The sequence below is a fragment of the Microbulbifer sp. MKSA007 genome (assembly GCA_032615215.1).
Lineage (GTDB): Bacteria > Pseudomonadota > Gammaproteobacteria > Pseudomonadales > Cellvibrionaceae > Microbulbifer.
Map to the genome: position 1 here is coordinate 115,343 of CP128431.1, position 338,579 is coordinate 453,921.

A 338,579-nucleotide genomic window follows, 5' to 3' on the forward strand; every position below is an offset into this window, starting at 1 on the left:
ATCCTCTCCCTTTCTGAAAGCAGCTTTTTATGTTGCTTCAGTCAGAGACCGCAGAACGGGAGACACGACACCTCATTTCCGGAAAGGGTCTTCCCGAATGAACAAGACAAACATTTGCGAAGGTTTGCAGACTGACTAATCCAGCACCAGAGCATTTACTCATAGCTTAACTGGGCTCATCAACGAAAGCCGCTGCGGGGTTTGCACACTTGTCGCCACTGCCCTAGATTAGTTCTAGTTCTCTTCACACTCCTGCCACGGTTCCCAACCAAAGCAAGTGAAGCTTCCAGCAAAACCAAGACCCAATGCCTTAACTCCGCTCATTCTCTCCACCCCCAAAACCATACCCCGCATCCGCATACCTGCTTATATACAGTTTGATTTTCCATTGGGTGCAATGGGTGAGCTCAATCTGGAACTGAGCTAGTTGCTCTTTTTACTCCCAAACCCTCTCGTCAACAATCGCCCCCGGATGCTGTATCACCTTGGCCGCTATAGTATGCGCTAATACTGCCGCGCTTCCGATGGGCTGGCCCAATATGCGGGCGCCTAAGTAGCCGGCAGCGAAGGAGTCGCCAGCGCCGGTGGTGTCTGTTGGGGTGATTTTATGAGGAGGTGGAATTTCGGTCAGGTCATCTTGGGTTAGAACTATGCAGGTGTTGGCACCTTCTTTGACGATAACTTCTTTTGCGCCCCAGCCCAGCCAGTTTTGGGCGATGGTTTTGGGGTTGTCTTCTTGCCAGAGTGCCGAATGATCATCGGTTGTGACCAAGGCAATATCGGCTATGGAAGCTGCCGTCTGGAAGAGTAATCGGCAGCGATCTTGATTAGGCCAAAGACGAGCCCGAAAGTTAGGATCAAAAGCGATCTTTGTGGACCTGGAGAGCTCTTGCAAGGCACTCATGAGATTGTCTTGCTGTTGTGTGTCCAGAATTGCGAGGGAGATGCCCGAGAAGTAGATCATCTCAAAGGGTGACAAGTACTCGTAGACCTGATAAGCAGACCAGCCAGCAAACATCTGGCGAGCTGCCGAGTTTTCACGCCAGTAATGGAAGCTACGCTCACCTTCATCATCTGTTTCCACCATGTAAAGGCCCGGCTGCCCCTCAGAGATCTCAATAATATGAGAGATATCAATGCCTTCTTTGACCATGGCTGCACGCATTGACTGACTGAAACTATCTGAACCAAGGCCGGTGAGATAAGATACTTCCAATTCAGGAGAAAACTGCCTGGAGAGATAGACCGCCGTGTTGAAGGTATCTCCTGCAAAACCTTGCTTGTACTGACCTGAACCTGCCTCTGCCAGTTCAATCATGCATTCACCAAGAGCGACAACTTTCATAAGAGATCTCCCGCCGCCTAGTGTTCTCCCGTTAAGTGAGAAGGCACAAAGGGGCTGTTCTTGGCTTTAAAAAACCAAGCTTGAAGTAATTTTTGTTTTTTGATTGGTTTGCGGACTATCAGCCTGTAGGAGCAGGCTGATAGTCCTTTTTCTGCCACTGGTTACCCCAAGTTCGCCTCGTGAGGTCAATGTTCACCAGTGGCAGGGAGGTCCTTAATCTCGTTGAACGAGGACTTTACCGACTGCTTTACCGCTGTTCATGAACTCGCAAGCTTCCTGAACCTGTGAGATTGGATAGCGACCGGCGATGATTGCATCAAAGTTCACCGAGCCGGATTCAATCAGCTTCACAGCTTGGTCATATTCGTTGGTGAAGAGGATGCTGCCGATGGAGCGGACCTCTTTAAGAGTGTTGAGGTGTAAGTTGATCGGAACTGACGTTGGTTGGATCAAAGACAGGATTGAGATTGTGCCCTGCTTGCGCACTGATGCCAGCGCCTGATTGTAAGCGTGCGGTGAACCACTTGCTTCAATCACCACGTCATAATGGTTTTCAGGCACTTTCACATCTACATCAGGGCCGCTCAGGTATCCTTTGGACGCGCCAACAGCTTTAGCCGCTTCAAGAGCTTCGGCATTCAGGTCAGTTGCGTGCACTTCCGCTCCCAATGCATGCGCCGCGATGGTGGCCAGAAGACCCATTGGTCCCATACCTGTGACGAGAACTTTATCACCTGCTTTCACCTCTGCGCGGTTCACTGAATGCATTGCACAAGCCAGTGGTTCGGCAAATGTCAAATGCTCAGGATTGGCGTCTGGAGAAACCGCACGCAGACAACGGGCTGGAAAATCGAAATACTCTCTGAAGAACCCATCAATATGCGGTTTTGTGGTTGCTGAACCCGGAAAGCGCTTTGTGGCACACATGTTGATGTCGCCAGACTGACATTTCGGACAGGAGCCACACTCGATGACCGGATTGATTGCGACCAGCTGATTGGTTTCAAATGAGTGACCGTTGGCATCGACGACATAAGCACTGGCTTCGTGACCCAATGTAACAGGATAATCCAGATAGAAGCCAGAGTTCGCGAAGTGGCGGAAGTAGTGCATGTCTGTGCCACAGATGCTTGCCGTTGCCAAACGCAGGCGCACATGATCCTTCTCGATGGTTTCAGGCATTTCTACCTCAACCACTTCAATGGTCTTTGCGGCGGTCAAAAGAGATTTAGTGTAGGAGATAGTCATAATCAGAACCCTACAGAAAAGCCGCCATCGACGGCGATGGACTGGCCGCTGACGTAAGCTGCATCTTCAGAGCAAAGGAAGGCGACCATCGCAGCGATCTCTTCAGGCTGAGCAAGGCGCGGCATTGGGATGCGGCCTTTGATTTTTGCACCGCGGACTGGATCCCCATCCAGAACTGCACGGGTCATTTCCGTATCGATGAAGCCCGGACAGATAGCATTGACGCGGATGTTTTCCGGTCCCAAGTCCACAGCAAGGTTACGGGTCAAACCAATAACTGCCGTTTTTGTGGTGACGTAGGCTGGTGCCGTTGGCAGAGCTAGCAAACCGCCCATGGAAGATACGTTCACGATGGAACCATCCTTGCGTGGACGCATGTAGCGCAGTACTTCGCGGGTCATCACGAACAAGCCGTTCTGGTTGATGTTGACTACATTCAGCCACTCCTCATCAGTCACATCCCAGATAGGCTTTTTCAAATGAACGCCAGCGTTGTTGACCAGACCAAAGATAGGTCCTTCCTTCGCTTCGATGTCATCGACAAGCGCAGGTGTGCTGTCATAAGCCGTCACATTGTGAACGCGATAGGAGGCGTTTTCTCCGAGTTGCTCGCATGCAGACTTGAGGCCCTCTTCCTGAAGATCAGTGATCACCACCTTTGCATTGGAATTGATTAGCCGTTGCGCCATCGCGAAGCCGAGGCCACGTGCACCACCGGTTACAACAACCAGTTTGCCTTTGTAATCGTAGGTTACGGACATTTTTGTTCTCGTTTGTGCTTGTATTATCAGGACTTGAAAGATTTTCGGTAGGCTGTGTCGATGAGATGCAGGGTCTCTTCTGTGTCCATATCTCCGCGAGCAAACGCGTTTACATAGTCGCCTGCATCATCAATGAACGGGAGGAAGCCTGAATAACGTGGGCGTAGCCAGCTGCGGTCCATCGTCTCGCGGACATTGCGGAACCAATCATTTGACAGCTCATTAGCCGCGTCATCGTTCCATGCCGCAGCATGTCCGGGTTGACCATTGTTCTGAACGTAAACACCGGTTTGACATTCTTTGCCAGCAAGCCAATAGGCAAACTTAATTGCTTCTTCTCTATGGGCACATTTGGCGGAAACGCTGATGCCGGTGCCGCCGATGATGGAACCAACAGGCCCATTACCACCCAAGGCAGGTAGATTTTCCTGATGAACGATCTTCTCGCGGAAGCCTGCTTGGGAGTAATTGACATAGCCAAACAGCACAGGCGCGTAAGAAAAATCATCGCAGGAAGACAGGATGTCCAGTGCACCAATTGGGTTCATGTCGAAGCAAGAGGTATAAACGTTCTTTGCGACAGCTCGCATTTGCTCAAGCACGAACCGGCCAGTTTCGCGGGTAACCAGATACTCCTGCGTCGTGCCGCATGGGTCGCCAACGTTAGCGCAAAGGCTCATGAATCCATCAATGGCGTCTACTGGTTTCAGCGGATAGAGTACTTTGCCCTGCTCTGCGAGACGGATCACCTCATCCCACTTAGTCACGGGCTCTTCTAGCAAGTCGCGACGACGGGCAGACACTTGGGCAGCAGCATCAATTGCCAGTGCCCATTGCGTTCCATTCCACTCATAGCTTTCGTGAGATGGGCCGATTGTGTTCTTGGCCAGATCAGCAAGTTCATCGGCGTACTCTGGCAGCGAAAGAGAGGCTAGAATATTTTGCTCACTTGCTTCGCCAACATGCGGATGGTCAATGACCATGAAGTCATAGGTGGAAGCGAGTGTGTCGAGGGGCTGATCACCGAACGCCTGTAAGGAGCGCTTCTCCCATTGGAAAGAAACACCTGGGTTTCGTCGGCTGTATTCTTCTGAGGCTGCGATCAGAGGATCTACACCGCGCGGGTGATCCCACGTCATACCTTTGAAATTAATCATTTTATCTCTGTGCAACTGTGTTCTGTTTTTGGAAGGATCAGGCCGGATGCAGAACCGGACGAGAAAGGCCTTCGTTTTAGGAGGAGCAGAGAAAGAGAGGGGAAACCTCCGTAGGGTGGCTCTTTCTCTAAGTCGGAAGCTACATGATACTCGGCAGGTAACTGGTGACCATTGGCACCTTCACCAGAAGGATGATCAGGATAAGCAGCATGATCCAGTAGGGTGCTGCCCCCTTAAAGATCTGGCCCAAGGTGATTGCGGGGTCATTGAGCGCCGCTTTCACCGTGTAAACGCAGAGCCCGAGTGGAGGTGTCAAGATACCTGCTTCGATTGCCAGGATCGCGATAATTGCAAACTGGAGGGGCTCGTAACCTGCCGCGATTGCAATCGGAGCAAAGATCGGAATGGACAGTAGAATGATCGAGTTGGAGTCGATGAACATGCCCATGATGAACCAGACAAAGACCATCACCACCAGCAGCATTCCCGGAGACAGACCCCAGCCACCAATCACGCCGTCTACCAGATCAATAACCCCGCCGAATGCCAGCAGACGACCATAGAAAGAACCAAAGATTAGCAGCAAAAGCAGAGGTGCTGAGACGCGACCTGTGTGCAGGATCGATTCAACGATCTGATCTTTCTTCAAACCTTTGATCAGAGCCAGGATGAAGCCCAGCAGAGCACCGAAACCAGCAGCTTCAGTCGGCGTAAACCAGCCAAACCAGATACCGCCGAGTACGAGGAAGATCACACAGATGGTGCCCAGACCACCAATGTATTCAACACGGCCCAGTGGTTCCTCATTGTACTGAACCTGATCATTCCCCTTGGTTTCACCAAGCCATTCCGGTCTGAAGATCGCCAGCCCGACAACATACAGCGCGAACAAGGTTGCCAGAGCGAGGCCCGGAATAAGGGCAGCCGCAAAGAGTTTGCCAATCGACATCTCTGTGAGCATGCCATAGATGATCAGCAGCGTGCTTGGCGGAATGAGCATGCCGAGACACGCACTCCCGGCAATACAACCAAGAGAGATGGAGTCATTGTAGTTCTGCTGCTTCATTTCCGGATAAGCAATCCGGGTGAAGGTAGCTGCAGACGCAATGCTTACCCCAACAGCAGCTGCAAAGACGGTGTTACCAGCAACCGTTGCCACAGCCAGCCGGCCAGGAAGGCGACGGAATGCCTTGTTCATGACCCGGTATAAGTCTTTCGCCGCGCCACTACGCGCTAAAAACTCACCCATCAGAACGAACAGGGGAATGACCGCAAAAACATACTCTCTCAATGCTTCAATCAGCGTGGTGGAGAGAAGCGTCATGGCCAGATCAAAACTGCCGGAGAAAGCCCAGACACCTGCGATTGTTACCAGACCCAATGCGACAAAGATATGGAAGCCAGCAAAGATCAAAAGTAGCAGACCGCCAAACATGCAGGAGACAAGCGTAAGTTCGGACATGATCAGAGCTCTTCTTGAGAAACTGAGGAATTACTGCCAGCCACAGCATCAAAGGCGCGAAGCAAGTAATTGAGGAAGGCAAGACAGCAGCAGAAAACCACGATTGTTCTTACCGGATAGACGGGAAAGCGAAACTGGCCGCCGCCAAAGTACTCGCCAATGCTCCATGAGTGCAGCATTGGTTCCCACGAGGCATAAATCATCATTCCGAGCAGTGCTGCACCTGCAAGCTCACCGAGCAGTCGAACGAATTTCTTCAAGCCTTTGGGAAGTAAATTTACGAACATGTCCGTGTGGAACATGCCATTTGTCTGGATGGAGTAAGAGATTTGAAGAAATGCGATAACAACAATAATATTGCTCACAATTTCTACTGTGCCAGTCAAAGGCTTATTGAATAAGCCACGCCCCAGAACATCCAACACAATCAAAGAAGTGACAAACAGTATTAGAAGCGCACTCAACATGTACACCCCTCTGTTTATGGCACTTATTGCGCTTCTTATTGTCATCTGCGCCCCACATACGCACTAAAGGTAGGAAATAACCAGAGGATCCAGAATCAGGCCCTGCAATGACTTGCCGCTTTAAACTCAGAGCAAGTGGCGCCACTGGCCGGGAGGGATCACCTCCCGGCCGAACGCAGTCCTATTTGATCTGGTATTCGTGTGGCCACTGATAGCCGAGTTCTTTCAGGTTCTTGATGTAAGTTCTGAAGATCTCGGTGCCAGGAGCACCACGAGAGGTTGCTTCTTCTGCCTGACGGTTCGGATACTCAGCCAGACCACGAGCCCATTTTGCTTGTTCTTCAACTGGCAGGTTGATGATGTTTGTGCCAGCCGCTTTCAGGTGCTCTAGCCCTTTCGCATCTGCTTCGTTCGCCAGCTCTGAAGAGTGGACTTCATACTCAGCTGAAACTTCGAGGAAGATGTCCTGAACTTCTTTTGGAAGCTTGTTCCAGCGGTCCAGATTCATATTGATGGAAAGTGCAGATGGGGATCCGAAGTTCGCCACGGTAAAGTTCGTGCCCACTTCCTGCAGCTTGAAGCCATAGTAAGGTCCAGGGAAAATAACCAGGCCGTCATAAATGCCAGACTTCAAAGCGTTGTAAGCTTCGCCCAGGTTGGTTGTAACAGGCGCAACACCAGTGCCTTCAAACCACAGCAGGTTTGGTCCGCCCGCACCAACCTTCTTGCCTTTCAGGTCTTCAAACTTCTCAAATGGGAAGGTTGTGCCAATACCGTAGTTGCCGTTTGCACCAATTGCGAGCAGCTTCTGGTTATATTTTTCTTCGAAAGATTTTGTGAGCCAAGGCACTTCATCAAACGTTGCGCGTACAGCTTTTGTCGCCATAACAGCGTCGCCAGTCTGGAAAGGGAAGTAGAATGGGAAATTCTGAACAAACAGCTCAGTGATATGAGGGTAATTGATAACACCAATATCAATCAGACCCTTCTGGGTTGCACCCAGAGTTTCTGGCAGTTTAACCAATGAACCAGAATAAGCTTTGATCCATTTGATTTTATGGTCAGTCCGCTCTTCAACGCGTTTGGCCACTTCAGGAAGGAATTGATATTCCAAGGCTTCCATATGGGAGAGGCCTTTGACAGGGTGGCCGGAACCTACCCGAAATGAAAAGGTATCTGCAAGTGATGTCGATACCAATGCAAGACTAGCTGCTGCAAATACAGCACTCCCAAGGGCAGTGCCCAGTGTTAAGCGTGATCTTTTAACGTCGTTTTTCACGATTTTCTCCCTGTGTAAAGTCACTTAACTTGATTATTATCTTTTGAGACACTCGATCTTTCTACAAGCAATGGGGCTTGATCGAGAATTTCCAGTTTCTTGTTTGAACTTGTTTTGCCAGAGCAAATCATCCGCACTGCTTCCAGTCCCATAGTGCGAAGAGGCATTTTCACAACTGTCAGTGCCGGCCGAACAAACTCAGCCAAGTTGACGTCATTAATACCGATGACAGAGACATCCTCTGGAACGCGTTTTCCAGCATCGTTCAGATAAGCCAGCGCTCCCACGGCTGACATAGCGTTCGATACCAAAATCGCTGTAATGTCTGGGCGTTGCTCAAACAGCTTCTTTGCTGCGTGATATCCGCTCTCATAATTAGGATTTGCCGCAGCTATAGCGCTTTCACTGATTGGCAGGCTTGCCTCCACAAGCGCCTGCTTCCAACCATCCAAACGAGCCTCACTGAACTGAAGGTTTCTTTTGGTGCTGATAACGCCGATATTCTTATGTCCGTGATCAATCAGATACTGCGTCGCCATTTTTCCTGCGAGAAGATCATCCATACGCAGAACCGGAGCAATGTTGATATCGCCAGATTGCAGGAAAACGAGTGGGATTTTGCGACTGACAGCATGCTCAATCGCTTTGTCGAGCTCTGTGCCTGCACCTTGAAGTATAAGTCCGTCTACTCCGCCACCGGCAATAAGGCTTTCAATCTTGGATACGTTGGCGCCAAGACTATCTGCCTCTCCAACCAGAATAATCTTGTCGAATTCAGAGGCACCAGCTTGCGCGCCAGCAACGATCTCTGAGTAAACGGGATTAGTAATGTCATGCACAACGAGTGCAAGAAGTCCTGTTTCTGAGGATCGAAGAGACCGGGCTGCCACGTTTGGCTTATATCCGGTTTCCTCAATAATCGCCTGAACGCGTGCTCTGGTTGCAGCACTAACACGGAGTTTTTTATCTCCGTTGACGATCCTCGACACAACGCTTGGAGAGACACCTGCACGATTTGCAATGTCTGTAATTGTAACCACCCTAGGCTCCCCTGTGTTGGCTCATCGAAAAAACTCGATTCGAAATCAATTCGTAATTTTGGTAGCATTGGTAAAACGATTGCTCAACACTTTTACCAAATTTTTTTTGAGTGGTAAAACGTTGTACCCATGAATACGGATTCTCTGAAAAAGATATTTTTTGCTCTTTACAAAATTCAAAATTCGGGAAACGTTTGGCGTAACGGATGAACCCTTCACACAAAAATAGGGCCATTCGCTTCTTTCAATTTATCCCACTTAGCGCCTCGAAATTCTATTTCGAGCGGGTTGCTTCCTGCGGCCTGCGATAGCTCATGGGTTTTTGAATATTGAGATAATCTAAAGAGGTAAAAATGAGTACTGCTAAGCAGGTTGGGGCTCTTGAAGGGATCAGGGTACTTGACTTTACGCAGATGATGCTTGGTCCACTGTGCACACAAAACCTGGCTGACCTTGGAGCTGATGTCATCAAAGTTGAGCGCCCGGGAAAAGGCGAATGGATTCGTTCTATGCCTATTCTCGGCGAGCTGGTTGGCGGTGATGGTGCTGCATTTCATGCATTCAACCGCAACAAGCGTTCCATCACCGTCAACCTGAAGGCTGAAGAAGGCCGTGCAGCGCTCCTTGAAATGGCAAAAAACTGCGATGTTGTCGTCGAAAACTACCGTTCCGGCGTCATGGATCGTCTCGGGCTGGGGTATGAGGACTTCAAAAAGGTCAATCCAAAAATCATTTATGCCTCCGGCAACGGTTGGGGCACCTATAGCTATCTCGCTAAAGACAATTGGCCGGGGCAGGATCTTCTGATTCAGGCCATGTCTGGCATCATGTTCAACACCGGTAAAAAGAGCGATGCACCAACAGCTTGCGGCACCGCAGTTGCAGACTTTGCAGCCTCACAAGCATTGGCGATTGGCATTCTCGGCGCAATCATCGCCCGCAACACACACGGTGTAGGCCAGAAGCTGGAAACAAACCTCTACTCAGCAACCCTCGCGATGATGGGTCAGGAGAACTTTGCCGTTCTCAATCAGGACATCGCTCTGGAGCGCTCCGAAGCAGGTATTGCATCTGCATGGAATGATGCGCCTTACGGCAGCTACCCAACAAAAGACGGTTGGGTCTGCATCGCGATGTGCCCGCTGGACAAACTAGGCGACATCCTTGGCAGTGAGGAACTCGGTAAATTGGATTCCTGGGAAGAGCGCAACGAAGCAAAACGCCTCATTGAATCTCTGACAGTCGCCAAAACCACCGAAGAGTGGATGAAACAGTTCCGCGAACAGGATGTTTGGGCAGCGCCAATCCGAAACGCGCATGAAGCCATGCAGGAACTGGTTGATCTGGATTCTGGCCGACTGGTCACTATGCAGCACCCGGTAGCGGGCGAAGTCAAAGCGGTGGGCAATCCAATCACGCTATACGGAACTCCAGTCCAGACAAAATCCGCTGCACCAACCGTTGGCCAGCACACAGAAGAAGTTATCACTGAAATGCTGGGCGAGGATACCTATCGCAAACTCAACGAAGCTGGAGCACTTTGAGATGGAAGAACGTCTCCATAAACATCTGGTAGTTGAGCGCAAAGGCCCCATCGAAATCTTGCGCATTGACCGGGAAGAAGCTCTGGGAGCTCTCAACTTCGAAATTCAGGAAGCCATCGGCAACTATGTGAATGAGCTTTATGCACGTAAAGACGAAGTTCGCGTGTTGATCATCACGGGAACTGGCCGCGGTTTTGTAGCTGGCGCAGATATCACGGGCTACCATAATGTAGGGCAAACAGTCTTCGACGACTTCCAGCGTCGTTCCCGCCAGACCTTTGATGCCATCGCGAACCTGCCACAAGTCACCATTTGTGCAGTCAATGGATATGCTCTGGGCGGCGGTTTCGAGATCGCTATGTGCTGCGATTTCATTCTTGTGAATGAAAAAACCAAACTCGGCCTACCGGAAATCAAACTTGGCCTGCTGCCAGGTGGCGGAGGTACACAGCGCCTGCCGCGTCTTGTTGGGCCGATGCGTGCAAAGGAAATCCTGCTCACAGGTCGCATGATTACTGCCAAGGAAGCTGTTGAGTATGGCGCCGCATTGGAAGCCTGCGCGCCTGATGAACTGATGCCTCGCGCTATGGAACTAGCAGAAACTCTTGCAGCTCAAGCCCCCGTCGCTCTGCGGGAAGGCAAACGCGTCAACGATGACGGCCTTGATACAGCGCTAAGTGCTGGCCTGACATTTGAACAGCGTGTTCTGGGCGCTCTTTATGCGACCGAAGACGGAAAAGAAGGCATCGCTGCCTTCATTGAGAAACGAGCCCCTGTGTTTCAGGGCAAATAATAAAATTCATAGCGAGGGAAGAAAAATGTCCGATAGCGTCATTAGTTATAGAAAAGGTCCATTTGCGACAGTCAGCATGGGTCTTCCGGGCGATCACGAAGGTAAGACCGCAACCCGCGTATTCTTCGTAAAAGGTGAAGACAAGCTGGCACTCATCGATTCCGGTCTTTATGGCGGATTGCCAGATCTTAAAAAGGCATTCGATGAGTTGGGATACAAAAAGTCCGATCTGGATTATCTGCTGATTACCCATGAACACATGGACCATGTTGGCAATAATGGTTGGTTGAAAGAGGAAACAGGCTGCAAAATCCTGTCTCATCCAGGCCGCATGGACCGCATTGCCGACAACATGCTGAACGCAAAAAACATCGTCCACGCATTCGCTGAAGGTGAAGAGTTCGATCTGGATCCTGAGTATCTGGACTGGATGGGTCCAACAGCTGCTGGCTTGGACATGATCATCACTGAAGGCGACAAGATTGACCTTGGCGGCGGTGTTGTTCTGGAAACCGTTGAGTTCCTCGGTCACTCCATGGCGGAAATCGGCTTCTTTGAAGAATCAACAAAGACCCTTGTTATTGCTGATCCTCTTCTTCCTAAGATCAATCCGGTTCTGTACCTCTACGAATGCCCAAAAACCATGCGGGCAACCTTCGATAAGCTGGAACGTTTCCTGAAGGAGCGTAATGTAGAAACCGTGATCTTTGCACACGAAGAACCTATGGGCGTTGAAGGCACCATGGAACTTCTCAGTGACTGCCGTCGCCGAGTGGATCAGGTTGAAAAGTCCATTCTGGACGCAATTAAGGAAAAGCCTGGCATTTCCTTCCGGGAAATCCGTGACCGTGCTTGCGACGATCAAGGCATGGTTCGCGAATGGCGTGCGCTTGTTTCTGTCAACGCCAGCCTGAATGCCTTCGAAATGAAGGGCGTCGTGAAAAAAGAAAATAACGGATGGGTATACTGCGGTGAGTAAATTGCCAAAATGCGCCGTGATTGGCGCCGGTACCATGGGAACGCACATTGCGTTCTCATTGGCCCTCGGTGGAGCTGAAGTTGCTGTTTGGGATCGCCCGGAAGCTGATCTAGCAGATTCCGCAAAACGTGCAGAACAGGCTTTCGACTTTGTGGTTTCTGAAGGCCTCGCCAAAGCAGAAGACAAAGAAGCTGTTCTCAAGCGCATTTCCTTCACCAATGACATGAAGGAAGCAGCTGGACCAGCAGGCTTTATTATTGAGGCCGTGCTGGAAGACATCGGCATCAAACAGGCTGTGCTGAAACAGGCAGAGGAGTTCTGTTCAGAAAACGCAATCCTGTCTTCAACCACATCTGCTCTGAGTGCAACCTCCATTCAGGCTGCCCTGCACAAACCAAGCCGCTTCTGTATCGCTCACTACGCACAGCCAGCGTATCTAGTAAAGCTTGTTGAAGTGGTTCCAGGTGAGCAGACGGATGAAGCGGTGACTGAAGCTGTTACACAGCTGCTAAACGATACTGACAAAACACCAGTTCTCTGTCCGGATATCCCTGGCTTCCTCTGGGCACGCATCCAGCATGCTGTCCTGCGTGAATTTGTTTGCCTCGTGGACAAAGGCCTTGTCACTCCAGAAGCTTGTGACACTATCCTGAAGCAAGGTTACGCCTCACGTCTTCCGGCAATGGGCGCTTTCGAACACGCTGATCTTGCCGGTCTTGACCTGATCAGCGGCGATGCCGCACAAGCTGTCTGGAAAGACCTTTACAACGTCAGCGACCCACACGAGACCTCAATCGGCAAACTCCTGAAAGAAGGCCACACCGGCATGCGCTCCGGTCAAGGCTTCTACAACTGGAAAGACCGTGACCCCGACCAATTCAAATCCAACCGCGACACCGAAATCGTCCGCCGCGTGAAGATTCAGGCTGGTGGTAAAGTTGTGATGTAAAAAGATACACAAGAGAAACGGTGGCACAGAAGGACTGTGCCGCCGTATGCACCCCTCACTTCGCGTCCCTCAACCCTCCTTAACACTTCTCCCCTAGGCTTCAGCATCAAATCAAAAGCCCATAGGGGAAGAGAATGTGTGATGCGTGTGTGATGGAGGTGGTGAAGGGGCGGTTGTCGCGGAGGGGTTTTTTGAGTGGGGCTGTGGCATCTGTGGCTGGAGGAGCGGTGTTGAGTGCGTCCGCGCTTTCTGCGACAGCGAATGTGTTGCCGGAGAGTGTTTCGTTTTCCAATGTGATTGACCTGACACAGACACTGACGCCGGACTTTCCCACGTTTGAAGGCGGGCCTGCTTTTGAGGAGAGTTATGAGTATACTTTTGCAAAAGATGGTTTGAACCTGAAGACCTTGCACTATCACGAGCATGTGGGCACGCACTTTGATGCGCCGATCCATTTCAGCAAAGATGGGCAGTCCATTGATGAGATTCCCATTGAAAAGTTCGTCTGTCCTCTGGCGGTGATTGATGTGCGGGATCAGGCGGCGAACAATCCTGACTACCGAGTTATGCCGGAAGATATTCTGGCTTATGAGCAACAGCATGGCCGGATACCGGACAGGGCCTGCGTTGCGATGCTATCCGGCTGGCCTCAATATGTGGGAACGGAGAAGTATCGGGGGGAAGACAGCAAAGGTGTGCTGCATTTCCCCGGATTTCATGAGGAAACAGCCAAGTTTCTGATCAATGAGCGCAGTGTTTATGGGCTTGGGGTAGACACCCTCTCCATAGATTATGGACCAACGAAGGACTTCCCCGTGCACTACCTATGGCTTGGGTCCGGGCGGTATGGCATTGAGAACCTCACCAATCTGGATCAGGTGCCCTTGGCGGGTGCAACAATCATCGCTGGGGCGCCAAAATTTAAAGGCGGGACCGGCGGTCCGGGGCGGGTTCTGGCCGTTTATTGATGCAAAAACGGAGAGCGGCCTTCGCCTGCTCTCCTTTTGAATTGTCAGTTTGATGGACGGGAGGCCACTCGGGGTTCACCGCTGTTCATCTCTTTGGCACGCTTGACGATTTCTTCTACACGCGTTGCCCAGATTGGGCGCTCTTCTGAGGTTTTCCATGGCACCTGAGGCCACCAGGCGGTGGTGGAGACCACTTGCCCCGGCTCAACAGAACCACCCGGCAGCGGCACTGCCAGATCAACACCATACTTTTCGGCAGCAACCATGACCCGTTCAACTGGTTCTGTCCAGTTGTGGGAGGACAGATCAAACAGGCCCCAGTGAACCGGTAGCATGGTTTTGCCCTTCACCAGTTTGTGGGCCAGAACGGCTTGTTCCGGACCGAGATGGGTGTCCTTCCAAAGCGGGTTGTAGGCACCGGTCTCGATCACCGTCAGATCAAACGGGCCGAGGCGTTCGCCAATCTCCTCAAAGCGATCATGCATGCCGGTGTCGCCGGAATAGAACACGGCGTGCTCAGGGCCATTAAAGGCCCAGCCAGCCCAGAGCGTTGCGTTAACGTCGCTGAAGGTGACAGAGCGGCCAGAGCGGTGGCGTGACGGTGTGGCGGTCACAGTAGTCTCTTCCACATTTGCGGACTGCCACCAGTCCAGCTCAGTAATGTCAGCGCTCGCAACGCCCCAGTATTCCAGATGAGACCCTACTCCAAGCGGGACGATCCATTGCACCCGCTTTTGCGCCAGCTTTTGGACGGTTGCCATGTCCAGATGGTCGTAGTGATCGTGAGAGATCACCACCGCATCGATCTCAGGCAAGTCTTCCAGTGCAATCAGCGGATCATAGAAGCGCTCTACCCCTGCCCATGGCAGTGGAGAGGCGCGCTTGCTCCAGACCGGGTCGATCAGGATACGTGTCTCTTCCAGCTCCACCAGAAGCGTGGAATGGCCGAACCAAGTCACGCGGGCACCGGACTCAGGCGGTGTGTTCAGACGGTCGCCGATGGTTTCGGTCGGAACAGGTTGCTGCGGACGGTTGTGATCGGTCGGCTCCAAAATGAACTGACGGAAAATCTCATTCAGTGGGCCGCGGACCATGGGAAGCTTGTTTGCAAAGCTGCCATCGGCCCATTGGTCAGACTGGGCTAGTTGTGCCTTATGTTCCTCATCTGGCTTCTGCCCCATATTGGTGTAGGCACTGGCGTAGATCGCACCAACTCCAATCACCACAACGCCCAGCACTCCACCAGCAATTTTCTTAATCATTCTCTTTTTGCAATCTCTTACAGCCGAGCTTTTGGCGCTTTGCCAGCTCTTGTTGCCCTTCTCTTGTTGCTTAAACTAGGAAGCACGAAGTGTACATACCAGACGCAATTTGTAAATTTTGCACCTTGCCTTGCAAAATTGTGATGTTCATCACAAAATGCGGAAGCTCCAAGATGCGTTGACCACTCTAATACTCTTAGTGAAAATTCGCAGCAAAACATCGTGCGTGGCTCAAGCCGCGGTTAACTGAACTGCTCATTTGACAGTATCTCCCTTAAGAATGCTCAGTATTTTGACCTTATAGATGGTGAAAAGCCAAAGTATGCGCAGTTGTTTGGAGCATCTCGATGCCGAAGTCTAACCTCACCCCCGAGCAGGAACAGTGGACCGAACTGGTCCTCAAACACTTGAACTTGAAGAACGTGGATGAGGTACAACTGGACGAGAGTAATGCGGGCCACACGCAGCCCAACGAGGTCAATCCGGGCAAACGAGCCGCCCGCCGCGCGCGCGTGCTGGTTTCCAAAGACAGTCCCGCAGCCTATCAGCAGCAGGCTGAGCAGGCGGCAGAGCAGTTCAAGGCTGAAATCACGCAACTCTCCAACCGGTATCAGACACTGGCCAACAACGCCCAGAAACTGGACGCGCAGGCCCGAAAGCAGCTGGTCACCAAGGAGCATATCGAGGCGTTTAAGGTGCAGGTTGAGAAGATCAGCAACACCTTCAAGCAGTTCAATAAAAATTTCTCTGGTCAGCAGCGCCCGGATGCGGGAACCATCAGCCTGCTGAAAACTTTGCTGGACAAGGTGCAATACCATATCAGCGAAGGTAAAAAGGTTCTGCAGCAGGGCTGCAAGCATGCGGACGAGATGATCGCCAAGGAAATGCCTGCGGTTGAGGCCTACAAGAACACCGTTGAAGACACCTACAAACACCGCGATGAACTGGTGCAGTGGGGTGTTGAGACTGCCGCCTTCGACAAAGCGCACCGCATCGCCAACCTTCCCCTTCTTCGCATGCAAAAGGCAATTGCGGATCACAGCTATCCGGGCCTGAAGTTCATGCTTGGTAAGATCAAAGGCAAGAAGGAAGGCTTCGTCAAAGCCTATGAGGATGCCAAGGAGCAGATTGAGAAGAACCGTGAGGATGCGCAGCAGCGGCTGGATAAAACCCTTGCCGATGCCACCGCGTTAAACAAGCGGTCCTCAGAACTGGAGCATGCTCCAGAGGCACTCGCCCAGTTTACCTCTGCTTTTGACAAGGTGGCCGCTGCCACGCCAAAGGGCCTGCAAGCGCTTTCCGGCGGAGATTATCAAGGCGCCATCGCAGTGGTGCATGAGAATGAAAGTGCGCTGTTCGATATGCAGCAGATCTGGTTTGCCAGTGCCTCAACATCAGAAGACGAAGCAGATGGGCCAGTTGAGAAGGGCAAGCCCATCCCCACACGCAAGAAGCTTGAGAACCTGCGCAATGCTTTGGATCAGGCGTATGAGCGGCTGCCTTTCATCAAAGACTGTCTGCCCAATGCGCATCAGTATGAGGCAGAGTGCAAGTCTTTGAAGACATTGCTCACTTCAGCTCAGTCTGATCTGATTTCCGGCAGAGTGGAAGAAGCGGAAGAAAAGGTACTCCCACTTAGGAAAATCCGCTTCCAGCTCTACAGCATGACCCACAAGGCCAAGGGGCAGCTGGAGTGGGTTGAAAAACAGCTCATTCAGCTGAAAGACGAAGCAAAGTCCTGGCTGGATCAGCACAAAGACCTCAAACTCATCAGCCAGTCAGACGAGAACGCCAAGCAAAGCTTTGATGCCTATGTGAAAGAGGCGGATGTGGTGAAAAGCCACTTCGATAATGCGCAAGGCCACCTTGAGAACGGCAAGGCCATTCAGGCGCAAAAATCCGTCGATGAAGGCACCAACAGCCTGAAACGCCTCATCTCACACGCCACCGACATTGAACTGGATTAGGCCTATTTATTGGGCTTAATCGAGCATGATTACCGAAAGCTGGAACAGACACACCTTTTCAGGATCTGACCTAACACGCTAAGGCCGATGCGAAGCTGTTATAGTACTTCCATATCAATCTCAGGATGTTTTTCACGCCACCTCAAAAAAGGCGCGATATTTTCTTCTGCAATCCAGTCTTCATCAGCTTCATCGTTACGAGCCGAATCGAAATACTTTATTTTTTCTTTCTTAAAACGCGCCATCAACTCATCTGAGCAGAAGTATGTATTTGGGGCTATCACTTGGCTTAGCCATAAATGACGACCTGCAATTTTTGGTTTACTCAAGACCAGCCCATCGTCGTGCGTCAAGAGAAACGGCATCTTTCTCTCGATAGCTTCGACCCTCCAGCTTTGCGTACAGCCTGCAGATTTTCCAACTAATATGGCGGCAAACTTTTGACCTACATTAATCAAGTAATACCGCTCATCATACGGGATACCATCTTTGTTCTTTAATTGAATAGGAAAGAACTGATGTACATCGGGTTCAAGCTCTTCAACGATGCACTTAAACTTTTCGCTTACTGCACATGTGGCAGGCATCACAAACATATCGCAGAGCTTTTTTTATCTCTCTGCGTCGCAGATGTGGGCACCCGACTAAAAGCCTCCTCCTGGATACGTTCCCCGCCCCCTAAAGAGGCAAATGGAAACTGATCTGGTTCGTCATCAAAATCAAACCGAGGTCCATAACTAAAATCTAACCCTATCGAATATGCCATTATCCTTCCCTTCTATCGAAGCAAACTAAGCAAACCGAAACTCTAAAACCTAAGGCTGCAGAAGTTTTTTGATGCTTTTTGCAAGGGCCTGCTTGGTTTCCTCGCCGCTGACTTTATCGGTCATCAGCCAGCGGGTGAGCAGGCGGTGGGCCATGCCCATGATGGCCTGTCCCAGCAGCTCAGCGGACGTTTCATCCCAGACGGTTCCCTCACTCTGGCCATCTGCGATGATGCGGGTGGTTTCATCATGCAAAGCAACGTGCGTGAACTGGGTTTGCCCCATCCAATAGGCCTGCGGAATATTCAGGAACACAATGCGGGCGATGCTTGGATTGGCGAAATAGAACTCACACCAGATATCCAGAAAGGCAAGGCATTTGTCGACCGTGCTCTCAGCCTCTCGGGCCGCTTGCATCGCTTCAGCATAGAGGTTTTCAAGATCCCCTTTGATGCAGGCGTAGAGCATCTCTTCCTTGTTGCCAAAGTACTTGTAAACCGTTTGTGGGCTCACACGCGCCTGCTGGCAGATCTGCCGGATTCCCACATCCTGATACATACCGGAGGAGAAGATCTCCAGAATGGTTTTGCGAAGTGTTTCAAGCGCTTCCGGCTTTATTGTTCTACGGTCTACTTCCACGGTCATTCTTATTGGCTCCCCCCAACTTCTCGCATTGTATCCGGTTTTCATTTGTCTCCTAGCCGCCTTGTCCGAAGATGTACCGAAAAACACTCCGGAATTGATCGAGATCAATTAACTTGACACATCAACAAGACTCGGTAACGCTGTTTCCATAATTTGGGAGGGAGAACTTTGGGGGAGTTTCAAACTTATCTGCCAATTTACGCAATTGTTCTCGCAGCAATACTCTGCGTGGGCGAAACACTCATTTTGGTCAGAACCAACAAATATTGGCCGCTATCCATTGATGACTATCTGGCTTGCGGCGCGCTCATCATTTCTGCTTTGATTTTTGAAAGTGCAGTCGGCGTTGTTCTTATGCTTTGCGCATGGGCGTTCATGACCGGCAATCTTTACGCCATGCTGTTTACGCGATTGGACCCGCACACCGGCACACGCGAACGCATACCGGCACTTTCAGTTCTTCTTGGCGCAGCTTCACTCGGTCTTGTTGCAACCTTCGCAACGCTTATTTCAAGGATGGTTCCAGCATGACATTGACAGACACCGCCAACACAATCGACACAGGCCAATACCAAAGCGAGGGATTTTTATTCCCAATCAAGGTGTTGGGATCAGACGACGCCATCCGCATGCGTGCAGAACTGGAGGCCGTTGAAAAGCTACAAGGCCATCCGCTCGACAAGGCCCAGTGCAACAAATCCTATCTGCTGTATGACTGGGCGGACGAGTTGGTGCACCATCCAGTTATTCTGGATGCGGTTGAACAGCTGATCGGCCCGGACATCCTGTGCCTGATGACCAACCTGTTCACCAAGGAAGCGGGCAGCAAATCCTACGTCTCCATGCATCAGGATGCAGCGTATTGGGGTGTGGACGCGGATGATGTGGTCACCGCCTGGGTTGCGCTCAGCCCTGCGACGGCTCAGTCTGGCGTGATGAAGGTGGAACCGGGCAGCCACAAATCCATCCGCACGCAAATCAACACCTACGCCAAAGACAACCTGCTCACCCGCGGACAGGAAATTCCGGTTGAGGAGCTGGAACCGGAACGTCAGATCTACATGGAGCTGAAGCCCGGAGAGATGTCTTTGCATCATTTCCAGCTTGTGCATGGCTCGGACGCCAACACCACGGATGACCGGCGTATCGGCTTTGCCATTCGCTATGTGGCGGCCAAAAGCAATGTGCGGGCGGACAACCAATCCGCTTTGCTGGTGCGCGGCCAAAACCACACCAACATCACCATGGAACAGCGCGGCAAGGGCCAGAACCCGACACAGCGCTATCGCGAACACGCCCGCGCCATGCGTAGATTGGTCAGGTCTATGCTTCTTCCGGAAAAAGAGGCAGGATTGGGAGAACGCGCGCGATTGTTCATCACGCGTCAGGCCGCAGTGCTGTTAACGTACTATCGGCAGATTAAGGGGGATAATGCAATGAGTGAAGCCAACAACAGCCATAACCAGCAGTTTGGCAGTTTCAAAGAGTTCTATCCGTTTTATTTGGCGGAGCACCAGAACGTGGTCAGCCGCCGCCTGCACTTCACCGGAACGGCCCTTGTGCTTGGGCTGGTCGCCTACATCCTTACATTCGGCCTCTGGACGTGGCTGCTCGCCGTACCCGTGGTTGGCTACGGCTTTGCATGGATTGGGCATTTCTTTTTTGAAAAGAACAAGCCAGCCACATTCAAGTTCCCGTTCTACAGCCTTCTCGGTGATTTCGTGATGTTCTTCGACATCCTGCGCGGCAAGGTTTCCATCCTCCGGTGAGGTCGCAGTGCCTTCTTTGGGACGGAGGGAAGGTGCGTAAAGATGACGGCGGAATTACGCGGAACATGGCAAAACCCTGAGGGTAAAGCCAGCAGATCTTGGTGATTGTGTTGGTCATGTCAGCAACTCAAAATGCTTAGGTGACCAATGCAAACTTGAGTCTGCGATGAAAAATCTATGCCTTGCTGCTTCTCTTCTGCTTGCCTCATCCAGCGTTGCAACTGCGGGAATGACCTCTGACCTCAACGCAGCAATCGCCAACATGTGCGAGAAGCTGAAGGCTTGCGCTTTTGAGCAGATGGGTATTGATGCATCCTCAAAGCAGCACCCCACGGCAACGGCCATTAACAACAGCGTCAATCAGGCGTGCGCCGTGATCAAAGCCGACTTCGCCAGTGAGGCCACCTCCAACGCTCAAAAAAGACAAGCGATTGCCTGCGTTTCATCGGTGACGAGGAAGACCTGCGGCGAACTCAGCCAACCCAATGCCCAAAGCCCCAAAGCCTGCAAAGGCTTCCAGAGCTTCAACCGCGCCAACTAAGCGAGCGCCAATAGACCTTTCCCGATTACCATGGTTGTCTCTTACGCCTCTTCATCCACTCTGACCATCAGGCCAGCAACTGCTGAAGACGCAGAGCCCCTTTCTGCAATCGGGCTGACAGCCTGGCGCAAAGGCATCAAACCGCTCGTGCCCGCTCACATCGCGAAGGAGTTTGAGGTCAGCAATCCCTTCCTGCCTTTCCTGAAGGCATGCCATGCGAACGTGCTGGTCGCGCAGATCGGCAACCAACTCGCAGGCTTCGGCGCCAGAGAACACGCCGACAACCGCATCACCGACCTCTGGATCGCTCCCACCTTCGAAGGCCAGGGCCTCGGCACCGTCCTCCTGCGTTCACTAGAAGCCCAAATCACCAACTCCCACGCACTCATCACCGTCACCGCCCAAAACACAAGAGCCCTCACCCTCTACCAACACCTCGGCTACCACGAGTACCACCGCGAAGCCCGCTATGACGCAACTCTCAAGACAAGCTTCGAGAAGGTTGATATGCGGAAGGTGTTGAGGCGTGGCGGCATTTCACTCGCCAAATATTGAGGGAGTTTCCGTAGTTGGTGTGCTGTAAGGGACTTCCCTGAGGGTGGTGTTGTGTTATACAGCGCTCAATCCTTTAGCCGACGCCCGAGGAGTAAACTTAATCTTCTTCGGGTAGTTAAAGATGTCGCCGACCTTAGCTTCGATCTTTATGAACGAGCGTCGCTCGTTGATTGGCAGTATTTTGCGTATTGTGAAGGATCCCGGCATTGCTGAGGACCTTTCTCAGGAAGCCTATCTCCGAGCACAAAGAACTTCAGAATCACAGCAGATCAGTCATGTTGAAGGCTTTTTGCATCAGACTGCCCGAAATCTTGCATTAGACCATCTGCGCCGAAGCAAAACACGCCAAACCTACGAGATGGATAACGGTGCGCCGGACGCTTTGGATAGCATTCCTGCAGATGTCTACTCCCTGGAAAATGCTTTGATAGAACGTGAGCGTTTTAGGGAGTTTCATAGCGCGCTTTCCTGTCTTCCGTCACGGGCGCAAACGGTCATCGTTTTAAGCCGTATAGAAGAATGGCCAAATCACAGAATTGCCAAGCATCTGGATGTTTCTGAACGAACCGTGTTCAACGATCTAAAGTTGGCCATGGCTCATTGCCGGGATGCACTCCATCGGCTTGAGCGAAAATAAAATTTTTCCGAACCTAAAACAATAATTATTTCAAGCAGTTTCTTATGAACACGTTCCAAGATAACAACACCAAAGACGACCAAGAAGCCAGAGTTTTCAGGCACCCTGATCCCGTTGCTGATGAAGCACTGAACTGGTTTCTAAAGCTGCAAGAAGATGCCTCCGAAAATCAAAGGAAACAGTTCTCAGCCTGGTTCAACACCAGTGAGCGACATCGCCAGGAGTTCACCAGACTGGAAGAGATTTGGGGAGCATCAGCCTTTAAGAAGGCGGTGCAGGAGTTGAAGACAGTTTCAGCTCGTCGACCCGCGACGGAAACTCATCCGCGGAAGGCTTTCCGAAGGCTGGTTGGAATAGCAGCTGCTTTCACTTTGATGGTCGGAGCGACACAATTTTCTGATTGGTGGATCTATTTGCAGGCTGATTACACGACTCAATCTGCACAAATGCGACAGATTTCTCTGCCGGATGGCTCTTCTATGCTCATGAACAGCGAAACAGCTGTTGCGCTGGATTTTGAAGGTACACAACGCCGCGTTCACGTTCTTCGCGGAGAAGCCTATTTTGATGTCTTGTATGATGCTCAAAGACCGTTTCAGGTCACCGGTGGTTATGGAGAAGTGACAGTTCTCGGCACCGCCTTTTCGGTGCTGACAAGCAAGACTGAAGACCGAGTGGTGTTGGAGAGAGGTCGTGTGGAACTCACACGGGCAAATGATGCAGATACAGCCAGAGAGCTGAAGCCGGGGGAGTTGAGCCGCATCTCCTCAAAAGGAATTGGAGAGAGCACAGAGATTAATCCAGCTGAAGTTCTGGCTTGGCGAGAGGGCCGGCTGGTGCTTGAGGATGTCCCCCTTTCAAAGGCAGTTGAAGAAATTGAACGATACTACAACAGCTCCATTTTCATTACCTCGTCTGCTCTTCGTGACATACGGGTAAGTGGTTATTTTAAAACAGACAATCTAGTTGAAGCTATTGAGACACTCGCCCTCGCAGCAGGTGCGAAACTTTATCAATTGCCAACTGGAATTTATTTCATGAACTAAATACTCAACTTTTTTTTGCCGGATTGGAATGTTTCAAACGTCGTTCTTTTTAGATGGCGATATTTGACGCATCGCTGAGTGAACTGCACGGCAAAAAGTTGGGACAATATGCACTTGCTCGCTGATATTCTGGGAAAGAAAAATACCCAGCGATTAAACGGAAAATCTGTTTCACATCTTCTGGTTACTGCTCTTTTGGGTTGCTCTGCGCTTACGACTAGTTCAGTCGTTTTCAACCAACATGTTGCAGCAATCGCTCAAGAACAGTCTGTTTCATTTTCGATCAGCGCACAGCCGCTTTCCTCAGCGATCAGAGAGTTCATCGCAACGACCGGCTGGCAGATCAGTTACTCCAGTGATGCGGTTGCTGGCAAACGTTCTTCTGGCGTCTCTGGTAACATGTCGCCAGAAGCTGCATTGAGAAAGCTAATCAGCGGCACCGGCTTGCAGCTTCGCAAACGCTCATCCACCTCTGTCGCATTGCTCCCTTTCGGAAGCAATGCAGATGCCTCTCCTGACAGCGAGTTGCTGGATGAGGTTGTCGTTTATGCCAACACCAATCCTTCCAATACAGAGAGCCTATTCGGGGACGGAGACCCCAGTGCTATCGGCAAAACAACGATCAGCCGCAGCCTTATTGAAACCGGAGGAGATGCAGGCGGCGATATCAACTCCCAGCTCAAGACACTTCCGAATGTTCAGTGGCAAAATGACACGACAACAGATGCTGGAGATAGCTCAACCAGTGAGCAAGATTTGCGTCCGGGTCAGTATTCCATTTCGGGTGCAGATGTAGACGCAAATCTTTTTATGCTTGATGGAATTGGCATTAACTCTCGTGGAGCAGGATATGACGATAAAGCAGACCTTCCCCTTGACGAAAAGATTATCGACTTAAAAGCAACCTATGGGTTGCACTCTCAAACAGTCTATATCCCAGATGCAGTCGTACAGACCCTCACCGTCCAAGATAGCGATATTTCTGCACGTTATGGCGGTTTTCAAGGAGGCGTCATTGAAGCAGAAACAATCAATCCTACTACAGATCGTTGGTCAGGCTTTGCATCTATTGAGGGCACAGCAGACACATTAGCTAAGTTTAAAATTGCGACTGATGATGGCGAAAACCCTTATGATGTTAAGCCCTACGAGTTCCTTAAACTTAACGGATCAATCGGAGTAAGCGGACCAATTGCAGATGGGTTATCAATTCTTTCTAGCTTCTCTAACCGATACGCCAACACAACACGCGAACGAGAGCCTCAATTTGTTGAACAAAAAGACGTTTCAACAAACACGCATTCTATGACTTTCCTAAACAAGCTGAAGCTAGATCGGGACTGGGGAGAGTTATCCGTTACGAACACTACAACGCTTTACGATCAAGAGTTTGAATCTCATCGCTATTTAATGGACGAGCCGGCTGAGATTACCGGCGACGGGTCTTCTACTCAACTTAGCTTCCAAAAAGACTTCGGTGATCTGGGCGCAATTAGCAACCTGAACTTTGACTCAAAGTTCTTCATCAACACCTCCAAGAAGGGAAGCATTGACAAAAACAATGAGTTTTATGCGCTGACAGCAAAGCCTAGAAATGGTGATTTCGTCGATGGGTTGAGTGATGTTTGTCGTGAACTCCCTGGTGAAAGTTACATCGGCTGCTACTACGGAGGACTGGGTGAAAAAACTCAATCAGAAACAAGCTTGGGTTCAAGTTTCAGTGTTGATGGGGATTGGCTTGAGCATAAGTTCTCGGCAGGTGCTGGCGTCAATCGTATCTTCGCTCGTCGCGAGCGGCCAACAGAGTTGACGTTCTACTCGTCATCCCAAACAGGCACGTTTGACTGTGTTTCATCAGATGACCCAGCTTGCTGGAATGATGAAATGTATGCTCGTTCTCGTGTTACTTACTCCACGTACGAAACCAACGTTGCATTAACTGAAGTGAATCTGTGGGCTGAAACTGAACTCAACTATGGCAACTTCCAGTTCCGGCCTGGGGTGCGGTTGGATTACGAAAACTTTTTAAATAATGTGAATGTTGCTCCACGTTTAAAGGCGTCATGGGAAGCAACTGATCGTGTCGTTATCTCAGGTGGCTTTAATCGTTACTATGACGACAGCATGCTTGGATATGCTCTAAAGTCTGGCGACAGCAAAAGTATAACCCATTGGCGAAATATTGAAAATGGCAATATTAGCAACGAGTTAGACGCTGAAGGCGGTTGGTATTACAGAAGTAGCAAAACGGCTATTGACTACGCAAGTTTCGGCCTGAGGACACCCTACAACGATGAGTACACGATTGGTGCAAGTGTAACAGATCCACTTATTGATGGTGTGTTTCGCATCAAGTACTTACATCGAAAGGGTGAAGATCGCTTCGCAAAAAATGAAGCTGGTGATGCTTTGACTAATGATGGTTCAAGTAAGTACGACAGTGTTTCAGTTGAGTACGCTAAGACCTGGAGCGATCTTTCATTCGGACCGCTCAACACGCTTGGTTTCAGTGTCAGCGCTTCATGGGCGAAACGTCATGTCACGAATAATAGCTACTTCGAAGAAGTCGAGTTAGAAGACTACATTTACTACAAGGGTAAGTCTTACACAGAATCTGGATTTGATGGGGTAAAAGGCAATTTGGACATCCCAATACGGGGGGCCTTCGTTTACAGGCTGGATTGCTCGATAATCGCCTGAAACTCTGGAGCAGCGCTTCATTTACTCTCCCCTATGACGGTGTCATCGACAGCAAGGAAAATATCGATATTGAAGTCGATGGCACAGAGCAGAAGCATGATGTCTACGTTGACCACCGTTATGACTTCACAACCTATGTAAACGCTGGTGCATCCTACCAACTTGCCAAGACCGAATTTGGAGAAACGATTGTTACCGCGAAGGTAAATAACGTCTTCAACGAGACCGGGAATGCGACTGCGTCAGACACAAATCCCTTCAAAAAAGGTCGTCAGTTCTGGTTGGGGTTGAAGACGAGCTTCTAAAGTTTGGGCCGGGGAGCTGGCCCTTTTCTTTTTCATGACAATAAAAGCAAAGTAACATGCTTAAGAAGATCACTGTTTCCAGAGTGGCTGCTGCGGTTTGTGCAGCGATGCTCCTGTTGCCTGCTGCGGGTACTGTTTTCGCGCAAACTCCTTCTGAGGAGCCGCTTCGGACCATCTATCAAAAGCCGGTATCAGAATGGCCTGCACCAACCATCGATGAAGGTGTTGAGTGGCGCGAGATGGCTCCGCTTCAGCTGCCCAAGAGGCCTGACAAAGGTTCGAAAGAGCATCTGATTAATGCGCTTGGCGCAAAGCTGTTTGATGATCCAATCCTTTCCAAGAGCGGACAGATTTCTTGTCAGAGTTGCCACAACAGGGAACTTGGGTGGGCAGATGGCGTCAAAACTTCGTTTGGACATGATCGCCAAAGGGGCAACCGAAATGCACCGGCGGTGATTACTGCGGTGCATCGCCCTTCCCTCTTTTGGGATGGCCGCGCTGCAACGCTGGAGGAACAGGCACTCGGGCCAATTGAAAATCCGATTGAGATGGCAGCTGAACTTGATAAAGTTCTTAAACAGTTGAACACCCATGACGTCTATCCCGAGATGTTCTTTGATGCTTTTGCAGCTAACCAAATCTCAGCGGATCTTCTGGCAATCGCGCTAGCCTCTTTTGAACGCGGGCTGGAGCGGAAAACACGGCTGGATCTGTTTATGGAAGGTCGCCACAGCGTGTTGAGCGACAGCCAGATCCGCGGCCTGCATCTGTTTCGCACTAAAGCCCGCTGTATGAACTGCCACAACGGACCAGCCCTGACAGACGGCAAGTTCCACAACCTTGGCCTGACTTACTTCGGTAAGCCACTGGAGGATTTAGGGCGCTATCAGGTCACCAATGACCCGAAAGACGTTGGAGCCTTTGCAACACCTAGTCTGCGCCATATCCGTAACAGCGCACCTTACATGCACAACGGAGTCATCTCCTCACTACGGAAAGTGGTGTTGCTTTACAACTTCGGCGGCGGTCGCGAGCGGCCACGCACCAAGAAAGAAGCATCTGATCCGCTGTTCCCCAAGCACTCCAACCTATTGCAGCCATTGAGGCTGAACAGGACCGAGATTGAGGATCTGGTGAATTTTCTGGAGGCTCTTTGAACCGCAGTTGAACAGTGTTGAGCGGCGATAAAGTACGCCGCTCAATCCACCTAAACAGGCTCGCTAAATCGCTCCCTCAGAACATTCTTCTGGACTTTGCCCATGGTGTTGCGGGGGAGTTCGTTTACCACTAGCAGCTTTTGGGGGTGTTTGAAGCGGGCGAGGTGGTCTTTGACGATTGTCATGATCGCGTCTAAATCTGGTGTCTGGCCTTTTTCGGCGACGAGAATGCCCAATGGGGCTTCGCCGAAGTCTGCGTGGGGTACGCCGATCACGGCGCTTTCCAAAACACCGGGTTGCTCATCCAGCAGGAGTTCGATTTCTTTCGGGTAGATGTTGTAACCGCCTGAGATGATGAGGTCTTTGTTGCGGCCAACAATGTGGACGTAACCATCCTCATCCACCTTGCCCATATCGCCCGTGATGAAAAAGCCATCCTCCCGCAGTTCTGCGGCAGTTTTCTCCGTCATCTGCCAGTAGCCTTTGAAGACGTTTCTTCCGCGCACTTCGATAACCCCAATGGCACCTTGCTCTAGCTCAGTACCGCTTTCGGGATCCGTGATCTTCAACTCCACACCCGGCAGAGGGAAGCCGACAGTGCCTGCCCGCCGTTCCCCATCATAGGGATTGGAGGTGCTCATGTTGGTTTCTGTCATGCCATAGCGTTCAAGAATGCGGTGATTTGTGCGGTCTTCAAACTGGCGATGGGTTTCCGCCAACAAAGGCGCACTGCCGGAGGTGAAAAGCCGTATGTGGCTTGTCAGGTCTTTGGTGAAGCGTTCATCTGCGAGCAATCGGGTGTAGAACGTTGGCACACCCATCATGGAGGTCGCATCCGGCAGCTTTTCGATGATCTTATCCAGATTGAACTTAGGCAGGAAGATCATAGAGCCACCAACGGCCAAAATCACATTGGTCGCGACAAACAGGCCGTGTGTATGGAAAATCGGCAGTGCATGCAGCAACACATCTTTCTCAGAAAAGCGCCAGTACTCAACAAGAGTATCTGCGTTGGAAAGCAAGTTATCTTGCGTCAGCATGGCCCCTTTGGAACGACCCGTGGTGCCTGAGGTGTATAGGAAGGCGGCCAGATCCTGTAGGTCTCGGTCTACTGTTTGAAATGTTGTCGGCTGGTTATTGGCTTCATCCATCAGCATGCCGGTGCCATCTGCATTGAGCGTGCGCAAGACCACACCGAGCTCATCAGCAAGTATCTGTAGTTTCTCCGCTTTAGCACCATCACAGACAACCACCGATGCACCGCTGTTATCGAGGAAGTAGGAAAGCTCCTCGACGGTGTAGGCGATATTCAACGGCAGAAAGATCAGGCCAGCCTGAACGCAAGCGGCATAAAGCGCCAGCGCTTGTGGTGTTTTTTCTGTTTGCATGGCTACGCGATCGCCCGGCTGCAACCCATGCTTGACGAGCGCATGGGCAAGCTGTGCTGTCATCTCAAGAAACTGCGCGTATGAGATGGTTGTTCCATCGGGCAAATACAGAAAAGGCTTGTTTTTGGATGCATGGATGCCGAACAAACGATCATAAAGCGGGTTCGCCATGTAAGTGCCTTTCTCTGCTATTGCAAGCCAAGCGGCGGGCCAAGGTCGCGCGCCGAAACTGATTCATCCAGATAAGAGTAATGCGATCCTACAGCCCTGAACAGTTGGCACTCCGTCGAGATGGGGTCTGCTCTACCCCCATTTGTCTTGGTGCGGATCTGCGCCTATGCTGCTGGCATTCTCTGAGAAAGCTGTTTTAAAAATGAATACGCGCAATATCTTCACGGACCCTGCTGTCGCACAGTTTTATGAACTGACACCACGCGATCGGCAGGACCATATGTTTTGTAAATCACTTGCTCGCAACGCCCAGTCAGTCCTTGATCTGGGCTGTGGCACTGGAGAGCTCACAGTACAGCTGGTGAAGGGGCGCCGCGTTGTTGGGCTCGATCCAGCCGGAGCAATGCTGGATATCGCTCGCACTCGTCCCGGTGGAGAGCAGGTGACATGGGTAGAAGGTGATGCCCGCTCATTTGATCTGAGCGAGACCTTTGATCTCATTTGCCTGACGGGGCATTCCTTCCAGTTTTTCCTGACAGAAGAAGACCAGCGCGCAGCACTATCCTGCATTGCAAAGCACCTGAGCCCAACAGGTCAGTTTGTCTTCGATACCCGCAATCCGGACTTTCCGGGCAGGAAGACCCGCAGCAAACAAGAAACGCTATCTCAGTCCATGCATTCGAAACTAGGGCCTATCGAGAGCTGGAACATCTCGGAGTATGATGAGGCAGAACAGATCCTCAGCTTTATCAATGCTTACAAGTCACTAGAGACAGGAGAGATTTTCAGCGCACCTTCCCAGCTCAAATACACCTCACAGAAGAAACTGGCGCAGTTGATGACAGATGCGAGATTGCATGTCACAGACTGGCTGGGAGAATGGACTGGAGAGCCCTATCACCCGTTATCGCGTGAGATTATCCCCGTTGGCGGGAGGCCTAGGTTCTAAAAAACTCACACTCTGGTTCGTAAATCGTCCTCCTTTCTGCAAACAACCAAAAATGAGGACATAATGAAAAGCAAAAAACATCTCACATTTAGTCTATGCGCTTTTATAGCAGCTAGTGCATTCTTCACACAGCCCGCTACGAGTGAAGCAATCTATCGTGGATTACTAGAGGGTGGACACGGTGTCTTGGACCTCAGAGAAAATCGCTTTAATTTCGGAGGAGGAGGCCTCTCTTTCAACAAAGACATGGCACAGATCATGGCAGCACCACAGAATTTCAACTGTGCACTGATGTTGGATACTACCAATCCAATCCCAGTTGTTGGCAATCAATCCGCGATTAATCAATTCCCAGGATTTGACGCGACTTTTGATCAAAACCCACCGGCAATCCCTCAGGGTCATGTCAGCGTAAATGATAATCCAGCAGTTGCAAATCCAGCACGGGCATTCGCAAACCAAATTGCCGATATTGCACGTAACAATCCCGCTACTTTCAATGATGACCACATCGTAGGTGTCCATCTTACAGATGATGAATGTCGCGATAAACCAAAATGGCTTAACCAGTAAATCGTACGCAAGCTAGCTCTACTTCTGCAATAAGCGGAAGTGGAGCCTCACCGCTCAATCCGTGCCAACGCGAGGCCGATGCCAGAACCGATAAAGAGCGTGCCCGTAAGTTTGTGGCGCAGGTGGCCAATGCTTTTGAAGAGCGGTGTTGCTGAGCGGGCAAGCGCAGCCCAACACAGGTCTCCGCCAAGGATAACAAGCAGATAGATCAGTGCAGGCTGAGCCAATGCGTAGGTTGCGCTCTGGTCGCTGACGAACTGAGGCAGAAAGGCTGCGCTGAAGACGAGTGTCTTCGGGTTGATCATGGCAAGCAGCATGCCCTGCCAGAAGAGACAGCGCAAAGGCGTTGCGCTGGCTTCGGCATTCTCCAGCATATCCGCCCGTTCACACCATGATTTGATGCCAAGATAGATCAGGTAAGCAGCACCAGCCCACTTCACCCACAAGAAGGCATCTGCCACAAACGTCAAAAGAGCTGTAAACCCAAGCACGACGATGCTGAGCTGGATGGCAACACCGAGGGTCGTTCCAAGAACAGTCACAGCGCCAAAGCGGAACCCATGGCTGATGGTATTGGCAGCAATGAGCGCAACATTAGGGCCCGGAATGGCCACCAGAGCAGCTGTTGCAATCACAAGCGCAAATATCATCTCGACTGACATGAGTTCCCCTCCAAAACATCAGCGGGCAGTTTGGAAGGTTCTCGCACTGAATGCAAGGCAGGCTTTAGGTGACCTGCCTTCACTTCAATTGACTGCAGACAGCTTATCCGGATTGCGCTGCGCGTAGATGGCGTTGACCTTCATCTCCTCATCATAGCCAAAGGTGAAGGTTGTGACGATGCCGCCGCCATCGACTGTCACCAGAGACAGACAGGCATTGAGTTCTTCCACCCAGGCTCTGCCACTGCTTGCAGCTGGCGAGATGGCCTTGTCGATAAAGCCAAGCACCTGCTCCAGCCCCACAAGTGGTTTTGGAATAGCATTGACCTTACCGCCACCATCAGAAAGGAGCGCCACATCGGCAGCCAGCAATTGAGACAGCTGAGAGGTCTCACCTGTTTCCAGCGCAGATTGGAATGCATGAACCATTTCGCGCTGTTTTTCGGCAGGTGCAACAAACCGCTGAGATTTTTGCTGGATGTTGGCTTTGGCCCGTGAAACCAGCTTGCGGCAACTGGCCGGAGTGACCTCCAGAATATCTGCGACTTCCTCATAACTGGAGGAGAACACCTCACGCAGTAAAAAGGCAGCGCGCTCTTTTGGGGCGAGCCGTTCCATCACCAGCAGGAACGCCATGGTGAGACTCTCGGAGAGTTCTACCCGATCCTCGGGTGTGTCCTGTGTTGTGGTGTGCAAAGGCTCCGGCAGCCACATACCAACGTAATTTTCACGTTTTTTACGCGCTGATTTGAGATGATCAAGCGCTTTGCGCGTGCAAACGGTGGTAAGCCATGCCTCCGCATTGGAGATGTCATCATGATTGGCCGCTGACCAGCTGAGATAAGTTTCCTGCACCACGTCCTCGGCTTCTGCCGTGGAGCCCAACAAGCGGTAAGCCAGCCCCATCAGCATGGGTCTGGCCTTTTCAAATGCACAAAGTGATTTATCTGATGTCATGATCAATGGTTCGATATTGCAATCCGGTTCCAAAGGTTGATCATGCCAACCATGGCCGTCATCGTGGAAATTTCCTGATCACTGTAATGCTTTTTCAGCTCCTGGCGAAGACGTGGAAGCTGATCTTCCTTGTTTAGTTCTGTCAGAGCTTCGGTCCATTCAAACGCCAGCTTCTCTTTTTCAGAAAAGTCATCGCTATGACGCCAGATGATGAGATGGTCCAGACGGTGATTGGTTTCCCCCGCCTTGCGTGCATCGCGGGTGTGCATCTTCACACAGAACCCACAGCCGTTGATCTGAGAGGCGCGCAGCAGGATGAGGTGATGCAGCTTTTCATCAAATCCTGTTGCAGCAATAACCTCTTCCACGCCCTGAAGGGCTGCCATAATCTGCGCACCGCTCTCATAGTGATTGATGGTGGTGTGAACGTTCATCCTCATCTCCAGTGATTGTTTTGTTGCGTTCACTGGTTCGACGAGACAGCGCCTTCAGATGTGACGTGGTGCTAAAGAAAAAACGAAATCTATTATCGCAAAGCCCTACAAAGCAGGATGACGATAGACCAGATCGACAGGATCATGGCGTTCCGCATCCGGGTCAATGACGGCACCCATACGTTCTGCTAGCTTGCGCGAACGCTCGTTTTTTGGGTCGATGTAGCTGACCAGCGTTTTCAGGCCCAGCTCCTCAAAGGCCCATTTGCGCATCCGCTGAGCTGCTTCCAAGGCATAACCGTGCCCTTCAAAGCCATCATAAAGGAACCAGCCCAGCTCATGCTCGGGAAACAATGGTCCGTGATTGAGCCCGACCTGACCAACGGTTTTGCCCGTTGTTTTGTCATCCACCATCAAAGCGCCGTGGCCAAACAAGACCCAATGCGCGATGTCATGGCTGAAGATGCCCCAGGTCACATGCCTCGGCGTTGGACCGCCCATAAACTGCGAACGGTCCGACTGCATCAGCTGCTCATACTGCGGCCAATCTTCGATCGTCATCGGACGAAGGCGCAATCTTTCGGTTTCGAGAGTCGGTATCACAGTCATTTGATCAATCCAGCAATGAAAAAAGGAATCTCTGAGCATATTGTCAGCGGCGAACAATATTCCGGCAGCTGCTTTGAAAAAAGCAATTTTTAATCTGGCGTGTTGGGAACTTTCAAGATGGACTATGCTGCAAGGCGTGTCAGCCAAGACCTTGTTTTTGATGGCACACTTGATTTTGTTAAGGACTCACCCATCTGTTGAGATGAAAAAGGCAGCCGTAAAGCTGTCCGTTCCCATTTGCTAATAATCAATACGGAGCCACAATTTCATGAGTGATAAGCAAGAGTATACCCCACCAAAGGTTTGGAAGTGGGAACAGAAAAACGGCGGCCAGTTCGCAAACATCAACCGCCCTATCGCTGGTCCAACCCATGACAAAGATCTGCAGGTTGGCAAGCATCCGCTACAGCTTTACTCGCTGGCAACGCCAAACGGTGTGAAAGTCACCATCATGCTGGAAGAGCTTCTGGCAGCTGGCTTTAGCGAAGCAGAATACGATGCCTGGCTGATCAACATCGGCGAAGGCGACCAGTTCTCCAGCGGCTTTGTTGGCGCAAACCCGAACTCCAAAATCCCTGCACTGGTGGACCACAGCACCGAAACACCAACCCGCGTGTTCGAGTCCGGTTCCATCCTGCTGTACCTGGCAGAAAAGTTCGGCGCCTTCTTGCCGAAAGATCCGGCAGCCCGCACAGAAGCCATGAACTGGCTGTTCTGGCAGATGGGTTCCGCTCCATATCTGGGCGGCGGTTTCGGCCACTTCTACGCTTATGCGCCAGAAAAGTTCGAGTACCCAATCAACCGCTTTGCTATGGAAGCCAAGCGTCAGCTGGACGTGCTGGACCGCAATCTGGCGGAACGCCGCTTCATGGCTGGCGACGAGTACTCCATCGCAGATATGGCGATCTTCCCGTGGTACGGCGCATTGGTGCTCGGCTCACTTTACAGCGCTGCTGAGTTCCTCTCCGTTGACGAGTACAAGAACGTGAAACGTTGGGCAGAAGAAATCGCTGAGCGCCCTGCCGTCAAACGCGGCAAACGCGTGAACCGCACCTGGGGTGATGAGGATCAACAAGTCCCAGAACGTCACGACGCCAGCGACCTGGACCTAAAACCAGCCTCTGAAAAAGCGTAAAGCACGTAGTCAGAACTGAAAACGCAAAACCCGGCTTTGATGAGGCCGGGTTTTCTCATATCTAAGGCATCACCCACCAATCAGCACAAGAGGCGGTGGAGTTATGCCCTGCTTGTGAGACTTCGTTCTAGAAGGAACTCCCGTAGATGGGCTTCGCCTCACAGGAGTGGGCGCATCTGCGATCTTGTCAAAGTATGAACTGTCATTGACCAGATAAACGTTCTTTTTATAGGTGTAAGCCAATCGCTCGATCAGTCGGTTAAAGACCCATTCAGGCGAATAGTACTTGTTGAAACCAACTGATAGTGACTCCACCGTACCTTTGCCGGGGTCTCCTGAAATCTCAAACCGGTAAACAATACCCTGAGCCTTCTGGCCAAGGAAAACATAGCCCTTTATTCGACCCGTTGCAGACCCTTTAAAGCCCAATACTGTTGAGTATCTTACCTTCGTTAGAACTATGGTCATGTTTTGCGCTGGGGTTCCGGCAGGCACCCATTTTGCACTCTCACGAGCAACCTGAGTAAATTTCCGCTTTAACTGCTTTGCCACCAAAGCGCTATGTTCTCCATTGGGAACAATAACTTTGACTTTATTGATACGATAAGCTCCGCGTTCTTCTGGTGTTTTGGTTGTTACACAGCCAGCAAGCAGTAGAAATGAAGCTAAAATAATCAGAAACCGAGCCATACCAAAAATACCTACAATTACTTCTATGCAATTTACAGTTGTGAAAGTTAAACAGCGTTTAATTTCGAGCAATTGCAGGTCCACTCTCTGATGCCTACTAACCCACCCTGTGCACCATCATTCTTTTCCAATCGGAAATTGCGGTAGTTCAATTCCTCGCCTGTCGCACGGGTTTAAGATTTGTTCCAAAGAGCAAAAAGGAACGAACCCATGTCGGAGCTTCTCAAACGGTTTAAGGGCATTACAGAAGACCCAGGCCTCTCCTTTACGCAAAAGGCGCGTTATCTCTCGCTGGAGGCAGAAAACTCTCTGCCTTATCCTGAGCTTGATGAGGAAACCGCAAAGGCATTGGAAGAGCGCGTTATCTGCGACATGTACGAGGGACATGCGCCTTTCAAACCACGCTATGTGATGCCCGACTATTCCGTTGTTCTTGAAAAAGGCAGCACCTTCCTGGAGCTGGACCCAGCCACCACGCTGGATGAGGCCATCAACTCCCTCATGATTGCCTATCACCACGTGCCATCCGTCACCAACATGCCGGTGTTTATTGGCCGCCTCGACAATCTGCTGCTGCCGTATTGTGATGATGTCAGTGATGAAGACCTTTACAAAAAACTGAAGCTGTTCTGGCGCTATCTGGACCGTGTCCTGCCGGACGCATTCATGCATGCCAATGTGGGGCCAACCGACAACCGTGTTGCCCGCACCATCATGCGTATTGATGCCGAGCTGAAGCAGATCGCTCCGAACCTGACCTTCATCTGGGATCCGGACGTCAGCTCTGACGAAATCTTCTCTCAGGCTTGCAAAAGCATTATTGAATGCTCCAAACCGCACATCGCCAATAGCCCACTGCATCAACCTCTGTTTGATGAATACGGTTACGGCGTCGCCAGCTGCTACAACGTGTTGCCACTGTGCGGTGGTGCATCCACGCTCACCCGTATCAATCTTCGAGAAGTGGCGCGTCGCTCCAAAGACACGGCGGACTTCTTCGAAAATGTTCTGCCGAAGTACATAGATCTCAACTTCCGCCTGACAGAAGCGCGGATTGATCACCTCTTCAACAAATCCGGTTTCTTTGAAAGCTTCCTCGTGAAGGAGGGCTGGATCCGTAAAGACCGCTTCACCGCCATGTACGGCATCTTTGCCATGGCCCAGTGTGTGGACGAGCTGCAGGCCAAGGAAGGCCGTTCCGGCAAATACGGTCACGATGAGACAGCCAACCAGCTTGGGCATCGCATCTCCAAAGTGCTCTTCGAAGCTGTTGAAGCACGCCCAATGGAAAATTGTTGGCAAGGCAAGGCTATGCTGCATTCGCAAGCGGGCCTCAGCGATGATGATGGCTGCACACCGGGTGTTCGCATCCCTTATGGCAGCGAGCCAGATCCAGTCACGCACGTGCAGGCACTGGCAGAACACCACGCGTTCTATTCATCCGGTGTTTCAGAGATCCTGACACTGGACGAGACCATCGAGAACAATCCAGCAGCGTTGGAGCAGCTGGTCAAAGGTGCATTCCAGCTGGGGTTCCGCGAGTTTTCTGCCAACGTCTCCAACAATGATCTGGTGCGTATCACCGGTTACATGGTGCGCTTGTCAGACATCGCGAAGTTCAAAGAATGTGGCGGGTCTCGCATCAACACAACGGTGCTGGGCGCTGAAGCCGCTGATAAAGGTAAAATACTGGAGCGTGCACCGCGGGTGATGAGCCATGAACTTGCCCCTCGCTACAGTCAGTAAGGTACTAAAGTTCTCTTGCGTGGATGGGCCGGGCAACCGGCTTGTCCTATTTCTGCAAGGCTGCAACTTCGCCTGCCCGACCTGCCACAACCCGCACACCATGAAGCTGTGCAACGACTGCGGTGACTGCGTGCCAGAGTGCCCGACCGGCGCTCTGACCATCATGCAAGGCAAGGTGGTGCACGATCCAAGCATCTGCGACCAGTGCGATAAGTGCTTGGACGTCTGCCCCATCAATGCCAACCCTAAGGTGACCCAGTACAGCGTTGATGATGTTCTGGCGCTTCTTTACCAGAACAAACCATTCCTGAATGGCATCACCATTTCCGGCGGTGAGGCAACCACCCAGCTGAAGTTCATCATCGCCCTGTTTACGGCTATCAAGTCCGATGAGAAGCTGAAGGATCTGACTTGCTTCATCGACAGCAACGGCTATCTGCCAGAAGCAGCATGGAAGACAGTTCTGCCCGTTACCGATGGCGTGATGCTGGACATCAAAGCCTTCGATAACACCCTGCACAGTTTGCTCACCACTCGCCAAAACGAGCGCGTCCTGGCCTCAGCCAAGCTGCTCTTTGCAGAAGGCAAGCTGCACGAACTGCGCTATCTACTCATTCCAGATCGTACGGATAGCCCTGAAGAGATCAGAGAACTCAGCAGTTTCGTCAAAACCCTGAGCGCCGAACTGCCTTTACGGCTCAACGCCTACCAACACCACGGCGTCAAAGGCGAAGCCCTCACCTGGCCCACGATGAAGGAACCAGATGTAGAACGCATCGCCGCGGAGTTGCGGTCAACTGGCCTGACGAACGTGGTGACGCCAGCGATTTATATCTAATTTTTCCGTTGCATCCGGAACTTCTGTGGTGAGATGCCGATGGCGGCTTCGAAGGCGCGGGAGAAGGCGCTGCGGCTGCGGAAGCCGATAAGGTGGGAGACGCGCTCGATGGGGTGGTCTGTCTCCAGCAGCATGGTGGCGGCGCGGCGCATGCGGACATCTCGCAGCAGCTCCATGGGGCCACTGCCATAAGCTTCCTGAAAACGTTTGGCAAAGCCGCTGCGGCTCATGCCTGCCAATGACGCAAGGCTTTCAACAGAGTGTGGTTCGCCCGGTGTATCAAGGATATGCCGAAGCACCGGCCACATACGTGGGTCGCGGAGCGCAGCCATCCATTCCAGCCCACCGTGTTGATCATTAAAGCGGCGACGCATCAACTCGATCATGCATTGCATCAGGAGTGCGCGTACCATGGCGAGGCTGCCCGGCGCCGGGTTGGCGAGTTCCAGAAGCAATCGGCGGATCGGCGCTTCGCAGGCATCTTCACCGGCCTGATACTCAACAATCGGTTCCTGCACCAGATCAATCAGATTTTCCATTTGCCGCAGACTGAGCGAAATGCGGGAGCAGATGGCGATGAGCTGGCCTTTGTCCTGGCTCTCACTGTTATGGATCAGGTGCGCCATTTTCAGCTTGTCCGGATTGCAGCTGGGGATTGGATCCTGAACCTGTCCAAAACTGCGCAGCACATGCTTTTTGAGAGCGGGCACAAGGATCAAAGAGCCTTTGCGCACGGGGATCACAGGGCGTCCCGGGAGTACCAACTCCCCTTCCCCGGCCAGCACATAATGCAGGGTCGCCAAAGGATCTTTATCCAGATCAAGGTCACAGGCACCGTTCAGCTCACACAAGGCAAACGGGTGGGCCTGTATCTCCATTTCGTCAAGAATAAAATGCATATCCATGCAGTCTTCTATAACGACCTGTGCGATGGAATGATACATATCAGGACGAAAAGGTACCAATTTTGGACCATAAGGCACATGGTATCTCCCATCTTCTCATCATCAAACATGAGAAGGAACAGACGATGTGTAATGACCATGATCACAAGAAAACACTCAGCCGCCGTGATGCTCTGCGCGGTGGTCTGACCGCCGCTGCAGCTGTTGGTGGTGCAGCAGTTGCAGGTGTCGCGCACGCCAAAGCACAGGACAAAGTGAAAGACCCATACGCACCACCAGCAAAGTCTGTTCTGCCGCCAAGCGACATGAAGCTGGACCTGAGCCGCGCTGCACTTGTGGTGACTGATCCGCAGAACGATTTCCTGTCCCCTGATGGTGTGACCTGGGGCGTTGTTGGCGAGAGCGTGACCCGCAACAACACCGTCAACAACATCGAGCGTCTGTTCAAAGCTGCAAAGGCAGCGGACATCACCGTGGCTGTTTCTCCTCACTACTACTATCCAACTGATCACGGTTGGAAGTTTGAAGGCGCGCTGGAAAAGCTGATGCACAACATCGGCATGTTCGATCGCAAAGGCGCTCTCAACGTGGATGGTTTTGAAGGTTCCGGTGCAGATTGGCTGGACGTGTACAAGCCTTACATCAACGACGGCAAAACTATTGTCACTTCCCCGCACAAGGTTTACGGCAACGACACCAACGATCTTTCCCTTCAGCTGCGCAAGCAGGGCGTGGATCAGGTGATCTTGGCTGGCATGTCTGCAAACCTTTGCACCGAGAGCCACATGCGTGAGCTGATCGAGCAGGGCTTTGAGGTTGCAGTTGTGAGTGATGGCACAGCAGCGGCAGTTATTCCGGATGGTGATGGCTATCTGGCCGCTCTGACCAACTTCCGCTTCATCGCAAACGCCGTCTGGACCACGGACGAAGCTGTTAAGCTGCTTCAGGCTTAACCACCAAGCGCACCGCCTACCTCCTCAGGGCGGTGCGTTTTTGCTTCTCAAGATACGAACACCCGGATTTGAACTGCACTTCCAGATGGTTTCAGGTAGATAAGAGCCATGGCTCAAAAGACAAAAATTGGCCGCCGAGTTGGTGGCTGGCTCTACCTGCATCGCTCCGGCGTCGATCTGCTCGCACCAGAAGACGCTGACCGACTGGCTCAGGTTACTGCAAAACATCCAGATACACCGTGGAACCTTTGCAAAATCGCGAAGGACAAGGTCTCCTTGCTGCACTACGAAGATTTTGAGCGCTCCGGCTTCCCGGCCCTGCTGCATTCAATAACCTTCGATCTTGCCACCCAAACCAGCAAGGCCATCGACTATTCCAAGCGCGATAACCCACCCATCCTGCATCGCAAGGAACTGCTGCTGCCGGATGGCGATCCCAACATCCCGATGTATGCTGCTTTAACTAAGGCTGCTGAAGAGGCTGGCCTTTTTGAAAAGCCTGCTGGCATTGGCACGCGCAAAGCATGGGAGAAGCGGATCGCAGATGCAGGGCTTCAGCTTCAGGGACACAAGCTCCTGAAGAAGTAAAGGGAGGCAATGCCTCCCCTATTAGTGGTCTCAAGATTTAAACCAGCCGGATAGACACCCCGCCATCTGCAGTCATTGCGCTGCCCGTTACAAAACTTGCACGATCTGACAGCAAGAACAGAGCGGCCTGCGCAATCTCTTTTGGGTTTGCCATGCGTTTGAGGGGATGAAGGTTGGAGATAAAGGCATGGCCTTCCGGGTCATCGCCTGCCATAGCTGTTTTCGTACCCCCCGGCAGCAGCGCATTCACGCGAATACCATCAGGTCCATGATCAGCCGCGAGTGACTTCACCAGCCCAACTAATCCTGCCTTGCTCGCCGCATAGGCTCCCATTCCGGGCATGCCGCTGTTTGTGTGGCCAACGAAGGATGAGGTGAAAACAATGGCGCTTTGACTGGCGTTTTTGAGCACCGGAATCTGCGCCTTGGCTGCATAGAAGGCACTTGTCAGGTTGGTGCACAGCACGCCGTTCCAATTGTCCGTATCCATCTCCGGCACAGGCTCCATGTCTCCCATGATGCCCGCATTGTTGAAAGCGCCGTGTAGCCTGCCGTAGGTGTTGAGGGCATGTTCAACCAGAGCGGCAGCATACGCCTCATCCGTGACATCTCCGGCAAGGTACGTGGCTGAGCCGCTCTGCTCAGTAATACCGCCCGCCAGTTTGGCAAGCTCAGCTTCGCGTCTGGCACCCAGTACAACATTGGCACCTTCTGAGGCGAAGAGTTCGGCAGCAGCAGCACCGATGCCGCTGCTTGCGCCTGTTACGATAATCGTCTGTCCATGTAGTTCCATCGTTCCCTCCAGTGGTTCACTGGGAGAACTATTGAGCGACACGCAGTCAAAACCCACCCGATTTGCGAGACCTCAGATCTTAAGCAAATCCGAAGTCTCGCACCGGCTGTTTAAGGCATCAGATATTGCATCTGGGAACTTAGGTTATCGACCGGCATCTCCGGCATAGAGACCGGATCATCTGACGGAAACTTGGCCAACTCCACCAGTTCCTGCACCCAGAAGCCGGTGTACTTCACAAACAGCTTCACTGTGTCAGCAAACTCTTCAGCTGAAAGCTTGTCTGCCTGAATAGCCTGTGTCAGCAGCACTTCGGAGCTGCGCAGGTTGATGGAAAGCGCTGCTGCGCCTGTTCCAATGCCGTTGTAGTTTGCCTCCAGCAAGTGCTGGTAGAGCGACTTTGGCACGCTGTTCAGATTGGCTAGTTTGCTGTTCAACCGAATGACGTTTGTTTTAAAATCCAGAACCTGAAAAAACACCTCGATCTCGCCATCGACGGTTAATGAGCAGATGTTTTCGCTGTCCAGTTTCAGGTCAGACAATCCGATTGTCTCGCCAAACTGCCGGATTACGGTTTCAACCAGTTCCATATGATGCCCCTTTTGTTTTGAAAGGCCATTTGCGTCTCCTGCTCGCAAATGGCGCAAAACCCAGCGCTTTTGAGCCTCATGCAAGGTTACAAAAGACGCTGGGTGTTGAAATACACGAGAGGGTGCCCAAGCAGTCTGCACTGCTTTTCCTCTCGTGTTATCGTGAGTTTAAAGAGTTAACTTCCCGGTGAAGGTATGCTCAAACGAGCTGTCCAACAGCTCGAGTTCACCGCGCGCGGCTGCTTCACCAGAGATGAGAATCTCACCATCTAACTGAATGGAGAGCGCGCTCGAAATGCCGCTTGCTTTCTCTTCATCAGTGTTCGCAGCATGGATTGGATTGCGCGGGTCAAACAAAACGGTGCTCCCGTTTTCATCCTTGATCCCAACGGCCAGCAGCTCCCAATCAATCGCAACTTTGAAGTCACCACTTTCCGTCTTGGTGACCGTATACTCCGCGCCACCAACCTGTTTACCAGGATTTTCAACCTGCCTCACACCGTCAGAGCCGTGCACATTCGCAAAGGCATACTCTTTAGGTGCTAATGTAAGGCGAACAACCTGACCATCATCATTCACCATCTTGGAGGACAGGTCTCGCCAACCATACTGGTGCACGACACTGGAAAGAACCTTTGTGGCCTCATCAGAACCAGTAAACTCCCGGGCAAACGCAACAGATTCAGCGACCTTTGCAGGTGCCTCATCCGGCCCTCCGGTATTGGTTGTATTGTGCGTGCGGTCACCATCTACAAAGTTGATGTTTGAACGCGGCCAATCAGCCACCGCTTTGGTGGAGACATCCACACCACCAACATTCTCAAAACTACCTTTTGTCAGATAGTTCTCGCCAGTATGCTTGAGTACTTCTCCGGGTGTCTCATTGTGATCACCCCGGAAAATCTGGACGTCGTTGCGCGTTGTGTTCACCGTGCCATCATCAGCAACCGGGAAAAGCCCTTGGGATACGCTTCGAACATCTGCAAGCGCCTGACCTTTCAGCTCGTTCTTGACCAGCTTCAAGGCAGTGGGAATTTCGCTTTTGACGTCTTCGATAAAGTTGATTTCCGCACTAAGGTCACTGACGGACATCAGGCCGGATTTCACCAGTCCTTCTGAAATATGCAGCGAACGCACTGCATGCGCAGAATGATCACGAACAAGACGTTCGCCATCCTCTTTGAAGTCGTGAAGGCGGATTGCTTCACGGTCTTGCGTTGAAAGCTGAGAGGCGGCTTCCTGCAGTTTTTCAGAAACGAACGCACGTGGGTTTTCTGGCTGCAGATTTTCAGCCACGCTGTGCAGCTGCGTAAAGCTCTGATAGGCCTCCACCAACCTACCGTCTTTCAAGCTGCCTATAATTTCAGAAGCAGTGCCCTTTGCTGTTTCCTGCTGACGCTCAATGACCGCATCGGCCCGAGCTTGTTTCCAATCGTTGTACTTGCTGGAAACACTATCAAAAAATCCGGATATTTTGCTGGTGAAATTATTCCAGCCCTCACTAATCCGCGTTCCAAGTGATTTTGAAACTGTATGACCATCCAGCTCTGCCGCCTGATGAGCTGCCGGTGCATTCACTTCAAGTGAGGCATGGTGCGTAGAAACACCGCCAACTGAAATGTCTGTCATATCTAATGCCTAAAGTTCTTCCGATGGCCGGACTCTAACCAACGGCGCTCCCTTTAGGTGTGTTGAACAAGACAGACCTCTGTTTTTAAAGTCCCTAATTTTTCAGGGTATTACTCCGCGAGCGGATAGTTGCGGATAAAGCGGTCTGTGAAGATCAGCAGGATGATGCCAGGGATGGAGGCGATCAGGGCGATACCTGCGCCAGTTGCATCCAGTGCTCCACCGGAAATTTTAGCGAAGAGCAGTGTTGGCAGGGTGATGATCTGGCCTTGACCGATGAAGAACGTCAGCAAAAACAGGTTGGTAGAGACCAGGAAGGTAAACAGGCAACCTGCGATGACACCCGGTAGGATCATGGGCAGGGTGACACGGAAGAAGATCTGCCTGCGATTGGCGCCAAGAACACGGGCATGGTCTTCCGCGTCCGTTCCATGGCCCTGATAGACAGCAGTGAGCATGCGCACCATGTAGGGAATGGTTGGGATCAGATGGACCACAATCACACCCGCATACGTACCTGCAAGACCCAGCGCAATGAAGATCATCAACAAAGCAATGCCAATGGCTGCTTCTGGCAGAAGAAGCGGCAGAGCGATCAAAAACTCCAGTTGGTTTTTGCCGCGGAAGTTGCGCTGTGCCAGCACGCGTGCAGCGGGCAGACAGATCAGCAGGCACAGCAGGGTCACTGCAATGCCGATGCCGAGTGTATTGAGGGTTGCCTCCCCAACGCGGGAGCTTGGCGAAAACACATAATCCCATGCTAATGGAAACGGCGAGCGTTCACGCTGCTCATGCCACCACACCGTTGGCAGAATATTCGGCCACGCCCAACGGAAAGCCAGTGACTGGATGATCAGTGGTGCAAATGGCGCAATGGTAAAAGTCGCCATGGTTAGCACGAGAAGGCGCTGCCAAGGGCTGATCGCCTTAAGATCGCGGAGTTTGGAGGTCTGACCAATCATCACACACGCCCCCGTGCACGTTCCCATCTGCGGTAGCCCAGTAAGTAAGCACCGAGGAAGACACCGGAAGCCAAGGCCAGAGACACAACCACAGCCATGCCTTGCAGCTGGAAGGCGTAGTTTGCATCCTGAAAGTATCGCCATGCCAGAACCGGCAGCGTATCCGGATAGCCACCGCCCAGAATAAACGGAGCTTCAAAAGCGCCGATGTTGAAGGCGAAGCAGATGAGAGAGGCGGAGACAATGCCCGGCATGATCTGCGGAAGCGTGACGCGCCAGAAGATCTGTCTGGAACTCGCTCCCAGCACCATGGCGGCCTCTATCGTATCCTCCCCTTTTCGTGCCAGAACAGCAGAGAGGGTCAGCGTCATGAATGGCACCTGCTTCCAGACATAAACGGCAATAATCCCGCAGCCCCAATGGGTTTTGAGTATCTGTACAAACTGTGAGGGATCGTCAATCAAGCCAAGCCCGGCGGAGATGCGCGAGAGCAACCCGCCATTGCCCAACATCACCAATGCCAGTGCGATGCCAACCGTATAAGGCACCATCAATGGCAGGCGAATGAGAGCTCCAAACAGGCGGGACGCTTTGAACTTTTTGGAAAGCGCAATGCTCAACGGAACGGAGAGAACGAGGCCAATCAGCGTTGCCGCGAAACCGTAGTACAGCGTCAGTCCCAGAGACACCCAGAAATCGGAGGAAAGCCAGAGGCGTTCATAATACTCAGTGGTTGGAAACTCGTTGATGCCAAACCACGGCGCATAGCCAAAGCTTTGCAGAACTCCCAGAACAACGGCGCCTCCAAACAGCCCCAGCAAAACCATAAGCAGTGGCGTGATTTCTGCAATGTCCCGCAGGTTCTGCATGAATGCAGGAGAGGCAGAGGTGTTGGAGTGAGCTGAAAGCGCCTTGGGCATCATCAATCGTTTCGTAAAGGAGCGGATGGCAGCAGCCCGCCATCCGCAAGACTATCAGTTGTTCAGTTCGCCAGAAACCTGCGCCACGATGTCAGCCAGTGGCTTATCTTCCTTGCGCTCAATCACCGCCAGCCAGGTGGCTTCGATCACATCAACAAGGCTTGCATTGGTGTCTGGTGCGATGTTGTCATCCAGCTGCTGCTGAGTGACGCCGTAGTGAGGCGGTGCGGAAGCAGCGATTTCCGCAGACTCTTCCTCGCTCAAACGCCACAGATCCAGACCAACCGGCATACCTGCTGTCTTCAGTTTGGAAGCCTGAGCTTCCGCTGAAGAGAAGTAGTTGATCGCGACCAGCGCAGCTGCCGGATGCGGGCTGTTGAGCGGTACGGCAAGATAGTTCTTGTTCTTGATCATGTTGCCAGCCGGGAAGATCATCTCTTCCGCCTGCTCTGGATAGGCACCGGTGATCAGGCCGTTATGGTTGCCGAACACACCGAACTTACAATTGAAGTGAACCTCAGAATTGAGGAACAGATTGTCCAGTTCACCAGAGTTTTCCGGGTAGCGTGGCTTGCCAGAGGCACCACCAAGCAACAGCGGTTCGATGCTCTTCAGATACTCAATGCCCGGTTCCATCAGGCGTGCCAGTTCTGCGCCGCCCAGCTCTTCGAAGCTTTTCTGGTACGGCTCAGCGCCAGTACCATCTGGGTTATGCGCATAAAGAACGGACTGCACAAAGGTGTTACCGAGGTAATGCGGTGGCTTCACATAGGTGAACTTGCCCGGGTTGGCTTCCAGATAGGTCTTTAGCTGCGCAAAGGTCGCTGGCGTATTTTCTGCCGAAACATGGGCGCGGTTGACCGAGCACACATACTGCTCACCAGACCATGGCATTTCCTGAAAACCAGTCTCTACGCCAAAGTCACGCAGGTTGAGGAGGGAACGCGGATCGTTCTCATCCCACTCAAAGTTTACGGAGTTTGGCAGGCGGTTGGCGAAAGCCCCCCAAAGTGCGTTTTGTTGCTTCAGAGAGTAAAAGTTCTCGCCGTTGACCCAGACCAAATCCACGCTGCCCTGCTCCTCACCGCGACCAGCGGCCAGTTCAGCGATCACCACGTCCACGGTGTCTTTGGTGGCTGTGATGCGAACCGGGTTGAGGCGCACACCTTCTGCGGCCAGTGCAGGTGTTGCCACCTGATCCACCCACAGGTTGATGATGTCAGAGCCACCCCAGTAATAGAAGTTGACGGTGCCTTCCTCACGGGCTTTGGCGGTCACATCTTCCCAGCCCAGATTACCTTTCAGGAACTCACTGCGGAACATGCCCGGCGCGTTCTCTGCCTGTGCAACGCCGCTCCAGCTGACAACAGCGAGCGTGCTTGCAAGAAGCATCTGTCTGGTGAGTGATTTTGTTCTTTGCATAAATTGCCCCCAACCGGTTCTTCAGCCGCTTATTGCAGCAGCCAAATTTGTTCTGGCGGTAGTGTCACAGTGACCGCATCGCCTGTTTTTCTTTTGATTGTAGATGCTTCTTCAACAGTCAGAGATCCCTCTCCCACCTGAAGCGTGTAGCGCATCATCGCACCAAGAAATTCTGCTCGTGTGATTGTGCCGGAAAACGCATTGTTTTGCGGTGCTTCGCGGCACTCTCCAATCTGAATACTCTCAAACCGCAACATAGCCTTGGAGGGCTTCATTGCACCGTGGGCTGATGCTTCACCCAGATTGAGCTGACCATACGGGCTATCGATGTGCTGTTCGGAGGTACGTGCGCACTCAAAGATATTGGAGTGCCCCATAAAACGGGCAGTCTGCTCGTTTGCAGGGCGCTGGTAAATCTCATCGGGCGCGGCGAGCTGCGCAACCTTGCCATCAAACATCACCGCAATCCGGTCCGCCAGATCCATGGCTTCGATCTGGTCGTGAGTAACGAGCAACGTTGTCATGCCGTACTCATCATGCAGATCACGGATGAACTGGCGCATTTCACTGCGCAAAAGCGTATCAAGGCTCGCCATCGGCTCATCCAGCAACAGCACATCTGGTTTGGTCACCAGCGTTCTGGCAATCGCAACGCGCTGCATCTGCCCACCAGACAGCTGAGAAGGAAACCGCTTGGCAAAGGCTGAGAGACGCACAATCTCCAGCATCTCTCCCACCTGCCGCATCTGCTCCTCAGCAGGCATACCGCGCACGGACAGCCCAAACGCCACGTTCTGCTCCACCGTCATATGCGGGAACAGGCCGAAGCGCTGGGAAACAAGGCCGACTTTTCGTTTCTGGACAGGCAGATTAGTCACATCCTGACCATTAAACCAGATGGAACCGGAGGTCGGTTGCTCCAGCCCGCAGACCATGCGCAGGCTCGTGGTTTTGCCGCAGCCTGAAGGCCCCAACAGCACCAGAAACTCGCCGCAAGCCACATCAAGATTGATGGCATCAACCGCAGGTGTTCCGGAGAACACTTTTGAGAGGTTTTTAAGCTGAACCTGCGTCACACGGCGCCTCTTCACTCATCTTGATCGGGACGTTTGCGTCCATCTGCTGTTATTATTGTTGTTTTCAAGCGGCAGTGAAACCTGCGCAATAGCGCTAACCTCTCCAATATTCCGGAGGGTGTCAGGATTCTCCTGTCAGTTGAGTGATTTGCACACTATGCCAGCGCATTGCTGACGGTACAGTAAAACCGGCGTGAGTTTGGCGTTATGATGGCTGGCTTACAGATAATCAGTGGCTCGCCCACACCCAAGGCTGTTCATTTCACGCACACCCACCGCAAGCAAGCTCACGCATCCTGCTTTGCCCGCTTATTCAAGCCTTTCTGGTTACAATGGAAATTGCTGCAGACGGCACCAAAGAGCCCACTGAAAGTGGGTTAGGCATCAGCCTTTGCAAAATTAAACCAAAATTGCTCCGCAGCATGCTTTGTCTGTGAATAGATTTTTCTAAAAGGTGCAGGAAAATTGATTTTCGCAAATGCAATATCCCCTTCGACAAAGTGCTTTCTATAAATGGCATCAATATCTTTGGATAGGACCTTCGCTCTCTCCCCTTGTTTACAATAGTCCAGAGCACTCTTTAAAAGCACACTTCTAAGCCCTTGATCCTCAATCTTAGAAAGCTGTGGTATTATGGATAAACCTAGTTCATTCAACCCTGAGTTCGCTCTGCTACTAAGATCGTTAGGCTGCAAAAGTTCACTTTCATAAAACTGATTAATGCACGCCACATACTCATTCGGCTGGTTCTCCATAGCTTCATGCGGCAAATATGTTACTGAAAGTCTCTCTAGTTGCTGCGCAACACTTTGCCAAGCAAATGAAGGCGTCACTACTTTGTTTGCAAACTCATGAAAAGTCTTTGGTGTTCCATGCCATGATAAACAGTGAAGAAAAAATGAGACCAAAAAGTCTGTGCGATTTCGAACTGTGACCAAGGTTTTCACCTCTACACCTCGGACCTCTAGTTCTTTGACAAGTTGCGAGTACCGTTTCACATTGGGATAAAATTGCTTATGAACGAAAGCCTTTCCCATAAGTCTTTCGTGAGAGATCCTATAAACATCCGTGTCTGGTTTAAAAAGCGCCTCTTGAAAGAGATCCGCTAACTCATCCGCTTTCGGCTTGATCATGCGATTTTCAAACATCTGCAAGAATGCACTTGTTTTGAAACTTGTACGATCATCAAATAAATCAGGATGTTTCGCATAAAGTTGCTTTTGCAATGCTGTGGTGCCAGTTTTATGCGCACCGATATGAATCATAACCTTTTTCATAAGCTCTGACCTTAGATCATATCTCGTAAATACTGTTACTAGATTTCAATATATTGATGTCACAGACAATGTTTTCAGCATCCGCTCAGCCTAGATACATTGGCCTGTACTGCTATTCCTAAATATTGGCCCCTTTAAAGAGAGAGGCCATGTTCGTCAGTGAGGACCAACTTCTGCAAGAAACTGCTCAAGCTGCAAGCTGCGCACCGCTGTTTGATCCCCCATGCAAACCGACATGGTCAGCGGGGCGTGGGTGCCACCTTCATAGATCAGCGCATTGGCCGAGCAGGTATCATCGCGGAACTTAATCCAGTTGCGCTGCGCACTCTTCAGGCTTGCTTTCACATTGGTACTCGCAATATCCATAATCTCAGAGTAAGCCGCGTTGAGGCGTTGATCCCACACCGCATACTCCTGCACGGCGCAGTAGATCATATGGCTGTTCTGATACTTGGTGCCAATGCACTGTTCCATCACCTCACCAAAACAGGCCATCGCCGGATAACCGCCGCCCTTTTCTGCAACGCATTTGGCAATTGTCGTGACTTGCTCTTCTGTCGGCTCATCCGCTGCCTGCACAGAAGTGCCAAGCAACAGAGCCACAGGCAAAGCCAACATGATGGTGCGTGTAAAACTCATAGAAGCCTCAAAGTAATTGTTACCGTAAAACTTGATAGGTGATCTGCTATGAGAAACTACTAACCTGATTCAGTAGAAAACGCCTAGGTAATCTCCGCACAAGCTTGGAGATATCCTTTCAACCTCACTGATCACCTCTTGAGTTTGAAACATTGCTCTTAAGGGGACCTGATCAACCAACCCCTTACATGCAGCAATCTTCCCCAAACTCAGGCAAAAGCGCGTCAGATAACGGAAATTCAGCAAAATCGTCGCCACATTACGCTTTTGTGAGAGGCTGGGGAAAACGCACCTCGTGCGCATTTTATAGCCCCGCCTCGTGATTACTTTGCCAACTAACATTAATTCAGAAAATTCAATAGGTTGGACTTATTTGAAGGAATTGGTTGCCCAATAGCAAAGTGATCACGAAAGACTTCAAAAAACGCACTTATTGCGTAAATTTCTCGCCATAATTGAGCTTAACATATTGAGTTATCGACATAACTGTCTTAAGTTATTTATCAAATCATTGAGGTGGCTAATTTTAGTTGCCGGATCGATTTCAAGAATCCGCAAGAGCTCCCAAGGCGCGCGATGCGATCACTTGCTTTCCCTCTCGTCATTTCGGGGGAAGCGAGGGATCTCGCATATTCTGATAGTCCGACAACATCTGCTTAAAGACCTTTGCCGCACACCACGACAACTGCGTTTAAGTGAGCCTCCTATTAATAACCGCGAGAGCTGAATCCGGAGGCTGTGATGAGCAGTTTTGAAATACTTCTACACCTTGCTGCAGGTATTTCCCTATTGTTTTGGGCAACCAGAATGATCCGGACTGGCGTTGAGCGCGCGGTAGGCCAGAAGTTTCAGGGCTGGATGCAACAGGCCTCCAAGAACCGTTACACCAGCTTCACCACCGGCTTTCTGGTTTCCATCATTTTGCAAAGTGCGACGGCAACGGCCATTCTTGCCCGCGGGTTCATCAGCAAAGGCTCCATCACACTGGCCGCAGGCCTCGCCATCATGCTGGGGGCGGATTTGGGCTCCACGATGGTCGTGCAGGTGCTTTCCCTTGACCTGAGCTGGCTGCTGCCGGTCTGTCTCGTTGTGGGTGGCGCTCTGTTCTCCCGCGGCAGTACGCGCACCATGCGCCAAACGGGCCGTATCATCATCGGTGTGGGCCAGATGTTGATCGCACTGTCCTTCATCAGCATGGCTTCTGAGCCTTTGCGCGAAAGCGGCTCTTTGCCAGTCATCCTGAACCTGCTGATTGGTGATCCGTTTGTGGCGATCATCACCGCCGCTGCCCTCACCTGGCTGCTGCACTCTTCTGTTGCTGTTGTGCTGATGATCATGACACTGGCAAGCACCGGCGTTCTGCCAATGGAGGGCGCGCTGCTCTTCATTCTGGGCGCAAACATCGGCTCCAGCATTATTCCACTGGTGTTGACCATGAGCGATAGTGCTGAAGTGCGCCGTGTCCCGCTTGGCAACATGATCTTCCGTGTGGCTGGTGTTCTGATCACCCTGCTTCTTATGCGCTTTGATGTGCTCACTCTCGATATGCTGGGTGATGACCCTGCCCGCGCCATCGCCAACTTCCACAGTGGTTTCAACCTAGGTGTTGTCCTGCTCGGTATTCCAACAATCGGTCTTGTGGCCGGCCTGACCAAGCTCATCATTTCCGACAGTGCTGGCCAATCAGAGGAAGATGCCGTCATGGAACGGCTCAGCCTGCTGGACCGTAAACTGCTGGAAACCCCTGACCTTGCCTTCAATGCAGCCACCCGCGAAATGCTGCATATGAGTGAGAAGGTGGAAGCCATGCTACGCGGCGTGATGGTGGTATTCCGAGGGGATGATGCGCAAACAGCCAAGCGGCTGATGAAGATGGATGATGAGATCGATGATCTGCACCGTTCCATCAAAGAATACCTGACGGATGTGACCACCCAGTCCATGAGCGATGAAGATTATCAAAAGTACACTGAGCTCATGAACTACTGCGTCTGTCTGGAACAGATGGGCGATGTCATTCAGCGTAACCTGCTGGTGCTGGCTGAGAAGATTTCTGGCCTGAACAAGGAGTTCTCTCAGGAGGGCTGGAAGGAAATTAAGGACCTGCACGCAGCCGTGTTGCAGAACCTGCAGATCTCCCTGCGCGTGCTCATCACCCGCGATCCGGATCTGGCACGGGATCTTGTTTCCCGCAAAGTGCTGGTGCGTGAGCTGGAGTACAAGAGCCGCGAAGCACACCTGCGCCGTCTGAGCCAGAACCGCAAATCCAGCCGGACCACCAGTTCCATCCATCTGGAAACCATCAGCGATCTGAAGTACCTGAACGCGCTGTTGACCACCGTGGCCTACCCGATTGTTGAGGGCGAAGGTGAGCTGCTGCGCAGCCGGTTGGCCAACGAACCGCAAAAAAGTCAAAGTGACATGCTACCCGCTGCCACCTGAACGCCTCTCCTAACTTTGAGGGAGGCACGGCCTGAATCAGATTGATAATCTGATTTGAAACGCAAGCCAGTGTTTCCCCCGAAGGTCAGGAGCAGCAAGCCATGTTTGACAAGGACTATGATGTAACCTTTTCACTCAAACGGCTTTGGATACTTCTCGGCGTAGGTATGGTCCTCGCCTTTGGTGTCCTTCTCTTTTTTGGCGCTGAAATCTATCGCATGAAACCACCTATTCCCAATATGGTGGTCTCAGACAGCGGCGATGTGATCTACACGAAAGATGACATCGAAGAAGGCCAGAACGTCTGGCAATCTCTTGGCGGTATGCAGCAAGGCAGCATCTGGGGGCATGGCAGCTACGTGGCGCCAGACTGGTCCACGGACTGGCTGCACAGAGAAGCGCTGGCACTGCGGGATGTATTTCACCGGGCACGGGTCGGTACAGGCTACACCCCTCCAAGTGATGAGCAAAAAGCTTTCCTTCAGGTTCTCATTGAAGAGGAGATGCGGCGCAACCGCTACAATCCGGCCAATGAGACCATCACCATTTCAGATGATCGGGCCACGGCCGTCAAACAGGTGGAAGATCATTTCACACGACTGTTTGCTTCCTACGACAACATCGACGGGCAAAACCTTCGCGATGATTATGCCTTTCCTCCCAACATTCTGATCACTCCCGAACAAGCTCAAAAACTCTCCGCATTCTTCTTCTGGACCTCCTGGAGTTCAGTGACCAACCGTCCAGATGACACCATCACCTACACCAGCAACTGGCCCCATGAACCACTGGTTGGCAATCAGCCAAGCGGTGCTGCGTTCATTTGGACCATCATTAGTATTCTCCTGCTGCTCGGCTGTGCTGGTGCGCTGTGCTTCTACTACGTCCGCCAATACGATCTGTGGCGTGAGCGGATCATTCCGGAAGGCGGCGCCGCGGCGAAAAACCCTCTAGCGAATGTGAAGATAACCCCTTCCATGCGGGCAACAGCCAAATACTTCTGGGTGGTTGTGGGCCTCATGATTGCGCAGGTCGCGCTTGGCATCCTCACGGCGCACTATGCTGTTGAAGGTCAGGATCTTTATGGCATTCCGCTGGCCGAAATCATTCCTTACTCCATCTCCCGCACCTGGCACACGCAGCTCGCTGTGTTCTGGATCGCGACAGCATGGCTGGGAACTGGTCTGTTCATGGCCCCATTGCTTTCCGGCAAGGATCCCGCCTATCAGACACTCGGCGTCAACTTCCTCTGGATCTGTCTGATCATCATCGTGGTGGGCTCGTTTGCGGGGGAGTGGCTTGGGGTGAACCAGTTCTTCTCCCGCACCATGAACTTCTGGTTCGGTCATCAGGGCTATGAGTATGTTGATCTGGGCCGTTTCTGGCAGATCTTCCTCTTCATCGGTCTACTGCTTTGGCTGGTGCTGGTGCTGCGTGCGCTTTATCCGGCCCTCAAAGGCGGCCACAACCGCAGTCTCATTGCCTTGACATTGCTCTCTGCCACCGCAATCGGCCTGCTCTACGGTGCCGGTCTGTTCTGGGGGCAGAACACGCATATCAGCGTTATGGAATACTGGCGCTGGTGGGTGGTGCATTTGTGGGTTGAGGGCGTCTTTGAGGTGTTCGCGACAGCCATTATCGCGCTCATCTTCGTCAACCTCAAACTGCTCCGGGCATCCACCGCAGCGGTTGCGGTGATCTTCGCCACCATCATCTTCATGTCCGGCGGCGTGCTGGGCACGTTCCACCACCTTTACTGGAGCGGCACACCGATTGGCGTGCTGGCACTGGGGGCTGTGTTCTCAGCGCTGGAAGTTGTGCCATTGCTGGTGATTGGCTTTGAGGCTTATCAGACCCACAAACTGGAGCAGAACACCAAGTGGATCGAGCACTACAAATGGCCGCTCAACTTCTTCGCTTCTGTTCTGTTCTGGAACCTCGTTGGTGCCGGTTTGCTCGGTTTCTTCATCAACCCGCCACTGGCACTCTATTACATGCAGGGCCTCAACTCCACACCGGCGCACGGTCACGCGGCCATGTTCGGGGTTTATGGCTTACTGGGCATCGGCTTGATGCTGTTCTGCCTGCGCTCGCTCATTCCGGACAATCGCTGGAGTGACAAGTGGCTGCAGCAGGCATTCTGGGGTCTCAACATCGGTCTGGCCATGATGCTGGCGCTCTCTCTGATCCCGCAGGGCATCTATCAGGCTTACATCAGCTTTACTGAGAGCTACTGGCTTGCCCGTGCACCGGAGACAATCCACGGCCCGGTAATGACCGCTTTGGTCTGGGCCCGCGTGCCAGGAGATCTGGTCTTTGGCTGGGGCATCTTCGCCATCGTCATGTTCATGTATCGTGCTTACTTTGGGGAACCAATAAACGAGAAAGAACAGGCGGCGAAGGCCTGATTGTGGGCTCTTGTAGCCTGCAGACAAGCAACTCTTGAGCCTCGCCCGCTTAGCCGGCGAGGCTCAAAAACGTAGCGGCACAAGCCATTTGTGGCACCCCGGCAACACATGCATTCATTCTGTGTATAGCCATGTGCATAGCATAAAAGTGTCTCTACAACCTTTGATAGCTATATATACTGATTTCGATTTTTAGTTTTATTTCCGTAAGGTACATTTTCTAATTGCTTAGATTTCCGCTGTTTCATCATGAACTGACGCGGGTTCTGCGCATTTCAGGTCCATTGATGCTGGCTATGTCTGGCCGGACTCTGATGATGATTGTAGATCGACTGTGTCTCGCCGCCTATTCAGAACAGACGCTCACGGCTTCCGGCCCCGCTGTCTTCATGGGCATGTCCGCAATCTCTTTCTTCTCTGGTGTCACGCAGATTGGCCGCTCGGTTATTGCTGAAGCTTATGCACGTAGCGGGATTGAAGCGGCCCACAAAATGGGAGGCAGACTGTTTGCTGTCGCCATCCTGTGCGTGTTGGGCCTCATTCTCACATTGCCGCTGCTGATGAACATCTCCCAGCTTAGCGGCAGGCCAGAAGAAGTGGTTGCGCTGGAAAATGTCTACCTCAGCTGGGCCATGCTGTTTGGCTCCATCATGATTTTGGATAGCGCTGCCAGCTGTTACTTCGGCGCCATCGGCAACACCCGCCTCATCTTCAAGGCCAGCCTTGCCGGGCAGTTGGTCGCCATGCCCATGACCTATCTGCTGGTGTTTGGTGCCTACGGCTTCCCTGAGTTGGGGATGGCCGGCTCTGCCATTGGCACAGTCCTCGGCTCTCTGGCGGTGCTAATTGTCTATCTCCGCAAAACACCCCGCGCCTTGCGGGTTGCGGCCTGGAAAGAAGCCCGGGCCTTGCTCAGCAAATCTCGGCGAGCGCTTGATGTCCTCGCCTTGTTCAAGCGTGGCATGCCCCTTGGCGCCCATGACAGCACAGACGAGATCGGCAATACGGCGATCATCTGGGCCGTCGCCATTGTGGGCACAACAGCGCTGGCTGCCAACAACTTCAACGTCATCCTCAATTACATCGGCATCGTGCCTGTGGTTGGTATTGCCAATGGGGCGACGATCCTGTCCTCTCAGGCTATTGGCCGCAATCAGTATGATCGCATTCCCAAGATCATCAGCGCATCATTGTTTGTCGCATTCTCGTATGTGGCGATTGTCACGGTGATTTTGCAAAGCTTTGACCGGGAGATCACCTCGCTGTTCTCTCTTGGCATTTACGGGCAGGATATCTTCGAGCTCTCCGTCTCCGTCACTTCGCACATCTGGTACTACGCGGTTGCGTTTGCTGTGTCTTTCATCGCCAGTGGCATGTTGCAGAGCTTTCACCAGAACACGTTTGTCTTCAAAACCCGCATCCTCACCATGTGGTTCGGCAGCGTTCCTGCCTCCTACCTGATCGCCTACAACTGGGGCATCGAGGAAGGCGCGCTTCAGCTCATCTGGATCTCTCTGAGCACCTTTGAGCTCGCCCTCGGCCTGCTGTTCACCGCCAAGATCTTCTCGTGCCTAAGAGACCGCAATGTCCCCGGAGAACTATGGGAAACACCAATTAAGAGAACAGAAGTCACTTAATCCACAGCTTAATATTAGCTTTATCTAATTTATCGAGCTGTCCCTCTGGAAATTCTGGATCAACCGGTTCTACGCTAACCGGAGCATGAGCAATTGCGCCTGTGCCTCCTCAGCTCAACCTCCCAATTTCCAAAGAGTGCATCATGTTTTCTCAAAGCAGTTACCACCGAATATTCAGGTTCTTTTGCATCTATGATGTTCTGGCATTGGCACCTTTTGCCATCCCCTTCCTCAATAGCGCCCACATAGAAACGTTGAGCAGCCTCAACATAGCGCTGGGAGGTCAGGCATGGCCTGTTTTCCCACCAGTTCAACTGTTGTTCGGGCAGATGCTCGGTGTATTGGGAACGGGATGGGCGATCTGGCGTTGGCGCAACTTTTCAGTCTCCATCGGCAGATATGAAGGCATATTGCGGCTCTTCTTCGCCGCCTCCATGCTTTGGGCCTATGCCCTCTCCCCTCACCCACTCCTGCTGGTGTTTGCCGTGATTGATATTGTCGGAGGAGTTCTGCATCTGGCCTCACCGCAAAGGCAGCAGATCAGTCAACGAGCAGCCTAACAGTCAAGCTACTGGATGAGCGTCTCAACGTAATCCGCCACATCTCTGGCGTCTACGGTGGCTTCGCGTACAAGCCAGTCGAAGTGGTCGGTCAGGGAGCTGACACGCTCCGCTTCGCGAAAAGCTAGGTAATACTGGCCTACATAGATCACCGCCAGATTGGGGCCGAAGATGGTGATGGGGGCGCTGAACACCTTGTGCGCATCAAACAAGAACAAGCGGAGCCGCGGGAACATCTGGCGGCAGGTGTCCGCAACAAACTGTAGTTGCTCTCGGCGGGTGTCTTCATCCAGATGCGCATAGTAGCCAATGCCTTGAGCGCAGGCCTGTATCTCATGCAGCGGTATGGAGATTTCGTAGTCTGACTGGCGCGAGCGCAGCCAGTCCAGCTGGCCGCGGATGGAGCCCACCACTTCTTCCGCATCCAACCCGCGAAACGAGGCGTACTCCCAGGCCAGCATTCTGTCTGTTTTTAAGATGTCCGGCAGGGTGGCGGGCACGTGGCGCACCTTCAGACCGGTTGCTTCCTTATGCCAGTTGAGGATCTGCTCGTCGACCGAAGAGCGTTCTGCCGGGCTCATGGCCATGGCTGCCGCGATGATATCACCGGGACGCTCCGGTCTGTTGGTCAACCCTAGCAACCAGTCGGCACTCACGCCGAGGGACGCTGCAAGGTCTGCCAGCAACTGGCTGTTCGGCAGGCGTGGGATTTCGTTGTTCAGCAACTGGCCGATGGTGGAGCGATCCACACCGGCATTTCGGGCCAGCTGGCTGCGTGTCACATCTGCCTGTGCCATGGCTTCAGTCAGACGGTTTTTAAACAAAACAGCCCTGTCACGCTTGTCCATCAAAGTCACCATTGCAGAATATAATCACCAAAATGAATTTATTGCAGCTCAAATACCAAATGTCCAATCCGCATTTTTTCCGGTAGCAACGAAGACAAGACTTACATTCTTACCCGGATTTCGCAGATGGATTCAGCCTCACGCATTTTTACAAAATCAGTTACCTGGCAGGTCATGGGCCTCGTCTCTATGACGTTGATCGGCTTTGTGTTTACCGGCTCTGTCACCGTGGGCGGAGGCATTGCAATTGTCAGCTCCATCCTCGGCTTTATCTTCTATTTCCTGCATGAGCTGGTCTGGTCTAACATCAAATGGGGTCGCAAAATCGCTGTCCCGGAAGCTCAGCAGGAGAGCCAGAGCTAACCTTCAGGAGTGCTATTGAACCGCTCCTTCTTCTTTCAGTTTCTCAAAGACATTTTGGTATTCAGCAAAGGCAAGACCGGGCAGTCTGATCGCTTCTTCAAACGCCACCCATCGCACCTCAGAGTGCTCATCGCCCAGATTCTCAGGCGTGCCCTGCCACTGGTCGACCGTGAACATATGAAACGTGATTGAGCCCTCACCGCTTGGGGCCGGAGCTGTAAACTCAAAGATCTTCGCAAACCGCTGCGCCTTAACGCCAATTTCCTCGCCAAGCTCTCTGATAAGAGCCTGCTCCAGCGTTTCTCCATCTTCAACGTGCCCACCCACAAAGCTCCAGAGGCCGGGATAGTTTTTTCGCGATGCAGAGCGCAGGCCCATGAGAACACGCCCGTTTTGCACCAGCAGGCCATTCACAATATCAGTCATCTTGGTTCTTCCCCCCACATCGAATCTAAGCCCGAAAGCGCCATCATAAAGAGGCGCTTTCGGATTGTTGAGATCAGACTTCCTTAAACCGCTCCCCTTTGAAGCACCGCACCGGATTGCCTCGTTCCAGTTGGTGGTGGAGCAAGCGTTCAGATTTTCGCAGGCGCGCACCTTCTTCCGCAGAAAGACCTGCGAGCTTTTCCTGCAAACGCTGCACGGCGATCTGCTTGTTGCGGTGTTGGGAGCGTTCGTCGCGCGCCACAACAGAAAGGCCTGTGGGCACATGAGTAACCCGTACCGCACTTTCGGTCTTGTTCTGGTGTTGTCCGCCCGGACCACCAGCCCGCAGAGTTTCAAAGCGCAGATCTTCTGCGTTGAACTCTCCGGCTTCTGTTGCAGATACTGGCAGCTCATAGACGCCGATGAACCAGTTCTGCCGTTTATGGTTGGGGCGGAAGGGGCTCTGGCAAGTCCACTTGATCGTGCCGCACCATGCCCTGGCAAAAGCCTTGGCCCCCTCACCTGCAAGTGTCACTTCAGCAGACGCAACATTTGCGGAAAGGTCAGCACGTTCCGGATCACTGGCAAAGGAGAGCCCAAGCTTTTTTGCTGTTTTCTCCATAGTTGCAACGCTGTGGCAAAGGGCGAGCCTGCATTCCGCAGGCCCGTCTCCGGATGACAACAGCAGACGAACGGACGTCTTCTCCGTCATCGCTTGCTCCTCCGCTCTTCTGCCCCACGAGCGGTTTTGAACGTGACGACCGGTGTCATCACCCCAACACACGTGGCCAGCTCTGCCTCAGCCAGCTGCGCAAGAACATCCTCGGAGTTCTTGTAGGCTTGTGGTGCTTCTTCCACGAGGAGCTGTTTGTCCTCACAGACCACGCGGCCTCCGTAAGAGGTACGTGACAAAGCATTGCGAACGGATTTCTGCTTGGCAATCCGGCCATGCATGGAGGCACGGTCGTATTTGCGGCCCGCTCCATGTGCCAGAGATGCCAATGCCTCCGGTTTGGTGCCGGTTGGCTTCAACAGAAAGCTCTTTGCATCGCGAGAGCCTGCCAGCGGAACAAAGTCCACGTCCGCTTTCGCAGCCCCTTTGCGGTGCAGGAAGCCATCGCCATACCGCTCAATGAGGTTATGACTGCTGTCGACCACCAGCTCCACATCACAGCGCAGAGCAGCGGCTGCCCGTTGTGCAATGATCTGCCGGTTCAGGCTTGCCCATCGCACAGCCAGATCATGCAGTTTGAGGTAAGCCGCAGTGCGCTCATCCTCTTCTGCTAGCCCATCCGATCCAACCTCTGCATAGTCCGCAAAGATGCTGGCTCCGAAGGAGCGGGAGCCGGAATGGACGAAAAGCAGCACATCACCTTTGGCAAAACCAGCCTTGGCAGCAAGCTCTACATCCGGCGTTTCCGCCAGAACCTGCACTTCGCAGAAGTGGTTGCCGCTACCTATGGTGCCGATGGCTGTGACTGCAAGATCATCCGGCAAGTCAGCACTGCGCAGACGCGCCTGCCCCTCAGCCGGATCGGTGTAGTCCTGCAACGCACGCAAGCGGTCTGCCAGCTTTTGCGGCTTCAGCTTGTGAGCGCTTAGAGAGGTGCGGAATACGGTCATCCCGCAGCCGATGTCATTGCCGATCATATGCGGGTGCACCCTGTCAGACAGGATGGCAACACCCACAGGACCGGGATGAAGATCAGGAAACGCTGCAATCTGGCGAACCGCCTCAAGCTGCGCAAGTTTGTTGAGTTGGACTTCTGCATCCCCAAGGATCCAGGCAGAAGTCCCGTAAAATCGATGGATTGGCGCAGGCGCAACTGTAGCGCTGCCCGCACAATCCAAGCGTAAATTGCCCATGAAAATGGCCTATAGTTCTTGAGAGTGTTTCCGAGCGTTGGCTCGAAAGAAGATCCTACAGGCCGCTAGCGCTGGCTCTGAGAAGGATCAGTGCCCTTTGAAGGGCGAAACACGGAAAGACATGGTTCGCTCCATACTGTGCTGCGCACCTATTGCTGCAGCTGAGGGCTGGGGAAATATCAGAGCCTCCTCGGTCGGTCAACATCGCTCTGGTTGTGAAACCTGAAGGTGTGGCTGGACAAACACATACAGCCCGCTAGGTTGGGTGCGCGAATGGGGAGAACATCATGCGGGTTTTGGTTGTCGGTGGAACTGGGTTTTTGGGCGGTGCACTAACAGAGACACTTACCAGCGCAGGACATGAAGTGTCCGTTCTGGTGCGCGGCAACACCAACCGCTCGCTGCCAAATGCCGTGAAGGCTATCACAGCGGACCGGCATGGTGATCTGAGCACCTTGCAGGAGCAACAGTTCGACTGGGCTTTTGATACCTGCGCCTTTGAACCGGATGCGGTACGCCATCTGCTTGAAGCACTCGGAGATACCCTGCAGCGCTATGTGTTTATCTCCTCCATCTCCGCCTATGGAACCTTCACCAAGCCTTTGCTGAATGAACAGGATGCGGTGCCGCTTCCAACCGAAGAAGATCTTGCGCTCGCCCGCAATCTGGAACCGAAGGAGCGCAGCTCGGCACATTCCTACGGCGCCTCCTATGGCCGCCTCAAGCACGCCTGTGAGCTTGAGGCAGAGGACATGCTTGGAGATCGAGTGACGTCTCTGCGTGTAGGCCTGCTGGTCGGTGCAGGAGATTATTCGGATCGGTTGACCTGGTGGGTTAGGCGGATTGACCAGGCCACAGCTGACACGCCAGAGGTGCCAGCCCCTGCTCCGACTTCCCGAGATGTGCAGATGATTGATGTACAGGATGTGGCGGAGTTTGCTCTGGCCTGCGCAGAGGAACAACGCGGCGGCGTCTGGAATGTAACCAGCGCGCCCATGCGACTGGGCGATATGCTTCAGCAGATCATTTCAGTCTCCGGCTCCCCTGCTCGCCTGAAGTGGGTGGACGAGGAATACATTCTGGAAGCTGGCATTCAGCCTTGGACGGATCTTCCCGTCATGATCCCCTCCGCCTCCGACTACACACACTTCATGAACGTGGACACCGCCCGCGCAGAGGCCGCAGGCTTAACCTGTCGGCCACTTTCCGAAACGCTTGAGCCGCTGCTTGAGTGGGATCGGACACGGCGGGATGTTCCGTTAAAATGTGGCCTGTCAGCTGAGCAGGAAGCAGCTCTGTTAGAAGAGCGCTTTCAGGCAGAAGTTTGATGGACGGGTCGACTACCGCGTCCCCACAAACGGCGCAGTTTTGAACCAGCGCTCATCCAGAACCACCCGCAGCATGAATGCACTCAGCTGACTGACATCCACACGGAAACCTTGCGTCTCCGTCTCACTGGTTTGCAGCTGGCCTTTCACATTGGTGGCGATCAACGGCGGGCGGATGGAGGTCCAGTTGAGGTCGGACTCTGACAGCACGCGCAGCTCCGCTTCTTTGGACGGGATCACTACTGGCACGATCACGCTGAGAATGGACCGCATCAGTTTACGGCTGAGAGTGAGCGGCTCTTCTCTGTATCGCGTGCCCGCGCTTGCCAGATGGATCACACGGGTTATGCCAGCCTCTTGCATCGCTGCCACAAGCTGCTGCATGGCTTTTTCAAAGTCCGCAGGTTTCAGCGGTGAACGCCGTGTTTCCGGTGGGCCAATGGTGGTGAGCACGGCATCGACGCCGTCAACTAACTCACGCACACTTGCAGCATTGAAATAATCACCAAAGATCACCTCAACACCCTCCGGCACCTGCTCAGCAGAGCGAGCGCTGCGGGCGAGGACTCGCACGTCATGGCCCTGTGCCAGCGCGGCTTTGCACAGCTCCCGGCCCACAAAGCCGGAAGCACCCAGTATTCCCAGTTTCATGAAGCCACCCCTAAGCCTTAGCGGAGGCGCCAAGCGCTTTGCGGTACATAGGGACCAGCATGGTCTTCGCCTTAGCCATGCGGGCAAACCAGTTTGCCTTTACAGTGCCAACCGGCGGAATATCCGCAACACCGCCCTCGCTGCCAAGGGTGACCAGCATCATGGTGTCGTTGGTTTTCGGCTTGTAGCTCTTCAGCCTCGCCTGTGGGTTCTTGAGCAATTGCTGCACGTTGTGAGCCACAGTCTTCACATGTCCGCGCACATAAAGCGCCTTCTTCACCTCATCGATCCCGGCGATATCACCAAGAGCGAACACGTTGTTCTTGCCCTTCATCTGGAACGTCTCTTCAACGGCGATGTAACCACGAGCGTCCAACAGATGAGCCAGATCCTGCTGCATGTAGTCCGTGTTGGGTTTGCCACCGATGCACCAGATGATCAGGTCATACTCCACCACAGCCCCGCTGGAGAGCTTGGCCTGCCCGGCCTCTGCTTTTTGGGAGGAAGATGGCTCCGGTGAAAGCACCCGCTCGCCGAGCATGAACTTGACACCGCGCTGTTGCAGCACCTTCACCGCATGATTGGCCGTTTTGCGGGAGGTTCCCTTCAACACCTCACTACTGCATTCCACCAGAGTGATGGATTTGCCCGGAAAGCTCTCGCTGATTTCACCGGCCAGTTCAATCCCGACCGGGCCACCGCCAACCAGCAGGATCTTCTGAGCAGCCTCAATTGCGCCGTGGGTTGATTTGAACGCCGCATGCCGCTCTTTCGTGGAGCCTTCGATCGGACGGATCAGGTCAGAGGGATAACGACTGCCAGTGGCAAGAATGGAGATATCTGCCTTAATGGCGCGTTCAGACCCATCAGCTGCCACCACATGTCCGGTCTCTCCTGTGAAGCGCTCCAGTTTGCCGTGAATGAAATCCACGCCCGTTAGAAAGGAGTGAAACGGGATGACGGCCTGATGGGCATAGTCTGACTGCACGGCCACCCGTGGCATCGCCATGGGCACCTCAAAATAATCAAGCGGGCTCACAAGCTGCACGTTCGCGTGTTTTGCAAGCTGCGTGGCAAGGACCGCACCGGCAACACCACCACCATAAATCACAACTGACTTGGACATATCTTCACTCCGTTCTGTTGCGCCTTATATACTGCAATCATTTAATAGTTCAATATTATAAATATTACTTTTTTAAAGCAAACCTGCTAAAACGCCACGTGCAGACGTGAGGAAGCGAGCAAAATGAACGACTTACCAGCCAGCATGCTTGTGCTTTTCCAGTTTCAGGAAATTCTGGGCCGCATTCACAAATCCTACTCTGAGTATGCTGATAAGCTCACCCCCACAGAAACCAATATGCTACTGCACTTGGGCACGCCCGTGCGCATGGGAAAGCTGGCAGACCTACTGTTCTGCCTGCCCTCCAACGTGACTGTCTTGGTCGATAAGTTCGAGAAACTCGGGCTTTTGCAGCGCCAACGCTCGGAAGAAGACCGCCGCGCCATTGAGGTCGCGCTGACGGACAAAGGTCAGGAGCTGCGCACCCAAACAATCGCGCACATCTCACAGGTGATCGAAGAGCAATCCGGCCTTGATCAGGGAGACTTCGAGAAAATTCTGGAGGTGCTAAAGCAAAAGTCGATTATTGCCGGTTCCTGCGGGGCTTGCCCATCCGCTGACGGTTAGGAGTTACTCTGCCGTCTTGGCAACAAACACTTTTCAACTTAACCTATGCATATGACTGAGTATTTTGAACTTCTTGCTGTAGGCGACCGTGATGCGATTTTACTGACAGCCGCCGGATACTTCGCACTGATGGGCGTGTACTCGTTGATTTACATGTACCGAATAAGCAAATGGCCAAGTGTCATCGGTAAACTGCATGAAGAATCGGTCCATGGCTGGGGTGGTGGTTCAGATGATGGAACCAACTACAGAGCGAAGGTGCTTTACAGCTACTCTGTTGATGGTGTGCCCTATGAAAGCGATAGGATTAACGTATGGCACGTCCAAGTATCCTATAATCTGCGCGCACTGTTGAAATGGCAACTCCGCTACATAGATCACCACGACAACTTAGGGGTAACAGTATTCTACCATCCCCGTAAGCCGCATAAGGCTTACCTGGTTGCTCCTGGCTGGAAGCAAATGGCACTGGTATTCATCCTGAATTTTGGTAGTGCAGCGCTTATCCTTTCGGCGTTGTAGAGCATCTGTCAGTTTGTCTCTTTTCCAGCTTAGGCTTTTAAAGTCCCTCAGCGACACAGCCTCAAAACATATGCATCTACCGCTAGCACTGGACACCTCCGTCAATGTGTTCCAAACTGTTACACATTCCTAAGCCACACATTCCCCCGTGGCAATTGCACCCTGTTCGTGGAGTGCACCGATAATCCTCAGTCCTGCCGTAACTTTTCAGAGCCTTGCAGCATGTTAAAATTTGACCATATCACGGTGATTGCGCCGACCTTAAGGGATGGCGTCAAGCACGTTGAAGACTGCCTAGGTCTTCAGGTTCCTTTTGGTGTTTGTCATGATTACATGGGAACACATAATCATCGCCTCCAGCTCGGTGGAACGCTTTATCTTGAAGTTGTTGCACTTGATCCAAACTGCACTGCTCCCAATCGTGCACGATGGTTTGGTCTGGATGATCAGAAGACCGTCAAAGCCGAGTGGAACGCTGGCCGGCGTTTAAGAGGCTGGGTTGCTGGCGTGGAATCCATCGATCCAGTCCTCACCAAACACCCTAACATTTTTGGAGAGCATGTTCCTCTGCCTCAGGGCGATCCTGAGTTTGCCTTTTCCATTGCCAAGGATGGAAGCCTGCCGCTGGAGGGCGCTGCGCCTTCTTTGATTGACCGCTATGGCGTGCCTGAAAACCCCTCAGACATTCCGGATCTGGGCGCGCGGCTTGAGACGTTTACTCTGGAGCATCCTGAACCTGAAACCATAAAGGCGCTCTATGGCGACCTCGCGATTAACTTTCCAATCGAAGTTATTTATGGCCCCAAAATCAAATACACAGCCAAGATCCGCACACCTAAAGGGTTGAGGGAGTTAACGTGAGCAGAACTCCTTCAGCTGCCTTCAAGAATTACCCCAGAAAATACTTTTACCAACTGATCAAAAAACTTAGTTTTGAAGTTTTCTTCGCGCTTGATAAATATTTTCACTCTAATACTTTTGCGAAAATCTAGTAAAATTTGCTCTGACCTACTTGCGCAATACATATTTTCAGGTTAGTTAGCCGACTTTAGCAGAACAATCTCATCAGGCTGTATTCAGCCTCACAGTGCATGTAGTGCAACTACCGGCAAACGGTAATGTCATCACTACTTCTTGCTGTGGGCGCTGTTTTTGCACGCGCATACTTGCGCCCTGCTAAGATTTACTGTCTCAGAAAATTAGATATACATCAGGATCTAGAACATGGCGCAAACCCAAGTTATGGATGAGACTTCGCGCGGCCAATCCCGCCTCATGGAGCCAGCCATCCTTCCCGTCTGGCTTAATCAACGTGCCATCTCCAATCGCGGTTACATTGGACTTTGGATCTCGATGGCGGTGATCATCGCAACCTTCCAGCTGGGTGCTGGCGGTGTGGCGGGTCTCCCTCTTCCAATCGTTATTGCAACAATCTTTTTCGCCAACCTGCTGCTTGGCATCGTCATGGCGATGACAGCAGACATCGGCACCGAGCACGGCATTTCCTTCGCTGTTTACCTGCGCGCGCCGTTTGGCACCGTGGGCACACACATTCCATCCATCACCCGCGGCATCGTGGCAGCCATCTGGTTCGGCATTCAAACCTACCTTGGCGCGCTGGCGCTGAACGGCATCTTCTCCTACCTCACCGGTTTTGATAACTGGGTGGTCTGGTACATCGGCTTTGCTGTGCTGCAGGTGATCAACACCGCCATGGGCATCCGCGCTGTTGAGCGTCTTGCGAAAATCGCAGCTCCGGCAATCATGGCGATCTCCGTCTGGATGTACTTCACCCTTGATGGTCTGGCCACAGCAAGCGGAAAAGACATCTGGTCCTTTGCAGGCGACGCAGAAATCTCCATCGTGGCTTTGTTTGTTGCCAACATGGCCTTCTGGTCTTCTCTGGCAGTCGACATTCCAAATATCACCCGCTTCCTGAAAGTTGAAGCTGGCACCAAGAGCTTCTTTAAGCGCAATAAGAACGTATTCCTCGCTCAGTTCATCGCCCTGCCAGTGGTGCAGAGCTGGATCGCGCTGATCGGTGCTGTCTCCTTCATCGCAGCAGGTGACTGGAACCCGATCACAGTTATTCAGGGTCAGGGCACCGGCATCACTCTGGTGGTTCTGCTGGTCATGGTCGTGCTGGCACAGTGGTCTACCAACACCAGTGCAAACCTGATCCCAGCAGCGCTGACCTTCGTGAACGCAGGCGCTCCATGGATCACCTACGCCATGGGTCTGGTTCTGGCAGCAATCGTCGGTACGCTGGCAATGCCATGGCTAATCCTTGATCACCTCTTCACATATCTCGGCCTTTACGGCGCCATGCTCGCCTCTCTGGGTGGCATCATGATCTGCGATTACTTTGTAATCCGCAAACGCCGCCTGAATGTGCCAGAGCTTTATGAGGAAGAAGGCCAGTTCAAATACATTGCAGGCTGCAATCCGGCTGGCCTGATTGCCTGGGCCGTGGGTGGTGCACTGGCGATCTACGCCATCGACCTTTCCTACTTCGTTGGCTTCTTCACCGCCTTTGCGCTCTACTGGGTGCTGATGAAGGCCTGGATCCTGCCGAAGTTCAAACAGGATGAACTGGTGCACACAGATGATGAGAAATATCTGGCAACCAGCATCAACCGCAACTGGGTATACTTGGACGGTCAGGGCATGGTGAAAATGGATTGCTCCAGCATTCCGGCCCACGCTCTTTCCCGCGAAGACCTCTAAAGCGTATCGCTGAAAAGTGGAAACCGAAAGCCCCTTGCGCCTGCCAGCGTGAGGGGTTTTCTCTTTGCACGTATATGCTGTAGGCTGCACCTGTCCTTTTTTAACAGTGCCTGTTTTATGAATACACCCAGCGACCTTGCCCTGCCGCCCCTCACCCTTCACGAAATCTGCGAGGAGGATGCTCTTGATGTTCTGGAGTTTGAGAGCAGCAACAGCACTTTCTTTGAAAAATGGGTACCAGCGCGCGGGCCAGAGCATTTTGAGGAAGAGTCTCTGAAGCAGGTCATTCGTGATCTGATGGCGGATCCGGACCGGTTTTATCTGATGCGTTCTGAGGCGGGTGAACTGGTGGGCCGCATCAACCTGCGCAAACTGGGTTCCGAGCCTTTGGACACGGCAGAATTGGGCTACCGCGTGGGCGAAAAATACCTCGGCAAAGGCTACGCCAAAGCCGCGGTTGTTGCCGTTGCGGATCTGGTGCGGGCGCAAGGGGATCTGACGGAGTTGGAAGCCTTTGCGGCGGACAACAATCCGGCCTCTTCCAACGTACTGCGGGTCTGTGGTTTCCGTTGGGATAAAGACGGAACCAAGACCGTCCACCTGAATGGCAACCCGTTGACATTGCACCGCTTTACTCTGACACTTTGAGCCACAACTTATCCAGCGCGTAGTATCTCTGACCCGCGCTATTACAGACGATCTGCCGGTCTTTCACGCCTACACTCCTCTTCCAATAAGAAAGAAAATGGAAGATGGATCCACTCGTCATACAGGGCTTTGGGCTGGCGGCCTATGCCGTCAACATGGTTGGTTTTTCCACCAAGCGCGATCAGCTGTTTCGCGGCCTGCTTTTTGTCAGCTGCTCCCTGTTCTGCATCCACTATGTGCTCATGGGCGCGTATGTGGCAGGCGCAAACCTTGGCATCAATGGTGTGCGGTCCTTCGTTTCCCTGCGCTTCAAAGGCTACACATGGTTTGGCATCTTTGCTGTCATCCAAACCGTCATGAGTGTGATGGTGTATGAAGGCCTCATTGACCTGCTGCCATGGACTGCCTCTCTCATGAGTGGCTTCGCGCTCTTCTGCCTCAGCGGAATCCAGATGCGCGTCGCCATGTTCTCCTGTGCGCTCACATGGATGGTCAACGCCCTGATCGTGGGATCCTGGGGTGGGTCACTCAACGACATCACCAATGCCACACTGCTGGCAATCACCATCTACCGTATGAAATCCGCAACTGAACGGGAGGCCGGGCAAGCCGCACTCTGACAATCCGTAGCACTCAATCTCACCCCACCAAAACAACCCCAAAAAACGCCGGATTTTCAGCAGTTTGGTCAAGGCCTATAAAGTTGATGATGCATGTTCTGGCAAGAAAGAAAGCAGGGTTGGAGAGCCGATGCCCGTTTACCTGACCGGCCTTGCGACAGCGGTGCCGCCCTATGAATTACCCCAGACTCTGGTGCTGGACTACGCACGCCGGATTCTTGGGCCAAAGTTTGCGCAGTTCGAGCGCATGGCTGGCACGTTTCTGACCGCCGGTGTCAAAACCCGATACTCCTTTGCGCCACTGGAATGGTTTCTGGAACCTCAGGACTGGAAGACCAGAAACGAAACCTATGTGCGCGGCGCAACGGAGCTGTTCATCACCGCCGCCCGCAAAGCGCTGCTTAAAGCGGGGTTGCGTGCGGATGAGATCGATACAGTCGTGACCGTCTCTTCCACCGGGATCGCAACGCCAACGCTGGAAGCGCAGGCCTGGAAGCAGATGGGCTTCCGGCAGGACATCATGCGCGTGCCAGTGTTCGGGCTGGGGTGTGCCGGAGGCGTTTCCGGCCTCTCCATCGCACAGCAGCTGGCGCAGGCGAAACCAGGCAGCAACGTGCTCATGGTCGCTCTGGAAGGCTGTACGCTCTCCTTCCGCAGTGACCGGCTCACCAAGGCCGATATTATCGCCACCGTACTGTTTGGTGATGGCGCAGCCGCCGCCTGCCTTTCCACCAGCAAGCCAGAAGGGGCTAAACCAGTGTTTCAGCTGGGGGCAGGCCATCAGGAGATGTGGCCGGATACGCTCAACATCATGGGCTGGAACGTGGAAGAACACGGCCTCGGCGTTGTGTTCGACCGCTCCATTCCCGACTTTGCCACAGAGCACTTCCGCGATGTAACAGAGCGCAGTCTCACTGCCCTTTCCATGGAAAGGACTGGCGTCGACCGCTTTGTCTGCCATCCAGGCGGCGCGAAGGTGGTGCAGGCGCTGGAAGGCGCGTTGGATCTGCCCACCGGCATTCTGGATGTGGAGCGCGAGATCCTGCAGGAGTTCGGCAACATGTCCGCCCCAACTGTGCTGTTTGTGCTGGAGCGGGTTCTGGAGCGTGCCGCGCAGGGCAACATGGTCATGTGCGCCCTTGGCCCCGGTTTCACAGCCTCATTCCAACCGGTCACCATTGTTCCGTCAGAAGCTGGCGGGCACCGGGACGCAACTGATTTTTCAAAACCAGAGGGGGTGATCAATGCCTGATGCTTCCTTAGCTGCCCTGCTGTTTCTGGGTTTCATCATCCTCCAGCGCCTCTCCGAGCTGGTCATCGCCCGCAGCAACACCAAACGCTTGCTGGAAGAAGGGGCCTATGAAGTCGGCGCCTCCCATTACCCGCTGATTGTCAGCGTGCATGTGGCGTGGATCATCGCGCTTGTTGTGCTGGGCTACGACAAACCGGTCTCCCTTCCGTGGCTGATGGTGTTCGCCGTCTTGCAGGTGTTCCGCCTCTGGATTCTGCTCAGCATGGGTCGTCGCTGGACCACGCGCATTATTGTGGCGAAAACGCCGCTGGTGACCAAGGGACCGTTTGCGTTTGTGCGTCATCCCAATTACTTGCTGGTGGCACTGGAGATCTTCACCGCCCCCATGGTGCTCGGCCTGTTCCCGATCGCCTTCCTGTTCTCCGGCTTTAATGGTGCCATCCTTGCCCTGCGAATTCGCGTGGAAGATGAGGCCCTTACAGATCTGCGGTAGAAAAGACCTTTGCACAATATGAAGTTATCGGCTTGAACCTGATAGAAGATAGTGATATATCACTGTCAAAATTCAGCTGTGGGCTGCACATCAGCGGCGCAGCGCCTGCCAGATAACTTCATGTGCCGAGGAAACGATGCTAACAGGTTGCCATCTCATCGCCGGAGAATGGGTCGATAACGCCCAGAAATTCGAGTCATCCCCGTTCTCGGGTCCTGCCCAAAGCTATGCCTGCGGCACCACTGAGCTGGTTGACCGCGCCGTAAAGGCTGCCGAAGACGCCTTCATGACCTTCGGCTGGACCACCCGCGCAGAGCGCGCCAAGTTCCTGCGCGCTGTGGCGGACGAGATCGACGCGCGCGGCGCAGAAATCACCGAAGTGGGCTGCGCTGAAACCGGCCTGCCGGAAATGCGCCTCAACGGTGAGCGTGGCCGCACCGTTGGCCAGCTGCGCCTGTTCGCCGACCATATTGAAAAAGGTGAATATCTGGACCTAACACACGATGAGGCCATGCCAGATCGTGCGCCTCTGCCGCGACCTGACCTGCGCCTCAGCCAGCGTCCGGTTGGTCCTGTGGCTGTATTCGGTGCCTCCAACTTCCCGCTGGCGTTCTCCACTGCAGGCGGCGATACGGCCTCAGCGCTGGCAGCGGGCTGTCCGGTGGTCGTGAAGGGCCATGAGGCTCATCCGGGCACGGCTGAGATCGTGGCACAAGCCATTGACGCAGCGATCAAATCCTGTGGCATGCATCCAGGTGTATTCTCACTGGTGCAAGGCGGTAGCCGTGAGGTTGGCACCGCCCTTGTGCAGCACCCGCTGATCAAAGCCGTTGGCTTTACCGGTTCTCTGGCCGGTGGCCGCGCACTGTTTGATCTGTGCGCCTCCCGCCCTGAGCCGATCCCGTTCTTTGGCGAGCTGGGCTCGGTCAATCCAAACTTCATCTTCCCGAATGCCCTCGCCAATCGCGGTGATGCCATCGCGGCCGGTTGGGCTGGTTCCCTGTGCATGGGCGCAGGCCAGTTCTGCACCAATCCGGGTGTGGTTCTGCTGGTGGAAGGCGCTGAGGCAGATGCCTTCATCGCTAAGGCTCAGGAAGCTCTGGGCGCTACCGGCGAGCAGCCAATGCTGACAGATGGCATCGCAGCGGCTTACCGCTCCGGCGCTGAAAAGATCGCTGGCGAAGCGAGTGTTGAGGAGCTGGTGGGCACAGCCTGCGCAACCCGTGGCGCCAAACCATATATGTTCGTGACTGATGCTGAAAACTGGCTCGGCAACAAAGAGCTTCAGGAAGAAGTGTTCGGCCCGCTCGGCATTGTCGTCAAGCTGAAGAGCATCGATCAGATGCAGGATGTGGCGCGCACCATTGAAGGCCAGCTGACCTGCACCATCCACATTGATGCTGCAGACCATGCAGAAGCCCGCAAGCTGATGCCATTGCTGGAGCGCAAAGCAGGCCGCGTGCTGGCAAACGGCTTCCCGACCGGCGTGGAAGTGTGTGATGCCATGGTTCACGGTGGGCCTTACCCGGCCTCCACCAACTTCGGCGCAACTTCAGTCGGCACCATGGCAATCCGCCGCTTCCTGCGTCCGGTTTGCTATCAGGATATGCCGCTGGAGCTGGTTCCGGGTTTTGAAATGGAAGAAATGGCGTAGGCCGGCCTCCCTATAGGCTAAAGCAGCGCGTCCACCTGAAAACCAGAGCCGCTTTTCGGGAGGACGCGACAACGGCAAAAGCCCTGAGCTGAGGCTCAGGGCTTTTCTTTGTTTACGTCAATCCGGCAGATCAAGCTGCGGCCCTGCCGAAAAGTGGTAACAAGCTTTCGGCAAGGCTCGCCCCAAAAGAACTTAAGCTGCCAGATTGCGCAGGGTCTCTCCATCAAACACATGGCATTTATCAAGGGCCATGTTGAAGCTCAGCGTTTCCCCAGCATGCACTGTGCGCGGATTATACATGATGGACTGAACCGGAGAGCCTGCCAGCTCCGTAAACAAAGTTGCCTCTGAGCCCAGGTCTTCAGAGAGCAATACAGGCAGTTGCAGTTGTGCGATTTCGCCGGCTGTCGGCAAGGCATTGCCTTCCGGCGAAATGTCTTCTGGCCGCACGCCCAGCTTCACCGCTTTGCCCGCTTCCAATGTGCTGCGCAGCCGTGTAGGCGCACTCAGCTCACTGCCGTCACCCAGCTTCAGCACCGGATCGCCATTGCTGCTAGCCACATGGGCATCAATCAGGTTCATGGGCGGAGACCCGATGAAGGTCGCCACGAACGTGTTGTTCGGCTTTTCAAAAACCTCACGCGGGCTGCCCACTTGCTCAATGATGCCATCACGCATAATCACGATACGGTCCGCCAGTGTCATGGCTTCCACCTGATCGTGGGTCACGTAGATGATGGTGTTGCCGACACGCTGGTGTAGCTTTTTGATCTCAATACGCATCTGGGTGCGCAGCTTGGCATCCAGATTGGAGAGCGGCTCGTCAAACAGGTACACATCCGGGTGGCGCACGATGGCACGGCCCATGGCAACACGCTGGCGCTGGCCACCGGAAAGCTGGCCCGGCTTGCGTTTCAGGTAAGGCTCCAACCCCAGAATAGCTGCCGCATCCGCCACACGCTTTTCAATCTCGGACTGGGAAACCCCGGCGATCTTCAGCGAGAAACCAAGGTTTTTGGCAACCGTCATATGCGGATAGAGCGCGTAGTCCTGAAACACCATGGAGATGTTGCGCTGGCGTGGTGGCATATCGTTGACCACCCGATCGCCAATGACCAACTCCCCGCCAGAAATCGTTTCAAGGCCAGCGATCATGCGCAGTGTGGTGGATTTTCCGCAGCCGGACGGCCCAACAAAAACGACAAATTCCTTGTCTTTGATCTCCAGATCAATGCCATGAATGACCTTGGTTGGACCGTAGGACTTTTCGAGATTTTTCAAAGTAACTTGTGCCATGCTTTCCCCCTCAGGCATCCTTCAGTTCCAGCCAGACCGGCAAATGGTCAGAGCCTTTCGCGTCTTCATCCACCCACATGCCTGCAATGCGGTGGCGCAAAGAGGCGCCCACAAACACATGGTCAATGCGGCGGGTGTCAAAATGCGCGGTCTTGCCACTCATCTCCTCATTGCCCAGCCACACCCACGGGTCGACAAAGCCATCCAGCGTCTGCACGCGGCCACCTTCTTCTGATGGCGGGCCGGTGAACACCTCATAGACCGGCGTGCCCGGACCGTTGTTCATGTCGCCCAGCAAAATGCAGTCGGTTGGCATGGTTGGCTGCGGTTCGTCGTTGAGCCAGTGGGCATCGATGCCCGGACCACCACACCATGCGCCACCCTCAGATGGAGCGGTCTTGATGCGGTCCTTCACAAACTGTGCTTGTACCAGCGCAAAGTCTGGTGACCAGTAAAACAGGTGGGTGTTGTAGACCCGCAGCGGGCCTCCCGGCGCATCGATGACAGCTTCCAACAAAGCGGCCTGAATGGCATGACGGGTGATGGAGCCCATCTTGGGCAAAGGATAAGTGCGGGTGGAAATGATCGGGTATTTGGAAAGGATCATTTCCCCATGCTGACGGCGGCGGTTGACCAGCTTGCCGTTTTCATCGTGAAACGAGGCGTCCATATCAAGACCCGGGCCATAGACCCAGCGATATCCACCCAGCAGATCGGCCAGTTCCGCAGCCTGATCCACATTGCCATTTCGTTTCCAGAAGCGGTCAACTTCCTGCAGGCCGATGATGTCGGCCCCTTCAAGTTCTCCTGCAATTCTCTCCAGATCGACTTTACCGTCGATGCCGGTTCCGTATTGAATGTTGTAGCTAACTATCTTCATGGGTTTTTCCGGAGGCTTTCCGAGCAACTCCTAAGGAGCCGCGCAGCTTGAGCGCGCAATTGACGCGAATATTGCGAGGGTGGTCAGGCGCCGTTCCATCCAGCCGGCTCAGCACGATCTCCGTCAGATGACGGGCAATCTGCTCAATGGGCTGTTCAATGGCGGTGATGCCCGGTGGGATCAGCCGGAACATGTCCGGATCATCAAAGGTGACAAGGTCAATGTCTTTGCCCACCTGTTTGCCGTTGCTGGACAAACAGTCCAGACCACCAATGGTCATCAGGTAATTGGAGAAGAACACAGCACTTGGCGGATTTTCCATGCCAAGGAACCTGTCCATGGCGGTGTATCCATCCAGCTGGCCCCAATTGCCAACGTAAACCAACTCCTCATCAACACTCAGGCCTGCTTGCTCATAGGCTTTTTTGTAGCCCTGCAACCGGTTTTGCCCTGTGCTTCCATTCAGGTCCCCCGTCACCACGCCAATGCGGGTGTGGCCAAAGTCGATCATGCGGCTCACTGCATCTTGCGCAGCAGCCTCATCGTTGACCAGCACCTTATCCGTTTCCACGCCCGGTACATCATTGTTGAAGATGATGACCGGTTGCTCCCCGGTCAGCAGCTCCTGCACCTTCTCCGTCACTTCATGCGTGCCGGATAAGATGATGGCATCGATGCGCCGTGAAGACGCTGATTCCAGCGCCTCGTTGATGGCATCCGCTTCATCGGAATGGTGAAAGGTTACAATGGAATACCCACGGGCACGCAGAGACCGCACCAGTTGGGTCAAAATCCCCGAGTTGAACTCGTCAAACTTGGGAACCAGATACCCGACTGTGTTCGTGCGCTCTGTTTTCATGGCGCGGGCAAGCGTATTGGCCCGGTATCCCAGATCGGCAATCGCTTGTTCGATCCGGGTCCGGTTGTCCTTCCTGATGCGTTGATCGTTCAGATAGCGTGAAACGGTGCCAACGGCGACGCCTGCGGTATCTGCTACATCGAGGATGGTTGGTTTTTTCACTGCACTGCCCTTTATTCCGCAGCCACAGCGTTATCTGCCTGTGAGATAACGGCGGCCCCATGGATATGGAGGCTAGGAAAGACGATGTGCAGCTTTTTGTCGAGACTGTCATACTGCCATGGCAGTGTTTTACCCGAATAAGCGCAGGTCACGTCCGTTGGCTCTTCGTCCATCCGCACCCAGGCTTTGGCTTCTCTAAGCTCCGGTGCATCCTCGATGATCTCAACCGCGCGGGTCTGACCATCATTGTACGGCACACCACTGCCACGCAACTGGGTTGGTGCGTAAAGCACGTGCAGCACCTGACGTTGCTCATCAGCCTGCTTCATCAAGGACATACGCGTTGCCGATGGAAGCTCGGTGCCGATCAGCTGGTTTGGCATCAGGCGGTTGATGAGACCGCGCACCAGATACTTGTAAAGCGTCTGACCCGTTGTGCCGTAAAGGCGGAACAACGGATAAGCCACATACGCCACATTGCCCTTCTGCAGGATTGCCGGACCAAGCGGCGCTGCATCCGGGTCTTCCGGCGTGTGAAGATGCGAGCAGAACTTGTCCCATGTGCGGTTGAAATAGGATGGACGGACGTCAGCCAGCACATCACCATCTGTTGCGCGCAGAGATGCCCCCTTCTCGTACATAACAACAGAAGCATCGACCAGATCATCGTCCAGCTTTCCCCGACAGGACAGATAGCTCGGGTCGTACTCCATTGGTGTATCGGACAGTTCTGCTCCGATGTCGAGGAGGTATCGCTTGCCCTCAACATCAAGGCCGGACTCGCCAGTGGCCAGAATGGCGCCGCCCGCGTCCGTAAACGCTTTCAGGCGAACCGCAAGGTCGTCATTCAGGCGAATGCTGTCCGGCAAAATAATCAGCTTGTAGTCATCAAAGCTGCTGGAAGAGGAGATGAGGTCAAACGGGATCTGCATTTCCAGAAGCATGCGGGCAGAAGCAGAGTCGCTCGGCTCGCTGCGGTGGCCCAAATGGCTACCAAGCTGGGAGACCTGCGCCTCAACAGAAAGGATCGCCACTTCCCGCTGATAGGTCGCGTTGCTCGCATATGGCTCCAGCGCTTTGACGCGGGAATAAGCCGGGCGGATCAGGTCATAGGTCGCAAAGTCCATATGCCCGTTCGGGTGCAGCTGATCGCCGATAGAACAGCGTGCGCCCAGAGATACCATCAGGCAGCATTCATAGGTCAGCGCGTCAGCCCGCTTGAAGCCGCCGAACTCACCCCAATGCGTATGGAAGCGTCCCGTCATACCCAGGTACGGCAGGTTCAATGTATCCGCGTACCGTGCTGAGACGGGAAAATGGTCATAGCCCCAGCCACCGGTCGGCAGGCTCTCCAGCTCCAGATGACCGTAATATTGGTAGCGCTCATCCTGGCCTTTGTAGATGTGGCCAGAGTTGAAGAAAATTCGTGTATCAGGGAACTCTCCGTTGACCGCTTGCGAAAACCTTTCAAAAAAACGCAAAAGAACGCGTTTATCGTGACTCTTGCGATCATCCGCGCTCAGCGGGTCCAAACCCTCTGATTTCATTGAGGAAAGGCAGGCGTTACAGGTGCATTCCCACGAGGCGAGAATGTCCATGAACAGCGCTGGTGGATTATAACGCGCGCAAACTTCCTTCGCGATGTCGATCTGCCGCTGGATCGCGCCTTCGTGGTTCAGACAGATGGTGTGCCATGTGGGAGTAAGCTGGTTCATGGCGGAGGGCTCGGTGCCCGGATAGTTGGCCGCCGTGTTCTGCGCCTGCATCACACGCCATTCCGGATGCTCACGAGCTGTCAGCTCATCCCATTGAACTGTCAGGTAAATTGGGGTCGCAATGTCGGCTGCATGGCAGGCCTTGATCATATCCCCCAACAGGTCAGCGTTCTGCAGTTCCGGGTGCGGTTTGCCCACATTGGTGGGGTAATAACTCCAGCCGTGATGACAGCGGGCGAACAGGGTGACGGAGTCCACCTCGCCATGCTTCAGCGTTTCAACAAACTGCGTCGGATCAAACTTGGATCCGATCCCTCCAATATGTTCAGAGGTATGAAAATCCAGATGAATCTGGCGGTATCGGAAGTCTTTTACTTCTTTTTTCTGGCACATGATTTAGCCCTTGGAGCCGCTGTTATTTTTGCCGTCAGCGGAGAAATACTTCTGGAAGAACAAGAAGATAACGAGTGGTAAGATGGAGGTGATGATGGTCGCAACCGCGCGCTGATCCCAGTTGGGTTCATAGGTTCCGGAGATCGTGGAGAGCATCACCGGCAGCGTCGCATTTTCCCGCAGGAACAACATCGGCAGCAGAAGCGAGTTCCACGTCCACATAAACTGCAGAATGCCAACCGCCGCCATCGCCGTTAACGTGTTTGGTAGCACGATAAAAAAGTAGGTCCGCAAATGCCCACACCCATCCACCTGCGCTGCATCAATCAGCGAGCGCGGGAAGTTGGAAAGGAAGTTTTTGACCAGCAGAACCGACCAGGCGAAGGACAGCCCTACGAACGGAATGACCACGGACCAGTAGGTATCGATCAGCCCCATCTCGCGCCACAGCTTGAAGAGGGGAATGATAACCACTTGATTTGGCACAACAAATGCGTTCACGAGGATGAGCAGCAAGATCCGGCGGAACGGGAACTTGAGGTAATGGAACGCATAAGCCGCTGCTGGTGCAAACAGAACCGGGAGGATAGTCGCGAAACTGGCTACGGCCAGAGAGTTCAAAAACGCGCGGCCAATCGGGTAGTTGACCCAGACCTCACGCCAGGCTTCCAGCGTGAACGTGAAAGGCTCAATCGTCCACCAGCCATTGACAATCTCGCCCTCCGGACGGATCGACATGGCAATGATACCCACCAGCGGCACAATCCAGATAACTGCAACAGACCCCAGTACAAAAACAGGCCATTTTGGAGTTTGATTGATCATTTGCTCTCCGATGCCTTGTCCAGAATGAGTGGGATGGAACAGACGATAACCGCGAGCAGAAGCACCACCGTACTTGCAGCGCCATAGCCCTGCTTGAAGTAGACAACAGACTCCTGGTACATGAAGTAACCAACTGTTTCTGTTGAACGAATTGGCCCACCAGCTGTCAGGATGTGGATCATGTCAAACGCTTTGAGGCTGTTGAGCAGGTTGATGAAGATCGCAATGCGCACACCGGGAAGACTGAGAGGTGCCATGATGTAGCGCAGGATCTGGAAGTGGGTTGCTCCATCCATATGCGCCGCTTCAATCTGGCTTTTCGGGATCGCCTGAATGGCCGCATAACAAGTGAGCAGAGGCAGACCAGCCTGTGTCCAGACATAGGCCGCAACAACACCCCAGATTGCAGTGGATGGCTCGCCCAGCCATGGAGACGCCCAGCCTTCCAGCCCGATAATGCGCAGCACGCCATTGAGAAGACCAAAGTCAGGCTGCAAAATACCCAGCCACATCAAGCCACTAGCGGTTTCAGAGATGCCATAGGCTGCAAAGATGGCCACGCGGAATGGTGCGGTCTGCTTGGGAGCCAGACCGGAAATCAGCGCAACACTCCAGCCGATAAAGACGGAAATACCGGTACAAGCCAGTGTCCAGGTCAGCGTCACCCGCAGCGCATTCCAGAAGTTCGCGTCATTGAACAGCTTGATATAGTTAGAGAAACCTGCAGGTTTCGGTTGGCTCAATCCGGTCCAGTCAAGAAAACTCACACGGATCGTCTCAAAGAGCGGATACAGCACACCAATGCTGAAGAAGATCAGTGTCGGCGCCAGCAGTGCAAATGCAATCCAGTCGGCGCGGCGCAGGTTACCTCCGAAGAGCCGGGTGGCGAGGCCCGCAAAAGGCCCCGCCTGGGTCTGGGAGGTTAAGATAGACCCATGTTGTACACTCATTGATAAAGCTCACTCGCTTTAGCTTCGAGCGCTGCTGTGACAGTATCAATGTTCGCATCGCTTGGGTCGCGAAGGAATTTCTGCAAGCCAACGCGGAACTCACCGCTCAACTCAGCTGGCAGAAGATCATCAAGAACAAAGAAAACGTCTACGAGCGGCAAAATCTGAGCGTATTTACGCACGATTGGATCGTAGGACGAGGGATCCACGTGCGCGCTCGGTGTTGCAAGGTTCTGCTCTGCAATGATTGCAGCGCCTTCCTTGCTCAGAACGAAATCAATAAACAGTTCTGCACCTTCCGGGTTCTTCGCTTGCTTCATCACAAGGAAGTTCTTTCCATCAACACTCATCGCGTTGCCGTATTCCGGCTTGATCACCGGGAACTGCATGAAGGAGTAGTCTTTCACCGGAGTCAGGGAGTACTCATTCTTGGCGCGCTGGTTTGCCCAGGAACCAATCAGCATGAAGCCTGCCTTTTTGTTTTTCAGCACGGCATCCGCAGCATCTGTCCAGTGAGAGCTGAGCATCGCGCCCGGTTCTGCGCAGCAGTCCGCTTCCAGCATGTCACGCAGATTGCGGAAGGTTTCCTTCACGCGGTCATCCGTCCACGCCACTTTGTGTTCGGAAAGTTCCTTGGCAAAGGCAGGGCCAGCGGTGCGCAGCAGTGCGTTTTCAAACCATTCGGTCTGCGCCCAGCTTCTTGCACCGATGGAAACAGGCAGCATTCCGATTTCTTTCAAGGCACTGAAAGAGCTCAGGAAGTCCTTCCACTGGGTTGGCTCACCCGCGATGCCAGCTTTTGCCAGTGTATCCGGGCGATACCAAACACCGGAACGGTTGCCCGCGATGAAGTATGCCCCATAGGTTTTGCCGTCATAAGTTGCCAGATTGCGCCAACTATCGTTCAACGCAGATGACCAGCCATACTGCTCCCATGCAGCATCAATCGGACGGATCAGGTCAGCATCCACCAGCTCTTTTTCAAAGGATGGCCAGGTGTTGAGCAGGAGATCAAACTGTTCGCCGGAAAGCATTGCAGAACGAATGCCCGAGCGCGGGTCATCCCCACCCGCTGCCGGATTGATGTCCTTGATCTCATAGTCCGGATATTTAGCGGTAAAACCCTCTTCCAGCGCGATGATCAGATCACGTTCTGAGCCACCCAGCCAGTTGAAGATCACAAGCTCTTTGTCAGCTGCAAATGCGGTCCCCCCGCAAATGTCATAGCGGCAATTGCGAGCGCAGATGCCGAATTCAATATTTTCATAACAAGCTCCCAAATATGAAACGTTATCAACTTAGATAGATTTTCGGAGCGCTGTCTAGAAAAATTTACGTATTTCTGATGAGCTAATGCAGTTTGCTACGTCGAATTAGCAATATTCTGCGGCTTTTCTGATAAGAATTCGATTGAAATTTCTCATGTATAAATATTGGAGAAATGCGATTCTGAGAACTGTTTTGAGAGAATCTGGTTTCAAGGCAGCCCTGAACCGCATCAGATTACCAACTTAATTAGAAAGGTTTCAAGTTACTCATCAACAAGGATGCATGTTCGAGAGGCAAGCGCTTTGAAGCATGACGCAAAGAGCTGTTGTCCCAAACGAAGGATAGCGAACACGGCCAAAAAATTGGAAGAGTTGGCGCTCATCAAGGAGCGTGACAGATGCAAGGTCCGCTTTCAGGATGACAACCACGAAAACAAGCCCCCACTCGCCTTCGCTTTTACGCGCCCAACTCAACCTGAAAACGGACCTAAACGGAGAAGTCCCCCATCATCTAGGACAACCGAGAAGCCCTGACCTCCAAAAAATGAACAAGTGACTTGCGAGATGATCCATTCACCCACCAGCCCAAAATGGAAGGCGCGCCTCCATGTAGCAGCGGCAAACTTCGCTCTCTCACTTGCTGTTTCAGACAAGCTGCTCAGTTGCTGGCTATCACCCTACTGTTATTGAAGAATTAGCCAATCCACGGATCATGGGTGCCGCAGTTTGAAGGGTCAGGATTGTTGGCAGGTAATTCAGTAAAGGCTCATGGCCCCGCCATTTTCTTCCCATAGTTTTCGGGAGATGGATTACCTCCACCAGATCGCGTTGATTGCGTGCATCTGGTTCTGTGCTCAGATGCCTCTGCTCGTTCAAGCCTGAGGATTGAACCACCTTCTCTACCCGACCCAAAACCGCTGGTGATGCCCGGAGTGGACCATGGAAAAACCAACTGATCAAAACCCAGAGAGCCCCCATGACAGTCGCTATGGAACCACACCGGGATACATGGCCGGATTTGGCAATGATTTTGAGAGCGAGGCCCTCAAGGGCGCCCTGCCACAAGGACGGAACTCACCGCAACGGGTTGAATATGGTCTATATGCCGAACAGCTCTCCGGCTCTCCTTTCACCGCACCGCATAGGACACTCGAACGCTCCTGGCTCTATCGCATCAGACCTTCCGTTAAGCACCTGGGTCGCTTGCAGAAAATCATGCATCCCTACTGGAAAACCGCCCCCAACAAGATCCCTGATGTTGTCTCACTTGGCCAGTATCGCTGGGATCCGGTTCCGTTTCCTGAAGGCCAAAAGCTCACGTTCATCGACGGCATCCGCACCATAACCACAGCCGGCGACGTCGGCATACAGATGGGCATGGCGGCGCATGTATATCTGGCCAACGCGGATATGGAGGACGAGTACTTTTATAATGCCGATGCGGAGTTGCTTGTGGTGCCACAAACTGGCCGTCTGAAGATCGCAACCGAGTTCGGCCTGATTGATCTGGAACCGCTAGAAATCTGCATTTTGCCGCGCGGTATGGTGTTTAAAGTCAGCCTGCCAGACGGCAAGGCCAGAGGCTTTATCTGTGAGAATTACGGCGCTAAGTTCACGCTGCCCAACCGCGGCCCAATTGGCGCTAACTGTCTTGCAAATCCAAGGGATTTTAAAACGCCAGCAGCGCAGTTTGAAGACATCGAACGCCCATGTCATGTGACGGTCAAATGGTGCGGGGAATTTCACCGGACGACCATCGATCACTCACCGCTGGACGTTGTGGCATGGCACGGCAACTATGCCCCTTATAAATATGATTTGCGTCATTTCTCTCCCGTGGGCGCGATCAGTTTCGACCACCCAGACCCTTCAATCTTCACCGTACTCACAGCCCCAACCTCAGAGGAAGGCACGGCCAATATCGACTTTGTGATCTTTCCGCCCCGCTGGCTACCGCAGGAAGATACCTTCCGGCCACCCTGGTACCATAAGAACATCATGTCTGAACTGATGGGTAATATTTATGGGCAGTATGATGCCAAACCACATGGCTTCGTCCCCGGCGGCATCAGCCTGCACAACTGCATGCTGCCCCATGGTCCAGATCAGGAAGCTTTTGAAAAAGCCTCTCACAGCAGCTGGGATCCGGTGAAGCTGAAAGACACCATGAGCTTCATGTTCGAAACCCGTTTTCCGCAACAACTGACTGAGTTTGCGGGAAAAGAAGCCCCTCTTCAGGACGATTATGTGGACTGCTGGTCTGGCCTGGAGCGCAAATTTGATGGCACTCCCGGCTTGAAATAACGCTTTTTCATAGGAGCTGACGATTATTCGGAGTTTACTCTGAAAAATGACAGGTATTCACATAAGTCTCCCTCTGCGCTATCTTCCGTAACAGTTTTTCATGGGAGTAGCGCATGAGTAAGCCTTTTTCACAGGCCGTAACAGTTTTTCACGAAAGCTGGCTTCCCGTACCTGCAACTCCGGCAGGCTACTCAGCGCTTATTGATGCCTATGACTTAAGAGTACCCCTTCCACACAAATTATGCGCCATCGGAGATCGCCACAAGATCATCGAGCAAGACGGCTGGCGTATTTTCACTCCCCGGCACGCCCCGGAAGCCACGCTGTTGGGCCACCTCACTTTTGCGCTGAAAAACGAAGGGCTGGATCTAGCCCTGCTCAAGCGCCTGTTCCTTGTCTGCGGCCCGGAGCCCATTGAAGAATTGATGCGATCCCGCCCGACGGGCCGCTACACACGACGCATCTGGTTTCTCTATGAATGGTTGCTTGGCGAGAAACTGGATCTGCCCGATGTCGAGTCAGGCGCTTATGTGGATGCACTGGATACCGACAAGCAATTCGGTGGCAGCTCTGTCTCCTCACCCCGCCATCGCGTGCGCAACAACCTACCTGGGACACCTCAGTTCTGCCCTCTCATCTTCCGCAACAGCGATCTGGAGGCCTTTCAGCAGGCCAAACTGCAGGAAAAAGCTATGGATGCAGCCGCATCCGTTCCCAAAGACCTGCTCGCACGAACCGCAGCCTTTTTGCTATTGAAGGACAGCAAGTCCAGCTTCGCCATTGAAGGAGAGCGCCCGGCACATGACCGCATCCAACGCTGGGGGCGTGCCATCGCAGAGGCTGGCAAAACACCGCTGAGCATCGATGAGTTCCTTCGCCTCCAACGCATCGTGATTGGCGATGACCGCTTCGTTCATCTGGGTCTGCGTGAAGAAGGCGGCTTCGTCGGCATGCACGACCGCGAAACTCGTATGCCCGTGCCAGATCACATCAGCGCAAAGCCGGAAGATCTGCGAAGTCTGATGAAAGGCATGATTGACTTTGCACATGACCACGCCAAACATCTGGACCCAGTTCTGGCAGCAGCTGTTCTCGCCTTCGGCTTCGTTTACGTGCATCCGTTTGAAGATGGCAATGGAAGGCTCCACCGCTACCTCATCCACCACGCGCTGGCACAGCGCGGCTTCAATCCACCCGGTGTGGTGTTTCCGGTCTCCGCGGTGATTCTGGAACGAGATCGATACTTACAGACAAGTGCTGGAAGACTACTCAGCACGCCTTCTCGGTAAAATTGACTGGCAACCCACATCCCACGGCAACCTCAGCGTGACCAACGAAACAGCTGACTTTTACCGATTCTTTGACGCCACCGCCCACGCAGAATTCCTCTACGCCTGTGTAAAACGTACGGTTGAACACGACTTGCCGGAGGAAGCCCGCTTCTTGCAAAACCACGACCGCTTCCAGCGCGAACTTTCCCAACTCATCGACATGCCCGCCCGCCTGTCCGATCTCCTCTTCCGATTCCTGAATCAAAATAACGGAAAACTCTCCCACCGCGCGAAATCAAAAGAATTCGAAGCACTGACCGAAGAAGAAACGAAGCGTATTGAGGAGATTTATGAGCGGTATTTTGAGTAGAGCCTAGATTATATTACTCTTCCCCTAAAATATAGACATCTAAACATAAAAAACAATCTCCCCACAGTAAGAATACAGAAACTACAAATAAATAATACTCACCTAAACCAAATCAACTAAATAAAAATCAAAAACAAAAGAACCACCCAGAAGTTCATCTTTTCATAAAATTCAACTCAATTAAAATTACCACTTATTTTGCAGAGACAAAATCTCTCCTCCATCATCAAGGGATATCAAATTTTCTGTTGATGCGTTCTTTTTTGAAAGTACATTCGCGTCTAGGTTATATATGGAACTTTAAGTTTAGATGCAGGCATCATAGATCTAGATGCTACCCCAAATTTGAGTGAGTTTTGCTGCGTGTTGGAAATTGTAGGCCTATCAGTTCGTGTACCTGGAGCTTCAAACAAAGAAGCATTATGGCATCTGCTGAAGTCAGAGCAAAACAGCATAACTGAGATCCCTGCAGATCGTTGGTCTCATTTCCGCTACTTACACCCTCGGATGTCTGAACCAGGAAAAGCATACACATTCAAAGCGGGTATTGTAGAAGATCTCTGGAATTTTGACCCAACCGCATTTGGCATTTCACCTCGTGAAGCGGAGCAAATGGATCCTCAGCAAAGGATCCTGCTCCAACTTGCCTGGGAAGCGATCGAAGACTCTGGTATTTCGCCTGAGACTCTCGCAGGTGATCATGTTGGTGTTTATGTGGGCGCCTCTGCTCTTGATTATGCCAACGAGAGCCTATTCGATCCAAATGTAGCAACTGGTCACTTTATGACTGGTAATACGCTCTCAATCATTTCAAATCGTCTCTCCTATATCTTCGACTTGAAAGGCCCGAGCTTTACAGTTGATACTGCATGCTCATCTTCTCTGGTTGCGCTGCACGAAGCATATCGTGCCCTCTGCTCCGGTCGTATTGATTGTGCAATTGTAGCGGGTGTTAACGTGCTTGCGAGCCCGTTCCCATTCGTTGGTTTTGCGCAGGCAACCATGTTGTCTCCAGATGGTCAGTGTAAAGCCTTTGATGCCAACGGTAACGGTTACGTGCGTTCTGAAGGTGGTGTAGCACTCGTCATCAAACGGAAGGACGCCCCTCGTTGGAAAGGTCAGCGATCACACGCTGACATTGTAGCTGTTGACGTCAACTCTGATGGTCGCACAGTTGGCATGTCCCTTCCATCTGATGTGGAACAAGCCAATCTGCTTGATCGCGTTTATAAGACGCATGGAATTGATCCAAACCAGCTTGCATTTGTTGAAGCCCACGGGACAGGTACCCGTGTTGGCGATCCGGCTGAAGCTGGTTCCATTGGTCGCACTCTTGCACAAAAACGACGTGCACCGCTGCCTATTGGCTCGGTGAAAACCAATGTTGGTCACTTGGAGCCGGCATCAGGGTTGGTTGGACTAGCAAAATCTATTCTGGCATTGCAAAATGATTACTTCCCAGCCAGTCTGCACTTTAAAGATCCGAACCCGGATATCGATTTTGATGGCTTAAACATTAAAGTCGCAGGTGAAGGTGTTGAGCTTCCTCGTACAGGTGCTCCACGTTTTGCTGGTGTGAACTCATTTGGTTTTGGCGGTACCAACGCCCACGTCATCATCAGTGATCCTGATACGCCAGCTGAAAATGTAACTCAGCTCAATACTCATCAAAATCAGAGTACTTTGCTTCTTAGTGCGCCAACCAAAGAAGCACTTGTTGAGCTCGCTCAGAAAGTATGCGAATGAAAATCTTTTGACTGAAAAGGATAGTCAAAAGATTTGTGCAGCTACATTCCATCGGAAGCGTGTTTTTCAGGAAAAAGCTGCGTTTAGAGGTGCAGATCTCACCTTGTTGAAGACGGCGCTTTCCGACTTTGCGAATGATCAGAAAAACACGAATGTCATCTACTCCAACAAAGCTGCAAGCACTGGAAAATGCGCGTTTGCATTTTCGGGGAATGGCGCTCAGTGGGCAGGCATGGGCCGTGATGCCTACGCTGCAAACGGGTTGTTTAAGCAAGTCTTTGACAATGTAGATACAATCTTCACAGGCCTGTCTGGCTGGTCATTGAAGACTGAGCTCTTCAGTGAAACGCTTGAAGACGATCTAAAAAAGACCAGCATTGCGCAACCGCTTCTGTTTGCTGTTCAGGTTGCCCTATGCAAGGCTCTGGAAGATTACGCACTCAAACCAGATATGGTGCTAGGCCACAGCATCGGTGAAGTCGCAGCCGCTCACATAGCAGGCGCACTCACCCTGGAAGCGGCTGTAAATCTTGTTTTCCATCGATCTGCTGAACAAGAAGTGGTTGCTGGTCACGGCACCATGGCAGCACTTGTGCTCCCTGCCGATGAAGCGCGCCGCCTTGTTGCCCAAAGCGGTTTTGACTCCATCGAAGTTGCAGCTGAAAACAGTCCAAAATCAGTCAGCTTGTCTGGTACTAAAGAAGACATGGACGGCTTTGCAAAGTTTGCCCGGGCCAACCATGTTGCCTTTAGAAAAGTTGCGCTGAACTATCCGTTCCACAGTCAACTTATTGAACCTGTTGAGCGACCATTCCGCAACGCAGTTGGAATGGTTGTGTCTGCAACAAGTCACATCCCATTCATCTCCACGGTAACAGGTGCCGTCGCTGATGGTGAGGATTTGAATGCTGATTACTGGTGGCGAAACCTTCGCAAACCAGTGCTGTTTTCAAAAGCTGTTGCAACTGCTTTGGATCTTGGTGCTGAAACCATCATTGAGATTGGTCCAAAGCCAATTCTGCAGAGTTATCTCCGCCAGGTTGCAGCTGACAAAGGCGGAAAAGGTTCCGTCCTTTCCAGCTTGTCAAATGAGCAGCTGAATGGTGCAGATCCGGTCATAAATCTGGTGGCACGCGCTTTTGTTGCCGGTATTAAAGTCGATACAGACAAGCTTTTTGGCAAGAATCCAGAGGAGCCAGTCAATCTGCCACCTCTGCCTTGGCAAAACAAAAGCTTCCGCTTTGAAAACAGCCATGAAGCCAACATGGGCATCTTCCGGGGGGAGAACACCCTCTGCTTGGATGGCGCCCAAACAACAATTACAATCTCTGGACGACCCATCTGGACCGCTTCACCGTGCCATTCCTGGAAGATCACGTCATTAACGGCCAGATGATCTTCCCGGGTGCTGGTTATGTTGAGATGGCTCTGGCAGCAGGCGCCTCTTTGTATGGCTCTGAGGCTGTTGAACTCCGCTCTATGGATATTCTGCAAGCGCTTGTCTTAAGCGACGAGTATCTGACGGAAGTTCAAACTGAAATCTCTGAGGAAACAGGCACAGTTAAAATATCTAGTCGCATGCGCCTGAGTGGTGATGACTGGACACTGCATGCCGTTGGCCGCGTTGGGAAGCTGGAGACAACAGCTCCTGACATTCAGCTGGATTTTGAAGCTGCCAGCCTCATCAACAGTGGCGAGGAAATTTATAAAGCTGCTCTGACCTACGGCTTAGAGTTTGGTCCGCGCTTCCAGCGTACTCAAAACGTTTCTCAGGTCGATCAAGGTACCTTTATCGTCCATCTTTCTGCTCTGGACGAAGTTGATCAGGTCTCCGCCTTCGGTATCCATCCCGCTGAACTAGATGGGTGTTTCCATGGGTTGCTGTCCTTGTTCAGAGAAACAACGACACAAAACAGCCGCCCTAAGGCTTACGTGCCGATCTTCTTTGATAAAGTTCGTCAGTATAAATCAGGCTCATCCCCTGCTTATGTGCGCATTCAGGTAAAACGTGCGTCTGATCTCTCAATTCTGGCAGATTTCCAGATCTTTGATGAAGATGACAACGTCATCATCGCAATCAAAGGCGGACGTTTCAGAGCAACCGAGCTTGGCAGAAAAGACAATCCCTCTGATCTGATTTATCGCGTAGAGTCTGCTCTGCAGCGTAGCCCATCAGCTCAAGCAAATAAGCTGGCTCACGTCTTCCCTGCGATTGAAGATTACGTTGCAGAGAAATTCAGAACCGTTGATGATGAAGCAGAGCGTGAAGCTTACTTGCTGCTCAACGCAGCGGCACAGCGGACGGCTTTCGATATCATCTCAAAGTTTGCCGATGATGATCAGACCGTTACCATCGAAAGCCTGCCTGTCAATCACCGACGCTATTTCATCAATCTTCTGAGCATTCTGGAAGAAGCCGGTGCAGCAACAGACTGTGGTGCAGGTCGATTTGATCTGAACAGCGATTTCGAACTTCCAGAGTTCGATTTGCTGGTTGAAAGTGTGCTTGAGGAAAGTCCGAAAGATATCGCTGCGGCCACAATCCTTGCGACTACCCGCAAACATGTTCTTGAAAGCCTTCAACGCGGTACTGTTGATGAGGAAAACCTCGAGCATTCTAGCGCGATGTTGGAACAGTATTGGTATTCCTCTCCAGAAGCACAAACACGCAGCAAAAGCGTGTCGCAATGGTTGAAGACTGCGCTTGCTGATTGGGACCTGAACACGCCACTACACGTTTTGGACCTGAGCGGCTCTGGCCTGAATCTGGCAAAAGATGTTCAGCAACTTCTTCCAAATCGGATCACGCGTATTTCTATCGCGGACAGCAATCACAAAAGTGCTGCGCGGTTGACTGCCAGTGTCCTGGATGAGCCGAACATTACTGTTTTCGACACCAGCAATCAGGATAGCAATCACACTTGGGAAGCAGCGCTGGAACAAGGGCCGTTTGACATTATCGTCTCTTCTGGCCTGCTCCACACAGCGTGTCAGAGCGAGCCTCAGCTCTTCGATAAGTTGGGGCAATCGCTCTCAGAAGGTGGCCAGTTCCTTGCGATTGAGCCTCTGACCGACGTCTTCCATGACGTTGCCTTCGGCTTATCTCAAGACTGGTTTGCAGGTTCGTTGTCCGATGAATTCCCAGTCGGCCCACTTAAGTCAAGCAATGATTGGCTGGATCAGTTCGGTAACACGTCTTTTGAGGCACCTATTGCAATTGAAGCACTGAAAGATGGGGCTTCTGTTGTTCTGCTAAAAGCAACGTCTAACGCTTCTAAAGCTGAGCAGCAGGCAAGTGCACCTCTTGATCTGACAGATAGTGATGCTCTCCTTGTTCTTACCGGCAATGCTAAGCAAGAACAGGAGATCGCTAAGGCAATCAAAGCAGATGAACGTCTCGCATCTTGCAATGTCACCATTCTGGATGCTGACAGCGATCAGTTTGATCTGAATGAAGCAAGCGGATGGAAGACTGCACTGGCGGGCTCTGCTTTCCTCGATGCTGATCAGAAAACGATCATCCACCTTTATGGCCTGGCTGAAACTGGCGATAATCCTGTCGACCAGGTGATGAAGCGCTGCGCAACCTGCGTCGGTCTTGTCAAAGCCTATCCGGGACTTGCTGGGCAGCTCGCATTCGTTGCACCTGGCGGCAGTGGTCACAGTTCAAAACAGGAAGCGCCAGTACAAAGTGCTGCATGGACGTTTGCACGTGTGCTTGGAAACGAAGCACCAGAGCTTACACCACTCACACTGGATGTGGCGCTTGATAAGTCCATAGAGGGCATTACCTCAGATGTTCTGGAAGCTGTATTCTCACAAAATCAGGAGAACGAACTTCTTCTACCGAATGAAAATCAGGTGGTTTCACGCGTCAAATCTGGTTTTGGTCAATCGTCCTGGGTGCCAGCAGAAAACGTTGAACTTAACTTCTCTGAAGCGGGTTCCCTGAACCACCTGGACTGGCGTGGACAGGAACGTATTGAGCCTACGCAAGATCAGGTTGAGATCAAGGTCGCAGCAACCGGCCTTAACTTCCGTGATGTGATGTGGACTCTGGGAATGCTGCCGGAAGAAGCTCTTGAGGATGGATATGGCGGTCCAAATCTGGGATTGGAGATCTCTGGTACGGTTACGCGTGTCGGCGAGAATGTGAGCGATGTCTCAGTTGGAGACAAAGTGGTCGCCTTCACTTCTGGTGGTTACTCCTCTTATGTAACATGTCCTAAGTTTGCGGTCGCAAAGCTTGATCAGAGCCAAGAGCTGGTATCAGCTGCAACCTATCCAGTTGCCTTCCTGACAGCTTACTACTCTCTCATTCACCTTGGAGAACTCAAAGAAGATCAATGGGTTCTCATTCATGGTGGTGCCGGTGGTGTTGGCCTAGCTGCATTGCAAATTGCAAAGCACGTTGGTGCAAAAATTATCGCAACTGCGGGTTCTGAAGAGAAACGTGAGATTCTGCGCCTGCTTGGAGCAGACCACATTCTCGATTCTCGCAGTCTCGAGTTCCCTGACAAGGTCATGGAAATCACAGATGGGAAAGGCGTTCATGCTGTTCTGAACTCCCTCGCTGGCGAAGCGATGGAAGCGAGTATCAACATTGTTCGCCCATTTGGCCGCTTCCTAGAGCTGGGTAAGCGCGATTACTACGCAAATACCAAAATCGGCCTGCGCCCATTCCGTCGCAATGTGTCTTACTTCGGCATCGATCTGGACCAGATCCTTCTGCATGACAGTGATCTGGCCCGTAAGCTGATTGAAGATGTTTTTGAGCTGATCAAAGATGGCACCTTCACTCCACTGCCATATCGCGTGTTCGAAGGTCGCAACGTGCAAGACGCATTCCGTCTGATGCAGCGCTCCGGCCACATCGGAAAGATCCTGATTACCCCTCCTGAGCCAGAAGAGGTTCGCGTCCCTCAGGAACGCAAGCCTCTGGAGTTCTCCGCTGATGGGCATCATGTTGTAATTGGTGGCCTGGGTGGTTTCGGTCTCGAGATCTGCCGCTGGATGGCTGACAACGGCGCACGCCGTATCACTCTGACAAGTCGCTCTGCAAACGTCAGCGAAGCGCATAAGAAGCTGTTTGAGGCCCTTGCCAACAAGGGCGTTACCGTCTCTGCAGTCAGCTGTGATGTGACCGACCGGGCTGCGATCAACACTCTGTTGACCGAGCTGCGCCAGTCCGCACCAATCAAGAGCGTTACCCATGCAGCGATGGTGCTCGATGACGGTATCATTCAGCAACTTGACGAAAGGCGCTTCCGCAAGGTTCTGGAACCAAAAGTTCAGGGTGCAAGTCTGCTTGATGAGCTGACGCGCGACGACGAACTTGATCAATTCATTCTGTTCTCCTCAGCGACAACGCTGATTGGTAACCCAGGTCAGTCTCACTATGTGGCTGCCAATGGTTATCTGGAAGGCCTCGCAAGAGCGCGCCGTAAAGCGGGCAAGCCTGCTACAGCTGTCGGCTGGGGTGCGATCGGCGATGTAGGCTTCCTTGCCAGAAACGCAGATGTTTCCGACAAGCTTTCACGTCACCTTGGTGAAGCAACCATCAAAGCACGTGAAGGCTTGGATATTCTGAAGCTGGCGATGGAACAGGATGACGGATCTGCACCAGCTGCAGTTGTCCATATCGGCCGCTTCGCGTGGGCAGCAGCACATCAGTCTCTGTCCCTGCTCAGCAAGCCTCTCTTCCAGGAGATCGTAGGCCGCACTGACGTTGATGGCGACAGTGATGGTGCAACAGACATTCTTTCACTGATTGAAGGCAAGTCTGATGCTGAAGCCAAGGAAGTCGTTGCGCATATTCTTGCCGGTGAAATTGGACGTATCCTGCGCCTTCCTGCGGAAGACATCTCTCATCAGCGCCCACTGGCCGAGTTCGGTATGGATTCGTTGATGGGACTGGAACTGCGAATGGGTATTCAGAAGCGTTTCAATCTGGAGATTCCGCTGGTTTCTATCTCCGGCGGGACATGCTTGGATGATTTTGCAGCTCAGATTCTGCAAAAACTCCGCAAACGTGAAGGTGGGGATGCCTCTGCTGAGGATGGCTCGCACAATGTACTTGCAAGCCAACACCTTTCTGATGATCTCGATGACGCCCAAAAATCAAGCGTGCGCGAGATCCTCGATACCCATCAAGACAAGAGCGCAAGAATTTTGAATTAATGGCCAAGTCAGAAAAGAAAAAACTGAGCAAAGACGACCGTTTAAATGCTTTGAGCGCTGTGCGGCGCTCAAAGTCGTCTGCTCCTAAGCCAAAGGCAACCAAACCAGCTCAGACACAGGCAATCGCTCCGAAATTTGCTGACTTGCCGGGTTTCAAAGAAATTCGCCTTCAAAAGGCTGCGGCAGATCTGTTGCAGATCAACAACCCGTTTTTCCGCGCCCATGAAGCACGTGCCGGAGCAACAACCCAGATTGATGGAGAGACGTACCTTAACTTCTCATCCTACGATTATCTCGGATTGAACGGCCACGAGAAGGTTCAGCAAGCCGCAAAAACTGCCGTTGACCACTATGGCATCTCCGCCAGCGCAAGCCGAGTTGTAGCTGGTGAGCGGGTGATCCACACAGAGCTGGAAGAACTCATTGCGAAGATGCATGGTGTCGAGAGCTCTGTTGCATTTGTCAGCGGTCATGCCACCAACGTCACCAGTATCGGCCAGCTGATGCAGCCGGATGATCTGATCATCCACGACAGCTACATCCACAACAGCATTGTAACCGGCGCCAAACTCTCCGGTGCTGTGCGCCAGTCCTTCCCGCACAACAATCTGGATGCCCTTGAAAATATTCTGGAATTGCGCGCGCACAAGCACCCACGCGTTCTGATCGTGGTGGAAGGCGTGTACTCCATGGATGGTGATTATCCGGATCTGCCACGCCTTATCGAGATCAAGAAAAAGTATGGTGCGTGGCTCATGGTCGATGAGGCGCATTCCATCGGCATTCTTGGCAAAACTGGTCGCGGGATCGCTGAGCACTTCCAGATTGATCCAAAAGACGTCGACATCTGGATGGGCACATTCTCCAAGACACTAGCTGGATGTGGCGGTTACATCGCTGGCTGTAGTGATCTGGTTGATTATCTGAAGCTCACCGCTTCCGGCTTTGTGTTCAGCGTTGGCATCGCCCCGCCAATCGCCGCTGCCGTATGTGAAGCCATACGCCTGATGGAAGCAGAACCAGAACGTGTTCAGGCAGCACAATCAAATGGCCAGTACTTCCTAGAAAAGGCACAAGAGGCGAACCTCGATACCGGCGTAAGCCAAGGCTGTGCTGTGGTCCCAATTATGGTCGGCGATTCCTTGAAGGCAACTGTTTTGGCTGCCCGTCTGCTGGATCGCGGCCTGAACGTATTGCCAATCATTTATCCAGCAGTGCCGGAAAAATCTGCTCGTCTGCGCTTCTTCATTACATCAGAGCACACCGAGGAGCAGCTGGACCAGGCAATTCAGCTGGTGAATGAAGAGATGGCGACTTACAACAGCAACCCCATCTCCATTCAGCAAGTCATGTCAGCTTAGTTGACGCTAACCATTTGAATCAGCGCTGATAATTGAAGCGCTGATTTCCAAGCCGCCGTAACTGCCATGGCAGCAGTTTTCCAATCCGGATGCTCAAGGCAAGCTGCCACGGAAACGCATAAAACGCCTTCTTCCGCCCAATCGCCTTCTTGATCTTTTCTGCCGCCTGTTCCGCAGTAGACTCATAGGGGCGCCAGCTCTTAAACTGATCTGCCATCGGTGTGAGAATATAACCCGGGCAAATCACCGAGACGAACACTCCCCACTTATGCAAGTGATCGCGCATTGCCTCTCCATAAGCAATGATACCTGCCTTTGAGGCCCCGTAAGCAGGACCGTCTGAAATGGGTTGCATTCCCGCAAGCGAACTGATCAAAGCAATACGCCCGCTTTTGCGCTTTTGCATGTAGGGAGCTACTGCAGTGAGCAAATTGACCGTTCCCCCAAGATTCGTTGCAATCTGTGCATGCGCTGTCTCTGCAGTTTCAACAGAACCGTCGATGCCATGAGAACCCGTAACACCTGCATTGGAAATCACTAGATCCAGAGAAACTTCCTGCTCCAGTTCATCGACCCAACTTTGAACAGCTTGCGCATCGCAAATGTCCAGCGATCTCCAAAGCACCCGGCAACCACGTTCTTCCGCAACCCGCACAGTCTGCCCCAACCGCTCCTCATTTCGCCCTGTCAAACAAAGCGCTACACCTGCCTCAGCATAACCCAGGGCAATCGCCCGCCCTAAACCCGAACTGGCACCAGTGATGAGAATCGACTTGGGTTTGAACATGGTGAATCAGCCTCCAGACACCCACACCGCGCCATTCATGGCAAACAGATGGTTAATTTCCAACGCGCACCTTTAACTGCTCACAGTTTTGCAGTCTTTCTCCATAGAAAACAACGGGTAGTCACCACCGTTCCGCTACCTGCATTTGTTTTTTTGCCACAAATAAGGTATTTACATCCCCATATATGAGCTGAGTATTTACTACAATCTCAATTCGATATTGACGGAAACGTGGATAGAATTTTTATGAAATTTTCTCGTATGTTAGCGAATTCAAATAAGGCTTCAGCGACTTCGCATTTCCTAAAGTCAACAATGGTTGTAGCTCCGCTCCTTGCGTTCTTGGCAGGATGTGCTGCTCTTCCCTCCGCAGGGCCGATTTCTTCGGAGATACAAGCAGCTTCTTCTGAGCGCCGTGCCGAGCCTTTTGATTATCACCTGATTGACTTGGATGATAATGTTACCTCAGTCCTTTCAGCTTACCAGCCGAACGGTCTGGCGAAGGTATTTACTGGCGGGAGATGGGCGCCTAAGCATATAGTCGGGATCGGCGATACTGTTTCTGTTGTCGTCTGGGAGCAAGGCAATGATCGCCTATTTACGCCAACCGGTCAGGCTGGTGGCGTAGAGCTTGGTCCGTTCATGGTCAACCAGAGTGGCGCGATTACAATACCTTACGTTGGTAAAGTACATGCGCGAGGTAAATCTGTTGAGCGGCTTCAGGAAGCGCTCCAGGTGGCTCTCGATCGTAAAGCAACCAACCCGCAAGTGATCGTTACTCTGAAGCAAAATGCCAGCAGCCTAGTAACAGTGAATGGAGCCGTTCGCCAACCAGGCCAATATCCATTGGATCTCAGCGGTAAAAAACTGCTTGATGTTGTCGCGAATGCCGGGGGCAATGCATCCCCAGCGACTGAGAGCTATGTCTCAATCTCGCGAAATGGCAAACAAGCTAAGCAGCTTCTGAGCAACGTTTTCCTCAACAATAATGAGAATGTCTACATGCGACCCGGCGATCGTGTTTTTGTAACGCACGATCCGCAGACGTTTACGGCATTCGGTGCTGTGCCAAAGGTTGGTGAGTACCCACTACAGGCATCCAACGTCTCGCTTGTTGAGGCATTAGGCCGCATTGGTGGTCTGGATAAGAATGCAGCGAACTCTCAAGGCCTCTTCGTATTCCGCTACGAAGATCCCCAGGTAATTTCACAACTTAAAACGGAGTATCGCGGTTCAAACTCAGGCAAGGTTCCTGTGATCTACCGCTTAAACATGAGAGATGCCCGCTCATACTTCAAAGGCCAGCTGTTCGCTCTGAGAGACAAAGATGTTGTTTATGTTTCAAGTGCTTATGGAGCAGAACTCAATAAGTTTATAAGCATCTTAAGTGGTACGCTCGCGATCGGAAAAGTTGTAAAGACTTTTTAAACTTGAGGGAACTTAAACACATGCAAACACTGCTCTCTAAATAGAGGTTAAAGCAGACTTTTCAATTTTAATTGTCATGTTATGTTCCATGATAACTGGTTAACTCAAACATGCTCATTTAATTGCGCCTCTACAGACGACTATATGCACTCTTGAAAAGGTGAAGACCTGACATGGAAAAAGGGACAACCACAAACGTCGCTAAAATCCGTCCTGAAGAGTCCGTTCCCCAAGAAAAGGCGGTTCAACGTAGAAGAGCAGCTAAAGTTAAACAGGTTGAACGCCCTAGAAAATTGAAGCCTAATTCCAAAAATGCAGCTTCAATTGTTACATTACCTTTTGACAATGGAAACGAAGAGCAGACAGCTCGTTCGCGTAACCCTTTTGTTTTCTCTGGGCTCAGGCCCCAAGAGTTACGTCGGCGATTGTTGGCGATCTCATTTATTTTGATGGTTTTTGTACCTAGTTTGCTTGGCGCATCTTATTTCTTACTTATTGCTTCGGAACGTTACTCATCTACTATTGGTTTCTCCGTTCGAGGAATGGATGGAACATCTGCTGGGGGGACTTTCTTGGAGCACTTACTGGCCTGGCAAGTGTAGGTACAACAACTACAGATTCTTTTATTCTTATGGATTATCTGGAAGGCCGTGAAGTTGTCGAGCGCTTATCACTAGATCTGAACATCATCGATCATTTCGCTAATAATAATATCGACTTTATTTATCGTTTAGATACTCAACTTCCAGTAGAAGAACTCGTGAGTTACTGGCAAAGCATGATTAGTACCAGCTTTGACAATACATCAAGTATTATAGAAGTGGAGGTGCAGGCCTTTACACCTGAAATGACCGAAAAAATAGCGACTCAAGTGCTCGCTTACGGTTCGGAACTTGTCAACACTCTTTCACAAAACGCACGACGTGACGCGGTCAAGTTCGCAGAAGAAGAAGTCCGTCGCGCAGAACTACGTTTAAAAATAATTCGTATGAGAATGAAAGAGTTTCGCAGTGCTGAAAGCTCTATCGATCCGACCAAAAATGCTGAAGTCCAAATTGAGCTAATTGCAGGGCTCGAAAAGCAACTGTTGGATACACGTTCACGCTTGGCAACACTCGTTGGAACGATAGACGAGAGTTCTCCTACTATACGTCAGTTACGTAAACAAGAAGATGTTTTGATAAAACAGATTCTGAGAAAACGTGATGAAATCAGCGGAAAAGAACCGGTACACTTAGAACAGACTGAAGGCAATACCGATCGTCTTTCTTCCTTATCGTCACTACTTGCAAACTACGAAGAGTTGGTTGTTGAACAAGAGTTCGCCCAGCAAGCCTATACTGCAGCTTTGGCGGGATTAGAACGTTCAAGAGCAGAAGCAGATCGGCAACAAAGATATCTTGCGGTTTTCAATCCTCCTTCAAAGCCTGAAGAGGCTATTTATCCAAGACGACTAATTAATACGCTTATTCTATTCTTGGGTTTGCTCGCAGTTTGGGCCCTTTGCACAGTGATAACCTACTCCATCCGTGACCATTTAAAGTAAAACGATGGAAGGTGTTATTACCACACAAGCACGCGTTCTTGGTGCTCTAGTTTTACGAGAAACTAGAACAGCATTTGGCGATACTCAATTAGGTTATTTCTGGGCCGTGGTTACACCCACGCTCAGCACTCTCGTGTTAGTACTAATCTTCTCGACGGTCGGTCGCGCCCCCGCATTTGGGACGAGTTTTGCCCTTTTCTTTGCAACAGGTGTCTTTCCCTTTCAAACCTATTCAAAGTTGTCGAATTCATTGATGACAGCAATAAATTCCAGCCGTGGATTGTTAAGTTACCCACTTGTCAAAGAAACAGACATTTTATTGTCAAAGTATATTTTAATATCGCTGACATACTTCATGATTATTGTTGTATTTTTTTCTGTTTTAATTTGGCTAGATGAAGCAACTTTTCCAATACATATTGAAAAATGTGCAACAGCTTTTTTTATGCTCACTTTACTCGGCTTAGGAGCCGGTGTGACAAATGCTGTTATCTTTCGATTATGGCCAACTTGGAAGCAGCTTGAAGCGATAATTAGTAGGCCACTTTTTTTCTATCCGGAATATTTTATGTGCCGAGCGAGTTTCCAACTCATATTGTTAGAATGCTCTCTTGGAATCCTGTGCTACATGGAATCGAATGGTTTCGCGAAGGTTACTATGGAAATTACAATAGTATTGTCCTAGATAAATCTTATTTGCTGACAGTGACAGTCACATTGTTAATTGTTGGTTTTTTCGGCGAGCGCCTTTACCGAAAGAAGTCTGTTCGATGATCGAGTTTATCGACGTTCACAAAACATATCGCTTGAGAGGCGTAACTAAGACAATTCTAAAAGGTCTCACGATCCGTTTTCCAAAGGGGAAAAATATTGGAATTCTTGGTCATAATGGTGCTGGCAAGTCGACACTAATGCGTTTGATCGCTGGTGCAGAATTACCTGACAGTGGACGAATAAAACGCAATGTTAAAGTATCTTGGCCCCTTGGTTTCGGCGGAGGTTTTGCCGGCAAGATGACGGGCATTGAAAATGTACGTTTTGTTGCTCGAATGTATGGCGAGGACACAGAGCGAATGGTTGAATTCGTTGAAGACTTTTCTGAACTTGGGCCATCAATGGCACTTCCCATCCAAACATACTCCAGTGGGATGAAAGCTCGTCTTGCGTTTGGTGTGAGTATGGCGATTAATTTCAAATGTTATTTAATCGACGAAGTAACTGCTGTTGGAGATCGACGCTTCAAACGAAAATGTGATGAAGTTTTTGAAACCAAGCTCAAGCATGCAAACATCATCATGATTTCGCATTCCGAAGCTACGATCAAGAAACTTTGCGATAGCGCCTGTCTTCTACATGAGGGCGAGTTGACGATGTATGACTCTGTTGATGAAGCACTGGCTGTGCATCGGGAGAACCAGCTTAAGTAGCTGGGCAAGGTGTCATGTCGGGGCGGTCGGTTCTTATTTTACAGTCTCATCCATCCGGGTTTTGTCGGGCGTTGGTGAAGGAGTTTGAGGCGCAGGGCGTTGCTTATACAGTTGTCAATTTTTCGCTGAGTGACTGGTATTTTCGTGTTGGGTTGGGCGCGAAGAATTATTGGGGGCGGTTGAAGAACTGGCGCACGAAGCTTGAGAAGCTGATTGATGAGAAGGGGGTGACGGACATCCTCTATTATGCGGATCGGCGGCCTTATCATCGTATTGCGCATGATGTTGCCATGAAGCGCGGCATCAACACCTTTGCCTATGAATTTGGGTATATGCGGCCGGACTGGATCACGCTGGAGCGTGGCGGGATGGGGGTCTATTCTCACTTTCCCAATGATCCTGAGCAAATTCAGAAATGCGCAGCAGATCTGCCGGACCTTCGGGCGGCAGGGCGGTTTCCGCATGCCTTTTTGCAAGAAGCGACCAATGAGGTGATTTGCAACCTCATTCCGGTGTTCTTTCCCTACCTCTACCCGTTTTATCAACGTGATCGGTATTATCATCCGTTCCGTGATTACTTCAGTTACATCCCGCGCCTAATGCGTCAGAAGCGGCTTGGCGTGGAAGCGGAAGAGACAATTGCGCGGCTTGTTGAGGAGCATGCCAACTACTTTGTGGTTCCCATGCAGATGCAGGGGGATTATCAGATCCGTCACCACTCGCCTTACAAGCACCTTTCACGCTTTATTCGGGAGCTTTTCAGCACGTTTGCGGAAAGTGCACCTGCTGACAACAAGCTAGTGTTCAAGCTTCATCCGTTTGACAACAACGTGGAGAACTGGCCGCAGGTTATCCGGGATGTTGCAGCGGAATTTGAATGTCTGGACCGGACTATCATCATCGATGGTGGGAACCTGAGAAAGCTGCTCAAGCACTCCCGTGGATGCGTGCTGGTGAACAGTACGGTAGGAATGGAATCTCTGAGTATCGGCGTGCCGGTGAAGGCGATGGGCACCGCTGTCTATGATATTGCCGGATTGACGGATCAACGTTCTTTGGGTGAGTTTTGGAAGGAACCTTTCAAGCCGAATGCTGACCTTTATCACGATCTGGAAAAGCTCATGGGACATACCATTCAGGTGCGTGGAAGCTTTTTCAATCCGGAAGGCCGGCAGCTGGCTGCAAAAGAGTTTGTGAAACGCATATTGAATGACGGCGTCAACGGGCATGGCGCTTATGTTGAAACACCGCCGCGTCTGGCACAGGCCAAGGCGGCGGGTACTCCTATTCCAGATGATTGTTACTGGAGTGACAAATGACTTCAGAAAACAACCGCTGCATTTTGCTGCTGCAAGGGCCACTTTCCAAATACTATGCACGCACAGCGCACCACCTGGAGCAACTGGGTGCGAAGACGCTGAAGGTGCATTTTTGCGGCAGTGATGTGCATGACTGGGAGCAGACTGACTCCATTCACTTTGCGGAGCCGGAAGAGAACTGGGAGCTGTTTCTGGAAGCACTTATCGTTGCGCATGGTGTGACGGACATTCTGCTGCATGGAGATCGCCGCTACTATCACAAGGTGGCCATTGGCGTTGCCAAGCGGCTGGATGTGAACATCATCGCCACCGAGCTAGGCTATCTTCGCCCTGACTGGATGACGGTGGAATTTGGCGGCTGTTCCGCGCTCTCGCACTTCCCGCAAAGCAAGCAGGAGTTGATGGCGTTGGAAACACCTGCGCAGGAGGACAGCAGCACCGTTGTTTATCCGGGCAGTTACAAGCAGATTGTATTGCAAGAGCTGGGGTTCACCTTCTACAACGCGCTGCACGCTCGCAAGTTTCCGCATTATCGCAATCACCGCACGGAGCCGCGCACGCAGGTTTATGGTGGCTGGCTGAGGGCTCGGATGCAGGCCAAGAAACGACGGCAGGAAGCAGAGGTAATCTGGGATCAGCTGAAGCAGAGCGGCATGCCTTATTACCTGTTCGCGTTGCAGCTGAATGGGGATTTTCAGATCAGGGACCACTCTCCGTTTGGCAGCATTTATGAGGCGATTGAGAAAGTCATCGCCTCCTTTGCGTGCAATGCGCCGGATGGAACGCTGCTGCTGTTCAAAAGCCACCCGCTGGAGTACCGCTTCAAGGATCTTTCCCGCGCCATCGTTGAGGCCAGCCGCACGCATGGCGTTGAGGGCCGGACCCAGCTCATCCATGGGCGGACGATCAAAGAGCTGGCAGAGCCATCCCTTGGCATGCTGACTATCAACAGTTCTGCAGGCATTGAGGCGCTGGAGTACGGCGTACCGACCTGCTGCATTCTGCCAACCATTTACGATATGGACGGCCTGACCCATCAGGGCGATTGGGAAGAATTCTGGCGCTCCGCGACGCCGCCAGAGCCGGATGTGTTCCGCAAGTTTGTGGAGGCGCTCAAAGCCACCATTCAGGTGCGCGGCACGCTTTATAACGCGGAAGGGCTGGAAGCGGCCGCGAAGGGAACAGCAGAGAAGATCCTCTCCACCGCCTATGCCGAGCAACGTTTGAAGCGTAAGGAGCCTCCGCGCATGGCCAAGGCGCGGAAGATGGGCGTAACCTACGATCACTTTATGTAGTTTGAGGGGGTGCAGTGCAGATCTGTCTGATTTCCAACGCGAGTGTCTACACAGATGTGGCCCTGCATTCATTGCTGGCACACCCTGAGATCAAGATCGCAGGGTTGGTCAAGTGCACCTCTGTCGTTGGCAAACGGGATGACTGGCGGGCCTATAAAGATCTGATCCTGCGCTCTGGTCCGCTATATGCAGGCTATCTGGGTGCAGTCACCAAGCCTGCTTACCGGCTACCTCACGTCCCAAAATGGAAGAGCATGAGCGTTTGGGCGCACAGCCTGCAATGCCCTATCCTGCGTACGACGGATGTAAGTGCCCCACAAACTTTGGATTTCATAGAGAGCTGCCAGCCGGACATCATTCTGACCGTACATCTGGGGCAGATCCTGAATGCCGCGTTTTATGAGCGGTTCGCAGGCAAGACCTACAACATTCACCCGGGCAAACTGCCGATTTATAAAGGGCCAGATCCGGTCTTTCATGCGATCATGGAAAATGAGCAGGCCTTTACGGTGAGCCTGCATGAGAGCATTCAGAGGATTGATGCGGGCAAGGTGCTGGCGGAAACGACGGTGGTGCCTGTGAGGCGAACGCTCTTCCGTACCAATCTGGAGCTTTTCAGCAAAGCGGGGCAATTGGTCGGCTCGCATTTCCTTGGCAAGAATGACTGCATGCCTGTGCCAGATGACAGGGCCCCGCGATATCGCAGCTGGCCCACCAATGGCGAGGTTCTGCGTTTTCTGGCGCGAGGCCACAGGCTCTAAGCTCTGATTACGCGTGTTCTCACAGAACCTACAAACACAATCTAGTCAGCTCTGGCAGCCACCTTCTCAGTTGCTTCTGGTTCACTAGCTGCTGCCTTTTCTGCATCGCGGATACGCTGACGGGAGAGGGAGAACAGGCCTGCGCCAACAACGATGATTGCGCCCAGAATAGTGCTCCAGACCGGCAGATCGGAGAACACGATGAAGCCAATCGGGATGGACCAGACGAGCTGCAGATAGTTGAACGGCTGGATATCGCTTGCCTGTGCCAGCGAAAGAGCCTTCATCAGCAGGAAGTGCGCGGAGGTTCCGGTGGCGCAGATGCCAAGCAGCAGAACCCACTCCACCTCATCAAACGCCATCATGTGCTGAGAGCCGATGATGGTGGAAAGCACGGTGCCCACGATGCCCACGTAAAGGAACGAAGTCAGCGCGCTGTCATCCTGGCTCGCAAGGCGTGTGAACAGCTGGTAGAGCGCGAAGCTGACGGAAGCGGCCAAAGCCACAACAGCACCCCAGCCGCCGATGTTGCCATCCGGCTGCAGCATGATCAGCAGGCCCGCCATGCCGCACACCATTGCCGTAATGCGGCGCCAGCCAACGGTTTCACCCAAAAACACAGCAGCAAGGCCGGTGACGATCAACGGATGGGCTTGAAAGATTGCAGTCACATCCGCCAGCCCCAGCATGCTGAAGGCAAAGGTGATCAGGCAGATTTCGGCAAACAGCAGCAGACCGCGGAAGATTTGCAGGCCCGGGCGTTTTGTGCGCACCACATTGTAGAGCCCCTGCTCGCTGATCATGGCCCAACCAACAGCAATCGCCAGCAACACCCAGAAACGCACCATCATGATGAACCAGACCGGATGATCTGACACCAGCTGCTTGGTGATCGCATCCTGCATCGCGAAGATGAGCGTAGACAGGATTGTAAGCGCGATACCCATGTTTCGCTTGCTGAGGAACTGAGCCATTTTTTGTCCTTGCTAGCAGCACAAATCCGCTTACGGAGACGAACCAGAAAGCGAATGGAGAGGGAGGAAATGTGCTGAAAAGTAATTCTGAATGCCAATCGACATTAATAATGCACGTATACTCTGATGCATCACAAAGCAAATGCAAAAAACGCAGAGCAGCTATTTTTGCATCACAGTTCGTTTAGGCAGCGTCGTTTTGCGGAAGTGAGCGCGCTTTAGCTTCGGTGCTGGTTACGTTTGCGATAGCTCAACAGCGGCTGAAACCAAAGGATTTGAGAATGAAACACCTTTTCCGGCTATTGGTCTTTCTCTCCCTCGCTCTGTCCTCAGTCAGCGCAGTCTCTGCTGATCAGCTGGATTCAAACGTCGCCATAGCCAGAAGTTCTCTGAAAGACTTTGCCCTGATCTCCTGCCTCATAGCCATTGATCCGGGCAGCTCGCTTGCCAATGATCTGGCGCTATCCAAGCGGGCGTTTTCCTTTGCCGGCAAGGGCCACTACATGATCATGCAGGATGAGTATACGTTGGAGATGACGCACGATCCCTACTATGAAACAGTCGTTCTCATGCTTCAGGAAGCACAGAAGTTCATCGGGATCATGAAAAGCGGAGAGATCTCACAGAGCTACGGGTGTTTTCAGGTCTACCACTCGCAAACCTTTGATGCATTTATTGCCACGCAGGATGAGTACATCTTGCCGAACTGAAAGCCACCTAATTAGCAGCCTTCTGGTGCTTCGCGCAGCTCAGCAGGTTCGTCGCAAACACGCACGACTTTGGACAGCAGGACAGTCACAAACGGGAAGACCAGCGAACTGATGACCACGGCCAGTGCAAACGCGACGGAAAAGGACTTGAACCACAGGGCCATAAAGTTTTCGACGAACCCGAGGTTCAGAACCAGCATGGCAAAGGACATCAGCAGGCTCATAAAAAAGGAAATGCTGATCCGCAGCAGGTAGCCATAGGTTCGTGGGGAAACATTCATACACTTATCTCTTATTTATTTTGAACTCAAAATATATGAAATCAAGTCAAACTGTCAAGATACCCCGCTGCATGGCAGATATGCAGTTTTACGGTTACATCCGCCCCTTCAGGACCACCAGCAATTGCATTGTATTTTCAATATGATCCGAAGTTTATTTCAGCGAATTATTAAAAAGGCCGCGGCTACACTCCGCCATCGGGTCAATCCCGCGAGGACCCTCGATGTGACCAGTATGATGCAATCGAGTCAGGCTCTATGGATACAAACAACAGCTTATATCGCCCCCCGGCACCTCACCCTTACACCGAAGGTACGGGGGATTTTGATGGCGTTGAAACAAACCTCCTAAAGCACCTTCCCGAAGAACTCTACAAAGCAGATGTCGTTGATATCTCTACCTCTGACCGCACCAACTATCTGGTCAACGACCCTGATCTGATCTCCGTTATTTTTGAAGAAAAGCCCGAAATCTTCGTCAAAGCAGAAGGCATGATCGAGTTGCTGCGCCCTTTGCTGGGTGACCACCCGATCGTAACCAGCAACAATCGCTGTCTGGACCAGCGCGACATGATCCGCCCCATCGGCACCATGCGCACGCAGCAGGTCAACTTTGAGCATATTCAGGATTCCATTGGCCGGTTCAGCGATTACTGCGAAGAAATTCAGAACGAGAATCGGGTCATCGACCTGTCTTTGCTGCTTCGCCGCCTCAACGCAGATATCGCCTATCGCATGCTGTTCTCCAACGAGCTGCCCACTGATGTGTTCAAGGAGATCAACTCCCACGCCCGCGATTTTGAGCTGCGCATCTCACAGCTGATCCGCGAAACGGCTGAGCAAGGCGTGGCCTGGCAGTTGCCCAAGCTGCCGCAAACGGCCATGTATGCCGCGCAGCAGCTGCGCTATCTGGTGAGCATGCTCATTGATGGCAACATCCAGAGCAACAGCTTCTCCCACCACAGTTTCCTGCACAAATTCCTCATCGCCCGCTCTCCTGAAACCAACATTCCCTTCACCCGCAAGCAGTTGATTGACCACGTCACCACCATCCTGAACAGTCAGGAGCTTGCCGCCGCCGTGCTGATGTGGGCATTTTTTGTGCTGTCACAGTGCCCTGAAGCCAAGCAGAAGATCAGAGAAGAAGTGCGCAAGGTCGCCGGGCATGATGACATTCACTTTGAGCAGCTCTCCCGCCTCAGATACACCCGCAATGTGTTCCGTGAGATCCTGCGCCTTTATCCGCCGATCCCACACCTGACCCGCCGCGCCAGCAGGCCGCTCAAGCTGGGCAAACTGGATTTGCAGGAAGGAACGCAGATCACCGTTTCTCCATGGATCGTGCACCGGCACAAGCAGTACTGGTTTAACCCGGATCGCTTTGATCCGGAGCGCTACATGCGCAAGGATCAGCACATCATCATGAAGAGCTTTCTGCCATTTGGCCGTGGCCTGCGCATGTGCACCGGCGCCAGCTCCGCCATTCTGCAAGGCACCCTCATCCTCGCTCGCATTGTCAGCAAATTCGACATCGACATCCTCAACGCCGACAAGGTAGAACCGGAGGGCGTGCTCTTCCTGGAACCAACCCGTCCCATCGTCTGCAAGGTCACGCCGGTTTAAGCGCAGATAAACCCTCGACGTCCCGTCCTGATCAATGCTAGGGAAGCGCAATGCTGCATGCAGGGGGAAAGCGATGTCCATTGAATTGAAACCCATGATACAGGCCGATGTGCCTGCGCTGATGAACCTGTTTCAGCTCTACCTCTATGACATGTCAAAATACATGCACTGGCCGATCTCCAAGGAAGGCCGGTTTGAGTTTGACGAGAACATCGTGCTTGCCTACTTCCAGCAGGCAGATCATCACCCCTACTTCATCATGAGCAGCAGCGAGATCGCTGGGTTCGCGCTGGTCCGACGTTATCCTTATGATGCCGATCTCATCGACATGGGCCAGTTCTTCATTCTTGGAAAGTTCAAGCGGCAAGGGCTGGGACAGGCCGCGTTAAGAGCCTGCCTGCAACGACACCCCGGCGATTGGCAAGTGCGTGTCCTGCCCCAAAACGCAGGCGCCCAGAGCTTCTGGACCAAAACCATCGCAGCCCTCACCAACAGCGCTCATCACATCAGCACGGGTGACTATCAGGGCACGGAAATGACCTTCATCCATTTCTCCAGCAAGAGCGCTCTTTGCTCTGCGGATTAGCAAAGACAGGTTGCAGAAGGTAGCTGTCTTGCTCTCGCTGTAATCTCCCGATCAGGACGACAACTGGTGTTGATATCTCAGCAATAATCCTGTGTCGTCTTGACGTGCTATTCCTAAAACCCCGTTATGCGGGTCTTTAGAATCCGAACATGGGGTCAACTTTGAAAATTCAGGCGCTATGGCATTACCCAATCAAATCCCTACTTGGAGAAACACTTACTAAACTCGACCTGAATGAACGAGGTGTGGTTGGCGATAGGCATTTCGCTATTGCCGATGCTCAAGGAAAATTCGGAAGTGGCAAGAACACCCGGCGTTTCAAACGTATAGACAATCTGTTGTCATTACGTGCCATGACAGAGGATGGTATTGTATCAATTGGTTTTCCGGATGGGTGCTTCATTGATGTTAACTCGGAAAAAATCAATCACCAACTCACTGAATTTCTTGGACAACCAGTGTCAGTAGTCCCAGAGCGAAACATCCCACATTTTGACGACGGGCCAGTACACCTATTGCTTTCATCGGAAATCGCAAAATTGCAGAGCCTTGCTCCAAATGCCCGAATTGACGAGCGCCGTTTCCGCCCAAATATCATCTTGGATGTTCCGAAGCACATGACTGATGACGATTTAGTTGGCAAGTTACTGAGAATTGGCGATGTACAGTTGGAAGTCACACACAAAACGGAGCGCTGCAGGATGGTGACCATTGAACAAGATGATCTTAGATTTGAACCAGACATCTTGCGACCAATTGCACGCGATTTCGATGTTAAGTTTGGCATCTATGCTAAGGTTGTCCAATCTGGTCGGATTGCCGTAGGGCAAGAGGTGAGTGTCTCATAGCCTAACATCGCACAAACCTCAGAAGCGCCTTCCTAGATAAAGCAAACAACAAATACTCGATTATGATTGGAGAATTGAATGAGCCAACATGCGATTAAGGCCCATAGCCTTCTTGGTGCATTTGTTGCGGATGCAGCGTCCCTTGGGCTGCACTGGCTTTATGATGTTGAGCGCATTCACCATGTCACGCAGGAACAGCACGATTCCGCTGCCTTTGTTCCGCTGACGCCATCCTACTTTGAGAGCGTCCCTGCCTACTTCGCCCATGCGAACAGGCAGGATGGTCAGTTCACCCAATACGGTGAAAACCTGCATCTGACGCTGCAACACCTGCTGGCGCATGACAAGCATCTGAAGATGGAAGAGTTTCAGCAGGCATTTGCCGCGCACTTTGGTGCTGGCGGCACCTACAACGGTTACATCGACCGCCCAACCCGTGGCACGCTGGAAAATATCGCCAATGAGAAGCTGACGCCTTCCGGAGTTGATGATGATCAGCTCCCGGCCCTCTCCAAGATTCCCACAGTGCTGTTTGCCTACGACCAGAGCGATCAGATGCAGGATCAGGTGGAAGCCATCATCCGCTCTACCAACGACAACGAAGAATCCGTCGCTTACGGCTTTGTGTTCGCGGACCTTCTGGACCGCGTGGTCAATGGCGAAGATCTGCAGGACGCTTTGACGGCAGCCGCCGACGGTGCGCACCCTGACATTCAAGGCAAACTGAAAGCCGCGCTGGAAGCAACCGAAACGGATTCCGTCAGCTACGGAGAGACCACAGGTCGGGCCTGCCATCTTGAAATGGGCGTTCCGCTCAGCTTCCACATTCTGAAGAACACCGGGTCTTATCGCGAAGCCGTTGAGACCAACATTCTGGCAGGCGGCGACAGCGCCGGACGCTCCATCCTGATCGGTGCAGTGCTCGGTGCCATCCATGGTCTGGACACCGACAAAGGCATCCCGCTCTCATGGATCCTAAAGGTGCAAAACAACGCCCACCTCTGGCAAGAATGCTGCGAACTGGCGGGGCATAGCTAGGGGAAGTTGGAGGCGGAGCAGCTACTTTAGCTCCAGCAAACTTCAGGAACTCTCAGGTGGTCTGCGTTTTGAAGCTCGTAGGCCACTCCTGAAACGAGAGAACCATCGGGCAGCTCGCAGGCAAGCGGGGTTCGGGCAAATTCCTTGAACCCCAGTTTTCGGGCAAGTCGTGCGCTCCCTTCGTTTGGTTCAGCATGTCCAGTGGTTAACAGACGCGCTGACAATGCATCAAAGGCAACCACGACCATCGCGCTTACGGCTTCAGAACCAAACCCACGGCGTGCCCACTGAGAGCGTATCCAGTAAGTCAGCCTGAACTGGCCGCGTCGCCAAACCGGCAAAAGCTCAATAAAGCCAATGAACTTACCTTCATGAAAGATGCTGAAAGGCAGCCGTTCTCTCAGGTCAAATAGCCGTATTTGCTCAGCCAATTGTGTTGTCTGCCAACTTTGGCTGGCTTCCTGTTCCCTGTCTCCCATCACTTCGTGAAACCATGGCAGAAGCTCTTCAAAACTTTCAACGCGGGCTTCAGCAAGCTGCGCCGCAGTGCATTCAGCGGGCTTCAAAATCTGCAAATGCTTTGTCTGCACTTGTTCTGGCACTGAAATGGAAAGAGGGTCTATAAGACGCGCCTTTGGCAACATGGTCCGGTCTCTGCAGCATGGAGTTATTCAGAAACTATGCATGAAGACTGCTTGAAAATGAAGCGCTGCTTCCACGACTAAGCCATTTGAGAAAACAGTCGAGCAAAGTTCATTCTGCTGGGACTTTCGAGGCGCATCTGGTTTCTTATGCATGCTGCGTAAATTCGATTAAACGCAGGGTTTTCGCAGAGGTTTGAAAGTGTCTCGACGCTTTCTCGGTTTGTTAGGGCTGTCCCTGAGTTTCCCTTGTGGGTGGAGATAAAACACCTCAAGGTTGCAGTCGCATCTCTTTCAAACCAAAGTGTTTCCCATGGTCATTCCTCCCCGTAAACGCAGCATTAGCCGCCGGAATTTCCTAAAGACATCAGCATCTTCCATCGTGGTTGCCAGCTTGTTTGAGCTGAACCTGAACAAGCCCAATGTGTCCTCAAGCGGTAAAAGCGTCATCATTGTTGGCGCTGGTATTGCCGGTTTGACCGCCGCTCGTGATCTCATGGATGCGGGCTACACCGTGCTGGTGCTGGAGGCTAGCAACAAGATTGGCGGTCGCATTCGCACCAATCGCGCGCTTGGCGTTCCCATCGAGGAAGGGGCTGGTTGGATCCACGGGCCAGATGACAACCCCATCATGAAGCTCGTCCACCAGATGGGCCAAAAGACCTTCGTGACCAAGGACTCCAACTTCACCGTCTATGACCATCGTGGCCAGACAGTTTCCAACGAGATGATCTCGAAAATGGGTGAAGAGCACTATGAGATGCTGGATCTGATCAGCAACGGCATGACGAAAGATATGCCCCTTTCTGAAGCGCTAGAGCATATTGCACCGAAGATGTCCCGCGATCCGGTGTTCAAGTGGATGACCTCCGCCTACACCGAATTTGATACCGGCAGCCCGGTCAATGAGCTCTCGGCCATGTACTTCAGTCAGGATGACATGTTCGAGGGCGAAGATGTGGTGTTGGTAGATGGGTACGACCGGCTTTTGGAACCGCTCACCCATGGTATCGCGATACTCACTCGCAAACCTGTCCGCCGCATCGCGTACCATGATCGCGCGGGCGTGTTCGTACAGACGGATCGGGAGATTTTTGAGAGTGATTTTGTGATTGTCACGGCCCCGCTCGGGGTGCTCAAGTCAGAGGACATTGAGTTCATCCCACCGCTGCCCGAAACACATAGGAACGCAATTGAACGCGTTGGTATGGGAGACATCACAAAAGTCGCAATGAAATTCGACGACCTGCACTGGCCTGAAAACACTCAATATTTTGGCTTAATGACGCAAACGCAGGGCCGCTGGAATTATTTTCTCAATCATAAGCCCTTTATCGACGCAAACGTACTCACCGCGCTCAGCTTCGGCAACTATTCCCGTATGATCGAGACCATGGATCACGACTATATGCTTGAAGATGCAATGAAAGCGGTGCGTGTCATGTTTGGTGCAGACACGCCGGATCCCCGTCACTACATCGCAACCCGCTGGTCGCAGGATCCTTACACCAAAGGCGCTTTCTCCTACGCCAAAGTCGGCTGTAATCCTTATGATTTCAATGTGTTATCCGAACCTGTCGGCAAATGCCTGGCACTGGCGGGAGAGCACACCAACTTCCAATACCACGGTACCGTCCATGGCGCCCACCTGAGCGGAAAAAAGGCGGCAAAAATAGCAATGAAAACAATGATGTAGCGTTGAAGGCATTTCATGCAAAAAGCCGCAGAAAATGACTTCTGCGGCTCTCAAATATTCAAAATTATGCTGTTAACGCAATGCCTTATGCCTTGGCATCAATATCTTCAAGCACATCCAGAAGCTGGTGCGGAAGGCCGATTGTGTAATCCGGCACTTCATCCTGATTGGCAGGCTCTTTTGGATAACGCGGGGTCCAGTTGATCCAGACAGATTTCATCCCCAACCGGTTGGCTCCTGCCACATCACGTTCAAGGTTATTCCCCACCATGACGCAGCCCGCGTAGTCCTGTTCTTCAAGCCCCAGAAGCTTCACCGCTTCAAGGAACATGCGCGGATCTGGCTTATGGCAACCCACGGCTTCGGAGATGGAGCGCGCATCGAGATTTATGCCAGAAATCCATAGCCTTATGGACGTTCTCAAAGCTCTCAACCAGACCATCAGCCACCAGCGCCACCATGTAGCCGCGCTCTTTGAGCCAATCCACCAGCTTATCCCCGCCCGGGATCGGCTCTGCGGAGAGTACTAGTTCCCCCTCAACGAAAATCTGGGAGCTCTCATCAATCAAAGTATCCCCGCTATCAAGGAACACCGCCTTCACGCCTTTCGCCTCACTGCGCAGCTCTTTCAAAACCGCACGAACCCGAGATGGAATAGAAGCCTTCAGCTCCTCCCAAGGCATCATCTCAACAGAGCGCAGATCGAAGATCTGGTCGAAATGATAGGATGGTTTGAAAGCCTTTGATTTCATATACTTACGCGCGACGTGATGATCATAAGGCTTCAAATCTGCCAGCTCCGCTGCAAACATATCCTGCACCAGAATGGTCCCGGAACCTGCTCGCTCACCGCAGCAAATGGTCGTTATCGCAAAGTTTGACCGCAGCGCTTCAGAACTTGCTGCAAAAGCGTGTTTTCCTGGTTCAGAATAAAGGGTTACACGCCCTTCTTCCATCGGCACCTGACCGTTCCATGTGCTCAACTCACCCGCACAGCCATGGGCGCTGCCTTCCACGCGCACCACTTCCCCAGCTTCAGAAAGGTACACCCAGATGTGCTCCAGCTCGTAAAGGTGTTGGATATCCCAATCCCACCAGATGGCGTACTCAATGGCAAGCGCAGCGCCGTTTAGTTTTATTTTCTGGGCACTTGAGACGGAAACACCGTCCTGATCGTAAAGCGTATATCCTAGCGCAGACGGGAGGAAAGGTTCTTTGTCGTCAAACCGGATAACAGGTGCATGCTGCTTCACCAGCACTGCGATATCTGCTGATGTTGCCTCAGAAAAAGACAGAGGGGCTGCGGAAATATTCAATTGAAACTCCTTGTTCTTCTTGTCCGGGAAGAAGGCTGGCGCTTTATGCAGCGCTTGTAGAAAGAGGAAGGGATCCCTTGCGGGGATGGGAAACGGAACGCCGTTGTTTCAGCTCAACGGGCTTGGTCTCATGCAGGCGCTTGCTGGAAGGATTGCGTATCTTTTCAATGATATAGCGGGCCGCCGATGCTCCCATCTCAGCAATTGGCTGCTGGATGGTGGAGAGCTGCGGCGAGGTGATGCTGCTGATCGGGATACCATCGTACCCGAGGATGGAAACATCCTCCGGCACGCGCAAACCACGGTCAAAGCAGGCATGCATCGCACCAATGGCTGCCGTATCCGTTATCGCAAAAAGCGCTGTTATTTCAGGGTTCTGATCCAACAACTCATTCGCTGTCGCATATCCCAGATCATAACGTTTACGCTCATTGGGTTCCGGCAGATACACCGACTTTTCAATCTGGTATTCGCGGGCAACTTCCAGCAGCCCCCGCATGCGCAGGTTGCCCACGCTCTCCCGGCGCGGGTCATGGTCTGCCTTGGTGGCGAGCACGCCGATGTGTTTATGCCCCAACGCCACCAGATAGCGCATGCCAATGCGCCCACCTTCAGTGTTGTCACAAACCACAAAGGATTCGGAGCGACGGCCGGGCAGAATATCGACATAGACCGTCGGAATATCGTTCGCTTGCAAGCGCTTAACGTTCTTCAGCGTTTCGGCTGCTGAGTTGGAAGGGCGTACTATTGCACCCGCCACTTGCATCTCGATCATGGTCTGCGTGTACTTGCGCTCACGCTCTGCTTCTCCCCGTGTGCAGCAGGAGAGGACTTTGAAGCCCTCATCATGCAGCGTCTTTTCGATGGATACATAGAGCATGGTCGCAAACGGGGATTTCTGGTTTTCCAGAAACAGCGCAACCAGATTGGAATCCTGCCGGCGCAAAGACGTGGCCAGACGGTTGGGGCGATACCCCAACTCATCAATCACAGCCTGAATCTTGGCGCGGGTTTCGTCCTTCACCCGCTCGTCTTTATTCAACACCCGGGAAACGGTTGCCGTTGAAACGCCTGCCTTTTCTGCCACATCACGGATACTTGCCATCGGTGCTACCCCGCCATCGCTTCCAATTGGTCCGCGGGCGTATTTTGCACCACATCAGGGTGATGGCAAGCAAGCATATGATCCGTGCTGATCTCACCAAGTGATGGATCAGAACTCTTACAAATGCTTGTGGCATAACGACATCTCGGCGCAAACGGACAGCCCTTCGGCAAGTTAGCCGGGTCTGGCACGTTGCCCTCCAACCGGATGCGCGTGTCATCCGCATGGGCGTTTGGCACTGGCTCCAGAATCGCACTCATCAACGCTTCGGTGTAGGGGTGCCGAGGGGCATTAAAGATCGTCTCTGTGTCCGCCAGCTCCACAATCCGGCCGGCATACATAACCGCAACACGGTCGCTGATATGCGCCACCACACTCAGGTCATGGCTGATGAACAGGTAGGTGAGGTTCAGCTCTTCCTGCAGATCTTTCAAAAGGTTAAGGATCTGCGCCTGCACAGAAACATCCAGCGCAGACACCGCTTCATCCGCAATGATCACCTTTGGATACGGGGCCAGAGCACGGGCGATGCCGATGCGCTGGCGCTGGCCGCCACTGAAGGCATGAGGATAACGCTTCAGGAACTCCTTTGAGAACCCGATCTTATCCATCACCTCAAGCACGCGCTTTTCAATGTCTTTCTTGCTCTTCAGCTCCTGCCCGACACGCAGCACTTCGGCTATGATGTCGTAGACCGCCATGCGCGGATTGAGCGAGGAGTTTGGATCCTGAAACACCATGCGGATATCCGCCCAGTAAGGACGCAGCTGGCTATCCGTTTTGCCGGTCAGCTCAACCTCTTCCTCCTCAGGGCGGAACATCACCTTGCCATTCGTTGCCTTATGCAGGCCGATAATGGTCTGCCCCAGAGTGGACTTACCGCAACCAGATTCCCCAACAAGACCAAGGGTTTCCCCGCGCCAGATTTTCAGTGACACATCGTTGAGCGAGCGCACAGTTCCGGTCTGGCGGTTGAAGAAGCCAGATCGGATCGGGAAATGCTTACTCACATTTTGCAGTTCCAGAATAGGCGCTTGCGAGCGGTCTACCGGGTTTGGAGCATGGAGGCAGTCATCAACTTGGGAGGTCGACGTATGTAGTGGGACAAGATCCGCCTGTGCCCCAAACCCGTGACAGCGGACGCTTTGCACGCCACTGATCGCAGTCAGCTCCGGTAGTTTCTCGTTACAAAGGCCGGTGACAAAGTGGTCACAACGATCCTGAAACGGACAGCCTTTAGGTCTGTTCTGAAGGCTTGGCACCACACCCGGAATGGCATTCAAACGCGCGCGTCGTTTCCCGTCCGTATGTGGTAGGGAGGCCAAAAGCCCTTTTGTGTAAGGGTGTTGCGGGTTGGTCAGGATCTGTTCAACAGGCCCCTGCTCCACCACATTGCCCAGATACATAATCACCACTTCATCAGCGATATCTGCCACCACGCCCAGATCATGAGTGATGAACAACATGGACATGTTGCGTGTCTTTTGCAGCTCGCGCATCAAGTCCAGAATGATCGCCTGGGTGGTTACATCCAGCGCAGTGGTCGGCTCATCAGCAATCAGCAGGCGCGGATTACAGATCAGCGCCATCGCAATCATGGCCCGTTGGCGCATTCCGCCGGAAAGCTCGAAGGTGTAGCTGTCAAAGCGATCTGCAGCAGAGGGAATACCCACCAGCCGCAGCATCTCAATGGCCTGGAACTTTGCTTCTTCAAAGCTCAGGTTCGTATGCCAGCGCAGCACTTCCACGATCTGGTTGCCAATGGTGTAGAGCGGAGACAGCGATGTCATCGGCTCCTGATAGATCATGGAGATCTCGTTGCCCTGAATGGCACGAATATGCTTTGCTTTTGCAGGACCTTGGGCAAGATCCAACAGATCTCCATCGGCGCGCTGGTATTCTATTCTGCCGCTTTCAATAGCGGCATGGTTGTCCAGAATACGCAGCAGCGCCTTTGCGGTGACGGACTTGCCGCAACCGGATTCCCCCACCAGACACACCGTTTTTCCTTCGGGAATGGAAAAACTGATGTTGTCCAGCGCGGTTACCTTCCCATCATCTCCGGAGAAGGAAACGCTGAGATCCGTGACGTTAATCAAGGGTTTCATGGTCTCGTTCCTCACTTGGAATAAGGGTCGGCAGCATCACGCAAGCCGTCACCGAAAAAGTTGAGTGCAAGCACAGCGATCACGACCATCACACCCGGCCAAAACAGCCACGGAGCGTTGGCGATGGAGCGGATGTTCTGTGCTTCCTGAAGCAGAACACCCCAGCTGACCACTGGCTGGCGCAGGCCAATACCAAGGAAAGACAGAGAGGTTTCAGCCACGATCATGCCAGGAATGGCTAGTGTCACTACCGCAATGATATGACTGATAAAACTCGGCACCATGTGGCGTACCAGAACGCGCGGCACCGAACATCCGTCCAACCTCGCAGCTTTTACGAAGTCCTCCGATTTGAGGGAAATAAACTTGCCGCGTACCACACGGGCCAGCCCCGTCCAGCCGATGATCGACAGGATAACCGTGATCAGCAGATAAGTTTGCAGAGGTGGCGTATCAGGTGGAATAGCGGCAGCCAGACCAATCCAGAGCGGGATACTTGGCAGGGATTGCAGGAACTCGACAACACGCTGCGTGACCGTATCCACCCAGCCACCGAAGTAACCGGAAAGCCCACCAATCAGCACGCCAAGCACGAGGCTAAGCGCCACACCAACAAGGCCAATGGTCATGGACACACGGGTGCCATGAATCGTGCGGCTCAGCACATCGCGACCGAGGCGGTCTGCCCCCAGCAGGAACATGCGGTCGCGCTTTTTGACTGGCGCAAACAGGCGACGTTCTGCGGGAACAAAGCCGAACAACTTGTAAGGCTTGCCTTTGACGAAGAAGCCCAGTTTCACAACACGGCGCGGGTCTTCCACGAAGGTGCGACGTCCGGAGTTGTAGTCGATCTTGGACCGATACCCCAGCACATGAGGCTGGAAGACGGTGCCTTCTTTTGTCTCCAGAAACCAGTTGATGCTTTGCGGCGGCGCATAGGTATTGCGCACGCTGAAATCATTGGGGTCATGGGGCGCAAGAAACTCCACGAATGCGGCGATCAGGTAGATCAACAGTGTGATGATGCCGCCCAACATGCCCAGCTTATGTTTGCGGAACCGACGCCACATCAACCGCCACTGGCCTTCATAAGCTCTTGAGTTTGCCGGCACTCCAGCCACGTCTACAGCGCTCATCACAGCCCCCCATTGTTGAACTGGCGGCGGATACGTGGATCAAGCCAGGCAAGTAGAATGTCAGAGAACAACGTTCCAAGAACTGTAAGGAAGCTCAGGAACATGATGAGAGCAGCTGCCAGATACATATCTTCCTGGCGCAGCGCATCAAACAGCAGCGGGCCGGTGGTTTGCAGGCCCAACACGATGGAAACAATGGTGGAGCCAGACACGATCTGCACGAACAGTTCGTTGAGGCTGGAAACGAATGGGTTCAAGGCATGGCGAACCGGGTACTTGGCCAGCACCCAATGCTCCGGCATGCCTTTGGCGCGGGCCGTCACAACATAAGGACGGTGTAGCTCATCCAGCAGGTTGGCGCGGATCGTACGGATCACGCTGGCCGTACCAGCAGTGCCAAGCACGATCATCGGGATCCAGATATGAGCCATCAGATCACCGACACGGGCTAAAGACCATGGCGCATTGACGTAATCCGGTGAGAACAGCCCACCGACATTTTGGCCAAAGTAACGGAAAGAAACGTACATCAACACAAGCGCCAACAGGAAGTTTGGTACAGCAAGGCCGATAAAACCAAGGAAGGTGGCGACGTAGTCACCAAGGGAATATTTGCGAACAGCAGAGAAAATGCCAACCGGAATAGCGACAGTCCAGATGAAAACCATGGAGCAGATGGAAAGCAAGGTGGTCATTCCCAACCGATCCCAGATCAGCTCTTCCACTGGCAGCTCATAGCTGAAAGAGCGCCCCAGATCTCCATGGACAACCATTTTCCAGATCCAGTCAAAGTATTGGGCCAGAACGGATTTATCCAATCCATATATCTTCCGCAGACCTTCGGCTTCAGCAGCGGTGATGTAATCACCATCCAACGATGCTTCCAAAACCAATCGGTCGATATAGTCTCCGGGTGGCAGCGTGATCACCAAAAACGCCACGAGCGAAATCGCGAGCAAGGTTGGGATCATCAGCAGGACCCGTTTGACAACAAACATTCCCATTTAAAGCAGATATCCTAGTTGCAAGGCTCTGCCCCTCCCCGCAGGAAGGGGCAGATTGGTTCGGGCGATCGATTACTTCTTGGAAGGATCGATGTAGAAGCTGGAGAAGTTCACAGGAGCAGGACCCGGATACAGCCAACCTTCCAACAGTGTGTCCGGCACATTGCGCAGCTTGTTGCTGATGGAGCGGAACCCACCGCCCGGCAACGCAATGCCCATGGACAGGAAGTTGTCAGCAGAAAGCTGCATGAACTCTTCCATCAGCTCTGTCTGCTCCGCACCCACCTTGGTTGGCACCAGATCAGCGATCTCGTACATGCGCTTCACAGCTGCTGGCGGCTCAGTTGGAACTACGCCTTCACGGATGGTCTTGTTCGGATCTTTCTTCAGATCGTACCAGGCATCCCAGCCTTCCCAGTTGCCGTGCTCCTTGAAGTTGGTCAGGCGCTCAAGGTTCACCAGTGGGAACTGGCCGCAGCCATTTTCACCCACCCAGATGGTGATCTCTTTATCCTGACGCTGCAGGGTCGCCATGTGGATCTCGTCACTGGCCACGCTCACCACCACATCAAGTCCCAGCTCCTGCCAGTCTTTTGCGATGATCTGCATCATGTCCACCCAGTCCGGGCGGAAGCCTTCATTGACGTGCACGATGAACTTGAACGGTTTGCCATCAGGGCCGACGCGTTTGCCATCCGGTCCCATCGGCAGGATCTTATCCAGATGCTCGGCAGCAAGGTCAGGATCAAACACGGTGTACTGACGGGCCAGCTGATCATTGTAATAAGGAGATTCAGGACGTGGGCTGACCTGATATGGCTCTCCCTGCCCCAGATATACAGCATCGATGATCAGATCACGATCCATGCCAAGCGACAGACCAATGCGGAAGTCCTTGCTCTGGAACACCTGCGCCTTGACTGGGTCAGGATGGTTCATGGCAAACATGAACTGCGCGTTGTTGTAGTTACAACTGTTTGCTGTCACCAGACGGTAGTTGCCGCGCTCTTTGTTGTCGAAGAACACTGCACGGTTTGGAGGCGTGGAGATGTTACGCGGAGAAATGTCGATCTCACCCTGAACAGTCTTCAGCAGTGCAACTTCCGGATCCTTCGCCAGCACCCAGGTGCGTTTGTCGATGTAAGGCAGCTGGTTACAGGAGCTGTCGACCTTCCAATAGTACGGGTTGCGCTCAAAGGTGAAACGCTCTTTACCCAGAACAGCTTCGGTCGGGCGCCATGCAAGCATGGTTGGGCGGTCAGGGTCGTTGTGTTCGGCGTTTTTGCCGTAAGTGCCGATGCGGCCCAGCCACCATTTTCCGAAGTCAGCCTCACCCGCATCTGCCATCATCTTGGCAACGCCATCCGGGTTCAGTTCTTTCATGAAGTCTTTGACGTAGTGCTCAGCAAACTGAACCACACGCTGGCCGTATGGAGACGCCATATCCAGCAGGAAGACACCGTTTGGCTGGCTCCAGGAGAAGCGGATGGTGGTGTCATCCAGTGCTTCCACTTTGGCAGCTTCACCATTAACGATAAACATCTTGCGAGGGCCCTTCGGGTTGATCTCGCTGTTGGTTTCAACGTAGTCCCACCAGAACTGGATGTCCTTGGCGGTGAATGGTTTGCCGTCGGACCACTTCAGCCCTTCACGCAGTTTGAAGGTGTAGGTGGTTGCATCCTCTGAGATGTCCCAGCTCTCAGCGATGTTTGGCAGAACCTCGGAGCCATCCGGGCTCCAGCGTACCAGCGGGTCATATCCATAACGACGATAATCACCGATACGGGTACCCGCATAAACGTCGGTCATCTCGCCGCCGTAAGTGCCGATGCCCTCAATCCCTTCAACAACGAGTGGATTAACCGGCAGACGATCCGCGACAGCTGGCAGACCGGACATCTGATCCAGAAGCGGTGCCTGATTATATGCTGAACATTGATTGGCAGAAGCTGCAGCTGTGGCTGCCACAAGGGCCAGCGCGCTTACTGCTCCGGCGAAAACCACCTGCCGACTACGTTTCAAACTCATTGCAAAATTCCTCCGCAAGCTTTGTGTAAAGACTACCAGCAATTGGAATCGCTGTAATCCTTTTCACTTTTTTGCTTCTACACATGACACTCATATGACGAATCGGCGTCTTATATTGAAGCTTGCCAGCAGGTCTCCTCCCATACCGACATTCTTAGGTGAGCTATATAATTCGCAGAATTGCAACAGTTGTGAGTTTTAATTTCACTTGTTACGCCCCGAAAATTAGTATAAACCCATAAATAGCAGCCGTGAAATATCAAAGTGTAACGTTTACATGTTTTTGATCGTATTTTTACATGACTGTTTTATGAAACTCTGATTCATCGAGACCCGCTCCCACACTTCTATGAGTGTTGCATAATAATACATTTTCGCGAGGACTTTTTTGGCATGACCGATATTCGTCGTGTAGCAGAGGTAGCAGGTGTATCCACGGCCACCGTGTCGCGGGTCATCAACAACACTGGCCCTGTGAACGCCAAAACTCGTGAAAAGGTGCAGCAGGCAATTATTGAGCTGGATTATCGCCCGAACAAACTGGCGAGCAGCCTGCGGCAGAAAGAAACCCGCATCGTCGGCATTCTTCAAACCGATCACAGCACGCATTTCAGTTCCATATTCGCCGACGCTGCCGAAGACACGCTCTTCAATCATGGCTTCACCACGATCATGAGCAACACCTACGGCGAGCGGGCGATGGAAGAAGAGCAGATTGAGTTTCTGCTCGATATGCGCGTTGGCGGCATTCTTCTGCGTCCATTCAAAGACACCTCGCACATCCCTTCTCTTATCCAACGTCTGGAGAAGGCGCATGTGGCGTGCGTGTTGGTAGAGAGCTATCCGGTTGATCCGCTGCAGTTTCATGCCAACCTCAACAACGTGCAGGGCGGGCACATCGCCATTCAGCATCTTCTGGAACAGGGACACCGTTCCATTGGCATGCTGCTGCCGTTTGAACCGTGGCATACAGAAGGCCCGCATGATTTACGCCTGGCAGCTGTACAGCGCGCAATTGCTCAGTTTCCAGAGCCTGTTGAGCTGCGCATCAAACGGCACAACGCCAAGGATCAGGTCGCCTTTGGCTTTGAAGCAACACGGTCTTTGCTGGAGATCTCTCCTGAAATCACCGCGATCTTTGGAACCACAGACCTGCTGGCCGCAGGCGCTCTCCATGCAGCTCAGGAGATGAACCTTTCGGTGCCGACGGATCTTTCAATCATCGGATACGACGACAGCTATGTCGCCTCTTCCATGCACCCTCGCCTGACCACTGTTTCCCAACCCATCACCGCTCTCGGAGAAGCCACCGGAAAACTTCTGCTTTCCATCATAGAAGACCCGGCAATCCCACCTCGCTCCGTTTCTATTTCCAACATTTTGAAGGTTCGGGACAGCACCGGACCTGCCCGAACTTCTTAGGATAGTCATCGTGATTACAGATTTCTTCCCAAACGCCGATCCGGCACATACACTCTGGTACGACACGCCCGCAGCTCATTGGAACGAAGCCTTACCACTTGGAAACGGCCGCTTGGGGGCTATGGTCTACGGCAATCCGCTGAGCGCACGCATTCACCTTAATGAAGACACGCTCTATTCAGGCGAGCCGACACGCATCTATCCGGTGCCCGAAATTGCGCATCAGATTGATCACGTGGAAGCTCTGCTAAGAGACGGCAAGCTGTTTGAAGCTCAGGAGTTCGTGCGCAAAAACTGGACAGGACGGCAGGGGCAGGCATATCAGCCGGTTGGCAATCTGTTCATCACCGTGGCCGATGACAGTCCTGTTTCAAACTATCGCCGAGCACTGGACATCCGTCACTCCCTGCATCACGAAAGCTACGAGCAGAACGGCACAAAGTTCGAGCGCACCAGTTTTGCTAGCTTCCCAGACAACGTCATTGTTGTGCGCCTGACTGCAAATAAACCCGGCGCCCTCTCCTTCAACCTGCGCTACGACAGCCCGCACCCAACCTGCCGCACCACGCACGAAGCGGAGAACACACGCCTGCACCTTCGCGGACAGGCCCCGGCCTTCACCAGCAGCCGTGTGATTGAGCGTATCGAGCATGATCTGGAGCAGCACAGAAATCCGGAGATTTTTGGTGCTAACGGCAAACTCCGCCCCTTTGCTGAAAACGAGCAGGACGGACATCGCGGCGGCATCGTCTACAGCGAGGATGGCTTAGGCGAAGGTACTTACTTTGAAGCAGGCCTTTCTGTTGAACTGGAAGGCGGACGCATTCGCCCGGAACGGGGCGAGCTGCACATTGAAGACGCGACAGCGGTTACCCTTCGTATCGCAATGGCGACCAGCTTCAACGGACCAGACAAGAGCCCTAGCCGGGACGGAAAAGATCCCGCTCCAATCGTGACAAGTGCTTTGGATGAAGCGGGCTCTGTTTCCTATGCAGATATGCTGCAAAAACACCGCGACGACGTGTTGAGACTGTTTGATCGCGTCTCGCTCAAGTTAGGCAATGACGCCATCCCTGATGTGCCAACAAGTACGCGGTTGGAGCAGTTCCAGGAAAAAGGTGATCCAGCCCTTGCTGCGTTGCAGTTCCAATATGGCCGCTATCTTCTGATTGCCTCATCCCGTGCAGGTAGCCAGCCGCCAAACCTGCAGGGCATCTGGAACAATCTGCGCCGCCCGCAGTGGTCTTCCAACTACACCATGAACATCAATCTGGAGATGAACTACTGGCCTGCGGAAATCACCGGTCTTTCAGACCTGCATGAACCGCTTTTCATGCTTATCGAAGAGCTGGCGGTATCTGGTGCTCGAACAGCCAGGAAGATGTTCAACGCACCCGGCTGGTGCGCCTTCCATAACACGACCATCTGGCGCGATAGCGTCCCATCTCCTTGTGATCCTGCCTCTGCTTTCTGGCCAATGGCAGCAGGATGGTTGCTCTCTCATATGTGGGAGCACTTCCTTTATACCGGCGATAAGGAGTTCCTGAAGAACCGCGCCTATCCGCTGATGAAGTCTGCCGCTGAATTTTATGAGTGGTGGCTTTGTGAGAACAAGGATGGCTATCTGGTGCCAAAGGTCAGCACCAGCCCGGAGAACCGATATCTGGACGAAGACGGCCATGTCATCACCGTCGATCAAGGCAGCACCATGGACTGCGCGATCATCCGTGAGACCTTCGCCAACACAGCAGCAGCCGCGAAACTGCTGGAGCTTGATGCTGAGCTGGCAAATACGCTGGAAGCAAAGGCCGCACGGTTATTGCCTTATCAGATTGGCGCACAAGGCCAGGTGCAGGAATGGTCTCAGGACTTCAAGGAGTTCATGCCGACTCACCGTCACCTCTCTCATCTTTACGGGCTGTTCCCGTGCGATCAAATCGGCAAAGACACGCCAGATCTGCTGAAGGCGTCCGTTCGCTCTCTGGAGATCCGCGGCGATTTGGCGACAGGTTGGAGCATGGGCTGGAAGATCTGCCTTTGGGCACGTGTGGGTGATGGCGACCATGCCTACAAGATCATCCATAACATGTTCAATCGGGTGGAAAATGAAGCGCCAAAGAGTGAAGATGGCGGCCTATATGGCAACCTCATGATCGCTCACCCTCCGTTCCAGATTGATGGCAACTTTGGCTACACACGCGGTGTCGCTGAGATGCTGATGAACACCACTCACAATGGCATCGAACTTCTGCCCGCCTTGCCAAGCGTTTGGCCTGAGGGTGAAGTGCGGGGTCTGCGGGCGAGAGGTGGGTTTGAAGTTGATGTAACCTGGCAACACGGCAAACCAACTCAGGCCAAGATTATCAGCCATCATGGCGGCGAGCTGAGGGTGCTTTGCAAACTGCCGTTTGCTGGGTCCAGCTTCGATGCAACCCTGCAACTTTATGTGGCAACGCAAAATACTGTCGCGGGAGAAACGTTGACGCTTTCCTTTGATGAAGCTTTGGTGAACTCCTAGTCCGTAAAACCTTCTAGAAAATGAGGTGACTAGCTATGGAATCCCCGCAAAAACTTGAGGTTACTTAGAGGGGTTCCATTGTGCGCAGTAAATCGGTTGCACTGCAACAAATGTTTCGGTGAATTTCTTGATATTTCATTGGCATTTCATACCAAGGTTGAAGCAGAGTTGAAGTCAACCGCGTTCTGCGGTCCCAAGACGCGATAGCATCGCACCTACACAAATGAACAATTCCGCAGTCTTTCTCGCAATGAGGAAGGCCCTTTTCCATATGGCCGTTTTGTCTGGTCCTCAGGCAAGACACTCCACATTTATCGGAATACGCCAATGATTAAGACCATTGTCTGGGGCGAAAACGTCCACGAGCAAAAGAACAAAATTGTTGCAGACATCTATCCCGATGGCATGCACAATCACATCGCTGCTGCTTTGAACAATGATCCAGAAATTTCTGCCACAACCGCCGTTCTTCAGGACCCGGAACACGGCCTGACTGAAGAGCGCCTTGCAGACACAGACGTTTTGATCTGGTGGGGCCATGCGGCACACGGCGACGTGTCTGACGAGATTGTTGAACGTGTGTGCGAACGCGTCTGGTCCGGCATGGGCATGATCTTCCTGCACTCCGCGCACTTTGCAAAACCATTCAAACGCCTGATGGGCGCACCTTGTAACCTGACATGGCGTGAAGCTGGCGAGCGTGAGCGTCTTTGGGTAACATCCCGCAACCACCCGATCACTGCAGGCATTCCGGACAGCTTTGAGCTGGAAAACGAAGAAATGTACGGCGAGCCATTTGGTGTGCCGGAGCCGCTGGAAACTGTCTTCATCAGCTGGTTCCAGGGCGGCGAAGTGTTCCGTTCCGGCCTGACCTACAAGCGCGGTGCAGGTAACATCTTCTACTTCCGCCCAGGTCATGAAACCTATCCAACCTATCACAATGAAACCGTTCAGCGCGTTATCGCCAATGGCGTGAAGTGGGCCTACAACCCGCAGCCACGCGTGGCAGATCCAAATGCAGCGCCAAACGTTCCGGTCGATCAGGCTCCTGAAAAGATCGAGGAACGCGGCCCACGTCTGCATAAAGCTGGCGAGGAAGGTTACCGGTAATGCGTCTGGTCATTGTAGGAACTGGCGGCATGGCAAACAGCCATGCCAAGAAGTTCGGCGAAATTGAAGGCGTAGACATCGTCGGCGGTGTTGACCGCAACGAAGAGCGCCTGACTGCGTTTTGCGATGAACATAACATCGAGAAGCGCTTCACCTCTCTGGAAGATGCTCTTGCATGGGGTGAGTTTGATGCCGTGGCAAACGTAACACCGGATGCCGTGCACCACCCAACCACCATGCCGCTTCTGGCTGCTGGCAAGCACGTCTTCTGCGAAAAGCCGTTGGCAAGCAACTTCGCTGATGCAGATGAGATGGCAACCGCAGCAGATCAGGCTGGTTTGATCAACATGGTCAACCTGTCCTATCGCGACGTGTCCGCCCTTCAGAAAGCCCATGAGTTGATTGCGGCTGGCGAGATTGGTGAAATCCGTCACTTTGAGGCTTCTTACCTGCAAAGCTGGTTGACCCAGCCTGCGTGGGGTCACTGGGACAAAGAAGAAAAGTGGCTCTGGCGCCTCTCTGAATCTCACGGTTCACTGGGCGTTCTGGGTGATGTGGGCATTCACATCCTCGACTTTGCGGGCTTTGCCATCGGCGCGCCGTATCAGTCTGTCTCCTGTCATCTGAAGACCTTCGATAAAGCACCGGGCAATCAGATTGGTGAGTACAAGCTGGACGCCAACGACAGCTTCACCATGATGGCTGAAACAGCATCGGGTGCTGTTGGCGTCGTTCACGCCAGCCGCTTTGCCTCTGGCCACATGAACGATCTGCATCTTCAGATTCACGGTACAAAGGGCGGCATCAAAGTCACCAACACGGGTGATTTGGGTGAACTGTTCGTTTGCTCTGGCCCTAATCTGGAAAAGGCGGAGTGGGAGCAGGTTGCACTGAGCCCGACGCCAAACAACTATCGCAAGTTTGCAGAAGCGGTGAAATCCGGCGTCAACGGACACCCGACATTCCGCCATGCAGCGAATCTTCAGCAGGTGCTGGACCTTGCTGTTGAGAGCAGCAAGGCTGGTGGACGCAAGGATATACCGTTATCCACGCAACTGCAGGATGCATAAGAAACCAAGGGGGAGCCTCGGCTCCCCTTTTTTATATGCAACCTACTCTTGTATTGTCCGGACAATTCATGGACAAAAAACAGAATTTACCCTCTATTTATAAATGTAATGGTCAATATTCTTTTCCAGCTGGTCAAATAAAGGGCGTTCTTATGTTGAACCCTTGTTCTATTTTCTAAGAAACGACTGCCTACACTTATTCGCCAACCTAACCAAACCATTTAGTACTAATATTTCAAAATTACCTAAAATATAAACACATAATAATACTTGAATATACTAGGGTGTTTAGACTTCATTATTCCTAAATAAAATATTAAAGACAATTAAAACTAAATCTTTCCCTTAATTATCTGCGATGAACCATTGCGCTTATCTTTCAGTTTAATTATTCAGTGCATGCAATTTAGTTTAAAGTCTTGCCGAGGATATTGTGCTCGTACCTCCTGAGCTTCTGTCAGTTGCAGTAGAACAGTGTGCTGAAACCATCATGGTTGCAGATCATGAAGGTACAATTGTCTATGTAAACTCTCAGTTCGAGAAGACCACAGGGTACTCCGCAGACTACGCCGTTGGCCGCAATCTGGATTTTCTCCGCTCCGGCAAAACCCCTCCTGAAACCTTTGAAGATCTCTGGTCCACCTTGGGCAACGGTGAGCCATGGGAAGGCGAGTTCATCAACCGCCGGCAGGACGGTACAGAGTACGTTGAGCACTCCAAAATCTCCCCGATTGAGTGGGAAAGTGGCAGCGCCAACAAGAACTACTATCTGGCCATCAAAAAAGACATCACCGAGAAGAAGCAGAGCGAAGTCGAGCTCTCCAAACTTGCCTACACTGATGCGCTGACTGGGTTGCCGAACCGCGCGCACTTTCTGCAAGAGCTGGATAAGGCTGTTGAGGATACCAAACGCGAAAAAAGCCAATGTGCTGTCATCTATATGGATCTGGACCGCTTCAAGGAAATCAACGACACCCTGGGCCATGATGCCGGTGATGAGTTTCTGGTTGAAGCCGCTAAGCGCTTTGAAGGTGTTCTGAACGAGAACGGCCTGCTCTCCCGCCTGGGCGGCGACGAGTTTGTGATCCTGCTTCGCGAGACCTCCAACGCAGAAGCGGAAATGACCGTTCATCGGCTACAAACAGCCATGGTGGCCCCGATTGATCTTGGCGAGCAGTCACCAATCCTTTCAGCCAGCATTGGCGTGGCCGTAAGCCAGTTGGCCAGCGCGTCCAGCAGCACCATGCTGAAGCAGGCTGATATCGCCATGTACCATTCCAAGTACAACAATCTCGGCTTCAGCTTCTACACCTGCCAGATGGAAGAAGCCGTTGTCCGCAAGGTGCTGATTTCAGAAAAGCTTACAACGGCAATCGACGAAGGTAATCTACGTCTGAACTATCAGCCGATCGTTGAGCTGAAGAATGACAAGCTTTCTGGTGTGGAAGCCTTAATGCGTTGGGAAGACCCGGACCTTGGCCCGATCTCACCATCTGAGTTCATCCCGATCGCCGAATGTCAGAACATGATCGACGATATCTCGGACTGGCTTTTCCGCGAAACTGCCTGTCAGTATCGCAAATGGATTTCAGAAGGTTTTGAGTTCACCGGACGTATTGCCATCAATATCTCTGAGCGTGAACTGGCAAAGCCAAACCGTGTGACAGAAATCCTCGCGCTTCTGGAAAGCCTGGGCGTTCCGCCGGAGACCTATGAAATCGAGCTGAGCGAGTCTGCTTTCGTCAACGATACCGGCCATACGCAGGAAAATCTGGATGCCTTGGCCAACGCGGGCATGATCATCGCCATTGATGACTTTGGCACTGGCCATTCCGCCCTTTGGCAGCTGCGCACGCAGAAGCTGGACAAGCTCAAGATCGATCACAGCTTCGTTCAGCGTATGGAATCAGATCAAGCCACCCGTGATATCGTTGAGGCGATCACGGCGATGGCGAGCCTGCTGGACCTGAAAGTCATTGCAGAAGGTGTCGAGAACCTAACGCAGGTCGACATTTTAAGAGATATCAAATGCTGCTACGCGCAGGGCTATCACTTCGCCAAGCCGCTCACAGCAGATATCTTCGCTTCTGATTGGCTAGAGAAAGCTCAGGCGGTCGCCTAAGCCTTTACTCCGGTGAGTTCGAACTCACGACCATCTTCTCCCAGAGAAAACTCAGGATACTCTTTGATCGCTTCAGCCACTGCGGGTCTGGAGGCATCATCAATATGATAGAGCACCCAGCGGCTTCCCGCTTTGCGCTGCAAGCCTTTTACATCTGCCCATGATCCATGCCCATTGGCAGCAGTCATGTACTCGCATTCAATAAAGGCCAGATCTGCCTGCGCCGCCAATTCTTCACCTTTTGGAGAGAGCAGACCATCTCCTGAATAGAACAGAACCTCACTGTCGCTCTTCAGCTGCAGGCTGCGGTTGGGCACTGAGTGATTGCTTGGCGTCGTTTCTGCCCGCCATGGGCCAACTTCAGTCAGCTCCTCTGAATCTTTCCAATGAAGCTCAAAGCCCAGATCTTTTTCCGGCCAATAGGCAAACTCCATCAAACGATAGAGCGCCGGATGCTGAGAGGCCTGACGGTAGATGGTCAGCGGTTTGGATCGCTTGAAGGACTTCATGTAGTTCAACAGCGTTGTCAGGCCAAGGCAATGATCCGGATGACAATGTGAGATGTAGATGCAGCTGATATCGTCAGCTTTCATCCCATAGGCAAACAGAGCCTGAGGCACGGTTGGGCCGCAATCGATAAGCAGTTTGAAGTCACTCTCTGAAATCAGCAGAGATGAATTCGTTTTTTGCGCATCATACGCGTCGCCACAACCCAGCATTTTTACATGCATAATGTTCCCCCTCACAGTGATCCCCCAGTTTTAGAGCAGAGAGATTTAACAAGCAAAACATTATGTAGTTGTAAGCGCATAATCTATGCGGCTGTTCCCAAAACTTTTTCCCGATGCCACATGTAGATGGCCGACCCAAAAATGATGGCCGCACCAGCCAGCGTCAGAGTATCTGGGAACTCACCAAAGAACATAAGGCCAATCAACATAGCCCAGATGAGGCTGCTGTAGCTGAACGGCGCAATGGTGGATGCTTCCCCAAACGAGAAGGCCTTCACAATGGCATAGTGTCCCAGACCAGACACAGCGCCAATCAAAGCCAGCAGAGCCCAGCCTTCCATGTCTGGTGCTTGCCAGAAATACGGCGTGAATAGCGTGGTGACCACCGCTCCCAGCAGGGCGGTATGGAACAGCACGGTTGATGGGGTATCAAACTTGCTTGCGTATCGCGCTACGATATGTCCGGCGGAGTAGACGACAATGGTCGCCACTGCGATCAGCGCACCCAGATCAAGCACATCAGCCCCCGGTTTCACAATCAAAAGCGCGCCAACAAACGCAACCAGAATGGATGTCCAGCGACGAAGGCCAACCTTTTCACCCAGAATCGGCACAGACATGGCCGTCACCATCATGGGAGAAAGCAATGCGATCGCGTGCAGCGTTGCAACCGGGATCAACTGGGCCGCGGCAACAGACCCGATGGTCATCACCAAAACAAGAACCGCGCGCAGATAAACAACGGAACCATTGTTCGGCACCATCATGGTCTTCACCCGCGGCGCCATAAAGATCAGCATGAACAGCAGATGGAAGAACATCCGCCCCCAAACCACTTGCAGAACCGGATAGGACAGAGACAGGTATTTGCCCACACTATCGACAATGACGAACATAAACATGGCTGCCACCATCCAGAGGATGCCATACTTAACGTTGCCCTGAGCCGGGGCATGGGAAACCATCTCACTCATAACAAGCCTGCAATGTCCGGGTTCATGCCGTTCGTCTCGCGGGATTGAAGTCCGCGAGTGACACACCGTTCGGTTTTGAGGAAAGGCACTGAAGCTTGTGTTTCAGCACCAAAGATTACTTGCCACCTAACTCAGTTTTTTACGTTTTTCTATTCGTTTCTATGGCGTGAGGTAGAATTATTTTTCGTCTTTGGCATCTCAATTATTTTCAACGGATTTGTTGCTGTTTATTGCCAAGATGCCGCGCAGATATATTTGAAAATTACTCAGCCTGTGAGCAACTTTTTCCTCCGGTGATGTGACTAGACCAAACATTCCATAAGGGAAGGACAAGCCAATTTGAAATGAGTCTGCAGGACTGCTTGACCGATTGCGATTCTTCATTTAACTTTTTTGTTAATTAATGAGATAGTAAAATGAATACACAAACCAACTTGCCGGAAGTTTTTGGAGCCTTGGCAGACCCGACACGGTTTGCCATCGTTGAGCGGCTTTTGAAGGAAGGAGACTTGCCCGTCGGACAACTCGCCGAGCCATTTAAAATGTCAGCTCCTGCCATCTCTCGGCATATCAAACTGCTCGAGAACGCTGGCCTCATCGAACGACGCATCGAAAAGCAATGGAGGGTTTGTGCATTGAAGAAAGACCGATTTGCAGACCTGCATCAATGGATCGAGCGCTACCGCACTTTCTGGAACACCAGTTTTGACCGGCTGGAAGCACTGCTCGACAAACAGCAAGGGGAAGAAGATGACAGCAGCCGATAGCATGACACAGGAAGAAACCACTCTGCGGATCACGCGCGACTTCAAAGCCTCACCTGAAAAAGTCTACGACGCCTGGACCAACCCTGAGATGCTCGTTCAGTGGTGGGGGCCAGAAGGCATGACCACCCCAGAATGTGAAATGGATGTGCGCGCAGGCGGCCATTGGAAAACCACGATGACCTCAACCAAGGAAGGCGGCGCTTACACGGTCTCCGGCATCTACAAAGTTCTGGAACGTCCAAACCGCCTCTGTTTCTCGTGGGGTTGGATCAATGATGGTGTTCGCGGTCATGAAACCGACGTGGACCTCACCTTTGAGGCCATCGAGGGTGGAACGCGCATGACCATGGTCCAGAAAGTCTTCGCTGATCCAGAGCAGACCAAAAACCACGATCAAGGCTGGAGCAGCAGTTTCAACGACCTGCAACACTTCGTCGAAGCCTAAACTCCATCCCCCGGCAACTCCCGGCCTGCGAACTTGCTTTGCAGGCTGGGCTCCTCTCCTTAAAAGCTACTCACCAACCAGTTCAACAGTGCTGGCATCAACTGATGATCGAACTCATCAGGCCCTTCCAGAACTCCGAAGATATGGTCTGTTTCGAGGACAGTCAAATGCAGTAAAGCGCTTTACAGCTTATGGGCCTGGGGATTTAAGCGTTCTTGTCAGCAAATTCATCAGAAACTGACTTTTTGCGATTTTGCCTTTCAGAGGGCTTCGCCCTCAGAAAGTCTCAATTTGAACCTAAGTGCACCTTTATCCATCAGTTTCTGCTGACAATCTAAAAAAATATCAGTAACTGTGGCATACGATTTCGAACGGTCCCATTCAAAGCCGGCAACCGCTTGAAAATTTCAAACACACAATGTATCGCAAACACCAATCCTGCATTGAACTTCAGAGAACTGTCCCTTGAGTACTAAACTACCGATTTCTGCTTTTATCATCAGCCAGAATGAAGAAGACCGCATTTTAAAAGCGATCAATAGTCTTAAGTCTTGGGTGGATGAAGTCATAGTGGTTGATTCTGGCTCTACAGATAAAACAGTAGAAGTTGCTGAAAACGCTGGAGCCAAAGTCATCTACAATAAATGGAATGGATATGGGGAGCAAAAACGCTTTGCCGAGGACCAATGCCAAAACACATGGCTCTTGAACATTGATGCCGACGAAGAAATAACTCCTGCGCTAGCTATAGAAATCAAAAACCTTTTTCAACCAGTACCTCAACACGACATTTTTAAAGTTCATATTGTGGATGTGTTTCCGCATGAAAAGACGGCCAAGCCTTGGGCCTATGGGTATTGGCAATATCGGCTTTACAATCGCGAAAAGGGACGTTTTTCAACCTCTAGCGTTCATGACACAGTGAGACCAAATGAAGGTGCAGTGACGTCTAAACTGAAAGGCAAGGTTGACCATCGCTCTCAACGATCAATCCAGTTTGCTGTAGAAAAATTAAACCGCTATTCTGATATGCAAGTAAGAGACATGATCAGTAGGGGCCGGCAAGTTTCTAAGTTTAGATTACTATCTGAATTTCCTATCTCATTTCTGAAAAGTTACATCTTACGTAGAGGTTTTCTTTATGGCTTGTGGGGGGTAGTAGATGCCCACAATTATGCATACTCTCGCTTCATTAGATTAGCTAAATTTTACCAGTATCAATTGATTGAAAAAGCGAAAAGGTCTAATAGGTAAAGACTATCTTCGCCATCAATTATGCAGGTCTTATCGTGAAACCGCTGATCAGTTATCTAATAACTGTTTACAATAAGGAACGTGAACTTCCTGAAACGATCGAGTGCCTCAAGAACCAACAAGGTTTGGAGGGAGCAGAAGTCGAGCTGATTTTTGTTGACGATTGCTCTTCAGATCGCTCTGTTGAGTATTTGAAAAGTCAAACTGCGAATGATGCAAGAATTAAAGTTGTAGAGAACCATCAAAACTACGGACCTGCAAGACGTATTAACCAAGCAGCTAATCATGCTAATGGCAGTTACTTTATCCCTATCGACGCAGATGATTTCCTTACAACGAACGGCACTCGAACTCTCTTAAACATTGCAGGCGACAAAGGAGCCCCACTTGTATTTGGGAGGTCGAAACGTGGATATCGGACGCAAGCTAGAGTTGATCCTACTTCTTTAATTACAGTCTCAACCGACCCGCTCGCTTATTGTGCACGAAAGCAAATAGTGCATATGGGTTTCCTTGTTGACGCCCAACTTTGGAAGTACTCAGGAGGTGCTGATGAGCGAGTATTTATTCAAGATCAATCTTTACCATTACGCTTAAGCGAGCAAGCCAACAGATTAGCATATGTCCATGATGTCGTTTACTGGTTGCGTCCGCCGGACAACAACAATCTTAGCGTAAACACAACACAGCAACATCATGATCGTTTCTTTTCAGCATTCTTTCAACTCGAGAAACCAAATATCTCCGTAAAAGCTAAGCAATTTTTGACTAAGCAAATTTTATCTTCTAGATGGAAATTAGAACGAGATAATAGGAGGTTTGGCTCTTACTTCTCTGAGGCTTTTCGAAGCTATCTAATGAATAAGATATCTCCCCAAACCACTATAACCGAACAGAAGCTCAAGTTTTACGCAGATGAAATGATGTCTCGTAAAGGAGTTCGACGGATTATCTCCTCTTAGCTAACCAAAGCTTTGCTAGCGCAAAAAGTCGATAAAATGCAAAAAGAAACAAAAGACATATTTGTGATCCGCTGCAACATACTCGGAGATCAGAATAACATTCTGGGTTTAGCTAAAGCTCTTCAAGAAGAGTTTGGCGGGGTGATCAAGATTCTTGATATCAGGTTTCGCAGCCGGATGTTTGAGACCTTATTTCTCCATCTGATACAGCAAAAGCAATTTGGGCGCATTTTGGAGCAAATCGCTTCATTGTTTTGCATAGGAGACATTCCTTCTAAAGCAGATGTACAGGATGCATTTGTCATCTCAACTTTAGGGTCTGGAGAGTTACCTGCTGCTTTTCTTTCAAAAAGTCTCGGAGGCTTCTCTATCCATCTCGGCGAGGTCAAACGGATTCCCCCGGAAATGGTCGACTTGGTTATTTCGCACCCCGGACATACCGCTAAAAGAAATGAGTATCAATTACCCTATGCCCCTTCTCAAATCGACGGTAAGGCACTAGTGCCTCCTGCGGAACGAAGTAAACTTCTCGTCGCATTCGGTGGCAACGCTGGATCACATCAATACTCTGAGGAGTATTATTATCGGGTACTTCATTTAGCTGCTTCAATCGCGAAAAAAGAAAGTCTTGAGTTATCCGTGACAACGTCACATCGCACAGGAACTCAAAATGAGACAAAAATTAAAAAATACATTCACGAAAGCAACATAAAAGTTAACCAGCTAATCCTTTACAGTGAAGGCGATAGCCCGAGTATGCAGTCTTTATTAAATGATGCCGCTTGTGCAATCGTTAGTGCGGAAAGCGTCTCTATGGTCTCGGAGGCCTTGGCATCATTTACTAAAACGGTCGCAGTATATGAACACTCCTTACCAAGAGAACTACGTATCTCTCGGTTTTTGAAAGATCAATCTGATAGTAATCAAATATCGCTAGTGGACGTATGCTCCTCAAACAGAATTGATGTGCAGACTATGGAAACTCCCAGTATTTCATGGAAACGTTCATTTCTCTCCGCAGTACATTACAAACTAAATAAGAAAAAAATAGAAGAAGCTGCCTGATGTTCAAATATGTTTTGATGAATGACACTTTCGATACGTGGCATCATGGATGTCGAGCAGTATCACGCGTAATTCGGAAAGAAATGGAGCACAGAGGGTTTAGTTTGTCTGCGACCTCTCGTGTAGGCGCTTCTTGGTGGGAGGATTCTGTGTTTGTTGAGCACGCGAAGCAAGCAGACCTAATACTTATTAATGGCGAAGGCACATTTCATAGCGGAAGCTCGGAAGCAGAAAAATGCATGCGCATATTTCAAGAGAAAACCTCAAGCAATCGCATCGCACTAATTAATAGTATTTGGCAAGACAACCCTACCTCTTGGGTCGATATTATCTCGAACGCATCCTACATCTCTTTAAGAGATACCAACAGTCAAAAAAAACTGACCGAACATGGCGTCCAAGCTCATTATTGTCCTGACTTAAGTCTTATCAGTTCTAAACCCATTTCCACTTTAAATCCACGCAGTGGAGTCGCATGGGGTGATGCCCTCAAAAGAAATGTCACACGAGATTTGTATAAAGGATTTAGATCATCGAGAGGAGAAAACTACTTTGCAAGCGTACGTCCAACTCATCGTTCTCCTTTAACGTCATATCCATTAAAAGATTTGCGCTACAGTCTTACATGCTGGTGGAAAAATTATAGTTGCTTCAATGATGAAGAAGAACTGGCACGGTTCTTAGCCCAACGAAATTTGTACATTACCGGACGTTTCCATGGTGCATGCTTGGCTTTGTGCGCTGGCACACCTTTTGTTGCAGTTGCATCAAATACAAAAAAAATCACATTTCTTTTGAATGACATGGGGTTAAATCCCGCGCGTGTATTTACTGACACCAAACACCTTTTGACAGCATCTCCAGAACAGTGGTGCTGGAGTCCGGATGAACAGGAAAGTCTTAAAGAAAACCTCGAGAACGCAAGGTCTCGAGCAACTAAAATGTTTGATGAAATTTGTGCTTGCTAATTATTTTGATGGCATCTAATGCATCTCGAAAGTTCTGCTAAAAGCAAATTTTCCGCTTAGAGTTCCCAAGACCAAATGCCAATGTTTGAACTTGGCGAACCAATCTGGAGAAGCACAATCGTTATATTTGATGAAATCTCGTTACCGAAACCTAGCCGTTTCTTCAAACGACAGCTCAGCGTAGATGGTATCCGATACAAGGCCAATGTCGCTTCGTGGTCATTTTACATACCAGAATTACAACTAAAGCTCCTGCACTCATTTGACGGACATTGCCATTGCATCTCCAAAGGCGCCCCTTCTCGTACTGATATACTCAATGGGCGCAACGTTCTAAGCACTGACCGTTACACAGTTAAAGACTGGCAGAACGTTTACAAAAAAACAGTCGCTCGTCGAACTGCAGAGAATTTTGTGAGCGCAGTTAGGTTACAAAATGCCGGCATAGGACCCAAAGTATTGGATGTTGCCTTTATCCGCACCTTCAATGCGTTTTACAATAGCAATCCAACATGGACTTGCGGCCTCATTGTTGAAAATCTCTATAAATACCCAAGAAAGGCTCAATCTACGCTTCAAGACTTGGAACGTGCAGGAGTGATACCTGATCGTATCAATAGCTGTATTCGGCAGCAAATACACGGCTACGTAAGTGACTTGAACTCTGTTATTGGAGTAATGCCGACAAATGCAGACAAAGATATTTGTGAGTTAAGCAGTGAGCTCGAGAATGAAATTCACGCAACACTGCACCAACATAATCAATACGCATGATGCAACTGAAAAAGTATATTTCTGGCAAATCCGTCGCAGTTATCGGCAACTCAAATAATCTAATGAGTTACTCTTACGGCCGTGAAATTGATGAGCATGACATTGTCATAAGAATGAACCGTGGCATTTTAATACCTGACACGCACTGTTTTGGGGCACGGACAGATATCTGGTGCTACAGCACCTACAAGCTCGTAAAAGAAATATATCCTCTCTGCAAATGCGATATTCGTGTTTACATGTCCCCTAAAGAGAGAAAGCTCTTCAAAAAAGGTCCCGAGAATTTGTTCTTTCCCATGACATTATGGAAGAGCTTAAATATGCAACTAAGTGCCAGACCATCAGTAGGTGCAATGGTGTCATACTTGCTTCTACAATGTGAACCAAGAACAGTCACATTTTATGGGTTCGACTTCAAAGCTACTAAGAGTTTTTACGAGAAGAAAAGCAATACTGGATCCCACAACTTCTTGAAAGAAAAACAATTAATTCAAGATATTTCTTTGAAAAAGAATTGGATTATAAAAGAATGCTCGAAAGAGTACAAAGGTAATACAAAATTCAATAATTACTTATTAAAAATAAAAAACTTCTTCAGGATAACATAGCTTTTATATCATTATATTAAAAGCTACTCACCAACCAGTTCAACAGTGCTGGCATCAACTGATGATCAAACTCATCCGGCCCTTCCAGAACTCCGAAGACATGATCCGTATCAAGGACGGTCAGTTGCTTCGCTCCTAAATGCCGGCGAAGCCAGATTTCGCTGGAGGTTGGTTGAGGGAAGATGACCCGGTCGTGTCGCGCAGCAACAACCAGCATGGGGCTCACAAACCCTGATCGTTCCAATACCGGAGGAACTTCAGGCAGATCCTGAAAGAAGCGGGCCTTGATCTGAATTTTGGTACCCCAGGGAAATTCTGCGGAAACCAAATGATCCGGATCTACAAGCGCGGCACAGGTGCGGACCTTCTCTCCAACCAGATGGCGAAAGGTCTTTCGTGGGTGGACAGTTGGTGCCAGCAAGGCAATGCCATCAAGATCAGGCCGCTTTATCGCAGCACATCCAGCGATATATCCGCCCTGACTCCAGCCAACCAGAATGAGTTTGGAGAACGATAGGTTCCTTTGAGCTCTGACCCAATCAACAACGGCGATTGCATCCTCAGTCTGACTTTCAAAGGTGTTGTCTTCCCAAGCGCCGTCGCTGTCTCCGGAGCCGCGAAAGTCTATCCGTAAAGTGGCGTAGCCAACTTCCGCAAGAACACGGGCCATGCGAGAGAAGAGGCCTTCACTGGTCCCAACGATCTCCAGCTCGTCGCGGCTTCCGTGAAAGCCGTGAAGGAGGATCAGAAGGGGCGCGCCAACACTGGTAGAGCCTGCAAGTGTTCCGATAATCTTCTGGTCACCAACCGGAATGGCAACCACTTGCTCTTTTTGCTTTACATCCAGCACCTTGCTTGCCCTCAACTCCCCCTACGTGAAGCTGTAAAGCTAAGTCGAAAGCTGGCACAAAAATACTGAAAGTTCTTCAGGAGCAGCCACCCTCAATCGACCGACTGCTCCAACAGCAAAAGGCTAGAGCTGTTCCTCGAACCATTCAAGAATAGCAGGCACGACCTGCTCATCTATCATCTTTGGTCCTTCAAACGCACTCCAGACATGATCCGTATCGAGCACTAGCAGTTTCTCTTCACCGTTGTGGTACCTCATCCAAGCTTCACCGATGGCGGGCTGCGGTGTGATCAACGCATCTTTCTGAGCCATGATCACCATCAGCGGCCCATCATACTGCGCAGCTGCTGCAAGCGGGCTTGTTATCGGCAGCTCCTGATAGAAGCGAGCCTTCAGCGTGGTATCCACGCCCCAAGGCAGACTGGCCGTGATTGGAGTTTCCGGATCAGAAGACATAGCCTTCTCGACAAGCTCTTTGCCGAAGAGGCCGATGAATGTGACGAGGGGATTAGTCGCTGGGGCCATCAACACAACACTGTCGACATCTGATCTCGCAGCTGCAGCATGGCTCGCGACCAAACCACCCTGACTCCAACCGATCAACGCAAGTTTACCCCCTTTAAACGCATCTTGCGCACGAATCCACGCAATCGCAGTTACGGCATCTTTGATCTGGCTGGAGAAGGTGGTGTCCTCCCATTTGCCGTCACTTTCGCCAGATCCGCGGAAGTCGATCCGCAAAGATGAAACACCCTGCTCGGCCATAAGGCGGGCCATGCGAGAGAACACGCCCTCATCCGTTTCCTTCACCGGCAGCTCATCCCGCGTTCCGGTAAAACCATGTAATAGAATGGCAATAGGCGCGTTTTCTTGTGAGGCCGTTTCAAGCGTGGCAATCATGTTTTGATCTCCAACTGGAATGGAAACAATCCTCTCTTCAGCAGTGGCGCTTTGGACCAAAGAAAAGCCCAAAAGGCTGACCACACCAAAGCTCAGCGCAATTATTTTCTTAGATAAACCCATCTCAACAATTTCCCCCAAAACTCTAATTCTAAAAACACGCAATAGTATAATCAGCCAGATTTGCTCATCAATGATTGAAAAACCCAACACCTATGAGGTCAAGTTAAACACTGCCGTCCCCTTGCTAATCCTGTGACAAATAAGGGAATATACCCCATCAATCTGGGGAGGTGTTTGAGATGGCGAATGGCCGCAATGTGCTTTGGATCATGTGTGATCAGCTACGGTTTGATTACCTGAGCTGCTATGGCCACCCGCATTTGCACACCCCAAACATTGATAGGCTGGCGGAACGCGGCGTACGTTTTAACCGTGCGTATGTGCAGTCCCCCATTTGCGGCCCGTCTCGCATGAGCTTTTATACAGGCCGATACGTGCGCTCCCACGGCAGCACCTGGAACGGCATTCCGCTTCGGGTAGGAGAGCCAACGCTTGGCGATCATTTGCAAGAGATTGGTGTACGCAACGTACTGGTCGGCAAAACGCATATGCGTGCGGACACCGAAGGCATGGTCCGCCTGGGTATCTCACCTGAAAGCTTCATCGGCGCCCGCGTTGCCGAATGCGGGTTTGAGGTGTTCGAACGCGATGATGGCCTCCATCCGGATGGCCCTTACTCACCTAACCCAGAATATGACAGCTATCTCAAAGCCAAAGGCTATGACGGGCCTAACCAGTGGGAGCGATGGTCAAACTCGGCGGAGGGAGAGGACGGAGAAATCCTCTCTGGCTGGTTGCTTGGTCATTCCGATAAGCCAGCTCGCGTACAAGCTGAACACGCCGAAACTCCCTATATGATCCAGCGGTTTAAAGACTTTGTCGCCGTTGCTGGAGACCAGCCGTGGTGCGTGCACCTTTCCCTGATCAAGCCGCACTGGCCCTACATTGTGCCTGCGCCTTATCATGACATGTACAGCGCTGAAGATGTGCTGCCTGTTGTCCGTTCCGAAGAGGAGAGGCAAGACCCGCACCCCGTGTTCAAGGCCTTCATGGGAGAACGTGTTTCCAAAGCATTTTCCAATGATGAGACCCGTGCCAAGGTCATCCCTGCTTATATGGGGCTGATCAAACAGATCGATGATGAAATCGGTAAGCTCATGAAGTTTCTCGATGAAAAGGGGCTAACCGATAACACCATGATTGTATTCACCTCCGATCACGGTGACTATCTGGGTGACCACTGGATGGGTGAGAAGGAACTCTTCCACGAACCTTCCGTCAAAATCCCACTTATTGTGGTCGATCCGCGCCCGGAAGCAAACAGTACACGCGGATCCGTCAGTGAGGATCTGGTGGAAGCCATTGATCTTGCACCGACCTTCGTGGAGTTCTGCGGAGGTACACCCAAGCCAAACGTTCTGGAAGGTCGCTCTCTGCTGCCTTTGCTGGAAAGCGCAGAGCCTATCACGTGGCGTGAGTTCACGATCAGCGAGTACGACTACTCCATGCGGAATGCGCGAATGGATCTTGGACTACCGGTTTCTGATTGCCGCTTGGCTATGATTATGGATAAGCGCTGGAAGTTCATTCATGCTGAAGGCTTCCGTCCAATGCTCTTCGATCTACAGGAAGACCCGCAGGAACTTCAAGACCTTGGCGCAGACCCTGCCTACGCAGCTGAGCGAGAGCGGATGAGCGAAGCTTTGTTTGCCTGGTACCGGAAGCACCATACCCGGATCACGATGACAGACAAACAGATCGCAGCAAACGCTGGCAAAGAACTACAGGCTGGTATTCTCATTGGTTACACTGATGAGGATGAGCTGGAAGAGGCCAAGCGAGAGCAAGGCCTCCTTTGAGGAGCAACGAGAGGGAGTATTTGCTCCCTCACCTCACAGCTTCAGAAAACGCGCAATCTCTGCAAGAATATCCGCGTGGATTTGCGCGCGGTCAGTCCCTTCCGGGTCATCACAGACCGGATCATCTTTTTCAGCTGCTAAGACTGCAGGCCCTTCCGGTTTACATTCTGCCAGAAACGTGAAGTGGTGGCCGGGTTTAACGACTGCGTAAGTCGCATCCTCAAGCTTGCCAAGAAGGTTGCTGCCCTCAGGCCCGACATCAGCCGCCTTCCAAAGGTGCTCCTGACCGATGTTGATCAAAAGAACCGGTTGTTGAACCTTTGCAAGGCTCTGCTCATCGACTGCGTAGGTAAAGCCCGGATCTATGGCAACGACAGCAGAAACGCGTGGGTCTTCAACTCTCTTTGAAAATCCGGCTGGCATACGGGAGAAGTCGACACCGCCTTTGGAGAGAAATACACAATCAGCCTGAGACTTGCCAATGCCCCGGCAATATTCATTGTACCGATCTCCATCAAAGCGCAGACCAGCAAGATTCAACGCAGTTGCTCCACCCAACGAGAAGCCAAGGGATGTAATACGGGCTTTGTCGACGTGCTCTTCAAAAAATGGATCATCAAGCAGTTCATCCAGAGCCGCACTCAGATCCTTAGCCCGCTCATCCAAACGCACGGAACGTCTTGGTGACGAGTCACCAGACGTGCTGCCCTGATGATTAACCGCAAGCACCATAACCCCTCTCAGCGCCAGTCCTGAGGAGAGCCATGATATCGTGTCCATGTTGCCGCCAGATCCATGCGACAGCAATACAAGTGGATGCTTTCCATCTTTAACCGCAGCACCAATATAGGCCGAAGTGCCTTTGAATACCGCATTATCGCCGACCAGACCGCGATAAGTCGCGGTCTTGGCAGGATACCAAATGGAGGCGGCAACAGCTGATGTTCGATGGGAGGCTGAGACAGTGAGGCGATCATAGCCCGCGTAAGGCATTTCTGCCAAAGCGGCTGTGCAGGTGAGAGCGAAGATACTGCTGAGAATAATGGATTTCATGATACTATCCTTTGCATTGAGATAGCATCTTGCTAGATGGCCGAACGCCTTAGAGCGTCCTGAAACACGAAGTAGGTCTCCCATATCGTGTTTCAGGACGGCAACCGGATCAGGTGCGCATTTCGCTGTTGCTCAGCGGACCATTGCGCAATTCGCTGATGTACTCGTTCACAGCAGAGGACAGCGATGCAATCTGCTGGTTCATTTCAACGGCTGAACCAATCACGCTTTCAGCGGCATTTTCGGTCTCGTTTGCATAAGTCGACACATCTGCCACGTTACTGGCCACTAGGCGGGTGCCGGAGTAAGCCTCTGCAATGTTCTGAGCAATCTCGGTCGTCGCTTCCGCCTGTTGCTTGGCAGAGAGCGAAATGGAATCCGTGACGCTTTCGATTTTGGAAATAGATTCCGCAACTTGTTTGAATGAAACAACTGTTTCGGCAGTGGCTGACTGAATTGCCTCGATCTGACCGGAAATCTGCCCAATCGCGTCGGATGTTTGCGAGGCAAGCTCCTTCACTTCACCAGCAACAACGGCGAAGCCTTTGCCTGTTTCCCCCGCGCGCGCAGCTTCAATGGTCGCGTTCAATGCCAGCAAATGGGTTTGCTCTGCGATGGAACTGATCAACTCGACTACTTCGCCGATGGTTTCAGCAGCAGCGCTTAGGCTACTGATCTTGGTTTCACCTGCTTCCACTTCCTGAACTGCGGTTTTGGTGACATCAGCGGTGAACTTCACTTGATTGCCGATCTCGGCAGCAGATGCGGAAAGCTCTTCAACGGCGGCAGAAACGGTTTGTACGTTGGCAGAGGTTTCTTCAGAAGCCACGGTCACGGCAGATGCGCGCTGAAGCGTCAGGTCGGCAGACTGCTCCATCTGCTGCGCATTCTGGTTCATGTTATGGCCTGCGCTGGAAAGCGTTTCTGTTGCCGACTTTGTCAGCATCTCAAAGGCATCAGTCTGGCCGGAAAAATCGCAGATACGGTCCTGAACTTTGGAGATCGCATGGTTGACCTGATTTGCATAAACCAGAAACGAGCCCTGCAAACCACGTGTTACTACACGACGATAATACTTGTTCGCTGAAAGTGCATGCGTGGACGCCACCATCTCGCGAATAAAGGAATCCATTTTATCAGTTGAGTAGTTCACGCTGGCGAGAAGATCCTTCAGCTCACCATGGTCCATACCAACCAAAGTGCGCGCTTCCAGATCACCGCTCGCCTGCGAAGCAGCGGTCTCGGTTATGTGCTTCAACACACGGCGCACTTTCAACATGAAGAACAGCGCAGATACTGCTGTTAGTGCAGCCAAGGCAGACAGGAGTGAGAGCAAACCACTCTCTCCGCCCATATTCATCAGCGCAACAACAACACATAGCGCAGCCGTCAGGCAACTTAGAAGGACACTCTTAGAGAGTGAGGATAAATTCATCATAGGTCACCCGATTATCGGAGAGGTAGTTAGCGAGAAACTCAGAGCTGTTGTGCTGTCCGTCTTTGCGGCTCTTAGGAGCCTGCTCAATCTCCAGCAGTTGCTGGTAAAACGGAATAATCGCTTCACTGAGAATCTTGCGCTCTGGCACTCTGCGTGTTGAATGATATCCGATGATCTTTCCAGTATTATCAAAGGTGGGCGTGACATGCGCGAACACCCAATAATACTCTCCGCCCTTACAAAGGTTCTTTACATACGCGAAGACCTCGTGCCCTTCTGCGATGCGCTTCCACAAAAGCTCGAAAACGCAACGGGGCATATCCGGATGACGGATAATACTGTGTGGCTGTCCGATCAGCTCCTTATAGGAGTATCCAGCGATCTCACAGAAGATCTCATTACAATACGTTATTTTGCCCTTTAAGTCGGTCTTACTGACAATGATGTCTGCCTCACTGAATGTTTTTTCAGTATCGGACAGATGTGCACCCGACGACATAGCTGCCTCTATGTTTTTCTACTTGGTAACTTGAATGAATAAAATTCAAGCAGACAGAACATGTCCTGAATAAATTGACGGGTGGTTAAGATAAAAATCGATTTCAAGTAATTCACAAAGTCAATTTATAGTATATTCTGCATGCATATGTTATTCTATACATATATATCACCATTTTATATTTCTCTTTGCGCAACAACAAAGACAAACTACTTACGTTTAAATTCGCAGATTCGAATTATTACAACTCAGAAACTTCATTCTCTGGGTCAATATATAGATGAAATGGATTTTCTGATTTCGGGCAAAATAAAAGGCAGCTTAGAAAAACTAAGCTGCCTTCAATATTCGAGTTTTGCGTGTATGTTAGCCGACTTTTGCAACTGCTGTCAGGAAGTCGTCTACCTCACGGCCAAGAGCCCGCGTACTTTCTGTCACCTCCGTAGAGGCCGTCAGCACACGTGAGGACGCCGTATTGGTTTCACTCACAGCTTCAGAAACGAGAGTCATGTTCTCGTTCACGCTGGATGTACCCACTGCAGCTTCCTGAACGTTGCGGCTGATCTCTGTAGTCGCAGCGCCCTGCTGCTCAACAGCTGTGGCAATTGCAGAGGTGAACGCAGTGACCTCATCCATCGTGTTGGAAATACCCTCGATGGAAGACACGGCATCAGTCGTAGAGTTCTGAATTGCGGAGATCTGGGAGCTGATTTCCTCAGTTGCCTTGGACGTCTGGTTTGCCAGTTCCTTCACTTCAGCCGCAACAACCGCAAAGCCCTTACCTGCTTCACCGGCACGTGCCGCTTCAATGGTTGCGTTCAGAGCCAACAGGTTGGTCTGTTCAGCGATTGCCTGAATGAGGCCAACAACCTCACCGATCTTCACAGTGGCGTCCGCCAACTCATTGATACGATCATTGGAAACATGCGCACTTTCAGTTGCTTTTGCCACAACGGATGTTGTCGCACTCACCTGACGGGCAATCTCTTCAATGGAGCTGCTCAGCTCTTCAGCTGCCGCAGACACCATCTGAACGTTGTTCGCTGCATCTGTAGAAGAAGCTGCCGCACGTTCAGTCTGATCAGAAGTACCGCGAGCCAGGTCAGCCATTACGCTTGCTGTCTCACCCATCTCACCCATGCTGTCATTCACAGAAGTGAGCAAGTTGCTTGCTGTGTTTCTGAAGTCAGAGATCAGCTGCTCAACTTCACGCTGTTTCTCAGCATCCTTTTCAGCAACCTGTGCCTGCTCTTCGCGAAGACGAGCACGTTCCAGAGCGTTGTCACGGAAGACCTGAACCGTGCGGCTCATGTCACCAATCTCATCTCTGCGTTTCACACCTGCGATTTCAACGTTGGTGTCACCGTTTGCAAGACGCTCCATGATACCGGTCAGGCGCTTGGTTGGGCGAGTGATGGCTAAGGACAGACCCAGAGCAATCAATGCACCAAGTGCAAGACAGACAGCAACGGTGGTCGCAATCAGGTTGGTTGCCAGTTCACCAGCAGAGCTCGCATTTTCAGCTTCAGACGCAGCAATATCGATGATCTGACCCTGAACGGTCTCAGACTGTTCAGTCAGCTGAGACACAAGGCTGGAAAGCTCTTTCTTGCCGTTGGCCATGGAGCCAAAACCAGAGCGGATCGCCGCGATTTCCTTCATCGCATCTTTAGAGGCTTTCACACCACCTTCGATGTCTTTCACACCTTCTTTAAACTCACGGCCTGCTGCACCAAGCTGATCGATCTCCTTTGAGACTTCCTCAGCCTTTACACCAGAACCTGCACGCAGGAAGGAAAGAGAAGAAGAACTGACTGCCAGTGTCTGACGTGTGATGTTGGAAACAGACGCCAACGCAGCATCAACCTGCTGCTTGCGATCAACCGCTTCGGCCTGCTTCTTGTTCGCGTCATCAATAGAGCGATACGTGAAGCCAATCACCAGCTGCGCAGTTTCACCCAGCACATCAATGCTTGCGGTGATGTCCTGACGCAGAGAATACATCTCGGAGAAATCAGTTGAGTCGCGCAATGCTTTCAGCTTCTCAACCAGCGTATCGGACACATCTGCCAGGCTCTGAAGAACCTTTGGATCCAGATGGGACAGTTCGATCTTCTGAAGCTTCTTGATCTCGCGGCGTGCCTTTGCAGCGCTGAGCAAGGTTTTACGCAGAGCGCCTTCTTCAGAACTGGTGGTCGCCTTCACAAAGAAGTAGCGCATATTCAGTGCCTGACTCTGAATGGTTGCTACGAGGCGCCCTGCCTTGTCTGCTTCCTTCAACTGCTCTTTCGCTAGCGTATCCTGTTCCGCCGCTGAAGTCGCAATCTTGGAAATGTCTGCCTGCACTTTTTTGCCAATCGCCTGAAGATTAGCAACCGCAGACATCATTTTCGCGATCTGAGATTCCTGAATGTCAGTTGCCATGCGAACACGGCTGAACAAACCTTTCAGAGCCCGCACGTTTTCGTGGGTCTCTTCAAAGGCGGTGCCATCCTTGCCGTCTGCAACAACCTGCTCATGCAAAGCTTCAAGATCTGCACCCAGCAGATTCAGCTCATCAGCAGCTGCGGTTGCATCATACTTGCTCAGACTGCGCAGATAAGTCTCGCGTGCTGAGGTCGTATCATGTAGGCCCTGCATTAAACGCATGGTTGCATTCGTCATGTCGGTTTGCTTGGTGAGCTGAGAGATAGAAAAGATTCCGATCCCACCAGCTGCAGCGGAAAGCAAGAGAACGATGATGAAGCCACCGCCGATTTTCGTCGACAGTCGCAAATTAGTAAAAAGCTGGAGGACCCGCCTCATGACCTTATTTCTCCCGAATAAAAGTCGTTGCCCATGACTTGGCGGCATCCTAAGCTTGTAAATCTCAACCAGTAGTTAACCCGTAGGTATTTACGGCATTAATTGAGTAATTTCTGAAAGTTTTATCTGTTTATGCGCCCAACATAGATTTATTATAAGTGCAAATAATCATTAGATTTTTAACAATCAAGAATCAGCAACCTCTAGTAGAAGAGCTTCAAGTGCACTGCGCAGATTGAGAGAGAGCGCTTGAGGTCGACGACTGGTGCGATCTACGTACACATGCGTAAAAAATCCCTGTGCCGCAGCAGTCTCTGCCCCCAGCGCAAACAGGGCCAGCTCGTAACGCACAGAGCTGTTTCCCAGATGACCGACACGCAAGCCGATATCGATCTTTTGCGGATAAGCGATCTCTGAAAAGTACTGGCAGCCGGATTCAACCACCAAGCCGATCTCGTCACCTTCGTGAATGTTGAGTGCATCATTTGCGATGAGATAGGCATTCACCGCGCTGTCGAAGTAGCTGTAATAAACCGCATTATTAATGTGGCCGTAAATGTCGTTGTCTTCCCAGCGGGTCTGGACCTCACTGAAGAACTTATATTGATCCCGTGCATCCGGCGTTGGCTTCTTAGGTTTGCTCATCTGAATAACTCCGTGCACTTAAAGGGCTTGCATATAAATTTGTAGCGCGGCGTCTTCATCCATCTCTCGCGGATTATTAACGAGCAAACGCGTCTGTTTCATCGCTTCACTGGCAAGCTTGGCCATATGCTGTTCTTCAATGCCGACCTCCCGAAGAGTTGTTTCAACACCCAGCACCTTGGCAAGCTCAGCCAACCGATCCGCAAACAAGCTGCCCCGGATATCAGAAGGTACTTCGATCAGTTCGGGGAACACCAGTGGAGCCAACTCAGCGTAGGCATCCGCACAAGAAGGCATGTTGAACCGCATCACATGCGGCAGAACGAGCGCATTGGAAACACCATGCGGCACATGAAAGATGCCTCCGATTGGATAAGCCAGCGCATGCACCGCTGCCACCGGTGAGTTGGCAAATGCCTGCCCAGCCAACATAGAACCCAGCAGCATGTTAGAGCGGGCTTCTTTATCCTGAGGCGTGTTCACAGCCTTCTCAATGTTCGCACCCAGCAATCGCAGAGCTTCCTTGGCCAGAACCTTTGAAACCGGATTGTTGTTTGCGGAGATAGACGTGTAGGCTTCAATTGCGTGCACCATGGCATCAATGCCTGTTGCTGCGGTCACATGTGCAGGCAGCCCAAGAGTAAGATCAGCATCCAGAACCGCCACATCCGGCAGCAACTGAGGTGACACCACACCTTTCTTCTCAGCTTCACCCGTCGTGATGATGGAGATCGGCGTAACTTCAGAGCCCGTGCCAGCTGTTGTTGGAATGAGGATCAGCGGAAGACGTTTTCCTTTTGCCATACCAACACCATAGATATCCGCAAGCTGCTCCCCTCCCCCAACAAGCAGGGCAACAAGCTTTGCAACATCAAGGGATGATCCGCCACCAAGCCCAATCACACCGTCTACTTGTGCAGTCTTTGCCAGTTCAGTTGCTTGCAACACGATAGCTTCGGGTGGATCAGCCACCACACCCTCAAAGAGCGTAACGTCAATTCCGGCAGCTTCAAGCCGCGAGATCACAGGCTCAACGAGGCCTGCTTGCATGAGCCCCTTATCACTCACCAGCAAAACACGTTTGCCTATGGTGTTCAGTGTCAGTTGATCCAGCTGTTGAACCGCACCGGGCTCGCAAATAACGCTTGCTGATGTGTTGAAGACAAAGCCTGTCATGAAATCCCCCTCCCTGCTCCCTGCAAGTGGCAGGCTTGAGCAATCCGAAGAGCATGCCTCAGGTCCTCAGGAAGGTCGAGCGCAATTAAAGTCGAACCTAGACTGGCGGTTTATACGGCTTCTTCCGAGATCACCGGTTCTGGATCAGGCGCCTTACCAAGGCTAAGAACTACAATAAATCCGATGACTGCCCCCACGGACATGGTCACGCCTCCGGCAAAGAAAGGCATGGAAACAAACCACCGCTCCGCCAGAAACGCGCCGATTGGTATTGAAACAAGTGTCAGGCCAGATTGCAGCATCTCACCAACAGAAGAAACACGCCCCAGCAACTCTTCTGGCGTCTGCTTTACGATGATAGCTCCGTAGGGCACGGTTATCAGACTGGAAAAGACACCAGCAACAAACCAAAGTGCCATCTGCTCATTGAGAGAAAAAGGTTCAGGGCTGAAAGGAAGCCATCCCGCTACTATGGTCAAGGCCCCACCAAAAAACGAGCCGATAACCATCATCAGATGTAGATTTACTCGATCACCAATCTTCGCTGTAAGATAAGTGCCTACAAGCCCGCCCACACCAATAGCGCCAATGATTGGCCCAGCAGAAGCTCCCGGTTGCCCCGTCTCCTTAATCAGAAGCAACAGTACGGCTTCATACAGGAAGACACTGAATATAAAGAGGCAGATAAGAGCGATACCTAAGAGTAGGCGTGGTGTCTTCCAAATGTAAGCAAGGCCGACCTTTGCATCGCGCAGCACACTGCCGTTGCTCTCCTGCTCAGCCTCATCGCTTGCTTGGTCTTTCTTCAGCACTCCAAGCAGCGTGACACAGAACAGCGCACCAACAGTAAAACAAAGGCCGCCAAGCAAAAAGACATTGTGTGGGCTCCAGATGGCAAGCAAAGCACCGCCAAGAACCGGCGCAAAGATCTTCGTAGATTGAATGACAAAATGATCAATACTGACGGCCTGTGTCAGCATATTGGACGGCACAATCTTTTTCAGCGCCAATTGCTGCGCTGGCATAAACGCTGCGGAGATTGTCGACTTCAAAAAGACAAAGGCGATGAGAAGTACGAGAGTGTTGGCAAAGAAGAACATGCCAACCATAACAGCGGCCCGAATAACAAGGCCAGCCATCAGCACGGGCCCAGCTCCAATGCGATCAACCAGAATACCCGCAGGCAACCCAAAAAGAACGCGTGGTAATGTGGCTGCCATGATCACACTGGCAACCTCGGTAGCGCCCATGCCCCACGTGTAGTTTACTAGCACCATGATCGCGATGAAGTCGATCCAATCCGCAAAGGCGGCCGGAACAAGAACACCAATAAACCGACGAAACGCGCTCAGCTTAAACAATGCCAAAATGGAAGTATTTACTGCTTCATCCTGCATAACAAAGCCCGCCTCAAATTCATTTCTTCAAAAAAACCAGAAAAATCAGCGCACAAAATGCCACGCCAACGGAAAGAGCAATCCCGTTAGCTTAACCAAGCCCCTTCCAGATGCAAGGCGTATATAGGTGAAGATAATTACAGCAAAGTTGGCACGCAATTGCCCCGATCATTGAACTTCATCTGAGCTTAATCCAGCTCAGATCTTGTGGCCTTCATTTACGTTGTCACTGCTTAACATATTGAAATGACGATCCAGGCGCCGCTCAATCCTTTTTTTTCGAAAGTATTCAATCTTATTTATAGGAATAAACTGATGATCTAAGTAATTTTTCACATCAAAACACTTAATATACGTCTTTCCATTTACATCGATAACAATTCCCATATTTTCGGGACGATCTGCAAAGCATGAGACATGGTGGCTACGCAAAATCTTAAAATAGTCAATTAGAGCACGAATAAGCTCTTGGTCATTTATTCGCCCGTGGCGCCGAATGTAATCACGAACACTTCGAATATCTTGATCAACAAAATTGTCAATTTTCTCGATCATTAAAGCTGGGCCTTGATTTGTCTGTACAACCCCATACACGCGCGTAAACGCTCTATGATCTGCGAGTCCCACATCTTGAATATGTGACCACCCTAACAACTCATCCTGATTACCGCTCAGTCGCTGCTTTTTGTATCCGAGCTTTGCACGTACTGAACGAAAAATGTCCTTCAGCAAACCTCGTTTTTTTACTTTGCGTTCTCCAGCTTCATAACGATCAAATTTCAGAAGCTTGGTAGGATCAGAGGCGCATTCATATGTGTCGCGAAATCCGCCACCACGAACAAACTCTCCTACCTGATAAACTTGATTTTCCTGCGACACAGTCAATTTTGAGCCAGTCTTTTTTGTAAATTTGAGCCACTTACATAACAAATTATAATAGTTTGAAAAGCACCAATCTTGCCACTCACGATCAAGCTATTGTTTTCAAAAAGCTTTCATGAGGTCGACTGTACCTTAACCGGACTTTTTAGTGTTTGCGGGATAATCTTCTCAATACAACACGAACACAAACTCCGGGAACCAGCAGGATGCAGATCTGCAGTGCGCGTGAAATTGCGACCTTTGTGCAGGATGGCGATACCATTGTGATTAGCGGTTGCGGATGGGGCCTTGCCACGCCAGAAGCTCTGCTGGAAGCCATCGAACAACGGTTCCTCTCAACCGGTCATCCCAAGAACCTTTTCGTCATCAACTCTCTTTCGATCGGAGATGGTGACAAGCGTGGACTGAACCGCTTTTCGCACAAAGGTATGTTACGAGGCATTATCTCCTCTCACTTCGCACTGACGCCATCTCTGCAAAAACTCATCATTCAGGACAAACTGGAAGCCTATTGCCTGCCAGCCGGTGTAATTCAGCAGTTGATCCGTGAAATTGGAGCAGGTCGCCCTGGCCTTCTCACCCGAACGGGGCTTGGAACCTTCGTCGATCCCAGACACGGTGGTGGTAAGTGCAGCAAGTCCTGTAAGCATGATCTGGTTGAATTGCTGCACCTGCATAGTCAAGAGTATCTCCGCTATCGCCCTTTCAAGATCGATCTCGCGCTGATCTGTGGCTCAGCTGCTGACACCAAGGGCAATCTCAGCCTTGATGAAGAAGCTATCACTCTGGACTGCCTGAGCCTGGCCATGGCAGCGCATAACAGCGGAGGCCACTGCTTTGCACAAGTCAGGAACATCATTGAACCCGGCAGTCTGCCAGCTCGTTCTGTTACTATTCCCGGTGTATTTTTGGATGCTTTGGTTGAAACCCCTAGCCAGACCATCGCCTACGACACCCCTTACAGTCCTGCGCTTAGTGGTGCCATCAAGCCGTCTCACCGGCGCATTCAAAATGAACCCAGCAAAATTGCACGCAAGGTGATCGCGAGGCGAGCTGCAGACGAGTTGATTGAAAATGCAGCGGTCAACATAGGGTTTGGTGTGCCTGCAGGAATTCGCTTTACAGAGCAACGCAAGAAACTGGCTGAGCAGATCTGGCTATCTTGCGAACATGGCCATCATAACGGTCAGTTTCTGGGTGATACGCTTTATGGTGCAGCGCAAGGATCTGAAGCTCTTCTGTCTTCATTGGATCAGTTCGATTTTTACAACGGTGGCGGGTTGGACATCGCTTTTTTGGGCATGAGTGAAGTAGACCGACACGGCAACGTGAATATCTCCAAAATAGGCGGAAAAATTATTGGCCCGGGTAGCTTTATCGATATCTCACAGAACGCACGAAAACTGGTGTTTTGCGGCCTTCTCACCGGCGTCGATACGCGCGTGGAGTATCGCAAAGATAAGCTAAAGATTACCAGAAACGGAACACACACAAAGTTTGTCGAGCAAACAGACCACATCACGTTCAACGCGATCAATGCACGAAACAATGGGCAAGAAGTGCTCTATGTAACGGAGCGCGCTGTGTTCCAACTTGGGCCGAATGGGCTTGTGCTGACCGAAGTTGCGCCAGGGATCAAACCTAAACGCGACGTGCTGGCACACATGGGCTTTGCCTGCAAAGTAGACGTACAACGCAAGATGCCAGAGCACATCTTCAACGCACTCTGAGGCGCAAACGGCGCCAACAATTAGAACTCATTGATTTTAGAGCGATCACTTCCCGGAATACTGAGCGTCTTCCGGGAAGTGTAGGTTTCTTTGGAAGGCTTAGTCGCAAGCTGCTGTAATGATGACTTCCACAAGTAGTTCCTGGGAAGCAAGGCGTGCTTCACCGCATGCGCGTGCTGGCGCATGGCCTTCCGGAACCCAGGCATCCCAGACTTCATTCATTTCTGCGAAATCGCGCATGTCTGAAAGCCAAACAATAGCCTGCAGGATTTTTTCACGGCTGGATCCAGCTTCAATCAGCAGTTCATCGACACGGCGCAGACATTCTGCGGTCTGTTCCTTGATGCTATCGCCGCGATTGCCAACCTGCCCGCACAGATAAACTGTACCATTGTGCTTGACGATTTTGCTCATACGCTGCTTGGTGTGCATGCGTTCAATCATGTTGTTACCCCTTTAAGATCGGGAGGCATGAACCCGAAAACTACGAAGTTTCATATCTCCAATTTCAGCGAGACAACATGACCGAAAGCACTGGCAAGTGCACTGTGACATTTGCGAGTGTCCAAGCTTTTCTGAGAGCAGGTATTTATGCCGTTGCCTTTTCAATGTGATGCTGAAGAAACCAGTTATAGGTCTCCGCAATCCCCTGATCCAATGAGATGGATGGCTTCCAACCCAACTGCGCCAGTCGTTCCGAGCTCATAAGTTTTCTCGGAGTTCCATCAGGCTTAGTGGTGTCCTTTTCAATAGAGCCTTCAAACCTCAGGATACTTGCTAGTTTTTCTGCAAGTTCCAGAATAGAGATGTCCGTTCCGAAACCGACATTGATGTGCTCATCAGCTGAGTAATTCTTCAGCAAGTACACCAGTGCGTCTGCACAGTCATCACAATGGAGGAACTCTCGTCGTGGCACTCCTGTTCCCCAAATCTCAAAGGAAGTCGCACCACTCTCTTTCGCTTCATGCACTTTACGCATGAGTGCCGGCAGAACGTGACTGGTTGTCAGATCAAAGTTATCGCCCGGACCATAGAGATTGGTTGGCATTGCGGAGATGAAATCACATCCGTGCTGTTTTCGAAAAGCTTGGCAAAGCTTTATTCCGGCAATCTTGGCAATGGCATACCACTCATTGGTTGGCTCCAGAGGCCCGGAGAGCAACGCTTCCTCCGAGATCGGTTGTGGCGCATGTTTTGGATAAATACAGGATGAGCCCAGAAACAGCAGTTTTTGTACGTTAGCCGCATAGGCTCCACGGATGAGATTGGTTTCTATCGCAAGGTTTTCATAGAGGAAGTCTGCGGGATACTCATTGTTCGCCCATATCCCTCCTACTTTGGCTGCCGCAACAATCACCGCATCTGGTTTCGTATCCAGCAAAAACATTAATGACTCACTTTGAGCAGTAAGATCCACCTGTTTGCGGTCAGCCGTTAAAAGCGAGCAATCCTCTTGTTCCAAACGGCGCATCAACGCGCCGCCAACCATGCCTTTGTGCCCAGCTACAAAAACCGTTTTTCCCGCAAGGTCAAATTTGGTCTCCGATAAATCAGGCATCTTCTAGTATCCGATGCTGTTGAAGTTCCTTCAAATCGGCCTGCACCATCTCTTGCACCAACGCCTCTAGAGACGTTTTAGGCTCCCACCCCAACTTCTGACGCGCCTTGCTTGCATCACCTAGCAGCTCATTCACTTCAGAAGGACGAAAATACCTCGGATCAATTTCAATCAGAGAACGACCGGTTCGCGCGCAAAGGCCTCGTTCCTCAATGCCCTCTCCCTGCCACTCAATAGCAGTGCCACAATGAGCGAAGGCCATTTCTACAAAGCGCCGAACGGACGTCATCGTTCCGGTCGCCAAGACATAATCGTCTGGTTGATCCTGTTGCAGCATCATCCACATGCCTTCAATGAAGTCGCGTGCATGCCCCCAGTCTCGTTGAGCATCAATATTGCCGAGGTAGAGTTTCTCTTGCTGGCCCAAGCTGATTGCCGCAGCTGCGCGTGTGATTTTTCGCGTTACGAACGTCTCACCACGCAACGGGCTTTCATGGTTGAAGAGGATGCCGTTTGAGGCATGGATTCCATAGGCTTCGCGATAGTTTACAGCGATCCAATAGGCATAGAGTTTTGCTGCAGCATATGGAGACCGCGGATAAAAAGGCGTGGTTTCTTTTTGCGGAACTTCCTGAACCAGACCATAAAGCTCTGACGTTGATGCCTGATAGAACCTTGTTTTCTTTTCCAATCCGAGAATGCGGATCGCTTCCAGCAAGCGCAATGCACCAAGAGCATCACTGTTGGCCGTGTATTCCGGGGTTTCAAAACTTACCTTCACGTGTGACTGCGCACCAAGGTTATAGACCTCATCCGGTTGCACCTCCTGCATAATCCGGATCAGGTTGGTCGCATCCGTCAAATCTCCGTAGTGAAGAATAAAGCGTGCATCTTCTTCATGCGGGTCTTGGTAAATTCCTTCAATCCGCCCGGTGTTGAAACTGGAGGAGCGGCGCTTAACACCATGCACTACGTAGCCCTTATCAAGCAGAAAACGGCTCAGATAAGCGCCATCTTGTCCAGTCACACCCGTTATCAATGCTATCTTTTGCAAGGTCATCACACGCCCAAAATCTTAGGGAAACAGAGCATGAACCTAGGAGGAAACTGGTTATTGTCGCAATTCTGAAAACATGCCCCCTCATTCTCTAGGTCACTTTACAGAGCAATGTTTTTAAACAAGGTTTCAGCTTCGCCCACAAGGATATCCAAGTTCCCTCAAAATTAACTGGCAATCCCACAGCTCACCGTGTATCAAGCTCGCCCTCCCAAACGCCTTGGGGAGGTATCCCGAACCTGAATATCCAGACGCAGCCGTTACTCTGGCAACTGCATAGCTTTGCCTGACAAAAGGCATGATGAGAGGTCTAAAAATGAACAGCGCATTCGCAGGCATCGATTTTGGCACCTCCAACTCCACAGTGGGCATCTACTCCGGCGAAACACCAGAACTGGTGATGCTGGAAGAAGGCCATACGGAAATGCCGTCTGCCATTTTCTTCAATTTTGAGGACGAGCAGATCGTTTATGGACGGCAGGCGAAAGAAGAGTACATCAGAGGCGATGAGGGCCGCCTTATGCAGGCACTCAAGAGTGTTCTGGGCACTTCCCTTATTCAGGAGAAAACGGCTGTCATGGGCGGTCGTATGGCGTTTCGTGACATTATTGCATTGTACCTGCGCCAGTTGAAACGTAAGCTTGATACACATATGCAGGAAGATGTCACCAAGGTGGTTCTGGGACGACCGGTGCATTTCATCGACGGTGATGAAGTTGCTGACCGTGCAGCGCAAAACACGCTGGAAGGTATCGCTCGCCAGGAAGGCTTTGAGCATATTGCATTCCAGTATGAGCCGATTGCAGCTGCGTTGGCCTATGAGCAGTCTGTTACCCGTGAAGAACTTATTCTGGTGTTGGATATCGGTGGTGGTACAGCTGACTTTTCCGTTATTCGCGTTTCTCCTGAACGCCGGAATGCAGTTGACCGCACAGGCGACATTCTTGCCAACACAGGTGTTCACATCGGCGGAACGGACTTTGACCGACTGCTGTCGCTTGCGCAAGTGATGCCGCATTTGGGCTACAAAACACTCACGAAAGACGGCAAACGCGCGCTACCGTCCAAATACTACTTCGATCTCGCCACCTGGCAGTTCATCAATCAGCTTTATTCTCCAAGCATTTTGCGAGAGCTCGGTGAAGTCAGACGCGAAGCAGCGCAGCCCCATCTGGTAGAGCGCCTTCGTGAAGTAATCCGCGCAAAAGATGGCCACATGCTTGCTACACGTGTTGAGCAAACCAAGATTGACCTGTCTTCTTCAGAGATTGCCAGCCTCAAAATTGAGCTGGAGGAAGAAGACGTTCAGGTAGATGCATCCAACGCCGATTTCCACGCAGCAATCGCAACTTCTGTCGGGAAAATTGATACCACCATTCAGGAGGCCCTCAGCAAGGCAGGTGTGACTGCTGATCAGATCAACAGTATGTTCCTGACCGGCGGCACCACACGTATCCCGATGCTTCGAGATCACTTCAAGTCCCTGATGCCAAACGCTTCTATCGTGGAAGGCGATGTGTTTGGAGCCGTAGGTCTTGGCCTTGCAGCCGACGCAAAACGAAAGTTCGGCTAAGGCTAAGCCCTCACAAAAAGTCTTTTCTTTTTCTTGTAATCCGGCGTGACAGACCTGAGGAAGCTATCCCATTCATCTGTCACCCGCTCAGGCGTAAACGCGGAGATTTTTTGCCTTTAACACCCGTCTTGGTTCCATAAAGCGACACCCCTCTTTTTCCCCCTCGCTTTCTCATTCCTCTAATTTCAGAATTGTCACATTCAACCAATTCAGGTTCCCTAGTTGCAATTGTTAATGAAGTCTTAAGAGGGCGGCGTACGCTATTTTAGCTGTGTGCTGGGTTGGGGACCGGGATGTTGCAGCGGCAAAATAGGTGTTTCAAACACTGCTGGCTTTATCCGATGATTGGCGCGGTTGCCTTAGGATCAGCCGGATCTTCCGCGGAGGCAACAACTCTACGTGAAGCGCTTGAAGACACCTTGCGGTTCAACCAGACGTTAAGTTTGACAAGTTGGAAGACAGCTTCAAAGCAACAGAAAACTGAGGTTCTGCAGGAAACCGTCGATGCTTATGCTGCGCTCTACTTAACAACGCAACAAACGCACGTTTACCTAACATCACTGAGGGATCTAAACGCGATAACCGTAGTTTTGGAGAGGCATTCTGAAAGCAAAACAACTCAAGTTTTTGAGCACATTGAAGCGTTGGAAGCACAGCGCAGCTCAATCAGTGAAACTCTAAAGGCACTGCAGCAAAACAAACTGCTTTTTGCGCAAACGACCTTCACACAGTACACGGGTAGTCGCAGTTTCAACCTGCAGCCAGTGATCACTTCATCTCTGTTGAATGGTTCAGGATCGCCTGCTGATGCACGCGAGGAAAGTGATGCACTTTCCAAAGTAATCAAAACCTATAGGCAGCTTCAGTTCGGAGTAACGCGCCAGAGGCGAAGTTATGAGGCCGCACTTGCTCAGACCAAGGTAAGTCCTGAGCATGTTCCTGCATACCTCACCGTTTTAACCGAACTTCAGAAAACAGAACTTCAGCTGATCTCGGCTGAAGCAGAACTCACTCGCCTTCATTTTTCGGACAAAGCTCAGCGTTCGACGCTTTTGCTGCACCTCGGTCTTTCTGAGCGATTGCTTGAGAAAAACCGGAAACGAGAACTGCGGCGACTGGCGAACCAACGGATCAATTAACGCACCAACAATCTGAAAAGAGGAGGAATGCAGTCATGGCCCACATCAACTCAGCGCCTACGAACACGCCTGCTTTGCAGTCCCCTCCCCCAATCCTGCTGGCTGAACCTCTGCCCCCTTCGCGAGGCGCAATCCTACTCAAACGGGAAAATGGCCAGCTGGTTGATCTTTCCAAAACGATCGGGACAGCCCAACTTGCCCGAGATGGAACTCAATTGCACATTCGGCAAATTGATGGACAGATTATCGTAATCGAAGGCTTCTTTGGCGGACCAGCCAACGAGTTCTTTATTTTGATGCCATCCGGCCCACTCACAACACAAAGTCAGTTCTTGGCAGCAGTGCAAATCGATGCAGCATTGGAACTTGGCAGCTTTCAGGAAGATGTCCCCTCCCCTGCCCAAGGCAGAACAGACAAACCTGTCGAAGAATCTCAGCAGCATCCGGATACTGCAAGTCTTCCAACTTTGCATCAAACACCCAGATTGGCAGAGTTAAGTTCTGCCACCAGCAAAAGTCAGTTGGCGGAAAGCAAACAGTCCGTCTTGGAAGACGCCCCTTTTCCTCTTTCAAAAGCAGGCAATCCTGAGAGTATTGCAGTTCCTCAGTTTTCTCCCTCAGACTTGTATGTTCAACCAAACTCGACAGTTTCCCGAGCAAATGATCTTCCGATACTTACTGTAGAGGAAGCATCCTTCGCACATCCACCGATATCTTAGTCAGCGATAGCCTCGCTATTGATTTTGGCGTGGATGGTACCAACTCCCGCGCACTGCTATTTACACTTGATGCAGCTGGACGCCCACTCGGCCGCTCAGGTGATCCGCTCGATATAACCTCTGGCGGTGCGCGGGTCCTTTTTCAGTCAGAATTTGGCCCACAAGGCCAACATATTCTGAAAGGGTTGAAGGGAGATGGTACGCTCGTTTTCAAAGTTACGTTGGATCCAACGTCAACCAACGGCACATACACTTATCAGCAGTTTGCGCAGTTAGATCACCCAGCTGGCACTCCGGATCATCTGCTCAGTTTTCGGTTCATTGCAAAGGATGCAGATGGAGACAGTCTGATCTCTTATTTGGACATTCACGTAACCGATGATCCTATGCCTTCGGAATGGAACCTATCAGCGACCGTATCTGAGGCAGGCTTAGCAGGAGGGTCAGATGGAGATCCGAAAAGCGCTTCAACAACAGGCAATCTGCCTATGGGCTCGCAACAAAGCCCGGTCACACTGACATGGAATGACACAACCCCATCTCCAGGCTTTAGTTTCGTTCAGGAAGGGCAAACACTTCTTATCCTACAAGGTGGGCAGATCGCCTTATCTGTATCTCTGAATGCGTCGACTGGCACCTACAGTGTGACACAACATAACGCAATCATGAACGCAGGGAACGGTGACGCGGTATTCAACCTGAACTTCTCAGCGACAAACACCCAAGGCCAAAGTGCAATTGGCACTCTTATCGTCACATCGATTGACGATACACCCAAGGCGTTCCCACTCAACCAGATCGTTTTTGATGAAAGCCAGTTGAGCGACGAAGCTGAACTGAGTTTCTCATCAGATTACTTGCCTCATAACGCTGGAGCCGATGGCGCAAACATCAGTTGGCAATTGCCGGAAGATCCGGACGGCCTGATCTATATCATCGAGGGGCAGCTGCTCAGCGTAAAACAGGGCGATACGCTGATCCTGACGGCACAGTTTACGGATAGCAAGGGTGCCTACACAGTCAAGCAACATAACCCGCTTCAGCACACTAGTAGGTTAGATCATGAAGAAATCAAACTCCACTATGTGATCACTGATGGAGATGGTGACACAGCCCAAGGGCACTTCAGCGTTTCAATCAAAGATGATAGCCCTACTGTTGGAGCACCGATCGAACACGAGCTGAGCGACGATGTTTTCACGCAAATAGATCAAAGCAACGCATCGGCTGAGGATAGTCTTGGTCTGACAGGTGTACTCCCAGTCTCCGCTGGTGTAGATGGAATACAGGTCTCATGGACAGAAGCTCCTCTTCCAACAGGCTTCAGCTGGGATCTTTCAGGCGACAAAATAACGCTTTTACAAGGTTCGACGGCAATTTTCAGCGCGACGCTGAATTCCGCCAGTGGAGCGTATTCTGTTACACAGCATGCTCCCCTCAATCATTCTCAGAGCGTTGACCAGTTTCAACTGCAGTACATAGCGACCGACTCTGATGGAGATGCAGCAACTGGGACACTGCAGATTTCCATTTCAGATAGCGTACCTGTCGCAAGTTCTGCGCCTGAGATTATAGGCCTTTCCGAAACAGACCTCTTTGAAGCGCGTATGAACGGAGATGCATCTATTTCTCAATCAGGCACGCTCAACATTCAATGGGGAGCAGATGTTGGTTCAACAAGAGCGCTCTCATTTTCATCCAGCATGAGCGGCACGCCCGCCCCATTTACCGTCAATGGAGCGCAGGTCTTCTATTCTTTATCAGGCATTGGAAACGAACTCGTCGCAAAGACGCAGGATGGTACGCTGGTCTTCAAAGTCACATTGGACCCAGGCAACACAGGATCCTATACAGTCGAGTTCTTCACTCCGATTGATCATGCAACTACCGCCGAAATCTCGATAGTGTTCGACATCGTCGCCACCGACGGAGATGGAGATACTCTTCCGCTCTCATTCTCTTTCGACATAACAGATGGAAAGTCTATCGCCGTTGCTGACCAGTTTGCAGGCAAGGAAGACACACCGCTCGTCTTGGATCTGTTGGGAAACGATACTCTGAATAGCGGGGGCTACTCCGTTCACATCGTCTTGGCACCTGCCAAGGGTCATCTGGCACAGAACGCGGACAACACATTCAGCTACACCGGACATCCCAACGCCAATGGATCTGATAGCTTTAGCTACTATATTCAGGACGCTGACGGTGAACGCAGTGAGACCGTGACTGTTTCCATTGAGCTCAGTCCAGCGAACGATGCTCCGATCTTTTCAGGTGTCGGACACAACACACCTCTTCATTTGACTGTCGAAGACAATGGACCACAGGATGTCTTCACGGCGAACGCTTCAGACGCTGATGGAGACAGCCTCCATTTTTTTCTCCAAGGGCCTGATGCGGCCCGTTTCAACATCGACGCCCAAACAGGCAAAGTCAGCTGGAAGGACGATATCTCTTATGATGTTCCGGCAGACCTAAATGGCGATAATATCTATGATGTGACGATTGTAGCCAGAGATCCATCTGGCGCAGAAGCTTCACAGGACTTTCAAATCCAGGTCACCGAAGGCCTTGATACGCCAACCTCACCTCCAACAGTTTACCTTCACACGCGCGAAGCTGGCAGTTACCAAGTCAGTTGGGACTTTGGCTCTGATAATTACACCAGCAATATCTCCGATGATATCCAGTCCTACGCATGGAAAGAGTGCGGTGACGATGGCTTAGCTGATACTTCAAATGATGGCTCCTCCGACATTTACATTGATGAAGCAACAGGCGAGCTTGTTTTGACAGATCAGTCTAGCGCTTCCGCAAATGGCGACGATAATCTTGCAAGCCTCAGCAAAACATTCGATCTGACGGGTGCGCAATCGGCGCAGCTTTCACTTAGTTTCACGGCCAATTTCAGCTCATCAGAGACAAGTAAACTCTTCTATATTGAGGTCGTCATGGCCGATGGCTCGGTTCAGAGGATTGCTGAGATCAGCAGCACCGAAGATCATTCGCAGTCCAAAACGATTAGCCTCGACCTTAGCAATCACATCTCCTCAGCCACGACAATAAGGTTGTTAGCTCCAGGTGAACTCACGTCTGCAGACATTCTCAGGATCAGCGATCTCACGCTCTCAATAGAGCAACCCGCTCCTCTGGAAGAAAAGCATTTGGACGCTACCTATCAGATTGATGGAGAGGACTTGGCAGTTGCCAAGTCTGCCAAGATTGACGACCTGCAGGAACCAATAACCGGACTAACCGTGAAACTTTTCAATGCTCAAGACGGTGATGTCCTGAACTACACAGCAATCGACGGTATCAATGGTGAACTACAAGATAATAACAGCGGCGTACTCACATTGAATTTCTCAGGCATCCTTGATGCCTCAAGCTATCAAAACCTGATCAACTCGCTTACGTTCTCAACCAACTCAGACAGTCTTGAAGCAAGAAGTCTTTCCGTGGTCCTTCATACAGAGAATGGAAGTTCATCGCCGTCCATTTCGACAATCCATATGCTTCCCAAAGCTGATGGAGAGATCGGAAGCGACAAGAACCCAGTCGATGGAACATCAGCAGATGACACCCTCCGAGGCACCGAAGGTGACGATGCAATCAATGGATTTGAGGGCAACGATCATCTCTATGCTGGTGAAGGACAAGATACTCTGACAGGTGGCGAAGGCTCAGATATCTACTTCTTTGAGCAACTGGACGGAGCGGCTGATCATATCGCTGACTATCAAGCAAACTTACAGAACGGTACTGATCGCGATATCATTGACATATCGAAGCTCCTTGACGACTACGGCGAAGGTGGACTGGGTCAATATCTCCACTTCACAGAGCAATACGTCCGCTTGGTAAAAGATCAGAATGGGCAATACGCGATACAGGTTGATCTAGATGCTCGCGACAATGATCATGGCTGGGAGACATTAACCACATTGGAGATTCAGAACGCAGATGTTCCTGGAGCTTCAGTCAGCATTGATGTGTTCTCTGTAGCACCCGAATTTGAGATACCAATCGAAAATGCATTTCCTGTAACCTAATCTCGGAAGTCATGAAACTTGGCAGCTGCCAAGTCGTTTATCGCAAATAAAATTACTATTCTGCTTTGGTAGAGCTTGCTCTCGTATACGGTATGGCTAAACTTTCTCTGTTATTGCTTCAGAGGATTTTTCATGCGTTCAGATACCCCCATTCAGAAGTTCGTTTCAGCTGGAGATCATCAGATCTGTCTTCACGAGTGGGCTGGTGAAGGACCGACATTTTTGCTCCTCCACGCGACTGGATTTCATGGTCGCGTCTGGGATTACATCATCAAGCACTTTCCAGGAAGACACGTGATCGCTTGGGACATGCGCAGTCACGGAATGAGTGAGAACGCAGCTCTGCCAAAACTTTGGACCGACTTGGGAGAAGATCTTTTTGCTGTGGTCAAGGAACTTGGTCTCAAGCAAGTTTATGGGGTGGGGCACTCTTGCGGTGGTCATTTGACGATCTTGGCAGCTGCCAAGTTTCCTGAACTCTACCAAAACATTCTTTTGCTCGATCCGGTCGTCTTCCCGAAACCACTGCTTCCGATCTTCAAAAACATCGCTGATCAAGACCACCCAGTGGCGCGCCGTCGGAACCAATGGAGCAATATTGGTGAAATGTATGAGCGGTTCAAGGATCGTAAACCATACAACAGCTGGCTCCCCGAGATTCTCCAGGACTATTGCCAGCATGGCCTGATAGAGACCGAACATGGCGATGGCTACCAACTCGCGTGCCCACCGGATGCAGAAGCTGAAGTCTACCGCACCTGTTATGGGGATCACATCTACCCACTGCTGGATTCCGTCACTGTACCAACCACAGTGGTGCGTGCTCGCCGCAGAAAGCCGGATGAGCCGTTGCATGACTTCTCGCCATCTCCAACCTGGGAGCTTCTGGCAGAGAACATGCCGAATGCGAAAGACATCTACGTTCCAGATCATACCCATTTTCTGCCAATGGAAAATCCGGATGCCGTTTTGAACATGATGGTTCAGATGGAGAGGGGAGAGGAAATCCGCTGGCAGGGTAATGGAGCAATCTTGAAAGACATGTAACCAACACGTTTGGCAGAGATCATGTTGTGAAAACAAACCTGCCAAGTAAGGGGAGGGGACTATGGGAAGTTTTGAAATACACGGAGCGTTGGGCTCACCGTACTCCATGAAAGTACGAGCCGCATTCAGAGCTAAACGCATTCCACACGCATGGAAACTCTGTGCGCCGATGGGGCCAAACAGCCCAGTCAAACACGTCAAAGTTCCGGTTATTCCTGTCGTCAAGTTCCCGGACGAGACTTGGATGAACGACTCCACTCCGCTGCTGCTTCATCTGGAAGCGAAAGGGGAGGGAGAGATCTCTTGCCTGACAATCCACTGCTCCGTTTTGCGTGTTACTTGATTGAGGACATGGCGGATGAATGGCTCGTCAAAGCGATGTTCCATTACCGCTGGTTTTATGAGGAAGATCGAAAGGTTGTACCAAGCTGGCTGTTGTATGATGCTTGTCTGGGATTGGACGAAAACACGATCAAAGCCATGGGTCAGCAATTTGGGGCTCGACAGATCAGCCGCATGCCGAAGGTAGGGTGTACTCCCGAAACGGCGCCGATCATCGAAACCTCAACCAAACGCATGCTCGCCATTATTGAAAAGGCAGTCGTCTCCAAGCAGCACTTCCTGTTCGGCGATATAGCTTCCTTGGCAGACGTGGCAATCTTCGGTCAACTCTACCAACTCAAAGACGATCCCACTCCCTCTGCCATGTTGCAGAACGAGTTCCCATTTGTGTTTCGCTGGCTCGATCACATCGACGATGCCTCCGGCTTTGAAGGGGAGTGGGTTTCTGAACTGACACCAGCTCTCAAAGATTTGCTCAAAATGGCTGGCGACACCTACCTTCCATTCTTGTCGGCGAACGCCAGAGCCATCGATAAAGGGGAAACCACCTTTACCGCCGACTTACCGGAAGGGTTCTTCACGCAGGAGACCTTCAAGTACCAGAAGAAGTGCCTTGATCGGTTACGGGACGAATGGGCGAAACTTACACCGGCACACCGTGAAACACTGAGCGAGTATCTGATGGGTGGCACCGAGATCCTCGATTGCTCTCTCGCACAGCCTGCGACGTGATTGAAACGACTTGGCAGCAAATGTTGGCAGCTGCCAAGTCCAACTCTCATCTGCCAACTAGCCTTCAATACATACTCTTCAATAGACGCTTTTCCCCAAAACTGGCGGAAAACCTTAGGTCTTTTGCATCAAACTGTATCTCTAAGCGTGTTTATCCGCCCAATTTGTAACTGAGTTTGTCAGCCTCGGAGCATGACGACAGGCGATTACAAAACTCAAATTGCTTCAATTCGATCGATCTCCGATAGTCCGTTCAACGCAATCACCCAGCCCGGCTATCACATTCCATCGCCACGCCGAGCTGACTTATTGGACGACTGAACCGGAGATCAAAATGAAAAGAATTGCTATTGCAGGCGCCGCTCTTGTTACTCTTTCAGGCGCAGCTTTCGCCGACGCTCTGACCTTTTATGACAGCAACGGCACCAAGACGATTATCCAGACAAACTCCCTAACGGGTTGTGTTGCCATTTATGACTCCGGTCGCAACCCACTCCAAATCTGTCGATTGAACACCGCACCTAAGGCCGTTGTTGTGCCAGCCCCCGCTACAACAATTGTCACACCTGCTCCAACAACCACTGTTGTTACACCTGCACCGGTCGCAGTTGCCCCCAATGCATGGGACCGCCGTCAGGACAGAGCAACCGCACGTCGTGTCATTCGCAGAACCGAAGCTCGTCAGGATCTTTTTGACTAAGCTTCATCTTTAAGTTGCCTTGATCCCCAATGCTGGCAACTGTGCCCGCCTCCTACCCGGGGCGGGCACATCTTTATGAAAACACTAAGCAATCTGATTGGAATATTTCCCAATATTTTTAATGGGTTAGTGAAAGTGTAACGACCTGTCACAAGGTCCGGAACGAAGACGTTCTCTTACACTATTTGGTTTGCACTTACCGCTGCGTACCTTCAGAGTTTCCAAAAGCAACAGCAGAAAAAACAGGAGTCCCCATGTTCAAGGCAATTGCCCTCTCCCTGTCCGTCCTCTTTGCAACGCCACTCGTTGCCTATGCTGATCCCGGTAAAGGGCAGCAACGCATGGAGATGATGGCAGAAAGGCTTCAGCTAACTGACGCGCAGAAGGAAAAGGTGCGCCCCATTATGCAGCAAGCGATGGAAGAACGTCGCGCCATCCTGAAAGGGGCTGGTATTGAGCGTGGTAAGAAGCCAACAATCGCTCAACTTCGAGAAATTCGTGGCCCAATGCAGGAATCTCGTGAGAAACTCGATCAGCAAATGGCTCAGGTCCTGAGCACTGAGCAAATGGCGACCTTCCGCGAGATGCAGCAGGAAATGCGTGATAAAATGAGAAAGAAATTCAGAGAAGGTAAATAGGCCTCTCTGGAAAATAGAGTAGGGGAGCCAATGCTCCCCTTATCCAGACTTAAAGAATGCTTTCAGCTTTCCGTTTCAGGTCCACCATCGCCTCACGGTAGGGACCAGGACCGAAGCTCACACGAGAAACACCCAGCTTTCCAAGTTCCGAGATCTCCGGCATGCCTTTCATCATGTAGGCGTTGACCGGAAGAGGAACATTTTCGCAAATTTTGGCGATCTGATCTGTGTCAGTAAGGGCTGGAATGAAGAAACCGCTGGCACCCGCCTCCGCATATCGCTTCCCGCGTTCAATTGCTTCCTCAACCAATCCCACATGTTTGCTCGCATCCGGTTCATTCAGGAACAGATCAGTGCGTGCATTGATGAAGAACGGGATGCCTGCTTCATCCGCAGCTTCACGGAAGGCGGAAATCCGCACACATTGCTCATCAACGCTGTAAAGACCGCTGCCCTTTACCTTCTGGTCTTCAAAATTGACACCAACAGCGCCTGTTTTGATGATCCGAGCCCCATTTTCCTTCACATCAGCGGGACTATCAGCGTATGCACCTTCGAAATCGAGAGAGAAGGGGACTTCCACGCTCTCCGCAATGCGGCTTGCGATGATTTCGACCAGTGAAAGCGGAATTTTCTCGCCATCTTCATAGCCATGGGCTGCAGCAACTGATGCACTTCCCGTAGCGACCGCCTTGGCACCTGCCTTCGCTACGGCCTGGGCAGTGCCAGCATCCCAAATATTGTAAATGGTGATTGGCTCGCCTTTAACATGGAGAGCGGCAAATTGCTTTGCTTTGTCAGCCTGAGACATCAATAAGGCCTTTCGATCTTGCTATTTTCAGTTCCACATCAATCAATTTCTGCTTTCGCCACAAACCACCGCCATATCCGGTCAAGCCTCCATCCATTCCAACAACCCTGTGGCATGGAATAACAATGGCAATCTGGTTTGCCCCATTGGCACGGGCAACAGCGCGGGTTGAGTTTGGTTTACCGATTTGCTTGGCCAGTTGGCTGTAGCTTTTGGTGGCGCCAATCGGAATGCGGCGCAGCTCGCGCCAGACATCCTTGGTAAACTCAGTGCCATGCATCACCAGCGGCACATCAAAATCCAGACGCTTGCCTTCAAAGAACTCACCAAGTTCACTTGCGATCTGATCCGTTGGTGCCGTGCGGCCAAGGCCCAGATCTCCCTTCACTTGCTTGCGTAAACGGGAGAGTTCAGCGGGGAGGGCTTTACGGTCTGCAAACTCCAGCAAGTGCAGTGCGCGGTCATCACTTACGGCGATCATTGCACCGAGCGGAGTATCGAACCAATCTGCTTTGAGGAGACCATTACCCTTTAGTTCAGCTGGTTTACAGCCGAGTAAGCGCGCAAAAGCCTGACGGAATGCATCTGGAGATGAAAAACCGGAGGCGAGCTGGGCATCAATCACCTTCCCGCCATCAGAAAGTGTTTCAAATCCATCGCGCAAACGGGAGAGGCGGGCCATTTCCAGAAATGTAATTCCGTACTGACGTTTGAAGCTTCTGCGCACAGTGGATGGATCCAGTCCAAGGCGAACAATATCGGCTTCTGACCATTTATGGTGCGGCTTTGCATCAAACTCACAAAGCAAACGTGTCACCACTTCATCATTTTCCGCGGACGTACCCACCGGATGACAGCGCTTGCAAGGGCGAAACCCGGCTTCAAAACATTCTGCGATCGTCTCAAAGAAGCAGCAGTTCTCATACTTCGGTTTGCGGGCAGGGCAGGTGAGGCGACAAAACACGCCGGTTGAGCGCACCCCAACATAAGCCCGGCCATCATAGTCCGGATCGCGATCAAGAAGTGCCTGATAGAGCACTTTGGTATCTGGTAGTTCAAAAAGCATGATTTCTTATAGTGTCAGAAGCCATTTTCAGCGCACGGTTTTCGGGCGTTTATTAAGGACATCTGATTTTAGGTGTCTTCCGCAATGTGTAAGGCTAATTGATAGCATTCAATTGCACAGCACCGGCAAGCAAAATTATGAGGTACCGGTTGCGCTCACTGCACTAGTCCAGCTTCAGGTTCCCGATCCGCGCCTGCATGATGTGTGCTGGCGTGTATGTGTCCGGAACCACTTCCAACTCAGAAGGACCGCAGTCAATAAAGCCAATTTTCTGGTAGAAACGCTTTGCATCTTCAGCTTCTTTCAGGACGTAGATTCCTGCAACTTGATCCGGCGAGTAGTCCGCCATCGCGTGCTTCATCAATTGCCGCGCTAACCCTTTGCCCTGATAGGCGCTGTCGAGATAGCAGGCCCAGATATAAACCACTTCACCACGGACAGCACAGGCAAGAGAGCCAACAATCTTCTCGCCAATTTTTGCCAGGTGAAGCTGGCCATCCGGCCCAGGAACCACGCCGCCCAGATCATCCGTCTCAAGCCGGGCAACCAGTCGCTTCGTCAGGTCGTCGCCCAGTTCCGCCAGATGCGCCTCAGTCCAGGCAACTGCCAGAAAATCCCGCAAGGATTGCTTGTCGCTTTCCTCAAATAGGACCACTTGGGCATTTTCAATTGCAGCTGCGTTTTGAGACATATCCATTGCGTCCAGTTCTGGTTGATTGACCTTTCAGGAGCTTAGTCCGAAAGGCCGGCTAGTTTTCGGCGGCCGCAGATCCCCCAGAAGCTGCAAGGCCAAACAATGTGCGATGCAGAGCCAGTTTGCCATCAACTGCACGATCGATACAGGCGCGGAAATATCCAGCCGGACGTGCAATGCTTTCCGGATCGCGCAAGGCCTTTTCAACCGTGGTGATCAGAACTGCCGCGGCCGTATAGTCGCCAACCCTGTTTCTCGCATCAAACCAACCTTTTTGAGAGAGGCCAATCAACAGGCGCATATCATCGGAACTGTCGATCAGACTGCTCCAACTGGAAAGATCAAGCCCCAACGCACCTTGGGTTTCCTGAGTTGCTGAGCCAAGCAAACCAAGAGAAACCTCTGACAGGAGAGGGGAGAACTGATCATTCTCGTAAGGATCAGCATGTTCTGACCAGTTCAGACTTTCAGTTTTACCTGAAGCTTGAGATATGGCACGAGTTTCGCTTTTTGGATCCTTTTCAGGAGCCATTTCAAATCCGGTATAACCGGATTTGCTGTAATTTATGGATGCATCATTAGATGCATGCTGCTGTTTACTTTTAATCCAAGAGTCTTGAGAGGTTGTATTATTATATGGGGTGACATCATTGTCTTGTGTGCATGACATTTCTGATTTTTCTTCAAAAAAAACAGCACTTTCTTGAGGTCCAGCACAACCCTTTTCTGAGGTATCTTCAGCAGTTTCAAATCGCGCAACAAGAAGCTCGTGAAGCATCGTCAGTGCTTCAGCTCGTTCAACGATCCCCATCGGTTGATCCAACAGCTCATTGAAGGCACGGGCAATCTCAGAAACATCAAGTTCTTCATGAGCAGCCAGGCGAAACAGATCGGTCATCGCTCTGGAGAGACGGCTAACTGTACGCTTTGCTTCTTTTTCCTGGGCTAGGCGAGCAGCAAACTCAGCGCCAATCTGCTTCAACTCGTCCAAACGTTGCCGTGCTGGAGAAAAGTCCAGGCCATAACCACGCTCAATCTGACGGTCTTCACCCGCACGATAGATATAGCGGCGACCTGTTGGGCTGTCTTTGTAGGCAAGAACGCCAGCTTCCACCAATCTGCGCAGTGAACGAACCACTGTGCGAGAAGAGCGGCTGACGTATTCGGCCAGTTTTTCATTAGAGATCGCGACCAGTGGGCGGCGGTCCTGAGACCAGTCCTCTGCGGCTGTCAGGCCAATCAGAATATCGAGAATATGATAGGTGGTGCCATCAATTCCCAAGGCAGGGGCGGCCTTTTTCAAAGCCATCGCAACTTCTGATTTTGTCGTCTTTACAATGTCATTGGCCATTGCCAGCTTTTGACTGGCAACCATTGCCGGCGTCAGTTTTCTGAACGACGCCACTGAACCAACAGATTGCATAGCTACACCGTTCACCCACTAAGTCTAGTAGGTGTTCTCAAGGGTCAGGACGCAAAGCACCCTCCCCAAACTGAGGATAAACGGGACAAACTGGCGATTAGCATGCAGAAAGACGCTTCAACTCCTTGCTCAAGGGTTGATTCGTACCGCGTCTCGAAGTAATTTGAAGGTGCAAAATATGGTTACATCGAGCGCTATCGTTTGTTTGTACCCAAGGAATTTCGGTCTTGTTGATTGCCGTCAGCAGGACCGTTTTTCTTTGGAAGAGACGTGATTAAACCGTCATGCATCCTCCTTCAGAACTTCTTGTTCAAACTCATCCATCAAATCCGGCAGGCGGCGCTTCAAAAACGCGGCCAGTTCAGGTTGCTTCTTCGCATCTACCTGAAAGCTCAGCGCATTCGGGCCGTCCTTCATCAGGATCTGTTTGTTGCCAATCCAGCTCTTTGCAGCTGTGGCAATGGAACCTGTGGTCGCTGCGTTTGTCTCAGCAGACTTACAGGCAGAAAGAATAGCGCTGAAACGCTCATCACTCGCAGAGAGCTCAAAGTCCGCGCTGATCATCACTGCATCTACCCGCGCCTTAAACGGTTCAGGCAGTTTGCCATTGAGGAAATGCCCTGCCAGCTCTTCCCAGCGTGGACGCCCGATCTTAGGCGCAGGGCCGATCTCACGAACGAACTCTTCTGGCAGCGCATTCATCAGCTTCAGCAGCTTGGATACGGTGGTCGCATCCTTACCAATCGCCTTTGAAATCACGGTCTGCGGGAAGCTTTTGGCCAAACGAGAGGCAAACAAAGCGGTCTCGATGAAGGACAGATTCTTACGCTCATGGTTTTCCTGACCCTGAGCAATCAGAAGCGCTTCATCGGAAAGCTCTTTGATGATGCCACGAACAGGCAGACCAAGGTCTTTACAGGCGCGCCAACGACGGTGACCGAAAGCGATCTGATAGCGGCCCGGCGCTTCTGGATGCGGACGCACCAGAATTGGAACCTGCTGACCACTGGCTGAGATGGAAGCTTTGAGCTTCTCAAAGTCCTCATCATTGGCCACGACCATGCGGTCGGCCACGAAAGATGGGTCAAGGTCGTCCGTGCTCAACTCATGAGCAACGCTGCCGTCCTCGATCATCTGGCGCAGCTTTTCGTTCTCCTTCTCCACGTCGGAGAAAGTGTTGCGCATGGACTTGATCGCGCCAGAAGACACCCGCTGCTTGGTTGTTGCCGTCATGGACGGGGCAGGGTTGGGGGATTTTGCCAGCTCAGCCGGGTCTACCCCGCCGAACATGGCCCGCATCTTCTTGGAACGATCAGTAGCCTTGTTCATGGACGACCCCATACCTGTTTGATCAGTTGGAACACTTCCGTATTTGCCGCATCAACGGACTCCAGAGCACGATTGAGGGTATCGCGGGTCATGTTTCCGCGCTCAACCTCGTAAAGGCTCTTCTTTTCCAGCCCTGCATTCGCGATCGCTGTGGTCTCCACGATGGAAGCCGCCAGCACATCCTCACCAAAAAGACCTCTCAAAAGCGCTGCAACGTTCACCTGCGGCACATCGTGCGGTGTGTGGCGTGTGAGCAGGTAGCGCACGAAATCGTGGCTCAGGCTGCCCCCAGCCTCTTCAATCACCGCCAGCAGTTCTGAGGTCATGGAAAGGAACTGGTTCATAGACGATACATCCAGCATGGCCGGATGCACGGTGATGACAATACCGGTTGCCGCATAGAGCGCGCCAAGGGTGAGGTACCCCAGTTGTGGCGGCGCATCGATAAGCACAACATCATAATCATCTTCCACCTCCTTCAGGACGGTCGCCATGCGGCGGAAGAACATGCCATCGCCGCGCGAAAGCCCCTGAGCAATTGCCTGCGGGGTTTCGTGCTCATATTCCATCAGTTCCAGGTTACCGGGGACAAGATCGAGCCCATCAAAGTACGTTTTGCGGATAACATGGCTGAGTGGAACGCGCTCTTCATCGTCATAACGGATGGCGGCATAGAGCGTCTGGTTCTCGTCTACGTCGAACTCTGGCTGGTACCCGAACATGGCAGAGAGTGATGCCTGCGGATCAAGGTCAATGGCAAGCACGCGCAGGCCCTGAAGCGCTAAATAGTGCGCTAAATGGACGGTTGTCGTGGTCTTTGCAGAGCCGCCTTTGAAGTTCGCAACCGCCAGAACCTGCATCTTCTCACCATGTCGGCGGCGCGGGTCCAGACGAAGCGCATCAGCAGGGCGTTTTTCTGCCAGATAGCGACGTAATTCGTTGATCTGCGGAAGGGTATAAATGCGTCTGCCGTTTTCCAGCCTTTCGGGGATAACTGCTTCACCATTGAGGGAAAGCTGACGCAAACTGGATTCGGCAACACCGAGCAGCCCCGCAACCTCGCGCGAAGAGAACGTCTTCAGCTTCTTTTGAGCCTCAGGCGGATACATCTTCTCCCTTAAGGATTGCAGTTGCCGTGACAACAAGTCAGAATGGCGTGCAATCTTCTCAGCAGAAGTCTCATCATGTTCAGCAGCGAGCAGCATATTGCCTCTTACCCTTTATGACGGTTTTGAAGTGCAGAGCGATAATAATCCGTCACAGCGCATCCTTCTCCGATTCAAAGGACGCGTCAATCTCTTTATAGTTAACGCCCATTAACCAATATTAAGAGTCTGTTAACGAATTTTTGGCGATGGCTTTCTGATTGCAACGCGAAATTACTATATATTGCGTAAGACCCAGTTTTTGCAGCAACATTTCCATAATGCAGCAAAACAATCTTATTAAGAAACGTCATTTTCGCCAAGCCAACAAAAGAACTTAGACATGACGGTTTTTGTGTAAAAATCGACGAAATACCGATTTGACAGAAGCAAGCAACGTCACCTGAGCCGTTCCAAACGTGAATCAGTCATAGATTCGCACTGAGTCGCAACCCTGCCTAACACACGCAAAAACCTAAACCATTAGAGCTTTCCCAAGTTCCGCAAGGCTTTGGCGAGAACCTGTCTTGTACAGTCCCGCCGAACCGGTTTTGTCACTCTGTCCTGGCTACTAGTTGATCTTTTGGGGGGCCTGTGGTTTTCGCTGTCAAACTCCATCTCTTCCGCGTGTCCAACTCAAACAATGAAGTGGTGTTTTCTAAAGGCGCTCTTCAAAAGCTCGGCGCCACTCCCGGCGAGCATCTTTCCTTTAAGATCGGCGCCTGCCATCGCTTTTCCGCAAAAGCCGCTGTCTCCACTGACCGCCGGGCAGCACTGGGGCTGCCATCAGATGTGTTTGATGAACTTGGGCTCGCCCTCATCGATGGCCTGCATGTGAAGCGGGAAGGGGACACCATCCATATTGGCCCGACCATCGGTATCATGGGGGCCGGAAAGTTTGATCCGGAACGCCGACACCAGCAAGACATGCTGACATACGCCCAGACCCAGGGCTACATCGCGTTTCTGTTTTCGCCCGAAGACTACAACTGGGCCACCAACACAATCACCGGCGAAACCATGCCCGGTCATCGTCAGCCCGGGTTACCGCTGCCAACGGCTATCTATAACCGCATCCATACACGCGATGAAGAACACAAGCTGCGTGTTGAAGCCATCAAGAACCGGATGCGGGCTCTTGGCTCTCACATCTACAATCCCGGCTTTTTCGATAAGTGGGAGGTGCATGAGCATCTGATGCGCGGTCAGAAGCTGCGCAAGTATTTGCCGGAGACGCACCGCGCCCCCACACCAGCATTGCTCAAGAAGATCCTTGGTCGCCATCACTCCGCTTATCTGAAACCAGTCGATGGACGCGGTGGCAAGATGTTGATGCGACTGACCAAACGAGAAAAAGGCTACCGTTTGCAATGGCTGACGGACCTGTCCTGTCCTCATGCAGACTTCGTCCAGCTGGAAGATGCATTCGAGTTCGCCTTCTGCCACACCTCGCTGGATCAGTATCTGGTTCAGCAAAGCCTCGACTTTTCTTCGTTCGATGGACGCTCCGTAGATTGCCGCGTGCAGATGCACAAGGACATCAGCGGTACATGGCGGTGTTTGATGATCGGCCCGCGGGTCTGTGCGCACGGCTGCATTTCCTCTCACTTCAGTCAGGGGGCTGATATTGTTGGTACCGACGACTACTTCATCAACGCCTTTGGCAAGAAGGCCGAAGCGGTAAAGGCAGCCGTCGAGGAATGCGGCTTTGCGATTGCCCACCGGATGGACGAGTACCACACATCCCCCATTGGAGAGTTGGGACTGGATGTCGGCATCGACAAATCCGGCCACCCGAAGCTTCTGGAAATCAACGCCAAACCGGGCCGCATGATCTTCCTCGATCCAAGCCATGCAGAAGCGCGTGTCACCACACTCGAAGCCAGCATTGATTACGGCGCTTTCCTTTCCGGTTTTGGAGAAGATCCTGAATGAGCCCTGGCGAAACATATAGATGTCGGGAAGCTCTTAGCGCTCCGGTTACTTTGTTTGCTGTTTGGCCTGTCGGCTGCGCCTCTGTTGAGCAAAAACATACGGCATCCGGTCTAGAACAACTCTTTGAGCACCAACGCGAGCAAGATCACTCAAGAGATTTCAGTCGCATCTGGAGGTCACCGTGGCGCGGAAATTGAATGAATCCTCAGCAGTCATTGTCGGAGGCACTTCTGGTATCGGTTTTGCCGCAGCCAAATCTCTTCTCAGATCAGGTCTTCAAAAGCTCACCATCTGCGCTCGAGACGTCACCAAGGGCCGCAACGCCCTGAGCAAGCTGGCCGCTGAATTTCCCGGCGCTTATCTGCATTTCGTCCAGTGCGATGCGTCCGACCCGGCCCGTACCGAAACTGCGATTACCCATGCAGAACTGGCCATGGGGCGAGATCGATGTGCTGGTCAGCACCGGTGGCGGAGGCATCATCCCCAAGCCATTGCAGGAAGTGAAAGTGCATGAGTTGATACCCACAATCACCTCCTTGATGAACAGTATCCTGCACCCAATCCATGCTGTTTATCCGGTCATGACAAAACAGCGGTGCGGGACAATTATTTGTTTAACCTCGGATGTTTCCATAATCCCAACCTACGGCAGCACCATTGTGGGGGCGGGTATGGCCGGCATTTCCATGTTCTGTCGTTCCCTAGCGGTAGAAGCCAAACAGCATTGCATCCGGGTCAATTGTGTCAGCCCCAGTGTTGTACGTGGAACCCCTCTTTATGATAAGCTTGAAAGAGATCCTTTTGCTGCCACCCTCATTTCAAAAGTCGAGCAAAATGCCCATTTAGGCGTGATCATGCCCGACGAAGTAGCCGAAGCGATCTGTTTTCTCGCCGGTCCGGGCTCCGCTAAAATAACAGGACAAGTCATTAGCGTTTCCGGAGGAGGCACACCGATTTAATTTTACAGGTCACCGGTCCAATGGACAGTTTAGAGCGTACTTTTACCCTTTCTGAAATGAGCAAGACTCCCGCTTTCATTCCAACCATCGCCCATCGCATCTGGCAGGCATGGTGGCGGGATAAGGGCGTTTTACAAAGCGAAATTGAAACCAAACTCCGCGCAGCTCTTTGTCCTGAAGCTGTGCCCACCGCCTATGTGGCCCATCGCGGCGACACCTATCTGGGCAGTGCACTCCTGATCGAAAGCGATTTTGCCGCGCGTCCGCATCTCACCCCTTGGGTCGCTGCCGTCTGGACAGAAGAAGTCCACCGCCGCGAAGGCATCGGAACCGCTCTGGTCAAACGCATGGCGCAACTGGCGTTCGACAGTGGGTTCTCGCGGGCCTATCTGTGCGCGTCAGACGATAACACGCCCTTTTATGAGAAGATGGGATGGAAGGTGCTGGAGTACCACGTCAAGCAATTGAACGTGCTGGCACTGGACAAACCTAACTGATCATCAGCTGACTGGGTGTGACACCAAGACGTTTCTTGAAAGTCGAGCTCATATGCGCGTGGGAGGAAAACCCGCAGGCATAGGCCACATCGCTGAGACTTTCTGGCGACTTGGCCAGAAGCCTGCGCGCCCGCGCCACGCGCCGCTCCACCACATAATCATGGGGCGTTTTACCTGTGGCCGCTTTGAAGGCGCGATTGAAGAAGCCAGATGAAAGATCAACACAGCTTGCCAGATCTGAAATGGAAATCTGCTTGGAAAGCTGGGCTTCAACCAGCTCTTCAACGCGCTTAAGGCGCGCTTCTGTCATGGACGCGGAGGCTAGAGGCTCGTTCAACGTGCCTGCTTGCACCTGATCGACCACATCCAGCAGAGCAAAAAGCTGCACTTCCAGTTCCAGTACATCAGACAGCTCCCCCACCAGCAACGCCTTGCGCAGCTCATAGGCCGCTGTGATTGCCTCTTTCGAGATAGCGTGATTGAACCGTAAGGCATTTTCGTCCGGGCGCAGATGCTCTTCAGGAACCGTGAAGGTCAGATACTCGCCACCCCGTTCGCTTTCCGAGGTCACCGCACAGCCCTCAGGTACAAAGGCGAGGCTGTTGGGACGGGTCCAGAAATCAACCCGGCGATCGCTATTGAAGGAATGAACCCCACGCTGGCTCTCAAACGCAAACCCGACAGAGGCCTGAGCGGCAGTATAAGACACAGCATAGGCACTGCTTGGCAACAGCTGCACCTTCCACTTGCTGACAATATCCCGCCTTAAACTCATAGTCTCATGTATTTCAACAGGTTCCCACCGCCTGCCTCACACGCAGACGCCCTTATCTATAAGCTGAACTGCGGAGACCTGACAAGGAGACATCCGTAGAAGGGTGTTTAGGTCAGTATTTTGAAAGCCACCGGATTTGGCTGGCTCTACCATGGCGGCAAAGCATTTTGGTTTGTCATGAGGATTTTGAATGCCGTTGTTTTCTTTGCAAGATCTGGAAGCTGCTCACACCACAGTTCGTCAGTTTGTTCCTGAAACACCTGTTTACGCCTGGCCTCTGCTCAAGGAGCGGACCGGCGTTGATGTCTATGTGAAGCATGAGAACCATACACCAACTGGTTCTTTTAAAGCGCGAGGCGGGTTCACCTATGTTGATGCGCTGATGAAGTCTGGCGAAAAGCCGAATGGCTTGGTCACAGCCACCCGCGGCAACCACGGCCAGTCCGTTGCGCTTGGAGCCACCCGCAATGGCATCCCGTCTTACATTGTCGTGCCTGAAGGCAACTCGCAGGAAAAGAACGCGGCCATGCGCGCTTTCGGGGCCAACGTGATCATCGCAGGTAAGGATTTTGACGAGAGCCGCGTAGTTGCTCAGCAGCTGAAGGATGAGCATGGCTATCACATGGTGCCGCCATTCCATGAGAATCTGGTCAAAGGCGTTTCCACCTATGCCTTAGAGCTCTATCGCGCCATTGCGGATCTGGATGTGGTTTACGTTCCCATCGGCATGGGCTCAGGCATTTGCAGCCTGATCACCGTGCGCGATTTGCTGGGGCTGAAAACAAAGATCATCGGCGTAACGGCTCAAAACGCCAATGCATTCGCTCTATCCTTTGCTGCCGGAAAAGCAGTACAGACAGAAACGGCCAACACTTTCGCTGATGGGATGGCCTGCCGCGACCCGCAAACGCAGCCACTGGAGATTATCCTGAAAGGGGCAGAGGATGTGGTCAGCGTCAGCGAGACCCAGATCGCAGAAGCGATGATGGCCTATTACAAAGACACCCATAACCTCGCCGAAGGCGCCGGCGCAGCCCCACTGGCAGCCTTGATGGCCAACCGCACCAACCTGCAAGGCAAACGCGTCGCCACTATCCTCACCGGCGGCAACATCGACCTCACCACCTTCCTGAGTGTGATGAACGCTCACACGCAGGAAACCGGCGAACTGGCATCAGCCTGATGAGACAACAAGGAGAGGGGACATCCCTCTCCGACTTTACTAAGCCTACAGCCCCAGCTGCTCCTTCAGGCCGTTTATGAAGGTGGCGTCGTCGAGGGCTTTGCGGTTGTCGAGGAATTGGACGGCGTCGGGGCCGGCGCGGTAGCGCAGGGTGTCGGTGCCATCGGTGACGGCGGCGTAGATGACTTCTGCGACCACAATCGGGTCAGAGGACGGCATGTCACCGCTCATTGCACCGAAAAAGGCCTGTACCACGCCTTGGTATTCCGTCAGGCTTTCATCATTGGTGAAGTCGAAGGAGCGACCGGCGAAATCAGTGCGGATCATGCCCGGTTCTACGATCTTCATTTTGATGCCAGCTGCTTCCAGCTCGTAGTGCAGCGCTTCAGAAATGCCTTCAACGGCGAACTTGGTGCCGTGGTAGAGCGCGCCGAGTGGGAAGGTCATCTGACCGCCGATGGACGAGATGTTAACGATGGTGCCAGACTTGTTGGCGCGCAGGTGTGGCAGAACGCTTTTGGTCACCGCGATCAGACCAATCACGTTGGTTTCAAACTGGCGGCGGATTTTGTCCATGGAAAACGCTTCCAGCGGACCATAGGCACCGTATCCTGCGTTGTTGAGCAGCACGTCAATCTTGCCAAAACGCGCGATACCTTCTGCAACAGCAGCTTCAATGGACGCTTCATCGGTCACATCCAAGCGGGTGACGAGAGTGTTGTCGAGTTTGGTCAGCTCTTCTTCTTTTTTGGCTGCCGCATGGTGGCAATGACGTTCCAGCCTTTGTCGTGGAAGTACTTTGCCGTTGATTTGCCGATACCGGAAGATGCGCCAGTGATAAGGATTGTGTTGGACATGAGAAACTCCTGAAACCCTATGTGAAGCCTCTTTGCGAGAGACTTCATTTGTTGTTCTTGGTCCCTTTCAAATTAGGGATCGATCAGGAGTTACACAAAGCCATATCGCGCCAAATGACTCGCAAATGGCGCCAAATATCAATCTATCTCGCTATTCTTCTGACGGTCACGATGGCGGGCCACATTGTAACGGGTGCCACAACGTTTGGAGCAAAACCGCTGGCGACCTGACTTGGTGATGTCGTGAAACACCTCCTCACAGGGCGCTGCCTGACATACCCTGATCCGTTCCGGCGCGCCAGAAAGCAGAGCGAAAAATCCAAGCGCACTCCATGCTGTCAAACGCTGCTGAATTGGCACCTCACTTGCAAACTCAACTGCCGGTTTTCCTCGATGGTCGACGCCGATTGTCCACGAAACTTCAAGGGCATGTTCCAGAGCCTGCCAGATTTCAGCTTTATCCGGCGCGTCCGATGCCACGGCCAGAAAAGCAGCACGTAACAGATCCCGATGAGGAATCATGGCCTCTCCCAACACATCGAACTCAGCTTCACTTTTCACGTATGCCTTGAAGAAATGATCGGCAGAATCTGCCTGTGCCAACACATCCACAGGCTTGCCCATCGGGTCCCATGTGTTTGCAAGATCAATCGCAAATGCGCTCGCGTCATCGAGCGATGTCAATGTAAGCGGTATTTTCACTTTACAACATTACCTAATCATGAGTAAGTCTTATTATACAGAAAGAGGCTTACATATGAAACACTCCGATACTGCAGTCTGGCGGATGACCATTGTGATGGCTGCCTCTGGCTTCGCAATCACCATCATGAAACTGGCACTTCCGGCACTCACAGGTGCGTTTGGTCACTCCACCGCTGCTATCGGGTTGGTCGCAGGTTCCATTGCCGTTTCCTGGCCTTTGTTTGGTCTGCTCGTGGGATGGGGGTTGGATCGCTATGGCCGTGCTCCGGCCTTCAGGGCAGGGTTGATCATAGCGGCGATCGTTGCGGTTACATTCTTGATCAAGGCAGATGCCGGAAAGCACCTGCTGCTGCTTTGCACGCTTGGCGTATTGATCGGTGTGAGTGAAGTGCTGACTGAGACATCCAGTCAGACAATTTTGCCAGACCTTATCGGGCAAGAGCATCTGCACAAAGGTAACAGTATGTTGCAGGGGGCTAAGACCATCTCAGCTACACTTGGGGCACCTTTGGTTCTTGCACTGTTACTGGACTATTCCGTGCAAGGCATATTCCTCCTCGCTTTCATCGGTGTGATCCTGAGTTTTCTGGTTTTGCCCAGGCCCAAGCGTTTTATGCCTTCTACTCAGAAAGGGTTTCGCGGGTTCTTTGACGGGGCGAAACTGCTTTGGAAGCGGAGGGATTTACGGGCGTTTACAGTCCTTGTCACTTTAATGGCCACCTCATGGGGAGCATGGTTCACGCTCATTGTGCCGTTTGCTTTGCAACCTGAGCAACTGGATCTCGGCGCTTCCGGTGTGGGCTACCTTGTCACGGCTGTTGGGTGTGGGTCTCTTCTCGGGGCATTCGGCTATCAAAGGATCAGGAGTAAGCTGGGCGACACCGGGACACGCGCAATCGATGTGATAACCACACTGCTCTTTGTATTGGTGCCGGCGCTTGGTCTGGGCCTGACTTCTGTTTTGCTCTCCGCTGTGCTGGCGGGGATAGGTGGAGTAACATGGATGATCTCCATTGCCGCTTATCAGCAGCAAACCATCTCTGGCGAGGCACTTGGCCGAACGGTTGCTGCCTATCGTTGGATGGGGTGGTCTGGCTTTTTTGCAGGAGCCAGCCTCAGCGGGCTTTGTGCCGAAATGCTTGGTCTACAATCTGCCTTCCTGCTGTTCGCACTTCCCACTGTTGCTGCCGTCATCATCTTCTGGCGCACTGCCCCAGATCATGCACAACCAAGAGCTACACAAACGGCCGCTGATACGGCGTAATCTACGTTACGTTCGCAGCAAATGCGGAGGGCTGTTCGACCAATTACTGGCGGGCTGCGTTAACGGGTCGCAACTTCATTCCTGCTATTACAGGCTACAAAAAGCCACAGAGAAGTGGGTATTCTGGCTCAGCTGATTGGCAAAGTCCCGAAGGACAACAAGAACAATAAAGATTCCTGCCGCCGCAGCTGCCAGTATTTTGGAGCTGATTATGCAAAACGGACTGGAACACAGCACTGCTATGCACGAGCTTCCTGTCTCCCAGCAGCCGGAGGTCGACTATGTGCGCGTCCGCTTTGCAGGAGACTCGGGCGACGGCATTCAGATGACGGGCACGCGGCTGGCAGAAAGCGCGGCCAGATTTGGCAATGACATTGCAACCTTTCCTGATTTTCCAGCGGACATCCGTGCCCCAAGCGGCACGATCTATGGCGTTTCAGCTTATTCCCTCAACATCGGCCACACGGAAGTTGATACCTTCGGCGATGAAACCGATGCGCTTGTGGCGCTGAACCCGGCTGCCCTGCGTAAATATCTGGAAGGTGTGAAGCAGAACGGCCTGCTCATCATCGATATGGATGCGTTCACCGAACGGGCCATTGCCAAAGCAGGGTTTTCCGGTAATCCGCTAGAAGATGGCTCTCTCACCAGCTTCCGTGTTCTGCCACTGGAGATCACCAGCAACACAGAAAAGGCGCTGAAGGAGACCGGGCTTTCTGCCAAGGATGCCCGCCGCTGCAAGAACATGTGGACCCTTGGTCTCGTACTTTGGCTATTTGAGCGCTCCACCGCAGATGTTGAGCATTGGATTGAGCAGAAGTTCCACAAAAAGCCAGAGGTCGCCAAAGCCAACATCATGGCTCTGCATGCGGGTCACCTCTATGGCGAGGTAGCTGATCTGCCGCCGGATGTCTCCCGCTACCGCATTCAGCCAGCACCGCTGATGGAAGGGGAATACCGGTCCATCAATGGCAACGAGGGCATGGCCTATGGTCTTTATGCCGGTGCCACCCTTGCCAATCTTGAGTTGTTTTATGGCTCCTATCCAATCACCCCGGCGTCCCCATTGCTGCACACCATGGCAAAGCTGAAAGAGCTGGGTGCGATTTCGTTTCAGGCAGAAGATGAGATTGCCGCCATCTGCGCCGCCATCGGTGCGTCTTATGCTGGTCATCTGGGTGTGACCGGATCTTCCGGTCCGGGTATTGCGCTGAAGACAGAGGCGATCGGTCTTGCCATCATGACTGAGTTGCCATTGGTGATCGTGAATGTGCAACGCGGCGGGCCTTCCACTGGTCTGCCAACCAAAACGGAACAGTCCGATCTGTTCCAGGCCATCTGGGGCCGCAACGGTGATGCACCACTGCCCGTCATTGCGCCCGCCCATCCGGGTGAGTGTTTTGACATGGGTGTCGAAGCAGCCAAGCTGGCGACCAAACACATGACCCCGCTTATGGTGCTGACTGATGGCTACATCGCCAATGCCAGCGCTCCGTGGAAACTGCCGGACTTCAGCGATCCGGCCTATGAGCCGTTCCCCGTTGAGCAGGTTAAAGACCCGAACGGGTTCCTGCCTTATGACCATGATCCTGAGACCATGGCCCGCCCTTGGGCGGTGCCCGGCACGGCCGAGTTGATGCACCGCATTGGCGGGCTGGAGAAGCAGGCGGGCAGTGGCAACATCTCTTATGACGGTGAAAACCACCAGCTCATGACCCAGATCCGCGCACAGAAGCTGGAGGCGATTGCCAAGAGCATTCCGCCGCAGCATGTTGAATCCGGCAAGACCACCGGCAAGCTGGCTTTGCTGGGTTGGGGTTCCAGCTGGGGGCCAATCCGCGTGGCAGCCCGCCGTGCGGAGCTGGAAGGCAAATCCGTCTCTCACATTCACCTACGTCATCTCTGGCCGCTTCCGCCTAATCTGGAAGAGCTGCTTTCTGGCTTTGACCGGGTGATCATTCCGGAAATGAACAACGGGCAGCTGGCTACGGTGCTGCGCAGCCAGATGGACATTCCGGTTGAGAGCGTTTCCTGCGTGAAGGGACGTCCGTTCCTCGTTCGCGAAATTGCAAAAATCATCGACGACGCGCTGGGAGCTTAATCATGACTGATCTGAAACCAAAAGATTTCGCCAGCTCCCTTGATGTTCGCTGGTGCCCCGGCTGCGGTGACTACGCTGTTTTGAAAAGCCTGCACAAGATGCTGGCAGATACAGGCGCAAAGCTGGAAGACACGCTGTGTGTCTCCGGCATCGGCTGCTCCTCCCGCTTGCCATACTACATGGCAACCTATGGCTTCCATACAATCCATGGCCGCGCACCTGCCATCGCTTCAGGTGCCAAGCTGGCCAATCCGGAGCTGGATGTTTGGGTGTTCACTGGTGATGGTGACGGCCTATCCATCGGCGGCAACCATCTGCTCCATGCTCTGCGCCGTAATCTGGATATGCAGATCGTTCTGTTCAACAACCAGATCTACGGCCTGACCAAGGGCCAGTATTCGCCAACCTCGCAGAAGGGCGTTCGCACGCCGAGTTCTCCGGGTGGCACGGTGGAAATGCCGCTCAATCCGGCCCGTTTTGCCATTGGCGCTGGCTCCAAGTTCATCGCGCGCAGCATTGATACGCAGGCCAAAGTGCTTGGCCCTATTCTGGAGGCTGCCCGCACCTTTGATGGCACCGCGTTTGTGGAAGTGCTGCAAAACTGCGTGATCTTCAACGACGGCGTGTTTGATCACCTGAAGGACAAGAAGCAGGGGCCAGACCACACCATCGTGGTGGAGCATGGTCAGCCTATGGTGTTTGGCGCGAACAAGGACAAAGGCATCCGCGCAAAAGCAGGCGGCTTTGGATTGGAAGTCGTTTCACTGGAAGAGGGCGGCTGCACGGAAGCCGACTTGCTGGTGCATGATGAGACCAACCACGCACTGGCCGTTGCTCTGGCAGAACTGGGCGAGAAAGACGGTGAACCAACCGTTCTTGGCATCCTGTTCCGCGAGCCTGCCACCGAATTTGGCGCAGCCAGCCGCGTTGGCCTGCCAGAAAAACCACTGAGCACGAGTGAGAAACTCACCCGCCTCTCCGCAACCCTGCGCGCTGCCGAAACGTGGGATGTGGGAGAGGACGCGGCTTAAGCTTAAGGCAATCAATGCACTCAACGGAGCCTGATGGTTCTCCTTCTGGCTCCGCTAAACCTTCTCAAACCTCGCTCCCCTTCAGCTTAGGACGCTTATGCCTTGCTAAGCTCTGAGCAATTGATGAGTATGGACGCTCTTACATCCTTGGGGGAAACAACATGGAAAAAGTGACGGGCATCGGCGGGGTCTTCTTCAGGTCGAAAGATCCTGCAGCCATTGCTCAGTGGTACGAGCAGCATCTGGGTATCAATCTGGCGCCGACAAATATGGAAATGACGCCATGGGTCTCTAATGAGGGCGTCACCGTGTTTTCACCCTTCGCTGAGGACACGGATTATTTCCCGCCACAGAACAACTTCATGCTTAACTTTCGCGTGGCTGATCTGGATAAGATGCTCAACCAGCTTCGCGAGGCCTCCATCGAGGTCTCTCAGGAGCAAGCCATGGACGGTATTGGCCGCTTTGCCAGAATTCATGATCCGGAAGGCAATCCCATTGAACTTTGGGAACCTGTCGCTTAACGCGCCCTTCACGGTCAAAACCGGAAAGAGCCTGCGAATATAAGCATTTGCGGGCTCTTGTCTTGACAGAGTGTGGTTGGCCTCCCACGTCTGCGGCCAGAACAGATGCGGGGAACGGACATGACGCTTGAACAGATCTGGCAGGAGTATCGCGCAGCGCTCAAAGCGTTTTTGCATTCCAAGCTGAGCAATCCAGCGGATGTGGACGATCTTCTGCAGGACATTTTGATCAAGACATTCGAGAAGCGTGGTGAGCTGAAAGACCAGACCGCGCTCAAGTCCTGGCTGTTTCAGGTGGCCAATAATGCCATCATCGACCACTACCGCAAGAACGCCACACGCAGTGACACCTCCGCCGCTGAGGATTGGCACAAGCAGGACGCGGCCAGCATCGAGCAGGATCTGGCTGTGTGCATCCGCCCGTTCATCGCCTCATTGCCTGAGGACAGTGCCGAGCTGCTGACCCGTATTGATCTGGAGGGTATTTCGCAAAAGGATCTGGCCGCAGAGATGGGCATCAGCTACTCCACGCTGAAATCTCGCGTTCAGAAAAGCCGCAATCAGATGCGCAAACTCTATGAGGATTGCTGCAAGATGACGTTGGACACCAAAGGCCGTGTCGCGGATTATCAAGAAAAATCAGATAGCTGCAGAAACTGCGAGATTATTTTTAGTCTTTTCTCGTCCTCGTCCGTCTAACAGGCGAAACACAACGAGGATATAAAGATGCTCAAGATCATCAGCTATAAAATCTGCCCGTTTGTCCAGCGCGTGACTGCCATGCTGGAAGCTAAGCAGATGCTCTATCAGATCGACTACATCAGCCTGAAAGACAAGCCCGACTGGTTCCTGGAAATCTCTCCTAACGGACAAGTGCCAGTACTGATCACCAAGAACGGTACTGCCCTCTTTGAGTCTGATGCCATTGTCGAATACATCGACGAGATCGCACCGCCTTTGCATCCAGCGCTTTCACCGGAGCAGAAGGCCATTGAGCGGGCGTGGAGCTATCAAGCCGCCAAGAACTATCTGGTTCAGTGCAGCACCATGCGCAGCCATGACAGGGCAACACTGGAAGAGCGCGCCGAAAAGCTGGAGGCCCTGTTTGCCAAAGCCGAAAAGCAGATCTCGGGGGAGGGGTTCTTCTTCGGCCCTCAGCCCGGCAACGTGGATATGGCATGGTTGCCGCTGCTTCACCGGGCGGACATTATCCAGCGCCATGCGGGTTATGATTTCGTGAAGAACTTCCCCTCTGTGAAAGCTTGGCAAAAACGACTGCTGGCGACAGGTCTGGCAGAAAAGTCCGTTTCAGAAGACTTTGAAGAGCTGTTTGTCAACTTCTACCTCTCCGACCAGACTTATCTGGGCTCCGGGAAGTGCTGCGACTCTCCAAAGGAAGATGTCTGTAAAACAGGTGCTTGCTGTTAAGACGGAGAAACAAGAAGAGCGGCCCCAATCCGCTCTTCTTGGCAGAGCGGGTGTTACAGCGCTTTTTGCGCCGTCATCACGATCATGCCTCGTTCCACAAACTCGCTGACCAACTCAAGCCCGTGTGCCGCGAAGGCTCTCCGCACATCATCAGCAGAGAGCTTGATCTTCGGATAGGCACTGCGCTTCAGCTGCCAGCCGTCGTTGGTGCGCACATGAATGAGATCATGCACCATCACGTGCTGCTCCTGATCTTCCAGAAAACACATCATGATACGGTCTTCATCACTGTTCACCGGAATGAACCGATCTACACCGGTCGGCACATTACTCAGATCACGCCAGGAAAACACCAGTTTGCCACCGGGTTTCAGAACACTAGCTAGATCAGCTATCAGATCTTCCACTTCCTTCAGACTACCCAGGTGGGTGAGCGTGTCCCCCATACAAAGCGCAGCATCGACCGGCCTTGAGATGATCGCTGAGACATTGCGGATATCTTCGCGCAGACAGGTGATCCGGTCCCCATGGTCCCGCTGTTGCAGCTCCTTTAGCAGGTGAGGTGAGGTATCAACGGCAGTCACGTGCTCAAACCCCATTTGCACCAGCGCCATGGATTGGAAGCCAGAGCCAGCACCAAGATCAACCGCGGTTTGGCCTTGGCTGAGACCAGCCCGTTCCAGCAGCGCCCGTTGCTCAGCAACCTTTTCATCAAAAGGCATGCGGAACATCCATGTGTAATGTTCAGCCAACAGGGTCTCATAGTGATCTTCGTAGCTCATAAACAATCTCACACAATCTCTTGCGCCGATGACCTGTCCCTTTGAGGCTTGGATTGGTCATCCCGGCATGTAAATCCATAAAACAGAATTCGGCAGGCTTCCGATATGAGGTGGGTGCGCTCCATTTCTCCAACCAGAGAAAGACGGCCGTCCATTCCTTGCAGCATGTACAGTTTAATCATCAAAGATCCTGCCACGCCACAAACACAACACTATTGCTCGTCAGTGAAGCCTATCTCGTCACTCAAAACACGAATCCATTTTTTCAGAAAACACTTTGCGACATTACAGAATGAAAAAGACAGGCCTTTCTCTCATCGCCGCCACTTTACTCGGCAGCCTCACAGCTCTTCCAGCCTTCGCGCAACTGGATTGCAGCAACAAACCACCGTTGCAAGAGCGCTTCACCGTCAACGGCGCTTTGGTCAAGCAGACCGGATACGCTCTGGAATGGAAGCGGTGTGCTGAAGGCATGGCATGGGAAAGCGAGACGCAAACCTGTACCGGTGAGCCGCTGGAACTCACTCAGGATGTGGCCGCTTCCCACTTTGCGGAGAACACGGAGGGATGGCGTCTCCCGACTATCCGCGAACTTTACGGCCTTCTGGATTCCACGTGCGCTGAGAAGGAAGAGCTTCACGCCATCTTTCCGGACCTCGCAGCACATGCGTTCATCGACTATGCCGACTTCTGGTCCGCCACGGGTGATCGAAAGCTGGAAGGCATGTACTACTATCTGGACTTCGTCACCTACGCCCTCGACTTTCACAGCCAAGGCTACTCGCTCGCTGTTCGCGCCGTGCGCGACAGCAAGTAAGCCTCTCCTCAATGGCATTCTGCGTAGTGCTCTGACAGCAGGTTTCGCTCAGAGCGTCACAGCGCACTTTTAGGCCCGCGATACCTTCATTTCCCAGATGACCTTACCAAGGGATTCCCTCGCATTGAGGCTTGGTACTGTCATTTTTGGGCTTTTGACTCTGCTAAAAACGGCTTTCGATATGTTTCGGATAGGTGTTTTCCCGATTTTTCTTTCTCAATCTAATAAATTTTGCAGCATCATGATTTGCAATCTAAAGATGTAATAGTCATACAAAACAAACACTTGCAGCTGCAGTAAAAAGCAAGCCACTCAAAGGCTTCTTTCATCCCCGTCGCATACACAGAAAAGTGTAAGCAAGGGGGTTGAAGATCAAAGAAAAACAAGACTAATAGCGCGCAGGATTCTTGTAGATTAAACGCTTAACACTCAGAGTGCATTCTGAGAAATATTAGGCGGATTTCTTTAAAGCACTTTGCGACCAATAATAATGACGAAACGACCATTTTCACTGGCCGGGTTTGCCACCCTTTTTGCTCTTAGCCTGCCAGCCCCAACACTTGCCGAAGTCGATTGCAGCAACAAACCTCATATCCGAGACAGGTTCTCTGTAAGTGGCCCCTTTGTGAAGCAGCTGGACCAGCCATTGGAATGGAAGCGATGTGCTGAGGGCACCCGATGGGATTCAAAGAAGCGCCGCTGTTATGGCGAGCCGCTGCTGATCTCACAGGATCAGGCCGTGCTGCGCTTTGAGGACAACAAGAACGGCTGGCGCCTGCCAACCATTCAGGAACTCTTCAGCCTGCTCTACTCAACCTGCGCCAACAGGAAAGAGCTGCGCACGCTGTTCCCTGACCTGAGACTACCAATCTTCAGGGAATCCGCGCACTTCTGGTCCACCACGCAAGATGAAGACCTGACGCGCATGTACTACTATCTGGACTTCAAAAGCTACGCCCTCGATTTCCACAGCCAGGGCTACTCCCTCGCCGTCCGCGCCGTCCGCGACACCAACTAATCCTACTGAGCAAACAGGAAATGATCTTCCCACTCACTATGGGGGATCAGGTCGCCGCTTAGGAATTCCAGGGCGGTGACGAGGTTTGTGGTGGGGTTCCAGGTGCATTTGTAGGTGAGGTGGTACCATTCACCTTTGCTACGGAAGGCGGCGCCTTCTGCGGTGACGGTGTCGCCGAAGACCACCGGGTCTTTGTAGGCGAAGGCGACCACGCGTTCCGGGTTGAAGCTCTCATTCCAGAGATGGATCTGCTCCATCACTTCCAGATTACACAGCTGCTCACGCTGATCTGATGGGTCAAATAGAACCAGAGACTCTTTCAGCTCCTTGTTCTCCGGCGCTTCCAGCAGGCGGCCAAGCTGGAAGTTGTCTGCAATCACCGGCTGAGGGCCTTTAACTGACTCCTCCCGCACCACTGGCGGTGGCAGCTCCTGCGGTTTGTCCTCAACGATCGGGGCAGGGGAGAGGGAGGCCGTGGGTGGTTCCTCAACAACGGGCGGGGCGAACAGCTTTTCAAACTGGGCCGTGCCGATGAGTTCAACCCCAATGCTTTTGACAGGTCGGGCACGAAATCCACGAGGCAGGTTGGACATAGCGAGCAGCCAGAAGGCAAACAGATGCGCCAGCAGCGAGAAGGTGAAAAGCATCGTGTAGGTCTTGTTTGATCCTACAAATACATAGTCTGTTCGTTCTGCTTGCAGCACCTGCACGGAATCACACCTGCATCCTACCCCTGATTGCACCCAGAGTTGTGGCAGAACACGGCGAAAATCCGGCAGCCATCCCTCACATTTCACTTTACCCGCAACTGATTAGAGATTGTTGCCAGGGTTTGAAACCTGCGCACAGCGCATGGCAGGTATCGCGCCTCTGACAAGCTATTTTAGAATTATTTGACATTGCACAAATATGAATATTACATTCATGTTTATAAGGGGTGTTAATTGGGGAAGTTCGACCTCACTCCATCACACTGGTCGAATGTGCCTTCTGTACGAAGATAAAAATGAGCGGGGCCAAGCCTACGCCGACCGAGACCGAAGACATGCAGCAAACTCATACCATGCCGAACCTTCCCGGCGCTAAACTTGCCTTTTCCTGGGAAGCTTTTTTATCCCTCGGCTTCCGTCCGTTTTATATTGCCGGTGCGGCCTATGCAGCGATCAGCGTTCCGCTGTGGGTGGCTTCCATCATTGGCATTGTAGACATCAACGGCCCGCTGGACGGTGTGCTTTGGCATTCCCATGAGCTGATCTTCGGCTTTGCCGTCGCCATTCTCATCGGCTTTCTTTACACCGCCGTGCAAAACTGGACGGGGCGGAAAACGCCCAACGGCCTTGTGCTGGGTGGATTGCTGGGCATGTGGCTGGCAGCGCGCATTCTGTTGTTCGTTGGCAGTGGCCCGCTTGGTTCACTCGGTCAGATCATTGACCTTCTCTTCCTGCCGCTTGCCGCACTCGGCATAGCCATTCCGCTGTATCAGGCGAAAAACACGCGCAATTACTTCACCGTCGCTTTGCTGTTGGTGCTCGCAGTTGGCAACGGCCTGTTCCACGCCATTGCGCTGGATATGATCAGCTATGACGGGGCAGATGTGTTCCTGTGGGCCGTGGATGTCTTTGCGATCTTCATCACCGTGATCGGTGGCCGCATCATTCCGCTGTTCACCAACAACGCTCTGGGCGTAAGACGTGCGGTGCGCAGTCAACGTCTGGAAGACATCATTGGCCTTGGCATGGTGCTGCTGCTGGTCAGCGATATCTATTACGGCCTGACCTATGAAGCCGCAACTGTACGCGCTGTTGGTCTTCTGGTGCTGGCCGGTCTGCACTTCTTCAAGATGGGCCTGTGGCAGCCACAGATCACCTGGGGCAAGCCGATCCTCTGGATCCTGCCTGTGTCTTACGCTTGGCTTCCTATCGCCTTGCTTCTGCGGGCAGGGGCTCTGCTGGATATGCCGTGGGATCAGGTGCTGGCCGTGCATGCCATCACCGTTGGCTCCATGGCAGGCATGATGCTGGCCATGATGACCCGCAGTGCGCTGGGTCATTCCGGTCGGCCACTGGTACCAACATGGGTGGAGATCGCCATCTACTATCTCATCGTGGCCAGCGCTGCGGTGCGGGTATTCGGCATCCTGCTTTATCCGGAAGGGTACTTCGTGGTGCTTGGAGTTTCTGCCCTGTGCTGGGTGGGTGCCTTTGGCCTGTTCACCGGCAGGTATTGGGGCATCGTCACGCGGCCACGCTTTTAATCACTTCTCAAGAAGGCCCGGCATTGTCCGGGCCTTTTTCATTTCATATGCAATCAGACTATCAGCATCCCCTAATATATACTTATGCACTGTTGCTGATATATCGCAACGTCAATTTCTTTTTTGATCAAACAGTCAACTTACTTGATTTAACCAGTCAGACAGCTCAATACTTAAGCGGTTTCTTTATTAGAGATCTTTGATTGCCGATTTGACCCTTTCACATCGAGCCCAATTGCAGACAACCAGATATGACACCGCTTCTGGATCAGAGTATCAGCGATATTTTCCGGACCTTCATGAATGAAGAGCCGCTTGAAAACGCGTTGAAGCAACTGCAGACAAAGTACTCAGAGTTTCCCTTTGCCATCAACGTGCAGAGCCTGGTGGACAGTCACTACGACTATCGCAAGGTGCTCAATGTGGACCACACGTTCCATTCCACATTTGACCCGGTGGCGCACTTCAATCCGCTACCAGCCGTGTTCCGCAGTGTGGATATTGAGGGCCCGGTGCGCCCGCACCGTCATTTCCGCAAGGAAGATGTGCATCCGGATTACGTTGGTACCTTCATTGAAGCCAATAACAACATCGACCGCGCCATCACGCTGATGATCGATCGGCAGGATGGCCTGTGTTCTTATGTGAACATCTGCCTGCCGGATGGGGTGAGTGAGAAGGACGAAGATCAGCTCTATGAGGAAGTGAAGTTCCTGCAGCCTTACTTCCGCAACGCATTTCAGCTGGCATTGCAGCGCCGCATGCGCGAAGCGGTGGCGCCGACCAAGGATCTGGGCAAGTTCTGGCTGGAGCAGATGCCGTTCAGCGCGCTGGTGGTGGATGAGCACTGCTGCGTACAGGTGATGAACGGACGGGCAGAGCGGCTGCTGGGCAAGCACACCAATCTGCAGCTTGGCCGCTATATGCGCGTTTCCGCCAAGGCGCTGGATGAAGCAACAGCGCTGGAAAGTGCGATCAAACAGAGCATCTACACCAACACGCTGCCGTCACCAGTGATCATCCGCAATGAGTTTGGTCCGAACACGCTGGTTTTCATCCAGCCCATCGAGACCCAGAAGGACGCACCAGAGTATCTTTCGCAGTTTTTGGCCAGACCAAAATTCTGTCTTCTCATGGTGTTTGATCCGACCGATTTTGCCGATGTGCCCGATAAGATGATCAGCCATCTGCTGAATCTGACGCCGAAAGAAACCGAGGTTGTAAAGGCTCTGACCAACGGCGCGTCCACGAGAGACGCTGCTGATCTGCTCGGCATTTCTTACAATACAGCACGGAACCATATTGCAAACGTTTCAAGACGACTGGATGTTGGCTCGCAAACAGAGATCGTTCGGCTGGTGATGACAACGCTCTCCCGCTACCCCTGGCAGGCCTGATCCATTCTCATTCAGGGATTTCCCTCAGTGCCTTAAACGCACTCTCTCATTTTCATGCATCTGACATATTGAAGAGAAAAATAATCTGATATTTTCTTTAGATATATCAGAGCGTTACCCTTGAATTTTAGAGTTTTATGTTTTTCTGCAGAAAATTAGTGCAATTGCATCAAGTCGCCTCGGAAAATTCTGAGTAAATTTAACTCAGCAAACAAGAGGCGTCGGGAGCGCAGGTTTTCGGGGGCAGCCTTGGCACAGAAGGCACACCTTCAGCCGCAATTCGGTCCTTAAGTTTGCTGCTTGGTGGTTTGTTTGCTTGGGAAATGAACCACTCATATTGTTACAAATTATTGCCTAACCGGCTTAGCCTTCCATATTTCAAAAGGCGACGCCGGTCTTTTCTTGCTAAATTGAAGCCGCTGGATTGAACGCTGTCATCGCCCATGGCAGAGTGATCTTCTCCTCGTTCATCACGGTGCTCCTATGACCTCCTCAGATATTTCCGACGCTCTGACGTTCAAAACATTCTCTGCGCTTTTGCAGTCTGGTAAACCAATTGAAAATGCAGAGCTGGAGGCCTCGTGGCTGGAGGGGAAGGACCTGCGTGAAGTGGTGTTTCGCAACTGTAGTTTTGAGCCGGGCAGTGAGTTCAACGGCATCGACATGCGCGAGAGCATCTGGAAGGACACGCAGTTCCCGGCAGGCACCTTCAAAAGCTGCGACCTGCGGGAAGCCAAGTTTGAGAACTGCGGCTTTTACTATGCCGACACGCGCGGCGGCTCCTGTTTTCGCCACACGGACCTGAGCGATGTGGAGTTTCACAACTGCGATCTGCGGCTGACCATCTTTCCGTATTCAGAAATGTTCTGCATCGCCTTCCAGAACTGCCGTCTCACCGGTGCATCCTTGGAAGGCTGTGACTTTGGCAAAGTGGCTGGAAAGCACGCGCTCAAACCACGCGCGACCTTCTCCGATTGCCAGCTGAACTACGCAACCCTGTCCGATCTGGATCTGGAAGAGTGCATCATGACCGATTGCGATCTCACCAGCAGCAATCTGACCAACACCAACCTCACCAACGCAGACCTGAAACGCACTACACTTTCTGACGCTGAGACTGACGATCTGGATCTCACCTATGCAGATTTGAGGGGCGCAAACCTGGGCGCCATGTTCCTCACCAGCCTGCGCGGCTATCGCGGTATGGTCATCTCCGCCAGCCAGCAACACCTGCTGCTGCAGGGGCTGGGCATCAAAGTAGACCCGGACTGAGCCCCCGGAACACAAAAACCCCGCCTCGGTTGAGACGGGGTTTTAAGTTTATTGCCCGGAGAGTGTTTTGCTTATTTTGCAAGGCCTTTGATGCGTGCAACCAGATCAGCCAGTTTAGGTGACTTTTCTGCAAGCGCATCGTGCATTGGCAGAACTGCGCTGATGAACGGGCCTTTTTCTACTTCTACAAACTTCACTTCAAGCTTGGTTTTTGCAGCTTCAATCGCTTCAAGGGTCTGCTTGTTGTAAAGGTCGCGGTGGAAGTCCATCATTTCACGCGCCGCTGTTTTCAGGGCTTTCTGGCTGTCTGCTTCCAGACCATCCCACACTTTAGTGGAGATCATCAGCACGCCTGGGATCATGGTGTGTTCATCGCGGGAGTAGACTTTTGCAACTTCACCGTGACGCACGTCCACCAGAGCCTGCGGGTTGTTTTCTGCACCATCAACCACGCCCTGCTGCAGAGCGGAGTACAGCTCGCCGAAGGAGATTGGGGTTGGTGCGCCGCCGAGCAGTTCTACCATCTGGATAGCGGATGGAGATGGCTGCACGCGGATCTTCATACCCTTCAGATCTGCTGGGCTGTTGATCTCTTTGTTGGCGTAGAACGAGCGGGAGCCGTCCACCATGAAGGCAAGACCCACAAAGCCCTTGTCTTTGGAAGCCATAAAGACGTCTTCAGCAACATCTGAGGTCAGCACTTTGTAATAGTGCTCTTCGCTCTCGAAGATGTAAGGGAGGGTCAACGCGGAGTAAGACTCTTCAAAGGCTTCCATTTCTGCTGCGTTGGAACGGGCCATGTCCAGAAGGCCGTTCTGCATCAGTTCAACGGATTCACGCTGTGTGCCAAGCTGAGCATTTGCGAAAATGCGCATTTTAACATCGCCGCCGGAAAGCTCTTTCACACGCTTTGCCATGAACTCCAGAGAGATATGTGCCGGATTGTCAGTCGGCAGGTTGTGGCTGACTTTCAAGGTCTTTGCTTCTGCAACAGTAGCGCCCACCATAAGAGCAGATGTAAGCACAGCACCAATTAAATGAGACTTGCGGAACATTCTTCTAAATTCTCCCTTGAAGTACACAGACAAGAAGCATCTGGTACGGAATTCCCGAATTACGAAATGAGACCGAACTTCCCCTCGGCAACATCTCTTGCTGGTATTTCTGACCAATTTCATTAAAAGGTCAACCAAAATATCAATTCTAGGTGTTGGCACTGACAATTGGTCGCGCCTCTGACAACCTTGGAACTTTAAATAGAATAAAGATGATACAGATCACATAAACTGGAGCTTTTCTATGCGAGTTATGTTGTTTATGTATTTATTGCTATATGAAAGCCACTCTAGGCACCAATTCCCTCAAATACATCACTTATAACTTCACAAGGCATATAGATCACTCATATTATTTATAGATCAACTATCAAACACTCGATGCGATCCATCTGGAAATTGCCGACCAATACGCATTTAGATTTCGAGAAATTCTATAAATAGGTCGACCAAATGATATGATCAGTCCGCTTTTCGCTGCGCTTATAGCCCGAGAGATTCGGAAATTCAGCGCAGATTCCCTCTCAAAATAATTGGCTGACCAATATTCAGGATGGCCTTACCTCTGGCAGTGCGAAGGCCTTAGCAATTGTATCAGGGACAATATAAGGGTGCGTAAGATCGGTTTTTCCTCGCATCGCCTCACCAAATAGGAGATATATCAGCTTTCTGATTTATCCCTTTGTGAGGCTTTCCATGACACAGCACTGCGATTTTCTGGTTATCGGCGGCGGCATTGCCGGCATCAGCGCGGCCTCGCAACTGGCTGAGCATGCCAAAACCATTGTGCTGGAAATGGAAGAGGTGATTGGTCACCACTCCACCGGGCGCTCTGCCGCGATCTTCATTCGCAACTACGGCAATGCGGTCATCCGCGCGCTCAATGCGGCCTCTGAGCCAACACTCATGAACCCGCAAGGCATTTGCGACAGCACCGTGCTTTCGCTGCGCGGTCTGCTGATGTTGGCAGAAGAGGGGCAGGAAGATCAACTGGAGACCTTTGAAGAGGACGCCGTTGGTCTGGAAACCCGCAGCGCAGAGCAAGCGCTGGAGATGGTGCCGATCCTCGATCCGGATAAAGTCTCCTCCGCCCTTTATGAGCCCAACGCCTTTGATATCGACGTGGACCGGTTGTTTCAGGGCTATGCCCGCCTACTCAAATCCCGTGGTGGAGAGATCGTGCTCTCCGCGCCTGCCACAACAATCGAGCGTGCCAAGGATTGTTGGCAGGTCACCACCCCAAAGGGCGTGTTCACTGCGCCTGTTTTGATCAACGCCGCTGGCGCGTGGGCGGACAAGATTGCAGAACTTGCTGGTGTCACCACCATAGGCCTGACGCCGAAGCGCCGCACCGCCGCCATTCTACCCCTGCCAGAGGGCGTAGACAGCAGCAACTGGCCCCTGTTTGAAGGCGCAGCGGAACCATTTTACGCCAAACCTGAAGCGGGCAAGCTGCTTGTTTCACCCGTTGATGCTGATCCTGTTGAGCCCCATGACGCCTTCGTCGACGATATGGTGCTCGCAGAAGGGCTTTATCGGTTTGAAAATGCCGTCAACTTCCCCGTCACACGCGTGGAACACAGTTGGGCCGGCTTGCGCAGCTTCGTTGAAGACCGCAGCCCCGTCGTCGGCTTTGCACCAGATGCAGACGGTTTCTTCTGGCTGGCCGCTCAAGGCGGCTATGGCATCCAGACCAGCCCGGCGCTTTCCCGCCTCACCGCAGACCTCTGCCTCAATCGCCCCTCCGAACTGCCGGAGGAGATCGTGGCAGCTCTTTCACCACACCGTTTTACGTAAAAGCATAGGACTACCCCATGTCTGACATCACCCGTCTGAACAAAGGCCCACGCATGAGCCAGGCCGTCATTTACAACGGTATCGTACATCTTTCCGGTCAGGTCGACACCAACGGCAAAACCGCCGCCGACCAGACACGCGCTATTCTGGCAAACATCGAAACACTGCTGGAGGAAGCCGGCTCCAACAAATCCCGCATCCTGCAAGCCACCATCTGGCTGAATGATGTTGCTGACTTTGACGAGATGAACTCTGTCTGGGACGCATGGGTTGACCCACAAAACCCACCGGCCCGCGCCTGCGGCGAATGCAAACTCGCCCTAGACAGCCTCAAAGTAGAAATCCTCATCACAGCCGCCGCGGCTTGATTGCTCGCTCTATAGTCGACGCATGGGCTCATTTTGGCCCATGCCGATAGCTTCTAAATCAGCGCTTCAAGGATATAACTGAGGACATTTCTTAACACCATCGCTGATGCAATTTTAAATTGCATATAGTTATATATGCACCTAACCTTTTTCTTGTGCATTCTGCATTCATTTATAGAGTTAGCGACAATGAACAATACAGTTCTAGACCATTCAACCAATCTTGCCCCTTCAGTAGAAGAGAGCAACCAAATTACTGAATTCTTGAAACTGACGGTACCAGGCATCAGCCAAAGAGGCAGATTAGGAAGTTCCGTTGCAGTTAATGAGGCAGGGGTTATCGCTGTAGGAGCAAGTACAGCTGCCGAAGCAGACCTAATTCTATCTGGCTCTGTTACAGTCTTTCGTCCTCTAGGCGATGGCAGCTATGAGGAAGTATATATAGCTGCACCAGAAGATCTTGCCGAAGCTCAATTCGGCGAGGCAATAAGCATCATGAACGACGGTACGCTGATTGTTGGCGCTCCTCATGCCAGTCCAGATGGCTTCGTTCGAGGGGGCGCCGTCTATGTGTACCCAATTGGTAACGATGGATACTATTCTACCCCCATCAAACTAATAGCCTCAGACACCAGCCATGTTGACTTCTTCGGCTCCGCAGTCTCGGTAAATGAAAGTGGACAAATTGTAGTAGCAGCAAAGGGTGATGATGCAGACGGTGTCTATAACGCCGGTGCTATCTACGTCTTTACTCCTCAAGAAGATGGCAGTTACAAGGAACTAAAACTGAGTTCTCCTTCTGTAGCCGCCTACTTTGGTTCATCAGTCTCCATTAATGAGGACGGCCTTATTGCTGTCGGAGCTTCTGGCGAGCATGATTCAACAGGGGCTTTATACATCTACAAACCTACAGAGAGTGGATATGATAACCCAATCAAACTTGAAGTAGACGACCTATTTTTCTATGACCAGTTTGGAGCTGCTGTGTCAGTCAATGATGTTGGAGAGATTTTGGTGAGTCAGCCAGGCAACATGGTTGATGGAAAATATGTTGCAGGTTCTGTTTTGCTTTTCAAACCAGACCCGCAAGGAAACTACACTCAAAAAAAGAATTTACTGTATCCGATCCAGCTGATGGCCACATGTTTGGCTCCTCTGTCGCCATGAATTCTTCTGGTGTAGTCGTTATCGGAGCAAAGGCAATGGAAACAGGTGGTTTTGTCTCTGTGTTCAAAGTCCAGGATGACGGTAGCTACAAAGAGTTTAAAGTCGCAGTACCTGATACGATATATGCTGATGAGTTTGGGTATTCTATAGCCATCAATGAAGCTGGAACAATCATCATCGGCAAGCCAGGTGAAGACACAGAAACCGCCTATAATACTGGCGCAATTTATGTCCTTGAACCAGACGAAAACGGCAACTACACCAGTACGGCTAATGAGACGCAGCCAGAAATGACTGATAACGAAACCTTCGATTTCTCACAAAGTGGTTTTGGTCAGGCAACACTTGTAGATTTTGAAGTGGGTGAAGGCTCAAATGATGTGATCGAATTTGATCAGGCGGTATTTGCTGATTTCGATGAAGTGATTGCTGCTACCAGCACGAATGGTGCTGATACGGTCATCACTCTTGACGCTGATAACTCTGTCACATTGAAGAATGTTTCATTGGCAGACCTTCACGCAGATGATTTCCAGTTTGTCTAAGTCGAGCATGCAGGCCAATAACTTCAAACTCTTCGAGTAGCTGTTGGCTTGCAACTGCTCTTCCTGATCAGAATTGCAAAACACTCAGAGAGAGGACTTGGTCTTTCTCTCTGAGGGCTTATAAGCGGCCATCCGAGTAGAGCTCCAGAAGCGCGAGGAGGGTGGCGTAGAGCCAGATTGCGAGAGGCAAGCCGAGGGCGTAGAGGATGCCTGTTGTGAGAAGTTTGGCGGATGCGCGCCTGAACGCGGTATTCTGACTGCGCCAGAAAGCAGGAGTTAGAACAGCGAGCTTATGTCTCTTGCCGGAAGAGTGCTTTCGAAGCAGGTCATACTCGGACTTCTGAGTGATCCTGTAAAAGGTGAAGAGGCTGGCGATGCAGATCAGGAAGATGCCAATGTAAAGCGCGGCGTCCATTTCTTGGTTTTCTCCCTGCAGCCGATTGACTGTGAATGCCTATTCTTCGAGTACATTCCGTTCAAAAAGAATGCCACATGCTTGGAGGAGGGGGATAAGTTCTTTCTCAGATCAGAGATTATAAGGGTAATCGGCCAGTCATATAGAAGTAAATGAAATCCAGAAAAGCAGAATAGCCCAATATCCAGAACGGGGCGCCAAACGCATGAACAAGACCAATCTTAGCCAGCTTCACATAGGCGGGCTTCAGCGCAGGCTCCTTCTTGTACCAAAATGCGGGCAGCAGGAAGATGAAGTTCAGATTGCGCGCGAGATTGCGTTTTCTCAGCTCTTCGTATTCTGGCCTCTGACGGATCTTGTGAAAAGAGTAGATCGTACCAGCGAAAATCACGATTATTCCGATGTACCGTAAAGCATCTATCATCTGATTTGTTTTATGTCCCTAAGCAAGCCAACTTATGCCCGCGCGGTGAAGCACCGTAGCGTTGGTCTTTTAATTCGGTGAAGGGCGCCCTTAGCACATATGCAAAGAGCAATCATCAGCAAAGCACGGCCTATCACGGTACAGTAGCGAGATCTTACCGTGGTGGAGTGGTACGCAACCTTCCTTGAGGGCTATTTTCAGCCGGTTTTCACATTGCAACGCATAAAAACGCAAAATTTTGCATAGTAACGCACAGAATAACGCAGGTGCGCACGTGCTGGTTCGTGATCTACACACAGGGTTGCTTCTATGTCAGGTTGTCGCATCCGCCGAAGTGATGAACTGGTATATCTAACTTCTACTAGAGACTAAGATATAAATATATTTCAGTTAAACTGCCACTTTGGGCACAGTTTTCCTCTTCCCACCTTAAGAGCAAATGCAAGTATAAACCGCAATAAACTGCCGAAAACGAGGTTTATACTCACCGTCGCTCTTATATATGTGAACTATATTGAGATTCATTCAATTTCACTTATCCACCTCGTTCTTTAGTTTGAGCTCAAACACTTGGGTAAAGGTTTCATTCTGGCGTTCAGATAGTGCTTTACCCTACTGGGATTTGAACGGGGTCCATTTTAAAGATGAAGGGATTCCGAAGTTTTTAGGAGAGACTTGCAGTTTACGCCAAGGAGCTTAACCTGCCTTGCGAACGAGATTGCTCAAAGAGATTCCTTTGGTCAGTTCGATAAAGTTTAGGGCCTTTGGTGCATTGCACAAAAACGGAACCAGCCACTACGCTGGGAAAGAGAACAAAAACGATTGGAACAGTTGGTAACGAGCGATTTCTGCTGGAAACCTATTTAACAGGCAAGAGGTTAGAACATGATCATAGGGGCTGCCAAGGAAGTCCTTGACGGGGAACGTCGGGTCGCGTTGACGCCGGACAGCGCCCGACAGCTGCAAAAGCTGGGATACGAGTGCGCTATTGAATCCGGTGCAGGTGAAGCTGCAAACTTCTCAGACAAAGATTACACAGACGCTGACGTAAAGGTTGTTGCAGACGCAAAAACGCTCTGGGAAACCTCTGATATTGTTATCAAAGTCCGTCCGCCCGAAACTTCTGAACTGGAACTGACGCACGAAGGACAATCCGTCATCAGCTTCTTCTGGCCAGCCCAGAATGGTGAGCTCCTTCAGCAGTTTGCCGATAAGAAGGTGAATGTGCTGGCGATGGATATGGTCCCGCGTATCTCCCGCGCGCAGAAGATGGATGCTTTGTCATCCATGGCCAACATTGCCGGTTATCGCGCTGTTATTGAAGCTGGTAACAACTTCGGTCGCTTCTTCACCGGTCAGATCACCGCTGCCGGTAAAGTGCCACCAGCCAAAGTGCTCGTCATCGGCGCTGGCGTTGCCGGCCTTGCCGCAATCGGCGCGTCCACATCTCTGGGCGCAATCACTCTGGCCTTCGACGTTCGCCCGGAAGTGGCTGAGCAGGTCGAGTCCATGGGCGCTGAGTTCGTTTATCTGGATTTTGAGGAAGAGCAGCAGGACGGCGCAGCCACAGGCGGCTATGCTTCTGTTTCTTCTCCAGAATTCCGTGAAGCACAGCTGGCGAAGTTCCGTGAGCTGGCACCGGAAGTCGACATCGTCATCACCACAGCTCTGATCCCAGGCCGCGATGCGCCTGAGCTCTGGACCGAAGACATGGTCCAGTCCATGAAGCCGGGTTCCGTGATTGTCGACCTTGCTGCTGAAAAAGGCGGCAACTGCAAACTGACCAAGATGGACGAGAAGATCGTCACCGAGAACGGCATCACCGTGATCGGCTACACTGACTTCCCATCCCGAATGGCAACGCAGTCGTCTACGCTGTACGCAACCAACATCCGTCACATGATGACAGACCTGACCCCTGAGAAAGACGGTCAGATCAATATCGACATGGAAGACGATGTGATCCGCGGTGCAACGGCAACCAAGGACGGGGAAATCACTTTCCCACCACCAAAGCCGAAAATCGCTGCGATTGCTGCCCAAAAACCGAAGGAAAAAGCACCAGAGCTGACACCGGAAGAACGCCGTGCCGCTGAAGTTGCGGCCTTCAAAGACCAGACCAAGAAGCAGGTTGCTCTGCTTGCTGGTGGTGGCGCGTTGCTGCTGCTCGTTGGCCTTGTTGCACCAGCAAGCTTCATGCAGCACTTCATCGTGTTTGTTCTGGCTTGCTTCGTTGGCTTCCAGGTTATCTGGGGCGTTGCACACTCTCTGCATACCCCGCTGATGGCTGTCACCAACGCGATTTCTTCCATCGTTATCTTGGGTGCACTGTTGCAAATCGGGTCTGGCAGCTGGCTTGTCATTCTCCTTGCTGCTGTTTCAGTCTTTATGGCTGGTATCAACATCTTCGGTGGCTTCCTCGTAACCCGGCGCATGCTCGCCATGTTCCAGAAGTCTTAAGGGGGCCGGTACTATGGAATTTAGTTTCACTACCGCCGCTTATGTTGTTGCGGCTGTTCTCTTCATTCTGTCTCTGGGCGGTCTGTCCGGTCAGGAAAGCGCGAAACGTGCTGTATGGTACGGTATCGCGGGTATGGCGCTGGCTGTTGTTGCCACACTCATCGGTCCGGGTTCCGGCCTCTGGCTGCTCTCCGTTATCCTGATCGCTGCTGGCGGCGTGATCGGTTACTATGTGGCACAGCGCGTGCAGATGACCGAGATGCCTCAGCTGGTTGCCGCCATGCACTCGCTGGTTGGTCTGGCTGCTGTGTTCGTCGGCTTTAACGCTGATATCGAGCTTGGCCGCGTTCTTGCAATGGATGGAACTGCTCAAAAAGCACTTGAAGGCTTTGCTGCAGTTCTGGCGAAAAAGACCAGTGTTGAAGTTTCCATTCTTCGCGTAGAAGTCTTCCTTGGCGTGTTCATTGGTGCGGTTACCTTCACCGGTTCTGTCGTTGCATTCGGCAAGCTGGCAGGAAAGCTTAACTCTAAGGCGATTAAACTACCGGGCGGTCATGCGCTCAACGCAGGCGCTGCAATTGCTTCAATTATTCTGGGCATCATGTACTTCAACGATGCAGGTATCTGGACTCTAATCCTGATGACCCTGCTGGCATTCTTCATCGGTTACCATCTGATCATGGGTATCGGTGGTGCAGATATGCCTGTTGTTGTCTCCATGCTGAACTCCTACTCAGGCTGGGCAGCTGCAGCGATTGGTTTCTCCCTTGGCAACGACCTTCTCATCGTTGTGGGTGCGCTCGTTGGTTCTTCTGGTGCAATTCTCTCTTACATCATGTGTAAGGCGATGAACCGCCACTTCGTCTCCGTTATTCTGGGTGGCTTTGGTAACACCTCTGGCCCTGCTCAGGAAATCGAAGGCGAGATGGTTCCAACGGATACCGACTTCGTTGCAGAAACCCTTTCTGAAGCTGACAGCATCGTTATCGTACCAGGTTACGGCATGGCTGTTGCTCAGGCACAGCAGTCCGTTTCTGAGCTAACCAAGCGTCTGCGTGACAAAGGTAAAAACGTACGCTTTGCAATCCACCCGGTTGCAGGTCGTCTGCCAGGTCACATGAACGTTCTGCTGGCTGAAGCGAAAGTGCCTTATGATATCGTTCTGGAAATGGACGAGATCAACGATGACTTCCCGGATACAGATGTTGTGATCATCATCGGTGCGAACGACATCGTGAACCCGGCAGCTCAGGAAGATCCAAACTCTCCAATCGCTGGCATGCCAGTGCTGGAAGTCTGGAAAGCCAAGCACGTGTTCATCTCCAAGCGTGGTCAGGGCACCGGCTACTCCGGCATCGAGAACCCACTGTTCTACAAGGAAAACTCCCGCATGTATTACGGCGATGCAAAGTCTTCCATGGACGCCCTGCTCGGCAAAATCAGCTAAGCTGAACCAGAGTTGAAACAAAGAAACCCCGGAGTGTAATGAACACTCCGGGGTTTCTTTGTTTTTTCTGAACTGAAGCTTCTTCAATGCAGCTCTTCATCGCCAACTAAAAGGCTACTGACAGCCCAGCTTCTCAAGCAGTTCTGGGTTTGCATCAATTGTGGAGTCACCACCGAGCTTACCGTCGTAACCGCAGAGGCGGACTTTGGCGGTTTCGTCGATCATGTCGGGTTGATCGGTGAAGGCGACCATGCCGGAGCCGAGGAGGGTGTAAAGGCCCTGTGAGGTTGGTGGAGACAGGTAGCCTTCCGCCTGAACCAAGCCGACTTTGCCGTCGAAGATGCCGGTTTCCAAAGAAGTGGCGCGGATGCTGCCAGCTTCAGGAATGCCAGTCACCCGAATGACATCACCAGATTCCACGTGTTGCGGAATGATGCCTGCGATCAAGGTGTTCCCGATCTGAGGCACGTTGCTGGCGCCGACGGAAAGGTTACTGCCAATGATCACCGCGGACTGGCGTGGTGGAACCACTTCAACGCGTGTTGCGACCACATCTTCATCCTGCCAGAGACCACTGATCGCGACCCAATCGCCTTGCTTCACAGTGGTCGCAATGGTCAGCGGAACATGAACAGCTGTTCCCATGATTTCAAAGATTCTGCCGGTCTCATCTGAGCTGATTTCTGAGACTGGACCAATGATTGGCAATATGCGCCGGATGCTTTGAGCTTCCCAATTCGCACCAGCCAAATCGGCAACAACGGCGACCGTATCTCCCGGCACCAACTGCGCGGCGGTGAGTGGGCCTAGTTCGTTTTTCACCGGCAGATCAGCAGGGAAGGTAATCCGCTGCTCGTTGACGATGATACTGCCAAGGCGTGTGATCGTACCGACAATGCCGGTCCCCAAAATACCGCCTTCACGCTCCTCTTCTGCATGTCCTGCAGCTGGAGCTATTAGAAAACTGGACGCAATCAGAGCGGAAAGTGTGTGCCTCCAAACCATCATGCAGCCGCCTCATCAGAGGACGGCTTTTTTGGAAGGACGTAGGCCCCAAAGGCAAAACGGCCATTTGCGGTCTGTTCCGCATCATTCATCTGCATCTCCCTCGCCAGAGCGTTGACTTCTTCCAAAAGCATCTGGGCTTTCTCTTGCGTCAGCCTGTTCAGCTTCTCAACTGACTCATCAGATAAATGTGAGTAGCGCAGGATTCGATCAAAATTGAGGGAGGTTCCTTCAGGAGCAATTAAGTTGTGGGTAGCCGCTGTCAGATGGGTGGAAAGCGTCGCCTGATAGGCCGCGACCTGTTCTGCACTTCCGGCAGCCGGAAGTAAGGCGTGAGTCAACAAACGATAAAATCCGTCATCTAATTCCGTAACGACACCTTGTTCGATAAGCGCTTCCAAAACCGTTCCCGGCGCCATATCTGCGCGCGTCAGACGCACCAGCTCATCAAAGCCCGGTTCTTTTTCGCTTCCGTGCCGGGGCAGGTCGCGCGGCGTTCCTTCGCTGCTTTGGAACTCTGGTGCAGTGGCCCAGTAGCTTATGGCGAGCGCTGAAGCATTGACGGATTTCTTAAGAGATCCGCCGTTTTCGTCGGTTCGTAACCGCTTGACATCCTTACGATGAATTCCGGTCTTCAGGCTAACCCGGCTGTCTGTCGTTTTGCCTGGGGTTTCCTCCAGTGCGGCTTGCAGCAGGGCGCGTTTTAAGGCCTCGGTCGCTGGCCCGATTGTGACGCCACGCGCCACCATCGCTTTCGCCAGCGGGGCAAGAAGCGCTGTGAGGGCAGTCTCAAAAGGGTCTGTTTGCTCGGGACTCATTTCCGTTTCCTGTGCTGTCCAGTTCTCTAATCATTACACCAAAATTTTTCATCCTACGAATTCGTTACTGCTTGTTGAACACTTGTTATACTCAAATGGGAATTTTTCCCATTATCTAGAATGAGTGTTTATCACCATAAGAGGGACTCGCCATGCGGGATATTGCTGCAGATTATCTAAATGACATTCGGCCAGTGTTTCCGGCCATGCCAAAACTGGCAGGGGTTGCACCACGTAATCCGCTTCTGTCGGCATTGAGCGATTTTGATCAGGAACGTTTTCTGGAATTTGGATGGGGACCAGAAACCGCGCCACGTTTTCCAACCATCATTTCCGCAATGAACCACTTTATGGCTGCACAGCCAAATGCCATCGCTGCTGAGTATCAGGGAGAGGACATCAGCTACGGTGCATTGAACATTGCTGCCAACCGGTTGGCCAACACACTGGTTCAGCACGGTGTAAAGCGCGGAGACGCCGTTTGTCTCTACCTGCATCGTTCCATTCCAATGATCGTGGGTATTGTTGCCGCCCTTCGCGTGGGCGCTGCTTACATTCCGCAACACGTGGGCGTTGCTCCGGAAAAGACGCTGACCCACATCGCCAAGATTACGGGCGCAAAAGTTATCCTGACACTGCGCGAGTTGCGCGAGCAGGTGCCGGTCGCAGAAGGGCAAACGCTCATTTCCATTGAAGATGTGATGGAAGATGACGCACTGCCAACCATGCCGCCATTGGGAGAGCAGTACAAAGCTCAGCCTGATGACCTTTGCATGATCCTGTTCACCTCTGGCACCACAGGTGTTCCAAACGGCGTTCAGGTCACACACAAAAACCTATGTAACATTCTACAAACCGGACCGGGCGACCTAGGCATGCGTCCGGGGTTGCGGGTGGGCCAAATTCTCTCCATCGCCTTTGATATGGCGGCCTGGGAAACACTGGGAGCGATCTCCAACGGCGCAACGCTCATCATTCGTGGCAAAAGCATTCAGGAAACAGCCGAGAAAGTGGATGTGTTGATTGCAACACCGTCCATTTTGAACTCTCTAGACCATTCCCGTTGCCAGCAAGTGCAGACCGCCGCTGTTGCCGGTGAACCTTGCCCGCGTCCACTAGCAGATGCGTGGAGCAGCTTCTGCCGGTTCTATAACTCTTGCGGGCCGACTGAGACCACCATCATCAACACGGCTGAACCGCACTATCCGGGCAAGGAAGTGCTGTCCATCGGTCGCCCGACCCCAAACAACACGGTCTACGTTCTGGATGAAAATCTGCGCCCTGTTGCCATTGGTGAGAAGGGGGAGATGTGGGCCGGTGGTGACTGCGTGACCGCTGGCTATCTTGCCAATCCGGAACTGACACTGGACCGGTATCGTCCGGACCCATTCCGGCCTGGCCACATGATGTTCCGCACCAAAGACCTTGGCCGCTGGACCAACACAGGTGAGCTGGAACACTTCGGGCGCGTTGATGATCTGGTGAAAATCCGTGGCTTCCGTGTGGAGTTGGATGGGGTTTCCAACACACTGGAAGCGACTGAGGGCTGTGATCAGGCCGTCACGCTCAAGTTCGACAGTCGCAATCTGGTGGCCTTTGTCAGCCCTGCGAATGTGAGCACAGAAGATGCCGCTCAGTCTGTGAAAGACAAACTTCCTTACTATTGCAGTCCAACGCTGATCCTCGCCATGGATGAGCTGCCTCGTACACCACGCGGCAAGTTGGACAAGCGCCTGCTGTTGAAGCTGGCACAAGACCATATTGACGCTCAGGGTGTGGAGTTAAATTAATGACCATTGAAGCAACAGCTGCCGAAACGCGCAGCTACAACTGGCGCCGTGTAACCCGCCATCCATCCTTGATGGAATACAACCGACTTGTCGTGCTCGTTGCGGTGATCAACATTGCAGTCTTTATTGCAGGCCTGCAGGACGGACGCTGGTTCTCTGAAACCGGCTTTGCGCTTGGCGCCATTGCAGATATGGCGTTGATCAACCTTTCTCTGGGCATCCTGATCCGCCAGCAACGGGTGGTGAATGCTCTGTTCTGGTTGGCGACCCGCGTTCCTACCAGTTGGCCACTTTGGATCCGCTGGGGCGCGGGCAAGGTGTTCCACTTTGGCGGACTTCATTCCAGCAGCACCGTGTCCGGTACAATCTGGTTTGGTTTCTTGCTGTACGCGATGGTGGCAAATCGGTTTGAAGGGGCAGCTCTGCCATCTGATCAGACACTTGCTCTGAGCGGCGCCATGGTTGCACTGATGGTTCTGCTGATCATCACTGCACAGGGTGGTTTCCGGGCGCGTTACCACAACACCTTTGAAAAGGTACACCGCTTTGTAGGCTGGACTGTTCTGGGTCTTTTCTGGGCCCAGACGATCTCCATCACGCAAGATACAGGTGGCATTCTGCTGGAAACTCCGGCCTTCTGGATGCTCTGCCTGATCACACTGTCCATCGTCTCCCCATGGCTGACACTGAAGCGTGTGAAGGTGGATGTTGTTAAGCCATCCAACCATGCGGTTCTGGCAAAGTTCAACTACGGAGATACTCCATTCCCGGGCAGCTCCAACGCCATCAGCCACACACCGTTTGGTGAGTACCATGCCTTCGCCAATATCCCATCCCCGCATGAGCCGGGATATCGCCTCGCGATCAGCCGGGCAGGGGACTGGACCGGTGAGTTTATTGAAAATCCGCCAAGCCATGTCTGGGTAAAAGGCATCACCACCTCAGGTGTGGCTCGTATTGAAGTCCTGTTTAAGAAGGTGGTCTACGTAGGAACAGGCTCTGGCATTGGTCCTATCGTACCGCATTTGCTTGCAGGCAAAGTCCCGAACAAGGTGATTTGGTCGACGCGCAACCCGCGTAAAACCTACGGCGATGCTTTCGTTGATGAGATTATGTCCAGCACGGAGGATCCTGTAATCTGGGATACGGATGCTCAGGGCAAGCCGGACCTGACAGCTCTCACCATGAAGGCAGTACAGGAGAGTGGGGCGGAGGCCGTGATTGTGATCTCCAACCAGAAACTAACCCGCAAACTCGTTCATGACATGGAAAGCCTCGGCATTCCTGCCTATGGTGCAATCTGGGATAGCTGATCATGTATGAAACCATCGAAACATCTGTCGAAGGGCGCGTGGCAACCATCCGCTTCAATCGCCCAAAAGCTCTGAATGCGCTGAACTCCAAGGTGCTGGAGGAAGTGCTGGATGCAGCGACCAAGTACGACGCCGATCCAGCGATTGGATGTCTGATCTTGACCGGCAATGAACGGGCTTTCGCAGCTGGTGCTGATATTGCTGAGCTCAACGAGCAAGACTACGCCAGCATGTATGCCAGCAACTTCTTCACCGGATGGGATCGCTTCGCCGCCCTCCGCATTCCGAAGATTGCTGCGGTTTCTGGGTACGCTCTGGGTGGCGGTTGTGAAGTTGCCATGATGTGCGACATCATTCTGGCAGCTGACACAGCCAAATTCGGCCAGCCAGAAGTGAAGATCGGCTGTATTCCGGGCATTGGCGGATCTCAGCGCCTCACCAAACTGGTTGGCAAAGCACGGGCGATGGATCTGATCCTGACGGGCCGTATGATCGATGCGCAAGAAGCCTACGACATGGGCCTCATCAGCCGAAAGATCCCGGCAGAGGAGCTGCTTTCCGTTGCAAAGGAAACAGCTGAGACCATCGCAGGCTATGCACGGGACATCACCATGATGGCCCGGGCTTGTGTGAATGCAGCCGAAGAGAACTCGCTGGAAAATGGCATCCGCTTTGAACGGCAGATGTACCATGCGTTGTTTGGCTCTCCCGCTCAACAGGAGGGCATGACTGCCTTCCTTGAAAAGCGTAAGCCAAACTTCAATGAGCAGCCTGAGCTGGAAGACGCTTAGAGCTCAAGAAAGCGCCCGGGTGTGAGAGGGTTACCCCGGGCGTTTTTTCTGGCGCATTACTCGCCGATGAAGGGGTTGTCCCGCAATCGCTTAGCGGCAAAGTCCACGAAGGACCTCACTTTTGCACTGGCACGCCGGCCTTCCATATAAACGATATGGACCGGGAGTGGATCAGGCTCATACTCCTCCAACGCCAACTGCAACGCACCGTTCGCCACATCCTTCGCCACCTGATAGGACAGCAGGCGTGTAATCCCGGCGCCTCCCGTGGCGGCCTGAATGGCGGCGCAGTTCTGATTGCAGCGCAAGTGAGGTTTGATCTTCACCACCTCGGATTTTTCGCCAGAAAACTTCCATTGATTGCTGGTTTCTACCGCAGTGGGCTGGATGATTTTGTGGTCCGCCAGATCGGAGGGGGTTTGCGGTACGCCATACTCCGCAAAATACTCTGGAGCGGCGCAAATCACACGGCGGATGCTACCGACGCGGGTGGCATAAAGGCTGGAATCCTGTAGGTTTCCGATACGGATGGCCACATCCAGATTGTCTTCCACCATATTGACGATGCGATCATAGAACACCGCGTTGACGCTGACTTCCGGATAGAGGTCCAGATATTGTGTGATCAGAGGGACGATGTATTTTTGCCCGAACAGCACGGGAGCAGTGATGGAAAGCTCACCAATCGGCTTGGCGAAACTACCTGTCACCGCGGCTTCTGCGTGTTCAACGCTTTCCAGAATGCCTTTCACGTCACACAGATAGTGCCGGCCCGCGTCAGTCAGGCGAACGTGGCGGGTGGTTCGGTTGAACAATCTTGTGCCAAGGGATTGCTCCAGCCGGGCGACGGAGCGTGTCACCGCAGGGGCGGAAAGGCCAAGCTTTTTGCTGGCTTCCACGAAACTCTCCCGCTCAGCCACCTCCACAAAGACCTGCATTGTTTCAAGTTTGTCCATATCAATCCCGCAATCACACTCATTTATTACAGCAAGTGTAATAGTGAATTGCACAGAAGCCCAATTATTTCCTTTCAAACATTGGTTACATGAAGACCATCATCCGGTTTCAATAATAAGGAGATAATCAATGTCACGCATTTCTACCCCATCCTCCATCGAAGCCGCTCCTCAGGAGTCCCAGGCTTCCCTTCAGGCCGTTAAGTCTCAGCTCGGCTCCGTGCCGAACCTGTTCCGTATCGTTGCCAACAGCCCACAAACCCTGGAAGGTTACCTTGGTTTGAACGGCGCGCTTGGTAAGGGAACTTTGCCCGCCGCAACCCGAGAGCGTATCGCTCTGGCCGTGGCCGAGCTGAATGGCTGCAACTACTGCCTTTCCGCACACACTTACCTTGCATCCAACCTTGCCAAGCTCTCTGAAGATGAGATCGTGCAGAACCGCAAAGGCAGCTCAGAGGACGCGAAAGCCGCTGTTGCTGTTGAGTTCGCGGTCGCCATCGTCAAGAACCGCGGTCAGGTTACCGATGCAGCTGTACAGGCTGTGCGCGATGCAGGCTACTCTGATGCAGAGCTCGTTGAGATTGTTGGACATGTGGCCCTGAACACGCTGACCAACTACATGAACGAGGTTCTGGGAACGGAAGTGGACTTCCCAGCCGCTAAAGAACTTGCCTGATACCACAGGCAGGTGGGGCCCAATCCACCTGCCACCCTTCCGGAGATCGTCATGACCAGACCACCACTCCCACCGTTCACACGGGAAACAGCCAGCGCCAAGATCCGTGCGGCGGAAGATGGCTGGAACTCTAGGGATCCGCAAAAGGTTGCTTTGGCCTACACGCCAGACTGCCAATGGCGGAACAGAGCCGAATTTGTAACCGGTCGCCACGAGATTGAGCAGCTGCTCACTCGCAAATGGACCCGAGAGCTCGATTACCGCCTTATTAAAGAGCTATGGGCCTATGAAGGTGACCGCATCGCCGTTCGCTTTGCCTATGAGTATCATGACGACTCCGGACAGTGGTTCCGCGCATATGGCAACGAAAACTGGGAGTTCGCAGAGGACGGCCTTATGAAGCGCCGCATTGCGAGCATCAATGAGCACCCGATCAAGCCGGAGGAGCGCAAGTTCCATTGGCCGCTCGGTCGCCGCCCGGATGATCATGCCAGCCTGAGTGATCTGGGTCTTTAACTGGAGGAACCCCAATGTATTCCAGTGATATTGCCTTTACGCCCACCGTCAAAGCCATCCAAAGCCGCAAAGGCTCGCGCCATGGCTATGCCAGTATGGAAGAGCGTGGTGGCTGGAAGACCGAAGTCACCGACGATCTGGCCCAGTACATCGCCGCGCAGCGCAGCTTCTTTCTGGCAACCTCCAATGCGGATGGTCAGCCCTACATTCAGCATCGTGGTGGCCCGATGGGCTTTCTCAAGGTGCTGGACAATCGGCGTCTCGGTTTTGCGGATTTTCGCGGCAACCGGCAGTATATCAGTCAGGGCAATCTGGAGGACAACTCCAAAGCCTTCATCTTCCTGATCGACTACCTGCAAAAGACCCGCATCAAGATCTGGGGCACGGCGAAAGTCATTGAAGACGATCCTGAACTGATCGAGCAATTGATGCAGTACGACCAGCCTTATCGCGCCGCCCCAGAGCAGGCGATCATCTTCACCATTGATGCGTGGGATGCCAACTGCCCGCAGCACATTCCTGTGCGCGTGGATGCAGAATGGGTGAGATCGGCGCTGGAAGAAAAAGAACAGAAGATTGCAGAGCTGGAAGCACAGATCCAGAAGCTGCAAAGCACCGTACAACCTAATTGAACAAGAATAGCGGGTGGGCAACCTCACCCGTTACTGCGTATTCCCGAAACTTATCTGGCCCTAATATCGGGAATACGCACTATCTCTTTTTTATTGTGGGCCACCATAAAAATCGCCCCACTGCTTCTTCTCAATCTCTGTCACCGCCGCAATCAACTTTGAAGCGAACGCATCCGCCAATGCAGATGCCGGACGTTGGGATGGCAGCAGAATAGAAATCGCCAAAACCACCTTTGGTGCAAACGGACGAAACACGAGTGAGCTGTGTTCCCGGGCCGTGTTCAGATAGCCATCCGCTGTCATCGGGTCACAAATGCAGTAGCACAGGCCATCTTCCACCAACTTCAGCGCAGGCAAAAAGTTACGCAGCTCAAAGCGTTGGTTGAACTCTGCTCTCTGGTCCTCAAAAGCCATCCGCGTGGAAACGCAGTTCGGATGCATCTCCGGCAGTGTTGCCAGTGGTTTGCCGGAGAGGTCTTTGGCTTCAATGATCTCCTTGCGGGCCAGCGGATCATCACTGCGCAGAGCGCAGATACAGTTGAGCAAGAAGTCATGGGTGAACAGCGCCGTATTTGGGGCAGGGGTCTCTGCCAGACCAACGTCATATTGCTGAGAGGCAACCCATTCCTCAATCACGTTGGATCCGCGCATCATCAGCGAGACCTTCACATCCGGCTTGTCCTGCACAAACTCTGAGATCAGCTGCGGCACAAGCACCTGAGAAGACGCAGGCATGAATGCCACATTGAGCCGCCCTTGTTGCAGGGAGCCAATCTCGCGCATGGTTCGTGTTGAGCGAGCAAGACGGTCCAGAATGGCTTCTGCCTCACCCAAAAAGAACTGCGCTTCCGGTTTTCGGATCAGTTTGCCGCGCTGCCGCTCAAACAACTCGATGCCCAGTTCCTGCTCCAGATTGGAGATCAGAGAACTTACCGCAGGTTGCGTTCTGCCAAGGGTACGTGCCGCTTCAGAGATGGAACCGGTGCGCATCACTTCACGAAATGCCTGCAACTGTCGAAAACTCAGGTTCATGTAACTGCCTGTAATTGTGAGGCAATCACATGCCCCATAATTTTTTTCTATACATCAATAGATTAAATCATTTTGATTTTATAGGTCAAAATCGAAATCTTCCCCGGAACAGCACTGCGGACATCTACTTAGGGAGGATTGCTGATGGATCGCTTTATGAGCCTGCTGTTGACGGGGCTGATCTGCCTTGTTGCATTGGGCCAGTTTGTACAGGTGATCACGCGATACTTGCTTGAGATTCCAGTCCTGGGGCTGGAAGAGAGCCTGCTTTACCCAACAATGTGGCTTTACATGGCCGGTGCGGTGAACGCATCGCGCGAAAACAGCCATATCCGCGCCAACGTTCTTGAGATCTTCCTCAAAACACCAAAGCAAGTAGCCGTCCTCGCGCTCATCGGCGAAGCGCTGAGCCTCGTCATCGGCTGCTGGCTCACCTACTGGGCGTGGGACTTCACCAAATATTCCATGCGGGTCTGGAGAGAGAGCCCAACCCTCTACATCCCAACCTTCTACGTGGACGTGGCGTTGATCACCGGCCTTGTGCTGATGATGGTCTTCACCGCAATCCAGCTTGGCCGCCACATCTATCAGGTCGCGACAGGCAACTACCCACCATCAGCCACACACACAACAGAATCCCAACAAGAGGAGCTGGCCTGATATGGTTGAGATTGCACTTCTTTCCGTTGCAGTTCTCGTTATTCTGCTCACTCTTGGCGTGCCGCTACCCTACTGTTTTGGTGCGGGTTTGATGACCATGTACTTCGCTGGTGACGTCATCATGAAGGGCAACATGCTCTGGGGATTCCAGCAGCTTGGCAACCCGGTTCTGCTTGCTATTCCGCTGTTTGTTCTGGCGGGCACGATTATGAGCGTCAGTGGCATCGCCGCCAGTTTGCTCAACTTCGTCAATATCTTCATCGGCCACCTACGCGGCGGTCTGGGCGTTGTGGCAACCGTCAGCTGTGCACTCATCGGTGCAATCTCCGGCTCCGGCCTCACCGGTGTGGCCGCGATTGGTCCACTTCTTATTCCTGAGATGGAAAAGCAGGGCTACCCACGCGCTTACGCCACAGCACTCATCGCCAACGCTTCTCTGCTTGGCCTGCTGATCCCACCAAGCGTGACCATGATCGTTTATGGCTGGGTAACGGACACTTCCATCCTCGCCTGTTTCCTTGCAACGCTTGGTCCGGGCCTATTGATCATGTCCAGCTTCTCCGTTGTGAACCTGCGTCTGGCGCGCAAGTTTGACCTGAAGCTGGAAGACCGCCCACGTGGCAAAGCCTTTGTGCAGGAAGCCAGCCATCGTGGTTTCAAGGCAACCCCGGCGCTGCTGATGCCAGTCATCATCCTTGGCGGCATCTACGGCGGCATCATGACGCCGACTGAGGCAGCAGCTGTAGCAGTGATCTATGCGATTCCCGTTGGTTTCCTCATTTACCGTGGTCTGGATGCCAAAACATTCCTTGGTGCAGGTAAAGAAGCTGCGACTTCCGTTGGCGCGATCATGCTGATGATCTTGTTCTCCATGATCCTATCTCAGATGTTCGTTCTGGAAAGCGTGCCTCAGGAACTGGTGGAAGCGATCTTCTCCATCACTGAAAACAAGATCCTGCTGCTGATCCTCATCAACATCCTGCTCTTCCTTGTGGGCATGGTGGTGAACGACGTGACCGCGATCATCCTGATTGCTCCGCTGCTTCTGCCTCTCATGGAAGCCATCGGCATCAGCCCGATCCAGTTTGCAGCGATCATGGGCGTGAACACAGCTATGGGCGGTGTGACCCCTCCATACGCTTCGATCCTTTATCTGGGCGCACGCATCGGCAAGGTGCCGGTCACTCAGGTGATCCGCCCGGCCATGATCCTGATCCTGTTTGGCTATCTGCCAGTGGTGTTCCTGACCTCCTTCTGGTCAGACCTGTCTCTCTTCATTCCCCGGCTCTTTGGTTACTGACCCCATCACCAGACAAGAGCCCAAAGCGAGCTGTGGGAGCAGCTCCGATAACAGCAACCTCAGTTGCGATTGAAAACAAAACACAGAGGTGAACTATGATTTTGAAGGCATTGAAAACGACCCTTGCGCTGGCAACCATCATTGGTGGTGTAAGTGCAGCATCTGTCGCTCACGCCAAAACGCTGAAGATCAGCCACATCCGTCCGCAGGGTGCGACTGTTGATTTGGAAGTGAAAGACCTTGCTGAAGAGCTGAAAAAAGCAACCAATGGCGATCTGAAGCTGAAGATCTTCGCAGCAAGCGCACTGGGTGACTACACCACTGTGCAGGAGCGCATTTCCGTTGGCGCAATCGACATGGCTGTCCAGCCGGCAGCAACCGCTGTTGAACGCAAAATGCAGATCAGTGCCTTCCCATATGTGGCAGAGAACTGGGAACAGGCGCAGAAGATCTACGGTCCGGGCGGCGCAATCCATGACGCGATGAAAGAGCTTTATGCCAAGCAGGACATCACCATGCTGGCAGCTTATCCGGTGTACTTCGGCGGTATCGCGCTGAACCGTGACGCTGTTGCTCCTGGTGATCCAAATGCAGACAAAGGCATCAAGGTTCGTGTGCCTGGTATCAAAAGCTTCCAGCTGACAGCAGATGCTCTGGGTTACATCAGCTCCCCAATCCCATTCTCAGAAGCCTTCACCGCTGTTCAGACCGGTGTTGTTGATGGCGTCGTGGGCTCCGGTGCTGAAGGCTACTACGCGTCATTCCGTGATGTTGCGAAGACCTACATCCCGGTGAACACGCACTTCGAAGTCTGGTACCTGATCATCAACTCCGAACGTTTTGAAGGTCTTGACGAAAGCTCCCGCAAAGCTCTCGTAGAAGCAGCAAAAGAGTTTGAAGCCAAGCGTTGGGCTAAAGCAGAGTCCGATCAGGGTGCGTTTGAACAGAAACTGGCAGACTACGGCGCAACCATCGTCAATCTCTCTAACGATGAGCTGGCAGCAGCGGCCAAGAAAGTACGCGCAGACGTATGGCCACAGATTCTGAACGACGTTGGCGCTGACTGGGGTCAGTCCATTCTTGAAAAGATCAAGAACTAAGCACTCAGACCGCTAGGTCTCCAATCGGATCAGGCAGTCTCGTTCCCCCACCGGCCCCGACCCCGGTGTCATCGAATTGCCTGATCCGCCCGGTTTTGGAGGCGTTTGCCTCCCAATTGAAATGTGCCAGTAAAAGGCAGGTCCAATGTTTCGCTCACTGCGCAAAACCGAGACCCCGAATGTCTCCATCACCATAAACGGGCAGGCGGTTCAGGTAGCTGAAGGCTCCAGCCTTTGGGCAGCCATGGCGCTTTCCGGCACAACGCAAACCCGGCTGGCCTCCGTCTCCGGCGATCAGCGCTCCGCTTATTGCGCGATGGGCGTGTGCTTCGAGTGCCTTGTTGAGATTGACGGCATCCCCAACCAACAAGCCTGCCTCACCAAGGTTTCTGAAGGAATGGAAGTTCGCAGTCAGCTGCTGACCGAGCAGTCCATTGCTCCACTTAGTTCAGATGAGGGAGCGCAGCATGACTGAGATTTTTGACCTTGCCATCATCGGCGCTGGCCCCGGCGGCATGTCTGCCGCCTTACAGGCCGCAGAGTTTGGCGCCTCCGTTGTGGTTCTGGACCGGAAGGCAACACCCGGCGGCCAGATCTACCGCGATGTCACACAGAGCCCTCTGTTGGATCCATCCGTTCTGGGTGTTGAATACACTGAGGGCGCAGAGCTGGTGAACGCGTTCCTAGAGGCCGACATTGACCGCCACCAGAACTCAGATGTCTGGCACATTGGCGAGAATGGCGAAGTTCTCTATTCGCAAGACAACCAGACTCGCCGCCTTGTCGCCCGCGAACTCATCATCAGCCCCGGCGCTATGGAGCGTCCGTTCCCAATCGAAGGCTGGCATCTTCCCGGTGTGATGACCGCTGGCAGCGCTCAGGTGATGTTGAAATCGGACGGCATGGTGAAAGACGGTGCCATCTTCGCAGGCACAGGTCCGCTGCTGTACCTGATCGTCGCCCAATACCTACGCCTCGGCGTCACCGTTAATGCCGTCGTGGACACAACACCAGCTGGCGGCGCTGGTCGCGCTTTGCAGCATCTGGGCGGTGCGCTGAGCAAACCAGCTTACCTCATCAAGGGCCTGAAGCTCCTTAACGAGATCCGTAAAGCTGGCGTTCCAGTCTTTCGCCACGCATCCGAGCTGAGCGTTCTTGGAGAAAGCAAGGCCGTTGGCCTGCAGTTCAAACAGGACGGTCGCACACACTCCGTCAACGCTGACCACATCTTCCTGCATCAGGGCGTTATTCCCAACCTCAACATGACCCGCGCTCTTGGTATGGACCATCACTGGTCCGAGCAACAGCTCTGCTGGACGCCGACACTTGACGACTGGGGCCAGAGTTCCATCCCTCACATCGCTGTGGTTGGTGACGCCGCTGGCGTTCAGGGTGCTGAGGCAGCTCGGCACGCAGGTCGTCTGGCTGCGCTGCAAGCCATGCACAAACTTGGCAAGGTGAATAAGTCGGATTTGGAGAGCATGAGTGCGGACCATTTGAAGGCGATGAGTTCGTTCAAAACTTTCCGCCGTTTTCTGGACGCATACTACGCGCCTCCAACACAGCAACGCATTCCAACGCAAAATTCGACGTTGGTATGTAGATGCGAGGAACAGACCGTTGGTCAGCTGCGTGCCGGGTTCGAGCAAGGTGCGAAAGATCCCAATGCTCTCAAGGCGTTAACACGCTGCGGCATGGGTCCGTGTCAAGGCCGTCAGTGCGGACATACGGTCAGCGAGCTGCTGGCGGACTGGCAGAGCAAGCCTGTCTCAGAAGTGGGCTACTATCGCCTGCGCTCGCCGCAAAAGCTGCTAAGTATCGAAGAACTCAGTCATTTTCAGGATGTGCAACCTGCACCAAAACCAGCCGAGGTGTCCGCATGAATTTTGATGCAATCATCATCGGCGGCGGAATCCACGGCAGCGCAACAGCCTATCACCTTGCAAACGCTGGCATAAAAGCTCTGGTGCTGGAAAAAGACTACGTTGGCCGCCATGCCTCCGGCGTAAACGCTGGCGGCGTGCGCTTGCTGGGCCGTGACTTTGCAGAAGTCCCCCTCTCCAAAGAGGCTATGACACGCTGGCAAACGCTGGATCAGGAGCTGGATGCCGACACGGGCTTTCGCTGTCGCAGCCTGATCAACATCGCAATCGATGATGCAGACATGAGCAAAATCAGCAGTCGTATCAACCAGCTAGCAGAGCTGGGTTATGATCACGAAGTCCAGATCGACCAGAAGGAACTGCGCGAACGCCTGCCTCATGTGGCCCCCAACTGCGTCGGCGGCGTCGTCTCTGAGCAAGACGGTTATGCCATCCCCTACAAAGCCACCAGTGCGTACCGATTAGCAGCTGAGCGCGCAGGCGCAATCTTTCATGAAGGCGAGATCCGTGCAGTCTCTACGCCAAATCGGCGACAACTGGCAGGTTAAAACCGACACGGCAACCTATGACGCCGGTATTCTGATCAACTGTTCCGGCGCCTGGGCTGACAAAACCGCTGTTCTGATGGGCGACAATGTCCCCCTCTCGCACAGTGCGCCCATGCTGATGATCACCGCCCGCATGCCACACTTTGCGGGGCCGGTAGTTGGAGCGATCTCACGGCAGCTGTCGTTCAAACAGTTTGAGAACGGAACGGTTCTGATCGGCGGCGGGGCCAAGGGTTTTGCAGACCGCGACAACAACCGCACGACACTGGACTACAAGAAACTCGCACTTGCAGCAGAGACGACTAAGACCTTCTTTCCTATCATGAAAAAGGCCGTCATCAATCGCATGTGGGCTGGATTGGAGGCGTATATGCCAGACAATCTGCCGGTGATCGGCGCAGGGGTGAATGCACGCAACGCCTACCATGCTTTCGGGTTTTCTGCGCATGGTTTTCAGCTTGGACCAATTGTGGGGGATGTTCTCACTCAGTTGATCACCACCGGCAAATCCAGCTTTGATCTGAACCCGTTCCGCATTGATCGCTTTGAGCGCAAGGTGCTCTAACTCTTCAATTTTCCAAGACAACAGGAAGTAAACCAATGACCATTGAACGCGTGGGCTCCAACCACCGCATGAGCAAGATCGTCAAGCACAACGGCACCATCTATCTGTGCGGCCAGACCGCTGCAGATAATCCAAGCTGGGACATTACCGAACAGACCCGGCGCTGTTTGGCAAAGGTTGATGCATTGCTGGAACAAGCTGGCAGCGATCGCAACAAGATCCTGTCCACCACCATTTATGTGCGTGATATGAAGGACTTCGCAGCGATGAATGCGGTTTGGGATGCATGGGTTGCTGATGGCGAGAAACCAGCACGCGCCTGTGTGGAAGCGCGCATGGCGCGTCCGGACATTCTGGTTGAGTTCACTGTGGTTGCTGCGCAGTAAGATCAAGCTGAGCCCGTGGTAACTGCGGGCTCTCTACTTCTGAACGAGGCCTTCTACCATCACTTCCCAGGAAGCCAGAAAGCGCCGTTCCACCTCATTATTGGTGCCTTCAAGACGGCTCAGGATCAGAGTTCCTTCAAACAACTCAACGATAGCTTCGACGATATGCGTCGCATTCGCCTTACGGATCACGCCGTTTTCCATCCCCTCGACAATCTGTTCGCTGATACGGCTACGCAGCAGGCCGAAAAACTTCTTCAACACCACGCGTGCGACGTGGTGCTTGTAAAACTCCACCCAGATTGCCGTCAGTTCTGAGTGCGTTCCAAGGTAAATCAGAGTGGTCACACAGATGGAACGGATGCGTTCCAGCACATCGGCATCAGACTCTGTTTCCTCCTTGATTTGCTCAACAATCTCGTCATCGCACATCTGCAGATACTCAGCCAGAATCTCGTCCTTACTGGCAAAGATGGAGCCAATGCTTTGCTGGGAGAGCCCGGTTTCCTTGGCGATATCCTTGAAGGTGGTGTTGAAATAGCCGTTACGCGCGAAACAACACAAAGAACCTTGAAGAATGATCATACGATCATCCTGCAGTGCAGCCGGAATGTCCTCTCTGCTTTGCTGGGGGCCCTTCATAAACGCTCTCCAAAGTCTCGGTCACGACCCTTCTCTGGTCGCAATACGGCTGATTTCGGCGATTAAAGAAGGACGCTAGCATGTAATCATGGCCCCCGCGCCGGATGATCACGGGCAAGGTTGATACGCTTTTTTCCCGTTCACTAAGCTGAAAGCTTCCTTTGATTTGAGTTTGACGAATTTATGCAAGCTTACAAACTTGTAAAGTTGGTGTCCGGCAGCTGAAAAACTGGCGGGCTACTCCTTGGATGTCCCGGCAATAACGCCCCCCAAGGAGATACACTATGAAAACAATCAGTATTTTGATGAGTTCTGTTCTTTTAACCGTTGCTTCAACTGGTTTTGTCGCTGCTGCTAGCACACCTGCCCCGGAGGCCGACCTTCAGATCAATACACCTTTCATTGTTGCCGATGCCCGCTCCGTTCAGGAGGAACACCGCGCTGAAAAAGCGGGATCCTGCAAAGATTACGACGACTCTTCCGAACACGGTGAAGGGCATGATGAACGCAACGAACACGACGACCGTGATGAGCACGATCGCTACGATGATCATGACGAAGATCGCAACCACGACGATTGCGACCGCCACGATGATGAAGTTGAGCGGGAGCACGAACACGAGCGTTCAAGCCGATCCCACGGCTAATACTTCCCGCGGGTAGTCCCCAACACCACCCGAGGAAGTGCGCATCAACGTTTCCAGACGTTGATGCGCTTTCTTGACCAGATCAACCGGTTCGTGCAAACACAACGTACTGCAGTTACTCAGAGTATCTTATGCGCATTCTCTTGCTGGAAGACGACATCGAAATCGGGACATGGGTTGAAGACGGCCTCTCAAAGGCGGGTCATGTGATTGATTGGGTCAAAGACGGCCACGATGCGTTTTTGAATGCAACCACACGCGAGTATGATGTCATCGTTCTGGACCGCATGACACCGGGTCTTGATGGCCTATCGGTTCTGAAAGCGCTGCGCTCCACCAACAACTCTGTCCCTGTCCTGTTTCTCACCGCGCTTGGTTCCGTCGAAGATCGCGTGGAAGGGTTGGATGCTGGCGGAGATGACTACCTGCCCAAACCCTTTGCATTTTCAGAGCTTTTGGCCCGCGTTTCCGCGCTTGGTCGCCGCCCCAGTACCAACTCAGGCGAAACAACAAGCTGCCTTGAAGTGGAGAAGTTCCGACTCAACTTGCTGAAGCAGCAATGCACCCGAGCAGGACAGCCGGTCCCGCTCAATGCAAAAGAGTTTCGTTTGTTTGAAACCTTCATCCGCAACAAAGGCCGTGTGTTGACCAAGAACATGCTGCTGGAGAAGGTTTGGGACATGAACTTCGACCCAACCAGCAGTGTGGTAGAGACGCATATCAGCCGCCTACGCAGCAAAATCGAAAAGCCGTTTGACATTGAACTCATCCGGACTATTCGCGGGGCAGGGTACATACTGGATGATTAAGTCTCTCAAACACCTCTGGCAAATGTCCGCCTTACGTCAGGCCTTTGCGCTGACACTGGTGTTTCTGGGCGTGCTGCTGGCAACAGGTTTGCTGGCAGATGTTTCCATCCGCGCTAACCTCAACCAAACCATCGACAATGAGTTGCTGGACAAGTTTGATCAGATCAAAACTGATCTAGCTCGTGGAGCAACCTATCAGTCTATTGCCGGCTCTTACCAATCAGAATCCGAGCATTTCAGCGTCGATGAATTCATCAGCTTCAAGTCTGACACTGGCAAGATCTATGGCTATCCGATCCCTGACCTATATGGTGAAACCGGCTTCATAAACCTCGCACCCTATTACTTTCACGAGGACGACGAGGATGAGGAGAGCGGGGAGCATGCGGAATCCGAGACCAGCTGGCGAGCTTATGTGGGCCGCGTTTCCGGTGGCACGCTTGTTGTGGGTGCAAGCCTGCGGACACGAAACCAGCTGCTGAACACGCTGCCCTATGCCTTCCTGTTCAGCGGTGGTGTGATGATGCTGATCACACTTGGTGGTGGCCTCTGGTTTGGCTGGCGGGCGCAGCGTCGTCTCTCCAAAATCACGCATGCTCTCGACCAGATCGCAGCTGGTGATCTGACAACCCGGATCGCCCCTCGGGACTGCAAGGATGACCTCGATATCCTCTCTGTGAAGCTGGACGACACCACGCAGCGGCTGGCAACAACTCTGCAGCAGGTCAGAGACCTTTCCGTCAATATTGCGCATGATCTGAAGACACCCCTTACACGGCTCAGAGCTCAACTGGAGCAGACGCAGGAGCAAAACTTGAAGGGTGTCAGCGATGCTGAGGGCGTTGCTGCTGCACTGAAAAAAACGGATGAACTGCTCGAAGTCTTTGATGCATTGCTGCGCATTTCACGCATCCAGTCAGGTGAAAGAAAGAAGCAGTTTAAGCCACTCAAGCTGGATACACTGGCAAATGAAGTTGCTGAGATCTATCAGGCAGTCATTGAGGAAACAGGCCGATCATTCTCTCTGAAGATCAAAGCGGCGGCTACGATCCATGCTGACCGTGTGCTGCTTATTCAAGCCCTTGCAAACCTCATTGAAAATGCTCTCCGCCATACACCTCAGGACGCAAAGGTCACCCTTTTCGTATCGGGCAACACCATGGGCTTGAGGGACAATGGCCCCGGCATTCCGGAGGAGTTCTATCCACGCGTACTTGAGCCGATGTTTCGAATGGAGAAAAGCCGCAGCACACCGGGCGCAGGGCTGGGTCTGGCATTGGTTAAAGCTATCGCGGATTTGCATCAGGCTGAGTTGATCTTATCTGCACCGACTTCAGGCTCCGGCCTCAGTATCGAGTTTGTTTTCGCAAACGAGCAAGCAGGAGCAAACTGACTCAATCACGGTTCAAAATCGAACTGATTGCCAAACAGTTTGCTCAGTGCGTCATGTCATCTTCCACACCAAATATTTTGGAGAGAGGTGTACTCATGAGCAGCAAGATCCTTCTGATTACCGGTGACTTTGGTGAGGACTACGAAGTCATTGTTCCCTTCATGCTGCTGAAAGCCATTGGTTATGAAGTACATGTTGCCTGCCCTAAAAAGCGGGAGGGGGATACCGTTGCCTCCTCCATTCATGACATCAACAAAAACTACCAGACTGTGACCGAGTGGGAAGGGCACCGCATTAACATCAACGTAGCTCTCGACCACCTCAATCCTGCTGATTACATTGCGCTGGTTCTCCCCGGAGGTCGCTCCTGCGAATACTTACGCACCTATCCGATTGTGCGGGAGGTAACTGCGCATTTCATTACAGAAAACAAACCGATCGCATCCATATGTCGAGGTGTTCAGATCCTGCTGTCTACGGGCCTTTTGAAAGGCAAAACCATGACCGGTAACTTCGTCTGCGAGACGGAAGTTCAGATGGCGGGCAACACCTATGAGAAACTGAACTATGAGGGCGTCGTGGTCGATGGCAACATCGTTTACGGCGTGGAATGGCACGGCCTCTGGGCCTGGATGCAGGCATTCATGGAAAAGCTTGGTGTCTCCATCGAACTGCCGCCTAAGGATGGTCGCGTAAGACCCATTCCCGGAGAAGGCTATACCTATAAAAGTCTCGGTTAGAGCACCGGGTAATTGATGCTCTAACCGATTGGTATCACTTAGCTGTTTGCGTCTGGCAACCGGATGGTGAGAGCCGGGTTGCGCGGGAAGAAGTTCATCGGCTGGATATGGATGGTCTTCCACTCCGTAGACATGACTGGCCAGTCTTCCATACGCGGTACATGATGGAAGCCTGCGGTGAACCAGGTGACCACGTCCTTGTTCATCAAGTCGCGATCCTGTTTCACCCATTCTGCCAGACCATCAGAGCCGTCTGAACCCATGGCCAGCTCACCGCCAGCGTAGCGCTCTTTCGGATCGTAAGCCGTGTTCCACACGCTGTACTCGATGTAACGGTTGCGTACGAATGGTGCATCGTTCTCAAAATCAAACGGTGCGTAAGACACACTGCCGTGATGGATCATGTAGCCCGGCTTGTGACCAAGATACCCGTCCACGTTTCCGTTCATCACCATAAAGGCTTTCGGCTTCATGGAGCTGAGGCGGAAGCGGCCTTCCATCTCGCTTTTCACCGGTGTGTTCTTCACTGTCCAAAGTGAGCGGCGCGGGATGTTGACGGGAGGCTCACCACCAACAATCTCCTGAACCATCATTGTGTTTTCTGGCCCATCGACATCAAAGTCGAGGCGGAAATTGAAATAGTGATCATGGAATGGGGCCACGAGATATGGCGCGATCAGTGAACCATATTTCGTATCTTCTGCAGCAGTTGGATCTGTTAGAGTTTTCGAGGCAACACCCTTCACCGCATCAAGACCAGATGCTCCCACTTTCAGGTAGATGGTGCCATCCTGCTTGAAACGATAGTCGATCAGGTAATCATAGTTGCCAACTTCAGAGGCGGTGCGGATGACCAGTTCTGTTTCTGGGCGACCTTCCGCCGGAACGAACTCCGTTTCTGACTGAGCAAACACCTCGAAGTGACGCCATGCCGGGTTTCCGATGTCCCGCTCAAAGATACAGATTGCGTCAGGGATCTCCAATGGCTGGCCCATATCATCATGGATGAGGGCAGGGAGGAAGGTTGCGTAATCCGGGCAATCCACGTTCTTGCGCAGCGGTGTCAGGAACAAGCCAAAGCCATACTCACCGCTGTCCATATAGGTGCGCCAGTACCAGCCTTCTGATGGGTCCATATAAGGCACAAACACCTCAGAAAGGGAGGCCTGATAGAGCACAGAGCGCCAGTTGTTGCCGTCATTGGCTTTCACTTGCGACAGAACGAGGCCCGGACGTTTGTCGACGCGGTAACGCATCTTCCAGATATCCCAGGTGATCTCGCTGCCATCAATGGAGAAGTTCGGGCCACCTTCCTGACGCAGACGCGCCGGATTGGTTTTGGCTCTCAGTGCAGTGCGTTTGGCGACTTCATCTTCGTTATAGCCCCAATCATCCTCAGGCAGTGGAACAGCGCCTTCATCCAGCACATCCAGCACTTTGCGCTCAGAAAGCTCCACAACAGCCACCAGCCCCTCAACCGGTTTGGCATAGAAATTGGAACTGGTTGGGTTCACGTAACAAGGCACCTTCATCAGGCGCTTGCCTTTCTCGGCATCACTGAAGAAGTTGCCTGCCGTTAGCGGAAGGCAGAACACGTCGTCTGGTGTCAGTCCACGCTTGGCGAGACCTGCGACCATGCGCTCATCTCCCAGCGCGATCTCCATGGCTGACATGAAGTCCGCCAGCATGATCATCGGCTGACCTTCCATCGCAGAACTGCTCTCAACAGTACCCTTGGTGATATTCACCACGGCCTGATGAAACTTGTCGTTTTCCTGAAAATGCACCGTTGCTCTGCGATCAAGGCTCCCATCCGTCGCATTGCTCAGTACGGCCTGTTTATGTGGCTCAAGAAGTTCAATCAGCGGGTAAAGAGTTTTGTCGCTGGCAATACTCGCTTCAATCAGCGTCGCGCGAACCGCGTTAAGCTCATCGCCCGTCAAACCATCCAGTGGATGAAGATCAGCAGCATAGGCCGCCGATGTGAGCATCGAAGCGGCGACGAGCCCCCCAATAGTTTTGAAGTCATTGGTTCCCTCCCAGTGAAAGGGGAGATGAACCCTCCAGCGTCTTCTCCCCCAAATTCCGTCCAGTTAAAGCTTAGGCGAGCAACGATCTTTGAGTCTGCGCATCCTGTGCAATTTACTAGGCATATCGTTTCAGAGCTGGCTCCTTCTGCCGGATCTGCTCAGCAAAATTGCGCGGTGACATGCCAACTTGCGCACGGAAGGCACGGTTAAACGTCGACAAATCACGGAAGCCAAACTCAAAGGCGAGCTGTGAAATTCTGAAGTCTTGTCTGGAATGCAAACGGCGGGACAGCTCCCGCTTAAACCGCCCGACACGCACCTTGGCGATCTGCTCATTGCAGCTCAGGCCATGTTCCCGAAAGAGCCGGTAAATACTGCTGCGTGACATGCTGGAAAGCTTGGAGAGCTCATCGATATTGAAGTTCTCTTCCAATGCGTTGTCATGAATGAGCGAGAGGAGGAGCTGCAGCTTGTCGTAGCCTTCCTGCAAGGTGCCCGTGTCTTCCTCCAGAAATGTTGCACTCACCACATCATGGAAAGCTCCTGACAACAAATGTTGTTTCTGGCTTCCGGGCTGGGCCGACAGCAGCATGTTCAGGTGTGCGTTGATCAGCTGACCAGCGCCTGAAGAGGCGGAGACCTTTCGCCCGCAGGCGTAGGTGGAGTTGAACTGTTTGTGCAGCAGATGGCGGGGGATGTGGATGGAGATCTGGTCCGACCCAAGCTCCCGATTAGCGCGGAAGACTGAGGACTTTACCGAGTCAATCAGTGTCATATCACCGGGGCTAGAGAGCAAGGCTGTCTGACCATTTTGCTCCAGCTCGGCTTCGCCGCGTAATTGAAGGATCAGGAAGTAATAAGCCTCTCCATCCTTGCTGATGTCAGAGGGGCCTCTGGTAATCTCTCTGGCATTGTGCGTGACACGAGCGCAATCTACGTCCCCCAGATGCAGCAGCGAGGCATTTCCGGTCACGCTGCCCGTCTCTGTGTTGGTCACAAAGTGGCCGCAGATTTCGGTCAGCCGTGTGTTCCATTCATCCAGCTCAAATCGACAGGATTGATCTGAAGGTATCTGAATACACACTGGCGCCTCCCCTTACCATGGGGAATGCTAGAAAGAATCTAAACAGCAATCAAGCCAGATATATGCATTTTCCTATAAATGACAGAAATAATCGGTTTTAGCGGCGGGCTCATCATCCGGTCAAGCAATCGATCATTTGACTACATACATATGATTTACTTACATATTTTAGTATGCAAATGTGATCTAGAGATCAAGTTTAGCTGCTACCTCGCTTACTTTTAAACGATGCTTAATTGCAATTCCATGCGATAGAAGCCTATCTATTTTGTAGTCACTCACGTCCCAGCGCCCAGTTGTGGGCGTACTCCTTGAAGGACTTGAAGACAGGGCTCTGGTACTTCTCAGTGTTGTAAACGAGAGAGAACTGCCGGGTCATCTTGTGTTGGAGGGGAAGGATCGACAGGCGACCATCCTGAACAGCTGCGCTGACGGAGTGTCTGGAGAGGACGGCCAGTCCAAGTCCTGCAATCACTGCGTTTACAATCGCCGTAGTGCTGTTGAGCTCAAACGCCTCGGTCCAGTCGTTCAGCTTTGATCCGACTTCCGTCAGAAAATACTCACGCGTCCCTGATCCCGGTTCCCTGAGTACCCAATTGTTGCCTTCCAACGCCTCAAGCGCGAGTGGCTTATCAGCATTGGGGCATTGAGAGGGCGCGCAGATAACCACCATCTCGTCAGTCATCCATGGTTCCACTTTCAATCGCTTGTCGCTGATCTTTGCTTCGATGAACCCGAGATCCAACTCAAAATCCAACAGCATTCGGCAGGTTTTGGTGGAGTTGGAAAGGCTCAGGGATTGATGAAGATATCCGGTGTTTTTGCGGAAATCACCGAGCAAGGTCGGCAGCAGATGATTGCCGATCGTGTAACTGGACCCCACACGCAAATTACCGTTGGTTGCATCCTCGCCCTCAAAGATCTGAGAGATCGCTTCTGCCCGGTCCAACAACTCATCAGCCAGAGGCAGCAAACGGCGCCCTTGCTCGTTTAAGATGAGCTGCTTGTTAGCCCTATCGAACATCTTACGCCCCAGCTGCCGCTCTAACTCCGCAAGCGCCATGGAGATGGCAGACTTGGTCAGGAATAGTTTTTCAGCAGCTGCGGTGATTGAGCCTTCCTGAGTAATAGAAACAAACACTTTAAGCTGACGAAGCGTTATATTCATTCCAATGATACGCCTGTAATTGGGATTACATCATAACATGTTCAATTTATCTGAACATCCTATTCAATATATTCAGATTTTCAGGACATATCAAATCAGCTAGGAACTTGAGTTGCATAGTTTTATTTTTCACCCTCAGGTTACTGGCATTTTCCATGAACACTCTTCGCAGCAAACTGGCACACGTTCCGGCCCCGCTTGGTGGTCTCGCGCTTGGCATAGCAAGTCTCGGCTGGTCACTGGAAAATGCAGGCAACTTTGGAGGAGCCCTACAACTCACAGGCGCATTGATTTCCGGTGTTTTGCTGGTGCTGCTGCTTGGCAAGATCACGCTTGCACACACTGCTATTTTTGAGGATCTGAAGCACCCAGTGGTTGGCAGTGTCCTGCCTACAACAGCTATGGCACTGATGATCGTTTCCTATGCCATCGCGCAGTATAGTTTCGCTGTCGGGCAAATGCTTTGGCTACTGGGAATCGCACTCCATCTCACATTCCTGTGTGCCTTCACATATCATCGGGTGAAGAACTTCAACCTTCAGCACATGGTGCCAAGCTGGTTTGTTCCGCCGGTCGGTATCATTGTTGCAGCGGTCTCATTTCCGGGCGGGGTGTTTGAAGGCTTTGCCAATGCGTTGCTTTGGTTCGGTCTGGTTGCTTATGCCATCATGCTACCGATGATGCTCTATCGGTTGATCTTCCATCCGGAAGTGCCGGATGCAGCAAAGCCAACCATTGCTATTCTGGCAGCCCCCGCGAGTCTCTCATTAGCAGGCTACCTGACACTCACCCAAAACCCATCTCCGATCATGGTTGCGGTTTTAGGTGGCATTGCGGTTGCGATGACAGCATTGATTTATCTGTCCTTCCTGCGCTTGTTCCGCCTGCCATTCTCTCCGGGTTTTTCAGCCTTCACATTCCCGCTGGTGATTGGCGCAACAGCCCTTTTCAAAACCGTGACGTGGATGGAAGGCCTTGGGGCGAATGCCAGCCTTGTTGCGCAGATCAGAGCGCTGGCACATATCGAGCTCTATGTGGCCGCAGCCGTCGTTCTTTATGTGAGCTTTAAATACCTGACATTCTTCGCACCGGCCCTGATGCCAGCACGCGTCACCGAGCAGCAGCCCAACTAACTGGACTTGCTGAACATCTTGGTTTTGTCGAACAGGCTCTCGAGCGTGTTCATACGCTCCTTGGTGATCTCCCAGGTAGAAGTCGTCATCGCTTCAATCATGGCTTCCAGAATGAACATGATCACCACCGTGCTATCCCAGGCCGATGGCGCTTCGATGCGGGCGTTGAACACATACTCTGCATTAACCGCTGCTGGTGACGTCCACTGATCTGTAAACACAATCACCACAACGCCCCGTTCGCGGGCCAGATCCACAAAACGCAGGATGTCGTGCTCGTATCGGCGGATATCGAACACAACCACCACATCTCCCTCTTTCATATTCAGAAGGTAATGCGGCCATGTATTGGAGTTGGACGCAATGGCGATCACATCGTCGCGGATCACCTGCAAGTGCGTGAAGAAGTAATCTGAAAGCGCGCGGGTGATACGGCCCCCAACAATGTGGACAGCTCGTTCACGATCTGTGAGCAAACGCACGGCCTGATCAAAGTCCTGCGGGTCAATTTGCTGTAAGGTTTGTTTCAGATTGTCGATGACAGCGTCTGCGAACCTGTTCAGAATATGTGCATCGGGTGCATTTCGGGTCCAGCGCTCCTGTTTGGAGATCGGGTTGGAAATGGTCTCTTCCACCTCTGATCGCAGAGCGGCCTGCAACTCAGAAAATCCTGCAAAACCAATCTTTTGCGCCATTCTGACAACGGTTGGACCAGAAACATTTGCCGATTTTGCAAGCTCTGAAACACTGCCCAGCCCGCTGACTGGATAATTTGCAAGCAGAGAGACAGCCAACTGGCGCTCCGCACGAGTTAACCCATTAAAATATCCGCGTAATTTTTCTGCAACGGTCTGTTCATTTGGGTCTCGCACGTCTCTCACCTGCCTCATGTATGTATATTTGCCTAGTTTTTAGGCTTTGTGAAACGTTCCATTCAGATTAGTCTCTTTCGAAACGTTTCTTTCAGAATCTCTTTTACGAATAAAAAGACTGAAAGTACAAGGAAAAACAAGATGCATCGGGGGGACTGTTCTTGTCTGAAGTCAAAATTGACCAGATAGAATCTGTTGGCAACGACATTGTTGAAACGATCAATACAGGAGGAGCAGCTCCGATTGTGTTGGTCTGCGAACACGCATCTAAGTTTATTCCTGCATACCTTGATGGCCTTGGTCTAAGCGAAGAAGCTGCAAGCAGCCATGCAGCCTGGGATCCGGGAGCTCTGGCAGTCGCCAAACTCCTGTCCACCAGACTGAACGCGCCCCTAGTCGCTCAACGAGTATCGCGCCTCGTTTATGATTGTAACCGCCCACCGGAGGCCCCAAGCGCCATGCCGGAAAAGAGCGAAATCTTTGAGGTGCCGGGCAATGTCTCTTTGAGTGATGAACAGCGTCTGGACCGGGTCAACAAGTATTACCGTCCCTTCCAAGCCGAAGTGAAACAGGTGATTGATGCCAAGCAGGCCTCCGGCCAGTTGCCGGTGATGATCACCATCCACTCGTTCACCCCGGTTTACAACGGCAAGAAACGCGCCGTGGAAGTGGGTGTTCTGCACGACAGCGACACACGCTTTGCTGATGCGCTGCTGAACGCACTGTGCCCGTCAGATCTCTACGACATACAAAGAAACGAACCGTATGGGCCAGAAGACGGGGTTACGCATACCCTTGTTTCTCAGGCACAATCCCGCGGCCTGCTAAACGTTATGATTGAGGTACGCAACGACCTTATCGCTAAACGAGCAGACCAGGAGCAAGTTGCAGAGTTGTTGGGAGAGGCAATTCTGCAAGTCCTGCCACAGTTTAGCGCTGAAACAGCTGTGAGCGGGCAGGGGGCAACAACAAAAGCAAGGGCAGCAGATTAAAATGCCAAGGGGAATAGTTGTTTTCGTCAGATGGGTTGACTGGATCAACAAATATGTTGGCCGGTTTGCCATGTACCTCATCTTCGTGATGCTGGGAGTGCTTTTGTACTCCTCCATCGCCAAGACCTTTTTCGCACCACCACTCTGGACGCTGGAAACAGCGCAGTTCACCATGGCCGCCTACTACCTGCTGGGTGGCGCATATTCCATGCAGATGCAATCCCACGTGCGCATGGATCTGTTTTACGGAAGCTGGTCTCCACGACGGAAGGCCATCATGGATGTGATGACCATCCTGCTTCTGATTTTCTACCTCATCTTCCTCCTTTATGGCGGCCTTTCCTCATTGGAATACGCCATCAAATACAGTGAGGAAAGCTATTCGGCATGGGCGCCTCCGATGGCCCCGATCAAAGCCGTAATGTGTTTTGGAATTTTCTTGATGCTGCTTCAGGCAATCGCGACGTTCTTTAAGGACTTGGCCGCAGCCCTTGGGAGACCTGCGCCATGAGTTATGAACTGATCGCCATTTTGATGTTCTCCAGCATGATGCTGATGCTCCTCACCGGGCAACGCGTTTTTGCTGCAATTGGTTCCGTTGCTGTTATCGCCGCTCTGCTTCTGTGGGGTGATGGCGGCTCCGAAATTGCCTTCTCCGCCAGTATGAAGCTGATGAAGTGGTACCCGCTCCTCACGCTGCCACTGTTCATTTTCATGGGCTATATGCTCTCTGAGTCAGGCATCGCGGAAGATCTTTATAAGATGTTCCATGTCTGGACAGGTGGCCTGCATGGTGGATTGGCCATCGGCACAGTCGGCCTCATGGTGATGATTTCCGCCATGAACGGTCTGTCTGTGGCCGGTATGGCCATCGGTGCAACCATCGCTCTGCCAGAACTGCTGCGACGCGGTTATGACAAGGTGATGGTGACCGGTGTTATTCAGGCTGGTTCTTCACTGGGCATTCTCGTGCCGCCAAGTGTGGTTCTGGTCCTGTACGGCATGATTGCCCGTCAGCCAGTGGGCAAACTGTGGCTCGCTGGTGCTATTCCGGGTCTGCTGCTGGCAGGTCTGTTTATCCTGTACATCGTCATCCGCTGCCGCCTTCAGCCAGAACTGGGTCCAACCCTTTCTGAGGAAGAGCGCAAGGAGATCACATGGGGTGAAAAGATCAGCCTGCTGAAGGCTGGTGTGATCCCGCTGTTCATCTTCTTTGCAATGACAGGCCTGTTCTTAATGGGCGTGACCAGCCTTGTAGAAAGCTCCGCAGTTGGCGCAACGGCTGCAACACTAGCGGCATGGTTCAAAGGACGCCTGTCATTTCGCCTACTTCACATCACCACTGAAAAGACACTGCAGATCAGCTGTATGTTCATGTGGATCATTCTGGCAGCACTGGCCTTTGGCGCTGTATTTGACGGTTTGGGCGCTGTGCGGGCGATTGAGAACTTCTTCGTGGGTGATCTGGGCCTTAGCCCATGGGAGATCCTTCTGCTAATGCAGCTCTCCTACATCGTGATGGGCATGTTCCTGGATGACACCGCCATGCTGGTGATCGTGGCACCGCTTTACGTGCCACTGGTGAAAATCCTCGGCTTCGATCTTGTCTGGTACGGCGTGCTTTACACCATCACCTGTCAGATCGCCTACATGACACCGCCATTCGGCTACAACCTGTTCCTGATGCGCGCCATGGCGCCGCCGGAAATCTCACTGACAGACATCTACAAGTCCATCATTCCATTCGTGGCAATCATGGTGTTTGGCTTGGGTCTGGTGACGGTCTTCCCGCAAATCGCGCTCTGGCTGCCGAACCTTTATTACGCACGCTGACATGAGGAGACCTTACCAGCGTAACCATTGAAGTAATGCAAGAATTCCGGATGGAGACAGATAAAAATCACACCCCTCGCAATAAAAAGTCCACCGGTACTGAGGGATCCAGAAATTCATATTCCAAGGGGAATTGAGTATGACGAATAGACGTGATTTTCTTAAGAAAGCCGGTTTGACAACCGTCGCAGCTGCTGGTGCATCTACCCTTGCAGCACCGGCTGTTCATGCTGCGGGCCGCCCAATCAAGTGGCGCCTTCAGACATACGCAGGTGCAGCGCTTGCACAGCACGTGATCAAGCCATCTATTGATGCCTTCAACAAGGCAGCAAATGGTGAAATGGAGATCGAGCTGTACTATGCTGACCAGCTGGTACCAACTGGTGAACTTTTTCGCGCCATGCAGCGTGGTACCATTGATGCTGTGCAGTCAGATGATGACTCCATTGCAGCACCAGTAGATGTATCTGTTTTCGGTGGCTATTTCCCATTCGCTTCCCGCTACAGCCTCGATGTTCCAGCCCTGTTCAACCACTGGGGCCTGAAAGAGATCTGGGAAGAAGCTTATGGCGAAGTAGAAGGCGTCAAGTGGCTTTCCGCTGGTGCCTGGGATCCTTGTCACTTCGCGACCAAAGACCCGATCCGCAGCCTTGCAGACCTCAAGGGCAAGCGCGTCTTCACCTTCCCAACGGCTGGTAAGTTCCTGACACGCTTCGGCGTTGTTCCGGTCACCCTGCCATGGGAAGACATTGAAGTTGCAATGCAGACCGGCGAACTGGACGGTATTGCATGGTCAGGCATCACCGAGGACTACACTGTAGGCTGGGCTGATGTGACCAACTACTTCCTCACCAACAACATCTCCGGCGCATGGGCTGGTTCTTACTTCGCAAACGAAGAGCGTTGGAACGAACTGCCAGACCACCTGAAGACCCTCTTCAACCTGTGCATGGACAGCTCTCACTACTACCGCCAGCACTGGTACTGGGCAGGTGAAGCGAAGCTACGCACGCAGGGTGAAAAGCTGGAGCTGACCTCTATTCCTGATGAAGAGTGGGCAACTGTGGAAGCAGAAGCACTCAAGTTCTGGGACGAGATTGCAGCCAAGTCCGAGCGCAATGCGCGCGTTGTTAAGATCCTGAAGGAATACAACGCAGCAATGGCCAAAGCCGGACGTCCTTACCGCTACGGTTAAGCTGAGTATCCAAGAAAGGTCAGCCCGGTTTCCGGGCTGGCCAAGCCACACAGTGAGTAAGCAGTGTCGGTGATGCCATGCAGGAGAGGCGAGGGCATCCGCCGCTTTAACAGGGTCCTCGGGGAACAGGTATGTTGCGAGAAGAAACCAAAAAGACACGTAGAACCGGAAAACTGACCCTCGACGAGCTTCGCGAGCTGGTCGATGCCGGTGAGATTGACACAGTGATTGCAGCACAGGTGGACATGCAAGGCCGCTTGATGGGCAAGCGTTTTCAGGCAGAGTTCTTCGTAAACAGTGCCTGGGAAGAGACCCACAGCTGCAACTATCTGCTTGCAACCGATATGGAGATGGCCACTCCGGACGGCTACAAGGCCACAAGCTGGGAAGCAGGCTATGGCGATTACGTCATGAAGCCAGACCTTGCCACCTTGCGCGTAATTCCGTGGCTGGAAGGCACCGCACTTGTTCTGTGTGATGTGCTGGACCACCACACCCACAAAGAGGTTCCGCATTCTCCACGCGCCATTTTGAAACGCCAGGTCGACCGCCTCGAAGGCATGGGCATGACCGCGAACATGGCGACAGAACTGGAGTTCTTCCTCTTTAAAGAAAGTTTTGAAGAAGCCCATTCAAAGGGTTACCGCGGAATGTCTCCGATTTCCGCCTATAACGAAGACTATCATATCTTCCAGACCACCAAGGAAGAGAACGTGATGCGTGCCATCCGCAACGGTCTCAATGGTGCTGACATTCCGGTCGAATGCTCCAAAGGTGAAGCTGATGCCGGTCAGGAAGAGATCAACGTCCGCTATTCCGACGCGCTGACCATGGCTGACCGTCATTCCATCATCAAAAACGGATGTAAAGAGATCGCCTGGCAGCAGGGCCAGAGCGTGAGCTTCATGGCCAAATGGAACTATGATGCAGCTGGCAGCTCTTCTCACGTGCACCAGTCTCTGTGGGGCAAGGATGGCGAGTCGCTGTTCTACGATCCAGCTGGTGAGTATGGCATGTCCAAAATGATGCGCCATTATCTGGCAGGTCTTTTGAAGCACGCTGATGCGATCACCTACTTCCTCGCGCCAAACATCAACTCCTACAAACGCTTTGCAGCTGGCACGTTTGCGCCGACCAAAGCGATCTGGAGCATGGACAACCGCACCGCGGGTTACCGCGTGTGTGGTGATGGCACCAAAGCCGTGCGTGTTGAGTGCCGCGTTGGTGGGGCAGATCTGAACCCATATCTGGCGATGGCCGCTCTTTTGGCTGCTGGCATTGACGGCATCGAGAAGGAAATGGAGCTGGAGCCTGAGTTCAGAGGCGATGCCTATGGCGGTGAAGGTGCGCGCGAAATTCCAACAACCCTGCGCGATGCCGCAGTTGCAATGAAATCCTCCGAAATGCTTCGCGATGCATTTGGTGGCGATGTGGTTGATCACTACGCACATGCCGCCAAGATCGAGCAGGATGAATATGACCGCCGTGTAACTGATTGGGAGGTTGCACGCGGATTTGAACGGGCCTGATGTGAACAGCAATTGCTGTGAATGATGAGTTGACCATGACAAAAACACTAAAATGTATTTCGCCGGTAGATGGTTCTGTGTTTGCAGAACGTCCGGTGGCAAGCCAGAAAGAAGCAGAAGCCGTCATTGCCAGTGCCAAGACTGCGCAGAAAGAGTGGGCAGCACGCCCACTCGAAGAGCGCATCAAGTTGGTGATGGCTGGCGTTGCTAAGATTGGTGAACAGAACGACGAAATCGTTCCGGAACTTGCAAAAATGATGGGCCGTCCGGTTCGTTATGGTGGCGAGTTCGGCGGCTTTAACGAGCGCGCCTCATACATGGCAAAGATCGCGGAAGAAAGCCTGAAGCCGATCATCGCGGAAGAGAGCGACAACTTCGAACGCCGCATCGAGAAGGAGCCTCACGGCGTCATTCTTGTGATCGCACCATGGAACTACCCATACATGACCGCGATCAACACAGTGGCTCCAGCCCTGATCGCCGGTAATGCCGTGATCCTGAAGCATGCAACCCAAACCCTTCTGGTTGGCGAGCGCATGGCCAGTGCCTTTGCCGAGGCAGGTGTTCCAGCTGATGTGTTCCAGAACCTGTTCCTGGATCACGACACCACTTCTCACCTGATCGCAGGTCGCAATTTCGGCTTTGTGAACTTCACCGGCTCCGTCGGTGGTGGCCGCGCAATTGAGACCGCTGCAGCTGGTACTTTCACCGGTCTTGGCCTTGAGCTGGGCGGTAAAGATCCGGGCTATGTCATGGATGATGCAGATGTTGAGGCTGCGGCTGAAACTCTTATCGATGGCGCCATGTTCAATTCTGGCCAGTGCTGCTGTGGTATCGAGCGTATTTACGTGCACTCTTCCAAATACGATGCATTCGTGAAGAAGGCTGTTGAGATCGTTTCCGGTTACAAGCTTGGCAGTCCGCTGGATGAGGAAACCACCATTGGCCCAATGGCACATGTTCTGCTTTGCGGATGTCGTGCGCAAGCAGGTTGCAGATGCGGTTGAGCAGGGCGCGAAGCCAATGATCGACGCTGGCCTCTTCCCTGAAGATGATGGTGGTGCATACCTCGCTCCGCAGATCCTCGTGGACGTAAACCACGACATGGAAGTGATGCGCGAAGAGAGCTTTGGCCCAGTGGTCGGCATCATGAAAGTGGAAAGCGACGAAGAAGCGATCCGCCTGATGAACGACAGCCACTACGGTCTGACAGCCTCTCTTTGGACCCAAGACCCTGCACGGGCAGCGAAAATTGGTGGGCAGATTGAGACAGGCACTGTCTTCATGAACCGCGCTGACTATCTGGATCCAGCACTGTGCTGGACCGGCTGCAAAGACACTGGTCGCGGTGGTGCACTCTCAGAGATCGGTTATCAGAACCTGACCCGTCCAAAATCCTACCATCTCAAAAAGGCATAAGAACAATGACGTTGACTGCAAACTGGAGCTACCCAACAGCAATCCGCTTTGGTGCCGGACGCATTAAGGAACTCACTGAGGCTTGTGCAGCCGCAGGCATCAAAAAGCCTTTGCTTGTAACTGATAAGGGCCTTGCAAATCTGCCAGTTACCGCAAGCACTTTGGACGTGATGGAAGAGGCTGGCCTTGGCCGCGCCATGTTCAGCGAAGTTGACCCAAACCCGACTGAAATCAACCTGGAAGCAGGCGTTGCAGCCTTCAAGGCTGGTGGTCATGATGGCGTTATCGCGTTTGGTGGCGGCTCCGGTCTTGATCTGGGCAAGCTGATCGCATTCATGGCAGGTCAGACCCGTCCGGTGTGGGATTTTGAGGACATTGGCGATTGGTGGACCCGTGCGGATGCGGATGCGATCTATCCGAACATCGCGGTTCCAACAACGGCTGGTACCGGTTCTGAAGTTGGCCGCGCGAGCGTGATCACCAATTCTGAGAGCCACGTAAAGAAGATCATCTTCCATCCAAAGATCCTGCCAAGCGTTGTGATCTGTGATCCGGAGCTGACTGTTGGCATGCCGAAGATGATTACCGTTGGTACAGGCATCGATGCGTTTGTGCATTGTCTGGAAGCCTACAGCTCGCCGTTCTACCATCCGATGTCTCAAGGCATCGCACTGGAAGGCATGCGTCTTGTGAAAGAGAACCTGCCGAAAGTCGTTGAAAATCCTAATGATATCGAAGCACGCGGTCACATGATGAGTGCGGCGGCTATGGGGGCAGTGGCCTTCCAGAAAGGCCTAGGTGGCATTCACGCGCTGGCTCACCCGGTTGGTGCGGTTTACAACACTCACCATGGCCTGACCAATGCTGTGATCATGCCGACTGTATTGAAGTTCAACCGTGGCGCAATTGAAGAGCGCATCGAGAAGCTGGCGGCTTATCTCGATATCGAGGGCGGTTTCGACGGCTTCTTTGATTTTGTTATGAAAATGCGGGCGGACATGGGCGTTCCGGAGACCTTGAGCGAGCTGGGCGTTGGCACCGATAAGGTCGACGTGCTGGCGGAAGAAGCGATCAAGGACCCAAGTGCCGGTGGCAACCCTGTAGAGCTGACGCTGGAGGCCGCGAAAGCTCTGCTCATTGAGGCCATCGGAGAACAGGTTTCCGCCTGATTTCCTGTTGAGCACCAATTGATTAGCCCCGCAGAGTTACACGTTCTGCGGGGCTTTTTTACATCTCAAAGGCTGCGCTTACTCCGGTAGCTCGGTACAACGCATCAGGTAGTCATATGCATCCGGGCTCAACTCAGGGCCAAGAACCCGTTTCAAATCAGCATTGTAGTCGCCGAGCCATTTGATTTCAGCGCGGGTGAGATCAACCATGTTGAGCATCTGCGGCTCAATCGGGATGTAAGAAAGGTTGCGGAACGCGAGGAAACCATCGTCCTCCTCGACAATCTCAAAGAGGTTCTCAATCCGGATACCGTATTGATCTGCAACGTAATATCCCGGTTCAATGGACATCACCATACCAGCGACCAGATCCACCGGATTGTAAGGTTTACCGATGCGTTGTGGTTGCTCGTGGACGGAGAGGAAGTGACCGATGCCGTGGCCGGTGCCGTGATCATAGTCCAGACCCAATTCCCAGAGCGGGCGGCGGGCGAAACCATCGATGTGATGACCTTGTGTGCCTTTCGGAAATCGCAGAGATGCCAGCGCGACAAAGCCTTTGAAAACAGCGGTGTAGGCGCGTTTGAATTCCTCTGAAGTCTCAGTAAACGCGAAGGTACGCGTCGCGTCGGTGGTACCATCCTGATACTGACCGCCGGAATCCAACAGATAAGTGTTCTCTGGCAGGATTGCAGTGTTGGACGCTTCCGTGGCTGCGTAATGGCACATGGCGGCGTTGCCAGCGGCGGCTGAAATACTTCTAAAGCTCGGATATACAAAGTCTTTCTGGCGTTGGCGTTCCATCAGGATACGCTCTTCCGCTTCCAGTTCATGCACCGGATCACCCGCTTCAGCACGCTGCGGGACTTCCCGTTTCAGCCAGGCGGAGAACTCGGTCCACGCGATACCATCTCGTATATGGCAATCACGCAAGCCTTTGAGTTCGCTCTCATTTTTCTTCGCCTTGGTGAGCGTAATTGCTCCCGGTTTCATCACCGGAACACCGCCTGCAGCCTGAACGGCGAGGCGGGTGGCGACAGGGGAGAACATCGGATCGATGAGAACCTGCGTTCCTTTATCCGTCATTTTCTCCAGCGAACTGATGAAGCTGGATGGGTCTGCAGTTTCAACATTCTCCAGTTCATACTCGCTCAAGTCGTTGGAAAGCTTGCGGGAATCCACGAACCAGTTGGCGGAACCATCGTCCTTCAGCAGCAGGAAGGAATGGGGGATTGGGTTGAACTCAACATCATCACCGCGCACATTCAGAAGCCAGGCGATGTTGTCTGGTTGGGTTTCCACCAGCACTTTTGCGCCTGCATCTTTTAGTTGATCAGCGATCTCACGACATTTCTCCAGGCTTGTTTTTCCAGCATTTTCAAGGGAATACGGTGTGATTGGCGAGAGAGGCTTTTCCGGTTGATCAGCCCAGACTGCATCAATGATGTTGCTGGTGGTGGCAACCAGAGCTGCGCCTGCCTCATTGGCTCCACCCGCAAAGCGATCCCACCAGGCAGAGGGGATAAGCATGGGATCAACGCCGATTTGCTGACCGGCCTTCATATTGGCGGAAATCCAATTTTCCAGTGGTTCATCAAAGATATGCTGGTAGGAGAACAGATCACTACTGCATTGGTTGCGCACCTGAACGGTGTAGCGACCGTCAACGAACATAACTGCTTGATCTGCTGTGATAATTGCGAGGCCAGCAGAGCCTGTGAAGCCGGTTGCCCACGCCAGTCGCTCATCATGCGGGGCGCAATATTCCCCCTGATGCTCATCAAACCGGGGGATGATAACTCCGTCCAGCCCCTTGTTCTTCAACTCGGTGCGGATGAGGTTCAAGCGGTCTGTGGTTGTCTCAAACTTCTGATTTTCCAACATTTTCTGCTCGGCTATTTGATGGGATTTATCGCTGATAAAAGAGCTTCGGCATGATGACAAGCCACTCTACCCAGCTCGTCCATTGCCCTCAATCTGGGAATTTCACTCTGGCATCGGCCTGATGCATGGGGACATCTGGCATGGAACGCACAGCCCTTGGGTACATTGAGAGGGCTGGGCAGTTCGCCGGAGATTGACGGGCGAGTATGGCGTTTGTCGGGATCAAGAGAAGGAGCTGCTGCCAGAAGAGCCTTGGAGTAGGGGTGTCTTGGGGCGTTGAAGAGCTGTTCCGAGTCTCCGATCTCAACAATTGATCCCAGATAAATCACCGCAACTCTGTGGGATACATGGCGAACAAGTCTGAGGTCATGGGCCACGAACAGGATCGTCAGGCCCAGCTTTTCCTGCAGCTCCAGCAGCAGGTTCACCACCTGCGCCTGCACGGAAACATCCAGCGCTGACACCAGCTCATCTGCCACAAGCACCTCCGGCTCCACAGACAAAGCGCGTGCAATGGCAATTCGTTGGCGTTGTCCTCCTGAAAACTCGTGGGGGAGCTTATCCGCAGCATCTTGCGGCAGGCGGACCAGATCCAGCAGCTCGGCAATGCGGGTTTCGATCTGCTCAGGAGGGCGCATATTGTGAACGCGCAGGGCTTCGCTCAGCACTTGCCGCACTGTCATGCGAGGATTGAGGGAGGAGTAAGGGTCCTGAAACATCATCTGGACCTTGCGGTTATACTCCCGCAATGCACCGGCATCTTTGGCGGCAACCTCTTGCCCATCATAACGAATGGTGCCTTTGTCAGCCTCATAAAGACGGGCCAGACAGCGCGCTAAAGTGGACTTTCCACAGCCAGATTCTCCAACAATGCCAAGGGTTTCACCCCGTTTCACTTCAAGGCTGACCCCATTGAGGGCTTTGACGATGCGTTTTTCTTTGCGTTGAATTGCGTCGAAGAGGGTTCTTTTGAGCGGAAAGTGTAAATGCAGGCCCTCAACTTCCAGAACCGGAGCTTCATAGGTCATGCCAGCACCTCCTCACGAATGTTTGCCGTGAAATGACAGGCCGACGAAATTCCGTCCCCAAGAACCGCCAGTGGTGGTTTGGTACCAAGGCACACATCCTCCGCTTTCAGGCAGCGCGGTGCAAAGGCGCATCCTTTGGGCAGGGCATCCAGTGCCGGTGGTGTGCCGGGAACAGAGTACAATGGTGTGCGGGGAGGAATGTTTTCCGGTACCGATTTCAGTAAGCCGAGTGTGTAGGGGTGCTGAGGTCGTTTCAGCACATCGCGAACAGAGCCCGTTTCTACCAAGCGACCAGCGTACATCACTGCCACGCGATCACAGGTTTGCGCGACCACGCCTAGATCGTGGGTTACCAGTACAATCGCCATGTTGAGGTTTTTGGCCAGTGAGAGCAGCAACTGCAAGATCTGATCCTGAATGGTCACGTCCAGCGCCGTGGTCGGTTCGTCCGCCAGCAACAGCTCCGGGTTGGACGCCAACGCGATGGCGATCATCACCCGTTGGCGCATGCCGCCGGAAAACTGGTGCGGAAAGTCCTTGAGCCGGGACGCTGCACTTGGAATGCCGACCATGTCCAGCAGCTCAATGGCGCGGGCTGTGCGGGCACGGCGGTCCAGATCTGTGTGGGCCTTCAGGTTCTCCTCAATCTGCAAACCTACTGTGAGCAGCGGGTTGAGAGACGTCATGGGCTCCTGAAAGATCATGGAGATCTGACTGCCACGCACAGATTGCAGCTGCTTGTCCGTGCGGGCCAGAAGATCCTCACCCTTCCAGTAAACACTGCCCTCTACCGTCCCGTAGTCACGGGCAAGGCCGATGATAGAGCGCAGGGTGATGGACTTGCCGGAGCCGCTTTCTCCCACCAGACCAAGCACTTCACCAGCACGCACGTCAAAGGAGATACCATCAACGGCACGCAAAACGCGGCCTTTGCTGTGAAAGGTGGTGGTGAGATCGCGAACCTGTAACAGGCTCTCGTTTTGGTTGGTCATCACGATGCCCCCCGTGGTCTGAGAACATCAGCAAGGCTGTCTCCTACCAGAGAAAACCCGAGCCCTGTCAAAACAATCGCGATCCCCGGCATCAAGCTCATCCACCACGCGGTGGTGATGAAGTTGCGGCCTTCTGCGATCAGTACGCCCCATTCCGCTTGCGGTGGCTGTGCACCAAGGCCGAGATAGCCGAGAGAGGACCCGAGCAGGATGGCGAGCGCCATGTCAGTCATCCAATAGGTGATGAGCGGTGTGGTGGCATTGGGCAGCAGATGGCGGAAAATGATGCGGGTGGAGGAGTAGCCCATCACCTTTCCGGCGGAAGCGTAGTCGCTGGTCATCTGCGTCATGATTTCAGCGCGGGTGAGGCGGGCATAATAGACCCACTGTACCAGCGTCACCGCCACGTACATGTTGGTCAGTCCCGGTCCCAGAACCGCTACAACTGCAATGACCAGCACCAGAAACGGGAAAGTGATGGTCACATCAACCAAACGGCCAAACAGCACATCGGCAATGCCGCCGTGATAGGCGACCAGTGATCCGACGATCACGCCAATCACCATGGCAAAGAAGGTGGCGAAGAACGCGATCTGCATATCCACCTGATAGGCCCAGATGACGCGGGAAAGCGTGTCGCGGCCCAGATTGTCCGTACCAAACGGATGCGCCCAGCTTGGTGGTTGCTGAATGGCCATAAAGTCAAAGGCATTAGGATCATAAGGCGCAAACGCCCATGGGAACACAGCAAGCAGGATGGAAGAGGACAGAATGAAGAAGCCGAGCAGAAAGCCGGGGCGCAGCAGAGCCTTCACCCGAGGGTGGAGCTTTTTCTTCTGCGGTGTGGTGGCTTGAAGGGTATCGAGTTGGGTCATGACAGGCGCAACCTCGGATCAAGCCATGCCTGCACCATATCGGTGAACAGAAACACGAGAGAAACCATAACGGCGAAGGTGAGCGTGAGGCCCTGAATCAGCGGGTAATCGCGGGCGAAGATCGCCTCCAACATCAACCGGCCAAGACCGGGCACCGCAAAGACAGTTTCCGTCACCAACGTACCACTCATCAGGTTGCCGATGGAAAGGCCGAGCAAGGTGACGGTGGAAATGAGCGCGTTGCGCAGAACATGTCGGCCCAGAATGACACTTCGGGTGAGGCCCTTGGAGCGGGCAAACTGCACGTACTCCGCATCCAGCACCTCAATCACCGCTGAGCGCAGGTTCCGCATGATGATGGCAGAGGTGTAAAGGGCAACCGTCAGTGCGGGCAGCATCAGGTGGTGCAAGTGCTGCAGGAAGGTTGTGCCGTAACCACCAACCGGAAACAGGCGCAGGGACGCAGCCAGAAAGGTGAGCAGCAGCAGGCCAATGTAAAACACGGGCGTTGAAAGGCCCACCTGAAAGCCACTGCGGATGGCAATGTCGAGCATGCCGTTCTTATTGAGTGCAGCGACAAAGGCCAGCGGACCGGCAATGAGAATGGAAAGGCAAACCGCATAGATAGTGAGGAACGCGGTGACAGGAATGCGCTCCAGAATAACTTCCAGAACAGGGGCTTTGAGGAGAATGGATGTGCCCATATCTCCGGTCAAAGTGTTCTTTACAAAATAGAGGAACTGCATGGGCAGCGGTTCGTTTAACCCGAGTTTTTGGCGGATGAGTTCCAGCTGAGCTTCGGTGGCTTTGGCATCGGCCATGGCAATGGCCGGATCCCCTGGCAACATACGCACCAGCAGAAAGATAACGACCATCACAAGAAGAAAGGTCGGAATGATCTGCAACAGGCGTGACACCAGATAGGAAAGTGACGACATTCCTGATCCCTAGTAGAGGCTTAACAGTGAGAGCCGAAGCGCCGGAGTAACGGGATTGACGCTTCGGCTTTCCGGATTGCATGGGGCAGGTGGTCTGGTCCTGCCGTGTTTGAACAGACCAGCCCGCCCGGTTCAAATTGCACCCGGCCAACCTGTTGACGCAGGCCGGGTGCACCCAGAGGAGGAGTTATTTTGCAATCCACGCCGAGGAGAACTCGTTGTTCCCCAACGGTGTCTGGAGATAGCCGTTCACGTTGGCAGACAGCGCAACAGCAAATGGCGTTTCATAGAGGAACAGCAGCGGGGCAGCATCGCGGTAGATTTCCTGCATGCGCTTGTACTGCTCGCTGCGCTTTTCCGGATCGATCTCGGTGTTGGAGGCTTCGAACAGGGAGTTGAACTCCGCATTGTTCCAACCAGTACCAACAGCCTTGCGGGTTGGATAATAACCAAGCCAGCCAGCAACCTGTGCCGGATCGTTTACGTCGTTCACCCATCCGTAGGTGTGAACATCAAACTCGCCGGAGCGGTTCTTTGCGCCGCGGGTTGGGTTATCAACCTGCTCCACTTTCACGTTCACGCCAATGGCGCCCCACATCTGCTGAATGGCCGCAAACAGAGTTGCGTCATCAGAAGAGCCAGCAAGGGTGCTCAGAGTGATTTCAGCACCTTCCAGACCAGATGATTTTGCCAGTTCTTTCGCCTTAGCAGGGTCGTATGGATAGAGCGGACCGCCATCATGTGCCAACTGGGTTGTCGATGCCATCAGCGGGGATGTCATGGACTTGCCGGTGCCATGGGTGATCAGCTGAACCAGTGCGCCTTTGTTGGTTGCGTAGTTCAGCGCCTGACGCGCCTCTTTGGTGGCCATTGGGTTTGGTGAGCCATCAGCGCGGGTTTCACGGGCGTTGATCGGCGCGTAGATGATGCGGGTGGATGGGAACAGCTCCATGTTGATCGCAGGATCTGCTTCCAGCTCTGCCACGCGGGAGAATGGCACGAACTCAGCACCGTTCACTTCACCCGCCTGCAGTTTCAGGATGCGAGTCGCATCATCCGGGATGACCACAAAGCTGACTTCATCCAGATATGGCAGCGGCTTACCATCTTCGCCCTGACGCCAGTAATGCGGGTTGGCGGAAAACGTCATGGTGCTGCCGCGGGTACGGTCTTTCAGCGTGAACGGGCCGGAAACCGGTGTGCCAGGCGCGAAAAGGGCAGTCGCTTTTTCCTGATCGTTGGCACCTGGCGCAGCCTCAAACGCGGCCTTGGACACAATCGCGGTGTTGAAGGTTGCCAGAATGGAGATGATGGTCGGGTCTGGGTTCTTCATGGAAAGCGTGACACCATTCTTGGTCTCAGTGATGCTTTCAACAGAGCCCAGCAGGCCGGACCATGGACCGAAATCCGGATTAACGGCGCGTTCCAGTGAGAACTTCACGTCTGCCGCAGTAATCGGGGAACCATCGGAAAACTTGATGCCATCGCGCAGGGTGATGGAGATGGCTTTACCATCCGCAGAAACCTCGTAACCGGACGCCAGACCCGGAACAATGGTTTTGCCATCTGCCTTGGTGCGCAGAAGAGTGTCATAAAGGTTTGTGACCATCCAGATATCTGGGTTACGGTCGGCATACACCGGATCAACCAGATTGGAATCATCATAACGGGCAAAGGTGAGCGTGCCACCACGTTCTACGGCCTGAGCCGAATTGATGGCGAGCATCGACACGCCTGCAAGCGCGGCAATCAATAAAGTCTTCATGATAGTCCCCTCAATTGATACACGCCGGGCCTGCTTATTATTTTATGATGCATGGTGGCGTGCAGGTGGTGGCCTCTCCCAATAATTCCATTAGCCACCGGTGATATATCAGTATTATCTCTGATATATCTCTGTTTGCAAGAGGCAAAACTCATTAAAGAAAAATTTTCATGACAACAAATCTATGCAGAGAGATAGTTTAGAAGTGAAATATTGCTGAAATTACAGTTTCACTGAGAGAAACTTGCGCTGAATATTGCAGTAATTCTTGAGGTGCCTCCGAAATGCTCGGAGCCAAACAATTGATTTATTCTGGAATGAGCGTCTTAAAACGCAAAAACGCGGTGCAGGAATATTTTTCCAACACCGCGTGAAAAATGAACGCCATTCATTAAACAGAGGGAGATTTTCCCTCAGGCATCCTGTTTTGGCTCGGCCTTCTGAAAGGCTTCCAGCTGGTCAGCTTCCTTGACGATGGCATTGATGCGCGTCAGGTGAGAGCGGTCCACGCCCCAGCGATCCGCATTGTAGACCTGCGGGATGAGGCAGATATCAGCCAGCCCCACCTGATCTCCATGACAGAACTTGCCGCTCTGCCCATCGGCCAGCAGCTCTTCAAAGGCATTGAGGCCTTTGGCGATGAACTCACGCATCCAGTTGACTTTGACCTGATCGTCGCCGCCAGACAGTTCCACGATGCGCTGAACCACACCCAGATTACAGACCGGGTGGATGTCCATAGCAATGGCATGGGAAAGCGTGCGCACGCGGGCTCGTTCGCGGGCGGTGGCAGGCATCAGGGCTGGGGATGGGTGCAGCTCATCCAGATACTCTATAATGGCGAGAGACTGAGTCATCATATCGCCGTCCAGATCCAGTGACGGCACAAAGCCTTGCGGGTTGCGCTTGAGGTTGTGCGCGTCCTTCTGCTCGCCCTTGAGCAGATTGACGGTCACCATGTCATAGCTGAGGCCTTTCAGGTTCAGCGCAATACGCACCCGATAGCTCGCAGAAGAGCGCCAGTAATCATATAAAGTAATATTGCTCATCGTATTGGCGCCCCCTCCCAGAGCTCAATTCTCTATCTTACGCGGAACCCTTTGCGAGAACGGTCTCTCACGTTTCAAAGGTTCCGCTTCAGGACCCGTTGGCTGCCTCGGCGCTCATATCCCCAATGAGCGCTTCTGCGTTTTTCTGCACCTTTTCCATCAAGGTCAGAAGAACCGCCTGTTCTTCTGCGGAAAGGTTCTCAGTTAACGCAGCTTCCACATCTCGGACCAACGGAATGACATCATTGAAAACGGCCAGACCTTTTTCGGTCAGACGCAGCACGGACTTGCGGCGATCCTCTCCGTCAATATCGCGGCGCAGGAACTCCTTTTTGCGAAGGGCCTGAACAGCGCGGCTGACATTCACCTTGTCCATACTGGAGCGCTCAACAATCTCTGAAGCAGACAGCGCCTGATTGCGACCCAGGATCGCCATGGTGCGCCACTCAGATACGCTGAGGCCATACCGTTCCCGATAAACACTTGAGACAGCAGTACTAACGGCTGTGCCAAAAACACGGACCTTGTAGGGAAAGAACGACCCAAGCTGGAAGTCTTCCTTATCCATCGTGTTATTCGCAGTCACCATCATCACGTCTCGTTGGTTTAAAATGAAACTATTGCACATAGATACTTGCACAAATATCCTGATAGTATCAATTGCAACTATATGTCAAGACCATCAAACGGCTCACTGATATATATCCCAAAGTAGAATAATCAGCTATTTTTAGCCATTTTGCAGCATTTTAGCCCGCTTTCTTACGCTTAGGGAATTTGTTTTGGCGGAAAATGTTATTGACAAAGTTACAAGTGAAACTATTCTGAGATTAGATAAATTACAGATTGCCTGAGTCTGGGAGGACTTTGCTGCGATCTTCAATTGCCAAGGATGTGTTATGACGAGTTGGATCGAGAGTGCGAATGCAGCGCACTGCCATTTCCCAATCCAGAATCTTCCCTACGGTGTGTTTGCCAAAAACGGTGAAGAGCCACGGTGTGGTGTTGCGATCGGGGACATGGTTGTTGACATGGCTGTGCTGGAATCCGCCGGTCTTCTCAATGCAGGCGGTTCTGCCACTGTCTTCGACAAGCCAGCCCTCAATGACTTCATGGGCCTTGGCAAAGCGTCCTGGGACAGCGTGCGCGATCAGCTGACTGCGCTGCTTTCCAAAGATGGCAATGACGCTCTTTCCGGCAACGATATCCTGAAGGCAAAAGCGCTGGTGCCAATGAGTGCGGCGCAGATGTACCTGCCTTTCGCGGTTTCTGAATACACCGACTTTTACGCTGGCAAGCAGCATGCCATGAACATTGGTACCATCCTGCGCGGCGCTGAGAATGCACTACCACCAAACTGGTTGCATATCCCAATCGGATACAATGGCCGCGCCTCAACGGTCGTTGTATCCGGTACAGATATTAAGCGCCCACTGGGCCAGACCAAAGCACCAACCGCTCAGGTACCATCCTTCAAGGCTTGTGCGCGCCTCGACATTGAGCTGGAAATGGGCGCTGTTGTTGGCACACCAAGCACCATGGGTCAGCCGATCACCGTGCAGGAAGCCGATGACATGATCTTCGGTTACGTTCTGCTTAACGACTGGTCCGCCCGTGACATTCAGGGCTGGGAATATCAGCCACTTGGTCCGTTTCAGGCAAAAGCATTCGCGACTTCCATCAGCCCATGGGTTGTCACAAAAGCCGCGCTGGAATCCTTCCGCACCAGCACACCGGAGCGTGAAAAGGAACTTCTGCCTTACCTCAATGAGCCGGGTCCGATGATCTACGACATTGAGCTGCAGGCCTATATGCAGCCGGAAGGCGCTGACAAAGCGACTTTGCTCTGCCACACCAACTACAACCGCATGTACTACTCTGCGGCGCAGCAGCTGACCCACCATGCCATTGGCGGCTGTAAAATGAACACAGGCGACCTGCTCGGCTCTGGCACCATTTCCGGTGCAGACAAGGCTGAGTTTGGTTCCCTTATGGAACTCACATGGGGTGGCAAAGAGCCAATCACTCTGGACAGCGGTGAAAGCCGTACGTTCATCGAGGATGGTGACACCCTTACGCTGACAGGCTGGGCGCAGGGCGATGGTTTCCGCATCGGCTTCGGCGAATGCACCGGCAAAATTCTGCCAGCTCCAGATTTCAAAGCTTAATTTAGGATAGTGACGATGGCTAAAGCATTTGCATCCAGTGGCGACATGGAAGCCAAAAAGATCTCCTTCACCGAAGTTGGACGCGATCTGTACGCGTTCACCGCTGAAGGTGATCCAAACACCGGCGTTATCATTGGTGATGACAGCGTCATGGTGGTTGATGCGCAGGCAACCCCTGTCATGGCTCAACTCGTGGTTGATAAAATCCGCGAAGTCACTGACAAGCCAATCAAATACGTAACCCTGACCCACTACCACGCTGTGCGCGTGCTGGGCGCTTCCGGTTACGGCGCCTCTGAAATCATTGCCTCTGAAAAGTGTGAGGGCATGATTTACGAGCGCGGTCAGGAAGACTGGGACTCTGAGTACGGACGTTTCCCGCGCCTGTTCTCTGCAGCGGATTCCATTCCGGGGCTTACATGGCCAACCATGACCTTCAAAAATCGCATGACCATCAACATGGGCAAGCGCAAGGTTGAGCTGATGCATCTGGGGCGTGCCCACACCGCTGGCGACATCGTTGCATGGGTTCCAGATGAAGGCGTGATGTTCACCGGTGACATCGTTGAGTACCACTCCGCCTGTTACTGCGGAGACGGTCACTTCAAGGACTGGGGCAACACCCTCGACGCGATCAAAGCCTACAATCCAGATGCAATTGCACCAGGCCGTGGTGATGCGCTTGTGGGCAAAGAGATGGTCAACAAAGCCATTGAGAACACCCGTGACTTTGTTGAGAGCACCTATAAACCAGCCGCCCGCGTGGCAGTACGAGGCGGCACGCTGAAAGAAGCATGGGACGCAGTGCGCGCAGAATGCGATCCGAAATTCGCTGACTACGCAATCTACGAGCATTGTCTGCCATTCAATGTCGCACGCGCTTTTGACGAAGCCCGCGGCATTGAGACCCCCCGTATCTGGACAGCCGAACGCGACCGCGAAATGTGGGCGGCTTTGCAAGGATAAAGTGAGATGAGCTTGAGTGAAGGATTGGCAATATTAGCGTTTGTGAATGTTGTTGTATCAACGATCGTTTGGATGTTGCTGAACTCTTTACTCATGTCGAAGCTACACGAAGATTGGAAGACTTCTGATCGTTCAATCTTCCTATATCCAGCATTGTTAGCCAAATTTTACGGTCTATTCTTAGTTGGAAGGAGACATCGAGATTTACGTAAATACCTCGGAATTTCAATGATCTGGGGATTGGCATCAGTTGTCATTGTGGTGGTCATAATCATGCGTTCACCGGGTGAATGTTCCTACAATGGGGACTCTGAACTGGCCCGCAAAATTGAGGCATTCCGAACAATGGTCTCTGATAGCAAATGCGTTGATCTCTCAAAAAACTCCACAACACAGTCCAACTCCCCCTCAACTTTGAGGGAGCGTCGCTAAATAGCTGTTTCTAAGACGAAACTGGGAGGTTTTGACTTGAAAAAGATTTTCGAAGTTCCGCTATATCCATATGTCCGGTCACCGGATCAGGATGCGGAAAAGGCAGTGCGCCATAAGGTTGTTGTGGTGGGAGCGGGCCCGATTGGTCTGGCCGCAGCAATCGAACTGGCCATGCAGGACATTGAAGTTGTTGTTGTCGATGACAACGACAAAGTGAGCTGGGGTTCTCGCGCGGTTTGTTATGCAAAGCGCCCGCTGGAAATCCTCGACCGCATTGGCTGCGGTGATCAGTTTGTCGACAAAGGCGTTCAGTGGAACGTGGGCAAGGTGTTCTTCGATGAGCGTCAGGTCTATCAGTTCGACCTGTTGCCAGAAGACGGCCACAAGCGTCCTGCTTTCATCAACCTGCAACAGTATTACTTTGAAGAGTATCTGGTTGACCGGGTTAAAGAGCTTCAGGCACAGGGCAAGCCAATTGAAATCCGCGGCAACAATAAAGTTGTTTCCGTTGATCAGGGCAGTGACTTTGCAACTGTTGAGCTGGAAACACCGGAAGGCAACTACTCCGTTGAAGCGGACTGGGTGATCGCTTGTGACGGTGCAGCCTCTCCAATCCGTGCCATGATGGGTCTGGACTTTGTAGGCCGCATCTTTGAAGACAATTTCCTGATCGCCGATGTGGTTATGGAAGCAGACTTCCCGACAGAGCGCTGGTTCTGGTTTGATCCGCCATTCAACCGCGGTCAGTCCGCTCTTCTTCATAAGCAGCCAGACAATGTGTGGCGCATCGACCTTCAGCTGGGCTGGGATGTCGACAAGGAAGAAGAGAAGAAGCCAGAAAACGTTATTCCACGCCTGAAAGCTATGCTGGGTGAGGATGTAAACTTCGAGCTTGAGTGGGTTTCCATCTACACCTTCCAGTGCCGCCGTATGGAACAGTTCCGCAAAGGCCGCGTGATCTTTGCTGGCGATAGTGCCCACCAGGTGTCTCCGTTTGGTGCCCGTGGTGCAAACTCCGGCCTGCAGGACACAGACAACCTGATCTGGAAGCTGAAACTGGTAATGGACGGCACGGCCCCAATGAGCCTGCTGGACACCTATGATGAAGAGCGCATTTATGCAGCGGATGAGAACATTTTAAACTCTTCCCGCTCTACCGACTTCATCACACCAAAATCTGCGATCAGCCGCGTGTTCCGCGATGCTGTTCTGGATCTTTCCGAGGCTGCTGAATTTGCGCGTCCACTGGTGAACTCCGGTCGTCTGTCCGTACCGGCCACCTACGATGGATCTTCGCTGAACAGCGATGACTGTGCTGGCATGCCAGTGCGCTCCCGTCCGGGTTCTCCGGCAGCGGATGCACCAACGGCAAATGGCTGGTTGCTGGATCAGCTCGGCAACAAATTCCAGTTGCTGGCAATCAACGCGGATGTGCCGGACACTGTAGACGTTGGCGGCATCACCATCTCAGCGCTGCGTGTGAACGCGACAGATGAGATCAGGGATCGTTATCTGGGAGATAAGTCTTCCGCCGTTTATCTGATGCGCCCGGACCAGCACGTGGCTGCCCGTTGGGAAACCTATGACGGTGCAAACGTTGCGCAGGCTCTGAACCGCGCTATCGGCATTTTTGAGCAGGAGGCCGCACAATGAGCCATCTGAATACAAAAGCAAACATCGCCAAACCGGACGAGTTTTATCACGATCTTCTGGTTCTGCATGAAGGACGCTCTGAGAAGGAAAGCGAAGCGCTCAACGCCAAGCTGGTCCTCATCCTCGCCAATCACATTGGTGATGCAGATGTTCTTCGCGAAGCAATGGACCTGGCTGCCAACACACAGGGAGGAGGCGAGGCTTAATCGCCTCGGTTAGAGTCTTATGAAAATTGAGCAAATTCACCACGTTGCTTACCGCTGTAAAGACGCAAAAGAGACTGTTGAGTGGTACACCAAAAACCTCAACATGGACTTTGTGCTGGCGATTGCAGAGGACAAGGTTCCTTCCACGCACGAGCCTGATCCGTACATGCACCTGTTCCTTGATGCAGGTAACGGCAACGTGCTGGCGTTCTTTGAACTGCCAACCAAACCGGAAATGGGCCGCGACGAAAACACTCCAATCTGGGTGCAGCACATTGCATTCAAGGTGAAGGATCGCGAAACCCTGATCGCTTTCAAGGAAAAGCTGGAAGCAAACGGCATCGACGTGCTGGGCGTGACCGATCACTCCATCTTCCATTCCATCTACTTCTTCGATCCAAACGGACACCGCATCGAGCTGGCTTGTCCGGATCCAGCAGAAGAAGAGAAGCTGAAGCGTCTCGATGCTGTGAAGTGGGAAATGCTGGAAGAGTGGAGCCGCACCAAGAAAGCGCCAAAACACGCTGACTGGCTGCACGCAAAAGAACTCGGCAAAGTCTAGTTTTTAAAGACGACCTGCCAGAGGGGCGGGGACTGGGAGGTTCCCGTTCTTCATCTGACAAATTGATTTTATTGGCATCTTAAGGGAGGGAGCCATGGAATTCTTGAAGACGAAAGTTGCTCGCCGCACGCTGCTTGGCATGGCAACAGCTGCCATGTTGGCGCCAACTGCATTTGCAACTGCTGCATACGCTGAAACAAAGCTGGTTCTTTCCAGCTGGCTGCCACCACGCCACCCGATTGTGGTCAACGCAATCAAGCCGTGGGCGAAAGAAGTTAAAAAAGTTACTAATGGCCGCGTGTCCGTGCGCGTTCTGGCCAAGCCAGCCGGCGCACCACCAGCACACTTTGACATGGCTGCTGATGGTGTTGTCGACATCACCTACGGCCTGCACTCCTTCACCAAGGACAACCGCTTCCAGCGTTCCCGTATCGGTCAGTTCTCCTTCCTGGGTGATGACGCTGTTTCCGGTTCCAAAGCATTCTGGGATGTTTACGCAAACGATCTGGATGCACAGGCTGAGCACAAAGGCACCAAGGTTCTTGGTCTCTTCGTTCATGGCCCGGGCGTGTTCCATAACAACGTGCGCAAGCTGAACACACCAGCTGACATCGAAGGCCTGAAGATCCGTGTACCGGGCGGTTACATTGCTGATCTGGCAAGCGATCTGGGCGCGTCTCCGCTGTTCATGCCATCCGGCGAAGTGTACGAGACCTTGTCTCGCGGCATCATCGACGGCGTGACCTTCACCTATGAAGCTCTGACGGCGTTCAAACTGCTGGATCACGTGAAGTACTCCATGCGCGTTCCAGGCGGCATCTACAACACCACATGGTTCCTCGTCATGAACGAAGGCAAATGGGGTGAGATCTCCGCTGAAGATCAGGCCGCAATCATGGCGATCTCCGGCGATGCATTTGCTGAGCGCGTTGGTAAGGCATGGAACGGTGCTGACGAGAAAGCAATCGAGCGCATCAACAAAGCTGGCATCGAAATCTATGATGCATCTCCTGAAATGGTTGCGGCCATCAAGGAAAAAGCAGCTGCCTATGAGACCGAATGGGCAAAAGCAGTTGCAGAAGACGGCTTTGACGGCGCTGCTGCTCTCGACAAGTTCCGTAAATCTACAGGCGTAGAAAATTGATCGGGTCTAACAACAGGTCCGGGGGCGCATCGCGGGTGCGCTCCCTCGCCAACCTCATAGAGCTTGGCCTTGGAATATGTTGCGCGTTACTCCTCGCGGGTCTGACTGGCCTTACAGTCGTTGATGTGGTTGGCCGTTACTGGTTCAACGCCCCTGTTCGCGGTGCTTTCGAAATCACCCAGCTGATGCTTGGCGCTCTGGTTTTCGCAGCTCTGCCGCTGACAACCTCTCGTAAAGAACATGTTGAAGTGGACATGATCTACGGCATGGTTCCACCCGTCATGCAATCAGTGATGAAGGGCATAGCCTGGTCGGTTTCCACCGTCACTCTTGTGATCCTCTCCTGGCGACTGGCAGCTCACGCTGAACGCCTGATGGAAGATGGCGCTGTAACCAATGCTCTGGACATTCCATTGGCACCCCTTTCCTGGATCGCTGCTGTCTCTGCGCTGCTGAGCGCCTGTTACACCTTCGTATTCTTCAAAAAAGCATTCCGCAGAGGTTTTTAAAGTCATGTTTGAGTCCCTTCTCGGCTTTGCAGCTCTGCTCGTCCTCATTTTCCTGCGCGTGCCAATTGCGTTCGCCATGATCTTTGTCGGCGCCATCGGCTTTGCCTGGATGCGCGGGTGGTCCGCCACATGGTCCGTTGTCAGCACCGTTGGTTTTGAAACCAGCCTGTCTTACTCGCTTTCCGTTGTTCCGCTGTTCATCCTTATGGGTAACCTGCTCACCATTTCCGGTGTCAGTCACGGCCTTTATGCTGCTGCAAACCGCCTGCTGGGCGGCGCGCGCGGAGGCCTTGCGATGGCATCAGTTGTGGCGTGTGGTGGGTTTTCTGCGGTTTGTGGATCGTCTTTGGCAACAGCGGCCACCATGTCCAAAGTAGCCATGCCATCCATGCGCAAATACGGCTACGCGGACAGCCTTGCCTCCGGTTCCATCGCAGCAGGCGGCACCCTTGGCATTTTGATCCCGCCATCTGTGGTAATGATCATCTATGGCCTGCTGACAGAATCCGACATCGGCAAGCTGTTCATCGCGGGTGTTATTCCGGGCATTCTGGGACTCTTGCTCTATATCGGCGCCATCTACGTCGCCACGCTACTCAACCCGTCTCTCGCTCCCAAGGCTGAAGGTGTTGAACCGTTCAGCAAAAAGGAACAGCTTGGCGTCTTCGCCGTGCTTGGCCTGTTTGCTGTGATCATGGTGGGTATTTACGGTGGCTTCTTCACCCCGACTGAAGCAGCGGGCATCGGCGCTGGGACGTCCTTCCTGATCGCACTGCTCATGGGCGGCATGACCATAAAAAACCTCTACCACGCCATGCTGGAAAGCGCGCGCACCACGGCCATGATCTTCATGATCATTATCGGCGCGGAAGTGTTCTCCAACTTCGTCAACTTTGCAGGCCTGCCGGATACACTGGCAGAATGGGTGCTGGACCTTGAGCTGAACGCCTACATGGTGATCCTCGGTATTGTACTCATCTACATCGTGCTGGGCTGTGTGCTGGAAAGCCTCTCCATGATCCTTCTGACCGTGCCGGTGTTCTACCCGCTCATCCTTGAGCTGGACTTCGGCCACGAAATGCTGGCGGATCCGGAAGCTGTTCTGATCTGGTTTGCTGTGATCGTTGTGGTGGTGACGGAGATCAGTCTGATTTCACCTCCTGTCGGCCTCAACGTGTTCGTCCTGCGCAACGTGCTGCAGGATGTCAAGCTCTCCACCATCTTCAAGGGCGTGTTCCCGTTCTGGGTTTCCGACCTTGTCCGCCTCGCGCTGCTGATCGCGGTCCCCGGCTTCTCACTCTGGCTTGTTGGAGCCATGTAGATCTGAGGGATCTTTGATCATCACAAAGGGGAGGGCATCAGCTCTCCCTTTTTGCTTTGGGGGCTTAGCGGTTCAAAGAATTTCATCGAACCACTTCACTCATCTCGCATCCTAACAATCCCAAGAACGGGCAATTAACCCGCAAGGCCCATAGTACCCGCAACCATAATAAGGCTGAGGGTTTCATGGCTCCTAACATCGCCATTATCGGGGCTGGCCCAACCGGGCTCACAGCAGCGATTGAACTCAAGCGTCGCGGTATCATTCCATCTTTGTTTGAAGCGCGGAACTGTCTGGGCGGACAGTGGGCCTATGAGGTCCTCACCGACGAGCCGGTTGACGTTCGCGATCCGCAGAGCCAGAACGTATATTCCGCCATGTACCCCAAACTGCGCGCCAACCTGCCCAAACGCGCCATGCAGATCAGCGACTATAAACTGCCGGAAGAGCTGGAGCTGTTTCCGGGCCGCGTTCAGGTGCTGGACTATATCGACGCCACCGCCAGAGCCGCTGGCATCTCAAACCTCATTGAGTTCAACACACCGGTACAACACGTTGAAAAAGCGGGCGATGGCTGGCGTGTGACCACAGAAGGCACCCAACGGATCTTCACCCATGTGATCGTGGCGACGGGCAAGGACAGTTATCCGAACATCGCTAAGATTGATGGACTAGAGAGTTTTGATGGCTCCGTCACCCACTCCCAGTCTTACCGCCTGCCGAACCTTTATGAGGGCAAGCGCGTTGCCTTGATCGGCGCCTGCGTTTCCTCCGAAGACATTTCCTTGGACCTGAGCCCGCATGCCGAACAGGTCTACATCTGCGGCACGTTTCCTCCCAACGGACACAAGTGCTATGTGCGCGATGGTCTTTATGGGCAGAGCCTCAACATCAGCCAGCATGACCGACCCGCACGCGTGGAAGGCAAGAACGTCTACCTGCAAAACGGTGAAGTGCTGTACGACGTCGATGCGATCATCCTGTGCACCGGCTACATCTACGACTTCCCGTTTCTGAAAGGCTCCCTGAACGATATTGAGCTGAGCGGTTGCTCCATCGGCCCGCTTTATCTCAACATGTTCTATCCATCCGACCCAACACTCATTTTCCTCGGTTTGCCACGCTTTACGGTGCACTTTGCCAGCATCCAATTACAAAGCGTCTACTGCGCTAAAATTCTGAGCGGTGAGTTGGATCTGCCTCCGATTGAGGAGATCAAAGCGGAAGTCGCCAATGGCGGCTGTGTGCTGCAAAAAGATCCGGCCAATCTGGAGGAATACCACAACAGCGTGTTCGAGTGTTTTGCGCGCCTGAGTGATATGACCGGCGAGCCTCATCTGGATTGGAAAGGCTTTCTGAACACGCTGAACGACCATAAGCGTCACTATCAGCAGGACTACCGCCAGTATCCTTTCACGTATGACCTGAAAGAGTAGTGCTCACCTTTCTGAATTTCTCCCCTTGCCTTTATGCGATTCATATACGATATGTATATTAAACGTATAAGGAGACTTTCCATGGGCATTGTCAAAATCTCTGATGATCTGCACGAGGAAATCAGAAAAGCGAGCACCGTCATGTCTCGCTCCATCAACGCTCAGGCGGAGTTCTGGATCAAAATGGGCATGCTCGCCGAGCTGAACCCAACCCTGACCTACTCCGAGCTGGTACAACAGCAACTGAAAGCCTGCAAACTCGCCCCGCCTGAGGTGATTGAGACATGAGTGCGATCATCATCAAAAACGCCGATGAAATCGCCCTGATGCGCCAATCCGGCAAGTTGCTGGCTCAGGTCTTCAAGATGCTGGAAGATGTTGTGAAGCCCGGTGTTTCCACGCTGGAGATAAACGATCGCGTTGAGGACTACATCGTCAACGAACTGCAAGCCCGCCCGGCCAGCAAAGGCCAGTACGGCTACAAGTTCGCGCTCAACTCTTCCATCAACGAAGTGGTCTGCCATGGTATCCCAGATAAGAACCGTAAGCTGAAAGCCTCAGATATCATCAACGTTGATATCACGCTGGAAAAGGATGGTTTCATCGCAGATTCCAGCAGTACCTTCGTGATGCCCGGCGCCTCTCGTAAAACGCAGAAGCTGGTCAAGACCACCTACAAAGCCATGTGGGCTGGCATCAAAGAAGTGCGTCCGGGGGCAAGACTGGGGGATGTGGGCGCCGCCATTCAGCAGACCGCAGAAAACGCGGGTTACTCCGTGGTGCGTGACTACTGCGGCCACGGCATTGGCCGTGACATGCACGAAGGCCCGTCCGTCATGCACTTCGGCAAACGCGGCACCGGAACCCTGCTGAAGGAAGGTATGACCTTCACAATTGAGCCAATGGTCAACGCAGGTACCGAACTCACCGTGACCAAAGAAGACGGCTGGACCGTAGAAACCCTCGATCGCCAACTCTCTGCCCAATGGGAACACACCGTGCTGGTCACAGCCGACGGATTCGAGGTGCTGACATTACGGGAAGGGGAGAAGGTTCCGGGGTAAGTGGCAAGTTCTGCCGTTTCGTTTTCATGCAAAAGCCGCAAACCTTCGCAAGTCTGCGGCCTTACTTCGATGTTTCTAAGGACCCAGGCTTATGCAGGCTCTGGTTCTGCTTTCGCTCTTTGCGTCGCGTGAAGAGTGCGGCGTTTGTACTGCTGCCAATCTTCAGCATAATCACAATCCAGATACTCCTCGAAGTACGGACCACCATAGGTGTAATGGATCAATGCTGCCTCAGGATCATATGCATAGTCTTCAACCAAGTGGTTCCATGTGAGTGGAAGCGAACCAATCAGGTTGTCGTTCTCCAACCACTTAAACTGGTGTAACTCCAAGCCAGAGCGTGTGTTCACATATTCAGGTGTAAGCGCTTTACACTTGGCATTGTTGAACATCATCACGCTCGACCAGTTTTTCTTCTCATATTTCGACTGGACGTTATTGAGGAACTTGGTGTCACTCACCGGAGTATAATCATGCTTACAGCACATGACTGCATAGTCGTCATCACGCATATTCCAAAGTTCAGCGATGTCACGACGCACGATCATGTCGCAATCCATAAAGATGGACCAACCTTCATAGTTCGAAAGATACGGTGCAAGGAAACGACTGAAAGAAAACTCAGTCGATTGAAGCGGATGTTTCTCGCGTTTAAAAATGCCGCGAACATTGTCCAATGCAATAGGTGTAATCGAAAGAGGGAGCGATGAGTTCTCGATAATGCTCTGAACAAGGACATGATAAGCAATGATTTCGTTTGTATCGTAACCAATGAATATGCGAACACTCTCTGACATTGTGAGAACCACCGTTTTACTGAGAAAAGAAATTTCACAAACCCGATGGCGCAATTTGTATAGAAAAAATCGGACTAATAAATCCGTGAGATTCTGTTGTATGTATTTGTCGTGTGACTTGTATTAGGGCAATGATTTATTTGAATAATTCCAAATTTCTCTAGTTTCCTTATTTGATTAAGAAATCTCTTTTTCATTGCAGCTATACACGTATACTCCAAGCAGTTCATCAACCACCTGACGGCGCGAGATGTCCTCTCTTCTTAACGTATCACACTACCTTTTCTAATGCCGATACCGTTCCTCAGCTTCGTAATAGGCATCGAAACCAACGGCTTTTTGTAGGTCTTCGAAGGTCATGGCTGGGTCGGGGAAGATGCCTTGCTTCATTTGGGCCAGAGCGTCTTGTTGAGCTTTGATCATGGCCATGAGGCCGGTGAAGGGGTAGGTGGAGATGGCGTAGCCCAGCTCTTGCAGTTCAGCTGGTTGAAGGAAGGGGGTTAGGCCGCCTTCCAGCATATTTGCCATTTTGGGGCCTTCTACCTCATCACAATAGCGCTTCATTTCTTCAACGGTTCGCGGTGCTTCCACGAAGGTCATGTCCGCGCCGATATTGCGGAAGGTTTTGGCGCGCGCAATGGCCTCATCCAGACCATGTTCAGCACGGGCATCTGTGCGAGCAAGGATGAGGATATCAGCGCCTTCGTTTTTGGCGTCAACCGCAGCACGGATGCGCATGAACGCCTCATCCCGCTCCACCACGTGCTTGCCCTTTGTGTGACCGCAGCGTTTGGGCGCAACCTGATCTTCAATCATCACGCAGGCCATACCCGCACTGGCATAGCCTTTGACCGTGCGTTTGACGTTGAGCGCGTTGCCGTAACCCGTATCCCCATCCCCAATCACCGGAATGCTGGTTGCAGAGGCGATGTTGCGAGCCTGATCAACCATCTCAGCGTAGGAGATGAGGCCAGCATCTGGCTGCCCAAGGCGGGAGGCAGAAACACCAAAACCGCTCATGAAAGCGAGAGGAAAGCCTGCCTGCTCAATCAAGCGGGCGGAAAGGGCATTCCAGCAGCAAGGGGTTACATTCAATTCGCCGCTCTCAAACAGCGCCTTGAGTACCTGTGCTTTTGACATGGTTGAGCTCCCCAGTTCCTAGGTGTTGTAAGGGATATACAGGGCAAGCCCTTGCCAAAAGTAAAGCAAGGCCGCTGTTGCCAGCATCATCAGCGCAAACGGCCACGCCCCTTTGGCGACCTCTGACAGTTTTGCGCCCCCAACGGCTTGAATGATAAAGAGGTTCATTCCCACGGGCGGCGTGATCAGTGCAGTTTCAATCAGCACCACAAAAAAGATACCGAACCAGATCGGATCGATGAACATGCCTTCCAGAGCCGGGAACAATACGGGCACCATAATCAGCAACATGCTGAGGGACTCCAGGAAGAATCCCACAATCAGCAGCACCAGACCAACGGCAAGAATGAACATGCCCGGCTCAGAAATGTTGGAGGTGAGCAGCGTGGAGATATCTTGCGGCAGACGGTAGAGCGTGATTGCGTAGGAGAAGACCTTAGCCCCTGCAATGATGAGGAACACCATGGTTGTGGTCTTCATGGACTTGTAGGTGGCTTCCTTCATCTTCTCCAAGTTCATCCGCCCCATGGCGAACGTGATGATGAGCGCCATAACAAAGCCAATGCCTGCACTTTCAGAAGGAGTGGCGATGCCCATATAGATGGAACCGATGATGGACGCAGCGAGCAACAGGGTTGGCAGTGCCATGAATGTTGCCCGTCGGCGTTCCTCCCAACTCGCCTTTTCAACCCGCTCATAGTTGCTGTTAAAGCGGGAGTAAAGCATGCCATAGACGATGAAAACGCTGGCAAGGAACAGGCCCGGCCCGATGCCTGCAAGGAAAAGTTTCGGGATCGAGGTTTCTGTCACGATGCCATAGAGGATCAACGGGATAGACGGCGGAATGAGGATACCCAGCGTACCGCCAGCGGCCAGCATGCCCAGCACAAACGGGCGTTCATAACCACGAGAAGTCATCTCTGGGATCGCCACGGTTGCGATGGTCGCCGCGGTGGCAACGGAAGAGCCGGAAACAGCGGAAAACAGGCCGCAGGACAGGATGGTCGCTACGCCAAGACCACCCGGCCAATGCCCGACCCAGCTTTGCACGGCCGCAAACAGATCTTTGCCCACACCGCCTTTCAGCAGCACGTTGGACATGAGCAGGAACATGGGTACGGCCAGCAGCTCAAAACTGTCCATGGAGCCGTAAAGGCGTTGCGGCACGGCGTTGAGCGGCAGCGGGAAATACCAGAGCAGGAATACTCCGAGCGAGCCAAGCGCAAACGCAACAGGAACGCGGAAAACCAAAAGCAGCAGCAGGGCTGCAAGAATGAGAAATGCAGTCATCTTTCGCCCCTAAATCTCGTGTTCCAGTGTGTCATCTGCAGGCACGCCATCGCGCCAGATCTTCACCGCTTCGGCCATGGCTTGCAGGCCGAGCAAGGCGAAGCCAACCCAGACGGAGGCATGGGTGAACCACTTGGGCAGCGCGAGGTAAGTGTCCGTGGTGTGGCCGCGCAGCAGAGACTTGTACCAGAGGCCGTAGCCATACCAGACAGCCGTGATGCAGAAGATCAGGATCACCAGAATAGAGAAGGTCTCAACCACCTTGCGCACCAGCGTATCCGGACGACGGAAAGCCACATCAATCACGATCATCTCGCGGTGTTTGAGCGCAAAGGCTCCCGCCAGATAAGCTCCCCAGATCTGACCGATACGGGAGACTTCATCCACCCAAACGGTCGGGCTGTTGAAGACATATCGCGCGACGACTTCGTAACAGATGAAAAAACCAATTGCGAAAAACACCCAGGCAGCAAATTTGCCGGTGAGTTCGGAGATGTAATCTATGAGCTTAATCACGGCTGGGCACCAAACGGATTTGCCGGAGAGCTGAACTGCACGGGTTGGAATGATCTCTGTGTGCAGCCGTCTCCCTCAAATAAAAGGGGATCCAACAGATTGGATGGCAGAAAAGGAGCCAAACGGCTCCCTCTCCAGATTTAAGATGATAAAGGCAGGAGAGCCTTACATGCCCTTGGCAGCGTCAATTGCCTGCTGTGCAACAGGGCCTGCTGCTTCCACAAAGCGGTCCTGAACAGAAGCGGTTGCTTCCACCCATTTGGCGCGCTCTTCATCGCTCAGGCGGATCACGTTGATCTTGTCTGCAACGCTTTCAACCAAGGCATCTTCGCCAGAGTACACCTCTTCACGCAGCTGCTTTTCAACAACGGCGGCAGCGTCCAGAATGATCTTCTGGTTCTCTTCAGAAAGGCTCTCGAAGAAGTCGTTGTTGATCACCGCAACAAACTCAATGGCGAAGTCATAGGAGAGTGTCATGTTCTCCATCACTTCATAGAGTTTGCGGCTGGTCACGCCGGAAGTGCCGGTCATGCCTACATCAACAGCGCCCTGCTGGTACGCGAGGAACTGCTTGGAACCGGACATCAGTGTTGGGGCACCGCCCAGTGCTTCCACAGTCCAGCCCAGAACTTTGCCATAGGTGCGAACTTTCTGGCCTTTGATGTCTTCTGGTGTTCTGATCGGATCGCCGTTGTTCAGGTAAATGTTACGTCCATAGGCCTGCCACCACAGAACACGGGCACCGGTTTCCTCCAGAACTGCTTTATCGAGAATCTCACGCATTGGAGATCCGTTGGCAGCAGCAGCGCGAAGGTGTGCTTCATCGCGGAAGAAGAACGGCAGGTTCACGATCTCAACGGCTGGAACAGACCCGGCGAAGCGGCCAAGAAATGCTGAACCAGCTTCAATCGCACCAGAACCAACGGCTTCCGGCACTTCCTTATCTTTAAACAGCTGAGCAGACGGGAAGAGCTGAAGGCTCAGTTCGCCATTGGACTTCTCTTCAATGATTTTCTTAAAGGCGTTCCAGTTCTTGCCCAGACTGTGGGTCTCAGGCAGCTGCAAAGTAACGCGAATTGTTTCAGCAGCCATTGCAGTGACGCTGGTTAAAGAAAGCGCGGCAGCGCCCAACATTGAAATCAGTTTTACTCTCATTGGTGTCCCTCTCCCAAAACAAATTCACTGAAATATGAGATATATTAGAGAGTGTTTTTTGAAGAAGTACAGGCCGTTATTGCTGAGAAAATGTAATTATATTGTCTAGATCTCTTCCATAACGCAACTTTGCATCGGCTCTGCATGTGATCCGCGCCTCTAGAAAAGACGTAGCGGACCGTTACGTCTCTCTGGAAATTTCGCGAGGACTGAATCTTAGTGACAGACGTGAAAATCACGTTGCAGGCAAGACGAAATATTTCGGTGAAATGAAACAAAATTAGCCGGAGTTATGAACATTCCGCGTGCGGTACTTTGATTGAGGCTCTCATCTATCAGCCTCTCAGTAGCCTTTCGCCCTTGATTTTATGGAGATGAAGCTGTCCGGCGCACGTGCTTATCTAGCCTGTGTTTGGACTGCGCATTGTGACCACCTGAAAGAGTTGGGGCTAATCATGCAGGGCCTGTTTTGCCGGATCAGGGGTTCCAGAACAGCAATGCCATGGGTTCATCAGTCTGTACCAATAGGATGCTACCTCACTTTGAACTGGGTGAGTCGGCGGGAAGGGCGATTTCGTGGGTAAAGTTATGGTATTGGGCGGCGACGGTTTTTGCGGCTGGCCCACGAGTCTTTTGTTCTCCAGCCTTGGCCATGATGTCATCATCGTCGACAACCTGTCCCACCGCAAAATTGACGTTGAGCTTGAGGTCACCTCGCTCACCCCCATTCAGCCGATCAGTGAGCGACTGGCAACCTGGGAGGAGCTGACGGGCAAATCAATCCGCTTTGCCAACATCACGCTCGGCGTAGATTATGACCGGTTTCTGCAGCTGCTGAAAACGGAAAAGCCGGATGCCATCATCCACTTTGCAGAACAACGAGCTGCGCCATACTCCATGAAATCCTCATGGCATCGGCGCTATACAGTCTCCAACAATCTCAACGCGACCAACGATGTGCTGTCTGCCATCGTCGAAGCTGAGCTGGACCCGCATCTGGTGCATCTTGGCACCATGGGGGTGTACGGATATAGCACCGTAGGCTGTGAAATCCCGGAGGGGTACTTGCGCGTTCATCTGGATGTGAACGGAGATCTACGGGAGCAGGAGATCCTTTATCCCACAAGCCCGGGCTCCATCTATCACATGACCAAATCACAGGATCAGCTGTTTTTCCAGTTCTACGCCAAGAACTATGGATTGCGGATTACGGACCTGCATCAAGGTATTGTCTGGGGCACACAGACTGAACAGACCTCTCTGGATGAGCGACTGATCAACCGGTTCGATTACGATGGTGACTACGGCACTGTCCTCAACCGGTTCCTCATGCAAGGCGCAATTGGATATCCGCTGACGGTACATGGAACGGGCGGGCAGAAACGGGCATTTATCCATATTCAGGATACCGTGCGCTGTGTTCAGCTGGCGGTCGAAAATCCACCTGAGCGGGGAGAGCGCGTTAAAATTCTCAACCAGATGACCGAGGTGCACCGGGTAAAAGATCTGGCCGAGATGGTCGCTCAAATGACCAATGTGGAGATCGCGTATCTGGATAATCCCCGCAAGGAAGCTGTTGAAAACGACCTGATGGTTGCCAATCATCAGTTTCTGGAAATGGGATTAAAGCCGATCACGCTCAGCGACCGGTTGCTGGACGAAGTGACTGAGATTGCGCGAAAATATTCTGATCGCTGTGACACCACCAAGATCCCCTGCCTGTCCCTCTGGTAGTTCTGCAGGGATTGGTTGATGAAGATCGTTATCGTCTCCGATGCCTGGCATCCGCAAATCAACGGCGTTGTCCGCGTTTTGGGCATAACACGCCGAGAACTCACGGCGCTGGGGCATGAGGTCATCCTGATCACGCCGGACCAGTTCCATCAGATGCCATTACCGACCTATCCAGATATCAAGCTGGCGCTGTTTCCCTATTACAAGCTCTCCAAAATGTTGCGGGAGCTGAAGCCGGATGCACTGCATGTGATGACGGAAGGGCCGCTGGGGTGGGCTGCGCGGAAGTATTGCCGACGCAACGGGTATAAGTTCACCAGTTCATGGCTCTCCAAGTTCCCTGAGTATGCCTCTATGCGCACGGGTCTGCCAACCGCATGGTTTTATAAGTGGCTGATAAGGTTCCACAATCAGGCCGCTCAGACCATGGTCACCACGCAGACGATGGTGGAGGCAGCCCGCACTATCGGCATCAGGCGAGTGGTGCTTTGGCAGCGAGGCGTGGAGCTAAAGAACTTCCGACCCATTCCGTCTCAGGTGTTTGCTGACTATCCCAAACCCGTGATGCTCTATGTGGGGCGGATAGCGCCGGAGAAAAATCTGGAGGCATTTCTAGATCTCAATCTTCCAGGCACCAAGGTTTTGGTGGGCGATGGCCCTGATCTGGCTTTTCTTTCCAAGAACTATCCAGATGCGGTGTTTACGGGCGCTAAGACGGGAGATGATCTGATTGAAGCGTATTGCGGGGCTGATGTGATGGTGTTTCCCTCCAAAACGGACACGTTCGGACTCGTCAATCTGGAGGCGATGGCCTGTGGTATCCCCGTGGCAGCTTATCCGGTGACGGGGCCGAAAGACATCATTGGCGATGCCCCGGTTGGTGCGACCGATGAGAATCTGGCCGCTGCCATCAAACGGGCTTTGCCAATGAAATCAGAGGACTGTATTGCCCACGCCAAAACCTTTTCGTGGGAACGATCCGTGCAGGATTTTCTGGCAAACCTCATGAGCTTCTCTGAAAAGCAGCCTCACGAGACCAAGGATGTCCTCACATCATCCGCTCGTAGAGATCAAACATAATCCAGAGCGTACCGCCAACCATCAGGAAGATAAGAACACCAGCAAAGCTCATGGCCAGCACATTCTCAATGGGCGTTCTGCTGTCGATACCGAGGAAGTAGTGCAAGTGCACGCCCACCTGCACCAGCGCACACAAAGCGATGATGCCAAAGGTCAGTTCAACCGGAAAGGCCATGGTCCAGACGGCGGCGAAGGGGATTAAGGTGAGCGCCAGGGCGAGGATAAACCCGGTGATCAGCCTCTTTGCACTGTGAGATTGCGGGTGCATCTGTCTCTCCTAAATAAGCCAGCCGGGCATGTAGACGATTGAGAAAATGCCGATCCAGACAATGTCCAGGAAGTGCCAGAACATGCCGAGGCGGTGGAGACGGGATTTGACCGGAGAGGTCAGCCCTTTGATGAGGATCTGGAAGATCATCACCAAAATCCCGATCATGCCGAGGCTGACGTGCGCCCCATGTGTCCCCACCAATGTGAAAAACGCGGTGAGGAAGCCACTGGTCTGTGGTCCGGCGCCGGATTGGATCATGCCAATAAATTCAATCACTTCCAGCGAGATAAAGCCTAAGCCAAGCACGATAGTGACAATCAGCCAGAACACAGCCTGACTTTTATGCTCCCTGACGGAGGCAAGTGAGGCGAAGCCAAACGTTACGCTGGAAAAGAGCAGGAACATGGTTTCGCCAAAGACGTGCTTGATATCAAACACCTCAATGGGTAAAGGCCCTGTGGCCGTGTTTTGAAACATGACCACGTATGTTGCAAACAGAAGCGAGAAGATGATCGCATCTGTCATCAGGTAGAGCCAGAAGCCCAAGTCTCTGATGTCTAAGGTTTCTTCCGTCGGGCCGGGAGAGCCAGTGGTTTTAGGGCTGTATGTGTTCATGACCAGAAATCCCCCGGTGCTGGTTTCTTTTCCTCCAATGCCTTGATGCGAGCCTTTTCATAGGCCTCGATTTCGGCTGCAGGGATGATCTGATAGGTGTGGTCTTGCGAGCTGCGAGTTATCAAACACGCCAGCACACCAAGGAAGCCAAGAGCCACAAGCCACCAGATGTACCATGTGACCGCAAATCCGATGAGGAACCCTAGTCCACCGAGGAACACCCCAATGCCGGTGTTGCGGGGTAAGTGGATATCCTCGTACTCCTCGGCAGGGGCATAAGCAACGCCGCGTTGCTTCATGTCCCAGAAGGCATCGATGTCCTGAATGTCGGGGATCTTGGCAAAGTTATACTCCGCTGGCGGCGATGCAGTTTGCCATTCCAGCGTTCGGCCATTGTACGGATCACCGGTGATATCGCGGTTTTTCTCACGATCACGAATGCTGACGTAAAGCTGCATACCCTGACAAACGATGCCGATCAGTACGCTCAGCGCACCAACCGCTGCCACAATCAGGAACGGCTGCCATTCCGCCACGTCGTAACGCTCCATGCGGCGAGACATGCCCATAAAACCAAGGGCATAGAGCGGCATGAAGGCAAGGTAGAAGCCGATAATCCAGAACCAGAACGACCGCGCGCCCCACTTTTCGTCCAGTTTGAAACCGGTCGCTTTCGGGAACCAATATTGGAAACCCGCGAAATATCCAAACACCGCTCCGGGGATAAGCACATTGTGGAAGTGGGCAACAAGGAATGTGGAGTTATGCATCAAAAAGTCGGCGGGGGGGATTGCGAGGAGGACGCCGGAGACGCCGCCGAGCACGAAGGTCACCAGAAAGCCGATGGTGAATAACATGGCGGGGTGGAAGATGATCCGCCCCTTGTACATGGTGAACACCCAGTCGAATATCTTTACGCCCGTCGGCACGGCAATGATCATGGTCACGATGCCAAACACCGCATTCACGTTGGGGCTGGAGCCCATAGTGAAGAAGTGGTGCAGCCAGACCGAGAAGGACAGAACGGTGATAACCGCCGTCGCATAAACCAGCGACTTGTAACCAAAAAGCCTTTTTGCGAGAAGGTTGCCACAACCTCGGAGAAGACACCGAAGGCGGGTAGAATGAGGATATAAACTTCCGGGTGACCCCAGATCCAGATCAGGTTGGCATAGTTCATCATGTTGCCACCTGAGTCATTGGTAAAGAAGTGGAACCCTAAAATACGGTCCAGACCGAGCATAGCTGCGACAACTGTCAGCGCCGGAAATGCGAAAGCCATGAGGAGGCTGGTGCATAAGGTGGTCCAGGTGAACAGCGGCATCTGCATCAGGCGCATTTTGGGGGCGCGGCACTTTATGATCGTGACGACAAAATTAATCCCCGTCATAGTGCTGCCAACCCCACTGACCAGCAGCGCCCAGATCCAGTAATCCACGCCAACACCAGGACTGTACTCCGCACCCGAGTAGGGGGGATAACCAGTCCAGCCTGCAGTCGAGAATTTGCCGATCACCAGTGAGACCATCACCAGCGCGGCCCCGGCTGCGGTGAGCCATAAACTGATGGAGTTCATGAACGGGAAGGCCACATCTCGCGCACCAATCTGCTGCGGTACGACGATGTTGATAAGGCCCGTCAGGAACGGCATGGCCATGAAGAAGATCATGATTGTGCCGTGAGAGCTGAACACCTGATCGAAGTGCTCAGGCGCAAGGTAGCCATCGTTATTCAACGCCATAGCCTGCTGTGAGCGCATCATCAGCGCATCCACAAAGCCGCGTACCAGCATCACCATGGCAAGGGCGATGTACATGATGCCGATGCGTTTGTGGTCCAGGCTTGTCAGCCATTCTTCCCAGAAATACCGCCACTTACCGAAGTATGTGACCAGCAGAAAGACAACCAGTCCACCCAGAACGGTGATGGAGGCGCCGCCAAAGGCGATGGCGCTGTAGAAGGGGAGGAGTCAAATCCTAATCTTCCTAGCATGGTGTATCCCCCTCACAAGCTGGCTGGGTCGTCGCTGGCGCATGTCTGCGCAAGGTGGTCTCGGGCCGGCGGGCATACTTTTTCAGGATCTCTTCAAACAGGCCCGGTTTGACCCACGAGAAGTACTCCACCCCGTGGGCAATGCTGGGCTGGGCGAGTTGATCATATGTCACCGTGGAGAGCGGTTTGGACTGCGCCTTGGCGTTGGCAACCCAGTCCTGAAACTCTTCTTCTGTCATCGCCACGGCGTCGAAGAACTGCATGGCAAAGCCATCACCGCTGTACTGTGTGTTGCGGCCACGGAAGCGTCCGGTCTCGTTGGCTTTCAGGTTCAGCTCACTGGTCATCCCCGCCATGGCATAGATTTGTCCCCCTAATGCGGGAATGAGCAGGGAGTTCATGACTGTGTCTGAGGTCAGCTTCATGCTGACGGCTTTATCAACGGGGAAGGCGAGTTCATTGACAGAGGCAATGCCAAGGTCCGGGTAGATGAAGAGCCACTTCCAGTCCTGCGCCACCACCTGCACATTGATGGTGTTTTCTGGCGTTGCGATCTTCTTGTACGGGTCCAACTTGTAGGAATAAGTCCAGACCAGATAGCCAAGGGTGATGATGATGGCAGCGGGAATGGACCAGACGAACACCTCAATAATGGTGGATTTGTGCCATTCCGGCTTGTATTCGCCCGTCCCACCTTTTGCGCGGTAGCGCCAGATGAACCAGAAGACCATGAAGTAAACGGGAATAACCACAATCAGCATGATGAAGAAGGCGGTGTAAAGCAGATCCCGCTCAATGATGGCGATGGGGCCTTTGGGATCGGCGACTGGAGAGGTCTGCAAGCCACATCCCGCCAACACAAGCAGGAGGCCCAGCAGAGTTATTCCCCTTAGACAAGGTTTTGAAATGAAATGTTTCATCGTATTCCCGCGCAGGATTGGGTGACCTAACGGGAATATTTCAAGGGGCGGGGGATTACAGAATATTTAAGGTCACGGCCTCACGGCCTGAGACCCATGAGATTTCAGGAACTACTTCTATGAGGGGAGCACAGAGATGGTTATCAATTACTCCCCTGCATCCTTCAATTTATCCAGCAGTCTTTGCAGGTGCTTTAAGGGCTTCCAGCATTTCTGCCATTTTCGCCTGCACCTTGGTCACCGCTTTAAGGGGGCGTAGCATGACCTTGAAATCATCGATCAGGCCCTCTTCATTCCAATGGATCATGTCGACCCCATTGATGAAGATGCCGTCGACTTCTGTCTCAAACTCCAGCACAGCATTGTCGCCGCAATCCAGAATGCGCACATATTTGAAGCTTGTGTTGACGCCAAGCACCTGAGCCGCGCCATAAAGATACATGACGGTGATCTGCTGGCCCCGTTGCGGCGTGTGCACCACCGGGCTGTAAAACACGCAGTCCTTGGCAATCATGGCAGACAGTTTCACCAGATCCTTGCCGCCCTCCAGCATATCCAGCCACTTCTGCAGGTTTTCAGAGTAATTCGTCGACATCCGTTTATCCTCCCCAGCTGCTGCCTTTACTCCCGCAGTGCAAAGGCAGGTCAGACAGACCAACACCAGTCAAACCCATATTGACGTAATGGTCAACCTAGCCGGAGGGGCGGGAATAAGTGCGGGCTTGCTTGAGGATTTATGAAGAGTAACCGGGATTTTTGCGCTGTTTCCTTAGTTCGGTATTAGAGAGCTAAGTGTTAGAAAAATAACAGGAAAGATTGCTTGCGTGGACTTTGAAAGGTTTATGCGTTTTTTGCGTTTTCTGGCGTTTTTTTGTTTTTCATGACCCAGAGCAGAAAATGAACGGACAAGGCTGCCACGCGATAGATATGTACCGCGAAAGAAGCAGCATACATGCCTGAACCAATCCTTTATCGGCCTCCGGCACCAACGCCCTGCAAACCGCTCCGAGGTCTGCGACTGTTTCGCGTTTTCTGGGCGCGCAATGTTTTAAATCTTATCCCCGAGGAGTTCTTCAACAGTCCGATGGAGCGGGTCTATTTCACCCGCCGTCCTTGCTTCCTGGTCAACGCACCGGATCTGGTGAACGAGGTGCTGGTTGAAAAGCGGCTGTCGTTTCCAAAATCGGATGTGATGGTGGATACGCTCAAACCGGTGATCGGGGAGAGCACGATCATTGCCAGCGGCCCGAAATGGGAAGAACAGCGTGAGATGATTGCGCCCGTGTTTTCTCATGTGGGTGTGCGCAGTGCCTTCAAGCATATTCAGGATGCCTGCAACGAGTTTCTAGCCTATCTGGATAAGGCGGCTGAGTTCGGAAAGTCCATCAGCCTGCGCGATGAGATGAGCCGTCTGACCGCTGACATCATTTTCCGCACCATCTTTTCACATCCCATCGACAGTGTGCGCGCTCGCAAGGTGTTTACGCAGGCCATGCAGTATCAGGCAATCACCACAACATGGGCGCGCAAGATGATCCTGCGGGGGACCGGTGAAGGGCCAAACCGGCCCATGCCGAAGGAAGCGGAGATCCTACGCGATGAAATCCGGCTGCTTCTGACAGACTTGGTAGATGAGCACACCGCTGATCGGTTCGGCCAGCATGATGACATGTGCCAGCGCCTTCTGGATGCCCGCCATCCGCAAACCGGTCTGCCTTTCAGCAAGGAGCAGCTGGTGGACCATATCGCCACGTTCTTCCTTGCCGGTCACGAGACAACGTCTGCCGTGCTCAACTGGGCGTTCTTCATCCTCTCCCAGCGGCCAGACTATTCTGAGCGTATCCGGCGGGAGACGGATAGCGTCACAAACGGGGAAGTGCTTGAGTACAAGCACCTGTCCAAGCTGAGGTTCACCCGCAACATCTTCCGCGAAACCACGCGGCTCTATCCGCCCATTGCATTCCTTTCCCGCATGGCGGTGGAAGAGACCACCATTGGCGGACACAAAATCCCGCGCGGGGCGTTGATCATTATTTCACCCTGGATCGTTCACCGGCACCGGTCTTACTGGCACCATCCTGACCACTTTGATCCGGATCGCTTTGAGCGCGACGACGACCCAATGACCGGGGCATACATGCCGTTTGGCATTGGACCGCGCGTGTGTGCGGGAGCCAGCTTCTCAACGGTTGAGGCCACCTCTGTGCTGGCTGGCGTAACGCGCCATTACAACTTCAAGGCAGAAAAGCCGGAGGAGGTTTTTCCGGAAACGGGAATTGCGCTGCGGTCTCAGTCTGAGATCCGATGCAAGCTCATCAAGCGCAGTCATATGACCCATTAGGGGAGCAAAACCTGCGAAAAGCCTGAAACTATCGGGTGGCGTCCCTGCCAATTATATGCATCATTCCGTAAGGGTAAGAAGGAGGAGGTTGGTATGCGTTGGATTGCTGGGCTGGTCATTGTCATTGTAGGCGCCGCTGCTGGCTACTACTGGTACTCCCTGCCGCCAGAATATCCAACCAAGTACATCATCACCGCCGACCGTATTCTGACCATGGACCCGGAGCGCCCGCAGGTGCAGGCCATTTTGGTTGATGGCAACGAAATCATGGCTTTAGGCGATGTACGCCAGCTGGAAAATCAGGACAAAGCCAAGCTCATCCGCCTCAAAGGCACGCTGATCCCTGGCCTGATTGAACCGCATACCCACCCGATTGCCGCCGCTTTGCTGGGCGCCGCCACCGATATCAGTGCCTTCAAATACAACAGCCGTTCGCAGATTATGCAGGCCTTGGAGGAATCGGCGGATGAGTACAGCCTGACCCCGTGGGTACTGGCCTATGGCTGGGACCCGATCGCGATCAAAGACCTTTCCCCGCCAACTTTGGCGGAGCTGGACGCCATCTCTCCCGACAAGCCTATGCTGGTTCTGACCCAGATGATGCATGAGGCCTACGCCAACTCAGCGGCCCTGAAAGAAGCAGGCATTGACCCGGGCCGCGGACCGATGCTGCGGGAGCTGGAGGAGATCAACCGTGTCGTCTCCGCAATTCCGGCCCCGTCCGATGAGGCCGTGGAGCTGTTGGTGCGCAAGAAGTATACGGACTATGCGAAGGCGGGTTACACCAGCATCGGCGTGACGGGCGCCGTGGGACGCCATCCCAATCCGGTGGGCCTGTTGCAGCGCATTGGGTTGGAGGACAATCCGCCAGTACGGACCTATCTCTATCTGACGGAAGATCAACTGCCCAACTGGCGCTTTGGCGGCGATGATCGCTTCACCATTTTGGGCGCCAAGTTCTGGCTGGATGGCTCTCCGTTCACCGGAGCTGCCGCCACCTATCACCCCTATGAAACCTCCGAGCTGGTGCTGGAACGGCTCGGCCTTTCCTCAGGCCATCACGGCGAGCTCAACATGAGCGATACGGATCTGATTGAGAAACTGCGTGAGGTGCATAAGAAGAGCGGGCAGGTGGCCATGCATGTGCAGGGCGAGCGCGCCATCGATCAGGCTTTGATGGCCATCGCCACCATTCAGGCAGAAGACCCACGCGATGACATCCAGCATCGGCTGGAGCACAACGCGCTGATCACCCGCGAGCAGATCCAATGGGCGACTAATCTGGGTGTCTCCCTTGGCTTCTTCGTGGATCACATCACCTTTTACGGTGACCAGCTGGAAGACCTGTTCGGCAGCAACCGCATGAACCGTTATATGCCTGTGCGCGATGCCAAGGATGCAGGTGCGGTGGTCACCTTCCATGGAGATCACCCCGCAACACCCATGAACCCCATGGGCACGGTGGAAACCGCCATGTCCCGCACCTCCCAAAGCGGGAACACGGTTGTCGGGGCTGATCATGCGGTGACGCTGGAAGAAGCGCTGCAGGCCATGACCGTTGATGCTGCCCGTCAGCTGGGGCAGGAGGACACGCTTGGCATGATCGCCGTGGGCATGAAGGCTGACTTCACCCTGCTCAACGGCAATCCGCAGGTGATGCGCCCGGAAGGTCTGCGCCTGATCCGCCCAACCCTCACCATCCGCAACGGCCAGCCCGTCGACACCCGTTTCGTCAGCTGGTTTGACCCGGAACTGGCCATCAAGGCTGTTTGGAAAATGCTGATGGGGGATGAGACGGAACCAACCAGCACTTAGGAGGCAGATTGGTTTAGAGCAGGGAACAGCCCTCTCAGAGGTTTCGGCTCAGCCAGTCGCATATCTTGGCGGCGGTCTCCGGCCATTGCTCGTCAAACTGTATGTAGTGGCAAGCTCCGTCGACTGCGAGGAACTCCGAGGTCTCATAGCGCTCAGCCATCACCCGCGCGGTGCTTGGTGGCACGGCCTTGTCCTCGGTTCCGGAAACAAAGAGCAGGGGGCATGTGACCTTGGCTGGGTCTACAAACGTGGTTTGGTGGAGGTCATACATCCAGAAGAAAAACTCAAACAGCACCCGACCGGACTCGGAGCCAAGACGCGCATGGATGTCACGTTGCATCTGGGGTGGCAGCGTGTTGAAGCCATACCTCACCAGCAGCTCAAAATCCTGTTCCACGGCTTTTTCCCAAAAGGCGCCTGCTGAAATCAGAAGCTTTCCAAGGTCTCGTTCTTCATCCGTGGTCGGCAGAGTCCCGTTCACAATGCTGCTGTTGAGAAGAACGCCCGCTTTTATAGCCCCCTCAGCTGCCAGAAGCTGCGCAATAAGCCCGCCGATCGAGTGGCCGGCTACAACCGGAGGCTCGCCAATCTCATCTATGGCCTGCCGGGCATCCTCCACATAATCAGCGATGCTTAGCCCGGTGAGCTTGGCATCGCGGTCTGGTCCAGGCGGCAGGTCATGATATCGGTAAGTGAGGCTGTGGCAGGCATATCCGGCAGCCTCAAGGGACGCCCGCACATTCTCCATCGACCACGCCGCTGCGTTGGTACCGGTCAAAAGCAGGACTGGAGGCAGAGAGCTGTTAGACATCCGATGCTCCTTAAGAACGGGGCTCCAGATAGAAACCCCATCCTCATCGCTTTATCAGCTCAGGCTCAACGAAGTGTAAGCCAGGAACTCGCAATTTAACAGCAGCGTGCCACTGCAGAGAGCAACGGCTGCTAGATCAAATCGTCAGCGCTTCTTTGTCGCCCGCAAAACCTTCGCCACAACCTGTTCAGCAAACACTTCGTGGTTTGCGACTGCTGTGCCTATCCTCGCGTCTTTGACAATGACTTCTTTTGTCCGCGCATCAATAACCGTTACCAGGCCCGACATAGAGGATGCACCAGTCCCGAAGAGGATGTCATACCCCATATTGGAAATGAAGAAGCTCTGAATTTTGACGTCAACGTTGACCCGTCTCGGACCATGCAAGTCTTTCAACTTGGTCTGTAGGGCCTTCTTTGTGACCTTAACGATTACGTCTTTATCGTAGTCGACGCCCAGAACATTGTTCAGCCCCTCAAATTTCCAATCACCCGTCACGGTCACCTTTGAGACCTTTACCTGGGCTTCTTCAATATCTTTCGCCGTAATGGTCGTTTGGCAGGCTGCGAGTGTAAGCCCGAGCAGAGCGAGTACGGCTAAGTTTCGCAGGTTCTTCAGCTTCTGTGCGAAGCTATACAAGTATTTGTTTTTCATTGAGTTATGACTTCATTACATCAAGGCAGATTTCGTAAGGAGCCATAGTGTCAGGAGAGGCTTGCGTCTGGGTGGTTGCAATCGCCTTCCGGTTTTCGCCAGAGAGGCCACGAAGACGCCTCACCGCCGCCTTCTCAAAACCGCATGATTTTTGGGCAAGCTTTATGCTTTCTTTGGAGGTTCGCGCCTAAGCTTCGTCCGTGAGGTGGGCTTTATCGGGCCGCTCATCATCACGTCTGTTCTCTGGTTTGGGTGAGAAAGCGCTCTTTCTCTGCCAGCTGGGGTGCGCCGGGGGGAATGCAGGAAACCCTGTCGGAAGGACGGTAGATGACACAAGGAATTGGCCTTGTCATGCAAGGCGGTGGAGCTCTTGGAGCTTATGAGGTTGGTGCCCTGACCCGCATCTATCAGGCGGGGTATGTGCCGGAGATCATCACCGGAACCTCCATTGGTGCCCTCAACGCTGCTGTCATCGCTGCCCCCAAGTTCGGAGACCCGATTGAAACCCTGCACGCGCTTTGGGAACACCTCAGCCATGCGCCGGGCTTTGTCTGGCATTCCAGCCAGAAACTGCTGCGGGCCAGCATGGGCCACCCGCGCTTCTTCAAGCTGCATGCACCCTCTTTCATGGCGGAGAAGCGCCCCAGCATCTACGACATCACGCCGGCGCTGGAGACCATGGAGAAGTTCATCGACTTTGAGCGCCTAAACAGCCCGGAGGCGCCACGACTGGTGATCACAGCGACCAATGTGGCAACGGGGCAGATAGAGCGGTTTTCCAACCGGGATCACTACATAACCTCCAAGCACATCATGGCCAGTGGCAGCCTGCCGCCTGGCTTCCCGCCCATTCAGCTTAACGGCAGTTATTACTGGGATGGCGGGCTTTACGACAACACGCCCATCCGCTCGTTGCTGCGCATTCTGGATGATCATCAGATCTCCCATATGCCGATTTTCCTGATCGAGCTGTTCTGCCCGGAAGGCATCATTCCAACCACCGTGGAAGAAGCTGTCTACCGCATGACGGAGCTGGTGTTTGAGGACAAATTCTGGCTCATGCTGGATGGCGACAAGTCCGCTCAACATTACTCCCACATGCTCTATGATCTGGACAAACTGGTGCCGGAGGACTCGCCCATCCGGGACTGCGAGCACTACCAGTCCCTCATGAAAATGCGCGCGCTCTCTCACATCATCACCGTCAATGCAGAACACAATGCGCTGACCGGTGTGGTGGATTTTGAACCCAAAAGCATCAACGAGCGCATCAAGACTGGCTATCTAGCCGCCGACGACGCGCTGATCAAAAACGCTGACCGGATCGAGGCCATTCTCAATGAACAGCACGAAGGCTACATGACTGAATGTACTCATTCGCACCACACGCCGGGCTCGAAGAAAAAAAGAGGTGCTCATGAGTAAGATTGATGAGCGCAAGTATGACAGCGGCGCCTATGAGAACAAGTGGTTTGAAACCTCTGACGGCATCAAGCTGAACTACCGCGTCTACGGCAATGGCACCTCACAAAAGCCAGCCATCATCGCTCTGCCGGGCCTGACCCGTTGCGCCCGCGACTTGGACCCCATGGCCGCGCAGTTAAGCAAGTCCTACAAGATCTACGCGCTAAACCTGCGCGGGCGGGATCTGTCAGATTATGACCCCGACTACAGCAACTACAACACCACCGTTTACATTCGCGATATCTACGAGTTCTGGACGTTTACCGGCGAACAGCCCGTTGTTCTGCTTGGTTCCTCTCTCGGCGCGCTGCTGGCCATGCTGATGGTGGAAGACCATCCGGACATGCTGGCAGGCACCATCCTGAACGATCTGGGCGCCACCATAGAGTTTGCCGGCATGTCCCGCATCTTCGGCTATGCCGGACAATTGGAAGATGAAGACGAGCTCAGCGCCGTTGTTGAAACAGTAAAAGAGCATGTGGGCAATCAGTTTGTGAACCTGCCCGATGACAAATGGGAGCGCATGGCTCTTTCCATGTTTGGCCTGAAAGACGGCAAGTGGCACCACCGCTATGACGACAATCTGGGCGTCGCACTCATTGAGAACAAAGAGGCCTACCGCGATCTTTGGAAAGCCCATCAACGGGCGGCAGAACTGGACCTGCCGATCCTTTCCATTCGTGGGGAGCTTTCTGACGTCACATCCGCTGAAACGATCCGCTCCATGAAAACCATGGCACCGCGCATGCAGGCCGTGGACATTCCTGATCGCGGTCACTGTCCAATTCTGGATGAACCAAAATGCCTTGAAGCCCTTAAAGGGTTCATGGGGCAATTTGAAAACCGTGCCTGAGCCGTACGAGAGTGGAGACGAGCATGGCCCGCAAACATCTGGTTTTGTTGAATATGATCGGGGCACTTGCTCTGGTCATGATCGACCAGACGGTGCTGGGCGTCATCCTGCCCTCACTCCAACGCACATACGCGTTTGGCCCGGTTCACCTGCAATGGGCGGTTAACGCCTATTTGATTGCACTGGCCTCCATGCTGATGTGCGGCGGTTGGCTGGGTGACAAGTTCGGCTACTTCACCTCCCTGCGCATGGGCCTGGCACTGTTCACCGCCGCCTCGCTGGCCTGCGCCTATGCCCCAACCGGTGAGTTCTTCATTACTGCCCGTGTTTTTCAGGGGGCAGGTGCGGCGCTGATGCAGCCTGCCGCCACTGCGCTGGTGTTCTCGGCCTATCCGGCGGATGAACGTGGCAAGGCGCTGGCCCATTATGTGGGGGCTGGTCTGTTCTTTCTGGCCTGCGGGCCTTTGGTGGGCGGCCTGCTGGTGGAGTTCTTCTCCTGGCGCGTTGTCTTCCTGCTCAACGTGCCCATTGGGCTGGCTGTGCTCATCATGGCCTTTGCCATTGGCAAGAGCAAAACCAACAAGGATACAGGCAGCTTTGATTTTCAGGGTGCCATCCTGTTCGTCATGGCCCTGCTGGTTTTCACCGTGGCTGTCCAACTGTTTGGAGACTATCGCCTGTCACTGGGCGAAGGAGTGGTCTCAGCCGGGTTTGTCATCCTTGCCTGTTCTCTTCTGTTTGTCCGAAGGCACCGCGTGGCCCATCCGTTCATTCAGTTCTCGCTGTTTGAGAACAAGGTTTATCTGGGGTGCTGCCTGTTGTTGTTCTGCATTCCGTTTGCCCTGTTGGCACAGGTGGTGTTTGGCGCGGTGTTCCTGCAAAATGTGCTGAGCCTGACGCCACTTGAAGCCGGACTCTCCATGTTGCCCGTGGTGCTGACGATTATCGTGTGTGCGCAGTTTGGCGGGCGACTGGTGGGCAATATCAAGTTCCGCAATCTGGCGGTTTGCGGCAGTCTGGCCATGGGTATTGGCTTTGCAACGCAGGCGCTTGTCATTCACTTCAATAATCTGTGGCTGCTGTTCCCCGGTATGATCCTGATGGGGGCAGGGCTCGGTTTTCTGATCAGTACCGTTTCAACGGAAGCGCTCTCCCACGTTTCCTTGCTCGCCCGTGCCCGCGCCACGGCCCTGCTGCAAACCTGCAGGCAGGTGGGTGGGGTGTTTGGCATTGCCTGTGTGGGGGCGCTGATCAACTGGCGGGAGAAAACCATGATCTCCGCTGCCGCTGAGCTGATGGAACCCAACGACGAGGACCGCGAGCTTTTACAGCTGTTGCTCTACAAGTTCATGGGTGATCAGCCTGCCGCTGCCGCCTTGCTGCACGAACGCTGGCCGCAATCCCTTTACATCCTGAAGGCCATCAGCAGCCGGGCTCTGGCGGATGCTTACATCTTCAGCGCCGTTGTTTTGTTTGGCGCGGCGGTCATGTCGCTGTGGGCCTTCAAAGGCCACACCCCACGGCAGAGGCCTCAAGCCTCTGAAGGTCCGCCGCCGATGAACTCTGCGAACGATTGAGGGCAGCTCCTGCCAGTGGACTTGGCAGGAGCAGGACGCCATCAGCTCTGCGGGATCGCGAGCGTGGCATCAATCTCAAACAGCATGCCATCCAATGCCAGACGATCCACCGGAATGAGTGTGCTGGCAGGCAGGTGCTCGCCAAACAGCTTGGAGATCTGCTCGCCAATGGCATGCAGCTTGTCTTCTCCGTGACCGGCCACAAGCACCTGGATCTTCACCACGTGCTCAGGCTTTCCGCCGGATGCTTCGATGGCCTTGCGCAGATTGTCAAAGGCAAGTTCGGCTTGTTTGCCCACGGTTTTGCCCAGCACGTTGCCCTCTTTATCGCCGCTGAACTGACCGGAGATGTAAACCGTCTTTGCCGATGAGGGCGCAACAACAACCTGCGAAAAGCCCCATGGGCTGGTGTCCACAATGGTCGGCGGGTTGATGCGCTCCAGGCCTTCCGCCTGTGCCATACCGGCAGCAGCAATCATCAGGGTTCCAATGGATAAAGTGGCAAGTCTTTTCATAGTGAACTCATTCTGTTCTTTCACCGAAACATGCGAGGTTTCGGTTTCACAACAGGGCTTGTAAGGCCTCAAGCTAAATTGAGGTCAACAGCAAATCCTCGCTTTTTGCAGGGATGGAAACGCGAGTGAACCGGAGAATTGCAACCTGACGCATTGGTGCCATTTTCGTTGCATAGAGCTTTGACCCAAATTAATCGTCACAGACCAATCTCTCATTCATCTTCTTAGGCGTATGCTCTGGGCGTGACCTGAGTTATGTGCAACAGCTCATGTGAGAGACTGACGGAAACTGATTTTAAAAGCGGATTCTTGATGCATTTAAGGATATTGGCAGGTTTGGCGGGAGTTCTGGCGCTCAGCGGCTGTGAGGAGGCAAAGCCCTTGCAGCGTGAAACGCCGCAGGACGAAATCATTACAGCGCTGGATAAGCACGCCAAGGATATCCAGCGCGGCAACCCGGAAACCAGCCTGAGCGTGGCCGTTATCCGTGACGGCCAGGTCGAGTTCATCCGCCTCTATGACAAATCCAACCGCGGTAAGACAGTTGTTGGCGCGCAGGAACCCATCTTTGAGGTGGCATCCCTCGGTAAACCCGTCTTCGCTTATCTGACGCTGAAGCTGGTGGATCTGGACATTCTATCGCTGGAACGCCCGCTTTATCAGTACGCACCAGACCTGTTTAAGAGCGCTGATCCGCGCCTCAAACGCATCACGGCCCGCATGCTGCTTTCCCACACCTCCGGCCTGACCAATTTTGACGAGAAAGACCCGCTGAAACTGCGGTTTGATCCGGGCACGGAGTTTACTTATTCCGGTTCAGGCTATGCCTTGTTGCAGCAGGTTCTGGAACGGCGGACAGGGCTGAACCTTGAAACACTGGCCCGCATCCATGTGTTTGAGCCTCTTGGCATGGCCTCCACCAGCTTCCTCTGGCAGCATGCCTATAACTACCGCATCCGCTATGGCTACGACAAAGACGGAGACCGGATTACCGGCAAACGCAAACCAACAACCGGCAATGCAGCCTGGAGCCTGCACACCACGGCGGGGGATTACGCTCGTTTTCTGGCAGCGATGATGGATGAAGGCGTGGAGCCGGAAGTGAAGGAGTGGATGCTGAGCAAACACAAGACCATCACGGGCAAGATCAGCTGGTCCATGGGCTGGGGCATTCAGGCGACCAAGCCCAACAGCTCCATCTGGCATTGGGGCAGCAATCCGGGCTATCGCTCTTACACGGTGGGTTATCCGGAGGAGGATCTGGGCATCGTTGTTCTTTCCAACAACGAGAAGCTGTTTGAAGGGATTGAACCGCTCATCCTGCACACAATAGGAGGGACGCTGCCCTCCTATCACTGGTTCTGATCAGGCAATTTCCCGCGCTTTGGCAAGGAACGGAGACAGCCGCTCCAACGCCTCATTGAGCTGCTCATCCGTTTGCGCAAAGCACAGGCGGAACCAACCCGGTTCTCCCACGAGGAACGCATCCCCCGGTGCGAGACCAACTTTGGCTTCTTCAATGAGCATGCGGGCATAGGCGACGGAGTCTGTGACGCCATCCACCTTGAAGTAGGCGTAAAACGCGCTTTCCGGCACCGGACAGGTCACACCTACATGGGCAAGCAAGCCATTGCACACCAGATCCCGCGCGTGCTGATAGTTCTTCGCCATTTGCGCAACGAACTCCTCGCCCTGTTCCAGCGCCACCACGGCAGCCCGCTGAGAGAATGGCGGGGCGCTGGCGATGGAGAACTCGGCGATCTTCTCAACGACCGGTGTTAGGCTTGGCGGCAACGTGAGCCAGCCCAGACGCCAGCCGGTCATGGCCCATGTTTTGGAGAAGGAGTTCACCACGATCAGGCGATCTTCCGGCTCAGACACTTCAAGGAACGACGGCGCTGCCTTGCCGGAATAGACCGTGCGGGCATAGACCTCATCTGAGATCAGCCAGGTTCCACGCTCGCGCAGCACCTCCATGATCCGCTCGATTTCATCCTTTGTCAGCATGAAGCCGGTTGGGTTGGACGGGGAATTGAGCAGCACTACCTTGGCGCTCTTCGCCGTTTCTAAAAACGCCTCCACATCCAGCGACCACTTGCCGTCTTTCACTTCCAGCGCATGGGTGATCGTGTGGGCGCCCTGCAGCTTGGGAATGGAGAGCAGGTTCGGGAAGGCTGGTGTCAGCGTGACAACCGTATCGCCTTCTTCCAACACACTCTGGAAGGCCAGATTGAGCGCATTGCCACCGGAGACGGTCACTGCAATGCGATCCACACCGATGGACTTGCCATAAAGCGTGCTCATGTAGCCTGAGATCGCCTCGCGCAGATAAGGCCGTCCCAACCCTTCCGCATAAAACGTCTCACCCGCGGCCAGAGACCGGGCTGCTTCGTCACAAATGAATTTTGGCGTGGGAATGTTCGGCTCCCCAAACCACAATGGGATCAGGCCCTCAACGCTCATAGCCGCATTGGCCAGCTCTCGCGTGATGGATGGAGGAACCTGAATTGCACGGCTTTCCAGCCCCTGTTTTGCTTCAATAGTCAATATGTCGCCCGTCCGCCCGAAAGGTCAAACACTGCACCGCTGTTGAATGTGCAGGCGGAGGAACTGAGCCACATAACAAGCTCGGCTGCTTCCTCCACCAGCCCCAATCTCTTCATCGGTGATTTATCAATCATGATCTGCACAAACTCAGGCGTCATCTGATCCAGAATGTCTGTTTTTATGGCCGCCGGAGCGATGCAATTTACTCGTATATCAGTTTCTGCCAGTTCTTTTGCTAGAGATTTCGTCAACCCGATCACGCCAGCCTTAGACGCACTGTAAGCCGAGGCATTCGGAGTTCCCTCCTTGCCCGCCAGAGAGGCCATGTTGATGATCCGCCCAAAACCCCGGTCTTTCATATGCGGCACAATCTGATGGCAGAGATGGAAGGTGCCACACAGGTTGACCTCCACAACACGCGCCCACTCTTGCGGGTCATAGTCTGCCAGCGGAACAGTGGAGCCCGCAAATCCTGCATTGTGGGAGAGAAAGTCAATCTGCCCGCATTGCTCCAGCGTCCTGGCAAACGCAGCTTCAACCTGTTCCTGCTGGCTGATATCGACGCGGCAGAAAACATGAGGGAAGGGCAGATTCTCCGGTGCTTTCATGTCCCAGATAGCCACCTGAGCCCCCGCCTTGTGATAGTGCTGGGCGATCTCTGCGCCAATGCCTTTGGAGCCGCCAGTCACCACGGCAACCTTGCCGGAAAAATCATAGGAAATATCGGTCATGGCAGCACTCAGCGGATGAAGTTCTTCACGTAGTCCGCCCCAAGGCCGACATCTTCAAAGTGCTTGCGGCACATATCGATTTTGGTGAAGACATCCTCATAGCCAAGATGATTGCCATGCGGGTCCACGTAGTACATGACGCCGTTCACCTGAAAGTAGGTGATCATCTCATCAACATCATCAGGCACCACAAGCGTATGGGTTTCACCCGGTGGTTCGAAGACATACCCGCCTTCACGTGCTTCCCAGTCATGCTCCAGATAATGCCAGCGGCCTTTCAGCACAAAGCCGTGCACCGCGTTGGCATGGCGATGGCGGGAGAGCACGCCGGACTTGGTGACTTTCAGCAGGTTTATCCAATAACCCTGCGAAACATTGAGGCAGAGCGGGCGGAAGTAGACGTTTTCTGTCTGCTTGACCCACATGCGGTCATCGTCCTGAGACAAGGCATCAGGCACCACAATTTCAGGCAGTGCATCTGGTGGCATAGGGTGTTGATAGGGGATGCGTGGGTTTTCGTCTTTTTCGACCAGCGGCATTGACAGAGTCCTTATCTGTCCATATTATGGACATTCATTCACTATATGAACAACGATATACGTATAATTCTCTATGTCAACGCCGCAGCCATGCAGCGCTGGAAAGGACACCTATGAAAGCGCCGGTGCAGGGCACGCAGAGCTTCTCGCGAACCATCCATCTGCTTGATTTGATCTCCCAGGCCAAAGCACCACCATCCCTGCCTGAGCTGAAAGAAATCAGTGGCTTAACACGGCCAACGCTGTATCGACTGCTGGCTTCACTGGAAGCAGAGGGGTTGATTGAGCAGCGCAGCGACCAACGTTATCAACTGGGTGTGAGGCTGGTTTCGCTTGCCCGTAAGGCACTGGCAGAAAACGATATTCGAAGCCTTGCAAAGGATGCGTTGCTTCACCTGCGGAATCAAACCGGTGAAACCGTACATCTGGCCGTGCCCAGTCGGGATGAGCTGATTTACATCGATAAGATCGAGTGTGAGGAAACGGTGCGCATGGCCTCCACTATTGGCACCCGTGTGCCCATGCATTCCAGCGGCGTCGGCAAAGCTTATCTGGGAGCGATGAAACCAGAGGAAGCCGAGGCCTTCATTCAGCAGCTGGATATGGCCAAGATCACAAGCTTCACCAACACAGACCGCACTGTGCTTTCCGCTGTGATCCATAAAGTGCGGGAAGCTGGTTACGTGTTTGATGATCAGGAGAATGAGGAAGGCATCGTCTGTTACGGGGCTGCCATTTTGGATGAAACGGGTAAACCGGCAGCAGCGATCAGCGTTTCCATTCCGCTTTACCGGCACACCAAGCCGGAGGAGCACTACGTCAAACCGCTTTTAGCCTGCATCGCCAATATTTCTCAGCGGCTTGGCTATCGACCTTCCTAAAGCATCAGAGAAAACGAAAGAGCCCGTGTAGTGCTCGCACAGGGCGGCGGCGAGGCACTACACGGGTCTTCAACGCCCGGAATTAGGGATCCGGGCTCTCGGGAGGAGGGTGCTGAAGCAACAAGAGCGGCGGTTGCTTCAACCTCTCACCATCACACTGGGATCTATGGCATTAGAGGCATATCTGTGCGAACACCCATCATTCGCAGATACACTCGGATCAATCCCAGGTGAATCAGGTCTCTCTCATCGCATGCGCAATCTGGTCCATCATTGGTTTGACCAGATAAGACAGAACGGACCGGTCTTCTGTCTTGATGAACGCCTCAACCGGCATGCCCGGAATGAGAGATTTACCGTCCAAACGCTCCAGCTCATTCTCCGGAATAGCCAGCTCCGCCAGGTAGTAGGTACTGCCTGTTCTGGGGTCTTCAACCAGATCAGGCGAAATGGTTTTCAGCCGTGCTTTCAGCTCTGGTGTGGTGCGCTTGTCAAAAGCAGGCAGACGGATGGTTGCTTCTTGATCCGGGCCGATCTGGTCCACATCAACCGGCTGAACCTTGGCTTCCACGATCAGCTGATCTTCTTCCGGCACGATTTTCATCACCACTTCGCCGCCCATGACGACACCGCCGATGGTGTGAACGGCCAGATCGAACACCTTGCCATTCTGCGGTGCGCGGATTTCTGTGCGCCGGAGTTCGTCCTGCGCTGCAATACGCCGTTCTTCCAGCTCGGAAATCTGAGCCCGTGTCTGCTGCAGTTGCTCCAGATTGTTGGAGCGCAGTTCCTCATCAGCCTGCAGGATCATGACCCGCCGCTCACTGATGGCTTCCTCTGAACGGGCAATCTGAGCAATGATGCCACCGAGCTCACCTTCCAGAGAGCTGCGCTCGCGCTGGAAGGCCATCACACGGGACTCGGTCACCAGTTTCTTCTTGCGCAGGGATTCAAGTCCGCCCAGCTCTGCATTGACCAGATCCACTTCAGTCTGCTTGGCATCCCGCTGGCGGATCAAACCGCCGATCTGCTTTTCAAACTGGACGATCTGGGTTTGCAGCTGTTCTCTCTTGCTCAGATGATTTTTCTGCCGCGCTTCCATCATGTTGCGCTGGGTTTCTTCAATCATCATCAGATGCGCACGATGCAGTGGGCTCTGCGCACGCTTTTTGAAGCTGATTTCATCCCGTCCCTGAATCTCAGCGGTAAGCCGCGCTTCCTGCGCATAGAGCTCATCAAGCTGGTTGGTCAGAACCGCAAGGTTGGAACGGGTGAGGGTATCATCCAGCCGCAGAACCAGATCGCCAGCCTTCACAAAGTCACCGTTCTTGACGAGGATCTGGTTGATGATGCCGCCGTCACGGTGCTGCACGGTCTTGGTGCTGGTCTCCACCACGATGGTGGCAGGGGCAACAACAGCGCCGGAGATCTCAGTCACGGCGGACCATGTGCCTCCGCCCAAAATCAGCAGGGCCGCGAGGTAACCACCAACCCGCAAGTGGCGGGAGATGCTGGCGCCGAGATCGTAGGATTTATCTGTGTTTCTAGCCATTTAACACGACCTCCTGCGGCTTGCGAAGCGGAGCGATCACCTGCTTCATGATCTTGTCTTTTGCACCCAGAGCGTCTGCTTCACCTTCATTCATGACGAGGATCTGGTCTACGGCAGAGGTTGCCGCCGGACGGTGCGCCACCACGATGACGATGGAACCACGCTCACGCATGTCGTGGATCGCATTTGTCAGCGCTGCTTCGCCTTCCGCATCCAGGTTGGAGTTTGGTTCATCCAGCACGATCAGGAACGGATTGCCATAAAGCGCACGAGCCAGTGCAATCCGCTGACGCTGACCACCAGACAGGCCATTGCCCGTTGCGCCGATGACGGTGTTGTAGCCTTCTGGCAGGCTCACGATCAGGTCGTGAACGTTCGCCATGCGCGCAGCTTCAATCAGTTTGTCGCTGTCCTGATCCGGCTTGAACCGCTGGATGTTCTCCGCAATAGTGCCGTCAAAGAGCTGAATGTCCTGCGGCAGATAACCGATAAAATCACCCCGATCCATCGCACTCCACTGGTCCAGTTCAGCGCCATCAAAACGGATAGAGCCTTTCAACGGATTGGTGATGCCGACCATGGCTCTGGTCAGCGTGGATTTGCCGGACCCGGAATGACCGATGATGCCCAGACCATCGCCTGCTTTCAGCTCCAGAGAGACATTTTTGACAAACGCTTCCTTGGCAGCGATTGGACCACAGAACAGCCCTTCAATCGAAACGGATTCTTGCGGGAACGGAATGGAGACCCGCTGTTTTGGTCTCACCTGAGACACGAAGATTTCCTGAAGCCGGGCGATGCCAACTCTGGCGGCGACAAACCCGCGCCAGTTGACGATGGCCATCTCAACCGGAGCCAGCGCACGGGCGGTCATGATGGACGATGCGATCATAACACCGGCGGAGACTTCCTGCTGGATCACCAACCACGCGCCCAGACCAAGGATGCCGGACTGCAGCATGAACCGCAGGGTCTTGATCATGGTGGTGAAGATGTTGGAACGATCAGACGCTGCCCGCTGCCGGCCAAGGAAGACATCATTGTTGTCCTCCCACCGGTCGCGCAGGTGGTCAATCATGCCCATGGCCTCAATGCTTTCCGCATTGCGCCGACAGGCTTCAATCAGTGTGGTCCGCTTGTTCGCTTCAACCGCTGTGTTTGCAGCCGGACGACGAGATGACAACTCGTTCAGCGCAATAAGAACACAGATGAGCAGCGCACCAATCAGCGCGGTGGTGCCCAGAAGCGGGTGGAACAGGAACACGATGCCCAGATAAAGTGGCATCCAGGGCATATCGAAGATAGCAGATGGACCGGAGCCGGACAGGAACTGACGAATGGAGTCCAGATCGCTGACAGGTCTGGATCGTTCGCCTTCAGCCCCCAAAACCAGCGGAACGCGGGTGGACGCCTCAAAGGCAAGGCCGGTCAGTTGCTCATCGACATGCTGGCCAACACGCAGCAGCAGCCGGTTCCGCAGACCATCGAGAATTCCGTAGAAGATATAGAGCACTGCCACAAACAGGCTGAGAACAACAAGGGTTGGCACGGAGCTGCTGGACAAGACGCGATCATACACCTGCAGCATGAACAAAGGGCCCGTCAACATAAGCAGGTTGATCAACATGCTGATGCCACCGATACCCCAGAATGCCCGGTAGAGTTTCCGGAATGCCTCTGAAATGTAGGATGTATGTTCTTGTGATTGCTTACCCAAAATAGCCTCCAGCCCGCTGTTTCCTTGCTGGGTTGGTTCGGGCGCCACACCCAAGCTCGTGGCGCCCGAACACTACTGATTACATCAGCATGTCATCAGAACCGTAGTCTGTTGCACCTTCCAGAACAGGAGCGTCTGCAGCAGCAACTTCTACAGGTTCAGATGCAGGGTTAAGGGCATCATAGATGTCCTTCGCACCTTCAGCGATATTGGTGATGACGTTGACTACAGCAGTAACAGGGTTGGATGTGGCAACCCCCACGGCTATGTCCACAACAACGTCAACAACAGTGTCAACCACAGCTTCAAAAACGCCAGCGATCTTCTTGCCGAGCTCAGGCTCGCCAAGAGCTGTAGATACGCCTTCAATAACCGCGCTTACGGCTTTGGTTACTACGTTTGCGATTGCTTTAAATGGATTCCACCAGCCCATGTCTTTATCCCTTTCAGACAATAGTTAGATGCGTTTCACCGGTCCCGAAGCAGGCTCCGAGAGTCAGTGAGGTTGAATTGTTGGTGTGATACCGCTGGCAGGAGGTCCTTCAGATGGCTACACTTGTGGTGATAGCTACAAAGGGTCCCAACCCAAGTCGGTTCTCTATGTCAGGAAAGTCCCTGGGCGCACCCGAACACTGCTAATGCCGCATTCAGAATGCAAGTCTACACTACGAATATACGTCATAGCCTAGCCTCCCAGCTTCGCTAAATGCTCATAACGAGCATGCCTCATAGCGACAAACGTTTTGAGTAACGTTTAGTGTCACCCAACGAACTTCAGTTACCTGAAGCATTGATCAAATCCCTATGCATAAATTGCAGATTTCTCATCATACCACTTTGAGTACACAATACAGATACGATGCAATCTGCCAGTTACACGCCCCCATTTTGGGAGGTGACCTGATCTGAGTTCAATATTTCGCCCCAATTGAGGCGGAAATGTGGCAGGGCTTTTTATACTTTTAGATCTAGAATAAATGTTATCCAAATGTTTAGTGCAATTACAACTCTAGGTATTACTTAAATATCAAAATTTTTATACTTAGGGTATATTTGTTTTATCTTACATAAAAATTTATCGATAAAAAAGACATTACGTTTGAGTAAGTTACCATAACACTTGTGATGCATGTCACACTCATATGTCTGTCAATACAAAAAATATGAGACTGGCACTCATTTTATGGTGAAAATATATCACAAAGGTGCCGTTAAGGTCATATATTTACCTTAAAAGTGACCGCACAACGGCAAATCAGGGCGATCAAACTCGATAATAGTGTCAGGCGAGAAGCACAAATCCGTAAATCTAGAAATGAGAAAACCTGCATTTGTGCGCACTTAATGGTTTAACCAAATTTGACGATTGAACCTCTGATTGCTTACCCTAAGTAAATACCCCGACCTACTTTCGTAGATCGGGGCATCATTCAATCAGCACTTAGGGAAGGGGCGTCAGCTAGCCCCCAGGCCTGCTTCGGATGTTCTCAGGCAGCCATGTGGCAACCTCTGGGAACGCGATGAGCACGAAGACCATCAGAACCATGATCAGGAACATCGGGAACGCAGCACGCGCGATGAAGCCCATCTGGTAATTGGTCATGCCCTGCAGCACGAACAGGTTGAAGCCGATAGGCGGCGTGATCTGCGCCATCTCAACCACCACCACAATGAAGATACCGAACCAGATCAGGTCAATACCTGCCTGACGGATCATTGGCTCCACCACAGCCATGGTCAGCACCACAGAAGAGATGCCATCAAGGAACATGCCGAGGATGATATAGAACACCAGCAGCACCATGAGCAGCTCAAAGCGGGACAGCTCCAGCGTTGCGATCATGTCCGCCAGCCCACGCGGCAGCCCGGTAAAGCCCATGGAAAGGGAAAGGAACGCCGCACCGGCAAGGATCAGCGCGATCATGGCGGAGGTGTAGGTTGCGCCCATCAGACTTTCCGTAAAGCTCTTCCAGTTCAGTGAGCCCTGGGAAGCCGCCAGAATGAGACTGCCGATCACACCAAAGGCCGCTGCCTCTGTCGCCGTGGCAAAGCCCAGGTACATGGAGCCTATCACCACCAGAATGAGCAGGATCACCGGCAGCAGGAAGCGGGTGTTTGCCAGCTTCTCAGAAAAGCTCATGCGTGGCTCTTCGGTCGGGTTCCACTTAGAGGACACACGAGAGGTGATCGCCACATACGCCATGAACATGCCTGCCAGCACGATACCCGGCACAATGCCTGCAAAGAACAGCTTGGAGATACTCTCGTTGATGGTCACACCGTACACGATGAGCGTCAGGGACGGCGGGATCATTAGACCCAGCGTTGCTGCACCTGCGAGCGTGCCGATGATCATCTTTTCCGGATACTCACGCTTGCGCAGTTCCGGAATGGACATCTTACCAACGGTAGTCAGCGTTGCAGCTGAAGACCCGGAGACCGCCGCAAACACGGTACAGCCCACGATGTTGGTGTGCACCAGACCGCCCGGCAGGCGCGCCATCCATGGGGCAAGGCCGCGGAACATGTCTTCCGAGAGACGCGTTCGGTAAAGGATCTCGCCCATCCAGATGAACAGAGGCAGAGCCGTCAGTGTCCATGAGGAGGAGGAGGACCAGATGGTCGTCAACATCACGTCGCCAACAGGGCGGGTGGTGAACAGTTCCATACCGACCCATGCCACCCCCATCAACGCCAGACCGACCCAGACGCCGGTGCCAAGCAGGGTGAACATGACAAACAGGAACAGGATGATGATACTAATATTTTCCATTGCTCTTATTCTCCCGCAACTGCTTCTTCAAGTTCCGGCGCAACACGGTGCTTGCCAGTGAAAATGAGTTGAAGCAGATGATCTGTAAGAGCAATTGCCAGGATCGCAGCGCCGATGAGCATGAAGCTCTGTGGCATCCACAGTGGTGTTCTGTCCTGACCCTGAGAAATGTCGTTAAACTTCCACGACCAGTATACAAACCGCTGAGCGTAGTACACGAAGTACCACATGGTGGCTGTGCCGATGGCAAAGCACCAGATTTCCAGCAGGCGCTGCGCGGTCTTGCCCAGCATCTGGTGTAGAATGGAAACTCGAATGTGAATGCCCTTGTTCAAGGCATTTGCGAACGCCATAAAGCTGGCCGCAGCCATTGCATAGCCAGCATATTCTGCAGCACCGGGAAAGACTTCTCCGGTCCAGCGAGCCAGCATTTGCATAACGATGAGCCCAAGAATGGCGATCAGACAGAGCGCTGAGAGAACTCCAGCCGTCTTGTAGATCCCATCAAGGCCCAAGCGCAGTGCGCGTGTAAGCTTCATTGTTCTCCCCCTCCAGAAAAAGAAAAGCCGGAGCCGCGCACGGCGGCTCCGGCCAAAGAACGAATTACTTCATTGCTTTGAATGCATCGACAACAGCTTTGCCATCGTCGCCAGCTGCTTCCAGCCACTCAGCGGTCATGGTTGCGCCGATTTCCTGAAGGTCAGCCTTCATCTGATCGCTACCTTTTTCAACCTTCATGCCGCCTTCACGCAGGCCATCAAGGGTGAAGTTTGTGTAGTCGATAGAACGCTTGAGACCATCAGCTTCTGCAGTTGCTGCACATGCCTGAATGATGCCTTTGTTCTTTTCAGAAACACCTGCCCAGACATCGGAGTTTACGAGCATGTAGTTGCGTGGCAGCCATGCATCCACTTCGTAGAAGTAGTTGAGGCTTTCCCAAACTTTACGGTCGTAACCAGTTGCGCCGGAGGAGACCATGGAGTCAGCAACACCGGTTGCGAACGCCTGAGAAATCTCAGCAGCTTCAATGGAAACTGGCAGCATGCCTGTCAGCTCAGCAAGACGCGCAGTTGCGGTGTTGTAAGAGCGGAACTTGATGCCTTCCATATCAGCAACAGAGTTGACTGCGTTTTTGAAGTACAGGCCCTGTGGTGGCCATGGCACGGAATACAGCAGGGTCAGGTTCTGTTCGCCAAGAACCTTCTCAAGAGCTGGCTTTGCAGCAGTCCAGAGCTTGGCCGCATCATCGAAGGATGTTGCAAGGAATGGAACAGAATCCACGCCGAACAGGGCATTTTCGTTCTGGTGACCGGAAAGCAGACGCTCACCGATTGGCACCTGACCGGTCTGAATTGCACGCTTGATGTCGCCGCCCTTGAACAGGGAGCCGCCCGGGTGAGTGGTTACTTCGATTTCACCGCCAGTACCGGACGTAATACAAGCTGCAAATTCTGCACCTGTTACAGAGTGGAAGTTGGACCCTGAGTACGCCATTGGCAGATCCCACTTCTCAGCAGAAGCGGCTGTTGCCCCCAACGCCATAGCGGAAATACTCAAGGTAACCAGTAGACTAGACTTCTTCATATGTACTCTCCTCCAAGAAAATTAGTGATGCCCTCAGTTAAATCTCTGTGGATCGTAAGGGCTTATATCGTTATTGGGGCGTTTTCCGCTGATCAGATCAGAGACCAGCCGCCCGGTTTTTGGACCGCCCGTCAGGCCGATGTGGTGGTGTCCGAACGCTGCATACACACCGCTCTTGCCCACTTCACCGATGAGGGGGAGACTGTCCGATGGCGCAGGGCGGAAGCCCAGCCATTCCTCTTCGCTTGACGCTTCCAGATGCGGGAAGCTCTCGCGAACCTTTTTCCGTAGCAGGGCCAGAGGTGCTTTGGAGGCACCAGCTTCCAGCCCGCCAAACTCAACAACACCAGCACAGCGCAAACCTTGTGCCATTGGCGTTGCCACGAACTTGCCAGAGGCAACCATGATTGGCTGGTTCGGCTGTTCGCTCGGGTTCTTAAATAGGATGTGGTAACCGCGCTCAGCTTCCAGCGGCACCTTGATACCAAGCTTCTTCATCAAAGGCTTGGACCAGACGCCGGTTGCCAGAACCGCGCGATCACATTCAAAACGTCCTTTGTCGGTCATGACGGCTGAAATTGAACCGCCCGACAACTCAAAGTCCTTCACCTCAGCTTGCACAAACGTGCCGCCCATTTCGGTGAAGACTTTCACCAGATCCTGCACATAAGCGCCTGGGTCCTGAATGAACCCGTGATCGCGCATCAAAGCCAGCAGCTTGATGTTTTTGCTCAGGATTGGTTCCATCTCATGAACTGCGTCACCTTCAATCAGTTCCGGCACAAAGCCGGCATTGCGGCGCAGTTCCCAGGTGTACGCATCTGCTTCAAATGCGGCTCTGTCGTTGTAGGCAAAGCTATAGGTGCTTTCCTGAAGCCACTTTTCAGCACTGGTTCCGTCCACCAATGCATGGTGCTGGTCTACACTGTCGCCCACAATCGGGGTCAGGCCCTGCGCAATACGGCGGGTTTCCTTATCCGTTGCGTGTGACAGATAGCGTGTCAGCCAACCCGCCAGCTTCGGCAGATAACTCCAGCGCAAAAACAGCGGAAAGTTTGGATCCAGCAGCAGCTTTGGGCCTTTGAGAATGAGACCCGGCGCTGTGACAGGCGCCACGGAGCAGCTCGCCAGAACGCAGGCATTGCCGAAGGACGCCCCCATGCCAGGTTCGCCCTTGTCGATGAGGGTCACATCATGACCCTCACGCTTCAACCATAAAGCTGCTGAAACACCTACAATCCCTGCGCCGATGACAACGACATTATTTTTATTCATGCAGCCCCCATCACCGCACTCTTGGAAATCGCATAGTGCTCGACTTTTTCCAGATCCGGCCGCCCTCCCAAGCCTGCCGTTTGCGGAACGATCACATCGCCGCCTCTGGTTTCAAATGGCGTTTCCATAAGGTCTTCTACTAGGAAGTATTTTGCCTGATAAAACTCACAAGCTAAAGTGATTTCTGGCGTTGCAGCAATCATGTGCGTTCCGGCGAGGTGGGCGAGACCAGATTCAAACATGTCGCCGCCATAGGCGCTCATACCTGCAGTTGCAGCCATGCGGGCCACGGTTTGAGCCCGAGTCAAGCCTCCGGTCTTCATTATTTTGACTGAAACGCCATCAGCTATCCCCATCTTAATCGCGGTCAGCATATCCTCTGGCCCAAAGATGCTTTCGTCCGCCAGAAGCGGCACATCGATGGAATTTCGGATAGTTGCCATAAGTTCCCGAAGGTTATGAGCAACCGGCTGTTCGATAAAATCTGGTTGAAAAGTCGCAATGTCACGAACGCACGCTAGGGCAGAATCGTGGTGCAGGCCCTGATTGTAATCCACGCGAATGGAAAACTCAGGATAGTTCATGCGTAGGTGCTCCATACGCATCATATCAAACTCATGTCCCTTGAAGCCGGTTTTGAGTTTGATGATGCGCACGCCATCCTCTTTCAAACGCTCCATCAATGCCAGATCACGATCGAAATCAGGATCAGCAATAGAGCAGGAAAGCGGAATGGTATCACGGCATTTGCCGCCCAGAAGCGCCCAGACTGGCAATCCGGAGATTCGGCCCTGAAGATCTAGCAGGGCAGATTCCAGCGCTGCTTTTGCTTCCGTGCAATGGGCCACCGCTTTTTGAGCATCCTTCATGATCGTGGCGCGCTCACCAATGGTGCGGCCAACAACGAGTGGGCGGATGTAGCGGTCCAGTGCTGCGAAGCTTGCTTCAGCAGAGCCGGTGAACACGGACCAAGGGGATGCTTCCCCCAGCCGTTTTCACCTCCCTCCGCCGTTAAGCGGAGGATGATGATGTCTACGGCATGCTCAACGGAGCCGATGCCATGGTCGCGGCGGGCATTGACGGGCAACTGTACGTGCCAAACATCCATGCCGATGATCTTCTGTTCTGCGTTCATGGCTCTTATCCCATCCAGCGGCGTACAGGTGCATTTGCTTCTTCAAGAGGCTGGGTCACAACATCAATCAGTGTTGGACCGTCATGTTCAATCGCCTCTTTGAGCACGCGTTCCAGATCATCCGGGTTTTCAACGCGCCAGCTCTTCACGCCATAAGCCGCAGCAACGGCAGCCTGATCAGTGCGGTTGAAGTCTACGTTGTAGTAACGTGCATCTGTGTCCGCATACTGGCTCGCTTTGATCCAGCCGTAGTTGGAGTTGGAGAACACGATGTAAGTGATTGGCGCGCGAGAGCGGCAAACCGTTTCCAGCTCACCACAGGTGAAACCGAAGGACCCATCACCCATCATCGCAACCACTTTGCTGCTTGGACGGCCATACCAAGCCCCCAGCGCAGCAGAGAGCGAGTAGCCCAGAGCACCATGCGCACGGTTAGTGATGAAGTGACGACCAGACTGCGGCAGCTGATAATACGCAGAGAAGTAAGGGCAGGAGGTGCCTGGGTCAGAGATGACAGTCGCATCCACCGGCAACACCTTCATCATGGCGTCAATCACACGCTCCGGACGGATTGGCGCTTCACCGCTCTGGGCCAGCTTATTGAAGATCTCGAACTTACGCTTCTTAATGTCCGCCACAGCAGCGGCACCACCAAAGGTGTCTGCGCCCTGATCTTGCTTATCAAGAACCGCGTTGACCTGCTCCAGTGATAGTTTCAGGTCACCAACAACGCCAACTTCAACTTCATAGTTCGCACCAATCACCATCGGGTCATTATCAAAGTGAACCACACGAGTTTTAGCGGATGGGGCTTCCCAGCGGGAGGTGGTGGTGGAACCGGCACGGGCGCCCATGAACACCACGAGATCCGCGTTTGCCATCGCTTCCCATGTCTCATCCGTACCACCGTTGGAGCCAACGACGCCCACACAGTTTGGATGGGTTTCCGCCAGTGAGCCCTGACCGGAGATGGAGGTTGCGACCGGAATATCGAGGCGGGTTGCCAGACGGTCCAGTTCTTCCATTGCGCCTGCAATCACAACGCCGCCGCCACAAACAATCAGAGGCTTCTTTGCAGAAAGGATCGCATCGACAGCCGCTTCTGCAGCACCCGGAGCCGGAGCCTGACGGTAAGCTGGATAAGAAGTGAGCTGCTGATCGGCCCAGATGTCGGAAGGGTCAACGGCATCATACTGAATGTCGTAGGGCAGGCCGAGGTGGGCCGCACCGGAACGACCGGTTGTCATCGCACGGAAGGCTTTACGAACCATACGAGGAATGTGATCTGCACGCTTGATCACGGTGTTCCACTTGGTCAGCGGACGCATCAGCGCTTCCTGATCAACTTCAGTCAGCGGGTACTTGCCGTATGAGGCAACAGAAATGTCCGTTGTAATGCCAAGCACCGCGTAGGAGCTTTCAGAAGCTTCAATCAGACCCGGCAGAATGTAAGTGGCGCCACCACCGGATGGCCCCTCACACACACCCGGACGACCAGTCACTCGTGAATACGCATCCGCCATGTAAGTGGCGCAGCGCTCATCACGGGTCAAAACGTGGGTCATCTTGTGATCAAGCTTATACATCGCGTCATAGAACGGCAGAGTTGTATCGCCGCAAAGACCGAAAATGTGCTGAACGCCCTGAGCCTCCAGCATTTTTACCATGGCTTCGGCACCATTCATCTTATTCGTCACAGTGTCACCTATCAGACCCGTCCCACCCGTTAAGCAGGCAATTTACTAAACCCGAAAGAATGCAGAATCGATTGCACTCAAAATTGTATACAGCACCATATTCAATATTGAGCGCAGGTCAAATGGAATGTACAGTTCGCATATGACGTGGTAAGTGCTGAGCCGATTTTTGGGGCCTGCAGCGGCAGGATTGAGAGCGATTTTGGAATGACAAAAGCTGATAGCAACGTGGACCGCATCTACGAAAAACTACGGAAAATGGCGGCCTATTTTGAGTTTAAGCCGGATGCCCGTATCAACGAGAGCGCGTTATCCACAGAGTTGGGTGCAAGCCGGACACCACTGCGCGAGGCGTTGAATCGACTCGTGGCAGAAGGCTTCCTCACGTTCCAGAGTGGCCGCGGCTTCTTTTGCCGCCCGCTGAGCCCGAAGCTTATTCTTGACCTTTATGAAGCGCGTGTCGCCATCGAGACGGAGATTGTCCGCCTTGTTTGCCGCCGGGCCAGTGATGAGGAGCTTCAGGATCTGATGGAGTTCCTCAAATCCACGGAGCCGGACTACGACAGCTGCGAAGATCCCATGGAGCTTTTGAGCATGGACGAGGCATATCACATGCGCATCGCTGCTCTGTCTCAAAGCAACGAGCTGGTCCGCATTCTGGAAAATCTGAATGACCGCGTGCGCTACATTCGTCTTGTCGACCTGAAATACCTGCGCGGCAAGACCCCTGTTTCCACGCAGGAGGAAGCCCAGCTTTCGGCCCACCGTGTGGTGCTGACCGCCCTGATCAACCGGGACGAAGACAAAGCCGTTTCCACCATGCGCCATCATATCGAACGCCGCCGCGACGAGGCCACCGAAGCCGTGCGCATCGCCTACTCGCAGCTCTACGTTCCAGCCGATTAACGCGTACTCCCGAAGGCGCTTTTTGCTTTCGGGGGGAGGGTACGCGGAAAACCAAGAGCAAAGCAGCCTGAGGATCCCCAATACTCCGGCTGCTTTGATCCCCCAAATTTAAGGAAGAGGTTTTGAATTATGTCCGTTGAGTATGGAGGCAAGACCGTATTTGGTGCCTCGGTCGGCATTCTCATGCTGGAGACCAAGTTCCCGCGTATTTACGGCGATATTGGCAATGCGCAGACATGGCCGTTCCCGGTGCATTATCGCGTGGTGCGCGGCGCGACCCCGAACAAGGTGGTGCGCAACGACCCGCGTGAGCTGGTGAATGAGTTTATTGAAGCAGGCCGCGATCTGGTCCGCATGGGCTGTGACGGCATCACCACCAACTGCGGGTTCCTGGCGCTTATTCAGGATCAGGTGAAGGAAGCCCTTGGCGTACCTGTTGCCACCTCTTCTTTGATGCAGATCCCAAGCGTGCAGCAGCTTCTGCCAAAGAATAAGCGCGTTGGCGTCATCACCATTTCCAAAGAAACGCTGACCAAGGAGCACCTGAAAGCAGCTGGTGCACCTGAAGATACAGTGATCGTTGGTACGGATGGCCTACGCAACTTCACCCGCGAAGTGCTGGATGATTATAACGCCATCAACTTTGAAGATGCCCGCCTTGATCTGCTGGACGCTGCCGCTGAACTGGTGACCAAAAACGAAGGTATCGGCGCGATTGTGCTGGAATGCACCAACATGGTGCCCTACGCCAATGACATCCGCAAACTCACTGGTTTGCCGGTATATTCCATCTACACTTTCGTGAACTGGTTCCAATCCGGTCTGGTTCCGCGTAAGTTCCCGCTGGAACTGGATGACCCGCGTTTGAATTTAGCGACCTACGGAAATTAATCGATGTCCAAGCCTAGTCAGATTGAAGAGATAAACACAAACGGCCTTGTTTTGCTTGGCTGCGGAAAGATGGGCTCGGCCATGCTAAAAGGTTGGCTGGAAGCAGGCGTTCTGCCGTCCAGCACCACCGTGATTGACCCTTATCCATCTGACTGGCTCCGGTCACTGGAAGATCACGGCCTGAACCTGAACAAGACATTGCCAGCAAACCCGGCCGTCTGCATTCTGGCCGTGAAGCCACAGATGATGGGCGATGCAACCCCTCAGGTGATTGCTCTGGGTGGCGGCGGAACAGTGTTCATTTCCGTTGCAGCGGGCACAAACCTGAATACGCTTCTTTCTCTGGTGGGAGAAGGCAGCCCAATCGTGCGCGCCATGCCAAACACACCGGCAGCCATTGGCCGCGGCATCACCGCACTCATTCCAAACAACCATTGCTCAGATAATAATCTGGCCATGGCGCAGGAACTGCTCGCTGCTGTTGGCCAGACTGTGGTGTTAGAAAATGAAGGCCAGATGGATGCTGTGACGGCTGTGTCCGGCTCCGGTCCGGCCTATGTGTTCCATCTGATTGAGTGCCTTGCCAAAGCGGGTGCCGAGCAAGGCCTGCCAGAAGAGCTGGCCATGCAATTGGCAAAAGCCACCGTTGGCGGAGCAGGGCAACTGGCAGAAGATGCCAGCGACAGCCCATCTCAACTGCGCATCAACGTGACATCTCCAAACGGCACAACAGCCGCTGCTTTGGATGTGCTCATGAATGAAGACAACGGCATGCCACCACTTCTTTCCCGCGCTGTTGCAGCAGCCAAGAAGCGCAGTGAGGAACTGGCTTAAGCACCTCTGATTTCGCCGAGTTTTAAAACCCCGCTTTCCATCAGGACGGCGGGGTTTTCTTTTACTCTCCCGCAACTGTCAGAAACAGGCTTGACCAATTTCGATTCTTATATAACCATACGGTTATGCAACAACTAAACCAGACACCCCAGCCCCAAAATCTTGATGCCGTGTTTGCAGCATTGGCCGACCCCACCCGCCGCGCGATCCTGACACGGCTCGCGGGTGGGGAGGCATCGGTCAATGAGCTGGCTGAGCCATTTCGCATGAGCCAGCCCGCAGTCTCAAAGCATCTGAAGGTTCTGGAGCGGGCAGGGCTGGTTGAACGCGCCATAGACAAACAGCGCCGTCCGGCCCGGCTCAAAGCCGCACCCATGCGTGAGGCCGTCAAATGGCTGGAAGAGTTTAGCAAGTTCTGGTCAACCAGCTTCGATCAGCTGGATGATCTTCTGGAGGAATTGAAGAAATCCGAGAGTTGAGGAGGGAATGGGAATGAGCGAACTACCAACCTATGTTTTGGAACGCACCTTTAACGCCCCACGCGAACTGGTCTGGCGCACATGGACTGAGCCAGATCTAGTCTCCCGCTGGTATGGCCCAAACGTGGAGAGCATTCCGCATAAGATGGATGTGGAGCAGGGCGGCCTCTGGCTGCACGAAATGAAGTGGGGTGACAACTCCAACTACCAACGTGCTGAGTACATCGAAGTCTCAAAGCCTGAAAAGCTCGTTTGGCTTCATTCCAATGCTGATGAAAACTGGGAGGTCGCAGGCAATCCCATGATGCCTGACTGGCCACGCATTCTGCTGACCACCGTGACCTTCGAGGAAAACGGCGACCAGACCAACCTCCGCCTTACATGGGTGCCCCATGATGCCACCGAAGCCGAAATCACCTGTTTCGAAGCTGCCATCAGCGGCATGAACAAAGGCTGGAACGCCGGCATGGCCCTCCTGGAAGACCTCCTCGCCGAGCTTCAGGCAAGTTTGACGGCGTAGGGTGGATTGGAGACCTCTCCTCAGCCCCGACCTCTCCCTAAGAGGCGGGGTTTTTCTTTGGGTTGATTGAGGTCTTTTGACGCATAGGTAAGCAGTTTTTACGCAGAAATCTGCCCTATCGGAAACATTATAAGTAATTGTTCTGATTATATTTCTGCATATTACCGAGCGGAATAGATCAAAATTTAATTTGTTATTAGTAAGTCCGCCATACCCCTAAAACTAACAGTGGTATTCTTAGAAAATACCCGCAGCGGAAAATAAGAATATTTATGGGGCACTAATGCACTTTTCCGGTATTAAACTCACCACAAAGATCGCTCTCGCAGTTTCATTTGCCATTGTCCTGACAACTGGCATTCTGGTGTTGGCCGCAGACCTTTTACTCTGGGGTACGCTGAGCGATGAAGTGGACAAACGTCACGATATCAATCTTCGTATTGCGGCGGCGCAGCTCCAGCAGGAGTTCCCATCAGCGACCGTTAAGCTGGATCACAACACGAATGTTTCCAAGATCATCATCAGTGATCCGCTGAAGTTTTCTAATAATGATCTTGTCGATCAGATCGGTCACCTGACCGGTGAGACTGCCACTGTTTTTGTGTGGGATGACTCCAACCAGGATTACTGGCGCAAAACCACCAATATCAAGAACAAAGCAGGCAAGCGCGCTGTTGATACACCTTTGGGCAAAGGCGGTGCTGTTTATCCGATCATCAAGTCTGGAAAAACCTTCCGCGGCGAAGCCAACATTCTCGGTATGGCGTACTACACGCTCTATCAGCCGATTTTTGACAGCAACAACCGTGTTACTGGCATTCTTTATGTGGGCGTTGAAAAATCTCACATTGAAGCACAGGTTGATCACGTCACCTGGAACCTGCTTTACGCCGCTATAGGTCTGGCAATTGTTCTCGTTCTGCTGGCCTACTTCGGCTTCAAGATGATGCTGAAACCAATCCCGGCCATGACGTGTGCCCTGCGTGACCTCTCTGAGAACAAGCTGGACATCAAGATTGGCTACTCCGATCGCAAAGATGAGATCGGCGAGATGGCACAGGCGATTGAAGTGCTCCGCCAGAACAACGTTGAGCGCATTCGCCTGCAGGAACAGAGCGACGAAGAGCACGGCGCACGTGAGCAGCGTCAAAGCCGGATCGAGAACCTGCTCAGCCAGTTTGGCGCTGAGGTGACTGAAGCCCTGCAGAGCGTTGATCAGCGTTCGCAGGAGATGGAACACACTGCAACCCGCTTGACCGGCATTGCCGAAGACTCTGCGCTTCGCTCCAACACCGCCCGTGATGCTTCTGAAGAAGCTTCCGCCAACGTGCAGACCGTTGCAACGGCAGCTGAAGAGCTGAGCGCTTCCATCGAAGAGATCAGCCGTCAGCTGGGTGAAACCAACCGCGTGGTGGGTGCAGCGACAAGCGGCGCAGAAGAGAGCAGCCAGAAGGTTCAGGCTCTGGACAGCGCAGCGCAGAAGATTGGCGAAGTGGTCAACCTCATTCGCGACATTGCTGAACAGACCAACCTGCTGGCCCTGAACGCCACCATCGAGGCAGCTCGCGCCGGTGAGATGGGCAAAGGCTTTGCGGTTGTGGCTTCTGAAGTGAAGGAGCTGGCAACGCAGACCTCCAAAGCCACAGAAGAGATCTCCGCACAGATCTCCGGCATCCAGAACTCTTCCAAGGAGACCGTGGAAGCTATCGTGGGCATCAGTGACACCATGAGCGAAGTGAACAAGCACGCGACCTCCATCGCAAACGCTGTTGAGCAGCAGGGCTCTGCGACCATGGAGATCAGCGAAAACGTTCAGATGGCCGCTCAGGGCACCCGCAGCGCAGCGCACAATGTGAGCGAGGTTTCTGTGAAGGTGACCGAGACACAGGAAGCTGCTTCGCAGGTGCTGGACGCCTCTCAGGCAGTGGCTGACAATGCAGCTCGCCTGCGCAAAACCATCAACTCCTTCATGGAAGACATCCGCGCAGCCTGATCGCGCGCGTATCCATCAAATCTGAATGGCCGCATTTTTCAAGTGTGAATGCGGCCATTTTCTTTTCTGATGAAGGGTTGGTCATCCGGCGTTCACTTGCCCGTTTCTATAACCGACTGTATTGATTGACCTGTTGGGGGCACACATGAAGAAACTCAAATCAAAAATCAAACTGCTCGGGTACTCACTGCTGGCAAGTGCCAGTGCGATGCTGGCGCTGAACACAGTCTCTTACGCGGCAGGGCAAGACCTGATCGTCATTGCAGCACCGTCCATCAGCGACACCTATGATGACCCGGAGTATGCGGAGCTGTTTCAGGGCATCGTGGACTTCGACATTGCCTACGCAAACGCTGTTTATGGAAACGACGAAGTGCGGATCGTCGTGGATGCGCAGACCCGGCCTTACTTTGCGGGCAAGGTGCCGGATGAGATTATCATCAATGACTATCTCCCACACATCTGGGCGCGGGATTACACCGTCATCAATCCAAGTAAACCGGTTCAGTTTCGCTACACACCCGTCACATTTGAAGGCAATCAGGCCGTTGCAGATGAAATGCAGGATGGCTTCAACGCCTTTGCAGAGGCGAGGGGCCTGAAGTTTGGCAAGACAAAATACATGTTGGATGGCGGCAACATCGTCGACAACCACGCAGGCCGCGTGATCACGACCACTCGTTTTCTGGAGGACAACGATCTTTCCTACGAAGACGGCAAGACTGTGTTGAAAGAACTGCTGAATGCGAAGGAAGTCGCGATCCTGCCTCCAGATGAAGAGGTGATGGCCCACAGTGATGGCATGGTGATGTTTGCGGAAGAAAACACCCTCATCCTCAATCGCTATGACGAGCCGATGTACTCTGAGATTTTGGAGGAACTGGAAATCTCATTCCCAGGTATCAAGATCGTAGACGTGGATGCCAACTGGGATGAGACGAACCTTTCCAGCGCATGTGGTGTCAACGTCAACGCAACCATGACCAGCAACTTCATCTACATGCCGCACTTTGGCGACAAAAACAGCGACAAGGTGATGAAGACCATTCAGGCCAACACCAGCAAAAAAGTCATTCCGGTGCCAGCCAATTCCGTCTGCAAACTCGGCGGCTCCGTCCGCTGCCTCACCTTGCAGCTGAAAGGCAAAGCCGCACAGGCATTCTTGCAAAACTGAACGGCAAAACCCCGCCTCATGGGCCAAGGCGGGGTTTCTTCCAGGCAAGCGGCAACTTGCTAAGACAGCTGCCGCACTGCTTGACTCAGAATAGCTGTCCTAGTGCATCCAGAAGACCCAGCGTTGCGGTGAGCACCAGAAACCCACCGAGCCCCGGCACGATCCAGTTGAACACCTTGCTCTCATCGAAAACCTGAAGGGACAGCTGCCCCAGAAATCCGTAGACCATAAAGCAGATGAGTGCGATCAGCCCGATTGGCAGAAACACGGAACTCAATGCTCCGGCATTGGTCGCGATCTCACTGTTCACGAACTGCGGGAACAGCGCCACAAAGAACAGGATTGCCTTGGGATTGAAGAACGCGATTAAAAAACCGGTCTGAAATCCTTCGCTCGCCTTGGAAAGCTGCTTCTCTGCCCCATCCGTTTCCAGCTTAAAGCTGCCGCCGTGGCGGATGAAGATGTATCCGATATAGGCGATATAAAGCGCACCGACCGCTTGCACTGTCAGCAGAACGCGCGGTTCAAGTGACACCACCGAGCGGAAGGCGAAAAACGCAATCAGCGCCTGCCCCAGGGAGGCGGTGACATTCCCCAAAGCAGGAGGAACGACGCCATTCACACCGCCCCGGGCTCCTTCTGTAAAAGCAAGAGCCATGCTGGGGCCGGGAATGATCGAGACAGAAAAAATCGCGATGCAATACAGGATGAGTTGGTCGACACTCATTTAAATTCTTTCAGTAACATTCTGACGGTTATTCGCGGTGTTGTCGGAATTGATCACACCGCTATGAATCGCCTCACCAATTTTGAAACCTTCATGGATGTACTCATCAATGACTTTTTGGCCTTCTTCTTTCTTAAGAAGCCGAACGATGTGGCCCATGAACACCTCCCCTAATATGGAAAGGCGATAGTCCTCATCGCTCTCGATAACCAGAGCTTCATCAATCAGGTCCTGCAATGTGGAGAGCTGGGATGCATCAACATCCCCATCTTCGATCATTGCGTGAAGCCTGTCTTTTTTCAAGCCTTGATAGAACAACGGGAACGTCCATAGGGACATATCCTTCTGGTGATGCAATGCCGACTTTCTCAGGTTGAAGCCGAACTCACCATTGCCAATGGCAGCCTTCCAGTGATTGATATCGACGGTGTTCTCAAATCGCACGCCCGGGGCAGAGCCAATGGCCTGCGCGCCTGCTGCAATTAGGAAGGTATCGTAGTGCGCCGCCCCAATGCATTCATTGCCGGGTAGGTGATCCAGAACTGTTTGGTCAACCGAGGCCCGGTCTACATAGGTGTTGGTCCCCCGGCGCACCCAGCCTGCTTGCTGCAGGGTGCTGTAGGAATGTAGCCGCATCACCGCCTGTTCTTTATGCGTAGGCACATGCGGCACCTTTTCCCCTTTCACATCAGCCACCAGAGAAGGGGCAGCCCCCGGTGTCAGCAGATAGGTGCTGACGGCATTGATAACCGGGTGTTTCAGAGCATAACTGAGATCTGCTTCCACATCGGCCAGTGTTTGCCCCGGTAGGCCCGTGATGAAATCAGCATTCACAATCGGGATTTGCCCGGCAACATACTCGCAGAGTTCCTCCACTTTTCGCATGGAACGCGGCAATCGCACGTTGGCTCTGATCTGCGGATTGATGCTTTGCACGCCGAAGCTGAGTTTGGTCACCTTGTGGGCGATCAGCTCATCCAGAAAGTCCGGTTTGGTTGTTGAAGGGGCACATTCAATGGCGATCTCGGTGTTGTCATCGATCCCGTCCAGCCCGCGCACATGAGACAGAAGCTTGCCAATCTGGCCGCGCACAAGATCTGGGCTGCCACCACCGATGTGGACGGACCGAATACGCTTTTGCCCATAGGCGGGTGTGATCTGCAGGATCTTATCGAGCTGTTTGATCAAAAGCGCGATGTACTCACGCGCATCAGCAAAATCTAACGTGTTGCCACCAGAGAATGCACAAAACGAGCATTTCTGTGCGCAGTACGGAATATGAAGGTACAACTGAAAGGTTGTCTGCTCCGTTACCGGGGCAGAGGCGATTGAATGCACGACCTCCGCTTCACTCAGCTTTTTGCTGTCCGCCACCATCCAGTAATCGATCGTGTTGCGCGCCATGTAGTGGAAACGGGTATTTAAAAGACTTTCATCACCTTTACGAAGATCAACCATTCATCACCCAATACTTAGATCAAAAGTTTCGGGTGAGATCCTATTAACGCAGAGGCATATAAAGCAATTATACGAGATATATTATACAGTGAAATAATCTAATCCCCACAATGACTTAACAGAAGCAGAAGAGAACGCAATTCACCAAATGAAAGCAAAACACAAATAAGCAATATACCTAATATTATTAATAATAGAAAAGCATCTCCGAGCGGACATTTCTAAGCTCATGGCACCTTAGTTACTGGAATGAAACGAAGTGTGACTGCTAAGACTATAAGATCAGAGATCGCGGAATGGGCAATTCAGCGAATGTCGCCAAAACAAGGAGTATCCGACAGCTGAGAAATGCTTTGGTGTTTCTCAAAAGCGAAACTCATCACATCAAAACTGAAGATCTACATTCTCCAAAAATCTTCATTTGACAGAAAATGCGTTGGTCACTGGACCTAAAAACGCGGCGTGGCCTATGGCTACTCAGCACACATCTTTATGGCGATCACCAGTTGCCCGGTGATTGGGTTGCCGTGTTCAAGCCGGATTATCATTTCAGTGCGATCAAGCAGTTCCAGATTGTTTTGCATCAGCAGGCGCTGAATGTAGTCCAGTGAGTGAGCATAGCGGCAGTGCTTGCCCATCAGGTAGGGCTCACCATTGAAGTTTTCCTCCGGCTGGACCTCATTTGAGAAAAGAAAGATGCCATCAGGTGTCATGCTGCCCGCGATGTGCGAGAACATCTCATCCAATTCGCCGTTGTACGGAATAACATCAGTTGAGACGACGAGATCCCAAGGTTCATTGCGGTTTGCCTTTAGGAACCGCGTGATCTCTTCTTCGTGCAAGACATCGTAGAGCTCTTTCTCTCGCGCTTTTTCAAGCATCTCTGCAGAAAGGTCTAAGCCAGTTTTGTGAGTGACTTGTTCTTTCAGAACCTCACAGCAAAGGCCGGTCCCACAGCCAAGATCCAGCATGCGCTTGAAAGGCCCGAGCCCAAGCGTAGCAAATCTTTCGCCCACTTTCTCTGGAATGGCATACTTCAGGTTTTCCAGAAGACGTTGATCGTAGGTTCCGGACATCTGACCAAACAGCGACAGGATGTGGGCTTCGGGCATACTGCTGGGAACATCCCTTTTACCAATGGCTGCCAGATGGAGGGCGGCGCCTATACTGTCTTCTGGGTCATTGCGCAACATCTTCTCAAAAGCTTCTGCGGCTTCATCGTATTTGCCCGAGGCTTCCAGATCCAATGCGTTGTTGAGCTGAAAAAAGTCAGAAATAATATCTACAACGGGATTAAAGTGATTGTTATCGCCAATGTCATTGCCCATAGCTCACGCCCTTATGATTTCAGGTGAGCGCAGTTGGCCATAAAACACTTAAGGAGCCCCCTGCAGTCTGGCTGATCTTCCGAAAACTGTAATCAGTCTGTTGAGAGGTCTTGTCAAAAGGCAAAGAAAAACCCCGCCTCACGAAGAAGCGGGGTTCTCAAGAACAGAAGCTGGATCAGCTTAGCCGAGGATCTTGCCCAGGTTCATGGCAACCATCTTGTCACCGCCAATCTTGATCTTGCCCATCATCACAGCCGTCATCGGGTTGACGGAACCATCCACCAAACCTTTGAAGGTCTTTGCAGAACAAGAGATTGTGCAATCTGCCTCTGCTTCTTCTGCACGCGCACCGTTTTCATCAACGATGATGGAGCCCTCATCCTTGATGTTGAGCGCGATAGACTTTGACATATCGACGCCATCAAGCTTGTCGTTGATTCCGGATACGATCTTCTGGATGAATTCGGACATCTGATCCTCTGGCTGTTTTTCTGTTTCGGGAGGGCAAACCCTCCAAATTATTTCAGCTACTTAACCACTATCTGTGGTGATAACAAGCGCCTCAAAGGTCTAGTATACGTAAACTGCTAGACCAATTCGTCATAGTGCCATGCAATATGGTCCTGCATAAAGGACGCAATGCAGTAGTAGCTGTGATCATATCCGCCATGCATGCGCAGGGTCAGATCAACGCCTTCATCCCGGCAAGCTTTCTCAAAGACCCAAGGTTTCAGCTGCTCTTCTAGGAAGCCATCAGCGGAGCCCTGATCAATCAGAATACGGCCTTTCCAGCCGCGGGACTTCACCAGCTCGCACGCATCATAGTTTGCCCAGGTGGAACGATCTTCACCCAGATAACCGGAGAATGCCTTCTCACCCCATGGGCAGTTGATCGGGTTCACGATTGGTGCAAAGGCAGAAACGCTTTTGAACAGGCCCGGATTTTTCATCGCAAGGGTCAACGCACCATGACCGCCCATGGAGTGGCCGGTGATGCCCAGAGCGCTCAGGTCAATCGGGAAGTGCTCTTCCAGAATCTCTGGCAGCTCCTGCGTGATGTACTCTTCCATGCGGTAGTGCTTAGCCCATGGCTCCTGCGTGGCATTCAGGTAAAAGCCAGCGCTTTTGCCCATGTCCCAGCCGTCATCGTCCGCCACGTCATCACCGCGTGGGGATGTATCAGGCGCAACGATGATCATGCCCATCTCAGCCGCAGCACGCTGGCTGCCTGCTTTGGTGACCATATTCTCCCAGGTGCAGGTGAGGCCGGAGAGGAACATCAGGGTAGGGCACTCTTCGCCGTTCAGCGCGCGGCGCGGCAGAAACACGGCGAATTCCATTGGCGTGCCGGTGGACTTGCTGTCATGGCGGTAAACGCGCTGCTCGCCATCAAAACAGCGCCAGCTTTGGATCAGCTCAATCATAATAGCTCTCTTACAGCGCATTCCCGAAAAGCGGCTCCGGTTTTCGGAAAAGAATACGCATTAAAATGAAGGTCTAAGCAGGTCGGATGCCCGCTTAGACCTTATCAATACGAAAAACAGAGGAAGGCTCTAGAACGTCACAACCGAACGGATGGACTTGCCTTCATGCATCAGATCAAACGCCGTGTTGATCTCTTCCAGAGGCATGGTGTGGGTGATCATGTGGTCAATGTCGATCTTGCCATCCATGTACCAGTCCACGATCTTCGGCACATCCGTACGACCACGCGCACCACCAAATGCAGTGCCTCTCCACGAGCGGCCAGTGACCAGCTGGAACGGACGGGTGGAGATTTCCTGACCAGCACCGGCCACGCCGATGATGATGCTCTCGCCCCAGCCTTTATGACAGCACTCTAGCGCCTGACGCATGGTGGTTGGGTGGCCGATACACTCGAAGGAGTAATCCGCACCGCCGCCTGTCAGGTCAACAAGGTAAGGTACCAGATCGCCTTCAACTTCCTTCGGGTTCACGAAGTCGGTCATACCGTACTTTTCAGCCAGGTCTTTTTTGGCAGGGTTCAGGTCCACGCCAACAATCTGGTCTGCACCAATCAGACGAAGGCCCTGCACAACGTTAAGACCGATGCCGCCGAGGCCGAACACAACAGCTTTACAGCCTGGCTCTGCCTTTGCTGTGTTGATCACAGCGCCAACGCCTGTGGTCACACCGCAGCCGATGTAGCAGACCTTATCGAACGGCGCATCCTGACGGATCTTCGCAAGGGAGATCTCTGGCAGAACGGTGAAATTGGAGAAGGTGCTGGTGCCCATGTAGTGGTGAACTTTCTCACCATTGATGGAGAAACGGCTGGTGCCGTCCGGCATTACACCTGCGCCCTGTGTCGTGCGGATGGACTGACACAGGTTGGTTTTTGGGTTGAGGCAGTACTCACACTCGCGGCACTCTGGCGTGTAAAGTGGGATCACATGATCACCCGGCTTCAGCGAGGTCACGCCTTTGCCAACTTCGCGCACGATGCCAGCGCCTTCGTGGCCCAAAATGGCTGGGAACAGACCCTCAGGGTCATCACCGGAAAGGGTGAAGGCATCCGTATGGCATACGCCAGTTGCCATAATTTCAACCAGAACCTCAAAGGGTTTCGGGCCTTCTAGCTGAACCGTTTCGATGGAAAGAGGGGCTCCGGCTTTATAAGCGACAGCGGCGCGTGTATCCATATTTTAAACCTATACGTCTTGTAATCGACCCACCGAAAATGGCAGGCCCTCCCCAAAGTTGTTGACTGTGGCGCACACCTCCCGCGTGTCACCACCAAACTTGCACCCACAACTTATAACGCGCAAAGACGCGAATTGCATCAGCCAATTCAGGAGTTTTGCTTAGAGATGAAAGTTCCTAACAAACAACATTTTTGAGTGCACAGAGCATTATTTCTCAACGTTGAGACATCAGCCGTAATAAGGTCCTGCAAAACCGATGCAAGTTAACGGTGGAAGAGGGCAATGTTTGAAGATCATTTGTTTCAGTCAGGAAAAATAAGTTGGCAGTTGCTCTTATATGGTTTTGAACATGACATTATCGACCGTAAACAACTCTCGGAGCTTGCCACTAAGTGGGTAGTTGAAGACGTCCTTGGGAAAGAGCAAAGCATCATATGTGCTGCTGAGTATTATGAAAGTGAAGTTGTTTATTCCACTTTGAAAGCTCTCACAGCGCAGGAAAATCAAGAAGCTTCAGTTTCCGAAATTTGGAGATATGTCTTACTGAAATCATTGATTTACTCCTGCATTCCAAATCAGGAGAAGATAGACCGATTGCAACAGCTCTATTCACAGTTTGATTATCCAGCTGACATGGAAAACTGCTCAATTTATTCGGCAAGTAAACATTGCCCTATCGAAGCTGCGCAGGATCTCATTACCAAAATGGAGAAACAGCAACTAAACGACCATAGGTGATCATCAACAGGATGAATATGCGAAGCGTCCTGCTACTCGCAAGAAAGGGCTTGAAATTCGATATTGTTGTCAGATTGTTGTTTTCAGGAGAAAATTATGAGTGGCCTGACCAAAGGTAAGATTCTCGAATTTTTGCAGAGCTATCCGGTTTACCTTCTGGCCCTGACGTTGGCTGGGGTCACCGCTTTTCTTGGCTTCTACCTGCTCGCCATCTTCCCACCTGTCGGCTTTGTGCTCCTGTACATTCTGCAGGACAGGATCCCGCTCACAACGTTCATCCCTTTCATCGCTGGCCCAGCCATACCGGCAGCCATCGCCTTCTACCTTATTCTCAAAAGAACGCGGTTGAGGCTTACCATTCCAGCAGTCCTGTTCGCCTACCTAGCTGGAAGCGCTACAGCCATCCTGCTTTTGCCTCTCATCGCAACACCATCGGTTACAAGGCTGGATGGTTTCCTGATTTTCCTCGGAATAGCTTGCACTGCGGGATACGCATTCGTTTACTGGTGGCGCATCCCTCAGGAACCTCACAGTCCTAAAGCAGATACTTGATCGCGAGGATGATCCCGCCGAGGAGGAGGAGGGTCTCCGCGACGATAACGAACAGGTGCTGATGGCCGAGGCTGACGAGAGTTTTCAGGGTGGTCATGACACCCAAAGCTGAAATCGCGATGACGAGGCACCAGGTGGACGCATCCACGAGGATCAGGCGTGGTGTTTCCGGTATCCAACCCAGTGAGTTGACCACGACCAGAGCAGCAAAGCCGAATGCGAAGTAGGGGACAGGGGCTTTGGCCTCCAGCGTGGCCGTCGTGGCCTTGCCTTTGGTATGCAGCCATTTGGCGGACCAGAGGGAGATAATGAAGATTACCGGCAGAAGCATCATCACCCGCATCAGCTTAACCACCGTCCCGATCTCACCCGCACTATCCGAGACAGCAAAACCAGCCCCGACAACCTGCGCCACATCGTGGATGGTTGCGCCAAAGAAGATGCCAAGCTGCACATCATTGAGGCCGAACATCTGGCCGATGCTGGGGTAAAGGATCATCGCAAGCGTGGAGAGAGCGGTGACGGCAATCACTGTAAACAGAGTGTTCTGCTCGTTCTCTTTGGAGCTCGGCAAGACAGAGGAAATCGCCAGCGCAGCGGAGGCACCGCAGATGCCAACAGCCCCACCGGTGAGCAGGCCGAAGCTGGCGGAACGACCCAATAAACGTGCCACGATGAGCCCAACAAACAGCATGGCAAGGACTGAAAGGATCACCAGCGCCAGTGTTTGCCAGCCGAGCTCAAGGATCTGCGCAAAGGAAACGCGCAGGCCGAGCAGGATCACGCCCAGACGCAGTACCTTCTTGGCCGCAAAACTCAATCCCGCCTGACAGTTGCCATCCTCATAAATGGAATGCACCGCCATGCCGATAAGCAAGGCGTACAGCATCACCGGACCGCCCTGATGCTCCGAGATGTAACGCGCGGCAATGGCGATCACTGTTGCGATGATGAGGCCGGGAATGATCTCTCGGCCCTCTTTCATCCATCTGGAGAAGAACGGGCCGGACCCTTCCGGCTGGTCTGGCAGGCTGGAATCGGCTGGCATGAAACGAACCCTTGCAATATCCCCGTGCCTCCAGTTGGAAACACGGGGAACAGCATAAGGATCCAGCATGGGGAAGTGGTTACGCCAGCCAAAGAAACAGCCACACCCCATGGCAATTCAGGGGTGTGACTTGCGTAAGTACACAGGCTTATTGCGTCTCGCTGGCCTCGGCGGGCTGAGCAGATCCACCAACAAGGCTGAGAGCCAGACCGGTGCAGGCGATGAACGCGGTGAGGGCGAGGATCAGCCAGCCGGTGTATTCAACAGACGTCACCAGACCAACCAGCAGGCCGGACAGTGGCAGGGTGAAGTTATTGAACAGGATAATCACGCCAACAGTTTTGCCGTAGTCCTCTGGCGGAATGATCTTCTGCCGGGCACTGCGGATGTAGACGTTGAACATGCTGTCGAAGCCAAGGATCACACAGTAGCCCAGCAGATAAATCCAGTAGTTGCTGGTAAAGCCCGTGATCACACCACCAATCACCAGTCCGCTGTAGGAGATGATCCCGATATGAGTAAGCTTAAGACGGCTCGCACCTGTGATCAGCAAAACCGCAAAGGTCGCAATCGCCCCGACAGATTGCAGCAGGGCGTAGTATTCCTCTGACTGCTCATAGAGGCCAGTGACCATACTGGCGGACGTTGCCAGTGTAACGCCGAAGACCAGATTGACCAGCGCGGTGAGCGCCACGATACGCTTCAGACCCGGCAGATAAAACAGGTGGTTGAGCGCGGTGCGGAAAGGTTTGGTCCAGTGACCTTCCAGCGGTTTGGCTTCCTTCAGCTCCACATCACTTAAGCGGCGCCAGATGGAGATGAGGGCATCGGCACTGACAAACAGAGCACCGGACATAACCACCACAATTTCCCAGCCAAACACGTTGAACAGTGCGGCGGCAATCACAGGGCCAAGAACCACGCAGATCTGATCCACGCTCTGCGCGTAGGACTGCACCTTGGTGAAGGCCACATCCTTGAAAATCTGCGGCAGCATCACTTCACGAGCCATGAACCCTTGCGTGGTGAGCACGCCGGAAAGCGCGGCAATGGCAACAATCCAGCCCACATGGGGCATGAAGTATTGACCAAGCAGACCTATGGCACAGACAAGCGAGCGGCCCGCCTGGGAGATACGCACCAGCGTGACGGGAGAAAAACGGTCCGCCAGAATTCCGCAGACAGGAAAGCACAGGATACGCGGCAGCGTTTCAGCGGCAAAGGCAAGACCGGAAAGCGAAACACTGCCGGTGGTTTGGAAGACAACAAGAGGAACGACGAAAAGCAGCAGCTGGTCCCCCAAACGGGAACCGAACATGGAGCCAAAGAACAAAAAAACGGAGCTTTTCACTCTGTATTCCAGACATAATTGGATGAGGAAACGAATAGGGGTGCTCGCGGCACAAGGTGATCCGCTGAAGATCAGGGGAGGTGGGGTAAGGCCATCAGCCTAAGAAGATCAGCTTGCAGGTTGCGTCGGCGAGTTATTTTTGTGTGGCGACCTTGTTTTGAAGGTCATCAAGGAAAAGAGAAACAGCCTCCTTGTTCAGGCGAAAATACACCCAGTTGCTGTTGCGCGTGGGCGTCACCAATCCAGCATTCACCAGCACCTTCATATGATTGGTCGCAGTGGGCTGAGAAATGCCGAGTTTTCGAGCAATTGCCCCCAAACACACGCCATGCTCAATCAGATCGCCATTCTTCTGCGGCGGAAAATGCGCAACAGGATCTTGAAGCCATTCCAGGATGGTCAATCTGTTCTCGTTGGCCAGTGTTTTAAGGATTTCAATCAAGCTCATGCGCCAACTATATAGCTGATTCCCTATATAGCAATCCAACAATATAGCTTATCAACTATATTCAAAATTCAGCTCTGAACATCCCCTGTCGCACCATGCACAATGCCATTGAAACCGTGCAGAAAATGGGGTGTTATTGGTTTATTGCTCTTCACTGTTTTTTTCAGAAAGCTCATTCTGTGCCGCATCTACAGCCGTTTATCACTCGCATGCTTTCCGCATTCCTCACCGTCTTCCTTGCAACAACAGGGGCAAAGGCCACGCAGTTCTATCCGCTATCGTTGGACCTGAAAGGAGAGGGGCAACCCGTTGTCGTGTTCATTCATGGCAACGGCAGCAACGCCTCAGCCTGGAGCAACATCGAACCGCAGATACGCAGCATGGGCGTGCAGACAGTCGTTTATGATCGGATCATTCTTGATCCTCACCCGATGTGGGAAGCGGGATATGCGGTTGAGCACGAGGCGAAAGACCTGATCACGGCTCTTTCCGACCTCGCAGATAATGCCCCCATCATTCTCGTCGCACATTCCTACGGCGGATACATCGCCAGTTTGCTGGTGGAAGAGCTGGAGAACGTGCAAGGCATCGTATTTGTCGATGCAGGCATCCCGCAGGATATGAGTGCGGAGCTGGTGAGTTTCGTATTGGCCGAATACATCCCACGCTTTGAAGCGCTTGAGAAAGCAGCACCTGAGCTGGCGAAAACCATCATCCCAATCATCAAAGCCTATCCAGCCACAGCACGGCGCATGGGGTCCGTTACCATCCCCCAGCATCTGCCTGTCATCGACATTGTAGCTGCAACCTCATGGGTGAAAGATGCAAAGGTTGTCGCGCAGATGCACAAGGCTCATGCAGAGTTCACCGCTGCCTCCCCGACCCGCACCAGTGTTTTCGCAAAGGGCAGCGGGCACAACGTGATGCAGGATAAACCGGAATATGTGATCGAGGCCATCAAACGCATGGTGGAACAGGTGAGGGGCAAATGAAACTCACCCACATCAACCTCGTTGCCCGCGATGCAAAGGCTTTGGCCGCGTTTTATGAGGCCGTGTTCCAATGCAAGCAAATGCGGCCAGCCAAAGTTCTGTCAGGTGAAAAGGTCTCCAAAGGGAACGGTCTGCCCAACTCCGAGATCCTCAGCATCTGGTTGACGTTCCCCGATTGCGACACGCCGTTTCTGGAGTTGCATCAACATGCCGCAACCGAAGACAGAGGTGTTGCGCCTGTGAACGCCACTGGCTTTGGTCACCTTGCGTTTCAGACGCCGGACCTTCATGAGTTGATCACGAAAGTTCTTTCCGCAGGTGGCAGCAAGCAGGGGGAGGTCACGAACTTCGGAACCTCAGAGAGACCACACCTGATCATCTATATGCGTGATCCTGAAGGCAACATTCTTGAACTGGAGCAGCCCTTTTGCACACCGGAGGAGGATTAGCAGCAATCCTCCGACCGCTGCCAATCGGTTTAGTTTCCTTGCTCCTAACCCGCTGGCACAAGGGCCAGTGCGCGGATCGGGCTGCCGGTGCCATTGGCAATCTTCAGCGGGGCTGCAATCAAGATAGCGCCTTTTGGCGGCAGCTTGTCCAGATTGGCAAGACTGGCAAGGCCGTAGCGGTTGGCTGCGTGCAGCAGATTATGTGCCGGATAAGGTGGTTCCATGCCACCAGCACAGCCTGCATCCGTGCCGATACACTCATTGCCCCAGCCAAGGATGCCCTTGGAGAGGAGATACTCGATGCAGTCTACCGTTGGCCCCGGAGAATGCGGGCCGTTTTCGTCTACGTTGAGAAACTTCGCTTCATCCGTATTGCGGTGATACCAGTCGCTGCGCATGACGACCCATTCACCGGCATTGATCTCGCCGTGTTCCGCCTCCCACTCTTTCACGCGGTCCGCTGTCAGCAGAAAATCTGCATTCTCAGCTGTCTCCGCAGAGCAGTCGATCACGTTCACAGGTGCCACAAAGTTTTGCGGTGAGATGGTGTCAGTATATCCATCTGCATAGTCTTTGCCGGTGATCCAATGATGCGGCGCATCAAAGTGGGTGCCTGAATGCTCACCCAGTTTCATCCAGTTCCATGCGAAGAACGGACCGTCCTCATCATACTCAGAGATCTTATGAATCTCCACTTTCGGCGTGTTTTTGGCAAAGTCTGGTGGCAGTTGCAAAATGGGCGTATCCGGCCCTAATCGGCCAGATAGATCAATCACCTCCACATCTCCGGAAATCAATTTCGTACCAAGGTCTTCCAATATGCTTTTGGTCAGCATCCCTCTTTCTCCCTCCCAGAAAGTGGTCGATCCTAAAGTGAGAAGCACACCGTCCCATGAGCTCCTCATGGGACTACGCTAACCAGATTTATATGTATATGCAAATATTATCAGGGATGTGTGACGTGCGACCAGAGCTAGGACTCCACGCAAGGTATAGATATCCTTCACTAAATCCGTATCTCTTTTCATGAAAGAGGACTGATTATCAGGAAGCAGCGTCAATCAGCGCTTTGGCAGCCTTCTTCGCTTCACCTGCCGGGTCATCACTGTTACCGAAATGCGCAGTAATAATCGCACCTTCCTGCAGCATCAGCAATTGGCGGGCCAGAGCTTCAGGGTTCTTTAGATGCGCCGCTTCCACCAGAGCCAGCACGCCCTGATACATGGTGTTGCGTTGCTCAACAGTTTGCTGATGGATCGGATGATCGGGCTCCGGATACTCGGAGCTGGCCTTGATGAACATGCAGCTTTTGAACGTGTCTTCGCGAAACCATTCACCCAGCACATCAAACAGCGCCAACAACTGCCCCTTCGGCTCACTGGCAAGCTCGCAGACACGCTTCGTCGACCAATCGTGAAACTGCTGCTCGCGCAAACCAAGCGCAGCCAGAATCAGGTCCTCCTTGCTTTTGAAGTGCTTGTACATGGAGGTTTTGGAAATGCCGGATTCAGCAACCAGCATGTCCATACCTGTGGCGTGAAACCCGTTTCTGTAGAAGGTTTCCATCGCCTTTTCTACGAGTTCATCCCGTTTATTTTTGCGCATACCAACCTCAAGGTTTACTGATCAGTACATATAACGAAATAAATATGGCCGAACAAGGGAATTCATTTTTATCGCGAAATCAAAGGGCTTCGTAAAAGCGAGTGATATGCATCACGCAGCTCGCAATTTGGTGAATTGACTAAATGAACAGATCGGTACACCTTGCTATCAGTAACTGTACCGATCAGTAAACAACAAGAGGCAACAAAAATGCTCAGTTTATCAATGCGCCCCATAACAGACGACGCTGCGGTAGCAAAAGTAAGAGCTGCGGAAGATGCGTGGAACTCACGCTGCCCGACAATTGTTGTCCGAAATGTTTCCCGCGATTGCCTGTGGCATGACCGGAATCAGACCATTGAAGGTCGGCCACAGATTATGGGTTTCCTTTCCGCCAAATGGAAAACCCAGCTCCATTATCGCCATATCAAAGAGCTTTGGAGCTTTAACAAAAACCGCTTCTCCATTCGCATCGTCAGCGAGTGGCGGACCATACACAACAAGTGGTTCCGCTCCTGCGGCAACGAGAACTGGGAGTTTGATGACAACGGTCTCATGAAGAAGCGGATCACGTGCATCACAGATACGGAAATCAACGAGAATGAGCGGCTCTTCGTCTGGCCCTTTGGTCGCCGCCCGGATAACCACCCCGGCCTTTCGGAGATGAACTTATAACGAGCTCCACAGGAGGAACGCGTCCATCCGCTTAGAGTGCCAAGCACGGCCCCATCGACTTGGCCTTCCAGAACACTGCGGACCTACCCCAGTTCCTCCAGCTCTCCCCAGAGCAGTGCGACGACTACTTCCTGCCCGAGGTAGTCGTCGCATTTTTTGTATCAGTCCCCATATGCAAGCATATTACTTCGTTTGTTGGGGGCTCCTATGCCAAAAGCTTTTGCTCAGATTGCCTTTACCTCTGCCGCTCAGAGTTTTCAGGACCGCTACGGAACCAAAGAGGCCTACGCCAGGTTTCTGGAAGGGGACGAGCTGAGCGGTCACACCATTGACCCGGACCATGCCACTTTCATTGAGAGCATGGACGGGTGTTATCTCTCAACTATTTCAGAGACCGGCTGGCCCTATGTGCAGTTTAAAGGTGGACCGCAAGGGTTTCTGAGGGTGCTGGATGACAGGCATTTTGCCTATGCAGATTATCGCGGCAACCGACAGTATCTGAGCGCCGGAAACATCTCCCAAAATGCCCGCGTATCCCTCATCCTCGTGAACTACGAGACGCAGGAAAGACTGAAGATCTGGGGGGAAGCTCGGATAGTGTCTTTGGATGAAGATCCTGACTTCGTGCTGGACTTGATGCCTCAAGATTACAAAGCCGAGCCGGAGCGGGCGATTATCATCAAAACTCTGGCGCTGGAGTGGGATTGCCCAAGGCACATTCCAAAGCGCACAACATCCAAATAACCCAAAACCACCCACCACCGCGGCTTCCACTCCGCAGTGGTGGGTCTTCGGCGACTGTTATGGACACACACATCGCCTACTAGGCTGGGTCGCGGCCAACCTTGGTTTTGGGGATCAGCCGGACGTGGTGCCCGTGATCCAAATTGTGGCGTCGCTGCGGTTAAACACCTTTGGCGAGAGCGAGATGCCGAGGCCCGGTGCGGTTGGGGCCAGCAGATAACCGTTTTCGAATACAGGCAGACCTTCCATCAATTCGCTGTACCAGCCGAAATAGAACGCCCGCACCATCTCCTGAACCAGAGCGTTTGGCAGGTTGATGGACAGGTGCACAGCAGCTGTCAGGAGGCCCGGACCGGTGCAATCATGCGGCGCAACGGGCAACTCGTAGGTTTCAGCCATGGTGGCTATCTTCTTGGCTTCCGTCAGGCCGCCACACCAACCGATATCCAACATGCAGACATCCGTTGCGCGCTTCTCAAACAGCTCGCGGAACGACCAGCGGGTGGCGAGGTTCTCACTGGCGGTGACCCAGGTCTCTGCCCGGCGGGCGTACTCAGCCAGCGCATCCACGTTGGTCATCTTGATTGGGTCTTCTAGCCAGAACACGTTGTAAGGCTTCAACGCACGCGCGATCTTCTCAGCCATGGGCAGGTTCCACACGCTGTGCAGCTCCACGTGAATGTCCATGGCATCGCCAACAGCTTCGCGGATTTGCTTGAAAGGGCGCAGGCCTGCCTCCAGATCTTCCGGTGAGATGTAGGTGCCGTTGGTTTTCACTGCGAACTGGTCAAATGGCCAGATCTTCATGCCGCGGAAGCCCATGTCCAGCAGGCTCTTGGCCAGTGCGCCCGCATCAGAAAGGAAGGCCTCCAGATCCTCATAGGGACCTTCGGCAACGGACTCCGTGCTCCAGTCTTCCGTGGTGTTGACCTGCTTGTCCTTCACATACTCGTAGCCCGCACAGGTGTTGTACGCGCGGATCTTATCGCGGCTTTTGCCCCCCAGCAGCTGATGCACCGGGACGCCGAGGGTTTTACCGGCAAGATCCCACAGGGCGATATCAATGGCAGAGGCGGCCCGCATTTCCGCACCTGTGGAGTTGAAGCCACAAATGGGATTGAGCAGCAGGCGGGAGATGGCGTCAATCTGGGTTGGGTCACGGCCAATCAGTTCATCTGCCAGTGTTTCATGGATGAAACCGCACACGGCATCAGAGCCATAAAACGTTTCGCCCAGACCAAAACTGCCAGCATCAGTGTGCACGCGCACCCAGGTTACATTGCGAAATTCTTTAAGATTGATGGTTTCAATGCCGGTGATTTTCATGGGGCTTCTCGAAAAAGGATCTAGGGGAATGGATGGAGTGCTCAATCGGAGGTGAGGCGGTCGCGTTCGTTCTGCATCACCACGTTGGCCAAGGAATTCTCGCGGATCTCTTCGTTCAGATCACTCAGGTCAAGGTCATAGGCGGCGCGGTCGATGATGCGCACAGAGGCTTTGCGGGCCGCTTCTGCATCCCGCAGGCGGATGGCTTCCAGCAGATGGCGGTGGCGTTCCAGACTGTCGCTCAGCTCACTCGCCGCTTCCGTGGTTTTCTTGATCAGCACGAACACCGCAGGCATGGTGCTGCGCCCGATCTGTACCCAGACCAGATTGTGTGTGGCCTGATAGATCGCCTCATGAAACTGAGTGTCGTACTGCTGAAAGTGCTTGCCGCGATAGATCAGGTCGTCCTTCTGCATGGCCGCATACATACCGTTCCACGCTGCCTCGATCTTCATCAGATCCTTGGCCGTGGCACGGCGGGCCGCTTCCATGGCGATGAAGGGTTCCACGGACGTGCGGAAGCGGAAAATCTCACGGGCGAAGATGAGCGTATTGCCGCCATACTGCGCAATCCATGTGGCCACTTGCGGGGAGAGGATGTTCCAGTCCTGATAGTCTTTGACGCGGGTGCCGAAGCCGGAGATGCGTTCGATGATACCGTGATTGGTGAAGGTGGCCAGCGCACTGCGCATGGTGGCACGGCTGACACCAAACTGTTCCGTCAGTTCCAGTTCCTTTGGCAGAAAGTCACCCGGTTTCAGTTCTGCCGAAAACAGCTGGCGAGCCAGTTCCTCGGTTATCTGATCTCGCAGATCCTGCGTGTATGTGGACACCATCGCGCTTCAACCTCATCAAAAGAGCAGAATGATAGGACTAGCCTAATCCATGTCTGACATACAATTAAATATGACTGAATACTTAGTTATCAACACGCATATCTGGATACAACTCAAGTTACCATGAGTTATTCTATGTTCTATAATTCAATATTTATAAATATAATTATTCCACATCACCTATAAATACTATTGACCCGCAACAACACCCAATATCAACTCAAATATTCCAGACATCAATACACCCAGAGCATCAATTTCACTAATGTCATCAATTGTTTAATCTGCGCAGCAAAGCAGAAGAGACGTAACAGTGCTCCAAACGGCATCACCAACTTCAGAGCAAACAGGGAGCAGGGGACCGTAACATCCGTCGGCTTCTGCTTGCGATGAAGCGGGAACACTACGGATGCCGGTTTTTCGTTTCAGGAGTCGTAGTCACACCGTTTGAAGAGACGTGCTCTGGTCTGGATCAGCATCTTTCGCCTCACCCTGATCTCTCAGTCGTGCATTTTCCGGATCCCACAGCGGGCCATCGGGTTGAACAACAGCCTTGTAGGGCTTGCCATAGATTTTGATGTTCAGCTCAGTTCCCGGTTCAACCAGATCAGCGCGCACCACACCCAGCGCGATGGAAGCATTAACCCGGTAGCCCCAGCCGCCGGAGGTGACTTCCCCGACCATCTGATCCCCCTGCCAGATGGTGGACATATACGGAGCATCGCAATCACCAGCCTCGACAATCATAGTCACGAAACGACGCTTCACGCCGTCTGCTGCCTCCTTCAGCAACGCAGCTTTGCCCGGGAAGTTTTGCGGTTTATTGAGCTTCACGAACCGGTCCAGCCCGGCCTCAAACAGCGTGTAGTCCGTTGAAAGATCGCCTTTCCAGCTGCGATAGCCTTTCTCCAGTCGCAAGGCATTAAGCGCATACATGCCGAAGGGTTTGGCACCAGAGCCAAGGATCGACTCATAGATCTCAGGCATGACCTCGTTGCTGGCATGGATTTCCCAGCCCAGCTCTCCGGCAAACGACACGCGCACCAGAAGCGCGGGCTTTCCAAGAACCGCTGTCTGTTGAAGGCTGAGCCAGCTGAGAGAAAGGTCTGCCTCTGTCATGCCGGAAAGCAACTGACGGGATTGAGGGCCGGTGACAATCAGCGTGGTGACGTCCCGCGTCTGATCTTCCAGCGACAATCCCTCCGGCAAGCGAGCATTCAGCAGCTCAAAGTCATGCCATTGGGCCAGAGCTGCGGTGATCAGCGTGAACTCATCCGCCCCATGCCGCAGGATCGACATTTCTGTCAGCACCCGCCCGCGCTCATCTGGGAAATAGCCCAGTGTCATGCGACCAACCTTTGGCAGTGCACCTGCAATCTGCTCCCGCAGCCAATCAGCGGCACCGTCTCCGGAGAGCTTGAACCTTGAAAACCCGGGCAGATCCAGCACGCCAACGTAATCGCGCACCGCTTCGCATTCTTCACGCACCCGCTGTTCCCACGGACCAGAGCGGGCCCAGGTTTGTGTCGCCTCTTCAGAGATGTCATCGCCCGCCTTTGCAAACCAGTTGGCGCGCTCCCAACCGTTGTAGGCACCCATCTGTCCGCCAAGTTCCAGCAGTTTGCTGTGGTTGGGGGAGAGTTTGCGGTCCCGCCCAGCAGGCCATTCGTGATGCGGGAAGTGCATGGCGTACTCGTGGCCGTACACCTCCTTGGCCTTATCGATGCAGTACTGCTTGTCCGTATAATCGGTGTAACGTCTTGGATCGACAGCCCACATGTCCCACTCGGTCTGCCCGTTGACGATCCATTCTGCCGCCACCTTGCCAGCACCACCGCCCTGCGCGATGCCGAAGGTGAAGGAATGGGCTTCAAACGCGTTGGGCACGCCGGGCATAGGGCCAATCATGGGCAGTCCATCAGGGGCGTAAGGAATAGGCCCGTTGATGTTGCGTTTCACCCCTTGCGTTCCCAGCAAGGGCACACGTGCCATGGCATCTTCGATGTAAAACTCGAGCCGCTCCAGATCATCAGGATAAAGCTGGAAGCTGAAATCCTCCGGCATGGGATCATCCGGTGTTGTCCATGCCGTCCGGCAAGCGCGCTCATACGGCCCCAGATTGAACCCACCCGTTTCCTGCCGCAGATAGTAGGAGGTGTCCGGGTCACGCAGCATGGGCAGTTTGCGGCCATGCTGTTTGGTCCAGGCTTCCACTTCGGGGATTGCTTCCGTCATGAAATACTGGTGGCTCATGGTGACGGTCGGCACGCTGCGCCCGCCATAAGGCTCAAACCATTCGCCCACACGGGCGGCATAATAGCCAGCCGCATTGACCACATACTCACAGCGGATCTCGCCCGCTTCCGTGCAGACGATCCATTCCCGGCCCTCCCGGCGCACGCCCGTGGCAGGCGTAAAGCGCAGAATGCGGGCGCCCAGATCACGCGCGCCCTTGGCAAGGGCCTGTGTCACTTGTGCAGGATCAATGTCACCATCCAGCGGATCCCAAAGCCCGCCTTCCAGATCATGAACCTCCATAAAGGGGAAATGCTGTTGCAGCTGATCCGGAGTGCACATATCCATAGTCAGGCCCATGTGTTCGGCCATAGCGGCCACGTGCTCAAACTCCATCATCCGTTCATGGCTGTGTGCCAGCCGGATGGCTCCGGTTACGTGATAGTTGATGGGATAGTCGACCTCTTCCGCCAGCCCGCGATACAGCTCCAATCCGTAGCGCTGCATGTTCATCACCGCGTAGCTGGTGGCGAAGTTGGGGCAGTTGCCCGCCGCATGCCAGGTTGAGCCTGCCGTCAGCTCGTTCTTTTCCAAAAGAACGCAGTCACTCCAGCCCATTTTGGCCAGATGATACAGCGTGGAAACGCCAACAACACCGCCGCCGATAATCACAACCCGCGCTGTATCCGGAATAGACATGCGCACTTCCTCCCAAAAACTATAAATCCATCAGGTAGTCCTCTCCCGCTTTTCTCTGTGAGGCGGGTATTGTTCTTTTCTGAAATCGAATGCTGAAGCTGCGCCGGATCTCCGGCACGACCTTAATAAACCGGCGGTGAAATCACCCAGATCGCAACAGCAGGCTCTGCGTAAGGGTTAGACCAGCGGTAAGACGTGTCCTTGATGCGAAAACTATCACCCGCCTCCACCGTGAACATGTCCTCGCCGATCCACACATCCAACCTGCCGGAGACCATGTAGGCCACTTCCTGCGTTGGCCGCGTGATCGCCTCACTGCGGTGAGAGCCGGGCTGAAACGTGGAGTGGATCATCTCAAAGCTGTCGGTCAGATCAGGAGAAACCAGCGTCTCCAGCAGGCCCTTGTCCCGCTCCCCAATCACACGGCGGTTGCCGGAGCGCACAACCCGGCCTTGCTCATTTTCCGGCGCCTCTGCATCTCCAAAGAACAGAGAAAGCTGAACACCAAACACCTCGGCAAACTGCTTTAGATCCGTATGGCGGGGCGTGGACTTGTCGCGCTCCACCTGAGAGAGCCAGCCCACAGAGCGGCCCATCTTCTTCGCAGTCTCTTCCAGCGTCATCCCGCGCGAGGTGCGGAGCGCCTTCAGATCCTCCCCCAATGTGCTGCCAACTGTCATGACTCATGATTCCGTGAAAAATTTTCTGATATTTTCACGAGAAGCCATGAAATTTTCAAGCATTTTTTCACGCACAGCGACCCGATCGCTTGTATTCCCGGACAATCTATCTCCATTAACTCCACCTAATCAGCAACTTAGGGAATTTGGCAGCTTGCCTATATTAGGCGCTGCAAATATATCACTACCCTCTTATTTTTCAGGAGAGCGGTTCCGCTGCACAAACCAGTTCGTTAGGGTCAGGCATAGCCATTTCTTTGATTTTTCTGCCGTTCAGCATGTCCGTGCTGGCCGGTTCATGTTCTGAACTGAGGCATCTATGCATAATTTAAGCGTTAACGTGGTCGGCGCCGGCATCACCGGAGCAATGATCGCGTACAAGCTCGCGCGTCTGGGTTTCAAAGTCACTTTGTTTGATGCAAACCACTGTGTGGGTGGAGATGTCTCACGCGTTTCCTTTGGCTGGATTGGCCATATCGCCAATGATCCTATCGAGAGCCCGGAACGGTTCCCCCTGCTGACCGATGGCATAGCGCGCTACAAGACACTGAATGCTGAGTTTGACGGCGCTCTGTTTGGAGCCAACAACGGCGCTATCGTCTGGCGCGCAACACCGGAAGAAACGCAAGACCTGATTAACCGCCAACAGCAGGCAGGCACCCGCACGCGCCTCATGAGCAAGCAGGAACTTCAGGACCTTTTGCCCGCACTCAGCAATCCGCCAGAGTTTGCAGCCTATTCAGAAGAGGATGTCTGCTGGTACCCGCCTAAAGTCATCGAAAAGCTGGCTGATGCTCTGCCCCGTCTGGGCGGAGAGGTGGTGCTGAATAGCTCAGTGAGTGCACTGGATGTCACCGACCATAACTGCAACGGCATCCGCATGAATGACGAGGTCTTTGCCAGCGACTTCACCGTGCTGGCAACGGGCGGCAGCAACGGCAACCTGATCGCTCCGTATGAGCCGGACCACGGCCTTTACACCTCACCAGCCACGTATATCGAAATCAGCGCAGAACTGCCAGAATACACCCCTGTGCTGCTAACGCCGGATATCGAGATACGCAGCCTGGGTCTGGGCAACTTTGCACTGGCAGAAGATCCGCCGGAAACGGATGATCCCGCCGAGCTGGAGCGTATGGGCGCACGGCTGGTGCAGGCCGTCAAAGACACCTTCACCAGCGCCGGTCAGGTGGAACTGCTGTCCATTCAGGTCGGCCAACGCCCCGCCAGCCGCTCAACTGAGCCTCTGGCCCGCCCTATCAACGGCTTTACCAACGCCTTCGTCGCAGGCAGCCACCCCGGCGTCATCCTCGCCCCCCTGATCGCAGAAAAAATCTGCACCCAGATCACAGAGCAGGCGTTGTCCCGCTCGGTGGCTTAGGAGTGTCCGTTCAGGCGTTAAGCACGCAGCCAGGCATCATTGGAAAGGTGGAGTTCCTGCCTGCTTTCAGTCTCTGACGCATTGAGAGACTGAATGGTTGCGCGCCAGAGCTTCACCAGTTTGATGAAGGTGTCGAGCTTCTCTTCCAGCTGCTGAACCACGAGGTTTTGAGCGGAAAATCGGGAGTTCAGCGCCGGTTGATTATCACCTTCTGTCATCGCCAGAACCGCATCACCAGTGCCTTTGCCCAGCAGGTTGGCCTGAAGCAGCAAACGATATCCGGCTTCACGCTTGTCTTTCTGGATGTCTGGCAGAAGAGCAAACAGGATTACCTCATCCTGATTGTTTACACCCAGAGTGAGGGTAAACTCGTCTTCAACCTCAAAAGAGCACAAACCTTCCTCATCCAGCTCAAGGTTTGGCAGGCCGATCTTTTCGCCCAGCTCGGCAAGGAGTGTTGCAGCGTATTTCATTTTTCTTTCCTCACATGGCCTCAGGCTTCACCAACGGTTTTACCGGCGGCATAACTGTGCTCGTCAAAGTAATCCAGCGTGGCATCAAAAGCGCTTTCCTTGGCGCGCTCCAAGGCTTCACCGGTCTCAGTGCCATCGTAAAGCTCGATAAACTCATTAAGGTCAGAGACATAACTTGAAGAGTCGATCTGTGTTCCATCCGGCTTTGCACGGGCGAGGCCAAGATCAAGCCCCAGCGTGCCATCCAGCTCCTGCCCGACCCAAAGGGCCTCATGGATTGAGTGACCGCCATCAAAGTTCAGGAACATGGTATTGGCGACCATGTAGTCTTTGGAATCCGGGATCAGATCCGGGTTTGGGGAGGTATGCCGGAGATAATGCAGGAAGTGCAAGTTTAGGTTGGTAGATCCGGACACACCGGAGGCAAACGGAATGCCGCGAGACAGGGCTTCCACCTGCGACTTGCTCGGCTCCTGCAATTTCGGCAGGTTCACATCCGCGGGGTGCGTACTTGGGATCTTATCTGGGTCACCCTCAAACGTGACACTGCCGGGTTGATAGCCAAGCGTAATCCCAGCATGCGCACTCTTTGGCGTGTCCGTGCGGCCAACCTTAGGACGATCTTCTCGTTTCAGGTCTGGATCTTCCGGCGCGTTGGTGCGGTTGGCTTCCTTGCAAATCCCCTGATAGGCCTTGTTTGCCACCTTCACATAAGCCGGCAGGTCCGCAACTTTTTTACCGTTCATGACGAGCGGCTGGCGGTCTTCAGGCACTGTTTTGGTCAGCAGAGCATGCAGGGCAACCGTGCCTTTCACAACCAACATCGGGACGGCAATGGCGTCATAGCCGTTGCGGGTAGGTGCACTCAGAAACTTGTCCAGATTAGTCAATGCATCCTGACGGGGACCTTGCACGAACTCCATCAGTTCTGGACATTCCGGCATCCAGAAGCGTTCGTTGCCAGCCATCATCTTGTGCATTGTCATCGCGGTCTGGTTCTGCACCCGTGGGGTCTGGATGGAGATCACATCTCGTAGGCCGTCTTTCACCAGCTGCGCTGAATCCATCACCGGCTGCGGGGTATCTTCCACCAGATCAGCAATGAACGTACTGTCGAGCACACGGGAGTAAATCGCATCGTGCAGGCGGGTCAGCGGTGGGTTGTCGCTTTTGCCCAACTGGCTCTGCAGCACCTTGGTCTGGTCGGCAAGATCCTTGAAGCCAATCTCTTCAAGCCTGTCCCCAACCACGGTCAACAATTCGCGGGTTTCCGGTACAGAGATCCTATGGCCCAGCACCTGATCCTTCACATAGCCATCAACTTCGGCCAACAGGTCCGCAGTTGCCGGGTCCAGATCCGGGTTTTGAGCCTCGTCTCTGATCAACGCCAGAAGATGGGTGGTAACCTCACCCGGCACGCGGGCCACTTCGCCGCCTTGTGCTGCATTCTGGGTGCGGACGCTTTCCGGATAGACGAGCGTGGAATGCACAGCTTTAAGCGCAATCGGCACGGCTTCTTTCAAAACAGCGTCATCTGAACCGCCGAGGAAGCTCAGGGACCGAACAAGACTGGAAATACCATCCGCATCCGCTGTCTTTGCAAGTTCAACAATGCGAGCTGTCAGTACTTCAGCTGCCTTCTTTGGGTCATCAGGGATCGCAGCCCCTTCAAAAAAGGTTTCCAGCGTCAGCCGTGTGCCGTAGGCATGTGCTTCCTCAAACAACGCTGCCACTTTTTCCTGCGCCTGCTGAGAGGCTTTGCTTGGCACATGAAGAAGAGTCGCAAGCACACTGGATTTCGGCAGGTGAGGTTTGGTTGAAAGGAAGTGATCTACCACCTTCTCAGTCACTTCAGTGCTGAAGTAAGAGTTGAGCTCACGCTTGATCTCGCCCAGGACAGCCTCGTGCTGAGCAGTTTTCTTCGTCACATAGTTGAGCGAGTATTCAACGATACGTTCGCTCGGCTTTGGCGGCACGACATCGGCATACTGAGCCACATTAGGCTGCGGGGCAGGTGGCTGTGAGTTTGAAACAGATAGATTTGATCCGGTCATGCGAGCACCATCACTTTACGAATAACATTCCGCCGGAAACTGTAGAAACAGGCCCGGTCCACGCTTTTATGAATCCTCTTAAAAGCTTTGGCTTTTCAGGTCTGTGCTGACAGGCACTCTCTCAGATTGTAGCCGTAAAAAAGATGGAGGACGCGACACAGGCCAATGAAGGGCTTCACCTCCCGACAAAGCTGCCCAAACAACAGAAAATCCAATTTTATTACAAAACTACTTAGTTACATAAATAGTCACTCTTTGAATATTCCAAATAGCCATTTCATTTACTAGATTTCGCACCTTGGTTTTCCTTATTTCTCCTGTATAGCTATTCCTAGTCTTGTTGTTTTCCTTTCAAATCACCGGGTTCAACGAGTAGGGTAACGGCCACATGTTTTCATTGAAGGGCAAGAAAGCCCTTATTGTTGGGGTGGCGAACAGCCAGTCCATTGCATGGGGATGCGCCAAAGCCATGAAGGCTCAGGGTGCGGAACTGGCACTTACATACCTGAATGACAAAGCAAAAAAGCATGTGGCCCCGCTGGCAGAAGAAGCCAACGCCGCCATTTTTGCGCCGCTGGATGTGACCCAGCCCGAGCAGGTGAATGCCCTTTATGAGCAGATCGAAAAGGTCTGGGGCACACTGGATATTCTGCTTCATTCCATCGCCTTTTGCCCGCAGGCCGACTTGCATGGCCGCGTGGTGGATTGCTCGGCAGAAGGGTTTGGCGTGGCCATGGACATTTCCGTGCACTCCTTCCTGCGCCTGATCCGCAAATCCGAACCGCTGATGCCGCCGGGCTCCAGCGTGATGACCGTGACCTTCCACGGCTCGGAAAAGGTGATCAGCCACTACAACATCATGGGTCCGGTGAAAGCCGCGCTGGAAAGCACCACACGCTACGTGGCGGCAGAGCTGGGCCAGAAGGGAATTTCCGTCAACGCGCTGTCTCCCGGCCCGTTGGCTACCCGCGCCGCAAGCGGCATCGCCAGCTTTGACGAAATGCTGGCAGACGCCACCGAGCGCGCGCCCACACGAAAACTCGCAAGCATTGAAGACATTGGCGCTTATGCCGCCTTTCTGGCCAGTGATGAAGCCCGCAACATCACTGGTGTGGTTCACCCCATTGACGGCGGTTACCGCATCATTGGCTAGGCAGGCACCGAGGTAGATTATGCAAATAGAACTCTTTACCCAGCGCACTGCCCAGTACTTTGAGGCCCTCGCGCAGCAAAACCAGTTTTTGCAGGTTGCCAACTCACGGCGCTCCACCCGCCTGATGAAGGACTTCCAGAAGAAACAGGAGAAGTCCAAGATCAAAGGCGAAGCGCTGGCCGCCTCCTGGGCTCCCTATGACACGCCTAAAAAGGTCATGGATGCCTGGACGCATTATCTGAAAGAGTCCAGTGAACGGGCGATCCTGACCATGGATGCCCTGCGCGAAAGCAGCGACACCTACTTTGACCACATGGCCAAGGGCTGTCCTCCGGTGCTCGTCTATGATTATGAGGTCATCGTGGAAGGCCGTAACCTGCCGCGACCCTGCAACTACATGCTTTTGAAGATCATTCCGCCCGAAGGGACGGAGGTGTTTGACTGGAAACGTCCCTATGTGATCATCGACCCGCGCGCCGGACATGGTGCTGGGATCGGTGGGTTCAAAGATGACAGTCAGGTGGGCGTTGCCCTGCGCGGCGGCCATCCCGTGTATTTCGTCGCCTTCCACCCGATGCCAGAGCCGCATCAGGAACTATCGCATGTCACCCATGCGGAGGCGGCGTTCTTGCGGGAGATTATCTCGCGTCATCCGGACAGCCCGAAGCCCATCGTGGTGGGCAACTGTCAGGGTGGATGGGCGACAGCCATTCTGGCGGCGGTTTATCCAGATCTGGTGGGACCGATCGTGCTCAACGGAGCACCCATGTCCTACTGGAGCGGCAAGATGGGGCAGGACCCCATGCGCTACTCCGCAGGCCTGACCGGCGGCATCGTGCCAGCTCTGCTGTCGGCTGATCTGGGCAATGGCGTGTTTGATGGCGCCAATCTGGTGCAGAACTTTGAGATGCTGAACCCGGGCCGCAACTGGTTCCGCAAGTACTATGACCTTTACACCACGATCGACAGCGGCGAAGAGCGCTATCTGGAGTTCCAGAAGTGGTGGAACGGCTTTTATTACATGACCGAGGAAGAGTTCCGCTGGATTCTGGACAACCTCTTCATCGGCAACAAACTGGCCAAGAACGAAGCGTTTCTGGAGCCCGGACGGCCTATTGACCTGAAGACCATCAAGTCACCGATCATCGTCTTTTCCTCTTACGGCGATAACATCACCCCGCCCGATCAGGCCCTCAACTGGATCGCGGACACATACACGGATGACGCGGAGATTGAGATCCTCGGCCAGCGTATCCTCTACATGCTTCATGATCAGGTCGGGCATCTGGGCATCTTCGTGTCCTCTAGCGTCGCCAAGCGGGAACACACGCAGGTGGCGTCCACCTTGAAGACCATCGAAGCCATGCCTCCGGGGCTCTACAAGCTGCAGATTGAAGAGCAGAAGGGCAAAGGCTGTGATGCCAAGTTCAAGGTGAGTTTTGCCCGCAAAACCATCGACGAGATGCTGCTGGAAACCGGCGAACGCGATGAGGAAAAAGCCTTTGCCGGTGTGGCCCGTTTCTCGGAAAGCTGGGAAGACATGTACGACAGCACCATCGGCCCGGTGCTGAAGACTATGAACAGCTCACAAACAGCGGAAGTCACCCGCGACCTGCACCCTATGCGGCTCGCCAACGGCGCGTTTGCCTCCACCAACCCCTTCATGTTCTGGCCCACCATGGCCGCCGCTGCGGTGAAGCAGAACCACAAGCCCAACATGGCCAAAACGCCCTTCCATTATTGGGAGGAGATGGTGGCGGACAGCATCGAATATGGCTGGGATGCGCTGAAAGATATGCGCGAAGCGATGATTGAAAACAGCTTCCTCACCTTCTGGGCCTCTCCCCAAGCGGTGGAATACGGCAAGGCCCTGTCCTTCCGCAGACCAAAAGTGCCAATGCAGGACCTGCACAGTCTGGCCAGCATTCAAAACGCCTTGAAGAAGATCGAAAAGGGCGGAGCTGCCGCTGCCATCGTGCGTATTGTGCTGATGATTGCTGATACCCGCACCGAGGTGCGCGGCGAAAAGCTGGAGCGGTTCAACGAGGTGCTGACCACATGGGCGCCGTTCAAATCCATGGACCCGAAGGAGCGCAACTTCCTCATTCATGACCAGACGCTGATTGCGCGGTTTGAGATGGAGGCAGGCTACAACGCCCTGCCGCTGTTGCTGAAGAACGAGAAAGACAAAACCTTCGCCTACAAGGCGGTGACCTACATCATCGGCAACGAGGAAGACATGGCGCCCAACTCGCTGGAACTGTGGCACTGCCTGAAGAAAACGCTCAAGTGGGGGTAGGTGAGGAGATGACAACAACCTACAAAAACACGCCGTATGATCAAATCGAAGTGGGCATGGAAGCCACCTATGAGCGCACCTGCTCAGCAGATGACTTCTATGTTTCCGCCCATGCCTCCGGCGACCTCAATCCCATCCATCTGCCCAAGGAAGACCGCGAGGGAGAAGGGGACTTTGAGGGCGTTGCTCCTTCACTGTGGGTTGCCAGCCTGATCTCGGCCGTGCTGGGCAACCAGATGCCGGGGCCGGGCACGCTTTATAGGAGCCAGAACCTGCGCTTTCTGGGCCGGGCCTATGAAGGCGACCACCTGACAGCACGGGTGAAGGTGACAGAAAAACTGCCGGATTATGTGGTGAAGCTGCAAACCACTGTGGAACGTGCTGATGGACAGATGATCGTGGAAGGGGAGGCGGAAGTCATCGCCCCGCGCACCAGCAAAATCGCCAAAGCCGTCAGTCTGCCGGGATTGACCGTGCGCAGTTACGAGCACTTTGAACGCCTGCTGGACCTTGCTCGCCCGTTGCCACCACTCATCACCGCCGTTGTGGCACCGGAAGACCGGAAGTCTCTGGGCGGCGCCTTGCTGGCGGCTGAAAACACACTGATCGAGCCAATCCTGATCGGGGATCGGGACAAGATCGAGGACGCAGCTGAGCGGCTTGGAAAGGATCTGGCCCACTGCACCATTCTTGATGTGGCAGGCCACACACAAGCCGCTGCGCAGGCGGTGGCCATGGTGCGGGAGGGCAAGGCGCAGGCGATCATGAAAGGCCAGCTCCACACGGATGTGCTGCTTGCCCAGATCGTGAAGCGGGACATTGGCCTGCGTACAGACAACCGCCTCAGCCATGTGTTTGTGATGGACGTTCCGGGGCTCGACCATCTGCTCTTCATCAGCGATGCAGCCATCAACATCTCGCCGGATCTGGAAGCCAAGGTGGATATTGTCCAGAACGCCATCAATCTGGCGCAAGCACTGGGTCAACAGCAGCCCAAGGTGGGCATCCTTTCTGCCGTGGAAACGGTGAACACCAAAATTCCGTCCACCCTGGATGCAGCGATCCTTTCCAAAATGGCAGAACGCGGCCAGATCAAAGGTGGCATTGTTGATGGCCCTCTGGCCATGGACAACGCCATCGACATTGATGCAGCGGTGACCAAAGGCATCACCTCCTTGGTTGCAGGGAGGGCAGATGTACTGGTTGTGCCCAATCTGGAATCTGGCAATATGCTAGCCAAGGAACTGGCCTTTGTTGCCCATGCTCAGGTGTGCGGCGTTGTGATGGGTGCCCGGTGTCCGGTGATCCTCACCAGCCGCGCCGATGACGACAAGGCCCGTTTGATGTCTTGCGCTGTTGCGCTTCTTTACGCTGCGAGCCAGAAAGCATGAGTTTTTATTTTACGCTCAATACCGGTTCATCCTCCGTCAAGTTCGCGCTTTACAAAGCGGCTGCGGAACCTGAGCTTTTCATCTCCGGCATCATTGAGCGTCTTGGGCCCCACGCCCGCCTGAAAATGCAGACCTCAACCGAGCAGATCGTGGAAGATCTGGGCCATGTTGACCATGCAGGAGCCGTGGTTTCCATCTTCACCCGCGTGGAACCTCATCTGAAGGGCAAGTCCGTGGTGGGCATTGGCCACCGTATCGTTCATGGCGGCAACGCGTTTTACAAGCCAACGGAGCTGACTTCTGAAGTGGTGCAGGAGCTGGAACAGCTGATCCCGCTGGCCCCGCTCCACCAGCCCTACAGTCTGGCAACCATCCGCGCAGCCAAGCAGGTGTTTCCCGGCGTGCTGCAAATCGGGTGCTTTGATACAGCCTTCCATGCCGGTCACACCTTTCCCAATGACGCCTTTGCCATCCCGCGCCATTTTTATGAGGAAGGCGTGCGCCGCTATGGCTTCCACGGGCTTTCCTTTGATTACATCTGCAGCGAGTTGCGCCGCGAATATCCCGATATCGCCAACGGCCGCCTCGTGATTGCCCATCTGGGCAATGGTGCCTCCATGTGCGCGGTGGAAGAAGGACGGTCCATCAACGCCAGCACCAGCTTTTCCGCCGTGGATGGCCTGCCCATGGGCACCCGCTGCGGACGGCTCGACCCGGGCGTGATGCTCTACCTGATGCAGGAAAAAGAGCTGTCACCGGAGGAGATCGAGAGCATCATCTATCGCCGCAGCGGACTGCTGGGTTTGTCCGAAGAATCCTCCGACATGCGCGTGCTGGAACACTCCGAAGAGCTGTTCGCCAAACAAGCCATCAACTACTACAGCTATCAGATCCGCCGGGAAGTCGGCGCCATGGCCGCCAGTCTGGAAGGCATCGACGCGCTCATCTTCAGCGCCGGAGTAGGCGAGAACTCCGCGCGGGTGCGCTCCAACGTCTGCGAACCGCTGGAGTTCTTGGGCATCACCATTGATCAGGAAAAGAACATGGCCAACGCACCGGAAATCGGCACCGGACGGGTGCGGGTGCTGATCATCCCCACCAACGAAGAACAAGTCATCGCCCGCGCTGTGGCATCCGCTGGCAGCAAATCTCAATAGAGAGAGACTGGGACTCAGGAAAACTTCGCGGTAAACTTCCCGTATATTTCATGCTGCACGTTTTCAGTGAGTCCCGTTATGTCTGTCCTCTCACCCACCATCACCGTCCGCCGCCTGACCATTGACGACTTTGAGGATTATCTCGGCCTCCTGCATGAGCTGACAGAAGGCGTTCCTCTGGCACGTGGGGAGGAGGGGCGTGCCCACTTCGCCAAGCTTCTGGGCCACGACGGCACCATGGTGTTCGGGCTGGAGATTTACGACCAGATCGTCTCCTGCGCCACGCTCCACATTCTGCCCAACATGACCTATGGCGGCCGCCCGTACTGCCTTGTTGAGAATGTGGTGACCCTGCAAGCCTACCGGGGCCGAGGCTTTGGCCGCATGGTCATGGACACCCTGCGCAACGAGGCCTGGCAAGCTAACGCCTACAAAATCATGCTCCTCACCGGCATGGACCGCGGCGCCAAAGGCTTCTATGAGAGCCTCGGCTACAAAGCCGACCAAAAGTACGGCATGGTCCTGCGCCAAGTCCCGCCATATAAGGCGCCAGTAAGTTGACACATCTGATCATGAACGAAGCAACAACTGCTGTATTATCATCACTGCATGATGCTTCTATTGATGCGCTTTCGGTATTCGAAGACGCTGTTTCCATTCAACTTGACGATGTCATCATTGACGGACGGAGTTCCAGAGTATCGGTCAAACTGCTGCAGGTGAGAATAATTCGGAGAGAAGGAGAGTTGGTATCTGATCTCAGCATGGAACAATCAGACGGTGAACTCGTCTTTTTCGAGCCAATACGATCTGGTGTCAAACTCCTCATCCAATGGAACTGCTTTAGTAGCCAGAAGACCAAAGATGTCTTCTATGAAGTTGAATGTTCGGAGATTATCGCTCAATCGACATTCGATTAATCAGAATTCTTTCGCCTTTAAATGACTTCTGTAGCCCTTTTTCAGAAGAGCATCGCCACTACGACAACTTCCGATGCGCCTTGATGTGCTCTATGAAGAGGCGCAGGGGTTGGAGGTCTTTGTATTCCCGGGGGTAGAACAGGTAGAGCGGAGCGACGGGGTCGAGGTAGTCTTCCAGCAAGCGTTCCACCTTGGTTTCATCACACTGCATCAACGCGTAATAGCGGAAGGTGAGGGCCAGACCCATGCCTTGCTCCATCAACTCCAGTTGAGAGGGCAGGGTGTTGAGAACCAGTCCGCCTTTGACGTCAATCTCCACCCGGTCACCATCCACCTGAAACACCCAGGGCGCCAGCTGGCCGGATGTCTGGAAGCGATACTGGATACACGCGTGGTCCAGCAGATCCTCCGGCTTTTCCGGCCTGCCGTGCTGATCCAGATAGGTTTTACTGCCAAGCACGGTCAGCGGCTGCGGGTCCGAGATGCGCAGGGCAATCATATCCTGCGCAACAAGACTGCCTGTTCGAAAACCCGCATGCAGACCTTCTGACACAATATCAACGATAGCATCGCTCAAAGAAAACTCCAGCTGGATCTCCGGATACTTCGCCTGAAACCCGGGCAGTAGATCGGCCAGAAACGTATGGAACACAAACTCAGGCAGTGTCAGGCGCAAAGACCCGCGTGCACTGCTGCCATACTCTTTCGCATCCTCCACCGCTTGCCCCAGCAAATCAAACGCCGCCCCGGCACCGCTTTGCAGCGCACGGCCTGCATCCGTCAGCGTCACTGAGCGTGTGGTGCGCACAAACAGGGCCGTCCCAAGCTGCTCTTCCAGAGACTTCAACTGGTGGCTAACCGTGGAAGGTTTGATGCCAAGAGCATTGGCAGCGCCCCGCAAACTGCCGTTTTGGGCGATGGCATTGAACACTTCCAGCATGGCGAGGGGGAGGCGCATTGTTCGATTCCATACATCTATTAGATAGAAAATCAGGCAATTAATAGCACGTGAGCATCCCGCTATAAAGAGTGCAACAGCAACTCAGAGAGGATGTCTCCCAATGAAAACCCTCGTTCTCACCGCCCATCCCGACCTCAGCAAGTCCCGCATCAACAGAAAATGGTTTGAAACCTTTGCTGAAACAGACGGCATCACCCTGCTGGACCTGACCCGCCTTGGCGGCCCGACCCTGACCTTCAACGTGGCAGAACAGCAGGACTTCCTGCTTGCCCATGACCGCATCGTCTTCCAGTTTCCGCTCTACTGGTACTCCGCCCCACCTGTCCTGAAAGCCTGGATGGATCAGGTGCTCACCTATGGCTTTGCGTATGGCCCCAGCGGCAATAAGCTTGCGGGCAAAGAACTGGTGCTGGCAACCTCCACCGGCGGCCCGGAGGACAGCTACCACGCAGGGGGTTACAACAACTTCAGCATGGACGAGCTGCTCAAGCCCTTCCAGCAAACGGCTCTGCTGACCGGCATGACCTATCTGCGCCCCTTCGTGTTCCACGGAGCAGCTGTAGCCAGCGACGAGGATGTTATCGCCTCCCAAACCGCCTTGCTGGCCCATGTGCAGGACCCGGAACTGAGCCCAATCATCAAAAAAGCACGGCTGGATAAAATGCTGGAAGAAGACGCCAAGCTGGCTGCGCGTGTCAGCACTTAGACCTCCATTCCCCCAAAGCAACTCAAAGGCGGGCTTATGGGCTCGCCTTTTGGCCTTTCTGCAGTGTGGGCACCTTTGCTGCTGTTTTCAAAATTACGCTAGGAAGCGCATCTATTTGCCGCCAATGCATGGCAGATACAGCACATAATTAAAAATCGATTCGATCTTTATCGACCACTTCACTGGCCTGCCGTCCACTTCTCTTAACCTGGCGTTTCAAAGCACAGCTTTGTTTTAGCATTTTGTTTCACGCCCTTGTTTTAACCGCCATCCTTCAGGATGATATGCCTACCGTGGCATTATGGATGGGGTGACATGGCGGTGACTATGTTTTCGGTGTCATGATCTGATGATCAGCACTGCATTCTTTTTCAGAATTCTTTTTCATGGCCGAAACTCGGGGATCGCATTCCTGAAGCTTGGTCATCTGAAGGCTGGAGTGAACACGTTCCTGTCAGAGTAAACCCGCAATACATTGCAGACCACCGCCTTGCCTCCAACCATAAGCAGGACCACGGAAGCAATGCCCGTATTGCATCCTTTTCAACGGGAGGGGACTAAAACTGACAGAACGGAGTGGCCTCGCAGGTCTCTTTCTCAATCGGGACCGAAGCTCCTTCGTTCTCCAGCCTTCAGGAATATTTTGAGTGCAGACTGGAATTGCCTTGCACGTGTTGCAGTATAGTATCGAGTAGAATGTCTGTTGAATCGAAGAACTCAATGAAAAACCTGAGACCCGAGGTGATCTACCGGCCCAGCATCAACTGGGAAGAATGGCGCGAAGGGGTGGCTGAAGCGTCTGGCGAGGTGTGTTTATCCTCCAGCAGCGCATCACCGGAGGCGTTCGGCGCAGGCGTGCGCGGGTCCCGCTATCAAAGCGGTTTTGTGGCAACCATCAACGCGACCCCGCACAAGTTCATCCGCTCCAGCCAACGCATTGCGCGCGATGGCATGGACGCCGTGTTTGTGCAGTTTTACGACCACACCCACAACTGCGTCACCCACATGGGCAGACACAGCGTGGACATTGAGCCGGGTCATCTCATCATTCAGGATATGGCGGAACCGTTTGTGGTGGAGCACAGCTCTTACAAACAGATGACACTTGCACTACCACGGGCAACCCTTGCTCCGTTTTTGCATGGCGACCGCACCTATCCCACCTTATGCATCCCGGCCATTGGCGGTTCAGCCAATGCGGTGATCAGCATGATGCAGCTTCTACGCGGTCAGCTGGGGGATCTGACAGATGAAGACGTGGCGCCCATTGTGGAGTGCATCGCCAAGCTTGTTGCCAACCAGATGAACAACGGCCCATGCGTCTCTTTTGCTCTTGATGAAAACAGCCAGAACGCAGCACGCTTTTTACAAGCTACAGAATACATCAGCCGCACTTATTCCAACCCACGGCTCAACAGTACTGAGGTGGCAAAGCACCTCAACATTTCCCGCACGACGCTCTACCGCCTGTTTGAGCCCATGGGCGGGTTCGTCGCCTTCCTGCGCTACATCCGCATGAAACACGCCATGCGCAAACTGCTGCGCACCGGAAGCGAGGGGGGAAGGTTCAGCAGATTGCCGAAAGCTGTGGCTTCTCGCACGCCTCCAGCTTCACCCGAAGCTTCAAAGAGCACTACGGCGTCTCACCCCGCGACATCCTGATGGATGTCTCCGCCGGCAAAGACCAACAACTGCGCACCTCCAGCGGCATCTTCGCCAACTGGCTCGCCACACTGAACGGGGCAACGCTGAACTGAGGGGGAGGACACTGAGCGGCTTAAGCTCAACCTCCGGCTGTTCATCTCTTGCAAACAACGGATAAGGCGTTATGGTCCTTATCGATTTTACTTCTGAGATTTTCTGTAGGCTTTTATGATGTGGCGTTGGCTTGTTAAAAAGACTTTTTATTACAAAATCATGGGCGCTCTAAAGCTCTGGGGAGTTTGCGGAGCTCTTTTACAATTCGCCAGCAAAGGACCAATGCGAGCGATGGTATCTGTGTGTTGTGTCTTCGCAGCATTCATTGCCTATAACTTCGCTACCGGCCTGGTTGCATCCTTCTTCATCGACTTCGAAAACGACTTGGTTCTGAAGAACATTCTATTTTTGATTGTTGTTATGCCAGTCTTCCTTTGGATATGCGCATTGGCAATTGACCTGTTTATTGCCGGATTGCGTGCTCGGCGAAAGTTTCTGCTCTGGAATCTCTTCTGCAGCGACAAGCACGATCAAGAGATGCAAGAGTACATTCAGTGGGTGAAGGACCAATCCAAGAAGCAACAGGTCAATTGATCACCCAGTACCTTAGTCAACTGGTCCATGCCTACAGCGTTCCCATTGTGAACTGGTACAAAGCTATCGGCTTAACGGCTGCCATTATTCAAACATGGCGCGATTTGCGAGTGGAAACATAGCAACGCAGGAAAACACAAAAGCTTTCAAAGCAACGCACAAAACAACGCAAACGCTCACAGGTTTGCGTGCTACCAATTTTCAGGTCAGATATATTATGCAATTCAGAGAGTTAGCGGTGCACCACTCGGCATATTTATATGAGAGGCAGCCCTGAGCGCCGGATTGGTAGCATTGACAAGGCGCGTGGTGCGCCGAAGAGTTGCTTTGATTTATTCTCTGATAAGTTTTGAGCGGCGCAATGATTGTACTTGGAAACTCTGAAAGCTGGCCGGGCATTGGCACCACGGCGGACCACCTGCAAAACGGAGCACATGGGCTGGATGCGTTGGTGCCCGGGCTGTCTCTGGTGGAAGCGGAAACCAAGGTGCGCAGTGTAGGCTATGGCGGTTGGCCTAACCTTTTAGGAGATATGGAGTTCGACGCCAGTGTCATGAACGGCAACACGCGGGATTATGGCGCAGTGGCTGGTGTGCCGATGACGCTGGAAGTCACACGTTTAGCAAAGGCCGTGCTGGATAATCTGCCTCACACCATGTTGGTGGGTGAGGGCGCACGACGTTATGCCGATGAGCTGGGGTTTGCTAAAGATCCCGCGCTTCTGGACCACAGTAAAAAAGTCTGGTGGCGTAAGCTGGAAGAGGTGATGAGCGAGGAGCAGAAGGCTGCCTTCCCCAACACGGATCTGGCTCCCCTCACCAAGGCCATCACCGACCCGGAAAAGGTGCGCGACACCACCGTATTCCTTTGCAAAGACGGCAAGAACAACATCTGCACGGCAACCTCAACATCCGGCTGGGCCTGGAAATATCCTGGACGGGTGGGGGACTCTCCGATCCCCGGAGCTGGCTTTTATGCGGACAGCCGATATGGCGCGGCGGCTTGTACGCATACCGGCGAAATGACCATGCGCTGTGGCACAGCCCGCACTGTGGTACTGGCCATGAAACTGGGTATCTCGCTGGATGATGCGTTGCGGCTGGCAATCTCAGAACTGCAGGAGCTGGAGAGCGGCTATATTGGCGGTGTGGTGATCCATGCCATTGATGCTGCGAGCAAACACCGTGTGGTCAATGTGGGCTGTGATGAGGAGATCGTCTATTGGGTCTGGACACCTGAGCTGGGCCAACCAGAAAAGCGCAAAGCCATCCTTGCAGAAGACCTGCTCGCCGGGCACGTGGAGGCGCTGTCATGAAACTGGAAGTCTGTGTCGACAGCATTGCTGGGCTGAACGCCGCTGTTGCCGGTGGCGCTGACAGGATTGAGCTGTGCTCCTGCCTCGCCATGGGAGGGCTCACACCCTCCGTCGGCCTGATGGAACTGGCTGCCCAAGCACCTATCCCGGTCTACGCCATGATCCGCCCGCGCGGTGGTAACTTCATCTTTTCCCCGCAGGAGGTGGACCAGATGAAGCGGGAAATCGATGCTGTTCGTAATACCAATTTGGCCGGCGTCGTCCTCGGCGCAAACCAACATAGCAACGCACTTGATGCTAACCTATTGGAAAACCTTATAGATCACTCAGCAGGGCTTGGGTTGACCCTCCATCGGGTTATTGATCTGGCCCCTGATTTGGTGGAAGCGACAGAAACCGCGGTGGACCTTGGCTTCGAACGAATCCTCAGCTCCGGCGGTGCTCACAAAGCATTTGATGGCATTGAGAATTTAGCAGCGATGCATCACGCAGCCGCCGGACGCCTTTCCGTGATGCCGGGCTCAGGTATCAACGCACAAACAGCCTCGGACATCCTGCAAGCAGCTGACTTTACTGAGATTCATGCTGGATGCGGTTCAACTTATCCGCAGGATCAGACACTGCTGGATTTTGGCTTTGAAGCGATCGGCGAAAAGAAGACCGATGAAAATCAGGTTAGACTGCTAAAGACTATACTTCTTGATTTATCTCAAACTATATTAGACCACTAGCTGATTGCACTAGAAAACCAATAATTATACTGTCGGACCAATTTTGAATTTCAATGAATTACTTTACCCGAGAAAATGCAAAACCTAAGCGATACAGAACGGAAGATCCTTTCTCTTTTGCAGGAGAACGCGCGGCAGTCTCTCACAGAGATCGCCCAGAAGATCGGCACGTCCAGAACCAACGTCAAAACAAAGATCGATCGGCTGTATGATGCTGGTATCATTAAGAGATTTACGGTTGACCTTGAAGATGCGGACGCCAGAAACACCGGCACGTTGAAGAGTTTCTTCCATGTTCATCTGACGGAACCTGCCTGCGAAACCTTGTTCGATCACGTCAAAAAATGGGAGGAAGTGAAGGGGTGCTGGACAGTTTCCTCTCCAACCACCGATATGATCGTGATGGTAGAGGCTATCTCACAGGAAGCATTGGAATCAGCCAGATTCCGCATCAGCAAGTTACCTTATGTAGATTCTATGCACACGACCTTCGTTCTAAGAGAGTGGCAACATAAACTCTAGCGATTTTTGTCATATTACTTTGAAATACGCATTGCGTAGATGAAACGATCAAAGGCATTTCTGCTGTGGAA

The 338,579-nt window shown here is 52.9% G+C and carries 311 protein-coding genes and 6 pseudogenes; 176 read left to right on the forward strand and 141 right to left on the reverse strand.

The window, feature by feature from the left end:
- Positions 1 to 436 precede the first annotated feature (436 nt).
- The 8 genes from QT397_00380 to QT397_00415 all read right to left on the reverse strand — a co-directional run bounded on the left by QT397_00380 (position 437) and on the right by QT397_00415 (position 8,759).
- The gene (locus QT397_00380) at positions 437 to 1,345 is read right to left on the reverse strand and encodes a sugar kinase (GenBank protein ID WNZ53865.1); all 909 of its coding nucleotides are present in this window, start codon (positions 1,343 to 1,345) and stop codon (positions 437 to 439) included.
- A 213-nt stretch (positions 1,346 to 1,558) separates the two neighbouring features.
- The gene (locus QT397_00385; GenBank protein ID WNZ53866.1) at positions 1,559 to 2,593 is read right to left on the reverse strand and encodes an alcohol dehydrogenase catalytic domain-containing protein; all 1,035 of its coding nucleotides are present in this window, start codon (positions 2,591 to 2,593) and stop codon (positions 1,559 to 1,561) included.
- A 2-nt stretch (positions 2,594 to 2,595) separates the two neighbouring features.
- On the reverse strand, positions 2,596 to 3,354 hold the full coding sequence (locus tag QT397_00390; protein ID WNZ53867.1) for an SDR family NAD(P)-dependent oxidoreductase: 759 nt from the start codon (positions 3,352 to 3,354) through the stop codon (positions 2,596 to 2,598).
- Positions 3,355 to 3,380: 26 nt separating this feature from the next.
- A complete protein-coding gene (locus QT397_00395) occupies positions 3,381 to 4,511 on the reverse strand; it encodes a hypothetical protein (protein ID WNZ53868.1) in 1,131 nt (376 codons plus the stop codon).
- A gap of 139 nt (positions 4,512 to 4,650) precedes the next feature.
- Positions 4,651 to 5,973 carry a TRAP transporter large permease gene (locus QT397_00400; GenBank protein ID WNZ53869.1) on the reverse strand — a complete coding sequence of 441 codons (1,323 nt, stop codon included), beginning with the start codon at positions 5,971 to 5,973 and terminating at the stop codon, positions 4,651 to 4,653.
- Positions 5,974 to 5,975: 2 nt separating this feature from the next.
- Positions 5,976 to 6,440, reverse strand: a complete 465-nt coding sequence (locus QT397_00405) for a TRAP transporter small permease (GenBank protein WNZ53870.1) — start codon at positions 6,438 to 6,440, stop codon at positions 5,976 to 5,978.
- A gap of 181 nt (positions 6,441 to 6,621) precedes the next feature.
- Positions 6,622 to 7,563, reverse strand: a complete 942-nt coding sequence (locus tag QT397_00410) for a C4-dicarboxylate TRAP transporter substrate-binding protein (GenBank protein ID WNZ53871.1) — start codon at positions 7,561 to 7,563, stop codon at positions 6,622 to 6,624.
- A 176-nt stretch (positions 7,564 to 7,739) separates the two neighbouring features.
- Positions 7,740 to 8,759, reverse strand: a complete 1,020-nt coding sequence (locus tag QT397_00415) for a LacI family DNA-binding transcriptional regulator (protein WNZ53872.1) — start codon at positions 8,757 to 8,759, stop codon at positions 7,740 to 7,742.
- Positions 8,760 to 9,112: 353 nt separating this feature from the next.
- On the opposite strand from QT397_00415, the gene QT397_00420 reads away from it, so the two are divergent.
- From QT397_00420 to QT397_00440, 5 genes are all read left to right on the forward strand, one after another.
- The gene (locus QT397_00420) at positions 9,113 to 10,303 is read left to right on the forward strand and encodes a CoA transferase (protein ID WNZ53873.1); all 1,191 of its coding nucleotides are present in this window, start codon (positions 9,113 to 9,115) and stop codon (positions 10,301 to 10,303) included.
- A 1-nt stretch (position 10,304) separates the two neighbouring features.
- Positions 10,305 to 11,096, forward strand: coding sequence for an enoyl-CoA hydratase-related protein (locus tag QT397_00425; protein ID WNZ53874.1), 792 nt, complete (start codon positions 10,305 to 10,307; stop codon positions 11,094 to 11,096).
- 25 nt (positions 11,097 to 11,121) lie between these two features.
- A complete protein-coding gene (locus tag QT397_00430) occupies positions 11,122 to 12,075 on the forward strand; it encodes an MBL fold metallo-hydrolase (protein ID WNZ53875.1) in 954 nt (317 codons plus the stop codon).
- 16 nt (positions 12,076 to 12,091) lie between these two features.
- Positions 12,092 to 13,024 carry a 3-hydroxyacyl-CoA dehydrogenase family protein gene (locus tag QT397_00435; protein WNZ53968.1) on the forward strand — a complete coding sequence of 311 codons (933 nt, stop codon included), beginning with the start codon at positions 12,092 to 12,094 and terminating at the stop codon, positions 13,022 to 13,024.
- A gap of 152 nt (positions 13,025 to 13,176) precedes the next feature.
- A complete protein-coding gene (locus tag QT397_00440; protein WNZ53969.1) occupies positions 13,177 to 13,992 on the forward strand; it encodes a cyclase family protein in 816 nt (271 codons plus the stop codon).
- Positions 13,993 to 14,036: 44 nt separating this feature from the next.
- Here the strand turns inward: QT397_00440 and QT397_00445 are convergent, their stop codons facing one another.
- Positions 14,037 to 15,254 carry an MBL fold metallo-hydrolase gene (locus QT397_00445; GenBank protein WNZ53876.1) on the reverse strand — a complete coding sequence of 406 codons (1,218 nt, stop codon included), beginning with the start codon at positions 15,252 to 15,254 and terminating at the stop codon, positions 14,037 to 14,039.
- Between the two features lie 347 nt (positions 15,255 to 15,601).
- Here QT397_00445 and QT397_00450 point away from each other — a divergent pair, with 347 nt between their 5' ends.
- The gene (locus QT397_00450) at positions 15,602 to 17,221 is read left to right on the forward strand and encodes a hypothetical protein (protein ID WNZ53877.1); all 1,620 of its coding nucleotides are present in this window, start codon (positions 15,602 to 15,604) and stop codon (positions 17,219 to 17,221) included.
- A gap of 98 nt (positions 17,222 to 17,319) precedes the next feature.
- Here QT397_00450 and QT397_00455 read toward each other — a convergent pair whose 3' ends face one another.
- Both QT397_00455 and QT397_00460 read right to left on the reverse strand, forming a co-directional pair.
- Positions 17,320 to 17,817 carry a hypothetical protein gene (locus tag QT397_00455; protein ID WNZ53878.1) on the reverse strand — a complete coding sequence of 166 codons (498 nt, stop codon included), beginning with the start codon at positions 17,815 to 17,817 and terminating at the stop codon, positions 17,320 to 17,322.
- 219 nt (positions 17,818 to 18,036) lie between these two features.
- Positions 18,037 to 18,630, reverse strand: coding sequence for a TetR/AcrR family transcriptional regulator (locus QT397_00460; GenBank protein ID WNZ53879.1), 594 nt, complete (start codon positions 18,628 to 18,630; stop codon positions 18,037 to 18,039).
- 168 nt (positions 18,631 to 18,798) lie between these two features.
- Between QT397_00460 and QT397_00465 the strand changes: the two genes are divergently transcribed.
- The 10 genes and pseudogenes from QT397_00465 to QT397_00510 all read left to right on the forward strand — a co-directional run bounded on the left by QT397_00465 (position 18,799) and on the right by QT397_00510 (position 27,340).
- Positions 18,799 to 19,161, forward strand: a complete 363-nt coding sequence (locus QT397_00465) for a hypothetical protein (GenBank protein ID WNZ53880.1) — start codon at positions 18,799 to 18,801, stop codon at positions 19,159 to 19,161.
- A gap of 98 nt (positions 19,162 to 19,259) precedes the next feature.
- A pseudogene (locus tag QT397_00470) lies at positions 19,260 to 19,766 on the forward strand (phytanoyl-CoA dioxygenase family protein).
- Positions 19,767 to 20,066: 300 nt separating this feature from the next.
- Positions 20,067 to 20,399, forward strand: coding sequence for a DUF962 domain-containing protein (locus QT397_00475; GenBank protein ID WNZ53970.1), 333 nt, complete (start codon positions 20,067 to 20,069; stop codon positions 20,397 to 20,399).
- 166 nt (positions 20,400 to 20,565) lie between these two features.
- Positions 20,566 to 20,940, forward strand: coding sequence for a hypothetical protein (locus tag QT397_00480; GenBank protein WNZ53881.1), 375 nt, complete (start codon positions 20,566 to 20,568; stop codon positions 20,938 to 20,940).
- Positions 20,941 to 20,970: 30 nt separating this feature from the next.
- Positions 20,971 to 21,495, forward strand: a complete 525-nt coding sequence (locus QT397_00485) for an N-acetyltransferase (protein ID WNZ53882.1) — start codon at positions 20,971 to 20,973, stop codon at positions 21,493 to 21,495.
- Between the two features lie 121 nt (positions 21,496 to 21,616).
- Positions 21,617 to 22,132: an RNA polymerase sigma factor gene (locus tag QT397_00490; GenBank protein WNZ53883.1), complete on the forward strand. Its 516-nt coding sequence runs from the start codon at positions 21,617 to 21,619 to the stop codon at positions 22,130 to 22,132.
- Between the two features lie 44 nt (positions 22,133 to 22,176).
- On the forward strand, positions 22,177 to 23,178 hold the full coding sequence (locus QT397_00495; protein WNZ53884.1) for a FecR family protein: 1,002 nt from the start codon (positions 22,177 to 22,179) through the stop codon (positions 23,176 to 23,178).
- Positions 23,179 to 23,292: 114 nt separating this feature from the next.
- Positions 23,293 to 25,878 carry a secretin and TonB N-terminal domain-containing protein gene (locus tag QT397_00500; protein WNZ53885.1) on the forward strand — a complete coding sequence of 862 codons (2,586 nt, stop codon included), beginning with the start codon at positions 23,293 to 23,295 and terminating at the stop codon, positions 25,876 to 25,878.
- Positions 25,860 to 26,183 carry a TonB-dependent receptor gene (locus tag QT397_00505; GenBank protein WNZ53886.1) on the forward strand — a complete coding sequence of 108 codons (324 nt, stop codon included), beginning with the start codon at positions 25,860 to 25,862 and terminating at the stop codon, positions 26,181 to 26,183. Before QT397_00500 ends, QT397_00505 begins: the two co-directional genes overlap by 19 nt.
- A gap of 56 nt (positions 26,184 to 26,239) precedes the next feature.
- Complete coding sequence (locus QT397_00510; GenBank protein WNZ53887.1) at positions 26,240 to 27,340, forward strand: cytochrome c peroxidase; 1,101 nt, start codon at positions 26,240 to 26,242, stop codon at positions 27,338 to 27,340.
- A 50-nt stretch (positions 27,341 to 27,390) separates the two neighbouring features.
- Here the strand turns inward: QT397_00510 and QT397_00515 are convergent, their stop codons facing one another.
- Positions 27,391 to 28,899, reverse strand: coding sequence for a malonyl-CoA synthase (locus tag QT397_00515; GenBank protein WNZ53888.1), 1,509 nt, complete (start codon positions 28,897 to 28,899; stop codon positions 27,391 to 27,393).
- Between the two features lie 166 nt (positions 28,900 to 29,065).
- Between QT397_00515 and QT397_00520 the strand changes: the two genes are divergently transcribed.
- Together QT397_00520 and QT397_00525 are read left to right on the forward strand one after the other, a co-directional pair.
- A complete protein-coding gene (locus QT397_00520; GenBank protein ID WNZ53889.1) occupies positions 29,066 to 29,848 on the forward strand; it encodes a class I SAM-dependent methyltransferase in 783 nt (260 codons plus the stop codon).
- A gap of 63 nt (positions 29,849 to 29,911) precedes the next feature.
- Positions 29,912 to 30,421 (forward strand): hypothetical protein, encoded by a 510-nt coding sequence (locus QT397_00525; protein WNZ53890.1) that lies wholly within the window; start codon positions 29,912 to 29,914, stop codon positions 30,419 to 30,421.
- A 47-nt stretch (positions 30,422 to 30,468) separates the two neighbouring features.
- On the opposite strand, the gene QT397_00530 is transcribed toward QT397_00525, so the two are convergent.
- The 4 genes from QT397_00530 to QT397_00545 form a co-directional block, all read right to left on the reverse strand.
- Complete coding sequence (locus QT397_00530) at positions 30,469 to 31,083, reverse strand: LysE family translocator (GenBank protein ID WNZ53891.1); 615 nt, start codon at positions 31,081 to 31,083, stop codon at positions 30,469 to 30,471.
- An 84-nt stretch (positions 31,084 to 31,167) separates the two neighbouring features.
- Positions 31,168 to 32,040, reverse strand: a complete 873-nt coding sequence (locus QT397_00535; protein ID WNZ53892.1) for an RNA polymerase sigma-70 factor — start codon at positions 32,038 to 32,040, stop codon at positions 31,168 to 31,170.
- Positions 32,041 to 32,042: 2 nt separating this feature from the next.
- A complete protein-coding gene (locus QT397_00540; protein WNZ53893.1) occupies positions 32,043 to 32,474 on the reverse strand; it encodes a carboxymuconolactone decarboxylase family protein in 432 nt (143 codons plus the stop codon).
- 105 nt (positions 32,475 to 32,579) lie between these two features.
- Positions 32,580 to 33,083 carry a GNAT family N-acetyltransferase gene (locus tag QT397_00545; protein ID WNZ53894.1) on the reverse strand — a complete coding sequence of 168 codons (504 nt, stop codon included), beginning with the start codon at positions 33,081 to 33,083 and terminating at the stop codon, positions 32,580 to 32,582.
- 268 nt (positions 33,084 to 33,351) lie between these two features.
- Here QT397_00545 and yghU point away from each other — a divergent pair, with 268 nt between their 5' ends.
- Positions 33,352 to 34,218 (forward strand): glutathione-dependent disulfide-bond oxidoreductase, encoded by an 867-nt coding sequence (yghU, locus tag QT397_00550; protein WNZ53895.1) that lies wholly within the window; start codon positions 33,352 to 33,354, stop codon positions 34,216 to 34,218.
- A gap of 69 nt (positions 34,219 to 34,287) precedes the next feature.
- Here the strand turns inward: yghU and QT397_00555 are convergent, their stop codons facing one another.
- Entirely contained in the window at positions 34,288 to 34,992 is a 705-nt protein-coding gene (locus QT397_00555) for a hypothetical protein (GenBank protein ID WNZ53896.1), read from the reverse strand.
- 126 nt (positions 34,993 to 35,118) lie between these two features.
- Between QT397_00555 and QT397_00560 the strand changes: the two genes are divergently transcribed.
- Positions 35,119 to 36,654 carry a YjjI family glycine radical enzyme gene (locus QT397_00560; protein WNZ53897.1) on the forward strand — a complete coding sequence of 512 codons (1,536 nt, stop codon included), beginning with the start codon at positions 35,119 to 35,121 and terminating at the stop codon, positions 36,652 to 36,654.
- Entirely contained in the window at positions 36,626 to 37,492 is an 867-nt protein-coding gene (locus QT397_00565) for a YjjW family glycine radical enzyme activase (GenBank protein WNZ53898.1), read from the forward strand. The genes QT397_00560 and QT397_00565 overlap by 29 nt, the downstream gene beginning before the upstream one ends.
- On the opposite strand, the gene QT397_00570 is transcribed toward QT397_00565, so the two are convergent.
- Entirely contained in the window at positions 37,489 to 38,397 is a 909-nt protein-coding gene (locus QT397_00570) for an AraC family transcriptional regulator (protein ID WNZ53899.1), read from the reverse strand. The two genes, QT397_00565 and QT397_00570, sit on opposite strands and share 4 nt — an antisense overlap.
- 125 nt (positions 38,398 to 38,522) lie before the next feature.
- On the opposite strand from QT397_00570, the gene QT397_00575 reads away from it, so the two are divergent.
- Both QT397_00575 and QT397_00580 read left to right on the forward strand, forming a co-directional pair.
- Positions 38,523 to 39,350, forward strand: a complete 828-nt coding sequence (locus QT397_00575) for a cysteine hydrolase (GenBank protein ID WNZ53971.1) — start codon at positions 38,523 to 38,525, stop codon at positions 39,348 to 39,350.
- A 108-nt stretch (positions 39,351 to 39,458) separates the two neighbouring features.
- Positions 39,459 to 39,938 carry a hypothetical protein gene (locus tag QT397_00580; protein ID WNZ53900.1) on the forward strand — a complete coding sequence of 160 codons (480 nt, stop codon included), beginning with the start codon at positions 39,459 to 39,461 and terminating at the stop codon, positions 39,936 to 39,938.
- A 37-nt stretch (positions 39,939 to 39,975) separates the two neighbouring features.
- Here QT397_00580 and QT397_00585 read toward each other — a convergent pair whose 3' ends face one another.
- From QT397_00585 to QT397_00625, 9 genes are all read right to left on the reverse strand, one after another.
- On the reverse strand, positions 39,976 to 40,731 hold the full coding sequence (locus tag QT397_00585; protein WNZ53901.1) for an SDR family oxidoreductase: 756 nt from the start codon (positions 40,729 to 40,731) through the stop codon (positions 39,976 to 39,978).
- Positions 40,732 to 40,841: 110 nt separating this feature from the next.
- On the reverse strand, positions 40,842 to 41,321 hold the full coding sequence (locus QT397_00590; protein WNZ53902.1) for a type III secretion system chaperone: 480 nt from the start codon (positions 41,319 to 41,321) through the stop codon (positions 40,842 to 40,844).
- A gap of 168 nt (positions 41,322 to 41,489) precedes the next feature.
- A complete protein-coding gene (locus QT397_00595; protein ID WNZ53903.1) occupies positions 41,490 to 42,950 on the reverse strand; it encodes a hypothetical protein in 1,461 nt (486 codons plus the stop codon).
- 110 nt (positions 42,951 to 43,060) lie between these two features.
- On the reverse strand, positions 43,061 to 43,912 hold the full coding sequence (locus tag QT397_00600) for an ABC transporter permease subunit (GenBank protein WNZ53904.1): 852 nt from the start codon (positions 43,910 to 43,912) through the stop codon (positions 43,061 to 43,063).
- Entirely contained in the window at positions 43,912 to 44,835 is a 924-nt protein-coding gene (locus tag QT397_00605; GenBank protein ID WNZ53905.1) for an ABC transporter permease subunit, read from the reverse strand. The genes QT397_00600 and QT397_00605 overlap by 1 nt, the downstream gene beginning before the upstream one ends.
- 51 nt (positions 44,836 to 44,886) lie before the next feature.
- Complete coding sequence (locus QT397_00610; protein WNZ53906.1) at positions 44,887 to 46,254, reverse strand: ABC transporter substrate-binding protein; 1,368 nt, start codon at positions 46,252 to 46,254, stop codon at positions 44,887 to 44,889.
- Between the two features lie 29 nt (positions 46,255 to 46,283).
- Complete coding sequence (locus tag QT397_00615; GenBank protein ID WNZ53907.1) at positions 46,284 to 47,330, reverse strand: ABC transporter ATP-binding protein; 1,047 nt, start codon at positions 47,328 to 47,330, stop codon at positions 46,284 to 46,286.
- 377 nt (positions 47,331 to 47,707) lie between these two features.
- Positions 47,708 to 48,607 carry a sulfotransferase domain-containing protein gene (locus tag QT397_00620; protein ID WNZ53908.1) on the reverse strand — a complete coding sequence of 300 codons (900 nt, stop codon included), beginning with the start codon at positions 48,605 to 48,607 and terminating at the stop codon, positions 47,708 to 47,710.
- A gap of 156 nt (positions 48,608 to 48,763) precedes the next feature.
- Positions 48,764 to 49,246: a lysozyme inhibitor LprI family protein gene (locus QT397_00625; protein ID WNZ53909.1), complete on the reverse strand. Its 483-nt coding sequence runs from the start codon at positions 49,244 to 49,246 to the stop codon at positions 48,764 to 48,766.
- 741 nt (positions 49,247 to 49,987) lie between these two features.
- On the opposite strand from QT397_00625, the gene QT397_00630 reads away from it, so the two are divergent.
- The 4 genes from QT397_00630 to QT397_00645 all read left to right on the forward strand — a co-directional run bounded on the left by QT397_00630 (position 49,988) and on the right by QT397_00645 (position 56,293).
- Positions 49,988 to 51,688 carry a Na/Pi cotransporter family protein gene (locus tag QT397_00630; protein WNZ53910.1) on the forward strand — a complete coding sequence of 567 codons (1,701 nt, stop codon included), beginning with the start codon at positions 49,988 to 49,990 and terminating at the stop codon, positions 51,686 to 51,688.
- 101 nt (positions 51,689 to 51,789) lie between these two features.
- Positions 51,790 to 54,096: a nitric-oxide reductase large subunit gene (locus QT397_00635; GenBank protein WNZ53911.1), complete on the forward strand. Its 2,307-nt coding sequence runs from the start codon at positions 51,790 to 51,792 to the stop codon at positions 54,094 to 54,096.
- A gap of 287 nt (positions 54,097 to 54,383) precedes the next feature.
- A complete protein-coding gene (locus QT397_00640; GenBank protein ID WNZ53972.1) occupies positions 54,384 to 55,733 on the forward strand; it encodes an MATE family efflux transporter in 1,350 nt (449 codons plus the stop codon).
- Positions 55,734 to 55,876: 143 nt separating this feature from the next.
- Positions 55,877 to 56,293 carry a hypothetical protein gene (locus QT397_00645; GenBank protein WNZ53912.1) on the forward strand — a complete coding sequence of 139 codons (417 nt, stop codon included), beginning with the start codon at positions 55,877 to 55,879 and terminating at the stop codon, positions 56,291 to 56,293.
- Between the two features lie 8 nt (positions 56,294 to 56,301).
- On the opposite strand, the gene QT397_00650 is transcribed toward QT397_00645, so the two are convergent.
- Positions 56,302 to 57,141: a helix-turn-helix transcriptional regulator gene (locus tag QT397_00650; GenBank protein WNZ53913.1), complete on the reverse strand. Its 840-nt coding sequence runs from the start codon at positions 57,139 to 57,141 to the stop codon at positions 56,302 to 56,304.
- A gap of 126 nt (positions 57,142 to 57,267) precedes the next feature.
- Here QT397_00650 and QT397_00655 point away from each other — a divergent pair, with 126 nt between their 5' ends.
- A complete protein-coding gene (locus QT397_00655) occupies positions 57,268 to 57,504 on the forward strand; it encodes a DUF2061 domain-containing protein (protein WNZ53914.1) in 237 nt (78 codons plus the stop codon).
- Between the two features lie 12 nt (positions 57,505 to 57,516).
- Here QT397_00655 and QT397_00660 read toward each other — a convergent pair whose 3' ends face one another.
- The 3 genes from QT397_00660 to QT397_00670 form a co-directional block, all read right to left on the reverse strand.
- The gene (locus QT397_00660) at positions 57,517 to 57,930 is read right to left on the reverse strand and encodes an NUDIX domain-containing protein (GenBank protein WNZ53915.1); all 414 of its coding nucleotides are present in this window, start codon (positions 57,928 to 57,930) and stop codon (positions 57,517 to 57,519) included.
- 73 nt (positions 57,931 to 58,003) lie between these two features.
- Complete coding sequence (gene prfH / locus QT397_00665; GenBank protein WNZ53916.1) at positions 58,004 to 58,642, reverse strand: peptide chain release factor H; 639 nt, start codon at positions 58,640 to 58,642, stop codon at positions 58,004 to 58,006.
- Entirely contained in the window at positions 58,639 to 59,796 is a 1,158-nt protein-coding gene (locus QT397_00670; GenBank protein ID WNZ53917.1) for an RNA ligase RtcB family protein, read from the reverse strand. The genes prfH and QT397_00670 overlap by 4 nt, the downstream gene beginning before the upstream one ends.
- A 287-nt stretch (positions 59,797 to 60,083) precedes the next feature.
- On the opposite strand from QT397_00670, the gene QT397_00675 reads away from it, so the two are divergent.
- Positions 60,084 to 61,124: an NAD-dependent epimerase/dehydratase family protein gene (locus QT397_00675; protein WNZ53918.1), complete on the forward strand. Its 1,041-nt coding sequence runs from the start codon at positions 60,084 to 60,086 to the stop codon at positions 61,122 to 61,124.
- Between the two features lie 12 nt (positions 61,125 to 61,136).
- Here the strand turns inward: QT397_00675 and QT397_00680 are convergent, their stop codons facing one another.
- Together QT397_00680 and QT397_00685 are read right to left on the reverse strand one after the other, a co-directional pair.
- Complete coding sequence (locus QT397_00680) at positions 61,137 to 61,775, reverse strand: NAD(P)H-binding protein (protein ID WNZ53919.1); 639 nt, start codon at positions 61,773 to 61,775, stop codon at positions 61,137 to 61,139.
- 10 nt (positions 61,776 to 61,785) lie between these two features.
- The gene (locus QT397_00685) at positions 61,786 to 62,901 is read right to left on the reverse strand and encodes an FAD-dependent oxidoreductase (GenBank protein ID WNZ53920.1); all 1,116 of its coding nucleotides are present in this window, start codon (positions 62,899 to 62,901) and stop codon (positions 61,786 to 61,788) included.
- A 123-nt stretch (positions 62,902 to 63,024) separates the two neighbouring features.
- Between QT397_00685 and QT397_00690 the strand changes: the two genes are divergently transcribed.
- From QT397_00690 to QT397_00730, 9 genes are all read left to right on the forward strand, one after another.
- Positions 63,025 to 63,468, forward strand: a complete 444-nt coding sequence (locus tag QT397_00690) for a MarR family winged helix-turn-helix transcriptional regulator (GenBank protein ID WNZ53921.1) — start codon at positions 63,025 to 63,027, stop codon at positions 63,466 to 63,468.
- Between the two features lie 51 nt (positions 63,469 to 63,519).
- Positions 63,520 to 63,990 carry a DUF3592 domain-containing protein gene (locus QT397_00695; GenBank protein ID WNZ53922.1) on the forward strand — a complete coding sequence of 157 codons (471 nt, stop codon included), beginning with the start codon at positions 63,520 to 63,522 and terminating at the stop codon, positions 63,988 to 63,990.
- A 222-nt stretch (positions 63,991 to 64,212) separates the two neighbouring features.
- Positions 64,213 to 64,851: a VOC family protein gene (locus QT397_00700; GenBank protein ID WNZ53923.1), complete on the forward strand. Its 639-nt coding sequence runs from the start codon at positions 64,213 to 64,215 to the stop codon at positions 64,849 to 64,851.
- 363 nt (positions 64,852 to 65,214) lie between these two features.
- Complete coding sequence (locus tag QT397_00705) at positions 65,215 to 66,717, forward strand: NCS1 family transporter (protein WNZ53924.1); 1,503 nt, start codon at positions 65,215 to 65,217, stop codon at positions 66,715 to 66,717.
- 117 nt (positions 66,718 to 66,834) lie between these two features.
- Positions 66,835 to 67,365, forward strand: a complete 531-nt coding sequence (locus QT397_00710) for a GNAT family protein (protein WNZ53925.1) — start codon at positions 66,835 to 66,837, stop codon at positions 67,363 to 67,365.
- 104 nt (positions 67,366 to 67,469) lie between these two features.
- Positions 67,470 to 67,985 (forward strand): YgjV family protein, encoded by a 516-nt coding sequence (locus QT397_00715; GenBank protein ID WNZ53926.1) that lies wholly within the window; start codon positions 67,470 to 67,472, stop codon positions 67,983 to 67,985.
- 64 nt (positions 67,986 to 68,049) lie between these two features.
- Positions 68,050 to 69,237 (forward strand): type III polyketide synthase, encoded by a 1,188-nt coding sequence (locus QT397_00720; protein WNZ53927.1) that lies wholly within the window; start codon positions 68,050 to 68,052, stop codon positions 69,235 to 69,237.
- Positions 69,230 to 69,730, forward strand: a complete 501-nt coding sequence (locus tag QT397_00725) for an isoprenylcysteine carboxylmethyltransferase family protein (GenBank protein WNZ53928.1) — start codon at positions 69,230 to 69,232, stop codon at positions 69,728 to 69,730. The genes QT397_00720 and QT397_00725 overlap by 8 nt, the downstream gene beginning before the upstream one ends.
- Positions 69,731 to 69,866: 136 nt before the next feature.
- Positions 69,867 to 71,384 (forward strand): aldehyde dehydrogenase (NADP(+)), encoded by a 1,518-nt coding sequence (locus tag QT397_00730; protein ID WNZ53929.1) that lies wholly within the window; start codon positions 69,867 to 69,869, stop codon positions 71,382 to 71,384.
- Between the two features lie 192 nt (positions 71,385 to 71,576).
- Here QT397_00730 and ugpC read toward each other — a convergent pair whose 3' ends face one another.
- Genes ugpC through QT397_00765 form a run of 7 tightly spaced genes read right to left on the reverse strand, consistent with a single transcriptional unit; the run spans position 71,577 to position 79,744 of the window.
- Positions 71,577 to 72,680 carry a sn-glycerol-3-phosphate ABC transporter ATP-binding protein UgpC gene (gene ugpC, locus QT397_00735; protein WNZ53930.1) on the reverse strand — a complete coding sequence of 368 codons (1,104 nt, stop codon included), beginning with the start codon at positions 72,678 to 72,680 and terminating at the stop codon, positions 71,577 to 71,579.
- Between the two features lie 10 nt (positions 72,681 to 72,690).
- Positions 72,691 to 73,560 (reverse strand): endonuclease/exonuclease/phosphatase family protein, encoded by an 870-nt coding sequence (locus QT397_00740; GenBank protein WNZ53931.1) that lies wholly within the window; start codon positions 73,558 to 73,560, stop codon positions 72,691 to 72,693.
- Positions 73,547 to 74,581 carry a LacI family DNA-binding transcriptional regulator gene (locus QT397_00745; protein ID WNZ53932.1) on the reverse strand — a complete coding sequence of 345 codons (1,035 nt, stop codon included), beginning with the start codon at positions 74,579 to 74,581 and terminating at the stop codon, positions 73,547 to 73,549. Before QT397_00745 ends, QT397_00740 begins: the two co-directional genes overlap by 14 nt.
- Positions 74,582 to 74,592: 11 nt before the next feature.
- Positions 74,593 to 76,689: a beta-galactosidase trimerization domain-containing protein gene (locus QT397_00750; GenBank protein WNZ53933.1), complete on the reverse strand. Its 2,097-nt coding sequence runs from the start codon at positions 76,687 to 76,689 to the stop codon at positions 74,593 to 74,595.
- Positions 76,690 to 76,692: 3 nt separating this feature from the next.
- Positions 76,693 to 77,514, reverse strand: a complete 822-nt coding sequence (locus tag QT397_00755; protein WNZ53934.1) for a carbohydrate ABC transporter permease — start codon at positions 77,512 to 77,514, stop codon at positions 76,693 to 76,695.
- Positions 77,511 to 78,464 (reverse strand): sugar ABC transporter permease, encoded by a 954-nt coding sequence (locus QT397_00760; protein ID WNZ53935.1) that lies wholly within the window; start codon positions 78,462 to 78,464, stop codon positions 77,511 to 77,513. The genes QT397_00755 and QT397_00760 overlap by 4 nt, the downstream gene beginning before the upstream one ends.
- Positions 78,461 to 79,744: an ABC transporter substrate-binding protein gene (locus QT397_00765; protein WNZ53936.1), complete on the reverse strand. Its 1,284-nt coding sequence runs from the start codon at positions 79,742 to 79,744 to the stop codon at positions 78,461 to 78,463. Before QT397_00765 ends, QT397_00760 begins: the two co-directional genes overlap by 4 nt.
- 927 nt (positions 79,745 to 80,671) lie before the next feature.
- On the opposite strand from QT397_00765, the gene hmgA reads away from it, so the two are divergent.
- From hmgA to QT397_00795, 6 genes and pseudogenes are all read left to right on the forward strand, one after another.
- Positions 80,672 to 82,036: a homogentisate 1,2-dioxygenase gene (gene hmgA / locus QT397_00770; GenBank protein ID WNZ53937.1), complete on the forward strand. Its 1,365-nt coding sequence runs from the start codon at positions 80,672 to 80,674 to the stop codon at positions 82,034 to 82,036.
- 113 nt (positions 82,037 to 82,149) lie between these two features.
- Positions 82,150 to 83,677 (forward strand): annotated as a pseudogene (locus tag QT397_00775) (Fic family protein).
- A 363-nt stretch (positions 83,678 to 84,040) separates the two neighbouring features.
- Positions 84,041 to 85,423, forward strand: coding sequence for a polyketide synthase (locus QT397_00780; GenBank protein ID WNZ53938.1), 1,383 nt, complete (start codon positions 84,041 to 84,043; stop codon positions 85,421 to 85,423).
- Positions 85,395 to 86,819: an acyltransferase domain-containing protein gene (locus tag QT397_00785; GenBank protein WNZ53939.1), complete on the forward strand. Its 1,425-nt coding sequence runs from the start codon at positions 85,395 to 85,397 to the stop codon at positions 86,817 to 86,819. The genes QT397_00780 and QT397_00785 overlap by 29 nt, the downstream gene beginning before the upstream one ends.
- Positions 86,765 to 91,603, forward strand: coding sequence for an SDR family NAD(P)-dependent oxidoreductase (locus QT397_00790; GenBank protein WNZ53973.1), 4,839 nt, complete (start codon positions 86,765 to 86,767; stop codon positions 91,601 to 91,603). The genes QT397_00785 and QT397_00790 overlap by 55 nt, the downstream gene beginning before the upstream one ends.
- A 59-nt stretch (positions 91,604 to 91,662) precedes the next feature.
- Entirely contained in the window at positions 91,663 to 92,964 is a 1,302-nt protein-coding gene (locus tag QT397_00795) for an aminotransferase class I/II-fold pyridoxal phosphate-dependent enzyme (protein WNZ53940.1), read from the forward strand.
- Between the two features lie 19 nt (positions 92,965 to 92,983).
- On the opposite strand, the gene QT397_00800 is transcribed toward QT397_00795, so the two are convergent.
- On the reverse strand, positions 92,984 to 93,751 hold the full coding sequence (locus QT397_00800) for an SDR family NAD(P)-dependent oxidoreductase (protein ID WNZ53941.1): 768 nt from the start codon (positions 93,749 to 93,751) through the stop codon (positions 92,984 to 92,986).
- 246 nt (positions 93,752 to 93,997) lie between these two features.
- Here QT397_00800 and QT397_00805 point away from each other — a divergent pair, with 246 nt between their 5' ends.
- From QT397_00805 to QT397_00840, 8 genes are all read left to right on the forward strand, one after another.
- Positions 93,998 to 95,179 carry a polysaccharide biosynthesis/export family protein gene (locus tag QT397_00805; GenBank protein WNZ53942.1) on the forward strand — a complete coding sequence of 394 codons (1,182 nt, stop codon included), beginning with the start codon at positions 93,998 to 94,000 and terminating at the stop codon, positions 95,177 to 95,179.
- 173 nt (positions 95,180 to 95,352) lie between these two features.
- Positions 95,353 to 95,781, forward strand: a complete 429-nt coding sequence (locus QT397_00810) for a hypothetical protein (GenBank protein ID WNZ53943.1) — start codon at positions 95,353 to 95,355, stop codon at positions 95,779 to 95,781.
- 29 nt (positions 95,782 to 95,810) lie between these two features.
- Positions 95,811 to 96,725 carry a hypothetical protein gene (locus QT397_00815; GenBank protein WNZ53944.1) on the forward strand — a complete coding sequence of 305 codons (915 nt, stop codon included), beginning with the start codon at positions 95,811 to 95,813 and terminating at the stop codon, positions 96,723 to 96,725.
- Between the two features lie 4 nt (positions 96,726 to 96,729).
- Entirely contained in the window at positions 96,730 to 97,410 is a 681-nt protein-coding gene (locus tag QT397_00820) for an ABC transporter permease (protein ID WNZ53945.1), read from the forward strand.
- Positions 97,411 to 97,495: 85 nt separating this feature from the next.
- Entirely contained in the window at positions 97,496 to 98,152 is a 657-nt protein-coding gene (locus QT397_00825; GenBank protein ID WNZ53946.1) for an ABC transporter ATP-binding protein, read from the forward strand.
- Between the two features lie 74 nt (positions 98,153 to 98,226).
- A complete protein-coding gene (locus QT397_00830) occupies positions 98,227 to 99,471 on the forward strand; it encodes a capsular biosynthesis protein (protein ID WNZ53947.1) in 1,245 nt (414 codons plus the stop codon).
- Positions 99,468 to 100,766, forward strand: a complete 1,299-nt coding sequence (locus QT397_00835; GenBank protein ID WNZ53948.1) for a capsular biosynthesis protein — start codon at positions 99,468 to 99,470, stop codon at positions 100,764 to 100,766. Before QT397_00830 ends, QT397_00835 begins: the two co-directional genes overlap by 4 nt.
- A gap of 14 nt (positions 100,767 to 100,780) precedes the next feature.
- Complete coding sequence (locus QT397_00840) at positions 100,781 to 101,527, forward strand: formyltransferase family protein (GenBank protein WNZ53949.1); 747 nt, start codon at positions 100,781 to 100,783, stop codon at positions 101,525 to 101,527.
- Positions 101,528 to 101,568: 41 nt separating this feature from the next.
- On the opposite strand, the gene QT397_00845 is transcribed toward QT397_00840, so the two are convergent.
- Complete coding sequence (locus tag QT397_00845; GenBank protein ID WNZ53950.1) at positions 101,569 to 102,501, reverse strand: DMT family transporter; 933 nt, start codon at positions 102,499 to 102,501, stop codon at positions 101,569 to 101,571.
- Between the two features lie 281 nt (positions 102,502 to 102,782).
- Here QT397_00845 and QT397_00850 point away from each other — a divergent pair, with 281 nt between their 5' ends.
- On the forward strand, positions 102,783 to 103,211 hold the full coding sequence (locus QT397_00850) for a hypothetical protein (protein WNZ53951.1): 429 nt from the start codon (positions 102,783 to 102,785) through the stop codon (positions 103,209 to 103,211).
- Positions 103,212 to 103,222: 11 nt separating this feature from the next.
- Here QT397_00850 and QT397_00855 read toward each other — a convergent pair whose 3' ends face one another.
- On the reverse strand, positions 103,223 to 103,492 hold the full coding sequence (locus QT397_00855) for a DUF2798 domain-containing protein (protein WNZ53952.1): 270 nt from the start codon (positions 103,490 to 103,492) through the stop codon (positions 103,223 to 103,225).
- A 258-nt stretch (positions 103,493 to 103,750) separates the two neighbouring features.
- On the opposite strand from QT397_00855, the gene QT397_00860 reads away from it, so the two are divergent.
- From QT397_00860 to QT397_00875, 4 genes are all read left to right on the forward strand, one after another.
- Positions 103,751 to 105,115, forward strand: a complete 1,365-nt coding sequence (locus tag QT397_00860) for a cytochrome P450 (protein ID WNZ53953.1) — start codon at positions 103,751 to 103,753, stop codon at positions 105,113 to 105,115.
- Positions 105,116 to 105,188: 73 nt separating this feature from the next.
- Positions 105,189 to 105,701, forward strand: coding sequence for a GNAT family N-acetyltransferase (locus QT397_00865; GenBank protein WNZ53954.1), 513 nt, complete (start codon positions 105,189 to 105,191; stop codon positions 105,699 to 105,701).
- Positions 105,702 to 105,862: 161 nt separating this feature from the next.
- The gene (locus tag QT397_00870; GenBank protein ID WNZ53955.1) at positions 105,863 to 106,549 is read left to right on the forward strand and encodes an MOSC domain-containing protein; all 687 of its coding nucleotides are present in this window, start codon (positions 105,863 to 105,865) and stop codon (positions 106,547 to 106,549) included.
- Between the two features lie 78 nt (positions 106,550 to 106,627).
- Positions 106,628 to 107,587: an ADP-ribosylglycohydrolase family protein gene (locus tag QT397_00875; protein WNZ53956.1), complete on the forward strand. Its 960-nt coding sequence runs from the start codon at positions 106,628 to 106,630 to the stop codon at positions 107,585 to 107,587.
- A 26-nt stretch (positions 107,588 to 107,613) separates the two neighbouring features.
- On the opposite strand, the gene QT397_00880 is transcribed toward QT397_00875, so the two are convergent.
- Positions 107,614 to 108,231, reverse strand: a complete 618-nt coding sequence (locus QT397_00880) for a GNAT family N-acetyltransferase (GenBank protein WNZ53957.1) — start codon at positions 108,229 to 108,231, stop codon at positions 107,614 to 107,616.
- A 310-nt stretch (positions 108,232 to 108,541) separates the two neighbouring features.
- Between QT397_00880 and QT397_00885 the strand changes: the two genes are divergently transcribed.
- Positions 108,542 to 109,924 (forward strand): FAD-dependent oxidoreductase, encoded by a 1,383-nt coding sequence (locus tag QT397_00885; protein WNZ53958.1) that lies wholly within the window; start codon positions 108,542 to 108,544, stop codon positions 109,922 to 109,924.
- Positions 109,925 to 110,009: 85 nt separating this feature from the next.
- On the opposite strand, the gene QT397_00890 is transcribed toward QT397_00885, so the two are convergent.
- The 7 genes from QT397_00890 to QT397_00920 form a co-directional block, all read right to left on the reverse strand.
- Complete coding sequence (locus QT397_00890) at positions 110,010 to 110,255, reverse strand: HAD hydrolase-like protein (protein ID WNZ53959.1); 246 nt, start codon at positions 110,253 to 110,255, stop codon at positions 110,010 to 110,012.
- Positions 110,256 to 110,268: 13 nt separating this feature from the next.
- Positions 110,269 to 111,240 carry a hypothetical protein gene (locus tag QT397_00895; GenBank protein WNZ53960.1) on the reverse strand — a complete coding sequence of 324 codons (972 nt, stop codon included), beginning with the start codon at positions 111,238 to 111,240 and terminating at the stop codon, positions 110,269 to 110,271.
- A gap of 43 nt (positions 111,241 to 111,283) precedes the next feature.
- Positions 111,284 to 112,345 (reverse strand): LacI family DNA-binding transcriptional regulator, encoded by a 1,062-nt coding sequence (locus QT397_00900; protein WNZ53961.1) that lies wholly within the window; start codon positions 112,343 to 112,345, stop codon positions 111,284 to 111,286.
- Between the two features lie 5 nt (positions 112,346 to 112,350).
- A complete protein-coding gene (locus QT397_00905; protein ID WNZ53597.1) occupies positions 112,351 to 114,453 on the reverse strand; it encodes an ABC transporter ATP-binding protein in 2,103 nt (700 codons plus the stop codon).
- Positions 114,454 to 114,464: 11 nt separating this feature from the next.
- Entirely contained in the window at positions 114,465 to 115,589 is a 1,125-nt protein-coding gene (locus QT397_00910) for an ABC transporter permease (protein WNZ53598.1), read from the reverse strand.
- The gene (locus QT397_00915) at positions 115,589 to 116,593 is read right to left on the reverse strand and encodes an ABC transporter permease (protein ID WNZ53599.1); all 1,005 of its coding nucleotides are present in this window, start codon (positions 116,591 to 116,593) and stop codon (positions 115,589 to 115,591) included. Before QT397_00915 ends, QT397_00910 begins: the two co-directional genes overlap by 1 nt.
- A gap of 72 nt (positions 116,594 to 116,665) precedes the next feature.
- Complete coding sequence (locus QT397_00920; GenBank protein ID WNZ53600.1) at positions 116,666 to 118,621, reverse strand: ABC transporter substrate-binding protein; 1,956 nt, start codon at positions 118,619 to 118,621, stop codon at positions 116,666 to 116,668.
- Between the two features lie 393 nt (positions 118,622 to 119,014).
- Between QT397_00920 and QT397_00925 the strand changes: the two genes are divergently transcribed.
- The 5 genes from QT397_00925 (at position 119,015) to QT397_00945 (ending at position 126,863) form a co-directional block, all read left to right on the forward strand.
- Positions 119,015 to 120,043 carry a LacI family DNA-binding transcriptional regulator gene (locus QT397_00925; protein WNZ53601.1) on the forward strand — a complete coding sequence of 343 codons (1,029 nt, stop codon included), beginning with the start codon at positions 119,015 to 119,017 and terminating at the stop codon, positions 120,041 to 120,043.
- A gap of 10 nt (positions 120,044 to 120,053) precedes the next feature.
- Positions 120,054 to 122,561, forward strand: a complete 2,508-nt coding sequence (locus QT397_00930; protein WNZ53602.1) for a glycoside hydrolase family 95 protein — start codon at positions 120,054 to 120,056, stop codon at positions 122,559 to 122,561.
- 327 nt (positions 122,562 to 122,888) lie between these two features.
- Positions 122,889 to 123,671, forward strand: a complete 783-nt coding sequence (locus QT397_00935; GenBank protein WNZ53603.1) for a trehalose utilization protein ThuA — start codon at positions 122,889 to 122,891, stop codon at positions 123,669 to 123,671.
- Entirely contained in the window at positions 123,671 to 124,741 is a 1,071-nt protein-coding gene (locus QT397_00940; GenBank protein ID WNZ53604.1) for a Gfo/Idh/MocA family oxidoreductase, read from the forward strand. Before QT397_00935 ends, QT397_00940 begins: the two co-directional genes overlap by 1 nt.
- Before the next feature lie 433 nt (positions 124,742 to 125,174).
- Entirely contained in the window at positions 125,175 to 126,863 is a 1,689-nt protein-coding gene (locus QT397_00945) for an EAL domain-containing protein (protein WNZ53605.1), read from the forward strand.
- Here QT397_00945 and QT397_00950 read toward each other — a convergent pair.
- Complete coding sequence (locus QT397_00950) at positions 126,860 to 127,594, reverse strand: ribonuclease Z (protein ID WNZ53606.1); 735 nt, start codon at positions 127,592 to 127,594, stop codon at positions 126,860 to 126,862. The two genes, QT397_00945 and QT397_00950, sit on opposite strands and share 4 nt — an antisense overlap.
- A gap of 83 nt (positions 127,595 to 127,677) precedes the next feature.
- Complete coding sequence (locus tag QT397_00955) at positions 127,678 to 128,568, reverse strand: DMT family transporter (GenBank protein ID WNZ53607.1); 891 nt, start codon at positions 128,566 to 128,568, stop codon at positions 127,678 to 127,680.
- Positions 128,569 to 128,984: 416 nt separating this feature from the next.
- On the opposite strand from QT397_00955, the gene QT397_00960 reads away from it, so the two are divergent.
- The 8 genes from QT397_00960 (at position 128,985) to QT397_00995 (ending at position 135,411) form a co-directional block, all read left to right on the forward strand.
- Positions 128,985 to 129,335 carry a metalloregulator ArsR/SmtB family transcription factor gene (locus tag QT397_00960; protein ID WNZ53608.1) on the forward strand — a complete coding sequence of 117 codons (351 nt, stop codon included), beginning with the start codon at positions 128,985 to 128,987 and terminating at the stop codon, positions 129,333 to 129,335.
- Entirely contained in the window at positions 129,319 to 129,780 is a 462-nt protein-coding gene (locus QT397_00965) for an SRPBCC domain-containing protein (GenBank protein WNZ53609.1), read from the forward strand. The genes QT397_00960 and QT397_00965 overlap by 17 nt, the downstream gene beginning before the upstream one ends.
- A gap of 465 nt (positions 129,781 to 130,245) precedes the next feature.
- Positions 130,246 to 131,034, forward strand: coding sequence for a glycosyltransferase family 2 protein (locus QT397_00970; GenBank protein ID WNZ53610.1), 789 nt, complete (start codon positions 130,246 to 130,248; stop codon positions 131,032 to 131,034).
- 35 nt (positions 131,035 to 131,069) lie between these two features.
- On the forward strand, positions 131,070 to 131,996 hold the full coding sequence (locus QT397_00975) for a glycosyltransferase family 2 protein (GenBank protein WNZ53611.1): 927 nt from the start codon (positions 131,070 to 131,072) through the stop codon (positions 131,994 to 131,996).
- Positions 131,997 to 132,032: 36 nt separating this feature from the next.
- Positions 132,033 to 133,061: an ELM1/GtrOC1 family putative glycosyltransferase gene (locus QT397_00980; protein WNZ53612.1), complete on the forward strand. Its 1,029-nt coding sequence runs from the start codon at positions 132,033 to 132,035 to the stop codon at positions 133,059 to 133,061.
- A gap of 17 nt (positions 133,062 to 133,078) precedes the next feature.
- Positions 133,079 to 134,029, forward strand: a complete 951-nt coding sequence (locus tag QT397_00985; GenBank protein WNZ53974.1) for a polysaccharide pyruvyl transferase family protein — start codon at positions 133,079 to 133,081, stop codon at positions 134,027 to 134,029.
- A gap of 81 nt (positions 134,030 to 134,110) precedes the next feature.
- Positions 134,111 to 134,803, forward strand: a complete 693-nt coding sequence (locus QT397_00990; GenBank protein WNZ53613.1) for a hypothetical protein — start codon at positions 134,111 to 134,113, stop codon at positions 134,801 to 134,803.
- A complete protein-coding gene (locus QT397_00995) occupies positions 134,800 to 135,411 on the forward strand; it encodes a glycosyltransferase family 29 protein (protein ID WNZ53614.1) in 612 nt (203 codons plus the stop codon). The genes QT397_00990 and QT397_00995 overlap by 4 nt, the downstream gene beginning before the upstream one ends.
- A 16-nt stretch (positions 135,412 to 135,427) precedes the next feature.
- Here QT397_00995 and QT397_01000 read toward each other — a convergent pair whose 3' ends face one another.
- Both QT397_01000 and QT397_01005 read right to left on the reverse strand, forming a co-directional pair.
- Entirely contained in the window at positions 135,428 to 136,261 is an 834-nt protein-coding gene (locus QT397_01000; GenBank protein ID WNZ53615.1) for an alpha/beta hydrolase, read from the reverse strand.
- A 123-nt stretch (positions 136,262 to 136,384) separates the two neighbouring features.
- On the reverse strand, positions 136,385 to 137,374 hold the full coding sequence (locus tag QT397_01005; GenBank protein WNZ53616.1) for an alpha/beta fold hydrolase: 990 nt from the start codon (positions 137,372 to 137,374) through the stop codon (positions 136,385 to 136,387).
- An 89-nt stretch (positions 137,375 to 137,463) separates the two neighbouring features.
- Here QT397_01005 and QT397_01010 point away from each other — a divergent pair, with 89 nt between their 5' ends.
- Entirely contained in the window at positions 137,464 to 139,083 is a 1,620-nt protein-coding gene (locus QT397_01010) for an alkaline phosphatase family protein (protein ID WNZ53617.1), read from the forward strand.
- Positions 139,084 to 139,116: 33 nt separating this feature from the next.
- Here the strand turns inward: QT397_01010 and QT397_01015 are convergent, their stop codons facing one another.
- The 8 genes from QT397_01015 to QT397_01050 all read right to left on the reverse strand — a co-directional run bounded on the left by QT397_01015 (position 139,117) and on the right by QT397_01050 (position 148,975).
- Positions 139,117 to 140,136, reverse strand: coding sequence for an alpha/beta fold hydrolase (locus tag QT397_01015; protein ID WNZ53618.1), 1,020 nt, complete (start codon positions 140,134 to 140,136; stop codon positions 139,117 to 139,119).
- A 109-nt stretch (positions 140,137 to 140,245) separates the two neighbouring features.
- Positions 140,246 to 141,574: a methyl-accepting chemotaxis protein gene (locus QT397_01020; GenBank protein ID WNZ53619.1), complete on the reverse strand. Its 1,329-nt coding sequence runs from the start codon at positions 141,572 to 141,574 to the stop codon at positions 140,246 to 140,248.
- Positions 141,549 to 142,073 carry a PAS domain-containing protein gene (locus QT397_01025; protein ID WNZ53620.1) on the reverse strand — a complete coding sequence of 175 codons (525 nt, stop codon included), beginning with the start codon at positions 142,071 to 142,073 and terminating at the stop codon, positions 141,549 to 141,551. The genes QT397_01020 and QT397_01025 overlap by 26 nt, the downstream gene beginning before the upstream one ends.
- Before the next feature lie 366 nt (positions 142,074 to 142,439).
- Positions 142,440 to 144,878, reverse strand: a complete 2,439-nt coding sequence (locus QT397_01030; GenBank protein ID WNZ53621.1) for a HAMP domain-containing methyl-accepting chemotaxis protein — start codon at positions 144,876 to 144,878, stop codon at positions 142,440 to 142,442.
- Positions 144,879 to 145,064: 186 nt separating this feature from the next.
- Positions 145,065 to 145,523: a thioesterase family protein gene (locus QT397_01035; protein WNZ53622.1), complete on the reverse strand. Its 459-nt coding sequence runs from the start codon at positions 145,521 to 145,523 to the stop codon at positions 145,065 to 145,067.
- Positions 145,524 to 145,541: 18 nt separating this feature from the next.
- A complete protein-coding gene (locus QT397_01040) occupies positions 145,542 to 146,699 on the reverse strand; it encodes an iron-containing alcohol dehydrogenase (protein WNZ53623.1) in 1,158 nt (385 codons plus the stop codon).
- Between the two features lie 110 nt (positions 146,700 to 146,809).
- On the reverse strand, positions 146,810 to 148,096 hold the full coding sequence (locus tag QT397_01045; protein ID WNZ53624.1) for an MFS transporter: 1,287 nt from the start codon (positions 148,094 to 148,096) through the stop codon (positions 146,810 to 146,812).
- A 198-nt stretch (positions 148,097 to 148,294) separates the two neighbouring features.
- The gene (locus QT397_01050; GenBank protein ID WNZ53975.1) at positions 148,295 to 148,975 is read right to left on the reverse strand and encodes a YrbL family protein; all 681 of its coding nucleotides are present in this window, start codon (positions 148,973 to 148,975) and stop codon (positions 148,295 to 148,297) included.
- A gap of 209 nt (positions 148,976 to 149,184) precedes the next feature.
- Between QT397_01050 and QT397_01055 the strand changes: the two genes are divergently transcribed.
- Positions 149,185 to 150,708, forward strand: a complete 1,524-nt coding sequence (locus QT397_01055) for a CoA-transferase (protein ID WNZ53625.1) — start codon at positions 149,185 to 149,187, stop codon at positions 150,706 to 150,708.
- A gap of 99 nt (positions 150,709 to 150,807) precedes the next feature.
- Here QT397_01055 and QT397_01060 read toward each other — a convergent pair whose 3' ends face one another.
- From QT397_01060 to gmd, 3 genes are all read right to left on the reverse strand, one after another.
- Entirely contained in the window at positions 150,808 to 151,152 is a 345-nt protein-coding gene (locus QT397_01060) for a RidA family protein (GenBank protein ID WNZ53626.1), read from the reverse strand.
- A gap of 145 nt (positions 151,153 to 151,297) precedes the next feature.
- Positions 151,298 to 152,266, reverse strand: coding sequence for a GDP-L-fucose synthase (locus QT397_01065; GenBank protein WNZ53627.1), 969 nt, complete (start codon positions 152,264 to 152,266; stop codon positions 151,298 to 151,300).
- On the reverse strand, positions 152,259 to 153,326 hold the full coding sequence (gmd, locus tag QT397_01070; protein ID WNZ53628.1) for a GDP-mannose 4,6-dehydratase: 1,068 nt from the start codon (positions 153,324 to 153,326) through the stop codon (positions 152,259 to 152,261). The genes QT397_01065 and gmd overlap by 8 nt, the downstream gene beginning before the upstream one ends.
- A 313-nt stretch (positions 153,327 to 153,639) precedes the next feature.
- On the opposite strand from gmd, the gene QT397_01075 reads away from it, so the two are divergent.
- The 9 genes from QT397_01075 (at position 153,640) to QT397_01115 (ending at position 164,265) form a co-directional block, all read left to right on the forward strand.
- Positions 153,640 to 154,896 carry an Hsp70 family protein gene (locus QT397_01075; GenBank protein ID WNZ53629.1) on the forward strand — a complete coding sequence of 419 codons (1,257 nt, stop codon included), beginning with the start codon at positions 153,640 to 153,642 and terminating at the stop codon, positions 154,894 to 154,896.
- Positions 154,897 to 155,189: 293 nt separating this feature from the next.
- A complete protein-coding gene (locus tag QT397_01080) occupies positions 155,190 to 156,035 on the forward strand; it encodes a hypothetical protein (GenBank protein WNZ53630.1) in 846 nt (281 codons plus the stop codon).
- 35 nt (positions 156,036 to 156,070) lie between these two features.
- On the forward strand, positions 156,071 to 156,754 hold the full coding sequence (locus QT397_01085; GenBank protein ID WNZ53631.1) for a hypothetical protein: 684 nt from the start codon (positions 156,071 to 156,073) through the stop codon (positions 156,752 to 156,754).
- 29 nt (positions 156,755 to 156,783) lie between these two features.
- Positions 156,784 to 160,806: an Ig-like domain-containing protein gene (locus QT397_01090; GenBank protein WNZ53632.1), complete on the forward strand. Its 4,023-nt coding sequence runs from the start codon at positions 156,784 to 156,786 to the stop codon at positions 160,804 to 160,806.
- 132 nt (positions 160,807 to 160,938) lie between these two features.
- Positions 160,939 to 161,853, forward strand: a complete 915-nt coding sequence (locus tag QT397_01095; protein ID WNZ53633.1) for an alpha/beta hydrolase — start codon at positions 160,939 to 160,941, stop codon at positions 161,851 to 161,853.
- Positions 161,854 to 161,959: 106 nt separating this feature from the next.
- Positions 161,960 to 162,196 (forward strand): hypothetical protein, encoded by a 237-nt coding sequence (locus QT397_01100; protein WNZ53976.1) that lies wholly within the window; start codon positions 161,960 to 161,962, stop codon positions 162,194 to 162,196.
- On the forward strand, positions 162,157 to 162,927 hold the full coding sequence (locus QT397_01105; protein WNZ53634.1) for a glutathione S-transferase C-terminal domain-containing protein: 771 nt from the start codon (positions 162,157 to 162,159) through the stop codon (positions 162,925 to 162,927). The genes QT397_01100 and QT397_01105 overlap by 40 nt, the downstream gene beginning before the upstream one ends.
- Before the next feature lie 334 nt (positions 162,928 to 163,261).
- Positions 163,262 to 163,627 (forward strand): hypothetical protein, encoded by a 366-nt coding sequence (locus tag QT397_01110; GenBank protein WNZ53635.1) that lies wholly within the window; start codon positions 163,262 to 163,264, stop codon positions 163,625 to 163,627.
- 254 nt (positions 163,628 to 163,881) lie between these two features.
- Positions 163,882 to 164,265 (forward strand): hypothetical protein, encoded by a 384-nt coding sequence (locus QT397_01115; protein ID WNZ53636.1) that lies wholly within the window; start codon positions 163,882 to 163,884, stop codon positions 164,263 to 164,265.
- Between the two features lie 49 nt (positions 164,266 to 164,314).
- On the opposite strand, the gene QT397_01120 is transcribed toward QT397_01115, so the two are convergent.
- From QT397_01120 to repA, 6 genes are all read right to left on the reverse strand, one after another.
- Positions 164,315 to 165,076, reverse strand: coding sequence for an isocitrate lyase/phosphoenolpyruvate mutase family protein (locus tag QT397_01120; GenBank protein ID WNZ53637.1), 762 nt, complete (start codon positions 165,074 to 165,076; stop codon positions 164,315 to 164,317).
- The gene (locus tag QT397_01125; GenBank protein WNZ53638.1) at positions 165,063 to 166,142 is read right to left on the reverse strand and encodes a trifunctional transcriptional activator/DNA repair protein Ada/methylated-DNA--[protein]-cysteine S-methyltransferase; all 1,080 of its coding nucleotides are present in this window, start codon (positions 166,140 to 166,142) and stop codon (positions 165,063 to 165,065) included. The genes QT397_01120 and QT397_01125 overlap by 14 nt, the downstream gene beginning before the upstream one ends.
- A gap of 163 nt (positions 166,143 to 166,305) precedes the next feature.
- Positions 166,306 to 166,833: a GNAT family N-acetyltransferase gene (locus tag QT397_01130; protein WNZ53639.1), complete on the reverse strand. Its 528-nt coding sequence runs from the start codon at positions 166,831 to 166,833 to the stop codon at positions 166,306 to 166,308.
- A 58-nt stretch (positions 166,834 to 166,891) separates the two neighbouring features.
- Positions 166,892 to 168,259 carry a plasmid replication protein RepC gene (gene repC, locus QT397_01135; GenBank protein ID WNZ53640.1) on the reverse strand — a complete coding sequence of 456 codons (1,368 nt, stop codon included), beginning with the start codon at positions 168,257 to 168,259 and terminating at the stop codon, positions 166,892 to 166,894.
- A gap of 282 nt (positions 168,260 to 168,541) precedes the next feature.
- Complete coding sequence (gene repB / locus QT397_01140; protein ID WNZ53641.1) at positions 168,542 to 169,588, reverse strand: plasmid partitioning protein RepB; 1,047 nt, start codon at positions 169,586 to 169,588, stop codon at positions 168,542 to 168,544.
- Positions 169,585 to 170,793 (reverse strand): plasmid partitioning protein RepA, encoded by a 1,209-nt coding sequence (gene repA, locus QT397_01145; protein ID WNZ53642.1) that lies wholly within the window; start codon positions 170,791 to 170,793, stop codon positions 169,585 to 169,587. The genes repB and repA overlap by 4 nt, the downstream gene beginning before the upstream one ends.
- Positions 170,794 to 171,327: 534 nt before the next feature.
- Between repA and QT397_01150 the strand changes: the two genes are divergently transcribed.
- From QT397_01150 to QT397_01165, 4 genes are all read left to right on the forward strand, one after another.
- Positions 171,328 to 172,668 carry a YheC/YheD family protein gene (locus QT397_01150; GenBank protein ID WNZ53643.1) on the forward strand — a complete coding sequence of 447 codons (1,341 nt, stop codon included), beginning with the start codon at positions 171,328 to 171,330 and terminating at the stop codon, positions 172,666 to 172,668.
- Positions 172,669 to 172,849: 181 nt separating this feature from the next.
- Positions 172,850 to 173,182: an SDR family NAD(P)-dependent oxidoreductase gene (locus QT397_01155; GenBank protein WNZ53644.1), complete on the forward strand. Its 333-nt coding sequence runs from the start codon at positions 172,850 to 172,852 to the stop codon at positions 173,180 to 173,182.
- The gene (locus QT397_01160) at positions 173,088 to 173,627 is read left to right on the forward strand and encodes an SDR family oxidoreductase (protein WNZ53645.1); all 540 of its coding nucleotides are present in this window, start codon (positions 173,088 to 173,090) and stop codon (positions 173,625 to 173,627) included. The genes QT397_01155 and QT397_01160 overlap by 95 nt, the downstream gene beginning before the upstream one ends.
- A 20-nt stretch (positions 173,628 to 173,647) precedes the next feature.
- A complete protein-coding gene (locus tag QT397_01165) occupies positions 173,648 to 174,124 on the forward strand; it encodes a GNAT family N-acetyltransferase (GenBank protein ID WNZ53646.1) in 477 nt (158 codons plus the stop codon).
- Here QT397_01165 and QT397_01170 read toward each other — a convergent pair.
- Positions 174,117 to 174,899, reverse strand: coding sequence for an AraC family transcriptional regulator (locus QT397_01170; GenBank protein WNZ53647.1), 783 nt, complete (start codon positions 174,897 to 174,899; stop codon positions 174,117 to 174,119). The two genes, QT397_01165 and QT397_01170, sit on opposite strands and share 8 nt — an antisense overlap.
- Before the next feature lie 190 nt (positions 174,900 to 175,089).
- On the opposite strand from QT397_01170, the gene QT397_01175 reads away from it, so the two are divergent.
- A complete protein-coding gene (locus tag QT397_01175; protein WNZ53648.1) occupies positions 175,090 to 176,082 on the forward strand; it encodes a threonine dehydratase in 993 nt (330 codons plus the stop codon).
- Positions 176,083 to 176,127: 45 nt separating this feature from the next.
- Here the strand turns inward: QT397_01175 and QT397_01180 are convergent.
- Positions 176,128 to 176,939, reverse strand: a pseudogene (locus tag QT397_01180) (SDR family oxidoreductase).
- Between the two features lie 138 nt (positions 176,940 to 177,077).
- Positions 177,078 to 177,641, reverse strand: coding sequence for a CGNR zinc finger domain-containing protein (locus QT397_01185; GenBank protein WNZ53649.1), 564 nt, complete (start codon positions 177,639 to 177,641; stop codon positions 177,078 to 177,080).
- Positions 177,642 to 177,696: 55 nt separating this feature from the next.
- Here QT397_01185 and QT397_01190 point away from each other — a divergent pair, with 55 nt between their 5' ends.
- The 6 genes from QT397_01190 (at position 177,697) to QT397_01215 (ending at position 183,992) form a co-directional block, all read left to right on the forward strand.
- Entirely contained in the window at positions 177,697 to 178,908 is a 1,212-nt protein-coding gene (locus tag QT397_01190) for an MFS transporter (GenBank protein WNZ53650.1), read from the forward strand.
- A 211-nt stretch (positions 178,909 to 179,119) separates the two neighbouring features.
- Positions 179,120 to 181,009 (forward strand): 2-oxoacid:acceptor oxidoreductase subunit alpha, encoded by a 1,890-nt coding sequence (locus QT397_01195; protein WNZ53651.1) that lies wholly within the window; start codon positions 179,120 to 179,122, stop codon positions 181,007 to 181,009.
- Between the two features lie 2 nt (positions 181,010 to 181,011).
- Complete coding sequence (locus QT397_01200; GenBank protein WNZ53652.1) at positions 181,012 to 182,040, forward strand: 2-oxoacid:ferredoxin oxidoreductase subunit beta; 1,029 nt, start codon at positions 181,012 to 181,014, stop codon at positions 182,038 to 182,040.
- A gap of 161 nt (positions 182,041 to 182,201) precedes the next feature.
- On the forward strand, positions 182,202 to 182,564 hold the full coding sequence (locus QT397_01205) for a VOC family protein (protein WNZ53653.1): 363 nt from the start codon (positions 182,202 to 182,204) through the stop codon (positions 182,562 to 182,564).
- 120 nt (positions 182,565 to 182,684) lie between these two features.
- Entirely contained in the window at positions 182,685 to 183,263 is a 579-nt protein-coding gene (sigZ, locus tag QT397_01210; GenBank protein ID WNZ53654.1) for an RNA polymerase sigma factor SigZ, read from the forward strand.
- Positions 183,264 to 183,290: 27 nt separating this feature from the next.
- Positions 183,291 to 183,992, forward strand: a complete 702-nt coding sequence (locus QT397_01215; GenBank protein WNZ53655.1) for a glutathione S-transferase family protein — start codon at positions 183,291 to 183,293, stop codon at positions 183,990 to 183,992.
- Positions 183,993 to 184,045: 53 nt separating this feature from the next.
- Here the strand turns inward: QT397_01215 and QT397_01220 are convergent, their stop codons facing one another.
- Positions 184,046 to 184,774, reverse strand: coding sequence for a class I SAM-dependent methyltransferase (locus tag QT397_01220; protein ID WNZ53656.1), 729 nt, complete (start codon positions 184,772 to 184,774; stop codon positions 184,046 to 184,048).
- Positions 184,775 to 184,782: 8 nt separating this feature from the next.
- A complete protein-coding gene (locus QT397_01225; GenBank protein WNZ53657.1) occupies positions 184,783 to 184,956 on the reverse strand; it encodes a hypothetical protein in 174 nt (57 codons plus the stop codon).
- A gap of 110 nt (positions 184,957 to 185,066) precedes the next feature.
- Here QT397_01225 and QT397_01230 point away from each other — a divergent pair, with 110 nt between their 5' ends.
- Positions 185,067 to 185,591 carry a DUF1566 domain-containing protein gene (locus QT397_01230; protein WNZ53658.1) on the forward strand — a complete coding sequence of 175 codons (525 nt, stop codon included), beginning with the start codon at positions 185,067 to 185,069 and terminating at the stop codon, positions 185,589 to 185,591.
- Positions 185,592 to 186,216: 625 nt separating this feature from the next.
- Positions 186,217 to 186,609, forward strand: coding sequence for a DUF1566 domain-containing protein (locus tag QT397_01235; GenBank protein ID WNZ53659.1), 393 nt, complete (start codon positions 186,217 to 186,219; stop codon positions 186,607 to 186,609).
- Positions 186,610 to 186,611: 2 nt separating this feature from the next.
- Here the strand turns inward: QT397_01235 and QT397_01240 are convergent, their stop codons facing one another.
- Positions 186,612 to 187,319, reverse strand: coding sequence for a DUF930 domain-containing protein (locus QT397_01240; GenBank protein ID WNZ53660.1), 708 nt, complete (start codon positions 187,317 to 187,319; stop codon positions 186,612 to 186,614).
- Positions 187,320 to 187,615: 296 nt separating this feature from the next.
- Between QT397_01240 and QT397_01245 the strand changes: the two genes are divergently transcribed.
- The 3 genes from QT397_01245 (at position 187,616) to QT397_01255 (ending at position 191,532) form a co-directional block, all read left to right on the forward strand.
- Positions 187,616 to 188,863 (forward strand): NnrS family protein, encoded by a 1,248-nt coding sequence (locus tag QT397_01245; protein ID WNZ53661.1) that lies wholly within the window; start codon positions 187,616 to 187,618, stop codon positions 188,861 to 188,863.
- A gap of 251 nt (positions 188,864 to 189,114) precedes the next feature.
- Positions 189,115 to 190,260, forward strand: coding sequence for a helix-turn-helix transcriptional regulator (locus QT397_01250; protein ID WNZ53662.1), 1,146 nt, complete (start codon positions 189,115 to 189,117; stop codon positions 190,258 to 190,260).
- 483 nt (positions 190,261 to 190,743) lie between these two features.
- Complete coding sequence (locus QT397_01255; protein WNZ53663.1) at positions 190,744 to 191,532, forward strand: pentapeptide repeat-containing protein; 789 nt, start codon at positions 190,744 to 190,746, stop codon at positions 191,530 to 191,532.
- Positions 191,533 to 191,603: 71 nt separating this feature from the next.
- On the opposite strand, the gene QT397_01260 is transcribed toward QT397_01255, so the two are convergent.
- On the reverse strand, positions 191,604 to 192,587 hold the full coding sequence (locus QT397_01260) for a TRAP transporter substrate-binding protein (GenBank protein ID WNZ53664.1): 984 nt from the start codon (positions 192,585 to 192,587) through the stop codon (positions 191,604 to 191,606).
- A gap of 696 nt (positions 192,588 to 193,283) precedes the next feature.
- Here QT397_01260 and QT397_01265 point away from each other — a divergent pair.
- From QT397_01265 to QT397_01280, 4 genes are all read left to right on the forward strand, one after another.
- On the forward strand, positions 193,284 to 194,384 hold the full coding sequence (locus QT397_01265; protein WNZ53665.1) for an FAD-binding oxidoreductase: 1,101 nt from the start codon (positions 193,284 to 193,286) through the stop codon (positions 194,382 to 194,384).
- 17 nt (positions 194,385 to 194,401) lie between these two features.
- Entirely contained in the window at positions 194,402 to 194,752 is a 351-nt protein-coding gene (locus QT397_01270; GenBank protein ID WNZ53666.1) for a RidA family protein, read from the forward strand.
- Between the two features lie 189 nt (positions 194,753 to 194,941).
- Positions 194,942 to 195,919, forward strand: a complete 978-nt coding sequence (locus QT397_01275) for an FG-GAP repeat protein (protein ID WNZ53667.1) — start codon at positions 194,942 to 194,944, stop codon at positions 195,917 to 195,919.
- Between the two features lie 35 nt (positions 195,920 to 195,954).
- Positions 195,955 to 196,464 carry a hypothetical protein gene (locus tag QT397_01280; protein WNZ53668.1) on the forward strand — a complete coding sequence of 170 codons (510 nt, stop codon included), beginning with the start codon at positions 195,955 to 195,957 and terminating at the stop codon, positions 196,462 to 196,464.
- 118 nt (positions 196,465 to 196,582) lie between these two features.
- On the opposite strand, the gene QT397_01285 is transcribed toward QT397_01280, so the two are convergent.
- Positions 196,583 to 196,879, reverse strand: a complete 297-nt coding sequence (locus QT397_01285) for a hypothetical protein (GenBank protein WNZ53669.1) — start codon at positions 196,877 to 196,879, stop codon at positions 196,583 to 196,585.
- 118 nt (positions 196,880 to 196,997) lie between these two features.
- Positions 196,998 to 197,270, reverse strand: a complete 273-nt coding sequence (locus tag QT397_01290) for a hypothetical protein (GenBank protein ID WNZ53670.1) — start codon at positions 197,268 to 197,270, stop codon at positions 196,998 to 197,000.
- 918 nt (positions 197,271 to 198,188) lie between these two features.
- On the opposite strand from QT397_01290, the gene QT397_01295 reads away from it, so the two are divergent.
- Positions 198,189 to 199,763, forward strand: coding sequence for a Re/Si-specific NAD(P)(+) transhydrogenase subunit alpha (locus QT397_01295; protein WNZ53671.1), 1,575 nt, complete (start codon positions 198,189 to 198,191; stop codon positions 199,761 to 199,763).
- A 13-nt stretch (positions 199,764 to 199,776) separates the two neighbouring features.
- Positions 199,777 to 201,210, forward strand: a complete 1,434-nt coding sequence (locus tag QT397_01300) for an NAD(P)(+) transhydrogenase (Re/Si-specific) subunit beta (protein WNZ53672.1) — start codon at positions 199,777 to 199,779, stop codon at positions 201,208 to 201,210.
- 114 nt (positions 201,211 to 201,324) lie between these two features.
- Here QT397_01300 and QT397_01305 read toward each other — a convergent pair whose 3' ends face one another.
- Together QT397_01305 and QT397_01310 are read right to left on the reverse strand one after the other, a co-directional pair.
- Positions 201,325 to 202,218, reverse strand: coding sequence for a DUF5666 domain-containing protein (locus tag QT397_01305; GenBank protein ID WNZ53673.1), 894 nt, complete (start codon positions 202,216 to 202,218; stop codon positions 201,325 to 201,327).
- Positions 202,215 to 203,033: a DUF6502 family protein gene (locus QT397_01310; GenBank protein ID WNZ53674.1), complete on the reverse strand. Its 819-nt coding sequence runs from the start codon at positions 203,031 to 203,033 to the stop codon at positions 202,215 to 202,217. Before QT397_01310 ends, QT397_01305 begins: the two co-directional genes overlap by 4 nt.
- 206 nt (positions 203,034 to 203,239) lie before the next feature.
- Between QT397_01310 and QT397_01315 the strand changes: the two genes are divergently transcribed.
- From QT397_01315 to QT397_01325, 3 genes are read left to right on the forward strand one after another with little or no spacing between them, the layout of a single operon-like run.
- Positions 203,240 to 204,823, forward strand: a complete 1,584-nt coding sequence (locus QT397_01315; protein ID WNZ53977.1) for an AMP-binding protein — start codon at positions 203,240 to 203,242, stop codon at positions 204,821 to 204,823.
- Entirely contained in the window at positions 204,823 to 206,136 is a 1,314-nt protein-coding gene (locus QT397_01320; protein ID WNZ53675.1) for a hypothetical protein, read from the forward strand. Before QT397_01315 ends, QT397_01320 begins: the two co-directional genes overlap by 1 nt.
- A gap of 2 nt (positions 206,137 to 206,138) precedes the next feature.
- Positions 206,139 to 206,927: an enoyl-CoA hydratase-related protein gene (locus QT397_01325; protein ID WNZ53676.1), complete on the forward strand. Its 789-nt coding sequence runs from the start codon at positions 206,139 to 206,141 to the stop codon at positions 206,925 to 206,927.
- 56 nt (positions 206,928 to 206,983) lie between these two features.
- Here QT397_01325 and QT397_01330 read toward each other — a convergent pair whose 3' ends face one another.
- Positions 206,984 to 207,883 (reverse strand): LysR family transcriptional regulator, encoded by a 900-nt coding sequence (locus QT397_01330; GenBank protein WNZ53677.1) that lies wholly within the window; start codon positions 207,881 to 207,883, stop codon positions 206,984 to 206,986.
- 130 nt (positions 207,884 to 208,013) lie between these two features.
- On the opposite strand from QT397_01330, the gene QT397_01335 reads away from it, so the two are divergent.
- From QT397_01335 to QT397_01345, 3 genes are read left to right on the forward strand one after another with little or no spacing between them, the layout of a single operon-like run.
- The gene (locus QT397_01335) at positions 208,014 to 208,559 is read left to right on the forward strand and encodes a peroxidase-related enzyme (GenBank protein ID WNZ53678.1); all 546 of its coding nucleotides are present in this window, start codon (positions 208,014 to 208,016) and stop codon (positions 208,557 to 208,559) included.
- Between the two features lie 51 nt (positions 208,560 to 208,610).
- Positions 208,611 to 209,075, forward strand: a complete 465-nt coding sequence (locus tag QT397_01340; GenBank protein WNZ53679.1) for a nuclear transport factor 2 family protein — start codon at positions 208,611 to 208,613, stop codon at positions 209,073 to 209,075.
- Positions 209,076 to 209,089: 14 nt separating this feature from the next.
- Positions 209,090 to 209,707: a pyridoxamine 5'-phosphate oxidase family protein gene (locus tag QT397_01345; protein WNZ53680.1), complete on the forward strand. Its 618-nt coding sequence runs from the start codon at positions 209,090 to 209,092 to the stop codon at positions 209,705 to 209,707.
- Positions 209,708 to 209,797: 90 nt separating this feature from the next.
- Here QT397_01345 and QT397_01350 read toward each other — a convergent pair whose 3' ends face one another.
- A complete protein-coding gene (locus QT397_01350) occupies positions 209,798 to 210,739 on the reverse strand; it encodes a LysR substrate-binding domain-containing protein (GenBank protein ID WNZ53681.1) in 942 nt (313 codons plus the stop codon).
- A 144-nt stretch (positions 210,740 to 210,883) separates the two neighbouring features.
- Here QT397_01350 and QT397_01355 point away from each other — a divergent pair, with 144 nt between their 5' ends.
- The 7 genes and pseudogenes from QT397_01355 to QT397_01385 all read left to right on the forward strand — a co-directional run bounded on the left by QT397_01355 (position 210,884) and on the right by QT397_01385 (position 217,181).
- Positions 210,884 to 211,399 carry a TRAP transporter small permease subunit gene (locus QT397_01355; GenBank protein ID WNZ53682.1) on the forward strand — a complete coding sequence of 172 codons (516 nt, stop codon included), beginning with the start codon at positions 210,884 to 210,886 and terminating at the stop codon, positions 211,397 to 211,399.
- Position 211,400: 1 nt separating this feature from the next.
- A complete protein-coding gene (locus tag QT397_01360) occupies positions 211,401 to 212,699 on the forward strand; it encodes a TRAP transporter large permease (GenBank protein WNZ53683.1) in 1,299 nt (432 codons plus the stop codon).
- A gap of 95 nt (positions 212,700 to 212,794) precedes the next feature.
- The gene (dctP, locus tag QT397_01365) at positions 212,795 to 213,799 is read left to right on the forward strand and encodes a TRAP transporter substrate-binding protein DctP (protein ID WNZ53684.1); all 1,005 of its coding nucleotides are present in this window, start codon (positions 212,795 to 212,797) and stop codon (positions 213,797 to 213,799) included.
- Between the two features lie 145 nt (positions 213,800 to 213,944).
- The gene (locus QT397_01370) at positions 213,945 to 214,274 is read left to right on the forward strand and encodes a (2Fe-2S)-binding protein (protein ID WNZ53685.1); all 330 of its coding nucleotides are present in this window, start codon (positions 213,945 to 213,947) and stop codon (positions 214,272 to 214,274) included.
- Positions 214,267 to 215,682, forward strand: a complete 1,416-nt coding sequence (locus QT397_01375) for an NAD(P)/FAD-dependent oxidoreductase (protein ID WNZ53686.1) — start codon at positions 214,267 to 214,269, stop codon at positions 215,680 to 215,682. The genes QT397_01370 and QT397_01375 overlap by 8 nt, the downstream gene beginning before the upstream one ends.
- Positions 215,679 to 216,795 (forward strand): annotated as a pseudogene (locus tag QT397_01380) (FAD-binding oxidoreductase). The gene QT397_01375 and the pseudogene QT397_01380 overlap by 4 nt, the downstream one beginning before the upstream one ends.
- A 35-nt stretch (positions 216,796 to 216,830) precedes the next feature.
- Positions 216,831 to 217,181 carry a RidA family protein gene (locus tag QT397_01385; protein WNZ53687.1) on the forward strand — a complete coding sequence of 117 codons (351 nt, stop codon included), beginning with the start codon at positions 216,831 to 216,833 and terminating at the stop codon, positions 217,179 to 217,181.
- Between the two features lie 33 nt (positions 217,182 to 217,214).
- Here the strand turns inward: QT397_01385 and QT397_01390 are convergent, their stop codons facing one another.
- Positions 217,215 to 217,823 (reverse strand): TetR/AcrR family transcriptional regulator, encoded by a 609-nt coding sequence (locus tag QT397_01390; protein ID WNZ53688.1) that lies wholly within the window; start codon positions 217,821 to 217,823, stop codon positions 217,215 to 217,217.
- Positions 217,824 to 218,107: 284 nt separating this feature from the next.
- Here QT397_01390 and QT397_01395 point away from each other — a divergent pair, with 284 nt between their 5' ends.
- The 4 genes from QT397_01395 (at position 218,108) to QT397_01410 (ending at position 221,412) form a co-directional block, all read left to right on the forward strand.
- Positions 218,108 to 218,470: a hypothetical protein gene (locus QT397_01395; GenBank protein ID WNZ53689.1), complete on the forward strand. Its 363-nt coding sequence runs from the start codon at positions 218,108 to 218,110 to the stop codon at positions 218,468 to 218,470.
- 131 nt (positions 218,471 to 218,601) lie between these two features.
- On the forward strand, positions 218,602 to 219,279 hold the full coding sequence (locus tag QT397_01400; protein WNZ53690.1) for a response regulator transcription factor: 678 nt from the start codon (positions 218,602 to 218,604) through the stop codon (positions 219,277 to 219,279).
- Positions 219,272 to 220,672 carry a HAMP domain-containing sensor histidine kinase gene (locus tag QT397_01405; GenBank protein WNZ53691.1) on the forward strand — a complete coding sequence of 467 codons (1,401 nt, stop codon included), beginning with the start codon at positions 219,272 to 219,274 and terminating at the stop codon, positions 220,670 to 220,672. Before QT397_01400 ends, QT397_01405 begins: the two co-directional genes overlap by 8 nt.
- A gap of 95 nt (positions 220,673 to 220,767) precedes the next feature.
- Positions 220,768 to 221,412, forward strand: a complete 645-nt coding sequence (locus QT397_01410; protein WNZ53692.1) for a DJ-1/PfpI family protein — start codon at positions 220,768 to 220,770, stop codon at positions 221,410 to 221,412.
- A 38-nt stretch (positions 221,413 to 221,450) separates the two neighbouring features.
- Here QT397_01410 and QT397_01415 read toward each other — a convergent pair whose 3' ends face one another.
- The 3 genes from QT397_01415 to QT397_01425 all read right to left on the reverse strand — a co-directional run bounded on the left by QT397_01415 (position 221,451) and on the right by QT397_01425 (position 225,694).
- Positions 221,451 to 223,403: a hypothetical protein gene (locus tag QT397_01415; GenBank protein WNZ53693.1), complete on the reverse strand. Its 1,953-nt coding sequence runs from the start codon at positions 223,401 to 223,403 to the stop codon at positions 221,451 to 221,453.
- 154 nt (positions 223,404 to 223,557) lie between these two features.
- The gene (locus QT397_01420; GenBank protein ID WNZ53694.1) at positions 223,558 to 224,526 is read right to left on the reverse strand and encodes a helix-turn-helix domain-containing protein; all 969 of its coding nucleotides are present in this window, start codon (positions 224,524 to 224,526) and stop codon (positions 223,558 to 223,560) included.
- A gap of 274 nt (positions 224,527 to 224,800) precedes the next feature.
- Positions 224,801 to 225,694: a LysR substrate-binding domain-containing protein gene (locus tag QT397_01425; GenBank protein WNZ53695.1), complete on the reverse strand. Its 894-nt coding sequence runs from the start codon at positions 225,692 to 225,694 to the stop codon at positions 224,801 to 224,803.
- A 155-nt stretch (positions 225,695 to 225,849) separates the two neighbouring features.
- On the opposite strand from QT397_01425, the gene QT397_01430 reads away from it, so the two are divergent.
- Entirely contained in the window at positions 225,850 to 226,827 is a 978-nt protein-coding gene (locus QT397_01430) for a TDT family transporter (protein ID WNZ53696.1), read from the forward strand.
- Here the strand turns inward: QT397_01430 and QT397_01435 are convergent.
- Positions 226,824 to 227,699 (reverse strand): MurR/RpiR family transcriptional regulator, encoded by an 876-nt coding sequence (locus QT397_01435; protein ID WNZ53697.1) that lies wholly within the window; start codon positions 227,697 to 227,699, stop codon positions 226,824 to 226,826. The two genes, QT397_01430 and QT397_01435, sit on opposite strands and share 4 nt — an antisense overlap.
- Positions 227,700 to 227,944: 245 nt before the next feature.
- On the opposite strand from QT397_01435, the gene QT397_01440 reads away from it, so the two are divergent.
- From QT397_01440 to QT397_01470, 7 genes and pseudogenes are all read left to right on the forward strand, one after another.
- On the forward strand, positions 227,945 to 228,691 hold the full coding sequence (locus QT397_01440) for an N-formylglutamate amidohydrolase (GenBank protein WNZ53698.1): 747 nt from the start codon (positions 227,945 to 227,947) through the stop codon (positions 228,689 to 228,691).
- A 1-nt stretch (position 228,692) separates the two neighbouring features.
- Positions 228,693 to 229,202, forward strand: a complete 510-nt coding sequence (locus tag QT397_01445; protein WNZ53699.1) for a TRAP transporter small permease subunit — start codon at positions 228,693 to 228,695, stop codon at positions 229,200 to 229,202.
- Complete coding sequence (locus QT397_01450) at positions 229,199 to 230,524, forward strand: TRAP transporter large permease subunit (protein WNZ53700.1); 1,326 nt, start codon at positions 229,199 to 229,201, stop codon at positions 230,522 to 230,524. Before QT397_01445 ends, QT397_01450 begins: the two co-directional genes overlap by 4 nt.
- 139 nt (positions 230,525 to 230,663) lie before the next feature.
- Positions 230,664 to 231,719, forward strand: coding sequence for a TRAP transporter substrate-binding protein (locus QT397_01455; protein ID WNZ53701.1), 1,056 nt, complete (start codon positions 230,664 to 230,666; stop codon positions 231,717 to 231,719).
- A gap of 131 nt (positions 231,720 to 231,850) precedes the next feature.
- Positions 231,851 to 233,248, forward strand: coding sequence for a glutamine synthetase family protein (locus tag QT397_01460; protein WNZ53702.1), 1,398 nt, complete (start codon positions 231,851 to 231,853; stop codon positions 233,246 to 233,248).
- Between the two features lie 35 nt (positions 233,249 to 233,283).
- Positions 233,284 to 234,667 (forward strand): annotated as a pseudogene (locus QT397_01465) (aldehyde dehydrogenase family protein).
- 5 nt (positions 234,668 to 234,672) lie between these two features.
- A complete protein-coding gene (locus QT397_01470; GenBank protein WNZ53703.1) occupies positions 234,673 to 235,836 on the forward strand; it encodes an iron-containing alcohol dehydrogenase in 1,164 nt (387 codons plus the stop codon).
- A gap of 78 nt (positions 235,837 to 235,914) precedes the next feature.
- Here the strand turns inward: QT397_01470 and QT397_01475 are convergent, their stop codons facing one another.
- From QT397_01475 to QT397_01510, 8 genes are all read right to left on the reverse strand, one after another.
- Positions 235,915 to 237,780 (reverse strand): aminopeptidase P family protein, encoded by a 1,866-nt coding sequence (locus tag QT397_01475; GenBank protein ID WNZ53704.1) that lies wholly within the window; start codon positions 237,778 to 237,780, stop codon positions 235,915 to 235,917.
- Complete coding sequence (locus QT397_01480; protein WNZ53705.1) at positions 237,732 to 238,748, reverse strand: ATP-binding cassette domain-containing protein; 1,017 nt, start codon at positions 238,746 to 238,748, stop codon at positions 237,732 to 237,734. Before QT397_01480 ends, QT397_01475 begins: the two co-directional genes overlap by 49 nt.
- Positions 238,745 to 239,740, reverse strand: coding sequence for an ABC transporter ATP-binding protein (locus tag QT397_01485; protein WNZ53706.1), 996 nt, complete (start codon positions 239,738 to 239,740; stop codon positions 238,745 to 238,747). Before QT397_01485 ends, QT397_01480 begins: the two co-directional genes overlap by 4 nt.
- Entirely contained in the window at positions 239,740 to 240,615 is an 876-nt protein-coding gene (locus QT397_01490) for an ABC transporter permease (protein WNZ53707.1), read from the reverse strand. Before QT397_01490 ends, QT397_01485 begins: the two co-directional genes overlap by 1 nt.
- Entirely contained in the window at positions 240,612 to 241,553 is a 942-nt protein-coding gene (locus QT397_01495) for an ABC transporter permease (GenBank protein WNZ53708.1), read from the reverse strand. Before QT397_01495 ends, QT397_01490 begins: the two co-directional genes overlap by 4 nt.
- 187 nt (positions 241,554 to 241,740) lie before the next feature.
- Entirely contained in the window at positions 241,741 to 243,318 is a 1,578-nt protein-coding gene (locus QT397_01500; protein WNZ53709.1) for an ABC transporter substrate-binding protein, read from the reverse strand.
- A 413-nt stretch (positions 243,319 to 243,731) separates the two neighbouring features.
- Positions 243,732 to 244,367 carry a maleylacetoacetate isomerase gene (maiA, locus tag QT397_01505; protein WNZ53710.1) on the reverse strand — a complete coding sequence of 212 codons (636 nt, stop codon included), beginning with the start codon at positions 244,365 to 244,367 and terminating at the stop codon, positions 243,732 to 243,734.
- Positions 244,368 to 244,455: 88 nt separating this feature from the next.
- On the reverse strand, positions 244,456 to 244,995 hold the full coding sequence (locus tag QT397_01510; protein WNZ53711.1) for a MarR family transcriptional regulator: 540 nt from the start codon (positions 244,993 to 244,995) through the stop codon (positions 244,456 to 244,458).
- A 271-nt stretch (positions 244,996 to 245,266) separates the two neighbouring features.
- Here QT397_01510 and fahA point away from each other — a divergent pair, with 271 nt between their 5' ends.
- The 11 genes from fahA (at position 245,267) to map (ending at position 255,828) form a co-directional block, all read left to right on the forward strand.
- Positions 245,267 to 246,535 carry a fumarylacetoacetase gene (gene fahA, locus QT397_01515; protein ID WNZ53712.1) on the forward strand — a complete coding sequence of 423 codons (1,269 nt, stop codon included), beginning with the start codon at positions 245,267 to 245,269 and terminating at the stop codon, positions 246,533 to 246,535.
- A 15-nt stretch (positions 246,536 to 246,550) separates the two neighbouring features.
- Positions 246,551 to 247,501, forward strand: a complete 951-nt coding sequence (locus QT397_01520) for an MBL fold metallo-hydrolase (GenBank protein WNZ53713.1) — start codon at positions 246,551 to 246,553, stop codon at positions 247,499 to 247,501.
- Positions 247,502 to 247,969: 468 nt separating this feature from the next.
- A complete protein-coding gene (locus QT397_01525; GenBank protein WNZ53714.1) occupies positions 247,970 to 249,586 on the forward strand; it encodes an FAD-dependent oxidoreductase in 1,617 nt (538 codons plus the stop codon).
- Positions 249,583 to 249,792: a DUF2783 domain-containing protein gene (locus QT397_01530; protein ID WNZ53715.1), complete on the forward strand. Its 210-nt coding sequence runs from the start codon at positions 249,583 to 249,585 to the stop codon at positions 249,790 to 249,792. The genes QT397_01525 and QT397_01530 overlap by 4 nt, the downstream gene beginning before the upstream one ends.
- Before the next feature lie 19 nt (positions 249,793 to 249,811).
- Positions 249,812 to 250,354, forward strand: coding sequence for a VOC family protein (locus QT397_01535; protein WNZ53716.1), 543 nt, complete (start codon positions 249,812 to 249,814; stop codon positions 250,352 to 250,354).
- A gap of 94 nt (positions 250,355 to 250,448) precedes the next feature.
- The gene (locus QT397_01540) at positions 250,449 to 251,498 is read left to right on the forward strand and encodes a TRAP transporter substrate-binding protein (protein ID WNZ53717.1); all 1,050 of its coding nucleotides are present in this window, start codon (positions 250,449 to 250,451) and stop codon (positions 251,496 to 251,498) included.
- Positions 251,495 to 252,007, forward strand: coding sequence for a TRAP transporter small permease (locus QT397_01545; protein WNZ53718.1), 513 nt, complete (start codon positions 251,495 to 251,497; stop codon positions 252,005 to 252,007). The genes QT397_01540 and QT397_01545 overlap by 4 nt, the downstream gene beginning before the upstream one ends.
- A 4-nt stretch (positions 252,008 to 252,011) precedes the next feature.
- Complete coding sequence (locus QT397_01550; GenBank protein WNZ53719.1) at positions 252,012 to 253,328, forward strand: TRAP transporter large permease; 1,317 nt, start codon at positions 252,012 to 252,014, stop codon at positions 253,326 to 253,328.
- Between the two features lie 185 nt (positions 253,329 to 253,513).
- Positions 253,514 to 254,764 carry an NAD(P)-binding domain-containing protein gene (locus tag QT397_01555; protein WNZ53720.1) on the forward strand — a complete coding sequence of 417 codons (1,251 nt, stop codon included), beginning with the start codon at positions 253,514 to 253,516 and terminating at the stop codon, positions 254,762 to 254,764.
- 81 nt (positions 254,765 to 254,845) lie between these two features.
- Positions 254,846 to 255,052, forward strand: a complete 207-nt coding sequence (locus QT397_01560) for a ParD-like family protein (GenBank protein ID WNZ53721.1) — start codon at positions 254,846 to 254,848, stop codon at positions 255,050 to 255,052.
- Positions 255,049 to 255,828 (forward strand): type I methionyl aminopeptidase, encoded by a 780-nt coding sequence (map, locus tag QT397_01565; GenBank protein ID WNZ53722.1) that lies wholly within the window; start codon positions 255,049 to 255,051, stop codon positions 255,826 to 255,828. Before QT397_01560 ends, map begins: the two co-directional genes overlap by 4 nt.
- Positions 255,829 to 255,917: 89 nt before the next feature.
- On the opposite strand, the gene QT397_01570 is transcribed toward map, so the two are convergent.
- The 5 genes from QT397_01570 to dctP (QT397_01590) all read right to left on the reverse strand — a co-directional run bounded on the left by QT397_01570 (position 255,918) and on the right by dctP (QT397_01590) (position 260,726).
- Positions 255,918 to 256,625 carry a glycosyltransferase gene (locus QT397_01570; GenBank protein ID WNZ53723.1) on the reverse strand — a complete coding sequence of 236 codons (708 nt, stop codon included), beginning with the start codon at positions 256,623 to 256,625 and terminating at the stop codon, positions 255,918 to 255,920.
- Between the two features lie 285 nt (positions 256,626 to 256,910).
- A complete protein-coding gene (locus QT397_01575; GenBank protein WNZ53724.1) occupies positions 256,911 to 257,765 on the reverse strand; it encodes an isocitrate lyase/PEP mutase family protein in 855 nt (284 codons plus the stop codon).
- Positions 257,766 to 257,783: 18 nt separating this feature from the next.
- The gene (locus tag QT397_01580; GenBank protein WNZ53725.1) at positions 257,784 to 259,055 is read right to left on the reverse strand and encodes a TRAP transporter large permease subunit; all 1,272 of its coding nucleotides are present in this window, start codon (positions 259,053 to 259,055) and stop codon (positions 257,784 to 257,786) included.
- 9 nt (positions 259,056 to 259,064) lie between these two features.
- Entirely contained in the window at positions 259,065 to 259,571 is a 507-nt protein-coding gene (locus QT397_01585) for a TRAP transporter small permease (GenBank protein WNZ53726.1), read from the reverse strand.
- Between the two features lie 165 nt (positions 259,572 to 259,736).
- On the reverse strand, positions 259,737 to 260,726 hold the full coding sequence (gene dctP / locus QT397_01590; protein ID WNZ53727.1) for a TRAP transporter substrate-binding protein DctP: 990 nt from the start codon (positions 260,724 to 260,726) through the stop codon (positions 259,737 to 259,739).
- A gap of 588 nt (positions 260,727 to 261,314) precedes the next feature.
- Here dctP (QT397_01590) and QT397_01595 point away from each other — a divergent pair.
- Complete coding sequence (locus tag QT397_01595; GenBank protein ID WNZ53978.1) at positions 261,315 to 262,460, forward strand: NAD-dependent epimerase/dehydratase family protein; 1,146 nt, start codon at positions 261,315 to 261,317, stop codon at positions 262,458 to 262,460.
- An 18-nt stretch (positions 262,461 to 262,478) separates the two neighbouring features.
- On the forward strand, positions 262,479 to 263,540 hold the full coding sequence (locus QT397_01600; protein WNZ53728.1) for a glycosyltransferase family 1 protein: 1,062 nt from the start codon (positions 262,479 to 262,481) through the stop codon (positions 263,538 to 263,540).
- Here the strand turns inward: QT397_01600 and cyoD are convergent.
- From cyoD to QT397_01625, 5 genes and pseudogenes are all read right to left on the reverse strand, one after another.
- Positions 263,509 to 263,808, reverse strand: coding sequence for a cytochrome o ubiquinol oxidase subunit IV (gene cyoD / locus QT397_01605; protein WNZ53729.1), 300 nt, complete (start codon positions 263,806 to 263,808; stop codon positions 263,509 to 263,511). The two genes, QT397_01600 and cyoD, sit on opposite strands and share 32 nt — an antisense overlap.
- A 9-nt stretch (positions 263,809 to 263,817) precedes the next feature.
- The gene (gene cyoC, locus QT397_01610) at positions 263,818 to 264,426 is read right to left on the reverse strand and encodes a cytochrome o ubiquinol oxidase subunit III (protein WNZ53730.1); all 609 of its coding nucleotides are present in this window, start codon (positions 264,424 to 264,426) and stop codon (positions 263,818 to 263,820) included.
- A pseudogene (cyoB, locus tag QT397_01615) lies at positions 264,423 to 266,350 on the reverse strand (cytochrome o ubiquinol oxidase subunit I). Before cyoB ends, cyoC begins: the two are co-directional and overlap by 4 nt.
- 61 nt (positions 266,351 to 266,411) lie before the next feature.
- Positions 266,412 to 267,338, reverse strand: coding sequence for a ubiquinol oxidase subunit II (gene cyoA / locus QT397_01620; protein WNZ53731.1), 927 nt, complete (start codon positions 267,336 to 267,338; stop codon positions 266,412 to 266,414).
- Positions 267,339 to 267,507: 169 nt separating this feature from the next.
- Positions 267,508 to 267,933 (reverse strand): nuclear transport factor 2 family protein, encoded by a 426-nt coding sequence (locus tag QT397_01625; protein ID WNZ53732.1) that lies wholly within the window; start codon positions 267,931 to 267,933, stop codon positions 267,508 to 267,510.
- Between the two features lie 357 nt (positions 267,934 to 268,290).
- Between QT397_01625 and QT397_01630 the strand changes: the two genes are divergently transcribed.
- Both QT397_01630 and QT397_01635 read left to right on the forward strand, forming a co-directional pair.
- Positions 268,291 to 269,679 carry a cytochrome P450 gene (locus QT397_01630; GenBank protein WNZ53733.1) on the forward strand — a complete coding sequence of 463 codons (1,389 nt, stop codon included), beginning with the start codon at positions 268,291 to 268,293 and terminating at the stop codon, positions 269,677 to 269,679.
- Positions 269,680 to 269,772: 93 nt separating this feature from the next.
- On the forward strand, positions 269,773 to 271,494 hold the full coding sequence (locus tag QT397_01635; protein WNZ53734.1) for an amidohydrolase: 1,722 nt from the start codon (positions 269,773 to 269,775) through the stop codon (positions 271,492 to 271,494).
- A gap of 34 nt (positions 271,495 to 271,528) precedes the next feature.
- Here QT397_01635 and QT397_01640 read toward each other — a convergent pair whose 3' ends face one another.
- Together QT397_01640 and QT397_01645 are read right to left on the reverse strand one after the other, a co-directional pair.
- Complete coding sequence (locus QT397_01640; protein WNZ53735.1) at positions 271,529 to 272,305, reverse strand: alpha/beta hydrolase; 777 nt, start codon at positions 272,303 to 272,305, stop codon at positions 271,529 to 271,531.
- Between the two features lie 144 nt (positions 272,306 to 272,449).
- Entirely contained in the window at positions 272,450 to 272,959 is a 510-nt protein-coding gene (locus tag QT397_01645) for a hypothetical protein (GenBank protein WNZ53736.1), read from the reverse strand.
- 327 nt (positions 272,960 to 273,286) lie between these two features.
- On the opposite strand from QT397_01645, the gene QT397_01650 reads away from it, so the two are divergent.
- Genes QT397_01650 through QT397_01660 form a run of 3 tightly spaced genes read left to right on the forward strand, consistent with a single transcriptional unit; the run spans position 273,287 to position 276,853 of the window.
- Complete coding sequence (locus QT397_01650; GenBank protein WNZ53737.1) at positions 273,287 to 274,384, forward strand: patatin-like phospholipase family protein; 1,098 nt, start codon at positions 273,287 to 273,289, stop codon at positions 274,382 to 274,384.
- Positions 274,377 to 275,276: an alpha/beta hydrolase gene (locus QT397_01655; GenBank protein WNZ53738.1), complete on the forward strand. Its 900-nt coding sequence runs from the start codon at positions 274,377 to 274,379 to the stop codon at positions 275,274 to 275,276. The genes QT397_01650 and QT397_01655 overlap by 8 nt, the downstream gene beginning before the upstream one ends.
- Before the next feature lie 23 nt (positions 275,277 to 275,299).
- Positions 275,300 to 276,853, forward strand: coding sequence for an MFS transporter (locus tag QT397_01660; protein ID WNZ53739.1), 1,554 nt, complete (start codon positions 275,300 to 275,302; stop codon positions 276,851 to 276,853).
- Between the two features lie 41 nt (positions 276,854 to 276,894).
- Here the strand turns inward: QT397_01660 and QT397_01665 are convergent, their stop codons facing one another.
- Entirely contained in the window at positions 276,895 to 277,368 is a 474-nt protein-coding gene (locus tag QT397_01665; GenBank protein WNZ53740.1) for a RidA family protein, read from the reverse strand.
- 312 nt (positions 277,369 to 277,680) lie between these two features.
- On the opposite strand from QT397_01665, the gene QT397_01670 reads away from it, so the two are divergent.
- A complete protein-coding gene (locus QT397_01670) occupies positions 277,681 to 278,733 on the forward strand; it encodes a serine hydrolase (protein WNZ53741.1) in 1,053 nt (350 codons plus the stop codon).
- On the opposite strand, the gene QT397_01675 is transcribed toward QT397_01670, so the two are convergent.
- From QT397_01675 to QT397_01685, 3 genes are read right to left on the reverse strand one after another with little or no spacing between them, the layout of a single operon-like run.
- A complete protein-coding gene (locus QT397_01675) occupies positions 278,734 to 279,915 on the reverse strand; it encodes a pyridoxal phosphate-dependent aminotransferase (GenBank protein ID WNZ53742.1) in 1,182 nt (393 codons plus the stop codon).
- On the reverse strand, positions 279,912 to 280,646 hold the full coding sequence (locus QT397_01680; protein ID WNZ53743.1) for an SDR family NAD(P)-dependent oxidoreductase: 735 nt from the start codon (positions 280,644 to 280,646) through the stop codon (positions 279,912 to 279,914). The genes QT397_01675 and QT397_01680 overlap by 4 nt, the downstream gene beginning before the upstream one ends.
- Before the next feature lie 8 nt (positions 280,647 to 280,654).
- Positions 280,655 to 281,185 carry a 2,4'-dihydroxyacetophenone dioxygenase family protein gene (locus QT397_01685; GenBank protein WNZ53744.1) on the reverse strand — a complete coding sequence of 177 codons (531 nt, stop codon included), beginning with the start codon at positions 281,183 to 281,185 and terminating at the stop codon, positions 280,655 to 280,657.
- A 113-nt stretch (positions 281,186 to 281,298) separates the two neighbouring features.
- Here QT397_01685 and QT397_01690 point away from each other — a divergent pair, with 113 nt between their 5' ends.
- Complete coding sequence (locus QT397_01690) at positions 281,299 to 282,066, forward strand: IclR family transcriptional regulator (GenBank protein ID WNZ53745.1); 768 nt, start codon at positions 281,299 to 281,301, stop codon at positions 282,064 to 282,066.
- Between the two features lie 235 nt (positions 282,067 to 282,301).
- Here QT397_01690 and QT397_01695 read toward each other — a convergent pair whose 3' ends face one another.
- The 9 genes from QT397_01695 to QT397_01735 all read right to left on the reverse strand — a co-directional run bounded on the left by QT397_01695 (position 282,302) and on the right by QT397_01735 (position 293,799).
- Positions 282,302 to 283,618 (reverse strand): HlyD family type I secretion periplasmic adaptor subunit, encoded by a 1,317-nt coding sequence (locus QT397_01695; GenBank protein ID WNZ53746.1) that lies wholly within the window; start codon positions 283,616 to 283,618, stop codon positions 282,302 to 282,304.
- Positions 283,611 to 285,335 carry a type I secretion system permease/ATPase gene (locus QT397_01700; GenBank protein WNZ53747.1) on the reverse strand — a complete coding sequence of 575 codons (1,725 nt, stop codon included), beginning with the start codon at positions 285,333 to 285,335 and terminating at the stop codon, positions 283,611 to 283,613. The genes QT397_01695 and QT397_01700 overlap by 8 nt, the downstream gene beginning before the upstream one ends.
- Positions 285,336 to 285,414: 79 nt before the next feature.
- Positions 285,415 to 285,789 (reverse strand): hypothetical protein, encoded by a 375-nt coding sequence (locus QT397_01705; GenBank protein ID WNZ53748.1) that lies wholly within the window; start codon positions 285,787 to 285,789, stop codon positions 285,415 to 285,417.
- A gap of 1,005 nt (positions 285,790 to 286,794) precedes the next feature.
- Complete coding sequence (locus tag QT397_01710) at positions 286,795 to 288,108, reverse strand: TRAP transporter large permease subunit (protein WNZ53749.1); 1,314 nt, start codon at positions 288,106 to 288,108, stop codon at positions 286,795 to 286,797.
- Positions 288,109 to 288,113: 5 nt separating this feature from the next.
- On the reverse strand, positions 288,114 to 288,647 hold the full coding sequence (locus QT397_01715) for a TRAP transporter small permease subunit (protein WNZ53750.1): 534 nt from the start codon (positions 288,645 to 288,647) through the stop codon (positions 288,114 to 288,116).
- Positions 288,648 to 288,711: 64 nt separating this feature from the next.
- Positions 288,712 to 289,692: a TRAP transporter substrate-binding protein gene (locus QT397_01720; protein ID WNZ53751.1), complete on the reverse strand. Its 981-nt coding sequence runs from the start codon at positions 289,690 to 289,692 to the stop codon at positions 288,712 to 288,714.
- 33 nt (positions 289,693 to 289,725) lie between these two features.
- Positions 289,726 to 290,967, reverse strand: a complete 1,242-nt coding sequence (locus QT397_01725; protein WNZ53752.1) for an FAD-binding oxidoreductase — start codon at positions 290,965 to 290,967, stop codon at positions 289,726 to 289,728.
- On the reverse strand, positions 290,964 to 291,932 hold the full coding sequence (locus QT397_01730) for an enolase C-terminal domain-like protein (protein ID WNZ53753.1): 969 nt from the start codon (positions 291,930 to 291,932) through the stop codon (positions 290,964 to 290,966). Before QT397_01730 ends, QT397_01725 begins: the two co-directional genes overlap by 4 nt.
- A gap of 175 nt (positions 291,933 to 292,107) precedes the next feature.
- Positions 292,108 to 293,799 (reverse strand): thiamine pyrophosphate-binding protein, encoded by a 1,692-nt coding sequence (locus tag QT397_01735; GenBank protein WNZ53754.1) that lies wholly within the window; start codon positions 293,797 to 293,799, stop codon positions 292,108 to 292,110.
- Positions 293,800 to 294,006: 207 nt separating this feature from the next.
- Here QT397_01735 and QT397_01740 point away from each other — a divergent pair, with 207 nt between their 5' ends.
- The 7 genes from QT397_01740 to QT397_01770 all read left to right on the forward strand — a co-directional run bounded on the left by QT397_01740 (position 294,007) and on the right by QT397_01770 (position 300,596).
- Positions 294,007 to 294,705, forward strand: coding sequence for a GntR family transcriptional regulator (locus tag QT397_01740; GenBank protein ID WNZ53755.1), 699 nt, complete (start codon positions 294,007 to 294,009; stop codon positions 294,703 to 294,705).
- 129 nt (positions 294,706 to 294,834) lie between these two features.
- Positions 294,835 to 295,596, forward strand: a complete 762-nt coding sequence (locus QT397_01745; GenBank protein ID WNZ53756.1) for an aspartate/glutamate racemase family protein — start codon at positions 294,835 to 294,837, stop codon at positions 295,594 to 295,596.
- Positions 295,597 to 295,599: 3 nt separating this feature from the next.
- Positions 295,600 to 296,430 carry a pyrroline-5-carboxylate reductase gene (gene proC / locus QT397_01750; protein ID WNZ53757.1) on the forward strand — a complete coding sequence of 277 codons (831 nt, stop codon included), beginning with the start codon at positions 295,600 to 295,602 and terminating at the stop codon, positions 296,428 to 296,430.
- Between the two features lie 125 nt (positions 296,431 to 296,555).
- Positions 296,556 to 296,909: a metalloregulator ArsR/SmtB family transcription factor gene (locus tag QT397_01755; protein ID WNZ53758.1), complete on the forward strand. Its 354-nt coding sequence runs from the start codon at positions 296,556 to 296,558 to the stop codon at positions 296,907 to 296,909.
- Between the two features lie 13 nt (positions 296,910 to 296,922).
- Complete coding sequence (locus QT397_01760) at positions 296,923 to 297,429, forward strand: SRPBCC domain-containing protein (protein ID WNZ53759.1); 507 nt, start codon at positions 296,923 to 296,925, stop codon at positions 297,427 to 297,429.
- A 283-nt stretch (positions 297,430 to 297,712) separates the two neighbouring features.
- Complete coding sequence (locus QT397_01765) at positions 297,713 to 299,422, forward strand: methyl-accepting chemotaxis protein (protein ID WNZ53760.1); 1,710 nt, start codon at positions 297,713 to 297,715, stop codon at positions 299,420 to 299,422.
- A 145-nt stretch (positions 299,423 to 299,567) separates the two neighbouring features.
- The gene (locus QT397_01770) at positions 299,568 to 300,596 is read left to right on the forward strand and encodes an agmatine deiminase family protein (protein ID WNZ53761.1); all 1,029 of its coding nucleotides are present in this window, start codon (positions 299,568 to 299,570) and stop codon (positions 300,594 to 300,596) included.
- Between the two features lie 85 nt (positions 300,597 to 300,681).
- Here QT397_01770 and QT397_01775 read toward each other — a convergent pair whose 3' ends face one another.
- The 6 genes from QT397_01775 to QT397_01800 all read right to left on the reverse strand — a co-directional run bounded on the left by QT397_01775 (position 300,682) and on the right by QT397_01800 (position 306,772).
- On the reverse strand, positions 300,682 to 301,323 hold the full coding sequence (locus tag QT397_01775; GenBank protein ID WNZ53762.1) for a LysE family translocator: 642 nt from the start codon (positions 301,321 to 301,323) through the stop codon (positions 300,682 to 300,684).
- On the reverse strand, positions 301,324 to 302,781 hold the full coding sequence (locus tag QT397_01780) for a radical SAM protein (protein WNZ53763.1): 1,458 nt from the start codon (positions 302,779 to 302,781) through the stop codon (positions 301,324 to 301,326).
- 473 nt (positions 302,782 to 303,254) lie between these two features.
- Positions 303,255 to 304,109 (reverse strand): methyltransferase domain-containing protein, encoded by an 855-nt coding sequence (locus QT397_01785; GenBank protein WNZ53764.1) that lies wholly within the window; start codon positions 304,107 to 304,109, stop codon positions 303,255 to 303,257.
- Between the two features lie 180 nt (positions 304,110 to 304,289).
- Complete coding sequence (locus QT397_01790) at positions 304,290 to 304,580, reverse strand: SCP2 sterol-binding domain-containing protein (protein WNZ53765.1); 291 nt, start codon at positions 304,578 to 304,580, stop codon at positions 304,290 to 304,292.
- A 116-nt stretch (positions 304,581 to 304,696) separates the two neighbouring features.
- On the reverse strand, positions 304,697 to 305,533 hold the full coding sequence (gene fghA / locus QT397_01795; GenBank protein WNZ53979.1) for an S-formylglutathione hydrolase: 837 nt from the start codon (positions 305,531 to 305,533) through the stop codon (positions 304,697 to 304,699).
- A gap of 129 nt (positions 305,534 to 305,662) precedes the next feature.
- The gene (locus QT397_01800) at positions 305,663 to 306,772 is read right to left on the reverse strand and encodes an S-(hydroxymethyl)glutathione dehydrogenase/class III alcohol dehydrogenase (GenBank protein ID WNZ53766.1); all 1,110 of its coding nucleotides are present in this window, start codon (positions 306,770 to 306,772) and stop codon (positions 305,663 to 305,665) included.
- Positions 306,773 to 307,057: 285 nt separating this feature from the next.
- On the opposite strand from QT397_01800, the gene QT397_01805 reads away from it, so the two are divergent.
- On the forward strand, positions 307,058 to 307,513 hold the full coding sequence (locus tag QT397_01805; protein ID WNZ53767.1) for a DUF2247 family protein: 456 nt from the start codon (positions 307,058 to 307,060) through the stop codon (positions 307,511 to 307,513).
- A gap of 96 nt (positions 307,514 to 307,609) precedes the next feature.
- Entirely contained in the window at positions 307,610 to 308,065 is a 456-nt protein-coding gene (locus QT397_01810) for a hypothetical protein (GenBank protein ID WNZ53768.1), read from the forward strand.
- Here QT397_01810 and QT397_01815 read toward each other — a convergent pair.
- From QT397_01815 to QT397_01825, 3 genes are all read right to left on the reverse strand, one after another.
- A complete protein-coding gene (locus QT397_01815) occupies positions 308,049 to 309,113 on the reverse strand; it encodes a putative sulfate exporter family transporter (protein WNZ53769.1) in 1,065 nt (354 codons plus the stop codon). The genes QT397_01810 and QT397_01815 overlap by 17 nt on opposite strands.
- A gap of 148 nt (positions 309,114 to 309,261) precedes the next feature.
- Positions 309,262 to 310,464: an MFS transporter gene (locus QT397_01820; protein ID WNZ53770.1), complete on the reverse strand. Its 1,203-nt coding sequence runs from the start codon at positions 310,462 to 310,464 to the stop codon at positions 309,262 to 309,264.
- A gap of 133 nt (positions 310,465 to 310,597) precedes the next feature.
- Complete coding sequence (locus QT397_01825; GenBank protein WNZ53771.1) at positions 310,598 to 310,912, reverse strand: metalloregulator ArsR/SmtB family transcription factor; 315 nt, start codon at positions 310,910 to 310,912, stop codon at positions 310,598 to 310,600.
- A 95-nt stretch (positions 310,913 to 311,007) separates the two neighbouring features.
- Between QT397_01825 and QT397_01830 the strand changes: the two genes are divergently transcribed.
- On the forward strand, positions 311,008 to 311,904 hold the full coding sequence (locus QT397_01830; protein WNZ53772.1) for an alpha/beta hydrolase: 897 nt from the start codon (positions 311,008 to 311,010) through the stop codon (positions 311,902 to 311,904).
- Positions 311,901 to 312,353: a VOC family protein gene (locus QT397_01835; GenBank protein WNZ53773.1), complete on the forward strand. Its 453-nt coding sequence runs from the start codon at positions 311,901 to 311,903 to the stop codon at positions 312,351 to 312,353. Before QT397_01830 ends, QT397_01835 begins: the two co-directional genes overlap by 4 nt.
- 44 nt (positions 312,354 to 312,397) lie before the next feature.
- Here the strand turns inward: QT397_01835 and QT397_01840 are convergent, their stop codons facing one another.
- The gene (locus QT397_01840) at positions 312,398 to 313,189 is read right to left on the reverse strand and encodes a cyclase family protein (GenBank protein ID WNZ53774.1); all 792 of its coding nucleotides are present in this window, start codon (positions 313,187 to 313,189) and stop codon (positions 312,398 to 312,400) included.
- A 208-nt stretch (positions 313,190 to 313,397) separates the two neighbouring features.
- Entirely contained in the window at positions 313,398 to 313,958 is a 561-nt protein-coding gene (locus QT397_01845; GenBank protein ID WNZ53775.1) for a TetR family transcriptional regulator, read from the reverse strand.
- 210 nt (positions 313,959 to 314,168) lie between these two features.
- Between QT397_01845 and QT397_01850 the strand changes: the two genes are divergently transcribed.
- Together QT397_01850 and QT397_01855 are read left to right on the forward strand one after the other, a co-directional pair.
- A complete protein-coding gene (locus tag QT397_01850) occupies positions 314,169 to 314,633 on the forward strand; it encodes a DUF1348 family protein (protein WNZ53776.1) in 465 nt (154 codons plus the stop codon).
- 207 nt (positions 314,634 to 314,840) lie between these two features.
- Positions 314,841 to 315,377, forward strand: coding sequence for a pyridoxamine 5'-phosphate oxidase family protein (locus QT397_01855; GenBank protein WNZ53777.1), 537 nt, complete (start codon positions 314,841 to 314,843; stop codon positions 315,375 to 315,377).
- Between the two features lie 114 nt (positions 315,378 to 315,491).
- Here the strand turns inward: QT397_01855 and QT397_01860 are convergent, their stop codons facing one another.
- The 4 genes from QT397_01860 to QT397_01875 form a co-directional block, all read right to left on the reverse strand.
- Complete coding sequence (locus tag QT397_01860; GenBank protein ID WNZ53778.1) at positions 315,492 to 316,703, reverse strand: mandelate racemase/muconate lactonizing enzyme family protein; 1,212 nt, start codon at positions 316,701 to 316,703, stop codon at positions 315,492 to 315,494.
- Between the two features lie 41 nt (positions 316,704 to 316,744).
- A complete protein-coding gene (locus QT397_01865; protein ID WNZ53779.1) occupies positions 316,745 to 317,539 on the reverse strand; it encodes a FadR/GntR family transcriptional regulator in 795 nt (264 codons plus the stop codon).
- A gap of 438 nt (positions 317,540 to 317,977) precedes the next feature.
- Positions 317,978 to 320,473: an FAD-dependent oxidoreductase gene (locus QT397_01870; GenBank protein WNZ53780.1), complete on the reverse strand. Its 2,496-nt coding sequence runs from the start codon at positions 320,471 to 320,473 to the stop codon at positions 317,978 to 317,980.
- A 122-nt stretch (positions 320,474 to 320,595) separates the two neighbouring features.
- On the reverse strand, positions 320,596 to 321,153 hold the full coding sequence (locus tag QT397_01875) for an XRE family transcriptional regulator (GenBank protein WNZ53781.1): 558 nt from the start codon (positions 321,151 to 321,153) through the stop codon (positions 320,596 to 320,598).
- A 319-nt stretch (positions 321,154 to 321,472) separates the two neighbouring features.
- Here QT397_01875 and QT397_01880 point away from each other — a divergent pair, with 319 nt between their 5' ends.
- A complete protein-coding gene (locus QT397_01880; GenBank protein WNZ53782.1) occupies positions 321,473 to 322,534 on the forward strand; it encodes an FAD-binding oxidoreductase in 1,062 nt (353 codons plus the stop codon).
- 17 nt (positions 322,535 to 322,551) lie between these two features.
- On the opposite strand, the gene QT397_01885 is transcribed toward QT397_01880, so the two are convergent.
- Together QT397_01885 and QT397_01890 are read right to left on the reverse strand one after the other, a co-directional pair.
- Positions 322,552 to 323,007 (reverse strand): CesT family type III secretion system chaperone, encoded by a 456-nt coding sequence (locus QT397_01885; GenBank protein ID WNZ53783.1) that lies wholly within the window; start codon positions 323,005 to 323,007, stop codon positions 322,552 to 322,554.
- A gap of 20 nt (positions 323,008 to 323,027) precedes the next feature.
- Positions 323,028 to 325,061, reverse strand: coding sequence for a hypothetical protein (locus QT397_01890; GenBank protein ID WNZ53784.1), 2,034 nt, complete (start codon positions 325,059 to 325,061; stop codon positions 323,028 to 323,030).
- A 388-nt stretch (positions 325,062 to 325,449) separates the two neighbouring features.
- Here QT397_01890 and fabI point away from each other — a divergent pair, with 388 nt between their 5' ends.
- The 6 genes from fabI (at position 325,450) to QT397_01920 (ending at position 331,981) form a co-directional block, all read left to right on the forward strand.
- Positions 325,450 to 326,214, forward strand: coding sequence for an enoyl-ACP reductase FabI (gene fabI / locus QT397_01895; protein ID WNZ53785.1), 765 nt, complete (start codon positions 325,450 to 325,452; stop codon positions 326,212 to 326,214).
- 19 nt (positions 326,215 to 326,233) lie between these two features.
- Positions 326,234 to 328,513 (forward strand): DUF3141 domain-containing protein, encoded by a 2,280-nt coding sequence (locus QT397_01900; GenBank protein ID WNZ53786.1) that lies wholly within the window; start codon positions 326,234 to 326,236, stop codon positions 328,511 to 328,513.
- 8 nt (positions 328,514 to 328,521) lie between these two features.
- Positions 328,522 to 329,904, forward strand: a complete 1,383-nt coding sequence (locus tag QT397_01905) for a bifunctional enoyl-CoA hydratase/phosphate acetyltransferase (protein WNZ53787.1) — start codon at positions 328,522 to 328,524, stop codon at positions 329,902 to 329,904.
- The gene (locus tag QT397_01910) at positions 329,901 to 331,061 is read left to right on the forward strand and encodes an acetate/propionate family kinase (protein WNZ53788.1); all 1,161 of its coding nucleotides are present in this window, start codon (positions 329,901 to 329,903) and stop codon (positions 331,059 to 331,061) included. Before QT397_01905 ends, QT397_01910 begins: the two co-directional genes overlap by 4 nt.
- Before the next feature lie 78 nt (positions 331,062 to 331,139).
- Entirely contained in the window at positions 331,140 to 331,622 is a 483-nt protein-coding gene (locus QT397_01915; GenBank protein ID WNZ53789.1) for a GNAT family N-acetyltransferase, read from the forward strand.
- Positions 331,619 to 331,981: a hypothetical protein gene (locus tag QT397_01920; protein ID WNZ53790.1), complete on the forward strand. Its 363-nt coding sequence runs from the start codon at positions 331,619 to 331,621 to the stop codon at positions 331,979 to 331,981. Before QT397_01915 ends, QT397_01920 begins: the two co-directional genes overlap by 4 nt.
- A gap of 58 nt (positions 331,982 to 332,039) precedes the next feature.
- Here QT397_01920 and QT397_01925 read toward each other — a convergent pair whose 3' ends face one another.
- Positions 332,040 to 332,939, reverse strand: coding sequence for a LysR family transcriptional regulator (locus QT397_01925; protein ID WNZ53791.1), 900 nt, complete (start codon positions 332,937 to 332,939; stop codon positions 332,040 to 332,042).
- Between the two features lie 103 nt (positions 332,940 to 333,042).
- Here QT397_01925 and QT397_01930 point away from each other — a divergent pair, with 103 nt between their 5' ends.
- From QT397_01930 to QT397_01960, 7 genes are all read left to right on the forward strand, one after another.
- Complete coding sequence (locus QT397_01930) at positions 333,043 to 333,648, forward strand: NAD(P)H-dependent oxidoreductase (GenBank protein WNZ53792.1); 606 nt, start codon at positions 333,043 to 333,045, stop codon at positions 333,646 to 333,648.
- Between the two features lie 696 nt (positions 333,649 to 334,344).
- Complete coding sequence (locus QT397_01935; GenBank protein ID WNZ53793.1) at positions 334,345 to 335,310, forward strand: hypothetical protein; 966 nt, start codon at positions 334,345 to 334,347, stop codon at positions 335,308 to 335,310.
- On the forward strand, positions 335,223 to 335,405 hold the full coding sequence (locus QT397_01940) for an AraC family transcriptional regulator (GenBank protein ID WNZ53980.1): 183 nt from the start codon (positions 335,223 to 335,225) through the stop codon (positions 335,403 to 335,405). The genes QT397_01935 and QT397_01940 overlap by 88 nt, the downstream gene beginning before the upstream one ends.
- A gap of 223 nt (positions 335,406 to 335,628) precedes the next feature.
- Positions 335,629 to 335,940, forward strand: a complete 312-nt coding sequence (locus QT397_01945) for a hypothetical protein (GenBank protein WNZ53794.1) — start codon at positions 335,629 to 335,631, stop codon at positions 335,938 to 335,940.
- A gap of 361 nt (positions 335,941 to 336,301) precedes the next feature.
- A complete protein-coding gene (locus QT397_01950) occupies positions 336,302 to 337,255 on the forward strand; it encodes a N(4)-(beta-N-acetylglucosaminyl)-L-asparaginase (protein ID WNZ53795.1) in 954 nt (317 codons plus the stop codon).
- On the forward strand, positions 337,252 to 337,986 hold the full coding sequence (locus QT397_01955) for a copper homeostasis protein CutC (GenBank protein ID WNZ53796.1): 735 nt from the start codon (positions 337,252 to 337,254) through the stop codon (positions 337,984 to 337,986). Before QT397_01950 ends, QT397_01955 begins: the two co-directional genes overlap by 4 nt.
- A 75-nt stretch (positions 337,987 to 338,061) precedes the next feature.
- Positions 338,062 to 338,508, forward strand: coding sequence for an Lrp/AsnC family transcriptional regulator (locus QT397_01960; protein ID WNZ53797.1), 447 nt, complete (start codon positions 338,062 to 338,064; stop codon positions 338,506 to 338,508).
- Positions 338,509 to 338,579: the final 71 nt, after the last annotated feature.

Coding starts and splice junctions, on each gene's coding strand:
- QT397_00635 (WNZ53911.1), top strand. CDS start 51,790: ATGTTTGACAAGGACTATGATGTAACCTTTTCACTCAAACGGCTTTGG.
- QT397_01255 (WNZ53663.1), top strand. CDS start 190,744: ATGACCTCCTCAGATATTTCCGACGCTCTGACGTTCAAAACATTCTCT.
- QT397_01830 (WNZ53772.1), top strand. CDS start 311,008: ATGCACAATGCCATTGAAACCGTGCAGAAAATGGGGTGTTATTGGTTT.
- QT397_01825 (WNZ53771.1), bottom strand. CDS start 310,912: ATGAGCTTGATTGAAATCCTTAAAACACTGGCCAACGAGAACAGATTG.
- QT397_01160 (WNZ53645.1), top strand. CDS start 173,088: ATGCAGAACTGGCCATGGGGCGAGATCGATGTGCTGGTCAGCACCGGT.
- QT397_01215 (WNZ53655.1), top strand. CDS start 183,291: ATGCTCAAGATCATCAGCTATAAAATCTGCCCGTTTGTCCAGCGCGTG.
- QT397_01915 (WNZ53789.1), top strand. CDS start 331,140: ATGTCTGTCCTCTCACCCACCATCACCGTCCGCCGCCTGACCATTGAC.
- QT397_01360 (WNZ53683.1), top strand. CDS start 211,401: ATGGTTGAGATTGCACTTCTTTCCGTTGCAGTTCTCGTTATTCTGCTC.
- QT397_01355 (WNZ53682.1), top strand. CDS start 210,884: ATGGATCGCTTTATGAGCCTGCTGTTGACGGGGCTGATCTGCCTTGTT.
- QT397_01580 (WNZ53725.1), bottom strand. CDS start 259,055: ATGACTGCATTTCTCATTCTTGCAGCCCTGCTGCTGCTTTTGGTTTTC.
- QT397_01690 (WNZ53745.1), top strand. CDS start 281,299: ATGAAAGCGCCGGTGCAGGGCACGCAGAGCTTCTCGCGAACCATCCAT.
- QT397_01655 (WNZ53738.1), top strand. CDS start 274,377: ATGAGTAAGATTGATGAGCGCAAGTATGACAGCGGCGCCTATGAGAAC.
- QT397_00405 (WNZ53870.1), bottom strand. CDS start 6,440: ATGTTGAGTGCGCTTCTAATACTGTTTGTCACTTCTTTGATTGTGTTG.
- QT397_00440 (WNZ53969.1), top strand. CDS start 13,177: ATGGAGGTGGTGAAGGGGCGGTTGTCGCGGAGGGGTTTTTTGAGTGGG.
- QT397_00850 (WNZ53951.1), top strand. CDS start 102,783: ATGAAACACCTTTTCCGGCTATTGGTCTTTCTCTCCCTCGCTCTGTCC.
- ugpC (WNZ53930.1), bottom strand. CDS start 72,680: ATGGCACAAGTTACTTTGAAAAATCTCGAAAAGTCCTACGGTCCAACC.
- QT397_00575 (WNZ53971.1), top strand. CDS start 38,523: ATGTGTAATGACCATGATCACAAGAAAACACTCAGCCGCCGTGATGCT.
- QT397_01295 (WNZ53671.1), top strand. CDS start 198,189: ATGATCATAGGGGCTGCCAAGGAAGTCCTTGACGGGGAACGTCGGGTC.
- QT397_01065 (WNZ53627.1), bottom strand. CDS start 152,266: ATGCCTGATTTATCGGAGACCAAATTTGACCTTGCGGGAAAAACGGTT.
- QT397_00990 (WNZ53613.1), top strand. CDS start 134,111: ATGTTTGAACTTGGCGAACCAATCTGGAGAAGCACAATCGTTATATTT.
- QT397_01250 (WNZ53662.1), top strand. CDS start 189,115: ATGACACCGCTTCTGGATCAGAGTATCAGCGATATTTTCCGGACCTTC.
- QT397_01925 (WNZ53791.1), bottom strand. CDS start 332,939: ATGCGCCTCCCCCTCGCCATGCTGGAAGTGTTCAATGCCATCGCCCAA.
- fabI (WNZ53785.1), top strand. CDS start 325,450: ATGTTTTCATTGAAGGGCAAGAAAGCCCTTATTGTTGGGGTGGCGAAC.
- QT397_01550 (WNZ53719.1), top strand. CDS start 252,012: ATGTTTGAGTCCCTTCTCGGCTTTGCAGCTCTGCTCGTCCTCATTTTC.
- QT397_00660 (WNZ53915.1), bottom strand. CDS start 57,930: ATGACTGATATTGTGAATGGCCTGCTGGTGCAAAACGGGCGTGTTCTC.
- QT397_01600 (WNZ53728.1), top strand. CDS start 262,479: ATGAAGATCGTTATCGTCTCCGATGCCTGGCATCCGCAAATCAACGGC.
- QT397_01350 (WNZ53681.1), bottom strand. CDS start 210,739: ATGAACCTGAGTTTTCGACAGTTGCAGGCATTTCGTGAAGTGATGCGC.
- QT397_00865 (WNZ53954.1), top strand. CDS start 105,189: ATGTCCATTGAATTGAAACCCATGATACAGGCCGATGTGCCTGCGCTG.
- map (WNZ53722.1), top strand. CDS start 255,049: ATGAGTGCGATCATCATCAAAAACGCCGATGAAATCGCCCTGATGCGC.
- QT397_01875 (WNZ53781.1), bottom strand. CDS start 321,153: ATGACAGTTGGCAGCACATTGGGGGAGGATCTGAAGGCGCTCCGCACC.
- QT397_01270 (WNZ53666.1), top strand. CDS start 194,402: ATGTCTGACATCACCCGTCTGAACAAAGGCCCACGCATGAGCCAGGCC.
- QT397_01120 (WNZ53637.1), bottom strand. CDS start 165,076: ATGTCTCAGGCTGACAAAGCAAAGCAATTTGCCGCTCTCCATGTTAAA.
- QT397_01540 (WNZ53717.1), top strand. CDS start 250,449: ATGGAATTCTTGAAGACGAAAGTTGCTCGCCGCACGCTGCTTGGCATG.
- QT397_01035 (WNZ53622.1), bottom strand. CDS start 145,523: ATGAGCAAACCTAAGAAGCCAACGCCGGATGCACGGGATCAATATAAG.
- yghU (WNZ53895.1), top strand. CDS start 33,352: ATGAGTGATAAGCAAGAGTATACCCCACCAAAGGTTTGGAAGTGGGAA.
- QT397_00690 (WNZ53921.1), top strand. CDS start 63,025: ATGAACGACTTACCAGCCAGCATGCTTGTGCTTTTCCAGTTTCAGGAA.
- QT397_01195 (WNZ53651.1), top strand. CDS start 179,120: ATGCAAAACGGACTGGAACACAGCACTGCTATGCACGAGCTTCCTGTC.
- QT397_00760 (WNZ53935.1), bottom strand. CDS start 78,464: ATGAGTGTACAACATGGGTCTATCTTAACCTCCCAGACCCAGGCGGGG.
- QT397_00950 (WNZ53606.1), bottom strand. CDS start 127,594: ATGCATGTAAAAATGCTGGGTTGTGGCGACGCGTATGATGCGCAAAAA.
- QT397_01760 (WNZ53759.1), top strand. CDS start 296,923: ATGAGCGAACTACCAACCTATGTTTTGGAACGCACCTTTAACGCCCCA.
- QT397_00860 (WNZ53953.1), top strand. CDS start 103,751: ATGGATACAAACAACAGCTTATATCGCCCCCCGGCACCTCACCCTTAC.
- QT397_01650 (WNZ53737.1), top strand. CDS start 273,287: ATGACACAAGGAATTGGCCTTGTCATGCAAGGCGGTGGAGCTCTTGGA.
- QT397_00545 (WNZ53894.1), bottom strand. CDS start 33,083: ATGACTGTGATACCGACTCTCGAAACCGAAAGATTGCGCCTTCGTCCG.
- QT397_00585 (WNZ53901.1), bottom strand. CDS start 40,731: ATGGAACTACATGGACAGACGATTATCGTAACAGGCGCAAGCAGCGGC.
- QT397_01330 (WNZ53677.1), bottom strand. CDS start 207,883: ATGGACAAACTTGAAACAATGCAGGTCTTTGTGGAGGTGGCTGAGCGG.
- QT397_00640 (WNZ53972.1), top strand. CDS start 54,384: ATGCTGGCTATGTCTGGCCGGACTCTGATGATGATTGTAGATCGACTG.
- QT397_01660 (WNZ53739.1), top strand. CDS start 275,300: ATGGCCCGCAAACATCTGGTTTTGTTGAATATGATCGGGGCACTTGCT.
- QT397_01470 (WNZ53703.1), top strand. CDS start 234,673: ATGACGTTGACTGCAAACTGGAGCTACCCAACAGCAATCCGCTTTGGT.
- QT397_00605 (WNZ53905.1), bottom strand. CDS start 44,835: ATGATGCCCAAGGCGCTTTCAGCTCACTCCAACACCTCTGCCTCTCCT.
- QT397_00495 (WNZ53884.1), top strand. CDS start 22,177: ATGAACACGTTCCAAGATAACAACACCAAAGACGACCAAGAAGCCAGA.
- QT397_00995 (WNZ53614.1), top strand. CDS start 134,800: ATGATGCAACTGAAAAAGTATATTTCTGGCAAATCCGTCGCAGTTATC.
- QT397_01130 (WNZ53639.1), bottom strand. CDS start 166,833: ATGTCTCAAAACGCAGCTGCAATTGAAAATGCCCAAGTGGTCCTATTT.
- QT397_01560 (WNZ53721.1), top strand. CDS start 254,846: ATGGGCATTGTCAAAATCTCTGATGATCTGCACGAGGAAATCAGAAAA.
- QT397_00805 (WNZ53942.1), top strand. CDS start 93,998: ATGAAATTTTCTCGTATGTTAGCGAATTCAAATAAGGCTTCAGCGACT.
- QT397_01755 (WNZ53758.1), top strand. CDS start 296,556: ATGCAACAACTAAACCAGACACCCCAGCCCCAAAATCTTGATGCCGTG.
- QT397_01535 (WNZ53716.1), top strand. CDS start 249,812: ATGAAAATTGAGCAAATTCACCACGTTGCTTACCGCTGTAAAGACGCA.
- QT397_00965 (WNZ53609.1), top strand. CDS start 129,319: ATGACAGCAGCCGATAGCATGACACAGGAAGAAACCACTCTGCGGATC.
- QT397_00920 (WNZ53600.1), bottom strand. CDS start 118,621: ATGAGTTTGAAACGTAGTCGGCAGGTGGTTTTCGCCGGAGCAGTAAGC.
- QT397_01405 (WNZ53691.1), top strand. CDS start 219,272: ATGATTAAGTCTCTCAAACACCTCTGGCAAATGTCCGCCTTACGTCAG.
- QT397_00900 (WNZ53961.1), bottom strand. CDS start 112,345: ATGGCAAGTATCCGTGATGTGGCAGAAAAGGCAGGCGTTTCAACGGCA.
- fghA (WNZ53979.1), bottom strand. CDS start 305,533: ATGATTGAGCTGATCCAAAGCTGGCGCTGTTTTGATGGCGAGCAGCGC.
- QT397_00685 (WNZ53920.1), bottom strand. CDS start 62,901: ATGTCCAAGTCAGTTGTGATTTATGGTGGTGGTGTTGCCGGTGCGGTC.
- maiA (WNZ53710.1), bottom strand. CDS start 244,367: ATGAGCAATATTACTTTATATGATTACTGGCGCTCTTCTGCGAGCTAT.
- QT397_01810 (WNZ53768.1), top strand. CDS start 307,610: ATGAGTGGCCTGACCAAAGGTAAGATTCTCGAATTTTTGCAGAGCTAT.
- QT397_00890 (WNZ53959.1), bottom strand. CDS start 110,255: ATGTTCCTTGAAGCGGTGAAGCTTCTGGGGCTTGAAGAACAGGACTAC.
- sigZ (WNZ53654.1), top strand. CDS start 182,685: ATGACGCTTGAACAGATCTGGCAGGAGTATCGCGCAGCGCTCAAAGCG.
- QT397_01315 (WNZ53977.1), top strand. CDS start 203,240: ATGCCAAAACTGGCAGGGGTTGCACCACGTAATCCGCTTCTGTCGGCA.
- QT397_00520 (WNZ53889.1), top strand. CDS start 29,066: ATGCTGCTGGCATTCTCTGAGAAAGCTGTTTTAAAAATGAATACGCGC.
- QT397_01815 (WNZ53769.1), bottom strand. CDS start 309,113: ATGCCAGCCGATTCCAGCCTGCCAGACCAGCCGGAAGGGTCCGGCCCG.
- fahA (WNZ53712.1), top strand. CDS start 245,267: ATGACGAGTTGGATCGAGAGTGCGAATGCAGCGCACTGCCATTTCCCA.
- QT397_00610 (WNZ53906.1), bottom strand. CDS start 46,254: ATGCAAAGAACAAAATCACTCACCAGACAGATGCTTCTTGCAAGCACG.
- QT397_00700 (WNZ53923.1), top strand. CDS start 64,213: ATGTTAAAATTTGACCATATCACGGTGATTGCGCCGACCTTAAGGGAT.
- QT397_01800 (WNZ53766.1), bottom strand. CDS start 306,772: ATGGATACACGCGCCGCTGTCGCTTATAAAGCCGGAGCCCCTCTTTCC.
- QT397_01345 (WNZ53680.1), top strand. CDS start 209,090: ATGTATTCCAGTGATATTGCCTTTACGCCCACCGTCAAAGCCATCCAA.
- QT397_00800 (WNZ53941.1), bottom strand. CDS start 93,751: ATGTTCAAACCCAAGTCGATTCTCATCACTGGTGCCAGTTCGGGTTTA.
- QT397_00490 (WNZ53883.1), top strand. CDS start 21,617: ATGTCGCCGACCTTAGCTTCGATCTTTATGAACGAGCGTCGCTCGTTG.
- QT397_00885 (WNZ53958.1), top strand. CDS start 108,542: ATGGTCATTCCTCCCCGTAAACGCAGCATTAGCCGCCGGAATTTCCTA.
- QT397_01045 (WNZ53624.1), bottom strand. CDS start 148,096: ATGCAGGATGAAGCAGTAAATACTTCCATTTTGGCATTGTTTAAGCTG.
- QT397_01020 (WNZ53619.1), bottom strand. CDS start 141,574: ATGATGAATTTATCCTCACTCTCTAAGAGTGTCCTTCTAAGTTGCCTG.
- QT397_01430 (WNZ53696.1), top strand. CDS start 225,850: ATGAACACTCTTCGCAGCAAACTGGCACACGTTCCGGCCCCGCTTGGT.
- QT397_01950 (WNZ53795.1), top strand. CDS start 336,302: ATGATTGTACTTGGAAACTCTGAAAGCTGGCCGGGCATTGGCACCACG.
- QT397_01555 (WNZ53720.1), top strand. CDS start 253,514: ATGGCTCCTAACATCGCCATTATCGGGGCTGGCCCAACCGGGCTCACA.
- QT397_00600 (WNZ53904.1), bottom strand. CDS start 43,912: ATGATTGGTCAGACCTCCAAACTCCGCGATCTTAAGGCGATCAGCCCT.
- QT397_01480 (WNZ53705.1), bottom strand. CDS start 238,748: ATGACCTATGAAGCTCCGGTTCTGGAAGTTGAGGGCCTGCATTTACAC.
- QT397_01885 (WNZ53783.1), bottom strand. CDS start 323,007: ATGAAATACGCTGCAACACTCCTTGCCGAGCTGGGCGAAAAGATCGGC.
- QT397_00835 (WNZ53948.1), top strand. CDS start 99,468: ATGACTTCAGAAAACAACCGCTGCATTTTGCTGCTGCAAGGGCCACTT.
- QT397_00395 (WNZ53868.1), bottom strand. CDS start 4,511: ATGATTAATTTCAAAGGTATGACGTGGGATCACCCGCGCGGTGTAGAT.
- QT397_01630 (WNZ53733.1), top strand. CDS start 268,291: ATGCCTGAACCAATCCTTTATCGGCCTCCGGCACCAACGCCCTGCAAA.
- QT397_00430 (WNZ53875.1), top strand. CDS start 11,122: ATGTCCGATAGCGTCATTAGTTATAGAAAAGGTCCATTTGCGACAGTC.
- QT397_01385 (WNZ53687.1), top strand. CDS start 216,831: ATGACCATTGAACGCGTGGGCTCCAACCACCGCATGAGCAAGATCGTC.
- QT397_01220 (WNZ53656.1), bottom strand. CDS start 184,774: ATGAGCTACGAAGATCACTATGAGACCCTGTTGGCTGAACATTACACA.
- QT397_00380 (WNZ53865.1), bottom strand. CDS start 1,345: ATGAAAGTTGTCGCTCTTGGTGAATGCATGATTGAACTGGCAGAGGCA.
- QT397_00645 (WNZ53912.1), top strand. CDS start 55,877: ATGTTTTCTCAAAGCAGTTACCACCGAATATTCAGGTTCTTTTGCATC.
- repC (WNZ53640.1), bottom strand. CDS start 168,259: ATGCAATCTGTTGGTTCAGTGGCGTCGTTCAGAAAACTGACGCCGGCA.
- QT397_01265 (WNZ53665.1), top strand. CDS start 193,284: ATGACACAGCACTGCGATTTTCTGGTTATCGGCGGCGGCATTGCCGGC.
- QT397_01945 (WNZ53794.1), top strand. CDS start 335,629: ATGCGAGCGATGGTATCTGTGTGTTGTGTCTTCGCAGCATTCATTGCC.
- QT397_01460 (WNZ53702.1), top strand. CDS start 231,851: ATGTTGCGAGAAGAAACCAAAAAGACACGTAGAACCGGAAAACTGACC.
- QT397_01740 (WNZ53755.1), top strand. CDS start 294,007: ATGACAAAAGCTGATAGCAACGTGGACCGCATCTACGAAAAACTACGG.
- QT397_01060 (WNZ53626.1), bottom strand. CDS start 151,152: ATGATTGAACGCATGCACACCAAGCAGCGTATGAGCAAAATCGTCAAG.
- QT397_01300 (WNZ53672.1), top strand. CDS start 199,777: ATGGAATTTAGTTTCACTACCGCCGCTTATGTTGTTGCGGCTGTTCTC.
- QT397_00980 (WNZ53612.1), top strand. CDS start 132,033: ATGCAAAAAGAAACAAAAGACATATTTGTGATCCGCTGCAACATACTC.
- QT397_01500 (WNZ53709.1), bottom strand. CDS start 243,318: ATGAAGACTTTATTGATTGCCGCGCTTGCAGGCGTGTCGATGCTCGCC.
- QT397_01695 (WNZ53746.1), bottom strand. CDS start 283,618: ATGGCTAGAAACACAGATAAATCCTACGATCTCGGCGCCAGCATCTCC.
- QT397_01370 (WNZ53685.1), top strand. CDS start 213,945: ATGTTTCGCTCACTGCGCAAAACCGAGACCCCGAATGTCTCCATCACC.
- QT397_01725 (WNZ53752.1), bottom strand. CDS start 290,967: ATGAATAAAAATAATGTCGTTGTCATCGGCGCAGGGATTGTAGGTGTT.
- QT397_01030 (WNZ53621.1), bottom strand. CDS start 144,878: ATGAGGCGGGTCCTCCAGCTTTTTACTAATTTGCGACTGTCGACGAAA.
- QT397_00925 (WNZ53601.1), top strand. CDS start 119,015: ATGACCGATATTCGTCGTGTAGCAGAGGTAGCAGGTGTATCCACGGCC.
- QT397_00650 (WNZ53913.1), bottom strand. CDS start 57,141: ATGGACAAGCGTGACAGGGCTGTTTTGTTTAAAAACCGTCTGACTGAA.
- QT397_01305 (WNZ53673.1), bottom strand. CDS start 202,218: ATGATGGTTTGGAGGCACACACTTTCCGCTCTGATTGCGTCCAGTTTT.
- QT397_01640 (WNZ53735.1), bottom strand. CDS start 272,305: ATGTCTAACAGCTCTCTGCCTCCAGTCCTGCTTTTGACCGGTACCAAC.
- QT397_00960 (WNZ53608.1), top strand. CDS start 128,985: ATGAATACACAAACCAACTTGCCGGAAGTTTTTGGAGCCTTGGCAGAC.
- QT397_01230 (WNZ53658.1), top strand. CDS start 185,067: ATGAAAAAGACAGGCCTTTCTCTCATCGCCGCCACTTTACTCGGCAGC.
- QT397_00825 (WNZ53946.1), top strand. CDS start 97,496: ATGATCGAGTTTATCGACGTTCACAAAACATATCGCTTGAGAGGCGTA.
- QT397_01025 (WNZ53620.1), bottom strand. CDS start 142,073: ATGTCGTCGGGTGCACATCTGTCCGATACTGAAAAAACATTCAGTGAG.
- QT397_01390 (WNZ53688.1), bottom strand. CDS start 217,823: ATGAAGGGCCCCCAGCAAAGCAGAGAGGACATTCCGGCTGCACTGCAG.
- QT397_01340 (WNZ53679.1), top strand. CDS start 208,611: ATGACCAGACCACCACTCCCACCGTTCACACGGGAAACAGCCAGCGCC.
- QT397_01260 (WNZ53664.1), bottom strand. CDS start 192,587: ATGTTCCGCAAGTCTCATTTAATTGGTGCTGTGCTTACATCTGCTCTT.
- QT397_00725 (WNZ53928.1), top strand. CDS start 69,230: ATGCCTGATGCTTCCTTAGCTGCCCTGCTGTTTCTGGGTTTCATCATC.
- QT397_01890 (WNZ53784.1), bottom strand. CDS start 325,061: ATGACCGGATCAAATCTATCTGTTTCAAACTCACAGCCACCTGCCCCG.
- QT397_00570 (WNZ53899.1), bottom strand. CDS start 38,397: ATGGATATGCATTTTATTCTTGACGAAATGGAGATACAGGCCCACCCG.
- QT397_00530 (WNZ53891.1), bottom strand. CDS start 31,083: ATGTCAGTCGAGATGATATTTGCGCTTGTGATTGCAACAGCTGCTCTG.
- QT397_00905 (WNZ53597.1), bottom strand. CDS start 114,453: ATGAAACCCTTGATTAACGTCACGGATCTCAGCGTTTCCTTCTCCGGA.
- QT397_00740 (WNZ53931.1), bottom strand. CDS start 73,560: ATGAAGATAGTTAGCTACAACATTCAATACGGAACCGGCATCGACGGT.
- QT397_01635 (WNZ53734.1), top strand. CDS start 269,773: ATGCGTTGGATTGCTGGGCTGGTCATTGTCATTGTAGGCGCCGCTGCT.
- QT397_01375 (WNZ53686.1), top strand. CDS start 214,267: ATGACTGAGATTTTTGACCTTGCCATCATCGGCGCTGGCCCCGGCGGC.
- QT397_01425 (WNZ53695.1), bottom strand. CDS start 225,694: ATGAATATAACGCTTCGTCAGCTTAAAGTGTTTGTTTCTATTACTCAG.
- QT397_00445 (WNZ53876.1), bottom strand. CDS start 15,254: ATGATTAAGAAAATTGCTGGTGGAGTGCTGGGCGTTGTGGTGATTGGA.
- QT397_00485 (WNZ53882.1), top strand. CDS start 20,971: ATGGTTGTCTCTTACGCCTCTTCATCCACTCTGACCATCAGGCCAGCA.
- QT397_00705 (WNZ53924.1), top strand. CDS start 65,215: ATGGCGCAAACCCAAGTTATGGATGAGACTTCGCGCGGCCAATCCCGC.
- QT397_01770 (WNZ53761.1), top strand. CDS start 299,568: ATGAAGAAACTCAAATCAAAAATCAAACTGCTCGGGTACTCACTGCTG.
- QT397_01495 (WNZ53708.1), bottom strand. CDS start 241,553: ATGTCGTCACTTTCCTATCTGGTGTCACGCCTGTTGCAGATCATTCCG.
- QT397_00935 (WNZ53603.1), top strand. CDS start 122,889: ATGATTAAGACCATTGTCTGGGGCGAAAACGTCCACGAGCAAAAGAAC.
- QT397_00420 (WNZ53873.1), top strand. CDS start 9,113: ATGAGTACTGCTAAGCAGGTTGGGGCTCTTGAAGGGATCAGGGTACTT.
- QT397_01840 (WNZ53774.1), bottom strand. CDS start 313,189: ATGCTGACCAAAAGCATATTGGAAGACCTTGGTACGAAATTGATTTCC.
- QT397_00450 (WNZ53877.1), top strand. CDS start 15,602: ATGCCGAAGTCTAACCTCACCCCCGAGCAGGAACAGTGGACCGAACTG.
- QT397_00620 (WNZ53908.1), bottom strand. CDS start 48,607: ATGAAAAAGGTTATGATTCATATCGGTGCGCATAAAACTGGCACCACA.
- QT397_01225 (WNZ53657.1), bottom strand. CDS start 184,956: ATGATTAAACTGTACATGCTGCAAGGAATGGACGGCCGTCTTTCTCTG.
- QT397_01930 (WNZ53792.1), top strand. CDS start 333,043: ATGAAAACCCTCGTTCTCACCGCCCATCCCGACCTCAGCAAGTCCCGC.
- QT397_01170 (WNZ53647.1), bottom strand. CDS start 174,899: ATGAGTTTAAGGCGGGATATTGTCAGCAAGTGGAAGGTGCAGCTGTTG.
- QT397_00460 (WNZ53879.1), bottom strand. CDS start 18,630: ATGACCGTGGAAGTAGACCGTAGAACAATAAAGCCGGAAGCGCTTGAA.
- QT397_00710 (WNZ53925.1), top strand. CDS start 66,835: ATGAATACACCCAGCGACCTTGCCCTGCCGCCCCTCACCCTTCACGAA.
- QT397_01095 (WNZ53633.1), top strand. CDS start 160,939: ATGCGTTCAGATACCCCCATTCAGAAGTTCGTTTCAGCTGGAGATCAT.
- QT397_01780 (WNZ53763.1), bottom strand. CDS start 302,781: ATGGTTGATCTTCGTAAAGGTGATGAAAGTCTTTTAAATACCCGTTTC.
- QT397_01670 (WNZ53741.1), top strand. CDS start 277,681: ATGCATTTAAGGATATTGGCAGGTTTGGCGGGAGTTCTGGCGCTCAGC.
- QT397_00480 (WNZ53881.1), top strand. CDS start 20,566: ATGAAAAATCTATGCCTTGCTGCTTCTCTTCTGCTTGCCTCATCCAGC.
- QT397_01880 (WNZ53782.1), top strand. CDS start 321,473: ATGCATAATTTAAGCGTTAACGTGGTCGGCGCCGGCATCACCGGAGCA.
- QT397_01510 (WNZ53711.1), bottom strand. CDS start 244,995: ATGTGCAATAGTTTCATTTTAAACCAACGAGACGTGATGATGGTGACT.
- QT397_00595 (WNZ53903.1), bottom strand. CDS start 42,950: ATGACAGACATTTCAGTTGGCGGTGTTTCTACGCACCATGCCTCACTT.
- QT397_01805 (WNZ53767.1), top strand. CDS start 307,058: ATGTTTGAAGATCATTTGTTTCAGTCAGGAAAAATAAGTTGGCAGTTG.
- QT397_00955 (WNZ53607.1), bottom strand. CDS start 128,568: ATGAGTGAGATGGTTTCCCATGCCCCGGCTCAGGGCAACGTTAAGTAT.
- QT397_01320 (WNZ53675.1), top strand. CDS start 204,823: ATGACCATTGAAGCAACAGCTGCCGAAACGCGCAGCTACAACTGGCGC.
- QT397_01115 (WNZ53636.1), top strand. CDS start 163,882: ATGTTCAAGGCAATTGCCCTCTCCCTGTCCGTCCTCTTTGCAACGCCA.
- QT397_01335 (WNZ53678.1), top strand. CDS start 208,014: ATGTCACGCATTTCTACCCCATCCTCCATCGAAGCCGCTCCTCAGGAG.
- QT397_01275 (WNZ53667.1), top strand. CDS start 194,942: ATGAACAATACAGTTCTAGACCATTCAACCAATCTTGCCCCTTCAGTA.
- QT397_00400 (WNZ53869.1), bottom strand. CDS start 5,973: ATGTCCGAACTTACGCTTGTCTCCTGCATGTTTGGCGGTCTGCTACTT.
- QT397_00855 (WNZ53952.1), bottom strand. CDS start 103,492: ATGAATGTTTCCCCACGAACCTATGGCTACCTGCTGCGGATCAGCATT.
- cyoA (WNZ53731.1), bottom strand. CDS start 267,338: ATGAAACATTTCATTTCAAAACCTTGTCTAAGGGGAATAACTCTGCTG.
- QT397_01395 (WNZ53689.1), top strand. CDS start 218,108: ATGAAAACAATCAGTATTTTGATGAGTTCTGTTCTTTTAACCGTTGCT.
- QT397_01205 (WNZ53653.1), top strand. CDS start 182,202: ATGGAAAAAGTGACGGGCATCGGCGGGGTCTTCTTCAGGTCGAAAGAT.
- QT397_01775 (WNZ53762.1), bottom strand. CDS start 301,323: ATGAGTGTCGACCAACTCATCCTGTATTGCATCGCGATTTTTTCTGTC.
- QT397_00580 (WNZ53900.1), top strand. CDS start 39,459: ATGGCTCAAAAGACAAAAATTGGCCGCCGAGTTGGTGGCTGGCTCTAC.
- QT397_01455 (WNZ53701.1), top strand. CDS start 230,664: ATGACGAATAGACGTGATTTTCTTAAGAAAGCCGGTTTGACAACCGTC.
- QT397_01285 (WNZ53669.1), bottom strand. CDS start 196,879: ATGGACGCCGCGCTTTACATTGGCATCTTCCTGATCTGCATCGCCAGC.
- QT397_01765 (WNZ53760.1), top strand. CDS start 297,713: ATGCACTTTTCCGGTATTAAACTCACCACAAAGATCGCTCTCGCAGTT.
- QT397_01570 (WNZ53723.1), bottom strand. CDS start 256,625: ATGTCAGAGAGTGTTCGCATATTCATTGGTTACGATACAAACGAAATC.
- QT397_00695 (WNZ53922.1), top strand. CDS start 63,520: ATGACTGAGTATTTTGAACTTCTTGCTGTAGGCGACCGTGATGCGATT.
- QT397_00385 (WNZ53866.1), bottom strand. CDS start 2,593: ATGACTATCTCCTACACTAAATCTCTTTTGACCGCCGCAAAGACCATT.
- QT397_01485 (WNZ53706.1), bottom strand. CDS start 239,740: ATGACCAACCAAAACGAGAGCCTGTTACAGGTTCGCGATCTCACCACC.
- QT397_00940 (WNZ53604.1), top strand. CDS start 123,671: ATGCGTCTGGTCATTGTAGGAACTGGCGGCATGGCAAACAGCCATGCC.
- QT397_00525 (WNZ53890.1), top strand. CDS start 29,912: ATGAAAAGCAAAAAACATCTCACATTTAGTCTATGCGCTTTTATAGCA.
- QT397_01905 (WNZ53787.1), top strand. CDS start 328,522: ATGACAACAACCTACAAAAACACGCCGTATGATCAAATCGAAGTGGGC.
- QT397_01530 (WNZ53715.1), top strand. CDS start 249,583: ATGAGCCATCTGAATACAAAAGCAAACATCGCCAAACCGGACGAGTTT.
- QT397_00425 (WNZ53874.1), top strand. CDS start 10,305: ATGGAAGAACGTCTCCATAAACATCTGGTAGTTGAGCGCAAAGGCCCC.
- QT397_01015 (WNZ53618.1), bottom strand. CDS start 140,136: ATGAAATCCATTATTCTCAGCAGTATCTTCGCTCTCACCTGCACAGCC.
- QT397_00410 (WNZ53871.1), bottom strand. CDS start 7,563: ATGGAAGCCTTGGAATATCAATTCCTTCCTGAAGTGGCCAAACGCGTT.
- QT397_01055 (WNZ53625.1), top strand. CDS start 149,185: ATGCAGATCTGCAGTGCGCGTGAAATTGCGACCTTTGTGCAGGATGGC.
- QT397_01085 (WNZ53631.1), top strand. CDS start 156,071: ATGGCCCACATCAACTCAGCGCCTACGAACACGCCTGCTTTGCAGTCC.
- repA (WNZ53642.1), bottom strand. CDS start 170,793: ATGCTGCTCGCTGCTGAACATGATGAGACTTCTGCTGAGAAGATTGCA.
- QT397_01645 (WNZ53736.1), bottom strand. CDS start 272,959: ATGAAAAACAAATACTTGTATAGCTTCGCACAGAAGCTGAAGAACCTG.
- QT397_01785 (WNZ53764.1), bottom strand. CDS start 304,109: ATGGGCAATGACATTGGCGATAACAATCACTTTAATCCCGTTGTAGAT.
- QT397_00715 (WNZ53926.1), top strand. CDS start 67,470: ATGGATCCACTCGTCATACAGGGCTTTGGGCTGGCGGCCTATGCCGTC.
- QT397_00455 (WNZ53878.1), bottom strand. CDS start 17,817: ATGTTTGTGATGCCTGCCACATGTGCAGTAAGCGAAAAGTTTAAGTGC.
- QT397_01280 (WNZ53668.1), top strand. CDS start 195,955: ATGGAAACAGGTGGTTTTGTCTCTGTGTTCAAAGTCCAGGATGACGGT.
- QT397_01445 (WNZ53699.1), top strand. CDS start 228,693: ATGCCAAGGGGAATAGTTGTTTTCGTCAGATGGGTTGACTGGATCAAC.
- gmd (WNZ53628.1), bottom strand. CDS start 153,326: ATGACCTTGCAAAAGATAGCATTGATAACGGGTGTGACTGGACAAGAT.
- QT397_01745 (WNZ53756.1), top strand. CDS start 294,835: ATGTCCGTTGAGTATGGAGGCAAGACCGTATTTGGTGCCTCGGTCGGC.
- QT397_01010 (WNZ53617.1), top strand. CDS start 137,464: ATGGCGAATGGCCGCAATGTGCTTTGGATCATGTGTGATCAGCTACGG.
- QT397_01125 (WNZ53638.1), bottom strand. CDS start 166,142: ATGCTTTTTGAACTACCAGATACCAAAGTGCTCTATCAGGCACTTCTT.
- repB (WNZ53641.1), bottom strand. CDS start 169,588: ATGAACAAGGCTACTGATCGTTCCAAGAAGATGCGGGCCATGTTCGGC.
- QT397_01685 (WNZ53744.1), bottom strand. CDS start 281,185: ATGCCGCTGGTCGAAAAAGACGAAAACCCACGCATCCCCTATCAACAC.
- QT397_00590 (WNZ53902.1), bottom strand. CDS start 41,321: ATGGAACTGGTTGAAACCGTAATCCGGCAGTTTGGCGAGACAATCGGA.
- QT397_00915 (WNZ53599.1), bottom strand. CDS start 116,593: ATGGGAATGTTTGTTGTCAAACGGGTCCTGCTGATGATCCCAACCTTG.
- QT397_01625 (WNZ53732.1), bottom strand. CDS start 267,933: ATGTCGACGAATTACTCTGAAAACCTGCAGAAGTGGCTGGATATGCTG.
- hmgA (WNZ53937.1), top strand. CDS start 80,672: ATGGAAAAACCAACTGATCAAAACCCAGAGAGCCCCCATGACAGTCGC.
- QT397_01175 (WNZ53648.1), top strand. CDS start 175,090: ATGCCGTTGTTTTCTTTGCAAGATCTGGAAGCTGCTCACACCACAGTT.
- QT397_01595 (WNZ53978.1), top strand. CDS start 261,315: ATGGTATTGGGCGGCGACGGTTTTTGCGGCTGGCCCACGAGTCTTTTG.
- QT397_01955 (WNZ53796.1), top strand. CDS start 337,252: ATGAAACTGGAAGTCTGTGTCGACAGCATTGCTGGGCTGAACGCCGCT.
- QT397_01415 (WNZ53693.1), bottom strand. CDS start 223,403: ATGCTCACATCGGCGGCCTATGCTGCTGATCTTCATCCACTGGATGGT.
- QT397_01200 (WNZ53652.1), top strand. CDS start 181,012: ATGACTGATCTGAAACCAAAAGATTTCGCCAGCTCCCTTGATGTTCGC.
- QT397_01400 (WNZ53690.1), top strand. CDS start 218,602: ATGCGCATTCTCTTGCTGGAAGACGACATCGAAATCGGGACATGGGTT.
- QT397_01835 (WNZ53773.1), top strand. CDS start 311,901: ATGAAACTCACCCACATCAACCTCGTTGCCCGCGATGCAAAGGCTTTG.
- QT397_00820 (WNZ53945.1), top strand. CDS start 96,730: ATGGAAGGTGTTATTACCACACAAGCACGCGTTCTTGGTGCTCTAGTT.
- QT397_01075 (WNZ53629.1), top strand. CDS start 153,640: ATGAACAGCGCATTCGCAGGCATCGATTTTGGCACCTCCAACTCCACA.
- QT397_01575 (WNZ53724.1), bottom strand. CDS start 257,765: ATGTCAAAAGCACAGGTACTCAAGGCGCTGTTTGAGAGCGGCGAATTG.
- QT397_01860 (WNZ53778.1), bottom strand. CDS start 316,703: ATGAAAATCACCGGCATTGAAACCATCAATCTTAAAGAATTTCGCAAT.
- QT397_01100 (WNZ53976.1), top strand. CDS start 161,960: ATGAAAGTACGAGCCGCATTCAGAGCTAAACGCATTCCACACGCATGG.
- QT397_01110 (WNZ53635.1), top strand. CDS start 163,262: ATGAAAAGAATTGCTATTGCAGGCGCCGCTCTTGTTACTCTTTCAGGC.
- QT397_00985 (WNZ53974.1), top strand. CDS start 133,079: ATGAATGACACTTTCGATACGTGGCATCATGGATGTCGAGCAGTATCA.
- QT397_01855 (WNZ53777.1), top strand. CDS start 314,841: ATGCCAAAAGCTTTTGCTCAGATTGCCTTTACCTCTGCCGCTCAGAGT.
- QT397_01910 (WNZ53788.1), top strand. CDS start 329,901: ATGAGTTTTTATTTTACGCTCAATACCGGTTCATCCTCCGTCAAGTTC.
- dctP (WNZ53684.1), top strand. CDS start 212,795: ATGATTTTGAAGGCATTGAAAACGACCCTTGCGCTGGCAACCATCATT.
- QT397_01865 (WNZ53779.1), bottom strand. CDS start 317,539: ATGGTGTCCACATACACGCAGGATCTGCGAGATCAGATAACCGAGGAA.
- prfH (WNZ53916.1), bottom strand. CDS start 58,642: ATGACGGAGAAGACGTCCGTTCGTCTGCTGTTGTCATCCGGAGACGGG.
- QT397_01245 (WNZ53661.1), top strand. CDS start 187,616: ATGAGCGGGGCCAAGCCTACGCCGACCGAGACCGAAGACATGCAGCAA.
- QT397_01900 (WNZ53786.1), top strand. CDS start 326,234: ATGCAAATAGAACTCTTTACCCAGCGCACTGCCCAGTACTTTGAGGCC.
- QT397_00910 (WNZ53598.1), bottom strand. CDS start 115,589: ATGAGCGCTGTAGACGTGGCTGGAGTGCCGGCAAACTCAAGAGCTTAT.
- proC (WNZ53757.1), top strand. CDS start 295,600: ATGTCCAAGCCTAGTCAGATTGAAGAGATAAACACAAACGGCCTTGTT.
- QT397_01870 (WNZ53780.1), bottom strand. CDS start 320,473: ATGTCTATTCCGGATACAGCGCGGGTTGTGATTATCGGCGGCGGTGTT.
- cyoD (WNZ53729.1), bottom strand. CDS start 263,808: ATGCACCCGCAATCTCACAGTGCAAAGAGGCTGATCACCGGGTTTATC.
- QT397_00880 (WNZ53957.1), bottom strand. CDS start 108,231: ATGTTGCCAAAGGCGCGTCTTATAGACCCTCTTTCCATTTCAGTGCCA.
- QT397_00815 (WNZ53944.1), top strand. CDS start 95,811: ATGGATTATCTGGAAGGCCGTGAAGTTGTCGAGCGCTTATCACTAGAT.
- QT397_00675 (WNZ53918.1), top strand. CDS start 60,084: ATGCGGGTTTTGGTTGTCGGTGGAACTGGGTTTTTGGGCGGTGCACTA.
- QT397_01720 (WNZ53751.1), bottom strand. CDS start 289,692: ATGAAGAAGTCTAGTCTACTGGTTACCTTGAGTATTTCCGCTATGGCG.
- QT397_00730 (WNZ53929.1), top strand. CDS start 69,867: ATGCTAACAGGTTGCCATCTCATCGCCGGAGAATGGGTCGATAACGCC.
- QT397_00390 (WNZ53867.1), bottom strand. CDS start 3,354: ATGTCCGTAACCTACGATTACAAAGGCAAACTGGTTGTTGTAACCGGT.
- QT397_00565 (WNZ53898.1), top strand. CDS start 36,626: ATGAACTTGCCCCTCGCTACAGTCAGTAAGGTACTAAAGTTCTCTTGC.
- QT397_00670 (WNZ53917.1), bottom strand. CDS start 59,796: ATGGGCAATTTACGCTTGGATTGTGCGGGCAGCGCTACAGTTGCGCCT.
- QT397_01040 (WNZ53623.1), bottom strand. CDS start 146,699: ATGACAGGCTTTGTCTTCAACACATCAGCAAGCGTTATTTGCGAGCCC.
- QT397_00630 (WNZ53910.1), top strand. CDS start 49,988: ATGAGCAGTTTTGAAATACTTCTACACCTTGCTGCAGGTATTTCCCTA.
- QT397_00680 (WNZ53919.1), bottom strand. CDS start 61,775: ATGAAACTGGGAATACTGGGTGCTTCCGGCTTTGTGGGCCGGGAGCTG.
- QT397_01845 (WNZ53775.1), bottom strand. CDS start 313,958: ATGCGCAAAAATAAACGGGATGAACTCGTAGAAAAGGCGATGGAAACC.
- QT397_00475 (WNZ53970.1), top strand. CDS start 20,067: ATGAGTGAAGCCAACAACAGCCATAACCAGCAGTTTGGCAGTTTCAAA.
- QT397_00535 (WNZ53892.1), bottom strand. CDS start 32,040: ATGACATCAGATAAATCACTTTGTGCATTTGAAAAGGCCAGACCCATG.
- QT397_00810 (WNZ53943.1), top strand. CDS start 95,353: ATGGAAAAAGGGACAACCACAAACGTCGCTAAAATCCGTCCTGAAGAG.
- QT397_01935 (WNZ53793.1), top strand. CDS start 334,345: ATGTCTGTTGAATCGAAGAACTCAATGAAAAACCTGAGACCCGAGGTG.
- QT397_01850 (WNZ53776.1), top strand. CDS start 314,169: ATGCTCAGTTTATCAATGCGCCCCATAACAGACGACGCTGCGGTAGCA.
- QT397_01710 (WNZ53749.1), bottom strand. CDS start 288,108: ATGGAAAATATTAGTATCATCATCCTGTTCCTGTTTGTCATGTTCACC.
- QT397_00510 (WNZ53887.1), top strand. CDS start 26,240: ATGCTTAAGAAGATCACTGTTTCCAGAGTGGCTGCTGCGGTTTGTGCA.
- QT397_01165 (WNZ53646.1), top strand. CDS start 173,648: ATGGACAGTTTAGAGCGTACTTTTACCCTTTCTGAAATGAGCAAGACT.
- QT397_01190 (WNZ53650.1), top strand. CDS start 177,697: ATGAAACACTCCGATACTGCAGTCTGGCGGATGACCATTGTGATGGCT.
- QT397_01520 (WNZ53713.1), top strand. CDS start 246,551: ATGGCTAAAGCATTTGCATCCAGTGGCGACATGGAAGCCAAAAAGATC.
- QT397_00625 (WNZ53909.1), bottom strand. CDS start 49,246: ATGAGTTTTACACGCACCATCATGTTGGCTTTGCCTGTGGCTCTGTTG.
- QT397_01310 (WNZ53674.1), bottom strand. CDS start 203,033: ATGAGTCCCGAGCAAACAGACCCTTTTGAGACTGCCCTCACAGCGCTT.
- QT397_01960 (WNZ53797.1), top strand. CDS start 338,062: ATGCAAAACCTAAGCGATACAGAACGGAAGATCCTTTCTCTTTTGCAG.
- QT397_01325 (WNZ53676.1), top strand. CDS start 206,139: ATGTATGAAACCATCGAAACATCTGTCGAAGGGCGCGTGGCAACCATC.
- QT397_00540 (WNZ53893.1), bottom strand. CDS start 32,474: ATGAACGTTCACACCACCATCAATCACTATGAGAGCGGTGCGCAGATT.
- QT397_00655 (WNZ53914.1), top strand. CDS start 57,268: ATGGATTCAGCCTCACGCATTTTTACAAAATCAGTTACCTGGCAGGTC.
- dctP (WNZ53727.1), bottom strand. CDS start 260,726: ATGAGAGTAAAACTGATTTCAATGTTGGGCGCTGCCGCGCTTTCTTTA.
- QT397_01080 (WNZ53630.1), top strand. CDS start 155,190: ATGTTGCAGCGGCAAAATAGGTGTTTCAAACACTGCTGGCTTTATCCG.
- QT397_00515 (WNZ53888.1), bottom strand. CDS start 28,899: ATGGCGAACCCGCTTTATGATCGTTTGTTCGGCATCCATGCATCCAAA.
- QT397_01490 (WNZ53707.1), bottom strand. CDS start 240,615: ATGACCCAACTCGATACCCTTCAAGCCACCACACCGCAGAAGAAAAAG.
- QT397_00845 (WNZ53950.1), bottom strand. CDS start 102,501: ATGGCTCAGTTCCTCAGCAAGCGAAACATGGGTATCGCGCTTACAATC.
- QT397_01410 (WNZ53692.1), top strand. CDS start 220,768: ATGAGCAGCAAGATCCTTCTGATTACCGGTGACTTTGGTGAGGACTAC.
- QT397_01715 (WNZ53750.1), bottom strand. CDS start 288,647: ATGAAGCTTACACGCGCACTGCGCTTGGGCCTTGATGGGATCTACAAG.
- QT397_01790 (WNZ53765.1), bottom strand. CDS start 304,580: ATGTCCGAATTCATCCAGAAGATCGTATCCGGAATCAACGACAAGCTT.
- QT397_01450 (WNZ53700.1), top strand. CDS start 229,199: ATGAGTTATGAACTGATCGCCATTTTGATGTTCTCCAGCATGATGCTG.
- QT397_00875 (WNZ53956.1), top strand. CDS start 106,628: ATGAGCCAACATGCGATTAAGGCCCATAGCCTTCTTGGTGCATTTGTT.
- QT397_01680 (WNZ53743.1), bottom strand. CDS start 280,646: ATGACCGATATTTCCTATGATTTTTCCGGCAAGGTTGCCGTGGTGACT.
- QT397_00750 (WNZ53933.1), bottom strand. CDS start 76,689: ATGTGCCAGAAAAAAGAAGTAAAAGACTTCCGATACCGCCAGATTCAT.
- cyoC (WNZ53730.1), bottom strand. CDS start 264,426: ATGAACACATACAGCCCTAAAACCACTGGCTCTCCCGGCCCGACGGAA.
- QT397_01665 (WNZ53740.1), bottom strand. CDS start 277,368: ATGAAAAGACTTGCCACTTTATCCATTGGAACCCTGATGATTGCTGCT.
- QT397_00755 (WNZ53934.1), bottom strand. CDS start 77,514: ATGATCAATCAAACTCCAAAATGGCCTGTTTTTGTACTGGGGTCTGTT.
- QT397_00560 (WNZ53897.1), top strand. CDS start 35,119: ATGTCGGAGCTTCTCAAACGGTTTAAGGGCATTACAGAAGACCCAGGC.